This window comes from Microbulbifer sp. NBRC 101763 (genome assembly GCF_040371615.1).
GTDB lineage: Bacteria > Pseudomonadota > Gammaproteobacteria > Pseudomonadales > Cellvibrionaceae > Microbulbifer > Microbulbifer variabilis.
This window is the reverse complement of sequence record NZ_BAABQV010000003.1, coordinates 57,672-519,044: the sequence shown is the minus strand read 5'-3', so window position 1 is coordinate 519,044 and position 461,373 is coordinate 57,672. Positions and strand designations below refer to the sequence as shown.

The 461,373-nt window shown below is 51.0% G+C and carries 417 protein-coding genes, 2 tRNA genes, 1 pseudogene and 1 riboswitch (2 of these 421 running past the window's edge); of the genes and pseudogenes, 209 read left to right on the top strand and 211 right to left on the bottom strand.

Annotated elements, in window-relative coordinates:
* The 4 genes in view from hisF to hisB are tightly spaced (at most 52 nt apart) and all read right to left on the bottom strand, a layout consistent with a single transcriptional unit that may run on beyond the window.
* Positions 1 to 131 carry the 5' end (the start) of an imidazole glycerol phosphate synthase subunit HisF gene (gene hisF / locus ABWV76_RS10460; RefSeq protein WP_020414072.1) on the bottom strand. 631 nt of this gene lie to the left of the window's left edge, so only the first 131 of its 762 coding nucleotides appear in the window; it begins with the start codon at positions 129 to 131; its stop codon lies beyond the left edge, outside the window.
* Positions 131 to 862, bottom strand: coding sequence for a 1-(5-phosphoribosyl)-5-[(5-phosphoribosylamino)methylideneamino]imidazole-4-carboxamide isomerase (gene hisA, locus ABWV76_RS10455; protein ID WP_026305165.1), 732 nt, complete (start codon positions 860 to 862; stop codon positions 131 to 133). The genes hisF and hisA overlap by 1 nt, the downstream gene beginning before the upstream one ends.
* Positions 863 to 914: 52 nt before the next feature.
* The gene (hisH, locus tag ABWV76_RS10450; RefSeq protein ID WP_020414070.1) at positions 915 to 1,565 is read right to left on the bottom strand and encodes an imidazole glycerol phosphate synthase subunit HisH; all 651 of its coding nucleotides are present in this window, start codon (positions 1,563 to 1,565) and stop codon (positions 915 to 917) included.
* The gene (gene hisB / locus ABWV76_RS10445; RefSeq protein ID WP_020414069.1) at positions 1,565 to 2,152 is read right to left on the bottom strand and encodes an imidazoleglycerol-phosphate dehydratase HisB; all 588 of its coding nucleotides are present in this window, start codon (positions 2,150 to 2,152) and stop codon (positions 1,565 to 1,567) included. The genes hisH and hisB overlap by 1 nt, the downstream gene beginning before the upstream one ends.
* 125 nt (positions 2,153 to 2,277) lie before the next feature.
* On the opposite strand from hisB, the gene ABWV76_RS10440 reads away from it, so the two are divergent.
* The 11 genes from ABWV76_RS10440 to ABWV76_RS10390 all read left to right on the top strand — a co-directional run bounded on the left by ABWV76_RS10440 (position 2,278) and on the right by ABWV76_RS10390 (position 12,800).
* Complete coding sequence (locus ABWV76_RS10440; protein ID WP_211214936.1) at positions 2,278 to 2,568, top strand: hypothetical protein; 291 nt, start codon at positions 2,278 to 2,280, stop codon at positions 2,566 to 2,568.
* Between the two features lie 64 nt (positions 2,569 to 2,632).
* On the top strand, positions 2,633 to 4,795 hold the full coding sequence (locus tag ABWV76_RS10435; RefSeq protein ID WP_502914793.1) for a TonB-dependent receptor: 2,163 nt from the start codon (positions 2,633 to 2,635) through the stop codon (positions 4,793 to 4,795).
* 174 nt (positions 4,796 to 4,969) lie between these two features.
* A complete protein-coding gene (locus tag ABWV76_RS10430) occupies positions 4,970 to 7,120 on the top strand; it encodes an AsmA family protein (RefSeq protein ID WP_353375914.1) in 2,151 nt (716 codons plus the stop codon).
* A gap of 239 nt (positions 7,121 to 7,359) precedes the next feature.
* The gene (locus tag ABWV76_RS10425; protein ID WP_020414065.1) at positions 7,360 to 7,887 is read left to right on the top strand and encodes a hypothetical protein; all 528 of its coding nucleotides are present in this window, start codon (positions 7,360 to 7,362) and stop codon (positions 7,885 to 7,887) included.
* A 73-nt stretch (positions 7,888 to 7,960) separates the two neighbouring features.
* A complete protein-coding gene (locus ABWV76_RS10420; RefSeq protein WP_353375913.1) occupies positions 7,961 to 8,113 on the top strand; it encodes a hypothetical protein in 153 nt (50 codons plus the stop codon).
* A gap of 76 nt (positions 8,114 to 8,189) precedes the next feature.
* Positions 8,190 to 9,275, top strand: a complete 1,086-nt coding sequence (gene mutY, locus ABWV76_RS10415) for an A/G-specific adenine glycosylase (protein WP_353375912.1) — start codon at positions 8,190 to 8,192, stop codon at positions 9,273 to 9,275.
* Positions 9,276 to 9,291: 16 nt separating this feature from the next.
* Positions 9,292 to 9,567: an oxidative damage protection protein gene (locus ABWV76_RS10410; protein WP_020414063.1), complete on the top strand. Its 276-nt coding sequence runs from the start codon at positions 9,292 to 9,294 to the stop codon at positions 9,565 to 9,567.
* 125 nt (positions 9,568 to 9,692) lie between these two features.
* A tRNA-Phe gene (locus ABWV76_RS10405) sits at positions 9,693 to 9,768 on the top strand.
* 797 nt (positions 9,769 to 10,565) lie between these two features.
* The gene (locus ABWV76_RS10400; RefSeq protein ID WP_353375911.1) at positions 10,566 to 10,991 is read left to right on the top strand and encodes an acyl-CoA thioesterase; all 426 of its coding nucleotides are present in this window, start codon (positions 10,566 to 10,568) and stop codon (positions 10,989 to 10,991) included.
* Positions 10,992 to 11,156: 165 nt separating this feature from the next.
* A complete protein-coding gene (locus tag ABWV76_RS10395; protein WP_020414059.1) occupies positions 11,157 to 11,585 on the top strand; it encodes a DUF1810 domain-containing protein in 429 nt (142 codons plus the stop codon).
* Between the two features lie 225 nt (positions 11,586 to 11,810).
* A complete protein-coding gene (locus ABWV76_RS10390; protein WP_353375910.1) occupies positions 11,811 to 12,800 on the top strand; it encodes a right-handed parallel beta-helix repeat-containing protein in 990 nt (329 codons plus the stop codon).
* A 102-nt stretch (positions 12,801 to 12,902) separates the two neighbouring features.
* Here ABWV76_RS10390 and ABWV76_RS10385 read toward each other — a convergent pair whose 3' ends face one another.
* The 3 genes from ABWV76_RS10385 to ABWV76_RS10375 form a co-directional block, all read right to left on the bottom strand.
* Positions 12,903 to 14,240 carry a dicarboxylate/amino acid:cation symporter gene (locus ABWV76_RS10385; protein WP_051089520.1) on the bottom strand — a complete coding sequence of 446 codons (1,338 nt, stop codon included), beginning with the start codon at positions 14,238 to 14,240 and terminating at the stop codon, positions 12,903 to 12,905.
* Positions 14,241 to 14,475: 235 nt separating this feature from the next.
* On the bottom strand, positions 14,476 to 15,474 hold the full coding sequence (locus ABWV76_RS10380; RefSeq protein ID WP_353375909.1) for a YHYH protein: 999 nt from the start codon (positions 15,472 to 15,474) through the stop codon (positions 14,476 to 14,478).
* 100 nt (positions 15,475 to 15,574) lie between these two features.
* Positions 15,575 to 16,495 (bottom strand): LysR family transcriptional regulator, encoded by a 921-nt coding sequence (locus tag ABWV76_RS10375; protein ID WP_353375908.1) that lies wholly within the window; start codon positions 16,493 to 16,495, stop codon positions 15,575 to 15,577.
* A 108-nt stretch (positions 16,496 to 16,603) separates the two neighbouring features.
* Here ABWV76_RS10375 and ABWV76_RS10370 point away from each other — a divergent pair, with 108 nt between their 5' ends.
* The 3 genes from ABWV76_RS10370 to ABWV76_RS10360 are packed head-to-tail and all read left to right on the top strand — an operon-like array spanning position 16,604 to position 19,759.
* Complete coding sequence (locus ABWV76_RS10370) at positions 16,604 to 17,518, top strand: CmcJ/NvfI family oxidoreductase (RefSeq protein ID WP_353375907.1); 915 nt, start codon at positions 16,604 to 16,606, stop codon at positions 17,516 to 17,518.
* Positions 17,519 to 17,576: 58 nt separating this feature from the next.
* Positions 17,577 to 18,905 (top strand): aldehyde dehydrogenase family protein, encoded by a 1,329-nt coding sequence (locus tag ABWV76_RS10365; RefSeq protein WP_353375906.1) that lies wholly within the window; start codon positions 17,577 to 17,579, stop codon positions 18,903 to 18,905.
* A 26-nt stretch (positions 18,906 to 18,931) separates the two neighbouring features.
* Positions 18,932 to 19,759, top strand: coding sequence for a prolyl hydroxylase family protein (locus tag ABWV76_RS10360; RefSeq protein WP_353375905.1), 828 nt, complete (start codon positions 18,932 to 18,934; stop codon positions 19,757 to 19,759).
* Positions 19,760 to 19,806: 47 nt separating this feature from the next.
* Here ABWV76_RS10360 and ABWV76_RS10355 read toward each other — a convergent pair whose 3' ends face one another.
* The 3 genes from ABWV76_RS10355 to ABWV76_RS10345 all read right to left on the bottom strand — a co-directional run bounded on the left by ABWV76_RS10355 (position 19,807) and on the right by ABWV76_RS10345 (position 22,338).
* A complete protein-coding gene (locus tag ABWV76_RS10355; protein ID WP_353375904.1) occupies positions 19,807 to 20,454 on the bottom strand; it encodes an SOS response-associated peptidase family protein in 648 nt (215 codons plus the stop codon).
* A 908-nt stretch (positions 20,455 to 21,362) separates the two neighbouring features.
* Positions 21,363 to 22,139, bottom strand: coding sequence for a type I methionyl aminopeptidase (gene map, locus ABWV76_RS10350; RefSeq protein ID WP_353375903.1), 777 nt, complete (start codon positions 22,137 to 22,139; stop codon positions 21,363 to 21,365).
* Positions 22,132 to 22,338: a ParD-like family protein gene (locus tag ABWV76_RS10345; protein WP_020414047.1), complete on the bottom strand. Its 207-nt coding sequence runs from the start codon at positions 22,336 to 22,338 to the stop codon at positions 22,132 to 22,134. The genes map and ABWV76_RS10345 overlap by 8 nt, the downstream gene beginning before the upstream one ends.
* A 151-nt stretch (positions 22,339 to 22,489) precedes the next feature.
* Here ABWV76_RS10345 and ABWV76_RS10340 point away from each other — a divergent pair, with 151 nt between their 5' ends.
* Positions 22,490 to 24,193, top strand: coding sequence for a phytoene desaturase family protein (locus tag ABWV76_RS10340; RefSeq protein ID WP_353375902.1), 1,704 nt, complete (start codon positions 22,490 to 22,492; stop codon positions 24,191 to 24,193).
* Between the two features lie 77 nt (positions 24,194 to 24,270).
* Here the strand turns inward: ABWV76_RS10340 and ABWV76_RS10335 are convergent, their stop codons facing one another.
* From ABWV76_RS10335 to ABWV76_RS10310, 6 genes are all read right to left on the bottom strand, one after another.
* The gene (locus tag ABWV76_RS10335; protein WP_020414045.1) at positions 24,271 to 24,843 is read right to left on the bottom strand and encodes an OmpA family protein; all 573 of its coding nucleotides are present in this window, start codon (positions 24,841 to 24,843) and stop codon (positions 24,271 to 24,273) included.
* 104 nt (positions 24,844 to 24,947) lie between these two features.
* Positions 24,948 to 25,595, bottom strand: coding sequence for an HAD family hydrolase (locus ABWV76_RS10330; protein WP_020414044.1), 648 nt, complete (start codon positions 25,593 to 25,595; stop codon positions 24,948 to 24,950).
* Between the two features lie 14 nt (positions 25,596 to 25,609).
* Positions 25,610 to 25,975: a hypothetical protein gene (locus ABWV76_RS10325; protein ID WP_020414043.1), complete on the bottom strand. Its 366-nt coding sequence runs from the start codon at positions 25,973 to 25,975 to the stop codon at positions 25,610 to 25,612.
* 52 nt (positions 25,976 to 26,027) lie between these two features.
* Positions 26,028 to 26,774: a 16S rRNA (uracil(1498)-N(3))-methyltransferase gene (locus ABWV76_RS10320; protein ID WP_020414042.1), complete on the bottom strand. Its 747-nt coding sequence runs from the start codon at positions 26,772 to 26,774 to the stop codon at positions 26,028 to 26,030.
* 135 nt (positions 26,775 to 26,909) lie between these two features.
* Positions 26,910 to 30,041, bottom strand: a complete 3,132-nt coding sequence (locus ABWV76_RS10315; protein WP_282952117.1) for an efflux RND transporter permease subunit — start codon at positions 30,039 to 30,041, stop codon at positions 26,910 to 26,912.
* On the bottom strand, positions 30,041 to 31,288 hold the full coding sequence (locus tag ABWV76_RS10310) for an efflux RND transporter periplasmic adaptor subunit (protein ID WP_020414040.1): 1,248 nt from the start codon (positions 31,286 to 31,288) through the stop codon (positions 30,041 to 30,043). The genes ABWV76_RS10315 and ABWV76_RS10310 overlap by 1 nt, the downstream gene beginning before the upstream one ends.
* Before the next feature lie 292 nt (positions 31,289 to 31,580).
* Here ABWV76_RS10310 and ABWV76_RS10305 point away from each other — a divergent pair, with 292 nt between their 5' ends.
* Positions 31,581 to 33,935: a Tex family protein gene (locus tag ABWV76_RS10305; RefSeq protein ID WP_353375901.1), complete on the top strand. Its 2,355-nt coding sequence runs from the start codon at positions 31,581 to 31,583 to the stop codon at positions 33,933 to 33,935.
* Between the two features lie 49 nt (positions 33,936 to 33,984).
* Here the strand turns inward: ABWV76_RS10305 and ABWV76_RS10300 are convergent, their stop codons facing one another.
* From ABWV76_RS10300 to ABWV76_RS10280, 5 genes are all read right to left on the bottom strand, one after another.
* Positions 33,985 to 34,671 (bottom strand): RluA family pseudouridine synthase, encoded by a 687-nt coding sequence (locus tag ABWV76_RS10300; protein WP_353375900.1) that lies wholly within the window; start codon positions 34,669 to 34,671, stop codon positions 33,985 to 33,987.
* Positions 34,672 to 34,751: 80 nt separating this feature from the next.
* The gene (metF, locus tag ABWV76_RS10295; protein ID WP_020414037.1) at positions 34,752 to 35,591 is read right to left on the bottom strand and encodes a methylenetetrahydrofolate reductase [NAD(P)H]; all 840 of its coding nucleotides are present in this window, start codon (positions 35,589 to 35,591) and stop codon (positions 34,752 to 34,754) included.
* A gap of 61 nt (positions 35,592 to 35,652) precedes the next feature.
* A complete protein-coding gene (gene ahcY, locus ABWV76_RS10290) occupies positions 35,653 to 37,038 on the bottom strand; it encodes an adenosylhomocysteinase (RefSeq protein WP_026305161.1) in 1,386 nt (461 codons plus the stop codon).
* 103 nt (positions 37,039 to 37,141) lie between these two features.
* Positions 37,142 to 38,362, bottom strand: coding sequence for a methionine adenosyltransferase (gene metK, locus ABWV76_RS10285; protein ID WP_020414035.1), 1,221 nt, complete (start codon positions 38,360 to 38,362; stop codon positions 37,142 to 37,144).
* 71 nt (positions 38,363 to 38,433) lie between these two features.
* A complete protein-coding gene (locus ABWV76_RS10280; protein WP_020414034.1) occupies positions 38,434 to 39,390 on the bottom strand; it encodes a metalloregulator ArsR/SmtB family transcription factor in 957 nt (318 codons plus the stop codon).
* A 256-nt stretch (positions 39,391 to 39,646) separates the two neighbouring features.
* Here ABWV76_RS10280 and tkt point away from each other — a divergent pair, with 256 nt between their 5' ends.
* Positions 39,647 to 41,647 carry a transketolase gene (gene tkt, locus ABWV76_RS10275; RefSeq protein ID WP_353375899.1) on the top strand — a complete coding sequence of 667 codons (2,001 nt, stop codon included), beginning with the start codon at positions 39,647 to 39,649 and terminating at the stop codon, positions 41,645 to 41,647.
* Between the two features lie 87 nt (positions 41,648 to 41,734).
* Positions 41,735 to 42,745 carry a type I glyceraldehyde-3-phosphate dehydrogenase gene (gene gap / locus ABWV76_RS10270; protein WP_353375898.1) on the top strand — a complete coding sequence of 337 codons (1,011 nt, stop codon included), beginning with the start codon at positions 41,735 to 41,737 and terminating at the stop codon, positions 42,743 to 42,745.
* Positions 42,746 to 42,913: 168 nt separating this feature from the next.
* On the opposite strand, the gene ABWV76_RS10265 is transcribed toward gap, so the two are convergent.
* Complete coding sequence (locus tag ABWV76_RS10265) at positions 42,914 to 44,062, bottom strand: aminopeptidase (protein ID WP_353375897.1); 1,149 nt, start codon at positions 44,060 to 44,062, stop codon at positions 42,914 to 42,916.
* An 80-nt stretch (positions 44,063 to 44,142) separates the two neighbouring features.
* On the opposite strand from ABWV76_RS10265, the gene ABWV76_RS10260 reads away from it, so the two are divergent.
* The gene (locus ABWV76_RS10260; RefSeq protein WP_353375896.1) at positions 44,143 to 44,373 is read left to right on the top strand and encodes a hypothetical protein; all 231 of its coding nucleotides are present in this window, start codon (positions 44,143 to 44,145) and stop codon (positions 44,371 to 44,373) included.
* Between the two features lie 105 nt (positions 44,374 to 44,478).
* On the top strand, positions 44,479 to 44,661 hold the full coding sequence (locus ABWV76_RS10255) for a DUF3149 domain-containing protein (RefSeq protein ID WP_020414028.1): 183 nt from the start codon (positions 44,479 to 44,481) through the stop codon (positions 44,659 to 44,661).
* A gap of 371 nt (positions 44,662 to 45,032) precedes the next feature.
* Here the strand turns inward: ABWV76_RS10255 and tatC are convergent, their stop codons facing one another.
* From tatC to ubiE, 8 genes are all read right to left on the bottom strand, one after another.
* Positions 45,033 to 45,782 carry a twin-arginine translocase subunit TatC gene (tatC, locus tag ABWV76_RS10250; protein ID WP_020414027.1) on the bottom strand — a complete coding sequence of 250 codons (750 nt, stop codon included), beginning with the start codon at positions 45,780 to 45,782 and terminating at the stop codon, positions 45,033 to 45,035.
* A complete protein-coding gene (gene tatB, locus ABWV76_RS10245) occupies positions 45,779 to 46,363 on the bottom strand; it encodes a Sec-independent protein translocase protein TatB (RefSeq protein WP_353375895.1) in 585 nt (194 codons plus the stop codon). The genes tatC and tatB overlap by 4 nt, the downstream gene beginning before the upstream one ends.
* A 30-nt stretch (positions 46,364 to 46,393) precedes the next feature.
* Positions 46,394 to 46,657 carry a Sec-independent protein translocase subunit TatA gene (gene tatA / locus ABWV76_RS10240; RefSeq protein ID WP_020414025.1) on the bottom strand — a complete coding sequence of 88 codons (264 nt, stop codon included), beginning with the start codon at positions 46,655 to 46,657 and terminating at the stop codon, positions 46,394 to 46,396.
* 129 nt (positions 46,658 to 46,786) lie between these two features.
* Complete coding sequence (locus ABWV76_RS10235; protein ID WP_020414024.1) at positions 46,787 to 47,125, bottom strand: phosphoribosyl-ATP diphosphatase; 339 nt, start codon at positions 47,123 to 47,125, stop codon at positions 46,787 to 46,789.
* An 8-nt stretch (positions 47,126 to 47,133) separates the two neighbouring features.
* Positions 47,134 to 47,535 (bottom strand): phosphoribosyl-AMP cyclohydrolase, encoded by a 402-nt coding sequence (gene hisI, locus ABWV76_RS10230; protein ID WP_020414023.1) that lies wholly within the window; start codon positions 47,533 to 47,535, stop codon positions 47,134 to 47,136.
* 45 nt (positions 47,536 to 47,580) lie between these two features.
* A complete protein-coding gene (gene ubiB, locus ABWV76_RS10225) occupies positions 47,581 to 49,191 on the bottom strand; it encodes a ubiquinone biosynthesis regulatory protein kinase UbiB (protein ID WP_020414022.1) in 1,611 nt (536 codons plus the stop codon).
* A 2-nt stretch (positions 49,192 to 49,193) separates the two neighbouring features.
* The gene (locus tag ABWV76_RS10220; RefSeq protein ID WP_020414021.1) at positions 49,194 to 49,823 is read right to left on the bottom strand and encodes a ubiquinone biosynthesis accessory factor UbiJ; all 630 of its coding nucleotides are present in this window, start codon (positions 49,821 to 49,823) and stop codon (positions 49,194 to 49,196) included.
* Positions 49,824 to 49,876: 53 nt separating this feature from the next.
* Positions 49,877 to 50,626: a bifunctional demethylmenaquinone methyltransferase/2-methoxy-6-polyprenyl-1,4-benzoquinol methylase UbiE gene (gene ubiE, locus ABWV76_RS10215; protein ID WP_353375894.1), complete on the bottom strand. Its 750-nt coding sequence runs from the start codon at positions 50,624 to 50,626 to the stop codon at positions 49,877 to 49,879.
* A 139-nt stretch (positions 50,627 to 50,765) separates the two neighbouring features.
* Between ubiE and ABWV76_RS10210 the strand changes: the two genes are divergently transcribed.
* Positions 50,766 to 51,581: a CHAD domain-containing protein gene (locus ABWV76_RS10210; RefSeq protein ID WP_020414019.1), complete on the top strand. Its 816-nt coding sequence runs from the start codon at positions 50,766 to 50,768 to the stop codon at positions 51,579 to 51,581.
* A 60-nt stretch (positions 51,582 to 51,641) separates the two neighbouring features.
* Here ABWV76_RS10210 and ABWV76_RS10205 read toward each other — a convergent pair whose 3' ends face one another.
* The 7 genes from ABWV76_RS10205 to ABWV76_RS10175 form a co-directional block, all read right to left on the bottom strand.
* On the bottom strand, positions 51,642 to 53,213 hold the full coding sequence (locus ABWV76_RS10205; RefSeq protein ID WP_353375893.1) for an alkaline phosphatase: 1,572 nt from the start codon (positions 53,211 to 53,213) through the stop codon (positions 51,642 to 51,644).
* A gap of 15 nt (positions 53,214 to 53,228) precedes the next feature.
* Complete coding sequence (locus ABWV76_RS10200; protein ID WP_353375892.1) at positions 53,229 to 54,764, bottom strand: alkaline phosphatase; 1,536 nt, start codon at positions 54,762 to 54,764, stop codon at positions 53,229 to 53,231.
* 243 nt (positions 54,765 to 55,007) lie between these two features.
* A complete protein-coding gene (locus ABWV76_RS10195) occupies positions 55,008 to 55,382 on the bottom strand; it encodes a gamma-butyrobetaine hydroxylase family protein (protein ID WP_020414016.1) in 375 nt (124 codons plus the stop codon).
* Positions 55,383 to 56,699: an ATP-dependent protease ATPase subunit HslU gene (hslU, locus tag ABWV76_RS10190; protein WP_020414015.1), complete on the bottom strand. Its 1,317-nt coding sequence runs from the start codon at positions 56,697 to 56,699 to the stop codon at positions 55,383 to 55,385.
* A gap of 82 nt (positions 56,700 to 56,781) precedes the next feature.
* A complete protein-coding gene (gene hslV / locus ABWV76_RS10185; protein WP_020414014.1) occupies positions 56,782 to 57,321 on the bottom strand; it encodes an ATP-dependent protease subunit HslV in 540 nt (179 codons plus the stop codon).
* Positions 57,322 to 57,575: 254 nt separating this feature from the next.
* Entirely contained in the window at positions 57,576 to 58,136 is a 561-nt protein-coding gene (locus tag ABWV76_RS10180; protein ID WP_020414012.1) for an SPOR domain-containing protein, read from the bottom strand.
* Between the two features lie 82 nt (positions 58,137 to 58,218).
* Positions 58,219 to 60,432, bottom strand: a complete 2,214-nt coding sequence (locus ABWV76_RS10175; RefSeq protein ID WP_353375891.1) for a primosomal protein N' — start codon at positions 60,430 to 60,432, stop codon at positions 58,219 to 58,221.
* A 364-nt stretch (positions 60,433 to 60,796) separates the two neighbouring features.
* On the opposite strand from ABWV76_RS10175, the gene rpmE reads away from it, so the two are divergent.
* From rpmE to ABWV76_RS10130, 9 genes are all read left to right on the top strand, one after another.
* The gene (gene rpmE / locus ABWV76_RS10170) at positions 60,797 to 61,009 is read left to right on the top strand and encodes a 50S ribosomal protein L31 (protein WP_083922744.1); all 213 of its coding nucleotides are present in this window, start codon (positions 60,797 to 60,799) and stop codon (positions 61,007 to 61,009) included.
* 349 nt (positions 61,010 to 61,358) lie between these two features.
* Positions 61,359 to 62,612: a malic enzyme-like NAD(P)-binding protein gene (locus tag ABWV76_RS10165; protein ID WP_020414009.1), complete on the top strand. Its 1,254-nt coding sequence runs from the start codon at positions 61,359 to 61,361 to the stop codon at positions 62,610 to 62,612.
* A gap of 122 nt (positions 62,613 to 62,734) precedes the next feature.
* Positions 62,735 to 63,166 carry a hypothetical protein gene (locus tag ABWV76_RS10160; RefSeq protein ID WP_353375890.1) on the top strand — a complete coding sequence of 144 codons (432 nt, stop codon included), beginning with the start codon at positions 62,735 to 62,737 and terminating at the stop codon, positions 63,164 to 63,166.
* An 80-nt stretch (positions 63,167 to 63,246) separates the two neighbouring features.
* Entirely contained in the window at positions 63,247 to 64,830 is a 1,584-nt protein-coding gene (gene gshA / locus ABWV76_RS10155) for a glutamate--cysteine ligase (protein WP_353375889.1), read from the top strand.
* Positions 64,831 to 64,879: 49 nt separating this feature from the next.
* Positions 64,880 to 65,482: an acyl carrier protein phosphodiesterase gene (locus ABWV76_RS10150; protein WP_020414006.1), complete on the top strand. Its 603-nt coding sequence runs from the start codon at positions 64,880 to 64,882 to the stop codon at positions 65,480 to 65,482.
* Positions 65,479 to 65,970: a disulfide bond formation protein B gene (locus tag ABWV76_RS10145; RefSeq protein WP_020414005.1), complete on the top strand. Its 492-nt coding sequence runs from the start codon at positions 65,479 to 65,481 to the stop codon at positions 65,968 to 65,970. The genes ABWV76_RS10150 and ABWV76_RS10145 overlap by 4 nt, the downstream gene beginning before the upstream one ends.
* 35 nt (positions 65,971 to 66,005) lie before the next feature.
* Positions 66,006 to 66,389 carry a CidA/LrgA family protein gene (locus ABWV76_RS10140; protein WP_353375888.1) on the top strand — a complete coding sequence of 128 codons (384 nt, stop codon included), beginning with the start codon at positions 66,006 to 66,008 and terminating at the stop codon, positions 66,387 to 66,389.
* Entirely contained in the window at positions 66,383 to 67,075 is a 693-nt protein-coding gene (locus ABWV76_RS10135; RefSeq protein WP_020414003.1) for an LrgB family protein, read from the top strand. Before ABWV76_RS10140 ends, ABWV76_RS10135 begins: the two co-directional genes overlap by 7 nt.
* Before the next feature lie 170 nt (positions 67,076 to 67,245).
* Positions 67,246 to 67,713: an Rsd/AlgQ family anti-sigma factor gene (locus ABWV76_RS10130; RefSeq protein WP_020414002.1), complete on the top strand. Its 468-nt coding sequence runs from the start codon at positions 67,246 to 67,248 to the stop codon at positions 67,711 to 67,713.
* A gap of 184 nt (positions 67,714 to 67,897) precedes the next feature.
* Here the strand turns inward: ABWV76_RS10130 and bamJ are convergent, their stop codons facing one another.
* Positions 67,898 to 68,689: a BamJ family beta-barrel-assembly machinery protein gene (bamJ, locus tag ABWV76_RS10125; protein WP_353375887.1), complete on the bottom strand. Its 792-nt coding sequence runs from the start codon at positions 68,687 to 68,689 to the stop codon at positions 67,898 to 67,900.
* Positions 68,690 to 69,145: 456 nt separating this feature from the next.
* Here bamJ and ABWV76_RS10120 point away from each other — a divergent pair, with 456 nt between their 5' ends.
* Entirely contained in the window at positions 69,146 to 70,066 is a 921-nt protein-coding gene (locus ABWV76_RS10120; protein ID WP_020414000.1) for a hypothetical protein, read from the top strand.
* A gap of 155 nt (positions 70,067 to 70,221) precedes the next feature.
* Here the strand turns inward: ABWV76_RS10120 and ABWV76_RS10115 are convergent, their stop codons facing one another.
* A complete protein-coding gene (locus ABWV76_RS10115; RefSeq protein WP_353375886.1) occupies positions 70,222 to 70,737 on the bottom strand; it encodes a TIGR02444 family protein in 516 nt (171 codons plus the stop codon).
* A gap of 109 nt (positions 70,738 to 70,846) precedes the next feature.
* On the opposite strand from ABWV76_RS10115, the gene ABWV76_RS10110 reads away from it, so the two are divergent.
* Positions 70,847 to 72,763: an ATP-binding cassette domain-containing protein gene (locus tag ABWV76_RS10110; protein ID WP_353375885.1), complete on the top strand. Its 1,917-nt coding sequence runs from the start codon at positions 70,847 to 70,849 to the stop codon at positions 72,761 to 72,763.
* A gap of 151 nt (positions 72,764 to 72,914) precedes the next feature.
* On the opposite strand, the gene ABWV76_RS10105 is transcribed toward ABWV76_RS10110, so the two are convergent.
* The 7 genes from ABWV76_RS10105 to ftsY form a co-directional block, all read right to left on the bottom strand.
* Positions 72,915 to 73,793, bottom strand: coding sequence for an outer membrane beta-barrel protein (locus ABWV76_RS10105; protein WP_020413996.1), 879 nt, complete (start codon positions 73,791 to 73,793; stop codon positions 72,915 to 72,917).
* A 475-nt stretch (positions 73,794 to 74,268) separates the two neighbouring features.
* Positions 74,269 to 75,060 (bottom strand): tRNA (guanosine(46)-N7)-methyltransferase TrmB, encoded by a 792-nt coding sequence (gene trmB / locus ABWV76_RS10100; RefSeq protein ID WP_020413995.1) that lies wholly within the window; start codon positions 75,058 to 75,060, stop codon positions 74,269 to 74,271.
* An 88-nt stretch (positions 75,061 to 75,148) separates the two neighbouring features.
* Entirely contained in the window at positions 75,149 to 75,526 is a 378-nt protein-coding gene (locus ABWV76_RS10095) for a DUF423 domain-containing protein (protein WP_020413994.1), read from the bottom strand.
* Between the two features lie 111 nt (positions 75,527 to 75,637).
* On the bottom strand, positions 75,638 to 76,492 hold the full coding sequence (gene rpoH / locus ABWV76_RS10090; protein ID WP_020413993.1) for an RNA polymerase sigma factor RpoH: 855 nt from the start codon (positions 76,490 to 76,492) through the stop codon (positions 75,638 to 75,640).
* A 222-nt stretch (positions 76,493 to 76,714) separates the two neighbouring features.
* On the bottom strand, positions 76,715 to 77,728 hold the full coding sequence (gene ftsX, locus ABWV76_RS10085) for a permease-like cell division protein FtsX (RefSeq protein ID WP_353375884.1): 1,014 nt from the start codon (positions 77,726 to 77,728) through the stop codon (positions 76,715 to 76,717).
* Positions 77,709 to 78,395 (bottom strand): cell division ATP-binding protein FtsE, encoded by a 687-nt coding sequence (gene ftsE, locus ABWV76_RS10080; RefSeq protein ID WP_020413991.1) that lies wholly within the window; start codon positions 78,393 to 78,395, stop codon positions 77,709 to 77,711. Before ftsE ends, ftsX begins: the two co-directional genes overlap by 20 nt.
* A gap of 34 nt (positions 78,396 to 78,429) precedes the next feature.
* Positions 78,430 to 79,458: a signal recognition particle-docking protein FtsY gene (gene ftsY, locus ABWV76_RS10075; RefSeq protein WP_211214942.1), complete on the bottom strand. Its 1,029-nt coding sequence runs from the start codon at positions 79,456 to 79,458 to the stop codon at positions 78,430 to 78,432.
* 373 nt (positions 79,459 to 79,831) lie between these two features.
* On the opposite strand from ftsY, the gene rsmD reads away from it, so the two are divergent.
* From rsmD to ggt, 3 genes are all read left to right on the top strand, one after another.
* On the top strand, positions 79,832 to 80,434 hold the full coding sequence (gene rsmD / locus ABWV76_RS10070; RefSeq protein ID WP_353375883.1) for a 16S rRNA (guanine(966)-N(2))-methyltransferase RsmD: 603 nt from the start codon (positions 79,832 to 79,834) through the stop codon (positions 80,432 to 80,434).
* A 102-nt stretch (positions 80,435 to 80,536) separates the two neighbouring features.
* Complete coding sequence (gene coaD, locus ABWV76_RS10065) at positions 80,537 to 81,013, top strand: pantetheine-phosphate adenylyltransferase (protein ID WP_020413988.1); 477 nt, start codon at positions 80,537 to 80,539, stop codon at positions 81,011 to 81,013.
* Between the two features lie 62 nt (positions 81,014 to 81,075).
* Positions 81,076 to 82,794 carry a gamma-glutamyltransferase gene (ggt, locus tag ABWV76_RS10060; RefSeq protein WP_353375882.1) on the top strand — a complete coding sequence of 573 codons (1,719 nt, stop codon included), beginning with the start codon at positions 81,076 to 81,078 and terminating at the stop codon, positions 82,792 to 82,794.
* Positions 82,795 to 82,826: 32 nt separating this feature from the next.
* Here ggt and ABWV76_RS10055 read toward each other — a convergent pair whose 3' ends face one another.
* The 7 genes from ABWV76_RS10055 to radC form a co-directional block, all read right to left on the bottom strand.
* A complete protein-coding gene (locus tag ABWV76_RS10055; RefSeq protein WP_353375881.1) occupies positions 82,827 to 84,434 on the bottom strand; it encodes an amidohydrolase in 1,608 nt (535 codons plus the stop codon).
* A gap of 191 nt (positions 84,435 to 84,625) precedes the next feature.
* Positions 84,626 to 85,153 (bottom strand): disulfide bond formation protein B, encoded by a 528-nt coding sequence (locus ABWV76_RS10050; RefSeq protein ID WP_353375880.1) that lies wholly within the window; start codon positions 85,151 to 85,153, stop codon positions 84,626 to 84,628.
* A 36-nt stretch (positions 85,154 to 85,189) separates the two neighbouring features.
* Entirely contained in the window at positions 85,190 to 85,342 is a 153-nt protein-coding gene (locus tag ABWV76_RS10045) for a DUF5993 family protein (RefSeq protein WP_245556704.1), read from the bottom strand.
* A gap of 77 nt (positions 85,343 to 85,419) precedes the next feature.
* Entirely contained in the window at positions 85,420 to 86,235 is an 816-nt protein-coding gene (gene mutM / locus ABWV76_RS10040; RefSeq protein WP_020413984.1) for a bifunctional DNA-formamidopyrimidine glycosylase/DNA-(apurinic or apyrimidinic site) lyase, read from the bottom strand.
* A gap of 96 nt (positions 86,236 to 86,331) precedes the next feature.
* Positions 86,332 to 86,487: a 50S ribosomal protein L33 gene (rpmG, locus tag ABWV76_RS10035; RefSeq protein ID WP_020413983.1), complete on the bottom strand. Its 156-nt coding sequence runs from the start codon at positions 86,485 to 86,487 to the stop codon at positions 86,332 to 86,334.
* Positions 86,488 to 86,523: 36 nt separating this feature from the next.
* Positions 86,524 to 86,760, bottom strand: a complete 237-nt coding sequence (gene rpmB / locus ABWV76_RS10030; RefSeq protein ID WP_020413982.1) for a 50S ribosomal protein L28 — start codon at positions 86,758 to 86,760, stop codon at positions 86,524 to 86,526.
* 215 nt (positions 86,761 to 86,975) lie between these two features.
* The gene (radC, locus tag ABWV76_RS10025) at positions 86,976 to 87,650 is read right to left on the bottom strand and encodes a RadC family protein (RefSeq protein WP_020413981.1); all 675 of its coding nucleotides are present in this window, start codon (positions 87,648 to 87,650) and stop codon (positions 86,976 to 86,978) included.
* Between the two features lie 151 nt (positions 87,651 to 87,801).
* On the opposite strand from radC, the gene coaBC reads away from it, so the two are divergent.
* From coaBC to slmA, 4 genes are all read left to right on the top strand, one after another.
* A complete protein-coding gene (gene coaBC, locus ABWV76_RS10020; protein ID WP_353375879.1) occupies positions 87,802 to 89,010 on the top strand; it encodes a bifunctional phosphopantothenoylcysteine decarboxylase/phosphopantothenate--cysteine ligase CoaBC in 1,209 nt (402 codons plus the stop codon).
* Positions 89,011 to 89,032: 22 nt separating this feature from the next.
* Complete coding sequence (locus ABWV76_RS10015; protein ID WP_353375878.1) at positions 89,033 to 91,414, top strand: phosphomannomutase/phosphoglucomutase; 2,382 nt, start codon at positions 89,033 to 89,035, stop codon at positions 91,412 to 91,414.
* Between the two features lie 168 nt (positions 91,415 to 91,582).
* Positions 91,583 to 92,485, top strand: coding sequence for an acetylglutamate kinase (argB, locus tag ABWV76_RS10010; RefSeq protein WP_282953646.1), 903 nt, complete (start codon positions 91,583 to 91,585; stop codon positions 92,483 to 92,485).
* 127 nt (positions 92,486 to 92,612) lie between these two features.
* Positions 92,613 to 93,221, top strand: a complete 609-nt coding sequence (gene slmA / locus ABWV76_RS10005; protein ID WP_020413977.1) for a nucleoid occlusion factor SlmA — start codon at positions 92,613 to 92,615, stop codon at positions 93,219 to 93,221.
* Positions 93,222 to 93,321: 100 nt separating this feature from the next.
* Here the strand turns inward: slmA and ABWV76_RS10000 are convergent, their stop codons facing one another.
* Both ABWV76_RS10000 and pyrE read right to left on the bottom strand, forming a co-directional pair.
* Positions 93,322 to 93,927: a hypothetical protein gene (locus ABWV76_RS10000; protein WP_020413976.1), complete on the bottom strand. Its 606-nt coding sequence runs from the start codon at positions 93,925 to 93,927 to the stop codon at positions 93,322 to 93,324.
* 46 nt (positions 93,928 to 93,973) lie between these two features.
* A complete protein-coding gene (pyrE, locus tag ABWV76_RS09995) occupies positions 93,974 to 94,627 on the bottom strand; it encodes an orotate phosphoribosyltransferase (RefSeq protein WP_353375877.1) in 654 nt (217 codons plus the stop codon).
* Positions 94,628 to 94,741: 114 nt separating this feature from the next.
* Here pyrE and ABWV76_RS09990 point away from each other — a divergent pair, with 114 nt between their 5' ends.
* Positions 94,742 to 95,509 carry an exodeoxyribonuclease III gene (locus tag ABWV76_RS09990; RefSeq protein WP_282952087.1) on the top strand — a complete coding sequence of 256 codons (768 nt, stop codon included), beginning with the start codon at positions 94,742 to 94,744 and terminating at the stop codon, positions 95,507 to 95,509.
* Between the two features lie 85 nt (positions 95,510 to 95,594).
* Here ABWV76_RS09990 and rph read toward each other — a convergent pair whose 3' ends face one another.
* Entirely contained in the window at positions 95,595 to 96,314 is a 720-nt protein-coding gene (gene rph, locus ABWV76_RS09985) for a ribonuclease PH (protein ID WP_282952086.1), read from the bottom strand.
* A 110-nt stretch (positions 96,315 to 96,424) separates the two neighbouring features.
* On the opposite strand from rph, the gene ABWV76_RS09980 reads away from it, so the two are divergent.
* From ABWV76_RS09980 to ABWV76_RS09970, 3 genes are all read left to right on the top strand, one after another.
* A complete protein-coding gene (locus tag ABWV76_RS09980) occupies positions 96,425 to 97,312 on the top strand; it encodes a YicC/YloC family endoribonuclease (protein WP_353375876.1) in 888 nt (295 codons plus the stop codon).
* 101 nt (positions 97,313 to 97,413) lie between these two features.
* Positions 97,414 to 97,968: a rhomboid family intramembrane serine protease gene (locus ABWV76_RS09975; protein ID WP_026305159.1), complete on the top strand. Its 555-nt coding sequence runs from the start codon at positions 97,414 to 97,416 to the stop codon at positions 97,966 to 97,968.
* Between the two features lie 710 nt (positions 97,969 to 98,678).
* Complete coding sequence (locus ABWV76_RS09970; RefSeq protein WP_353375875.1) at positions 98,679 to 100,403, top strand: S8 family peptidase; 1,725 nt, start codon at positions 98,679 to 98,681, stop codon at positions 100,401 to 100,403.
* Positions 100,404 to 100,486: 83 nt separating this feature from the next.
* Here ABWV76_RS09970 and ABWV76_RS09965 read toward each other — a convergent pair whose 3' ends face one another.
* Entirely contained in the window at positions 100,487 to 101,029 is a 543-nt protein-coding gene (locus ABWV76_RS09965) for a carboxymuconolactone decarboxylase family protein (RefSeq protein ID WP_020413969.1), read from the bottom strand.
* Between the two features lie 157 nt (positions 101,030 to 101,186).
* Here ABWV76_RS09965 and ABWV76_RS09960 point away from each other — a divergent pair, with 157 nt between their 5' ends.
* The 6 genes from ABWV76_RS09960 to ABWV76_RS09935 all read left to right on the top strand — a co-directional run bounded on the left by ABWV76_RS09960 (position 101,187) and on the right by ABWV76_RS09935 (position 107,075).
* Entirely contained in the window at positions 101,187 to 101,783 is a 597-nt protein-coding gene (locus ABWV76_RS09960) for a TetR/AcrR family transcriptional regulator (RefSeq protein ID WP_353375874.1), read from the top strand.
* Positions 101,784 to 101,925: 142 nt separating this feature from the next.
* Positions 101,926 to 103,170, top strand: coding sequence for a sterol desaturase family protein (locus ABWV76_RS09955; protein ID WP_353375873.1), 1,245 nt, complete (start codon positions 101,926 to 101,928; stop codon positions 103,168 to 103,170).
* Positions 103,171 to 103,400: 230 nt separating this feature from the next.
* The gene (gene gmk, locus ABWV76_RS09950; RefSeq protein WP_353375872.1) at positions 103,401 to 104,021 is read left to right on the top strand and encodes a guanylate kinase; all 621 of its coding nucleotides are present in this window, start codon (positions 103,401 to 103,403) and stop codon (positions 104,019 to 104,021) included.
* A gap of 101 nt (positions 104,022 to 104,122) precedes the next feature.
* Positions 104,123 to 104,386: a DNA-directed RNA polymerase subunit omega gene (gene rpoZ / locus ABWV76_RS09945; protein ID WP_020413965.1), complete on the top strand. Its 264-nt coding sequence runs from the start codon at positions 104,123 to 104,125 to the stop codon at positions 104,384 to 104,386.
* Positions 104,387 to 104,440: 54 nt separating this feature from the next.
* A complete protein-coding gene (gene spoT / locus ABWV76_RS09940; RefSeq protein WP_020413964.1) occupies positions 104,441 to 106,558 on the top strand; it encodes a bifunctional GTP diphosphokinase/guanosine-3',5'-bis pyrophosphate 3'-pyrophosphohydrolase in 2,118 nt (705 codons plus the stop codon).
* A 133-nt stretch (positions 106,559 to 106,691) separates the two neighbouring features.
* Positions 106,692 to 107,075 (top strand): RidA family protein, encoded by a 384-nt coding sequence (locus ABWV76_RS09935; protein WP_020413963.1) that lies wholly within the window; start codon positions 106,692 to 106,694, stop codon positions 107,073 to 107,075.
* Positions 107,076 to 107,121: 46 nt separating this feature from the next.
* On the opposite strand, the gene ABWV76_RS09930 is transcribed toward ABWV76_RS09935, so the two are convergent.
* Both ABWV76_RS09930 and ABWV76_RS09925 read right to left on the bottom strand, forming a co-directional pair.
* Complete coding sequence (locus ABWV76_RS09930) at positions 107,122 to 108,006, bottom strand: NAD-dependent epimerase/dehydratase family protein (protein WP_353375871.1); 885 nt, start codon at positions 108,004 to 108,006, stop codon at positions 107,122 to 107,124.
* A 232-nt stretch (positions 108,007 to 108,238) separates the two neighbouring features.
* Positions 108,239 to 108,499, bottom strand: a complete 261-nt coding sequence (locus ABWV76_RS09925) for a GlsB/YeaQ/YmgE family stress response membrane protein (RefSeq protein WP_020413961.1) — start codon at positions 108,497 to 108,499, stop codon at positions 108,239 to 108,241.
* A 201-nt stretch (positions 108,500 to 108,700) separates the two neighbouring features.
* On the opposite strand from ABWV76_RS09925, the gene ABWV76_RS09920 reads away from it, so the two are divergent.
* The gene (locus tag ABWV76_RS09920; RefSeq protein WP_353375870.1) at positions 108,701 to 109,621 is read left to right on the top strand and encodes a hydrogen peroxide-inducible genes activator; all 921 of its coding nucleotides are present in this window, start codon (positions 108,701 to 108,703) and stop codon (positions 109,619 to 109,621) included.
* Positions 109,600 to 111,702, top strand: coding sequence for an ATP-dependent DNA helicase RecG (gene recG / locus ABWV76_RS09915; RefSeq protein WP_353375869.1), 2,103 nt, complete (start codon positions 109,600 to 109,602; stop codon positions 111,700 to 111,702). Before ABWV76_RS09920 ends, recG begins: the two co-directional genes overlap by 22 nt.
* 11 nt (positions 111,703 to 111,713) lie before the next feature.
* Here the strand turns inward: recG and ABWV76_RS09910 are convergent, their stop codons facing one another.
* Positions 111,714 to 113,033, bottom strand: a complete 1,320-nt coding sequence (locus ABWV76_RS09910; protein WP_020413958.1) for a dicarboxylate/amino acid:cation symporter — start codon at positions 113,031 to 113,033, stop codon at positions 111,714 to 111,716.
* A gap of 126 nt (positions 113,034 to 113,159) precedes the next feature.
* On the opposite strand from ABWV76_RS09910, the gene ABWV76_RS09905 reads away from it, so the two are divergent.
* From ABWV76_RS09905 to phoR, 4 genes are all read left to right on the top strand, one after another.
* Entirely contained in the window at positions 113,160 to 113,774 is a 615-nt protein-coding gene (locus tag ABWV76_RS09905; RefSeq protein WP_282952079.1) for a chorismate--pyruvate lyase family protein, read from the top strand.
* A 57-nt stretch (positions 113,775 to 113,831) separates the two neighbouring features.
* Positions 113,832 to 114,674, top strand: a complete 843-nt coding sequence (gene ubiA / locus ABWV76_RS09900) for a 4-hydroxybenzoate octaprenyltransferase (RefSeq protein ID WP_353375926.1) — start codon at positions 113,832 to 113,834, stop codon at positions 114,672 to 114,674.
* Between the two features lie 109 nt (positions 114,675 to 114,783).
* Positions 114,784 to 115,488: a phosphate regulon transcriptional regulator PhoB gene (phoB, locus tag ABWV76_RS09895; protein WP_020413955.1), complete on the top strand. Its 705-nt coding sequence runs from the start codon at positions 114,784 to 114,786 to the stop codon at positions 115,486 to 115,488.
* 136 nt (positions 115,489 to 115,624) lie between these two features.
* On the top strand, positions 115,625 to 116,950 hold the full coding sequence (gene phoR / locus ABWV76_RS09890) for a phosphate regulon sensor histidine kinase PhoR (RefSeq protein ID WP_353375868.1): 1,326 nt from the start codon (positions 115,625 to 115,627) through the stop codon (positions 116,948 to 116,950).
* 35 nt (positions 116,951 to 116,985) lie between these two features.
* Here the strand turns inward: phoR and ABWV76_RS09885 are convergent, their stop codons facing one another.
* The 4 genes from ABWV76_RS09885 to ABWV76_RS09870 form a co-directional block, all read right to left on the bottom strand.
* Positions 116,986 to 117,345 carry a hypothetical protein gene (locus ABWV76_RS09885; RefSeq protein ID WP_020413953.1) on the bottom strand — a complete coding sequence of 120 codons (360 nt, stop codon included), beginning with the start codon at positions 117,343 to 117,345 and terminating at the stop codon, positions 116,986 to 116,988.
* A 2-nt stretch (positions 117,346 to 117,347) separates the two neighbouring features.
* The gene (locus ABWV76_RS09880; RefSeq protein ID WP_282952077.1) at positions 117,348 to 117,959 is read right to left on the bottom strand and encodes a DUF938 domain-containing protein; all 612 of its coding nucleotides are present in this window, start codon (positions 117,957 to 117,959) and stop codon (positions 117,348 to 117,350) included.
* A complete protein-coding gene (yaaA, locus tag ABWV76_RS09875; RefSeq protein WP_282952076.1) occupies positions 117,956 to 118,732 on the bottom strand; it encodes a peroxide stress protein YaaA in 777 nt (258 codons plus the stop codon). Before yaaA ends, ABWV76_RS09880 begins: the two co-directional genes overlap by 4 nt.
* A gap of 150 nt (positions 118,733 to 118,882) precedes the next feature.
* Positions 118,883 to 119,362: a DUF4265 domain-containing protein gene (locus tag ABWV76_RS09870; protein ID WP_020413950.1), complete on the bottom strand. Its 480-nt coding sequence runs from the start codon at positions 119,360 to 119,362 to the stop codon at positions 118,883 to 118,885.
* Positions 119,363 to 119,431: 69 nt separating this feature from the next.
* Here ABWV76_RS09870 and ABWV76_RS09865 point away from each other — a divergent pair, with 69 nt between their 5' ends.
* Positions 119,432 to 120,718 (top strand): M48 family metalloprotease, encoded by a 1,287-nt coding sequence (locus ABWV76_RS09865; RefSeq protein WP_353375867.1) that lies wholly within the window; start codon positions 119,432 to 119,434, stop codon positions 120,716 to 120,718.
* Between the two features lie 81 nt (positions 120,719 to 120,799).
* Here ABWV76_RS09865 and ABWV76_RS09860 read toward each other — a convergent pair whose 3' ends face one another.
* The 8 genes from ABWV76_RS09860 to ABWV76_RS09825 form a co-directional block, all read right to left on the bottom strand.
* Positions 120,800 to 121,645 carry a putative porin gene (locus ABWV76_RS09860; protein WP_353375866.1) on the bottom strand — a complete coding sequence of 282 codons (846 nt, stop codon included), beginning with the start codon at positions 121,643 to 121,645 and terminating at the stop codon, positions 120,800 to 120,802.
* A gap of 582 nt (positions 121,646 to 122,227) precedes the next feature.
* A complete protein-coding gene (locus ABWV76_RS09855; RefSeq protein ID WP_020413947.1) occupies positions 122,228 to 123,031 on the bottom strand; it encodes a putative porin in 804 nt (267 codons plus the stop codon).
* Between the two features lie 291 nt (positions 123,032 to 123,322).
* On the bottom strand, positions 123,323 to 123,637 hold the full coding sequence (locus ABWV76_RS09850; protein ID WP_020413946.1) for an antibiotic biosynthesis monooxygenase family protein: 315 nt from the start codon (positions 123,635 to 123,637) through the stop codon (positions 123,323 to 123,325).
* An 83-nt stretch (positions 123,638 to 123,720) separates the two neighbouring features.
* Positions 123,721 to 124,422 carry a phosphate signaling complex protein PhoU gene (gene phoU / locus ABWV76_RS09845; RefSeq protein WP_020413945.1) on the bottom strand — a complete coding sequence of 234 codons (702 nt, stop codon included), beginning with the start codon at positions 124,420 to 124,422 and terminating at the stop codon, positions 123,721 to 123,723.
* A 25-nt stretch (positions 124,423 to 124,447) separates the two neighbouring features.
* A complete protein-coding gene (gene pstB / locus ABWV76_RS09840; RefSeq protein ID WP_020413944.1) occupies positions 124,448 to 125,323 on the bottom strand; it encodes a phosphate ABC transporter ATP-binding protein PstB in 876 nt (291 codons plus the stop codon).
* A 33-nt stretch (positions 125,324 to 125,356) separates the two neighbouring features.
* The gene (pstA, locus tag ABWV76_RS09835) at positions 125,357 to 126,643 is read right to left on the bottom strand and encodes a phosphate ABC transporter permease PstA (RefSeq protein WP_020413943.1); all 1,287 of its coding nucleotides are present in this window, start codon (positions 126,641 to 126,643) and stop codon (positions 125,357 to 125,359) included.
* Positions 126,636 to 128,015, bottom strand: coding sequence for a phosphate ABC transporter permease subunit PstC (pstC, locus tag ABWV76_RS09830; protein ID WP_020413942.1), 1,380 nt, complete (start codon positions 128,013 to 128,015; stop codon positions 126,636 to 126,638). The genes pstA and pstC overlap by 8 nt, the downstream gene beginning before the upstream one ends.
* A gap of 139 nt (positions 128,016 to 128,154) precedes the next feature.
* The gene (locus tag ABWV76_RS09825) at positions 128,155 to 129,207 is read right to left on the bottom strand and encodes a PstS family phosphate ABC transporter substrate-binding protein (protein ID WP_020413941.1); all 1,053 of its coding nucleotides are present in this window, start codon (positions 129,205 to 129,207) and stop codon (positions 128,155 to 128,157) included.
* Between the two features lie 183 nt (positions 129,208 to 129,390).
* On the opposite strand from ABWV76_RS09825, the gene ABWV76_RS09820 reads away from it, so the two are divergent.
* The 5 genes from ABWV76_RS09820 (at position 129,391) to ABWV76_RS09800 (ending at position 136,742) form a co-directional block, all read left to right on the top strand.
* The gene (locus tag ABWV76_RS09820; protein ID WP_353375865.1) at positions 129,391 to 129,963 is read left to right on the top strand and encodes a TRAP transporter small permease subunit; all 573 of its coding nucleotides are present in this window, start codon (positions 129,391 to 129,393) and stop codon (positions 129,961 to 129,963) included.
* Positions 129,960 to 131,324 carry a TRAP transporter large permease gene (locus tag ABWV76_RS09815; RefSeq protein ID WP_353375864.1) on the top strand — a complete coding sequence of 455 codons (1,365 nt, stop codon included), beginning with the start codon at positions 129,960 to 129,962 and terminating at the stop codon, positions 131,322 to 131,324. The genes ABWV76_RS09820 and ABWV76_RS09815 overlap by 4 nt, the downstream gene beginning before the upstream one ends.
* A 353-nt stretch (positions 131,325 to 131,677) precedes the next feature.
* A complete protein-coding gene (locus tag ABWV76_RS09810; protein ID WP_020413938.1) occupies positions 131,678 to 132,571 on the top strand; it encodes an ABC transporter ATP-binding protein in 894 nt (297 codons plus the stop codon).
* A gap of 19 nt (positions 132,572 to 132,590) precedes the next feature.
* On the top strand, positions 132,591 to 136,172 hold the full coding sequence (locus ABWV76_RS09805) for an ABC transporter permease/M1 family aminopeptidase (RefSeq protein WP_353375863.1): 3,582 nt from the start codon (positions 132,591 to 132,593) through the stop codon (positions 136,170 to 136,172).
* Between the two features lie 171 nt (positions 136,173 to 136,343).
* Positions 136,344 to 136,742 carry an acyl-CoA thioesterase gene (locus ABWV76_RS09800; RefSeq protein WP_020413936.1) on the top strand — a complete coding sequence of 133 codons (399 nt, stop codon included), beginning with the start codon at positions 136,344 to 136,346 and terminating at the stop codon, positions 136,740 to 136,742.
* 76 nt (positions 136,743 to 136,818) lie between these two features.
* Here the strand turns inward: ABWV76_RS09800 and ABWV76_RS09795 are convergent, their stop codons facing one another.
* Together ABWV76_RS09795 and uvrD are read right to left on the bottom strand one after the other, a co-directional pair.
* A complete protein-coding gene (locus ABWV76_RS09795) occupies positions 136,819 to 137,964 on the bottom strand; it encodes a TRAP transporter substrate-binding protein (RefSeq protein ID WP_353375862.1) in 1,146 nt (381 codons plus the stop codon).
* Between the two features lie 133 nt (positions 137,965 to 138,097).
* The gene (uvrD, locus tag ABWV76_RS09790; protein ID WP_020413932.1) at positions 138,098 to 140,302 is read right to left on the bottom strand and encodes a DNA helicase II; all 2,205 of its coding nucleotides are present in this window, start codon (positions 140,300 to 140,302) and stop codon (positions 138,098 to 138,100) included.
* Between the two features lie 139 nt (positions 140,303 to 140,441).
* Between uvrD and hexR the strand changes: the two genes are divergently transcribed.
* The 3 genes from hexR (at position 140,442) to ABWV76_RS09775 (ending at position 143,720) form a co-directional block, all read left to right on the top strand.
* A complete protein-coding gene (gene hexR / locus ABWV76_RS09785) occupies positions 140,442 to 141,296 on the top strand; it encodes a transcriptional regulator HexR (protein ID WP_020413930.1) in 855 nt (284 codons plus the stop codon).
* A 189-nt stretch (positions 141,297 to 141,485) separates the two neighbouring features.
* The gene (locus ABWV76_RS09780) at positions 141,486 to 142,124 is read left to right on the top strand and encodes an NAD(P)-dependent oxidoreductase (protein ID WP_282952071.1); all 639 of its coding nucleotides are present in this window, start codon (positions 141,486 to 141,488) and stop codon (positions 142,122 to 142,124) included.
* A gap of 336 nt (positions 142,125 to 142,460) precedes the next feature.
* Positions 142,461 to 143,720: a multidrug effflux MFS transporter gene (locus ABWV76_RS09775; protein ID WP_020413928.1), complete on the top strand. Its 1,260-nt coding sequence runs from the start codon at positions 142,461 to 142,463 to the stop codon at positions 143,718 to 143,720.
* A 27-nt stretch (positions 143,721 to 143,747) separates the two neighbouring features.
* On the opposite strand, the gene gstA is transcribed toward ABWV76_RS09775, so the two are convergent.
* The 3 genes from gstA to ABWV76_RS09760 form a co-directional block, all read right to left on the bottom strand.
* Positions 143,748 to 144,344, bottom strand: coding sequence for a glutathione transferase GstA (gene gstA, locus ABWV76_RS09770; RefSeq protein ID WP_020413927.1), 597 nt, complete (start codon positions 144,342 to 144,344; stop codon positions 143,748 to 143,750).
* Between the two features lie 64 nt (positions 144,345 to 144,408).
* Positions 144,409 to 145,380: a glutathione S-transferase family protein gene (locus ABWV76_RS09765; RefSeq protein ID WP_353375861.1), complete on the bottom strand. Its 972-nt coding sequence runs from the start codon at positions 145,378 to 145,380 to the stop codon at positions 144,409 to 144,411.
* A gap of 60 nt (positions 145,381 to 145,440) precedes the next feature.
* Complete coding sequence (locus tag ABWV76_RS09760; RefSeq protein ID WP_040628926.1) at positions 145,441 to 145,839, bottom strand: DoxX family protein; 399 nt, start codon at positions 145,837 to 145,839, stop codon at positions 145,441 to 145,443.
* A 463-nt stretch (positions 145,840 to 146,302) separates the two neighbouring features.
* Here ABWV76_RS09760 and ABWV76_RS09755 point away from each other — a divergent pair, with 463 nt between their 5' ends.
* A complete protein-coding gene (locus ABWV76_RS09755) occupies positions 146,303 to 147,610 on the top strand; it encodes a cation:proton antiporter (RefSeq protein WP_020413923.1) in 1,308 nt (435 codons plus the stop codon).
* A 13-nt stretch (positions 147,611 to 147,623) separates the two neighbouring features.
* Positions 147,624 to 149,480 carry a monovalent cation:proton antiporter-2 (CPA2) family protein gene (locus ABWV76_RS09750; RefSeq protein ID WP_020413922.1) on the top strand — a complete coding sequence of 619 codons (1,857 nt, stop codon included), beginning with the start codon at positions 147,624 to 147,626 and terminating at the stop codon, positions 149,478 to 149,480.
* Positions 149,481 to 149,525: 45 nt separating this feature from the next.
* Here the strand turns inward: ABWV76_RS09750 and ABWV76_RS09745 are convergent, their stop codons facing one another.
* The 10 genes from ABWV76_RS09745 to glmU all read right to left on the bottom strand — a co-directional run bounded on the left by ABWV76_RS09745 (position 149,526) and on the right by glmU (position 162,008).
* The gene (locus ABWV76_RS09745) at positions 149,526 to 151,145 is read right to left on the bottom strand and encodes a Na+/H+ antiporter (protein WP_026305151.1); all 1,620 of its coding nucleotides are present in this window, start codon (positions 151,143 to 151,145) and stop codon (positions 149,526 to 149,528) included.
* Positions 151,146 to 151,258: 113 nt separating this feature from the next.
* Positions 151,259 to 152,074 (bottom strand): class II aldolase/adducin family protein, encoded by an 816-nt coding sequence (locus ABWV76_RS09740; RefSeq protein ID WP_020413920.1) that lies wholly within the window; start codon positions 152,072 to 152,074, stop codon positions 151,259 to 151,261.
* Positions 152,075 to 152,349: 275 nt separating this feature from the next.
* Positions 152,350 to 153,369 (bottom strand): zinc-binding alcohol dehydrogenase family protein, encoded by a 1,020-nt coding sequence (locus ABWV76_RS09735; RefSeq protein WP_020413919.1) that lies wholly within the window; start codon positions 153,367 to 153,369, stop codon positions 152,350 to 152,352.
* A 193-nt stretch (positions 153,370 to 153,562) separates the two neighbouring features.
* Positions 153,563 to 154,408, bottom strand: a complete 846-nt coding sequence (locus tag ABWV76_RS09730; protein WP_353375860.1) for an alpha/beta fold hydrolase — start codon at positions 154,406 to 154,408, stop codon at positions 153,563 to 153,565.
* A 24-nt stretch (positions 154,409 to 154,432) separates the two neighbouring features.
* Positions 154,433 to 156,262 (bottom strand): glutamine--fructose-6-phosphate transaminase (isomerizing), encoded by a 1,830-nt coding sequence (gene glmS, locus ABWV76_RS09725; RefSeq protein WP_353375859.1) that lies wholly within the window; start codon positions 156,260 to 156,262, stop codon positions 154,433 to 154,435.
* Between the two features lie 44 nt (positions 156,263 to 156,306).
* Entirely contained in the window at positions 156,307 to 157,080 is a 774-nt protein-coding gene (locus ABWV76_RS09720) for a DeoR/GlpR family DNA-binding transcription regulator (protein WP_026305148.1), read from the bottom strand.
* A 122-nt stretch (positions 157,081 to 157,202) separates the two neighbouring features.
* Positions 157,203 to 158,438, bottom strand: coding sequence for a dihydrolipoamide acetyltransferase family protein (locus ABWV76_RS09715; RefSeq protein WP_353375858.1), 1,236 nt, complete (start codon positions 158,436 to 158,438; stop codon positions 157,203 to 157,205).
* Positions 158,435 to 159,430: an alpha-ketoacid dehydrogenase subunit beta gene (locus ABWV76_RS09710; RefSeq protein WP_282952060.1), complete on the bottom strand. Its 996-nt coding sequence runs from the start codon at positions 159,428 to 159,430 to the stop codon at positions 158,435 to 158,437. Before ABWV76_RS09710 ends, ABWV76_RS09715 begins: the two co-directional genes overlap by 4 nt.
* Positions 159,430 to 160,521, bottom strand: coding sequence for a pyruvate dehydrogenase (acetyl-transferring) E1 component subunit alpha (pdhA, locus tag ABWV76_RS09705; protein ID WP_020413913.1), 1,092 nt, complete (start codon positions 160,519 to 160,521; stop codon positions 159,430 to 159,432). The genes ABWV76_RS09710 and pdhA overlap by 1 nt, the downstream gene beginning before the upstream one ends.
* 125 nt (positions 160,522 to 160,646) lie before the next feature.
* Positions 160,647 to 162,008 (bottom strand): bifunctional UDP-N-acetylglucosamine diphosphorylase/glucosamine-1-phosphate N-acetyltransferase GlmU, encoded by a 1,362-nt coding sequence (gene glmU, locus ABWV76_RS09700; RefSeq protein WP_353375857.1) that lies wholly within the window; start codon positions 162,006 to 162,008, stop codon positions 160,647 to 160,649.
* A 215-nt stretch (positions 162,009 to 162,223) separates the two neighbouring features.
* Here glmU and ABWV76_RS09695 point away from each other — a divergent pair, with 215 nt between their 5' ends.
* Positions 162,224 to 165,538, top strand: a complete 3,315-nt coding sequence (locus ABWV76_RS09695; protein WP_353375856.1) for an amidohydrolase family protein — start codon at positions 162,224 to 162,226, stop codon at positions 165,536 to 165,538.
* A gap of 74 nt (positions 165,539 to 165,612) precedes the next feature.
* Here ABWV76_RS09695 and ABWV76_RS09690 read toward each other — a convergent pair whose 3' ends face one another.
* Genes ABWV76_RS09690 through ABWV76_RS09670 form a run of 5 tightly spaced genes read right to left on the bottom strand, consistent with a single transcriptional unit; the run spans position 165,613 to position 174,336 of the window.
* A complete protein-coding gene (locus tag ABWV76_RS09690; RefSeq protein WP_211214935.1) occupies positions 165,613 to 166,851 on the bottom strand; it encodes a glycosyltransferase family 2 protein in 1,239 nt (412 codons plus the stop codon).
* A complete protein-coding gene (locus ABWV76_RS09685; RefSeq protein ID WP_353375855.1) occupies positions 166,848 to 168,956 on the bottom strand; it encodes a glycosyltransferase in 2,109 nt (702 codons plus the stop codon). Before ABWV76_RS09685 ends, ABWV76_RS09690 begins: the two co-directional genes overlap by 4 nt.
* 12 nt (positions 168,957 to 168,968) lie before the next feature.
* Complete coding sequence (locus tag ABWV76_RS09680) at positions 168,969 to 172,118, bottom strand: glycosyltransferase family 4 protein (RefSeq protein WP_353375854.1); 3,150 nt, start codon at positions 172,116 to 172,118, stop codon at positions 168,969 to 168,971.
* On the bottom strand, positions 172,108 to 173,085 hold the full coding sequence (locus ABWV76_RS09675) for an SDR family NAD(P)-dependent oxidoreductase (RefSeq protein WP_353375853.1): 978 nt from the start codon (positions 173,083 to 173,085) through the stop codon (positions 172,108 to 172,110). Before ABWV76_RS09675 ends, ABWV76_RS09680 begins: the two co-directional genes overlap by 11 nt.
* Positions 173,086 to 173,106: 21 nt before the next feature.
* Positions 173,107 to 174,336, bottom strand: coding sequence for an NAD-dependent epimerase/dehydratase family protein (locus ABWV76_RS09670; RefSeq protein ID WP_353375852.1), 1,230 nt, complete (start codon positions 174,334 to 174,336; stop codon positions 173,107 to 173,109).
* 406 nt (positions 174,337 to 174,742) lie between these two features.
* On the opposite strand from ABWV76_RS09670, the gene ABWV76_RS09665 reads away from it, so the two are divergent.
* On the top strand, positions 174,743 to 176,089 hold the full coding sequence (locus ABWV76_RS09665; RefSeq protein WP_020413905.1) for a methyltransferase domain-containing protein: 1,347 nt from the start codon (positions 174,743 to 174,745) through the stop codon (positions 176,087 to 176,089).
* Between the two features lie 31 nt (positions 176,090 to 176,120).
* Positions 176,121 to 177,116: a hypothetical protein gene (locus tag ABWV76_RS09660; RefSeq protein WP_353375851.1), complete on the top strand. Its 996-nt coding sequence runs from the start codon at positions 176,121 to 176,123 to the stop codon at positions 177,114 to 177,116.
* Positions 177,117 to 177,378: 262 nt separating this feature from the next.
* On the opposite strand, the gene ABWV76_RS09655 is transcribed toward ABWV76_RS09660, so the two are convergent.
* The 20 genes from ABWV76_RS09655 to rpmH all read right to left on the bottom strand — a co-directional run bounded on the left by ABWV76_RS09655 (position 177,379) and on the right by rpmH (position 196,223).
* Positions 177,379 to 178,011, bottom strand: a complete 633-nt coding sequence (locus ABWV76_RS09655) for a glutathione S-transferase family protein (RefSeq protein WP_353375850.1) — start codon at positions 178,009 to 178,011, stop codon at positions 177,379 to 177,381.
* Positions 178,012 to 178,143: 132 nt separating this feature from the next.
* Entirely contained in the window at positions 178,144 to 178,578 is a 435-nt protein-coding gene (locus ABWV76_RS09650) for a VOC family protein (protein WP_051089517.1), read from the bottom strand.
* A 1,028-nt stretch (positions 178,579 to 179,606) separates the two neighbouring features.
* Entirely contained in the window at positions 179,607 to 180,026 is a 420-nt protein-coding gene (locus tag ABWV76_RS09645; RefSeq protein ID WP_020413901.1) for a F0F1 ATP synthase subunit epsilon, read from the bottom strand.
* Positions 180,027 to 180,044: 18 nt separating this feature from the next.
* Complete coding sequence (gene atpD, locus ABWV76_RS09640) at positions 180,045 to 181,448, bottom strand: F0F1 ATP synthase subunit beta (RefSeq protein WP_020413900.1); 1,404 nt, start codon at positions 181,446 to 181,448, stop codon at positions 180,045 to 180,047.
* A gap of 59 nt (positions 181,449 to 181,507) precedes the next feature.
* Complete coding sequence (gene atpG, locus ABWV76_RS09635) at positions 181,508 to 182,368, bottom strand: F0F1 ATP synthase subunit gamma (RefSeq protein ID WP_020413899.1); 861 nt, start codon at positions 182,366 to 182,368, stop codon at positions 181,508 to 181,510.
* 77 nt (positions 182,369 to 182,445) lie between these two features.
* Complete coding sequence (gene atpA, locus ABWV76_RS09630; RefSeq protein ID WP_020413898.1) at positions 182,446 to 183,990, bottom strand: F0F1 ATP synthase subunit alpha; 1,545 nt, start codon at positions 183,988 to 183,990, stop codon at positions 182,446 to 182,448.
* Positions 183,991 to 184,039: 49 nt separating this feature from the next.
* Complete coding sequence (locus tag ABWV76_RS09625) at positions 184,040 to 184,576, bottom strand: F0F1 ATP synthase subunit delta (protein ID WP_282952047.1); 537 nt, start codon at positions 184,574 to 184,576, stop codon at positions 184,040 to 184,042.
* 12 nt (positions 184,577 to 184,588) lie between these two features.
* On the bottom strand, positions 184,589 to 185,059 hold the full coding sequence (locus ABWV76_RS09620) for a F0F1 ATP synthase subunit B (RefSeq protein WP_020413896.1): 471 nt from the start codon (positions 185,057 to 185,059) through the stop codon (positions 184,589 to 184,591).
* Positions 185,060 to 185,111: 52 nt separating this feature from the next.
* The gene (gene atpE / locus ABWV76_RS09615; protein ID WP_020413895.1) at positions 185,112 to 185,357 is read right to left on the bottom strand and encodes a F0F1 ATP synthase subunit C; all 246 of its coding nucleotides are present in this window, start codon (positions 185,355 to 185,357) and stop codon (positions 185,112 to 185,114) included.
* Between the two features lie 59 nt (positions 185,358 to 185,416).
* Positions 185,417 to 186,343, bottom strand: a complete 927-nt coding sequence (gene atpB, locus ABWV76_RS09610; RefSeq protein WP_020413894.1) for a F0F1 ATP synthase subunit A — start codon at positions 186,341 to 186,343, stop codon at positions 185,417 to 185,419.
* Between the two features lie 49 nt (positions 186,344 to 186,392).
* Positions 186,393 to 186,755: an ATP synthase subunit I gene (locus ABWV76_RS09605; protein WP_282952046.1), complete on the bottom strand. Its 363-nt coding sequence runs from the start codon at positions 186,753 to 186,755 to the stop codon at positions 186,393 to 186,395.
* Positions 186,756 to 186,956: 201 nt separating this feature from the next.
* Positions 186,957 to 187,859 carry a ParB/RepB/Spo0J family partition protein gene (locus tag ABWV76_RS09600; RefSeq protein WP_020413892.1) on the bottom strand — a complete coding sequence of 301 codons (903 nt, stop codon included), beginning with the start codon at positions 187,857 to 187,859 and terminating at the stop codon, positions 186,957 to 186,959.
* A 12-nt stretch (positions 187,860 to 187,871) separates the two neighbouring features.
* On the bottom strand, positions 187,872 to 188,681 hold the full coding sequence (locus ABWV76_RS09595; protein WP_282930567.1) for a ParA family protein: 810 nt from the start codon (positions 188,679 to 188,681) through the stop codon (positions 187,872 to 187,874).
* Between the two features lie 126 nt (positions 188,682 to 188,807).
* Positions 188,808 to 189,437, bottom strand: a complete 630-nt coding sequence (gene rsmG, locus ABWV76_RS09590) for a 16S rRNA (guanine(527)-N(7))-methyltransferase RsmG (protein ID WP_020413890.1) — start codon at positions 189,435 to 189,437, stop codon at positions 188,808 to 188,810.
* A gap of 85 nt (positions 189,438 to 189,522) precedes the next feature.
* On the bottom strand, positions 189,523 to 191,412 hold the full coding sequence (mnmG, locus tag ABWV76_RS09585) for a tRNA uridine-5-carboxymethylaminomethyl(34) synthesis enzyme MnmG (protein ID WP_353375849.1): 1,890 nt from the start codon (positions 191,410 to 191,412) through the stop codon (positions 189,523 to 189,525).
* Positions 191,413 to 192,317: 905 nt separating this feature from the next.
* Positions 192,318 to 193,694, bottom strand: a complete 1,377-nt coding sequence (gene mnmE, locus ABWV76_RS09580; RefSeq protein ID WP_282952044.1) for a tRNA uridine-5-carboxymethylaminomethyl(34) synthesis GTPase MnmE — start codon at positions 193,692 to 193,694, stop codon at positions 192,318 to 192,320.
* A 74-nt stretch (positions 193,695 to 193,768) separates the two neighbouring features.
* Positions 193,769 to 195,436, bottom strand: a complete 1,668-nt coding sequence (yidC, locus tag ABWV76_RS09575) for a membrane protein insertase YidC (RefSeq protein ID WP_353375848.1) — start codon at positions 195,434 to 195,436, stop codon at positions 193,769 to 193,771.
* An 8-nt stretch (positions 195,437 to 195,444) separates the two neighbouring features.
* A complete protein-coding gene (yidD, locus tag ABWV76_RS09570) occupies positions 195,445 to 195,678 on the bottom strand; it encodes a membrane protein insertion efficiency factor YidD (RefSeq protein ID WP_083922742.1) in 234 nt (77 codons plus the stop codon).
* Positions 195,675 to 196,061, bottom strand: coding sequence for a ribonuclease P protein component (rnpA, locus tag ABWV76_RS09565; RefSeq protein ID WP_020413886.1), 387 nt, complete (start codon positions 196,059 to 196,061; stop codon positions 195,675 to 195,677). Before rnpA ends, yidD begins: the two co-directional genes overlap by 4 nt.
* A 27-nt stretch (positions 196,062 to 196,088) precedes the next feature.
* Positions 196,089 to 196,223 (bottom strand): 50S ribosomal protein L34, encoded by a 135-nt coding sequence (gene rpmH / locus ABWV76_RS09560; RefSeq protein WP_020413885.1) that lies wholly within the window; start codon positions 196,221 to 196,223, stop codon positions 196,089 to 196,091.
* A gap of 511 nt (positions 196,224 to 196,734) precedes the next feature.
* On the opposite strand from rpmH, the gene dnaA reads away from it, so the two are divergent.
* From dnaA to gyrB, 4 genes are all read left to right on the top strand, one after another.
* Positions 196,735 to 198,426 carry a chromosomal replication initiator protein DnaA gene (gene dnaA, locus ABWV76_RS09555; protein WP_040628923.1) on the top strand — a complete coding sequence of 564 codons (1,692 nt, stop codon included), beginning with the start codon at positions 196,735 to 196,737 and terminating at the stop codon, positions 198,424 to 198,426.
* Between the two features lie 32 nt (positions 198,427 to 198,458).
* A complete protein-coding gene (gene dnaN, locus ABWV76_RS09550; protein ID WP_020413882.1) occupies positions 198,459 to 199,565 on the top strand; it encodes a DNA polymerase III subunit beta in 1,107 nt (368 codons plus the stop codon).
* Between the two features lie 124 nt (positions 199,566 to 199,689).
* Positions 199,690 to 200,796: a DNA replication/repair protein RecF gene (recF, locus tag ABWV76_RS09545; protein ID WP_353375847.1), complete on the top strand. Its 1,107-nt coding sequence runs from the start codon at positions 199,690 to 199,692 to the stop codon at positions 200,794 to 200,796.
* An 18-nt stretch (positions 200,797 to 200,814) separates the two neighbouring features.
* The gene (gene gyrB / locus ABWV76_RS09540) at positions 200,815 to 203,235 is read left to right on the top strand and encodes a DNA topoisomerase (ATP-hydrolyzing) subunit B (RefSeq protein WP_353375846.1); all 2,421 of its coding nucleotides are present in this window, start codon (positions 200,815 to 200,817) and stop codon (positions 203,233 to 203,235) included.
* 229 nt (positions 203,236 to 203,464) lie between these two features.
* On the opposite strand, the gene ABWV76_RS09535 is transcribed toward gyrB, so the two are convergent.
* Positions 203,465 to 204,358, bottom strand: a complete 894-nt coding sequence (locus ABWV76_RS09535; protein ID WP_282952040.1) for a LysR family transcriptional regulator — start codon at positions 204,356 to 204,358, stop codon at positions 203,465 to 203,467.
* A 97-nt stretch (positions 204,359 to 204,455) separates the two neighbouring features.
* Here ABWV76_RS09535 and ABWV76_RS09530 point away from each other — a divergent pair, with 97 nt between their 5' ends.
* Positions 204,456 to 204,962 (top strand): SRPBCC family protein, encoded by a 507-nt coding sequence (locus ABWV76_RS09530; protein ID WP_353375845.1) that lies wholly within the window; start codon positions 204,456 to 204,458, stop codon positions 204,960 to 204,962.
* A 223-nt stretch (positions 204,963 to 205,185) separates the two neighbouring features.
* On the opposite strand, the gene ABWV76_RS09525 is transcribed toward ABWV76_RS09530, so the two are convergent.
* Both ABWV76_RS09525 and ABWV76_RS09520 read right to left on the bottom strand, forming a co-directional pair.
* The gene (locus ABWV76_RS09525) at positions 205,186 to 205,866 is read right to left on the bottom strand and encodes a phosphoadenosine phosphosulfate reductase domain-containing protein (protein ID WP_020413874.1); all 681 of its coding nucleotides are present in this window, start codon (positions 205,864 to 205,866) and stop codon (positions 205,186 to 205,188) included.
* 140 nt (positions 205,867 to 206,006) lie between these two features.
* Positions 206,007 to 206,450 (bottom strand): GNAT family N-acetyltransferase, encoded by a 444-nt coding sequence (locus tag ABWV76_RS09520; RefSeq protein ID WP_353375844.1) that lies wholly within the window; start codon positions 206,448 to 206,450, stop codon positions 206,007 to 206,009.
* 230 nt (positions 206,451 to 206,680) lie between these two features.
* Between ABWV76_RS09520 and ABWV76_RS09515 the strand changes: the two genes are divergently transcribed.
* Complete coding sequence (locus tag ABWV76_RS09515; protein ID WP_353375843.1) at positions 206,681 to 208,849, top strand: TonB-dependent receptor family protein; 2,169 nt, start codon at positions 206,681 to 206,683, stop codon at positions 208,847 to 208,849.
* 83 nt (positions 208,850 to 208,932) lie between these two features.
* Here the strand turns inward: ABWV76_RS09515 and ABWV76_RS09510 are convergent, their stop codons facing one another.
* Positions 208,933 to 210,117, bottom strand: a complete 1,185-nt coding sequence (locus ABWV76_RS09510) for a class I SAM-dependent rRNA methyltransferase (protein ID WP_282952035.1) — start codon at positions 210,115 to 210,117, stop codon at positions 208,933 to 208,935.
* Between the two features lie 396 nt (positions 210,118 to 210,513).
* Between ABWV76_RS09510 and ABWV76_RS09505 the strand changes: the two genes are divergently transcribed.
* From ABWV76_RS09505 to ABWV76_RS09495, 3 genes are all read left to right on the top strand, one after another.
* Complete coding sequence (locus ABWV76_RS09505; RefSeq protein WP_020413870.1) at positions 210,514 to 211,500, top strand: GlxA family transcriptional regulator; 987 nt, start codon at positions 210,514 to 210,516, stop codon at positions 211,498 to 211,500.
* 531 nt (positions 211,501 to 212,031) lie between these two features.
* Positions 212,032 to 212,352: a hypothetical protein gene (locus ABWV76_RS09500; protein ID WP_353375842.1), complete on the top strand. Its 321-nt coding sequence runs from the start codon at positions 212,032 to 212,034 to the stop codon at positions 212,350 to 212,352.
* Positions 212,353 to 213,306 carry a serine hydrolase domain-containing protein gene (locus tag ABWV76_RS09495; RefSeq protein ID WP_353375925.1) on the top strand — a complete coding sequence of 318 codons (954 nt, stop codon included), beginning with the start codon at positions 212,353 to 212,355 and terminating at the stop codon, positions 213,304 to 213,306.
* Between the two features lie 74 nt (positions 213,307 to 213,380).
* Here the strand turns inward: ABWV76_RS09495 and ABWV76_RS09490 are convergent, their stop codons facing one another.
* The 5 genes from ABWV76_RS09490 to glyQ form a co-directional block, all read right to left on the bottom strand.
* A complete protein-coding gene (locus ABWV76_RS09490) occupies positions 213,381 to 216,362 on the bottom strand; it encodes a S8 family serine peptidase (RefSeq protein WP_353375841.1) in 2,982 nt (993 codons plus the stop codon).
* 578 nt (positions 216,363 to 216,940) lie between these two features.
* Positions 216,941 to 219,922 (bottom strand): S8 family serine peptidase, encoded by a 2,982-nt coding sequence (locus tag ABWV76_RS09485; protein ID WP_353375840.1) that lies wholly within the window; start codon positions 219,920 to 219,922, stop codon positions 216,941 to 216,943.
* 847 nt (positions 219,923 to 220,769) lie between these two features.
* Complete coding sequence (gene gmhB, locus ABWV76_RS09480) at positions 220,770 to 221,318, bottom strand: D-glycero-beta-D-manno-heptose 1,7-bisphosphate 7-phosphatase (protein ID WP_353375839.1); 549 nt, start codon at positions 221,316 to 221,318, stop codon at positions 220,770 to 220,772.
* 55 nt (positions 221,319 to 221,373) lie between these two features.
* Positions 221,374 to 223,455 carry a glycine--tRNA ligase subunit beta gene (gene glyS / locus ABWV76_RS09475; RefSeq protein ID WP_353375838.1) on the bottom strand — a complete coding sequence of 694 codons (2,082 nt, stop codon included), beginning with the start codon at positions 223,453 to 223,455 and terminating at the stop codon, positions 221,374 to 221,376.
* The gene (gene glyQ, locus ABWV76_RS09470) at positions 223,455 to 224,411 is read right to left on the bottom strand and encodes a glycine--tRNA ligase subunit alpha (RefSeq protein ID WP_020413864.1); all 957 of its coding nucleotides are present in this window, start codon (positions 224,409 to 224,411) and stop codon (positions 223,455 to 223,457) included. Before glyQ ends, glyS begins: the two co-directional genes overlap by 1 nt.
* Before the next feature lie 159 nt (positions 224,412 to 224,570).
* On the opposite strand from glyQ, the gene ABWV76_RS09465 reads away from it, so the two are divergent.
* Positions 224,571 to 225,458 (top strand): lysophospholipid acyltransferase family protein, encoded by an 888-nt coding sequence (locus ABWV76_RS09465; protein ID WP_020413863.1) that lies wholly within the window; start codon positions 224,571 to 224,573, stop codon positions 225,456 to 225,458.
* A gap of 44 nt (positions 225,459 to 225,502) precedes the next feature.
* On the opposite strand, the gene ABWV76_RS09460 is transcribed toward ABWV76_RS09465, so the two are convergent.
* The 9 genes from ABWV76_RS09460 to def form a co-directional block, all read right to left on the bottom strand.
* Positions 225,503 to 226,690 (bottom strand): ABC transporter permease, encoded by a 1,188-nt coding sequence (locus ABWV76_RS09460; RefSeq protein WP_020413862.1) that lies wholly within the window; start codon positions 226,688 to 226,690, stop codon positions 225,503 to 225,505.
* Positions 226,691 to 226,764: 74 nt separating this feature from the next.
* A complete protein-coding gene (locus ABWV76_RS09455; protein ID WP_020413861.1) occupies positions 226,765 to 227,925 on the bottom strand; it encodes an ABC transporter permease in 1,161 nt (386 codons plus the stop codon).
* Complete coding sequence (locus ABWV76_RS09450) at positions 227,922 to 228,617, bottom strand: ABC transporter ATP-binding protein (RefSeq protein ID WP_020413860.1); 696 nt, start codon at positions 228,615 to 228,617, stop codon at positions 227,922 to 227,924. Before ABWV76_RS09450 ends, ABWV76_RS09455 begins: the two co-directional genes overlap by 4 nt.
* 48 nt (positions 228,618 to 228,665) lie before the next feature.
* Positions 228,666 to 229,700 carry an efflux RND transporter periplasmic adaptor subunit gene (locus ABWV76_RS09445; protein WP_353375837.1) on the bottom strand — a complete coding sequence of 345 codons (1,035 nt, stop codon included), beginning with the start codon at positions 229,698 to 229,700 and terminating at the stop codon, positions 228,666 to 228,668.
* 98 nt (positions 229,701 to 229,798) lie between these two features.
* Positions 229,799 to 231,250, bottom strand: a complete 1,452-nt coding sequence (locus tag ABWV76_RS09440; protein WP_353375836.1) for a TrkH family potassium uptake protein — start codon at positions 231,248 to 231,250, stop codon at positions 229,799 to 229,801.
* An 85-nt stretch (positions 231,251 to 231,335) separates the two neighbouring features.
* Complete coding sequence (gene trkA, locus ABWV76_RS09435; RefSeq protein ID WP_020413857.1) at positions 231,336 to 232,721, bottom strand: Trk system potassium transporter TrkA; 1,386 nt, start codon at positions 232,719 to 232,721, stop codon at positions 231,336 to 231,338.
* Between the two features lie 30 nt (positions 232,722 to 232,751).
* On the bottom strand, positions 232,752 to 234,059 hold the full coding sequence (gene rsmB / locus ABWV76_RS09430; protein WP_353375835.1) for a 16S rRNA (cytosine(967)-C(5))-methyltransferase RsmB: 1,308 nt from the start codon (positions 234,057 to 234,059) through the stop codon (positions 232,752 to 232,754).
* Complete coding sequence (gene fmt, locus ABWV76_RS09425) at positions 234,056 to 235,015, bottom strand: methionyl-tRNA formyltransferase (protein ID WP_020413855.1); 960 nt, start codon at positions 235,013 to 235,015, stop codon at positions 234,056 to 234,058. Before fmt ends, rsmB begins: the two co-directional genes overlap by 4 nt.
* Positions 235,016 to 235,078: 63 nt before the next feature.
* A complete protein-coding gene (gene def / locus ABWV76_RS09420) occupies positions 235,079 to 235,585 on the bottom strand; it encodes a peptide deformylase (RefSeq protein WP_020413854.1) in 507 nt (168 codons plus the stop codon).
* A gap of 182 nt (positions 235,586 to 235,767) precedes the next feature.
* Between def and ABWV76_RS09415 the strand changes: the two genes are divergently transcribed.
* From ABWV76_RS09415 to ABWV76_RS09375, 9 genes are all read left to right on the top strand, one after another.
* The gene (locus ABWV76_RS09415) at positions 235,768 to 236,838 is read left to right on the top strand and encodes a LysM peptidoglycan-binding domain-containing protein (RefSeq protein ID WP_020413853.1); all 1,071 of its coding nucleotides are present in this window, start codon (positions 235,768 to 235,770) and stop codon (positions 236,836 to 236,838) included.
* A gap of 70 nt (positions 236,839 to 236,908) precedes the next feature.
* Complete coding sequence (gene dprA, locus ABWV76_RS09410) at positions 236,909 to 238,051, top strand: DNA-processing protein DprA (RefSeq protein WP_353375834.1); 1,143 nt, start codon at positions 236,909 to 236,911, stop codon at positions 238,049 to 238,051.
* 250 nt (positions 238,052 to 238,301) lie between these two features.
* The gene (locus ABWV76_RS09405; RefSeq protein ID WP_157533529.1) at positions 238,302 to 239,522 is read left to right on the top strand and encodes a tetratricopeptide repeat protein; all 1,221 of its coding nucleotides are present in this window, start codon (positions 238,302 to 238,304) and stop codon (positions 239,520 to 239,522) included.
* Positions 239,523 to 239,691: 169 nt separating this feature from the next.
* Complete coding sequence (purE, locus tag ABWV76_RS09400) at positions 239,692 to 240,207, top strand: 5-(carboxyamino)imidazole ribonucleotide mutase (RefSeq protein WP_020413850.1); 516 nt, start codon at positions 239,692 to 239,694, stop codon at positions 240,205 to 240,207.
* Between the two features lie 9 nt (positions 240,208 to 240,216).
* The gene (locus tag ABWV76_RS09395; protein WP_020413849.1) at positions 240,217 to 240,783 is read left to right on the top strand and encodes an L-threonylcarbamoyladenylate synthase; all 567 of its coding nucleotides are present in this window, start codon (positions 240,217 to 240,219) and stop codon (positions 240,781 to 240,783) included.
* Between the two features lie 28 nt (positions 240,784 to 240,811).
* Complete coding sequence (gene hemF / locus ABWV76_RS09390) at positions 240,812 to 241,717, top strand: oxygen-dependent coproporphyrinogen oxidase (protein ID WP_282952021.1); 906 nt, start codon at positions 240,812 to 240,814, stop codon at positions 241,715 to 241,717.
* 30 nt (positions 241,718 to 241,747) lie between these two features.
* On the top strand, positions 241,748 to 242,197 hold the full coding sequence (locus ABWV76_RS09385; protein ID WP_020413847.1) for a DUF6841 family protein: 450 nt from the start codon (positions 241,748 to 241,750) through the stop codon (positions 242,195 to 242,197).
* A complete protein-coding gene (gene aroE, locus ABWV76_RS09380; RefSeq protein WP_353375833.1) occupies positions 242,194 to 243,024 on the top strand; it encodes a shikimate dehydrogenase in 831 nt (276 codons plus the stop codon). Before ABWV76_RS09385 ends, aroE begins: the two co-directional genes overlap by 4 nt.
* An 11-nt stretch (positions 243,025 to 243,035) precedes the next feature.
* Positions 243,036 to 243,437 (top strand): hypothetical protein, encoded by a 402-nt coding sequence (locus tag ABWV76_RS09375; protein WP_020413845.1) that lies wholly within the window; start codon positions 243,036 to 243,038, stop codon positions 243,435 to 243,437.
* Between the two features lie 33 nt (positions 243,438 to 243,470).
* Here the strand turns inward: ABWV76_RS09375 and ABWV76_RS09370 are convergent, their stop codons facing one another.
* The 3 genes from ABWV76_RS09370 to ABWV76_RS09360 form a co-directional block, all read right to left on the bottom strand.
* The gene (locus ABWV76_RS09370; protein WP_020413844.1) at positions 243,471 to 243,989 is read right to left on the bottom strand and encodes a hypothetical protein; all 519 of its coding nucleotides are present in this window, start codon (positions 243,987 to 243,989) and stop codon (positions 243,471 to 243,473) included.
* Between the two features lie 87 nt (positions 243,990 to 244,076).
* Positions 244,077 to 244,991 carry a LysR family transcriptional regulator gene (locus ABWV76_RS09365; RefSeq protein WP_020413843.1) on the bottom strand — a complete coding sequence of 305 codons (915 nt, stop codon included), beginning with the start codon at positions 244,989 to 244,991 and terminating at the stop codon, positions 244,077 to 244,079.
* Between the two features lie 25 nt (positions 244,992 to 245,016).
* Positions 245,017 to 245,571 (bottom strand): gamma carbonic anhydrase family protein, encoded by a 555-nt coding sequence (locus ABWV76_RS09360; protein WP_020413842.1) that lies wholly within the window; start codon positions 245,569 to 245,571, stop codon positions 245,017 to 245,019.
* A 65-nt stretch (positions 245,572 to 245,636) separates the two neighbouring features.
* Between ABWV76_RS09360 and ABWV76_RS09355 the strand changes: the two genes are divergently transcribed.
* Genes ABWV76_RS09355 through ABWV76_RS09345 form a run of 3 tightly spaced genes read left to right on the top strand, consistent with a single transcriptional unit; the run spans position 245,637 to position 248,826 of the window.
* Positions 245,637 to 247,685, top strand: a complete 2,049-nt coding sequence (locus ABWV76_RS09355) for a M3 family metallopeptidase (protein WP_020413841.1) — start codon at positions 245,637 to 245,639, stop codon at positions 247,683 to 247,685.
* Positions 247,686 to 247,720: 35 nt separating this feature from the next.
* Positions 247,721 to 247,999 carry a YheV family putative zinc ribbon protein gene (locus ABWV76_RS09350; protein WP_353375832.1) on the top strand — a complete coding sequence of 93 codons (279 nt, stop codon included), beginning with the start codon at positions 247,721 to 247,723 and terminating at the stop codon, positions 247,997 to 247,999.
* Positions 247,996 to 248,826 carry a hypothetical protein gene (locus ABWV76_RS09345; RefSeq protein WP_353375831.1) on the top strand — a complete coding sequence of 277 codons (831 nt, stop codon included), beginning with the start codon at positions 247,996 to 247,998 and terminating at the stop codon, positions 248,824 to 248,826. The genes ABWV76_RS09350 and ABWV76_RS09345 overlap by 4 nt, the downstream gene beginning before the upstream one ends.
* 153 nt (positions 248,827 to 248,979) lie before the next feature.
* Here ABWV76_RS09345 and ABWV76_RS09340 read toward each other — a convergent pair whose 3' ends face one another.
* Positions 248,980 to 250,368 (bottom strand): MATE family efflux transporter, encoded by a 1,389-nt coding sequence (locus ABWV76_RS09340; RefSeq protein WP_353375830.1) that lies wholly within the window; start codon positions 250,366 to 250,368, stop codon positions 248,980 to 248,982.
* Positions 250,369 to 251,243: 875 nt separating this feature from the next.
* On the opposite strand from ABWV76_RS09340, the gene coxB reads away from it, so the two are divergent.
* The 4 genes from coxB to ABWV76_RS09320 are packed head-to-tail and all read left to right on the top strand — an operon-like array spanning position 251,244 to position 255,442.
* The gene (gene coxB / locus ABWV76_RS09335) at positions 251,244 to 252,389 is read left to right on the top strand and encodes a cytochrome c oxidase subunit II (RefSeq protein ID WP_020413837.1); all 1,146 of its coding nucleotides are present in this window, start codon (positions 251,244 to 251,246) and stop codon (positions 252,387 to 252,389) included.
* A 20-nt stretch (positions 252,390 to 252,409) separates the two neighbouring features.
* Positions 252,410 to 253,960 carry a cytochrome c oxidase subunit I gene (ctaD, locus tag ABWV76_RS09330; protein ID WP_020413836.1) on the top strand — a complete coding sequence of 517 codons (1,551 nt, stop codon included), beginning with the start codon at positions 252,410 to 252,412 and terminating at the stop codon, positions 253,958 to 253,960.
* A gap of 14 nt (positions 253,961 to 253,974) precedes the next feature.
* Positions 253,975 to 254,547 carry a cytochrome c oxidase assembly protein gene (locus tag ABWV76_RS09325; RefSeq protein ID WP_020413835.1) on the top strand — a complete coding sequence of 191 codons (573 nt, stop codon included), beginning with the start codon at positions 253,975 to 253,977 and terminating at the stop codon, positions 254,545 to 254,547.
* A 4-nt stretch (positions 254,548 to 254,551) separates the two neighbouring features.
* Positions 254,552 to 255,442, top strand: coding sequence for a cytochrome c oxidase subunit 3 (locus tag ABWV76_RS09320; protein ID WP_020413834.1), 891 nt, complete (start codon positions 254,552 to 254,554; stop codon positions 255,440 to 255,442).
* Between the two features lie 53 nt (positions 255,443 to 255,495).
* On the opposite strand, the gene ABWV76_RS09315 is transcribed toward ABWV76_RS09320, so the two are convergent.
* Entirely contained in the window at positions 255,496 to 255,720 is a 225-nt protein-coding gene (locus ABWV76_RS09315) for a DUF2909 domain-containing protein (RefSeq protein WP_020413833.1), read from the bottom strand.
* 32 nt (positions 255,721 to 255,752) lie between these two features.
* Between ABWV76_RS09315 and ABWV76_RS09310 the strand changes: the two genes are divergently transcribed.
* The 8 genes from ABWV76_RS09310 (at position 255,753) to ABWV76_RS09275 (ending at position 262,323) form a co-directional block, all read left to right on the top strand.
* Positions 255,753 to 256,484, top strand: coding sequence for an SURF1 family protein (locus ABWV76_RS09310; RefSeq protein ID WP_353375829.1), 732 nt, complete (start codon positions 255,753 to 255,755; stop codon positions 256,482 to 256,484).
* A 22-nt stretch (positions 256,485 to 256,506) separates the two neighbouring features.
* On the top strand, positions 256,507 to 257,148 hold the full coding sequence (locus ABWV76_RS09305; protein ID WP_020413831.1) for a redox-active disulfide-containing membrane protein: 642 nt from the start codon (positions 256,507 to 256,509) through the stop codon (positions 257,146 to 257,148).
* On the top strand, positions 257,138 to 258,262 hold the full coding sequence (locus tag ABWV76_RS09300) for a COX15/CtaA family protein (RefSeq protein ID WP_020413830.1): 1,125 nt from the start codon (positions 257,138 to 257,140) through the stop codon (positions 258,260 to 258,262). The genes ABWV76_RS09305 and ABWV76_RS09300 overlap by 11 nt, the downstream gene beginning before the upstream one ends.
* 44 nt (positions 258,263 to 258,306) lie before the next feature.
* Entirely contained in the window at positions 258,307 to 259,200 is an 894-nt protein-coding gene (cyoE, locus tag ABWV76_RS09295; RefSeq protein WP_353375828.1) for a heme o synthase, read from the top strand.
* 4 nt (positions 259,201 to 259,204) lie between these two features.
* Positions 259,205 to 259,891 carry an SCO family protein gene (locus ABWV76_RS09290; protein ID WP_020413828.1) on the top strand — a complete coding sequence of 229 codons (687 nt, stop codon included), beginning with the start codon at positions 259,205 to 259,207 and terminating at the stop codon, positions 259,889 to 259,891.
* A gap of 63 nt (positions 259,892 to 259,954) precedes the next feature.
* Entirely contained in the window at positions 259,955 to 260,731 is a 777-nt protein-coding gene (locus ABWV76_RS09285; protein WP_353375827.1) for a CPBP family intramembrane glutamic endopeptidase, read from the top strand.
* An 89-nt stretch (positions 260,732 to 260,820) separates the two neighbouring features.
* A complete protein-coding gene (locus ABWV76_RS09280; RefSeq protein ID WP_353375826.1) occupies positions 260,821 to 262,017 on the top strand; it encodes a dipeptidase in 1,197 nt (398 codons plus the stop codon).
* 78 nt (positions 262,018 to 262,095) lie between these two features.
* Positions 262,096 to 262,323, top strand: a complete 228-nt coding sequence (locus ABWV76_RS09275) for a hypothetical protein (RefSeq protein ID WP_353375825.1) — start codon at positions 262,096 to 262,098, stop codon at positions 262,321 to 262,323.
* Between the two features lie 440 nt (positions 262,324 to 262,763).
* On the opposite strand, the gene ABWV76_RS09270 is transcribed toward ABWV76_RS09275, so the two are convergent.
* The 3 genes from ABWV76_RS09270 to znuC form a co-directional block, all read right to left on the bottom strand.
* On the bottom strand, positions 262,764 to 265,379 hold the full coding sequence (locus tag ABWV76_RS09270; protein ID WP_020413823.1) for a TonB-dependent receptor: 2,616 nt from the start codon (positions 265,377 to 265,379) through the stop codon (positions 262,764 to 262,766).
* Between the two features lie 224 nt (positions 265,380 to 265,603).
* Positions 265,604 to 266,413, bottom strand: a complete 810-nt coding sequence (locus ABWV76_RS09265; protein WP_282952003.1) for an iron chelate uptake ABC transporter family permease subunit — start codon at positions 266,411 to 266,413, stop codon at positions 265,604 to 265,606.
* Positions 266,414 to 267,244 carry a zinc ABC transporter ATP-binding protein ZnuC gene (gene znuC / locus ABWV76_RS09260; protein ID WP_020413821.1) on the bottom strand — a complete coding sequence of 277 codons (831 nt, stop codon included), beginning with the start codon at positions 267,242 to 267,244 and terminating at the stop codon, positions 266,414 to 266,416.
* A 106-nt stretch (positions 267,245 to 267,350) separates the two neighbouring features.
* Between znuC and ABWV76_RS09255 the strand changes: the two genes are divergently transcribed.
* Complete coding sequence (locus tag ABWV76_RS09255) at positions 267,351 to 268,256, top strand: metal ABC transporter substrate-binding protein (RefSeq protein ID WP_282952001.1); 906 nt, start codon at positions 267,351 to 267,353, stop codon at positions 268,254 to 268,256.
* A 75-nt stretch (positions 268,257 to 268,331) separates the two neighbouring features.
* Here ABWV76_RS09255 and ABWV76_RS09250 read toward each other — a convergent pair whose 3' ends face one another.
* Positions 268,332 to 268,628: a hypothetical protein gene (locus ABWV76_RS09250; RefSeq protein ID WP_353375824.1), complete on the bottom strand. Its 297-nt coding sequence runs from the start codon at positions 268,626 to 268,628 to the stop codon at positions 268,332 to 268,334.
* Between the two features lie 344 nt (positions 268,629 to 268,972).
* On the opposite strand from ABWV76_RS09250, the gene polA reads away from it, so the two are divergent.
* The 5 genes from polA (at position 268,973) to ABWV76_RS09225 (ending at position 275,044) form a co-directional block, all read left to right on the top strand.
* Entirely contained in the window at positions 268,973 to 271,711 is a 2,739-nt protein-coding gene (gene polA, locus ABWV76_RS09245; protein WP_353375823.1) for a DNA polymerase I, read from the top strand.
* A 456-nt stretch (positions 271,712 to 272,167) separates the two neighbouring features.
* Positions 272,168 to 272,812 carry a dienelactone hydrolase family protein gene (locus tag ABWV76_RS09240; protein ID WP_282951998.1) on the top strand — a complete coding sequence of 215 codons (645 nt, stop codon included), beginning with the start codon at positions 272,168 to 272,170 and terminating at the stop codon, positions 272,810 to 272,812.
* Positions 272,809 to 273,777: a ribose-phosphate diphosphokinase gene (locus ABWV76_RS09235; protein WP_353375822.1), complete on the top strand. Its 969-nt coding sequence runs from the start codon at positions 272,809 to 272,811 to the stop codon at positions 273,775 to 273,777. Before ABWV76_RS09240 ends, ABWV76_RS09235 begins: the two co-directional genes overlap by 4 nt.
* Positions 273,778 to 274,398: 621 nt before the next feature.
* Positions 274,399 to 274,857, top strand: a complete 459-nt coding sequence (locus ABWV76_RS09230) for a hypothetical protein (protein WP_020413815.1) — start codon at positions 274,399 to 274,401, stop codon at positions 274,855 to 274,857.
* Between the two features lie 31 nt (positions 274,858 to 274,888).
* Entirely contained in the window at positions 274,889 to 275,044 is a 156-nt protein-coding gene (locus ABWV76_RS09225) for a hypothetical protein (RefSeq protein ID WP_157533525.1), read from the top strand.
* Positions 275,045 to 275,215: 171 nt separating this feature from the next.
* Here ABWV76_RS09225 and yihA read toward each other — a convergent pair whose 3' ends face one another.
* The gene (gene yihA, locus ABWV76_RS09220; protein WP_020413814.1) at positions 275,216 to 275,875 is read right to left on the bottom strand and encodes a ribosome biogenesis GTP-binding protein YihA/YsxC; all 660 of its coding nucleotides are present in this window, start codon (positions 275,873 to 275,875) and stop codon (positions 275,216 to 275,218) included.
* A 124-nt stretch (positions 275,876 to 275,999) separates the two neighbouring features.
* Here yihA and ABWV76_RS09215 point away from each other — a divergent pair, with 124 nt between their 5' ends.
* The 9 genes from ABWV76_RS09215 to ABWV76_RS09175 all read left to right on the top strand — a co-directional run bounded on the left by ABWV76_RS09215 (position 276,000) and on the right by ABWV76_RS09175 (position 284,049).
* Entirely contained in the window at positions 276,000 to 276,659 is a 660-nt protein-coding gene (locus tag ABWV76_RS09215; protein ID WP_020413813.1) for a c-type cytochrome, read from the top strand.
* A 230-nt stretch (positions 276,660 to 276,889) separates the two neighbouring features.
* The gene (locus ABWV76_RS09210) at positions 276,890 to 277,576 is read left to right on the top strand and encodes a thiol:disulfide interchange protein DsbA/DsbL (protein ID WP_020413812.1); all 687 of its coding nucleotides are present in this window, start codon (positions 276,890 to 276,892) and stop codon (positions 277,574 to 277,576) included.
* A gap of 129 nt (positions 277,577 to 277,705) precedes the next feature.
* Positions 277,706 to 278,905, top strand: a complete 1,200-nt coding sequence (locus ABWV76_RS09205) for a hypothetical protein (RefSeq protein WP_353375821.1) — start codon at positions 277,706 to 277,708, stop codon at positions 278,903 to 278,905.
* Between the two features lie 46 nt (positions 278,906 to 278,951).
* Positions 278,952 to 279,416, top strand: a complete 465-nt coding sequence (locus ABWV76_RS09200; RefSeq protein WP_282951995.1) for an ecotin family protein — start codon at positions 278,952 to 278,954, stop codon at positions 279,414 to 279,416.
* A 265-nt stretch (positions 279,417 to 279,681) separates the two neighbouring features.
* Complete coding sequence (locus ABWV76_RS09195) at positions 279,682 to 280,167, top strand: hypothetical protein (RefSeq protein WP_353375820.1); 486 nt, start codon at positions 279,682 to 279,684, stop codon at positions 280,165 to 280,167.
* Between the two features lie 88 nt (positions 280,168 to 280,255).
* Entirely contained in the window at positions 280,256 to 280,972 is a 717-nt protein-coding gene (locus ABWV76_RS09190) for a hypothetical protein (RefSeq protein ID WP_020413807.1), read from the top strand.
* Between the two features lie 153 nt (positions 280,973 to 281,125).
* A complete protein-coding gene (locus ABWV76_RS09185) occupies positions 281,126 to 281,536 on the top strand; it encodes an ACT domain-containing protein (RefSeq protein WP_020413806.1) in 411 nt (136 codons plus the stop codon).
* A gap of 10 nt (positions 281,537 to 281,546) precedes the next feature.
* On the top strand, positions 281,547 to 282,290 hold the full coding sequence (locus tag ABWV76_RS09180) for a hypothetical protein (protein ID WP_020413805.1): 744 nt from the start codon (positions 281,547 to 281,549) through the stop codon (positions 282,288 to 282,290).
* 139 nt (positions 282,291 to 282,429) lie between these two features.
* Positions 282,430 to 284,049, top strand: a complete 1,620-nt coding sequence (locus tag ABWV76_RS09175; protein WP_353375819.1) for a M28 family metallopeptidase — start codon at positions 282,430 to 282,432, stop codon at positions 284,047 to 284,049.
* Between the two features lie 378 nt (positions 284,050 to 284,427).
* Here the strand turns inward: ABWV76_RS09175 and ABWV76_RS09170 are convergent, their stop codons facing one another.
* Positions 284,428 to 285,315: a LysR family transcriptional regulator gene (locus tag ABWV76_RS09170; RefSeq protein WP_020413802.1), complete on the bottom strand. Its 888-nt coding sequence runs from the start codon at positions 285,313 to 285,315 to the stop codon at positions 284,428 to 284,430.
* A gap of 124 nt (positions 285,316 to 285,439) precedes the next feature.
* On the opposite strand from ABWV76_RS09170, the gene ABWV76_RS09165 reads away from it, so the two are divergent.
* Positions 285,440 to 286,216, top strand: a complete 777-nt coding sequence (locus tag ABWV76_RS09165; protein ID WP_020413801.1) for a ferredoxin--NADP reductase — start codon at positions 285,440 to 285,442, stop codon at positions 286,214 to 286,216.
* Positions 286,217 to 286,355: 139 nt separating this feature from the next.
* Positions 286,356 to 286,916 (top strand): lipocalin family protein, encoded by a 561-nt coding sequence (locus tag ABWV76_RS09160; RefSeq protein ID WP_020413800.1) that lies wholly within the window; start codon positions 286,356 to 286,358, stop codon positions 286,914 to 286,916.
* Here the strand turns inward: ABWV76_RS09160 and ABWV76_RS09155 are convergent.
* From ABWV76_RS09155 to ABWV76_RS09110, 10 genes are all read right to left on the bottom strand, one after another.
* On the bottom strand, positions 286,908 to 288,599 hold the full coding sequence (locus ABWV76_RS09155; protein WP_353375818.1) for a hypothetical protein: 1,692 nt from the start codon (positions 288,597 to 288,599) through the stop codon (positions 286,908 to 286,910). The genes ABWV76_RS09160 and ABWV76_RS09155 overlap by 9 nt on opposite strands.
* A complete protein-coding gene (locus ABWV76_RS09150; protein WP_353375817.1) occupies positions 288,596 to 290,824 on the bottom strand; it encodes a hypothetical protein in 2,229 nt (742 codons plus the stop codon). The genes ABWV76_RS09155 and ABWV76_RS09150 overlap by 4 nt, the downstream gene beginning before the upstream one ends.
* On the bottom strand, positions 290,817 to 292,022 hold the full coding sequence (locus ABWV76_RS09145; RefSeq protein ID WP_353375816.1) for a BatA domain-containing protein: 1,206 nt from the start codon (positions 292,020 to 292,022) through the stop codon (positions 290,817 to 290,819). Before ABWV76_RS09145 ends, ABWV76_RS09150 begins: the two co-directional genes overlap by 8 nt.
* Position 292,023: 1 nt before the next feature.
* Positions 292,024 to 292,926: a DUF58 domain-containing protein gene (locus tag ABWV76_RS09140; protein ID WP_353375815.1), complete on the bottom strand. Its 903-nt coding sequence runs from the start codon at positions 292,924 to 292,926 to the stop codon at positions 292,024 to 292,026.
* Between the two features lie 5 nt (positions 292,927 to 292,931).
* Positions 292,932 to 293,930 carry an AAA family ATPase gene (locus ABWV76_RS09135; protein WP_353375814.1) on the bottom strand — a complete coding sequence of 333 codons (999 nt, stop codon included), beginning with the start codon at positions 293,928 to 293,930 and terminating at the stop codon, positions 292,932 to 292,934.
* A 2-nt stretch (positions 293,931 to 293,932) separates the two neighbouring features.
* Positions 293,933 to 294,658, bottom strand: a complete 726-nt coding sequence (locus tag ABWV76_RS09130) for a DUF4159 domain-containing protein (protein WP_353375813.1) — start codon at positions 294,656 to 294,658, stop codon at positions 293,933 to 293,935.
* Between the two features lie 214 nt (positions 294,659 to 294,872).
* Positions 294,873 to 296,504 carry a TldD/PmbA family protein gene (locus ABWV76_RS09125; RefSeq protein ID WP_020413793.1) on the bottom strand — a complete coding sequence of 544 codons (1,632 nt, stop codon included), beginning with the start codon at positions 296,502 to 296,504 and terminating at the stop codon, positions 294,873 to 294,875.
* Between the two features lie 27 nt (positions 296,505 to 296,531).
* Positions 296,532 to 297,863, bottom strand: coding sequence for a TldD/PmbA family protein (locus tag ABWV76_RS09120; RefSeq protein WP_020413792.1), 1,332 nt, complete (start codon positions 297,861 to 297,863; stop codon positions 296,532 to 296,534).
* 35 nt (positions 297,864 to 297,898) lie between these two features.
* Positions 297,899 to 299,530, bottom strand: a complete 1,632-nt coding sequence (locus ABWV76_RS09115) for a TldD/PmbA family protein (protein ID WP_020413791.1) — start codon at positions 299,528 to 299,530, stop codon at positions 297,899 to 297,901.
* 209 nt (positions 299,531 to 299,739) lie between these two features.
* Positions 299,740 to 301,122: a nicotinate phosphoribosyltransferase gene (locus ABWV76_RS09110; protein WP_020413790.1), complete on the bottom strand. Its 1,383-nt coding sequence runs from the start codon at positions 301,120 to 301,122 to the stop codon at positions 299,740 to 299,742.
* 297 nt (positions 301,123 to 301,419) lie between these two features.
* Here ABWV76_RS09110 and ABWV76_RS09105 point away from each other — a divergent pair, with 297 nt between their 5' ends.
* The 8 genes from ABWV76_RS09105 (at position 301,420) to ABWV76_RS09070 (ending at position 308,046) form a co-directional block, all read left to right on the top strand.
* On the top strand, positions 301,420 to 301,875 hold the full coding sequence (locus ABWV76_RS09105) for a hypothetical protein (RefSeq protein ID WP_020413789.1): 456 nt from the start codon (positions 301,420 to 301,422) through the stop codon (positions 301,873 to 301,875).
* A 101-nt stretch (positions 301,876 to 301,976) separates the two neighbouring features.
* Positions 301,977 to 302,705, top strand: coding sequence for a PspA/IM30 family protein (locus ABWV76_RS09100; RefSeq protein ID WP_020413788.1), 729 nt, complete (start codon positions 301,977 to 301,979; stop codon positions 302,703 to 302,705).
* Complete coding sequence (locus ABWV76_RS09095; RefSeq protein WP_020413787.1) at positions 302,705 to 303,358, top strand: YqiJ family protein; 654 nt, start codon at positions 302,705 to 302,707, stop codon at positions 303,356 to 303,358. Before ABWV76_RS09100 ends, ABWV76_RS09095 begins: the two co-directional genes overlap by 1 nt.
* Positions 303,359 to 303,373: 15 nt before the next feature.
* Positions 303,374 to 305,068, top strand: a complete 1,695-nt coding sequence (locus ABWV76_RS09090; protein WP_020413786.1) for a flotillin family protein — start codon at positions 303,374 to 303,376, stop codon at positions 305,066 to 305,068.
* Between the two features lie 129 nt (positions 305,069 to 305,197).
* Positions 305,198 to 305,761: a TFIIB-type zinc ribbon-containing protein gene (locus ABWV76_RS09085; RefSeq protein WP_282951983.1), complete on the top strand. Its 564-nt coding sequence runs from the start codon at positions 305,198 to 305,200 to the stop codon at positions 305,759 to 305,761.
* Positions 305,762 to 306,244: 483 nt separating this feature from the next.
* Positions 306,245 to 306,613 carry a hypothetical protein gene (locus tag ABWV76_RS09080; protein ID WP_020413784.1) on the top strand — a complete coding sequence of 123 codons (369 nt, stop codon included), beginning with the start codon at positions 306,245 to 306,247 and terminating at the stop codon, positions 306,611 to 306,613.
* A 150-nt stretch (positions 306,614 to 306,763) separates the two neighbouring features.
* A complete protein-coding gene (locus ABWV76_RS09075) occupies positions 306,764 to 307,723 on the top strand; it encodes a DnaJ C-terminal domain-containing protein (protein ID WP_020413783.1) in 960 nt (319 codons plus the stop codon).
* Positions 307,720 to 308,046 (top strand): chaperone modulator CbpM, encoded by a 327-nt coding sequence (locus ABWV76_RS09070; RefSeq protein ID WP_020413782.1) that lies wholly within the window; start codon positions 307,720 to 307,722, stop codon positions 308,044 to 308,046. The genes ABWV76_RS09075 and ABWV76_RS09070 overlap by 4 nt, the downstream gene beginning before the upstream one ends.
* Before the next feature lie 3 nt (positions 308,047 to 308,049).
* Here the strand turns inward: ABWV76_RS09070 and ABWV76_RS09065 are convergent, their stop codons facing one another.
* Together ABWV76_RS09065 and ABWV76_RS09060 are read right to left on the bottom strand one after the other, a co-directional pair.
* Positions 308,050 to 309,036: a glycerophosphodiester phosphodiesterase family protein gene (locus ABWV76_RS09065; RefSeq protein ID WP_020413781.1), complete on the bottom strand. Its 987-nt coding sequence runs from the start codon at positions 309,034 to 309,036 to the stop codon at positions 308,050 to 308,052.
* 134 nt (positions 309,037 to 309,170) lie between these two features.
* Complete coding sequence (locus ABWV76_RS09060; protein ID WP_020413780.1) at positions 309,171 to 310,151, bottom strand: calcium/sodium antiporter; 981 nt, start codon at positions 310,149 to 310,151, stop codon at positions 309,171 to 309,173.
* A 350-nt stretch (positions 310,152 to 310,501) separates the two neighbouring features.
* Here ABWV76_RS09060 and ABWV76_RS09055 point away from each other — a divergent pair, with 350 nt between their 5' ends.
* From ABWV76_RS09055 to ABWV76_RS09040, 4 genes are all read left to right on the top strand, one after another.
* The gene (locus ABWV76_RS09055) at positions 310,502 to 310,756 is read left to right on the top strand and encodes a hypothetical protein (RefSeq protein ID WP_282951980.1); all 255 of its coding nucleotides are present in this window, start codon (positions 310,502 to 310,504) and stop codon (positions 310,754 to 310,756) included.
* A gap of 288 nt (positions 310,757 to 311,044) precedes the next feature.
* The gene (gene hppD / locus ABWV76_RS09050) at positions 311,045 to 312,124 is read left to right on the top strand and encodes a 4-hydroxyphenylpyruvate dioxygenase (RefSeq protein ID WP_020413778.1); all 1,080 of its coding nucleotides are present in this window, start codon (positions 311,045 to 311,047) and stop codon (positions 312,122 to 312,124) included.
* A gap of 15 nt (positions 312,125 to 312,139) precedes the next feature.
* On the top strand, positions 312,140 to 312,700 hold the full coding sequence (locus ABWV76_RS09045) for a VOC family protein (protein ID WP_020413777.1): 561 nt from the start codon (positions 312,140 to 312,142) through the stop codon (positions 312,698 to 312,700).
* The gene (locus ABWV76_RS09040; protein WP_020413776.1) at positions 312,697 to 313,704 is read left to right on the top strand and encodes a fumarylacetoacetate hydrolase family protein; all 1,008 of its coding nucleotides are present in this window, start codon (positions 312,697 to 312,699) and stop codon (positions 313,702 to 313,704) included. Before ABWV76_RS09045 ends, ABWV76_RS09040 begins: the two co-directional genes overlap by 4 nt.
* Positions 313,705 to 313,769: 65 nt before the next feature.
* Here ABWV76_RS09040 and ABWV76_RS09035 read toward each other — a convergent pair whose 3' ends face one another.
* Positions 313,770 to 314,627, bottom strand: coding sequence for a carbon-nitrogen hydrolase family protein (locus ABWV76_RS09035; protein ID WP_353375812.1), 858 nt, complete (start codon positions 314,625 to 314,627; stop codon positions 313,770 to 313,772).
* Positions 314,628 to 315,251: 624 nt separating this feature from the next.
* Between ABWV76_RS09035 and ABWV76_RS09030 the strand changes: the two genes are divergently transcribed.
* Positions 315,252 to 316,160 (top strand): hypothetical protein, encoded by a 909-nt coding sequence (locus ABWV76_RS09030; protein ID WP_020413774.1) that lies wholly within the window; start codon positions 315,252 to 315,254, stop codon positions 316,158 to 316,160.
* Positions 316,161 to 316,552: 392 nt separating this feature from the next.
* A complete protein-coding gene (locus tag ABWV76_RS09025) occupies positions 316,553 to 318,337 on the top strand; it encodes a DUF885 domain-containing protein (protein ID WP_353375811.1) in 1,785 nt (594 codons plus the stop codon).
* Between the two features lie 96 nt (positions 318,338 to 318,433).
* On the opposite strand, the gene ABWV76_RS09020 is transcribed toward ABWV76_RS09025, so the two are convergent.
* The 3 genes from ABWV76_RS09020 to rtcR all read right to left on the bottom strand — a co-directional run bounded on the left by ABWV76_RS09020 (position 318,434) and on the right by rtcR (position 322,399).
* Positions 318,434 to 319,183: a TSUP family transporter gene (locus ABWV76_RS09020; RefSeq protein WP_353375810.1), complete on the bottom strand. Its 750-nt coding sequence runs from the start codon at positions 319,181 to 319,183 to the stop codon at positions 318,434 to 318,436.
* A gap of 68 nt (positions 319,184 to 319,251) precedes the next feature.
* Positions 319,252 to 320,742 carry a C13 family peptidase gene (locus ABWV76_RS09015; protein WP_353375809.1) on the bottom strand — a complete coding sequence of 497 codons (1,491 nt, stop codon included), beginning with the start codon at positions 320,740 to 320,742 and terminating at the stop codon, positions 319,252 to 319,254.
* A 58-nt stretch (positions 320,743 to 320,800) separates the two neighbouring features.
* Complete coding sequence (rtcR, locus tag ABWV76_RS09010; RefSeq protein ID WP_020413770.1) at positions 320,801 to 322,399, bottom strand: RNA repair transcriptional activator RtcR; 1,599 nt, start codon at positions 322,397 to 322,399, stop codon at positions 320,801 to 320,803.
* Between the two features lie 219 nt (positions 322,400 to 322,618).
* On the opposite strand from rtcR, the gene ABWV76_RS09005 reads away from it, so the two are divergent.
* From ABWV76_RS09005 to ABWV76_RS08990, 4 genes are all read left to right on the top strand, one after another.
* Entirely contained in the window at positions 322,619 to 323,848 is a 1,230-nt protein-coding gene (locus tag ABWV76_RS09005) for an RtcB family protein (protein WP_020413769.1), read from the top strand.
* Between the two features lie 627 nt (positions 323,849 to 324,475).
* Positions 324,476 to 325,636, top strand: coding sequence for a slipin family protein (locus tag ABWV76_RS09000; protein ID WP_282951971.1), 1,161 nt, complete (start codon positions 324,476 to 324,478; stop codon positions 325,634 to 325,636).
* Between the two features lie 49 nt (positions 325,637 to 325,685).
* On the top strand, positions 325,686 to 326,699 hold the full coding sequence (rtcA, locus tag ABWV76_RS08995) for an RNA 3'-terminal phosphate cyclase (RefSeq protein WP_353375808.1): 1,014 nt from the start codon (positions 325,686 to 325,688) through the stop codon (positions 326,697 to 326,699).
* 248 nt (positions 326,700 to 326,947) lie between these two features.
* Complete coding sequence (locus ABWV76_RS08990; protein WP_353375807.1) at positions 326,948 to 330,082, top strand: S8 family serine peptidase; 3,135 nt, start codon at positions 326,948 to 326,950, stop codon at positions 330,080 to 330,082.
* An 82-nt stretch (positions 330,083 to 330,164) separates the two neighbouring features.
* Here the strand turns inward: ABWV76_RS08990 and ABWV76_RS08985 are convergent, their stop codons facing one another.
* On the bottom strand, positions 330,165 to 330,470 hold the full coding sequence (locus ABWV76_RS08985) for an ArsR/SmtB family transcription factor (protein ID WP_020413766.1): 306 nt from the start codon (positions 330,468 to 330,470) through the stop codon (positions 330,165 to 330,167).
* Between the two features lie 109 nt (positions 330,471 to 330,579).
* Here ABWV76_RS08985 and ABWV76_RS08980 point away from each other — a divergent pair, with 109 nt between their 5' ends.
* Together ABWV76_RS08980 and ABWV76_RS08975 are read left to right on the top strand one after the other, a co-directional pair.
* Positions 330,580 to 331,617, top strand: a complete 1,038-nt coding sequence (locus ABWV76_RS08980) for a permease (RefSeq protein ID WP_353375806.1) — start codon at positions 330,580 to 330,582, stop codon at positions 331,615 to 331,617.
* 27 nt (positions 331,618 to 331,644) lie between these two features.
* Complete coding sequence (locus ABWV76_RS08975; RefSeq protein ID WP_353375805.1) at positions 331,645 to 332,865, top strand: MalY/PatB family protein; 1,221 nt, start codon at positions 331,645 to 331,647, stop codon at positions 332,863 to 332,865.
* Positions 332,866 to 332,898: 33 nt separating this feature from the next.
* Here ABWV76_RS08975 and ABWV76_RS08970 read toward each other — a convergent pair whose 3' ends face one another.
* The 3 genes from ABWV76_RS08970 to ABWV76_RS08960 all read right to left on the bottom strand — a co-directional run bounded on the left by ABWV76_RS08970 (position 332,899) and on the right by ABWV76_RS08960 (position 336,325).
* Positions 332,899 to 333,342: an SRPBCC family protein gene (locus ABWV76_RS08970; protein ID WP_353375804.1), complete on the bottom strand. Its 444-nt coding sequence runs from the start codon at positions 333,340 to 333,342 to the stop codon at positions 332,899 to 332,901.
* 53 nt (positions 333,343 to 333,395) lie between these two features.
* Positions 333,396 to 334,070: a CHRD domain-containing protein gene (locus ABWV76_RS08965; RefSeq protein WP_353375803.1), complete on the bottom strand. Its 675-nt coding sequence runs from the start codon at positions 334,068 to 334,070 to the stop codon at positions 333,396 to 333,398.
* Positions 334,071 to 334,474: 404 nt separating this feature from the next.
* On the bottom strand, positions 334,475 to 336,325 hold the full coding sequence (locus ABWV76_RS08960) for a histidine kinase (RefSeq protein ID WP_020413761.1): 1,851 nt from the start codon (positions 336,323 to 336,325) through the stop codon (positions 334,475 to 334,477).
* A 320-nt stretch (positions 336,326 to 336,645) separates the two neighbouring features.
* On the opposite strand from ABWV76_RS08960, the gene ABWV76_RS08955 reads away from it, so the two are divergent.
* From ABWV76_RS08955 to can, 6 genes are read left to right on the top strand one after another with little or no spacing between them, the layout of a single operon-like run.
* Positions 336,646 to 340,398 carry a nitrate reductase subunit alpha gene (locus tag ABWV76_RS08955; RefSeq protein WP_353375802.1) on the top strand — a complete coding sequence of 1,251 codons (3,753 nt, stop codon included), beginning with the start codon at positions 336,646 to 336,648 and terminating at the stop codon, positions 340,396 to 340,398.
* 2 nt (positions 340,399 to 340,400) lie between these two features.
* The gene (narH, locus tag ABWV76_RS08950) at positions 340,401 to 341,948 is read left to right on the top strand and encodes a nitrate reductase subunit beta (protein ID WP_020413758.1); all 1,548 of its coding nucleotides are present in this window, start codon (positions 340,401 to 340,403) and stop codon (positions 341,946 to 341,948) included.
* 19 nt (positions 341,949 to 341,967) lie between these two features.
* Positions 341,968 to 342,702 carry a nitrate reductase molybdenum cofactor assembly chaperone gene (narJ, locus tag ABWV76_RS08945; protein WP_353375801.1) on the top strand — a complete coding sequence of 245 codons (735 nt, stop codon included), beginning with the start codon at positions 341,968 to 341,970 and terminating at the stop codon, positions 342,700 to 342,702.
* A gap of 4 nt (positions 342,703 to 342,706) precedes the next feature.
* The gene (gene narI / locus ABWV76_RS08940) at positions 342,707 to 343,396 is read left to right on the top strand and encodes a respiratory nitrate reductase subunit gamma (protein ID WP_020413756.1); all 690 of its coding nucleotides are present in this window, start codon (positions 342,707 to 342,709) and stop codon (positions 343,394 to 343,396) included.
* Positions 343,397 to 343,451: 55 nt separating this feature from the next.
* Positions 343,452 to 344,276 carry a peptidylprolyl isomerase gene (locus tag ABWV76_RS08935; RefSeq protein ID WP_353375800.1) on the top strand — a complete coding sequence of 275 codons (825 nt, stop codon included), beginning with the start codon at positions 343,452 to 343,454 and terminating at the stop codon, positions 344,274 to 344,276.
* A gap of 1 nt (position 344,277) precedes the next feature.
* A complete protein-coding gene (gene can, locus ABWV76_RS08930) occupies positions 344,278 to 344,925 on the top strand; it encodes a carbonate dehydratase (protein WP_353375799.1) in 648 nt (215 codons plus the stop codon).
* Between the two features lie 266 nt (positions 344,926 to 345,191).
* Here can and ABWV76_RS08925 read toward each other — a convergent pair whose 3' ends face one another.
* The 13 genes and pseudogenes from ABWV76_RS08925 to ABWV76_RS08865 all read right to left on the bottom strand — a co-directional run bounded on the left by ABWV76_RS08925 (position 345,192) and on the right by ABWV76_RS08865 (position 354,049).
* Positions 345,192 to 345,668, bottom strand: coding sequence for a hypothetical protein (locus tag ABWV76_RS08925; protein WP_353375798.1), 477 nt, complete (start codon positions 345,666 to 345,668; stop codon positions 345,192 to 345,194).
* 54 nt (positions 345,669 to 345,722) lie between these two features.
* Positions 345,723 to 346,175 (bottom strand): GNAT family N-acetyltransferase, encoded by a 453-nt coding sequence (locus tag ABWV76_RS08920; RefSeq protein ID WP_020413752.1) that lies wholly within the window; start codon positions 346,173 to 346,175, stop codon positions 345,723 to 345,725.
* A 115-nt stretch (positions 346,176 to 346,290) separates the two neighbouring features.
* Positions 346,291 to 346,806: a ClbS/DfsB family four-helix bundle protein gene (locus tag ABWV76_RS08915; protein WP_353375797.1), complete on the bottom strand. Its 516-nt coding sequence runs from the start codon at positions 346,804 to 346,806 to the stop codon at positions 346,291 to 346,293.
* A gap of 99 nt (positions 346,807 to 346,905) precedes the next feature.
* Positions 346,906 to 347,307 carry a hypothetical protein gene (locus ABWV76_RS08910; protein ID WP_020413750.1) on the bottom strand — a complete coding sequence of 134 codons (402 nt, stop codon included), beginning with the start codon at positions 347,305 to 347,307 and terminating at the stop codon, positions 346,906 to 346,908.
* Positions 347,308 to 347,415: 108 nt separating this feature from the next.
* Positions 347,416 to 348,207, bottom strand: a complete 792-nt coding sequence (locus ABWV76_RS08905) for a hypothetical protein (protein ID WP_353375796.1) — start codon at positions 348,205 to 348,207, stop codon at positions 347,416 to 347,418.
* Between the two features lie 408 nt (positions 348,208 to 348,615).
* Positions 348,616 to 349,794 carry an alpha/beta hydrolase gene (locus ABWV76_RS08900; RefSeq protein WP_353375795.1) on the bottom strand — a complete coding sequence of 393 codons (1,179 nt, stop codon included), beginning with the start codon at positions 349,792 to 349,794 and terminating at the stop codon, positions 348,616 to 348,618.
* Positions 349,795 to 349,825: 31 nt separating this feature from the next.
* Entirely contained in the window at positions 349,826 to 350,278 is a 453-nt protein-coding gene (locus ABWV76_RS08895) for an MBL fold metallo-hydrolase (RefSeq protein WP_353375794.1), read from the bottom strand.
* 36 nt (positions 350,279 to 350,314) lie between these two features.
* Positions 350,315 to 350,392: pseudogene (locus ABWV76_RS08890) on the bottom strand (MBL fold metallo-hydrolase); the annotation flags it as partial.
* Between the two features lie 23 nt (positions 350,393 to 350,415).
* Positions 350,416 to 350,805 carry a VOC family protein gene (locus tag ABWV76_RS08885; protein WP_282951951.1) on the bottom strand — a complete coding sequence of 130 codons (390 nt, stop codon included), beginning with the start codon at positions 350,803 to 350,805 and terminating at the stop codon, positions 350,416 to 350,418.
* Between the two features lie 153 nt (positions 350,806 to 350,958).
* Positions 350,959 to 351,591: a class I SAM-dependent methyltransferase gene (locus tag ABWV76_RS08880; RefSeq protein WP_353375793.1), complete on the bottom strand. Its 633-nt coding sequence runs from the start codon at positions 351,589 to 351,591 to the stop codon at positions 350,959 to 350,961.
* 112 nt (positions 351,592 to 351,703) lie between these two features.
* Positions 351,704 to 351,967: a hypothetical protein gene (locus ABWV76_RS08875; protein ID WP_020413743.1), complete on the bottom strand. Its 264-nt coding sequence runs from the start codon at positions 351,965 to 351,967 to the stop codon at positions 351,704 to 351,706.
* A gap of 966 nt (positions 351,968 to 352,933) precedes the next feature.
* Positions 352,934 to 353,419, bottom strand: coding sequence for a hypothetical protein (locus ABWV76_RS08870; protein WP_353375792.1), 486 nt, complete (start codon positions 353,417 to 353,419; stop codon positions 352,934 to 352,936).
* Positions 353,420 to 353,650: 231 nt separating this feature from the next.
* Positions 353,651 to 354,049 carry a GFA family protein gene (locus ABWV76_RS08865; protein ID WP_353375791.1) on the bottom strand — a complete coding sequence of 133 codons (399 nt, stop codon included), beginning with the start codon at positions 354,047 to 354,049 and terminating at the stop codon, positions 353,651 to 353,653.
* Between the two features lie 135 nt (positions 354,050 to 354,184).
* On the opposite strand from ABWV76_RS08865, the gene ABWV76_RS08860 reads away from it, so the two are divergent.
* Positions 354,185 to 354,760 (top strand): TetR/AcrR family transcriptional regulator, encoded by a 576-nt coding sequence (locus tag ABWV76_RS08860; protein ID WP_353375790.1) that lies wholly within the window; start codon positions 354,185 to 354,187, stop codon positions 354,758 to 354,760.
* A 95-nt stretch (positions 354,761 to 354,855) separates the two neighbouring features.
* On the opposite strand, the gene ABWV76_RS08855 is transcribed toward ABWV76_RS08860, so the two are convergent.
* The 5 genes from ABWV76_RS08855 to ABWV76_RS08835 form a co-directional block, all read right to left on the bottom strand.
* The gene (locus ABWV76_RS08855) at positions 354,856 to 355,146 is read right to left on the bottom strand and encodes a DUF1330 domain-containing protein (protein ID WP_353375789.1); all 291 of its coding nucleotides are present in this window, start codon (positions 355,144 to 355,146) and stop codon (positions 354,856 to 354,858) included.
* 299 nt (positions 355,147 to 355,445) lie between these two features.
* On the bottom strand, positions 355,446 to 355,844 hold the full coding sequence (locus tag ABWV76_RS08850; RefSeq protein ID WP_353375788.1) for a nuclear transport factor 2 family protein: 399 nt from the start codon (positions 355,842 to 355,844) through the stop codon (positions 355,446 to 355,448).
* 836 nt (positions 355,845 to 356,680) lie between these two features.
* Complete coding sequence (locus tag ABWV76_RS08845; protein WP_282951944.1) at positions 356,681 to 357,046, bottom strand: hypothetical protein; 366 nt, start codon at positions 357,044 to 357,046, stop codon at positions 356,681 to 356,683.
* A gap of 110 nt (positions 357,047 to 357,156) precedes the next feature.
* A complete protein-coding gene (locus ABWV76_RS08840; RefSeq protein ID WP_353375787.1) occupies positions 357,157 to 357,516 on the bottom strand; it encodes a nuclear transport factor 2 family protein in 360 nt (119 codons plus the stop codon).
* A gap of 527 nt (positions 357,517 to 358,043) precedes the next feature.
* Complete coding sequence (locus ABWV76_RS08835) at positions 358,044 to 358,343, bottom strand: hypothetical protein (protein WP_353375786.1); 300 nt, start codon at positions 358,341 to 358,343, stop codon at positions 358,044 to 358,046.
* 1,193 nt (positions 358,344 to 359,536) lie between these two features.
* Here ABWV76_RS08835 and csrA point away from each other — a divergent pair.
* Positions 359,537 to 359,725: a carbon storage regulator CsrA gene (gene csrA, locus ABWV76_RS08830; protein WP_353375785.1), complete on the top strand. Its 189-nt coding sequence runs from the start codon at positions 359,537 to 359,539 to the stop codon at positions 359,723 to 359,725.
* A 92-nt stretch (positions 359,726 to 359,817) separates the two neighbouring features.
* Here csrA and ABWV76_RS08825 read toward each other — a convergent pair whose 3' ends face one another.
* From ABWV76_RS08825 to ABWV76_RS08810, 4 genes are all read right to left on the bottom strand, one after another.
* Positions 359,818 to 360,423 carry a hypothetical protein gene (locus ABWV76_RS08825; RefSeq protein ID WP_353375784.1) on the bottom strand — a complete coding sequence of 202 codons (606 nt, stop codon included), beginning with the start codon at positions 360,421 to 360,423 and terminating at the stop codon, positions 359,818 to 359,820.
* Positions 360,424 to 360,512: 89 nt separating this feature from the next.
* Complete coding sequence (locus ABWV76_RS08820; RefSeq protein WP_353375783.1) at positions 360,513 to 360,992, bottom strand: hypothetical protein; 480 nt, start codon at positions 360,990 to 360,992, stop codon at positions 360,513 to 360,515.
* Positions 360,993 to 362,227: 1,235 nt separating this feature from the next.
* Positions 362,228 to 364,000, bottom strand: coding sequence for a bifunctional protein-serine/threonine kinase/phosphatase (locus ABWV76_RS08815; RefSeq protein ID WP_353375782.1), 1,773 nt, complete (start codon positions 363,998 to 364,000; stop codon positions 362,228 to 362,230).
* A gap of 101 nt (positions 364,001 to 364,101) precedes the next feature.
* Complete coding sequence (locus ABWV76_RS08810) at positions 364,102 to 365,577, bottom strand: NarK family nitrate/nitrite MFS transporter (RefSeq protein WP_020413728.1); 1,476 nt, start codon at positions 365,575 to 365,577, stop codon at positions 364,102 to 364,104.
* Between the two features lie 419 nt (positions 365,578 to 365,996).
* On the opposite strand from ABWV76_RS08810, the gene ABWV76_RS08805 reads away from it, so the two are divergent.
* The 12 genes from ABWV76_RS08805 (at position 365,997) to ABWV76_RS08750 (ending at position 376,306) form a co-directional block, all read left to right on the top strand.
* Positions 365,997 to 367,298 (top strand): MFS transporter, encoded by a 1,302-nt coding sequence (locus ABWV76_RS08805; protein WP_020413727.1) that lies wholly within the window; start codon positions 365,997 to 365,999, stop codon positions 367,296 to 367,298.
* 142 nt (positions 367,299 to 367,440) lie between these two features.
* On the top strand, positions 367,441 to 368,664 hold the full coding sequence (locus ABWV76_RS08800; RefSeq protein ID WP_020413726.1) for an alginate export family protein: 1,224 nt from the start codon (positions 367,441 to 367,443) through the stop codon (positions 368,662 to 368,664).
* A 218-nt stretch (positions 368,665 to 368,882) separates the two neighbouring features.
* A riboswitch (molybdenum cofactor riboswitch) is annotated at positions 368,883 to 369,033 on the top strand.
* Positions 369,022 to 369,999 carry a GTP 3',8-cyclase MoaA gene (gene moaA, locus ABWV76_RS08795; RefSeq protein WP_353375781.1) on the top strand — a complete coding sequence of 326 codons (978 nt, stop codon included), beginning with the start codon at positions 369,022 to 369,024 and terminating at the stop codon, positions 369,997 to 369,999. It overlaps the preceding riboswitch by 12 nt.
* Positions 370,000 to 370,003: 4 nt before the next feature.
* Entirely contained in the window at positions 370,004 to 370,603 is a 600-nt protein-coding gene (mobA, locus tag ABWV76_RS08790; protein ID WP_353375780.1) for a molybdenum cofactor guanylyltransferase, read from the top strand.
* 2 nt (positions 370,604 to 370,605) lie between these two features.
* Positions 370,606 to 371,148 carry a molybdenum cofactor biosynthesis protein B gene (gene moaB, locus ABWV76_RS08785; protein ID WP_353375779.1) on the top strand — a complete coding sequence of 181 codons (543 nt, stop codon included), beginning with the start codon at positions 370,606 to 370,608 and terminating at the stop codon, positions 371,146 to 371,148.
* Positions 371,149 to 371,151: 3 nt separating this feature from the next.
* A complete protein-coding gene (gene moaC, locus ABWV76_RS08780) occupies positions 371,152 to 371,643 on the top strand; it encodes a cyclic pyranopterin monophosphate synthase MoaC (RefSeq protein WP_020413722.1) in 492 nt (163 codons plus the stop codon).
* Positions 371,644 to 371,664: 21 nt separating this feature from the next.
* Positions 371,665 to 371,910, top strand: a complete 246-nt coding sequence (moaD, locus tag ABWV76_RS08775; protein WP_282951930.1) for a molybdopterin converting factor subunit 1 — start codon at positions 371,665 to 371,667, stop codon at positions 371,908 to 371,910.
* Between the two features lie 10 nt (positions 371,911 to 371,920).
* Entirely contained in the window at positions 371,921 to 372,400 is a 480-nt protein-coding gene (gene moaE / locus ABWV76_RS08770; protein ID WP_353375778.1) for a molybdopterin synthase catalytic subunit MoaE, read from the top strand.
* On the top strand, positions 372,385 to 373,167 hold the full coding sequence (gene modA / locus ABWV76_RS08765; RefSeq protein WP_353375777.1) for a molybdate ABC transporter substrate-binding protein: 783 nt from the start codon (positions 372,385 to 372,387) through the stop codon (positions 373,165 to 373,167). The genes moaE and modA overlap by 16 nt, the downstream gene beginning before the upstream one ends.
* Positions 373,164 to 373,886, top strand: coding sequence for a molybdate ABC transporter permease subunit (modB, locus tag ABWV76_RS08760; RefSeq protein WP_353375776.1), 723 nt, complete (start codon positions 373,164 to 373,166; stop codon positions 373,884 to 373,886). The genes modA and modB overlap by 4 nt, the downstream gene beginning before the upstream one ends.
* Positions 373,886 to 375,004: an ATP-binding cassette domain-containing protein gene (locus ABWV76_RS08755; protein WP_353375775.1), complete on the top strand. Its 1,119-nt coding sequence runs from the start codon at positions 373,886 to 373,888 to the stop codon at positions 375,002 to 375,004. The genes modB and ABWV76_RS08755 overlap by 1 nt, the downstream gene beginning before the upstream one ends.
* A gap of 99 nt (positions 375,005 to 375,103) precedes the next feature.
* Complete coding sequence (locus ABWV76_RS08750; RefSeq protein ID WP_353375774.1) at positions 375,104 to 376,306, top strand: hypothetical protein; 1,203 nt, start codon at positions 375,104 to 375,106, stop codon at positions 376,304 to 376,306.
* Positions 376,307 to 376,360: 54 nt separating this feature from the next.
* On the opposite strand, the gene ABWV76_RS08745 is transcribed toward ABWV76_RS08750, so the two are convergent.
* The gene (locus ABWV76_RS08745) at positions 376,361 to 377,974 is read right to left on the bottom strand and encodes an MFS transporter (protein ID WP_353375773.1); all 1,614 of its coding nucleotides are present in this window, start codon (positions 377,972 to 377,974) and stop codon (positions 376,361 to 376,363) included.
* 132 nt (positions 377,975 to 378,106) lie between these two features.
* Here ABWV76_RS08745 and narL point away from each other — a divergent pair, with 132 nt between their 5' ends.
* Positions 378,107 to 378,838, top strand: a complete 732-nt coding sequence (gene narL, locus ABWV76_RS08740; protein ID WP_020413714.1) for a two-component system response regulator NarL — start codon at positions 378,107 to 378,109, stop codon at positions 378,836 to 378,838.
* A gap of 47 nt (positions 378,839 to 378,885) precedes the next feature.
* Positions 378,886 to 380,127, top strand: coding sequence for a molybdopterin molybdotransferase MoeA (moeA, locus tag ABWV76_RS08735; protein ID WP_353375771.1), 1,242 nt, complete (start codon positions 378,886 to 378,888; stop codon positions 380,125 to 380,127).
* Positions 380,128 to 380,679: 552 nt separating this feature from the next.
* On the opposite strand, the gene ABWV76_RS08730 is transcribed toward moeA, so the two are convergent.
* Positions 380,680 to 380,756, bottom strand: a tRNA-Arg gene (locus ABWV76_RS08730).
* Between the two features lie 189 nt (positions 380,757 to 380,945).
* On the opposite strand from ABWV76_RS08730, the gene ABWV76_RS08725 reads away from it, so the two are divergent.
* Positions 380,946 to 381,365, top strand: a complete 420-nt coding sequence (locus tag ABWV76_RS08725; protein ID WP_020413711.1) for a c-type cytochrome — start codon at positions 380,946 to 380,948, stop codon at positions 381,363 to 381,365.
* Positions 381,366 to 381,688: 323 nt separating this feature from the next.
* Complete coding sequence (locus tag ABWV76_RS08720) at positions 381,689 to 383,839, top strand: hypothetical protein (protein ID WP_353375770.1); 2,151 nt, start codon at positions 381,689 to 381,691, stop codon at positions 383,837 to 383,839.
* A 37-nt stretch (positions 383,840 to 383,876) separates the two neighbouring features.
* On the opposite strand, the gene rep is transcribed toward ABWV76_RS08720, so the two are convergent.
* Positions 383,877 to 385,910 (bottom strand): DNA helicase Rep, encoded by a 2,034-nt coding sequence (gene rep / locus ABWV76_RS08715; protein WP_353375769.1) that lies wholly within the window; start codon positions 385,908 to 385,910, stop codon positions 383,877 to 383,879.
* A gap of 153 nt (positions 385,911 to 386,063) precedes the next feature.
* Between rep and ABWV76_RS08710 the strand changes: the two genes are divergently transcribed.
* From ABWV76_RS08710 to ABWV76_RS08680, 7 genes are all read left to right on the top strand, one after another.
* A complete protein-coding gene (locus ABWV76_RS08710) occupies positions 386,064 to 386,288 on the top strand; it encodes a DUF3565 domain-containing protein (RefSeq protein ID WP_353375768.1) in 225 nt (74 codons plus the stop codon).
* On the top strand, positions 386,285 to 386,737 hold the full coding sequence (locus ABWV76_RS08705; protein ID WP_282951922.1) for a YaiI/YqxD family protein: 453 nt from the start codon (positions 386,285 to 386,287) through the stop codon (positions 386,735 to 386,737). Before ABWV76_RS08710 ends, ABWV76_RS08705 begins: the two co-directional genes overlap by 4 nt.
* Before the next feature lie 15 nt (positions 386,738 to 386,752).
* A complete protein-coding gene (locus tag ABWV76_RS08700) occupies positions 386,753 to 387,238 on the top strand; it encodes a GNAT family N-acetyltransferase (RefSeq protein WP_353375767.1) in 486 nt (161 codons plus the stop codon).
* A gap of 28 nt (positions 387,239 to 387,266) precedes the next feature.
* Positions 387,267 to 387,842, top strand: coding sequence for a GNAT family N-acetyltransferase (locus ABWV76_RS08695; RefSeq protein ID WP_353375766.1), 576 nt, complete (start codon positions 387,267 to 387,269; stop codon positions 387,840 to 387,842).
* Between the two features lie 125 nt (positions 387,843 to 387,967).
* Complete coding sequence (locus ABWV76_RS08690; RefSeq protein ID WP_353375765.1) at positions 387,968 to 388,930, top strand: alpha/beta hydrolase family protein; 963 nt, start codon at positions 387,968 to 387,970, stop codon at positions 388,928 to 388,930.
* A 10-nt stretch (positions 388,931 to 388,940) separates the two neighbouring features.
* Positions 388,941 to 389,804 carry a subclass B3 metallo-beta-lactamase gene (bla, locus tag ABWV76_RS08685; protein ID WP_353375764.1) on the top strand — a complete coding sequence of 288 codons (864 nt, stop codon included), beginning with the start codon at positions 388,941 to 388,943 and terminating at the stop codon, positions 389,802 to 389,804.
* A 90-nt stretch (positions 389,805 to 389,894) separates the two neighbouring features.
* Positions 389,895 to 391,196 carry an amidohydrolase family protein gene (locus ABWV76_RS08680; RefSeq protein WP_353375763.1) on the top strand — a complete coding sequence of 434 codons (1,302 nt, stop codon included), beginning with the start codon at positions 389,895 to 389,897 and terminating at the stop codon, positions 391,194 to 391,196.
* A 118-nt stretch (positions 391,197 to 391,314) separates the two neighbouring features.
* On the opposite strand, the gene ABWV76_RS08675 is transcribed toward ABWV76_RS08680, so the two are convergent.
* The 5 genes from ABWV76_RS08675 to ABWV76_RS08655 all read right to left on the bottom strand — a co-directional run bounded on the left by ABWV76_RS08675 (position 391,315) and on the right by ABWV76_RS08655 (position 394,154).
* Entirely contained in the window at positions 391,315 to 391,509 is a 195-nt protein-coding gene (locus ABWV76_RS08675; RefSeq protein ID WP_020413701.1) for a putative antibiotic biosynthesis monooxygenase, read from the bottom strand.
* A complete protein-coding gene (locus tag ABWV76_RS08670) occupies positions 391,509 to 391,949 on the bottom strand; it encodes a MarR family winged helix-turn-helix transcriptional regulator (RefSeq protein ID WP_020413700.1) in 441 nt (146 codons plus the stop codon). The genes ABWV76_RS08675 and ABWV76_RS08670 overlap by 1 nt, the downstream gene beginning before the upstream one ends.
* Before the next feature lie 6 nt (positions 391,950 to 391,955).
* Positions 391,956 to 392,243, bottom strand: coding sequence for a putative quinol monooxygenase (locus ABWV76_RS08665; RefSeq protein ID WP_020413699.1), 288 nt, complete (start codon positions 392,241 to 392,243; stop codon positions 391,956 to 391,958).
* A 140-nt stretch (positions 392,244 to 392,383) separates the two neighbouring features.
* The gene (locus ABWV76_RS08660; protein WP_353375762.1) at positions 392,384 to 393,880 is read right to left on the bottom strand and encodes a YifB family Mg chelatase-like AAA ATPase; all 1,497 of its coding nucleotides are present in this window, start codon (positions 393,878 to 393,880) and stop codon (positions 392,384 to 392,386) included.
* Between the two features lie 31 nt (positions 393,881 to 393,911).
* The gene (locus tag ABWV76_RS08655) at positions 393,912 to 394,154 is read right to left on the bottom strand and encodes an accessory factor UbiK family protein (RefSeq protein WP_020413697.1); all 243 of its coding nucleotides are present in this window, start codon (positions 394,152 to 394,154) and stop codon (positions 393,912 to 393,914) included.
* A 442-nt stretch (positions 394,155 to 394,596) separates the two neighbouring features.
* Between ABWV76_RS08655 and ABWV76_RS08650 the strand changes: the two genes are divergently transcribed.
* From ABWV76_RS08650 to ABWV76_RS08630, 5 genes are all read left to right on the top strand, one after another.
* On the top strand, positions 394,597 to 395,310 hold the full coding sequence (locus tag ABWV76_RS08650; protein ID WP_282951912.1) for a TorF family putative porin: 714 nt from the start codon (positions 394,597 to 394,599) through the stop codon (positions 395,308 to 395,310).
* A 51-nt stretch (positions 395,311 to 395,361) separates the two neighbouring features.
* A complete protein-coding gene (locus ABWV76_RS08645) occupies positions 395,362 to 395,700 on the top strand; it encodes a P-II family nitrogen regulator (RefSeq protein WP_020413694.1) in 339 nt (112 codons plus the stop codon).
* A 55-nt stretch (positions 395,701 to 395,755) separates the two neighbouring features.
* Positions 395,756 to 397,015: an ammonium transporter AmtB gene (locus tag ABWV76_RS08640; RefSeq protein ID WP_282951911.1), complete on the top strand. Its 1,260-nt coding sequence runs from the start codon at positions 395,756 to 395,758 to the stop codon at positions 397,013 to 397,015.
* Positions 397,016 to 397,100: 85 nt separating this feature from the next.
* A complete protein-coding gene (gene glnK, locus ABWV76_RS08635; RefSeq protein ID WP_020413692.1) occupies positions 397,101 to 397,439 on the top strand; it encodes a P-II family nitrogen regulator in 339 nt (112 codons plus the stop codon).
* A 380-nt stretch (positions 397,440 to 397,819) separates the two neighbouring features.
* On the top strand, positions 397,820 to 398,044 hold the full coding sequence (locus ABWV76_RS08630) for a hypothetical protein (protein ID WP_282951910.1): 225 nt from the start codon (positions 397,820 to 397,822) through the stop codon (positions 398,042 to 398,044).
* An 82-nt stretch (positions 398,045 to 398,126) separates the two neighbouring features.
* Here ABWV76_RS08630 and ABWV76_RS08625 read toward each other — a convergent pair whose 3' ends face one another.
* From ABWV76_RS08625 to lptM, 4 genes are all read right to left on the bottom strand, one after another.
* On the bottom strand, positions 398,127 to 398,864 hold the full coding sequence (locus ABWV76_RS08625; RefSeq protein ID WP_020413690.1) for a DUF484 family protein: 738 nt from the start codon (positions 398,862 to 398,864) through the stop codon (positions 398,127 to 398,129).
* A 128-nt stretch (positions 398,865 to 398,992) separates the two neighbouring features.
* Positions 398,993 to 399,823, bottom strand: coding sequence for a diaminopimelate epimerase (gene dapF / locus ABWV76_RS08620; protein WP_353375761.1), 831 nt, complete (start codon positions 399,821 to 399,823; stop codon positions 398,993 to 398,995).
* A gap of 228 nt (positions 399,824 to 400,051) precedes the next feature.
* On the bottom strand, positions 400,052 to 401,305 hold the full coding sequence (gene lysA / locus ABWV76_RS08615; protein WP_282951908.1) for a diaminopimelate decarboxylase: 1,254 nt from the start codon (positions 401,303 to 401,305) through the stop codon (positions 400,052 to 400,054).
* Positions 401,302 to 401,577, bottom strand: a complete 276-nt coding sequence (gene lptM / locus ABWV76_RS08610) for an LPS translocon maturation chaperone LptM (RefSeq protein WP_353375760.1) — start codon at positions 401,575 to 401,577, stop codon at positions 401,302 to 401,304. Before lptM ends, lysA begins: the two co-directional genes overlap by 4 nt.
* Positions 401,578 to 401,683: 106 nt before the next feature.
* On the opposite strand from lptM, the gene cyaY reads away from it, so the two are divergent.
* On the top strand, positions 401,684 to 402,010 hold the full coding sequence (gene cyaY / locus ABWV76_RS08605) for an iron donor protein CyaY (RefSeq protein ID WP_282951907.1): 327 nt from the start codon (positions 401,684 to 401,686) through the stop codon (positions 402,008 to 402,010).
* A gap of 57 nt (positions 402,011 to 402,067) precedes the next feature.
* Here cyaY and argH read toward each other — a convergent pair whose 3' ends face one another.
* Complete coding sequence (argH, locus tag ABWV76_RS08600) at positions 402,068 to 403,492, bottom strand: argininosuccinate lyase (protein WP_353375759.1); 1,425 nt, start codon at positions 403,490 to 403,492, stop codon at positions 402,068 to 402,070.
* Between the two features lie 90 nt (positions 403,493 to 403,582).
* Between argH and ABWV76_RS08595 the strand changes: the two genes are divergently transcribed.
* Positions 403,583 to 404,740, top strand: a complete 1,158-nt coding sequence (locus ABWV76_RS08595) for a sensor histidine kinase (protein ID WP_353375758.1) — start codon at positions 403,583 to 403,585, stop codon at positions 404,738 to 404,740.
* Positions 404,737 to 405,483 (top strand): LytR/AlgR family response regulator transcription factor, encoded by a 747-nt coding sequence (locus tag ABWV76_RS08590; protein ID WP_353375757.1) that lies wholly within the window; start codon positions 404,737 to 404,739, stop codon positions 405,481 to 405,483. The genes ABWV76_RS08595 and ABWV76_RS08590 overlap by 4 nt, the downstream gene beginning before the upstream one ends.
* Positions 405,484 to 405,494: 11 nt before the next feature.
* On the opposite strand, the gene ABWV76_RS08585 is transcribed toward ABWV76_RS08590, so the two are convergent.
* The 4 genes from ABWV76_RS08585 to ABWV76_RS08570 form a co-directional block, all read right to left on the bottom strand.
* A complete protein-coding gene (locus ABWV76_RS08585) occupies positions 405,495 to 406,094 on the bottom strand; it encodes a LysE family translocator (RefSeq protein ID WP_353375755.1) in 600 nt (199 codons plus the stop codon).
* An 11-nt stretch (positions 406,095 to 406,105) separates the two neighbouring features.
* Positions 406,106 to 406,861, bottom strand: a complete 756-nt coding sequence (locus ABWV76_RS08580) for an SDR family oxidoreductase (RefSeq protein WP_353375754.1) — start codon at positions 406,859 to 406,861, stop codon at positions 406,106 to 406,108.
* Positions 406,862 to 407,024: 163 nt separating this feature from the next.
* The gene (locus ABWV76_RS08575) at positions 407,025 to 408,176 is read right to left on the bottom strand and encodes a PilT/PilU family type 4a pilus ATPase (protein ID WP_020413680.1); all 1,152 of its coding nucleotides are present in this window, start codon (positions 408,174 to 408,176) and stop codon (positions 407,025 to 407,027) included.
* A 67-nt stretch (positions 408,177 to 408,243) separates the two neighbouring features.
* Positions 408,244 to 409,278 (bottom strand): type IV pilus twitching motility protein PilT, encoded by a 1,035-nt coding sequence (locus ABWV76_RS08570; RefSeq protein ID WP_020413679.1) that lies wholly within the window; start codon positions 409,276 to 409,278, stop codon positions 408,244 to 408,246.
* Between the two features lie 69 nt (positions 409,279 to 409,347).
* Here ABWV76_RS08570 and ABWV76_RS08565 point away from each other — a divergent pair, with 69 nt between their 5' ends.
* Positions 409,348 to 410,052 (top strand): YggS family pyridoxal phosphate-dependent enzyme, encoded by a 705-nt coding sequence (locus ABWV76_RS08565; RefSeq protein ID WP_282951902.1) that lies wholly within the window; start codon positions 409,348 to 409,350, stop codon positions 410,050 to 410,052.
* Positions 410,053 to 410,091: 39 nt separating this feature from the next.
* Positions 410,092 to 410,316: a hypothetical protein gene (locus ABWV76_RS08560; RefSeq protein WP_020413677.1), complete on the top strand. Its 225-nt coding sequence runs from the start codon at positions 410,092 to 410,094 to the stop codon at positions 410,314 to 410,316.
* A 126-nt stretch (positions 410,317 to 410,442) separates the two neighbouring features.
* Here the strand turns inward: ABWV76_RS08560 and ABWV76_RS08555 are convergent, their stop codons facing one another.
* Entirely contained in the window at positions 410,443 to 412,446 is a 2,004-nt protein-coding gene (locus tag ABWV76_RS08555) for a S9 family peptidase (protein WP_353375753.1), read from the bottom strand.
* Positions 412,447 to 412,586: 140 nt separating this feature from the next.
* On the opposite strand from ABWV76_RS08555, the gene proC reads away from it, so the two are divergent.
* The 14 genes from proC to ABWV76_RS08485 all read left to right on the top strand — a co-directional run bounded on the left by proC (position 412,587) and on the right by ABWV76_RS08485 (position 426,827).
* Positions 412,587 to 413,420, top strand: coding sequence for a pyrroline-5-carboxylate reductase (proC, locus tag ABWV76_RS08550; RefSeq protein ID WP_040628952.1), 834 nt, complete (start codon positions 412,587 to 412,589; stop codon positions 413,418 to 413,420).
* A gap of 64 nt (positions 413,421 to 413,484) precedes the next feature.
* On the top strand, positions 413,485 to 414,093 hold the full coding sequence (locus ABWV76_RS08545; RefSeq protein ID WP_020413674.1) for a YggT family protein: 609 nt from the start codon (positions 413,485 to 413,487) through the stop codon (positions 414,091 to 414,093).
* A 151-nt stretch (positions 414,094 to 414,244) separates the two neighbouring features.
* A complete protein-coding gene (locus tag ABWV76_RS08540; protein WP_353375751.1) occupies positions 414,245 to 416,212 on the top strand; it encodes a dynamin family protein in 1,968 nt (655 codons plus the stop codon).
* 115 nt (positions 416,213 to 416,327) lie between these two features.
* Positions 416,328 to 417,533 carry a homoserine O-succinyltransferase MetX gene (gene metX / locus ABWV76_RS08535; protein WP_353375750.1) on the top strand — a complete coding sequence of 402 codons (1,206 nt, stop codon included), beginning with the start codon at positions 416,328 to 416,330 and terminating at the stop codon, positions 417,531 to 417,533.
* Complete coding sequence (metW, locus tag ABWV76_RS08530) at positions 417,523 to 418,113, top strand: methionine biosynthesis protein MetW (protein ID WP_020413671.1); 591 nt, start codon at positions 417,523 to 417,525, stop codon at positions 418,111 to 418,113. Before metX ends, metW begins: the two co-directional genes overlap by 11 nt.
* 141 nt (positions 418,114 to 418,254) lie before the next feature.
* Complete coding sequence (locus ABWV76_RS08525) at positions 418,255 to 418,707, top strand: DUF4426 domain-containing protein (protein WP_020413670.1); 453 nt, start codon at positions 418,255 to 418,257, stop codon at positions 418,705 to 418,707.
* A 97-nt stretch (positions 418,708 to 418,804) separates the two neighbouring features.
* The gene (rdgB, locus tag ABWV76_RS08520) at positions 418,805 to 419,422 is read left to right on the top strand and encodes an RdgB/HAM1 family non-canonical purine NTP pyrophosphatase (protein ID WP_353375749.1); all 618 of its coding nucleotides are present in this window, start codon (positions 418,805 to 418,807) and stop codon (positions 419,420 to 419,422) included.
* Positions 419,406 to 420,629 carry a radical SAM family heme chaperone HemW gene (gene hemW / locus ABWV76_RS08515; protein ID WP_020413668.1) on the top strand — a complete coding sequence of 408 codons (1,224 nt, stop codon included), beginning with the start codon at positions 419,406 to 419,408 and terminating at the stop codon, positions 420,627 to 420,629. Before rdgB ends, hemW begins: the two co-directional genes overlap by 17 nt.
* Positions 420,630 to 420,770: 141 nt before the next feature.
* The gene (trxA, locus tag ABWV76_RS08510) at positions 420,771 to 421,100 is read left to right on the top strand and encodes a thioredoxin TrxA (RefSeq protein WP_020413667.1); all 330 of its coding nucleotides are present in this window, start codon (positions 420,771 to 420,773) and stop codon (positions 421,098 to 421,100) included.
* Positions 421,101 to 421,470: 370 nt separating this feature from the next.
* Positions 421,471 to 422,730 (top strand): transcription termination factor Rho, encoded by a 1,260-nt coding sequence (gene rho / locus ABWV76_RS08505; RefSeq protein ID WP_020413666.1) that lies wholly within the window; start codon positions 421,471 to 421,473, stop codon positions 422,728 to 422,730.
* Positions 422,731 to 423,000: 270 nt separating this feature from the next.
* Complete coding sequence (rbp, locus tag ABWV76_RS08500; protein ID WP_020413665.1) at positions 423,001 to 423,270, top strand: RNA-binding regulator; 270 nt, start codon at positions 423,001 to 423,003, stop codon at positions 423,268 to 423,270.
* A 156-nt stretch (positions 423,271 to 423,426) separates the two neighbouring features.
* Positions 423,427 to 424,893 (top strand): 4-hydroxy-3-polyprenylbenzoate decarboxylase, encoded by a 1,467-nt coding sequence (gene ubiD / locus ABWV76_RS08495; protein WP_282951899.1) that lies wholly within the window; start codon positions 423,427 to 423,429, stop codon positions 424,891 to 424,893.
* A 795-nt stretch (positions 424,894 to 425,688) separates the two neighbouring features.
* Positions 425,689 to 425,943, top strand: a complete 255-nt coding sequence (locus tag ABWV76_RS08490) for a hypothetical protein (RefSeq protein WP_353375748.1) — start codon at positions 425,689 to 425,691, stop codon at positions 425,941 to 425,943.
* Between the two features lie 554 nt (positions 425,944 to 426,497).
* Positions 426,498 to 426,827, top strand: coding sequence for a hypothetical protein (locus ABWV76_RS08485; RefSeq protein WP_020413661.1), 330 nt, complete (start codon positions 426,498 to 426,500; stop codon positions 426,825 to 426,827).
* 211 nt (positions 426,828 to 427,038) lie between these two features.
* Here ABWV76_RS08485 and ABWV76_RS08480 read toward each other — a convergent pair whose 3' ends face one another.
* From ABWV76_RS08480 to gshB, 9 genes are all read right to left on the bottom strand, one after another.
* Entirely contained in the window at positions 427,039 to 428,109 is a 1,071-nt protein-coding gene (locus ABWV76_RS08480; RefSeq protein WP_353375747.1) for an alpha/beta fold hydrolase, read from the bottom strand.
* A gap of 110 nt (positions 428,110 to 428,219) precedes the next feature.
* On the bottom strand, positions 428,220 to 429,470 hold the full coding sequence (locus tag ABWV76_RS08475) for a heme biosynthesis HemY N-terminal domain-containing protein (RefSeq protein WP_020413659.1): 1,251 nt from the start codon (positions 429,468 to 429,470) through the stop codon (positions 428,220 to 428,222).
* On the bottom strand, positions 429,467 to 430,816 hold the full coding sequence (locus ABWV76_RS08470) for a uroporphyrinogen-III C-methyltransferase (protein WP_353375746.1): 1,350 nt from the start codon (positions 430,814 to 430,816) through the stop codon (positions 429,467 to 429,469). Before ABWV76_RS08470 ends, ABWV76_RS08475 begins: the two co-directional genes overlap by 4 nt.
* Before the next feature lie 113 nt (positions 430,817 to 430,929).
* Positions 430,930 to 431,700: a uroporphyrinogen-III synthase gene (locus ABWV76_RS08465; RefSeq protein WP_353375745.1), complete on the bottom strand. Its 771-nt coding sequence runs from the start codon at positions 431,698 to 431,700 to the stop codon at positions 430,930 to 430,932.
* An 11-nt stretch (positions 431,701 to 431,711) separates the two neighbouring features.
* Complete coding sequence (gene hemC, locus ABWV76_RS08460; protein WP_353375744.1) at positions 431,712 to 432,629, bottom strand: hydroxymethylbilane synthase; 918 nt, start codon at positions 432,627 to 432,629, stop codon at positions 431,712 to 431,714.
* Positions 432,630 to 432,716: 87 nt separating this feature from the next.
* Entirely contained in the window at positions 432,717 to 433,142 is a 426-nt protein-coding gene (gene ruvX, locus ABWV76_RS08455) for a Holliday junction resolvase RuvX (RefSeq protein ID WP_026305114.1), read from the bottom strand.
* Positions 433,143 to 433,200: 58 nt separating this feature from the next.
* Positions 433,201 to 433,785, bottom strand: coding sequence for a YqgE/AlgH family protein (locus ABWV76_RS08450; RefSeq protein ID WP_020413654.1), 585 nt, complete (start codon positions 433,783 to 433,785; stop codon positions 433,201 to 433,203).
* Between the two features lie 35 nt (positions 433,786 to 433,820).
* The gene (locus ABWV76_RS08445; RefSeq protein WP_020413653.1) at positions 433,821 to 434,729 is read right to left on the bottom strand and encodes an energy transducer TonB; all 909 of its coding nucleotides are present in this window, start codon (positions 434,727 to 434,729) and stop codon (positions 433,821 to 433,823) included.
* A gap of 105 nt (positions 434,730 to 434,834) precedes the next feature.
* Positions 434,835 to 435,791: a glutathione synthase gene (gene gshB / locus ABWV76_RS08440; protein WP_353375742.1), complete on the bottom strand. Its 957-nt coding sequence runs from the start codon at positions 435,789 to 435,791 to the stop codon at positions 434,835 to 434,837.
* Between the two features lie 351 nt (positions 435,792 to 436,142).
* Between gshB and pilG the strand changes: the two genes are divergently transcribed.
* From pilG to ABWV76_RS08410, 6 genes are all read left to right on the top strand, one after another.
* Positions 436,143 to 436,538 (top strand): twitching motility response regulator PilG, encoded by a 396-nt coding sequence (gene pilG, locus ABWV76_RS08435; protein ID WP_020413651.1) that lies wholly within the window; start codon positions 436,143 to 436,145, stop codon positions 436,536 to 436,538.
* Positions 436,539 to 436,773: 235 nt separating this feature from the next.
* Positions 436,774 to 437,136 (top strand): twitching motility response regulator PilH, encoded by a 363-nt coding sequence (gene pilH / locus ABWV76_RS08430; RefSeq protein ID WP_026305112.1) that lies wholly within the window; start codon positions 436,774 to 436,776, stop codon positions 437,134 to 437,136.
* A 16-nt stretch (positions 437,137 to 437,152) separates the two neighbouring features.
* On the top strand, positions 437,153 to 437,692 hold the full coding sequence (locus tag ABWV76_RS08425; protein ID WP_020413649.1) for a chemotaxis protein CheW: 540 nt from the start codon (positions 437,153 to 437,155) through the stop codon (positions 437,690 to 437,692).
* Positions 437,693 to 437,855: 163 nt separating this feature from the next.
* Positions 437,856 to 439,994, top strand: a complete 2,139-nt coding sequence (locus ABWV76_RS08420) for a methyl-accepting chemotaxis protein (protein ID WP_020413648.1) — start codon at positions 437,856 to 437,858, stop codon at positions 439,992 to 439,994.
* Between the two features lie 159 nt (positions 439,995 to 440,153).
* The gene (locus ABWV76_RS08415; RefSeq protein ID WP_502914794.1) at positions 440,154 to 446,534 is read left to right on the top strand and encodes a hybrid sensor histidine kinase/response regulator; all 6,381 of its coding nucleotides are present in this window, start codon (positions 440,154 to 440,156) and stop codon (positions 446,532 to 446,534) included.
* A gap of 34 nt (positions 446,535 to 446,568) precedes the next feature.
* Entirely contained in the window at positions 446,569 to 447,051 is a 483-nt protein-coding gene (locus ABWV76_RS08410) for a chemotaxis protein CheW (protein WP_353375740.1), read from the top strand.
* 117 nt (positions 447,052 to 447,168) lie between these two features.
* Here ABWV76_RS08410 and ABWV76_RS08405 read toward each other — a convergent pair whose 3' ends face one another.
* Positions 447,169 to 449,829, bottom strand: coding sequence for a penicillin-binding protein 1A (locus tag ABWV76_RS08405; protein WP_282951892.1), 2,661 nt, complete (start codon positions 449,827 to 449,829; stop codon positions 447,169 to 447,171).
* 147 nt (positions 449,830 to 449,976) lie between these two features.
* Here ABWV76_RS08405 and ABWV76_RS08400 point away from each other — a divergent pair, with 147 nt between their 5' ends.
* The 8 genes from ABWV76_RS08400 to gltB all read left to right on the top strand — a co-directional run.
* Positions 449,977 to 451,053, top strand: coding sequence for a pilus assembly protein PilM (locus tag ABWV76_RS08400; protein WP_282951891.1), 1,077 nt, complete (start codon positions 449,977 to 449,979; stop codon positions 451,051 to 451,053).
* Between the two features lies 1 nt (position 451,054).
* Positions 451,055 to 451,630, top strand: coding sequence for a PilN domain-containing protein (locus ABWV76_RS08395; RefSeq protein ID WP_020413643.1), 576 nt, complete (start codon positions 451,055 to 451,057; stop codon positions 451,628 to 451,630).
* A 12-nt stretch (positions 451,631 to 451,642) separates the two neighbouring features.
* A complete protein-coding gene (locus ABWV76_RS08390; protein ID WP_020413642.1) occupies positions 451,643 to 452,263 on the top strand; it encodes a type IV pilus inner membrane component PilO in 621 nt (206 codons plus the stop codon).
* A complete protein-coding gene (locus ABWV76_RS08385; RefSeq protein ID WP_020413641.1) occupies positions 452,260 to 452,790 on the top strand; it encodes a pilus assembly protein PilP in 531 nt (176 codons plus the stop codon). Before ABWV76_RS08390 ends, ABWV76_RS08385 begins: the two co-directional genes overlap by 4 nt.
* A complete protein-coding gene (locus ABWV76_RS08380) occupies positions 452,790 to 454,997 on the top strand; it encodes a type IV pilus secretin PilQ (RefSeq protein WP_020413640.1) in 2,208 nt (735 codons plus the stop codon). The genes ABWV76_RS08385 and ABWV76_RS08380 overlap by 1 nt, the downstream gene beginning before the upstream one ends.
* Positions 454,994 to 455,518, top strand: a complete 525-nt coding sequence (gene aroK / locus ABWV76_RS08375) for a shikimate kinase AroK (protein WP_020413639.1) — start codon at positions 454,994 to 454,996, stop codon at positions 455,516 to 455,518. Before ABWV76_RS08380 ends, aroK begins: the two co-directional genes overlap by 4 nt.
* A gap of 78 nt (positions 455,519 to 455,596) precedes the next feature.
* The gene (gene aroB, locus ABWV76_RS08370) at positions 455,597 to 456,682 is read left to right on the top strand and encodes a 3-dehydroquinate synthase (RefSeq protein WP_020413638.1); all 1,086 of its coding nucleotides are present in this window, start codon (positions 455,597 to 455,599) and stop codon (positions 456,680 to 456,682) included.
* Between the two features lie 346 nt (positions 456,683 to 457,028).
* On the top strand, positions 457,029 to 461,373 hold the 5' portion of the coding sequence (gltB, locus tag ABWV76_RS08365) for a glutamate synthase large subunit (RefSeq protein WP_353375739.1). It continues 104 nt past the right edge of the window; only the first 4,345 of its 4,449 coding nucleotides appear in the window; its start codon is at positions 457,029 to 457,031; the stop codon falls past the right edge of the window.

The window sequence follows — 461,373 nt, the reverse complement described above, 5'->3', positions numbered from 1 at the left end:
CCCGCCTCGTTATAGCGGCGGGCAATTTCCACCGGGTCACCGGCATCGCGGATATCGACGAAGTTCACGCCTTTCACTACGCGGCCGGCATCGACATCTAGACATGGGATAATACGTTTCGCCAGAGCCATTATTTCTTCCGTTGATCGCAAAGCTGCTGCGCAGCGCGCAGATTCAACTTGTCTTCGTAAATTGCCCGGCCGGTAATCGCACCATATATCTCGCCGGTATCCAACAATTGTTCGATATCCTCAATACTGCTGACACCACCGGAAGCGATAATCGGCACCTGTACCGCGCGCGCCATTTCCAGAGTGGCCTCGAGATTGACGCCCTGCATCATGCCGTCGCGGGCAATATCTGTGTACACGATCGAGCTGACGCCACAATCAGCGAAACGCTTGGCCAGTTCTGTAGCTTTCAGCTCAGATACCTCAGCCCAGCCCTCGGTAGCTACCAGCCCATCTTTGGCATCGAGCCCGACAATAATATGTCCTTCGAACTCACGACAGGCTTCCTCTACCAACTTGGGATCTTTCACCGCAGCGGTGCCAATAATGGCCCAGGTAACACCGGCATCCAGGTAGCGTTCGATAGTATGTAAATCCCGGATACCACCGCCGATCTGCACCGGCAGATCGGGAAACTGCCTGGCGATGGCAGTAACGGCCTCACCATTTACAGGGTTGCCGGCAAAGGCTCCGTTCAGGTCCACCAGGTGCAGGCGCCTGGCTCCCTCGTTTACCCAATGCTGGGCAGTGGCTAGGGGATCATCGGAAAATACGGTGGCGTCGTCCATTTCACCCTGGCGCAGGCGCACGCATTGGCCGTCCTTGAGGTCGATAGCGGGAATTACAATCATGCTCTGTCTTTCGTCGGCAGTAGTTATTGGAGTCAGGAAAATATGGCAAGCCTCAGGCCCGGCCATTCCAGCTGACAAAATTCTTTAGTAGTTGCAGGCCAGTATCGGCACTCTTTTCCGGGTGGAACTGGGTAGCAAAGATATTCTCTTGTGCTACTGCAGCCGCCAGAGGTACGCCATACTCAGTGTGCCCGGCGAGTACAGTATTATCCCCAGCCGGCACATAGTAGCTGTGCACGAAATAAAAGCGGCTGCCATCAGCTATGCCTGCCCACAGGGGGTGTTTGCGTGTCTGTTGCACGGTGTTCCAGCCCATATGCGGCACTTTCAGTCGCTCGCCATCCTGTACCACCGGCAGGTCACTGCCAAAAAATTTCACTGGCTGTGGGAAGATACCCAGACAGTCGACACCGTTATTCTCCTCACTGTAGCGCATCATAATTTGCATACCCACGCAGATTCCCAGTATCGGGATATCGGCGGCGATAGCATCTTTGAGTAGCGGAGCAAAGCCCGCTTCAACAAACCCTGCCATGCAATCGCGAATGGCGCCGACTCCAGGGACTAATATGCGTTCTGCGCCCTCAGCCTGCTGAGGAGTTTGCGCCAACACTACTTCGACCTCCGGAGCCACTTTATTCAAAGCGCTGGCAACCGAGTGCAGGTTGCCCATACCGTAATCGAGTACTGCGACCTTACCCATCACAAGACTCCTTTGGTGGAAGGCATGGTGCCGGCCATACGCGGGTCCGGGGTTAGTGCCATACGCAGGGCGCGGCCGAAGGCTTTGAATACAGTCTCTACCTGGTGGTGGGCGTTATGGCCGCGCAGGCAATCGATATGCACCGTCACCAGGGCATGATTGACGAAGCCCTGGAAGAATTCAAAAAACAGTTCGGTATCGAAATTGCCGATTCGCTTTTGGGTAAAAGGCACTTCCATCACCAGGCCTGGGCGCCCTGAGAAATCAATCACCACCCTGGAGAGGGCCTCATCCAAAGGCACATAGCTATGGCCATACCGGGTCATGCCCTTCTTGTCTCCCAATGCTTGGGTAATGGCCTTGCCGAGGGTAATGCCGATATCTTCCACCGTATGGTGGTCGTCAATATGAATATCGCCGTCGCAGCTAATGTCCATGTCGATCATGCCGTGGCGGGCAATTTGATCAAGCATATGCTCAAGGAAGGGAACCCCAGTCGCGAACTGGCCATGGCCCTGGCCATCCAGATTAACGCTGACTTGAATCTTGGTTTCCAAGGTGTCACGAGTGACGCTAGCTGTACGCATCGAAAGCGATCCTTATTTGCACGATAAGACAGAGGGCGCAAATTATAGGATGAATGACACCCCCTGTGGTCCGCTAGTGTCAGATGAAACTTGATTCATAATCACAACTACATATCATGCGCGGTATGGTTACTCTAAAGCGCCGAAAATCCCATTACTGGGCCAGCCTGTTTCTGTTACTCGCCGTAGTAGCAGCTCAGCCGCTGTGGGCGGAGCACTTCCACCTGGGCAACACCCAGGTGGAGATGTGTGACCTGTGCTGTATGCATTCACCTGCAGCACTCGGCAGCGAGCCATTGCTCGTACAGGCTGAGCCCCAAAGTCACTACGAACGGCCCTCTGCGCCAACTGCCCACAATTGCCAGCCAGAGCGCCAGAGTGCGCGCGCCCCTCCCTTCCCCCTGTCACTCAGTTAATACCCAAGAACCGATAATTTTTTAGTGAATGCCCACGCTGGAGCGCGTATGGCATTGTCCGCCTGTGACAGGAAAAAAACCAATGATTAAGTTCAATACTCTGGCCCTGGCCATTGCCAGCCTGGCCGCGCCCGCTATTTACGCCGCTGAAAACAACTCGACCCTGGAAGAGGTCAATGTCACCGTCTCGCCGCTGGATAAGCCCGCCGACGCAGTGGCAGCTCCGGTTTCTATTCTCTCCGGGGACGCATTGCGCAAATCCGCCGCGGCAACCCTGGGCCAAACTTTGCAAGACCAACCCGGTGTAGCCAATGCCTCCTTCGGCAGTGGCGTGGGGCTGCCGGTTATCCGCGGCCAGAGTGCCAACCGTGTAAAGATCTTGAGCGATAACCTGGATGTATCCGACGCTTCCAACACCAGCGCCGATCATGCCGCCAGTATCGAGCCACTGCTTGCGGAACGCATCGAAATACTGCGCGGTCCCGCCGCCCTGCGCTACGGCAGCGGTGCCGTGGGAGGGGTGGTGAACATCATCGACGGACGTATCCCCACTGCCGTGCCAGAGAAAGTGGAGGGCGCAGTTGAGCTGCGCCACAACACCGCCGACGGCCAGGACGCCTCAGTATTTCGTTTCACCGGTGGTGCTGGGCAGCTGGCGTGGTATGTAGACGGGGTTTATCGGGAAAACGACAATACCGAAATCCCGGGCCTGGCCATCGTTGAGCATGAAGAACACGACGAACATGAAGAGCACGCCGGCGAAGAAGATGAGCACGAGGACGAGTTCAACACCGATGGCTTCGTGGGCAATACCAATGCCCGCGCCCACAGCTATAGCGGAGGGGTTTCCTGGATCACCGACAGCGGCTTTATTGGCTTCTCCGTAAACCGGCTGGAAAACAATTACGGCATCCCCTTGGGCACTCATGAGCACCACCACGAAGATGAGGACCACGCGGGTGAAGACCACGACGACCACGACGACCACGAGGAGCACGAGGAGCACGCCGAGGCCGGTGAGGTCGATGCGGTACGTATCGACCTGGTACAAACCCGCTATGACCTGAAAGGCGAGCACCGCTTCGACGGCGATTACTGGGACAAACTGAGCCTGCGTATCGGCTACAACGATTACGAGCATGTGGAGCTGGATGCCGGCAATCCGAGCACCCGCTTCACCAATGAGGCCTGGGAGAGCCGTGTTGAAATAACCCACGATGCCGGCAACGGCTGGCGCGGTGCCTACGGACTGCAATTGACCGACAAAGACTTTGCCGCAAAAGACTTTTCCACAATTGGCAGTCACTCCTTTATCCAGCCCTCACGTACCCGCAGTGCCGGCTTCTTTACTATGAAGGAGCGCCAATGGAGTAGCTGGCACTTAGATCTGGGCGCCCGGTTGGAGAGAGTGGATATAGACCCAGAAATTGGCAACGACCGCGATTACAATCTGATCGGCGCCAGCGCCACGCTGCAGTATTTCCTCGCCGAGCACCAGCATCTCAGCTTCGGCGCCACCCACTCCGAACGTGCACCCGTGGCCGAGGAACTGTTTGCCGATGGCGCGCACCTGGCGGAATCCCGCTATCTATTAGGCAACAGCGAGCTGGACAAAGAGAGCGGCGTCAACTTGGAGTTGGGTTATCACCACCATAACGAAGCGGCTAGCGGCTGGCACGCTGCGCGCATTGAGGCCAGCGTTTTCTACAACCAGATCAGTGACTACATCTACGCACAGAACACCGGCGGCGAGGAAGAGGAGTTGCCGGTCTATGCCTATGCCAACCGCGATGCGACTTTCTATGGAGCCGAGGCCTCAGTGACCTTTCCCTTGCAGGGCGGCCACTATATCACGCTGTTTGGCGACATAGTGCGCGCTAGCTTCGATGATGCGATCATCGGTGAAAGCTCTGATGTACCGCGTATGCCACCGCTTCGGATGGGCGTGGCCCTGGGTGCCGATTACGACCAGTGGGGTTGGGAGTGGCGCACAGTCGAAGCTGCGGACCAGGATCGCGCCGGCGCCTACGAAGAGGAAACCGACGGCTATACCCGCATGGACCTGAGCGCCGAGTACAACCTCAATATCGGCGGCAGCAATGCGGTGCTCTTTGCCAGTGCACGCAACCTGCTGGACGAGGAAATCCGCAACTCCACCTCACTGCTACGCGACTATGCCCCGGCACCTGGCCGCAGCATCGAAGCGGGCGTACGGTTTATTTTCTAAGGCACAACTGCTTCAATGAGCCCCGCGGCGCGCCCAGCTCCACGGGGCTGCATCTCCTACACTTCCCGCATAACCTCTTTATAGAAATGTGCGGGAACATCTAGTCGCACCGCGGCGTCTGATGTGTATCTGCACGACAAATCTTCTACGGAATAAACAGGGACAATCCACTCCATGGCCTGGATCAAGCGCACTTTTATCGCTCTATTGGTCGTTTTCCTGCTGCTCGCCGGTGCTGTCGCCTGGCTGCTGGCCGGCCTCGACGTAAACCAGTACAAACCACAGCTGGAAAAGCTCGCCGCCAAGCAGGGGATCTCCCTTCAATTGGAAGGTGATATCGGCTGGCAGTTGTGGCCACAGGTTGGCCTGCAGCTGCGCGATGTGGCACTGGCACCGCTACAGCTGCCCAAAGAAACCCTGGTGCGCGCCGATAAAATCGCCATAGGTGTCGCCCTCAGACCACTGCTACAGCGCCGCGTGCAGGCTCAGGAGATCGTACTGCTGGCGCCACAGATTGAACTCAGCGTTGACAAGGAAGGGCGCGGTAACTGGGAGCTGATCAGTGAAGCCCTGGAGGCTCAGAGCAAGCAACCTCCCAAACTGGAAATCCCCAGGGAGACAGAAGAGCCCGCCGAGCAACAAGTGCAGCTTAGCCTGGACAAGCTGCGTATTGAAAATGGCCTGGTATCTTACAGTGACGCCCGCACCGGAAAAGCCTACAAGGTCGAAGACCTGCGCGTGATAGCCGACAACCTGGTGCCAGGCGGCGAACCTGGGCAACTGCGTGCCGATGCCAGCATAAGCGGCAGTGACCTGCGCCACCCCCTCAATCTGACATTAGACAGCACCCTGGCCCTGGATGAAGGCCTCAACGGCCTGCGCCTACAACCCCTGCAGCTGACCTTTACTGCCGATAACAGTGCCAAAGCCACGATTCACTTGCGCGGTTACGTACGTCGTGACAACAACAACCAGCCCTGGCGCATACAGATGAATCTAAATGCCAGTGCCGACCCCCTGCGCCCCTGGCTTGAGCTGACCGGCACCGAAGTGATTACTCGCGATAGCGCTGTATTACAGAAGTTGAATATTGAAGCCAGCCTCGAAGGCACTGAGCAGAAACTCGATCTGACCCCACTGCAACTGCAGCTCGACAACACGACCTTCAGCGGCAATGCCCAGCTGCGCAACGCGGAGATGCCTGGGCTGGATCTGAGCCTGCGCGGCGGCGCTTTCAATTTGGATAGCTACCTGCCTCCCTCCAAAGAAAAGGAAGAAAAGCAGGGGGAAACCGTCCCCTCCTCCGAAGTAACGGCTCAAGACGAACAGACTGCACACACTCAAACCGCACCTGAAACAGCAAAACCGCTGCAGGCGGAGAAGCCCACAACTACTGAACAGCAGTTATCAGCCCAGCCGGTACCTGCAGAGCCCCTGCCTCTCAGCGCACTGCGCGGCTTTAATGCCAATATCAATGTGACCCTGGACCAGCTACTGGCAGCAGACCTGCAACTGGACAGTCCGGAAATACAACTCACCGTGGATAACGGCCTCTACCAACTGCAAAAACTCAGCGCAGACATCTATGGTGGACAGCTCAATAGCAATGGGCAGTTCAACGCCCGTGCCCAAACGGCTGAAGGCCAGGTACGTGGCGGCCTCAGCAATGTGGATATCGGCAAGGTACAGAAAGCGCTGTTCCCCAGTGAGAAAGTGCAGGTGGCCGGTGAAGCCAGTGTCAATTGGGATGGTCGCACTAAAGGAAAAACTTCCGAAGATCTGCAAAAAAACCTGGTCGCAGCCGTTAATATTTCCAGCAAGGAGCTCTCCATAGCCCCATTCAACCTTGAAAAGAGTATGTGCCAGCTATTTAGTTATGCGGAAAACACGCCTCTGCCAGACAGAGACTGGCCAGCACAGACTGGCCTGCAGGATGTGCGCGCTACTATTGCCGTGAAAGGCGATGAAGTGAAGGTGACCGAAATCCTTGCAGGAATCGAGAATATCGCCATGACAGGTGATGGCGAGATAGATTTACAAAAACAGGACTTCGACTTCGCTCTCGGCCTCGCCCTGGTCGGCGAGAGCACCTCCGCCGACGGCTGTACAGTGAGGAACAAGCGCTGGCGGAACCGCCCGTTGCCTTTACGCTGCAAGGGCGACTTCGATGATGTAGGCCCAGGCACTTGTAAACCCGACAGCCGCCGCCTCGACGACCTGGTACGTGAGGAACTGAAATACAAAGCCAAGAAAAAATATGGCGATAAGGTAGAAGAAAAAGTCGATGAGCTGAAAGAAAAATTGAAAAATCTCTTCGGTCGTTGATCAGAGCCGCACCGGGCCTCGCCCGGTGCGCAACTCCGGTCCCACTATCCCACTCCACTCAAGCTCTCACTACCTCCAACTCCAAATTAGTTTCAAGATTCCGCTCAGGGGGCAGCATTGTTGCAGGCTGCTTAGAATTTTTCCTACCACACCTCAACTTCCCTACTGTTTACACATTCTTTTCCCAATATCAGCCCGATCTCAACGAAATCAATTGGTCAGATAAAGGGAATAACAAAATGCCAATAATGGTCCGAGAGAAAGACAATAACTCCAAGCAGGTAATCGCGAGGCTGGCCACTGCTACCAAGCACCACAAGCCTGATGAGGTAGAGTGGGGTAATGACCGCGTTAACTGCTACGCCTGGGCTGCGAACTGCGAGGCCCCAAACTCGGGCAAGCCCAATCCCGGCTCCAACGCCGGCTATGTCGCAACTTTGGAAGATGCCAGCCTGATTGAGGGAGCCAAGCGCGATGGTATGGCCTATGTGGCCAATGCCCCAGCAAACAAGCCACCGCCTTTTTCAGAGGGTTGCTACTGCGTTGCCCTGTATAAGTCCGCAACCGATCACCACTGGTACCGGCGGGACCCGAAAACCGGTACCTGGACTCACAAACCAGGTCCTCATGGGGTGAGAAACTACGGCCCCAATTTTGTGGTTCTGCCCGAGCAGCTGGAAACGGCAAACCATAACTACGGCCTGGCTGCCACCAATTATCGTTTTGTGGCCTATTTCTATGTGGTGGAAGAGGGCATTCAGGTCTGATGACTGCATCGTGAAGAACTAGTGCCGAGGCAACCGCCCACTGCCCCTCCGCTGCAAGGGCGACTTCGATAGTGTGATCCCTGGCTCATGCATACTCGACATCCGCCACCTGGACAACCTGATACGCGAGGAGCTGAAATACAGAGCCAGGAAAAAATATGGCAATAAGATGGAAGAAAAGGTCGACGAACTGAAAGAAAAATTGAAAAATCTCTTCGGCCGTTGATCATAGCCGCACCGGGCCCCGCCCGGTGCGCAACTCCGGCCCCAATATCCCACGCCAGCAACCTCGCAGTACCTTCATGACTCCAAAGCAGTTCCAAAATGCCGTTCTCAAGTGGTTCGATAAACACGGACGCAAGGACCTGCCCTGGCAGCAGGATATCAACCCCTACCGCGTATGGGTTTCCGAGATCATGCTGCAACAAACCCAGGTAAGCGCTGTAGTCCCCTATTTCGAGCGCTTTATGCGGAGCTTCCCCACCCTGGAAAGTCTCGCCGTTGCGCCGCTGGATAAGGTACTGGCCCACTGGAGCGGCCTCGGTTACTACGCCCGCGCGCGCAACTTGCACAAATGTGCGCAGACAGTTTTGCAAGAGTACGACGGGGAATTTCCACAGGATGTAGAAGCACTCATCGAGCTGAGCGGTATCGGCCGCTCCACTGCCGGCGCTATCGCCAGTATCAGCATGGGGCTCAGGGCACCAATCCTGGACGGCAATGTAAAGAGGGTGCTCGCTCGCTACCACGCTGTAGAAGGTTGGCCAGGACAGAGCGCAGTCGCCAATAAATTATGGGAACTTGCCGAGGCCTATACCCCAGACAAGCGCGTCAACGACTACACCCAGGTCATGATGGACCTGGGTGCTACCCTGTGCACCCGTTCCAAGCCCAGCTGTAGCGACTGCCCACTAAAAAAATCCTGCGTGGCCCACGCCCAGGGCAATCCTCAAGATTACCCCGGCAAAAAGCCGCGCAAAGAAAAACCGGTGCGTAGCGCCACAATGCTACTGCTGGAGTACGAAGGTGAGATTTATCTGGAGCAGCGCCCCGCTACTGGAATCTGGGGCGGCCTATGGTGCCCTCCCCAGGCGGAAGATGCCAAGGCCTGGCTCAGGCAACAGCGCTGGCGCGCCAGTGAAATACAAGCGCTGCCGGTACTGCGCCATACCTTTACCCACTTTCATCTGGATATTTCCCCTGTATGGGTACAGCTCGACAAAGTCACCACACAGGTAGCGGAGAACGGCGCTGGCTGGTATAAACTGCGGCGTCTAAACCGCGCCCGCGCGGCCCAGGATCTGGGGCTACCCGCCCCGATCGTAAAGCTGGCAAAACAATTACTGGCGCTGCAGGCGCCGCTGCTCGCCCCAACGACGGCCGACTAAAAACCAGGAGGAGTCCATGTCCAGAACCGTATTCTGCCGCAAGTACCAAGAGGAATTGGAAGGCCTGGACGCACCGCCTTTTCCCGGCCCCAAAGGCGTGGATATCTTCGAACACGTTTCCAAAAAAGCCTGGAAGGAGTGGATGTCACACCAGACCATGCTGATTAACGAGAAGCACCTCAATATGATGGAACCTTCCAGCCGCGCCTATTTGAGCGAGCAGATGATGAAGTTCCTGAGCGGTGAAGAATACGACGCAGCCGATGGTTACGTACCCCCAGAACAGCAGTAACAAGGCCCTGTAAACAGCCCCCGGCAAAGAAGAAAAACTTTTTACAATCAAGGGGTTGACTCTGCCTCAGGGAAGGGCTTTAATACGCGCCTCGCGACGCAGGGGAAGCCCAGCAAGATCGCAAAGCCCGGATAGCTCAGTCGGTAGAGCAGGGGATTGAAAATCCCCGTGTCGGTGGTTCGATTCCGCCTCCGGGCACCATATTTAAACCCGCGCAAGCACTCGCTTTCGCGGGTTTTTTATTTCTACCGCCCTCAAGGTTTCGGCGGTAAATTCCTCCCAAAGTGTCAACATTGTGTCAACGCAAAATCACGTTGACTCTTTGCTACTCCGCAAGCCTTCCGGCTGTGCTTAAAGCAGGCGGAGACATTGAGTCATAGCTGGAGTGCTTAGGTGCTATAGGAAGCCGCTGAATAACTCCATGATGCCTCTGGCTTACGGAGCGGTCACAATCAAGGCGCGGCTGAAACGCAGGGTGGCTGAACGGAATGAGTTCGTTCACCACCTTACCTTGCTTCCTGCATTCAGCAGAACATACCCCGAAAGCTATGCAACTCTCGGCGAGAAAATGGGCAGGTAGCCGGGAAAGACTGTGTTAGTTTCCTATTCCGATAGGAAGAACCTATTGGGCGAATCCTTCACGGGAGCCGAGGAGCTCGCCCTTGCCGTAATTAGGATAAATATTCATTAACAATTTGATGCCAGCTATTTATTGTTGATTTCTTTTACTAATCAATCACCACAACGTAGGGGTAACGACATCCCTAACTCACACCAAGTTGGCAACCTATTTTAGGAAAATTAAATCCAGAGCTGCCTGGCAGCTTACAAAATAAGCTCCGATTAAATTCCTGTTAATAAATAAGAAAACTAAAGGCAATATTGACGTTTTCTTGCAGCCATTCACTCACTTTAGAATATAAAATATAAACCTACTCACAGCCCCGACAGCCAATTACAATTAACCGCTTTACTGTATTGATTTAAGTGTAATAACAATGAATGAAGCCCCCCGCAATCTTCTACATCAGGAAACCTTAGCTGTACGCTGGGGTGACATGGACGCCTTTGGCCATATCAACAACGCCACCTACTTCACCTACTTTGAGCAGTGTCGCTGTAGCTGGCTAGCCTCTATATGTAGCTCAGGTGCTCTCAGTAGCAATCAGGGAGATGGTCCTGTGTTACTGAATGCTTCAGCCAATTTTCATTTACCTTTGGTATTTCCAGCCAACATTACGATTAGTATGTATGGCGGCACTCCCGGACGCAGTAGCTTTAATAGCTATTACGAGATCAGAGATGCGGATAACACCGATAAACTCTACACCACCGGTGAAGCTAAAATCGTCTGGATGGGCCACAGAACCGGAAAATCGATTCCCGTGCCGGATGATATTCGAGCACTGCTTCCAAATAATTAAGATAGAAAGCCCTCATCGGCGAGGGTTTTATTGCCTTCTCAGATATATTGTAAAAAAATTTCCCCCCTGATCTAAAATAATCATATAGCCTTCAGAATTATCCATTTTCCCCACCCCTGCTATTCTGAAATTCAACCATGACTTTACCAGCGCTGGATGACTTAAATGAAAGAAAATTTTGATTTAGAGCGTTTTATTAAAGCGCAAGAACACTCTTATGAAGATGCACTTTTAGAGCTAAAGAATGGAAAAAAGCGATCTCATTGGATGTGGTACATATTTCCACAAGTTGTCGGCCTTGGGCACAGCTCCATGGCTCAAAAATATGGAATCAAGAATCTGGAGGAAGCAAAGGCTTATTTAGCCCAACCCACGCTTGGGCAGAGGCTGAAATCCTGCTGTCACGCACTACTCGACATCCATGATCGCAGCGCTCATGACATCTTCGGATCTCCAGATGATATGAAACTAAAATCCTCCATGACCTTATTTTCTCTTGCTGAAAAGGAGGAAAGCCTATTTAAGGACGTACTTGATAGGTACTATAACGGCAAGAGTGATGCTCACACCCTGGAGCTACTCGGTTTGAACTAATAGATGTCGAGTACGCAAACACTATGTAAAAAGCACTTTTTAATAGAAAAGTTAGAGTGCGGAGTTTGCTGCCATTCGTAGAGATTAAAAGATCAGAAGCCCACTTTAAGTGCCAAACATATTTATTAATGATTTATATTTCATATTTAAATCTAGACTCATTCTCAGGTTATCAACTTCCAGTCAGCTTAATTAAGCTGAACATAAATCTAAGTGGGATCACTAATGGCAATCTGTATTTCGACGCGGCGTGCAAAATCCTATATTTTTTTGATTTTTGGAATAGGTATATCAATACCATCCATCAGTTTGGCTGTTGATTGTTATGACGAAATCACGTCAACAGTGACACTCACTGAGCACTTGAATTGTGAGTTGAGCGAAGACGAACCTGTCGCACTCACTATCATCGGCCCAGGCGGAAGCCTTTCTATGAATGGCTTTGAACTGAATTGCACTTATAACCCAGCCGATCAAGATGAATGGGCCGGTGTCCGTATGGAGGGAACTTCCGGCTCAATTCACGGTGGCAGTATAAATAGCTGCCCCGATGGCATCCATGCAGTAGGATCGGGCTCTCACAGTATTTTCGATATGGAGATTACAGATTTCGAAGATGATGGCGTACTGGCCGAGAGCGATTTCAATAACATTTATGAAAATCTGATTATCGGTCAGGGGTTGGCCATTATTGGTGATGGAGTAGACGCAAATGGTGATTACACCAGCATCGTTCACAATACTATCGAAGGCGCTGGAGATGAGGGTGTCGAAATTGACGGTGAATATGTAAACGTCAGTTACAACCATATTAGTGGAAGCGGTCAGGATGGTGTTGAGGTTGATGGGGATTACGCCTCAATCATAGGAAACACCCTGACGAATAACGGCAGTGATGGGATTGAGCTGGAGGAGCAGTTTGCCTTGGTTACACAAAATCACGTATCAGACAATGTAGATGATGGTATTGAGTTTCTGGGTGGATCAGGCAACTATGTTATTCAAAACACTGTAACAAATAATGGTGCAGGATCACTTGACCCAGCTGGTATAGTTGTTAGCAGGGTAGATAGTATCAATAACTTTATTATTGGGAATTTTGCATTTGATAATTTTGGTGATGATTTAAGGGATGACTTTGATCCGGACTGCACCGGATCAAACGTTTGGCAGGGGAATTTCTTCGGTAAAGCATCACCAACCTGTTTAAAATAAGAGCCCCTTTCATACTAAGCAGCAGGTGAATTTTTTGCCTGCTGCTTTGTAATCTCCAATCCCTTCACACCTGAATAAATCCCCCCCATTTAAAGAGGTATCTCAAGCCACCTGAGTAGTCACTTCCTCCAGGTTATCGCTACCCAAAAGCTTATCCATAACCAGGCAGGCAGTCAGGTCACCAGTGACATTCACCGCAGTCCGGCACATATCCAGAATCCTATCCACACCAATAATCAACGCAATCCCCTCTGGAGGCACGCCAATCCCAGCGAGGATAGTCGCGAGAATAACAATGCCCACACCCGGCGTACTGGGCGAGCCGATGGAGGCACCTACGGTAGTTACAGTCAGCCCCACCAATTGGGCAGTACTGAGATCAATTCCGTATACCTGGGTCAGGAATACTGCCGCTATTACCTGATAGAGTGCGGTACCGTCCATATTCACTGTAGCGCCCAGCGGCACAATAAATTTAGCGATTGAGGGTTTCACTCCAAGGGAGCTCTCCGCAGTTCGCATAGATAACGGCATCACTGCCGCAGAACTGGAAGTGGAAAATGCGAGAAGTTGTACACCGCTAATACGCTGAAGGAATCTCAGCGGTCCGGCCGGGGAAACCAGAGAGACAATTACCAGGTAAAACATCAATAGGATCAGCAACCCTAGAATTACCGTGCCAACATAGACCGACATCCCAAGAATTGCGGTCAAGCCAACACGAATGGCGATATCCGCCAATAAACCAAATACGGCAAGGGGCGCAAATAACATGGCCCAGCCGACTATCTTCAGGGCAATCTCCTGGACGATACCAAAGGCGTAAACTGCCGTCTCACGCTGCTTCTGTGGCAGCAGCATCACAGCCACGCCAGTAAAGATGGCGTAGACCACCAGCTGCAACATATTACGCATGGCAATGCTTTGGTTCAGGTTGGCTGGTATCAGCTCGGCAATGCGCTCGGGCAGGGGTTTTGGTTCCAGTAACTGAGGAGCAGTAGTTCCGGGTAGTTCGGTTGCTGCAGTGAGCAACGATTCATCAATATAGTTTCCAGGTTGAATCAACTGGACCAATAGAATGCCGATAATAACGGCAACTGTGGTTGTGGCAATAAAATAGGGCGCAATGCGTAAACCCACCCGCTTTAGCTGGCTCACATTGCCGCTACCACAAAGCCCGAGGATGATAGATGAAACAATCAGGGGAATAACCACCATCTGAATCATATTCAGGAATAGTGCGCCGGGCAGCTTGAACCAGCTGGCCAACACTACACTGAGATCCTGATTCACCAGGGCTGCACCTTCCGGGGAAAGCAGTAGGCCCACCCCCAATCCCAGAACCATAGCTACCAAGATCTGCATCCACAGGCGCTTTCGAACCAGCAAGCCGAGGGATTCAACCATTCTTATCAGGTAAATATTGGTGCTGTGATGCATAAATTGAGTACCGGTTTCCAAGTGGTTCATCATCAGTGGAAGAAAAAGGAGGATTATGCCCCTGACCTGGCTCGATACCTTTGGGTCAGATCAAGCCCTGAGGAGAAAGTAGCGTATCTTTACGGGCGATGGTATTTCCATTGAAGGGGGGTAGGAAGTAAAAGTTTCAGGTTTATAAGCTGCCCGATTTTGGTGCAGCATTTCAAACATTCATAGTAATTTTTGATGTTGAGTTCTATTCAGGTTTCTGTAGTTTTGAGGCCCTGCTGCCGGAAAAATTGCACTGGCTCTGGTTTTTGCCCAGCGCACAGCCCCTCTCTCCCTTTAGGCAGTGCAGGATATCGTTTTCCGCTGCGAGATTGACGTGATAGTGATATCCAAGATTGGCAAACTCGTGGCCACGGCATTCATCCAGATCTTTTGGCTCCCTGCCATCGGTATTTTCCCTTGCATAAATCAGGTAGCCATCGATCGCGATGCCGATTATTGGTGCATGGCTCGCTGCCGACGGATAGGCCTGACTACAACCGAGCGCTGCGTGGTAGTGGTAGCCCACATGGGGATTAACATGCCCACCACAGGCATCTACAGGCGCCAGGGTATGCGCTCCTAAAATCGCGCCTACCGGGGCACTGATATCAAATTTAACCCCATTGAATGCCACTCCGTAACCGGAGTGGTCATTCGAACTTTGCGGGGATTTTGCTGTAAGTGGCTTTATGGGAATCAGGTAGGTCATATAGAAATTATCACCCAAATAGCTGGCCAGACACTCCACGCAATAATTATTAAACTCCGGAGCTACATCCGGCCTTGCTGCCAGCTCACAGGCCCTCTTGGTATCAGTCACCTTTACCCGCCCGGTCTTCTCGTTATACAAAACCCATTTGGGATCGGAGAAAAACTCAGCGGCATTTTTTACGAAGGGGCCGTCGGTGGCGACAACCTGCTGCTTGATGAACATCATGCCACTTGCCGTGATCGGATCTCGAATTGTTCTGGGGCACCAGGGACCCATATGGTGACGAGGTGCGGCTTTCAACTTAAGCTGCCAGCAGCGGGATTTGCTACCCTCCGACAAAGTACAATCCACTGCACGGATATCTTCCACCAGTGCTTCCCGGTTAAAGAGGGCGGGGAGGTCTATATTTGCGGCGAAGTCGGTGTGGGCTCCATCGCTATGGGCAGAGACTAAGACGCTATGGAAAGCCAAGTACAATATCCCAATTCTCATGATCCCCACCCCCGGGTAATTGCCAACCCCAGTGTAGCAAGTGATCTCACATTGGCCGGGCCGGTATTAAGACCCTCAGGCGGCACTATTTCACGGCGGCTTACGGTGTAAATTGCCCGGCTAACAGTTGCCTTACCCACTTGTGTAATGGGTCCTGCCCACTGCGAGTGTGCCAGGCGGCGACCACATCAAAGCCAGGTGGCTGCTCACTAATCGGTAAGGTATGCAGGCGCGGATCAGGTAACAGGCGAGACGGCAGAAAAGCGACTGTATTTGTGGAGGCGATACATTCAGCTGCGGCGGCAAAGGAGGGAACCGACAACACAACATTACGCTTTAAACCAAACTGCTCAAACCAGCTATCCACCATGCCACGCAAGTCACCACGAGAAGGCGACACAACCAGTTGGGGAATCTCTGCCAGCTTGTCCAAGCCCAAGGGTTCTCGACTTTCCAGTTGCACCCCTGTATGCCGGCAACACACGCATACGTAATGTTCACGATACAACAACATACTGGGGCAGCTATCCGGCACAAAACCCGGTGTGCTGAACACCAGATCCACCTCACCGGTTTGCAACTGCTGGGCCATACGGTCAATTTCAAGCTTTAGCACCACCACTTTGAGGCCCGGTGCCTGCTCACGCAGCTGCTTAAGTAGTGCCGGCAACACCACTCGCTGCTCAAAGTCGGTGGCGCTGATGGTGAAGATCCCGTGATGCTCCGCAGGGGCGAATTCATCGCCGCGCAATAGAGCGGCGATATCATTAAGGATACTATCCAGCTTGGGCGCCAAGCGCTCGGCTAAGGGCGTTGGAATAACACCATTGCTGGTTCTAATGAACAGCCGGTCATCAAATAGCTCCCGCAGACGCTTCAGCTGTTCGCTAACTGTCTGCTGGCTAACCCCTAGCTGATCTGCCACCCGCGACAGGTTCAACTCCCGCAAAATAGCCTGCAATAAGCGCAACTGTTTCAGTTCCAGCCTGCCCAGGCGATCAATACCATGATTTCTGCTCAAACCTGTATCACTCACAACTGTTACTTGATTTTCATTGTATCGAGCTGAACCTAGCATTGCCCATAAGACATGATGTATTTGCCATCAACCCTTTGGGAGGAAGCCACTATGCTGACCGCGACTCTGCACTCATCGCCGAGCCGGCTGCTCAAGGCGACAATCAATTACGCAAATACCGATAGTGAATTGGTATACGACCAGCGGCAGGCGGGGCCTGGTCCCACCCACCTGCTCGATCAGGTAAACCCACAGTCTATGTCGATTGAGGATGGCCGCACCCTGCAAGTTATGGGGGAAAAATTCAGCTTGGATATTCAGGGGTTTGAGCTGGTGAAGCCACAACTAACTATCGACCTGCACCAGTTTGACGATGCCCTGTTGGCTCTGGATGACCACGCTGCAGATAGAACAGCTCCAACTAAACGCGATGATTTAATCCGCCGAGAATGGTATCCGGCTATCGAAACCTGGATCGCAAAACGCCTGGGCGCAGCCCGTGTACTCACCTTCGACCACACCCTGCGGGCACAGCCCTCCGCAGAGGGACCCACCGAGCAGAGCCGCAGCCGCCGCTCTCCGGTGAAGACCGTGCACAATGATTATACGCCTTGGTCCGCAGACAGGCAGCTCCGGCAAACCCTGCCTGAACACGGATTAAATACGGCAGATTTCCCTCGCTATAAATTCATTAATTTATGGCTGCCATTACTGCGCACAGTGAAGGAATCACCTTTGGCAATGGCAGATTTACGCAGTGTAGGCGAGGCAGACTTCCACAAGATGCGCCTGATTTACCCTGAGCGGGAGGGGCAGATCTCGGTGATCAGCGCCAATCCGAAGCACCGCTGGATCTGGTTCAGTGATATGCAGCCGGGGGAGGGCCTGCTGCTGCGCGTATTCGATAGCGAACACCAGGGTCTCATCACCGGTGTACCCCACACTGCATTTGATCTTCCTGATAGTTCCGGTGCCCCGCGCCGCACTAGTATTGAATTGCGCACCATCGCCTTATTTAACGATTGAGCACTGAGTTACGGGGTGAATAAAACACAACTCCGCAGCATTTATTTGAGACCAAGGTATGACCCAAACTCTATTTTCTATCGATCCCCTTACCGATGAACAGGTTGGCAGTGTTGCAGTGAGCAACCGGGATTCCATTTCCAAGAAAGTTGCCAAAGCCAGGGAAGCCCAGATTGATTGGGCCAGTCAATCATTGCAGCAACGTGTACAGGCTCTGCAACATGCCTATGAAAAATTGCAGCCACTACAAAGTAACCTGGCACAACTTATCAGCCGTGAAATGGGTAAGGATACTCGACGTGCAAATTACGAAGCCGGCGGTGCTATTCAGGGTGGTATTTGGTTGGCGGAGGACGCCGGCAAAGCTTTAAGGGGACAATGCAACGGCGGCAGTGAAATCCAATATCGTCCGCTGGGTGTCGTGGCCGTAATTTCCCCATGGAATTACCCACTGGCCATGGCCAATAACCTGCTCGTACCCGCTCTGGTGGCCGGTAACAGTGTAATACTCAAGCCGTCAGAGGAGTCTCCTCTGGTAGCAGATCTCCTGGTAAAAACCCTGAATGAAACTCTGCCCGAGGGCATCCTGCAAATTGCTCATGGAGACAGGCACACCGGTGAAGCCTTGGTACAGTCGGATATTAATATGATCGCCTTCACCGGCTCACGGACAACCGGCCAGCAAATTATGTCTAATGCCGCTCCTGCGCTGAAACGCCTGGTGATGGAGCTCGGCGGTAACGACCCCATGATCGTATTGGCCAGTGCCGATATTCAAAAAGCCGCCCAATTTGCGGTGGCCTCCAGCTTCGAGAATGCAGGCCAGATGTGCACTTCCACAGAGCGTATTTATGTGGATGCGAGTATTGCCGATCAATTCGAAAAAGCAGTGACTTCCATCGCGCGGCAATATCACACAGGGGGCTGGCAGGACCTACAAGCCGATATTGGCCCTCTGGTCAACCAGCGCCAACACCAAAAAGTGGTTGATCATATTCAGGATGCTTTAAAAAAAGGCGCAACGCTGCTGCTTGGAGAAAAAGCACCAAAACCACCCTTTATTCCCCCCACGGTGATTAGCGGAATACAACCGGGTATGCAGCTGGAGGATGAAGAAACCTTCGGTCCGGTAGTTGCAATCGACCGCTTCAACAATGTGGAGGACGCCATCCAAAGAGCAAACGATTCAGTCTATGGGCTCGGAGCTGTGGTTTTTGGCGGCGCAGATGCTGTACAAGTAAGTAACCGACTGCAAGCCGGCATGATCGGGATTAATCAAGGCGCTGGAGGCACACCCTGGGTCGGAGCAAAGCAAAGTGGTTTCGGTTACCACGGCGGTATCGACGGCCACCGCCAATTTGCCCAAGTAACCGTTATTAATCTGTAAGAATATGTTGAGCGGAATTTGAAGTAATGAGCACAGTAACTTTAAAAAAGACACCGGCAGCGACACCGCAGGGTTTATCCAAACTACCGATTAAAGATTTTTATGTGATTGCCAGGGAACCAGGAGCGGAGCATCCATCCCTGCCCACCTGGGCTACCCATCGGGAAAATCCGGCGTCACTGTCAGAGCATATCCCTTCCAATATAGAAAGGCGCGATATCCCCGAAGTACCTGGTGCTTTTCAACTGCTGAATATATTCTCTGCTGAGGAGTGCCAGCGCCTGATTGAAATTACAGAAGCCGTTGGTTACTTGCCAGATGCCGCAGTATCTCTGCCCAGGGACGTTCGCCACAATGACAACCTGACCTGGGTTGTGGACGAGAGCACTGAGCGCCTTGTATGGCAGCGTGTACAAAATTTGATGCAAGACCCGGAAAGTTATTTTGGCGGGCGCAAACCAGTGGGACTAAATCAGCGATTTCGCTTTTATCGCTATGGGACTGGAGATTACTTTAAATTCCATACCGACGGTGCCTGGCCGGGCAGCAGAATTATTGATGGACAATTGGTCGCCAATGGCTACCCGGATTGCTTTAGCGAAATGACTTTCCTGGTGCTACTCAGCGAGGATTTCGATGGTGGAGCCACTCGCTTTAGAGTCAATGGGGATGATCCCCTCCACCAGCCTACAGGCAGTTCCATGAAAGACGTGGATGTACGCACTCCAGCAGGGTCCGTCCTCTGTTTTCCCCATGGAATGCACCCACTGCACAGGGTACATAGCTCAACACCTATAGAACGTGGGGTTAAATATATAATCCGTACAGATATATTATTTCACCAAGATGGTTAGTGTTACCAAACAACAGTGAACTAAGCCTGCCGTCGAATTTAGCAAATCTATTTACTTACAATTACAGGGTCACCTTTATATTCTGTTGATGTGGCCCGCGCTACCGGCCTAACTGTCAGCTGACAGTGATCGTACTCTATCTTAGGCTGCAAAAAATCAGTAAATTGGTCGGTATGCGTACTGCCGCTCAGCCATTTGCTCACAAAATCTGAATCTTTTGGAGCAATCATTGGTAAAGATTTTTCATGATAGATTTTCGTCGCCGAATGGGCATCCAGGGTAATAATTGAGCAGCTTAAAGTGGAACCCCAAAATTTATACAGGCCACAGAAAAAATAGGGCTCGCCATAACTGAATTCCACCGGGTGCTTACCACGTAAACTCTCCACCCAGGCAGTCGCAGGAATCAGGCAACGGGATTTTCGATACTCCGGGCGACTGGCCAGTTTTTTCCAATTGCTATTGATCGACCAGTATTTTTTATGGGGTTTCCAGCTACCCCCTTCCTTTGCCAGATACAAGTGCCAGATCGCATTTTCTACTTGGGGCTCACCATGCCTGCCAGTTACAATCGATACCTGTTGGGTGGGCCTGCGGCGACGACCAAATATCATACGCTCGGGATGCTCTACACCATAGATATCGAGAAAGCGTTCCATTTCCGCCTGTCTATCTACATCAAAAACACTGCACATACCCTGCTTCCTATTTAGCTATTGATAGCTTATTCCCAGTATACCTCGCAAGCTACTCAAGGCTAGTTTCCACAGCCCACATTTATTGTAAGATCAAACATATTCTTGACATAAATTAATACCAACGGCTACCGGAAAACAACGAACATATTTCTTACAGATTATAATGATGATCGCATACATAGTTTTATTGTTACTAGTAGATCGGTAACAACAGAGCTAACGGACTCACCATCAAAAATATTGCCTTAGAACATACACCTAAAAGTTTTAAATAAAATTGTATATAGACAGCTTATATTAACAAGGAACTGGCAAGATAACTTATATCCAGAAAATAAGGTATCTACGAATATCTACTTACGAAATAGTTGTCTGTACACGAATCAACAACTGGATAAGTGCGTAATCCGACCAGGATGTCATCTAATGGCAAGTAAGAGAAAAAACATACACAAAGAGTGCTCAAAAATAGACCGATAACCAGATTACTATCTTGAGAGCATATTTATCCCGTATAATTTGATTATCCCATCAGGCAAACGCCTCAAAAGATTTACAATCAATTTTAAATATTTCATGAAATTTAGACTATCCAGTTTGTTAGTTATTTTTTTATATATTTTATCCAGCTCAGCTCATGGCCGAGACTGGTATGAGTATAAAAGCGAAAATTTTACTGTTTACTCAGATGTATCTGCCAAAAAATCTACTCAAGCGGATTGAAAATGAGTCTGTCCTCGAAACTGAGCCAACTGCAAAAAAATCGACATAACCCTATACTCTAAGGGCAGTTTATCTAAGCCCCTATTTTAACTTTATGAAGATTAAGATGGGGCATAAATTAAGAACTTTCAAAATACTAAAGACCTGACTGATGTGTAACCTGGGAATAGCAATTTAGTAGACTAACGCCCTTTTTCTTCTTCTCTCAAGGTCAAGACTTCATAGCCATCCGCAGTAACCAAAACTGTATGCTCCCACTGGGCCGATAATTTTCCGTCTTTGGTCACAACGGTCCAGCCATCTTTTTTCAACTTTGTCTTTCGATTAGCCTGGTTAATCATAGGCTCTATGGTAAATGTCATTCCTTCCTGCAGAATGGCCCCACTGCCAGCACGGCCATAATGTAACACTTGCGGCTCCTCGTGCATTTCCTGTCCGATGCCATGCCCACAATATTCACGCACCACACTAAACCCCCGTCGCTCCGTATAGCGCTGTATTGCATTCCCAATATCACCCAGAGTCGCCCCTGGCTTAACTGTACGGATTCCTGCCCACATAGCTTCGTAGCAGCTCTGTACCAACTTTCTCGCAATAGGAGTGACACTGCCGATCATGTACATTTTGCTGGAGTCTGCGATATAGCCCGATTTTTCCAGGGTAATATCCACATTCAAAATGTCACCATCGCGCAGCACCTGCCCCTGTCGCGGCATACCATGACAGACCACTTCATTAACTGAAGTATTGAGAGCGTAAGGGTAGTCGTACTGACCTTTACTGGCTGGCCGTGCTTTTAGTTCCCGAACAATAAACGCCTCCACCTGATTATTAATTTCCATGGTGGTAATGCCCGGCTTCACGAAATCATCAAGCATGCTAAAAACACGGCTGAGTAATTCACCGGAGGCACGCATCAACTGCTGCTCTCTTACACTCTTGATCTTAATATTACTCACGAACCAACTCTTCCAAAGTGAAAGACTCAGTGCGCAACAACTTCTTACATAACTGGCTGTAAGTCAGCTCCGGGTTCAGCTCAGCCAGCATGCCAATCTTTATCCAGTACTCAGCCTGAGCATTAATTGAACGCGCCAGGGTTGCACTGGCTTTGCGAATCTCATCGTGTAAATCATCAGAAATTTTGACAATACCCATTTATACAATCCATATTCGTTTCATATACATAGTGTATAGCTGTTTTTCTAATTCGTATAGGGAGTTGAGGCAATTGCATTATGCAACTTATTGCATAGAGGTTAAGGGGGCGATATTGTTAACGAATAACAACAATAGCTATGAGGCCACCATGACCGATACCACCGAAAAGAAGCGCAGTGCACCTAAGCCGAGCCGCCTTCGTATTGGCCGGCGCTATCGCCCAAGCCGTTTGGAAGGGCCCTATGACGCCCTGGTAATAGGCTCGGGGATAGGTGGCCTCACTACTGCAGCAATGCTCAGCGCTACCGGTAAAAAAGTGCTGGTGTTGGAGCAGCACTACACCGCAGGCGGTTATACCCATGCCTACGACCGCAATGGCTATGAGTGGGATGTTGGTGTGCACTACATCGGCGATGTAGGCCAACATCCCACCATGACGCGTAAAATCTTTGATTTTATCTCCGGCCACCAGCTGCATTGGGCGCCAATGGATGAAATTTACGACCGGATATGTATAGGCGAGGAGCAATTCGACTTACGTGCAGGACGCCAGAACTTTATTGACGAGTTGACGAAGCATTTTCCCAATGAGCGGGAAAATATCGAACGTTACCTTGGCCGCCTCAATGAAGTAGCCAAATCAATGCAGCGTCTAGCACTGGAAAAACTTCTTCCCTCCTGGTGCACCCCTTTAGCGCGCCTGTGGCGAAAGCTACGCGACCCCTCATGGCTGAACAAAACTACCCGTGAGGTACTGGGCGAGATTACCCAAAATGAAAAACTGATTTCAGTGCTCACAGGCCAATGGGGTGACAACGGTATGACCCCTGCCGAGAGTAGTTTTATTATTCATGCACTAATTGCCAAGCATTACTTATATGGTGGCTATTACCCAGTTGGTGGTGCCAGTAAAATTTCCGAAACCATTATTCCTCAAATACAAGCCAGTGGTGGTGAAGTCTTCACTTATGCCACTGTGGAGACCGTTCTCCTGGATGGTAACCATGTCCGCGGGGTTCGTATGTCCGATGGCACGGAAATAGAAGCTCCACTGGTAATTTCCGGGGCCGGAGTTTTCAATACTTTTGAAAAACTGTTGCCACAAAGTGCTAGCGAGCGCCTTGGGTATACGCGCGATCTCAAAACTGTTAACCGCTCCATGTCCCACCTCTGCCTTTATATTGGCTTGGAAAAAACTGCGGAAGAGTTACAGCTACCCAAAACCAATTACTGGCTATACACCAGCGATAATTATGAGAAAGACATGCAGGAATTCCTGCAGGACAGCAGCAAGGATATTCCTTTAACCTACATCTCCTTTCCTTCGGCCAAGGACCCTACCTTTACTCAACGCTATCCGGGACGTGCCACTATAGAAATTGTGGCTCCAGCCAACTATGACTGGTTTACCCAGTGGCATGAAAAGCCCTGGGGCAAACGGGGTGATGATTACGAAGCCTTGAAAGAAGAATTTAGCCAGCGCCTGCTGGAGCATCTTTACAAGCACTTCCCACATCTGCGCGGGCAAATTGACTATTACGAGCTATCCACACCACTCTCTACAGACTATTTCTGCTTTTATCCCCAAGGTGAGATTTACGGACTTGATCACGACCCAAACCGCTTCGAGCAAAGCTGGCTGCGCCCCCAAACCCGACTCAAAGGCTTATATCTAACCGGCCAGGATGTAATGAGCTGTGGTGTTGCCGGCGCTATGATTTCAGGTGTACTAACCGCACAGAGTATCCTCGGCTGGCGTCAGGGAGCCAAACTAATGCGCCAGGTATTTACAAGTAAACCAGAACAGAAAGGAAACAATGAGGCAGAGGGGCTTAGCAAAGCTACCGGTTAATCAAGACACCTAACCTTACTACTAAACCTGGCTGCGATACGCTGGGTTTAGTTTTAAAGGGAACAATTAAGCCGAAGCTATTGGCGCCTTGGCAACTTGCTGGGCACCCGATCAAAATTCAAAACCCTGATTACCAAGCGGCGATTCTCTCTCTGCCCCTCTTTACTGCTGTTATCGGCGATCGGGTCAGTATCGCCATAACCCTGGGCTTCCATACGTTCAGTCGATATCCCCCTTTCCACCAGAAAGTGCCTTACCCAATCGGCTCGCCACTGGGACAGATGCAGATTCTTCTTGGGGTCGCCATCATTGTCGGTATGTCCTTCGATGGTGATTCGCAGGTCTGGGAAGTCACGCATGATAACCAGCAGGGCTTCCAAATCGCCAATACTATCCATGCGTGGAGCGAAACCGCCTGGATCAAACTCCAGGCGCAAGATAAAAGTATCGCCACCCTTTCGAGGATTCCCACGCAGAAAGCGCACCAGTTCATCTGCAAAAGGGGCTGCTTGGCGCGCAGCCTTTTCACTCTCACCCGACTGAACCTCGGTTAGGGGTTTCAGCGCATATTTCTTATTGGGATCGGGGCAACCGGCGATAAGTATCACCAGTAGGGAAAAACAGCAGACGAAAGTGTATTTGCCCGCCATAAACAGGACTTCCGGTTTCTAGACGTCAGATTCAGTGTAGACGCCCTGAAATCCTCAAAGCAGAGGCGGGACAATCGCTGGCAGTTACAGACCGCACGGCTCCCTCATATAAAATTCAAAACCGCCATCATATCGCTCACCACCCGCGCCCCCTGCTTCTCGAGCTGAGGCGCACGTACAGGGTGGCCACTAAAGCCCACTACGCGCATACCCGCCGCCACTGCGGCCTGGACACCGGAAATGGAGTCCTCCACTACCAGGCAGCGACCGGGGACAACCCCCATGGTATCAGCCGCATGAAGGAAAAGTTCTGGCCATGGTTTGCCACGGGATACATCTTCGGCGCTGAATATTCTGCCGTCAAAATACTCGTACAACCCGGTTTTATTCAGGGTTAGCTGCATTTTCTTATGAGAACCGGAGGAGGCGACACAGCTGCGCAAGCCTATCTTCTGCAACTGATCGAGCAAGCCTTCAATACCGGCTACAGGCTGCAATTCTGCATGGAAGGCCTCACGAATCAGGCGTTCCGTATTGCCAAAGTAGTGATCGGGCAGGGGGCCACCGTAACGCTTCTCGATCTCCAGCAGGCAGTCCTTGGCGGGCCGCCCACTGAACTGCTCATCCAACTCCTCTGCGGTAGTGGATATTCCGAGCTTATTCATTTCCTCCGCCAGTATGCGACAGACGATACTCTCGCTATCTACCAGCACACCGTCACAATCGAAAATAATTAAGTCTGTGGAAGACATGGGACCCCATCAAATCATCGCGCAGAGAGCAGCATCAGGCCGAGTATCACACCGACAATACCACCTATGCGCAGGAAGTTTTCGTTGCCATGGGAGATCTTGATCGCCAACGCCTTGCTGCGCTCAAAACCAATCTGCAGCATATAGGCGCCGCTGAGCAAAACCAGCACACCCAGCGCATTAAACAGGATATACCAGTGGCGGGTATCTGCGATCAGTAACAGGATTAAACCGATTATAATTCTTGCCCAGGCGGAAAAGGCAAAACCAGTTTCATTTAAGCGCTCACTGAGATCCCGTGCCAAATTAGGGCGGGCAATAATCGCAGCAGACAATACGATAATTGAGATTCCCAGCAGCCATATAATCACTTTAATCATGCTTTCCCTTCCCTGAATACACTTAAATTCATTTTATCCGTCAGGTATCCGCTTACAAATCCCCCCATTGGAACTGCAACACTGACAGTGCGGCTATAGGTGCGGTCTCTGTACGCATCACCCGCGGCCCCAATCGTAGCGGCATGAAGTTCTGGGCCAAGGCCATATCGATTTCTGCCTGGGACAATCCACCCTCAGGACCCACCAGTAGCAACGCAGAATCTGGTTTGCCACGCTCGGCCTGCCACTGACGTAAATCCAACTCGGTGCGGTGATGCAGCACCAACCTGGCCACAGAGGATGACTCTTGAGTAGAGACTTGTAAATATTGTGTCAGTTTTACCGGCTCGGCAATCTCCGGAACCAGGTTTCGCTCACACTGCTCACAGGCACTAATCGAAATCTGGCGCCAATGCTTGAGCTTTTTTTGCAATCGCTCGCCAGATAATTTTACTTCACAGCGTTCACTAAACAGCGGCTGGATTGTCGCTACCCCCAGCTCTGTAGCCTTCTGCACCACCCAATCAAAGCGTTCTCCACGGGAGATACCGATAGCCAAAGTCAAGGCAAGTGGAGACTGGCGGTCTTTGCCACGAAACTCCCCGGTACGTGCCCGTGCTCGCTTACCGGTTTCAATCAACTCTGCACTGTATTCGCCTCCATGACCATCGAAGAGCGTCAGCGGATGGCCAGTACCCAGCCGCAGGACTTTGACCAGGTGGCGTGAAGCGGACTCATCCAGTTCCACCTCCTGTTGTGTAGTCAGTGGCTGACTGGAAAAAATACGCGGGATGCGCATGGGGATAAATCCTATAAAAACACCATAAAAAAGCCGACTGGAATGTCGGCATTTTGCAGGCAGTTAGTTTAGGCATTTATGCTCTGGAGAAGCAATGGCGGAGTATTTCCACCATTGCTGTGGGTGTGGTGCAGGTCACACTGTCTCCAGTGAGACCGGGGCCTCTCCCTCTCCCAGGCGCTTACTTTTTGGACGAATCACCTCTATCACTTTGTACAGATTTGGCACCAGGATCAGGGTTACTGCGGTAGCAAACAATACGCCGAAAGCGAGACTGATCACCATCGGGATCAGGAACTGTGCCTGGATAGAGCGCTCGAACATGATTGGCACTAAACCGATAAAGGTGGTAATGGAGGTCAAGATAATCGGCCGGAAACGGTCACGTCCCGACTGAACCACCGCATCCATCACTGCCCAGCCCTGGGCACGCAGCTGGTTGATACGATCCATCAGTACCAGGTTATCGTTCACCACTACCCCCGCTGCAGCCAGGAAGCCGAGCATGGACATAATGCTGATGTTATGTCCCATCAACAGGTGTCCAACCACAGCCCCAAAGAATCCGAACGGTACTGCAGTAAGAATCAGCAGCGGCTGCGAGTAGGAGCGGAAGGCAATAGCCAGCAACGCATAAATCGCAAACAACGATAGAACGAAGAAAGCCAGGATAGCGCCGTTAAACTCCTCCTCTTCCTGCATTTCACCGGCAGTTCTCAAAGAAAAACCGGGGAACTGGCGCTTCAGCTCAGGCACCAGAGTTTCGCGCATATCCTTAAGGATTTCCTGCGCAGAGGAAGTATTAGGGGTGATCTCGGCGAAAACCCGCACTGTACGCTCGCGGTTATTGCGGCGAATAGTGGTGTAACCCGGTACATAAACCGCATCTGCCACGGCCGAGAAAGGTACCTCACCTTCCGCCGTACGAATGCGGACCCGATCCATCTGTTCCTCACTGGCGCGCTCTTCCTGGGGATAGCGCACCATCACCCGTACATCTTCACGACCGCGGGGAATACGCTGCACTTCTTCACCATAGAAACCCTGGCGCACCTGCCGGGCCACATCTGCCAAATTGATACCCATGGTGGTGGCATAAGGCTTCAACTGGATTTCAATATCGCGGCGGGCACTGGTGAGGTTGTCACGAACATCATATACACCGGCATAGGTATTGAGCTTCTCCTTTACCGCATCCGCAGCGGCACGCAATTCATCCATATCTCCGGAAGCGGTGCTCAAGTTCAGGCTCATACCGTTGCCCCCATCGTTGATGGTGGCATCGATATTCAAGTCTTCAACACTGGCCGGCATTTCGCCGATGAGTTGACGCCAGCGCAATGCCAGAGTTTTGGAGGTTACATCGCGCAGTTCGCCGTCAGTCAGCTGCAATATCACAAAGATATTGCCTCGCCAGTTGAACACCATAGAGTTTTGAACAAAGGGCTCGCCGTTATTTTGCTTTAGCATTTCCTCATCAGCCGCGAGCTTATCTGCCGCAGCCAGCACCTGGTTCATCACCCGTTCTGCTTCATGGAAGGGCTCACCAGAGGCCATGCTGGCCCGTAATTCCAACAGATCCGAAGGTACCTGCGGCGAGAAGGAGGAACCCACATAACCGCTCATAAAAACACTAATGGAAAGCCCGAGAGCCGATATAAAGATCATTACCGTGCTGCGGCTGTTACCGAGCGACTTCTTCAACAAGGGCAGGTAGTACTTATCACCGGCAGTCTTCATCGCTCCGGCAAAATGCCCACGAAGTTTCTGCAGTTTGATACCCACGCGGGTCTTAGCAGGCTGCTCTGGCTTCATACCAACCAAATGCGCCGGCAGAATCAGCAAAGATTCCACCAGGGAAAATGCCAGACACAGTAACACCACCACTGGCAGAGCGAGCATCATCTGTGCTGTATAACCCGGCAGAAACAGCATGGGAATAAAGAACACCATGGTGGAGGTCACGGCAAAAATTACCGGAGCAGAAACCTGCTTTACTCCTTCCTCCGCAGCTGCCAGGCCTGTGACACCGCGATCGTGAGCTGCGTGTACTGCCTCTCCCACGATAATTGCATCGTCCACCACAATCCCAAGAATCAACAGGAAGGCGAAAAGTGACAGCATATTCAGGCTGACACCCGTGATCGGCAACAGCCAGAGGGCACCGAGAAATGCCACCATAATGCCCACCGTCACCCATATTGCCAGGGCCGGGCGCAGGAACAGCATCAGCATTACGAAAACCAGGACAAAACCACTCAGGGCATTCGTAGTCAGCAAGTTCATGCGACCTTCAAAGGCCTTGGAGAAGTCGAACCAGATATCAAATTCCATCCCCGGGGGCAGCTGGGTTCGAGCCTCTGCCATAAAGGTCTTGATCCGCTCAGCGGTACCCACAACATCCAACGGCTCACCTTGGACCACTCGCAGGTTCATGGCCGGGTTGCCATTAAAGAGAATGACGTTGTTGTACTCTTCAAAGCCGTCTCGAACAGTAGCCACATCACGCAGAAGTAATACCGAGCCATCGGCGCGGCTGACTACGGGAATACGCTCAAAGTCCTCAGCACTGTATGCCTGACCGCGCGTCTGAACCTGGATATCCCCGCGATCCGAACGCACCATACCTGCCGGCAAATCCAGGGATGAGCGACGCACCGCATCAGCGACATCGTTAAAGCTCAGGTTGTAGCGGCGCAGATCCAATTCGGAAACTTCAATCGACAGCTCATCGGGGCGTTCACCCCAGATATCCACACTGCGCACACCGGGGATTAGCGTCAGTTTGTCACGCAAATCCAGGGCTGTTTCCTTGAGCTGACGCTCGGAAACCGGGCCGCCGATGGCGATCATCATCAGCTGGGTATCCCACTCTTGCAGTCGGATTATTGGGCGCTCAATCCCCTCAGGAAAAGTATTGATGCTGTCCACCTGCACCTTGATATCGTTGAGCAGGCGCAGCTCGTCATAACCATCTACGGCCTGAACTTCAACTGAAGAGTGGCCACGGCGCGAGGCAGAGTTGACCTCTTTAATTCCCTTGACCTCAGCGATCGCCTCTTCAACACGCACAGTAACCTGCTGCTCTACTTCCGCAGGGCCAGCACCAGGGTAGGAAATATTCACCTCTACAATGCCCGGCTGAATAGCCGGGAAAACTTCGCGATCGATACCGCTAATACCAAAAATACCGCCGATGATGATCATAATCATCAGCAGGTTCGCGGCCTTACTGTTGCGCACGAACCAGGGAATGATGCCGTTCATCACTGACCTCCCTGTGAGGCGTTATTCGCCGCCGCAGTCTCACTGACCGCTGTAGCAGCCGCATCAGAGGTGCCCTCGACACTGTCAATTAACCCTGCGGGCTTCTCATTAAGAGGATTGGCAGTGAGTGCCATGCCCTCGCGGGAATAACCCAAGCTGGAAACCACCACGCGATCACCAGTAGCGATTTCACCACGTAACCAAACCTTGTCACCAATGCTCTGCAGTAACTCCACTTCTTTGAATATGAGCTTGCTCTCTTCATTCAAAACCAAAAGGTGGTCTCCTTCATGCAATGCCTGGCGTGGCAATTCCACCACATCATCGAAGGTCCTACCGGCGATATCCGCCTCAACAAAAAGGCCATTCATCAGCGGTGCATCGCCTTTGTAAGGGTTCTGTACCTGGGCCACAGCAAAAATAAAGCGACTATTAGGATCGATGCTCGCCTCGGTACGTACGAGCTTCGCACGCCACTCCCGTTCACGCCCAGCCACTACTGCCTGGAGCCGCACTTCAGGGCCATTTTCAATTGTTTTACCCAATGGGAGATCGAGTAGAGCAAGTTGCTGATCAGTCAGGGGCAGACGCACTTCGGCAATACCGGTACTGTGGATTTTCGCCAACCTGGTTCCAGGAGTGATGTACTGACCCAGATCGACATAGGTTTCAACCACACGGCCTGCAAAAGGCGCTGTTATCGTTGTGCGCTTCAAGTCCAGTTTGGCTTGATCGCGATCCGCGCCCGCTGCTGCCACGGCGGCCTCTGCTGCTGCCAGGTGGGGCTTACGCAAGAACAGGGCATTTGCCTCTTCACTACCCAAATCGCGCCATTCACGCTTGGCCTGCTTGGCACGGCCCTGCTCCTGAGCCAGGGCTGACTTAGCGTCGGCTAACTGTGACTCAGCGCGAGTTACTTTGTAAATGTAATCGGCTTGCTCAAACTTCAGCAGGGGCTCCCCTTTTGAGAAAAATCCACCGGGTACAAAGGCATCGGCAACGCTTTCGATAACACCACCAACACGAGCCACCACTTCAATTTCGTGGCGGGCATGCACTGTACCCTGGCTGGGCACCAGCAGTGTCTGGCGGCCTGGCTCCACATAGAGAACATCCGCAACTGGCGGCACCACCGCTTCCGGTGGTTTCTCCTCAGGTTTGGGCTTCAGTGCAACCACCAAGGAAATTGCAGCCGCCCCAATGGCCACAACGATAAGTAACAGCTTGTTCTTGCTCGACACTTTCACAGGCACCCTCTACCCCATTTTGTGACCGAAACTGGTCAAATTTTAATTAGCGCGCATTTTACAGATGTTCGACGCAGATAAGCGTGTATTTGGATGCAGGTTGCCGCACGAGTTTGTGCCCTATCGCAAACCTTTCTCGCAACGCTCTGGTAACGCATAATGCCCGACCCAATTTACCGTTGTAGGAGAGACAGGCGGGCCGCACAAAGCCAAGGAAACCGATGGGCTAGTTCCCGGTCAAACCCCGCTCCTAGAGGTACGAAATCCCCCGGAAAACGGATGTAAACATCAAATGCTGGATATCAACGTTCGCATCGCCGAAGAACTCAATGTACGCCCACAACAAGTCACGGCCGCAGTATCCCTGCTCGATGAAGGCGCCACTGTGCCATTTATCGCCCGCTACCGGAAGGAGGTGACTGGGGCCCTGGATGACACCCAATTACGCAATCTGGAAGATCGCCTACGCTACCTGCGTGAACTGGAAGAGCGCCGCGCAGCCATCCTGAAAAGTATTGATGAACAGGGCAAACTCTCTCCGGAGCTGGCGCAACAGATCAACAGTGCCGACACCAAAAACCGCCTCGAAGACCTCTACCTTCCCTACAAACCCAAACGTCGCACCAAAGGACAAATTGCCATAGAGGCGGGACTGGAGCCACTGGCTAATGCGCTGATTAACGATCCCAGCCTAGACCCTGCTGTAGAAGCTCAGCAATATCTCAACACCGACCACGAAGACGCCTCCCTACAAGTAAAAGACATCAAAGCTGCCCTGGACGGGGCCAAATTCATCCTGATGGAACGATTCGCCGAGGATGCCGAGCTTCTGGGCAAACTGCGCGAATTCCTCAAACGGGATGGGCAGGTCAAATCCAAACTGCTGGATGGTAAAGAAGAAGAGGGAGCCAAGTTCCGCGATTACTTCGAGTATGCCGAAGACTGGTCCAAGGTTCCCTCTCACCGCGCCCTGGCAATTTTTCGCGGCCGCAATGAGGGCATCCTCGCTATCAGCGTAGGTTTGCCAGAGGAGGAGGGAGCTCCCCCCACCGCCGGCCACCCTTGTGAAACCATGATTGCGAGACACTTCGATATTAGCGATGAAGGACGCTCTGCAGATAAGTGGCTCGGCGAAGTAGTGCGCTGGACTTGGCGTATCAAGCTGCTTACCGCACTGGAAACCGACCTGCTGGGTGAACTGCGAGAAAAAGCCGAGGAAGAAGCGATCAAGGTATTCTCCCGCAACCTTAAAGACTTGTTATTAGCGGCACCTGCTGGACAAAAAGCCACTATCGGCCTGGACCCAGGCCTGCGCACCGGCGTCAAAGTAGCAGTGGTAGATGCCACCGGTAAAATACTGGACCACACCGCTATCTTCCCCAACCCACCACAGAACCGCCATCAGGAGTCCGCTGCTGTTATCGCAGCCCTATGCAACAAATATAATGTGGGCCTGATCGCTATCGGCAACGGCACCGCCAGCCGTGAGACCGATAAGTTTGTAGGCGAAACTATCAAGCAATACAAACTCAGCGCGCAGAAAGTAGTGGTGAACGAGGCTGGTGCATCTGTGTACTCTGCCTCTGAATTTGCCGCGCGGGAATTCCCTGACCTGGACGTGACTATTCGCGGCGCTATCTCTATCGCCCGCCGTCTGCAGGACCCGCTGGCAGAACTTGTAAAGATCGAACCCAAATCCATTGGTGTTGGCCAATATCAACACGATGTGTCACAGACACAGTTAGCGCGCTCCCTCGACGCTGTAGTAGAAGACTGTGTAAACGGTGTCGGTGCAGAGCTGAACTCCGCCTCAGCACCACTGCTGGCCAAAGTTTCTGGCCTGACTGCCTCTATCGCCAGCAACATCGTCAGCTATCGCGACCAAAACGGTGCCTTTAAAAATCGTAAACAACTGATGGAAGTCCCTCGCCTTGGCCCAAAGGCCTTTGAGCAAGCCGCCGGATTCCTGCGCATTAACAATGGCGATAACCCCTTGGATAAATCCGGCGTACACCCGGAATCCTACATTGTGGTAAAACGCATCGCCGAGAAAAGCAGCCGTGAGATCAACAGCCTGATCGGTGACTCCGCCTTCCTGCGTCGCCTGAATCCAGCGGACTACACCGACGAAAAGTTCGGGGTACCCACCGTTACCGACATCATCGCCGAACTGGAAAAGCCCGGTCGCGACCCGCGTCCGGAATTCCGCACCGCTCGTTTTGAAGAGGGCGTGGAGGAAATCAAGGACCTGCGCCCGGCTATGGTTCTTGAAGGTACCGTAACCAATGTCACCAACTTCGGTGCCTTTGTGGATATCGGTGTGCACCAGGACGGCCTGGTGCATATTTCCGCACTCTCAGAAAAGTTCGTCAAAGATCCCCATGAGGTGGTTAAAGCCGGCGATATTGTAAAAGTAAAAGTGATGGAAGTGGACGTTGCCCGCAAGCGTATTGGCCTTTCCATGCGTCTCTCCGACGAACCAGGAGAACAGGGAAGCGGAGGTGTTAAAAAAGGTGATCAACGGGAAAATCGCCAGGCTCAGCGCTACAACAAGCAACAAGGCAGCCGGCAGCAAAAGGGGGGCCAAGGTAACAACCGTGGCAGTATGGGCGATCTGTTGATGGCAGCGATGAAGAATAAGAAGTAATAATAGTGAAAGCAAAAGGCGATCTATTGATCGCCTTTTTAACTTAATATCAAACTACTTCTGACGAAGTGTTTCCTAAAGAGAACTCTTTTGAAAGCTCGCTACTGAAATACAACAATTCTCCTGTTGCTGGGTGTTTAAATCCCAGCTCTCTTGCATGCAGTAATAACCTGGGGGCTGCGCTCAGAGCCTCTATATGCGCATAAAAGGGATCACCTAATATCGGATGGCCTATTGCCTGCATATGCACCCGCAATTGATGCGATCGCCCAGTAACAGGTGTAAGTCGAATTAAGCTGCGACTCCCAGAAGTTGTTACTTTTTCCCAACGAGTTAGGGAGGGTTTACCTATTTCAAAATCCACTTTCTGCTTAGGCCTATTCGGCCAATCACAGATTAATGGCAGCTCAACTTTACCGGAGTCAGCTTCAGGAGCTCCCCATACCCACGCTATATAGGTTTTACTTACCTCACGATTTTGGAAGAGAACACTGAGTTGTCTATGCGCTTCCGGGCTACGAGCCATAACTACTAGGCCTGAAGTATCCATATCCAACCGATGCACAATCAATGCTTCCGGGTAACATTCTTGAACTCTGCTAGCCAAACTATCCCAGTTGGTGGGATCACGACCAGGCACGCTAAGGAGTCCACTCGGCTTATCCAATATCAGCAAGGAACTATCTTCAAAAACCACAGAGAGATAGGGCTCTGTGGGAGGGTTGTACTTGCGCATCACTAACTCTTAAAAAATGCTATCTGATACCAATCCCTTCCTGCGGTTTGAGAACCCAATATTCCTTCAAAAGCGAGAGGTCATTTTGCCCCTAGGCCTAGAGATTTCAGAATATGTGCAGAGGTATCAACCTGATTCATCGTATAAAAATGCAACCCGGGTGCGCCACCCTCCAACAGGGTTTCGCATAAATCAGTAACCAATTCCAGCCCTAATTTACGAACATCCTCTGGACTTTGGTAACTCTCCATCCGCTTTTTCAGCCATCGTGGAATTTCAGCACCGCAATTGCGTGAGAAGCGTACTAAATTATCAAAATTGATAATCGGCATAATTCCTGGATAAATCGGTGCATCAATGCCAGCCTTTTCACACTGGTCAACAAAATAAAAATAAGAATCGGGGTTGTAAAAATATTGGGTCAGGGCACTGTTGGCACCTGCCTCAAATTTTCCCTTTAAATAACGTATATCATCGTCATAGCTATTGGACTCCGGATGTATTTCCGGGTAAGCGGCAACTTCCAGGTGGAAATGATCGCCTGTATGGCGACGAATAAAAGCCACCAACTCATTCGCATATACCAGTTGCGCCACAGCTCCCATACCAGAGGGCATATCACCACGAAGTGCTACAATACGGTTTACACCTGCCTCTTGGTATGTATTCAATAAACCGAGTATTGTCTCTTCATTATCACCACCGAAAGATAAATGGGGTGCAATTGAGATACCATCGCGACGCATATCAGTGACGATATTCGAGGTGGTCTCTCGCGTAGTGCCACCAGCACCATAAGTGACAGAGAAAAATTCAGGGTTAAACGCCTGTAAAGCCTCGCGGGTTTTATACAGCTTTGCGCGACCTTCGGGGGTTTTGGGTGGGAAAAATTCGAAACTGATGCGAATGGAGTTTTTCATTTTATTTTCCAGGCCCTCCGAAATTTAGGCACCGGCTAAGCCGGTGCCTTTGATGAGGATATTAGTATTTGTAACTTTCTGGTTTGAACGGACCGTCCACGGAAACACCGATATATTTAGCCTGCTCTTCTGTCATACGGGTAATCACGCCGTCAAAACCTTCAACCATATAGCGGGCTACTTCTTCATCGAGGCGCTTGGGCAGTACTTTTACATACAGTGCAGATACTTTTTGGTCTGCAGGTAGGTCAGCAAACTTCTCTTCAAACAAGTGAATCTGCGCGAGAACCTGGTTAGCAAAAGAGCCGTCCATAATACGGCTGGGGTGACCAGTAGCATTACCAAGGTTTACTAGGCGGCCCTCGGATAGCAGCAGCAGGTGATCATTGGTCTCACTGTTGCGCACCACTTTATGTACCTGGGGCTTAACTTCCTGCCACTCCCAGTTCTCACGCATAAAGGCAGTATCAATCTCGTTATCAAAGTGACCGATATTCGACACAACTGCGCCGCTCTTCAGAGCTGAAAGCATATGCGCATCGCATACATTGGCATTACCGGTAGTCGTTACGATCAAGTCAGTATTGGCCAGCAACTCCTTATTAATACCTTCCGCAGTGCCGGTGTTGATACCGTCAATGTACGGGGACACCAGCTCAAAACCATCCATGCAGGCCTGCATAGCGCAAATCGGATCTACTTCAGACACTTTTACAATCATGCCTTCCTGGCGCAGGGAGGCCGCTGAACCTTTACCCACATCTCCGTAACCGATAACCAATGCTTTTTTACCAGCCAACAGATGGTCGGTAGCACGCTTGATCGCATCGTTCAAACTGTGACGACAACCATATTTATTGTCGTTTTTACTCTTAGTAACAGAGTCATTTACGTTGATTGCCGGTACCTTTAAGGTGCCTTCACGCAACATGTCCTGCAAGCGGTGTACACCAGTGGTAGTCTCTTCACTAATACCGTGACAGTTATCGAGAATATCAGGGTACTTACGATGCAGCAGTTCGGTAAGATCTCCACCATCATCGAGAATCATATTCGGCTGCCAGCCGGCGACATCGGCACCAACAGTGCGCTCCAGACACCACTCATACTCTTCCTCAGTCTCGCCCTTCCAGGCAAATACCGGAATGCCACTTGCGGCAATGGCCGCAGCAGCGTGATCCTGGGTTGAGAAAATATTACAAGAAGACCAGCGCACTTCTGCACCCAGGGCAACCAGAGTCTCAATCAGAACCGCGGTCTGGATGGTCATATGAATGCAACCCATGATACGCGCACCTGCGAGGGGTTGGTCTGCACGATATTTTTCCCGCAAAGTCATCAGTGCCGGCATTTCGCCTTCAGCGATTTCGATTTCACGGCGGCCCCATTCAGCCTTGGAAATATCCGCGATCTTGAAGTCTTTAAATTCAGTACTCATCTGGTTCATGCTATTTAATGTCCAATAAAAATTGTTATTACATTGGAGCTTTATCGCTCCAATTTAGTAGCTCCCAATTCAGAAATAGGAGCCACCGCCTTAAGAAGTGAGATCAAAGTCCGGCCTGGACGCGCAGGGCATCCACCTTGTCAGTTTTTTCCCATGGGAAAGCGGTGAAGGTCTCACTGCGCTCCTGACCATTACTGTCCACCCAGTTATAGGTATGGGTGAAAGGATCACGCCCAAAGTGGCCATAAGCCGCTGTCAGCTGATACATGGGATGCAATAGGTCTAAGGACCTGGAAATAGCAAATGGGCGCAGATCGAAATTCTCACGTACCAGTTCGGCCAGTTTCTCTTCTGGAATAATGCCGGTACCAAATGTATTGATAGCCACAGACGTGGGCTCAGCTACACCGATGGCATAGGAAACCTGGATTTCACAGCGCTTGGCCAGGCCCGCAGCGACAATATTTTTTGCCACATATCGACCGGCGTAGGCCGCAGAGCGATCCACTTTAGAAGGGTCCTTACCGGAGAAAGCTCCACCACCGTGACGTGCAGAACCGCCGTAGGTATCCACAATAATTTTACGGCCAGTCAAGCCACAGTCGCCTACAGGACCGCCGATAACAAAGTTACCGGTTGGGTTGATATGGAACTTAGTGTCCTTGTGCAGCCACTCCACCGGCAGGGTGTGATGTACGATCAGCTCCATCACAGCTTCACGCAAATCAGCCTGGCTGACATCCGGATTGTGCTGAGTAGAAAGAACAACAGCATCAATCGCACAGGGGCGGCCCTGTTCGTCATAGCGGAAGGTCAACTGACTCTTGGCATCCGGGCGCAACCATGGCAGCAGGCCGGACTTGCGCGCTTCCGCCTGGCGTTCCACCAGGCGGTGGGAGTAGTAGATAGGCGCCGGCATAAAGGTCGGGGTTTCATTGGTGGCGTAGCCAAACATCAGGCCCTGATCACCGGCACCTTGGTCTTCCGGTTTGGCACGGTCAACACCCTGGGCGATATCTACAGACTGCTTGCCGATCACATTGATCACACCACAAGTCTCGCCATCGTAACCCACATCGGATGAGGTGTAGCCGATATCGGTGATTACTTTACGCACCAGATCCTCAAGGTCCACCCAGGCAGAAGTGGAAATCTCGCCGGCGATCACCGCAATCCCGGTTTTTACCAGGGTTTCACAGGCAACACGGGCCTGCTTGTCGCGGGCCAGCAATGCATCCAGTACCGCGTCGGAAATCTGATCGGCAATCTTATCCGGATGCCCTTCGGACACGGATTCTGATGTAAACAATCTATATTCACTCATGTGAGAGTCTCCATTTATTCCGCCGCGGGCGGTTAGTAAAATTCTGCTTCTGACAATACGTTCAGACGCCGTCAGGGTTTTATAAATTCTCGTATCTGGATCTGGAAACCGTTACGCAGTGCACTATATACACTGCGCCCATCCCTCAGCCCGGCACTCTGTGCCCAGTCACTCAATTGCTCCGGGGTAAAGCCCAGCCATAGATCACCACAGGCCTCCCTGGCCCAGTCCTGACCGTGCTCTTGCAATTCAGCCACCAACAACTGGCCGCCAGTTTTTAACGCGCTCTGCAAATCATGAAAGATCTGCGCGGGATCTGGGGTGTGATGCAGCACCATATTTACCACGATGGTATCCGCACTTGCCGGGCGCGCCGCGGCGGCACGTGTATCGCTGCAGACAAACTCAATATTGGCCAGCCCCTGCTCATCGGCAAAAGCCTGGGCACGCTCCAACATAGCTGATGACAGGTCCAGAGCCGTTACCGTGCCAAAACGCAGGGATAGTTCCTGCAAAAACTCGCCTTCACCTGGGCCCACTTCCAATGCGTGACGCCCAGAAATAAGCAGTTGGGCCACCTGTGGTCCATAAACGCTGTAGCTAGCGATCAGCTCCTGTTGCTCGCGGAACCGGTTACCGTAATCGGCAAAGAAACGGCGTGAAGCCTCAGCCCGCTCCTCAGAAATTCGCGCTACCGACTGGGCCCGTTCATCGGACAATGACAGAAGATCCAGATTCACAAATAACTGCTCGAGTAGCGGAGTGCCCCCCGTGCGCCGGTAAAAGATGTTGTTACCTTCGCGGCGCTTAGTCACCAGCCCAGCTTGGGCAAGGACTTTTAGGTGGTGGCTCAAGGCGGGTTGGCGCAGATCAAAAATTCGACACAATTCCAGCACACTGTAGGAGTCTTGACTGAGTAGACGCAATATCTCAAGTCGCAGGGGATCTCCTGCAGCCTTTAAGGTCATCGCCAGCTGCGAAATTTCCGCACCGGGACCGGATTCAAAGGTGGGCTGGGATTCAGACATGGGGACGAGTCTAGCAGCCACAAGATGCTATATCAAAAGATTTTGATATAGCTCCATAAAATTATTTTGATGTAGATACTTTTAGGCAATTCCAGAACCCAGATTAGGAAAATTGCTGCTGTACTTGGTGGCAATTTTTCCGGCAAGCCTTTGCGTGGGGCAGGTCTTTACGGGAAAATACGCCCCCATTTTGTCCTCGCGGAAGCTGCCAAGAGAGCGGTACCGCGGCCTACCCGAAAATCAGAGAGCTCTTCCTATGTCTTCTACCCCCTCTCGCACAGACATGGCCAACGCCATTCGCGCCCTGTCCATGGATGCGGTCCAGAAAGCCAACAGCGGCCACCCAGGTGCGCCTATGGGTATGGCAGATATCGCCGAAGTCTTATGGAATGACTACCTGAAGCACAACCCGGCAAACCCTGAGTGGGCCGACCGCGACCGCTTCGTGCTCTCCAATGGCCATGGCTCCATGCTGCTGTACTCATTGCTGCATCTTTCCGGCTACGACCTGCCGATTGAGGAGCTGAAAAACTTCCGCCAAATGCATTCCAAGACTCCGGGCCACCCGGAATACGGTTATGCGCCTGGCGTCGAGACCACTACCGGCCCGCTCGGCCAGGGTATAACCAATGCGGTGGGCATGGCTCTGGCAGAGAAAGTACTGGCAGCCCAATTTAACCGCCCCGGTTATGAACTGGTTGACCATCACACCTATGTGTTTATGGGCGACGGCTGTCTGATGGAGGGTGTCTCCCATGAAGCGTGCTCCTTAGCCGGCACTCTGGGCCTGGGCAAACTGATCGCCTTCTATGACGATAACGGCATCTCCATCGATGGCGAAGTGGGAGGCTGGTTTACCGACGACACACCCAAACGCTTCGAATCCTATGGCTGGCACGTAATCCCCAATGTAGATGGCCATGATGCAGCCGCGATCAAAGCTGCAATTGAGGAGGCCCGCTCAGTTACCGACAAGCCCACCATCATTTGCTGTAAAACGGTTATCGGTTTCGGTTCGCCAAATAAACAGGGCCGCGAAGAATGCCACGGTGCCCCCCTAGGTGACGACGAAATCGCACTGGTGCGCGAGACCATTGGCTGGGCCCACGCACCTTTCGAAATCCCCGAAGGTATCTATGCCGGTTGGGATGGAAAAGCCAAAGGTGAAGCTCAGGAAGACGAGTGGAAAGACATCCTGACTGACTACCGAGAAGAATTCCCTGAGCTGGCCGCCGAATTCGAGCGCCGTATGAGTGGCGAACTGCCGGCAGACTTTCTGGTGAAAGCCGATGATTACATTAAACAGTGCCAGGAAGACGCGCAGAAAATTGCTTCACGAAAGGCGAGCCAGAATGCACTCAATGCCTATGGCCCGTTGCTACCCGAGATCCTCGGCGGCTCTGCCGACCTGGCAGGCTCCAACCTCACTATTTGGTCTGGCTCCAAGGGTGTGAGCGCTGAAGATGCCTCCGGTAACTATGTCTACTACGGTGTGCGTGAGTTCGGCATGAGCGCCATGATGAACGGTATCGCCTTGCACGGAGGTTTCGTACCTTATGGCGCAACCTTCCTAATGTTCATGGAATATGCGCGCAATGCCGTACGTATGGCCGCACTGATGAAGCAGCGTGTTATCTTCGTCTACACACATGACTCGATCGGCCTAGGCGAAGACGGCCCTACCCACCAGCCTGTAGAACAGCTTAGCGCCTTGCGCTCCACCCCGAACCTACACACTTGGCGCCCCTGCGATGCCACTGAATCCGCCGTGAGCTGGAAGATGGCTATCGCGCGCAAAGAAGGCCCCAGCACCCTGGTATTCAGCCGTCAGGGGCTGGCTCCTCAAGCGCGCAATGCCGCACAGCTGGCGCAGATTGAAAAAGGTGGCTACGTACTTTCCGACTGTGAAGGCACTCCCGAAGCAATCATTATTGCTACCGGTTCTGAAGTCGAGTTGGCCATGGCCGCACAGGAAAAGCTCGCCGGCAAGAATGTTCGCGTAGTTTCCATGCCTTGCGCGGAAGCCTTTATGGAACAGGATGAATCTTATCGCGAATCTGTATTGCCCTCTGCTGTGCGTGCTCGTGTAGCGGTTGAAGCCAGCCATAAAGACTATTGGTACAAGTTCATTGGCTTTGATGGCGAGATTATCGGTATGAACACCTTCGGAGAATCCGCTCCGGGCGGCGAGCTGATGCAACACTTCGGCTTTACCGTAGACAACGTAGCCGCAACCGTCGAGAAGCTGGTGAAGTAACTCAGCGCGCTAGCTGGTCGCTCCCTGCTATTGTTTACCGCAGGGAGCGCTCGGTACCTTCCACAATTCCTATCTGGCAGTACTGCTATGACAACCCGACTCGCTATCAATGGTTATGGCCGTATCGGCCGCTCTGTTCTGCGTGCTCTTTATGAATCCGGTGCCCGAGATAACCTACAGATTGTCGCTATTAACGAGCTGGCTGACTGCGCCACTATTGGACACCTGACAAAGTACGATTCCGTACATGGGCGTTTTGCCGGTGAAGTCTCGGTAGAAAATGACATTTTGGTGGTCAATGGTGATCGCATTGCGGTGACACACCACGAACAGCTTGAAGATCTAAATTGGAAGCAGGAAAGAGTCGATATCGTGCTTGAGTGTACAGGCAGTTATAAGGAGCGTAAGCACGCCGAAACCCACTTGGCCACTGGGGCAAAAAAAGTTTTATTTTCCCAACCTGCCAGCCGCGATGTAGATGCCACTATTGTCTACGGCATCAACGACCACACTCTAAACGGCTCCGAAACTATTATTTCTGCAGCCTCCTGCACTACAAATTGCAGCGTGCCAGTGATCGCGGCACTCGACCGAGCATTTGGTATTGAAGCTGGGGTTTTAACCACAATCCACTCCGCCATGAACGACCAGCCAGTAAGCGATGCCTACCATCACACCGATTTGAGAAAAACACGGTCCGCCGTTACCTCAATAATTCCTGTCGATACGGCTCTTGCCCGAGGTATCGAACGCATATTGCCGCATTTATATGGAAAATTTGAAGCCCAGGCTATGCGCGTACCCACAGTCAATGTCTCCGCCATTGATCTGTCTGTTCAATTACAAAAGAATGTAAGTCAAATTGAAGTGAATGCTTTGCTGAAGTCCATAGCCGCAACAGAATTCAAAGGCGTCCTCGGCTTCACCGAAGAACCACTTGCCTCTTGCGATTTTAACCACGACCCTCGCTCAGGAATTATTGATGCCAGCCAGACACGGGTTGCCGGTGACAAATTAGTAAAAATATTAATCTGGTTTGATAATGAGTGGGGGTTTGCTAATCGCATGCTGGATGTCACAGGAGTAATGGCAAAATAAAATTTTATTAATACTCTACATTAGAATATAGGAACATAGCTAAAGTCTAAAATATATCATATATTCCTAGATTAAAACTGATCCGATAAAATCGACTAAGAATTCTATTCCTAGTATTAAACAATACTTTCTAGATATCTATATAAATAAACATTTTATGGTGAGCACTTAAATTACATAATTAACTTTCATACAACCCTTAATGGTATTTAAGGCCTGGAGGTTAACATCTTTAGAATGTCTACTGTACTCCTCTCCAAGCTGATACAACCTCTCTTCTCGATCATATTTATCCAGCTCTCCTAACCATTGAGCCGCGTTGTAAAAATTTTCCCAACTACCGCTCTCAACATACAATTGCTTAAAAGCTGGCACCTGAGATTCATACTCAGCGGCTAAGGCAAGAGTGGCATTATTAGTCTTTTCTACATAGGCTTGGTAGCGCGCCGGATTAGGCCAGCTTGCAGATATTTGCCGATAACATTGACGCAAGCGTACCAGCACTAAATTTTTTTTCTCAAGCTTAAAACTATCCGGTTCAGGGGATTTATAAATGGGTTCGAGCTGCTTGCGCGCCATATTCATCAATTGACGCACGGCCATTGTCTCGGCACGGGCTTGGGTAGCTGAACCGGTCAGGCCCTGGCTGGCAAGCCAACCCGGTAGAGCAAGTTCCGAGACGGCAGTTGCGAAACTTTCATTGAATTGTGTATCACCAGAAATATATACACGCCTGTGTGCCAGTTCATGGAATAGCAATCCGGCTAATCTCTCTGGTGACCAATTTACAAAACTAGAGAGTACTGGGTCATCAAACCAGCCAAGGGTGCTATATGCAGGTACCGGCCCCAGATAAGTATCGTAACCCTGCGCCCTTAGACTATTAACTTTTGCAATTGCAGCAGACTTACGAAAATAACCTCGATAGCTGGCGCAACCAGCAACAGGGTAGCACCAGCGTTTTGGGGTTAAAGAAAATTCAGGAGCAGCCAAGACATTCCAGATGGGATACTGATCTTCCAGCTGTACATAAGAGCTGTAAGCTTGACCAACTGGTAAATTCAACTGCTGGGCAGCATAGGCCCGTATCTCCTGCACCAACATTAACTGTCGCCTCAGCTTTTCACTAGTGCCGGGCTGCTGTACCACTTTTTCAATTGGCTGTCGCGCGGACAGAATCCGCAACTGGCCCGCAGCAGCTTGAGCGTAATACCCCACCGTCTCACAACCACAAAGAAACAATGTGATGACTAACAGCCAAATATGCCTGCCATAAGCGCTTAATACTGACCTTAAGGCTTCAATGCTGATATACACTTTTGTCCTATTTTCCTTTTTGTTTAGTATCGTGCTTGTGGATCTATCCAGCTTCCTACAGACCTTCAATGGGTTATAGCATGCTGCCTGTTAGTGCAATCCTAATAGTCTTTGCTTTGGCATTTGCCGCTATAGCCTGGGGGCGGCTCCTGTATATCTGCTTTTCTGATGGGCCTCTAGCGGGCTTCCTTGCCCTGTTTTTACCACCAGTGGCGTTGTTTTTGCTCTTACCCAACTGGCGTGAAGAAAAGGAGCTCTATCAGTTGCTGGGAGCGGCCATAATCTGCCTGATCTTGGGCCTGGTACTTTAAGATTCCCTTATTGAATTAACTCAATTCCGGTTGATTTAGGTCAAGAGACTTACTTCCCAGGCCCATAGACTATATAGGTGAAGCATTGGCGTACTGGAGAGAAAGATGGATGCCTTAATTGATCTATTTACCAGCTTTTCCGGCTTGCTCAGCCTGGCCGTAATCGGGTTTATATTCCTGATGGCATTCTATTTTTATCGCCTGGTTCAAAACAATGTGGAAAAGGCAGTGGCGGAGCAGGAAAGGAAAGAACAAGCGGCAGTTTCCCACAGGAATAAGCCGGCCTGAACTGGAATATCCCGCTTAAGCCCAGGATCTTAGGGTAAATATTTTTGCCGTTAATACAGGCGGCAGCAGGCAATTATGCAGGGTTAACTCCAGAGCGAGCCCGGCACAATTGTCCATTTCCCGAGCTGACCGTCTGGTTTTTGTCGCGATGGGGGCTTGCTAGTAGTGGCACAAAAACCGGAGTCGATCAGCTTCTTTTTGCATGGAACGCAGACTGCCCATATACCTGGGTAACTCTTGTCTTGAGAGCAAAGGGTTACAATCAGGGGTAGGGTAGACAAAACAACAGGGCTATTGCCCCGGCAGCTTCGGCTGCCGGGGCACTTTACAGCACAGGGAGGTGCTTATTACGCTCCCGGCTAACAGGCAGCTTATTCGGTTTGCTCTTTCTTGGAACCCCTTTTTATCCAGCGCCCAAATAAAATACCCACCTCAAATAAAAGCCACATTGGCACTGCCAGAAGTGACTGGGAAATCACATCAGGTGGCGTGAGTAACATGCCAATCAGGAAACATCCCACAATCACATAGGGGCGCTTGCTACCCAGGGTTTTTGCATCTACCGCTCCGCTCCAGATCAACAGCACAGTGGCGATGGGTATTTCGAAAGCAAAACCAAATGCAAAGAATAATTTCAGCACCAGATCCAAGTAGCTACGCATATCCGGCATCACTTTGATATCTGCATGGGCGGAACCGACAAAGAAATCAAAGAGAATTGGAAATACGACAAAGTAAGCAAAAGCAACACCCGCATAAAAAAGAAAAACGCTGGTGATCAGAATAGGCACCGCAATACGCTTTTCATTTTTATACAGGCCCGGTGCAATAAACGCCCAGGCTTGGTAGAGCACAAAAGGAATCGCAATAAAGAAAGAGACTATAAACGTGGTCTTAAATGGGGTGAGGAACGTTGAAGTCACCTCGGTGGCGATCATCCCAGCATCCCCAACCAGTCTCTCCTGCAGAGGGTTGGCAATAAAATTATAAATCTCTGAAGCGAAAGGCACGAGGCAGGCAAACAAGACGACCACGACCAATAAAGTACGTAACAAGCGGTCGCGCAACTCGATCAGGTGATCGATAAACGGCTGATGACTGTCTTGTGCTTTATCACTCATGGTTGCTTATCTTTTTCTTGTTGTGATGCTTTTTCTTCTTCATCCAATTCGACATTTTCCGGGTGATCGGGGTTCATGTCCGGGTCGCCAAAATCATGCCAGTGCTCCGGATATTCGGGGTCCTGCAACTCCTCCACAGTCTCATCCTGTTCAGGCAGGTAGTCCTCTTTTTCCGCACGGGGGGGCTGGGGTTCTTCGGGGCGCTTCGGGAGGGCATTATCTTTAAGCTCCTTGACCTCCCCCTGTTTGGCATGCTGCTCTGCAGGAGGCTTTTCTTCCGTATCCTCGGTAACCTTCTGCAATGATTCGCTCACTTCACGATTGGTCTCAGTAAAGGTGCGCTCCATTTCCCGGCGACTTTCCTCAATCTCGCGAAGGATGCGCTCATTGTGTAATTCCCGACGAATATCATCCGCACCCACCTCTTTTTCCAACTCTTCACGGGCGCTATGTAAAGTGCGCTTTAAGCCGGACCACCAACGGGCTGTAGTGCGGATGGCATCGGGTAGGCGCTCAGGCCCAACCACGAGCAAGCCCACCACAGCGACCAGCAGCAGTTCAAAAAAGCCAATATCAAACACAGAGCATTACTCGCGTTAACGGTTGCCGAATTATTTATCCTGGGATTGCTTATCTTTTTCCTTGGCGGTACTGCCTTGGTCTGGCTTTTCTTCTTCATCATGCTGCAGGCGCTCGGGATCTTTCTCCTCGTCGGCTTCTTTTTTCTTGTCTTCATCCTTGATCGCTTTGCGGAAGCCCTTAATAGCCCCACCGAGATCGCCACCAAGGTTTTTCAGGCGCTTGGTTCCGAACAGCAGTAGGACAATGACTAGAATAATCAACAGCTGCCAAATGCTAATTCCACCGAATCCCATAATTGTCTCCATGTCATTTAATGCGATAGCCAGACGCTAAGCTGCCACGGGCTATCATTGGTAAACTGCAATTTTGGAAGCCTTCAACTACTACAGCAAAGACTCCTGAATACTTTCGATAAGCGCTTGTTAGCCCTTTTTGGGTCGCGCGGCTTTCTCCACCAGACCTGAAAGGCCAAAACGCCGGCCCAATTCCTCCAGCACATCCTGCGAATCTGCACCCAGATGAGAGAGCATCACCATTGAGTGAAACCATAAGTCCGCCGTCTCGGCGATCATATCCTGATTATCGCCGCTGGACTGTGCGTCTTTCGCAGCGAGAATGGTTTCCGTGGCCTCTTCGCCGACCTTTTCCAGGATTTTATTCAGGCCTTTTTTGTGCAGACTGGCCACATAGGATTTCTCTGCGTCTTCCTCACGCTTGCGACTTTCTAAGACGGCGTCGAGCTGCTGTAACAGGTCACTCATGCAGGGGCTCACTTGTAAATGGCTTTGGGGTCTTGAATCACAGGTTGATTCACCTGCCACTCACCATCCTGTAGTAGGTTGTAGAAGCAGCTGCTACGCCCAGTATGGCAGGCTATACCACCTTCCTGTTCCACCATCAGGAGAACGGTATCTCCATCACAGTCGAGGCGCACCTCGCGCACTTTCTGTAGAAAACCGGAGGTTTCGCCCTTGCGCCATAGGTTCTTGCGCGATCGCGACCAATAAACCGCGTAACCCTCGCTGGCGGTAAGGGCCAGAGATTCGCGATTCATCCATGCCATCATCAATACCCGGCCACTTTTATAATCCTGGGCTATGGCTGGTACCAGGCCGTCACTATTCCAACTGACCTGGTCAAGGAAATCGGTTGTCGCTTTTGCTTGAGTCAATGTCCCTTCCTTCAGAGTTCCAAGTGTAGGTCGGCCCAGACATATCTAGGGCCAGAGCAACAGTACCAGGGCAGCGATACCCAGGGCCCAACCCGAGGGCGGTAACTGCTCCAGCCACTGGGGCTTGCTCAAGACGAGAGCTCCTGCAGCAAGGATTACGCCGCCTACACGGCGCAAGTACTGCCAACGCCCACGACGCTGGCCACTCGCCAGTTTCTCGCCGATATTCTCCAACTGTGGTGCCAGTTCCCGTGACTGCTCCAAGGCGGAATACACCAGTTGCGGCATCTGCGGGAATTTCTCCAACCATTCGGGACCGTAACGCTTAATTTCGCCCACAATGGTTTTCGGGTGGATGCGGTCACGCATCCAGCGTTCCAAAAATGGATGGGCAGTCTTCCACAGATCCAGCTGCGGATAAAGCTGCCGACCCAGGCCCTCGATATTCAACAGCGTCTTTTGCAGCAATACCAATTGTGGCTGCACTGCCATATCGAAACGTCGCGCGGTCTGGAACAGGCTGATCAGCACCCGCGCGAAAGAGATCTCTCCCAGCGGTTTCTCAAAAATGGGTTCGCATACGGCGCGGATCGCCGCTTCAAAAGTATTCACCGGCGTATCGGCCCGCACCCAACCACTCTGTACGTGCAGCTCAGCCACCATTCGGTAGTCGCGGCGGAACATGGCTAAAAGGTTGCGTGCCAGATAGTACTGGTCCTCACGCGAAAGGCTACCGACAATTGCAGTGTCGATGGCAATATACTGAGGACGTTGTGGATGCTCGCGGGAGACAAAAATATTGCCAGGGTGCATATCGGCATGGAAGAAATTGTATTCAAATACCTGTTTGAAAAAAATTTCCACGCCGCGCTCGGCAAGCAGTTGCATATTAGTATCCTGAGCGCGCAACTGCGCCAAATCGGTAACCGGGATGCCCTCAATACGCTCCAGTACTAACACGCTCTCACGTGTGTATTCCCAGTACACTTCAGGGATATACAGCAGTGGAGAGTTATTGAAATTACGCCGCAACTGGGTGCCATTGGCCGCCTCACGCACCAGGTCCAGCTCTCCCTCAATGGTGTGGCGATAGTCCTCCACTACCTCCACCGGGCGCAGGCGTCGCCCATCGGGCACAAAGCGCTCAATACCGCGGGCTAATACCCCCAACAGACGCAAATCTTCCTGGATTATTTCACCAATACCTGGGCGCAGCACCTTTACAACCACTGATTCACCAGTGGTGAGCACCGCAGCATGTACCTGTGCCACCGAAGCCGCAGCCAAGGGCTCGCGCTCAAAGCTCGCGAAAACTTCGTCGACACTGGCCTCCAAGGCCTCTTCAATCAACGAGATACACTGGTCGCTTGGGAAGGGAGGCACCTTGTCTTGCAGGTAATCGAGCTGCTCGACAATATCTGGCGGTAACAGGTCAGGGCGGGTAGAAAGCAACTGACCAAATTTGACGAAAATTGGCCCCAGTTCCTCCAGGGCTCGACGCAGGCGCTCACCGCGCTCCATCTTTGGCTGTGGCAATAGCTTCAGGGGAGCCAGTATCCCTCGCAGCCACAAAGGGCGGCGCTCGGCGGGCAATAGCTGATCGAGACGATAGCGCAGGAAAACCCGCGTGATAGTAAAACTGCGAAAGAGCGGCAAAACTACTCAGCCTCCCTGCGGGAGAACTGCTCTTGCAGCAAACGCACCCGTGCTTCCAGGCGCTCAGTGGCCAGAGACAGCTCAGCGAGATCATCGGCAAAGGCCTCAAATTGCGCCTGTGGTGGGGTCAACTGCCACTCTTCGCTGATGGTTTCCGCAGCCGCAACAGGTGCGCGACTGAGACTGGCGCTCAACCAACTGCCGGCACTGCGCAATACATTGCCGATGGAGTGAGCGGGAATATCGCCTATCAATTGCGCCAGCGGCGCCTCCCAGTCGATATCCAGATCACTCATCATCCACTGCAATTCTGCCAGCAGAGCACTAGAACCACTGATTGAGACCCCCAGGGCCGCGGGCGTGGCATCCGGGTCTTTTAGAAGACGCACAAGAGAAATAGCCGAACCACTGATAGAAGTGGTGACATCTCCCTCCCAATGCTGGCGGACAAATACTTGATCGCCCTCAATGCACAAACAACACTGTAGTTTTGGAGCGGTTAGATCGAGCGCCATAACTTTACCATCCAGCTCCTGCAGACGAGCGCGAGTAGCCGGGTCATATTGCAGGGCGGTATTAATGGCGGTTTCCAGCGCAGCATCAAAACCCGCGCGATAAGTGGGATCGCTCATGGCAGTTATTGGCCTCGTGCCATCACTTGCAGGTAAATCACGTCAAACGCCAGTTAGGGCTTGATGCCACGGTGCAACGCAACAATACCGCCAGTCATATTGTGATATTCACAATCGACAAAACCGGCATCCTCCATCATCTGCTTGAGGGTTTCCTGGTCTGGGTGCATACGAATGCTCTCCGCCAGGTAACGGTAACTTTCCGCATCATTGGCTACCAATTTGCCCATAAATGGCAGTAGGCGGAAAGAATATTGATCGTAGACTTTTCCAAGCAGTTTCGACTCTGGCCTGGAGAACTCGAGCACTAGCAAACGCCCGCCGGGTTTGAGCACCCGTAGCATGGAGCGAAGCGCTAGGTCTTTGTCAGTGACATTACGCAGACCAAAGGCGATAGTTATGCAGTCAAAGGTATTATCCGGGAAAGGGAGGTATTGGGCATCTGCCTGCACTGGCACCACATTGCCGGCGATACCGCGGTCCAGCAGGCGATCGCGACCAACCCGCAACATCGATTCATTGATATCCGCCAGTACCACCTGACCACTGTCACCCACAATACGCGAAAAGCGGGCGGTGAGGTCGCCAGTTCCCCCAGCAATATCCAAAATTTTCTGTCCCGGCCGCGCGCCGGATAATTCGATGGTAAAACGCTTCCAGAGGCGGTGAATCCCCCCAGACATTAAATCGTTCATTACATCGTAGCGCGCTGCCACTGAGTGGAACACTTCTGCCACACGACCGGCCTTTTCCTCCACCGGGACCTCTTGGTAGCCGAAGTGGGTGGTCTTGCGATCCTTCATGCTGTGCTGCCTACTGAGCCAAATTCTGGGGAGCCATTGTACATCTACGAAGCCGGCGGAACACAGCCCATCATCACCCCCTTTGGAAACTCGCTAAAATTGATCCATAGAAACCGGAACGAAATACTGGTCAGGGCTCATGAGTTATCGGCTCGATTGCAACGTACTTCCAGAGCATGGACTTCGGCAAGTTGCCCTGGCGGAAATCAATACTGCAATCAGCCATACAAAACAGCTTCCCAGTGAGCATGCAGTGCACGAATTGCGTAAGCACTGCAAGAAATTACGCGCTCTACTGCGCCTCGTACAACCAGTTTATCCACTCTTATTCCAGAGTGAAAACATTCACTACCGCAACCTGGCCCACAGCCTCGCTCAGAGCCGCGATCCGGTTTCTATTCGAGGAGCCCTACTTGCGATAGCCCCGCCACACCACTTTCCGACAATGCACACACTGCTGCGCCATATGCTGCATTTAAAAATAGATAAAAGGGCCCTGGCACAGGTCGAACCGTTTCTGATTCAAAGACGGGGGCGTATCGGTAACTGGTCATTAGAGGATGTTCGCTGGGCTCATTTAGAACGCGGATACTGTCGAGGTTACCGGCGAGCGCGAAAAGCTTGGTATCAGGTGCAAAAATTGGATAGCGCGGAGAATCTGCACCAATTGCGCAAACGAGTAAAAGACCACTGGTACCACAGCCGACTGCTTGAAGAAAAATTTCCACAGCCAGCCGCATTACGCTGTGAGCCACTAAAACAATTGGCCCAAGTTCTTGGCGATTGGCGCGACGCCTATTTACTTTGCCGCTTGGCAATTGCCACGGGAGAGAGCCTCGGGAAAGAGCTGATACCAATCTTGGAACTGGGTGACTGGCGCAAAATGAGGCTTCGTCGGGAAATAGAGACTCTTTGCTCTGCGCTCTTCATTAAGGCAAAGTTGAAAGTCAGATAGAAAGTAAAACAGCGCAGGGAAATACCTGCGCCATTGCATTGAAACAAATAACCTCCGAATTTATTCGGCGTCCTGCTCCAATAAACCACCTGAGCGTGCCATAACGTGGAATAGGTAGTTCTGCTCATTGGTACCACTCACCAAGTGTGCACCCGGCCCGCGAGCCCATACGCCTACATCCTCTCCAGCGTGAGACTCGCTGCTCATGGGCACCAGTGCATCCTGCTGGTAATCAAGTGCGACAGTGTCAGTGCTTGTGAGATCATGCCGGCTACCGTCATCATTGGAGCTGTAACCCGGGCCATTGGCATAGGTCAAGGTTGTGTAGGGCAGGCCATCTTCAGCTAATGAAGGAGAGGTTTTAGCCTCACCACTGCTGTCATTACCAATCACCTTGCCAAGAATCGGGTTGCCGCGGGTGGGATAACCGGCAATCGTCATCACATGGCTGTGGTCCGCAGTAACGACTATTAGAGTATCTTCTGCACTGGTGTTATCCATTGCATACTGGATAGCCTCTGCAAATTCCACAGCATCGGTCAGTGCGCGGTGGGCGTTGCCAGCATGATGGCCATGGTCAATACGACCGGACTCTACCATAAGGAAATATCCCTTATCGTTTTTCTGCAGGAGTTCGAGACCTTTAGATGTCATCTCAGTGAGGGAGGGCTCACCCGCAGTATCTTCCTCACGAACAGCTTCATACTCCATGTGGGAAGAGTTGAACAAACCCAGTAACTTGTCGGTTGCAGCGCTGTCTACAGCATTAAAGCCTGTGGTGTCTTCTACGTAAGCAATATTGTTCACACCGTCGTTGTAACGTGTCTTCCACTCATCCACCAAGTTGCGCCCGTCTTCTCGACGCCCGGCTTTCCCCTCGATATCTGTGACGTCACTGGGCAAGAAGTTACGGCGGCCCCCTCCCATTACCACGTCGATACCATCACCAGCCTCCAGCTCAACCAGCTGCGCGGCAATATCAGTGCAACCATCAGGAGCAGACGCTTCCCAGCCACGCTCAGGCACCTTGGCATAGGTGGCTGCCGGAGTAGCGTGGGTAATTCTCGCGGTACTGATAATACCGGTGCTTTTGCCCAGATCCTCTGCCAGCTCAATGGCAGTGGTAAGAGGACGCTCCAGACTGGCGGCACAATCGCCGCGCGCTACATCTTCGGCAACACTTAATACGCCGGCCTTGGTTTTAACCCCGGTAACTAGAGCCGTCATAGTGCCAGCGGAGTCCGGAGTCTGCTGGTTGGTATTGTAAGTTTTCACCAAACCAGCAAAAGGCATTTTTTCAAAGCTCAGCTGGTGCTCCTCACCGGCGAGGCCCTGCTGTTGACCGGCGAGGATACGCGCTGCAGTCACTGTAGAAATACCCATGCCATCGCCGACAAACAGGATGATATTCTTTGCTGCGCCAGGAGTATTATTAATTGCCTGTGCCTGCGCAGCCTCTACAGCCTCTTGGCCCTCTTTGAACCAGTCGCTATCGAGCTGCCCCTGGGGAAGGTTCAACACATCTTCTGGCTCTGGCAGTTCAACCGGATTCGAGCTGGACTTGTCATCACTGCAACCAGCGGCCAGCAGGGCTACGGAGAAAGCCAGCAGGGTCTTTTTAAAATGTCTCATGGTGAATTACCCCAATTATTCTTCTGTCAACGACAGGTCAGTCGCAGCAGTCATCACATGGAAAAGCGCACTTTGCTCCAGGCTACCCTGTACCAACTTGGCTCCAGCACCAATGGCATGCAGGCTGATATCTTCACCCGCGTGACTCTCTGATTCCAGGTGAACTAGAGCCTCCTGATGAAAACCCGGTGCCTCGGTGTCTACGCCAGAGAGATCTTTACGGCCGGTATCAGCAGCTATGCCATAACGTTCATCCGCATCGGTATTCTCACCCAGGTCGGCAAAGCCCAGACCATTGGCATAGGTCAGCGTGGTAAAAGGCAAGTCGTCCGATGCGGTTTCCAGTTCCGCCTTGGCTGCGCCGCTACTGTCATTCTCAACCACCTTGCCGAGAATGGGGTTACCACGGGTTGGATAACCGGCAATGGTCATCACATGGCTGTGGTCCGCAGTCACCAGGATCAGGGTGTCCTCAAGATCCACCTTATCCAGTGCAGCTTGTACCGCACCCGCAAAAGCAATCGCATCGTGCAATGCGTTGTAAGCATTACCTGCGTGATGGCCGTGGTCGATTCGACCAGACTCCACCATCAGGAAATAGCCATCGCTATCTTTCTGCAGGAGTTCAATAGCAGTACCGGTCATCTCGGCGATACTCGGCTCGTCGCTCTCCTTAGCAATACGGTCCGCATCGTAACTCATATGGCTGCTTGTGAAGAGCCCCAACAGCTTGTCTGTAGAGGCGAGATCCACGCTCGCCAGTTCAGCTCCAGTCTGCACATATTCAGCATTCTGTTCACCTTCATAGCGCTGTAGCCACTCATTGGTAAGATCGCGCCCGTCTTCACGCTTGCCACCTGTATCGGTCGTTGTAAAACTGCGACGGCCACCACCGAGCATCACGTCGATGCCATCCCCATATTCCAGTTCAATCATTTGCGTGGCGATATCCACACAATTTCCTTCAGCTTCGTACTCCCAGCCACGCTCTGGACTACGCGAATAAGTGGCGGCGGGCGTGGCATGAGTCAATCGCGCGGTTGAGACGATGCCAGTTGATCTGCCACGATTTTCCATCAACTCGAGGAAAGTATTCAGCTCTTTGCCTTCAGCACTGACGCAATCAGCACGCAATGCATCTTCCTCAATATTAATGACTCCGGCGCGGGTTTTTACACCGGTCATCATCGCAGTCATGGTACCGGCAGAGTCCGGGGTCTGCTGGTTGGTGTTATATGTTTTGATCAGAGCGGAATAGGGAAACTCCTCAAAAGAAAGGGCATTTTCCTCACCATTCTCACCGCGCAGTTGACCTTCAAGAATACGTGCAGCAGTCAACGTGGATATACCCATACCGTCGCCGACAAAAAGAATGACGTTCTTTGCAGTCTTTGCTTCTCTGGAGAGGGCAGTACGCTCTTCCAGACGATCGGCAGCGTCGGTATACCAGTCACTTTTGGTTTGGTAGTCAGGCAGGCTTGCGGCAGAAACCGCTGAAGCGAGAGGAATTAAACAAAAGGCGCTAAGCGCGCGGGCAAGTTTGTTTGCCACGATGAGCCTCCGGAACTCGTAAATTTGGCGAGCATTAGAGTCCGGAAATATGACAAAAGAATTACGCGCCGATTAACTTCTGGCTTTCATCGCCACAAAGCTTAGTACGGGCGTTAAGACTGTAAAAACACAACCACAGCAATATTACAGAATTGCGAAAAAACAGTGAGAGATTATTGTTTTTTCAGTATTTTCAATGGGTGGGGAAATAGACAAGTGCACCGCTATACGGCGCACCCCGTACTAGCCGATAAACTTCACCACACTTTCATCAGGATCGCGTCCCTTACCCTCAGCGCGCAACCGCTGCAGGTAGCTCTCCCAGTTAGCATTATATTTCTCGGCGAGTTCACGCAGGTATTCCCAGGTATAAATACCTGTGTCGTGGCCATCATCAAAATCGATTTTCAGCGCATAGCGACCAGCGGCCTCTATTTTGTCGATACCCACGTGCATTTTTCCATCCACCAGAACCGGGGCACTGTTGCCATGACCACGCACCTCGGCACTGGGGGAGTAGACGCGCAAATACTCTGCCGGCAAGGTAAAGTCGCCATCAGCAAATACCAGCTGCAAGTTTTTCTCTGCGCGATTTAATCGGATTTTTTGCGGTTTCATTTACAGGATAAAACGCGAAAGGTCCTCATTTTGGCTGAGCTCGCCCAGGTGGGTATCCACATAGGCAGCATCTACATTCAGGGTTTTGTCTCCGTCACCAGCATCGAAGGAAATCTCCTCCAACAGGCGCTCCAGTACGGTGTGCAATCGACGCGCACCAATATTCTCCGTGCGCTCATTCACCTCGTAGGCCACCTCTGCAATGCGGCGGATTCCGTCTTCAGTAAATTTCAGCTCCAGGCCCTCTGTAGCAAGCAGAGCTCTCTGCTGCTCGGTCAGGGAAGCGGATGGCTCAGTGAGGATGCGCTCAAAGTCTGCCGAAGTGAGCGAGCTTAACTCCACACGGATTGGCAGTCGGCCCTGCAACTCTGGGATCAGATCCGATGGCTTGGACAGATGGAAGGCACCTGAGGCGATAAACAAAATATGGTCTGTCTTGATCATGCCGTACTTGGTGTTAACAGTACTGCCCTCAATCAGTGGCAGTAGATCTCTCTGAACACCCTCACGAGACACATCGGCACCGCCACTCTCCTGACGCTTGGCCACTTTGTCGATTTCATCGATAAAGACAATACCGTTCTGTTCGGCGGCACGAATCGCACTGGTTTTAATATCTTCATCATTAACCAGCTTGGCCGCCTCTTCATCAGTCAGCTGCTTTATGGCCTGCTTAACCGGTAATTTGCGCTTGCGGGTCTTGCCCTGGGACATATTCGAGAACATGCCCTGTAGTTGATTAGTCATTTCCTCCATACCTGGAGGCGCCATAATCTCTACGCCCACTGGCGCAGCTGCCATATCTAACTCCACTTCCTTATCGTCGAGTTCTCCCTCCCGCAATTTCTTACGAAACAACTGGCGGGTACTGGAATCCTTGTCATTGGGCTCAGTGGAGCGCGCTGGCGGCAATAAGGCATCTAAGATACGCTCCTCCGCAGCATCCATAGCACGCTGCTGCACACCGGACATAGCCAGCTCACGCTCCTGCTTCACAGCCATCTCGACAAGATCGCGTACGATCGACTCCACATCGCGGCCAACATAGCCCACCTCCGTGAACTTGGTTGCTTCTACCTTAATGAAGGGCGCATTGGCCAACTTTGCCAGACGGCGGGCAATTTCAGTTTTGCCCACACCGGTGGGGCCAATCATCAGGATATTTTTCGGGGTGATCTCGGCGCGCAAATCCTCGGTCACCTGCATACGGCGCCAGCGATTGCGCAGTGCAATCGCTACGGCGCGTTTGGCGTCCTGCTGGCCGACTATATGGCGGTCGAGCTCATGGACGATTTCTCTGGGGGTCATCTGGGACATATCAATTCAATTCCTGCAAAACATATCGGCGGTTCCCTTTGAGGGACCGCCCGGCCAATGGCGCCTAAAGAGCGCGAGGCACTTAAAAATTCAATTCTTCGATGGTGTGGTTCTGGTTGGTGTAAACACAGATATCACCGGCGATTTTCAGGCCCTGCTCAACAATTGCACGGGCATCCATATCGGTGTTGTCGAGCAAAGCCCGTGCCGCAGACTGGGCAAAAGGCCCACCAGAACCGATGGCGATCAGGTCATCTTCCGGCTGAATAACATCACCATTGCCGGTCACGATCAGGCTGGCAGTCTCGTCGGCCACAGCTAACAGGGCCTCGAGGCGGCGCAGGGCACGATCGGTACGCCAGTCTTTGGCCAGCTCCACAGCGGCGCGGGTCAATTGCCCACCATGGGCTTCCAGCTTGGCCTCGAAGCGCTCAAACAGGGTAAAGGCATCGGCGGTACCGCCGGCAAAACCGGCAATCACCTTGTCCTTATACAGGCGACGCACCTTGCGCGCATTGCCCTTCATAATGGTGTTACCCATGGACACCTGGCCGTCGCCGCCAATCACAACTTTGCCGTTGCGGCGACAGGATAAAATGGTGGTTCCGCGATACTGTTCCAATGGAGACCTCTCGGATTACGCGTGAGCTTCAGCGCAGAAGGTGGTTACCAATCGCGCCGGGAATTTCATTCAGGTTAGATAAGTGAGGACGGCACGCGCCGATTTCAATAAGGAAGGGGCAATTGCTGTACCCGGAACCCAGTATCCACTGTGGTTTTTTGCTTCAAAGCCAAAGCCGCCCACGTTAATTTGACCAAAAGTGAGAGAGTAAATAGCTTTATCTACCATGCTGGGCAGAAAGCCCTGCACATTAATCAGTTGGCTGGACGTTTCAGCACCAGCGGCATCAGTCTGTGCTCAGCCAGTACCTGTCGGGCCTTTGCCATACGCGAGCGGTTGTCGAAAGGCCCAACCAAGACTCTGTGCCAGGTTCCGCGACTATCACTAGCTGACTCGACTTTAACATCCAGATTGGCCAGGGTAAGTTGCACACGCAGGCGCTCGGCTTCAGCCGCCTCACGAAAGGAGGCTGCTTGCAGAATGTAAACCTGTTGTGGGGGTTCACTAACTGCCCCCTGCCCGGTATTGGAATCCTGCTGACGACGAGCGGGCTCGGCCACCTTGGGGGGAGGTACGGAAACCTCGTTTTCCTTCAGCATTGTGTAGAAATCAAAGCGCGGCTGAGTGCGCTCCTCAACCCTCGGTTTGGCCGCCTGTGGTTTGCCACCGCTAGCGCCTTTACCCTCCCCAGCAATACCGTATTGCAGAAGCAGAAATACCGCGAAACCGCCAACAATATTTCCCAGGAAGAACCAACCCCAGGCGGGTTTTCCCGCAGAACTTTTACTGCGGCGATTGGTTTTGCGACGGCTCATTGAGGATTTCTTCCCTGGGTGATCTGCTCAGCAGGGGAATTGTACCGCCAATTAGGCTGGGGGCATTGAATTCCAGCAAAATTTACGACAATTCCTGTGCATCCATATCTATCGCCCAGCGCAGACGACGGTTTTTATTTCCCTCTGCCCAGACACATAAGCGCGCCAAAAGAGGCTGCAGTTGCGCGCGATTCTGCGCAGTAACCTGTATATAGAAACGGAAACGCCCGGATTTGCGCTCCAACAACGCGGGCACTGGCCCCAGATACTGTAACTGCGGTGAAGGGGGTGCCAGGGACTGCATAAACATTCTCGCATTGTGCAGGAACTCCTCAGCCCAGGAGGGCTCTTCGCACTCCGCCCGCACGAGAGCCATTGCATTGGTAGGGGGCAGCTGCGCCACCGCGCGATCGCGCAGTAATTGGCGCGCAAAACTACCGTAGCCTTTCTCCAATAACATCTGTAACAGGGGGTGTTCAGGAAATCGGCTCTGCACCAGTACCCGACCGCTCAGACTGCCGCGCCCTGCACGTCCAGCCACCTGCTCCAGCAACTGACCAGTACGCTCCGGGGCGCGGAAATCTGCACTAAACAGGCCACCATCCGCATCCTGAACTACTACCAAGGTCACCCGCGGCAAATGGTGACCTTTAGCCAGCATCTGGGTACCCAGGAGCAAACAGGGCTCTCCATCGCGCGCCGGAGCCAACAACCGGTCCAAGGCCAGCTTACTGGTCGTGGTGTCCCGATCCACACGGATTACCGGATATTCGGCAAAGCGCCGCGCCAACAACTCCTCACTGCGTTCAGTACCCCCACCCAGGGCGGAGATAGATCGGCTGTGGCACTGGGGGCAACTATCAACTAGTGAACAACGGTAATCGCAATGGTGGCAACGCAACTGACGCAAGCGCCGATGCATGGTGAGCTTGCTGGAGCAGTGGGGGCAATCGGCCAACCAACCACAATCATCACAGGTGAGGGCGGGAGCGAAGCCGCGCCGGTTAATAAAAACCAAAACCTGTTCACCACGCGCCAGGGTTTCCCCTATATGGCGAAGCACCTGGGGGGAAAATCCCTCCTCCAGCGGCTCGCGCAGAGTGGGCACCACATGGATCTGCGGAGGGCGCGCATCCCCCGCGCGCTGGCGCATGCGCAAATGCTGGTAACGGCCATTCAACGCGTTATGCAGGGTTTCCAGGGAGGGCGTGGCGGAGCCCAATAGCACCGGAACATTGGCATTGCGCGCCACCACCACTGCAAGATCCCGAGCTGAGTAGCGCACACCATCCTGTTGCTTAAAGGAAGCATCGTGCTCCTCATCCACTATCACTATGCCAAGTCTCGGCATTGGCGTCATAATCACCGAGCGGGTGCCAATCACAATATCGGCCTGCCCCGCCACTGCAGCGAGCCAGGACTGGGCCCGCTCGCCTTCAGCCAGGCCTGAATGCAGAGCCGCAATGCTGCGCTTGGGGAAACGCGAAGCTATACGCCGTAGGGTCTGAGGGGTAAGTCCTATTTCTGGAACCAGGAGTAGCGCCTGGCGCCCCTCAGCCAAAACCCGCTCCATCAATTGCAAGTAAACTTCGGTCTTGCCACTGCCGGTAGTGCCCTCAAGGAGGGAAGCGGAATAGTGGCCGCAATCCACCGAATCCAATACCTTTTGCTGTTCTTCACTCAATTGCGGCGCCGGAACCGGTTCTGCTACCGGTAGCGGTGGTGGAACGGTAGGGCCAGAGCTCCAATTAACAAGGCCGCGCTCCTGCAAGGCGCGCACTATCGTCGATGTATGCCCCAGGGCTTTCAGGTGAGTACGGCTTTGCCTTCCCTCACTGAGCAACAGTTGCAACAGGGCTTGTTGTTTTGGTGCCCGCGCCAATGCTGACTCGGGCAAACCCTTGCCCTCGGTAGTGAGCTGCAACCATTGCTCGGCCCAGTGGTCTGCGGGCTTGCCCTTACGCAGAGCGGCGGGCAGTGCGGCTGCATACACTTCACCAATCGGGGCCTGGTAATAATCGGCGATCCAGGAAAGGAATCCCAGACTGACTCTACTAAACAGCGCCGTTTGGTCAATCACCCCCAGGGCGGGCTTTAAATGTGCAAACGATGACTTCTGCACAACGTCTACCAATACCGCAACCAGTTTGCGCCCGGCAAAGGGCACCCACAGCCGCTGCCCCGGTATTAATGTCTGCGGATCCAGGCCCTCTGGAGGCAGGTAGTCGAACAGGCGCCGCAACGGTACTGGTACCGCCAAGCGTAAAATGACATTCTGTTGGACTGCCTGTTCCACCTCACCCCCACGAACCTCGGTAAAAGGCGCTAGTGTACTGACTGCTCCGGCAAGATACAGAGGCCGATTACTTTTTTATATGGCAATGTGTAACCACCAGGTCGGGTAGCCTTCCTAAGCCAGGCCCGGCCCTATGCTTACCAACACCCCAAAGAGGCAATACCGAGATATCCAGATAAGTCCATTGGCTGAATAAATGGCAATTTAGTGACTGGCTGGATCCCGGTATTTGGACTTGAACCCCGACGCTAATCTGATAGTATGCGCCGACTTTTTAATCAGCCTGGAACCGGTCCGGTTCCTGCTCCAACGACGATACCGTGCCCGGCAACAGATCGAGTGGCGGTTTCGAAAAGAGGCAATCATGAAAGCAGATATCCATCCTAACTACACCGACATCACCGCCACTTGCTCCTGCGGAAACGTAGTCAAAACCCGTTCTACCCTGGGCAAAGACCTGCAGATCGATGTGTGCTCCCAGTGCCACCCCTTCTATACGGGCAAGCAAAAGCAGGCTACTACCGGTGGACGCGTGGACCGCTTCAAAAAGCGTTTCGGCAGCCGCATCGGCAAGTAAACCGAACATTGGGATGCCTGACATCTCGGAAGAGGGCATTGGGGCCACCCCAATGCCTTTTTTTTACCCTTAATACCTATATCTGCTCAAAGGTATGCCCCACGGGCAAAATCGATTCGAATTGCTTAATGTTGTCGATTTTGACGATAAATTTATCCTTCAAAATCACACATTAGCAACTGATCATCCTGAAATTAGCCACTTACTAAGGGCAAAATAGTAAGAAGTACTAGTTTTAGCCTTCCATTAAGCTTGTGGCTACAAGTGCCCCTCGGTTATTCTCTGGCACCCGCAGTAACCGGGATAGCACCGCAGCGTTATCCCAAGTTTTCGAGAGAATAGCCCCCAAATGACGGATTCATTGCGCCAGGCAGCGCTCGATTACCACGCGCTCCCCACTCCCGGCAAACTTTCAGTTGAGCTGACTACTGCCGCCGAAACCCAAGAGGACCTGTCCCTGGCCTATAGCCCAGGGGTAGCCGAACCGGTACGCGAGATAGCCAAAGACCCAGAGGCCGCTTATCAATACACTGGTAAGGGCAACTTGGTAGCTGTTATTTCTAATGGCAGCGCCATTCTCGGCCTCGGCAATCTGGGGCCATTGGCTTCCAAGCCCGTTATGGAGGGGAAATCACTTCTGTTCAAGCGCTTCGCCGATATCAATTCGGTGGATATCGAGGTGGACGTCAATAGCCCGGAGCAATTTATCCAGACTGTTGCCGCTATCGCCAATACCTTTGGCGGCATCAACCTTGAGGATATAAAGGCGCCGGAGTGCTTCCATATTGAAGAGGCACTGATAGAGCGCTGCCCGGTACCGGTATTCCACGACGACCAACACGGCACAGCTATTGTGACCGTAGCGGGAATGCTCAATGCACTGGAAATCCAGGGTAAAAAAATCAGCGAAGTGCGCATGGTATGCCTGGGCGCTGGCGCAGCTGCTACCGCCTGCTGCAAGCTAATGTTGGCTGCCGGTGCGCGCAAAGAGCAAATCACCATGCTCGACAGCCGTGGGGTAATCCACTCCGGGCGCACCGATATCAACGCCTACAAAGGCGAGTGGGCACGGGATACCGATATGCGCACCCTCGACGATGCCATAGCCGACGCGGATGTGTTCCTCGGCGTATCCGGACCAGACCTGCTATCTGCCGAGCAGCTGCAACGAATGGCACCCAGGCCGGTAGTCTTTGCCTGCTCCAACCCCAACCCGGAAATCAAGCCGGAGCTGGCCCACAGTGTGCGCGAAGATCTGATTATGGCTACCGGGCGTTCGGACTATCCAAATCAGGTCAATAATGTGCTGTGCTTCCCCTTTATTTTCCGCGGCGCTCTGGATGTACGTGCGGCACGGATCAATGAAGAGATGAAACTCGCGGCAATCGAAGCCATCCGCAAAATTGCCCACCTGCCCGTTCCCGACTCAGTTCGTGAAGGCTACGGTGGTATAGAACTAAGCTTTGGCTACAACTATATTTTGCCCAAGCCCACAGACCCGCGCCTGCTGCCCGAGGTCGCTGCTGCAGTAGCCCGCGCGGCAGTGGATAGTGGCTGTGCTCGCCTGCCTTACCCCGAGCACTACCCGCTGAAATCTGTATAGCCATCCCCACCTCACCCCGTGGGAGCGGGCGTTTGCCGCGTTCGCTCTCACGGACTCCTTGAGCCATACAGCACCCGTCGCTAAACTGCCTTTCTGTCACAGCATCAAAGTTGCCCAACATAATGAGTCATGTGTATGTGCTGGCCAATCAGCACCAGCAGTTCCTGAGCAAAAGTGGTGAATGGCTGGATGGCCGTGAGCCCAATAAACTGTTTCGCAGCGAACACAAAGACGTCGCCATCAATCAGATGTTCGAAGCCAACACACGTGATGTCAGCCTGCGCATCGAATTGCTGCAATGTGAGCTGAATAACAAGGGACAACCGCTAGTACCAGAAGAGGCCCTTGCCGACATTTCTCCTCTGCAGGGTGACCCGGAAATTGAGCCGAACACGCCAGAGGAAATGCCTGAGCAGGAACCTCCTGAGCTGGAGCCCCAGGCAGAGCCGGAGGTATCCCCGGAACCGGCTCCCGAGGTTGTACCTGAGCAACCCCCAGAAGAAACGCCCGCTCATCCCAGCGAGAAAACATCGGAATCAGAGTCAGCCGCTTGAGCGGTAACTCTCACTGAACCGGCACAGTCGCTCTATCCAGCGACGCAAGAGAAAGTTCCGGTAGTACCAAGGAGATTCGAGTGCCTATTCCCCATCTGGCCGCCCTGTCTCAGGCCAAACCTGTGCAATTACTCAAGGGCATACGCCGTGGACTCGAGAAAGAGAGCTTGCGGGTTGCCAGTGACGGTACCTTGGCGGCAACCCCCCATGCGCAAACACTGGGCTCAGCCCTCACCCACGAGAGTATCACTACCGATTTTTCCGAGGCGCTGCTGGAATTTATCACACCGCCGGTAGCCACCCCCGAGGAGGCGTTGCGGATACTCGACCGTATCCACCGCTACACCTATAGCCAGATCGGCGATGAGCGCCTGTGGGTCAACAGCATGCCCTGTGTAATCGGTACCGATAATGATATCCCGGTAGCCCGTTACGGCAATTCCCATAGCGGTGCCATGAAAACTATTTATCGGCTCGGTCTTGGCCTACGCTACGGCCGCGCCATGCAGACGATCGCCGGTATCCATTACAACTTTTCTCTGCCCGATGATTTCTGGCTGTGGTTGCACGAGCTCGAGGGCAGCAGCGAGTCCTTGAGTGAATTCAAGACCCGTCGCTACTTTGATTTGATCCGTAATTTCCGCCGCAATTACTGGCTGTTGATTTATCTGTTTGGCGCAGCGCCAGCTGTGTGCTCGTCTTTTGTGGAAGGGCGTGAACACAAGCTTGAGGCGTTTAACGGCGATAGCCATACTTTACACGTCCCCCATGCCACCTCACTGCGTATGGGCGACCTGGGCTACAACAGTGATGTGCAGCAATCCCTGATCGTTTGCTACAACAACCTGCGCAGCTACCTCTCAACATTATGTTCTGCCATCAGTCGTCCCTACGGCCCCTATCAGGAGATGGGAGTGAAAGATGGCGATGAAAATTACCAACAGCTGTCTACCGGCATACTGCAGATCGAAAATGAATTCTATTCGCCCATTAGGCCCAAAAATCCGGCCAAGCGCGGTGAGACAGCCCTGGCTGCTCTGAACAATCGCGGGGTCGAGTATGTCGAGGTCCGCTGCCTCGATCTAAACCCGTTTATGCCTCTGGGTATTGATGCCCAGCAGATGCGTTTCCTCGACAGCTTCCTGCTTCACTGCCTGCTCACAGAAAGCCCCAAAACCAACGATACCGACTATCGCGCTACCCAGGAAAACCAGCAGCGCATTGTCTATCGCGGCAACGAGCCAGGCCTGTTGCTGCGCTCCGGCAATGGCGAGCGCAAACTCGAAGACTGGGCTTCTCAGCTTTTGGGGGAGATGAACTCCGTTGCTGAGCTGCTCGACAGTGCTTGGGGTGGCGACCAGTACCGCTGTGCCGTTGGCGTTCAGCGTGCAAAAGTGAAGGGGGAAATCCCCACTCCTGCGCAGCAGATCTTAGCCGAAATGGATGCGCAGAAACTGAGCTTCTACCAATGGGCCATGGAAAAAGCCGAGCAGCATCGACACTACTTTCTCGAGCGCCCTCTCGACAGCGATTCAGTCCGGGACTTCTCCCGTCAAGCTGAGGAATCGCTGCTCAGGCAAAAGCAGGTGGAAGCGGGAGATAAAGGCTCTTTTGAGGAGTTCCTCAGCCACTACTACGCACAATATATTTGTTGTCAGGACTAGTCGGCCACCGGCGTCTGACCGGGTGTGTGGGCTCGAACGGATCGATAGTATGAACTACCTCGCACACCTGTTGCTGTCCGGCCCCGAAGCGCGCTGGCGCCTGGGTGGACTCCTGGGTGACTTTGTCAAAGGGCCACTGGTTGGCGAAAGGCCCGCAGCCATTGAGGCCGGCATCAAGTTGCACCGGCGGATTGATGCGAGTACGGATGAACATACCGCCTACCGCGACGCCCTGGCAAGCCTGGACCCCAGGTGGCGCCGCTATGCCGGTATTGCGCTGGATATTTGGTTCGATCACCTGCTGGCACAAAATTGGCACACATGGCACCCACAGAACCTGGAAGAGTTCTGTACCGAATGCTGGAGAGACTTTCGCAGCGACAGCGCGTATATTCCGCCGCAAGCCAAAGCGTTTATGGCGCGTGCTGAGCAGTTTAAACTGCTGCAGAGCTACCGCGAAGAGCAAGTGGTAGCCCTCACTTTGGAGCGGGTTGGGCAGCGCTTGCGCCGCCCGGTGGCCCTACAGGAAATGCTGCCCGAGCTGATCGCCGGGCGGGAAAAGCTGGAACACAATTTCAATAAACTACTGACCGACTTGAATCTCGAAGCCTCCCGGTTTCGGCAGCATTATTCAGGATCTGATAAATCATGACCTTACCCAACCCACGCATCACTTTTCTGATTGTTTTCCTAATGGTTGCCTTCCTGCTGGGCTCTGCGTTCTACTTGGAATACGTTCGCGGCCTGGAGCCCTGCAAGCTCTGTATCACCCAAAGGGTAATGCTGCTCGGTGTGGGAGTGGTTTCCCTGATTGCCTTCCTGCACAACCCGGCCACCATAGGCAGGCGCGTCTACGGTCTGCTGGTATCCATCTGGGCCCTGGGCGGACTTTACTTTGCCGGCCGCCAGTTATGGTTGCAGAGCCTACCCGAAGACCAGGTGCCCGCCTGTGGTCCCAGCGTGAGTTACATGCTGGAAGTTTTTCCCATGGCCGATGTTCTCAAGGCACTTTTGAGTGGTGACGGTAACTGTGCAGAAGTCCAGTGGACAATGATGGGCCTGAGTATTCCCGGCTGGTCCGCGATCGGCTTTGGCGGCCTGGTCCTATTCGGTGCCTGGCAGGCATTCCGCAAAGCTTGATAAAAAATGGCGGCTCCACCGGGCCGCACTCCAAAATGACTCCACCCGCCCTGAGCAACATATTTCACTGGCTGATTGGCACCGCCATTCTGTTTGGTTGTGAACGCCTCGGCACCCTTGCCAGCACAATGCTCGCACTTCCTGTTCCCGGCGCGGTGGTAGGTATGCTACTGCTACTATTTGGGTTGATGGTGAATGGAGGCATACCACGTGGCCTCGCCCAAATCAGTGCCCAGCTGCTCTTCCTGTTGCCACTACTTTTCCTGCCCGCTGCAGTGGGCGTCTTTTTTCTACGTGACCTTGCCCCCGCAGACTGGCTTGCGCTGATCGCTGCGATTGTAATCGGCACCCTAATCAGCCTAGTCCTGTGCGCCATGCTACTGCAGAGGCTATTAAACAAGGCCGGTAGTAAATGGTAGTGGCTAACTGGCTGCACAGCTCTCTGTTTGCCTTACCGCTGAGTCTGGTGGCTTTCTGTATCGGCGTTTACTTTTACCGCCGCAGCGGTACAGTACTATTGCACCCAATAGTGACCGCCAGCCTGATAGTAGCGGCGCTGCTCCATACCTTGAATATTCCCTACAGCGATTATCAGCACTCCAGTACACTGCTCTACGCACTACTCGGTCCAGCAGTAGTGGCCCTGGCAGTGCCACTGAAACAGAACCTGGCAGTGATTCGCCGGGCCGGCTGGCCACTGCTGGTAACGATTGCCGTAGGGGCAGTCCTGGCACCGGTTGTCGCTATCATAATCGCCCTTTTATTTGGCGCCGGGGAATCCGTATTACTGGCTCTCAGCGGCAAATCTGTCACTACCCCGATTGCCCTGGCTTTGGCCGAAAAAATCCACGCAGCATTGAGCCTCACCGCGGGCATCGTAGTCCTCACTGGAGTGGTTGGTGCCCTGGCCGGACCACCGTTACTAACTCTGCTTGGTATTCGCGATAAGCGTATCCTCGGGGTGGTTCTAGGTATAAACGCCCATGCCGTAGGCACCGCTCGCGCTTTCGAAATCAGTGCCCTTTGTGGCGCCTGCTCTGCCCTTGCCATGGGACTCTGCGGCGCGCTGACTGCACTGGTCCTGCCGCTGATTATCAGTAGCTGAACAGCTTTCAATTCCCCATAATCGAATTCGCACATCTGTCACAGTATTTTGGCGTAGTTTACTCCCTCTATCTTGCTGCCGGCGGGGGAATCTCCTATCTTCCATAAAGTCTTCGACATCGGCAATAAAGCTGGCCACTGCGGCAACAGTAACAAAGGGACATATTGGAGATGCTGGAAAATTGCAAATCGGCGCGGGAGCGCTGGGGTGGTGTAAGCGAAATAATCGACCGCTGGTTACAGTCGCGGCAAAATTTGCTGGTGAGCTTCTATCATCTCTCTGAAAAAAAAGAGTTCAGTGAAGACGACCCTGAAACTGAGGATCGTGTGCGCCAGTTGTGCCAGCTGTTGGTGGATTATGTCTCGGCAGGTCACTTTGAAGTCTATGAGCAATTAATGCGAGAGGGCCAGGCATTCGACGACAAGTCGGGACTTAAAAAAGCCTGTGAGCTGTACAAAGATATCGATACAACGACAGACATCGCCGTCGATTTCAATGATAAGTACTTAGAGACAGATGATCTCTCCAGCCTGGCCCCGGATCTATCCGAACTCGGGGAGGCGTTGGAAACTCGATTTAGCTCCGAAGACAAGATGATCGCCCTGCTGCATACCGCACATAAAAACCAGATTGTCTGAAAGCAGCAATAAAAAACCGCTCTTATAGTTCGCAATTTAACTCCTGTTACTGTGAAACTAAATGTATTTACAATTTTCTATTGGTTATTCGAAAGCGGTTTACTAGCGCTCAAAAGCTTCCTACCAAAAAATAAAAAAGGGCGCCCTTTAGGCACCCTTTTTCAGTAAAGTCTAAAAAGTCAGATTATTCAGGCTTTGGCTCTTCCTTCTTTTCTTCTTCTTTTTTCTTGGTCTCTTCTTCACCACCAACATTGGCCTTGTGCAACTCCACTTCAAAAATCAGGGTCGCGTTCGGGCCGATTTTGCCACCGGCACCACCGGGGCCATATGCCAATTCAGAAGGAATATAAAGTTCCCACTTGGAACCTTCCTTCATTAGTTGCAGGGCTTCAGTCCAACCTTTGATAACGCCGTTTACCGGAAACTGTACCGGCTCACCACGGGCGTAGGAGCTGTCAAACTCCTCACCGTTAATCAGGGTACCTTTGTAGTCGACTTCAACAGTGCTGCTGGCGGAAGGCTTGCTGCCGGAACCTTCAGTAATCACTTTGTACTGCAGGCCTGAATCAGTGGTAATCACACCTTCCTTTTTCGCATTCTCTTCGAGGAACGCCTTTCCTTCAGTCAGGTTTTTATCAGCAGTTTCCTTAAACTCCTGTTCCTGCTTGGCCAGCATTTCCTGCTGCTTCTTCTGCATCTGCTCCTGGAAAGCAGCAATGGTCTGTTGCTTATCTTCGTCTGTCAGACGCGATTCATGGTCACTGGCAACATCATTGAGTGCCATCAACACCACCTGAGGGTCCAGCTTCACGTCCTGGGCTTGAAGACGCTTGGCCATATCTTCAGCAATGATATAGCTGACCTTCTTCTCCTGGGTATCCAGGGTAACTTCTTTTTCCTGCTTGGATCCCTGTTCGTTACAGCCGGTCAGCGCCAGGCCAAGGGCAATTGCTGCAGCCAAAGGGTATTTATTCATGGATGTTGTCTCTTTGTCCGTATTGCGTTTATGGATTCGCGCTTGACCTTGGTCCAACGCCATCAGCGGTTTCTCGGGCAATGCTGTTGCGGCCTCCAGCCGCCAGGCGCACGCTATCCGCCAGTGCGCTCAAGTCTAACCCAAGGCGACAGCCAGTGCATACCGATGACTTTCACACTGTGCAGGACACCACATTCCCTATGCCAGTTCCGGTCTCTTCCATAAAAAAACGCAACCCGCGCTTTTTTCACCGCACTCGGCATACATTTTTATTAAAAACAGCGCTATTATCGACGAGTCACCGGTTATTGTTCTGGACTGTTTGAGGTGCTTTTCAGTTTTGGGGCAATATTGCAGTGCGCGCGTCTCTTCTTCAGCGGTATCGATCGTATTTAAGGCAAGGCTAGTGCACCACCCGGAAGTGCCAATCGATAATAAACGTCAGGACATTTACTCATGGCTGCCAAACGAAAAGCTGTCAATCCGGTCGCAGAGCTGGAAGCACAAATTTCCAAGCTCTCTGCAAAACTGGATAAAGCCCGCAATAAAAAAGTCACCGATGCCGGCAAGGCGGTATTAAAAGCCGGAAAAGCTCTGACTTCGGCAAAGGAAAAACTGGCCAAGGCCAAAACCAAGCTTAGCGAAGCCCGCGCCGCGGCTAAAACGGCCAAGACCGCCGCTGCACGAAAACGAGTCGATACCGCCAAAGCCAATGTGGAAAAACTCAATGAAGTATTCCAATTGGCTAAGAGTTCGGCAGCGGAGGCCAAAGATAGTCAATCCCTGGCTAAAGCCGAGCTTAAAGCTGCAGAAGCAGTGCGCAAAATCGCAGCCAGAACAGAAAAAGAGCTCGCTAAGAAGCAACCCAAGGCTAAGAAGGCTCCAGTAGTTAAAAAAACTGCTGGAGCTAAAAAGGCTACAGCAAAAACTGCCACTAAAGCTGTGAAAGCAGCTGGTACTAAAACGAGCAAAAAACCAGGAGCTAAAAAAGCTACTGAAAAGAAAGTTGCTACGAAAAAGGCCAGCGTACGCAAAAGCACTGCAAAAGCTACAAATTCCACTGCGAAGAAAGCCGCTGCCAAACCCGCTAAAGTCAGCACTACTCACAAAGCGACAAAGCCCGCCAGCAAAAAAGCAACCTCGGCCAAAGCTGCTTCAACAGCAAAAGCTTCTGTTGCGGCTAAGCCTAGATCTGAAAAGCCTGTGCAGGCAAAAGGCGGTGACTCCGTTACCGTAGAAAAAGCTCCAAAGGAAGCAAAAGCCTTTGTAGCTACCGAAGAGAAGAAGCCGGTGGAGTCCACACCTCCTAACCCAACTATTACACCAACCACTCCCGCCAACAGCCTGTTCTCCTCGGAAAACCGTAGCAGCGAGTGAGGGCTTCAGGCAATTGATTTACTGCGCCCAGCCGACCAACGCTCTCGATTGGCGGCAAGGGCGCAAACTTAGCAGATTTTTGCCTTATGCGACTCCGTTCTCCAGACAGGTCATGTGAGTTCATCCCACAAACAGGTCCCTGTTAAGCCCGGCGCTTATGGACTGTTGGTTTTTGTCTTACCCAGACTTCTCGATTGTGTCATAAAACTCTCTATCAACTCTGACCAGTAGGCCTGCTCTTTTTGTAGCAGACAATACTGCTGCCCAGCCAGCTCCAGGGCAGGACGATCCCCCGGCCACTCCTCAACGCAGATTTTCCAAAGAGCTGCTAACTGCAAGCGCTCAAGATTCAGCTCATAGCGTTTAAATAAATCATAAATCCGCTGGCTGTGGGGGCGAAAGCGCCCCAGCAAGCGTCGCAGGTGACGAACACTCGTGATTATCCTACGCCTCGGCGCCAGGCCACGATCCGCAACACGCCAACCCTCTTCACTCAGCTGATGACCACAGGCAGTGGCATAGCTCGCCCACAGCATCAAGCACACATCCGCACCTTTTTTATCCTGGCAACTGAGTAGGAATTCCTCCACCTCTTCATGGCGGTAAAATTCCAAGCTGAACTGCCACAGAGGATTTTCCTGAGCAGAAGATGGAGGTGAACTATTTGTCACGTTAGAATCCCGACCTTTTGTTGATCGGCGCTTATGTAGAGGCGGCGATTGAATTCAAATACGTCGAATAGCCTAGCACCCATCGGCCTGTTCATATGAGGTTTTTCCAGTGATCAATTTGCAAGGTGTCTCCCTGCATCGGGGTGAACGTGACCTGTTGGACAGCGCAGATTGCCGTATATTTCCCGGCCACAAAGTGGGAATTATCGGTGCGAATGGCTGCGGCAAGTCAACCTTATTTAAGCTTTTACTCGGCCAGCTGGAAAGCGATGCAGGTCAGGTAGACCTACCGAGCACCTGGCGTATCTCGCATATGGCCCAGGAAGTTGAAGCCAGTGAACAATCCGCCCTTGATTATGTTCTCGATGGCGATCAAGAGCTTCGCCAACTGCAAAGACAATTGGCCCAGGCGGAAAATAGTGATGATACCGATGGCCATAAGCTGGGAGAGCTGCACGAGCGTATGGCCAGTATCGATGGCTACAGCGGGCCAGCGCGCGCCGCACAGCTGCTCGATGGACTGGGATTTTCCCACGCAGATCAACAGCAGCCAGTACGCAGCTTTTCCGGGGGCTGGCGTATTCGCCTCAACCTGGGGCGGGCGCTGATGTGCCCCGCTGATCTGATGTTGCTCGACGAGCCCACCAACCACCTGGACCTAGATGCAACCCTGTGGCTGGAGCAGTGGTTACAGCGCTTTCCCGGTACCCTGCTGATTATTTCCCACGACCGCGATTTTCTCGATGCGGTCGTCGATGGCATTGTCAGTTTTGAGCAGCAAAAACTGGTGCTCTATAGCGGTAATTACAGCGCCTTCGAGCGCACACGCGCAGAGCGCCTGGCACAGCAACAAATCCAGTTCGAAAAGCAGCAGGCCGAACGTGCGCACATGGAAGACTTTGTGCGGCGTTTCCGCGCCAAAGCGAGCAAGGCCAAACAGGCACAGAGTCGCATTAAGGCACTCGATCGCATGGCCCGGATTGCCCCAGCCCATGTGGACTCCCCCTTTCACTTCACCCTGCCTTCCGCAGAGAAAACCTCCAACCCGCTGATCGATCTGCGCGAAGCGGATATCGGCTATGCCGACAAGGTAGTGGTGAGCAAGGTACAACTGGGTATCCAGCCCGGTCGCCGCATTGGCCTGCTTGGTCCCAACGGCGCAGGTAAATCTTCACTGATCAAAACCCTCGCCGGGGAGCTGCCGCCACTGAGTGGCGAGCGCCAAAGTGGAGAACACCTGGCAATTGGCTACTTTGCCCAGCACCAGCTGGAAGCCCTCGACGGAGCCGCCTCGCCACTATTACACCTGCAACGCTTAAGCCCAAATGCCAGTGAACAATCACTGCGGGATTTCCTAGGTGGCTATGGCTTTGTCGGAGATCGGGTTTTTGAAACCGTCGCTGGTTTTTCCGGCGGCGAGAAGGCGCGCCTGGCGTTGGCTATCCTGGCTTGGCAGAAACCCAATCTGCTATTGCTCGACGAGCCCACCAACCACCTCGATCTAGAGATGCGCCACGCTTTAACCATGGCACTTGCGGAGTTTCCCGGTGCGATGGTTCTGGTTTCCCATGATCGTCATCTGCTTGCCAACACTACCGATGAGTTTATTCTGGTTGCCAATGGCCGCGCTGAACCCTTTAGCGGTGATCTCGATGACTACAAACAGTGGTTGCTGAGCTTTAACCGGGATAAACGGCGCGACGAGAAATTCACCGATAATAACGAAATTCCCGAGAGGTCTGCTGAAGACAAAAGAACACAGCGCCGCGCCGCTGCCGCGCTACGAGAACAGCTAAAGCCTCTTACCAATAAGCTGAAAACGATTGAACGGCAAATCTCTACAGCAGAGAAGAAACTGAACCAGGCTCAGGAAAAGCTTGCAGACGAAAATCTGTATAGCGGCGGCCAGCAGGAGGAAATCTCCCGCCTCAATAAAGTGCAGTCAGAGCAGCGCGAAATTCTTGATACCCTGGAAATGGAGTGGCTTGAAATTTCTGAACAGGTGGAAGAGTTGCGTGGAGAGTAACACCTCTACCCACCTATTCTTACAGCCTTAGAAGGGCGCTTTGCCCGGATGATGTACCTGAAACCGCCATCACAATGTTACATCACGGGCATCCCTTATCTGGATGGCACCGCGTAAGGCGGTTTTCCAAAAAAGTGGAAACCGCCAGTTTTTAGCTGCGGATACAACCGTATTCATCCACCGCAATACCAATCGGTGTATTCGGACACTGGTCTATATAGGTAGGTACACCATCAAAGTCTGAGTCGATAGGACAACCGTCAGGCCCCACATCCACACCAACTGGTGTCTGTGGACATTGGTCTGTTGCATCAATCACACTATCGGCATCCTCGTCATACCAAAAATCCGGGTACTCAAGCCACTGATAGCCTACTGCGACACTAGCAAAACCATCCAGGCCACCTTCTTCCACCCCTTGAAAAAGACGTATATCAGCACGTGCCTGCCAACGAGGCCCCAGACTGTACTTCACTCCAATACCCAGATTGACCATAGTCTGGCTATCATGCCAATTGCAAACGTACTTTGGGTAGAGGTGCGTATAAGGGTATTTACGTTTGTACTCACAGTCATACCGATACTTGCCGTCTTTATCCCTGTAATGTTTTTTTGGTGCATCATCGTAGTTAATACGAATTTCGCCAATCCCGAAAGCTACGTAGGGTTGCCAGCAAAAGTCGCCGCAGAACTGGCCACCAAATTGATAAAGCAGATCCAAATGGTAATTGTATACTTCAACCTTTTCAGGAATTTCATCTACATTCACTACAAAGTAATCAACCACTCCCTCCATGGCCCAGTAGTTGGTCATATTGAATCCCAGGCCGCCACCGCCACCAGTGGTGTCCCGCAGTTTTAATCCATGAAAGGGTGTCCCATTTAGTCGGTCACTGTTAAACCAATGTTTACCACCATTGGCGTAGAGATTCAGTGTGCCAACAAAATCAGCAGAGGCCCCTGAACTTGTAAAAAGAAGAGAAAATAAAACGCCATACAAAATTGAAAGAAGCGAGAGACGCTTTCTCATTAGAGACACCGAAATTCCTTTTCGAACCAACCCCCCAAGGCTTTTATTCGAATGGGTACTTAGCAACGAAATCGAATTTATTGGTATATTTTTTAAGTACTCTTAATACGAATTCGTATTTGATGCCTCGCCCAGTATTAGCATCATAGACTGGAAATAGGAAAAGATAGCGATAAGGACAGGAGAGATAACCGATGCCGACGCCAACAATGTAGTGGCATTCATGGCCATTAACAAACAGTACCTTCGGCGGTCCTGAATGCAATATTTTGCCGCTACACAAAACAGTATTGTGCCTGTGAACTGGATAAGTTTTGGCAGGATTGCCTTTTAGAATCTCCGATGTCAGCGAAGATCGGAAACTACCGGGAAAAACTGGCAGATAATTTTGTAGAGACTGCGATATTTCAAAACTGATCACTGGTGGAACGGGTAATATCACCAGTGATCATACTCTCGCTCTAAGTACTAGAGACTATTCTCCACCGGGACCATAAGTGGAACTGACTTCACTCTCTATGCTAGCCACTCGCTGAGCGGGAGCTTCACCGGGCAAACGCCGATACACCAAATCCCAAACACCATGGCCCAGGCGCTGGCCTCGACGTTCGAATTTGGTTTCCGGGCGCCACTCGGGCCGCGCAACATAGTCATTGCTGGCAGATGTATTTTCTAACAACTGCTCCGCCTGGAGTACTTCCAACATATGCTCGGCATAGTTCTGCCAGTCTGTCGCCATATGCATCAGCCCGGCGGTTCTTAGTTTGGCACAAATCAAGCGTACAAATTCTGGCTGCACAATGCGACGCTTGTGGTGCTTTTTCTTGTGCCAAGGGTCGGGAAAATATAATTGGAACCTGTCCACGATACCCTCACCGATGCAATCGTTGAGAACGTCTACTGCATCAGCCATATAAACACGCAGGTTTTCCAGCCCAGCTTTACCGGCACTATTAATCAACCTGCCGACACCGGGAGGGTGCACCTCGATACCAATAAAATTCTTGTCGGGCTCCGCCTGTGCCATCGCGAACAGGGAGTCCCCCATACCAAAACCAATTTCCAGAACCAGTGGGGCCTCGCGCCCGAAAACTTCACTCGGATTGATAGGACCATCAAACAGGGACAAGCCAAACTGCCCCCAGTAGGTATCAAAAGCGCGGCGCTGCCCTTCAGTCATTCGCCCTGCGCGGATCACGTAACTACGGATGGACTTTTTCTTGTACTCGGTGCGGTAGGGGAACTCTTCCGCGGATTCGTCTTGCATTCTTCACGACCTCTTATGCGAAACGGTTTTCTTATATTCGGGTATTGGGATAAATTGGGCGCCGACTCAAAAATGAATCTGGTCCCGATTATTTGGAGAAATTTGCAGCGGCAATTAACAATGCAATCCAACCGGCAATCATCAGGGTCCCACCAACTGGTGTGACAGGCCCCAGCCACCGCGGCCCTCCAAGGGCGAGGGCGTAGAGACTGCCGGAAAAAAACACTACGCCAAATACAAAGAAAGCTCCGCTCAGGGTGAGTGACAAGTGCACACCCCTGTTCTGGATTAACAGAGCCACGCCAAGCAATGCCAAGGCATGGAGCATCTGGTACTGCACTCCAGTCTTGTAGGCCTCCAATAGGTTCTCTGTCACCTTATCGCGCAGGCCGTGGGCGCCGAAGGCACCCAGGGCAACACCGCTGGCGCCGAACAGTGCGGCGAGCACCAGGTAAAGTTTTGCCATTATTTATCCCTCAACAGTTTCCTTCCTGGTTAGACTCAGGAAATCGATAAATACGGAAATAAAAAAACCGCGCAACTGCGCGGTTTTCTACCGAATGACAAAGATACGGGTTCAGGCCTCCATGGCCGCCCGCACTTTCTTCATGGCATTCTTTTCCAGCTGGCGGATACGCTCAGCGGAAACACCATACTTGTCAGCCAATTCATGCAGCGTGGACTTCTCCTCACTCAACCAGCGTGCCTGGATAATATCGCGGCTGCGCTCATCCAGTTGCTCCATAGCATGGGCGAGGCTACTGAGGTTGGTTTCCTGCCAGTTATCACGCTCCAGCTGGGCGGCTGGGTCGAAACTGCGATCTTCCAGGTAATGCGCCGGTGCCTGCCAGGCAGTATCGTCATCGTCATCTACACCTGCATCGAATGCGGCATCATAAGCAGCGAGACGGCCTTCCATCTCATGGACCTGGGCAACATCCACGTTTAAGTCTTTTGCCACAGCCTTGGCTTCATCATTGCTGAGCCAAGCCAATTTCTTCTTTTGGCCACGCAGGTTAAAGAAGAGCTTGCGCTGCGCCTTGGTGGTGGCGATCTTCACAATACGCCAATTGCGCAGGATAAATTCGTGGATCTCGGCTTTGATCCAGTGAACCGCGAACGAAACCAGGCGCACACCCTTTTCAGGGTTAAAGCGCTTGACGGCTTTCATCAGGCCAACATTACCTTCCTGAACCAGATCGGCCTGATTAAGGCCATAACCGGAGTAGGATTTGGCAATATGCACTACAAAGCGCAGGTGGGACATCACCAGCTGGCGAGCGGCATTAATATCTTCACGATAGTAGAGGTCTTCTGCCAGGCGCTTTTCCTCTTCGGCAGTCAGTACATCAAAGCTACTGACCGTCTGGATATAAGCTCCCAGGTTGGCGCCCGGAGACAGCGTATGCACTGGCTGTAGGCTGGTTCCCATTCAGGTTTCTCCTCTCTTTATTAGTCGACCGGCTCACCGGCCGCTGTCGTCGAATACTGTTTCCGGCGACAAGCTGGGCTCAGTGTAGCACTTGCACAGGCGGATAAGAAAGTCCGCCGCCAATTGCCGTATTCCGCTGTATTTCGGGCAATTAGAGGGCCGAACAACCCCTGGGGTTCCCACTGCTGCAACAGCTTTACGATTCTTTATGGAACTAACCAGTCAAGTGGGTTCGATAGCCCGAATATGCCGGGTTGCCGCCAGCCAGGCACCCAACAATCCCAAGAGGGCAGCGCCAGCGGTCAGCCCTAAAAAGTAGCTGAATCCAGGGCCTGCCAGAGCGTAGTTACTTCCATAACTGGAAGAGAGGCCTGCAATTGGCCCCGACAACAGCAGTACGCCACCCAGTAACAGCAACCAGGCCAACAACCCGCCACAAAAACCATAGCAGAGCCCGCTGTAGAGAAAGGGCCTGCGCACAAAGGCATTGGTACCGCCCACCAGCTTTGCCACCAGAATCTCCTCGCGGCGGCTCTCGATATGTAGACGAATGGTATTGACTACCACCAGGATCACCCCCAGTGCCAACAGGACCGCAAGCCCAGCGGAGAGGCGCTGCCCCAGCTCAGTAAGCTGGGTAAGACGCTGCACCCAAGCTAAATCTAACACCACGGAATCAGTCAGAGTCTGTTGCTGCAAGTTCGCCACCAATATCTGCAACTTGTCATTGTCCTGGGTATCCCGTGGGCGCAATAGCAATACCGCTGGTAGAGGGTTCGCATCGAGTCCCGCCAGCACATCACCGAGCCCCGATGCCTGCTCAAACTCAGCCAGGGCCTCTTCCGGGGAGATATAAGTCACTTCGGCTACTGCCGGATCGCTGCGCAGTTTTGCAGCAAAAGATTCCACAGCAGCGTCCCGCGCACCCTTATGCAGGAAAACTGAAATTTGCGGTTGTCCATCCCAACCAGCTACGGCGCGCTGAAAATTCGCTAGCCCCAGTTGCAGGGCAGCAGGTAGGGCTAAAGCTATCGCTATCACCAGTGCAGTCATGATGCTAGCCATGGGGGTAGCAAAAAAACGCCGTAGGGATTCCAGCGCCACCTCTCTATGATGGCCGAGCCAGCTGCGCCACAAATCGCCAAAATCGGTACGGGCTGCTACTGCCCCGGTGCTGCGTGTACGTTTTTCAGCACTGGGACTCTGGCGCTGTGACCTAGACTGGGTTTGCTTCACGGCTCGGAACTCCGTCATAAATCAACTGGCCAGCCTGCAGCGTCAATACTCGCCGACGCATTCGTGCGATCAATTCCAGGTCGTGACTCGCCACCATTACAGTAACGCCCACTGCATTAAAATCCGCGAACAACTGCATAATTTCCTGGGATAGTTGCGGATCAAGGTTACCGGTCGGCTCATCGGCTACCAGGATGGCTGGTTTGTTCACTACGGCGCGGGCTATGCCAACACGCTGCTGTTCACCACCAGACAACATAATGGGGTTTTGCTTTTCCTTGTGCAGGAGGCCCACCTTGTCCAGCGCAGCGCGTACCCGGCGGCCCAGTTCGCGCCTATTACAACCGGCAACTGATAGGGGCAGGGCAATATTGTCAAACACACTGCGATCAAAGAGAAGTTGGTGGTTTTGGAATACGATGCCCAGGTTGCGGCGATAGTAGGGAACCTGACTATTACGCAGTCGATTGAGGTTTTGCCCGGCAACTAGGATAGTCCCCTTGGTGGGGCGCTCTATAGCAGTAACCAATCTCAGTAGGGTACTTTTGCCTGCACCGGAGTGACCGGTGAGGAACACCATATCCCCGCGGGGAATTTCCAGGCTGATACGCACCAGAGCATCTTGCCCCGATGCATAACGCTTGTTCACATTGTCAAAGGTGATCACGGTTTCTAATTCTTGTTATTCCCTGTGAGGAAAGTCAGGCGGTATCGCGGCCAAACAATGCCGAAACGAACTCACGTGCCCGGAAAGGCTGAAGATCTTCCGCCTGTTCCCCCACACCGATAAAGCGTACCGGGATGCCGAAACGGCGTGCCAGGGCAAATATCACCCCACCTTTGGCCGTGCCATCTAATTTGGTGAGAACCAGCCCGGTAACACCGGCCGCCTCACGGAATTGGGAGGCCTGATTGATTGCATTCTGGCCCGTACCGGCATCGAGTACCAACAGCACTTCATGGGGAGCACTGGGGTCCAGTTTGCCCATCACCCGGCGCACCTTGGCCAGCTCATCCATCAAGTTAGATTTGGTATGCAACCGGCCGGCAGTGTCTGCAATAACTACATCGATGCCGCGGGCCTGAGCTGACTGGACCGCATCAAAGATAACTGATGCGCTGTCTGCACCGGTATGTTGAGCGACAACTGGGACATCGTGGCGCTGGCCCCAAACCTGCAACTGCTCCACAGCAGCAGCGCGGAAGGTATCGCCTGCGGCGAGCATGACCGACTTACCCTCACCGAGAAAGCGATGCGCCAACTTACCGATGGTCGTGGTCTTGCCAACACCATTAACTCCCACCACCAGAATCACATACGGCTTCTTGCCAGTATCAATCATCAGCGGCGCATCGACACTCTCAAGCAGTTCCGCCAGCTCCTGCTGCAGGGCTTGGTACAGGGCATCACCATCGGCAAGCTCGCGACGGGACACGCGCTCAGTCAGGCGCTCAACAATCTCACTGGTAGCCTCAACACCCACATCTGCCATCAGCAACTGGGTTTCCAGCTCTTCAAGTAAATCCTCATCGATTTCCTTGGCACCAAGAAACAGATTGCCCATTCCCTCAACGAACTGGTTGCTGGTACGGCTGAGTCCACGGCGAATGCGAGCAAAAAAGCCCTCTTTCTTTTTCTCAACAGGTTTTTCCTGAACCTGTGCAGGTTTCGCTACCGGTTCTGGTACCCGCTCGACAGCGGCTACTTGCTCCGCAACAACCTGCTGCAGCTTGGGTTCAACTTCAGCTTTTTTCTCCGTGACTTCTGCGGGCTTTTGTTCCGCAGTTGATTGTTCGGGAGCTGTGACAGGTTCCTCTCGCCCTACAGCGGTAGGCTTTTCTTCAACTGGGGGAGACACATATCCCGCTAGTTGAGCACCGGTTTCCGAAGTCGAAGGCTCTTTATGGCCTGAGGACTCTTGCTCACTGGAAAGCTCCCCAGAAGCAGCAGCAACTTCCGCTTGCTCCTGCTGGGACTCGCTTTGTTCAGGTTTGCGCTTTTTCTTTTTACGCAGGAAATCAAAGATCATTCGTGTATCCGGGTGTACCGCTTGCAGAAAGACGCTAATCTTAGCATCGCTAAGCCCCCAGTAGAGAGTTCCCTTGGCCAGAAGTTCATCACGCAAGCCCACCCCACAACCTCTTTCCCAACTTCGCATCATCGGAGGGCTGTGGCGCGGACGCAAACTGCAGTTCGCACCAGTAGAGGGACTGAGGCCCACGGGCGATCGACTGCGTGAAACCCTATTCAACTGGCTGCAGTTTTATCTGCCAACCGCTCACTGCCTGGATCTATTCGCCGGTTCCGGAGCCCTTGGCCTGGAGGCCTTGTCCCGCGGCGCTGCCTCAGTGGATTTTGTCGAGCTGAATCCCCATGCGGCACGCACCCTCAAGCAGCAACTGCAGTTGCTGGGCGCACAGAGAGCCCAGGTGTATAACTGCGAGGCAGCCGATTTCCTTGCGAGTAGTGATAAGCAATACGATATTGTCTTTATTGACCCGCCGTTTGCCAAAGACCTGTGGCAGGAGAGCTTGAGCGCCCTTGAGGGCCATCTATCTGCGGAGGCATTGATATATATTGAAACCCCTCGCAACACGCCTCCCCCAGTATTGCCAAACTGGCAATTAATCAAAGAAAAACGTGCTGGGCAGGTTTGTATGCGTCTATATAGCGATAGCAGCACTAAACAACGCCCAACTGAATAGCGAGGAGCCAGCGAAATTATATGAATGCATTCGGTTTTGAGCCTTAGCCGTAAATTGTTTACCATTCGCATCCCTTTCGGCCCGCACTAAAAGCCTTGGCGTATGAAAAAAGTCGTCTATCCCGGAACGTTTGATCCAATCACCAATGGCCATCTAGACCTGGTGGAACGGGCCTGCCGCCTGTTTGACCACGTTATCGTTGCTGTGGCCGCCAGCAGTCGCAAAAACCCCTTGTTCACTTTGGATGAGAGGGTAGAGCTGTCCCAGAAGGTACTCGGCCACCTGCCCAATGTGGAAGTTATCGGCTTTGATATTCTGCTGGCCGACCTAGTTCGCCAAGTAGATGCCTACGGCGTACTACGTGGCCTGCGTGCAGTATCCGACTTCGAATACGAGTTCCAGCTGGCAAATATGAACCGGCAGCTGGCGCCGAATATGGAAAGCCTGTTCCTGACACCGGCGGAACATCTTTCCTACATTTCCTCATCTCTGGTGAGAGAAATTGCCTCTTTGAACGGTGATGTCACCAAGTTTGTTCCACCGGCAGTACAGAGCGCACTCCAGGAGAAATTCCGCTAAGCCCGGACCTGGTTATTTCTGGTACACTCAAGCGGATTTTTCCACAATCCGCGGAGTGTGTTGTGCGCTACCTTCTCCTCGCCTTTGCCGTCTTAATGACCCCAGCAATAGCCGACGAGCCGCAACCGGAGATCGATACCGGTCGCAGTGCGATCAAGTCGGCCACAGCCAACACCTATATGGCGGTTACCGCCAATCCACATGCCAGTCGCGCAGCTGAGCAGGTTCTCGCCCAAGGAGGTACCGCTGTGGATGCTGCTATAGCCGCACAAATGGTATTGGGGCTTGTGGAGCCTCAGTCATCAGGTATTGGTGGCGGTGCCTTCATGCTCAGTTATGACGCCGACGACAAAGAACTCCAATACTACGATGGTCGCGAGACAGCGCCCGCTGCAGTCGATGAACATTACTTTATGCACGAGGGTAAGCCCCGCTCATTTATCCGAGCGGTTATTGGTGGCTACTCAGTAGGTGTACCCGGCGTTATCCGCATGCTGGAAATGGCACACAAGCGCGATGGCAAACTCCCATGGGAATCCCTGTTCCAGCCCGCTATCGACTTAGCCGAAAACGGATTTGAGATTTCCCCTCGTCTGCACCAGCTCCTGCTCAGGCTTCCGAGCGTTGCCGCCAGGCCGGCTATCGCCAACTACTTCTTCGACAATGATGGAAAGCCTCTGCCTGTGGGGCACAAGCTGAAGAACCATGATTACGCCCAGACATTGCGAATGATTGCCAAAGGTGGCTCAGATGCGTTTTATCATGGCGAAATAGCCAAGGCTATTGTAGAGGCAGTAAATAACGACCCGGAAAACCCCGGTCTGCTCAGCCTGGAAGATATGGCTACCTATAAAGCCAAGCAGCGTGAGCCCTTATGCTCACTATTCCTCGAATATCGCGTCTGTGGTGCCGATGCTCCCTCCTCAGGGGGTACCACTGTGGGTGGAATATTGGGCATGCTGCAGCAGTTTCCGCTGGACAAGATGGAGGCTGGCGACGACCTTCTCACCCACCTGTTTATTGAAGCCTCCGAGCTGGCATTTGCCGACCGCAATACCTACTCCGCCGATGCGGATTTTGTCAGTGTGCCGAGCAAGCCCCTGGTCTCTCCCGACTACCTAAGCAGTCGCGCTGCCTTGATTGACCCAGATAGCGCCAACACCGCCAAGCCAGGCAATCCCTCGGCCGGTACTAGCAAGCGCACAATGGCCCAGTCACCGGAGATGCCCAACACCAGTCATCTGGTAGTGGTGGACCGCTACGGCAATGGTGTCAGTATGACGACCAGCATCGAGACGGGGTTTGGATCACGTTTACTGGTGAAGGGATTTCTGCTGAACAACCAATTAACCGACTTTTCCTTCACGCCAAGGGATGCCGATGGGAATCTGGTAGCCAACCGTATCCAAGCCGAAAAAAGACCCCGTTCATCCATGTCACCCACTATCGTATTCAACAAGGACGGCAGTATGCGCCTGCTGGTTGGCTCCCCCGGAGGATCCCGCATCATCGACTATACAGCTCGGACCATTCTCTATCATTTGGGTCTGAATATGCCGATCGCAGACGCTATCGCCGCCGGTAATATTGGCGCTATCGGCCGGCGCGTGGAACTGGAACCGGGGTTTTTCAGCAGTGAAACTGTAGAAAAGCTGAAGGCACGCGGACATCAGGTAGTCGAGCGCAATCTCAATAGCGGCATTCATGCCATTGCCCTAAAGGATAAAAAACTCCATGGCGGCGCTGACCCCCGTCGTGAGGGGAGCGCCCTGGGGCACTGATCTCAGGTGGGATACTTAAAAGCCTCTGCACATCAGGGGCTTTTTTCATTGGGCAATTTATCGCTACCAAATTCATAAACCAGCCGCCCCTTGTAATAAGTCCGCAGGATATTGGCTTTGTGGATTTCACTTACAGGAATCTGGAATAGATTACGATCCAGCACAATAAAATCCGCCCACTTATCCTTTTCCAGACTGCCTGTTTCCGATTCCAGCCCATGGGCATAGGCTCCATTTATAGTAAAAGTCTCAAGCATCACCTCCAGGGGGATATTGCGCTCTACCCCGGATTGAATCCCAAACAGTGGACTACTCTCCCTACCTGAAGACAATACATACCCAGAAACCAAAGTAACGCCTTCCGGAAAAAAATGTTTACCATTTTCTACATTAAAATTTTTTTTCTGTAGCGGAATTTTGCTCGGATGAACTACCGCTACAATTTTACCCTTTGCAAATTTCTGTAATTCATCGGCATCGGCAATCGTGGCATTGAAGATACTGTTACGCGGGTTTCTTTTTTTGGCCATATCTCCCAGCTGCAAGAGAACTCCTAAAGCCAACTCAGTGCCAACGCGATTATGCACGTAAAGTTGTACAGGGAAATTATGAATATTTGCTCGCTCTACTAGCTGTATTATTGCCGGTAATTTTCCAGTTTCTGAACTATGGCCAACTGCATTCGGAGAGACAGGGGTACTGATACTGACAGAACCTATACGAAAATCTTCACCGGAATACCGTTTGGTAAGAGCCTGTAGCGTCCTAAACTGTGCTGCTGTCATATCAGGCAAAACAGTAAATGAGCTTCTTACCCGCAAGTCCAATGGTTCTAGATCTGAAAATTTATCCAGAATCGTCATTAATTTTCCACCGCTAACCAAAGGGGTATTGATCTCATAAAGTGTTGTCACACCCCAACTGGGGGCCAGACTATTTATACGTAAAATATCCTTATGGTAATCTGTCGAACGCTTATCTGGGATCAATTTCTGCAATAGTTCTGTCGCACCTCGGCCACGCAATAAGCCTATTGCGATACCATCCTCATTTTTAGCAATAAATCCATTTAGTGGATTTTTCGTATCGTTATCAATACCGGCGGCAGCGAGCCCTTCGGAATTTGTCCAGATACTCGTTCCGTCAGCAGAAACCAGAATAATAGGAATTAAATCATTTATTTGATCGAGAATTTCTTTATGAATTTTATGGTCTGAAAATGCTTGTGGGCGCCATCCTGAACCAACCACAACCTGTTGATCCGGGTTTTCCTGGATATAAACTTCTACCGCCCGCCGGTAATCATCAACCGTATTTCCCGCGTGCAAATCAATGCCAAATGCCGATCCGGCAATTTTTGCTCCCTGAATAAACCCTGGTAAGATCAGTTTTCCCTGTAGGTTCTCAACCTTTGTATCTGGCCCAATGTATTTTTTTGCACCCTGTTCATCGCCAATGTAAACAATATACCCATCCCTGATAACCATGGCCGAGGCAACGGAACGGGATTTATCCAGTGTATAGATATAAGCATTTTCCAAAATCAGCTGAGCAGGAACTAGGCTGGAACTATTCTGTGGAATAGCTTCACCGCAGGACAGCAAAGAAAAACAATATAAAATCAAAACCAAACGCTTCATACGAGCTTCCTTTTTCAGAGGCACCCCAGTCAATCCACGGAAAGTAATTGGCTTTAAAAATAAGCGGCTCGAAAATATTTTTTTGAAATATATGCAACTGTCTTTTATAGGTAAATGTAACAGCCAGTCCAGCACATATAACCCATGGCACTGTCGTAATTGTAGAAAAGGAGAAGCTTTTATGAGCAAGCTTAAGTCCACAACCAGTGATAGCCAAAAGAGCCACTGGTACAGGGCCCCAGGCCGCACTCAAGAAAAACGCCTATCAGATTAACCATGACGATGGTAAAAAAAGCAGTGGCAACAGATTTTTCCACAAAACTGAAACGACGTGGCGCAAAATTGCGCTGGGAAAATCCTAGCATCATGGCAACCCCTGAATAAGCTAGAAGCCCGAAAAAGGCAACAGCTGACCAGGTATAAAGGTGCAGGCCAAAGAAAGCTTCACCAAAGCCCGGGTTGCCAGGAAGGATATGCAGTAGCACTTGTCGCCCAGCCACAGCTAAACCGGCAAGCCCTGATAGTATGACCATTCCATAATGTACAGGTCGCACACCAAAGCGCAGGTTCATCAGCAGTCCAATACCCACCATAGTAAAAGCCACCCTCTGCAGTAAGCATAGAGGGCAGGGTGGCTGATGGAAAAACAGCTCCACGAGGAAAGCAAACCACAATGCCACTGTAATCAGTAACAGAAGCAGGGCGTCGAACCTTCGCACCGTATACACCATGGCGAGCCCCTTTGAGGCCTATTCTTAGAAGGAAAGGTGTAGCTTAGTAGTCCAATGATATGTGAACCAGGCAAGATAAATTGCCAAGGTCACGAGCCACCAGCCAATTGCCGCCCGCGGGTGTCCACTCCAGATGTACCATGCTGACAGTAAGGTGGTGATAAATGGCAATAACATTACCACGGACTATCTCCGTAGACGGCGATAGCTTGATATTAGTATTGCCGTAGACAGTTCCCCAGATTTACTGCAAATTAACGCTGGCAGCTGGAACAGAAGAAAGTGTTTCTCTGGCCCAAAACCATGTCCCGCACCGCTCGTCCACACGAGGGACAAGGCTCACCTGCACGGCCATAAACATTGAGCTGCTGGGCGAAATAGCCCGGCTTTCCATCGCCCCCAATGAAATCCCGCAAGGTCGTTCCGCCCTGGGCGATTGCCTGACTCAGAACCTGCTTTATGGATTTGGCCATGCGCTGGTATCGGGCTTTGGAGATGGAACCGGCCTGTCGGTCGGGGCGAACCCCCGCTAGGTATAGGGATTCACTAGCGTAAATATTGCCCACCCCCACAACGATACGGCCATCCATAATGAAGGTTTTAACCGACTGCTTACGCTTTCGCGAAGCTTCAAACAAATAGTCACCACAAAATTCTTCTGAGAGAGGCTCGGGACCCAGGTGGCTGAGCAAATCATGAGTCAGTGGGTCCGCCGCCGTCCACAATAGGGCACCAAAACGGCGAGGGTCGCGGTAACGCAGTGTGAGACCGCTATCCAGGCGCCAGTCGATATGATCATGCTTTTCCGGTGCCAGTGCAGGCTCAACCATACGCAGACTGCCAGACATCCCTAGGTGCCAGATAGCGCAGCCTTTGTCAGTATGCACCAGTAGGTACTTAGCCCGGCGCTCCAGCTTCAGTATTCGGGCATTTCGGATACGACGTTCAAAGTCTGCGTCCACAGTCCAGCGCAATTGGTGCTGACGCACCTTTGCGGAGCGAATTTTGTGCCCCTCCAAGTGAGGTTTCAGACCTCTGAGGGTGGTTTCTACTTCCGGGAGCTCTGGCATCGTCTGGAATACCCTGTCTAAACTGGCTGCTCAATTTCCACAACGCACAAAAAAGCCCGGTTAAAACCGGGCTTTCTGTACAGTAGCGGTAGGCAATTACTTAATTTTGCCTTCCTTGTACATCACATGCTTACGTACAACGGGATCGTACTTTTTGATCTCCATCTTCTCGGGCATGTTGCGCTTGTTCTTGGTAGTGGTGTAGAAGTGGCCAGTACCGGCGCTGGAATTCAGACGAATCTTCTCACGCATTGCTCTATCTCCAATCTATTAGCTGGGTTACAGCTGTTACACTTTTTCGCCGCGGGCGCGCAGCTCAGTCAGGACAGCGTCGATACCTTTCTTATCGATAACGCGCATGCCTTTTGCGGAAACACGCAGTTTCACGAAACGCTTCTCGGACTCAACCCAGAAACGGTGACTGTGCAGATTTGGCACGAAGCGACGCTTGGTGCGGTTCTTAGCGTGGGATACATTGTTTCCGGTGACCGGACGCTTACCGGTTACCTGACATACCTTGGACATCTGTTGGCCTCTTCAAAACGCTTGTGCCCGCATAGCGCCAATCCTGAAGAGGAAAAGGTAGTGCGGGAACATAAAAATCGGGATTCTAATCCGGTTCCTGGATGGCGGCGGAACCTGTGCAGAATCTGGCCCGGCCGCAAAGAGCGGCGTTTTATACCAAAAGAGCCCGTAGGGAGCAAGTTTTGTACAGCAGTTCTGCGCCGATCACGGCATCTTTACAGAAGCCCCTGCTCGGCAAAGGATAAAGCCTTGTCCTCACCAACGATTAAGTGATCTAGAACTTTAATATCGACCAGCTCCAAGGCCTGTACCAAGCGCTCAGTGATCCATATGTCCGCTTGGCTGGGCTCACAGATGCCAGAGGGGTGATTGTGCGCCAGGATTAGCGCTGCCGCATTGCGATGCAGAGCCGTCTGTACCACCTCACGGGGATAGACACTGGCAGCATTGAGCGTTCCCTCAAACAGCTCCTCAAAAGCAATCACACGATGCTGGGTATCCAGGTACAGGCAGCAGAATACTTCCCGTCGGCGGTGGCGCAGCTGCATCGCTAAATAGTCTCGCACTGCAGCCGGGCTGCACAGTGCGCTCCCTTGGCTCACAGTCTCCGCCAAATGGCGCCTTGCCATTTCCAGCGCCGCTTGCAGCTGGACAAACTTGGCATCCCCCAATCCGCGCGCGCGACAAAACTGGTCCCTATCCACTTCTAGCAGCGCTCGTAGACCGCCGAACTCAGTCAGTAGACTGCGTGCCAAGTCCACCGCCGAAACCCCTGGCAAACCCACACGCAGGAATATGGCCAACAACTCCGCGTCCGACAACGCTGCGGCACCTCGCGCCAACAACTTCTCCCGAGGCCTTTCAGCCTCCGGCCAATCCTTGATTTTCATATCCACTTCCCAGCCTTTCCTGGCAGCCTTTTTCTGTGAACCCTCTCACCAACTCACCCCAAACGCGATTTTCGTGTCTATTCTCCGCCTTATAAGTACGGACGCAGAAATGCTAATCTAACCCGCTCGCATATATTCGGAAACTGTATCTATGTCCCCCCTTACCAATAAACGCATTCTTTTGGGTATCAGTGGCGGTATCGCCGCATACAAAAGCGCCGACCTGGTACGCCGTCTGAAAGATCGCGGTGCCGAGGTAAGGGTGGTTATGACTGCCGGAGCCCAAAAATTTGTGCAGCCCCTGACTTTCCAGGCTCTGTCTAGCAACCCTGTTCACTCTGACCTGTTGGACCCTGCCGCTGAAGCAGCCATGGGGCATATTGAGCTGGCCAAGTGGGCCGAGCTAATCCTGATTGCACCCGCAAGCGCCCAGGTGATGGCGAAACTCACCTGCGGCATGGCCGATGATCTGCTCAACACCCTGTGCCTGGCCAGTGAGGCACCCCTGGCGCTAGCACCCGCAATGAATCAGGCCATGTGGCGCCACCCCGCTACAACAGCCAATGCAAAAACTCTGCGCGACCGCGGAGTTCACTTATGGGGTCCAGCGGCCGGCAGTCAAGCCTGTGGAGATGTAGGGCCGGGGCGCATGCTCGAGCCCGCAGAGTTAGTACTACAGGCGGAAACTATGTTCGGCAGTAGCGACTGCCTGCAAGGCAAAAACGTAGTCATCACCGCTGGTCCAACCCGCGAAGCACTGGACCCGGTACGCTATCTGAGCAACCACAGTTCCGGCAAAATGGGGTTCGCACTAGCCAAGGCCGCTCAACAGGCCGGCGCCCAGGTAACATTGATTGCCGGGCCGGTAAACTTGGCCACTCCGGCCCATGTTAAGCGCGTCGACGTTGTCGACGCACGAGAAATGCGCGCTGCTGCCGAGCGCGCAGCGGACCTCTGTGACATCTTTATCAGCGCTGCCGCTGTTGCAGATTTTCGTCCAGCCGCCGCCGCCGAGCAAAAAATCAAGAAGCAGGAAGACCATGATGAAAGCTCTATTGCCCTGATTAAAAACCCCGATATCGTTGCCGGTATCGCTGCACGCGTGGAACGACGCCCATTTACGGTTGGCTTTGCCGCAGAGACCCAACAGGTGGAGCAGTATGCACTGAGTAAGCTGCAGCGAAAAAATCTAGATATGATAATTGCCAATGATGTAAGCCGCGCAGATAGCGGTTTTAACAGCGACCACAACGCGGTCACAGTGATAGATCGAAATGGCAGCGATACTCTACCGCCAGCCTTGAAGACCGATCTGGCCAGGCAGCTTATAGAAATAATTGCCACCAAGGCACAACAGTAAAAAATCTCGGACAGGAATATCTGTGGTTTCCAAGAACAACAGTCAACGCAATTCAGCATTGCACAAAGGACTACTACTACCTTCCCTACTGGCCGCAGTAGCCTGGCTCTGTGGAGCCTATTTAATCATTGAACATCTGGTCAAACCCCATAACCGTTCCCAGGTGGCCAAGGCGGCTGAAAAACAGGGAGAAACATTAGCTCAGGTAATTCAACAGCAACTGATCGAGCGTTCTCGGCGCCTGCAAAAAATCAGTGCGTTACAGACGCCGGCTGCCACTCTTCTCAATACTGCCGAACTGCCAGAGCAATCGAGGGTGCAGGTATTTAGCAGCGCGCAGATTCAGGTCGGAGCCGGCTCAGACCCGAGTCTCAATTTCGCCCTGGTAGATCTGCTCAAACGAACCCGATTGGACGCACAGCAACCCCTGGAAATACTGCGCACAGGCTCCGATAACAGCTGGCAATTACACAACGTCATCAACCTAAGTAGCGAGCAACTGCTGGTAAGCCAACCCTTTACCGTAATAGAAAGCACTCTGGATGACCTTGATAAGGGTCAGGGACAAATTCAGCTCACCCAGAAATTTCCCGATGGGGCTGCACAAACTCTATGGAGCAGCGGGCAGGGTGGGAGCTATACCTCCACTGTGGATATTCAGGGAAGTTATCTGCATGTGAAATTTAGCCCTTCCACTACATTCACCGAACAATACAGCCTGTCGACGCTTTGGATTTATCTCGGTGCCGGTGCCGGCCTGCTGGTTACACTGCTGCTATTGATACGCTTTCTTCCACAAGACACTCGCGCTCCCTGGGAACGCAGCCAAAGAAACACAAAAGACAGCGAGAGGACGAGTAAACTTGGAGAAATAGAGGGTGAGGCCCCACAGCAGGATGGTTCCCTGCCCCAGAGCCTGGCCGCGGCCCCCAGTATCGCTCCACAGGCCACCGAGCAAAGCCATGCAGAAAATACCCCTAAAGAAGTGAACAAGCCGCACTCCTCTCTGGGCACCGAGTTTCCCGCGCACGTATTTCGCGCATACGACATTCGCGGTATTGCCGGCGATGAGATCAACGAGCCTTTCGCATACCAGCTTGGGCGCGCTCTCGGTACCCTAGCCCTACACGCAGGGGAGCATATTCTGCTTGTGGGACGCGATGGCCGAAATAGCAGTGAACTGCTCAGTAATTGTCTGATGGAAGGTATTCTCGATACCGGCTGTAACAGTGTTGACCTGGGCTTGGTCCCATCACCTTTACTCTATTACGCTTGCGCAAAAGGCAAGAACACCACCAGTGGAGTTATAGTAACCGCCAGCCACAACCCCGCCGAATACAATGGATTCAAGATTATACTCAAGGGCCGCCCTCTGGCCGAGGAGAAGCTCCAGGGGCTTTACCAGCTAATGAAAAAGGGCCCTTTCAAGGATGGAGAAGGCAGTAACCGCGAGCAGGATATCAAAGACAAGTATATCGATGAGATCTTCAACAATGTAGCGCTCGCCGGGCAGCCTCACCTAGTAGTGGACGCGGGCAACGGCGCTACTTCCCTACTGGCCCCGCGCCTGTTCGAGCAACTGGGCTGTGCAGTAACACCAATATTCTGCGAAGTGGATGGGAACTTCCCCAACCACCCGCCAGATCCTTCGCGCCCGGAAAACCTCCAGGCTCTGATAGATAAAGTCGCTGAGGCCGGAGCGGACTTGGGCGTGGCTCTCGATGGCGACGGCGATCGGGTTACCCTGGTATCCAGCAGTGGATGTATCGCCTGGGCCGACCAACTGGTTATGTTGTTAGCCAGGGATATTCTCGGCAGGCACCCCGGTGAAAGCATTGTCTTTGATGTGAAAAGCAGTCGCAGCCTGGCGCAATTGGTCAGCCAATATGGAGGCCGACCGGTAATGTGGAAAACAGGCCATGCCCCGATGAAAACCAAAATGCTGGAAACCAAAGCCATTCTTGGTGGCGAATTATCCGGGCATATTTTCATCAAGGATCGTTGGTTTGGCTTTGATGATGGTATTTACGCGGCTGCGCGCATCCTGGAAATTATGGCACTACGTGAACAGAGCCTCGACGAGTTGCTGGACACCCTACCCAAAATGCAAAGTACCCCAGAAATCCTGTTACCTGTGGCGGAGCAGGAAAAATTTGCCCTGATTGAAAAGTTACGCGAGCAAGGGGGCTTTACCGGTGCGGACGTCAATACTATCGATGGCTTGCGAATAGAGTTCAACGATGGCTGGGGACTGGTGCGGGCCTCCAATACTACTAGCGTTTTAACCCTTCGTTTTGAAGCTGAAAATGAAGAGGCTCTAGAACGTATTCGCAAACAGGTTATGGATCAGCTCAAAAAAATCGATCCCACTATTACCGTGCCTAACTGGCAGCTTCTCGACTGACGAGTATAAATTGACCTGAATATACTGCGGCACAGATAAGTGCCGCTGCCGACCGGCGGTCGGTATGTTTATATCCACAACATATCCGCGTACCTGCGCGGCACTCTCGGCATAGATTGGGCGGCAGGAGAATTCCGCTCAAACGTGCCTTACTCCAAAGGAATTTCCATGTCCCTCGATAAAAAGTCCGCACTGCGTGTTGCCCAGGTCCTGAATGAGGCATTGCCTTATATCCAGCAATTTACCAGCAAGACTGTTGTAGTGAAGTTTGGCGGAAATGCCATGGTGGACAGGGAGCTTCAGAACAGCTTTGCCCGGGATATTATCCTGATGAAGCTGGTTGGTATGAACCCCGTGGTGGTACACGGCGGCGGTCCGCAAATTGGTCAGCTCCTGAACAAACTGAGTATCGAATCCCGTTTTGTCGATGGTATGCGCATCACTGACAGCGAAACCATGGATGTGGTGGAAATGGTGTTAGGCGGCACCGTCAATAAACAAATTGTCAACTTGATCAACCATAACGGCGGCCGTGCTGTGGGTGTCACCGGTAAGGATGGCTTATTAATCAAGGCACGCAAACTCACCAGGAAAAATGAGAGTGCCGGCCTGCATGCCTCGGAGATTATCGACATCGGCCAGGTGGGCGAGGTAGAAAAGGTCAATACCGATGTTATTGATATGTTGATTCACAGCGATTTTATTCCGGTAATCGCTCCAATTGGGGTCGACAAGGATGGTATTTCATACAATATCAATGCGGACTTGGTCGCCGGTAAAATTGCCGAATGTCTAAAAGCAGAAAAACTGATGCTACTCACCAACGTATCGGGCCTTAAAGATAAAAAGGGAGAGGTACTGACCGGTTTGAGTACACCGCAGGTAGAAGGCTTAATTGCAGACGGTACAATTCACGGCGGCATGCTGCCCAAAATTGCCTGCGCATTGCATGCTGTTAAAGCCGGCGTGACCTCGGCACATATTATCGATGGCAGGGTACCCCATGCGGTATTGCTGGAAATCTTCACAGATACCGGCGTTGGCACCCTAATTACCAACAATGACGCATAAAGCGGACACACAATCGTCCTTGGCAATTGAAGACAGCCGAGCGAATCGGTAGGATTCCGCCGCCGCAATATTAAGGCAACAAGAGCAAAAACCACCGTCCGCTCCCCAAGCGGACTAAAGGCAGTCAATGAGCAGCGAAAAAATCAATCGGCGTCAACAGATCCTGGAAGCTCTGGCACATATGCTGGAAGCCAGTCCCGGCGCACGTATTACAACTGCAGCCCTGGCCAAGGAAGTCGGCTTCTCAGAAGCGGCGCTTTATCGCCATTTCCCAAGTAAATCAAAAATGTTTGAAGGTCTTATCGAATTTATCGAGGAGACAGTTTTCACACGCATTGCAATGATTTTGCAGGAGGAGCCCTCAGCCCTGAACCGTTGCCAGAAAATTCTGCACCTTCTTCTGGCTTTCTGTGAGCGCAATCCGGGTATAACCCGCCTCCTCACTGGCGATGCACTGACAGGCGAAACTGAGCGATTACACGGGCGTATCCTGCAGCTATTCGATCGCCTGGAGACCCAGATCCGGCAAATTCTGCGCGAGGCAGAGCTTCGCGAACACCTCCGCCCAACTCTGCCCCTGGGCGGTGCCGCCAATCTGTTACTGGCCAGTGCCGAAGGCCGTATCGTGCAATACGTACGCAGCGGCTTCAAGCGCAAGCCTACAGAATACTGGGCTGAGCAATGGCCGGTCTTAACCTCGGGGTTTTTCCGTGAGACAGTGGCTGCAGCTCGCTAAATAGCTGCAGCCAAGCCACGGAATAATTTAGAAAAATGACGCCGGTTGGAGCCTGAGGATAAAACTCACTGAGCAATTATCCTCGCGAATTCGGCTTCATTTAGTGTTTAGCCATAAGCTCAGCATAGCGCGCAGCAGCTTTATCAAACTCATCATTGATAGAGACGGCCTCATCAGCGCGCCGGCTGAGCCGCTCACGCAACACTGAAACCTCTTTTTGCAGGTCGGCAATACGCTGCAGCAGTTCCGGGGCCACCTCGCGACCACCGCGCTGGGTACGTGCCGCGCTCGCTTCTTCCTGAGCAATCTGTAGACCGAGGCTATTGATATTCGAGCGCATAATCGCCATGTCCTGCTCGACAATTGCCAACTTGCGTTTACGCGCACTCTCAATATCGGCAACACTGTTGTAACGCTTGAGCAGTTTGCGATCAGCTTCTTTCTGAACCTCCTGCTGACGTTGAACCTCATACTCCTCTGGGCTCAATTGCGGCGGCACCACCTCCAATACTCGACCGGAGTGACTGAGGATCTCATAGCCCCCAGCCACATATTCAGGAGGCACGCTCTCATTGAGCACCAAAATGCCCTGATTATCAGTGTAGCGATAAAGTACCTGCCCCCTGGCTCCGCCTGCGGCATTTGCCAGGATGGAGAGCAGTAAAAGGCCTGGAACCAGTAAACGTGCAATAGGGGCGATTGGCATCGCTCTTCTCACTAAACAGTGCGGCCCGCTGCAGGAAAAGGCCTATTTATTGACCTGAAACCCCATAACGTTGCCGGTAGTCCACAATTTTTTGCAGGGTCTCGCCGTCCTGCGATTCCTGCTCGAGAAAGCTGATCACATGATCCAACTGGACAATGCTGATCACTGGAATATTGTACTGTCTCTCTACTTTCTGAATAGCGGAGAATTCACAATCCTCACCGGCTTTTTCCTGACGGTTCAAACCAATCACTACACCCGCCGGTTCAGCACCATGAGACTCGATAATCTGCATGACTTCACGCACCGCGGTGCCCGCAGTAATCACATCATCGATAATCAAAACCTTGCCATTAAGCGGCGCACCCACTAAGGTTCCGCCTTCGCCGTGATCCTTGGCCTCTTTGCGGTTGTAGCAAAAAGGTTTATCAATGCCTTTCTGGGCCAATGCCACGGCAGTCACCGCACCCAGCGGAATGCCCTTGTAAGCCGGTCCGAAAATGACATCAAACTCCACTCCCGATGCGATAATCGCTTCGGCGTAGGCCTGTCCGAGTGCTGCCAGTGCGGCACCGGTGTGGAATCGGCCGGCATTGAAGAAGTAGGGGCTCTGACGGCCTGATTTCAAGGTGAAGTCGCCAAAACACAACACCTGATGATCCAGGGCCAATTGGATAAAATCGCGCTGATATTGCTGCATGGAAAATTGTTAACTATTGGCTAAGGTGAAGGGAGACCTCCCCGAAGCAATCCCGGGGATAGGCATGCAAATAATGTTTCTAATGATACACAGTCCGCTGGTAAGGGGCTAATAATGCGAATAGTGAGCTTGTCTGTAGACGGCATTCATCAGGCCGCACAACGCGGTCTCTACGATTGGTTGGCTGAGCAGGACGCAGACATTATCTGCCTTCAGGACCTGCGCTCCCTGGAGCCAGAGCTTGACCACCCCATATTCCACCCCGACGGCTATTACAGCTATTTTTTCGACTCGGGCACACCCCATGAAAACGGTGTGGCGATCTATACGCGCAACCAGCCCAAGGCGATTATTTTTGGAATGGGCTTTGCCAATGGCGAAGATATGTACGGACGTTATTTGCAAGCAGACTTCGAACGCCTGAGTGTTGGTTCCCTGCTTGCTCCAGTGGCTACGGATGAAGCATCACTGGAGAAAAAGGTCCAGTTCTTCGACGATATGCAGGCGCATTTGCATAAGATCAGCCGCAAACGCCGCGATTTTATTTTCTGTGGCAACTGGGGCATGGCCCACCGCCGGGCCGATGTGCAGAACTGGCAAGATCACCAGGATAGCCCCGGGTTTATGCGCCACGAGCAGCGCTGGCTGGACCAACTGTTCAATGAGATTGGCTATGTCGATGCCTTCCGCCGCGTAGTCAAAGACACCGATGAATTTACCTGGTGGCCGAGCGGCGCCGTGGGCGAGGGCGATGGCTGGCGCACCGACATGCAAATCGTGTCGCATGGCTTGAAAAACCGTATCGAATATGGGGCTATCAACAAGAACGTTAAATTTTCCAGTCACCTTCCAGTGATGATGGATTACGACATTGAAGTGTGAATGCTATGAAGCCTGGATTCGTCCAGGCTTCATAGATCAGCTTACTTGTTGGCGACATACAGGACTCGCCATCAGTTACCGGTTGCTACTGATTTAGCGCCTCCTGTTGGAGTGCAATCAGTTCATCAATACCTGCCTTGCCAAGCCCCAGCAGCTGTGCGAACTGCTTCTCAGTGAAAGGCTTGCCCTCTGCTGTACCCTGAACTTCAATCATGCCACCATCTGCTGCCATCACCAGATTCATATCGGTATCAGCCGCACTATCCTCCGGGTAATCCAGGTCGAGTACTGCCTCGCCATCATAGATACCAACAGAAACCGCAGCGACCAAGTTGAGCAATGGATCCTCGGTAAGGATTTTTTCTCGCTGCATATAGCGCAGGGCGTCCACCAAGGCCACACAGGCGCCAGTAATAGCGGCCGTTCGCGTACCGCCATCGGCCTGAATAACATCGCAATCCAAGGTGATCTGGTTTTCACCTAGCTTTTCCAAATCTACCGCTGCGCGTAAAGAGCGGCCTATCAAGCGCTGGATCTCAACAGTGCGGCCACTCTGCTTGCCCTTGGCCGCTTCGCGCGGCATACGCGAGTCGGTGGAACGCGGCAGCATCCCATACTCAGCGGTAATCCAACCACTACCTTGACCACGCAAAAACCGCGGCACTTCACTCGACACCGATGCGTTACACAAAACTTTTGTATCGCCGAACTCTACCAAAACAGAGCCCTCAGCGTGACGGGTGTAGTTACGGGTTATTTGAATCTGGCGCAATTGCGCCGCTGCGCGGCCGCTGGGACGCTGCATAGCTCACCTCAGAAAATTATATGAAAGCCCAGCATTATATACCCCAGCATGCCTGTCCGAACGCTGTGCTATGATGCCGGGCCGATAAATACGCCTGCAGGGGATCAGCAATGGCCAATAACCGGGAACAAAACAAAGTGCGGAGCATGACTGCTTTCGGCCGCGCCGAAGGCACTTACGCTACAGGGACCACTATCTGGGAACTGCGCTCGGTTAATCATCGCTACCTAGAGCCCCATTTTCGTCTGCCAGAGGTTGGACGTCCTTTAGAGGCCCAGTTACGTGACGCTCTACGCAAAACCCTGTCCCGCGGAAAGCTTGAACTCACCCTGACCATCAAACCTAACGGTGTGGAGAGTAGCGGCCTCGAAATAAACCAGCCCCTAGCACAGGCATTAATTCAGGCCGCCAAACAAGTGGCTGCAGGTGAAGAGATACAGCCATTAAATCCTCTGCAGCTATTACAGTGGCCCGGAGTGATCAGCGAGCCGGAAGCCGATACCGAGCAGCAGTCAGCAACTATCCTGAAGGCATTTCACGAGGCGTTGCAGCAGTTACGCGCAAATCGCGAACGCGAGGGCGCAGAGCTGGCAAAGTTTATTGAAGCCCGTCTCAAAGGAATTGAAGAGCAGGTGGCTAATGTTCGCGAACTGCTCCCACAAATACTGGAAGCCCAACGGGAAAAGCTACGTAGCCGCCTGGAAGAGCTTTCTGTGGACCTGGATAATGAGCGTCTTGAGCAAGAGATAGTGCTACTGGCTCAAAAAGCCGATGTTGATGAAGAGCTGGACCGTCTGAGTGCCCATACTGCAGAAACCCGCCGCGTGCTCGCCGGCGGTGGCGCAATTGGCCGACGCCTTGATTTCCTGATGCAGGAGTTTAACCGGGAAGCCAACACTCTTTCATCAAAGTCCATTGTGACTGACACCACTCAAGCAGCTGTAGAACTGAAAGTATTAATCGAGCAGATGCGTGAGCAAGTACAGAATATTGAGTAGGAAAACCATAGGGCTTTTACAACTAAAGTGAAGGCTCTATATTCTCCCACCTTCGACAGAACTATTCTTTTTAGTCTTCCCCACGTTAAAAATTAAAATTTATGCGTAAAAGTTTTAAATGGGCTGGAGCAATTTTTTTTGTATTAGCCACTATTGAAATTATCAATATAATTACGGGGCGATCACTAAATCATTTCGGCCTAGTCCCAAGGTCTCTCAGCCATCTACCTCATATTTTTTCCGCTCCACTGCTACATGGAAGTGTGTGGCACTTTTTATCAAACATAGTAACTCTGTGCGTATTTAGCTTTTTGGTATTACAATACGGAGTTAAAACCTACCTGAAAATAACAATCGCTATTTTAGTTACTACCGGGCTTACCGTTTGGCTATTTGCAAGAGACGGAAACCACCTGGGGGCAAGTTCGATAATCTATGGTTATTTCGGTTTTTTGCTAATGGCTGGATTTATCAGCAGGCAGTTTAGTCGATTAATTGTGTCCATCTTTATAGGGATTTTTTATGGGGGAATGATTATTGGCCTGCTGCCTAAAGGAAATTATATTTCCTGGGAGTCACACCTATTTGGCTTCATCTTTGGCATATTGGCGGCGAGGCTTTGGGCGCACACTCCCAGCTATAATATAGCCCGGTAAGCGACATCAACTACGTGAGACTGTTAGTCTTCAGAGTGGTTATACACATCAACCCCGAGATAGAAATAAAAGCCTTTCAAAATAAAATATAAATAATTAAAGCGCACCTTTCACAAACATTCAAAGCATCCTTCTGAGCCCAAACAGACTTAACCTTCCCTGAATTAATAAAATCTGAGAGCAATGTCTCATTCTTAAAGATATCAAATAGGATCACCGTCTTAGTTGAATCCCAGGGCTAATTTGCCTCTGATGAAAGGTCTAAGAATTCAAGCTAGCTAAAGAAAAAAACCACTTCGAAAAACATAACGATACTTCCTGTCTAGCAGAAAATTGTATTAATTTTTTTCATAACAATTCTTATATTCTCTTCGCTCTCATTTTCAATGAGAACTGCAGCACACTTCCTCAATAGACAATTTCTCAATACCTGACTTTTTTTTCAAAACTTATAAATTTGTCGCAAAAAGCCACAAGTTTTATTGGGTTTTCACTGAGGATAATGATTTCGATATCGTTATATACCTGTGCCCGATTGAAACTCTGGTACCAATTTTAGTGAAACTGACTAATTGATCATGTGATTGGCAGTTTTTTGGCTAACCCGTTTGGCAAATTTATTTTGCCAATACGAGGTGACACAGGAGTGGCCGGCCTGCCAGAACACTGACTGGCATCCGGACAAATAGAATCTCGGAGAAATAACAATAATGAAATCATCATTGAAAACTCTTTTTCAAAAGACAGCTTTAGCGAGCTCACTTTCAATACTGTGCGCGGCACCCTTCGCTGCCCATGCAGAAGAGGCGGACAACACTCTGCTGACCGATCGCATCATCGTAAAATATAAAAATAACGCCAAGGTCGGTCGGGCTGCCACTATGGCCCAAGAGACTGTGGAAAAGGCTTCTCGTCGCGCCGGCCACAAGATGCGTCACCTACGCCGTATGGCTACCGGTGCACAAGTAATGCGCCTTGAGGGGCGGAAAAATAAAGCTGAGCTGGAAGCCATTATCAGCCGCCTGAAGCAGGATCCGGATGTGGAGTATGCCGAGCCTGACCGTATTATGCGCGCTATGGCCACACCTAATGACCCGAGCTATCTCAATCAATGGCACTATTTTGAGACCACCGGCGGCCTGAACCTGCCTTCAGCTTGGGATGTAACCCAGGGTGAAGGAGCTGTTGTCGCCGTACTTGATACCGGTTATCGCCCACACCCCGATCTGGTCGGCAACATTCTGCCGGGCTATGACATGATTTCTGATACCTTTGTCTCTGTGGATGGAGACGGCCGCGATAGCGATGCCACTGATCCAGGTGACTGGTACACCAATAAGGCCTGTGGCGATGATCCACGTATCCCCTCAGAAAGTGACAGCAGCTGGCACGGCACTCACGTAGCCGGCACTATTGCCGGGGTCACCAATAACAATATGGGCATCGCCGGGGTCGCCTATAAAGCCAAGGTCGTTCCGATTCGTGTACTCGGTCGCTGTGGTGGTTATACCTCTGATATTGCCGACGGCATTATTTGGGGAGCAGGCGGTTCCGTCAGTGGCCTGCCGACTAATGCTAATCCAGCCCAAGTACTCAACCTGAGTCTTGGTGGCGGCGGTAGTTGTGATACTACAACCCAAAATGCTATCAATACCGCCCGCAGCCTGGGCGCCACCGTTGTAGTTGCCGCTGGTAATGACAATACCAATGCCAGCCAGTTCAGCCCGGCAAGCTGTAATGGAGTTATTACGGTTGCAGCAACTAACCGTAACGGCGGGCGCTCTTACTACTCCAACTACGGCAATGTAGTGGATGTTGCCGCACCGGGTGGAGCACAGAGCTTCCTCAACGACCCGAATGGTATTCTGTCCACACACAACAGCGGTGCAACAAACCCAAGCAGTGATAGCTATTTCTACAGCCAAGGCACCAGCATGGCCGCGCCTCACGTTGCCGGTGCTGCCGCGCTGCTCTACTCAGTCAACCCGAACCTGAGCCCGGACGAGGTGGAATCAATCCTAACCAGCACTGCCCGTAGCTTCCCGTCCTCATGCAGCAGCTGTGGTACCGGTATTGTCGATGCGGCGGCAGCTGTAGCCATGGCCAGCGGCGATGATGGCGGTGGCAACGGAAATGGCGATGGAGTGAGCTGGACAGAGACCAACCTCTCCGGCAGCTGGCGCAGTCGGCAGGACTTCACTATCGAAGTGGCGGCTGGCACCTCTTCCCTGAACGTACAAATGTACGGTGGCGAGGGTGATGCAGACCTGTACGTGGGACACAGCAATGCCTCACAATGGGCATGCACCTCTAGAGAGTCGAGCAATAACGAAAGCTGCACCATCAATAATCCGCAGTCTGGTACCTGGGATATCACCGTATACGGCTACAGGTCCTATACTGGTGCAACCCTGGAGGCGGAAGCCGTGCCCTAAGCGGCAAGTTAAATTTACCATTATTGGAAAAGGCCGGTATTTACCGGCCTTTTCTTTTCTGCTCTCAAACTATTCAGTTTTAGCTAGCGAGCAAATGCAGCAAATTGAGTATCCACCGGTGTATCGGCAAAATGATTGATGTAATTGCTCATCACTTTCTGCGCAACTCCGGCAATTATCTCGAGCAGGCTCTGTCGATTGTAACCAGCCGCATAAAAGCGCTCCAATACCTCATCTGAAATCACACCGCGCTCACGGACAATCGCCAGGGTGGTATCCCTGAGTACTTCTAGCTTTTCAGTTGGCAGGGATGTCTTATTTCTAAGAGCCTCATTTACTTCGTCTGCCACCTTCATCGCCTTGGCAATGGCACTGTGTGCCGGCACACAGTAGTGGCAGTTGTGCTCCACATTGATGGTTTGCCACACCACTGTCATTTCCTCAGCTGTAAATGAAGTATTCAGAAAATACTGGTGTAAATCCTGGTAAGCAGCAAGGGCCTGGGGAGACTCCGCCATAACCCCATGCAAGTTAGGAATATACCCAAATGCCTTGAGAGATTTCTGTAGGAGGGGTTTGCTGTCTTCTGGTGCGCTTTCAAGGTCGTAAATTTGAAACTCTTTCATCGCTGAACCTACCTTCATTGTTTGGGTTAAATACTTGAGCGATCGATCAAGTGAGGCTCAGACTACCCAATATTGAGCGACTGTTCAATATTAAATGGTAATTGGCGTACACCCCTTGAAAGGGTAAAATTTGAGCAATTGCTCAATTGGAGGCTGCATGGCGAACACCGCGAAATTCAATCGTCGGGAAGTACTACAGAAGGCGACTAGGCTTTTCTGGCAGAATGGATTTCACGCCACATCGACCCGTGACCTGCAGCAGGCCACCAATCTTCGACCTGGCAGTATTTATGCAGCTTTTGGCAGTAAATCTGGTCTTTTCAAAGAAGTTCTCGCCTATTACGCGCAAAACCGCGATGAATTACTCCATCGCTGTATGGCAGAAGAGACAAGCACTCTGGGCGGCTTGCGCGCCTATTTCCGCTACATACTGCTTGGTGATGACGTTGATGCCCCAAACGAGCTCTGCTTATTGGCCAAAGCCATCTCTGAGCTGGATGAAGGGGAGGAGACGCTATTGGACGAGGCCCGCTCCTTGCTGGCTGCACATGGTGAAAAGTTTCGCCTCTATGTGGAGGAGGCGGTAAGCGCTGGAGAGCTGCCCCAGGATACAAATTCAGAGCTACTCGCCCGCCAGCTACAGGTTCAAATGATCGGGCTGCGCACTTTCCTCCGTGCCACCTCGGACCGCGCGGCAGTAGAGCAGATGATAGGGAAGCTATTTGACCCAGCCCCGGCGCAGACGTCCAACTAGGGAGATTCTGTGCTTGGAAGCTAACCTTCTCAAACTAACGCTGACGGATTTCGGAATCCAGCTCCTGCGGACATTTGCCCTGCACAGCCCCTATGGCAAAGTCAGGTAAGACGGTATCGAGCAATAACTATAAGAGGTCGCCGTGAGTCTGATTACCTACGCTATCCCCTTTTTCCTGTTCGCCATTCTGGCAGAGCTTGCCCTGGACCGCTGGAGAGGTTGGGGGGTCTACCGCCTTAACGACACCCTGGGCAATCTCAGCACCGGCATCCTTAGCAGAATCCTGGGACTGACTTATAAAAGCCTTTTCCTGATTATCTATATCCCTCTGTTCCAACTACTACAACCTTACTACCAAGCAATGGGTTTCGACTGGTCCATCAGTAACGGCTGGCACCTGCTGATCGCCGTAATCGCCTACGATTTCTGTTATTACTGGAAGCATCGCATCTGCCATGAAATCAATGTGTTTTGGGCCGAACATCTGGTGCATCATCAAAGTGAGGACTACAACCTGAGTACCGCCCTACGCCAGTCCAGTGGCGGGCTGCAATTGGATTGGGTTTTCTATCTACCACTATTGCTTATCGGCTTGCCGGCGGAAATGGTGATCGTTGCCGGTGCACTGGATCTGATTTATCAGTTCTGGGTACACACGCAAAAGATTCCCAAAGTCCGCTGGATGGAATGGCTGTTTATAACCCCCTCCAATCATCGTGTGCACCATGCGCAAAACAAGGTCTATGTGGATAAAAACTACGGCGGCATCCTGATTCTGTGGGACCGGCTGTTTGGCACTTATCAAGAGGAGCTTGAGCATGAGCCCTGTATTTACGGTGTGCGCAAAGCGCTTAACACCTTCGACCCTCTTGCAGCTAACCTTCAGCACCTGAAACGCATGGCTAAGGACGCCTGGTATACAAAGAGCTGGTGGGACAAGCTCACCCTCTGGTTCCGCCGCACCGGTTACAGGCCCACCGACGCCGAGGCGGCTATGCCTGTACCCTCTACCAACCTGGCACATTTTCAGCGCTACGACCCACCTATTCGCCATGCCCGCCGTGTGTATGCACTGGCCCAGCACCTATGTTACTCCGCCGCAACCCTGGCCTTACTCTGGTATTACGAATCGCTGAACTTTGCCTATCTAATCTCGGTAGTTGCCCTGCTGGTTTTCAGCCTGGTTATCAACGGCCGCATTCTCGATGGCCACCACTGGGTGAAATATCTGGAACCCCTGCGCTTGGCGCTCCTGGTTGCACTATTACCGTTGCTAAATACCCAATTTGTCCCACTTTTTATGGCCTATATTTCTGTCAGCGCGCTGATGTGGTGGTGGTTGGCAATCACTGACAAAGAGGATAAAGTCGCTGTCGTTAGCGATTAGCAACAAGGGGCAACCTCAGTCGCATGATGTTGGTGGTGATTGAGCAAACTCCTGCTGGGCGATCCCGGCCGGTCTCAGGGGTGCAGTCTGTAGCGCACTTCTGGAACTCCCAACACATACCCCCAACTCCGGCCGGGGTTTAGCCTCCCATGCATACCCCGCCGTTTGAGACAGCGCGAATCTAACCGCTTCGGTTATAATGCACGCTTTGCCTTCGAATAGGATCAGTTGTGCCTACAGGAACTCTCTATACCGTATCTGCACCCTCGGGTGCGGGGAAGACCAGTCTGGTAAAGGCGCTGGTGGACAACGACACCCAAGTCACCGTCTCCATTTCCCATACCACCCGTGCCATGCGCCCCGGTGAGGTCAACGGTGTCGACTACCACTTTATCGAGCGCAAAGAGTTTCTGGCAATGCTCGAAGAAAATGCCTTCCTCGAGCACGCCCAGGTATATGGAGACAACTACTACGGCACAGCCAAAGGCAGTATTGAAGAAGTTCTCAACAGTGGCCGCGATGTGATCCTGGAGATCGACTGGCAGGGGGCCGCCCAGGTACGGCGTCTGCTTCCAGATACGGTGGGCATATTTATTCTGCCTCCCTCTCAGGAGGCATTGCGCCAGCGCCTCACCGGGCGCGGCCAGGATGACCAGGCTGTTATAGAACGGCGCATGGACCTGGCCATCGATGAGATGACACATTATGTCGAAGCAGATTACCTGGTGATTAACGATAATTTCGACCAGGCCCTGATGGAGCTAAGTTGCATTATCACAGCCCAGCGCCAGCGCCTCGGGCAACAACAGCTGCGCCATGGCGAGCTATTAAAGGCATTGCTGCGCCATTGAGCCGATTGATCGAATTGCGTACACTCCGCGGTCCGGTAAAATAACCGGTCCTCCCGAACAGAATTTGCCCTTATGGGCACAGTGAATGGAACCGAAAGTTTATGGCACGTATCACAGTTGAAGATTGCCTCGAGCACGTCGACAACCGCTTCGAACTCGTTATCGTGGGCAGCAAGCGCGCCCGCCAGATTGCTACTGGCGGCCAGGATCCCATGGTTCCAGAAGAGAATGATAAACCCACAGTAATCGCCCTGCGGGAGATCGAGGAAGGCCTGGTAGATGCCAGCATCCTCGACCAGCCGGATCGCGAAGAAGCCCCGGCCCCCATGGTGGCCCCGGCCTACCTATCAGACCAGGAAATCTGATCCTGGCCTGTTCGAACTGGAAGTCTATGAGTTATACGAGAGGCGCGCGCGGCATTGCACACCATCGATAGTCTGGCCCACCGCCTCTCTTCATACCTGCCCCCCGATCAGATCCAGATAGTCCGTCGCGCCTACTTCTATGCGGAGCAGGCCCACGACGGCCAGCAGCGTCGCTCCGGCGAGCCCTATGTAACTCACCCACTGGCGGTGGCTACCATCCTTGCGGGCATGCATATGGATCACGAGAGCCTGGCCGCGGCCATGCTGCACGACGTGATTGAGGATACCGGGATTCCAAAGGCAGCTCTGGCTGAGCAGTTTGGCAGCGAGGTGGCCGATATTGTCGACGGCGTCTCCAAACTGACCCAGTTTGAAACTGACAGTGCGGCAGAAAAGCAGGCAGAGAACTTCCAGAAGATGGCCCTGGCCATGGCGCGTGATATCCGCGTAATCCTGGTCAAACTCGCTGACCGACTGCATAACATGCGTACGCTGGGCGCGCTAAAACCGCAAAAACGCGCACGCATCGCCCGGGAGACCCTCGAAATCTACGCCCCTATCGCCCATCGCCTGGGCATGAATGATGTGCGTATCGAGTTTGAGGACCGCGCCTTCTTCGCAATCTATCCACTGCGCGCCAGCCGATTACGCGCCGCCCTTGTAGCCGCGCGCGGCAATCGCAAGGAGCTGTTAGAACAAATCCAGAATGCTATCGAGTTGCGCCTGCAGCGAGAGGGGATCAGCTCTCTGGTCATTGGCCGCGAGAAACATCTATACAGCATCTATCAGAAGATGCGCGCCAAGAAGAAGTCATTTAAGGAAATCATGGATGTCTACGCCTTCCGCATTATCGTGGACAGCGTGGATACCTGTTACCGGGTTTTAGGTGTGATGCACAGCCTGTATAAGCCGGTCATTTCCGAATTTAAAGACTACGTCGCCATCCCCAAATCCAATGGCTACCAATCACTGCACACCGTTTTGCTCGGCATGCATGGGGTACCAATCGAGGTACAGGTTCGTACCAAGGAAATGGATGAGATGGCCAATAGTGGCATTGCTGCCCACTGGTTGTACAAAGCTTCCGGCGATGAAGTGATTAATACCGGCGGCACCAGCCAAGTGCGCGCGCGCCGCTGGGTGCAGGGCCTGCTGGAAATGCAGCAACGCGCTGGTGACTCGTTGGAGTTTATTGAAAACGTTAAAATCGATCTGTTCCCCGATGAGGTGTACGTATTCACCCCCAAAGGTCAGATTGTCGACCTGCCAGCCGGTGCCACTGCCGTGGATTTCGCCTACTCGGTGCATACGGATATCGGCAACTCCTGTGTAGCGGTGCGTATTAATCAGCGCCTGGCACCGCTATCGCAACCCCTCGAAAGTGGTCAGAGAGTGGAAATCCTCACCCGTAAAAGTGCCCAACCAAATCCCAACTGGCTCAATTTTGTCGTCACTGCCAAGGCGCGCAGTGCAATTCGGCACTTCCTAAAGCACCAGCGTCACCACGACTCTATTGCCCTGGGACGACGCCTGCTGGAAAAGGCTCTGGGAAAATTCGACACGCGCCTGGAGGAACTCACTCCGGAACAATTGGAACGGGGCCTACAGGAAGCCAAGTGCGCGACATTGGACAAGTTGCTCGAAGAGATAGGCCTGGGCAATAAGGTCGCCTTCTCCGCCGCAAAGCTACTGGCACCAGCCCACAGTGAAGAGGCGGAAACCGGCAATATTTCTTCACCACTGACGATCGATGCCCAGGAGGGCATGATGATCAGTTTTGCACGCTGCTGTCGCCCGATTCCCGGGGATACCATCCTGGGTCATATCAGCTCCGGAAAAGGCGTTGTGGTACACCGCGATACCTGCCGCAACACCAGTGAGTTCCGTGAACACCCAGAAAACCTGATGCTGGTGAACTGGTCTCCCGACGTAACTGGAGAATTCCTCGGTGATGTTCGCGTGGAGGTTGAATCGGAGCGAGGTATTATTGCGCGTCTAGCCACCCGCATTACCGAGGAGGGGGCCAGCATTGAACAAATCAATGTGGATGAAAAAGATGCGCACAATAGCGTGATCTCCCTGACGCTGGAAGTGAGTGGGCGGGTGCATCTGGCAAGGGTGATGAAACGACTGCGCAACCTGCCATCAGTAATCCGTATCTCCCGCCCCTAAGGCGCTTATCAGCTCATTATTTACTGCCACTTAGCAATGCAATGATGGCTGTCAGTAACGCTGACATTTGCCATCAAAGCACGTTATATTTAGCCGCTTTCCGTAAATACCAATAAGTAATGGAGTGCCCCGCATGCCCAACCGCGCAATTATCAAAACTGACAAGGCTCCGGCTGCAGCTGGTACCTATTCACAAGCGGTGAAGGTTAACAACACGGTTTACCTATCCGGGCAGATAGGGCTGGACCCAAAAAATCAGCAGATGGTTTCAGGCAGCTTCGCCGATGAAGCACGCCAGGTATTTCGCAACCTGAGTGCCGTGTGTGAAGCGGCAGATGGCTCACTCAATCATATTGTGAAGCTGAACTTGTTCATCACCGACAGCGGTAATTTTGCTGCGGTCAATGAAATCATGGCTGAATTTTTCCAGGAGCCTTATCCAGCACGGGCCACTGTAGTCGTCAAAGAGCTCCCACTGGGGGCCCAGTTTGAAGCCGAAGGCGTAATGGTGCCCTGATTTTCTACAATGCAAAATAAAGCCGGGCCAATCGCCCGGCTCATCTCTACCCTTCCGCTTCAAGAAGGGCGCTATAGCCCACTTTATAATCCGGATACTTCAGCTCGTAGCCGCTGGCCAGCATTCGCTGATTACTGAGCTTCTTAGATCGACGCTCACTGGTTTGCACTATCTCGCGCAAATGGGCACTGGTATAGCCCATCGCCTTCACCAGCCACTGCTGCAACTCATACATGGGCACCGGCTTGCTATCGGCACCAATATATAAGTTTTCTGGGGACCAGCCCTGTTTATGTCTCTCAATTAGATGCAATAAAAAGCCAATGCAGTCATCCACATGGATGCGATTGCTGTACTGTGGAGGTTGCGGAGGGGCACAGCGTCCGGCACGTACCTGGGAAAGCAGGCGGTCACGGCCCGGCCCATAAATACCGGCAAAACGCACTATGCAAGTGCCGGGCATCGCCGAGCGGATGATATCCTCCGCAGCCAGCAGAGCCTCTCCCTGAAAACCACTGGGGACAGGGGGAGTCTGTTCATCGATAAAATCATCGCCGCTCTGACCGTAAACACGGGTGGAAGATACCCAAAGCACCAGGCGCGGAGGTTTAGACAGGTGCGGGATCGCCTCGGCGAGAGCCCGAGCAGTCTCTACATAAGCACGCTGGTATCCATTAGGTGTGTGTTCGTCGGGGGTAAATGTGGCGAGTATGATATCGGCACCATCTGCCAGCAGGCGCTCAATGTCACCGGCCTTTGTGGCATCTCCCCTGCGCCAGTTAACAACATCGGCGCGGCGCTTACTCGCCAAAGCCACCAGTGGGTTACGACGCATTCCGAAAACGCTGTATTTCTTCCGGTCGATATTCAGCGCGAGGCGCGCCCCAAGGTCACCACACCCAAGGATCCAAAGCTTTTCTTGTTGTGTCATATAGTTCTCGGCGGAGGGTGCCAAGTGCCGCACCAACCGTCATATTCCCTTAATTTTTATGCTGTTGAGTCCTGTTGGAGAAACATAAGATCCTCTGCAACACAGATCCTTCTCACCCGATCACTCCGGGTCCTCCAAAATTAACCCGCAAACGATTGCGATACCACCATCCATGGATACCGAAGCGGGGCAGCTTATGCCCCACAAATCAAACTGCCGCTCTGGTTTTGAACTAGTTACCGCGCCGCTTGAGTAAACGGTATACAGCGAGAAAGATTATCGCACCAATGGTCGCTGTTATTATGTCGCCAAATCCGAAACCGGTCACGGGTCCGCCGAAACCAATTAAGGCACCGAGCCAGCCTCCGATAAACGCACCGATAATGCCGATGACCATAGTCACTATCCAGCCACCAGGGTCTTTGCCTGGCATGATCCACTTGGCCAAAGCGCCGGCAATAAGTCCGAGAATGATCCAGGATAGAACTCCCATGACGTTTCTCCGTTCGGTATGCCCCCATAAGATATAGCAAAATTTTGCGCCTCAATCCCCTATCGACGTCCACAATTGGTAAATTTTTCCAACTTTCAGTCTCCAGGCAGAAGGCTAGGGGCAGGGTGAGACACAGTATTGGCGAGCAGCTATTATTTATGAATAATAGCTATCACCTGAGACCATTTAATTGTCTTTACCATGACCCTCAATGAATTGCGTTATATAGTCACCCTCGCCCAGGAACAGCATTTCGGCCGTGCCGCCGAGCGCTGTTTCGTGAGCCAGCCGACCCTGTCCATTGCAGTGAAAAAACTGGAAAAGGAATTGGGTGTTGCGCTGTTTGAGCGCTCCAAGACCCGGGTACAGGCGACACCACTAGGAGAGCGAATTGTCGCCCAGGCCCAACTTGTGCTCGAACAGTCTGCGGCAATCAAAGATATCGCCAGCGCCGGTAAGGACCAGCTTTCCAGCCCTCTCTCTGTCGGAGCAATCTTTACCATTGGCCCCTACTTGTTCCCACACTTCATTCCCCAGTTGCAACACCTGGCCCCAGATATGCCTCTGTATGTGGAGGAGGGGTATACTGCCACTCTGCGCCAGCGTTTACGCAAAGGCGAACTCGACGCAATTATTATCGCGCTGCCGTTTACCGAGCCTGATGTCGTGACACAGCCCCTCTACGATGAACCTTTTGTGGTGCTGATGCCATCCGGTCACCCTCTCACCCAGTTTGAGACTATCGACCCGGAACAATTGACTGATGACAATGTACTTTTACTAGGTGAGGGACACTGTTTCCGCGATCAGGTACTAGAGGCCTGCCCACACCTCCAGTTGACCATGGAAAAAGATAACGGTGGCGGCATCCGCACCGCCGCCGATGGAAGCTCATTGGAAACCTTGCGCCATATGGTGGCTTCGGGGCTGGGCATCACGGTACTGCCCCTGTCTGCAGCTACAGCTTCACAATATGCGAGCGGCCTGCTGGAGACCCGCCCATTTGTTGCACCGGGGCCTCGTCGTACCGTCGCCCTGGCCTGGCGCGCCAGCTTCCCACGCCACCGCGCCATTGATATCCTGCGAGAGGCTATCAGCCAGTGTCACCTGATCGAGCCCTAACCAGCCTCTCAGAACAACCCATTACCGCTCTCAAGGGGGTAGGGGATAAGTTTGCCCAGGTGCTGGCCAAACTGCATATTTACTCCTTGCAGGACCTACTGTTCCACCTGCCACTGCGCTATCAGGACCGCACCCGCATAGTGCCGGTTGCGGGGCTCACCGCAGGTATGGATGCAGTCATCGAAGGTGAGGTAACAGCAGCTGATATCGTCTTCGGCCGGCGGCGCAGCCTGGTTGTGAAACTGCAGGATATGAGTGGCAGTATCACCCTGCGCTTTTTCCATTTTTCTGCAGCACAGAAAAACCGCTTTGCCCGCGGCGTACGCCTGCGCTGCTTCGGCGAGGCCCGTCGCGGCGCTGCTGGGCTAGAACTCTACCACCCGGAAACCGAGGTTGTTGGCAGCGAGAATTCTGCCACAGAAGAAACCCTCACCCCGGTTTATCCATTGACCGAGGGTGTTAGCCAGGGACGCATGCGCGGGCTGATGCAGCAAGCCGTGATGCTCTTGAGAAGTGGGGCCGTCACCGAGTTACTCCCCACAGAATTATTACCCAAGGCACTGCGTTACCCTTTGAGGGATGCCCTGATTTACCTGCATTCACCTCCTGCTGGTACCCAGCTGGAGCAGCTCGGCGCTGGTATACACCCTGCACAGCAACGCTTGGCGTTGGAGGAATTACTCGCTCATCACTTAAGCCTGTTGGAGCTGCGGCGTAATAGCACCAGAGTTGCAGCTCCGCCGCTATCTGTAAATGAGTCCCTGGAGAGGGATTTTCTCTCGCGTTTACCATTTTCACTCACCGGCGCACAGCAGCGGGTATGCGGGGAAATCGCCGAGGATCTCGCCCGGGACGCCCCTATGATGCGCCTGCTGCAGGGGGATGTCGGTGCAGGCAAGACTCTGGTGGCGGCCATGGCAGCACTAAAGGGCATAGGCGTCGGCGCCCAGGTGGCCGTAATGGCACCCACTGAAATCCTCGCGGAACAGCACAGGATTAACTTCTGCAACTGGCTCGACCCTCTCGGCGTACAAGTTGCCCAGCTCACCGGCAGCCTGAAAGCCGCTGAGCGACGCGAGCAGCTGGCTAAAGTAGCCAGTGGTGATGCCCAACTGGTGGTGGGAACTCATGCACTTTTCCAAGCGGAAGTGGTTTTCCACAACCTGGTTCTGGTTATTATCGATGAGCAGCACCGCTTCGGCGTACGCCAGCGCTTGGAGCTTCGTGAAAAGGGCGCAGCCAGCGGTGCCACTGGCCGGCTGCAACCGCACCAATTGATCATGACTGCGACTCCAATTCCTCGCACCTTGGCTATGTCGGCCTTTGCCGACTTGGATTGTTCCGTCATTGATGAATTGCCGCCGGGGCGGCAACCCATAAACACGGTAGCTATTTCCAATGATCGCCGAGACCAGGTAATGGAGCGCGTGCACAGCGCCATTGCCGAAGGCCGTCAGGCCTACTGGGTCTGCACCCTGATTGAAGAGTCCGAGAGCCTGCAAGCTCAGGCAGCAGAGTCCACTGCACAGGAGCTGGCGGAAACGCTGGATGGCGTACGCGTGGCCCTGGTGCACGGTCGTCTCAAGCCAGAGCAAAAAGAGCAGGTGATGAGCGCTTTTAAGGCGGGTGAAGTGGACCTGCTGGTAGCGACCACTGTGATTGAGGTGGGGGTGGATGTGCCCAATGCCAGCCTTATGATTATCGAAAACCCTGAGCGGCTCGGTCTGGCCCAGCTGCACCAGCTGCGCGGTCGCGTGGGACGCGGCTCCATCGCCAGTCATTGTGTGCTGCTCTACGGTACTCCTTTATCGCAAAATGGGCGTTCACGCCTACAGGCACTGCGTCAACATAGCGATGGCTTTGCTATTGCGGAGGAAGACCTGCGACTGCGTGGCCCCGGGGAGATTCTCGGCACACGCCAGACCGGTGAAATCCAGCACCGCATCGCCGATTTGCAGAGAGATGCAGAACTGTTACCCCAGGTGCAGAGGATCGCTGCATCCCCAACGCTAAATCAGGAAATGCGATGCCAGCTGATAAAACGCTGGCTGCAAAACAAGCCCCGTTTTGCCGAGGCTTGATGAAAGGCGCCTCAGTGGGCGCCAACAGTATTTTGATTATCGTTGATGCTTACACTCTTGTAGTTGGCATCGTAGTAAGTCTCTTCATCGAGAGCCCCTTCGCTCTTCGCCACCACACTACTTACCACCGCATCACCGGTAATATTCACCGCAGTACGCACCATATCCAGCAGACGATCGACACCGATCACAATAGCAATGCCTTCTAGCGGCAGACCCACCTGCTGCAGCACCATACCGAGCATAATCAGACCCACACCGGGTACACCGGCAGTGCCAATAGAGGCCAGGGTGGCAGTAAGAATCACTGTAAGATAACCGGTCAGGCCAATCTCCACACCGAAGAACTGGGCAATAAAGACCGTAGCCACCCCCTGCATAATCGCAGTGCCGTCCATATTGATAGTGGCACCCAAGGGAATAGTGAAAGCGGCAACCTTGTTATCTACGCCCAGGCGTTTCTCCACTGTAGATAGGGTCACAGGAATAGTGGCTGCGGAGGAGGCAGTACTGAAAGCGAAGACCATGGTGGACCACATTTTCTTGAGTAACTCCAACGGATTGAGGCCACTCAACATCTTCAAAAGCAGCGAGTAAGTCCCCAAGGCATGTAGCAGCAGGGCACCTAGTACAACCAGGAAGTACTTGCCTAACTGCAAGAGCCCTCCAAACCCCAAGTCAGCAAAAGTTTTTGCCAAAAGGGCAAAAACTCCATAGGGGGCAAACACCATCAGCACACCCACCATGCGCAATACGACAGCATTCATATCATTAAAGAAAGCAGCGATGCGCTGGCCCGGCTCGCCACAGCGGGAAATCGCATAGCCCATCAGCAGGGCGAACACGATAATCTGCAGCATATTACCTTCAGCCATTGCGGCTACTGGGTTAGTGGGGAAAATATTTACCAGCACTTCGGAAAGGGGTGGGGATTCCTTTGGCTGATAAGCCGCGGTGGCCTCTGCCGCGGTTTCACTCACACCGACCCCAGGCTGGAATATCAGTGCCAAACAAAGGGCCAGAGTAATAGCGATGGCTGTGGTCAGCATATAGAGCAGAACAGTTTTACCCGCCAATGGGCCAATACGGCTGCCTTCCGATAAAGCACAGGCACCACTAATCAGGGAAACCAGCACCAGCGGCACCACCATCAGCTTCAGTGAGGCAATAAATATACGGCCGATGATGTCAAAAAGACCCTCGGTCAGGTAAAGGTTAATGGCGCTGGTAACACCCTCGCCGAGCAGCTGGCTCATATTCAGGAAATTGAACAGGCACCCCAGAAGAATGCCCGCAATCATCCCCACAAGAATTTTGGTCGTAAGCCCCATAACAAGCTTCTCTTTATGGATTCGTTATAGATTCGTTGTTTTCGTCAAAGAGGGCACTATATCCACTGGCGACTCAGGGAGCAAAAATGCAACAGGGTGAGGCCAGCCGCCAACAGGCGAGGTACAATGCCATTTTTCCAGACTGCGGAGTTATCGTTGCACCAATCCCCATTTGTACCCACCGGCGATTGGCGTGGGCAGCCCCTAGAGCCAACACTCCCAGAGCCTCCCGAGTCACTGTTGCCCTGGCTGGAATATTCGGGCTCGCTGACGGCGGCTTTGAAGCAGCAGAGCGGCGAGGATTTTCGTGTACAGGTCCTCTTCCAGGGCTGGCAAACACCCCTTGCTGAGGAGTGTCGCGCACTAAAACTGCGTGAGCACAGTCGCGCCCTGGTGCGGGAGGTTTTACTGTATGGCTGCGGCCAGCCCTGGGTATACGCCCGCAGCGTATTGCCGATGCGCAGCCTACAAGGCAAGTCCCGCAATTTGCGCAGCCTGGACGACCGCCCATTAGGAGAGTTACTTTTCAGCGAGCCAGGTATCCGCCGTGGTGATATTCAATTTAATCGCCTGCAGCGAAATCCGAACTTCCAGCTGGAGACCCTGTGCAATGAGAATAAGAACGCCTGGGGTCGCCGCTCTACTTTCTGGCTTCGGGACAAGCCCCTGCTGGTAGCAGAGACATTTCTCTCAAGTTTCCAGCCAGAGACCTCACCTTTAGCCGCCGCAGTCACTAACTAGATACTGGGAGAGTCCACCGTGATCAGCCAACAGATTGCCACCCGCTGGCCCGCAATCATGCCCTACTGGCAGCTGGCTCGCATGGATAAACCCATCGGCTCTCTGTTGCTGTTATGGCCCACTTGGGCAGCACTATGGCTGGCTGCGGATGGCTGGCCGGGACTGCACCTGTTCTCCGTATTCACACTTGGAGTGATCCTGATGCGCGCAGCCGGTTGTGCAGTAAACGATTTTGCTGATCGTGAGATCGACGGCAAAGTAAAGCGCACTGCTGAGCGCCCCCTGGCTACTGGCAGTATCACTCCAAAAGAAGCACTTGGACTTTTTGCCGGACTCAGCCTGTTGGCCTTCGCGCTGGTACTGACAACCAACCAACTGACTATTCTTCTTTCCTTACCCGCTCTGGCACTAGCTTTCTGCTATCCCTTTGCCAAGCGTCACACCCATCTGCCCCAAGTGGTACTGGGTGCTGCCTTCAGCATGGGCATTCCCATGGCCTTCGCCGCAGTAACTGGCAAAGTCCCACCACAAGTCTGGCTCCTCTATGTTGCCAACTTGCTGTGGACCCTGTGTTACGACACTTTCTACGCCATGGTGGACCGGGATGACGATCTGAAGATTGGGGTTAAATCCACAGCAATCCTTTTTGGAGAGATGGACAAAGTCATGACTGCCGCCCTGCAGCTACTGGTATTGATAGCACTGCTGCTCATCGGCCAACGCTTTAGCCTCGGGGGCATTTACTACGTTTCCCTTATCGTTGTGGCCTCATTGTTTGCCTACCAGCAATGGCTGGTTCGCGAACGGGGGAGAGAAGCCTGTTTTCGTGCGTTTCTCAACAACAATTGGGTAGGGTTGGCGTTATTTACCGGAATTTTTCTGCATTATCTGTTTAATTAACTGCTGACTGGGAACCGGACAGCAGCCGTCATATATTTGTCATATTAATCTCGTTTAATCCCCAGCCATAACCGGGAAAACCTGGAAGCTGAGCGGGAATGGCAGGCAAATGCACAGTAAAACGATTCTGATTGTCGATGACGAGGCCGCAGTACGCGACATGCTGCGGATAGCGCTGGAGATGGCAGATTACCGCTGCCTCGAAGCCGAGAACGCCCAGGAGGCCCACGCCCTGATTATCGATGAAAAGCCGGACCTGATCCTGCTCGACTGGATGCTGCCGGATGTCTCCGGTGTCGAGCTGGCCAGGCGCCTCAAGCGCGATGAACTGACCGCTTCAGTGCCCATCATCATGCTCACGGCAAAAGGCGAGGAAGATAATAAAATCAAGGGGTTAGAGACAGGCGCCGACGACTATATCACTAAGCCCTTCTCCCCCCGCGAACTGGTTGCACGCCTCAAGGCTGTGTTGCGGCGCGCAGGCCCGGCCACACCGGAAGACCCATTGAGTGCCGGCAACCTGGTGCTGGACCCTCTCAGTCACAGGGTGACTATCAAGGGACAGCCTGTAGATATGGGCCCCACCGAATTTCGCCTGCTGACCTTTTTCCTATCGCACCAAGAGCGAGCCTACACACGTACCCAATTGCTGGACCATGTCTGGGGCGGCAACGTATATGTGGAAGAGCGCACTGTGGACGTGCATATCCGTCGCCTGCGCAAAGCCCTGACAGTGGATGGTCATGACCGATATATCCAGACAGTACGCGGAACAGGCTATCGATTTTCTGTGCAAACTGTCGAAAAAGTGTGACAATCCCCACAGATCGGCACTGACTTCCACGGGAACCAATGGTCACACTTCAGAACTATGGGTTTCCAAGATGTATTGACCGTGAAGGGCTGCCAGGCAGAGCCCTTTCGCGTCCGTCAGGTAACACGGCAACGCTATGTTGGATCGCAGTATTGGCGAGTTTTCGCGTTTTGTAATTATCGCTCTGGGCTGCACCATTCTCGGTTTCACCTCAGGCAACTGGTCGCTCGCCCTAATTGCGGGCCTGGCCGCCTACCTTCTATCTGTATTGTGGCAACAACAGCGCTTCAACCGCTGGCTGGCCAATGGCCGGCGCGGACCCGCTCCCACCTCTTTCGGTATCTGGGGCGAAATCTACGATGACTTCTATCGTATGCAACGCCGTCATCGCCGTGAGAAACAAAAGCTGCACGCTATGTTGCGGCGGGTACAGGACAGTACCAGCGCTCTGCGTGAGGGCATAGTTGCTCTCGAGAATGGCGACCATTTGGCTTGGTGGAACCCCGCTGCCGGTGAGCTACTCGGCCTGCAGGCCAGTGACAGCGGACAATCCCTGGTCAATTTTGTCCGTGACCCCAACTTTGTCAGCTACATGCACAGCGAGGATACCGACTCGCGCGAGCCTCTGACCCTTCCCGCCCCAGGCAATGAAGCACTGCACCTGCAGCTGGAGGTTACCCGCTATGGAAAAGATGAGGCACTGGTTATCGTTCGCGATATCACCCGCTTGCACAACCTGGAGCAGATGCGCCGCGATTTTGTTGCCAATGTCTCCCACGAACTACGCACCCCACTGACAGTCATTGCCGGCTACCTGGAAACCTTGCAAGGCAGTGATATGGCACCACCCGCGTGGCAGCGTCCACTGGCACAGATGGAGGAGCAGGCCGCACGCATGACTACACTGGTCAACGACCTGTTGCTTCTGGCACGCCTGGAGACCTCTGAGCGCACTGGCGGCGACATGCTGATAGATGTGCAGGAACTGATGGAGCGAGTAGCGCGGGAAGCACGCAGCTTTAGTGGTGGTCGCCACCAGATAGAAGTGGAAAACGAAATCCCCTGCTGCATTCGCGGTGATGCTAGCGAGCTACACAGTGCCTTTGCCAACTTGGTGCTGAATGCGGTGAAGTACAGCCCTGATGAAGGGGCCATCAAGCTTCGCTGGTGGCAGGACAACTGGGGCGGTCACTTCAGTGTGGAGGATCGAGGCATAGGTATTGACCCTTTACATATCCCGCGCCTTACTGAACGCTTTTATCGGGTCGACCCCGGTCGCTCGCGAGACAGCGGCGGCACAGGCCTGGGACTAGCTATCGTGAAGCACGTTCTGATACGCCACGGCGGTGAAATGAGTGTTGAAAGTACTCCCACACAAGGCAGCACTTTCACTTTGCACTTCCCTGTCAAAAAAGTGGTTAGCAAAGTAGAGCAAGGTCCTGAGGTGACAGTGGGCGCTTAAACACCGCCCCACTCCTTACCCAGATAAAGCCGGGGTTAATCAAACTCCTCCAGCCTTACCTTTTCACCATTTTTTGTATAGGTGCTCTCGTCCTCATCATTAACCGGTGTACTCTCCCTGCTCAGGATCAGGTGGTGCAATTGCAAATCCCCATCACGCAGCAACAGGTGCTCATTGCCCTCATCGTCCGTAGGCAGGGGCCGGGAACCCAGTAAAGCATCGCGCAAGGCGCGCAGGCGAGGCACATCCTTATAGCGGTTCAGGTCATTAGAAAGGCGCGTCTTCATACGCTCACTTTCGTGCAGGGCAGCAGCAGTCTCACGATACTTGGCAAAAAAATACACAGCGCCAATTGCAAAGGCCACAATTACCGTTACTTCAAACCACGCAGGCATACTTACTCCTTATTATCGTTTTTACGCCAGACAACCAGTTGATTATTGGCTGGCAGGAAACTTAGCTCTTCGCGCCGCATATCCGCATCTGCAGCGAGCTGATCCAACCATTCCAGGTCACGGATACCACTGGCTGGGTTGCGCTCCTTGAGCCAGAGATCAAAATCGGCATTGCTTGGCCCGATAAAAGCCCCATCAATTTTCACAGGACCGTAGACAACCAGCTGACCACCGGACTCCAAGACCGAGGGGAGCTTGTGGAAAAAGCGCTCTACCGATTCTCTCGACATGATATGCAGGGTATTGGCGGTAAAGACCACGTCTGCACTGAGCTCTGGCCAGTCGCTATCGACATCCAGGGCAAGAGGCTTTAGCAGGTTTTGCGCGGGCTGCTTCTCCAACCAGGCGCAAACTCCCGGTAACATCTCCGCACGTTCAGAAGTCTGCCAGGTTAATTGGGGCAACTGAGGAGCAAAGTAGACCGCATGCTGCCCGGTACCACTTCCAACTTCCAGCACTTGCCGGCTATCAGCCAGCAGGCGTCGTAATTGTTTAAGGATGGGATCACGGTTACGCGCGCAGGAGGGAGCATCCGGTAGGGCCTGCTCGCTCATTGCGCTTCGTCCCGGGTAAATACCCAATCGTGTTCACTGGACATTTCAGGGCTGTATTCATACCCCCCGACATCAAAGCCCTTCAGCTCTTCTGCCTTTTTTACCCGCTGGTCGATAGCCCAACGACTCATCATGCCCCGCGCCTTCTTAGCGAAGAAACTGATCATTTTGTACTGGCCATTTTTCAGGTCCTTGAAGTGTGGGGTAATCACTTCGGCATCGAGTGCCCTGGGCCTGATCGACTTGAAGTACTCGTTTGAGGCCAAGTTAACTAACTCACGGCTCTTGAGGCTATGCAACTGCTCATTGAGAGCCCCGGTGGTTTTCTCTCCCCAAAATTCATACAGGTTCTTACCACGGGAATTCTCAAACTTGGTGCCCATCTCCAAACGGTAAGGCTGCATCAAGTCCAGTGGGCGCAGGATACCGTAGAGCCCCGACAACATACGCAGATGTTTTTGCGCATAGCTGAAATCGCGCTTGCCCATAGACTCTGCATCAAGACCGGTATAAACATCGCCTTTAAAAGCGAGCAGCGCCGCTCGTGCATTCGTAGCAGTAAAAGGCCGCTTCCAGGATTGGAACCGATCGTAATTCAGGATGCCCAGCTTATCGGAAATTTTCATCAGGCTGGAAATCTGCTGCGGGCTGAGTTTACGCAGCTCTTTGATCAATGCTGCAGACTCCTTGAGAAACTCCGGCTGGGTGGTTTCCAATTCGGGAATTTCACTCTCATAATCCAGCGTTTTCGCGGGAGAAATCACTATTAACATCGGATACCTTACTTTCCTCTGCCTAACCATCGCTGTTAGCGACGTTCCAAACCAATTGCGAATCTAGGGCATACCTGAAATTTTGCCCGGCTCTCTTAGCATAATGCGGCAGTAAATATTGCTACTACCCTTGATTTACCCCGGCCGTGACTATTCTGGCTTTAGAATATCCTGCCACCAATTCAAGGGGGTCTGGCCATCCTTGGGATCATACACGTTGCCGTAATACCAGACACTGTTGGCCCCATCGCAGACACTATTCAGGATCTTTTCAATTTTTTCGAACCCGCAGCTGACATGAATGCTGTATACCAGCATACGCGGAACTTCCAGATCCAATTCGCCTCCAAGTTTTTCCAATTGGGGGGTTAATTTATCCGAAAGCTCTGCGCTATCACCGCGACAAAATACTCGGATTGACAAATTACCAGAGCGTTTTACCAGCTCAAACTGCTGGGTATCTTTATCTACCTTGATACTATCGCCGCTGGCGATGCCCTTTATAAAAGCGGGGGAACGTACCAGCTGACAGCTACTGTCTTCATTAATACGCACCTGCAGGCGTTCTACCACCGGCTCGCCATCAGGGTTCGTGCCCGCAAACAACTCGATTACCTGTAGTGCTGTCATAACCTCTCTTCCCGGACTGTGTACAATGGGTGATCGCTAAATACTCAGCATTATACAGGGAGGCAGGCAATGATCTCGCGCAACCAGACTTTCTTCGCGACTGCGGCATTTGTAACAACCTCAATTCTCAGTGGTTGCGTTGTCAACCCCGTAACCGGAGAACAACAATTCTCCCTGATCTCAACCCAGCAGGAACTGAGCCTGGGGCAGCAACAGTACCCTAAAAACCAGCAGCAACAAGGTGGGCAATACACCATAGACCCCAGCTTGCAGGATTATGTGAACAGGGTGGGACAAAAACTGGCTAGAGTTTCGGACCAGCCCCAACTGCCCTATGAGTTCGTCGTGCTCAACAATTCCGTGCCCAATGCCTGGGCCCTACCCGGCGGTAAAATCGCCGTTAACCGTGGCTTGCTGGTGCTGCTGGACGATGAAGCTGAGTTGGCCGCTGTGTTAGGGCACGAAATTGTTCACGCCGCTGCGCGGCATTCAGCTACAGCCATGTCCCAGCAACAGGTGCTGGGCGCAGGGCTTGCTGTCCTGGGCGCAGCGGCAAAAGACACCGCCTATGCAGACCTCATCTCTACCGGCAGCCAGCTTGGTGGCTCAGCCTATATCGCACGCTATGGTCGCGGCAATGAGCTGGAGTCTGATGAGTACGGCATGAAATATATGGCTGCTGCCGGCTATGACCCCCAAGGAGCAGTTCGCCTGCAGCGTAAATTTGTTGAGCTCTCCAAGGGGCGCCAGACCAACGGACTGGAAGCACTATTTGCCAGCCATCCCCCATCACAATCCCGTGTCAACGCAAATATTGAGCACAGTAAATCACTGGCAAAAGGGGGCATTAGCAACCGTGGTGCCTACCAAAAAGCGATTAGCCAGCTTAAACGCGATGCCGATGCCTACAAAAATTATGATGAGGCATTGAAGGCAGCAAGTAACAAGCAATATGACAATGCCCTAAACCTCGTGCGTAAAGCGCAAAAACAACAGCCCAAGGAAGCAGCTTTCTTCGCACTGGAAGGTGACCTGCTTGCGCAAAAAAAACAGTACGCCAGCGCCCACAAAGCTTATGATCGTGCTGTACAAAAAAACCCAGCCCTATTTTCCCATTGGCTGAAACGTGGAATGGTCAGTGCACAACTTAAGGACTATACATCGGCTGAAAGAGACCTAAACCGCTCTCTTCGCTACCTGGATACGGCTTACGCACATTACTATCTGGGTGAAGTCTATGAGAAGCAAGGCAATGTACAAACTGCTTTTCAGCATTACCAGACTGCGTCTCAAGCAGGAGGAGAAATTGCATCGAAAGCTCAGGCAAGAATGCAGGGGCTGACAAATAGAGGATAGTTTAATTGTAATTTAAAATATCCGGCACTATAAAATCTATAAAAAGGGCTATCTCATATAGCCCTTTTTACTTTCTTTCACTCAGAATTGTACAGTCACACCTAGTTCAAATTTCTTTACATCCACATCTGGATTCAAGGCCTTTGCATAGATATCATTTCCAAAACTGGAATGCTTGAAAACATTCTCTAAAATAGTGCTATAAGAAGCGTCCACAGCTATATTACGATTAAAAAAGTGAGAAAACCCTAACTTGTAATCATTATTTCTATCGTAATCAATTCCAAATGAAGTATTCTGTGTAAAGTAGTAATCTGTGCCCACTTTCCAATAATTATCTCCACCATCTATATTGAGGTAGTTAAAATCTGCAGCTAAATATTTATTATCACCTAAACCTGCAAAATATTTAGAAGAAAACAGCTGCCAATCAAAAAGTTCATCAGCAACGAACCCAAACCCAATATAATCAGTACTATTTAGCTGATAATTGTAGCGCGCCTCAACATAAGTGTCGCCTTCAGTATTATATAACTTCATCAGAAAATTTGGAGTAAACAAGTATCCCAAAGCTATAGTATTGAAACTATTTTCCGTAAAATCTGTTAAGTTAGCGCTAACTAAAAAACCATTTTCAGCAAAATACTCACCAGCGAAAGCAAAGTTATCATTGTTCCAATCTCCAATATTTCGATGGTAATATGCCGCTGATATATTGCTAGATTTATTGATAAATTCAAATTCTTTTAGCGGGCCAAGAGTATCCTTCCCAGAAAAATAATAGGTTGTTTCCACAGAAAAATCATCGCCACTTCCACTGTCAAAATCTAGATTAGAATAGCCTGCAGTAGTAATTGATTTGTACTCTTCAGCTGAAGCAACAGCCGAGAAAAATACCAGTAAAAAAGCCGAAACCCTAAGTTTCATTTAAATCTCCTTCTTATTAGCTATTTTCAAATATATGGCGCCAAATAGGACTCCTCCTCCAGGAAAAAATTCAAATTAAAGTAAAAAATCCAATAATCAAATAAAATCAATTTTCTTGAGCGCCAAAAAGAGCTGAATTACACTTAGAATTCAAATAAGTTCCCATCGATAGCAAATAAATATTATGCAGCAACCCTAGCTGGGAAAATATTCAATTACCTTTTCAAGGTATAGATAAATACTGCAAACCAATAAGATTACTGAGCAAGTATAACGAAATATTCAAGCTTCATTTTAATAGCTTAAAACTTAAGACTGTTATCAACAAATTAATATCGAATACAAAAAATCTATGGATTTGGAGTCTTAATACAACTAATAAATTACTCGAAACTCTTATTGCAATTTGTAGCAGACCTTCATATTAACCTGGATAATGCATGTTGATAGTAAGGTAGCATTTAGAGGGATTTTAAATATTATCAGTTGATCGAAAATCTAGAAGGGTTAGTGCGGATAGATAGAATAATATAAATCCAGAAATAAAAGGGCTATCTTAGATAGCCCTTTTATGAGTCCAAATTATAGCTGCACAGTCAGCCCTAATTGGTATACATCGTAGTCAAAATCACTATCAGTATTGGAAACATAAGCCGCTTCAACAGCAAAATTTTGGTTGAAGAAGTGGTTCATGCCCAGCTTATACTCATCGTTTTCATCGAATGAGAAACCGATGGAGGTACGCTGAGTAAAGAAGTACTCTGTACCTAAAGACCAATAATCGTCACCTTCATCATAGTTCGTATAAGTCAACTCTGCGGTTAGGTATTGCTCACCACCCAAGTGAGTGAAGTACTTGGAAGACAAGGAGCGAGTATCAAACTCTTCATCAACGAATAAATTAAAACCGATATAATCGGTAGAGTTTAATTGATGATTGTAACGAGCATTTAATGAAAATTCATTGTCGCTATCATCATCAACATGATTCAGGGTTACCAAAAAATCGGGAGAAAACAGATATCCAATTGACTGATAATCTACATTACTTTCCCAAAGGTCAATAATTCCTGCACCAATAACAAAGCCACTGGATGTAAAGTACTCACCACCTGCAGAGAAAGTATCGGAGTCAAAGCTTCCGATATTGTAATGAGAAAATCCTGCAGAAACGTTACTAACCTTATTGATGTATTCAAACTCTTTCAGTGGGCCGAGAGTTTCTTTACCACTAAAATAATAAGTTGTTCCAAAATCAAAACGGTCTGCATCAACGGAGCCGGACTCTATATCAGAGTAACTAGCTTTGGTAAATGAATTGTACTCCTCGGCAGTTGTAGTAGCCGCGAGAAGCATCAGGGGAAGAGCAGCGAGCTTGAATCTCATATCAAAATCCTTCGTTAACGTTGGGATCCAAATTGGGCAGCGGATTGTAACAAAAGTTTTTTAGTTCGCAACAACAGTAAATTACAAAAAGTCAGTTAACTATTTTTTTGCGGCAAGTTGAACAAAACAGATGGTTGAATTGACTGGAACAAAAAGATAAAAATGCTTGTAATACAGCGTAATAATTAACTAGAAAAACAAATCACAAAAAATAATATAATTTTATATTTTTTAATTTTCATCTTCTCCACTGGCTTTATTCAGCTTGCATTCAGTTTGGAGTCACTAATATTAATCCAAGCTAAAATTAACAACCCATTGAGGGTCTTCAAATTCACCCAGTGAACGAATTTCGACGAAGGGAGCAACACTGCGAATGATTTTATCGATCTCCACAGAATGCTGCGTCTGCATTGCATCCCTATCTTCCTTACAATGCCAAGTGGCAACAGCAAGCAATTTTCTTGGATCATCAATTTTCCGGTGAAGTTCCGTCCCCATCGCGCCGGGATATTGCTGAATTAACCTGGACGCTCGTACCCAGGCTTCAGCATATTCCTCAGCACTGAATCCCTCTTTGATATGAACTTCGAAAATATATTTCATCGCTTCCTCTCAGGACGCCCGAGCTGGAAAAACCTGCAATAAAAAAAGGCCGCTTAATGCGACCTTTATAGCGGACTGGAAGTTCAAGACTTCCGCAAATTTTTTTCATGGCCGTGGCGAATATCCGCACCTTCCACCAAATAAACTACCTGCTCACAAATATTCTTCGCATGGTCGCCAATACGCTCCAGTGAACGCAGCGCCCAAAGCACGTTGATCACTCGCGAAATACTACGCGGGTCTTCCATCATATAAGTGACTAACTCGCGAACCGCGGTGCGGTAATCCATATCCACCTGCTCATCTTCCGCCAGCGTGCGCAGGGCTGACTCAACATCAAAACGGGTGTAGGCATCCAGGGCATCGTTGAGCATCTTGCGCACGGCATTGGCGATATGGCGTATTTCAGTATAACCACGGGGTGAGGTGCCTTCATCGGTGAGGGCAATGGCCATTTTTGCAACCTTGCAGGCCTCATCGCCGATGCGCTCCAGATCACGAGCTATGCGAGTTACCGACATCACCATCCGTAAATCCGAGGCGGCGGGCTGGCGCTTAGCAATAATTAAAGTCGCGTGCTCGTCGAGTGCCATCTCGCTCTTGTCGATCTCCTCTTCGACACGCAAAACCTCCTCAGCCAGCTGACTATCAGCATTGGACAAGGCATCTACAGCATCGGCGACCTGACGGGCGACCATGCCGCCCATCTCCAACATCTCGGTCTTAATACCTTCCAGGTCCTCGTTGAACTGACGGGAGATATGCTGATCGAAGTGCATTTCCATAGTGTTCCCTCGGGGCGTGGCCAACTCAGCCGAAGCGGCCGGTGATATAGGCTTCGGTTAATTCGTGCTCAGGGTTGGTGAACACGGTTTCGGTATCGTTAACTTCGACAAGTCGACCCAGATGGAAGTAGGCCGTACGCTGACTGACGCGAGCGGCCTGCTGCATTGAGTGTGTAACGATGGCGATAGTGTAGTTCTCGCGCAGCTCGTCAATCAGCTCTTCGATACGTGCGGTGGCGATGGGGTCCAGGGCCGAACAGGGCTCATCCATCAGAATAACTTCAGGGCTAACCGCAATAGCCCGGGCAATACACAGGCGCTGCTGCTGGCCACCGGAGAGTCCGGTACCCGGTTTATCCAGGCGATCCTTTACCTCATTCCATAGCCCGGCGCGGCGCAAGCTGCTCTCAACAATTTCATCCAGATCGGCGCGGCGGCTGGCGATCCCATGGATCTTGGGACCATAGGCCACGTTCTCATAGATGGACTTTGGAAAAGGGTTTGGCTTCTGGAATACCATGCCCACCCGAGCACGCAAGGGCACAACATCCACCTTGGGACCGTAAATGGGATCGCCATCCAGACTCAACTCTCCCTCAACACGACAACCTTCAATAGTGTCGTTCATACGGTTGAGGCAGCGCAGGAAAGTGGACTTACCACAACCGGAGGGGCCGATCATGGCCACCACTTGATTGCGGCCTATATCCAGGCTGACGGAGTGGATAGCCTGGGCCTCGCCGTAAAATACATTCACATTGCGCATGCGCAACTTGGCGGTATCACAGAACGGCTTGCCCACGGTTTTCCGGACTTCGGCGCTCGCTGCAATTTGCCCGCCAGTCAGTTCGGATTGCGCCGCCTCTGTGCGCCCCGCGGCATCCAGGGTCATGGTACTCATAAATAATCCCGCTTTCTGTTAATCCGCGCTGTGTTACCAGCGGCGCTCAAGTTTCTTGCGCAGTAATACCGCGCTGGCATTCATTACAATCAATACGCTCAGCAGCACCATAATTGCTGCCGAAGTGCGCTCGACAAAAGCGCGCTCAGGGCTGTCGGCCCACAGGAAGATCTGTACCGGTAGCACAGTGGCTGGATCCGTCACCCCGGCGGGCACATCGACAATAAAGGCGACCATACCAATCATCAACAGAGGTGCTGTTTCACCCAGAGCCTGGGCCATGCCGATAATCGCACCGGTAAGCATACCCGGCATTGCCAGTGGCAACACATGGTGGAAAACCACCTGCATACGCGAGGCACCCATCCCCATAGCCGCTTCACGAATAGAAGGCGGTACCGCTTTTAATGCCGCACGGCTGGAAATAATAATCGTCGGCAGTGTCATCAGGGTCAGCACCAAACCGCCGACTAACGGCGCCGAGCGAGGCAGCTCGAAGAAATTGATAAAAATCGCCAGCCCCAACAAACCAAATACGATAGAAGGTACCGCAGCAAGGTTATTAATATTCACTTCAATTAGGTCGGTCCAGCGGTTCTTCGGTGCATATTCTTCCAGGTAAATGGCGGCGGCTACGCCGATAGGGAAGGACAGCGCCAGTGTCACCAGCAGAGTAAATAGCGACCCCATCAGCGCTGCCCGAATACCAGCCTGCTCTGGCTCACGGGAATCCCCATTGGTAAAGAAGGTGGTATTGAAACGTTTTTTCAGCTCACCACTATCCAACAGTTGCTCAATCCAGCCGGCTTTCTGCTCAGAGGTGCGACCACGAAAACCCTCCTTGGAATCCTTGAGGCTCTTAACAAAGGTGTCCACATCGTCATCAGCGGCGAACCAAACCTTCTCGCTCTTGCCAAGCAGCTCAGGGTCATCAGCCAGGCGGTCACGCAGAGTGAAAGGCGCGCCAGAAGAAACCAGGGTATATAGCTCGCGCTTTTCGCCACGGCTGGTCACCGAGGGAAAGCGCTCGCGCAATGCTTGGCGAATCACACCGGAGAAGTTGGCCCAGGCCAGGCTCTCATCATCGACTTTGTCGATGTCAAGTACCTGTGCGTCGTAGTGTATTTCCAGCTGGATAGCGGTCTGCATAAAAGCACCGCTACCCTTGCTGATAATATCGCTGAACAGAATTACAACTGCGAGTACCCCGAAGGCGATACTGGCAATGCCCAATCCGCGAAAGAGCTTTTCCTTGCGATGGCGGCTGGCGAGGCGCTTCTCAATACGCTCGCGAACCTGCGCCTGAGTCAGATTAGTCATACTGCTCCCGATATTTTTTCACTACGTGCAGGGCGATAAAGTTCAGCACCAATGTGGTAACAAACAGCATTAAGCCCAGGGCAAAGGCCGCCAGGGTTTTGGGGCTGTCAAACTCCTGGTCACCAACCAGCAGGGTCACAATCTGAACGGTAACAGTGGTCACAGACTCCAGCGGGTTGGCGGTTAAGTTAGCTGCGAGTCCCGCCGCCATCACCACGATCATGGTCTCACCAATTGCCCGTGACACCGCCAGCAGAACACCGCCGACAATTCCCGGCAGAGCCGCCGGGATGACCACTTTGCGCACTGTTTCAGAGTGGGTGGAGCCCAAGCCCAGGGCACCATCGCGCAATGATTGCGGCACCGCATTGATCACGTCGTCCGACAGTGAGGAGACAAACGGGATAATCATAATGCCCATCACCAGACCAGCAGCCAAGGCACTTTCACTGGAGGCCTCCAGGCCGACCGAGGTAGCCAGGTCACGAATAAAGGGCGCAACAGTCAGGGCGGCAAAGAAGCCGTATACCACTGTAGGTACACCGGCGAGAATCTCCAAAATAGGTTTGGCCACTGCACGGACACGTTTACTGGCATATTCCGCCAGGTAAATTGCCGCCATCAAACCAATCGGTACAGCGACAAACATGGCGATGGCAGAAACCATTAAGGTGCCGGTAAACAGGGGCACAGCACCGAAGGCACCACTGGAACCAACCTGGTCGGCACGCAGGGCCATCTGCGGGCTCCAGTGCAAACCGAACAGAAACTCGGTGACCGGAACCGACTGGAAGAAGCGCAGGGATTCAAATAGCACCGAGAATAGAATACCCACGGTGGTAAAAATGGCCGCGCAGGCACAGGCAATCAATATAGCCCGCAAGACCTTCTCAACTTTTTCTCTGGCGCGTAATTGTGGAGAGAAACGTAAAAGAGCAAAAGCCCCAAGACCCACGGCCAATATCAAGCTCATAAAGGCTTGCATATTATTGGAGCTGCTACGCAATTGGCTGAGGTGATCCGCCGCTTCTTGCAAACGTGGAGTGGCTTCCCCCAACATATGACCCGCAGCCAGATTTTGAATTTGGGCGTAGAGCAGATTCTGTCCTGAAATTGTCTCGGGTTTGTCGGCGACACTGTTCAGCACCATAGCCCGAATAATGGCATCGTCAAAAATCAACCAGGCTCCTAGTAATATCAAAGCCGGCAAGCCACACCAAAGCGCGGCAAATATTCCGTAATAACTAGGCAGGGAAGCCAGATTTCGTAAGCCACCTAAGCTGCGTGCAGCGCTCAGTGCACGGCTAAAGCCGGTACCGTAGGCCACCAGTATCAACAGCAGCAGAAGGGCGAACAGTGTGGGGGTTTGCATTGATTTACCGTGCTAAAAAATGGTGGTCGGCATTATCCCGACATTTCCTTCAGATTCCACAGTGCTGTGGACAAAGAAAAGCCAAGCCCTCTCGGGCTTGGCCGTCAATTCCCTTTGACTGTACTACTCCAGGATATAGTTATTTTGCAGCGAGATTGCTCAGTGCATTCAGCTTGCGAACGTCAGTAGCAATTTGCTGACGCTTCTCTTGAGGCAACGGGATCATGCCTTTGTCTGTCAGGTAACCTTCATCACCCCAGGTGCGCTCATTGGTGAACTCGGCCAGGAATTGCTTGATGCCCGGTACTACGTCAGCATGCGCTTTCTTCACGTAGATAAACAGCGGGCGGGATACCGGGTAGCTCTGATCAGCAATAGAATCGAAAGTCGGGGCCTGACCTTCAATCAGTGAGCCCTGTACTTTGTCGGCATTCTGATCGAGGAAGCTGAAGCCGAAAATGCCCAGGGCATTCGGGTTGGCAACCAGCTTGTTCACGATCAGGTTGTCGTTCTCACCAGCTTCTACATAAGCGCCATCTTCGCGCACGTTGTGACAAATCGCCTTGTAAGCGCTCTTGTCTTTTTTCTTCATGGCCTTGATCCAGCCAAACTTCTTACAGCCACCTTCCATCGCCAGCTCGGCAAAGGCATCGCGGGTACCGGAAGTGGGGGGCGGGCCCAGAACTTCAATTTTGGTATTGGGCAAAGCCGGGTTTACGTCTTTCCAGGTCTTGTAAGGGTTGGCCACCAGGGTCTCGGAACCGTTAGGGTTTGGTACTTCTTTAGCCAAAGCCAGGAAAATATCCTTGCGGGATAGCTCAAACGGAGCTGCTTTCTTTGCGTTGGCGAGTACGATGCCGTCGTAGCCGATCTGGACTTCCACAACATCAACGCCGTTGCCGTTACACATTTCCAGCTCGGACTGCTTGATACGACGGGATGCACCGGTGATATCTGCAGTACTCTCGCCAACGCCCTGGCAGAACAACTTCATACCGCCGCCAGTTCCCGTGGATTCAACTACCGGGGTTTTGAACTGTGTAGCGCGGCTGAAGCGCTCTGCCACAGTAGTAGTAAAAGGATAAACGGTAGAGGAACCGACAACACTGATGTAGTCGCGAGCCGCCATAGCCACCTGAGAGGTGGCGAGGGTCAATGCCGCCAGGGAAGTGGCCAGAATTTGCTTGTTCATGTGGAACTCCGATGAGTGTTTTTTATTTCACGCGGCGATGCTAGGAACAACGGGTGACGATTCTATGAACAAAAGATGACAAAAAGATGACAGCTTAAAATATGGCTCGCTGGTGCATGGACTGCCAAAACGGTAACCTTCGTGCAACCAAGATAACAATAAGATGTAAAGAGAGAAGCCCCCATGCCTTTTCTGTTGCGTGGAGCCCGTGCATTGGAGAGTCTGTCCAGTCGCACCGGTCACCTGCTGGCCTGGTTTACCTGGGCCATGGTTTTACTGCAAAGCGGTGTCGTGGCACTACGCCATCTTTTCGATAGCGGCTCTATCGCCCTACAGGAATCCGTAGTCTATCTGCACGGTGCTGCCTTTATGCTCGGCCTGGCCTACGCCCTGCAAACTGATGCCCATGTGCGGGTAGACATCCTCTATAGGCGCATGGGGACCAGGGGCAAGGCCTGGGTTAACGCCGTAGGTTATCTCATCTTTTTATTATCAATTTGTACTTTTATGCTGATTAGCAGTTGGCAGTTTGTACTGAACAGCTGGTCAGTGCTTGAAGACAGCGCCAATGCCGGCGGCCTGCCAGGGGTATTCCTGTTGAAGAGCCTGATCCCTCTTGCGGCAATTACCCTAGCCCTGGCCGGCGCAGCCCAGTTTATGCGCGCCCTCCTGCAACTGATGGAAACGCCAGCCCCGACAACCAAGGCCTCAGCCAAGCCCCGGTTACTAAGGCAAGCAGAGGAGGCTGAGGCATGATGGAGTTAATCCCCCTGCTGATGTTCGCCGCTGTCTGTGCAATGTTGATGTTCGGCTATCCGGTAGCCTTCACTCTTGGTGGAACAGCACTAATCACCGCTGGCCTGGGTATTGTGTACGGCGTCTTTGATGCAAAATTGCTGCGCGCCTTTCCCGATCGCCTCTACGGCATTATGCAAAATGGTACCCTGGTGGCCGTGCCATTATTTGTGCTGATGGGTGTGATACTGGAGCGCGCCCGAATCGCCGAGGATTTACTGGTCAACCTAACCAAGGTATTTATGGGGGCGCGGGCAGGAATGGCCATTTCTGTAGTAGTGGTTGGTGCACTGCTCGCCGCCAGCACCGGAATAGTGGGTGCCACGGTAGTAACTATGGGTCTGATGTCCCTGCCCACCATGCTGAAACAGGGCTACTCTCCCAAGCTCGCCACCGGTACCATCTGTGCCACCGGTACCCTCGGGCAAATTATCCCTCCATCTATTGCGCTGGTATTACTGGGAGATACTCTCTCCAATGCCTACCAACAGGCACAGCTGTCTGCCGGAATCTTTAACCCCAAGCCAGTCAGCGTCGGTGACCTGTTTATCGGGGCAATTATCCCGGGCTTACTGCTGGTAGCCGCCTACATTATTTACCTGTTATTCATGGCCCGCCGCGAACCGGTAAAAGCTCCCTCCACCGAACAGGAGGCACTGGAAGTCTGGCCGTTGATTAGCAGCCTTTTTCCTCCTATTGCCCTGATGTTGGTGGTTTTGGGCTCCATTATTACCGGTGCAGCAACTCCCACAGAGGCCGCTGCAGTAGGTGCACTGGGCGCAGGTTTGTTGGCTTATAGCCGTGGTGCCCTGAATTGGGCACGAGCGGGGGAGGTTGGGCGAAGCACCCTACAAGTAACAGCGATGGTCTTCGCAATCCTAATCGGAGCCTCGCTGTTTTCTCTGGTCTTCCGCGGTTATGGCGGCGAAGAATTGGTAACCAGTATTTTTCACAGCCTGCCCGGTGGCGTAGTAGGGGCGACACTATTGGTAATGCTGGTGATTTTCTTACTTGGGTTTATTCTCGACTTTATCGAGATCACCTTTGTAGTGGTACCTATTGTAGGGCCAGTTTTATTAGCAATGGGAGTCGACCCGATTTGGCTGGGCATTATGATCGCCATTAACCTGCAAACTTCATTCCTGACACCACCGTTTGGTTTTGCCCTCTTTTATCTACGCGGTGTCGCACCCAGCTCAATAGCTACTTCCGCTATATACCGTGGTGTTGCGCCCTTTATTGGCATACAGATTTTTTTACTTTGTCTATTGGCGCTCTGGCCAGCTCTGGCAACCTGGCTGCCAGGGATTATTCAAAAATAACAGGTACATACCCTATTTTTACACCTGTTAAAAATAAAAGGGGCCGGCTCAATTGCGCCGCCCCTTCTCAGTCTCTATCGTCAATTCCACACTCCGCACTTAACTACAGAAACATCAAACTATTTGTCTTTTAAAACTTTCACTACACCTTGTCATCCCTCTTTTCAGCAAATACTCCTGTTACATTAACGATTTAAAACCTGGTGCAACTGTCTATATATTGACGATGAAACGCACCTATCGACACTCAAAACAAATAAAGATAACAAACAGGGAATCAAGAACTCTGAAATCAGTCTATCGATTCTTAAAAAGAATTAAGAACATGAATAAATATTAAAAGGGAATTAAAAATGCTGAAGATCTCTAGTCTTTCCAAGACTTATGACAATGGCGTACACGCGCTTAAAAACGTCAATCTGGATATTCCAAAGGGAATGTTCGGGTTGCTCGGACCCAATGGGGCCGGCAAGTCCTCATTGATGCGTACCATCGCCACTCTGCAATTCGCCGATAGTGGATTCATCACTTTTGATGGAATCAATGTGGCCACCAATCCGCAGAAAATCCGTAGTACTTTAGGTTACCTGCCACAGGATTTTGGTGTTTATCCGAGAATCAGTGCCGAAGATATGCTTGATCATATGGCGGTACTTAAGGGTATCAGCAATCGAAAGGAACGCCGCGAGCTGGTGGCTGACTTATTGCACCAAACCAATTTATTTCGTGATCGCAAGAAAAATCTGAGCGGTTACTCCGGCGGTATGCGCCAGCGCTTTGGCATTGCCCAAGCCCTTATCGGCGACCCGCGCCTGATTATTGTCGACGAACCCACAGCTGGACTCGACCCACAGGAGCGCAATCGCTTTCATAATCTGCTCAGCGAAATTGGCGAGAATGTAGTAGTGATACTCTCCACCCACATTGTGGAAGATGTTGCCGACCTGTGCCCCAATATGGCCATTCTCGCAGCTGGAAAAATTGTTGCACAAGGTAAACCTGAAGAGCTGACGTCCAAGCTGCAAGGTCGCGTATGGCGGCGTATCGTCAATAAATCAGAGCTGGAAGAGTGCCGTAATAAATTCGATGTGATTTCCACTCGCCTATTAGCCGGCCGCCATGTTGTACATATACTGGCGGAATCTCAACCGGGTGAAGGGTTTGAACAACTGCAACCCGACCTGGAGGATGTCTACTTCTCCACCCTCTTCAGTGATGAAGAATCTCGAGTGGCTAGCGCCGCCTGAGGCGGGGGAGGGTATCGACATGTTTTTATCTATTGCTAAGTTTGAATTTCACTATCAACTGCGCCAGCCGGTGTTTTATGTCACCAGCCTGGTTTTTTTCCTTCTGACATTTGGCGCCACTGCCTCCAACAGTATACAAATCGGCGGTGCCGGCGGCAGCACCCTAATCAACTCCCCTTTTGCGATCATGCAAACCCTGCTGATCATGAGCTTGTTCAGTATTTTTATTACCGCCGCATTCGCAGCCAACCCGGTACTGCGTGATCGTGATATGAAAATGGATGGTATCGTCTTCAGTACCCCTATCAGCAAGCGCGATTATTTACTAGGGCGCTTCACAGGGTCATTTACTGTTTCTTTCCTGGTATTTTCAGCCTCTGCCCTAGGTATGCTGTTCGGTTCCTGGATGCCCTGGCTGGACCCGGAACGGTTAGGTCCAACACAAATATCTCATTACTTACAAACACTATTCGCACTCATTCTTCCCACCATGCTGTTTTGCAGCGCACTGTTTTTTAGCCTGGCAGCTGTAACTCGCAGCATGATGGCCACCTACTTGGGGCTGATTGCTTTTCTGGTTCTCTATTTTACCAGTCAGGGGATGATGGACGAGCCCGCTTATCGCAGTGTCGTCGCACTGGCCGACCCCTTCGGTCTCGGCGCCTTCGATAATGCCACTCGTTATTGGACCGCCTTCGACCGCAATACTTCCATGGTTGCCCTGGAGGGAGAGTATCTAACCAATCGCATAATATGGCTCATCACCAGTTTGCTTATTATCGGGTTGGGCTATAGATGCTTTTCTTTTGCCGAGCGCAAACCACTCTGGTCACGTCGTCACAGAATAGAGAATCAAACTGAGGAACAGCTTCGTTACAATAAGCCAATACCGCGAATCACTCCTACTTTTGGCGCAACCGCTGTTTGGCAACAATTCCGGGTACGCAGCGGTTTTGAAGTCAAAGCCGTGGTAAAAAGCCTGGCTTTTTGGGTAATTCTCGCAATTGGTGTTCTCAACGTACTGGGTGCTTCCCTTAACCTGGAAGCAATTTTCGGTACCTCGGTTTACCCTGTTACCCGCTCAATGATAAGCCTGATACAGGGCGCCTTCAGCCTGATCATGATGATTATTCTGATCTACTATGGGGCTGAATTAGTATGGCGCGAACGCCAGACCGGCTGCCATGAAATTATGGATGCAGTGCCCACACCGAACTGGGTTTTTGTGGCAAGCAAGTTTATCGCAATGCTGGTGGTTCTAGCCGGTATATTGATTGCCAGTATGCTGACCACTGTCGCTGTACAGCTGGGCAAGGGGTACGCTACCCTCGAGCCAGGGCTTTATTTTTATGGTCTCTGGTACCAATTCGCAATGCCCTTCTACCTGATGGCTGTTCTTTCTATCTTTGTCCAGGTAATTACCCGTAATAAATTCCTCGGCATGTTGCTGATGGTGGGCTACCTGATCAGCTCTATAGTGCTCGACATCTTAGGTTTTGAGCACAACCTCTATCAGTTCGCCGGTTGGAATGCTGCTCCCTACTCGGATATGAATGGCTATGGTCACTTTGAACAGGGTCGCGCCTGGTTTGCATTTTACTGGACAAGCTTCAGCCTGATATTAGCAATGTTGAGTTATGGGCTCTGGCAGCGGGGCACCCTGGCCTCACTAACGAGCAGGCTCAAAGCCCTACGCTTCCAGCTGGGATTGCCCAGCCGTTTAGCTGGTATTACAGCCTTCCTGCTGTTTGTTGCCAGTGGAACCTTTATTTTCTACAACACTAATATTCTCAACGACTATGAAACCAGCAAGGATCGCGAGCAGCTAGCCGCAGACTACGAGAAAAAGTACAAATCCCTGGAAGACAAGCCAGCGCCACATATCATCGATGTCAATGTAGATGTGGATATCTTCCCCGATGAACGCCGCTATGAAGTGCGTGGGCGTTACTTCCTGATGAATAAGCGCGATAAATCTATCAATGAAGTAGCCATCGGACTGGAGCGCGGTCTCACGGTCAACCAGCTATCCCTGAGTCAGGCCAAACTGCGCGAAAAGGATGAGCAATTCGGCCATTATTTCTTCGAACTGGAGCAACCCCTGGAACCCGGAGAGTCACTTACACTGGAGTTTGATCTTAGCAGGATCAGCCGTGGCTTTATGAACTCCGGCTCCTCCACCACTATTGTGCAAAACGGTACTTTCTTTAATAACTTTGAGGCGATGCCCTTTATCGGTTACAACAGCAATATTGAATTAACTGACCGTCACCTGCGCAAGAAATACGATCTACCCCCGCCTCAGCGAATGCCCAAACTGGAGGATACAGATCACTACCGGGAGTCCTACCTGCGCAGCGACTCCGACTGGATTAACTTTGAAACCACGGTCAGTACCTCAGTGGGACAAGTAGCACTGGCTCCCGGCTATCTGCAAAAAGACTGGCAGGAAGGAAAGCGCCACTATTTCCACTACAAGATGGATGCCCCGATTCACAATTTTTTCTCCTACCTTTCTGCGGACTACACCATAGTTAAAGACCAGTGGAAGGATGTAGCCATTGAGGTCTACCATCACAAGCCTCACGACTACAACGTGGACCGTATGATTGAAAGTGTGAAGAAATCCCTGGAGTATTTCAGTGCGGCTTTCAGTCCCTATCAATATCGCCAGTTGCGTATCGTTGAGTTCCCGGGTTATGAAAGTTTTGCCCAGGCATTTCCCAACACCGTGCCCTTTTCAGAATCCATCGGCTTTGTCGCCGATCTCCGCGACCCGAATGAAATTGATTACGTCTTCTATGTAACTGCCCATGAGGTTGCACACCAGTGGTGGGCACATCAGTTGGTCGGAGCCAACGTGCAAGGCGCCACTTTGCTCTCCGAAACCCTGGCCCAGTATTCCGCACTGATGGTTATGGAGCAGGAATACGGTCCGGAAAAAATACGTCGCTTCCTCAAATATGAGCTTGACCGTTACCTGAGCGCGCGGGGTAGCGAACTCCTTGAGGAACTCCCCCTGACTCACAATGAAAACCAACCCTATATCCACTACCGAAAGGGCTCTGTAGCCATGTACGCCCTCAAAGATGCCATGGGTGAAGATGCCATAAATGCGGCCTTGGCATCGTTGCTGAAAGATAAAGGGTTCTCCAGTGACCCCTATCCCACCAGTATGGATTTGGTGGCAAGGCTCAGAGCGCACGCCGAAGCATCTCACCAGGAACTGATTACCGATATGCTGGAGAGGGTAGTTCTTTTTGACCTGAAGATCGCAAAGGCCACCTCTGAGCTATTGGATAATGGTAACTATCGCGTTCTGTTGGAGTTGGAAGCTCACAAGTTCGAGGCTGATGGGGAGGGCCAGGAGCAAGAAATCCCAATGAATAATCGGATAGATATCGCCATTTTCAAGGAAGATCCCGACAAGAACTTTAATTCAGAAAACGTGCTCTACTTCGCCAAACAGGAGATCAGCGAGCAAACCACCGTGCTGGAGTTTGAAGTGGAGGGCAAACCGAGCATCGCTGGAATTGACCCCTACATCAAGATGATTGATAAAAACCCAGACGACAACCTGCTGGAAATAGAGGCTTTGTAAGGCCCAGATCATTAGTCTCCCGGCCATCTGGGGTGGTGGCTGGGAAGCAGGATGGCCAGTTTTCTCCAGCAAATTTGGGATAACACTGGTCAATTACTGCGCAATTTGTGCTAGAATGCGCCACCTTCCCAGAAGTAGTACCCAATAACTCTAACAATCTGTGAGCAGTCGATGTCCGCACTTTCAGCCCTAGATGAAAACCCGCAACCCACAGGTACGCTAACCCTGCAAACCCTGGCCATGCCCCGTGATACCAATCCCCAAGGGGACGTATTTGCTGGCTGGCTGATGTCGCAAATGGACCTGGCGGGCGCAATCCTCGCCCAAAGTATCGCACGGGGCAGGGTAACCACCGTTGCGGTAGGCAGTATGGTGTTTTTACGCCCGGTACCTGTTGGCTCCACAGTCAGCTGCTATGCAGAGGCTATCGAAGTGGGTCGTTCTTCGATCAGGACTATGGTTGAGGTGTGGCTGACACGGGTTGATTCCGGTGAGCAGGTGAAGGTCACTGAAGGTGAGTTTGTTTTTGTCGCTATTGACGATAGTGGGCATACCAGGCCACTGCCTTAAGTTATTCACAAGAAGTCGCTCACTGAATCGCTGCGGGGAACAGTCTGGTACACAGCTTCCCCCTCATTATCCCCATTTAATCCTTCCTGTTCTCATTATCCAGCTCTCGCGCCTGGTAATAGGCCTCTTCACTAATCTGGTGGTAGGGCCGTACATCCCGCTCAAAATCCTTAAAGGCTTTATAGATACGGGCAAACTCAGGGTCCTTGTCTGCAGTCTCCTGCATAATTTGCGTGTTGATTTGCTTTAAATGAGAAAGTACTTCATCCGGTAGACGCCTGAGCTTTACACCGTGCTCTTCCACTAATTCACGCAGGGCTCGGTTATTGCGCGCAGTGTACTCATCCAGCATGTCCTGGTTTGCTTCCCGGGCTGCCACGCGCACAATTGCCTGCAGGTCTTTAGGCAATTTATCGAAGGCTTTTTTATTGACAATAAATTCCATCATCGAGCCAGGCTCATGCCAACCAGGATAGTAATAATACTCGGCAACCTGGTGAAAGCCGAAGGCTAGATCATTGTATGGGCCAACCCATTCGGTCGCATCAATGACGCCAGTCTGCAACGCTGTATAAAGCTCACCACCAGGAATCGTGACGGCCGTGCCGCCGGCCCGGTTTAATACTTCACCTCCCAGCCCGGGAATTCGCATTTTTAAACCCTGCAAATCCTCGACAGAGTTAATCGGCTTATTAAACCAACCCGCCATTTGCACCCCTGTGGAACCACCTGCCAGGGGTATCAAATTAAAAGGCTCGTAAATCTCCTCCCAGAGTTCCAAACCACCGCCGTGGTGGAGCCAGCCATTCATTTCCTGGGCATTCAAACCAAAAGGTACCGCAGTGAAAAACTGGGCCGCCGGAATCTTGCCTTTCCAGTAATAGGCTGCACCGTGCCCCATCTGTGCCGCACCCTCGGAAACAGCGCCGAAAACCCCCAATGCAGGCACCAGTTCACCCGCACCGTAGACCTTAATTTTGAGACGGCCAGCAGACATCTGCTCTACCTCTTTGGCGAAGCGCTCCGGTGCCTGGCCCAGGCCGGGGAAGTTTTTTGGCCAGGTAGTAACCAGCTTCCACTCAAACAATTCTTTATCACCAGTATCAGAAAAGTGTTGTTGAGGCCCTTGAGCCGCACGGGAAGTTACCAGCGCGGCAAAGGTAATTACCAGCAGGGCGAGAAGGCCCAAAATAACGGCGGGGTACCAATTAATTTTTTTCATCGCTTCTAATTATCGTTTTTCTTGTAAGGCGCTGACTGTCAGCTAGCTAACTTTAATTATCGTGGCTCCAGTGATACTGGAGCCACGTGAGATTTGCTTCTTCAAAATAGATTCAGTTTTCCAGCCCCTTGGTCTACAGCGGCTGCAATTTAGCCATAGCCACCACCAGCCATTTACTGCCGGCATCATCGAAGTTCACCTGTACCCGTGCGCGCGGGCCATTGCCCTCAAACTGCACTACGGTGCCCTCACCAAATCTGGCATGCTCCACTCGCCCTCCCAGGGCGAGCGGTGGCAAATCATCAAAGTCTGGGGCCGGGTCGGAAAACTGACCCACTTTGCCATAATCCGCCTGGTATAGTGGCCGGGAAATCTCAGTCTTGAGGCGCACCTCGTGCACCAAATTAGCTGGAATTTCACCAATAAACCGTGAGGGGCTGTTATAGGTCTCACTGCCAAACAGGCGGCGGTTTTCTGCGTAGGTGATATACAGTTTGCGCATAGCGCGGGTAATTCCCACGTAGCAGAGTCGGCGCTCCTCCTCCATACGACCCGGCTCCTGCGCGGACATTTTGTGGGGAAACAGGTTTTCCTCCACACCCGCCATAAATACCAGGGGAAACTCCAGGCCTTTGGCGGAGTGCAGGGTCATTAACTGAACCGCCTCCTCAAACTCATCTGCCTGGCCCTCACCGGCATCGAGGGCAGCGCTGTCGAGGAACTGGTTGAGCAGAGGAATTTCCTCCTCATCTTCCTCCCCTTCGGGCAGGTCCACACCAGAGAAAGCGCGACAGGCAGTCACCAGTTCCTGCAAGTTCTCCACCCGCGTCTGGCCCTTCTCACCTTTTTCCTTGCCGTGGAATTCCAGCAAGCCGCTAGTCTCGATCACATCCTCAGCAATAGCATCCAACTCTTTATCTTCTGCATTCGCTGCCAGCTGGTTAATCAGGTCCAGAAAGCTCTGCAGGGCATTGCCGGCGCGAGCGGCCAATACCCGCTGTTGCAACATCAGCTTGGCCGCCTGCCACAGGGAACAGCCCTGTTCGCGGGCATAGGAGCGCACCATTTCCACCGTGCGCGCACCGATGCCACGGGTCGGCGTATTCACCACCCGCTCAAACGCAGTGTCATCATCGCGGTTGGTAATCAGGCGCAGATAAGACAGGGCATTCTTGATCTCCAGGCGCTCGTAGAAGCGCTGGCCGCCATAGATGCGGTAGGGTACCTGCTCGCGCAGAAGCCCTTCTTCAAGTACCCGGGATTGGGCATTGGAGCGGTAGAGGATGGCAATGCTGTCGCGGCGGTTGCCATCGCGCACCCAGTCATTGATGCGTTCGACAATAAAGCGCGACTCATCCTGTTCGTTGTAGGCCGCGTAGACGGCGATGGGCTCACCCTCTTCACCCCTGGTCCACAACTCCTTACCCAGACGGCCACTGTTATTGGCGATCACCGCGTTGGCCGCATTCAAAATGGTGGAGGTGGAGCGGTAGTTTTGCTCCAGGCGCACCGTCTGGACTTCTTTCAGGTCTGTGGAAAAGTGCTGAATATTCTCGATCTTGGCACCGCGCCAGCCGTAAATGGACTGGTCATCGTCACCCACAGCGGTGATATGGCACTGCTCACCAGCAAGCAGACGCAACCAGGCGTATTGAATCGTGTTGGTGTCCTGGAACTCATCCACCAGGATAAAGGGAAAGCGCTGGCGGTAATGGGCGAGAATAGCGTCGTTATTCAACCAGAGTTCATGGGCGCGAAGTAACAGCTCACCGAAATCCACCAGCCCACCACGCTGGCAGGCCTCTTCATAGGCAAAGTAGATCCGCACCATGGTCTGCAACCATGGGTCGGCGCCAGCATTGATATATTGCGGGCGCAGGCCTTCATCTTTCTGCGCACCGATCCACCACTGGGTTTCCCGCGGCGGCCACTTTTTATCGTCCAGCCCCAGATCCGCCTGTACCCGCTTGATCAGGCGCAGCTGGTCGTCGGAATCCAGGATCTGGAAGTTCTGCGGCAACCTGGCCTCTTGCCAGTGGGCTTTGAGCAGGCGATGGGCCAGGCCGTGGAAGGTGCCCACCCACATGCCGAAGGTATTCACCCCCAGCAGCTCTTCGATACGAGCGCGCATCTCGCGGGCCGCCTTGTTGGTAAAGGTCACCGCCATAATGGAATAGGGCGAGGCACCTTCCACCTGCATCAGCCAGGCGATGCGGTGCACCAGCACCCGGGTCTTACCCGAACCGGCACCGGCCAGAACCAATTGATTGCCGGGCGCGGCTGCTACTGCTTCGCGCTGGGCGTCGTTGAGGGGGTCTAAAATCTGAGATACGTCCATGGGCGATGATTGTACCAGAGCTGCTGTGCGAGACCTGTGTAAATAAACAGCATTTTACCCATCCTGACAACGCAAAGCCGCTCGCCAGCGGGGGGCACAGCCGCTACACTGCGCCATCTGGCATAGCGAAGGTAGTCTTGTGAAACCAGCGGAAGTCACGCAAAAAATCAGCGAACAACTGTCATCCATGCGCAAATCTGAGCGCAAGGTGGCGGAGTATATCCTCGCCAACCCGGATGAAATTATTCATATGCGTATTGTTGACCTGGCCACCGAGGCCCAGGTAAGTGAGCCCACGGTAGTGCGTTTCTGTCGCGCAGTAGGCTGCTCGGGGTTCCAGGAGTTCAAGCTGAACCTGGCCCAGCAGCTGGCCTCCAGCCCCAGTTTTGGCCAGATTGCAGTAACCGAGACCGACACCATTGCTGAATACAAGCGCAAAGTATTCGATTCCACTGTGGATACATTGTTGAAGGTACGCGACAGGATTGACGACCGCGCACTGGAAGCCGCTGTGACCGCCATGGCCGCCTCCAAGCGGGTAGAATTCTTCGGCTTTGGTGCCTCCGGTGCTGTCGCTGCCGATGCTCAGCACAAATTCTTTCGCCTGCAACTGGCTACTGCCGCACACTCCGACCATCACATCCAAAATATGTCGGCTATGTCGATGCAACCAGGGGATGTTGTGGTGGCTATTTCCCAGAGTGGGCGGACCAAAGCACTGTTACGCTCCATGAGCATGGCAAAAGAGCAGGGCGCTCTGGTCGTGGGCCTGGCCCCAAGTGGCTCCCCGGTAGCCCAGCAGGCGAGTATTCCACTGGAGGTGGATGTAGAAGAGGATATCGAGATCTACACGCCACTGTCTTCTCGAATCGCCCACCTGGTGGTAATTGATGTGCTCGCAATTGGCGTAGCCCAGCGTAAAGGACCACAGTTGCAAGAGCACCTGTTAAAGCTCAAACAGGGCCTTTACACCCTTCGTGAAGACAAGCACTGAGAGCATGAGCGTCCGCATAACGAAAAGATTAACCGCAGGCACCGCATTGACGGCTTCCCATAGCAGCCAATGCACTGCCATCGGCCAACAGAAATTTATTGCTCCAGCACTATTAACTATCCCATAAATACTGCAATACAAAACTAAACTGCTTGGCATCCCCAACAAAGACACCCCGAGATTGAACGCATGAATATTGCATTGATCGGTGCCAGTGGTTTTATCGGTTCTGCACTGTTGGTCGAGGCCTTGGCAAGAGGGCACCGGGTCACAGCTCTGGTTACCCACCCCGAGAAGCTACAAACCCAGGAGAGGTTAACCGCAACCCAGACCGACGTATTAAACACTACGCAGCTTGCCGACTTATTGAGAGGCCACGATGCGGTGATCAGTGCTTTTAGCGGCCACGCCCAACAGGATATTCACGGCTATTACCTGCGAGGCTTCGAATCAATTCTCAACGCCTGCAAAGAGGCGGGGATAGATCGCCTTCTAGTTGTTGGTGGCGCCGGCAGTCTTGAAGTTGCTCCAGGAGTGCACTTATTGGAAACTCCCCAATTTCCACCGGAATGGAAAGCCTCAGCTCTCGGTGCCCTTGATGCCCTCAAGCGACTAAAGCAGGAAAATACGCTACAGTGGACTTTCCTGAGCCCCGCCGCCTTGATCGAGCCCGGCGAGCGCACTGGTCATTTTCGTCTCGGAGGCGACCAGCTGATGGTGGATAGGGATGGCCGTAGCCGCATCTCCCTAGAGGATTACGCCATAGCAATGATCAATGAGCTGGAGCAGCCTCAACATATCCAGCAGCGTTTTTCAGTTGCCTACTAATGAAAACTGTTAAGTTAAAAGATACTGAGTTATTGATAAGCTGGTGAAAAGGTCACTGTCCCGTTACCATTGGGTCACATTGGAGCCTTGGCCAAAGGCCACCAAATACGTACCCTCGGCTGGATAAACACCAATTTTATGTTTGAAATCCAGCCGACATACCCGAATAGACCGCCTTCTCAGCGCCTTTCGCGATACGAAAAAGCTCTCTACCGAAAGAACCGTCTTAAACTCACAGGTTTGATATTGAGCTTGCTGTAGTCTCGACTGTGGTCTGCCATAACAGATCGAGCAATGCGTTTTACGGTTTTCCACTGAGCTGTATCAGAGTCAACTATGAGTTCGAAGCCAAAACCTGATGAAAAAACCACACCGCGTTGGCTGGTGGTATGGCTGGCGGCTCTCGTATCCTTGACGCCCTTTTCGATTGACAGCTACCTGCCAGCTATTCCCGCCATGGCTGCAGCGCTGGATACTGAGGTGGAGCGAGTACAGTATTCAGTTTCCAGCTTTTTGTTGGGTTTCGCCCTGGGGCAATTGTTCGGTGGCCCACTATCAGATCGCTGGGGACGCCGCTTAGTGGGGACTATTGGTCTAAGCATTTATATTGTCAGTTCTCTGTTAGTGCTGCTCACAGACCATGTCGACCAGTTGATTATCCTGCGCTTCCTTCAGGCCATCGGTGGCGGTTTTGCTACTGTGATCTGCGCAGCAATTGTGCGCGACCTGCACAGTGGGCGCGAAGCAGCCAAGATTATCTCTATGATCAGCACCATAATGTTGATCGCTCCCCTGATCGCACCAGTCATTGGGGCACTCCTTCTGGCCATTGGTGGCTGGCAAAGCATTTTTGTTTTTTTACTCTTGTACGCATTGGCAATGCTGGTTCTGGTGCGCCTGTTATTGCCGGAGACCGTGCCGCGCTTTACCCGCGCGCGTCGCCAGCTAATGCCTCTGGGGTCCTTGATCTCAAGTTATGGGCAGGTATTGCGCAATCGCCGGGCCCTCGGTTTCCTGGGCGCCCAGGCCTGTGTGAGCGGCTCGATGTTTATCTATATCACCACAGCGCCCTTCGTATTTATGGATTATTTTGAGGTCAGTGCCAGCCAGTTTCCCCTGTTTTTTGGCAGCTGCATTCTGGGCCTGATCTGCATGGTGCAGGTCAATATACGGCTGTTAAATCTGTTTCAGCCGCGCAATATATTGCTGGCAGGCATCTCTCTACAGATACTGGGTTGTGGTCTGCTGTTGCTGGGCACTATGACTGGAATTCGGGAAATTACCTTGTGGATGGTGCCACTGGTACTGGTGATGAGCTGTATCGGCATGACAGGCCCCAACGCTGCAGCGTGCTATCTAGAGTTCTTCCCCAAAATCAGTGGCAGTGCCAATGCCCTCTATGGGGCCACCATATTTATTACCGGGGGGGTCCTGGGCGGATTAGTCAGCAGCATACACACCGGCACCCTGGTGCCTATCGCCGCATCTATGTTTGGCTGTGCGGTGGCAGCATTTTTTTCCGCCATGGTAATCGCTCAGGCGCGCAAGCCCATCGAATCAGATATACCGGCTACCAAACGATTCACCCCACGCTAATCCATGAGGATACCCTGGCAACTGGTCCTACAATTCTTCCTCTTGTAGGGCCTGCTGTACCGATGGCCGTTCCGACATTCGCTTCTGGAACGCCTGCAGCTTGGGCCAGCGCGCCATATCAAACTGCTGGGCTTCCATCCAGCGGGACAGCACATATAAGTAGGCATCCGCCACAGAAAATTCATCGCCCATCAGGAAGTCTTTGTCCAGGCGCTTTTCTATATAGTCGAAGCGTCGTAACAAGCTTTCGCGCGCTTGCTCCTGCTCATCCTTGGCGCCATCCCAGAACAGCGGTTTAAATAATTTATGTACCTCTGCACTGAGGAAATTAAGCCACTCCAACAAGCGGTAATGGGCGAGGCTACCAACTGGCGGAGCCAGGTGCGCATCTGGCTTTTGTTCCGCGAGAAACTGTACTATCGTCGACCCCTCTGTCAGTATTTCCCCACCTTCCAACTGCAGGGCAGGGATGTAACCTTTCGGATTTATCTTCCTGAAGTCATCGCCGTTTTCCATGGTATGTGTCTTCAGATCAACCTTGCACAAGTCCAGATCAATACCCGCTTCAAGCGCGACAATATGTGGGGATAGCGAGCAGGCGCCGGGAGTGTAAAAGAGTTTCATTGCGGTCCTCAGGTAACAGTTGCGCAGCAACCAGCAGTATAGGCGTGCATTTTTAAAACGTTACCTAGCCGCGCCTATGCGGTGCAGCGTAATCCAGCTGTGGTCCCTTTGGCACAATTCCAGTGGGGTTGATATGCAGGTGGCTACCGTAGTAATGATGCTTGATATGGAAGAAATCCACGGTTTCCGCTACTCCCGGCCATTGAAACAGCTCCCGGGTAAATCCCCACAGATTCTTAAAGTCAGCCAGGCGCTGCTTGTTACATTTAAAATGGCCATGATAAACAGCATCAAATCTGATTAATGTTGTAAACAGTCGCCAGTCGGCCTCTGTTACCTGATCTCCAGTCAGATAGCGGTTATTCTGCAGGCGCTGCTCCAGCTGTTCGAGAGTACTGAAAAGCGACTCATAAGCTCGCTCATAGGCCTCTTGGGTAGTGGCAAAGCCGGCACGATAAACCCCGTTATTTACGGTTTCATAAACCACATCATTTGTCGCATCTATATCGCCCTGCAGGTCATCGGGGTAAAAGTCATCCTCGCTACCGGTGAGACGATCAAAGGCACTGTTGAGCATTCGGATGATTTCAGATGATTCATTGCTAACAATACACTGGCGCTGTCTGTCCCACAGCACTGGTACAGTGACACGTCCACTGTAATCACTGCGATTGCGCTGATATAGCTGGTAAAGGTAATCATATTGAAAGAGGTGATCACCACTGCTGCCTTCCTCGGTGTTGAAGGACCAACCATGCTCACGCATAAAGGGGCTGACAATAGAAATATCTATGTAGTCGCGCAGATTTTTTAATGTGCGGAAAATGAGCGTACGGTGGGCCCAGGGGCAGGCGAGTGAAACATACAAGTGATAGCGACCCGCCTCAGCGATAAAGCCTCCCTCTCCACTCGGCCCCGGGGCTCCATCACTGGTCACCCAATTGCGGAGCTGTGCTGCCTCACGCACAAACTCACCCTGGCTTTTACCAGTGTCATACCAGTGGTTGCGCCACTGTCCATCGACCAAAAGGCCCATCACTACCTCCCGGCGCTCTCGTGAGTTACCTCCTAGTCCCTGTTGAAATCAGCGCAGTAACTATTTTTTACGGAACCAGTGGTCCAGACTGAAGCGCCCTGCACCAGCGCAGGCAAGAATCAAAAAGCCGCCGGCAATGGTGATGTTTTTCATAAAGCTGGTCATCTCACCTGAATCTCCGGGAGAGAAGTGCACCATCCAGGCGCTGGCAAGGCAGAAAAGAAACAGGATTATCGCCGCAAAGCGGGTAAAGAGGCCAAAAAATACTGCCAGCCCCCCGAGCAACTCAACCACAATCACCAGAGGCAGTAAAAAGGCCGGGAGTCCCATGGATACCATAAATGCCTCTGTCATTTTATAGCCGCCGATTTTGTTCCAGCCGGCAAAAATGAATATCAGAGACATCAATATTCGTCCTACCAATTTGGAGGTGTCGCACAACGCAGGATGGTTCGCCATAACTTCCTCTCTCGTTACAGGGGAATTACAGACAATGGAATGCCTCCAGTGTAGTTGGGAACTGTTATGGGAGACGGATGCCGCGCATCGAATATTAGTAATAATCAGACTTAACAAGGAAATAGACGCCAAAATATCGACGAAAATCCATAAGTGGCAGCCTGGACAGCTTCTACTCCTCACCTGGGCGCAAAATTGAAAAATGCAGTTGTGCCTCACTGGGGAGCCGTTACAATTGCGCGCCCCTAATGAAGGCGCTGGCCGGCAGTATCCACATGGCGCGCCCCTGCGTAACCCCGGAACCGGAGCCCTCCTCACGGGAAAATCGAGCGGCGCTCGCACGGCTACAATAACGGCACGCTCACAATTGATAAATTTGCCCGCTGAGAGAGCAGGTACCACTGCTCCTTTTTGAGGGTTGGGAGTAATCCCGGAAATTTCACCCCTGGAGTCCACGCACGGCATGGAAGTCTATTACACCTTTTGTTTTCTTGCCGCTGTGTCGGTTTTTCTCGGCTTCCTCAACCAGTACGTTTTGCGCGCGCAAACCACTATCGCAATCACCGCGGGTGCGCTGGCACTGTCTCTTATAGTGACTGGTCTGGGCAAATTGGGTGTGGTCGAACTGCGCACCTGGGCAGATCAACTACTGCCGTTGCTCAACCTGGAAGATATTCTGCTGAAGGGCATGCTGGGATTCCTGCTTTTCGCCGGCAGTTTACATATCGACCTGCTGGCACTGCGTAACCAGAAAATCGAAATTGGCCTGCTGGCGATCGTCGGCACCCTGATTTCTACATTTGTGGTAGGGGCACTGCTGTACTGGTTTCTTATGTTGATTAATATGCCAGTCGCCTTTGTTTACTGCCTGCTATTTGGCGCACTAATATCTCCTACAGACCCCATCGCGGTGCTGGCAATAATGAAAAACCTGAAAGCACCCGAGCAGGTATCTATCCAGGTAGAGGGGGAGTCCCTGTTTAATGATGGCTTTGGCATAGTGATTTTCGCTGTGATCTATGCCCTGGCCTTTGAGGGCGGCCAACCGACTGTTCCCGCAGTCGCCGAGCTATTCATCGTGGAGGCGATCGGCGGTATTTTGCTTGGCCTGATTATCGGCGGGCTTTTTCACTGGTTGATCTGCTGCACCGACGACCACAGTCTGGAATTATTGCTAACCCTGGTGATCCCCACTGCAGGCTTCTCGCTGGCGAATATCCTCGGTGTTTCCGGAGCCCTGGCGATGGTAGTAAGCGGCATTATTATCGGTAACTTCACCCGTGAACGGGGCTTTTCCCGTGTGAGCCAGCATGAGCTGGATAATTTTTGGAATATTACAGAAGATTTTCTCAACGGCTTGCTCTTCCTGCTGGTGGGCCTGTTCCTGATCACCATCGACCTACGACCCGCAGACTACCTGCTAATGGTAATGGCAATTGTGATAGTGCTGCTGGCCCGGGTCATGGCGGTGGGAGTGCCCTTCCTGTACCTGAAGAGGCGCCGTCGCTATCACCCCTATACCAACCGGATACTGATTTGGGGTGGCCTCAAAGGGGGATTGGCTCTAGCGTTGGCTATGTCCATCCCAGCTGGCAGCGCTTTTGTACAAGGGCAGGACCTGCGTTACCTTTGGGTGGTAATGACCTACGGCGTGGTGCTCTTTTCTATCGTGGTGCAGGGCTCTACCATAGCCCCGTTAATTCGCCGCAGCCGAGAGTTTGCCGAGCCCGAAAGTACAGTGGGCTCCAACCAGCAACACACCGCCAAATAGCGATAATTCATCAATGGAACACTCTAACTTCCTCGTAGAAGCCGTCATTTTTATGGCTGCGGCGGTGATCGCCGTACCCATCGCAACCCGTCTCGGCCTCGGCTCAGTACTCGGTTATCTGCTCGCTGGAGTCGCGATAGGGCCCAGTGCCCTGGGCCTGGTGGGCGATGCCAGCGACGAGATGCACGTGGCCGAGTTTGGGGTGGCCCTGATGCTGTTCCTGATCGGTTTAGAGTTACAGCCAAAAAAGCTGTGGCAAATGCGGGGAGCCATTCTCGGTACAGGCAGCGCCCAGCTCCTATTGACCGCTGCCGCTGTTGCCGGGGTAGCCCTGCTTTTATTTGGCTTAGACTGGCGCTCAGCGGTTGCTATCGGACTGATATTGGCACTTTCTTCAACTGCTATTGTTTTGCAATCCCTCAGCGAAAAAGGGCTGCTGAAAACCCAGGGTGGGCGCAGTGCCTTCGCAGTATTGCTGTTCCAGGATATTGCCGTTATTCCCATCCTTGCACTTTTACCACTACTTGCCGGCACTCCCGCCGAAGCCCACGCCAGTGGCCTGAGTGGCTGGCAATATGCTGCCGCGGTGATCGGCACCATTGCCGCTTTTGCGATTAGCGGCCGCTACCTACTCGGCCCATTGCTGCGCCTGGTCGCGGGCAGCCAGGTGCGCGAGATGTTTACCGTTACCGCCCTGTTAATAGTCTTCGCCGCCGCAGCGGTAATGACCTGGCTGGATCTATCACCGGCACTGGGTACCTTCCTGGCCGGAGTGCTGCTGGCGGAAAGTGAATTCCGCCATGAACTGGAAGCGGATATTCAGCCGTTCAAAGGGCTACTTCTAGGACTGTTCTTTATTGCCGTTGGCGCGAGTCTGAACTTCGCCCAGATTGCCGAGAACCCATTGCTGTTGTTCGGCCTTGTCATCACTCTGGTCCTGGTTAAGTTTGCCGTTCTTTTTGGCCTTGCACGCATGATGCGCCTTTCGAAAGGGGAGGACTGGTTATTCGCCCTATCCCTCGCCCAGGCGGGGGAATTCGGCTTTGTGCTCGTCTCCTTCTCCACCCAGATCCAGGTCCTGGATGCCGGTGCCAGCAGCCTGCTGGTTGCTTTGATTGCCTTGACTATGGCACTCACCCCGGTATTGCTATTGATATTCGAACAATTTATCCAGCCACGCTTTCTGGTTGGGCCTGAAAGTCCTGTGGAGGTAGATACCCCCCCACCAGTAGACCATGGCTCGCCGGTAATTATTATCGGCTATGGTCGCTTTGGGCAGATCACTGGGCGCCTGCTCAACGCCTGCGGCTTCGGCACTACTCTGTTAGAGCGCAATGCAGAACAATTGGATCTCGTGCGTCGCTATGGCATAGAAGCCTACTACGGGGACGCTTCGCGAGAGGACTTGCTACGTGCTGCCGGTGCCAAAAATGCACGTCTTGTTATCCTGACACTGAGCGACCAGGCCGCATCTCTCGAAATTATCGCCCAGCTGCAAAAGCATTTCCCGCATTTGATTATTCTCGCAAGGGCGCGCAACCGCATGCACCAATATGCACTGATGGAGGCCGGAGTAAAATATATCTTTCGTGAGACCGTGGATTCGGCACTGGCAATTGGTGAGAAGGCCTTAATATTACTCGGCCTTAGTCCGATGCAGGCGCGTAGAGCAGCACGTAAGTTCAAACAACACGACGAGCGTATGCTGGAGGCTCTATTTCCCTACTGGCGCGATGAAACCCAGCACATAGCCCAAGCCCGAATCTATCGAGAACAGCTGTTACAGGCACTACAGCAGGACAGACGCGACAAAGACCTCCACTTGGATCACTACTGGGAAGAAGCGCAACCAGAGACAGAGAAGCCTTAGGGTTGCCGAGGAGTTGAACGGGTATGGCGCGGACCTGGAGACTTTCTAGCCTTTTGACATCAGGCTCGCCTCTACCAAGTCTACTTCCATTACCAACTTGCGATGGAGTTCATCATCGATTTCCCTGCGCACTCTCAGGGTAAAAAGTTGCTTGCGCTCAGCGGCAAGAGCCGCCAGGCGGAAATTACGCTCGACTCGCGCGCGCACCCATACCTGTTCCTCATTTTCATCCTCGCCAGTACTGATACGGCGACGATAGACTTCCAACAGGTGATCAATCGCCTCATAGGCAACATCTTTGTGCTCCCAATGCGCATTGATAGTACTGCGTAATATTATCAAGCGTTCCTCTGCCGCCTTAGCCGCTGACATCCTTGCACCTCGCTCATCGCCAATCGCTGCCAGTTGCGGTGTATCCGGCAAATGCTTCAGCAACAAGGGAAGTGCAAAACTGGCCAACAACAGTGAAAAAAGGATTACCCCCATGGCAATAGCCAGCGCCAGTTCCCGCCCCGGCAAGGGTGAGCCGTCAGGTAACAGAAGAGGAAGGGAAAAAGCTCCTGCAAGGGTTATCGCTCCCCGTACCCCTGACACAGTCAATACACTGACCAATATCAAGTGTGCTGAAAGTGAGCGTATGCTCCGACGAAAACGGGAAAAATAGAGAGATACCCACACCCAGATAAAACGCAGTAAAAGCAGTACCAAAGATATTGCCAGGATATATAGAGCCACCATGCCGAGGCTGGTATGCCTTGCACCGGCGAGATCAGCCTCTGCCAGTCGAACCAATTGCTCACCGAGTAAAACGAAAATAATCCCATCCAATACCGTTTGCACAGTCTTCCACACAGCGCGGCGATCCATACGTGTCGTGGACATTTCCGAGCCGTGTAGATTAGTGTAATGAGTAGCAATACCTGCCGTTGCCGCTGCCAGAATCCCGGATACCTGTAGGCTTTGACCTGCCATATAAGCGGCAAATGGCACTAATAAGCTCACCAGTATCTGTATTGCAGAGTCCTCACCACCTATTCGCACCAGCCAGCGCAACAAATATCCGCAAATAAAAGCAACTCCGGCTCCAATTGCTATGCCGCCCACTGCAACCCAGACAAAACCACCCACCGCTTGCGAAAAGGAAAAGCTGCCGGTCATCGCGGCTGCCACTGCGAACCGGAAAATATCCAGTCCCGACGCATCGTTGAACAAGGACTCCCCAGCAAGAATATGTTCCAGCCGCGCTGGCATGGCATTACCACCATGCACAACTGAAACTGCAACCGGGTCTGTGGGCGCGAGTATCGCCGCTACAGCAAAAGCTACGGCAACAGGGATGACCGGCACCAGCCAATAGATAAAAAAGCCCATGCCCACTACGGTAAAAACCACCAGACCAACAGCCAGGGTTACAATCAACCCCAAATCCCGGAAAAAAGCACCCTTGGGAATACGCCAACCGGCAAGAAATAGCAGGGGAGGAATAAAAAGAAGAAAGAAAATTTCCGGGTCGAGCGGTATCTCGATACCGAAAACCCCACCTAGGATAACGCCGCCAACAATTTGTATTAATGGGAGGGGGATGGGTAGCGGAAGGATACGAGCGACAATAAGGCTAAGTGCCACCACCAATAGTAAAAGCAGCGCAAGAACGAGATAGTGCATCGCCCACTCAGGATCCTTGAAAGGCTCACCGCATAGCGGCATTTAACCCGACATCCAACGGGCTAATCATTTCAGCCAGTATAGGAAACTGTGAATACCCAATACATGACTACTTAATCAAACATATCCGGCTGCTCTTCACAGATCACACTATACAAAGGCTGGAAGCTGAATAGCCCAGCCAGTTCTGTACCCACCACTGCACGAGTCCGGATAGCCACTTCCGGGTCAATTAATACTGGTTTTCCAGCCGCTTCGGCCATTAATTGCGCCTGGCAACTACGCTCCATAGTAATATACCACCAGGCCGCCTCATCCACAGTTTTCCCCACAGTAAGCAAGCCATGGTTCTGCAATATCAGTGCTTTGTAATGGCTTAGCGCTTTTGCCAGGGCTACTCCCTCTCCCATCTCCAGAACAACACCGGAGAAAGTATCCAAAAGCCCGTGGTCAGCAAAAAAAGCACAGGCATCCTGTGTAATAGGGTCCAACAAACGTCCGAGGGTAGACCAGCTTTTACCGTATAGGGAGTGTGCGTGTGCCGCTGCGACAATGTCCGGACGGGTTCGGTGAATATGAGAGTGAATAGTAAAAGCTGCCCCATTTAAATAACCATTGCCTTCAACCACCTCACCTTTGTGATTGACCAGCAATAATTGCGACATGCGTATTTTCTGGAAAGCCACCCCCATGGGATTTACCCAAAAATGATCCTCAAATTCTGGATCCCGTACGGTAATGTGGCCGGCTATTCCCTCATCGTAGCCAAACTTTCCAAATAATCGAAAAGCAGCTGTCAGTTTTCTTTTCCTCTCTTCGCGTATCTGCGCCGGTGGTAATAATGGATCTCCCAGCAACATACTGATGTCGCCATTCATAACCGCAGCATCAATGCCTGTTTTTTTTCTTATTTTTTCTACAGTACTCATCTGCTGGATCTCTCTAATAGAAAAATTCCGAAAGCCGGTTATAGCACGTAATATCTATTTTAAGCGAGAGGAAGTGTTATAACTTTTTTAAAATAAAGCCAATTAAGCAAATGACTTTTATGCCTTTAATTAAGATTTATCTGTCGTGTATTTTTTTGCATAACAACCAAGCTTTTTTGCTGATTAAAAAGTATGGGACATATCACTATGCCCCATATTTTTTAAGAAAAATTTTATCTGAAAAACGCTTTAACGAAAATTATTGTTCCGATGATTCAATCGAATCCCTCCAGGACAACTTTTCCCTTGGCTGCCTGGGATTCGATAAAAGCATGAGCCTTGCGCAGGTTTTCTGCGTTTATTTTCCCAAAATGCTGGCCAAGAGTAGTTTTAATTAACCGGCCATCAATCAATTCAGACAGTTCGCTGAGTAACTGGTGTTGCGCGCCCATATCTTCAGTTTCAAATAGTGAGCGGGTAAACATAAATTCCCAGTGTAACGAGATGCTCTTTTGCTTGAACGCTATCACATCGAGCGAATTGGGGTCATCAATTAAGGCAAACTTACCCTGGGGCTTTATGCACTTTACAATCTCAGCTTGGTGATCTTCCGTATTGTTAAGACTAACGACATAATCGACCTCATCAAGCCCGGCACCTGCCAACTCTTCACTCAAAGGATTATTGTGATTAATAACCTGATGCGCCCCCAGGCTTTCCAGCCAGGCTTTCGTCTCCGGCCGTGAAGCTGTGCCAATTACCGTAAGGTTGGTCAGGCATCGCGCCAGCTGAACCAAAATAGAGCCCACGCCCCCAGCGGCACCTATTACCAGGATGGACTTGCTATTGGCCCCTTTACCCGTCTCTACCTGTAAACGATCAAAGAGCATTTCCCAGGCGGTAATAGCAGTCAGGGGCAGGGCAGCGGCTTCCGCATCAGCCAGGCTATACGGCGCACGGCCAGCGATACGCTCATCTACCAACTGATACTGGGCATTGCTACCTGGGCGGGAAATATCACCCGCATACCAAACACGGTCACCAACGGTAAACTCAGAAACCTCATGGCCAATCTCTTTAACAATTCCTACCGCATCCCACCCCAGAACTTTCCAATGCCCCTCAGCTGGCGTCGCCCTGGAGCGCACCTTGGTATCCACAGGGTTTACCGATATCGCACTAACTTCAACCAGTAAATCTCTCCCAGACACTTTGGGAACCGGCAGAGAAATATCCTGCAGTGATTGAACATCGGAAATGGGCAGGGAATGTTGATAACCTACGGCCTTCATCATGGTGCAAATTCCTACTTATATAGCTTCGTTGAGATGGCTCCATCTTAAGCACCGTTACCCAATAGAAAAACCGCCCAAAAGTGTAAGGAGTTTCAAAAAATATTATAAAGTTCAAGCGGCTAACAAAGCGTTATGCCTTCCCACGAAAGCACAGCGCGACATACCGAGAACGGCCCGGGAAAATTTTTTGGAACTAGCTCAGAAAATCGCGCAACAGACTATTAAATCTGTCCGGCGCTTCCAGAAACACAAAGTGACTTCCCCCCTCGGAAGCTTCGATAATCTCTAGTCGCGAGCCTCTTATCTGCTTATGAATCCACTGTTGACACTCCACGGGATGGGGACTTGCCCTCCCAAAAATAATCAAAGTGGGTTTTTCAATACGGGGGATAAAATCCCGCCAATCGCGGGTAACATTGTCAACAAATAGGCGTGCCGCCAGTGCGCGGGGGAATTGTAAATTGACCGCAACCAACTCTTCCCTCTGTTGTGAAGTCATTGCAGGGGTCACCATGGACATCAAAATATCCCGGGTGGCCAGCTCTCCACCGGGTCCAATCAAACGGTTGGTAAACTGGTAGAGCCCGTTGGGTGTGATAATTGCCCCGGCATCCAAACACTGCTTTTCCGACCAGCCGGGATCGGCGAGAAGGGCAGCGGGTTCGTCGATAAAGATGAATTTTGAAACCAAGGAATCACCAAACATCTCCAGGTAATTCCAGATAACTGAGGCCCCGGCCGAATGACCGAGCAGGTAGAGTGGGTTTGGCCTTAGAGCCTCAATCAGCTCCTGCAGATCCTTGGCCAAACGCGCAACTCGATAACCATATGAGGGTTTATCAGAGAGGCCATGGCCGCGCATATCCAGTGCGATCACCCTCAGACGATCGCTCAATCCGGCGAGCTGATACTTGAACAGGGCAGCCCCTTGGGACCAGCCATGCAGAATTAATAGAGTGGGACCGGAACCTGCCTGCAGATAACGGAGAGTCACACCATCCGAAGTAGTAAATGCAAACTGCTCAGCAGGTTCATTCATAAGCCATCCGTGGCCATGTGGGATTTACTCTACGGTAACTGACTTAGCCAAGTTCCTCGGCTGATCTACATCGGTGCCCTTCAGTACCGCCACATGATAGCTAAGCAACTGCAAGGGTACTGTGTAGAGAATTGGCGCCAAGCTCTCTGGGGAATCCGGTACTTCAATCACGGTAACCCCCTCCTCACTAGCAAAGCCTGCTTTGGGGCTGGCAAAAACAAATAATTGGCCGCCACGTGCACGCACTTCCTGCAGATTAGATTTCAGCTTTTCCAGTAATTCATTATTTGGTGCCACAACAATTACTGGCATATCCGCATCTACCAGTGCTAGGGGGCCGTGCTTGAGTTCCCCAGCCGGATAAGCTTCGGCGTGAATATAGGAGATTTCCTTAAGCTTCAATGCCCCTTCCAGGGCAATTGGGAACTCGACACCACGTCCAAGGAACAGTGCGTGGTTTTTCTCTGCAAAAGCCTCGCTGCTGTGCTTAACCACCTTATCGAGATCCGTAAAGTCTTCCATCAGCTGCGGCAATTTATGCAGAGCTCCCACTAACTCCGCCTCTCGCTCAGATGAGAGGCCATTGGCCTTGGCCAAGGCAATACAGAATAATTGCAGGGCTACCAGCTGAGTGGTGAAGGCTTTTGTAGAGGCTACACCAATTTCCGGGCCTGCTTCAGTCATCAGGGACAATTCAGATTCACGCACCAGGGAACTGTTGGGTACGTTACAAATGGTCATGGAGGCCAGATAGCCGAGTTCCCGAGCCTGACGCAAAGCCGCCAGAGTATCGGCAGTTTCTCCAGACTGTGAAATGGTTACAAACAGGGTACCTGGACGTACTACCGTTTTACGGTAGCGCAACTCACTGGCCACCTCTACGGAACAGGGCACCCCGGCCCAATCCTCCAACCAATAGCGCGCAACCATACCCGCATGGTAGCTGGTACCACAGGCGACAATCTGCACCTGCTGCACCTGTGGCAAGATCTCTTGAGCGCGAGTACCCAGCGCCTGGGATAACACCGAGTGGTCACCAATACGTCCCGCCAGAGTTGCCGCCACAACTTCCGGCTGCTCAAAAATCTCTTTCTGCATATAGTGGCGATAGCGACCCTTGTCAGTTACGTCATGACCGCCATCGAGCTTGTGCACTGGACGACTAACTTCTTCCCCCTGCCTGTCCCGCACAGAAATACCGCTGCGACGCACCTCAGCAACATCGCCCTCTTCAAGGAAGATAAAGCGATCGGTAACCTGGCGTAAAGCCATAGGATCAGAGGCAATAAAATTTTCCTCAATACCAACACCTAAAACCAAAGGGCTGCCATAGCGCGCACAAGCCATAACTTCCGGCTCTTCACTGCTGATAACAGCGAGGGCGTAGGCCCCCTCAAGCATCTGTGTTGCTTTAGCTACGGCGTCCACCAGACTATGACCATCTTTACTCAGAGAGTGAATTAGATGTACGACCACCTCTGTATCAGTATCTGAGGCAAATTTATAACCTTTATCCTGCAACTCTGAACGCAATGCTTGGTGATTTTCAATAATACCGTTATGTACCAGAGCAATATGTCCAGACATATGTGGATGAGCGTTTTCATTGGATGGAACCCCGTGGGTGGCCCAGCGGGTGTGAGCAATCCCCTGATGGCCCTCAGCGGGCTCAGCTTGAAGCTTGGCTTCTAAGTCAGCAACCTTACCCAGACTCTTGCGCAACTGTAGTTCGCCATCATCACTGCGCAGGCAAACTCCCGCAGAGTCATAGCCGCGATATTCCAGGCGGCGCAATCCTTCTAGTAGAATTTCAGTTACATTGCGCTGCGCGAGGGCGCCAACAATTCCACACATGTTTATCTCCTAATAAATCAATTTCTTTTATTTAATTCTGCTGCTCATTTAGCTCTACTGGAGGCTGCAGCACGGATTACCTGCACTCCCAGACCCTCAAGCTGTTGCTGTGCATCGTCACTCAGGCCTGTATCAGTAACCAGGGTATCTACTTGCTCCCATGGCAGTTCCAGGTTTGGAATACGCCTGCCCACTTTGCTGGATTCAGCCAAGACCACGACTTCGCGAGCAACTTCTGCCATCACACGCGATAAACCAATCTGCTCGTTAAATGTGCAAGTACCGCGCTTCAGGTCTATTCCATCGGCTCCAATAAAGGCGCGGTCGAAGTCGTAATCTCGCAACACCTGCTCTGCCACCTTGCCCTGAAACGCCTCAAAATGGGGGTCCCAGGTGCCTCCAGTCATAAGCAGCGTCGGTTCGTTTTCCAGTTCACGCAAAGCATTAGCTACATGCAGGGAGTTGGTCATCACCACCAGGCCGCGCTTACGCTCCAGTTCAGGAATCATTGCCGCGGTGGTGCGGCCATAATCGATCACGATACGGTGGTGATCGGGAATAAGTGCCGCCGCTGCACGGCCGATCACACGCTTAACCTCTGAGGGCCCTTCCTCTACTACCAGTTCCCGTGGCACCGGGATGGCGCCTCCGCGGCGACGCAGTAGCAGCCCATGATTTTCCATAGCGGTAAGATCCTTTCGGATCGTAACCTCTGAAGTTTCGAAGCGTCGTGCTAACAGCTCGACACTAGCCTCTCCTGCCTCATTGAGAAGGCTCATGATGCCGTGTCGACGTTGCTGTGTATTGCGTTTAGACATAAATGGCTATCTTTCATTTCGAAACTTAAAGATAGCAAAACGAAAGATAAGTTCCCACATTATTTTTCCTCTCTGGTGATATTTACCGGAGAGTTATTGGGGGATGATTGCGTGATCAATATTTAGCGGGAAAGAGCCTGTAACATAGCCTGAAGAAAACGCGCTAATTCTCCACCTGTTACAGCTCTGTGATCAGCGCTGATTGAGAGAGGCAGCAGAGGGCGCATAGCTGGCCAGCGATCAATAATGACGACTCCCTGGCAAACCCGCCCAGCACCGACAATCGCTACCGTTGGGGGCAATACAACCGGAGTGGCGTAGCGGCCAGCAATAGTGCCGAAATTGGATAAAAGTATCGTCGCTCCCTGTAGATCGCTTTGTGCAATACCGGTTTCCCTGGCTTGGTGCTTAAAATCTGCAACCTGCTGCAATAGCTCTTCATCCGAGCGCCCCCCCACATCCCTAAGTACTGGAACAAATAGGCCCCTCGGGGAATCCACTGCCAATCCGATATTCACTCCCTTCTGGAGAGCCAGCTGACCTTCCTGGTAGAGAGCATTGAGGGTCGGTTCAACTGTACAAGCAGCTTGCACAGCACGTACCAATCGCAACAGGGCCGGCGCGCTGCCCCACCAGCTGGAGATATCTGCATCATCACACAAGGTAATTTGCATTACCTGGTCTCGCGCCCGGCTCATGGAAAGCCCCATAGCCCGCCGTGCCGGCGACATAATCGTCTCGGGCTGGCCCCCGGTTGCAGTACTTTTGCTGGGAGAGGAAGGCGGCGAGGATGGGCTAACTTTTCTGGCAATCTTCTCCCTGGAGCCTACCGCTGCAAGCACCTGGGATTCAGTCACCAGGGCACCGTTTTCTGAGAGTCGCTGCAAGTCCACCCCCAAACGCCGAGCCAAGGCACGCACCGAGGGTGTAGCCAGCCGCCTGGGGCCCTCTGAAAACCACTGCTCCGCGCTCAGGACATCTCGCCCCTGCTCCAACTTGCCGACAACTGTGCCACCATCAAGGTGGGAGCTAGGTTCTTCTGCAGCTTGAGCAGGCTCTTTAATCACACCAGGGGCTTCTTCAGAGCTCCCGGGCGATATCTCCTCACCCCCGATATCCTCACCAGCGGTGACAAACCCAACCAGGGGTTCGCCTACATTGACGGTTTCATCCTCGGCTGCAAACAGCTTCTCAATTCTGCCGCCCCAGGGAGCTGGCACCTCCACTAGCGCCTTGGCAGTCTCAACCGTCACCAGGCTTTCATGGGCGGCAATCGTATCTCCTTCACTAACATGCCACTCTCGCACAACCGCATCGGGCAACCCTTCACCAAGATCCGGCAGGGTGAAAACTTTCATACCGCACCTCCGTTGGCATAATCGAGTGCTTTGCGCACCGCAGCCAAAATTCTTGAGGCTCCCGGCAGATATTCATCCTCCAGTTGGAAGTACGGCATTACGGTATCGTAACCAGTGACACGCTGAACTGGAGCATGTAGCAGGTCGAAGGCATATTCGTTAATCTGCGCCACCACTTCAGCCCCCAGGCCACAAAATCTTGCAGCTTCATGTATAACCACACATCGGTGTGTTTTCTCCAGGGAGTCAATTACGGTGTGGATATCCAGTGGCTTTAAGGTGGCGGGATCAATCACCTCAGCTTCAATACCTTCTTCAGCGAGTTGCTCAGCAGCCTGTAAAGTTTCCTTGAGGGAGGCCCCCCATGAGATCAGAGTGACATCAGTACCCTCCCGTAAAACAAATGCTCGATCCAGTGGCAGAGCCTCACCGCTATCCGGTACTTCCTGGCGCGCCGCACGGTAAATGCGCTTCGGTTCAAGGAATACAACCGGGTCTGGATTGCGAATGGCCGCCAGTAACAACCCATAAGCCCGCGCCGGAGAGGAGGGCACGACTAAGCGCAATCCGGGAATATGGGCAAAAAGGGCCTCGGTGCTTTCCGAGTGATGTTCTGGAGCATGGATACCGCCACCGTAAGGTGCCCTATATACAATGGGGCAAGACAAGCGTCCGCGAGTGCGGTTTCGGTATCGACCAGCGTGGCTGAGGATATGGTCCAGTGCGGGATAGATAAATCCCATGAATTGGAACTCCGCCACGGGGCGCAATCCTTGGGCAGCCATACCAATGGCAATCCCTGCAATCATGGTTTCAGCCAAAGGCGTATCCAAAACCCTGGCACTTCCAAACCTATCCTGCAGCCCTTCAGTAGCTCGAAACACTCCACCGTTTACCCCCACATCCTCGCCGAACACCACCACCCTCTGATCCGCCTGCAATTCAAAGGCCAGAGCCTGTGTGATGGCTTCTACAAGCGTGATCTCGCCCATCAGTTTTCTCCCCGCAGTTGTTGATACTGCTCCAGAAAGGCCTCGGGCAGAGTTTCATAGAGGTGATCAAAGATCGCGGTAGCTGCATCCCTGGGAGTGTCCCGGTATTCCTGCACCGCCTTTTCCAGCGCCTGGTTCAGCTCCCTTTGCATTTCTTCTTCCTGGGAATCCCCCCAGAACCCATGAGCCTGCATATAGCTGCGTAAACGACGCAATGGCTCCCGTGACCAGGCTTCCTTCAGAGCCTGTTCTGGCTGGTAACGACTGGCATCATCAGCGGTGGTGTGATCGCATAAACGATAACTGACCGCCTCAACCATAGACGGACCCGCACCCCTGCGTGCTCGTTCCACGGCATCCCCGACAGCCTCTCGCACCGCAATCACATCATTTCCATCGACCTGTAAACTGGGTATGCCTGCAGCGATCGCTTTTTGCGCAAGGGTTTTACAAGCAGTCTGCTCGGAGCGGGGTAGGGAGATAGCCCACTGGTTATTATTGATCACCACCACCAGAGGCAGCTGCCAGTCTCCCGCAAGATTGATAGCCTCGTAGAAATCCCCACGCGATGTTGATCCGTCCCCACCAGTAGTAACAGCAACCCGCATAGGCTCACCAAGCTGTTCATGTTTGTATTTGAGGGCGAAAGCGACCCCAGCCCCATGCAGCATTTGTGTGGCGATGGGAACGCTTAGAGGCAGATCCTCACGGGCGTGGCGGAAGTTTTGACCGCGCTCATCCCCACCCCAAATAGCGTAGATTTCCTGAATAGTGACACCCCGCTCCAGCAGGGCGCCGGTTTCGCGGTAATTTGGGCAGTAGACATCCTCTTTTGCCATGGCTGCACCGACACCTACGCCAATAGCTTCCTGCCCAAGGCTGGACGGGTAGGTACCGAGCTGGCCTGTGCGCTGCATTTTTACCGCGCGATCGTCCACTAATCGGGCAAGGGCCATCTGGCGATAAAAAGCTACCAGGGTATCGGGGGTAGCAAAATCTGGTAGCGCCTGGGTCGTATGTCCACGTTCATCCAAATACTCTAACGAGGCAATATCAAAGCTGGCGAGCAGTTGCATTCTTGGCTTGTGCATCGGGCCATTCCTTGTGTTCCCGATGCGCAAGTTTAATGGATGGGTATCAGCACAGAGTGCGCGAGAAGGGATCCTCCGCCGGAATTCAATATCCCACCGGAGAATTCCTGAAAGATGGGGGTTGGCTAGCTCTTTTTGGTCGGACGCTGCCAACCATTGATATTACGCTGCTTGCCCCGAGCCACCGCCAGTTCTTCGCTGCCCACCTCACGGGTAATCGTTGAACCGGCACCCACAGTTGCGCCGCTGCCTACTTTTACTGGGGCTACCAGTGCAGTATTGGAGCCAATAAATGCCCCATCACCAATTTCTGTCAGCGATTTGTTCACACCATCGTAATTACATGTGATGGTGCCAGCACCGATATTCACAGCCTCACCTATAACCGCATCCCCGACATAGGAAAGGTGATTTATCTTACTGCCAACACCAACTTTCGCCTTTTTGGTTTCAACAAAGTTGCCCACTTTGGCACCGGCTGCCAGTTCTGTGCCTGGACGCAAACGAGCAAAGGGGCCTACGGTACAGGCTTCCCCCACTTCGGCATCCTCAATAATGGAGTTGGCCTCTACCCGGGTACCCTCTGCAAGATGACAATTCTTCAGCAAGCAGTTGGGACCAATTTGTACACCTTTCCCCAGAGTGACTCGCCCCTCAAAGATACAGTTAATATCGATAGAAACATCGGTATCGCACTCGAGACTACCGCGGATATCAATACGCGCTGGATCGAGCAGGGTAGTGCCAGCATTCATAAGGGCCAAAGCTCGACTGTGCTGTAAAGCCCGCTCCATTTGTGCCTGTTGCGAGCGACTGTTCACTCCGGAAACTTCCAGGACATCGCTGGCGCGCACGCCGGTTACTGCCATCTCCTCACTTACTGAACGAGCAATCACATCAGTCAGGTAATACTCTCCCTGCGCATTGTCACAGGAAAGCTCCGGAAGCCAACGGGATAACAACTCTGCCGGTGCAGCAAGAATACCGGTATTTACCTCGCGGATAGCGAGTGTATCCGCATCGGCATCCTTCTCCTCCACGATGGCGAGTACCCTGCCAGCCTCATCACGCACAATACGCCCATAACCGGCGGGATTGGCCATCTCCACAGAAAGTAATGCCGGGCCCTTGTCCGCCGCCGATAACAGCGACTGCAGAGTCCCTGATTTTACCAGCGGTACATCGCCGTATAGCACTAACACTGTGGCGCCCTCACGAAAATTTGGGATTGCCTGGGCAACGGCGTGGCCAGTACCCAATTGCTCTGCCTGCTCCACGAAATGAACGCCACTATCGGCGAAATGCTCCCGCACCATCTCAGCACCATGTCCGATCACCACTGTGATTTCCACTTCTCCCAACTGCCTGGCAGCCTCGATCACACGTCCCAACATGGGGATTCCGCCAATCGGATGTAGCACTTTGGGCAAATCTGAATGCATACGGGAGCCTTTACCCGCAGCCAAAATCACAACGTCGATAGTCATTTTGATTTGAAATCTCACTAATTTCGCTAAATTAAGGCTATTGTCTCCAGTCCTCCAGGCTAACTCAACCCAACCCGGCAGCCTGGCGCTCGGCGCATTGCGTTTGCCGCCGGGCAGTGATCCCGGTAATTTACCAACCGCAAAATCAATAACTTGCCCACTACAACAGAACAGTTAAAGCCATCGCCTTGCAAAGCGGTGGGGGGAAATTGTCCATGAATACAATCAAGCAGATAAAACCGAAGCGCCATCTATTGGCACTGACGGCCTTGGCACTGGCTTTGCCACTAGCGGCGACAGCAGAAAGCCCAAAGGAAGAGCAATCCTGGGATATCAACAAGCCGGCTTATGAATTTAAGCCAATCCAGCTGGATACCCGCGAGACTACCTGGAGCAACCTGGATATCAGCCCGGATGGCAAAACCATCCTCTTCGATATGCTCGGCGATATCTACACTGTGCCCGTCGCCGGTGGTGAAGCTGTAGCCTTGACCAATGAAATCGCCTGGAATATGCAGCCTCGCTTCAGCCCAGATGGCAAGACTATTGTGTTTATCAGCGACCGAGACGGCGCCGACAATATCTGGCTCATGGATCGCAATGGAGAAAACCTACGTCAGCTCACAACTGAAAAGGAAAACCTGCTGCACTCGCCGAATTGGAGTCCAGATGGCCAGTACCTGGTGGCACGCAAAGGATTTATGTCCGGGCGCAGTATCCCCGCCGGTGAGATCTGGATGTACCACTATGGTGGAGGTGAAGGCCGCCAACTGAAAGAGCGCATTGGTGGCGATATCGCCCAGAAAAACATTGCCGACCCGGCTTTCTCCCCAGATGGACGCTACGTCTATTACTCCATCGACACCACACCGGGTACCGTATGGGAATACAATAAGAACTCCACCAAGGAAATTTTTGCGATCAAGCGCTACGACCTGCAGGACGGTGAAGAGGAAACCTTTATCTCCGGCCCCGGCGGTGCAGTAGCTCCTGTACCCTCTCCAGACGGCAGCAAGCTGGCCTTTATCCGACGCCAGGACAACCAGACTTCCCTATTTCTGAAAGACCTTAACACCGGCCTCGAAACCCCGGTTTATTCCGGTCTTGAGCGCGACCTGCAGGAAATCTTCGGCCCGCACGGCAACTATGTGCAGTACGATTGGATGCCCGATGGCGAATCGCTGATCGTATGGACCGGCGGTAAATTCCTGCGCATTTCAATAAACGGTGACAGCGTCGCGCCAATTGAAGCCCATGTGAAGGTAGAGAAGCAGGTCGCCGACGCGGTACGCTTCCCTGTCGAAGTGGCCCCTGAAACCTTCGATGTGAAGATGATTCGCTGGGCGCAAAAGTCTCCCAACGGCAAGCAGGTCGCTTTCCAGGCCTTGGGCAAGATTTATATCCAGGATATCGACAGCGGTGAGCACCGCCGCCTGACTCGCCAAAATGACCACTTTGAGTTCTACCCCAGCTGGTCCCGCGACGGCCGCGAGATTACCTATGTCACCTGGGATGACCAAAAACTTGGCCATGTACGCGTGGTTTCCGCTCGTAACGGTCGCGGCAAAAACATCACCGAACAACGCGGTCTATACGTAGAGCCAACTTTCTCCCCCAGCGGTGATACGGTGGCTTATCGTCGCTTTACCGGCGGCTACCTGCTGAGCCCCGAATACTCATTAGAGCCGGGTATCTATCTTGCAGACGCCGATGGTGACTGGCAGCGACGGGTCGTGAAGTCTGGCTATGAGCCGCATTTCGGCGCCACCGATGACCGTATTTACTTCTCTGAATACGTTGGCGCCAACGGTGGTAAGCGTGTGTTGAAGAGCACCAACTTGGAAGGCAAAGATGAGCGCGAGCACCTCCACGGGGCGGAGATCACCTCCTTCCGACTGTCCCCGGACGGCAAGTGGGTCGCCTTCACCCAGGACTTCAGAGCCTTCGTTGCTCCCTTTATGCACACCGGCAAGTCCGAGGTGATCGGCCCCGACAGCAAAGCGGTTAAAGTCACCCAGGTATCCAAGCGCGCCGGTGAAAACCTGCACTGGTCCGCCGATAGCGAAACCTTGGGCTGGGCTCACGGACCTAAGTTGTTCGAACGCGAACTTAAGGATGCCTTCGAGTTTGTCGCCGGTGCCCCTGAGGCGCTGCCAGAACCGGTCTCCGAAGGTATTGACCTGAGCTTTGAGCAACCCTTCGACAATCGCGCAGGTCTCGTTGCCCTGACCGGCGGCAAAGTCGTCACTATGCGCGATGCGGAGAACACCCGTGAAATTATCGAGGATGGCGTGGTTCTGTTCCGGGGCAACCGCATTGTCGCAGTGGGTCCGGCAGCAGAAGTGGAAATCCCCGCTGAAGCGAAGCGCATTGATATTACCGGCAAAACCGTATTGCCTGGACTGATTGACGCCCATGCCCACGGTGCCCAAGGGCGCGAAGAAATTATCCCGCAGCAGAACTGGAATCTGTTCTCCAGCCTGGCATTTGGCGTGACCACCATTCACGACCCCTCCAATGACAGCAGCGAGATCTTCTCCGCCGCAGAAATGCAAAAGGCCGGCCTGATTACCGGGCCGCGTATTTTCTCTACCGGCACCATCCTCTACGGCGCCAAAGGCCCGGGCTACAAAGCCAAAATCAACTCTCTGGAAGATGCCCAGTTCCATGTGAACCGCCTAAAAGAAATGGGCGCCATCTCGGTGAAGAGCTACAATCAGCCCCGCCGCGACCAGCGCCAGCAGGTGCTGCAGGCAGCTCGCGAAGCCGGCATTATGGTGGTGCCCGAGGGCGGCGGTAAGTACCAACACAATATGAATATGATTGTGGATGGGCATACCGGTATCGAGCACTCACTGCCAATCGCCAATGTTTACGGCGATGTGGAACAACTGTGGAGCCAAACCCAGGTGGGTTATACGCCGACTTTCGTCGTGGCCTACGGCGGTCTCTGGGGTGAGGAGTATTGGTATGACCGTACCGAAGTATGGAAAAACGAGCGCCTGACCCGCTTTACCCCCGACTTTATCGTTAACCCTCGTTCTATCCGTCGCCCCACTGCGCCAGATGCCCACTACAACCACTTTAATGTGGCCCGCCAGGCCAAGCAGCTGCGCGATGAAGGTGTCACCGTACATATCGGCGCCCACGGCCAGCGCGAAGGACTAGGGGCGCACTGGGAGATGTGGATGATGGAGCAGGGCGGTTTTACCCCCTGGGAAGCCTTCCGCGCCGGTACCATCGACGGCGCTCGCTACCTGGGTATGGATAGCGATATCGGTAGTATCGAAGCAGGAAAGCTAGCTGACCTGATCGTGATTGATGGCAATCCATTGGACAATCTACGCCTGTCCGAAAACATTACCTATACGGTAATTAATGGCCGTGTGTTCGAAGCGGAAACCATGAACGAAGTCGGTGCTGGCGAACGCTTGGCATTCTTCCACGAACGCCTGCCTATCAGTGCGATGCCTGCTCCTACTGCGAAAGCGGTAGAAGAAAAAATGGAGCGCCACCACTGGGTGCACTGATCTCAACCATATACTGAGGTGTTAACAAAAGGCCGGGAAACATCCCCGGCCTTTTTATTTGGCTTGAAATTATATTATTTAGATCGCCTGCGCCCTCCCAACTTGTGCCAGAGAATGGCACGGTACATTGCTACAGGAAGCCGAAAGATTCCCGTGACTAACCACCAGAATGACTCGTAGATGGCAATGGTCTGATCTGCCAAAGGGTGATCCCGCTCAAGCCGTTCGGGATAGTGGTCATGTCGTAACACCCCACGATTAAACAAAAACCCTCTTACAGGTTTACTAATTCGCCAACTAAATGATTTTGTCAAGCGGGTCAGGTTATCAGCGAGATAGCTTTCAGATGGAATCTTTTGGTTTGTCATTAATTCGAAGTAATGAGCTTTGGACTGATTCTCAATCTGCCAATCATTATTAAAATCCGGCGGTGACAGCCAGTCACTTCCCTGGAACCCGTTCATCGTACGTAAATCCAATGTGTACTTAGGAATAGATTCCTGATTTTTTATTATAGATTTTGAAATATAATACACATCTGCATTCATCCGATCCGGATTTTTCAACTCTCTTTCCAGCCTTTTCTTGAAGCCAGCTCGAAACTTAAAATGGAAAAGATATGCACAGTTATCACTTAAGGGTATCGGAGTACACGCATGTGTTGAACGTATATATTGAAAATCTGGTCGCCAATACACAAGGGGTATTTTATAGGATTTTACAAAATAGTTGGAAATGCCTGATATCTGTGCTCTGGCTCTAGAGCGAATCTCAAAGAAAGGGAAAGCCTGTATACGCTTCTTTATATAACTTTTATATGGAACACAATTAGGAGCTATAGCCATCAACTCAGCAAGAGTTTCTGCATTAGTAGGATCTCCCTGTAAATTATCACTAAAAAAATCGATCAGTGGTGTATATAGGGCAAAAGCCAACTCCTTTTGCATACAGCGGGTGGTCTGATCCAATGAAACTTGATTGCTTTTTGCAGGTAACTGAAGAAACTCATCGGCATCAACTACAAGGGTCCACTTTCCCAAACAATATTCCTTGGCGATTTTATTAACCCAATCAACCCCTGCATTAGCCTGAGGGTAACCTCCATCAACCGTATAAAGTTGAACATCTTTCTGTTTCAATAAATAATCAATGGAATTATCAGTGCTACCAGTATCTACCAAGTGAAAACATGTAACGCCTAAAGAACGATAATGATGAAGAAATACGGGTAAGATATCTAGCTCGTCTCGGAAAACACAAATGAGTGGGAAAGTAGTGTCTTTTGCTGCTTCTATAAGCTTAATGGACTTCAAACTTTCACCCTGACGAATTTACGCAATCTTCGCATCGTTTTCTGTATAATACCCGGCTTATACTTCGCAGCTTTAGCTTTATTGTTTTCTTTCTGCTGTTTTCTAAACAATAGAAGACTTTTGTCCTCAGAATCCAATCCTTTTAAATAAGGGCTAATTTGACGGAATTCCCCCTCCTCTTGGAAATGGTTCCTCTCTTTCATAGAATTTTTACTGGTTCGATAGTAATATAATGGGTCTGGGTAGTAAGATATCTTTACCTTTTCAAAAATTAGCTTGCTATAAAACTCAATATCATCTTTCCCGGTTCTATATCTCTCTGTATAACCTCCATATTTTTTGAAAAGGGAAGTTTTTATTAAGCAAGTTGCATCCCCAACAATATTCACCTTAGTCGCCCAAGCTTTAGCTGGCCCCATAAAACGAATTTGGGTTCCGAGTTTACTCTCAGCTGTATTTGGTTCTCCTGCACCACTAAATCTAATAGAACTACAAGTTAAGCAATCAATACCTGAAAAGATTGCCGCACGGACTAACTTGTCTACCATATCTTGCATCATGACATTATCATCATCAAAAAACAGAAGATAGTCACCATTGGCATTCCTTGCTGCAGTATTCCGCGCAGCACCTACATATCTGTTTTCCTGATAAATAAATTGCCAACCCCTATCTTTATAGCGGTCTTCAAAAATCTTGAGAGCTTTCAATGTATTATCAGAAACACTACCGTCATCGACAATAATTACTTCAACATTTTTATAACTTTGTCTATCTATACTATTTAAGGCCTGATCAAGAAGATCTGGTCTCTCGTAGTGAGTTACGCATATTGAAATAAGAGGTAAAACAGTGGTAGATTTAGTCTTTTTAATTGAAACTAGATGCTCTTGGCCATGCCACTGTTCCCAGACTTTAATAGATTTACTCAACCTTTCATGCTTTATACCTGGACAAGGAAGCTCCTTTATATGAACTGCCAGTTTATTTGCAAGGGAAATATGGTTGGGTTTAAAAAGTATTTTTTCAACACTCTTTTTATCTAGTAACTCGGATGTGCCACCGGTGTCCGCCGCAATAAATGGTATACGAGCAGCAAGACATTCGTATACTGCAATGGGCGAGTTCTCCAACAAAGCAGGGATAATAGCTAGGCGTCCATCTCCACTCAGATATTCTACAGCTTCCAGCGAGTTAAAATTACTTCTATATTCTATTTTAGTTTTCCAGTTACCTTGATTTTCCTCAATAAATTTGCGAGCATCAAAGCGATGAGAAAGTCCGCCTAAAAAAGTTATTTTTGGCAGCTTTATTCCCTTTACAGAAAGAGTATTAAGAGCATTTACAAATAATATAATTCCCTTCCGAGGTTCTAAACGCCCAAAGAACACCCACTCTCGAGTAACCGATATAATTTTACTGGTATTTTTTTTGCTATCTGGCATCAGGTCATCGATAAAGACATTCGGCCAATAAAAGCTTCGCTCAGGAAGATTATATTTATTTCTTACCATCCATTGAAAAAGGTGGTTGCTGCCACAAATAAGCGTATCCGCCATTTCAGCACTTTTACGCTCCATAAAAACCCAACCGAGCTGCCGTTCCTCCTTAAGGAACTGTTGATTTCCCTCAGCAGACCATAGCGTAGGAGAGGATCCCTTTACAGCAAAATGCATATTCTGAAATGCAATACCAAGTTTCTTAGCCAGTAGAGCGATATATGCCATGCCTCGCCACTCTGAAACATGGACAACATCAAAACAATTTTCGTGTTGCTTAAGCCATTCATAAGCTGCATATGGCATTGCCATAGTTCGAGCCATTGCAGTTTTTGCAAGAATTTGCGGGGCGATACTAAAAAAATCAATATTATATTTTTCAAAAAAACTCTTGGTTCTTTGCATCTTTATAGGGTTTTTTGCTAAGCCATTTACAAAGCAAATAGTAACTTTATGCCCAGAACGCTGTAAGAAAACGGCCAGATGATAATAAGCGGTTCCTATGCCTCCATTTTTTATTGGGCCAAAAATATCTTCTGTTATTATGCAGATACGCCTTAACCTCAGGGTATCGTCAAATTTGATATCCTGATGAAGTTCTTTCATTATATGGCGGCCTTACATCGCTACTAACATTTGCTTGAGGTAACGTAGACGCCCATTTCTCAAAATTAACCCATTTTCCTTTACACGTATCGTAATTTCAGAGTTTTCTTGCTTAATATCAGGGGTTAATGCAAACCTAAAACCATACCAAGCCAGCTTTGGATTCCTCGTACCAAATCGCTCAATATAACGGTTAGCAGTAGCCTCTGCGATCACAGTTCCATTAAGTTCCAAAACAACAACTAGATTACGTGTTATGTTGCTTCTGTCCCAAGCCCAACCCTCTATAGAACGAGGATCAATTGCAAAAAGTTCACGGGGTGGGATTGATCCCTTGATTGGAGAGCCTGTATACCCCTTCATTAAACGTTGTAGAGTTGTACCAGACTTTTGCATTAACATCTGGAAGCTGAACCTTGATTTAACCCCATGCTCTTCCGCTTTATTTTGATCATAAATAATTTTGGCAAAATCATGTTCAGAATCAGATACTTCTATAGAGTGCTTATCACTATTCACTTCACTGACTTCAGTTCCTTCCAAGTGATTAAATTCACCATTTTCTGAACTATATTGGTGCATTTCACCAGAATTTAACTCATCAAAATTAGATTGTTCATTTTTAGAGAAAAGGCTCCAGCTTAACTTTTGATTAAATAGTTCTTCAACAGCCAGTTCATTTAAAATAGGGCTCCCAGAAATTGCTGCAAAAACATTTTTTGATAACTTAATAACCCGAATAAATCGGGTATAACTCATTTCATTTTCTTCTAAAATGAATTTAATATTAAAACGTTCCCCTTCCTCCCAGCTATCAGGTATAAGAAACCTATGTAAAGTCAGATCATCTTCTTTTTTTTCAAAAGAAATCGACTGGCTCTCTCCATTTACTATAAGCTGTCTTTTTCCTATACCATTTGCAACACAAAGCAGATGAGAATTCCTTTCATCTAAGCCAACGACAACTCTTGGATTCCGATTTTTCATCTTTCTAGGTCTATCGGCGTGCACAAGCCATACAGCTTCTTCCTCATGTCGTTGTTTATCTCGATAAAGTGCTGGTTTCAGTCTCGATCCAACTACTTGTGATCCAGGAAGAAGAGCAAGCTTCCGGTAAGCTATGTTTTCGTTTTCTATCAAAGGCATTGAGCGAAGATATATTGAATTGGCATTATGCTGAGAATCTTCAAGCTCCTCTAAGTAACATTCACTCTCTAAATAGCATTCAGGAATTACCATTAACTCCAGTCCGTAATCCTTACTTGCCCTTAAAATATACTCTTGCAGCAAACCATAACGAATATCATATGGTAGTAAATCTCCAACCTTGACAGATACAGCTTTAGGAATGCAGACAACATTCGTTCCGATAGAGTTTCCAAATGATATTTCTGAAACAATATCACTTCCAATTGGCATTACAATTTTGTTGTCAGGGAGAGAAAGGAAACTTGTAATAAGATAATTCTGTCCTAGCAAGAGAGTCTTGCGTAATGCTGTACAAAATCCTAAAACAAATCTTGACGCTGTACCATCACATAATATACAAGCATCGGAGTTGCTCTCCTTTAAGCTGCAATCAAACGCAATGCCCGCAGGAAAGCCGATAAAATCAATAACTTTTGAGTCTATGCCCGATTCTTGGAGTAAATCACAGGCCTGTATTGCAATTTCCTCCAAGGCCGGGTCAATTATTATAAATTTGACAGAGTCAGGTTTATCACTTATCAAGGATTCCGCAAATTCTATCGTATTACTCGCTTCACGCAACAAGACCAATACTTCTAAACGTGGTGTTACGGCCTCATTAATGACCTCTGGTTCCTCGGGTTTAATATTTATAGCTTTGCAAATGGCATCACTACCTTGATACTCAGCAAACAAATCAGCAAGATAAGCATGAAATCCATACCACACATCTAGATTTTTTTTATTGTCAAAGCTGCTATGAGCCACTCTATGTCCATTTTCAAGAACTTTACTTAATCTCTCAGCGAGCTCATGGGCGTATGGAGCGATAAGACAAGTATCATGGTCTTCTACATTTATAAGTTCAGGTGTGCCACCAACACGAGTGGCTATAAAGGGAATATTATTTTCTAAAGCCTCATATACAGCCATGGTGGAATTTTCAATTAGCGAAGGCATAATAGCTATCATATCTCTAGAACATAAAAAAGACAGAGCCTCCGGTTGATTACAATCCGTTATGCAATTAACTTCAAAGCTCCATGACAAAGCTTTTCGTTCGATATAATCTGAAACCTTCTCATTTTTCTGATTGGGGAGTGCCTCACCATACTTACCAAGAAAATTCACCTTGGCTGGTGGATTCCCAGCACGTTCTAGAAGGTCAAGTGCATTGCAGAAAAGTTCAATACCTTTTCGCATCTCTAGCCGACCAAAGAAAGTTAGTTCCTGGGTTTTAACAAGGTCACCAGGCTTTCTATCAGAGCGTAGATCATCTACATGTACTTCGGAAAAATCTAAGATATTTGGTTGTACATAGGAAGCATATGGAAGTTTATAACCAACATAACGCATAAAACAAAGTAAGTGAGCACTACCGCCAATGACCATATCAGCGAACTCAACACATTTCTGTTCGGCAAAACTTGCCGGTAGAAGCTCCCTCTTTGAGATAGGCTGCATCTGATAGTGGCGATTCCAAAGATGCGGGGAAGAGGTTTTAACAATAAATAAAGTTTCCTGAAACGCCAGCCCCAATTTCTTCGCCATAAGTGCATAGATCAATCCTCCACGCCACTCTGAGGTATGAACAACATGAAACCGATCTTGTTCTGCCAACCACCGGTAAGCCGCACTATATCGTCTCTGCCAATTTTGTGAGGGACCTATGATCGTCTCTTCTGCGTGAGCCAAGTAGTGAAGGGATACCCCAAAGCTGGAAAAATGCTCTATCCAATGTTCAGGCGTTTCGTTTTCAACTTTTTCCCCTTTTAAATAGAGCACATGTACTTCATGGCCATGAGCGGCCAAGCCCTTTGCTAAATGGTAATAAGTTGAAGCGATACCCCCATTCCTTACTGGCCCTAAAATTTCTTCTGTTGCAATACAGACACGAAGTTTATTATCCGATTCAATGCCGGCATAGGCGTTGAGATCAGGAAATTCTTCGACTGCAAATTTATCAATCTGCATTCTCTAGAACCCTCTGATTAAGTCTACCTACTACCGTATTTTCATTATCGATAAAATAGTTCCAGGTTTCTTTGATACCACTTACAAGTTCTGTGCCTGGTAAAAATCCTAGATGCTGCTTTGCTTTGGAAATATCAGTAAAATTGTGACGAACTTCTCCAACTCTGAATCCATGGTAAACTAATTTTAAATTATCATTTTCACCAGTAATCTGTTTTAGCAAAGAGATAATTTCGTTCACAGAAGTTGGCCTTCCACTACCGAGCTGAAAAACTCCACTTTGCCTTGCTTCTAATGCCTTTATAATGCCCTGACATAAATCACCGACAAAGATAAAATCTCGTGTTTGACTACCATCACCATAAATTTCGCAAGGCTCTCTTTTTAAAATTCTTTTCATAAAAGCCGCTATAACGCTACCTTTATGTAAAGAAAGTGGGCCATAGACATTCGAAAATCTTAGAGACGTAATAGTAAGCCCATAACTTTGAGTATATGCGGAGCAGTAGGCCTCCGCCGCGGCCTTAGATGCACCATATGCTGACGACGGGTTTATGGGCATTAACTCATGTACTGGTGGTACAACGTCTCCGATAATAGCACCGCCGGTTGAGGCATTAACAAGACACTTAACACCCTTTCTGCGCATAGCTTCCAGAATATTTACGGTTCCTTGAACATTTACCTCAAAATTATGGGCAGGATTTTTTATTGAATCGATAACTCCCGTGTCAGCTGCTAAATGGACGATGGCATCAACACCTGCTACTGCTTCGTCTACGGTTTTTTGGTCTCTTATATCTCCCCTAATAAAATGATGGGGATACCGGGATAATGAAGTAATACTCCCGGTAACCTCATTATCCAAGACCAGAATTTCATCATATAAACCCATCTCACTCAGGATTTTGATCAAATTCGAGCCAATGAAACCGCAACCACCAGTAATAAGGATGCGCTTAGGCATAACTTTAGCCACCTGGAAAGACTAAGAAATGGGTTCAGCTACTTCACCAATTTTTTCTTGATAGGAAACATCTGCAAGCTCATTACTTCGCGTCCAATAGGATATACAGGGAATTTTGGAGTAGTCTGCTCGATTTCGATAACGCTCTGTTATCTCAGTAATTTCATTCAGAAGACTATCCTTTATAAGCGTAGGCCTCCATCCGAAAGAACGTAAAAGGTCATTGCGTACATTTAAATCATTTCTTTCCGCTTCTCGTCTTGGATTTGGAAGATAACTAATTTCACAGTTAGTAAGTGATTGAACCAATTTTGCCAAATCAGAAAGCGTCTGAGTCTCTGCCATTTGATTCAATATCATTGGCCGATCCCCCTCGGAAGGTGGGTGTAGTAGCGCTTGTTCCACGCACTTACAGGTATCAGAAATATGAATAAATGCCCGTGTCTGGCCTCCAGTTCCATGTACAGTGAGAGGAAAGCCTACTGTGGCTTGCATTAAGAATCTGTTTAATACAGTGCCATAATCACCATCGTAATCGAAACGATTTATAAGTCTCTCATCCAGGCTCGATAGCTCGGTTTGGGTACCCCATACAATCCCCTGATGCAAGTCAGTAATTCGAAGCTTATCGTTCTTCGCATAGTACTGGAACATTTGGGCATCCATGGTTTTGGTCATATGATAGATGGAGCCCGGGTTTGGCGGATATACGATAGAATCAGAAATTTCTCTTCCATCCATCGTATCAATTTTTACTTCTAGATAGCCCTCAGGTATAGGAATAGGCTCCTCATGACCATAGCCATAAACGCCCATTGTACCTAAATGTACAAGGTGAATATCAAGTTGCGATTCTACGATTGCATTTAGAATATTATGCGTTCCACAAATGTTGTTCGATACCGTATAGTTCTTGGTTTCACTACTTTTCATTGAATAGGGTGCGGCACGCTGCTCACCAAAGTGAATAATACTGTCCGGTTTTTCCTCTTTTATGAAATTTAGAAGCTGTGGATATTCCTTCGAGACATCCATTTCAACAAAACGGATATTTTTCCTGGTCAAATCAAACCAAGCAGCCGTCCGCTCTTCCAGCTCACATATAGGGGTCAAAGACTGAACATTAAGCTCTTTATCAATTCTTCTTCTAGAAAAGTTATCAAGAATAATAACATCATGACCAAGATTGCTAAGGTGTAAAGAGGTTGGCCACCCACAAAAGCCATCGCCTCCAACTATTATTAGTTTCAAAGACCCACCTCCATGATATTGTAACTAGCTATATTTACTAGTCGATCCATTTATTGCGAAAAAATAATTATTTTCTGATGCACACTTGAAACATGCCATCTTACGAAATCCAATTTATAACACACGCTACTATGGATTACCGGTTATACGAGTTAGCATCCGCGCCAACTTTTTTAGGTCAAGGCTTGATTACTTTTTCCAGAAAAAATAAATTTATTCTTTGACACATGAATATTTCATGTTTATTAGTATAAGTATATTCAGTGCATTATTTTGGTATAGCTCTCTATTAATAAAATATAATTGCACCATATTTGATTTAAACCATGCGCAACTGCACCCAATTGCAGCATGCAAGTTAATATCCACGCCAAAACTACTTGGTTACTATTACTTGGAAAATTAAATGTCTACTTTAGAAATCAATCAGTTAGATAATTTCGAACAAGGCAAGCAAGCAGCTTTGTCTGGTGAGATAGATTTGGCAAGAGAGCTTTTACGACCAATTGCCGACCTGAATCCATTCCATCCGGCAACCTATTTCTTATGCTATGCAGAATCGAAAAAAGGATCGATTTTAAATTGTGATAAGTATGTTTTGACATTTATTTCCAGACATCCACACCATGTCGGTATGCGAACAATATCCGCTATGCTAAATATTGCCAAGGGTGACATTGATCAGGCAGAAAAAGATATAAAGATTGCACTAAAATGCAATCCCGAGCATAAGCGAGCCCTTAAGGTACTCGAACAAACAAAGCTTATTCGTATTGAAAACAGCGCTAGGGAAGCAATTGAAACTCTTGATACATCTAAATCTCACCCTGCTTTCTCCAAACTTTCCAGATCAAAAGCTGCTAAACAGCTTAAAAAAATTGAACCGCTGGAAGATTGGGACAATCACGAGTTGCAAGCAAAGATTGCTTTTTTCCATAACTGTACAAATGTGCGCCACGCCCTCAAAAATTTTGATTCAGATCTTATCAGTAGTGCCGTTGAACTTGGCTACTGCACCTGGCCAAGGAAATTACACAAATATGTACGAGGGTGCAATGTACTAGATGTTGGTTGTGGTTTTGGTGGTTATGCGATGGGGTACCTTTGTGCCGGTGCCAATAGTTACACCGGTGTAGACCCAGCTATGTCTCTTGACTCCAGGAGAGTAAGAAATAAACGCATTAGGAAGTGGGTAAATGCACCAATGTCTGGGCAGGACATTATTGATTTAATTCCTGACATCGACTTACGTCAATGCTCTACTCGCGATCTGGTGGGCTCCAAAACTTTCGATACGATATGCCTTCACAATGTAACAGAGCACCTTCTTGAAATTGAAGGTGTGTTTGAGGATATTGCTAGTTTACTAGCCAAAGGCGGTAAGGTGGTTTTTCTCCACCATAACTTTTATGGCTGGAGTGGACATCATATGCCACCTCACAACCCATCACTCCTTGATGAGAGCAATCCGGATCATCTCAAGTTTTGCGATTGGAATCATATTAATATCGTTCGAGAGCTGCCTCAAGATCACTACTTATATACACACCTAAATCGAATTCGGATCGATGAAATACGAGCTTTAACACGTAAATATTTCAATATCGAAACCTGGGAACTACAGCCCTCACCAGAATCAGTCCTAAAACGGTTAACTCCACAGATTGAAACTAAGGTTAGAGAAACAATACCTGACATTACACTTGATGAGCTAAAAACAAATGTTGTTTTCTGTGTAGCTTACGCAAAATAGACAACTACTACTTATCTGTTGGAGTAACACAATGTACACCATTGAAAATGCTGAAGTTTCAAGAGGGTGCTATGTACATCCTGAGATATCATTTTCCGAAGCACAAGTTCCGCAGTCAGTATTCGACATACCAGGTATGGTTTCTGTAGCAGAAAGAAAACTACTCTATTCTTTAGCATCAAAAAATTATAAAAAAAATGGATTCATTATTGATGCTGGCAGCTTTATGGGAGCGTCTGTTGTTTCATTAGCACAAGGGTTTCTCAATAATCCCGAGATTGACTCTAAGAAGCATACAAATATCTTAAATAGGAAGCCCATTAGCAGTTATGAGCTTGGCTTTTTACCTAAACCTGCAAATGGTACAGACCGGGTGTGGGAATGTGGTTCCCTTACCTATCAGTTTGGTGATTCATTCGTTCCCATCTTGGAGGAAAGCGTCTCCCCATATAGCTCCTTAGTTGATCTTAATATAGGTGATTTCAATGAGTTTAGTTGGTCAGAAGATCCTATTGAGATTTGTTTTATTGATGTATGTAAAACAAAGGAGCTTAACAAACATGTGTCAAAGCAGTTCATGCCAAAGCTAATTGAAAATAAATCTTTCTTTATTAATCAAGATTTTTTCTTTGATCGACTTCCCTGGATTAAAGTTACCATGGGATATCTTGATAAATATTTCGAATGGTATGGACAGGTATTTTCTAGTTCTATATACAAATGTAAGAAGTCTATTCCGAAGGAAGTCGCGGAATATGATCCATTTATAGAGGCAACACTAGATGAGTGTCTGAAATTACACGATATGCACCCCAATGAACATCTATCTGACTCATATAAACTACGCATGAGTTTATCTCGTTCTTATTTGATAGCAATGAAAGGACGGAAGGACGATGCTCTTGATTATTTGAAGGATGTTGAGAAAGAGTACGAACACATAATGGATGAAAATACTTCTGTAGATAGGAATGATCGTTTTCGCTTCAATAGAACAGCACGGCAAATAAAGGCAGGAATTTTATAAAAACAGTTAATTTAGCTAGAATAATACTTATACAGTTTTTTTCGTATTTAGGTTGTTCTAAACACAGAGCAGCCTGGGATTACCTATTAACTTATATTTCGGTAGAAAACCTTTCATTTTCACTTGAAAAATATGAACATATCATAAATGCAAAAAACTAACATTTAAATCTCACTTAGATTTATTCAATTCTATAAAGATATCATAGCCAGCAGGTACCACATGCTGGCTACTCTTAATAACTAATATTAAGATGAAAATTTTAGGTTTCACTCATTTCTATATTTAATGCATCATCCAGCAACTGAGCCTTTTTGAATGCCTTTCGTTCCGACAGGCGTTCAACATATTTCTGATACTCTTCACGCTTCTCTATGGTACCAAATTGTAACCCCCACCAAAGCTGCGAGCCTATATATACATCTGCAGCAGTAAAACGTTCCCCTGTAATATAGGGACTGGAAGTAACCGCCCCCGATAAAGTATCTAATGCCAATTGATAATTACCATAACCTAACATTTGCTGCTTATCAATTCCGGCCTGCTCCCCGAAGATATACTTATTTACAACCGCAGACTCTACAGGCCCGGCAGAGAAGAACATCCAACGGTAATACTTTGCTCGTTCAATATCATTTTGAGGGGCTAGACCAGCGTCAGAAAATACTTCAGCAAGATAAATACAGATTGCGGCTGCTTCGGTTATTACTCGCTTGTTATGAACTAGTGTAGGTACCTTACCCATTGGATTTAACGATAAGTACTCTGGGGTTTTCATTGTTTCCCCATATTGAAGTACTATTACCTGGTAGGGTACCTCAAGTTCTTCCAACATCCAGCGTATAATGCCACCGCGAGACTGTGGGTGTGTGTACAGTGTTATATCATTAGTCATAGTTCTCTCCTTGATTATGAATTCCATTCACAGTTTATCAGTAGAAGAATTAAGTATTCGAGGAATAAAGATACCACGATAAAAAAATATATACTTCTGGCTTTTAGCCATTCAATTAATAATGAAATTCCCCTACAACCACTCAGCCAACTCAATAGTAATAAATTCCGGACCCTCAATATATACAAGCTTGCGTTTTTGGTACTCGAGTATTTCACTTCGAGTACGGATACCATTCTCATTCAAGAATTTAAGGGTTTTCTCAATGTCATCTACTGCAAAGCATAAATGATTGTAGCCGGGGCGTGCCAGACTAAAAATAGACGGATCTGACTTAACCTTTGGATTTCTATAGTGCAAAAGTTGTATTTCAAATCTAGGGGAAGAATTTTTCAGAACCATGGTTAAATGATCAGCTTCTACATTCTCTACCTGTAAATACTTGGATACTTTTTCCCCTGAAATTAGATCTGTAACTTCTAGTTCAAAGTTCAGCAGCTGGAAGAACTTCACACTCGATTGAAGTTCATTCACCACAATTGTGACATGATCAGGATGCTTCAACATTACAAACTGGACTCCAATAATACCATTTAGAAATTTTAGCACTACGAATTATTAATTTATTCTGGATAGAGAGATCAGTAATCTTTCAGTACCAATTTGATATAAATGCCACTAAAATTCGTCTATAAAAATAGAATTTCATATTCCTAAATTGATGCTACATTTAACCTAATAAATTGCATCCTCTATAAATAGTTGTTTATAAAAAATTATAAATATTTCCTTTAGATATATAAATTAATAGGAAAATCTGATTATCTGGTAATTAAGAGTTCAAAACTCCTAAAATGGCTAGTCTTTACATTAATCACATTTATTACAAGATCATGCAATGAAGCTCAGGCAAATAAAAAGGATATTTCACAATTTATAGCGCACTCTAGACGACGATTTAACGCCCACCAACACCTTCCAGACAGCGGTCCGGCAATTTAAGAAGGGAAAATATTCGGTTTTTTCAAGAGAGTGAGATCGATCAGTATCCATCAAGGGCTAGGTCATTAGACCACCAGAGCAAACTTATCATACCGGAATTTGTCATTTCTCATACTGACTATCATAAATCTGAATGGTTGGTGGCCACGTTTAGCAACTTTTGGAATCGTTGAAGGAATTGACTTTTTCTACAGAGAAGCAGCTATCAATTGACGGCCATAGTAAGAAATTTAAATTTTTATAGGCCATTGAATCCATGTCTTAAAATAACAGAATAATTTCACAAGTGTTTCACATGGACATAGTATAGGAATAAACAATCGCACTTATGTATAGATATATTCTTATACCTTTTTCTACACAAATTTATACTTTAGGTAGCATTCAGTAATTAACAATGAGCTGAATAGGGAGGGGTACAAGTTCACCAAAGCCAACTTTACCCAATCCCATATAATGAATTAAGTGTAAAGATTGTAGGTGAAAAGTGTAGGAAGGTAGATTTCCAGAAAAAGAAGCCAACAAGAATAGAAAAAGCAGCCGAAGCTGCTTTTTTTGCCTTGAAGTCGGCCCTACACAAATATAAGAGCTACTTACTTACCGGCCGCCTTGCGGATTGCCTGCAGAGTACGCAGACGCGCCTCGGCTTCAGCCAGCTGGGCTGAGATACGCGCATAATCGACTTCAGATGGTGCCTTGTGCAGGGCGTGTTCCGCTTCTTCGCGGGCCTTCTGCGCGGCTTCCTCATCAATTTCACGCTCGGCTACATCCGCGAGGATGGTAACCATATTCGGCTGCACTTCGGCGTAGCCACCGCTGACGAACAGTACTTCCTCTTCACCACCGGGCTTGATGATGCGTACCGGACCGGGCTTCAGGGCGGTAAGCAGCTGCGCGTGGCCGTAGGAGAGACCCAGCTCACCTTCAATACCACTCACAATCACCATCTGCACCAGTCCGGAGAAGAGAGACTGCTCGGCGCTGACAATGTCACAATGTACTGTCATGGCCATAGTATATGCCTCTCTGGCTTAGCCTTTGGTCTTGTTGGCTTTTTCCACAGCTTCGTCGATGGTTCCCACCATGTAGAAGGCCTGTTCAGGCATGTGGTCATATTCACCGTTCAGGATGCCCTGGAAGCCACGGATGGTTTCTTTCAGGGAAACATATTTACCTGGTGCACCGGTGAAAATTTCCGCAACGTGGAACGGCTGGGACAGGAAACGCTCGATCTTACGGGCGCGGGCTACGGTCTGCTTGTCCTCTTCAGACAGTTCGTCCATACCCAGGATCGCGATAATGTCCTTCAGCTCTTTGTAACGCTGCAGTACGGACTGTACGCCACGGGCCACTTCGTAGTGTTCCTGACCGATTACCTGCGGGTCCAGCTGACGAGAAGTGGAATCCAATGGGTCAACAGCCGGGTAGATGCCTTTAGCGGCGATGTCGCGGCTCAGTACTACAGTGGAGTCCAAGTGCGCGAAGGTGGTCGCCGGAGACGGATCGGTCAAGTCATCCGCCGGTACGTATACCGCCTGGATAGAGGTGATAGAGCCGGTCTTAGTGGAGGTAATACGCTCCTGTAGAACACCCATCTCTTCGGCCAGGGTCGGCTGGTAACCTACCGCAGAAGGCATACGGCCCAGCAGTGCGGATACTTCGGTACCGGCCAGGGTGTAACGGTAGATGTTGTCGACGAACAACAGTACGTCTTTGCCTTCATCACGGAATTTTTCGGCCATGGTCAGGCCGGTCAGGGCTACACGCAGACGGTTGCCGGGCGGCTCATTCATTTGCCCGTAAACCATCGCCACTTTGGAGTTCGCTTTGTTTTCCAGGTCAACAACGCCGGATTCAGCCATCTCGTAGTAGAAGTCGTTACCTTCACGGGTACGCTCACCAACACCGGCGAACACGGACAGGCCGGAGTGCTCGGTAGCGATGTTGTTGATCAGTTCCATCATGTTTACGGTTTTACCGACACCGGCACCACCAAACAGACCAACCTTACCACCCTTGGCGAACGGGCAAACCAGATCGATTACCTTAATGCCGGTCTCCAGCAGTTCGGTGGAGCTGGACTGCTCTTCGTAGGTCGGCGCAGCGCGGTGGATAGAGGAGCGCTCTTTCTCACCGATAGGGCCACACTCGTCAATTGGGTTGCCGAGCACGTCCATGATGCGACCTAGGGTTTCCAGGCCAACCGGTACAGAAACCGGAGCGCCGGTATTGCGCACGGGCAGACCGCGGCTGATACCTTCGGATGAACCCATGGCAATAGCGCGTACCACGCCGTCACCCAACTGCTGCTGCACTTCCATGGTGAGGTTCTTGTCCTCAACCACCAGTGCGTCGTATACATTCGGAACAGAATCGCGTGGGAATTCCACGTCGATGACCGCTCCGATCACTTGCACAATTTGCCCGTTACTCATTTCCGGATCCTCAGCTTTAAATTCTTTCTAGGCTGGCCATTTCAGGTGAGGGCAGCGGTTTAAACCGCCGCCGCGCCGCCGACAATTTCGGACAGTTCCTGGGTAATGGCCGCCTGGCGCGCCTTGTTGTAGACAAGCTGCAACTGATCGATCAGCTCACCGGCGTTATCGGTGGCGCTTTTCATCGCGATCATACGCGCTGCCTGTTCACAGGCTTTGTTTTCAACTACTGCCTGGTATACCTGGGACTCGATATAGCGAGCCAGCAATCCATCCAGCAATTCAACCGGATCCGGCTCGTAGAGGTAGTCCCACTCGTGCATGAGCTTTTCATCTTCGTCCTTCGGCAGCGGCAGCAATTGCTCAACCTGCGGCTTCTGGGACATAGTGTTGATAAACTCATTGGATACCAGGAACAGACGATCGATATCGCCTTCTGCGTAACGGTCCAGCATTACCTTTACTGAGCCAATCAGCTGGTTAGCCTGGGGCGCATCGCCCAGATCGCGTACCGCTGCGACAACCTTGCTGCCGATGGCATTAAAGAAACTGGCCGCCTTGTTACCTACCGCGCAGACTTCGACGTCGACACCTTTTTCGGACCACGCCTGCATCTCGCGAATAGCGGCTTTGAACATATTGATGTTCAGGCCACCACAGAGTCCGCGGTCAGTGGATACCAGGATAAAACCGACCCGCTTGGCCTCGCGCTCCCGCAGGTAAATATGCTGGTACTCGGCCGAAGCGTTGGCGACGTGGCCGATCACTGCGCGTATGCGCTGGGCGTAGGGACGCCCCAGTGCCATGCGATCCTGAGCCCTGCGCATTTTACTGGCCGCAACCATTTCCATTGCGGCAGTAATTTTCTGCGTGCTCTTGATGCTGGCAATTTTTGTGCGTACTTCTTTTCCGCCTGCCATAGTGATTTACCTTGTTCGCTGGAAGTTAGATTCCGAAAGAGCGGACACGCCGCTCTTTCGCGCTCTCCAGGGAGTTCTTACCAGCTGCTAGTAGCGACGAATTTCTCGATAGCGGCTTTGAACGCTGCGTCGATTTCGTCGTTGTAGTTACCAGTCGCGTTCACTTTCTCCATCAGCTCTGCGTGTTCGCTGTTCATGTAAGCGAGCAGGGCGGCTTCGAAATCGAGAACCTTGGCAACTTCTACTTCTTTCAGGTAACCCTTGTCGGCAGCGTAAACGGAAACTGCCATGTCCGCGATAGACAGCGGAGAGTACTGCTTCTGCTTCATCAGCTCGGTTACACGCTCACCGTGATCCAGCTGAGCCTTAGTGGCTTCGTCCAGGTCAGAGGCAAACTGAGAGAATGCAGCCAGTTCGCGATACTGGGCCAGAGCGGTACGGATACCACCGGACAGCTTCTTGATTACCTTGGTCTGCGCTGCACCACCTACACGGGATACGGAAATACCCGGGTTGATCGCAGGGCGGATACCGGAGTTGAACAGATCGGTCTCGAGGAAGATCTGACCGTCGGTAATGGAAATCACATTGGTCGGTACGAACGCGGATACGTCACCAGCCTGGGTTTCGATGATCGGCAGGGCGGTTAGGGAACCGGTTTTGCCTTTCACTTCACCGTTGGTGAACTTCTCTACATACTCAGCGTTTACACGCGCAGCGCGCTCCAACAGACGGGAGTGCAAGTAGAAAACATCACCGGGGTAGGCTTCACGTCCGGGTGGACGCTTCAGCAACAGGGAGATCTGACGGTAGGCCCAAGCCTGCTTGGTCAGGTCATCGTATACAATCAGGGCGTCTTCACCGCGATCGCGGAAGTACTCACCCATGGTACAGCCGACGTAGGGAGCCAGGAACTGCATCGCAGCCGGATCGGCGGCGCCAGCGGCGACTACGATGGTGTGGTCCATAGCGCCGTGCTCTTCGAGCTTGCGCACTACGTTGGCAATAGAGGACTGCTTCTGGCCCACGGCAACGTAGATACACTTAACGCCAGTGCCTTTCTGGTTGATGATGGCGTCGATCGCCACAGCAGTCTTACCGATCTGACGGTCACCGATGATCAGCTCACGCTGGCCACGGCCAATCGGGATCATCGTATCAACCGCTTTCAAACCGGTTTGTACAGGCTGGTCAACGGATTGACGGGCGATAACGCCAGGCGCTACTTTTTCCACCGCATCGGTCAGCTTGTTATTCAGCGGGCCCTTACCGTCGATCGGGTTACCCAGCGCGTCTACAACGCGGCCGAGCAGTTCCGGACCAACCGGGGTTTCCAGGATACGGCCGGTACAACGACATTTCTGGCCCTCAGCCAGCGCCTTGTAGTCGCCCAGGATTACAGCACCAACGGAGTCGCGCTCCAGGTTCAGCGCCATACCGTAAACGCCGCCTTCGAACTCGATCATCTCACCGTACATCACATCGGCCAGGCCGTGGATGCGGATGATGCCGTCGGATACGGAAACAATAGTGCCCTCATTTTGGGCTTCAGTGCTCACATCGAGATTTTCGATGCGGCTCTTGATGATTTCACTGATCTCAGAGGGATTCAGTTGCTGCATGCTCTGTTCCTCAAGTCCCCCGCCGGCTAGTGCCGGTGGGGAGAGTAATTTAGGAGTTCATCGCCTCGGCGAGCTTGGCCAGACGGCCGCGTACGGTACCGTCGATGACTGTATCACCGGCGCGGATGATCGCGCCGCCCAGCAGGCTCTCGTCCACCGAGCTGTGCAGATGTATTTCGCGTTCAAACTTCTTGCTGAGTTTCTGGCCCAGCTCTTGCGCCTGCGCGTCGCTCAAGGCGTGTGCGGAAACAACTTCCACCTCGAGGGTGGCTTCTGCCCGCGCTTTCAGCTCTTCGAACAACTCGGAAATTTCCGGCAGCAGCTGCAGACGGTGGTTTTCCGCCAGCAACCGGATGAAGTTCTTTCCGTGCTCGCCGAGCTCGTCTGAACAGATCGACAGGAATTTATCTGCGCGCTCTTCACTGGTGAGCTGTGGGTTATCCAGCAGCTCACGCACTTTTTTGTTCTGGCTGACCGCCGCCGCGGTTTCCAGCGCAGTGCTCCAACCGCTGAGGTCGGAGGCTTGCTGCGCATAGGTAAATGCGGCTTTAGCGTAGGGCCGGGCCAGTGTGCTGAGTTCCGCCATGGGGTTCCTCGCTTACAGCTCGGCTGCCAGTTTATCGATCAGGTCGTTGTGCGCTTTAGCGTCGATATTGACCGCAAGAATCTTCTCCGCACCAAGGACAGACAGATCTGCCACACGGCTGCGCAGTTGCTCTTTCGCGCGATTCACTTCCTGGTCGATCTCAGCTTTAGCGGCAATCTTGAGGCGATCGCCTTCAGACTGCGCCGCTTGCTTGGCTTCATCGAGAATCTGATTGGCGCGCTTGTTGGCACCATCGATAATCTCGTTAGCCTGATCTTTGGCTTCCTTCAACTGCTCGGCAGCTTTGCGCTTGGCCAGTTCCAGATCCTTCTGCGCGTGTTCGGCGTCAGCGAGACCATCTGCGATCTTCTGCTCACGCTCTTTCATCACGCCCAAAAGTGGCGGCCAAACAAACTTCCAGCAAAACCAGACGAAAAACAGGAAAGTAATCGACTGGCCGATTAGAGTCAGGTTGATATTCACACCGACACCTCTTGCTCTTTAAATAGGGTTAAGGGCAATTGGAACGGCGTAATTAAACCAGACCAGGAGCTACGGCGAAGATCAGGTACATAGCGATACCAACACCGATCATCGGAACCGCGTCAAGCAGACCTGCCATCAGGAACATTTTGCCCTGCAGAGCCGGGGCCTGTTCAGGCTGACGGGCGGAACCTTCCAGCAGTTTGCCACCCAGAGTACCGAAACCGATAGCGGTGCCCAGGGCGCCCAGACCGATCAGCAGTGCACTTGCGATGTAAACCAGACCTAATGCTTCCATTGTGTTCTCCAAATCAAAGTTAAAGAGTTGTTGTAGAGGTCGAAAAAAGGGTTAAAAACTTATTGATCGTGCTCGTGTTCATCGTCGCGATGGTGCGCCATCGCCATGTACACGGTGCTCAATACCATAAATACGAACGCCTGAAGGATGATCACCAGCACATGGAAGATCGCCCAGCCCATATGCAGGAGACCCGCACCGATAAAGCCGAGGACACCCACACCGAAGACAATCGCGATCAGGATAAAGATCATCTCACCGGCATAGAGGTTTCCGAACAGTCGCAGGCCCAGGGAGATCGGCTTGGCAATGAGAGAAACAGCTTCCAACAGGAAGTTCACCGGGATCAGCAGAATGTCAAAGAACAACTTGCCGGTATGGAAAGGGTGCAGAGTCAGCTCTTTTAGGAAGCCGAGTGCACCTTTTTCGCGAATACTGAAGAAAATCATCAGGGCAAATACCGCCAGAGCCATACCCAAGGTGGCGTTGGGGTCAGTGGTTGGAACCACTTTAAAGAAAAGGTGATCATTTCCGGAGATCTTGGCGGCAGCCATCGGCAGCCAGTCAACCGGTACCAGGTCCATCAGGTTCATCAGGAACACCCACACAAAGATGGTCAGCGCCATAGGGGCTACCATTGTGTTGCGGTGGGGGAAGGTTTCCCTAACCAGCTTGTCAATAAACTCGGTTACCAGCTCCACAAAGCTCTGGAACCCGGTGGGTCTGTCCACACTGGCCTTCCTAGCCGCGCGGGCAAACAGGAAGCAGAAAATCAGACCGAGGCCGATAGACCAACCCAAGGTATCTACGTGCAGGGCCCAAAAGCCCATATCCGCAGCTTCCTGGGAGGAATGCGCCATAGTCCATGTAGACTCATTGAGCACAGTGCCATCGGCACGGGTATACCCGGCCGGCAGCTTGCCATAAGTCATATTTTGCAGGTGGTGTTGGATATACGCCGTCGCGGTTTGAGCTTCGCCTGCCATAGTTCCTCAACAATCGTAAAAGTAAGAATTCTTTTTTCTTATCCACCGGCTAGCGGACCATGCGCGCTACCAAAATCCACTGCACGATTACACAGAGGGCGTAGCTAATAAAAAGCGCCGCAGCATTTATTGGCTTGACGGTGGCAAACACCGCTGCAAAACCTGCCATGGTCAATATAAATTTGCCGGTTTCCGCGCGGTAGAAATTACCTACCACACGAGGGGCCGCGCGCGCACCGCTGTCGCGAAAGGCGCGCCTGCCAAAATATGCGCCAGGCAGTGCACACAATGCACCACCAATAAATACGGAGAGCGCCGTCACCGGTTTGCCACTCAAGTGCAGTACCGCACTGGCCACCGATACCAGCAAAAGCTGTACCGCGGCTATTCGTAATACCGGGGGTTTTGTCATAGACGGGATAAGCCGACTTTTTTGCGCTGTCCGCCCAAAATTTGGGCGTGCGAATTATGCTGCAACAGCATCGCCGATTCAACCGGCAAATGTCGCCAACTTATTTGATTTTCGGGAGGTTTTGGGCGGAATTGCCCAGCGCAGTGAGTATTTGCCAACAGTTATTGCGCGCGCCACTAGGGCGCGCATTTCTTTGTTGGCTCAATCTTCGGCGTAACCCAGATGGGCTAGGATTCCGTCCAGCTCTTCCAAGGTCGTGTATTTGAGCACCAGGCGACCATTGCCCTTATCGTTATGATCGATAGACACGGGCACACCGACTTTTTCTGCCAGGCGCTCGGTAAGGCGGCGGATATTGGGATCGGGCTTAGCTTTTTCCGGCGCAGGGGCAGCTGGCTGCTGCAAGCGGCGCACCAGCGCCTCTGTCTGGCGCACGGTGAGGCTGCGCTCGACTACCTGGCGCGCGGCAGAACGCTGGGTGGCACCGGAGAGACCGAGCAATGCTTTGGCGTGGCCTAACTCCAAATCGCCACGCTCCAGGAAAGTGCGCACCTCTTCGCTGAGGCTCAATAAGCGCAGTAAGTTGGTCACGGCAGTTCGGGATTTGCCCACCGCATCGGCCACTTCCTGCTGGGTCAGCTTGAACTCATCCTGTAAACGCTTGAGGGCTACAGCTTCCTCTACCGGATTCAGGTCTTCGCGCTGGATATTTTCAATCAGCGCCATAGCGATGGCAGCTTCATCGGAAACGCTGCGTACCAGTGCCGGCACTTTCTCCAGTCCCGCCAATTGGGCCGCGCGCCAGCGCCGTTCACCGGCGATGATTTCATAGCTCTGCTCACCGATACCGCGCACGACGATCGGCTGCATAATGCCCTGGGCGCGTATCGAGTCCGCCAGCTCTTGCAGGGATTCCTGTGGAAAATCCCGGCGTGGCTGGTAGCGGCCGCGCTGCAAAAACTCTATCGGCAACTCCTTCAACTCACCGTCGACCACGGCGGTTTCGGTTTCAGCTTCACCGGTAGCCTCGGCGATCGCGGTGCTGTTTTTATTGCTGATCAGGTGGGATAAACCCCGGCCCAGTCCTTTGCGTTTGGCGGCCATAGTAATTACCCCTTATACGGCTTCCGCCACAGGGCGGCTTTTCTTATTGGAAGATGGATTGGCGGGATGGCGGCGATTGATTTCGCAAGCCAGTGCCAGGTAGGCAATAGCCCCTTTCGAATGGCGGTCGTAATCCAGCGCCGGCTTGCCGAAGCTGGGAGCCTCTGCCAAACGGACATTGCGCGGGATACAGGTTCGATACAGGCGATCGCCGAAAAACTCCTGCAACTGCGCCGACACTTCGCTGGTGAGACTGTTGCGCGGATCGTACATGGTGCGCAAGATGCCCTCGATTTTCAGGTCCGGATTGGCGGCCTGCTGGATCTGGGTGATGGTATCCACCAGTGCTGATAACCCCTCCAGGGCATAGTATTCACACTGCATGGGAATCAATACGCCGTGAGCTGCACAGAGGGCGTTTACCGTCAGCATATTCAACGATGGCGGACAGTCGATAATCACGTAGTCATAACGATTACTCACCGCAGCCAGGGCGCGGCGCAGGCGGGATTCGCGCCCCTCCAGATTCAGCAACTCCACCTCTGCCGCAGACAGGTCACCGTTGCCCGGGATCAAATCAAAACCGCTCTCTGTGGATACAATGGCCTGCTCAACGGGTAATTCAGCGGCCAGCACATCGTAACCGGACACCTCCAGGTCACTTTTATCCACACCACTGCCCATGGTGGCATTGCCCTGGGGGTCCAGATCGATCAGCAATACGCGCCGCTTGTTGGCAACCAAAGATGCGGCCAGGTTGACGCAGGTAGTGGTCTTGCCAACCCCGCCTTTCTGGTTGGCCACAGCAAATATCTTGCTCAAGATTCTTGTCCTTTGTTGTTTCCGGGTGCGTTTGCCCCGACGCCGGCTCGGCTTCGGGCGGCGGCTGTTGTGCCCCACGATAGGGGAGCAGGATTGGGCGGGCGATAAACCCGCCAAACTATCATCTTATTCTGTGCGACAGAGCTGAATCATATGTCGCTCACCGTCGCAGCCGGGCACCGACAACCGGTGCACCTGCTCGACCTTAATGCCTTTTGGCAGAGCGCTCAACTCATCCTCAGGTAGCTTGCCCTTCATGGCATAAAAACGACCCTTGGGTGCCAACATGTGCTCACTGCCATTGACCATATCCTCGATGGAGGCAAAGGCGCGGGAAACCACACCGGCAAAAGGCTGATCTGGTACAAAGGCTTCTACCCGCTCATTGACTACCGTGATATTGGGCAGGGGCAGGGTGCTGGCCACTTGGAACAGGAAGCGGGTCTTCTTGCCATTGCTGTCGAGCAGGGTGATGGCGCGCTCCGGATGCACAATTGCCAGGGGAATTCCCGGCAGGCCGCCTCCGCTACCCACATCGATTAAAGAGCCTTCGCCACAGAGATTTACCACACTGAGGCTGTCGATAATATGGCGCTCCAGCATCTGCTCCGGGTCGCGTATGGCGGACAGGTTGTAGGCACTGTTCCAGCGGGCAAAAAGCGCCAGGTATTCCAGTAGCTGATCCTGCTGCCGGTCACTGAGTGTCACCGACATCTGTGCCGCCGCCTCTAACAGGCGCGGACGAAACTGTTCCATTGAGTGAGAAATGGGTCTATCCCCCAGTAGTCCCGCGAAATTCAAACCCCGCAGGGCCTCGCGGGATACCCTGTGGACAACCGATTTACACCGCTTTTTTGCGCTTGAGCAGCCCGCGCTTTTTCAACTGGATCAGCAGCAGGGATATGGATGCGGGCGTCACGCCCGGTATCCGCGAGGCCCGCGCCAGAGTATCCGGGCGGGTCTCTCCCAGCTTTTGCTTAACCTCATTGGACAGACCGGAAATATCGCTGTAGTCGAAGTCCGCCGGGATCGGGGTATCTTCGTAGGCCTGCAAGCGCTCAATTTCCTCGCGCTGGCGATCGATATAGCCGGCGTACTTGGCCGAAATTTCCACCTGTTCGGCAACCTGCTCGTCGGTTACCGCTTCCCCTTTGAGGCCCGCCACATCCTGATAGCCCAGTTCCGGACGGCGCAGCAGGTCCATCAGGCTGTACTCCCGCGCCAATGGCTGTGGCAGTTTGGTTTCTACGGAGGCGGCCTGGGGCGTCTTTGGGTGCACCCAGGTATCTTGCAGTCGCTGGGTTTCCCGGGCGATCGCCTCGCGCTTTTCACTGAACGCGGCCCAACGGGTATCGTTGACCAGGCCCAATTCGCGGCCTTTTTCAGTCAGACGCAGGTCAGCATTGTCCTCACGGAGCAGCAAGCGATATTCCGCGCGGCTGGTAAACATGCGGTAGGGCTCTTTGGTACCACTGGTGATCAAATCATCCACAAGCACGCCCAGGTAGGCTTCATCCCGACGCGGGGACCAGGCTTCGCGCTCCTGGGCCTGTAGGGCGGCGTTGGCGCCAGCCAGAAGTCCTTGGGCAGCCGCTTCCTCGTAGCCGGTGGTGCCATTGATCTGTCCGGCAAAGTAGAGCCCCTGGATAAATTTGGTTTGCAGGGACGGCAAAAGGTCGCGCGGGTCGAAGAAATCGTACTCAATTGCATAGCCAGGGCGAGTGATATGCGCCTTTTCAAAGCCTTTGATGGAGTGCACCAGCTCAATCTGTACGTCGAAGGGCAGGCTGGTGGAAATACCATTGGGGTACAGCTCGTTGGTGGTCAACCCTTCCGGCTCGATAAACACCTGGTGGCTATCTTTGTCCGCAAAGCGGTGCACCTTGTCTTCGATGGAGGGACAGTAGCGCGGGCCAATCCCTTCAATCACGCCGGAATACATGGGCGAGCGATCGAGCCCACCCTGGATAATTTCATGGGTGCGGGCATTGGTGTGGGTAATCCAGCAGCAGACTTGGCGCGGGTGCTGATCGCAGCTGCCCAAATAAGACATCACCGGTGTGGGGCTATCTCCCCACTGTTCCTCCAGCTCGCTGAAATCTACCGAGCGGGCATCAATACGGGGAGGGGTGCCAGTTTTGAGGCGGTTGACGCGGAAAGGCAGTTCGCGCAGACGATCTGCAAGGGCAATCGAGGGCGGGTCTCCAGCGCGGCCGCCGGCGTGGTTATCCAAGCCGATATGTATACGCCCACCGAGGAAAGTCCCGGCGGTCAGTACCACTGTCTTGGCGCGAAAGCGCACACCTGCATTGGTGACAACGCCCACAACGCGTTCACCTTCGACAATCAGGTCATCCGCCGCTTGCTGGAAGATCTCCAGGTTTTCCTGTGCCTCCAGGATCGAACGGATAGCAGCGCGATATAGGGCTCTATCGGCCTGGGCCCGAGTTGCCCTTACCGCAGGACCTTTGCGGGCATTGAGGACCCGGAACTGGATTCCGCCCAGGTCTGTTGCCGCTGCCATAGCACCGCCGAGGGCATCGACTTCCTTAACGAGATGACTCTTGCCGATGCCACCTATGGCCGGGTTGCAGGACATTTGCCCAAGAGTCTCGATATTGTGAGTCAGCAGTAGGGTAGAAGCTCCCATTCGCGCGGCTGCCAGGGAGGCTTCAGTACCTGCGTGGCCTCCGCCGATCACGATTACATCATAGTTTTTGGGGAAATCCATAGTGGCTGCTACTGGTTACAACTGGGGGCGCACATTTTATAGTCAGTGTACGCCCCTCAGCAATTAGCTGTTTGTCATAGCTGGTCTTTTATCTTTCTCACTCTCAGATACTTTGTATGAGCTCCCTATCCAGCAAGGCGGAAATTGAGTCTTGCTTAGGCCCTTTTGAATGAAAGATTACTTATCTCTTAATGCTCTTATTAAAGAATGAATATATCTCTTATATAAAGTGTTTTGATTTTATTGTTTTTATTAGCGCGTTTGGAATGCGGTATAAAACAAAAAAAATCATTAAAATCAATGGGTTACATCAAGTAAAACTACAGTTTAAACCCCTTGGTAGTAGGGGGTGCAAGTAGGGTATGGCGTTGTGGAAACTTGGGATAACTTTGCGTATCGAGTCTTAGGCTCAAAGTTATCATCATATGATTAGCCATCTTTACGGGTATTTATCCCCTTTTTTGCTCACACTAGTATTTTTTCGACTAGGGTCAGTGGGATTTTGCCAAGGTTCTACGAGGGATACCTGTGTGTAATCTTGAATAATGTATAAACCTGTGAATATTAGGACTCAAGGATGTGAGTTAACCGTGAGATGCGGATTAATAGTTTTATCCACGGGAAATCCCCGTGGACATGTATAACTTACCGAGAGAGGAAGCTGATGGAATACTCAGAGGTTGCTTTCCTCGCGGCATTGCATAGCAGATTGTGTAATGAGTTCAGGGGAAAAGTCCGGGAAAAGTGGGGATAGAATTAATTCACCTCAATAATTCTGAGGTTTTCCTGTGTACAGGGGGTGTGGATGTTGTGCCAGGGAAGATAAGCTGGGGAAATACGGGGGATAAAGGGGAGTTCTTGGTCGCTCCCCGTGTAGAGTAAACCGGCGAGAAGCAGGCAGCTTACTATTTGCCGATACAGAAGCTGCCAAATATCTTGCCCAGAAGTTCGTCAGCGCTGACTGTCCCGGTGATTTCACCCAATGCCTGTTGGGCTTGGCGTAGGTCCTCTGCTAGCAGTTCTCCAGCCCCACTAGAGTGCAATTGTTGCTGTCCCTGCTCAATAAAGGCCTTAGCGCGATCCAGGGCGTCCAGGTGCCGGCGCCTGGCACTGAAATTACCTTCTGCTGCACCGCTAAATCCGATGCTCTGCTTTAGGTGCTCCCTTAGGCTATCGAGGCCCGCGCCTGTCTTAGCGCTGATAGCGATGACAGGTACGCCTTCGGTATGTGCTTGCAGGCCAGCACTGTATTCGGTGAGGTCAATCTTATTTAAAATCAATGTCAGCTTGCTAAGGTCGTTTAGCTGATTGGTGAATTCGGGCCAGGCCTCAGTAGGATTCAGGGAGTGCAGCTGTTCTGCATCCATTACCAATAGGACTCGGTCGGCCTGGTGTATTTCCACCCAGGCACGCTCAATTCCGATCTGTTCGACTTTATCTGGTGCATCGCGCAGGCCAGCGGTATCGGCAAATTGCAGGGGCATTCCATCAATGTGGATATGTTCGCGCAAGATATCCCTGGTGGTACCGGCAATATCCGTAACGATAGCTGCATCGTGCCCTGCGAGGGCGTTTAACAGGCTGGATTTTCCCGCATTTGGGCGACCAGCGATGGCCACCCGCATACCCTCTCGCATGATTGCGCCCTGACGGGCCTGAACTTCTACCGATGTGACCTGGGCTAGTAGAGCTTCAATATCTGCGGCGACCTTGCCATCGGCGAGGAAGTCGATTTCCTCTTCCGGAAAGTCGATGGCCGCTTCAACATAGATACGAAGGTGGGTGAGGCTCTCTACCAGGTCCTCAATCTTCTCGGAAAAAGCCCCCTGTAGTGAGCGCATGGCGTTGCGCGCTGCCTGGGAGCTGCCTGCATCGATTAGATCGGCGATGGCCTCGGCTTGGGTAAGGTCTATTTTGTCGTTGAGAAAAGCCCGTTCAGAGAATTCGCCAGGGCGTGCCTGGCGTGCCCCCTGTTCAATGGCTGCCTGTAGCAATTGGTCGAGAATAACCGGGCCTCCATGCCCCTGGAGTTCGACCACATCTTCTCCAGTGAAAGAGTTGGGGCCGGGAAAGAACAGAGCCAGGCCCTGATCAATCAGTTGTTCGCCATGATAAAAATTCCGGTAGTGGACATAGCGGGGCTCCAGGGGCTTTGCTCCGCAGATTTTTTGGGCAACTTGCAGGGCATTGGCGCCGGAGAGACGGATAATACCAATGCCACCGCGCCCAGGGGCGGTGGCGACGGCGGCGATAGTTTCGCGATTGAGGCTTTGTTGTGTCATCGGCAGAGTTTACTCGACAGAACGGAAAAGGGCCGCTTTTGCGGCCCTTGTTAATAGTGCTTGCTGTGGGTAGATCAGTACTTTCCGGCATCTACCTGCTTGTTGATATACCAGGTCTGGCCGATAGTGATCAGGTTGTTGGCAATCCAGTAGAGTACCAGGCCAGCCGGGAACCACAGGAAAAACACGGTCATCATTACTGGCATCAGCTGCATGATACGTGCCTGGGTGGGGTCAGTAGGGGCTGGGTTTAGCTTCTGCATAAACCACATGGAGGCACCCATCAGAACCGGCAGAATAAAGTAAGGATCCTTTGCCGATAGATCGTGAATCCAGAAAATCCAGGGTGCATGGCGCAGCTCCACAGTTTCAGTGAGCATCCAGTAGAGCGCGATAAATACCGGCATCTGTAACAGGATTGGCAAACAGCCGCCCATTGGATTGATCTTCTCCCGGCGGTAGAGCTTCATGGTCTCTTCCGCGAGTTTCTGCCGGTTGTCCTTGTATTGCTCCTGCAGTTTTTTCATCTGCGGCGCAAACTTGCGCATACGAGCCATGGACTTGGTGCCTGCGGCGGATAAAGGCAGCAGCAGAGTCTTGATAAATACGGTGAGCAGGATAATCGCCCAGCCCCAGTTGCTGACAATATGCTCCTGGATAAAGTGCAGTACGCGGAACAGCGGTTTGGCAATCCACCACAGCCAGCCGTAATCCACGGTCAGGTCCAGATAGGGTGAGATCTCCTCCAGGCGGTAGACATCCTTGGGGCCGGCATAGAAGGAAGCGCTCAGCTCGCCCTGAGTCGCGGCGGGGATTTGTACCGGCTGGGCGGTGAAGCCCATACGGAAGAGTCCGTTGGACAATTCGCGCAGCTCAAAAGTGTTGCGTTCATCCTGTGGGGGAATCCAGGCGCTAAGGAAATAGTGCTGCACCATGGCTACCCAACCGCCTTCCACTGTGGTGCGGGTGGGTTTCTCGGCGATTTCTTCAAAATCCTGCTTGAAGTAATTTTCTTCGTTGGTGTGAAGAGCGGCACCGAGGAAGGGTGACATACCAAAACCGGTATCGGTCACCGGCTCACTGGCATCGCGCTTGATCTGGCCAAACATGGCGGCAGACCAAGGCTTGGCGCTGGTGTTATCTACCAGGTAGGCCACCTGAACGAGGTAGTCACCACGTTTGAAGGTGTAGCGTTTGGTGATATTTGCACCTTCTTGCTGCAGGGTCAGGTCCACAATCAACTGATCCTGCCCTTCGACCATGGCGTAGTTGGTCTTTTCAACCTTAAATAGGGGGCGGCCAGCGGCGCTATCGGTGCCGTTGTTACCGATCAGACCACTCTGGGCGATATAGGTGTGATAGCGGGTCTGGTTTAACAGGATTAAGGGCTGGTCAGGCGTATCCAGTTTTTCTTGGAACTGTCGCAGGGCCACTTTTACGATATCACCGCCACGAGGATCAATGAGCAGATCAAAGACGTCGGTGGTGACATTGATGAGCGTGCGTTGGCCGCCCTCGGTGCCTGTCTCTGCTGGCGCTTGAGACTCCAGTTGGGGTACATCGCCATTGCCGTTTTCGCTGGTCTGCGCCGGGATTTGGTTGCCGCTCTGTATATCGTTGTGAACTATGGTTTCGCGGTCGAGTTCAGGAGTGTGCTGCTCTTGAAATGCATTCCACTGGAAGATAAGTGCGAGGAGAACCGCGAGAATTCCACCGAGCAGCGTATAGCGTTGCCAATCCATCTTAATACCTAGAGCGTGTTCTTGTGTTTGGTGGGGGGAACCGGGTCCAGTCCACCAGGGTGCCAGGGGTGGCATTTTATAAGGCGGCGCGCAGTTAAATAACCCCCCTTTAAGGCTCCGTGAGTTTCAATCGCCTCTTCGGAGTATCGCGAGCAGGTTGGGTAAAAGCGGCACTGGTTACCTACCCATGGGCTGGCCAGATAGCGGTAGACGTGTATCAGCTTGATCAGTAGCCACTTCATGACTTCGATTGTGGCTGTTGCGCGCGCTTGGCCAGCTTGCGCCAGAGCTTGTTTAGTGTCTTCGCCAGTGCGGCCTTATCCAGATCTGCAACCCCCGGGCGAGCCAATACTACAGCATCCAGCGGCGGCAACTGGTGTTGCTGCAAGCGGAAGGTTTCTCGGGTAATTCGCTTGATTCGATTGCGGTCGGAGGCGTTGCGCACATGCTTCTTGGCAATTACCAAGCCGAGGCGCGGATGCTCAGAATCACTGGGGCATGCGAGGATCAGGAGGTGGGGATGCGCGGCGCGCACAACGTTTTCATTGAAAACCTTGCGATACTGCGCCGCATTAAGCAGGCGCAGAGTCTTGGCAAATCCAAAGCTGCTGCGCACCTGCTGCATAGGGAGAATCTCTAAAAAGAAGAGATATTATGCAGACAGTACTTTGCGGCCTTTAGCGCGACGGCGGGCCAGGATTTTACGGCCGTTTTTGGTTGCCATACGAGCGCGGAAACCGTGAGTGCGTTTGCGCTTCAAGTTGCTGGGTTGAAATGTGCGTTTCATAGTCTTGCTACCTGAGACTTTGTGTTCGAAGTTTCTCGGGACCATCCCCGGCCGCGGCCTGGACTCCGGTCCGGCACAAAGCCGGGGCAGACGGAGCTACGCGCTGCGAAGGCCGCGGATTGTATAGAAAGGCAGCAGTGAAAGCAACGCACTGGCAGGGGAAATTCGATTCCTTCGCTGACAAATTTTGCGTTCTATTTCCCGTCAATTTATCAAGCCCTTGAGGCGCTTGAAGTATCTCGCGATGCCCACTGATTGATCCCAAGATATGCACAGGTATCTGTGGATAATTTTTTATGTCTTAGCCAAACAGCTGATTAATTGTTGTTCAATTACTTGATTGTGTGGACTTTTTTACGCTTATTTTTCAACAGAGGTATCCTTTCTTGTGGATAACCTACTGCTAGAAAGGTATACTGCGCCGATCTTATTTTGACGGCCTCGGACGTTTCTTTGTCCGGTCTTGCCGTTTTCTCAGTGGTCTTACCATATTGGGGTTTTGGGGGGTTTCTTGACTGAATCCGTTTGGAAGCAGTGCGCTGGTTGTTTGCAGGACGAGCTACCGTCGCAGCAGTTCAATACCTGGATCAGACCGTTACGCGTCAATCCCGCATGTGCGGAGGGCGAGTTGCGCCTGATCGCGCCGAACCGCTTCGTGTTGGACTGGGTTGGCGGAAAATTCCTGAATCGTATCCGTGAACTCGTGCATCAGTTTTCTCCCGGTCAGCCACTGCAGGTGGCCCTGGAAATTACTGCGCGCCGCCCTGCGCGTTTTCAGCGTAATCGAACTATGGCCGAGCCCGCACCGTCACCAGTACCGACGTCTACGCCTATACCTCCTAAGGTACCGTCGGCTATACCAGCATCACCAGATACTTCAGCGGCTCGCGGCGGTTTGGCATCTAATGGCAATTGGCATAGTCCACCACCGTCTTCAACAGCATCTTCCCCACTATCTGCAGCGACCTCTTCATTACCCGTGCAACCCATGCCGGTTGGAGCCTTTGGAAGTGGTTTGCGAGGTACCCCTCATCCGGCCGTGGCAGAGGAGGCTACTGCGGAGCAGATGACGACAGGGGAACTGGCACTCACTGATCTGCGCCCTCCGGCTATGGGTGAGATGGCACGCTCAATTCCAGAACCGCCGGCGCGCCAGGTGGAGGTAGAGGGGGCTATTAAACATGGCAGTTCGCTCAACCGTAACTTCACCTTTAAATCTTTTGTTGAGGGTAAATCTAATCAACTTGGCCTTGCGGCTGCGCAGCAGATTTCCGATAACCCCGGTGGAGCTTATAACCCACTCTTTATATATGGTGGCGTCGGCCTTGGTAAAACACACTTGATGCATGCGGTCGGTAATGCCCTGTTAGAGCGTAATCCCAATGCCAAAGTGGTTTACCTGCATTCCGAGCGTTTTGTAGCGGATATGGTAAAGGCGCTGCAGCTTAATGCGATTAGTGATTTCAAACGCTATTACCGTTCTGTTGATGCCCTGCTGATTGACGATATTCAGTTTTTTGCGGGTAAGGAGCGCTCCCAGGAGGAGTTTTTCCACACTTTCAATGCACTTCTTGAGGGCGGGCAGCAAATTATTCTGACTTGCGACCGCTACCCCAAAGAGATCGATGGCCTCGAAGAACGTCTTAAGTCACGTTTTGGCTGGGGATTGACTGTAGCCGTGGAGCCTCCGGAACTGGAGACTCGCGTGGCAATATTAATGAAGAAAGCCGAGCAATTTGGTGTGGAATTGCCGCACGATTCTGCTTTCTTTATTGCTCAGCGTATCCGGTCCAACGTCCGGGAGCTGGAAGGCGCTCTGCGCAGGGTGATTGCAAATGCCCAGTTTACCGGTCGTGCAATTGATGATGTTCTGGTGCGTGAGGCTTTAAAGGACTTATTGGCCCTGCAAGACCGATTAGTAAGCGTGGACAATATTCAGCGAGTGGTTGCCGAATACTACAAGATTAAGGTAGCGGACCTGCTCTCTAAAAGACGCAGTCGTTCCGTCGCGCGGCCGCGCCAGGTTGCCATGTCATTGGCCAAGGAGCTCACCAATCATAGTTTGCCGGAGATCGGCGATGCCTTCGGCGGGCGGGATCATACAACTGTCCTGCACGCTTGCCGTAAAATCCGCGAACTGCAGGAGTCCGACGCGGATATCCGTGAGGACGTAAAGTTACTGACACGGTCGTTGACCACTTAATCGAATAACTGACAAACAAGGCGAAACTACCGATGAAATTCAATGTAAGCCGGGACGCCCTGCTGAAACCGCTACAACTGGTAGCCGGCGTTGTCGAGAAGCGCCAGACTTTGCCGGTCCTGGCCAATGTATTGATGCAATTACAGGGGCAAGAGCTGTCCCTGACTGGGACTGATCTCGAGGTTGAGATTGTTGGCCGCCTGCCGGTGGACGGTGTGGAGATGGAAGGTGAGGTGACAGTCCCAGCACGTAAATTGTTGGATATCTGCCGATCTTTGCCCGATGGTGCTGAATTAAAATTTGAGCGCGATGGTGAGCGCCTGGTGCTGCGCAGTGGGCGCAGCCGTTTCCAGTTATCAACCCTGCCTGCTGCCGACTTCCCCAATCAGGAGGAAGCAAGCGCCCAAACACGTTTCGACATCTCCCAGCGTGAGATCCGCCGCCTTATTGAAGCGACCAGCTTTGCCATGGCTCAGCAAGATGTCCGCTATTACCTGAATGGCTTATTGCTCGAGTGCCGCCCACAGCAACTTCGTGCCGTCGCCACTGACGGTCACCGGCTGGCCCTCTGTGATCGGGATGCGCCGGGATTAAATGTTTCAACTCCGATACAAGCTATTGTTCCCCGTAAGGGTGTACTGGAACTTGGTCGTCTGCTAGAGGACACTGATACCCAGGCACAGGTGGTACTGGGTAATAACCATATCCGTGTTGTTAGTGGCCAGTTTACGTTTACCTCCAAATTGGTGGATGGCAAGTTTCCGGATTACGAGCGCGTTCTGCCACGAGGTGCAGGCAATGTTGTTTATGCCGATCGCCAGGGGCTGCGCCAGGCATTCTCCCGTGCGGCCATTCTCTCTAACGAGAAATATCGCGGTGTACGCTTACAGGTTTCCGAGGGGTTACTGCAAATTATTGCCAACAACCCTGAACAGGAGGAGGCTGAGGAGCAGATGTTGGTGGATTATGTGGGAGAGCCTATGGAGATTGGCTTTAATGTTTCTTATCTCCTGGATGTTACCGGTGCAATCCACAGTGACCAAATCCGCATCAGTCTGGCGGATGCCAACAGCAGTGCGCTGTTGCAGCAGCCTGAGGAGGGCGATGCCCTCTATGTGATTATGCCGATGCGCCTATAAGACTCAGGCTGAGAAGCTTGGCTCACTTTCGAGAGGGGACCGCTTTGTATCATGGACAGGTGGTCCCTTTGTTTTTTCAGTATCTTGCGGACGGCATTCCCCCGGCTAGCGAGGAGAAGGGTCTATGGCACTGACCCGTCTTCTGATCTCCAATTTTCGTAATATCTCTCAAGCTGACCTGTTTTTGGACGCAGGAGTAAACCTGTTCTGTGGTGTAAATGGGAGTGGCAAAACTTCAGTCCTTGAAGCTGTACATATGTTGGCTACAGGTCGCTCCTTTAGATCTCGTCAGCATAAATCTGTTATTCAACATGATCAGCCCGGACTTACGGTTTTTACCCAGCTGGATACGGGGCTCAACCTCGGTGTTGAACGTCTGGCCAACGGTAGTGGTCGTGTGCGTATCAACCAGACGGCAGCTGAGTCCAGTTCACAGCTCGCCAGTTGTCTGCCCTTGCAGTTGATCAATAGTGATAGCTTCTCCGCCCTGGATGGCGGGCCCGGTGTACGTAGGCGACTTCTGGATTGGACAGTGTTCCACGTGGAACATCTTTTCGCGCAGGAATGGAAAAACTACCAAATCGCATTGAAGCAGCGAAATGCCTTGTTGCGACGTGGTAAAATCGACGCTGACGCGATTGGGATTTGGGAGCATCAGTTGGCTCAGAGTGGCGAGAGGGTAGACAGCCTGCGTCAGGGCCAATTCCATGAGCTGCGAGCGGCTGTGGCCGCTCTTCTGGTGGGGTTGCCTCTTAGCCTGTTACACAAAGTGGATATAAGCTATCGGCGTGGTTGGCGAAAGGAGGTCGAGCTGGCTGAGGCGCTTAGGGAGTCTCGGGAGGGTGATCTCAGTCAAGGGCATACCCGCACTGGGCCTCACAGGGCAGATCTCCGTTTTACCGTTGCGGGAGAGCCAGCGCACAATGTTTTATCCCGTGGCCAGCAGAAGATGCTGGTATGTGCTGTCCGAACGGCTATGGCGCAATTGGTGTGTCGTCACCGGGAGAAACCGGTATTCCTGGTTGACGATCTGCCAGCGGAGCTGGATGAATACAATCAACAGATTTTTGCGCACTGGGTAGGGCGTTGTGCCAGCCAGGTGCTTGTAACCGGAATTGAGGAGGGCACTACAAGCCGCCCCTGGCGGCAGCTAGATGCCCCTTGGAATTGCCCAAAAGTGTTCCACGTGGAACATGGGAAGATCAGTGCCGAAGCTTCGGCCGCACAATAAGTTGAATGGAGCGAATAAATGTCAGAGCAGCAAAGCTATGACTCAAGCAGTATCAAGGTATTAAAAGGCCTGGATGCGGTGCGCAAGCGCCCCGGAATGTATATTGGTGATACCGACGATGGCACCGGTCTGCACCACATGGTATTCGAGGTGGTTGACAACTCCATCGATGAAGCGCTGGCCGGCCACTGTGATGAGATCCGTGTAACCATCCACCCGGATGAGTCCATTTCTGTATCGGACAATGGCCGTGGTATCCCAACAGAGATTCACCCGGAAGAGGGGGTCTCTGCAGCAGAAGTGATTATGACCGTCCTTCATGCGGGTGGTAAATTTGATGACAACACCTACAAGGTCTCCGGCGGTCTGCACGGGGTAGGGGTATCGGTAGTAAACGCTCTGTCCAAGGAGCTGAAGCTGATTATCCGTCGCGGTGGCAAGATCCACGAGCAGACCTACCACCACGGTGTGCCCCAGGCACCTCTGGAAGTTGTGGGTGACAGCGATACCACCGGCACCACAGTGCACTTCAAACCCTCAGAGGATACCTTCAGCAATATCGAATTCCATTTCGACGTGCTGGCCAAGCGCTTGCGCGAGCTGTCCTTCCTGAACTCCGGTGTGCGTATTGTCCTGAAGGACGAGCGCAGTGGTAAGGAAGAGGTCTATGAATACGAAGGGGGTTTGAGTGCCTTTGTGGAGTTCCTCAATCAGAACAAAACCCCGATTAACAAGGTTCTGCACTTCCAGAGCCAGCGTGAAGACGGCATTGCAGTAGAGGTGGCATTACAGTGGAACGATAGCTTCCAGGAAAGCATCTTCTGCTACACCAACAATATTCCCCAGCGCGACGGCGGTACCCACCTGGCGGGCTTCCGTGCAGCCCTGACCCGTGGCCTGAACAGCTATATCGAGCGGGAAGGCCTGGGCAAGAAAGACAAAGTGAACACCACTGGCGATGACGCCAGGGAAGGTCTCACCGCGATTATCTCTGTGAAGGTTCCGGACCCGAAATTCTCCTCCCAGACCAAGGACAAGCTGGTTTCATCCGAAGTGAAACCCGCTGTAGAGCAGGAGATGGGCCACCACTTCACAGACTACCTGATGGAGAACCCACAGGAAGCCAAATCTGTCGTCACCAAGATGATCGACGCGGCCAAAGCCCGAGAGGCGGCCCGCAAGGCCCGTGAAATGACCCGCCGCAAGGGTGCCCTGGATATTGCCGGCCTGCCCGGAAAACTGGCGGATTGCCAGCAAAAAGATCCGGCACTATCTGAAATTTACCTGGTGGAGGGTGACTCCGCTGGTGGTTCTGCCAAGCAGGGCCGCGATCGCCGCACCCAGGCGATCCTGCCGTTAAAAGGTAAGATCCTCAATGTGGAAAAAGCGCGCTTCGACAAAATGCTTTCCAGCGCCGAAGTGGGTACCCTGATTACCGCACTGGGCTGTGGCATCGGCAAGAGCGAATTCAACCCGGACAAGCTGCGTTACCACAGCATCATCATCATGACCGATGCTGACGTGGATGGAGCCCATATCCGTACCCTGTTGCTCACCTTCTTCTTCCGTCAGATGCCGGAGCTGATCGAGCGGGGCCACATCTACATCGCCCAGCCGCCGCTGTATAAGATCTCCAAGGGCAAACAGGAACAGTACCTGAAGGATGAGGGCGCCCTGACCCAGTTCCTCACCAACGCCGCCCTGGAAGGGGCCACGCTGTTTGTAAACCCGGATGCCCCTGGGCTTTCTGGCGCCTCCCTGGAGAGCCTGGTAGGCGAGTACCGCAGCGTACTGGCGACAATCGACCGTCTGTCGCGTCTGTACCCTGAGGAAGTGCTGCGCAGCATGATCTACCTGCCTGGCCTCACCCAGGAAGACCTGCAGTCCCAGGAAAAAGTTACGGCTTGGAGTGAGAAACTACAAGAGAAGCTGGGTGAAGAGGAGAGTGGTGGAACTCGTCGCCATGAAGTGACGGTGCAGGAGAACACCGAGCGCGGCCTGTTCCTGCCACATATCCATATCGTGGCCCACGGTGTCGGCAGTGACTACCTGATTAACCACGAGTTCTTCGATTCCGCTGAGTACGCGTCTATCTGTGCTCTGGGTGAGAAGATGGTGGGCCTGCTGGAAGAGGGGGCTTTTATTCAGCGCGGCGAGAAGCAGCACCCTGTCAGTAGCTTCCCTGAAGTGATGGACTGGCTGATGGGCGAGAGCCGCAGAGGCTACGGTATTCAGCGCTATAAAGGACTGGGGGAAATGAACCCTGAGCAGCTTTGGGAAACCACCATGGACCCAGAGAGCCGCCGTATGCTGCAGGTTACCGTTGAAGATGCTATCGCAGCAGACCAGATCTTTACCACCCTGATGGGCGATCAGGTAGAGCCACGCCGTGACTTTATCGAGACCAATGCCTTGGCGGTAGAAAACCTCGACGTGTAATAGGAGTCGATAAGCCCACAGTAATTCCTTACGTGAACAACATAAGGAATTACTGTGGAGTATTGTTTTCACCTGAAAAACGACTCCCTATCAAAAGCCATGTAAAAGCTTAACAGCTGCCCTCTCAGACAAATTTAGATAACAATAAATAGTTAAAAAATCGAATAGTTTAATAGCGTCAGTCGGTAAAAGAGACTTACTATGTCCGGAAATATACCAATTGCCTCAACTAAAGCTTTCCTACCAGTTTATCTTCCAGCTTCCTAAATAACTCCACGATAAACTCCCTAAAAACCTTAAAACGCATAACATTGCGGTGCTCTGGATTGGAGACTAGCCACAGTTCATGCAGGCTGGATGGAGCTGCCCCAGGGACCCGAATGACTCCTTCAGCACCATCTGCAAGAAAGCAGGGCAGCCTGGCCAGCCCCAGTCCACTCTTAACTGCCTCTAGCTGTATCAAGCCGTGATTAATCTGGTGCTGATAAGGCATCTGTGGATAGGGTGTGTCTTTGGCCCAATTCAATATGGCGTCATCGCCACTCCAGCCGAGCCAGTGACCATCGTCAGGTACAGATTCCTCGATATACCTTGGAGAACCGTAACAGCAACTGGGTAGGTCGGCGAGCTTGCGAGCAACAAGTCGATCCGAAACATTTACGCCGCCTTTGGGGAGAATACGAAGTGCTATGTCGGCTTGGTGACTTTCCAAATCGAGAACGTGGCTAGTAACCAGTAGCTGTACGTTGATCTCAGGATACGCACGTGAGAAGTCATTTAGGTAGGGGATAATTAAGTGCGATGCGACTACATCCGGCATCGTGATGCGAACTTCCCCGGAGAGCTGGTTACTCCCTCCCTGTAAATGCTTCTGCGCGGCATTTAGATACTGCTCTGCCGATTGGGCATAGTCGAGCATCGCTTTGCCATCCTCCGTCAGCTGATAGCCTTTGGAGCTGCGATAAAACAGCTTGGCCTGTAGCTTTTCCTCCAGGGCATCAATACGGCGAGAGACTGTGGAATGGCTGACTTTAAAGTCGTCAGCAACGCTGCGAGCACTCTTACTCCTGGCTACCGCGATAAAGAACTGGATATCTCCCCAATCTATGGACTCTTTATGCAACACACTGTCCTATTTTGCTGTATTCCGTTGCATATAGTGTCCAGTTAATCTGTCTCGCGTCAATAGCACTCCCGTAGAGAAACCCAGGAGATCAGAGATGAAAGAAGCCCAAGTAAACCGAGAAATCGCAATCGACCGTCCAATTGATGAGGTCTGGAAGGTCCTTGCCGTTGACTTTGACACAGCCTCTGAGTGGATGACGTTAATCCCTCACTCCTTCGCTAAGGAGGGAAAACCTGTTGAAAATGCGAGTGTAGAAGGCCGGGTTTGTGTGCTGACAAATAAGGGACCGTCGGGTCTTGTCGCAGATGAAACTATTACAAGGTTTGATAAGACAAACTATGAACTGGATGTCTCGGTTGAAACCAAAAATACGCCACCGGGATTCCCCGTTAAAAAGAGTTTATCGCAATTTAAATTAAGCCCCTCTGTTGGTGGAGGCACAACAGTGAATTTCACTGCAAATATGGAGTTAAATGCTTTAGGAGGCGTGTTGAGTCCTGTGGTGAAGAAGATGACCGGCTCTCAATTTGAGCAAATGCTGAAGGACCTAAAAATTTACATGGAAAAAGGAGGTCATCTCGCCAAAGGGGCAGTCGCCTAGCCTATCGCATGATAAGTAATTTAAGGACTCTTCTGGATTTACGCAGAAGTAAATAGAAGAGTCTCCTTTTTGAAAAAAAATACAGCGAGTCGAGACTCGCCTTTTGTAATAGATTTTTTTATACGGTAAATACGCAAAAAGTATTTACTTTATTAACGGCTGGGATAGAAGGCCTTGTTAAAGAGATAGGCGAAGCACGCTAGTCCTCACCGAGTATTCCACTCTATTTTTCCAACAGCAACCCGCACTCCCGGTGCTCCTCACCTTTAGTTGGATCAAAGTAGATATCGTTATCGGGAAGGTCATTCTCGTAAACGTACTCTTCAACATCAATTTCTTTTAGGTGGAACATCGGCGCTACACGAATGGTGCCGTGATTGCCTTGAGTAAACACATCCAGATTTTTGCGATGGGCATTTTGATCGTGGCGGATACCATTCAACCAGACATCGGGTTGTAACTCCTGCATTGCGCGGTTAAAGGGTTCAAGCTTTACCGTGCGTGAGAAGAAGTCATGCTCGGGGGTATCCAACTGCGGGATACCACCATAGACCGCATTGTAGTGAGCTGCCGATATCTTGGGTGAATAGGTACGCAGATTCAGGTTCAGCGTCCTCACGACATTTTCGATATGCCGGTAGGTTTCTGGTGTGTTGTATCCGTGATCCACCCAAATAACTGGGATATCTGGCTTGGCTTTGGTGACCAGGTGCAGAAAAGCGACCGCAAGTGGGCGGAAGTTTGTAAAAACTACCGGGTTTTGTGCCTTTTCCATGGTGAACCGCATGATCTCGCTGGGCTTGGCCCCAACAAAAGACTTGTTCAGCGATGCCAAATCGGCACCGTGGTGAAAGAAGCGGTCGGAAAAAGACTGCACGGTGTTGGTGGAAGCGTGGTGTCCCATAAGAAATCAGCGCATAGGATAGTTAGGGTAGAACGCATGCTACCCGCTTAATTTGTCGCGTAGAAACAATAAAAAGAAGTGAATCAATAAGCTTCAGTTATAAGTAAAAGCTTTTGACTTGGGCTCATGGCTATAAAGAGCTAATCCAGGGGGCGATCGAAGCGCATCTGGATCAGGTGCTGGCCGTATTCAGCAATATAACGCCGCTCGGTTTCCACAAACCCTTGTTTTTGTAGGAAATAACGTGTGCGGAGGTTTTCCCTCAATACCCCAGTTTGCAGTTGGAGCCTACCTTTACCCGCTGCGGAGAGCAGGCTGGCGCCAATGCCGCAGCCCGAAAATATTGGACTGACACAGAGATAGGCTATGCGGTCCCGGTCAAGAAGAGTAATGAATGCTTCGGCTACGGCATTGTGGCGTCCTGTAAATACAAGGCAGAGACTGGCCTGGCGGCAGTCACGACGAAACTGCGCGACGTGATCGAGCCAGAATTGGCGGGACAAAGAGGGGTGAGAGTTGGCTGTCGCATGGAGCCAGAGTTGCTCCAGCCTGTCCAGTTCTTTGAGTTCTGCCTTTCGAATCATGGGCACCCCCGAGGCGGATACATGGGCCCAATGCTAGTCGGGTCAAAGGTTAGATCCTAGAAAACATCCCCTTATTAGGATAGAAACTATAAAGACAGCCATTTTTTCCTCATGAAGGCATCAAAAGGCAAGAAATAGTTCTGTTATGCCATTGGGTTCATAATGGTAAAATACAATCATTCTTATTAATAACAATAATTACAAAGCTATAACGACTCAATGGAGGGTTCATGAAGAAATTTTTCCTGTCGCCATTGGCTATCGCCTTGGCGGCTGTTACAGCTGCACCAACCTTGGCTGAACAGCGCCTGGAGACGGTTACCGTTATTGGCGATTCCGAGTCCATTTCGACGCTACCGGGTTCCGCGCACCTGGTTGATGCTGATGAGCTGGCCGAATTCGAGTATGTAGATATCAACCGCATGATGCGCTCTGTACCGGGTGTCTACATCCTCGAAGAGGATGGCTATGGTCTGCGTCCTAATATTGGTATTCGTGGCGCACAGGGTGGCCGCTCTGCCAAGATCTCACTGATGGAAGATGGCGTATTGGTAGCTCCGGCACCTTACTCGGCACCGGAGGCTTACTATTTCCCGAGTGCAGGCCGTATGGATGCCATTGAAGTGCTCAAAGGCCCCGCCGCATTGCAATACGGTCCATTTACTGTTGGTGGTGCGGTAAATATGTTGAGCACACCAATCCCAACTTCCAGCCAGGGCATGGTGCAGCTAGAAGCCGGTGAATACGGTGAGACCCGTCTGCACGCACACTATGGTACCAGCACTGAAAATACTGGCTGGCTGCTGGAGACCCAGCAACAGTATGCGGACGGCTTCCGCGAAATCGATCACGCGGACAGCGCGGATATTGCTAAAGAAGATTACCTGCTGAAAGGCCGCCTGCAGTCCGATGCGGATGCGACCTTTCGCCAGCAGTTGGATATCAAGCTGCAGTACTCCGAAGAGGAGTCAGGCATGAGTTATCTAGGACTGACGGATGCCGACTTTAACGATGATCCTAATCGTCGCTATGGTATCAGTGCCCTGGATGAAATGCAGAATCGCCACAGCACCGTTCAGCTGAACCACAGCATCGAGTTGAGTGACAGCTTTACCCTGCATACCCAGGCTTATTACAACAAGTTTAAGCGCGACTGGTTTAAGGTCAGCGAGGGTGAATTGATAGATGCTGTTAATACCGGCGGCGCTGTTGACGGAGTTATAGATCCCCAAGCGGTGTTGGATGGCACTGAGGATTACACCTTTGGTATCAAGCATAACAACCGCGAGTACGAGGCCAAGGGTCTGCAAATCAGTGCCGATTGGCGCTTTAACACTGGTGCTATTGCCCATGAGCTGACATTCGGCCTGCGTCAACATCAGGATGAAGTCGACAGATATCAACCTGTAGAAATTTACAACCAAATTGATGGCCAACTGGTATTTGATAGTGTTGAGCTGCCTAGCGCCAGCAATAACCGTGTCGAAGAAGCTGAGGCTACCTCGTTCTTTATCTACGACGATATCAAGCTGAACGAAAAGCTGACTCTCACTGCTGTTCTTCGCTACGAGGATATAGAGACCGAGCAGCAGCGTTATAACGACGCCGATCGTACTGAGAAGGGCAGCTACCGTTCCAATCAGGTGGATGAGTGGCTGCCCGGTCTGGGGGTTGTTTACCAGGCCAATGAGCAGTGGAGCCTGCTGGCAGGAGTGCACCGTGGCTTTGCTCCTCCCGGTGCAGGCGCAGCCGATGGCCAGGGCCCGGAGTTATCCACAAACTATGAATGGGGTGCGCGCTTTGATAACGGTAGCGTAAGTGCCGAGTTAATTGCCTTCTACAGCGATTATGAAAATGCTGTGCAGAACTGTTCGGTAGCTGTGGAATGCCCCAATGGTGCCGACAGTGGTACCTACCAGCTGGGTGAGGCAGAGATCAAAGGGTTGGAAGCTACCTTCGGCAGTGAGTGGGTACTTGCAAACGGTTGGACGCTGCCAGTAAGAGCTACCTATACCTTCACCGATGCTGAAATTACTGAAGACAGTGACGATGGAGGTCTAGTTGCCGGGGATAATCTTGAATACCTGCCGGAAAATGTATTTGCTGTATCTGCTGGCCTGGATAGTGGCGCTGCCTGGCGTCTAAACCTAACCGCAGCCTATCAGGACGAGATGTGTGTTAATACTAGCTGTAATCAGGGGAATACTGACCGCTTCGATTACACAGAGTCTCTGTGGGTTGTGGATGCGGCTGCGCACTACGACTTTAGCGCCGACCTGACCGGTTACCTGAAAGTGGATAACCTGTTTGATGAGCAGGTGATTATCAGTCGCAGCCCCGATGGTGCTCGTGCTAACCGGCCGCGTACTGCCGCTTTGGGTATGAAGTACACCTTCTGATCCGAGCTTCGGCAAAATCACTGGATAAGGGAAACCCCGGCTAGAACCGGGGTTTTTTATTGGGAGGTGTGAGTAATAGCCTACTAGCGGTCCCCACCCAAGTGCGCAAAATGGGCTTTGAGATAGCTCGTTTCGGGGATTGCCGGGTGTACCGGATGGTCTGCGCCTTGGCCACCACTGGCGAGGATGCGTGCACGTCTCCCCAGCCGATGTGCGGCGCCACGGACACAGTCCAGTAACTCGTCTGATTGCAGGTGCATGGAACAGGAAGCACTTACTAACAGTCCATCTTCGCCAAGCAGCCGCATGGCCAACTCGTTGATATGGCGATAGGCTGAGAGCCCGGCCTTGTGATCCTTGCGTCTCTTTATGAAGGCTGGAGGGTCCAGCACGATGACATCAAACTTTTCCCCTGCAGCAACCATAGCTTTGAGCACGTCCAAGGCCTTGCCATGGACAGTGTTGAGCTTATCCACAAGTCCATTGTGATCTGCGTTGACCTGACACCAGTCCAGGGCCTGTTGTGAGGCATCCACACAAGTTGTGCTGGCAGCACCGCTGGCCAGGGCCTGAATCCCCCAACCGCCGGCGTAGGAAAAGAGATCCAATACCCGCTTTCCCTTAACCCAGCGGTTGAGCAACCTGCGATTCTCGCGGTGATCGTAGAACCAACCCGTTTTCTGTCCCGCATGTATCGGTGCAAGTAGGTGGACGCCATTCTCCTCAAAAGGAACCATCTCGGGAACCTCTCCGAAAACAACTTCTTTGACCGGTGGCATTCCTTCTACGGCGCGCCCCTGGTGATCGTTGCGTAGCAATATGCCTCTTGGTTGGACTAACTCAATTAACTTATCCACAACCTGCTGCTGGAAGTGTTCCATTCCCCAGTTGCTCACCTGAACAGCCAAGTAATCACCAAACCTATCCACAACCAGACCTGGCAGACCATCTGAATCCCCATACACCAACCGGTAACTCGGATGCTCAAAGTAGCGTTGGCGTAGGCTCAAAGAAGATAGTAAGCGCTCACTGATATCGGAATCATCGAAACTGGATTTTCTAGTAACGAGACGTCCACAAATGAGCTGACTTGGGTTTATAAAAGCCGTACCGAGAAGCTTCCCTTGACTGTCGAGAACCTGGCACAGACTGCCGGGTTCGATTCCCTTAAGTGGAGATCGCTTGGTGTCCACTTCATTGCTGTAGATCCACAGGTGGCCACGTTTCAAGCGGCGCTCAGCACCGCGATTCAATATTAATTCCAGCAAAGAGAATCTCCCTGGGGTTGAACAAAATTGGTGGCAATTTTGCTTGGCTAGCCCTTTAGGTCAAGTGATAGTCCGTATGGAGAAGTACCCTGCTAATTGTTAGTAAGGAAAAATTATCCACAAACGCTACGCGAGGACTTAAGAAATCATGGTGATGTGGATAATTTTCGGGAACATGGCAAGAAGAAACAGGGGGAGCTAAAAGGGCTTAAAAAATGAGTCTGTGACCACTTACATTGGGCGCTCCCCTGGCGTATGGTAATACGGGCGCCAGGCAGGCTAAGAGCCGTTTGGATATCTAATGCAGATAAATGATTGGTAAATTATCAATTAGACGGCAGAATTCCCCACCAATATGTCATTTTTGCCTAATTGGTATTGTGGAACACTCCTGCAATGAAATTCCCAAAGGACCATTCTCTAAAAGTCTCCATGGTTATCTATCCCGGAGCTTCGAGTCTCGATGTTACCGGCCCCCTGGAAGTCTTCTCTCTGGCCAATCATCAACTCCGTGCAGAGGGGCGCTATACCTCTGACTTCTACGATACCCAAATTTTGGCTGACAGTGCTGGGCCTATAGTCACGGCTTCTGGAGTAAAGCTCTATGCAGATTATGGCTTCAGGGAAGTCGAGGATATCCACACCCTGTTGCTCAGCGGTGGGCCACCGAAAAGTTATGATATTTTGGGCAGCAATGTCGAGTTTATTCAGTGGCTGATCGATCAGGAGACACAGGTGGAACGACTCGGCTCCATTTGTACCGGAGCCTTGATACTGGCCAAAGCAGGCTTGTTGAATGGTCATCGAGCTACTACCCACTGGGCAAATGTGGCAGCACTACAAGAGTATGCCGACATAGAAGTGGACCCCGATGCCATTTATATACGAGATGGTAATCTCTACACCTCTGCGGGGGTTACAGCAGGTATCGATCTTGCGTTGGCACTGGTCGAGGAGGACCACGGCCGTAGCCTGGCATTGTCGATTGCGAGAATGATGGTGCTCTACTTGAAACGCGATGGCGGGCAACAGCAGTACAGCACCCACCTGATGAATCAGCTGCAAAGTGATCGATTTGCCGGGTTGGTGGAATGGATTTACCAGAATTTAAAGGAGCCACTTACCGTAGAGAGGCTTGCACAGGAGTCCGCCATGAGTCCACGTAATTTTGCTCGATGTTTTTCTCGGGAATTGGGCGTAACTCCGGCACGCTTTATTGAGAGTATCCGGGTGGAGAAGGCCTGTCAGTTGCTCTCAGAGCAAAACTTGTCTCAGGAAAGGGTGGCTTGTCTGTGTGGCTTCCAATCCCAAGAGCAGTTGAGACGAACTTTCCGCAGGCACAAGGGAATTCTTCCAAGTGAATTCCGCCGCCGCTTTCATTAAGAGCCAAATTTTACGGATTAAATATTTTAGCGGTTGTGACAAAGTAAATTTTTGTTATGAACCATATAATTTTTTTATAATAATTAAAAAAACCTGTATTTTAATGCGCAATGATTAACTTATCCTGGATAAACATAAAAAATTTAAAAAAAATATAGAAAGTAAAAATAGATATATCCTAACCTAATAAAAAAAATATTTTAGTAAATCATACTGTTTTTACTTTATCAAGATGCTACTTAATCTACCCATTTTGGAACTATTGATGAATAGTACTTAGGGTAGAGTATGTATGTGATTTTCAGATAAAAGATAGCAAAGGTAAAAAGCGGCTAGTGTCAGTTAAAAAGAGTGAAAGTTTACTAAATAGTACCAGCCCCCTGTCCCAAGATATGTGATCTTTGCAATGTCAGAATTGGTCGTAACTGAGTCTCTTGATATACGGGTGGCAATATAACATTGAGAGAACCGGGCTTGGAGAGTTTTACTACAACTGTTACAGCCCATCCTTATGAATTTGGGAATAAGCTGATGAGTCATAAAAAATTCCTGCTGGGCAGTCTCGCTATTCTGTTATGCGTTGGTTACCTACTATGGCTTGTTTATCAATTTTATGCATGGTCACTTGACTCCCTGCCACTAAGCCCTTTTGGCTGGCGAGCCTTACCTGATAAGGCACCGTCGACACAGGTACTTTATAACGATGAATATAAATCCGCCGCAGAATATTCCCTAACCGTAATCGAAAAACACCGCGAGAAAATTGGTGCTCCGGCTATTTCTGCGGCAGTTTCAGCCTGCGGCGAGGTGGTCTGGGCTGGTGCATCCGGATGGGTGGATTTAGCAAGGTAAATACCAGTCTCCACTGAGACTCGTTTTCGTATCGGCAGCACCTCCAAGGCTTTGACTGGAACGGCTCTCGCAAGGTTGGTACAGAATGGGAGAGTTGATCTTGATAAATCAATCGCAAATTATTTTGAAGTGATGCCGAACTCGGGATGGGCGGATATAACGCCGCGTCAGTTGGCCGCACATATGTCAGGTTTGCCACATTATAAGAATAATTCTGACTGGCTCGGTTTATATAAAACTCTAGCACTGCGTAGTCATTACGAAAGTATGTACCAAGCTTTGGGGGTTTTTGATGATAGTGAATTGCTTTACAAGCCAGGGACAGAGTTCTACTACAGTAGTTTCGGTACCGTTCTTTTGGGTGCAGTCTTGGCTGAAGCCGAGGGGCAAAATTATCTGGAAGTGATGAGTAGGGAGGTTTTTAGACCCGCCTCAATGAAAAATACAGAGGCATCACCGGTAAATGGAGATCCGACTCGTAATATTGCTCGCTTTTATAAAAGTAATGGTTTAAGTGGAGAGGAGCTTCGTCTACGCGAGTGGCGTCCGGTGGATTTAAGCCATCGATTGCCAGGAGGTGGTTTTATTTCTACGCCAAGTGATTTGGTTAAACTCGGCGCCCTCTATCTCGACGATCGCTACTTAAGCCCTGAAACCAGGGAAATATTTTGGACGCCACAAAAGCTTGCGAATGGAGATGTGAATGAGCAAAACTACGCTTTGGGTTGGCGTGTTCGAGAAATGGAAATTTCTGAGGTGGGTTTTTTGCGTGTTGTCAATCATGGCGGCGTCAGTCGAGGCAGCCAGAGTTGGTTAATGATAATACCGGAATACAAACTATCAATTGCGGTGAATATTAATCGCAAAACAAAAGTTTTCTGGGATTTCGGTAATGTTTCTATGGATATCGCTGCGGCATTTATTCGACAACAAGAAAAACTGGTTTGTAAATAAAAAAACTGGCCGAGGTTTTATGCCTTGGCCAGTTTCTAAAAAAATGAATGCCCATTATTAATGAGGGTTCATTTTTACTGGGTGTTCACCATGATCTCGGTTTCGGCAAATACCTGTTCACCGTTACCGTGGCTAAGGATACCCAGGGCTCGGGTACCGGGGGCGAGACCTATCCACTCTAGCTTGATATCGCCATTGCTGTTCATTTGTGCCTGAGACGGAGCTGTGAGCTGGGTGTTGCCACTGTCACCACTCAGGTTGAAGTTAAACAGGGTAAATGGCGTGGGGCCCTCTGCAGAGGCGTAGTCCACAACGAAAACCGCATACTGACCTGCGGCGGGATTGACCAAATCGACAGATTCAGCGGAAGTCGGTGAGCCGCTGGTGCCCACTTCTGGGAAGTCGGGGCCGGGGCCATAGACTTGCAGGTCCAGATCATCGCTGCCACTCCCATCACCTACGTCAGCATCAAACAGAGCTACGCGGGCAAGCTCGGTGCCTTCAGGAATATCGAAGAAAATCAGCTGGTTATCTCCATCTTCAACGCTGCCGGGGAAAGCTACACCTTCAGCCAGGCCTTGAATACCGACTTGATAGTCACCGCTGTAACCGAATGCCACGCCCAGGTCTAAGGCACCATCAGTACCTTCAGCTGTGACCAGCTGGGATGTGGATAATGGCACCGGGCGTACGGCAATGGGGCTGCGTACGTCCTGGCGTATACCAACAGATTTCCAGGTAAGATCACCAAACGCCCACTCGTTCATAGCCGCTTCTTCGGTAACCGTGAAAGTAACCTGGAATTCGGCACTTTCTCCTTCGCCCAGGCGCAGGACTTTTGGATTAACGCTAACCTCTACACCCTCAGGAGTGTTTACTGAGGCCCAATACCACTTCTGACCGCGACCAACACTGGTAACACGTCGCTTGATGGTCTGGGTACCGACCAGATCACCGATGCCGATAGATGGCAGGTTCAGGTCACTGGAATCCAGTGAGTAGCCCAGAGAGACAAGCTCAGTACAGGTAGTTTCTTCGATAACCTCCGGTTGGTTTTCCGCACCACATAGAAATGCCAGGTAGTCGTTGAAACCGGCATCGTAGACTAACCCAGGGCGGAAGGCGGCGGCAGGTACAATTGCACCGGCCCCAATGTCAAATGGATCTGCAGCTTCGGGTCCGAAGGACTTCAGCAGGTCAGTTCGCGCTGTGCTCATCAGGGCAGACTTGGCCATTGCCGGGCTCCAGTCAGGGTGAGCCTGCTTCAGTAGAGCCATAACACCGGCAACATGGGGGCTGGCCATGGAGGTGCCACTCTTGGTACCAAACAGGCTGCCACCGCTCAATACTGGAGAGGTACCTGCGAGGATGCCAACGCCCGGCGCGGCCACATCCGGCTTGATAATATCCGGCGCGCCGACGTTGTGGCCCCGAGAGGAGAAGCTGGCGATGCGGTCTTCGCGAGATATTTTCAACTCTGGATCCAGAATGCCAGCGGCCCCGGTATTTTCGACCAGCATGGCGCCGTCGGCATAGCGAATCATCACTCCGGGAATTGTGGTATCGGGGGCTGACATTACGATTGGATCCATACGATCCACGGCGGTGCCGTCGTTGTATACGACAATTGCTACAGCGCCGGCATCGGCCGCATTATTGTACTTCTCTGTGAAGGAGCAGCCGCCACGTTTTACCAGGGCAATTTTCCCTGCCATCTCCTCGGGGTTAGTGAGTTGGGAACATGCTTCCAGTGGAGCACCGGCAACCAGGGCAGCAGACAGCAGACCGGTGTCCTCCATAGTTACCGGGCCACCCCCTTCACGGGCATCGTAAGTGCCGGAGACAGCTTCTGGTGCGTTTACTTGCAGGGCTGTGCCAAAACTCTGGTCATCTTCTGCGGCTGCTACCGCGGTGATCCAGGGTACGCCGGAGGGAGTTCCCATGGTCTCCGGAGCAGGTCCGCTGTTGCCAGCAGAAGTGGCGACAAATACGCCGGCGTCAGCAGCGAACAGGAAAGCGATATCGTCCGCGCCAGTGAAAACGGTACTGGAGCCGCCCACCGAGTAATTGATCACGTCGACGCCATCGGCTACGGCCTCGTCAATGGCCGCCATGGAGTCTGCTGATGAGCAGCCACTGTCATCGGGGTCTGGCGCATCCCAGCAGACTTTGTACGCCGCAACCCGGGCACGCGGTGCCATGCCGGTAAGGGTCTCACCTTCCGGTGTCACTATGCCGTAGTTACCGGCGGCAGTGGTAGCAGTGTGAGTACCGTGTCCGTCTGCATCGCGCGCAGACAGGAACTCATAATCGGCTAGGGTATTATTTGTGAGGAAGGCATCAGAGAACGATTTGGCCTTAATCAGCTTGTTGTTACAGGTAAAGGCGACGTCTTCCGGATTGAATTCGGTATTGCCAAATTCACAACCCTCGCCGATAAAGGATGCAGGTACGGGTCCATAGGCAATATTTCTGCCGCGATTCCCCTGACGCGGGGTCGGGATATCGGCGAGACTTGGGTGCTCAGGGTGGATACCGGAATCAATGACACCTACTATCACATCCTCACCAGTGATACCCCACAGCCAGGGGCTGGGGATACGGGTCAGGCCGAGAAAGTCCGCGGTGGAATCCGTGTGCATCTTAAGCAGGCGGTCCTCCCAAACACCCTTCACATCTTTGTGACTACGAAGCGCTTCAGCTTCCTTCTCGCTCATCACTGCTGCAAAGCCGTTAAAGGCGGCTTCGTACTCATGCACCCTACGCGCGTCCGGAATAGATGAGAGCACTCGCTCGCGGCGGCTTTTAAGGAAGTTGGCGTAATGACGATAACTGCTGCTGCGAGGGTCCAGCTTGCGACGCACCTCCGATTTGGTGGCAGATAGTCCTGGAATGGTTCCGCTATAGGAAGAAAGTGGCTCGCCGTCCAACTGGACGATAAACACTTTCCTTTGTTTTTCCAGGCTGGGTACGAGTGTGTGTTTGGGTGTTTCTGCAAAGCTACTGGCCGAGGCCAGTATCCCTGCCAGAAGCGTGAAAATTATTTTTCTTTTCATCGATGTGTCCCGTTTTTATTTTTAGTGGCAGGCGGGATTTAGCATGAAGTAGGGACTATCCGCAGGTATAAACAAAATATATTTTGTTATATGCGGTACTGCAAAGTATTGCCTCCAAGCAGTGTGCACTTTTGGTTTGATGGTATTCCCCCAAGCCAAGATGGACAGAACCGCCCAGCTATATGCTTTTAAAGGAATATGTCGCGTAACTCAATGAGTGAACACTGAATTTAATACTTCACTCAAATTTGAACACAAAAGGATGAGAAATAAATACAGTTAAGTCATTTATGCCTGTTGGACTCTTTAATATTTGAGCGAGCTAAACCTGTCTATGGTACCGGTTCTTTTTAAATTCAGTTTTTAAAAGAAGTTTAGAGAACTCAGATAAATTATAGAATGCTGCTGTATTCATCTGGCACGGGGGAATGGTTGATCTCTTTGTATTATGAATATCACCGGTGTTTTTATTTATCAGGTGGGGTGGATAGCTTCCGTTTCAATAAAAAACCGACCAAAGCACAAGGCTTTGACCGGCTCCTAAAAGCATAATTCTTACCGCTTCTCAGCGAAGAGAATTATTGAGTATTAACCATAACCTCGGTCTCAGCAAAAACCTGTTCTCCGTTGCCGTAGCTAAGGATTCCCAGAGCGCGGGTACCAGATGCAAGACCCATCCACTCTAGTTTGACGTTATCATTGCTGCCCACTTGTGCCTGGGAGGGAGCTGTCAACTGAGTATTGCCGTTGTCGCCGCTTAGATTGAAGTTGAACAGGGTAAATGGCGTGGGGCCCGCGGCGGAGGAATAGTCCACCACATGCACTTCATATTGACCTGGGGTAGGATTCATCATATTGACAGACTCGTTAGAAGTCGAAGATGTGCTGTCGCCTACTTCTGGACCATTAGGGCCGGGACCGTAAACTGTTATATCAAGATCGTCGCTGCCGCTACCGTCACCAACATCCGTATCAAAGAGGGCTATACGTGCCATCTTGGTACCCTCTGGGATATCGAAATAAATCACTTGACTAGCTTGGTCTTCAATACTGCTGGCTACTGTCTCAGCCTCAGCCAAGCCGCTTATGCTGACTTGGAAGTTGCCGCTATAGCCAAACACCATTCCCAAGTCATGGACACCATCAGTACCCTGTACATTCACTAGTTCGGAAGTAGATAGGGGGACAGGTCGCACAGCGATTGGGCTGCGTACTTCCTGGCGGGCACCTACGGATTTCCAAGTTAAATCGCCGAAGACCCACTTGTTTATAGCGGCAGTGTCAGTGGCACTAAAAGTAACCTTGAATTCTGCGCTCTCTCCTTCCCTAAGGCGTAGGATTTTTGGGTGGACATCCACTTCAATACCTTCTGGTGCATTTACCGATGCCCAGTACCATCTCTTTCCTGGGGCCACGCTGGTCACTCGGCGTTTCACTGTCTGGGTCCCGACTAATTCACCTATGCCGATTGACGGCAGATTGAGGTCGCTGGAGTCCAGGGAGTAGTCCATGGATACCAATTCCTCACAGGTTGCAGGCTCGAGAATCTGCTCCTGGAACTCGGCACCACATAGAAATGCTAAATAATCATTAAGCCCTGCATCGTAGACTAGACCGGGGCGGAAAGCTGCGGAAGGTACGATTGCGCCAGCACCAAAATCAAACGGGTCTGCGGCTTCAGGACCGAAGGACTTCAGCAGATCGGTGCGTGCAGTGGTCATCAGTGCGGACTTGGCCATTGCTGGGGACCATTCAGGCCGGGCTTGCTTAAGGAGAGCCATAATACCGGCTACATGAGGGCTGGCCATGGAGGTACCGTTTAATGATTCAAATAGGCTACCACCGCTCAATACTGGTGAGGTACCTGCGAGGATACCGACCCCCGGTGCTGCGATATCCGGTTTAATAATATCCGGTGCACCAACGTTATGGCCGCGGGAGGAGAATTCAGCAATTCGATCCTCACGGGATACCTGTTGTTCTGGATCAAGAATTCCGCTAACGCCAGAGGTAGCGGCAATAAGCTCGCCGTCTTTGTAGCGGATCATGACACCTGGAATAGTGGTATCCGGAGCAGACATCGAGAGTGGATCCATACGGCCATCGTCAGCCCCATCGTTGTACACTACGATAGCCACGGCACCCGCATCAGCGACATTGTTGTATTTACTTGTGAAGGAGCAGCTGCCGCGTTTTACCAGAGCAATTTTGCCTTCCATTGCTTCGGGGTTGTCCAGCGCGGAACAGGCTTCCAGGGGCTCGCTTACAACGATAGGTCCTGACAAAAGGCCGCTATCCTCGAGGGAGACAGGTCCTCCACCTTCCATCAGTTCATAGGTACCAGCAATAGCCTTGGGTGCATCGACTTGGAGTACAGTTGCGAAGCTTTGGTCGTCCTCAGATGCTGCTACTGCAGTGATCCAGGGAACGCCGGAGGGCGTACCCATGGTACGCGGGCCGGGGCCGTCATTGCCTGCGGAGGTTGCAACAAAGACGCCTGCATCGGCGGCAAACAGGAAGGACATATCACGACCACGAGTAAATACCGTGCTTTCTCCACCCACAGAGAAATTGATTACGTCGACTCCATCAGCGACAGCCTCGTCAATGGCCGCCATAGAATCAGATGAGTAACAGCCGCTTCTGTCTGGATCTGATGCGTCCCAGCAAACTTTATATGCAGCAATTCGTGCTCTGGGAGCCATACCGGTGAGGGTTTGGCCATCTGGAGTTGCTACCCCATAGTTACCGCCGGCGGTGGTGGCAGTATGAGTGCCGTGCCCATCAGCATCTCGGGCGGACATAAACTCATAGTCTGCCAGAGTGTTGTTGGTAAGGAAGGAGGTGTTGAAGGCTTTGGCCTTGATCAATTTATTATTACAGGTAAAGGCAGCATCGCCCGGGTTGAATTCGGTATTACCAAAGTCACAGCCTTCGCCGGTGAAGGATTCTGGAATTGGCCCGTAGGGAATATCAACTCCTCGATTGCCCCGACGTGGCGTTGGTGTATCGGCAAGACTTGGATGCTCGGGGTGAATCCCTGAGTCAATTACACCAATAACAATATCTTCACCGGTGATGCCCCAGAGCCAGGGACTGGGTATTTGGGTCAATCCGAGAAAGTCCGCAGTGGAATCTGTGTGCATCTTGAGCAACTCATCTTCCCAAACACCCTTTACATCTTTATGAGCGCGCAGAGCCTCAGCTTCTTTCTCACTCATTACTGCGGCAAATCCATTAAAGGCTGCTTCATACTCATGTACTTTGCGGGCCCTGGGAACTGCGGAGAGTACCCGTTGGCGACGTGTTTTCAAGAAATTGGCGTAGTGGCGGTAACTGCTACTACGCGGATCCAGTTTGCGCTTTAGGGCCGGCTTAGTAGCAGAGAGGCCTGGAATAGTGCCACGGTATGCAGATAGAGGCTCTCCATCCAGCTGAACAATAAAAACTTTTTTTCGTTTTTCCAGATTGGGAGAGGGTGTATCGCTAGGGGCATCAGCGAAGCTGCCAGCTGAGGCCAACATTCCCGCAAGAAGCGAAGAAATAATTTTTCTTTTCATTGTAATTACCGTTTTATTTTTCTATCAGGAAGGATCTTTTTTTGAATAAAAAATTTTCTTCAGCTGCTTAATTTAAAAAATATTTTTTTAAATTGAGGTGGTGGAAGTTGCTCTTTCAAACTACGTCCATTTCTGATCTGCTGAATATTTAAAAAACCAGAAGAGAAATACCCGTCCTGCTATCAGCTTTTAAAGGAAAATGGCGTGTAATTCAATGCGGAGGTTCTGAATTTAGTACTCCAACTATATTTAAATGCGAAGTGGTGTGATAGAAAGACAGTAAAGGTATTAAGGTCCAGTAAATAACTCTAATTTTTATAATAAATAATTAGCAACAATGTTGTATTTAAAATTCACTCCTAAAAATAGGAAGCAACATTAAATTTACTAACACGGCAGCTGTTATCTCACGGGAAATTGCTACACGCTTTGCATGCCATGTGAACTGGTTGCTAAAAGTATAATTCTGATCCCTTCTCAGCGAAGAGAATTATTTTCTTTTGTGTATCTGCCATAACCTCGGCCTAAAAAAACCTGTTCGCTGTCGCCAAGATGCTCAGAGCACGGGTGTAGGGGGCGGGGTCCTTGCAGTCAAGGTTACTGTGCCCAGATTGTTAATTTGAGCCCGAGAGAGAGGGGGCGGTAGGTTGGGTATTACCCTCTTTACCGGTGAGGTCCAAAGTAAATAGTTTGGAGCCTTATACTAAGCGAAATCTTCGACAAATACGGTATATTGGCTCGTTGTAGGACTGTGATGGGGTTAGCCCCCAGCTTACGAAAAACTAGTGTTTACAAAAGCGGCTGGGGAAAGCTTATAGTTAGGCAAAGCTCATAGATAGCGACACATTTAAACCAGCACAAATTGACTGAACTGTTTTAGGTCCCTGAAAACTTTAGTACCAGCCAGTCTAGGGTCCGGCTTTTCCACCAACTGTTGAAGAGTGAGTATACCTTCGCCGGATTGTACCAGTACTGGTTGGCAGCCTTTTTCCAGCGCCAACTGTAAATCCGCCAGCTTGTCGCCAATCAGATAGCAACCGTGCAGGCTGGTATCGAATTCCGCTTCGATTGCATCAAGCAGGCCCGTCAAGGGTTTGCGGCAACGACAGTTATCTTCAGGGCTGTGGGGACAGTAGAAAATCGCGGCGATCTCACCGCTGGCATCCTCTACCAGAGTACGCATTTTGGAATGCATCGCCTCTAGATCATCCAGATCAAATTGGCCCAGAGCCAAGCCGCTTTGATTAGTGGCAACTACCAGTTGATGGCCGGCCTGACTGAGCGCTGCCAGCGCCTCAATACTGCCGGGCAAGGGTTGCCATTCGTCGGCGGATTTGACGAATTTATCTGGATTTTCGTTGATCACCCCGTCGCGGCCGAGAATGATAATTGCCATATTCGTATCTCCCTAATCTGCGAGGCGGGGCTTAATGCCCCGCCTCAGCAAGTCATTACTTGGCAGGAACCAGCAGGGAAATATCGGCAACTTCGAGGAACAGTGCACGCAGCTGGGCCAGCAGCGCCAAGCGGTTGTTGCGCAGTTGCTCGTCGTCGCTCATCACCATCACATGGTCGAAGAAGTTGTCCACGGTTTCACGCAGCCCGGCCAGACCGGCGAGGCCTTCGGCGAAGAGTGCATCGCTATACAGCGGTTCAACTTCTGTGCGGGCAACCTGTACGGCGGCGAATAGGGCCCTCTCCGCTTCCTCCTGCAGTAGGGCTTCATCGACATTGCTGGGCACGGCGCCATCCAGTTTGGCGAGAATATTGGAGACGCGCTTGTTCGCTGCTGCGAGGGCACCGGACTCCGGCAGCTGGCTGAAGGCGTTGACCGCATGCACACGATTGTCGATATCCAGCGGTCGTGACAATTTTCGCGCGGCAACCGACATAAAGACCTCGGCGGCAATGCCCTGATCCTCGTAGCGGGCGCGGAAGCGCTCAAGTACATATTGCAGAGTCTGCTCTACCACCTTGTCGTATTCACCCAGGGCGGTGCGCGGATAGTTGTCACGGGCCAGTTCCAGTAACTCGCGCAGGTCCAGATCGAGGCGCTTCTCTACGAGAATGCGGATAATGCCCAGGCTGGCGCGGCGCAGGGCGAAGGGGTCGCGGGAGCCGCTGGGAGGCTGGCCAATGCCGAAGATACCCACCAAGGTATCGAGTCGGTCTGCCAGGGCGATTACAGTACCGGTGTCGCTGACGGGCAGCTCGTCACCGGCAAACTTGGGCATGTACTGCTCGTACATGGCCTTGGCTACATCCAACGGCTCGCCATCATTTTCGGCGTAGTAGTAACCGGCGATGCCCTGCATATCGGCAAACTCGAACACCATCTCGGTAACCAGGTCTGACTTACACAGGCGGCCGGCGCGCTCGGCCCAGTCGCCGTTACTACCGGTTTTCTCGGCGATAGTGCGGGCCAAAGCGGAGACCCGCTCGGTTTTGTCGTAGACGCTACCCAAATGCTGCTGGAAAACGATCTGGCGCAGTTTTTCGCGGCGTGATTCCAGGCTGGTTTTCTTGTCAGTTTCGAAGAAGAAGGCGGCATCTGCCAGGCGTGGGCGGATTACCCGCTCGTTGCCGTGGATAACCTGGGCGGCATCCTGACTCTCGATATTGGACACGGTGATAAAGAAAGGCAGCAATTGGCCGTCTTCATCCACCACGTGGAAATACTTCTGGTGCTCCTTCATGGAGGAGATCAGGGCCTCGGCGGGCACTTCCAGGAAGCGCTCTTCGAAGCGGCCAGTAAGGGCGACAGGCCATTCCACCAGTGCAGTCACTTCGTCGAGCAGATCGTCGTCGATGACCGCTTCACCATTGACGTTGTTGGCTTCGGCAATCACCTGGGCACGAATGGCTTCGCGGCGTTCGGCGAAGTCCGCCATGACGTAGCCGGGTTCGCGCAGAACCTGTGCATAGTCGTGGGCGGAGTGGATCTCCAGCTCCCGATTGCAGTGGAAGCGGTGGCCGCGGCTGGTGTTACCGGCTTTTAAGCCGAGTACTTCACCGTTGACTACCTTGTTGCCAAACAGCATGACGAGCCAGTGCACCGGGCGTACGAACTCCTCGCGGCGCGCACCCCAGCGCATACGCTTGGGAATGGGAAGTTGCGCCAATGCCTTCTCGACAATGCCCGCTAACAGGGATTCGGTTTCAGCGCCTTTTTGCTCGCTGATAAAGGCCAGGCGCTCGCCTTTGTCGGTCTCTTTGCGTCCCAGCTCTTCAACAGTTACGCCGTTGCTGCGGGCGAACCCCTCAGCGGCTTTACTGGGCTTACCCTCTTTATCGAAAGCGGCTTTGACAGCCGGGCCCAGCTTTTCAATTTGTTTGTCTTGCTGCTTATCTGCCAAACCGAATACTGCTACGGCCAGGCGACGGGGGGCTGCGTAGGCTTTAACTTCACCAAAAGACAACTCGGCGCCTTTGAGGCCCTGGGTAATACCATCGGCGAAAGCGCTCATTAATTTGTGTAACGCTTTTGGTGGCAGCTCTTCAGTGCCCAGCTCTACCAGAAAATCCTGAGCCATTACTGCTTCTCCTCTTGCTCGATGTCTTCCACCAAAATATCTGCCCGCAGTGCTTCATCTGCCAGGGGGAAGCCTAAGGCGCGGCGCGCATCGTAGTAAGCCTGTGCCACGGCGCGGGCCAGGGTGCGTACACGCAGGATATAGCGCTGGCGCTCGGTCACTGAGATGGCGTGGCGCGCATCCAGCAGGTTGAAGGCGTGGGAGGCCTTCATGACTTGCTCGTAAGCGGGTAGTGGCAGGCCCAGCTCGATCAGGCGCGTGCTCTCGCGTTCGCAATGATCGAAGGTAGCGAACAGGAATTCCACATCGGCGTGTTCAAAGTTGTAGTGGGACATCTCCACTTCATTCTGGTGGAAAACGTCGCCATAGGTGACGGGGCTGCCATCCGGGTTGCGGGTCCAGACCAGATCGTAGATGGACTCGACACCCTGCAGGTACATGGCGATACGCTCCAGACCATAGGTGATCTCGCCGGTAACCGGGTAGCACTCGAGGCCACCGACCTGCTGAAAGTAGGTAAACTGGGTGACTTCCATACCGTTCAGCCAGACTTCCCAGCCGAGGCCCCAGGCACCCAGGGTTGGGGATTCCCAGTTGTCTTCTACGAAGCGAATATCGTGAATAGCCGGGTCCACGCCCATGGCGCGCAGGCTGTCGAGGTACAATTCCTGAATATTGTCCGGGGACGGCTTCATTACTACCTGGTATTGGTAATAGTGCTGAAGGCGGTTGGGGTTCTCTCCATAGCGGCCATCGGTGGGGCGGCGGCAGGGCTGTACATAAGCCGCATTCCAGTTTTCCGGACCTATGGCGCGCAGGAAGGTCGCCGGATGAAAGGTGCCGGCGCCCACTTCCATATCCAGAGGCTGTAGAATGACGCACCCTTGGCGCGCCCAATAATCCTGCAGGGCAAAAATGAGTCCCTGAAAGGTACTGAGATCGTATTGCTTGGACACCGCTATCTCCGGATCAGTATCTGCTGTGGGCAAAGGGACGCAATTATAGCGGTAGCGGCTGCTGCGCTTAAAGCGTTGTGACCACGCTGATGGTTTGAACCGCCATACTTGGCTTTAGGGCCGCCAAACGGCGGTATTTTTGTATAGGAAGTTGTTGCATTGGATATTAAGGGGCACCTGGCTGCAGGTGCACTGAAACTGATTGGCAGATTACCGCTGTCCTGGTCGAGGTGCCTAGGGCGCTTGGCTGGCAAGACGGCGGTGTTGTTGCGTACCGAAGGTCTGCGCCTGAGTAGAATTAATCTGGCGCAGTGTTACCCGGCGATGAACCCTAAGCAGCGGGAGAAGCTGGCCCGGGAAAGTGTGGTTAATACCGCTGTCACTGGATTCGAGATGGCGAGTATTTGGCACCATCCCTGGGCGGTCAATGAAAAGACCATAGTGTCGGTACGCAATCAACACTTGTTGTCTTTAGGAGAAGAGGGTGGTCGCGGCACCCTGGTATTAATGCCGCACACAGGCAACTGGGAAATTTTTGGTATGTACCTGGCGGCTATGGGGCCGTCTATGGCATTGTACCAACCGCCCAAAATTGCTGAATTGGACCCGGTGATTCGCGGTGGCCGCGAGAAGACCGGCGCACAAATGGTACCCACCAATATCCATGGTGTGCGCTCCCTGCTCAAATGCTTGAAAGCCGGTCATGTCGCGATGGTATTGCCGGACCAGGAGCCCGATATGGGTGGGGATTTTGCCCCTTTCTTTGGGCGGCCGGCATTGACCATGACACTGGCTCACAATCTACTGCAACGCACTAAATGCCACGTGGTATTCGGTTTTGGCAAGCGTGTGGAAGGGGGTTTTGAATTGGTGTTTTTGCCCGCCGAGAACGCAATTTACAGTGAAGAGCAGAAGGTCTCCCTGGCGGCGATGAACCGTGGTGTTGAGGCTTGTATCGCCCAGGCACCGGAACAGTACCAGTGGGAGTACAAGCGCTTCCGCAAGCAACCGGAAGGCAAAAGCAAAATTTATCGCAAGAATAGATAGCGCTGCCGTGTGGCAGCCCTATCTAAGTGATTGTCGGACTGGTTTCAGGCAGCGTGACGAAATGCCACTATCACTGGCATACGCGCTGCGCGCCAAGCAGGGAAAAAGCCGCTGACAAAGCCGATCGCCAGAGCCAGTATAGCGCCCTGCAGGAACAGGTCCGGCGACATCTCAAAGCTGAATACCACTTGAGTGAAGCTACCACCCAAGGTTGAGGTATTCAGCCCATCGAAGAAGACAAATGCAGCTAGTGAGCCCAGAAGTCCACCCGTTACTGCCAGTACCATGGCCTCGGCGATGGTGCCGCAAAAAGCTGAAAAGTTGCTAAAACCCAAAGCGCGTAGTGTGGCAATTTCCTTTGCGCGATCTGCAACAGATGTATACATGGTATTAAGGGCCCCGGCGAGGGCACCGAGAGCCATTACCGCGCTGATAATCCAACCGAAAGTGGCTATGTACTGCAGTTGTTTGCCCTGGCTGGCAAAGTACTCCTGCTCTGTCTGCACCTCCAGATTTAAGCGTGGCTCTCGCTCAATACTATCCTGCAATGGCTTTATGTCGCTGTCATTTTGCAGCTTTGTTCGGATTGACTGGTAGCTATTTCCGCGATTGTAGTGGCTCTGAATAGTTTTTATGTCCGCCCAGAGTTCGCTCTCAAAAATATTACCTCCTGTGGAAAAAACACCAACGACTTTCCACAGGTTCTTGCCAAAACGTACTTCCTTTCCTATTTCGAAGCCATTGAACTCCCGCAGCACGCCTGCTCCCACAACCATCTCGTTGGTTCCAGGAGTAAACATGCGTCCCTCTACCAATTGCATATTCGTGCGCATATCCATGCCGGTCTTGTTGAGTCCGCGCAAAGGAATATTCGCCTCGGTACCACTGGATTTCTTAATACCATCGACAATCACATAGAGCTCTGGTGAAACCAGTGGACCATTGGCATCGCGGGCTACTCCAGCTGATTCCCCGATAAGATTGACCTGATCCTGCAAGATTACTGAATTGAGCTCGGTTGATGAGCCCTCCCGCATAAGGATAGCGATCTGGCTTGAGCCAGCTCCGCGCATGGTCTCCTCAAAGCCTTTGGCCATGGCGAGAAATGCCAGCAATATGGCTACTACAACTGCCGAGGCCAGTACCATGGCTAAAGACATCCACAGGCGCCGGCGCAGGCTGCCAAGATTCATGAGGGTCACTGAGACTATTTGTGCAATAAGAGAACCCATTATTTTCCCTCCATATAGGAGTTTTGTTGCGATTCGTAAAAAAGAAAAGACAGCGAAGCCGAGTATCAGCTGATTTATTGTTGACGGTTAAATGCCGTGACGATGTTTAGGCGCAGAGCATTAAATGCTGGCAGTAACCCGGTAATTAACCCTAGTAAAAGCATAAATACCAGCGCTTGCAGGGCGATATTTCCGTCCAGAATCAGGTTGGGTAGAAACCTGGCAAGGAAAGTTTTAACACCCTCGACCAGCAACCAGGCTGCGGCAAGACCCGAGAGTCCACCGACCAGCGCGACCAGCATGGATTCCGAAAGCACCATACGGAAAATTCTGCTACTGGAAAAACCTAAAGTTTTCAACACAGCAATCTCCCCGGTGCGTTCGCGAATAGCCAGTGCCATGGTGTTGCCGACCACAACCAGAATGGTGAAGAAAGCGGTAAATACAACTGAGAAAATGATCAGTCCAATATTTCCGATTTGTTCAATAAAAGCCTTATTAAAGGCCTTTTCAGTGCTGGTATCCGTTTCATTTTGAGAGTTGGCAAAAGTATCATCAATAGTTTTCGCCACTTTTTCATTGAGGGAAGAATCTTCAGTGGTAAGGGCCATCCAGCCGATCCAGTCACCACCAAATGTTTGGGTTTCCATAAAATACTTATAGTGGAAAAGCATCTGACGTGTATCGTATTGTTCAGTATCCCCTTTAAAAATTCCGGATACTACAAACTCCCAGGTGTAGCCACCGTCTTTGTGGGTGAAAATATTGGAGGAAATTGGAATCCGATCACCAATTTTCCAACCATAAATTTGCGCGAGTTTTTCACCGACTAAAACGCCCTGACGATTGTTGAACCAGGCCCTCTTTTGGTCTTCGGGAACAACAACTTCCTTGTAAACCCTTAGGTAAGATTCTGGTTCCACTGCCATAGAGACTACTTGTCTTGCCGGTTCCTGGTAATAGCCGCCAAACCAATTAAGATGGGTAACGTCCTTTACCCCCTCTACTGCGGCAACTTTTTGGTAGTACGCAATGGGTAGCGACTTGGTAAAATTTATACGATTAAAAACCACTAAACGATTGTCTGCAGAAAGTTCCACACTGGAATTTAGTGCAGTTTTTAAACTGGTAACCGCGCCAAAAATCAGAAAGGCAATAAATATGGCAAAACATGTGAGGAAAAGCCGTAGAGGCTTTCTCGTCATGTTTTTATAAATTAAATAAAATTCGTTCATGCCACTATTTCCCTCTGCACAAATTGCCCTTTATCGAGATGCAGGGTGCGTTTGGCGTATTTGGCTGCAGCGGGGTCGTGGGTGACCATGACGATAGTTTTTCCATGGTCGCGATTTAGCAACTGCAACATTTCCAGGATTTCATCGGCAGTAGCACGGTCCAGATCTCCTGTGGGTTCGTCACACAATATCAGTTTGGGATCGGAGACAATTGCGCGGGCGATGGCCACTCGTTGCTGTTGACCACCGGACATCTCGCTAGACATGTGTTTGGCGCGATCGCTCAACCCCACAAGAGCGAGTGCTGTTTCCACATTTTTACGTCGTTGCGCTTTAGATAGCTTGGTCAGCATTAGTGGCAGCTCCACATTGCGCTGCGCATTCAGCATTGGCATTAAATTGTAGAACTGGAAAATAAAACCAATATTTTCCGCTCTCCAGCGAGTCAGGGCACCTTCGCTAAGAGAATCAATACGTGTACCGTCAAACCAGACCTCGCCACCACTGGGTTGATCAACACCGCCTAACATGTTTAGCAGAGTGGTTTTACCTGAGCCGGATGGCCCCATGATAGCGACAAAATCCCCCCGATCTATGGTCATGTTGAGGTCGTCAAAGATAGAAATTTTCTCTTTGCCTTTGACAAAATTTTTACTGACGTTCTTTAATTGAAACAACACATCTTCTGACATCTAAAAATCCCTCTTATTATAAAATGAATGGTGATGTCGCCTGTGCCGCTAGATAGCCAATTCCTCCCCGGCCAGGAACCCAACTTTCACACCCATATCCGGCAGGATACGAGGGTCTTTGTCATCAATACCAATACGTACCCGCACAGTGGCCTTGGCGCGATCGGCGGTTGGAATAATGGCAATTACTGTTGCTGGAATATTCCATTCCGGGTAGGCGTCCAGATTGGCATTTACCCGCTGTCCAGTAGATACGCGGCCGATAAATGCTTCATTGACGTCTACTTCGATCTCCAGTGAGTTCATGTCCACGATGGTACAGATGCCTGTGCGGGTGAAGCCACCGCCAGCAGAGCTGGGGGCGACAATTTCACCAGGCTGCGCATTTTTTTGTGTGACGATCCCGGTGAAGGGGGCGCGAATAGTGTGATCTTCCAGCCGTTCGCGCTGACGTTCGGCTTCGAGTTTAGCGACCTCAATGTTGGCTCGGGCACTTCTTAAGTCGGCCCTGAGGCCCTCCGCACTTGCCTGGCTCTGGGTAAGCTGCGCTTTGCTCGAATAGTTCTTATCGCGCAGTCCCGCAAAGCGCTGATACTGTCGTTCGGCTTCTTTTAGTTTGGCGCTGATACTGGCTTCCTGGGCTTGCAGCACCTCTATCTGGGCTAAGGCAAAATCCAAGCTGACCCGTGCTTTTACATCATCGAGACGTGCCAGCACCTGGCCCTCACTGACTTGCATTCCCTCCTCGACATCCACACTGCTGATCAGGCCCATCACTTCTGCAGATACTGTGGCCATGCGCCGTGCTGTAATGTAGCCGGACGCATTGAGGACGGTTTCCATCCTTGCGGGGGAATTGTGTGTAGGTGCTGATGCAGTGGAGTTTTCTGGTCGAGCTTGCACTGGTGACTCAGGGGGCTGCTCTTCCGTCAGTAAGTTACCAGCGGCAAATCCTATTACCAGGCCGGCAATGGTGCCAATAGAGGCCGCCAAAAGGGTTTTCCGCGGTGATGAAGGTATTTCTTGAGCCGCATCCCGGTCAATTTTTAACTGACCGAGCAACTCACTGGTGTTTCTGCTCATACAGCCATGTTCTTATTCGTTACTTCCTGTAGAAGATAACTTTGGCAGAAACTAAAAAATATTGCTATGCGTCAAGCGTCCAAGGAGACGGGGCAGTTTTAATGGCGCCAGAAAGCCGGAGTCAGTAGTACCAGCAAGGTGAAAATTTCCAGGCGGCCCATCAACATGGCGAGGATCAGGAACCACTTCGCCACCTCATTGACGGAGCCATAATGGGAGGCCGCATCCCCGAGCGCGGGTCCGATATTACTGAGGCAGGAGGCTACGGTGGTCACAGAGGTAACAAAATCCTCGCCGGTGGCGATCACAATAATTGAGAGAATAAAAAACGACAGCACATAGACGGCAAAGAAACCCCACACGGCATCGGTTACGCGGTCGGGTACGATTTTGCGGTTGATCTTAATGGGGATCACCGCATTGGCATGTACCAGGCGGTTTAGCTCGCGCATGCCGGATTTCATGATCAACATGCCGCGCACGGCCTTGATACCACCAGAGGTGGAGCCGGCACAGGCGCCGAGAATCCCTAGGAGTAGCAACGCATAGGGAAGGAATACCGGCCAGGCTGAGAAGTTTTCAGAGGCAAAACCCGCAGTAGTACTGATTGAGATCACCTGGAAAAAGCCGTGTAGCAGGCTGTTTCCGGGCGAGAAAATATTCAATATCCACAGGTAGCAACTGATCAGCAAGCCGGCGCCCAAAATAAGCATCACGTAAAAGCGAAATTCGGAGTCGCGCCAGTAGTGCTTAATGGTTTTGTTACGAAAGGCGTAAAAGTGCAAGCCGAAGTTGATCGCTGCGGTAAACATGAAAATGATACAGATCACCATGATCGCGCGGTTGTGGGCGTAAAAGCCCATACTGGCATCATGGGTGGAAAAGCCGCCGTTGGCTACGGTTGAAAAGGCATGGCCAACGGCGTCGAAAACGGTCATGCCGGCCCACCAGTAACCGATACCACACAGGATAGTGAGGATTACATAAATCACGATCAACGCTCGCGCCGTTTCGGCGATACGCGGTGTTAATTTGGTGTCTTTCACCGGTCCGGGAATTTCCGCTTTGTATAACTGCATGCCACCAATACCGAGCATGGGCAGGATAGCCAGCGCGATAACAATTACGCCGATGCCACCAAACCACTGCAATTGCTGGCGGTAGTAAAGGATTGCTGGAGGCAGAGTGTCCAGGCCGGTAATTACCGTGGCACCAGTGGTTGTCAGTCCGGAAATCGATTCGAAAATCGAATCGGTAATACTCAGGTCTGGCTGTGGGCTGATAATGAAGGGCAGGGAACCAAAACTACCAAGGATCAGCCAAAATAGCGAAGTCACCACAAAGCCATCCCGTGTACGTAGATCCTGGCGCAGGTCATGCACAGGTAGCCACATAAACAGACCGGTAATCAGGGTAATAGCAAAAGCGGCAATAAAGGCACTGTGGGTGTCGTCGCTATACCATAGGGACACCACGATAGGCGGCAGCAGTGTCAGGCTGAACACCGTCAGTAGAATTCCAAAAACTCGCGCAATTACCGCTATTCGCATTGGCGCCTATTAGCCTGTTATCTGTAGTTTCTTTATGTGGGCGAAAGGAGTAGTGATCGCCGGAGTTATAAATCGAATTCTGGCTTTAGAAAAAGCCGAAACCCACCTGGAACAGTTGTTCCACATGGCGTGTCTGGCGGCGATCTACCAGAAACACAATTACATGATCGTCACTTTGCACAATCACATCATCATGGGCCATCAAAACTTCACTGCCATTTTCTGTCTCACGCACAATGGCTCCGATAGAAGCGCCATCGGGAAGGTCGATGTCCTCGATTTTTTTACCAACCACCTTAGAGGTGCGTTCATCACCATGGGCGACAACCTCAATGGCTTCAGCTGCACCGCGGCGCAGGGAGTGGACATTAACCATGTCACCACGACGCACATGGGTAAGCAGGCTACCGATCGTATTTTGCTGTGGTGAAATAGCAATATCGATCTCACCACCTTGTACCAGGTCGACATAAGCACGGTTATTGATGAGGGTCATTACCTTGCGCGCGCCGAGCCGTTTAGCCAGCAGTGATGACATGATGTTAGCTTCGTCATCATTGGTGAGGGCGAGGAACACATCCGTATCCTCGATATTTTCCTCCAGCAACAGTTCCTGGTCAGAGGCACTACCGTGCAAAATAATGGTGTGGGAAAGCTCTTCGGACAGGAAGATACAGCGCTCGTGGCTCTGCTCAATAATCTTGACTGAATAGCGGTTTTCCAGCTTGGTGGCGAGACGCAGGCCGATATTGCCGCCACCGGCAATGACTACGCGTTTGTAGCCGTGCTCCAGACGGCGCAATTCGCTCATTACTGCACGAATATCAGCGCGCGCAGCGATAAAGAATACTTCGTCACCGGCTTCGATAACTGTGTCACCCTGAGGAATTATGGGACGGTTGCGGCGGTAGATGGCCGCCACCCGGGTATCCACCTTTGGCATATGTTCGCGCAGGTAGCGCAATTGGTGCCCCACCAGAGGGCCGCCCTGTACCGCTAATACCGTAACAAGCTGTACTCGGCCATCGGCGAAGTCCAGTACCTGCAGTGCGCCGGGGTGTTCCATCAAGCGTGCAATATATTCTGATACCAGTTGCTCCGGACTAATCAGGACATCAATAGGAATGGCCTGGTTATCGAACAGCTCTGGGTGACGCAGGTAGGAAGAGGCGCGAACCCGTGCAATTTTAGTGGGTACGCGAAACAGTGAGTGTGCAATCTGGCAGGCCGCCATATTGGTTTCATCGTTGTTGGTCACTGCCACCAGGATATCGGCATCTTCAATACCTGCATCCATCAGTACGTCAGGATGAGAGGCGTGGCCGATAACCACGCCGATATCGATACGATCACGAAGCTCGCGCAAGGTTTTCTCGTCGCTGTCCACCAGGACAATATCGTTGCGTTCTGAGGCCAGGGCCTCCGCCAGTGAGCCGCCCACCTGGCCGGCGCCGAGAATGACAATTTTCATATCGGATGAGACTCGCGGCCCGCGCCGCTGTTATTCGGCTTTGCTCAGCAGAGCGTAGTAGAAACCGTCGCCGCCACTGTTCTGGGGCAGAAGCTGTATCCCCACAGGCTGCTTTTCTCCCCAGGACTTGCCGTTTAGCAGTTCAGGAGTATTGTCGCTCGCATCTACAGTCTCCGCAATGAAAGCCGTGACAACTTCACTATTTTCCGTTGGTAGTACTGAGCAGGTAGCATAAACCAGGCTGCCACCGGGTTTCAGCAGACCCCAGCTGGAGCGTAATATCTCACCCTGCAGCCGAGCCAGTTCGGCAATATCCTCATCGCGTCGTAATAATTTGATATCTGGGTTGCGGCGGATCACACCAGTGGCGGAGCAGGGGGCGTCGAGCAGGATACGATCAAATTGCTGCCCATCCCACCAGGCCTCTGGTGCGCTCGCATCAGCACAGATTAACTGCGCACTCAGTCCACAGCGGTCGAGGTTCTCCCGCACACGATCAAGGCGATTTTCCTCGATATCCAGTGCGCTTAGCTCAATAGTGGGCTGTTGTTCCAGCAGGTGGCAACTTTTGCCGCCCGGTGCCGCACAGGCGTCAAGCACCTTCTCGCCAGGTAGAGGATTGAGCAGTAGCGCCGCCAATTGAGCAGATTCATCCTGCACGCTAACCAGCCCTTCTGTGAAGCCCGGCAAAGCGCCCACCGATACCGGCTCAACCAGGGTGATACCAACTGGTGATACCGGGCAGGGTTCTGCGGATAGGCCGGTTTCAGCAAGCTGCTGCAAATAATCCGCACGGGAAATTTTGCACGTATTTACCCTCAGGGTCATAGGAGGGTTGGCGTTGTTGGCACGGAAAATTCCTGATGCCCGATCTGGCCAAGCGGCTTTGATACGTTGTTGTAGCCATGCAGGGTGTATGGAGCTGAATTGGGGGTTGCCGGATAGTTTGCGCTGTAGTTGTTCGCTGTTGCGTAGTGCATTGCGCAATACGCCGTTAATCACCCCGGTAGCTCGATCCAAGCCCAGACTGCGCGCGGCGTTTACCGTAGCTGAAATAGCCGCATGATCGGGAATACGAGTGTATTCGAGTTGATATAGGCCCAACAGAATCAAAGCGCTGACCAGGGTGTCTCCGGGCTTCCTGCGCAGCAGCTTGGCCGCGATTAATTGCAGTCGCGGTGCGTAGCGGGCGCTGCCGTAACAGAGTTCGCGTAGGAGTGCGCGGTCGCGCTCCTCTACCTTGTCTTCGGCCTTTGGTAACAGGCGTGCCAGCGAACCCTGCTCTTCCAGTAGGGCGGCGATAATTCGAGCGGCTTCGGCGCGTACATCTCTACTCATCGTATTGTTTCACCCAGCAGCGTGCCTGGGGCGAACTGCTCTCGATAGCCTTTCAGGATTTCTGCTGCCGGTAGGGCCTTTTTGCCAGGCAGTTGCAGGAGTTGTAGGCGCAGGGCCTCGCGGCCACAGGCAACCAGGATACCTTCATCATCGCTGGCGAGGATAGTGCCGGGTGCCTGATCGTGACAGCCGCGCTCTAGTGCGGCACTGTAAATACGTAACCGCTGCTCGCCTTTTTTATCGAGGTAGGTAGTCCAGGAAACCGGGAAGGGGTTAAAGGCGCGGATCTGTCGTTGCAGCTCCTCTGCGGATCGCCGCCAATCTAGACGTGCCTCTTCCTTGGAAATTTTATTAGCATAGTTGGCCTGGTTTTCATCCTGGATTTCTGGCTTGGCTGTGCCGGAAGCCATTTTTGTCAGGGCTTCAATCAGGGCAGGACCGCCGAGCTCTGCCAACTTGTCGTGCAGACTTCCGCCAGTCTCATCCTGTTCAATGGCACAATGGCGTTCCACTATAACCGGCCCTGTATCAAGGCCAGCCTCCATTTGCATAATGGCCACGCCACTCTTGAGGTCCCCAGCTTCTACCGCGCGCTGTATGGGCGCGGCACCGCGCCAACGTGGCAATAGAGAAGCGTGTACATTGACACAGCCCAAACGGGGGGTATCCAGAACCGCCTGGGGAAGAATCAGGCCATAGGCCACCACCACCATTATATCTGCGCGTAAAGATGCAAGTTCGGCCTGGGCATCTTTGTCGCGCAGGTTCGGTGGTTGGTACACTGGAATATCGTAGGAAAGGGCTAATTGCTTGACCGGGCTGGACAGCAGCTTCTTGCCCCGACCCGCCGGCCTGTCCGGTTGGGTGTATACGGCAATGACATTGTGCTCACTATCTAGTAGCGCTTGCAGATGCACGGCGGCAAAGTCCGGCGTGCCGGCAAAAATGATATTCACTGGCTGATTCTCAAATCGGAGGAAATAGCTGGCGCCGGATATGCCGGCGGCCAGCCTTCTTTATCAGGCGCGTCGGCGCTGGGATTTTTCCAGCTTGGAGCGAATGCGGTTGCGCTTGAGTGGGGAGATGTAATCCACGAACAGTTTGCCATCCAGATGGTCGACTTCATGCTGGATACATACTGCCAATAGTCCCTCTGCTTCAATGGCAAAGGGTTCACCATTGCGATCTAGGGCCTTGATCCGCACTTTACGCGGGCGCTCCACGGTCTCGTAGAAGCCTGGCACGGATAGACAACCCTCATCGTACTGGTGGATTTCCTCTTCCAGTACTTCGATTTCCGGGTTGATAAAGCCGAGTGGCTCGCTTCCATCCTCGGATATATCCACCACCACAATGCGCTCCTGCACATTGACCTGGATAGCGGCGAGGCCGATGCCGGGTGCGGCATACATGGTTTCAAACATGTCGTCCAGCAACTGGCGATGTGCATCGGTCACTTCAGCGACCGGTTTTGCGACCTCGCGTAGACGAGGATCGGGAAATTCCAGTATCTCGAGTTTAGCCATAACACCTGTGACAAACTTCTAGTATTCGTTGAACGTGCGCTGATAACATTATGATCGCGCTCAATATTTACCGAGTGGACCCCTGATTTTCGCTGGCGCTTTGCGCCCGGGTCCGGCTACTTTCCACCAGAGAGTAGCCCGGCGCTGAGAATTATAGCGATAAAGAGCATAGGAATGCTTCCATGAAAAAAATAATCCTGGCCGCTGTTTCGATGCTGGCGGTTGCCCTGGGCACTGAAGCCCAGGATCAGGTACGCCTGAACCCCAGTCATCCCGATGCTTATGTAGTGCAGAAGGGCGATACCCTGTGGGATATCTCCAGTGAGTTTCTGGTACAGCCATGGTATTGGCCCGAGATCTGGCAGGTGAATCCTCAAGTGGAAAACCCGCACTTAATTTACCCCGGCGACAGCTTGCGCCTGGTCTATGTGGATGGACAGCCTCAGTTACAGCTCCAGCGCGGTCCACGGGCTTACCAGCTGTCACCAGGAGTGGATGGCAGTCGCCTGACGCCCCAGATCCGCCGTGAAGCGGTAGAAAATGCTATCCCTGCGATTCCTCTTGATGCAATAAATGCTTTTCTCTCGCGTACCCGTATCGTTGAACCCAACGCTTTTGAAGGTACGCCCTATGTGGTGTCCGGTTCCGATAACCATATCCTGATGGGCGCTGGAGATACCATTTATGCACGCGGTGACTTCGAGGCCCCCTTGGCCTCTTATGGTCTATACCGTCCCGGACCGGTTTATGCCGATCCTGTCAGTAATGAAACCCTTGGTCGCCAAGCGTTGGGTATCGGGGAAGTTGACCTGCTGCAGTTGGACCCGGATAGCCTGCCTGGATTCTCAGTAGCCACTTTGGGAGTGGCCAATACGGCTCGCGAGATTCGCCTGGAAGATCGCTTGATGCCGGTAGAGGAACGCTCAATCGAAGCATTATTTCATCCCAGTGCTCCAGCTCTTCCCATAGATGGATTGATTGTCGGAGTGGATGAAGGAGTTACCCAGATCGGTAAGTTCGATGTGGTTATCCTCAATCTGGGAGACCGCGATGGCATAGAGCCGGGTAATGTTATGGCTGTTTACAAGCGCGGCTCCGTTGTTCGCGATCGTATTGTCGGTGACAGTGTGAAATTGCCTGATGAACGCGCTGGTGAGATGATGGTATTTCGCACCTTTGAAAAGATGAGTCTCGCCCTGGTGCTTGAGGCAGAGCGCCCCCTGGCTGTGATGGATCTGGTGCGCAACCCTTAACGTAGCCCTATTCTCTGCGGCGGATCTTGCTGTTTGGACCGCCGCTCAACCAAAAAACAGAGTAAACGGCATGGATGCGTTAACCGCAAGCATGGCCCTACTACGCCTAGAGGGCATAGGCCCCGCCCGATATTGGCAATTGCTCGAGCACTTCGGTTGCCCGCTTCAAGCCTTGCAGCAACTCCCCAATACCCTGTTATCTAAACTCCCAGCACGAGCCCGATCCCAGTGGTATGAGTTCACCCGATTGCAGGCCCAGAGTGCCCTAATCAGTTGGGTTGAAGAAGAGCGTGCTCGCTGCGTAGAGAATGGGATTCATTTAATGTGTTATGGGGATACTGATTATCCAGTTCTATTAAGTGAAACTTCCCGACCACCTCCGGTACTTTATCTTCGCGGCAGGACAGAAAACCTTTGCTTGCCACAGATTGCTATTGTGGGTGCCCGCCGCGCTACCAGCGCCGGCTTGGATAATGCTCGCGCGTTTGCCGCAGAGCTCGCCACTGCCGGTTTCGCAATCACCTCTGGACTTGCCCTGGGGGTAGATGCGGCGGCGCATCTCGGAGCCCTGTATGGAGGGGGGGCAACTATTGCAGTGTTGGGAAGCGGTGTGGACCGAATCTACCCTCGTCATAACCAGAGGCTGGCAGGGGATATTCTCGAAAGGGGCGGAACGATTCTCAGTGAGCTGCCTTTGGGTAGTAGTGCCGAGGCCAAAAACTTCCCTCGCCGCAACCGTATTATTAGTGGGCTTTCTATGGGGGTGTTATTAGTTGAAGCTGCGTTGCGTTCCGGCTCCCTAATTACGGCGCGCTTGGCACTGGAGCAAAACCGAGAAGTGTTTGCCATTCCTGGCTCGATTCACAATCCGATGGCTCAAGGCTGCCACCACCTGATCAGGCAGGGCGCGACTTTGGTTGAGACCAGTGGCGACATCGCCTCCCAGTTGGGGGGGCTACTGTCAGAGCCTGTTTCAGCGGAAAAAAACCGTGAAGTATTAGAGGGGCGCCAACAGGTTATTGTGGATGCCCTCGCTGGCGGCCCCCGCAGTATTGAGCAACTGGCTATGGATAGTGGGGAAGGTTCGGGGGAGTTGATGGGGTTGTTGTTACAGTTGGAACTGGAGGGGCTTTTAGAAGAATTACCCAGTGGTTATCAGCTAACTGCCCGCGGTTCTGCTTGCTGTAGGTTGGCTGAGAAAGATCTAGCTTAAAATGAAGTTGCTTGCCGATGCAGTGTAGCCATTTATTCAACAGGTAAAGTGCGAAATTGAACACTTGCAATGAATACGTTGGGTGGGTGCTGGACTGTACAAATAGTCATGGTCTTTTCTGCCGCAGGTTGGTCCAGCTGTGGTGAGTAAATGTAATTAATCTGATATTAACAATAAATTATCCTGACTTTTATGATAAAAATGTATTTCATGTTTTATGTATTTTGAAAATACGTAGAAGGACAAAACTATGAAAATACAATTTATAAGAATAATTATCCTTCTAATAATGATGCTGGGCTTGGCTGCATGTGCAGTGCAGCCCTCGATCACCGATTCTTTGCCACCACAAAACTTCACAAAAGAAAATTTACTCTCAGGTGCTGTTCTTTTGGGGCACCCGGTATCAGATACCGATCTTCCCGATATAGATATTTTGGCAGTGAATGATGAGATGCGGTTGCTTTTGGGGTCGGTCGATGGTGTAACCGATAGTGATCGCCTTAATACCCTGGTTGGAAGTTTACAAGGTAACAATTTCTCAATTTATTATGATGCTGATGCCACCCTAGAAGCTTCTAAAGTATTTGAAGAGCAGCGGGGTAACTGTATGGCGTTTAGTGCCTTTATGGTTGCTATGGCTCGAGAACTGGATATAGACATAAAATTTAATGAGGTGTTTATACCAGAAACTCGGTATTTTGAAGGTCAGCATACTTTTGTTTACCAACACATCAATGTCATTGCCGATGTTGGAAATGAGCACCGTGTCTTGGATTTCAATTTTGTTGATTACACTCCAGCCTATCGCCAAAAAACACTTGGAGATGATGAAGCATTTGCCAGATTTTATAGTAATCTGGCGATGGACTTTCTTTCTAAGCGAGATATAAATCGGGCATTTATTTACTTACGCAAAGCCTTATCCTTGTCTCCCGATGCGTCAGACCTTTGGAATAATTTGGGTGCAATCTATCGCTCTGCGGGGTATTCAGACCAAGCTGTCGATGCCTACGGGGTATCTCTTGGACTGGATAATACTAATTTGATTGCCCTGAGTAATTTGGAGAGAGCACTCAGAAACCGCAGTGATTTTGATTTGGCGAATATTCTCTCTGAGCGGCTACAGGGGTATCGAGAACAAAATCCCTACTACTGGTATGGCATGGCCTTGGCTGCCTATAAACAAGAGCACTTTGAATTGGCACTCAAGCGGGCCAAGGACGCGATCTCTCTGGAAAGAGCTGATCACCGTTTTCATTTTCTCCTGGGGATGGCCCGCTTCAAGGTTGGTGATGGTGGCTACCGGAAGAGTTTCAGGCAAGCGTTGACCCTTTCGGTAACTGATGGGGATCAAGAACGTTACAGGAAAAAACTGGATACTCTCGGAATAAGAGATATAAAGCCAGTATCTTCGATTGGAAGGGTCAGACATCCAGAAACCACACGCCCATGGTGGTGGAACCCGTGAGTCAGGCGTGGCTCTAACCAGGTAAAACTGGAAGAGGCTCATTTCGGCAAAACAAGGATGTTCAAATATTAACCAGAAGGAGTTGTTGGTAGCGGCAACACCTTGTGCCCAACTGCACAATCGGCTAGATTGCCGCGCTTCCCCCGCTTCGACAGTAAAGAGAGTTGAAATGAGCAAGCCTTTTGTAGCAATCCTGATGGGTTCCGACTCCGATCTGCCAGTCATGGAAGCCGCCTTTGGTGTGTTGGAAAAGTTCGATATTCCTTTTGAGGTAAAAGTCACTTCCGCCCACCGCACCCCGGAAGCCACACATAATTACGTTACCGATGCCGACAAGCGCGGCTGTGCAGCCTTTATCTGTGCCGCGGGTATGGCTGCGCACTTGGCTGGTGCAGTGTCTGCCACCACCCTGAAGCCGGTGATAGGTGTGCCGATTAACGCTTCCCTGGATGGCCTGGATGCCCTGTTATCCACCGTACAAATGCCTGGTGGCATCCCGGTGGCAACTGTGGCGATTGGCAAGGCTGGTGCCAAGAACGCAGCCTATCTGGCTGCACAGATTATCGGTTCTTCTGATGCTGAAATGCACCAGAAGCTGGTAGATGAACGTCGTGCCAATGCCGAAGCGATTATTGCCAAGGATGAGCAGCTGCAAAAAGACCTGCAGCAGCGCAAAACCAAGTAATTCGTCGCTATGTTGTATTCACCGCTCGCTGTAAAGCAGGCCGCCCGAGCCCTGGCGGCGGGCGGTGTTATTGCCCACCCTACCGAATCTGTGTGGGGGCTCGCCTGTGACCCAAATAATTTACAGGCGGTTCGGCGTTTGTTGCAATTGAAGAACCGTCCACTGGAGAAGGGCCTGATCCTGGTTTCCGGAGAGGAGGCGAGTTTTAGCGAATTACTCGACCCCCTCAGTGATGAGCAGCGCCAGCAATTGCATGCAACCTGGCCTGGTCCGGTTACCTGGTTGGTTCCCCATTTGGGCCGCATCCCCTACTGGGTCTGTGGCGCCCATCCGTCAGTGGCCTTGCGTTGCACTGACCACTCATTCACCGCAGCGTTAACACGCGCTTTTGGCGGTGCTATTGTATCCACTTCTGCCAACCCGGCGGGATGTCAGCCCGCTCGCTATAAGTACCAGGTATTGCGATATTTCGGCGATGCGCTCGACTTTGTCGGTGGAGGCTCCACCGGCGGCCGCAATTCACCAAGTGAAATCCGCGATCTGCTCAGCGGAAAATTGATGCGCGCGGGTGGTTGATTTCTGATAAGCAAAAGCAGTGTTCCCCATGAATGATATAGATACCAAGGAAGTAAAAGCCTACCTGCTGAATCTGCAGGATCGCATCTGCGATGCCCTGGGCGCCGAGGATGGGCGGAAATTTCATGAGGATGCCTGGGAGAGACCTGGCGGTGGCGGCGGGAGAACCCGAGTGCTGGAAGAGGGCAACCTGATAGAGAAGGGCGGTGTGAATTTTTCCCACGTCTACGGCGATGGCCTGCCGCCCTCTGCTACAGCGAGCCGTCCTGAACTGGCCGGTTGTTCATTTGAGGCCATGGGTGTCTCCCTAGTAATTCACCCTCGTAACCCGTATGTGCCCACCAGCCATGCCAATGTACGTCTATTTGTCGCTAAAAAGCCCGGTGCCGAACCAATATGGTGGTTCGGAGGGGGATATGACCTTACCCCTTACTACGGTTTTGAAGAGGATGTTGTGCACTGGCACAGCACAGCCAGGCAGGCATGTGCCCCGTTTGGCGAGGATACCTACCCACGCTTCAAGCAATGGTGTGACAAGTATTTTTACCTGAAGCATCGCGATGAGGCTCGCGGAGTGGGCGGCCTGTTTTTTGACGATTTTAACGAGGGGGGATTCGACAATGCTTTTGCCTTTACCCGTGCCGTGGGCGACAGCTACTTGGATGCTTATCTGCCCATAGTGCAAAAGCGAAAAGACACTGATTTTGGCGAGCGCGAACGCGAATTTCAACTGTACCGTCGTGGCCGTTATGTGGAGTTCAATCTGGTGTTCGATCGCGGCACTTTGTTTGGTTTACAAAGCGGTGGGCGTACCGAGTCGATCCTGATGTCCCTGCCATCATTGGTCAGTTGGAAGTACGACTGGCACCCCGAGCCAGGCTCAGCAGAGGAAAAACTCTATACAGATTTTCTGCCACATCGGGACTGGCTATAGCCGGGGAATTTGTCACAACGGAGGTATGCCGTGCATCAATCGCGACTGGAAGGCATCAATTCACTGTTTCTTGACTACCGACGCCACTTTGAAACAGGGGATGCTGAGCAGATTGCCGACTTTTACCGTTTTCCCCTACATTACTACCATGAGGACGGCAGTAAATCGGCAATTGATCGCGAGGCTTTTGTAAAGCAAGTAAGCAAGCTACTAAACGCCTATCGTCGTTTAGAGGTTTGTCAGATCCTTGGCACAGTAACAGAGGTTATCGAGTTGAATGAATTCAGTAGCCTGGCCAGTGTGCGCTGGACATTGCTACACCCCAAGGGAGAAGAAAAAGCAGTTGAGCTTTACAGCTCCCAAACCCGCTATTTGCTCACCGAGACAGAATCGGGGCTTAAGATAGACGGTCTGATTATTGTCGATGAAAGCGCCAAAATTCGCGAAGCGGCAAGGGCGCGCAAGAGGTCACTTTCATGAGTGATCGCTATGGAGTTGTGGGCAATCCTATTGCCCATTCCCTCTCCCCAGAAATTCACATCGCTTTTGCCAAGCAAACCGGCCAGGATCTTACCTATAGCAAATTGCTTGCACCTCTGGATGGATTCGCCCATAGCGTGCGTACTTTCTTTGCCGAGGGTGGCCGTGGTTTGAATGTTACGGTGCCATTTAAACTGAAGGCATGCGAGTTAGCGGATGAACTCACCGAGCGCGCTGCCGCTGCCGGAGCAGTGAATACTCTGATACTTCGACGAGATGGGCGGCTACTGGGTGACAATACCGACGGTGCCGGCTTGGTGGCCGATATCCGTGACAACCTGGGATGGCCAATTCGTGACAAGCGAGTTCTGCTGCTGGGCGCTGGCGGTGCTGCGCGCGGAGCCCTTTTACCACTGCTGGCAGAGCAGCCGGCTCATTTGCATGTGGCTAATCGCACCGCAGACCGGGCTGAACAATTGGCAGATGAATTCTCCCATTATGGCGCCCTCAGCGGAGGTGGTTTGCAGGGGTTGTGTGGTAGTTTTGACCTGGTGATCAATGCCAGCTCCGCCAGCCTGGACAATGAGCTGCCGCCATTGCCGGATCACCTGTTCGCTCAGGGGGGCAAAGCCTACGACATGGTGTATGCCACCGGAGCCACTCCTTTTGTGCATTGGGCTCATGGTTTGGGTATCGAGGCTGCAGATGGGTTAGGTATGTTGGTGGGGCAGGCAGCGGAATCATTTTTCTTATGGCGTGGTGTACGCCCACTGGTGACCCCCGTGATGGCCAGGCTGCGCCGGGAATTGAATAACAACAATAATTAGAGGAACTGGCTGTGCGTGAGTTGGTACGCAAATTATCCGTGTGTTTTGCTGTTGGTTGTTTTGGCGGGCTTTGTTATGCGCTTGGCCTTTGGGCTATGGGGCAATACGGTTTTACTCAGTGGCTGGGAGTGGATCTGGCTCCTCGGCTAAGCAACGCCTATTTATACCAGCGTATTGTTTGGGGTGGCCTTTGTGGGCTGTTGTTCCTGTTACCCTGGCGAAATACCTGGCTTTTGCGTGGCGCACTGCTCTCATTGGTGCCAGCTGGCTTAATGTTGCTCTACCTGCTGCCCCAGCGCGGTTACGACTACGGCGCCTTTATGCTGGGGCAACTGACTCCGTTAGTTATAATCCTGGCTTGTGCCATAGGCGGTATAGCTGCTTCCGGCTTACTGCGACTCCAGGGCAAGTAAAAAAATTGCCGGCAGACATGGCCGGCAATGTATTCAGGCTTCGAATTCGATCTCGATAAGACTGCAACTTTGGGTGTGGCCCATGGCGCGTTTGATGGTTGGATAGACTGAAGCAGTTGCCACGCTCACGCCCAGCTCAATCCGCTGTTTCTTATCGAGCTGGACACCGATGCGCTCATCCAGCACCGGATCGATATTCTTGTAACTCGCCAGTGCGGTGGAGAAGTCATAAATATCTTTTAGCGCTTCAGGCAGGTTGCTGCCGCCCTGGATACAGGCTTTGACCACTGCCGGATCTATTTCCGCTTCCAGCGCCATACGCACATTGAGCTGCAGGCAGGCACCGCAGTCGGCCACCTGCATGGCTGCCAGCTTACTGACCCAGAATATATCCAGTGGCAGGAATTCCCTATGCATGGATAGCGGTTGGAAATTGGCGAACTTTTCATAACCCTGCGGAGAGCTTCGCAAAAACTCCCTGAGGTAGTCCATGTCGTAGCGGTATCTACGGGAGAAAGTGTCCATTTCCTCTAGACGCTGCTGTTCATTCATATCGTAGGCTCCTGGTTGCCGATACTAGAAAGTTGGGCTCAATAGGCCCTGCAGCTAAGTTTTATTGTTATTTCCGTTAGGAAGAAATTAGCTTCTATCGGTAATTTCGATAGGTGGGCTGTAGTAGTTGCCGTATAGGCGCCTAGCCTCGCGTGCGAACCAAAGTCCAGCCTGGCCCTGGGCTGTTCTGGCCGACCAGAGCAGGTCGACATCCAGGCTCCAGGCACTGAGCGCGCTGGTTAAGTTTAGCTCTACTAATTTTCCGCTCTTTAGGAAGGGGCGTGCCAGCTCATATGGAGCGTTTACCCAGCCGACGCCTTTACAAGCTAGATCCAGAGCTTGCAGTAGGGAGTCACAGATCCAGATTTGAGCCGAGAGTTGCCAGCGGTGCTGGCTGGTCACTGATGCGGTGATAATCTGCCGGTACTGGGCAGCCTCACTGAGGCTGGCACTACTCTCTTGCGCCAGGGCGTGATCAGGGCTGGCGAGACAGAGCACAGGCTGTCGACCGAGGGTACTGAAATCCAATGCATCAGGGTAATTTTCCCGAGCATTTACAAAGGCGAAGTCTACGGTACCTTGGGCCACACTGCCCACAGCATGCTCGCCGTCGGCGCTGCTCAACTGCAATGTAGTGTGGGGAAAATGCTTACTGAATGTCGCCAGCATGTCGTTGAGGCGGTCAGGCATAACCAGCTCTTCAAACTGGACTCGCAACAGTGGCTCCTCTCCGCATTGGTAGGAGTCCGCAGCCTGCTGGAAACGATGCAGCTGTCCCAGGGCCTGACGGGCCAGAGGCAGCAGGGCCTGGGCTGCTGCAGTGGGCTGGGGATACTTTCCACTGCGATCGAACAGAACTAGCCCCAGGTCGAGTTCCAGGTTTTGAATGGAGCTACTCACTGAAGACTGTGCGCGGCCCATTCCCCTGGCGACAGCAGAAAAGGATTTCTCTTCGCACGCGCGCACGAAAGTGTGCAGTTGATCGGTATTGAGGTTGAGCATGGGCACTCTTTAAATCAGTGAGTGTTTAGTACTGTTCCTGCAACAGGTACTGTTCTTTGAGCTTCACATAGTTCTCAGCAGAATAACGGAAGAAAGCCCTTTCTTTTTCCGATAGAGGGCGAGCTTTCTTGCAAGGGGCACCTACATAGAGGTAGCCACTTTCCAGGGTTTTGCCCGGTGGCACCAAGGCTCCTGCAGCTAGTACCACTTCATCCTCAATCGTTGCACCATCCAACACAATGGCACCGATACCGATGAGCACTCGATTGCCAATGGTGCAGCCGTGCAGGCAGGCCTTATGTCCGATAGTGACATCTTCGCCAATCGTCAGGGGCCAGCCGTCAGTATTGAAAGGGCCGGCATGAGTGATATGTAATACAGCCCCATCCTGTACACTGGTCCGCGCACCTATTTGAATACGGTGCATATCGCCGCGTACCACGGCCATTGGCCATACGGAGCAATCATCCCCTAGAGTGACATCGCCGATCACAGCCGACTGTGGATCGATATAAACACCATTACCGATTTGCGGGACTTTCTCGCCGGCAGAGTCGTTGTGGCTGCGCAGTGGGGACATAAAGAAGCTCCTGTACAATGAATCCTCTATCATAGCTGTATCCTATTTCGAGCACAGGGTCCTGTATGTCCAATCCATTACTGAATATCCCGCTACTTCCGGCATTTGACCAATTGCAGCCGACACAGGTTGAGCCGGCAATCTCCGAGCTGATCGCCCATTGTCAGCAACAGTTACAGCAGGGCTTGGATAATCCGGGCTGGGAAAATACGCTGGTACCCCTAGAGCAGGCCCAGGACGAACTGAACCGCGCCTTCTCTCCGGTGAGCCACCTAAACAGTGTATTGAGTGGTGAGTGGCGCTCGCCCTATGAAGCTGCACTAGCGCAAGTGACTGCTTATTGGACCGAACTGGGTCAAAATCGTGAGCTGTATGAGGTTTACCAAGAGCTGGCTGCCGCTCAGGGATTCGATAGTTGGCAACAAGCTCGTAAAAAGTCGGTGGAATTGGGCCTGCGGGATTTCGAGCTCAGTGGTGTTGGGTTACAGGGGGGGGCCCGTGAACAATTCGCAGCCAACAGTCGCCGTTTGGCAGAGCTTTCCAGCCAGTTTGCCAATAACGTGCTGGATGCCACAAATGCCTGGACCTGGCACACTGAAGATGAAGCAGAGTTAGCGGGCTTGCCGCAGACTGCGTTAGCGGCTGCAAGCAGCGCCGCGCAGGGCAAAGGTAAAAACGGTTGGTTGGTCACACTGGAGGGCCCCTGCTATCTGGCAGTAATGACCCATGCGGATAATCGCGAATTACGTCGTCAGGTGCACTTGGCTTTTGTCAGTAGGGCTTCTGAAGTTGGTCCGAATGCTGGTGAATTTGATAATTCCGAGGTGATGGAATCCATTTTGGCTCTGCGTGCGGACCAGGCTCGACTATTGGGTTTGGACAATTATTCCCAGCTATCCCTGGCCAGCAAAATGGCGCCAAATACTGAGCGTGTACTGGAATTTCTTAACGACTTGGCAAAGCGGGCAAGGCCGGCTGCTGAGCAGGAGATGAAGGAACTCAGTGAATTCGCCAAAATAGAATTCGAATTGGATGAATTACAACCCTGGGATATTGCCTGGGTAGCGGAGAAGCTTAAGCAAAAACGCTATGCCATCAGCCAGGAAGAACTACGCCCCTATTTCCCCTACGCAAAAGTCGTCGATGGATTGTTTGCGGTCGTTGAGAAGCTTTTTGGAATTACTGTCGAGGAGGATACCTCAGTTGCTACCTGGCATGACGATGTGCAATTTTTCTGGCTACTGAGGGGCGGTGAACGTATTGCCGGCTTCTACCTGGACGCGTTCGCCAGGGAGAAAAAGCGTGGCGGCGCCTGGATGGATACCGTGGCAACCCGTCGCCAGACTGAGCAAGGAATACAGTTGCCCATTGCATATCTCGTTTGTAATTTCAGTCCAGCTGCTGGTGATATGCCCTCTCTATTAACACATTACGAGGTGACCACGCTGTTCCATGAGTTTGGTCATGGTTTGCACCACATGCTCACGAAAATTGATGTGGCAGCTGTTTCCGGGATTAATGGTGTTGCCTGGGATGCTGTTGAGATGCCCAGCCAATTCCTGGAGAACTGGTGTTGGCAACCACAGGCGATAACCATGCTCTCTGCACATTTTGAAACCAGTGATCCTCTGCCGAAGGAACTGCTGGATAAGATGCTTGCGGCAAAGAACTTCCAGTCCGCCATGTTTACTGTGCGTCAGCTGGAATTTGCATTATTTGACTTCCGCTTGCATTGCTGTGAAGAGGAATTGTCCGCCGAGAAGATCCAGCATCTGCTTACTGAGGTACGCTCTGAAGTTGCCGTGGTGCCTGTGTCGGCACAAAATCGTTTCCAGCATGCATTTAGCCATATTTTTGCCGGCGGCTATGCGGCAGGGTATTACAGTTATAAGTGGGCGGAGGTGCTGTCTGCTGATGCTTTTTCCCTGTTTGAGGAGAAAGGCATTTTTGATGAAACCACTGGCAAGCGATTCTTGCATAGCATTCTAGAGCAGGGAGGTAGTCGTGATGCACTTGAACTGTTTACTGAGTTCCGTGGTCGAGAACCCCAGATTGATGCACTGTTGCGCCACTCTGGTATCGAGCAGCAAGAACTGAACATCAGCCCGGCTTGAGAAGCCTCCATATCATGAAAGATTGAGCAGTAGTCATGATCAGTACAGAAATGCCTGATGGGAAAAAGAAATCGCAGAAAAAACGTTTCATTGCAGGTGCAGTCTGTCCGCGCTGCAGTGAAATGGATCGGATTGTAAATTACCAGGAGGAGGGTAAAAATTATCGGGAATGTGTTTCCTGTGGGTTTAAGGATGAAATCCGCTTGCAATCTGCGCCAACGGAATTGCTAACAAGAGTCAGTTCCACGCAAAGGAAAGGAGTACGTGAGGAACCTGTCAAACTTATTCAGCCGCCCCAAAAAAATAAAAAGTGAAAAAGATATATTTGTTATTGACCCTATTGGTGGTCGTTTTTGTAGTAGGTTTGTACGGCCTTGATCGTTACCGTGAGATCAAGAGGCATCAGCAAGAGCAGACAGCTCACTTGCTGGCCAGCTGTGTTAACCAGGGAATTCTGAGCTTATTTCGCTTGCAGGCAAATGACTGGAAAAAACACCCGAATTTCTATCGTGAGCAGCAGCAAGTACTGAATGCAGATATTGAAGCATTGCCAAAAAAAATTTTGGACGGAAAACCGTTTGAATCCTGGCGGTATGCTGTGGAGATCTGTGAGAAATTGACCAGGAATACCAATCTGCAACATATCACTATTTTTCGGCCTCTCGGCGAACTGGCTTCCGCAGAAATGTCAGATGCCAGAACTTTCAAGAGAAAGGAATCGCTGCGTAAGCGTAAAAAGATCATCGGAGGGCTTAAGGAATCCGCCCGTGCTGCAGACAGATACCTGAGAGATCTGCAGAGTGATATTAATATTAAGCTGCAGGCCTACCGGTTCTCAGATCAAGAGAAGGAGAACATCTGGAACCGAATTAATTCTGAAGTGCTCGATTATTATCAGAAGGGTAGTTTCTCCCTTAAAAGAGCAGAGATCTATCTTGAGCGGGTTTCTAGTTTCTATCGGCTGATGGCTGAAAATACCAGAGGGTATACTGTGCGAAATGGTAGCCTGTATTTTTACGACTCCAAACTCCGGTCAGAGGTAGAAGGACTGAATCGTGCGATGCTACAGGGGGAGGGTGAGTTTTTTGCCAACTATACCCAGATAGTTGCCCGGAAGCAGATACCGGTAGCTGTCCACTAAAAAAATGGTGAGCGGGTTTTAATGCATTATTATGCCCGCTCAGTATTTACCATCCTGAAATTATAGTTTTTATAGTTTTCATTTCTCTGCATTGATTCGTTCACTCACTCTGTACTAATTTCTTTTTGAGGATAACCGGAATGAATATTCCGCTTATTCTGAATAGTTTGTTGTATCGGTGTATTTATTTTGTTGGCATGCTCCTTTTTGTATCCAGGAGTCGGTTACAGTGTAGTATCGATAATAAACTATGAGCCCCACAGAACGTGCACTAATCCACAAAAATAAGCTGAACCATATGCCATGGTTGCCCCAACTCTGGGTTAACCACCAACTAGGGAAGAAAACTACAATAGTGGCAATAAACATTGTATCGCGCATTTTTCGACTTCTACCGGCACCTATAAAAACTCCATCGAGTTGATAACTCCATACCGCTATTAGCGGTAAGGCACAAAGCCACCAGTACACGTGGTTGGCCTGTTCTATAACAGTACCGATATCAGTAAACAGAGAGAGAATAACTGGCTGTCCCACAACCAGAAGTATGGTAAGGCCTATAGCGCTGCCGAGAGCCCAGATTCCAGCACTGTGAACGGTTGCCTGGAAGAGCTTGCTTGATTTTTTAGCAATGGACTCTCCTACCAGCGCCTCAGTGGCATGTGCAAAGCCATCAAGGGCATAAGAAGTAATCATCAAAAGCTGGAGCAGAATTGCGTTGGCAGCCAAAACAGAGTCGCCTTGAGACGCCCCCTGGGCCGTGAAAAAAGTCAGTGTCAAAAGTAAAAGACATGTTCTAATAAATAGGTCTGTATTAATGTGGAGTAATTCGATCCAGGGCTTTGGATTTGCCCAGGGAAGAAGCTGACGCTTACATAACTGGTTAACGATGTCAGACCAGATATCGCCATCTATCCGGCGAAGTAAATAAAAACCGAGTACAAAGGCAAATAGATCAGCGCTTACGGTAGCAACTGCGGCACCCTTTGCGCCAAGGCCAAGGCCGAGTATCAGTAGAAAATCCAGGCCAATATTAAGAATATTGGCGGCGAGTAATATATATAAAGGAGCGCGGCTATCCTGCCTGCCAATAAAAAATCCGAGTATGGCAAAGTTGGCTAGCGCGATAGGGGCGCTTATCAGGCGTATTTGTAAGTAAGATAATGCATGAGGGCCAGCTTCAACACTGGCATTCATCCAACCGACTATGTGGCTTAGTAAGGGAAAGGCAATTATTTGAAGTAAAACCCCGAGGCAGAGAGCCAGTAGCAGTGCGCGTAATAGCCAATCAACTCCTCCCTTATCACTTCGGGCTACTAGGCCGGTAGTGCCCATGCGAAGAAAACCGAAGGCCCAAAGTAGCATGGACATGACGCTCGCACCTACAGCCACTCCAGATAGATACTCTGGCGAGGGTAGGTGTCCCAGAATTGCGGTATCCACAGCCCCCAATAAAGGGACAGAGATATTGCTCAGAATCATGGGCCAAGCAAGGTTCCATACCCTTCGCAGTGGTTGTTTGTCGAGTTGTGAATGCTGCATAGGAAAAGCCACAGAAAATATATTTTTGCCGGCTAGGCATAAGTATCGGACTGAGGTGTACTAACTCAGTTGAAGTAAGTCGATTGCATAGTGCAGTTAACGGGCTTTCGGCATGATCTGTTAGAGCTTGAAATAATCACACGGCATAAATGAGGAGATTGGTACCAGTTTTACCTGTGGTGCCAATGCCAACCCGTCGGCTAGATGGCGGATTGATGATATCGCGGATTATCCTGGCGTAAAAATCGTTTGTTGCTAAGCTGTCGATTATGCCATATCTGCATGGTAAATCTTGGCCGAAAAAATATTGAAATATTTATCTTTGATTTAAACAGAGGTTGATTGAATTTTGCTTAATGAACCTCGGTTTATGGGACTTTAAAATAGTAGTCATATTTATCCAAAAAAATCGTCTTGTTACAAAGTATCTGTAAATAAGCTCATATTTAGTAAGAGCATCTCAAAATAGTGATGAAATTTATTTGTAATTCCCTAACAGGTTGGAGCACACGAGCATAATTTTTCGCTATAAGCGTCGATTGACTTTTCGGTAGCAATATGTTCCCGTTGTACCTGCAGTAGTTGCGACAAATAAGAAACACAGGTTGTTGGTTGTACCTTCCGGACGACGACATCTGAAGTAAAAAAATCTTTTACTAAGAATAACAAGTTGCACTGACGGCAGTAATGCGGAGTTATCTCTCCGCCCAGTGTATGTAGTCTTGTGTTACTACAGTATGTCCACAATTTTTGTGTGGAATTAACCCTGTATCGCCATATGGTACTGGGAGATTTCAGTTATCCGTGAAGGCCAGCGGCCAAAATAAAATTTCGGGTTTCCCTGTGAAGCCCGCAACCACGGAGATCTGTAGGCGATGTTGAGAGGCTTCGATCGGCTGTTCGCCTTGCTGGCTGCTTCGCTGACCGCCCACTCTACAGTGGCGGAAGAGCAAGCTGTTGAGCGCTGGGGGGTCAATATGCCCAAAGGGGTAACGGAAGTTGCCCAAACCACCTATGAACTGCACATGCTCATTTTTTGGATTTGTGTGGCCATAGGTGTCCTGGTTTTTGGCGTCATGTTCTATAGCATGTGGCGGCATAGAAAGAGTAAAGGGCACCAGGCTGCACAATTCCATGAGAGCACCGCAGTCGAGTTGGTGTGGACAATTATTCCCACCGTTATCCTGATCCTGATGGCAATCCCTGCCACAAAAACGCTGTACGATATCTACGACACAGACAAGGCTGATCTGGATATCATGATTACCGGGTATCAGTGGAAGTGGAAGTACGAATACCTGGGCTCTGATGTTTCCTTCTTCTCTAACCTCTCCACGCCCCGGGCACAGATTAATAATCAACAGCCCAAAGGGCCCAACTACTTGCTGGAAGTGGATGAACCCTTAGTTGTTCCTATTAAGAAAAAAATTCGCTTCCTGATTACAGCCAATGATGTAATCCATGCCTGGTGGGTACCAGATCTCGCTGTTAAAAAAGATGCAATACCGGGTTTTATAAACGAATCCTGGACACGCATTGAGGAGCCTGGAATTTACCGCGGTCAGTGCGCAGAACTTTGTGGCAAAGACCACGGGTTCATGCCAATTGTTATCAAGGCGGTCCCAGAAGAAGAATATACTGCCTGGTTGGGTGGCCGGGCTGAATCCGCTGCGAAGATACGCAAATTGACTGAGAAAAATTTTACCTTTGATGAGCTTTTCGCCCAGGGGGAAAAAGTTTACAACCGTGCTTGTGCTGCCTGCCATCAAGCAAATGGCAAAGGTGTACCCGGGGTTTTCCCGGCTATAGCTGGATCGAAAATAGCCACCGGGCCACTGGATACTCACCTGGATATCGTCATTGATGGCTCCCAGGTAAACCCTGCCATGCAGGCATTTGGAGAGCAATTGTCTGAAGTAGATCTCGCTGCGGTAATTACCTACCAACGCAATGCCTTCGGCAACGAAATGGGCGACACAGTTCAGCCTATTGATATCCTCAATTTCAAGAATAAGCAGTAAATGCCCGGAGGAAATTTAGCATGGCACATGGTCCTCAAGCTGGATTAAAGCGGTGGCTTTACACCACAAATCATAAAGACATAGGTACCCTTTACCTATGGTTTAGTTTTGCAATGTTTTTCTTGGGCGGGTGTATGGCGCTGGTGATTCGCGCCGAGCTGTTTGAACCGGGCCTGCAGATTGTGCAACCCGAGTTTTTTAACCAAATGACCACGATGCATGGGCTTATCATGGTATTCGGTGCAGTTATGCCGGCTTTTGTAGGCCTTGCCAACTGGATGATCCCGATGATGATCGGCGCTCCGGATATGGCTTTGCCGCGTATGAATAACTGGAGCTTCTGGATATTACCTTTTGGGTTCGCGATGCTCGCATCCACACTCTTTATGGAGGGCGGTGCCCCTAATTTTGGCTGGACTTTTTATGCGCCTCTCTCCACTGAGTACGCACCACCCAGCGTAACCTTCTTTATTTTTTCTGTGCATATCCTTGGTGCCTCCTCGATCATGGGAGCTATTAATATTATTGCCACCATCTTGAATATGCGCGCACCTGGCATGACATTGATGAAAATGCCGCTATTTGTTTGGACTTGGCTGATCACTGCATACCTTTTAATTGCCGTGATGCCTGTTCTCGCAGGTGTGGTAACTATGATGTTGATGGATATTCACTTTGGAACCAGCTTTTTTAGTGCTGCTGGCGGTGGAGATCCTGTGTTATTCCAGCATGTATTCTGGTTCTTTGGGCATCCTGAGGTTTACATTATGATTTTGCCGGCATTCGGCATTATCTCGGCAATTATCCCTACTTTTGCCCGCAAGCCGCTATTTGGCTATAGCTCCATGGTATACGCCACTGCGGCGATCGCTTTTCTGAGCCTGATTGTATGGGCGCATCATATGTTCACTGTGGGTATGCCAATCGCCGGCGAACTTTTCTTTATGTACGCAACGATGCTGATCTCAGTACCTACTGGTGTAAAGATATTTAACTGGGTATCCACTATGTTCCGTGGATCAATGACTTTTGAGACCCCGATGCTGTTTGCAATCGCATTTATTATCCTGTTTGCGATTGGTGGATTTTCAGGATTGATGTTGGCGATCGCTCCAGCAGATTTTCAGTATCACGACACCTACTTTGTAGTAGCTCACTTCCACTATGTTCTTGTCCCAGGAGCTATATTCTCCATTACCGCGGCTGTTTATTATTGGCTGCCTAAGTGGACGGGCAATATGTACAACGAGACCATGGGTAAAGTGCACTTCTGGCTGGCTTTTATCGGTTTGAATCTCACGTTTTTCCCAATGCACTTTGTTGGTCTCGCCGGTATGCCAAGACGAATCCCGGATTACGCATTGCAATTTGCCGACTTTAACCAGATGGCCAGTATAGGAGCCTTCCTCTTTGGTGCGGCACAGGTGGTATTTCTGTTTAATGTGGTACGCACTGTAATGGGGGGTAAAAAGGCTACCGAGCAAGTTTGGGATAACCCACAGGGGTTGGAGTGGACTGTACCTTCACCGGCTCCATACCATACTTTCAGTACGCCGCCGGTTGTTCGTTAATCTTTGGATAGCTAATGAGAATCAGCAAAAATAGCAAAGTTACTGCGAAACTGCTGGCGCTAGCCGCCAGCATGCTGGTATTCGCTATATTTGTTATGCCGCCTCTCTACGACGCTTTTTGTGAAATTACTGGTTTAAACGGTAAAACAGGAGGGCGTTACGAGGCCGTGCCTGCAGCCATAGATACCAGCAGGTCAATCACAGTCCAGTTTGTAGCGAGTAATAATGACAATATGCCATGGAAATTCTCTCCCAGTGTTATGTCGATAGAAGTACACCCGGGTGAGATCATGGATACTGTTTTTCTCGCATTTAACCCTACCAAAGTGGATATGATCGGCCAGGCTATTCCAAGCTTGGTACCGTTTAAGGCAGCGCAATATTTCCATAAAACCGAGTGCTTCTGTTTTAATCAGCAAAAGCTAAAAGCAGGGGAGAAAGCGGAGCTACCTCTTAGATTTATTGTCGATCCAGATATACCTAAAAATGTGAAAACCATAACCCTTTCCTACACGCTGTTCGATGTTACGGAAAGAATTTCTAAAAATGTCGATAAAAATAATACCAAGTCCGCGCGAGAGGGATAAAAATATGGCTACTGAAAGCAGTTACTATGTACCCGAACAGTCTAGGCTGCCAATATTTGCCACCATTGGTTTGTTTTTGATTGCTTTTGGTGCTGCAAATTGGATCAATGGTGGCAGTTCTTATGTTTTCTTTACTGGTGCGCTTACCCTGGCGACTGTGCTGTGGTTCTGGTTTGCTGCTGTCATTAAGGAAAATATGGCAGGTTTGAATAGTGAACAATTGAAGCGATCTTATGTATGGGGGATGGGTTGGTTTATTTTCTCTGAAGTTATGTTCTTTGCGGCATTTTTTGGAGCATTGTATTACATAAGAAATTTTTCTGTCCCCTGGCTCGCAGGAGAGGGAGAAAATGGTATTTCCAATATGTTGTGGGAAGGTTTTGAAAATACCTGGCCACTCTATGTGACTCCAGATGCAGCAGCCCATGGTGATACTGCAAAATTTATAGGGCCAAAAGATGTTATTGATCCTTGGCACCTTCCATTGTGGAATACACTCATTCTGCTGACTTCCAGTGTCACAGTTCACTTCGCTCATGTTTTTCTTAAAAAAGGTGAGCGTGGAAAGTTCAATGCATGGTTGGGAATTACAGTAATTCTTGGAGCCGTATTTTTGTACCTACAGGCGAAAGAATACTATGAAGCATATCAGCACTTAGGGCTTACGTTAGAATCCGGAATTTATGGCACTACATTTTTTATGTTGACCGGATTTCATGGTGCCCATGTGACCCTGGGGACCATCATGTTATTAATTATGTTGTTGCGATCTGTAATTGCTCAGCACTTTAAACCTAATGATCACTTTGGTTTTGAAGCAGCGAGCTGGTACTGGCATTTTGTAGATGTTGTTTGGGTTGGCCTCTTTATCTTTGTCTATGTTCTTGGAGCTTAGAATCGTTGTATCTTTGATTCCCCCTTTACAGAAGTAGAAGGGGAATCAAAGAATTAATATTTGTCTGCCCAAGGTGCGCTCTTAGCGAGAATTCCACTCTCGAAACCGTACCAAATAGCTAATAAGAGTAAAGCGGCAAGGGAAATTCTGATTCCCAATGCATACAGCGTACGCTTTGATTGGGGGGCTCCCATATCCCGTAGTAGAAAAAACAAAGCACTGGAAAGGCTGACCAGTACCGCAAGAAATAGAACCACAATAACTATCTTCAGCCACATATTATTATTTTCCATCAGTGATGTAGTAACGTATGAGAGTAGAGATACCATCAGTTCCTACGAAAAATACCAGTGTAACACTGATTCGTAACTGGCCTATAACCCTCTTCTCAATAGGCTTGTTTCCAATTTTAGTCTCATTGGGATTTTGGCAATTGGAGCGAGCAGAATATAAAGAAACCATTCGCGAAGAGATTGATGCGAGGTTGTCCTTACAACCGGCAAGACCTGATGCAAATTTAGTTTTAAGAAGATTTACTCCAGTAAGTTTGTCGGGGCAGTACACCGGAGAATACTTCTTATTGGATAACCGGACTCGAAGTGGACGGGCAGGTTATGAAGTCTTACAGGTTTTTATATCCGCCGACCAAAGGTGGTTGATAAACCGTGGATGGATACCCTTATCAATGAACCGAGATGTACTTCCAAAAGTTTTTTATCCAAAGAACCCTATAAAAATTATAGGTTTTCTCTATCCTGTTGCAAAAAAAACTTTAAATAATCTGTCTGCTCAAGAAAAAAATCGGCGAATACAGTTACTCGATAAAAATCTGATGAAAAAACTAGATCTATATGATGCATCTTGGGTGATCAGACTTAGTGCCGATTCAAATTCTGCATTAGTAACTGACTGGAATTTCATTAAAAATAGTGCAGAGCGTCATAGAGCATACTCCGTACAATGGTTCTGTATGGCAATAGCTTTGGTAATTTTATGGGTGTTCGCGGCTACCAATTTTGGTAGGCTCTTTGGATATAAATAGAAATAAATGAAGGGTTGCTGGAGTGGAAAATAAAGAACAAGTCTCTACCTCTGAATATGCTAGTAAAACTACCAGCTATTTTTCTTCCAGAAAGTTGCAAGGGATATCAATTGTTGCATCTGTCCTGTTGCCCATGATTGCAGCATATATTGTTTTCTATACCGGACTTGGTATACCCAACAAAACTACTAATCAGGGAGAATTAATTCAACCTCCAATAAAAATTAATAATCTCAAAGTGTCTTATCAAGGTGAAGAAGAGATATTTCCATTAGATGCGTCTCCAAAATGGCGGTACCTGATTATTGGAGGCTCAAAGTGTAGCAATGAGTGTGAACAACTTCTGTATACCAGTCGTCAGGTGCATATACGCCTTGGCGAAAAAGCACACCGAGTGGAGCGGCTTCTAGTAACTGGTGCACCAATGTCTCTTGAAAAACAAGAATATTTTAGGGTTGAACATCCACGTCTGAAAATTCTGCAATTGAACGAGAATAGCATCCGAACATTACAGGAATTGGCAGCCCTTCAGAATGTAGATGAAGTCAAAGCGCTTCTCATTGACCAGGAAGGCTTCGCTATGATGGCTTATGACAACCATCATAGCGGCAATCAGTTGTTGAAAGATATTAAACGATTATTGAAGTACTCCTATGAGAAATAAAAAGGATCAGGGGATGGAGTCGACAACTAATAGGAATAGTAATGCACGTCCGAATTTTGGATTACGTTCAAAAGTGGCGTTAGCGGGCTGTATTTTGGCAGTAGTAGTGGTCGTTTTAGGTGCATTTACTAGATTGGTTGATGCTGGCTTAGGTTGCCCCGATTGGCCTGGTTGTTATGGACACCTCACTTGGCCAGATGAGGCTCATGAAATTCAGTCTGCCAATAAAGCCTTTCCAGATGCTCCTGTGGATGGCAGCAAAACCTGGCCAGAGATGGTTCACCGCTACTTTGCAGGGATACTTCTATTGGTGGTTGCTACTTTGACTTACTTGAGTTGGCGTAGCCCAAATAAACGCACGCTTAAGCAAACTAATTTGTTGATGGCTCTTATTGTTTTGCAAGCAATATTTGGGATGTGGACTGTAACGTTAAAACTCTGGCCGCAAGTGGTTACCGCTCACCTATTGGGAGGCATGGCCACATTGTCTATGTTATGGCTTTTGATAGAACGTATGAGAAAAACCCCCATTTATATTCCGGTGGATAAATACCGTGCTCTACAGAGGTTACGTCCGCTAGCGTTTTTGGCCGTTTTAGTTATCGTATTACAGATTGCTTTGGGTGGATGGACAAGCTCCAATTACGCAGCACTCGCATGTCCGGACTTTCCTACCTGCCATGGAGAGTGGTGGCCACAGGCTGACTTCCAAGAGGGATTTAATATTACTCAACAAATAGGGCCGAACTATTTGGGGGGGGCTTTGGAGAGTGATGCACGTACGGCTATCCATCTTAGTCATCGGATCGGCGCTCTACTGGTGACCTTGGTAGTGTTCACGTTGGCGATACTGAATTGGAGAGTAGGTCTACATCGTTGGGCACTGATTCTAAGTGGACTTCTTTTATTTCAGTTAGGTCTGGGTATAGCAAATGTCATTATGTTTTTACCTTTACCTATTGCAGTTGCACATAACGCGGGTGCGGCCTTACTACTGTTAGTCACTTTGACTTTTTATTATCGTATTCAGATTGTTCAACCATCGGGTATAGAAGATAGTGAAGCTCAAACTAATTTAGTATTACCAAGGTCTGCTCTGACTGGCGAACTTTAACAAGAATAGGTTCATATCAGGGAAGTTAGGGGATCAATAATATTATGACCATACAAACTGCTAAATTAAATTCAACAAACTGGCGTGACTACTACGAGCTGACTAAACCTCGAGTAGTTATGCTAATGATACTAACTTCAGTAATTGGTATGTTACTTGCGGTGCCGGGTATGGTGCCATTGCATACTTTGATATTGGGGAATATTGGGATTGCACTATGTGCTGGGAGTGCTGCAACAATTAATCATTTAGTTGATCGGTATATCGATACTAAAATGGCGCGCACCAGTAACAGACCAGTAGCGAAGGGGAGGGTTGAGCCACATAAGGCACTGGTTTTCTCCCTGGCACTTGGACTTCTTGGTATGGTTGTGCTTTTGGTTTTTATAAACGCTTTAACTGCCTGGCTCACACTCATATCGCTATTGGGTTATGCAGTTATTTATACTATGTTCCTTAAGCATGCCACTCCACAAAATATTGTAATTGGCGGCCTTGCCGGGGCTGCGCCGCCTTTACTTGGTTGGACGGCGGTTACTGGTGAAATCCATGGCCATGCCTTGTTGCTTGTGCTGATAATTTTTGCCTGGACCCCACCACATTTCTGGGCGTTGGCAGTACATAGGAAGGATGATTATGCCAGAGCTAATGTTCCTATGCTTCCTGTTACCCATGGTGTGCCATATACCAATTTGCATATTTTGCTGTATACATTCATCTTATTCGCAGTAAGTCTTTTACCCTTTGCCACTGCTATGCTGGGTTGGCTTTACCTCTTGGGTGCGATTGTACTTGGCTTGGGATTTATTTATTGGAGCCTGGTAATGTTGCGTGGCAGAGATCCCAATGCAGGCATAGAGACATTTAGGTATTCCATTATTTATTTGATGGCACTTTTTGGCATTATGTTGCTAGATCACTACTTAATAGCGGTGTAAGAATATGAATCATAGTGGATTAAATAATAATGATATGCTAACTGAGCAACGTCAGAAACGTGGTATTCGTGTCACAATTGCTATTTTACTGTTATTCATAGTAGCAGTATTAGTCGGCTTTGTTCATAAGTTGAGCCAGCCACGAGTAATAACAGATTCCGAATTGCGATTAAATGGTGCGGTAAAACTTCAGAAGGCAAGGATATTAGATAATTTTCAGTTGGTTTCAGATACTGGAGAAGTATTTCATACCGATAGCCTAAAAGGCCAATGGACTTTAGTTTTTTTTGGTTTCACACACTGCCCAGATATTTGTCCTACCACATTATCCACTTTAAATAGTTTTTATCAGCTCCTTGACGGTAATACCCGGAGTAATACCGAAATAATTCTGGTCACTGTTGATCCGGCCAGGGATAATCCAAAAATTTTACATGATTATGTACGTTATTTTAACAAAGAGTTCCATGGAATTACTGGGGATTTTTTTGAAATAAAGCGTTTTGCCAGCCAACTCAATGTTCCTTTCAACAAAGTAATGCTGGATGAGGGCGGTTATACGGTTGATCATGGTTCTCAGGTGGTGTTAATAAACCCCCTTGGCCATTATCATGCTTTTTTTAAGGCACCTTTGGATCCTGCTAAATTAAAATTAACTTATCGCTCAATTCGGGCGACATTTAACGGATGATTTTCAGTTACATTCATTATATTTAAAGAGGGGGAGGATCGCTTTCCAAACGGTGAGCTGAAGATGCGAAATAGTATTTCTGAGACTAGAAATTTATTAGATAGAGAAGATATTCCCTGGGGAGCACCAGCTCTTTTATCTCTGTGTGTAATTCCTTTTGGTTGGGCGGGTCTGCTAGCACCAGTTATCTGGTTTGTATTGATAGGGTTGGAAGTAAGTAAAGGTTGGCGGCGCTTTACCCTATATTTTATTGCGGTGATTTCTATGCTAGTGGCTGCTTCTAATATCATTCCTGGCAGTAATCGCTTACACGTCTTGCCACCTTATTCAGATAGTAGTGGAAATCTCATATATGCTGGTTTTAATGGCGGTAAAGCAATTGTTTCAATTGCAATACTCGCTTTTATGTTACGATTACGTCAGACGATAAGAATTTCTGATCTCCGCTATCTACTCTTGGCTATTATTCCTGTAATTACAGGTATGTTCCTTTATGGTCCATCGATAAAATTATCTTGGGTAATTTTTTTTGCCGCGCTTATTAACTTAATTATTGTTTGTGTTAGTGAGGAAGGTTTTTTCCGTTGGATATTACAGAGAGGACTGGAGGAGGGGCTGGGCCGCTTACGATGGATTTCCGTTCCTATTATTGCAACTCTGTTTGTTCTACTACACACTGGCTGGTCGGCCAATTCTGCTGCTGTTTTGTTATTGGGGATCGCCTCATTATGCTATGCCATACTGTGGTATATGTTTAGAAACTTTTGGATCTGTGTGTTGGCACATTGGGGGGTTAATTTCCTCCATATGCTAACTCTTCCTTATCCGTTGCCTGGCTAATTGATGAATAACAAGCCTTTTAAAACTGATAAATTATCCTGTAAAAAATTGATTAGTCTGGGTGATAATTGAATTCTGGAATTTATTTTATGAAAAAGTGTTCTCTTCTTCTGATAATACTGTTGACTGCTTGTAGTAACGAAACAAATGTTGACTTGCAGACTCGGGCACGAAAACTGGTTCAAGAAAATATTTTGATTGATGGTCACATTGATGTTCCTTATCGTTTATCTAAGGAAAATGTGGATGTTGGGTTATCGACTACAGGAGGCGATTTTGACTTTCCAAGAGCGAAAAGTGGAGGTTTAAATGCGCCCTTTATGTCGATTTATATCCCGGCAGAAAAAGAGAAAGATGGTAGCGCTAGAGCGTATGCGGATCAGTTAATAGATAATGTTGAAGAACTGGTGGGCAAACACCCTGATAAATTTGCTATTCCTATGTCCTTGAATCAATTGAATAGACAGGTAGCACAGGGCAAGCTCTCCTTCCCTCTAGGAATGGAAAATGGTGCTGCTATTGATGGTAGTATCGAAAACCTCCGGCATTTCTATAATCGAGGGGTGAGATATATCACTCTGACTCACTCAAAGAGTAATCATATCTCTGATTCCTCCTACGATAAAGAGCGCCCTTGGCAGGGGCTAAGTGATTTTGGTAAGCAATTAGTTCAGGAAATGAATGTACTGGGTGTCATGGTTGATGTATCTCATATTTCTGATCAGGCTTTCTGGCAGGTACTGGAGATTTCCCAAGTTCCTGTAATAGCTTCTCATTCATCAGCGAGGCACTTTACGCCTGATTTTGAGCGCAATATGAGTGATGAAATGATCAAGGCCCTCGCCAAAAAGGATGGCGTAATAATGATTAATTTTGGTTCAACGTTTATCAGCGCCAAGTCCAGAACATCTTATGCTGAAATTAATTCGGCGGTCGATAATTTTATAAAGGAGAGAAACTTAGCAAAAGAAAATACTGAGGTGAAAAAATATACAGAAAAATTACAAAAAGCTAAATTCATTTACGCAGATCTAAATGATGTCCTTGATCACTTTGATCATATTCGAGATTTAGTAGGTGTTGATCACATAGGAATCGGTTCTGATTTTGACGGCGTTGGAGATAGTTTACCCGTCGGCTTGAAAGACGTATCTGAATATCCTAATTTGGTTCTTGGTCTGTTGAAACGTGGTTATAGCAATGACGATATTAGAAAGATTCTTGGGGGTAATTTATTACGTGTTTGGCAGAGGAATGAAGATTTTTCTGCCATGCAGAAGATTTGAGTGCCTGTTGAAGCCTCATTATTAAACTATGCTGTCACTAGTTTATTCTCTCAGATGTCATAGCGGATAGTAAATCTGTTGAAGAAAAAGGCCGACACCGTTAGTCGTTCTAAGAAATTCCGATTGATAATTGGTTGGATCGGATTGTTGGTAGCTATGCCATTTTTCTTCTGGGCTTTGTTTGGCCTTTTGGGAATGGTTCCTTCAATACTTCAAGTTTTTGGAATAACAGGGATGCGAATACCTGCAAGCATTACAATAATCGGTTTGTTAATGGCGGCTGTTGGATTTTGGGATTATGACTAGCGTAAAGGGGAAATAAAGTGCTAAAAATGTCTGATCTTTTTATCATGTTGGCAGTTTTCATATCTTTTTTCCTGTCGGGGTTCTTATGGTTCAATGGATATAAAGAACAAGGAATTTTTACTGCCTTGTGGGTGCCGAGTATTTTAGGGTTTGGTATCTACTTTAAAGTGTCTGCACTACTAGCGCGCCGAGGCTAAATGTGTCTGATTCATTTATTTTAATAATTGGAATTGGCGTTTTTATTTGCCTGTTGATTGGTGTTACTTTAACTGTATATGAGTTTCATAAAGCGGGCTCAGAGTTGGTGAAAAAAAAGTCTAACGAGAATTAAGCTATAGAATTGTAAGAACTGAGTATTGTTGCGCTAGTTGATTGTTGAAAATAAAAAAGGGGAAGCTTCAAGCTTCCCCTTTTTTATTGGATCAGTGGTTACTTTTTATTTAAAAGGTGTAAGTCATCTTGCCGTAGATAAAGCGACCACGAGGATCGTGTTGAGATTCAACATAACCATACAGGTCAGTGTTTCCGTCGCCAATCGCAAATGGTGGTTCTTCATCGAATACATTGTCGGCACCCAAGCTCAGAATCATATTTTCAAAACCGGTAAAGCGTGCCTGTAGATTCATGGTCATAAATGAATCTACGGTGCGTGAGCTGTTGGTGTCATAGTCAAGGGTGCCATCGAAATCAATATCTGGCGTATCCTCAAACTCACCAATGTAACTCAGACCAGCACTGAAGCCGAAAGTATCAAAGGTCCAGTCAGCAGTAGCATTCCATCGATGCTGTGGATACTCGTATTCTCCAGCTAAATCCCTGGTGAGGAAGGCGCTGCCCTCAGAGTTCAGTTCTACTCTTTCAAACTCTGCCAGGTAGGAATAGTCCAGGCGAAGTCCTAAATCACCGCCTGCCAACTCGAGCCCACTATAAACTACGCTTAGATCTACGCCCGATACCTCTTGTTCGCCGATATTAGTGAAGCCGCTGCGAATAGATTGTAGAGCTCCCAAAGACTGACCGGCTACCGGTGTATCCCGACGGCAGATAGTGCTGCTTTGGTCATTACAGTACTTGTTGTAAAGGTAGCCAAAAGGTACTTCATCAATCTTTCCTTCTTGGGTGATATTCCAGTAATCCAGCGATAGCTGTAGGCCTTCGAGGGGCTGGAAAACACCACCGATATTGAAGGATTCTGATTCCTCAGCATCCAAGTCAGGATTTCCGGAATAAATAATGGTGTAGTCGGTCTGGTTGCAATATGTATCGTTAACCTCACATCCATAGGTGTCGATGAAGAATAGAGACTCTTGTGAATCTCCAAGACCAACCTGCGCCAGTGATGGAGCACGGAACCCGGTACCCCAGGACGCGCGAAGGGATAGCATATCGTTGGCTGTCCACAGGAGGTTGGCCATGGGATTGGTGGTGCTGCCGAAATCGCTATAGTCGTCGTAGCGGCCAGCCAGGCTCAACTCAAAATTGGCTGGCAGTGGAATGGCAAACTCAACATAGGCCGAGGTGATATCCCGGCTGGCTTTGGCGGAAACTGATTCTGTACCAAAGATCAGGCCACGCTGGAACTGGTCGTCGGGGATATCTGAGGCTTTTTCCTCACGGTACTCAAGGCCTGCTGCCATGGCGATAGTCCCGTTACTGGTATCAAACAAGTCGCCATTAATGGAGAGGTCGTAAGCGGTAAGATCAGACTTGCCCTGGCGAACCAAACTGGTGGTAATCGCATCAATCACTGAATCGGGGTTTTGGACCCCACCAAAGGGGTTGTAACGCCCGGCATTGATTTCTTGCTGGAGCAGGTCGGTGCGCACCCAGCCCTGGGAACGGTCCCCGGTTTGGGTCGATTCGCTGCGTGAACGCTGTACAGAGGCTTCCCAGTCCCATTCAGCAATACTACCGCGCAGGCCGAAAACACCGCGCAAGTTGTCTGTCTCGATATCCCATTGGCGCGCACCGGCATCCACGGTGCGGTAGCGGAAGATGTCCACATCCTCACCGAAAGGATTGTTGGGGTGATCGGCAGGTACATAGAGGCCTGCATCACCATCCAAGGGCGTTGGGGCTCCTTGGGCTACAGAAGTATTGTGTTGAACAGCGATTTCGCTGAAGAATTCGATATTCTCATTGAGGTCTGTATGGCCCAGCATTAATAGGCCTGTTCGCTCGGCCTCCGGGGTAATTAAGGTCCAGGGGCCGTAGTCATATACACAAACCTCGCCAGTATCGCGATCCTCCGGGCAATTGGGATCAGGCAGAATGGTCCCATTGCCCAGGGTAAAGCTGCCTGGGTAACCGCGGGAAGAGCGAAAATCCATACCGCCACGTCCAGACTGATTCGCTGTATCCAGGCCGCTGCGCTCTGTACTCGCCAGGCGGCTGTTTTTGTGGTGATCCAATATAACGGTGAAATTGGAGTTTTCCCCATTGATGCCCCAAACTGCGGAGAAAGACTGCTCGTCATATCCATCTGCACTGCCATAATCCATGGATACTTCAGTGCCTTCAAAGTCCTTGCGCAGTACCAGGTTGACCACACCGGCTACCGCATCAGAGCCGTAAATAGCCGAGGCGCCATCCTTCAAGACTTCCACACGCTCAACCGCAGCCAGGGGAATACTGTTGATATCCACGAAGTTAGTGGTAATGCTTTCGGCGAAAGCGCTGATAGCGACTCGCCTGCCGTTGACCAGTACCAGGGTGGCGTCGGCGCCCATACCGCGCAAACTAACTGCCGCTGCGCCATTGGCGGTAGAGTCCTGGTTGTTGCCGCGGGTGGAAAAGGTGCCGTTACCAGCTGCGGGGTTTTTCTCAAACAGCTGCTGCAGGTTGGTGTAACCAGACCTCTCGATGCTTTCGCGATCCATTACCTGGACCGGAGTGGCATTTTCAAATTCTGAATTGCGACTGATACGGGAGCCAACAACAGTGACTTCCTCTATAGCACCTTCCTCTGCAGCAAGGAGGGTTTGCGGGGTTGTTGTTGCGGCCGCAGCCAAGATGGCGCTGGCCAATACGTTGCGACGGAGAGTGAATTTTTCCATGTTTTTGCTCAACCTTTTTATTGTCATAGTCCGTGACTGGCCCAAAGTGGCTGGTCGTCGGGCAACACTAGCAATGGCGATAAATTGAAACAATTGGCTGGAGGCGGGGCTCAGGCTTATTGGGGAAATAGGTGATATGAGTCACCTTAAATAGATCATATGTGCGCCAAAATACGACAAGTGGCATTTATCGATTGATTTATACAGTGAATATTATTTTGGCGTTACTTGCTTCTGGATAGGCGTATCTGGCAGACGAGAAAAAATATTGCAGCAGCCAGGACGATAGAGGGGCCGGCGGGCGTATTCCACAAAATTGAAGCCATCAGGCCAAGTATGACGGCAAGGCAGCCGATCAGAGAGGCTAGCAGTGCCATCTGTTCCGGTGTATGGGAAAGTTTTCTGGCGGCTGCTGCGGGAATAATCAGTAATGCAGTGATTAGCAAAACACCGACTACTTTCATGGCAATAGCGATCAGTAGTGCCAGCATCAGCATCAGAGTCATGCGTACCCTTTCCACCGGTACGCCTTCGACGGAAGCCAGCTCTTCGTGCAGGGTAAAAGCCAGAAGTTTTTCCCACAGGAAGTAGAGCAGCGTCAGAATTCCCACCACCGTGATGCACATAAGTAGCAGGTCCTGACCGCCGACAGCGAGAAGGTCGCCAAGTAAAAGGGAGAGTAAGTCCACTTTTATTTTGAACAGGCTTACTGTCACTATGCCAAGGGCCAGCATTGAATGGGATAGAATGCCGAGCAGGGTATCCACTGCCAATTTCTGTCTGCGCTGTAGATACATCAATAATATTGCCAATAGACAGCAAGTGGCGCCTACAGCCAGCGTCGGCATGATATGCAGGATAAAGCCTAGAGTGACGCCGAGTAGAGCGGAGTGAGCCAGAGTGTCACCAAAGTAGGCCATGCGTCGCCATACGGCGAAGCACCCCAGGGGGCCACTTACTACAGCGACTAGCAGGCCGGCACCGAGGGCGAACCAAAGAAATTGACTGTGCAGTAATTCGCCGAATTCCACCACTTATTTTTGCTCTCTTTTTTTGCCGCTGGAGGCTGTATCGGAGTGGTCGTGGGTGCAGTCCCCTACAATCGCTATATCACCGCCTAATTTGTGCTGGTGGTTATGTTGATGGGTGTAGGGAGCCACCTTGTCACCAAAGAGTTCCAGGTATGCGGGATCCCGGCTCACCTGCTCCGGATGACCATGGCAGCAGATATGCTGGTTTAGGCAGAGCACTCTGTCTGTAGCGGCCATTACCAGATGTAGGTCATGTGAAACCAGTAGTACCCCGCAACCGAGCTCGTCGCGGAGAGTGGCGATCAGCTGATACAGCTCGCTCTGTCCACTCACGTCTACTCCCTGAGTGGGCTCATCCAACACTAGTAATTGCGGTTTGCGGGATGCGGCGCGGGCGAGGAGGACTCGCTGCATCTCGCCGCCGGAAAGGTTGGCCAGGTTGGCTTTGAGTAATAGCCCCGCTCCCACTCTATCCAGTGCTTCTTGCGCCTGAAGAGGGGTCATACTGGCTTGGCCCAGCAGCAAAAAGCGCTCGACGGACATTGGCATGGAGCTGTCGATATGCAACCGCTGGGGCATATAGCCAATGCGCAGCCCCTTTTTGCGCCAGATGTTGCCACTGGTTGGCTTAGTAAGGCCAAGTAGTAACCGCAATAATGTGGTCTTGCCGGCACCGTTCGGGCCGATCAGGGTGACAATTTCTCCCTGATCTAGCTCCAGGGAAACGTCCCTAAGCAACTGCCGGCCGGCAAGTTGTAAAGCTATGCTGTCGGCGGTAATTAGTGGCGCTGAAGAACTCAGGTTGTTATCTCCGGAGTTGGCGGGGAAAACCATATTATGTTTGTAGGCCCTTGGGTGCTTGGTTGCCAGATGCACCGAAGGGTAATCGGGCTGGCGGCTTAAGGCCGCTTGTGATTATATCGCAGTTTTGTGTCGTTAAATGTCTCCCATGTCTCTCTCTGTACGTACTTTGTTTTCTTCTGCGCTGATTGTGCTGATTTTATGCCTATTCGCTTGTGGTAAACCTCAACCTGTCGATAGGACGGAGCTGGTTGTGAGTGTGCGTCCTTTGGCATTGATTGCTCGCGAAATCGCTGGTGAGGAGACACCGGTGCGGATACTGATTCAGGGGAGTGATCCACATCATTACGCCCCTAGTGTGTCTGAGCGCGCCCTTCTGGAGCGCTCGCTACTCCTGGTATGGTTGGGGCCGCAGATGGAAGCTGTTCTCGCGAAGCAGGCGACCTTCTTGCCTGAACAAAGGCAGTTGCAACTGCTTGGCGCGGCCGACTATGAGTTCCAGGGTGCGAGTGCCACTGACCCACATGTCTGGCTGCGCCCACGTAATGCGGCGATTGCTGCGGCCCAGATAGCAGAGCGCCTGGCCGAGCTGCAGCCTCAGCGGGCCGAGATCTACCGGGCGCGGGCGCGGGATTTTTCCAAGTCTATGGCCAGCCTGCAAAAGGTGTTAGATCGGGCACTGTGGGGTTACCGCGATGTGCCGGTAGTGGTGACCCACGATGCCTATGGGCATTTCTTCGGCTCTGCCGGGGTACAAACCCATGCCCTCAGTGATAGCAGTGGCGTCAGTCACGGTGTTCGGGCAATGCTTGATCTATCCGCGGTAGAGAAGGGCTGCCTATTTGGCGGGATACCGGAGAATGATCGCGACAGACAGTTGGCCCTGCATTTGGGCCTGGAGTATGCGGCTCTGGATCCTCTAGGGGAGAAATTAGCCGCCGGCGCCAGCTATCAAGACCTGATCGAGTCCCTGTTAATTCAGGCTCGTGCTTGTCTAAGCCAGATTCCTGATAATACAACCAAGCTGGGCGAAGTACCGGGTTGATGTTCAGGAGGCTTGTGGAGTTTGGAGAAGGTGCCCGGCAATAATCTTGCCGGGCATGAAAGAGGTCGGTGGTGGTTAACCAGCATTGGTGGTATCACTTTTCAATTGCTGTAATTTCTCGGCGCGCACCGCTTCGCGTTCAGCTTGCTCGCGCAGTTTTTCCAGTTGGCGCATCTGGCGTTTTAGTAAGGCTTTTTCTTGTTCCCTTGTAGCCTGCTCCAGCATCAACTCGTGCCCCTGCGTGTGTGGAAATACCGCTGTGGCAGAATTTGCCTTTTGGGTCTTCTCCGTTTCACAGGCTGAAACCGCACCAGCCGGTGTGGCCAGAGAGTGGGCGGCAAGTATAAGAGCGGCGTACATCACTCCTCTCATAGTTAGAATCCTTCCTTTAAACATCTGATGGGTATCGTTTTCCGGAAAATAAAAGGTCCCGCGCCGCCTGCAGGCAGCCAGTTGCCAGAAGTTCCCGGGGAGATAGCGAATGGTTAAGTCGCTACCCGCAAGACTAGTAGAGACTGGAAATATGGTGAGGTTGCTGCGCCGATAGTTATCGACCTTACGTCGAGGCGAGTTGGCTTTGATGCAATGTGGGGTACAGAGGCGGCAATTGCCTGTGAAGGATCTCGATAGGCGGAAAAACTATGTGAAGGGCGTTATCCTATCAGCCTGCCATTCGCGCCAAGCGCCCTAATAAGCAAGCAAGATTCCCATAATTTATGAGTAAACAAGATACCCACGCCGCCCCTCTGATCCTGGTGGATGGCTCGTCCTACCTTTACCGCGCTTTTCATGCCCTGCCGCCACTGGCTACCACCCAGGGTAAACCCACCGGGGCAGTGCGTGGTGTGATCAGCATGCTGCGCCGCCATTTGAAGGAGCATCCGGATAGCCCTGTAGTGGTGGTATTTGATGCCAAGGGCAAGACTTTTCGCGATGAGATGTTTGCTGAGTACAAGTCCCATCGCCCGCCTATGCCCGACGATCTGCGTGAGCAGATTCAGCCGATCCACGACATCATCGACGCCATGGGACTGCCGCGCCTGGTAGTTGATGGTGTTGAGGCGGATGACGTAATCGGTACCCTGGCTTTGGAAGCCCAGCGCAAAGGTCAGGAAGTCATTATCTCCACCGGTGATAAAGATATGGCGCAACTCGTGCGCCCCGGCGTCACCCTGGTCAATACCATGTCCAACACTGAAATGGATAGTGATGGTGTTGTAAAAAAATTTGGGGTTGGGCCTGAGCTGATTATCGACTTCCTCGCCCTGATGGGAGATAAGTCCGACAACATACCCGGTGTTCCCGGAGTAGGTGAGAAAACTGCACTGGCATTGTTACAGAATCTAGGCGGAATCAAGGATATTTACGCCAATCTGGATGCTATTGCGCCTCTAGGTTTTCGCGGTGCCAAGACCCTCGGCAAGAAAATGGCGGAGCATCGCGAGGCGGCAGAGCTTTCCTACAAGCTTGCGACCATCAAAACCGATGTAGAAATGCCTTACCATCCACAGGACCTGCACAATGCTGAGCCTAATACAGAGGCATTGATAGAACTGTTTACACAAAATGAATTTCGCGGCTGGTTGGAGGAGCTGACCAGTGAGGAAGCCGATGAAGCTATGGCTGAGGCTGTTGAGCGGGATTACGTTACAGTGACGGATATGGCGGAATTTGATGCTTGGCTGCAGCAGCTAAAAGACTCAGATATGTTCGCCTTTGATACCGAAACCACGAGCCTTAACTATATGCAGGCAAAACTGGTGGGGGTGTCTTTTGCCGTTCAACCACACCGCGCCGCGTACGTTCCCCTGGCCCATGACTATATGGGGGCACCTGAGCAGTTACCCTTTGAAGAGGTTTTGCAAAAACTAAAGCCCCTGCTGGAGGATGCCAGGCAGAAAAAAGTGGGTCAGAATCTCAAGTACGATAGTCATATTCTGGCCAATTACGGCATAGAGCTCCGCGGCATCACACGGGATACCATGTTGGAATCCTATGTGCTTGATAGTACCGGCAGTCGCCATGATATGGACAGCTTGGCGCTCAAGTACCTTGGTGAGCATACGGTGCACTTTGAGGATATTGCAGGAAAAGGTGTAAAGCAGCTCACTTTCAACCAGATTGAGCTGGATAAGGCTGGCCCCTATGCGGCTGAAGACGCGGATATCACCCTACGGTTACACAATGAGTTGGATTCACGGTTGAGGCGGGAGCCAACTCTGATAAAGGTGCTCGATGAGATCGAGATGCCACTGTTGCCGGTACTCTCGCGTATGGAACGTAGTGGTGCCTATATTGATGCGAAGATGCTCGCGGAGCAGAGCGCGGAGCTTGAGCAGAAAATGCGAGAGCTGGAGCAACAGGCCTACGATGTAGCAGGTGAGGAATTTAACCTGGGCTCCACCAAGCAGCTTGGCGCCATCTTATTTGAGAAACTTCAGATTCCGGTAATTAAAAAGACCCCTAAAGGAGCACCTTCTACGGCAGAGGCGGTGCTGCAGGAGCTGGCTCATAACCATGAGCTGCCGGCCCTGATCATGCAGTACCGAGGTTTGGCAAAGTTGAAAAATACCTATACCGATAAACTGCCAAAAATGATCGACCCCAGCAGCGGACGCGTGCATACCTCTTATCACCAGGCGGTGGCGGCCACAGGTCGGCTGTCTTCCAGTGATCCCAATTTGCAGAATATTCCTATTCGCACTGAGGAAGGACGTCGAATTCGTCGAGCTTTTACTGCCGACCCCCGAATTAATGGTGGCAGCGAAATTATCGCGGCGGATTATTCACAGATTGAGCTTCGTATCATGGCGCATTTGTCTGGCGACAGGGGGCTTCTGGATGCCTTTGCCCAGGGAGCGGATATCCACCGCGCCACCGCAGCCGAGGTCTTTGAAGTGGCTTTGGGCGAGGTGAGCGACGAACAGCGCCGCCGGGCCAAAGCGATCAACTTTGGTTTGATCTATGGCATGTCCGCTTTTGGCCTGGCAAAGCAATTGGATATTCCGCGCGGCGATGCACAGACTTATATCGATCGTTATTTCGAACGCTACCCGGGTGTGTTGCGCTATATGGAGGAAACACGTGCCCAGGCTGCAGAAAAAGGCTATGTCGAGACGCTGTTTGGTCGCCGGCTGTATCTTCCGGAAATTAATTCGCGCAATGGTATGCAGCGCCAAGCCGCTGAGCGTACAGCGATCAATGCGCCCATGCAGGGTACCGCCGCTGACATTATCAAGCGCGCTATGATCGCCGTTGATGCCTGGCTCACTGAAGAAGAGCTGTCTAGTAAGCTGATTATGCAGGTGCACGATGAACTAGTGCTTGAGGTACCCAAAGGGGAGATAGAGACAGTGGCCAATGGTTTAGTGGAACTGATGCAGGGTGCCGCCCAATTGCATGTGCCGTTAATTGTCGATGTCGGCCGTGGCAAAAGCTGGGATGAGGCCCACTGATTTTGCCTTAAAAGCACTTTGGCGCCACAAGATGGATATACCATCGTGACTTTTGTCACCTTGGCGGTTACACAGGTGCTTGTTTGAAGAAAATAGCGCCAATCTTCGTGTTTTGATCGGCGTTTTTACTTTCTTTGCATAAATTCGTGGAACTGTTCCGGCGACAGACTTTCTAAAAAGGCAAGATTGTTGGAATGCGTCATCATCCCCCAAGGAAGTCAGATGTTTGCCCCGGAACTCCCCCAAGTCCGGGGCATTTTTTTGCCCTAAGACTTCTAACTCCCACAACCTAAACTGTTAATGGTTTAAGCCATTTGGCTCCAATTGGCAGAGCTTCTGGCGTTCTGCTGGTCTAGTCTGAGCACAACAGAGAATTTATTCATTCTGGTTTTTCTTCAGGCTTCTTTATCCCAGGGACACTATCGTGCCTGGCCAATTGTCTGTTGGAGGCAGTGGATGCAGAGCCAAGCCATAGCGCTGGCGACAGAAGACATAACTTTGAACGCCTCGCTCACGCTGCCACAGGGGGCGCGGGCACTGATAGTGTTTGCTCACGGCAGCGGCAGCAACAGGGCCAGTCCGCGCAATCTGACTGTTGCCAGTAGACTGAATGATGCTGGTTTTGCCACATTGTTGTTTGACTTATTGAGTGTCGAAGAGAGTCGCGCCGATGCTTCTACTTGCGAGTACCGCTTTGATATCGACCTGAGCGCAAGGCGCCTTGTGGAAGTTCTGGACTGGTCGGCCCATGAGGAGAGCACTGAGCACCTGAGAGTTGGTTTGTTCGGTGCCAGTACAGGTGCCGCCGTAGCCCTGGTGGCTGCCGCTGAGCGGCCGTCCCTGGTAGGCGCAGTGGTCTCGCGCGGTGGTCGGCCGGATCTTGCTGGCTCTGATCTGCCGCTGGTGAAAGCGCCGACGCTGTTGCTGGTCGGAGGGGATGACAAGCAGGTATTGGAGATGAACAAAGAGGCCCTGACGCATATGGTAAATGGTCCTCGGTTACAGATTATTCCCCATGCGGGTCACCTGTTTGAGGAGCCCGGCGCCATGGATGAGGTAGTGCATCTTACTAGCCGCTGGTTTCGCACGAACCTGTTATGAGCCGTTTGAAACTTTTCAGTCTGGATGCCGGTGCCGATTTTGGCGGGCGAGTGGCGGCAGCCCTTGGAGAGCCACTGGCTCGACATGAAGAGCGCTATTTTGCTGATGGAGAGCACAAAGTGCGCCCCCTTGATGATGTGGAGGGGGCAGACGTATTCCTGGTGCAATCCTTATATGTCGACCCTCATAGCAGTGTGGATGAAAAATTGTTGCGCAGCTTGTTTTTCATTGGAGCTTTGCGGGATGCCGGTGCAATGCGGATAACCGCGGTGATGCCTTACCTGTGTTATGGACGCAAAGATCGGCGCACCAACCTGCGCGACCCACTGCCTACCCGCTATCTCGCCAGCTTATTGGAGGCGGTGGGTGCGCACACAGTAGTGACATTGGATGCCCATAATCTTTCCTCCTTTGAAAATGCTTTCCGCTGTCGCACAGTACATTTATTGGCCGAATCTCTACTGTTGGATTTCGCCGTACCGCGCCTGGCGAATGAAACGCGGCCATTGGTTGTGCTGTCTCCGGATGAGGGTGGCATAAAGCGGGCGGAAAAATTGCGCAAGGCACTGGGTGAGCGATTACAGCGTCCGATTGGTAGGGTGTTTGTCGAGAAGTACCGGCGTGGAGAGCAGCTGACTGGTGGCACATTGGTCGGTAAAGTTGCCGGGGCTGCGGTCGTTATCGTAGATGACTTGATTGCCAGTGGCGCTACGCTCTGCTGTGCCGCAGGTGCTGCGCAGAGAGCAGGAGCGGAACGGTTATTGGCGCTGGCCAGTCACGGCCAATTTAGTGGTGATGCTCGAAATGAATTGGCGCGCCTCCCCTTGGAGTGTCTGGCTGTCACTAATTCTTTGCCTCAGGTGAACTTGCCCAAGAATTGTGAATTGGTGGATTGTGCCCCCCTGGTGGCCGAAGCAATCCGCCGCCTGCATACCGCCGGCCCGGTGAGTGAGCTAACTATTTGAGGGCGCGTGGGAGTTGAGAATAACGCCACAATTGTTACTGGCGCCTGCTTCGTTGATCTGGTTGCGTTGGTTTCAACGGATAGCTGGCAGTTTACATTTATTTACGCAAGCCCTGGGAACAAATGGGGGTGGTGATGTATCAGAAAGTACAGATCATTGTTGCTCCCTAACCCCAAAGCGTTCAGCTTTTTAACCCCGGACTTCCCCAACTCCGGGGTTTTTTTTTGTCCCAGAAGATTTTTTCTTACGAGAGTTACCCTCCGTAAGTCTCCTTTTCATTGCGTGAATGGAATCTATTTCCTGAATTTATTTCTCTGTGAGCATAGTATTTACAGTTCTTCGATGATACCGGTTGGTGGCTGGGAATGTTTCTGGCACCAGCCTAGCCTTCAAGTAGGTTAAGGATGTGTTATCAAGGAACCCTCAGGCGTATCCGTCCCCCTGGATACGTCTGGAAGTGCCCCACCCCAAGGGCACTGACCCCTAGCCGGCAGCCCCCATCTGCCGGCTTTTTTTATTCGGTGTAGCCCCCTCGCAGATTTGCAGAAAAACCTTCCTGACTTACTTGCAAATGATAATGGTTCGCATTAATGTTAATTGAGTTCTAACAGGGGGGTTACCGTGAATTTACGTTACCTATGTGCAAATCACCGTCAATGGTTGTTCGATAACAGGGATCGTGCAGAAAAGGCGTGGTTAGACTGGATGGAGCGCGGCAGGCTCCTTATAGAAGATGGACATCACTCGGAGGCTATTCCTTATCTGGGGTGTGCTTTTGATGTTGCCGGTATGTTGCTGGCACGCCAGTGGCCCAGCTATGCCGTTTCTGCGCAGCGCTTTAGCGAGAGCGCGGCCAGCCTGATGGAAGCTTACCGGGAGCAGGGCGATGAAAAATTACACCACTACATCCTCGCGGGAGCCAGTTCAGTACTCGCCCGCCAGCTGGGAGAGCGCGATAAAAATAAGGTTGCCGCTGAATGCATTAGTGCCCTCTACCCAGATGGCTCAGGAGAATTCATGTCAGCAGTCCCCAGAGGCAAAGCCGCAACTGGAGCCGAAACGAGTTGGCGCCTGCACTGAGGAACAGTCTCCCGCTGGGGAGCCTTCGGATTTGCTCACAGTTGCTATTCGCGAGGAGACTCTTGTTGAGTTATTGGCACAGCGGTACCTCTCTGCTGAAGAGCTATTCTGTCCAACGCCCAGGGCGCATCAACGGTTGCGCAAGGTCTTATTACGTGCCCTGATGCCAGTTGCGAAGCGCGGTTAGGCCCAGTGGGGTTAAATAGATCTGGCGGCCTTTGAGTCCCCGACCTCTCTGGTCGCCACCTTATTGATATCTACTGTACAGGTCTTGAGCGGTGGGAAAGGTATTGGTGGCAGTTTGGAGCCTGATCTGGGATTCGTCCCCCCGGTTGAGGCTCCTTCGGCAAGTGATACATTAGCCCCCTGCTGTATTTCCCTCTACTGGTGGGGCAAGCCATGCGTTTAATTTACGCTCCAGTTTGTCCAATCCAGCTTTCTTGGTGGAGGAAAAAGTCTGCACCGTTACACCACGGTCGAGGCCCTGCTGTTTGATGGCCTTTTCTACAGCAAAGCGGGCATTGTTAGCGGGGCCATTTTTTAGTTTGTCTGCCTTGGTGAGTAGGATATGCACAGGCAGACCGGCTTCAACGGCCCATGTGAGCATATGTATATCGAACTCTTTGAGAGGTTGGCGAATATCCATCAATAGCACCAGGCCTTTCAGGCAGGTGCGCTGCTCCAGGTATTCGGCCAGGTGGCGTTGCCATTCGTCCTTCATGGCGCGGGCTACTTTGGCGTAGCCGTATCCCGGCAGGTCCACCAGGCGCTGTTGCTCAGAAAGGCTGAAGAAGTTGATCAGCTGGGTGCGACCAGGGGTTTTAGAGGTGCGTGCTAATTTGTTATTGCCGGTAAGGGCGTTTATGGCGCTGGATTTGCCCGCATTGGAGCGGCCGGCGAACGCTACCTCCGCACCTGAGTCCTCTGGACACTCAGTCAGGGTGGGGGCACTGGTAAGAAATCGTATAGTACGATAGTTCAGTTTTTGCGGTTGGGCTTCAAATTCGGTAATTGACATCGTTTAAGTCTGCTGATTCGGTACACTCGCTTGGCGCGCAAGTATATAATGCCGCGGTTTTCGCGTCGCAGGACTATTGGGGGCGACACGAAACGCCATATCTCAGCGCGCAACGGGACGACGTATGAACAGCATTATCAAGAACACTGCTCTGGCACTCGGTTTGGTTATCGGCCTGGGGGCCGTACCCTTTGCAATGGCCTCGGGCGATGCTGCTGCGGGCAAGGCGAAAGCCGCCCAGTGCGCCGCTTGTCACGGTACTGATGGCAACAGCCTGGCCCCGGCCTTCCCAAAAATTGCCGGCCTCGGCGAAAAATATCTCTATAAGCAGCTCAAGGACATCCAGGACAAAACCCGCGATGTGCCGCAGATGATTGGCCAGCTGGATAACTTCAATGACCAGGATCTGCAGGATATTGCCGCTTACTTCGCTTCCCAGCCCATGCAACTCTCCGGTTCCGAGGCGATCGCCATTAAATTAAACAGTGGAGACAGTGTTGACGGCCTGGCGTTCGGGCGCAAGCTGTACCGAGCCGGCAATATGGAGACCGGGGTGCCCGCATGTATGGGTTGTCACTCTCCCACTGGATTGGGCAATGCGCCCGCTGGTTACCCGCGTCTGTCCGGTCAGTATCCCGAGTACATTGAGGCTCAACTTAAAGCTTTCCGCGCTGGTACCCGCGATAATGATGGCGATACCCGCACCATGCGTACCGTAGCCAAGCAGCTCTCTGATGCAGAGATTAAGGCTGTGGCCAACTACATTGCTGGTCTGACAGAGTAAATCACCCAGTCACAGTAACGAGAGGCCGGTCACACACCGGCCTTTTTTGTACCCGAAGCTCGCTTAAAGGCCGGGGAATTGGGTAAAGTATTGCAGCTTTTACGGCGTTTCCTTGCGAGTGGCAACGGGAACTTAAATAATCTGCGTTGTCTATTGTGTCCTCTGTGGTCCGCCAGCCAGTCGCAAGCCGGTATTCGAATCACGAATGTACAAGTTGGAGAAGACTTATTATGAGAGCAGTTCTCGCCCCAATAACGATGGTAGTGGCTGTATTGTTCAGTCTGGTGGCCTGTGCCCAGGAAAGCGGCGAGTTTAAGGCTGGCCAGCACTATCAGGTACTACCACAGGCGGTTGCACAAAAGAGCAATAACAAAATCGAAGTTACTGAAATGTTCTGGTACGGCTGTGCTCACTGCTACCATTTCGAACCTACTCTGGATCGCTGGAAAAAGAATATGCCCAGTGATGTTGCTCTGCTTAAGTTGCCCGCCATTTGGCAGCCTGTGATGGATGTGCACGCGCGCCTGTTCTACGTGGCTGATGCTATGGGTGTTCTGGAGAAAATGCATACTCCGCTGTTCAATACTATCTACAACCAGCGCCAGATGCTGGCTACCCGCGAGGGACGTAATTGGAAGCCGGACCTGCAGGCAATTGAAGCCTTGTTTAACAAGCACGGTGCTGACGGTGCCAAGGCTGCCAAGCTGATGAACTCCTTCGCCATCAACAGCAAGGTTAAGCAAGGTATGGCCAATCAGCGTGCCTACAAAATGACAGGTACTCCAGAAGTGGTTGTAGCCGGAAAGTATCGTATCAGTTCCTCATTGCCAGGCTATAAGGGCAAGAGCAACTCCCAGGAAGTGATGCTGCAGGTGGCGGATTACCTAATCGCTAAGGAACGCGCAGATCGCGGTTGACATTCCTGTTGAGACAAACCCCGCCTTGAGCGGGGTTTTTTATATCCGGCGTTCCTGTAGGACCAATCTTTAGACCAAACTTGTGCCTATGCGGCGCCCTTTGGCTGCAATGCCCACCGGGAAGTACCCATGAGATACAAATGGATCTGGCTCTGCCTTTGCTTCCTGGCCCTGTCCCCTGAAATTCTGTTGGCACAGCTTGCCCCAGAGAACGACAGGCTGGCTGCGCGAGCCAGCAACCTCCTCTCCTATATCGCAGTGGACTACGGCGACGCTGTGGATGGTGGCAAGTTGCTCGACACCGGGCTCTACCAATTGCAGCAACAACATGTCACTCAGGCTCTGCAGTTGGTGCTGCAGCTACCAGATCGGCCTGGCCGTAACTCTCTAGAAAAGGGAATCACCGAATTAGGTAAGGCTATAGAGCGCAGGGAGAGTGGGAAAACGGTGAGGCGGCGCGCCAATGAACTGGCCGACCGATTGGCGGCTCTTTACCAAATGCAAAGGTCACCGGCCCACACACTGCCGGCAGCGAGCCTTGCTATGCCTCTCTATCAAGACCGTTGTGCCAGCTGTCACGGTGGCCAGGGTGAGGGTGGAGTGAGCGGGCCGGGTTTTCTCGAAGCATCCCGAATAGGCAATTTCAGTCTCTATGACCTCTATAACACTTTGGACCCCACGGTTGATGAGATTCATGGACTTGATATTGATGGCAGTCTGACTGTCTGGCAGCGTTGGGCACTGGCAGTGACCGTGGCTGCTTTTTCAGTTCAAGGTCAGTTGCCTCCGGCTGCAGATATCGCTGAGCGTTACCCAGCCCTGGTGGGCTTGCCCGGTCTGGCGGTCACACGCCCGGTAGAATTGCCAGCTGATGCACAGAAGGCTTTGATGTGGTGGCGTGCCCACCCTCACTTAGTGCGCGCGCTGGAGCCCCCATTGGCCAGGGCTGATGGCCTGCTGCAACTGGCGCTCACGGATTATCGCAGTGGAGATAAAGCCGGTGCCTACCACAAGCTGATGCTCGCCTATCGCGAAGGTTATCTCCCTCTGCGGTCACAAATTGAAGTTCGGGACCAAGTACTAATGAGCCAACTACAGTCGCGATGGCAGCTGCTTCGCAGTCAAGTATTAACAGGTGCGCCGAATACTAAGGTAATTGCCTCCTTCCAAGACCTGCGGGCCATGCTGGCTTCGGCACAGACCCGAATCGAACCAGCAGTGGACAGAGGCTATAAATTCTTTGGAGCTTTGCTGCTCTTTATCGTGGCCCTGGTGTTGGGATTAACTCTGTGGTGGGGGCTGCGGCGGAAAAAGCTGTCTAAACTTTAAGGAGGTTTGTGCGCCAGAACAGAGGTCGTTAGCTGAGGAAGTCCCAATGGCAAGATCCTTCGTTGCATCACTGGTTCTTTTTAGTAGTCTAACGGCCCAGGCCGCGGAGCCACTGGACGCCTTCCCGGTGGAAGTGGAGGGAAAGCAGCGCCATGTTATTCAGCTGCCAAAAGTAGTGGATGAAAGCCGTTTTATGGTGGAACTGGTGCCAGGAAAGAGTGAAGTCGCAGATTGTAACCTGCAAAGCTTCTCTGCACCGCTGGAGCGCCAGTTATTACCGGGCTGGGGCTATCCCTACTATGTTTTGTCTGAACTGAAGGCAACACCTGATACACAAAAGGTATGTGCGCCGGGGTCTGAGTCGAGGCGCTTTATTCGCGTGCGGGCTGAAGGCCTTATACTGCCTTACAGAAGTAGCCTGCCGCTGGTGGTGTACATGCCACAAGGTGTACAGCTCAAGTATCGCGTGTGGCGGGCGGATAAAAATATGTCTGATGCGCGCACCCGGTAAAGACCGCTCTCCTTCTCTTGATCAAACCTATTTATTCCATGCGCCTTTCTGGCGTCTCATTTAATATTTTTAATGCTTCTAATGCCACTGTGGGATTTTGCGTCTAGCCTTACTAAGCAAAGGATGTGAAAAGGAGCGCCTAAGCAACTTTTCACGCCGGTCGCCAAGGCTGTAACCGGACAGGAAAATTGGTGGCAACTTGGCCGCCGTTCGCAGAAACTCCACCTCGCGGTAGCTTCCGCGGGCTGACACAGTAGAGTAGCGCATGAAGTATTTGCGTCTTTCCCTATCGAATCGTGTCCTGGTTTCCCTCTTTCAGACTTATGCCGTCGTCTTGGTGCTTTTTCTGCTGTTGCCACTAGCAGCTGCAGCGGAGTCAGCGCAACAGAAATGGGCTGGCAACTGGCTGGTGGTTAGCGAGGGTGATGACCAATTGGTTTGGCAGCTGAACGCCGATGGTTCTGGCTATGCCTATGGCTTTAACTCTGGTGGACGCCTGACCCATGGATTCGCAATCAACTGGCAGCTCGATGGTGATCGAGTGCGGGTTCGCACCGGCGCTTCGGTTCACTGTAAGGGCGGTGTGGTGTCAGTGGCATTTCGGGGTTGGAGTAAATCCACGCTGCTATTCGCAGTGATTGATGGTCGACACTGGCTGCAGGCGGGAGGTGGCTTACTGAGCTTCCAGCGTCGACTCAGCAGCTGGCGTACACCGAAAGCGGGTAGCAATTGTCCGAATATTGCCAGCTGAGCGCTTTTCAATGTCATTTCAGGCTCGAAATGTCAAAGCCAGGAGTAATCCACTCAGGGAAGAATTTGCCAACCTCCGGAGAAGCTTCGTGATTCAGAGGTGCCTGACTGTCGCTCTGATATTTATGCTCACCTGTACCTCGGTATTTGCGAAAGAGGAAATTAATAAGAAAGAAAAAGAGAAAACGCGAGTCGATGGTTGGCATGCACAGTCTCGTCTTAATGCCAGTCAGTGGGTTGGCGCCTGGTTAATCTCCAGAGATGGTGAAGCCCGCCATGTCTGGAGTTTAAAACCAGATGGTACTGGTCGCTCTTATGCATTTCTACCGAATAAGAAAGGGAAAATGCAGTTTGCTTTTGGGTACGATATACATTGGTACTTTGACCCATTCACACAGATGGCAAATATCAAAACCGGCCGCAGGATTATTTGTCGTCGTGGAAAAATATATCCGTATTTCCTGACCCTGAAATCTTATGAAAGTGACTATGCAGTGCGGGGAAAGTTTGCTTGGCAGACTACCTGGACGGAAGTGAGTATCGGCCGCAATAGGCTGCATAAATCTCTGGTGGTTTTTGTTGCCCCCCTCTCTGCTTGGCACGACCCGGAACGGGATGCGCCTTGCCCGGAATTTCCTAGCCTGGATCTTGAGAAAGATATCGATTCAGCCTTGAAAAGCTGGGAGAGAGAGGAGTCCCCGGATTTAGAAGTGGATACTACTCCGGCTCAAGGTGAACCGGAATTTGAGGGGGAGGAATTAAAAGAAACTGCAAAAAAAGGCGTGAAGAAGCGCAAGCGAAATTAGAATAAAAATCTCCAAGCCTAAGGGGTGCTCCTAAACAGAACATGTTCAGAGCATCTGGTCATTTTTCCAAGAATTCATAGCTGGTGGCTTGTGGATACAAGGTAGCTATTGGTTATCAATCGCTGAAGGTCTTCAAAAAAATGGCATTAGGATATGAGTGCTGAAGTCTCCCTCGCCAAGATCTTGCGAAATATGTATCCAAAACTGCAGGAAGAAACTTTCGTTTTTTGTCAGGTGTCTGATACTCGTCTCGAGGAAATACTGGCGGAAAGCCTGTGTATCTTCCGCGAAGGGGAGGGCATGAGTGCAATAATGCCGTTACACCTGGCCCAACAATATGGCATCGCCTCTAGCGCACCATTTCGACAGATTACTTTACAGGTATTTTCTGGACTCAGTGCGGTGGGATTGACTGCAACTATCGCTGGGGAGTTGGCAGAAGCCGGTATCGTTGCCAATGTGGTGACTGCTTTGCGTCACGACCATATCTTTGTTCCGGAAGACAGCGCCGAACGCGCCCTGCAGCTATTGCGGGGTATAAGCAATCGGGTGCAGTACACCTGAGCGAAAGCCAGTGCGAATCAACTATCCACAAGCCCAACCCCACGGAGAGATTCGCCAGCTCTTGCCAGATCTGTTCTGCGTTCCGGGCACCGTAAAACTGGCTCCCGGTGTGACTATTAATCGTAATATGGCCATAGTGCGTTGGCGAGAAGATCTAACTTTGATAAACCCCGTACGTCTGCGTCCTCAACAGGAGGAAAAGTTGCGCGATCTCGGTAGCGTCCGCCATGCAGTCCGTCTCGGTTACCATCATGGCCAAGATGACCTCTATTACCGAGATCATTTCGACCTTACCTTTTGGCGGCAGGTTGGCTCTGATTTTTATCCCCCTGGTGCTGACCGGGTGATCAGGGAGAATGGAGAGTGCCCTATACCTGATGGACGTTTCCTGGAATTTTGCCACAGCCGTTTTCCAGAGGCAGTGCTTTGGTTGCCGTTTAATGGTGGTTTGCTGCTGAGCTGTGATGCCTTGCAGTATTGGGGTAGTTGGGGTGGTTGTAACTGGTTTGGCCGCAATCTCTTGCGCTTATCCGGTTTGCGTTGTGGAATGCAGATTCCACCTGCATGGCGCACGCGTATGACCCCGGATGGAGGTGACCCCAGTTATCATTTACAGGTCGACTTTCGGCGTTTGCTAGGCCTAAGTTTCCTACATCTATTGGCTGCCCACGGTGAATTTTGTCCTGATTGCGCCTATGAAAAGGTAGTTACCGCCGTGGAGCGGGCTTTCCCGGGGATTGATAAGGCAGCCTGAAAGTTATTCCGATACCAATTTTGGGTAAATAATCGCTAACGGTATTCTGCACGCAGTTACTGTCTATCGTGATAAGCTTGCGCCCCTTTTACTGGCGGCATCAACCCGTCGCGATGGTTTATTGAGAAGTAGAGCTCCCATGAGAAGCAAGATCCTGTTCAGTGCCCTTTTGGTGGCCCTGTTGGTGGCCTGCACCACTGTCCCCACGACTTCCGCTCCCAGTGCCAATACCGACCATATCCGCCGGGATGTGGATTACTTGGCATCGGCTGAACTGGAAGGTCGCGATACCGGCAGTGAGGGTTATCGCAAGGCTGCACAGTATGTTGCGGAACAGTTCGAACGTATGGGGCTGGTCCCCGCCGGTGATGAGGGTTACTTCCAGGACGTGCCTTTCCGCAGTGCAAGCTGGAATGGTGCAGAGCCTAGCTTTGTCCTGAAAGGGAAGAGTGGGCATGTCACTTTCCGTTTTGGCGAGGACTTTATCGCAGGTCCATCGGCGGTCAGTGAGCGCAGTAGCCTGGAAGCAGATTTGGTGTTTGTTGGTTACGGAATCGAGGCCCCTGAGTACAACCTCAATGATTATGCTGGCTTAAATGTTCAGGGCAAGGTGGCGGTGATCCTGAGTGGACGTCCCGAGAGCCTACCCAGTGAAGTTGGAGCCCACTACGCTTCAAGCCGTAATAAGCGTGAAACTGCCGCCCGCCACGGGGCCGTCGGCTACATCACCGTATATACCCCGGAAAGGGAAAAGCGTCGCCCCTTTGCCCGCTATGCGGAGCATCGTCACGATGACACCTTTGATTGGGTTAATAGGGAAGGCAACCCGGGCAGTGCAACTCCCGGGTTGCACCCAGGTGTTATGCTCAGCAGCGAAGCAGCGGCCAAGCTATTTGTCGGTGCGCAAAGCAGCCTGGAAAGCATCTTCAGCGATATTGAAAAAGGTCAGAATCCGAAGGGATTTCCACTGCCTTACAGTGCAGCACTAGGTACTAGTTCCAAACATAAGGAAATTACCAGTCCCAATGTGGTGGCAGTATTACCTGGCAGTGATCCCCTTTTAAAAAATGAATATGTAGTCTTCTCGGCCCACCTTGATCATATTGGTAAAAAAGAGGATGGCCAAATTTACTATGGTGCCCAGGACAATGCAGCAGGCATAGCAGTAATGCTGGAAACTGCGCGTCTGTTCGTGGAATCCGGTCATGCACCACGGCGCTCACTATTATTTGTGGCTGTGACCGGAGAAGAGAAAGGGCTGTTAGGATCAGATTACTTTGCTGAATATCCTACCGTTCCTTTGCAGTCTATAGTAGCCAATATCAATCTTGATATGCCTATGCTGCTGTACCCGTTTCGCGACATTATCGCCTTCGGTGCCGAGCACTCGTCCTTGGGGCAGATTGCCGAGCGTGCCGCAGTGCGCAGTGGCTTAAAACTGAGCCCAGATCCCATGCCGGAAGAAGTGATCTTTGTTCGCAGTGATCACTACAATTTTGTGCGCCGAGGTATTCCCTCAATTTACCTGATTACTGGACGAGAGGCTCAGGATCCAAATATTGATGGTATCGCTATGCAAGTGGCCTTCCTGAAAGAGAGCTATCACAAGCCCGGGGATGCTCCCGATGCAGGGGTGAATTATATAGCTGCCAAGCAGTTTACCGAGGTAAATTACCTAATTGCCAGGGAAGTGGCAGATGCTGAGGGCAAGCCATCCTGGTATGAGGGGGATTTCTTTGGGGAGTTGTTTGGAAGGTAGCCCGTAAAAACTTCTTATTAAATCTATAAAAAATTTGTGAATGGATTCTTTTCTTCTGCAAGCTATACGATTGAATGCCATATGGCTGGTTACAAAGAGCAGAGCTTTCAAATTCAACCTGGTCTGAATGGTTGGAACATAGGTAATATTCTAATTGGCGGCCTTATTGGTATGCTGATAGTGGATCCTGCTACTGGTGCAATGTGAAAATTACCTAAATCGGCAAATATAACTTTACAGTCAAATACTGCATCTATTCCTAAGGGCGGACTGACAATAGCTTCTATTGATGAAGTTCCAGATGAAGCAAAATCACAGTTGGTACGAGTGAAGTAACTTAGGTAGTTTTGCTGGAAAAACCACCCAAAGGGTGGTTTTTTATTCTGATGATTCCTGTTTACATAACTCCAGCCATCGTTCAATTCCCGCACTTCTATATTTTTGTGTGTGCAAAGCGAAATAAAACTCTCTGTGAAAATCCCGTTGTGGTACAGGCAGCGCAATTAAAGAGCCTCGTTTTAATGCGTCAGCCAGTGAAACTTTAGATAGACAGCTAATTCCAAGACCGGCTTCCACGGCCCGTTTGATAGCCTCTGTGTGCTGTAGCTCTAAAAGAATGTGCAGACTGGGAAGTAAGCCAGCCATAGCCCGGTCAAAAGTCTGGCGTGTACCGGAACCGGGTTCCCGGGTAATCCAGATGGCTTTGAGCAGATCTCTGTCTGTTAGGCGCTTGCGTTTGGCCAGGGGATGAGAGGGGGCGCAAAAGACGACCAATTCATCACTGCGCCAGGGAATCATTTCCAGATCCGGGTGATTAAATTCACCCTCGATAAGCCCAAGGTCCAGCTCAAAGTTAAGCACCCGCTCTGTGATTACTGATGTATTAGCGACCTCCAGCTCCACTCGTGTGCCGGGCTGCTCTTCCATGTATCGCGCCATTACGTTTGCTGCCAGGTAATTGCCGATGGTTAGTGTTGCTCCTATTTTTAGGCGCCCGAGATCACGATGACTGGCCAGGCTCTGTTCCAGTTCCTGTGCCCTTTCCAGCAGCTCCTCCGCCTTGGGCCATAGTTGCCTGCCCAGCTCATTCAAGCGCAGGCGCTTGCCGGTGCGCTCAAACAGGCGCAGCTCAAACTGCTGTTCGAACTCCTTAAGGGCGGTGGAGGCGGCGGACTGGGACATGCTCAGGCTCTCTGCTGCGCGGCTCACATTCTCGTGATGAGCACAGGCAAGGAACACCTCCAGTTGGCGCAAGGTATAGCGCAAAGGGAAATCTCCACTTGATCGTTAAAATAGATAAGGAATATCGAAATATCCCACTTTGCCAATAGATCTTCCAGGGCTAAAATTCAACTATCAAGAGACTCGTGGAATAACCGGTTTTAAATTTATGTCCAAATTGAATATAGAGAAGGTGTTGGAAGTCCGTCATTGGAACGACACGCTGTTTAGCTTCAAGACCACCCGGGATTCGGGTTTTCGCTTTGAGAACGGACATTTCACGATGATCGGCTTACAGCAGGACAACGGTCGTCCACTACTGCGCGCCTATTCCATTGCCAGTGCCAACTACGAAGATGAGTTGGAATTCTTCAGTATCAAGGTTCCCGATGGCCCCCTGACTTCCCGCTTGCAGAAGATTGTGCCGGGCGACGAGATCTACGTGAGCCAAAAACCCACCGGTACCCTGGTGGCCGATCACCTGCTGCCGGGCAAGCGCCTGTGGTTGCTGTCTACGGGCACCGGCTTGGCACCTTTCATGAGCATTATCAAAGACCCCACTGTCTATGAGCGTTTTGACCAGGTAATCCTTACCCACGGGGTGCGCTATGTCTCTGAGCTGGCCTATCAGGAGCAGATCGAGAATGAGCTACCTGAGCATGAGTATTTTGGTGAGATGGTACGCGAGCAACTGCTCTACTACCCGACTGTGACCCGTGAGCCCTACCGCAATACCGGTCGCCTAACCGACTTAATGTTGTCCGGAAAACTTTTTACAGATCTGGATGTGCCCAAGCCGAATGTTGAAGAGGATCGCTTTATGCTGTGCGGTAGCCCGGCAATGCTGAAGGATCTCACCAATATCCTAGATGACTGGGGATTCAAGGAGACACGCGCAGGGGTACCGCACGAGTATGTGATTGAGCGCGCTTTCGTCGAAAAATAAGTTGGCCAGTCCAGCGATAAAAAACCACCCTTGCGGTGGTTTTTTTTTGGGTGAAATACAAACTCTCGAAACTATCCTGACCTTGTGAAACCCTTGTCTTCTATTTTGATTTGAGGGTGAATTTGCTGGGAGTGGCTAGATGAAGCAGTTTTCCCTGGGAGTACTACTGTTTTCCTTCCTGTGGTTAGGTGCCTGCACGCGGGTACCGGAGGGGGTTGAGCCAGTACAGAATTTCCAGCTGCAGCGCTATTTAGGCCACTGGTATGAAATAGCCCGTTTGGATCACTCTTTCGAGCGCGGGTTGACCCTGGTAACTGCGGACTACAGCCTCAATCCTGATGGTTCCGTCGCGGTCATCAATACGGGTTACTCCAAAGCACGTGATGCCTGGCAATTAGCGGAGGGGCGGGCTGAGTTTGTCGGTTCCAAGGATGTAGGCCACTTGAAAGTATCTTTCCTTGGTCCCTTTTACTCTTCCTATATCGTAATTGCCCTGGCAGATGATTATAAATATGCGATGGTGTCCGGATATGACAAATCCTATTTGTGGATATTGTCCCGCACCCCAACTATGCCAAAGGATGTACTGGAGCAATTTATACAGAAAGCCAAGGCGATGGGTTATCCCGTCGATCAGCTGATATTCCCCAAGCAGGAGGCGCAGCCGGGTAATAAACCCTCCGCGCAGTCTTCAAGATAAGGGCCTGTTTAAGATTCTGCGCTCCCTCCACCAGCTTGTGCAGACCAATAACAGCAAAATCAAAGCCGGCCATTGGCGCTCAATAGGCATTTTGCCTGAGTGACGATTATCAACTGGCCCCAAGCGTGCGGCGGCCATTTGTCGGGCCTCCCTGGCATTTAGGGACCGTTGCCACTTGGGCCAGTCCTGTTTGGCAAAGATATAGAAGTTTAATACCGGCTCCCCATCCATATCAGTCTTAAGCTGATGCCAGCCAGAACCCTGTGGCCAGAAGCTGTAGCACTGGCCCTGGGAATTACTACTTACGGCGACACCACTGATAGGTAGGGAGTTTTCTTGGGAGCTTAATAATATTGGTCTCTGATTAGAAAAAAGTGGGCTGCATAGGATGGTGCGTTCCTGAGTCCGCGGTAACTTATTGGAGAGGGTTACTGGCGGCTGACTACCCAAATGCTTGAGTTGGTAATCAATAATGGACTTCCACAGGCTGGCGAATTCAGTAGCAAACCCACTGGTTAGCCAGCGGTGGCTGTCGCTAAATAGAATAAAACCCAAGTGCTGCGTCTGGGTTGAACGTCCCCAGAAAAGGGGAGTTTCTTCATTATCCAGTAAGAAGTCACTGGAGCTGGGCTGCACGGCTATAAAGCCAGAATTGCGCAGTGGGGGAATCTCCGCATTGGCCGCTTTTTGGTAGCCAAAGCCGGAGTGTAAACGGGTATCTTCTCCCTTTTGCAGAGGCATGGATTGGGCTGCAGCGTATTGGAGAAACTCTTCAGAGCTATCGCCACTGACTAACCATAACAGTGACTTTGTGGTGGCCAGCTCGCTGAGCTGATGTTTTTGTTGAGAGGAGAGTTGCGGCCACAAACTGCTATCGAGAATGACTAAATCGAAGGGACTTTCCTTTGTGAGTAGATCCGCAGACTCGGTAAGTGGAAGCCCATTGAGAGTCTCTTTTCTACTAATTTCAGGTGCCAACTGGGTCATCACTTGTGCTGCTACACCGGATTGACGCAGCCAGCGGGAGAGGGCGGCTGTCTCAAAAGAGGGGCGTGCCAGCCACAGTAACAATTTGGGCTGGAGCGGTTCTCGCACCAGGATGGGTAAAGGATCTGTATGGATTTCGCCGGTTTCGCTTTCCGTCCGTACTCGGTATAGCTGGGGGCCCGCGAGTTTTGGAGTGGCAGTGAGTTGTGCCTGAATTGCTTCTCCCACTTTCAGCTCAAGACTGTCTTCAATATGGCCGTAGGGATTGAGCAGACTAATTTGTCGGTTTTCAGTCAGTGGCTGGTTGTTGTGAACCTTTAACTTTAAAGAATCACCCAGGGTAATTCGCCGCTGCCAGTCGAATTCCCAGCTGCTATCAGATTCCTGGATATTCGATAGCTCCAGGCGCACTGGTGCCAGGTCCCGCAGTTTGTCGCGGCCGAGTGGCTCCCCATTGAGGGAGATATTTTCCACACCATTGAGATTTATTGGATGTGAACTCGCCAGCGCTTTGCTGTCGATAGAGATATTGCGCTCGGCGGGAATGATTGCCGGTGGCTGCCAGAGCATCCAGGCACTTAACCAAATCGCCAGTTGCAGGCCATAGTCGAACGGTTTGGCGCCTCGGCGGCGCAACAGTACGAGTGATGCTAAACAGGCCAACAGGCACAGGCCGGGTATCAAGAAATCAATCACAATGATTTCCCCCCTTGCTGGTGTAGCCAACGGCTGAAATGGCCGTCGGCCTCTGTTTGCAAAGGCAGTGAAGGCGCAGATTCCGGTGCTGGCAGTAGTTGATAGAGCAGCTGATTCAGGGAGTTTGTGCAATCAATGCAATTCGGTTGCTGGTGGCGCTGCTGGTATAAACGCAGCTGTTTGGATAGCTCCAGGCCGAGATCCAGTGATTGCTCTGTGGCTAGCTCATTTATCTGCACCAGCAGATCGGTATCGAGTTCGGCGCCAGCATCTACCTGGGCCATTAGGGCGAGCACCTGTGCTCTTTGTTTTTGTTCAAAGGCACTGTCGACAGTTTCTGGCGCTACGTCTTCCCGTTCACCGCTAAGCCGGCGGCTTTCGTCTATGGGGGGCGCCTCGAACCCGACTCTCTGTAAGTAAATACGCGAAGCCTGCTGTACTTCCTTGATAAAGCGCAGAGCCCGGTGCTGATGGGGCAGGGAGGCCTGGGGCTCTATAACCGACAGGTCGCGCCAGGAACTCCACATGGCATTCAGCGCGTTGCGCAGTAGCTCCTTGGTCTGGGGGTCGAACAGGGTGGCATGTTCAGAGCTGTCATGCTGATGCCCGGCGGAAGCGACTATGCGTGCTGCCTGTTGGAAGTGGGAATCCCGCTGTACGAAGGGAGTCGCATTTTCTTCGCCATGTGCCTGGTGCTCACCTTGTTCTGTATGATCGTGGCTATGGCCGTGTTCGGACTCCTCTTCATCATCGTGCTCCTCGGTCTCTGCGCCAGAATGCTCCGCTTCCGAATCCTCTTCGCCGAGAAAGCGGCCGTAGCGCATGCGCAGCAAATTCTGTTCATAGGCTAAACCCTCGGAGCGTTTGCGAAATGCCTCCGGATGCAGCTGTTCTCGCTCGGATAGCAGGGCCTCGGTATCAATAATCAGCTGGCGTTGGCTGCGGAAGTACTCCGGCAATATTTTAATCGCCATACCCTCGCTGTCGCTCAGCCCGAAAATCTCTTCTTGCGGCCAGCGCAAGATAAAGTGTTGGCTCTTGGCAACGTTGGCGCTGGGCTCGCGGTTATCCCTGGCTTCCAGATACCAGTAGAGTTCATCTCCCGCTTCCATGGAAAACTGGTGGATGGGCAGGGTGAAATCGTAGCGAGCTGCTTTCTTATCTTCCGAGGGGCTTGTTGATAAAGCAGTGGATTGCAAACTGGTGAGTGGAATACGCTCTTCGCGAAAGCGTAAATTTTCCCCGGTGCCGCTGGCGAGGGTGACCAATAAATCTGCAGAACTCACCTGGTAATCATCACTAATTATTACTTTCACGGGAATACCTTGGGTGCTCCCTTGAATGGTATCGACGCGCAGGCTGGGTGCCTCAAAGGTAAACTCCGGGGCACTGTCTTTATGCACCCGAATATTATGGATTTCCGGCAAAAGTATTTGGCTCTCCGCGAATTGCACTGAAAGCTGGTAAAAGTCTGCCTTAGCGATAGTGCGTTGTAATTGCCATTTTTTACTGGGTAGATTACCTAGCGGAGAAAAGGCGAAGCGCTCAGTTTCGGCCAACATTTCCAGCCCTTGCACCGGCTGATTCAATTCGAGTTGCCACTCGACCTTGGACTGCTCCGGCACATCGATTTGTAGGGATTGGCTTTCGGCTGTGAGCCCAGTGTAGGCGGGCGGCTGGATATGGGTTGCCGCGCGCATTATGGCAAGCTTTTCGGCAACGGGAATAACTGTATTTTGTTGCGTGGTCTCAGTTTTATCCCCGGTGAAGTGAGAATCGCTCAGTACAAATAACAATAGTCCCAGGCAGGCACCAAAAGCATTTGTCAGGGCACTGCGGAGTTTTTTTGGACCGAAAGGCGACCGGTCGCCACTTTCCAGCAGTTGTTGCAGCGCTGTTTCGATACGCGCGCGCTGTAATTGCTGCAATGGACTTAGGTTGGTTTTCTGTTGGCTAAGCAACTGGCTGCTGTCTTGCAGCTGTGGATATTGTCCATCCAACTGTCGACATAGGTTTTCAGGGCTTGGGCGCCAGCTGCGATCCAATAGAATGGCTACAACAATAATTCCGAGCCAGGCGAGCAATTGCCACTGTGGCCAGCCGAATACAAAAATGCCCAAGCCAGCCAGAAGGCTGAGGCCAGTGGCAAGCCAGAGATAGGGCCGCAGGGCTGTCAGGTGCCAGCGCCTGCGCACAGCGTTAAGGGTGGACTGGTGCTTATGCATGGTCGGCCTCCCTATTACTAACGGTTGCCATAATGGCTGGGGGGCGAGATAGGGCAATTAGGCGTTCAAAGGCCAGAAGTAACAGTAGGGCGATAATTAACCAGGGTTGCAGTTGTTCAATACGACGGTTTTCCACCTCGCTGTCTTCTACAGGAAGGCCTGCCACTACTTTATTGGCAGACCAGTGGCCACGATTTTGGTGTTGCAGAGCCCAGTCTTGCCCAGACCACTGCTGCCATAAACGTTCAGGTAAATCCGCGCGGCGATAAAAGGCCTCGCTATACCAGTCACTTTCGTAGCGCAGCCAACTTCCCCGTCCCACTGAGGCCACCTGAGCTGACTGGCTGTTATCCACAGCAACGAAGTTGAGATTATCGGCAGGGGGGATACTGTTGTCGGTGATTAACAGGCCCCCATCTGTAACAAATTCCAGCACGGCTTGTGGCAGGGGAGCGAGGCCTGTGTAGATCAGCCAATCTGTCTGCTCCACGCTGGGCGTATCTTCTCGTTCCAGAGTTTGCACCGATAGTCCTGGCATATTGTTGTGCCAGTCTTCCAGCACTGGCGCCCACCAACTGGGCGGTTTGCCCATTAAAGCGATACTCGGTAATGCCGGGCTTGGAGCTGTGGATGCTTTGTAGAGGCCGTGCCACTGCCAATGGGGACTGACTCTTAGTGCCTGGTGGGATGCTGGAACCCCATTGTTTATCAACAGGATATGAGCCCTGCGCAAATCCGCCCGGCGTGATAGTGCTGATAGAGTTTTCCACAGGTCCACATTTTGTGGTGGGGGTGAGGTTACGGAAGGTGTTTCTGGGGATAACCACAGCACTTTATAACCTTCCCCCACAAGCTGCGGCAGTGAATCGTGGATAAATGTATTCGCTTCGCCCGCCCCAATTCTGGGGTCTACCAGTATCACGCCCTCTTGGGGATAAATTTCCCGTTTAATCAGCGGCTGAGCCAACAAACTTGTCAGCAGGGCGACGATTAGCAGGCGCAATAGCAGCAACCACTTGTTATCCACAATAGGGCGGCGCGCGCGACTCTGTGAATATCTTTGTACCCATTGCAGCGCAGCAAAGGAGATCTGCTGTGGATTACTTCGGCGCAGCAAATGAATGGCGACAGGGATAATCAGGGCTGTGAATAGCCATAGCCACTGTGGGGATTGAAATAAGTTATTTATCCACAACATCTCAGCATAACCTGCCGTGCAGCTGAATAAATTGCCGCAATGACTTTTCCACAGGCTGCTCGATAAGGTCGGTCTGTAGTGAACATTCCTGTGTGGCAAAGCGTGCTTTTAACTCGCTCTGTGCATGAGCAAAAGCATCCAGGTAAGACTGGCGTTGCCGCTCGGCGTCCACTTCTAAAGTTGCGGGCGTACTGGCGCTTACTTCTGGATTGAGCAGCTTTAGCTCTCCGCCAAAAGGAAAAGTCTGTTCTGCCTCAATTAACAATTGCAGTGGCAGGCAGGGGCGGCCGGCGGCATGCAGGCGTGCGACAAAATCGCCGATCTCATTACCTTGTTCAAAAAAATCACTCAGCAATACCACCTGACAGGGCCGCTCAAAGTATTGCCACAGCGGCGCCAGTTGAGCGCGATCTGGCCAGTGGTCGCTGGCGTCGAGTTGTTGTAGCTGAAGGGCGATTTGGCGCTGGTGGCTCTCACCCTGGCCTTCGGGCACATAAACCGTCCGACTGCTGTTAAACGCCAATAGGGAATAGCTGTCTCCCTGGGCGTTGAGCAGCCAACAGAGGCTGGCAATCCAACACTTGGCGTAATGCAGTTTATTCAGGCTGGGCTCGACAAAGCTTGCCTGGCCCAGGGAAGCGCTGGTATCGAGCACAAAGCACACGTGCATGCGGCTCTCCTGCTCGGTCTCGCGCACATAGTAGCGATCGCTGCGGGCGAATAGTTTCCAGTCGATATGACGAATGGAATCACCCGCTTGATAGCCTCGGTATTGGTGAAATTCCAGACCGGTGCCACGGCGCTGGCTGTGTTGCACACCGAGCATCACGCCCTCGGCGATATGCCGCGACAGCCACACCAGGTCGCGACAACTGGCCAGGGTTTTGGGGGACAGGTATTCCACGCTGATCAGTCCCGGCCCGGTTCCGGCACCGCTGTCAGTAATTCGTCAATCAGCTGTGGCATCTGCACGCCATCGGCCTGGGCCTGGAAGCTGAGCAGCACCCGATGGCGCAGTACCGGTAGTAACAGGCTGCGGATATCCTCGCGGGTGACGGCGAGGCGTCGTTGCAAAAGGGCCCGCGCCTTGGCGGCGAGAATCAGAGCCTGCCCCGCGCGGGGACCGGCGCCCCACTTGATCCACTGTTGCAGGGTATCGCTGCCGCTGGTTTCCATGCGTGTAGCGCGCACCAGTGTCGCCACGTAGCGGTACAGATCGTCGCTGACATGAATTTCCCGCACCAGTTTCTGCATTTCGCGCAATTGCTCTGCATCCAGGCTGGGGCTGGGTTTGACCCTGCTGGCACCGGTGGTGGAGCGCAGGATTTCAACTTCATCCCGCTCATCGGGATAGTCGATATGAATATTTAACAGGAAGCGGTCCAGCTGAGCTTCCGGCAGTGGATAGGTGCCGGCCTGTTCGATGGGGTTTTGTGTGGCCAGTACGAAATAGGGATCGGGCAATTTGAGTGTTTTACCGCCCACCGTTACCGAGCCTTCCTGCATGGACTCCAATAGGGCTGCCTGGGTTTTCGGCGGTGTGCGGTTAATTTCATCGGCGAGCAGGATATTGGTGAAAACCGGGCCCTGCTGGAATTTAAAAAAGCGCTTGCCGGTGCTGTGATCCTCTTCGAGGATCTCACTGCCAAGAATATCTCCGGGCATTAAATCCGGGGTGAACTGTACCCGCTTAAAATCCAGCGCACTGGCATCGGCGAGGGTTTTTACCAGCAGGGTCTTACCCAGCCCCGGCACCCCTTCGAGCAGGGCGTGGCCCCCGGCCAACAGGCAGATCAACATCTGCTCCACCACGGGTTTCTGGCCGACAATCACTCGCGCAATCTCCTGTTGCAGATTGTCGAGGCTGTGCAGTTGTTCTTCGATACTATTTTCCAGGGTGGTCAGCATAATCAGCTCGTCAGTGCGTAAATAACAATGTTCACCGCAAATTTTGTGTTATCGATGGCGAGCCAGCGTTTGTTGCGGTAGTCGTAGTCCCATTCGCAGCCGAAATCTTTGTTGCTGTAAAGCACGGCGATACGGCCGTTTACAACAATGGCTTTCAGGTAGTCGTGTACCAGATCATCACCCCAGCCATTTAATTCAAAGCTGGTTACCGGCAATTCATCGAATTGAAAGAAACAGCGGTAGAGGTCGTGATCGTCCGGGAGCTTTTGCAGGCAGTCTTCACCAAACAGCTCGGTCATTTGCGCTTCGAAGGATTTGGCAAAGAGACCGTCGATATCGTGGTTGCAGTCGTCGACAAATATAAAGCCACCGCGATTGACGTAATCGCGAAAATTCTTTGCCTCTTCCGTGGTGAACTGCACCAGCTTGTGTCCGGCCAGGTAGCAGAAGGGCGCCAGCAGCATTTTCTTATCGGCCAGCGGCACTATGTGCTCTTTGGGGTCAACCCTGAGATTGGTGTACTCCACCAGAGAATTGAGCAGGTTGGAGGGCATGCGCTGATCCACATCCCAGTCACCGGATTCGTACATCAAGCGGGTGAAATAAAAATCGTAGTGCTCCTGCGCACTACCCGGTGCGGTATTTTGCGCGCGTGTACCCATCGGCAGCGCTGCGGCGCAGCTACCCAGGATCAGGCGCTGGAGAAAAGCCTTGCGGGTGAGGGACACGGGATAACTCTGTTACTGCGTTGGTTTTTATTGTTGAGAGCAAAGGAAAAAAGGTGCTCCATTCGAGACACGCTGTAAATACATCCCTGTACGCTCGTAATCGGCATCCATGCCTCATACGGTCTCAAACGGAGCACTTTCTTTCCTTCTACCCATTTATTTTCAATGCTGGGAGCTGACTGGTTTGCTGGCCAGCTCCCGCCTGGATCATTGGTTAGCCCAGCTTGCGCTTGGTGTTAATCACATTGATACCGTCGAAGCGTGCAGTGGAACTACCGTGGGATACCGCACTGGTTTGCATCGGCTGTCCCTTACCGTCAAAGAAGGAACCACCCAGGCGGTAATCATCTTTGTCGCAGACCTGCGAACAGGCATTCCAGAATTCCTGGGTGTTGGACTGGTAGGCGACATCCTCCACCATGCCGGTAATCTTGCCGTCTTCAATCTCGTAGAACAGCTGTCCACCAAACTGGAAGTTGTAGCGCTGCTGATCGATGGAGAAGGAACCGGCACCCACAATATAAATGCCTTTCTCCACATCCTTGATCATATCGTCGACGCTCAGCTCCTCCTTGCCAGGCAACAGCGAAACGTTGGACATGCGCTGGAATTGCACGCTGGACCAGCTGTCGGCGTAGCAGCAGCCGTGGGATTTCTTTTGCCCCAGCATATGTACCTGGTCGCGGGTGGCCTGGTAGTTCACCAGCACACCGTCTTTTACCAGATCCCAGTTGCGGGTCTTCACGCCTTCATCGTCGTAGCCGACGGCGCCGAGAGAGCCGGGCTGTACCTTATCGGCAAACAGGTTGACCTTGTCGCTGCCGTATTGGAATTTGCCGCTGCGCCATTTATCGATAGTGGCGAAAGAGGTACCGGCAAAATTGGCCTCGTAGCCGAGCACGCGGTCCAGCTCCAGTGGGTGGCCGACGGATTCATGGATGGTGAGCCACAGGTGGCTTGGGTCCAACACCAGGTCGTACTTGCCCGGTTTGACCGATTTAGCCGTGAGCTTTTCCTTGGCTTGTTGCGCCGCCAGACGTGCGTCTTCGGCCATATCGTAGGAATCGCGGTAGAGCACTGTCTGCGCTTGGATCTTGTCTTCGGCGCGGCCATCCAGGTATTCAAAGCCGCGTCCTACCGGCTGGCTGAGGCCCTGGCGGGTGCGGAAGCCGCCGGTTTTCTTGTCCACTGCGGTAACCGAGAAGGGCGCCCACAAACGGTGAACATCCTGGTCGATATAGGAGCCGTCGGTAGAGGCAAAATACTTTTGTTCATTCACCAGGTACAACATGGAGTTGATATAGCTGGCGCCGGCATCCATAGCGGACTTGTTCACGTCCATCAACAGATCCACCTTGTCGGCCAGGGGGATCTGCATAGCGTTTTTCTGGATGGGTGTCTGCCAGCTCACCTCGCCGTGGCCTTTTACCGGAGCCAGCTGTACTGGCTCCTGCTGGTATTTGGAGTTGGCCTTGGCCGTGGCTACTGCCTGGCGGGTGGCGCGAGCGACGCCATCGGCTGTCAGGTCATTGGTGGCAGCAAAGCCCCAGGTGCCGTTGGCAATAACCCGAATCCCCATGCCGATAGATTCGGTGTTCACCACGTCCTGCACTTTCATCTCGCGGGTGATCACGTATTGATTCAGGTAGCGACCAATACGCACATCGGCATAAGTGGCGCCGAGTTTAGTGGCGGTATTCAGAGCTACATCGGCAAATTCTTTTTTTACCGAGAGATCAATACCGCTTTGGGTCAGTTTGCTCTCGGCCACCAGATTGCCGGACAGCGGCAACATGGAAACACCCAGGCCGGCACCGCTGAGCTGGAGAAATTTTCTTCTATCCATTTCGTTATCCTCGATGGGTGCTGGCGGTTAAACGGCGTCGGAAAGGCTGCTGAAAGTAAAATCGCGTACTTTCAGTGCGGGAATCATGGCTGATATGCCCCACATCCCCACTCGCTGGGGTACGCCCATATCCTCAATATTGTTGAGCATGATTACCGGGCTCTCGTTGAAGCGGAAGTTCTTCACCGGGTATTTGATCTTGCCGTTTTCGATATAGAAGGTGCCGTCACGAGTGAGGCCGGTGAGCAACATGGACTGCGGATCGACCATACGGATATACCAGGTGCGGGATACCAAAATGCCGCGGCGGGTATTTTTGATCAGTTCTTCGGTGGATTTATCGCCGCCCACCATAATCAGGTTGTTGGGCTCGGGGACCACTTCGCCTTTGCTTTGCTCGGCCCAGTAGCGACTGCGCGCCAGGTTTTTCACCACGCCATTTTTCACCCACTCGATGCGTCCAAGCTGCATAAAGTCATCGTCGGTCCAGGGTTGAGCTGGCACATCGAGACTGGTGGGGTCGGAGTAGAAATTTACGCGCTTGTCGAACATCTTCTCGCCGGTACGGTTGCCGCCGCCCTTTTTGCTCATAAAGCTGCGGCCTTCGTCGGCACTGCGCGCATCGAAGCCGCTCATCATGTAACCCACCAGGCCGGACACCGCATTGGGCTCCAGGATCACGGTGTACTTGCCCGGTTCCAGGGCGTGGGCTTCCTGGGACAGGACCGCCTTGTCGATGGCCACAGAGGAAGTGCTGCCAGTATTCATCGCGCCGAAATCGGTAACGTCACTTTCAGCCCAACCGGAACCCAGGCCATTCTCGGTGCGCATGGTTACGGTGAAGTTGGCAGAGGTAGAAGCGTGGTAACCGAACAGGCCTTTGCTGGTGGCGACTGCCGCAAAAGAGCGCTGGTCTTCCAGGTAACCTGCGGCAACCACTTTCTTTTCCTTGGCTGCAATAATGGAATCTGCCGCAGCCTTGGCGCGCTGGTCTGGAGTGATATCTGCGGTGGACTTGGCGAAGCCGTCTACGCTGACATATTTCTGCGGTCCCAGCATCGGCATGGCTTCCGGGTTTTCCGGAGACAGCTTGGCCAGCTCTTCGGCGCGACGCATCACTTTTTCCAGGGAGGCATCGCTGAATTCATTGATGGTGGCCACACCGGATTTCTTGCCGAAACGGGCCTCTACAGCCAGCTCGATATCGTTGACGATGCCACTGGTGGAAACACTGTTGCGCGCGTAGCGAATATTGCCGGTCTCGCTGCCGGCCAGTTGCGCGCTGGCTTCATCGGCGCGGCTGTATTTTAAAACCTTGTCGAGAATACGCTTCGCTTCACTTCTACTCAGAATTGCCATTGCCTTTTCTCCAATTACTTATTCTTGTGCGCCCTTCAGGAAATCTTGCGCTTGGTATTGATTACATTAATTTTGTCAAAACGGGTGGTGGAGCAGCCGTGGGATACGGCGCTCACCTGGCTGGGCTGGCCTTTGCCATCGAAGAAGGTTCCGCCCAGGCGGTAATCACTGCTGTCGCATATCGCCGAGCAGGAATTCCAAAATTCCTGGGTGTTGGACTGGTAGGCGACGTCCTCAACCTGGCCGACGATCTCCCCGTTTTTGATCTCGTAGAACAGCTGTCCGCCGAACTGGAAGTTGTAGCGCTGCTGATCAATGGAGTAGGAGCCGCGCCCGACGATGTAAATGCCTTTTTCCACATCGCGGATCATGTCTTTGGCTGAGTACTTCTTCTCGCTCGGAGCCAGGGAGACATTGGGCATGCGCTGGAATTGCACGCTGGACCAGCTATCGCCATAGCTGCAGCCGTGGGATTCCTTTTGGTCGATCATATGTACCTGATCGCGGGTAGCCTGGTAGTTCACCAGGATGCCGTCTTTTACCAGGTCCCAACGCTTGGTTTTAACCCCTTCGTCGTCATAAGCGACGGCACCGAGGGAGCCCGGTTGTACTTTGTCGGCAAACAGGGTGACTTTGTCGCTGCCGTACTGGAACTTGCCGCTGCGCCACTTATCCAGGGTGGCGAAGGAGGTTCCCGCATAGTTGGCCTCGTAACCCAGCACGCGGTCCAGCTCTAATGGGTGGCCCACAGATTCGTGGATGGTCAGGCATAGGTGCGAGGGTTCCAGTACCAAGTCGTACTTGCCCGGATCGATGGATTTAGCCGAAAGCTTGGCCTTGGCCTGCTCTGCCGCGAGCACCGCATCCTCGGCCATATCGTAGGAGGCTTTGTAGAGCGTGGTCTGTCCGCGAATCTTGTCTTTATCGTGGCCAGCCAGGTATTCATAACCTCTTCCCACTGGATCGCTGAGGCCATTGCGCGTTTTGAAAGCACCACTCTTTTTATCTACAGCGGTCACCTGCATGGGCGCCCACAGGCGGTGGATATCCTGGTCGATGTAGGAGCCGTCGCTGGAAGCAAAGTATTTCTGCTCATTGACTAAATACAAGGAAGAGCGGATATAGCTGGCTCCGGCTTTGAGTGCACCGTTATTAACATCCATCAGGAAATCGACTTTCTCACTGATGGGCACCTGCAGGGCATTCTGTTTGATCGGTGTCTGCCAGGAAACCGCGCCTGCGCCTTTAACCGGTGCCAAGCGCACTGGCTCGGTCTGGTATTTCGCGTTGGCCTTGGCAACCGCAACCGCCTGGCGTGCGGCGCGGGCAACGCCATCGGCAGTCAGATCGTTGGTGGCGGCGAAACCCCAGGTGCCATTGGCGATTACGCGGATACCGGCGCCGAGGGATTCCGTATTGACGATATTCTCCACGTTGGTTTCGCGGGTCATAACGTACTGATTGAGATAGCGACCGATGCGCACATCGGTATAACTGGCTCCGGCTTTGCGCGCCGTATTCAGCGCGACATCTGCCAAGTGTCGTTTGTGCGAGCTGTGCATGCCCTCATTGAGCAGTTGCTCGGCGCTGACCTGAATGCCCTGTAGTGGTAATAAAATACCACTGGAGCCGACGCCGGCGATCTTGAGGAATTTTCTTCTTTCCATTGGCTACCTTTATCCCCCCAATAGGGTTTGGGGGTGTGCTTATTGTTATTGTGCCCGATACATACAAGAGGCCCGGCCGGGCGCCTTGTCCAGACAACAAACCTATACAGGTAACAGGCCATGATTGCTTTTGTAAAGTGTTGGTTCGGTGAAATGAGGTTTGCTAGGGGCAAATGGTTACGGAAAGAGGAGGCGGATGAATCAAGTTGCTAGATGGCTGCGCGTTGGCGTACCTCAGAAAAAGTCGTTTCTGTAAGCAGTTTACCATTACGAAACACTGGTCTCAGTAAATTCTTGTAATGATTTACATCCTCCAGACGAATGGTTCTGAAGTCGCCATTTTCGCATTGAATCAGGGCCAGGCGTCCGCGCTTGGATTTTTTCTCTGGCCCTGTGCGCGGGTCCTTGTAGATGTCCCGCCAGATACCATTGATGCGAATAGCACTGGCTTTCATGGCAAAGCTCATTAAATCCCTATCGACTTTTTGCAGCAGCCCGCCTCCCATACCGAAAGCTACATTCTCAGCACTTTGCTTATGCTTCTGCATTGCCTGCAGTATTTTGGGAATAGTGAAGCGAGAGATGCTATCTCCCTGGATAACACGAATATACTCAGGCAAAACACGGTAACCTTTGCTGTTGATGTGAGCTCCAAATATATGCATCAATCGCTCTATACAATCGACAACGATCTGCACAGGGTTGCCGGAGTCTGGGCGGATAACCAAGGTCCCACCACTGTTTTGAATCGTGTTTTTTAATTGGCCACCCCAGATATTTTCCACTGCGTGCCATAAATCATAGCTATCACTGACCACAGCAACGGTTTTATTTTTACCGGAAAAATGCTGCAGAATGTTTTGATAGGCCAATGCTTCCCCATCTCGGCCCCACGCAGTGATGGTGCTATGCTCTGCCGCCGGAATAGAAAATCCGGGCATATCGGCATGGTAAAAATTTCTCGCACCTATTATTCCCGAGAGAGTATCTGTTCCGTGAAAATTCACCAGATGAGCCATACCGCCCAACATGGCACTTTCCAAGCTACTGGCCCCACGCGCACCGAAATCGTGTAATTGGAAGGGGAGACTCTTTTGGCTGTCGGCCGTTTGCTGTAAATAATGCGCAATGAGTTTTTTAATTTCCCGGCTCTGTGTGGCGACAGTACAGGGATACCAGAGAGCACGCACTAGTGCGGTCTCAAGATAACTGGTCAACCAGAAACAGGATGGGCAGGTATTAACAATTTGTGCCATGACATTGTGTAAAGGAATGATGCCTCCCTCCTCTACAGCACAAATCTCTAAAGGCAGCAGTCCTCGATGTTTACTGACGATATGTTCCCAGCCTGCGCGATTAAAGGGCAAACCGTGGGTTTCTAGTAGCTTTTTTGCCTCTTCGATATTGGCAATTGTGATAGGTCTTTGTAGGTACTGCTTGATAAAAGCTTGTAAACCAAAAAATACCGTTTCAGAAAATTCCCCGCCGCGGCACTCGATATAGCTGCTAATAAATTCCGTACCTGGTGGATATTGCAGGTAGTGGCTGGCTTTATAGCTATCGACATTGAGAATCAGGTTTTCTATCGACATTACATCCGTCAGTTGGCGATGGAACTACTGGGTGTGTCGCCAAAAGCCCGTTTCTGGGTGTGGGAAACAAAAATATTTTTGCGGAAATTCATCTCTGTTAGGATGTGTAAATTAAAACAACTGGCGGTAATAAGAACAATTCCTTACAAAAGTCTCCTGAATTATAGATAGCACAGTTACTAGCATAATATTTTCCTGCGTCGGTTGGTTCTGCCGTACTAATAAGCCATATGAGTTTTAATTGACCCTGTGCATAGTGGTGTGTACTTTTGTATACATGGCAGGTAAGGGATCATTATGCTCAATAAAACACAATCTATATCGGCACGCCTATCGGCGGAAGATTATGCATATTTGATGTCGATTGATCGCAATGGGGCGGTCACCCAAAGTGAAAAAGTACGCGAAATTATTGCAATGGCGAGGGAGTCTATTGGCGGGGATTGTCTTTCCCGCAGCTATCTCTCCTCTGCAGAGGCCATGCTGCCATTAAAGGCTCGTTATCTGGAGGAAAACCAGCGGAGTCTGTTGATTGAGGCGGTAATGGAGTTGCTCACAGAAGGTGCCGCCATTATCAAAGTTTGTGCGGGTAAAGAGCCAATGGCACCGGAATTGGAGAAAGACTTGTTGCCGAGTGTCGAGGCTTTCCTGGAAAAAATGTTGCTGATGTCACAACAGAGTAATCCACGGAGCATTCACCGTGATTCCGCCGTGAGAATTCGTGAATGCCTAGAAGGTGAAACTGCGGAATAAGTATCCGCACAAATGAGTTTTATGCTTAAACAAGCAGCAGTATTCATCTTGAAATAAAAGCGGTAATTCAGCAGCCCGTTTTGGGAAGTAATTAATAAAGTTTGTCAGAATTTGAGGGACTTGGTCTGGCTTTATTGGAAATTGAAATAGTAAAAGGAAAGATGATCTTGAGAGAAGGATTAATTAAGCGCATTTCACGCTTAATCTCTGTGTCTGCGAATTCAGTCGTGGGCTCAGTTGAAGCCGCTGCGCCAGAGTCAGTAATGGAACAGGCAATTCGGGATGTGGATGATGCGATTAAGGATGTGCGAGGCCAGCTAGGGAAAGCAGAGGCATCTAAGTATCTAAATAGTAGAACGTTAAACGACGAAAATACACGTCATAAAAATTTAGCTGAACAAATTACCATCGCTATAAATGAAGGTCGTGATGATTTGGCTGAAGCCGCCATTGCCAAGCAAATGGATATTGAGGTGCAGCTTCCAATTTTAGAGAAAGCGATCAGTGAAAATGAGATAGAAATAAAGGAGCTAGGCTCCTATATTCTTGCTCTGCAAGGTAAGAAGCGGGAAATGCGTGAGAAATTGCAAGAATTTATCGCGGTCAATAAAAATGTAAGAGGTAGCGTTGTTGCTGATGAATATGGTAGGGATAGAAATTCGAAAGCCCAGGTAGAACAAGCTACAGATGCATTTAATCGAGCAATAGATAGTACAGCTATATCGACATTTGATTCCGAAATAGATGCCAGCAAGTTAGCAGAGCTTGAGGAGTTTGCACGAAAGAATCGTGTGAAAGAACGTTTAGCCAAAATTAAGTCGGGGGGCTGATGATATTCTTGTTGCAAGATCAAAACCTGATCTTCACTGGTGCGCTAATTTTAATGTTTATGATAGCGCTTCTTGAAGGTGTGATGACATTGATTGGTGTTGGTATTTCAGATCTACTCGATAACATGCTGCCGGATATTGATATCGATGGGCCGGATGGTGGTGCAACAGGTGGATTGACTAAAGTTTTGGGCTGGTTGCGCTTTGGCGAAGTACCAGCACTGATTCTTTTAGTGGCATTCTTGGTTGGCTTTGGTGTTACCGGTTTACTGATCCAGGTGTTTGTTGAGTCTACTTTGGGTCTGTTATTACCGGGCGGCCTGTTGGCCCTGGTAGTTTTTTTCCTGGCGCTGCCACAGGTGCGCTTTGTTGGTAATTTACTGCGGCGTTTCGCTGTCGGTGATGAGTCTGAAGCGGTGAGAAGAAACTCCTTTATTGGCAGAGTCGCGGTAATTACTGTCGGTAAAGCCGAGGCAGGATCACCCGCAGAAGCACGCTTTAACGATGAATATGGCACCACGCACTATGTGATGGTGGAGCCTGATGAGAGTGAAACTTTTAACCAGGGGGAAAAGGTGTTACTGGTAGAGGAGTTGGGTGTGCATTTCCGTGTGACTCGTCCAACCAGCGAGCACCTGATGGAAAGTAATTAACTGGAGAATCTAGAAGTGATAGGAAACCTACCCATTGTAGTATTTATTGCCGGTGCAATACTGGTTGGCCTGATTGTAATCGGTACCATTTTCGCGCGGCTTTATACCCGTGCCTCTAAAGAACGTTCGTTTGTACGTACCGGCATGGGCGGGCAAAAAGTCATCATGAATGGCGGTGCATTGGTATTACCGGTTTTACATGAAATTATTCCGGTAAATATGAATACCTTACGTCTTGCGGTATCCCGCAAAGAGCATCAGGCGCTAATTACCAAGGACCGTATGCGCGTCGATGTGCTCGCTGAGTTCTATTTGCGTGTAAAGCCCGATGTCGAGGCGATAGCCAACGCGGCACAAACTTTAGGCCTGCGTACTTTGGACCCCGAAGCCTTGAAGGAAATGATTGAGGGCAAGTTTGTCGATGCGTTGCGCTCTGTGGCCGCTGAAATGGAAATGGCGGAGTTGCATGAACAACGCAGCCAGTTTGTACAAAAAGTACAACAGGTGGTTTCTGAGGATCTGTTGAAAAACGGACTGGAACTGGAGTCTGTTTCTTTGACCGGCCTGGACCAGACTCACAAAGAGTTTTTTAACCAGGATAATGTCTTCGATGCTGAAGGCCTTGCCAGCATGACCCGTTCTATTGAAGCGCGTCGTAAAGAAGTTAACGACGTTGAGCAAGAGACTATGGTACAGATCGAGAAGAAAAATCTCGAGGCAGAGCGTCAGAAACTGGAGATCGATAAAGAAAAACGCTACGCACACTTGGAGCAGCAGCGCGAGTTGGAAAATCGTGAAGCAGCACAAAAAGCAGATATCGCCCGTGAATTGGCTGCACAAGAGAGAGGCGCACGTCAGGCGGAGATCGAAGCTCAGCGTGAGGTTAGCCAGTCCCAGATTGCTGCAGAGCAGGCTACAAAATTGTTGGAGATTGAAAAGGAACGTCGCCTAAAGGAACAGGAAATTGAACGTGAACGTATCCTTGATGAGCAGCGTATCTCCAAAGAGAAATCTGTAGAAATTGCGGAGCAAGAGCGGGCAATTGCTGTTGCGGAAAAATCCAAAGAGCAGTCCCAGGCAGACCAGCAGGCCAACGTTGCACTGGCTGAAGCGGTAAAAGCAGAAGAGCAGGTGCGCACCGCCAAGGACGTGGAAGTGGCAGAGCGTGATAAACGTATCGAGATTATTGAAGCCCAGAAAGTGGCTGAGCGTCAGGCTACCGGTATTAAAGTAATGGCCGAAGCGGAGAAGTCAGCTGCAGAAGATAAAGCCGAAGCACTTCGCCTGCAGGCTTCTGCAGAGGCAGAGGCAATTCGTATTAAGGTTGAAGCAGATCGTGAGAAATATGCGGTGGATGCTGAAGGTCAGCGTCTGATGAACGAGGCATACAACAGTCTCAATGAAGCTCAGATTGCACTCAAGAAGGTGCTGAGCCTGCATGAGAACCTGCCCAATATTATCCGTGAGAGTGTTAAACCGATGGAAAGTATTGAGGGAATGAAAATTATTTCTGTTGAAGGTTTAAATGGTGTGGAAGGTCGTGCGTCCAGTGGAATTCTGGATGGAGAATCGGAAGCTAAAGGCCAAAGCCTGCCGGAAGCTTTAGTCGGTAGCGCTCTGAAGCACCGAGCGATGGCCCCTTTAGTGGATTCTCTCTTGAAAGAAGCGGGTGTAGGTAACTTAAGCAACCCCGTTGAGACTGAGGTTTAATATTTTTCAGATTTTGTAGATAAATGTTATTCAGGCTTTATTTACAAGTTATTCAACTAATAAAAACTCTAATTTATCAACCCAGGTCTTTAAAAAAAACCTGGGTTATTTTCTTAGGGAAAGGAAATTATGAAACGCTGTACCAGTTGTAAAAAAGGTGTGCTCAAACCAGTTGTTATTGAGGAATTGTTTCGTGCACATACCTGCTCTAGCTGCGGGGGAAACTGGATTCTGGTTGAAGACTATCTGACTTGGAAAAGAAAAACCCCCGAAAATCATTTTTCAGATAACTTAGATGTGCTGAATGAAGTGGTGGCAGAAGATACCAAGAAAGCTATTTTATGTCCGGTAACAGGCATGATCATGCAGAAGTTAAAAATTACTGCAGGCAGTGAACACCGTTTAGATTATAGCCCGGCAATTGGTGGTATTTGGCTGGATAAGGGAGAGTGGGAGCTTCTGAAGGCTGAGGGGCTTGCTGCTTCTCTGAACTCTCTAGTCACTCATGAGTGGCAGAAAAAGGTTAGGGATACTAAAGCACAAGAGACTTTTTCTGAAGTTTATCGGAGCAGATTTGGCGAAGAGCTATATGAGAAAGTAAAAGAGGTCCGTGAGTGGTTGCACTCCCAAGAACAGAAAGCGGATATGCTTGCCTATTTGATAGCGGAAGACCCTTATTCTGCCGAGCGCTAGTTGCTAGTTTTTATAGTGTTATTGATCTGGGGGCAAGATTCACTCCTGTCCCCTTTAGCTAAATAATTGCTACCCAATTGTTATTCAAGTTGACTGTTGTTGGCTCGCTTCTTGATGGCATTAAGAATCACTAAGATCGATTATAAGATCGCTTTAATTATGATATAGAAGCTGCCTACATTTTTGTGATTGAATTTCTTCGTTTCTAAACGAGACGATAGGCTATCTAAGAATGGGAATTGTTTTCCTTATTTAATCGAGGAAAGCCTCATTGTCACCTAAATCATCCGTCTCTGGATTTTCTAAATCAATGTTTTAATAGTAAAAAATATTTGTATGAAATTGATAATTTGTTCTCAATTTTTTTTCGAGAGGATTTTGTAGGCGTCTTTGAAAATTAAAATCTTGATGTTAATCTAATTTAGGTCGCTAATTTGTTTAACTGTGACAATTAACATATAAAAAAATAATTGAGTTAGGAAGATGACTATTAAAAAATTATTCTTAGCGGTTTCTTTAATTGTTTGTTCTTTTACTGCATTCCCTGCATTTTCTGCAGATCTGGTGTGCAACCTTAATGTGAAAGCTGGAGGAAGTGTATTTGGTAATGGCACGAACCGCTGTGGTGGCCTCGATTTCAGTTTTGGGAATTCAACTTCGGGAAGCTGGGAAATTACTAATATCACCAAGTCTATTGATCGTATTAATTGGGTGAAAGGTTGCAGCTCGGGCTTATACTGTTCCGTGACAGTAAGGGCTTATTCGCCTAACCAAGCTGAAGTCTATATACATTATGTTGATGGAAGTATTGAATACTTGGAAGGCTCAATGTTTTACGAAACTGGACATTAAGTTAGTAATTTAAGTTAGTAATTTGGCGCCGATTGTTCTATCGGCGCTTCTATCTATCAGTGGACATCTGCTTAATCAGATAATACTCACGCCAATTTTCTCGCTTCAATTACATGGCGAACCCTCTCATCATCGGCTTTTATTAAAGCCATGGAATACAAGGACTATTACAAGATTCTCGGTCTGGAGCGAAACGCTGATCAGGCGGAGATTAAACGTGCCTATCGAAAGCTGGCACGTAAATATCACCCGGATGTCAGTAACGAGGAGGGTGCAGAAGAGCATTTCAAGGAGGTAAATGAGGCCTATGAGGTGCTTAAAGACCCCGAAAAGCGTGCAGCCTATGATCAGCTAGGCGCCGGTTATCAGTCTGGACAGGACTTTCGGCCGCCTCCAAATTGGGATCAGGGATTTGAGTTTCATGGTGGTGGTTATACCAATGCTGACCCAGAGGCTTTTAGTGACTTCTTCGAAAGTCTTTTTGGCCGGGGTGGATTCAGCCAGGGTTACGGTGGCAGGCAGAGGCGCCAATTTAGTGCCCAGGGAGAAAATACCTATGCGCGAATTGCCATAGACCTGGAGGATAGCTACCGCGGTGCCACCCGCCAGATCACTCTGAAGCACTCGGTATTGGGTGCGGATGGGCGCCCACATATGCAGGAGCGTACCCTCAACGTAAAAATTCCTAAGGGTATTACTGAGGGGCAGCAAATAAGACTGGCAGGACAAGGTGAACCGGGTATTGGTGAGGGGAAGCCGGGTGATCTGTATCTGGAGATCAACTTTAATCCCCACCCTCTTTATCGTATTGAGGCTAAGACCGTCTACTTGGAACTGCCTCTGGCACCTTGGGAAATCGCATTGGGCGCTAAGGTACAGGTGCCAACACCAGAGGGGGCGATCAAGCTGACAATTCCAGCTAACAGTGAAAATGGCAAAAAGCTTCGCCTTAAAGGCCGCGGCATTCCCGCCAAACAGCCGGGGGACATGTATGTTGTGTTGCAGACGGTAACACCGTCGGCGTCTACAGATGCACAGCGCGATGCTTACCATAAATTCAGCGAAGCGTTTGAATATAACCCGCGTAAGTCTATGGGGGGTTGGGAGTGAGGATCAAAAAACTTGAGCGGGTGACCGGCATCCTCTTGGATGAAGATAGTGAGCTAAGCCTGAGCGAATTGTGCCGGGCTTGTGGAGTTCCTGCAGAGCGAATAATTGCCCTGGTGGAGGAGGGTGTAATCGAACCCCGCCACCGGGAACCACAGTGGCGCTTCAGTGGTATCTGCGTGCGCCGAGTTCGGCGGGCATATACCCTGGAGCGTGATTTAGGTGTCAATTTGGCCGGTGCGGCTCTGGCTATCGAATTACTAGAGGAAATTGAGAGGTTACAGGCACACTTGGCGCGGCTAGAGGCGCGCCACAGGCGTAAATAATATCTAGCGCACTGATCGCATGTGTGGACCTATAACCTCAATTTTTTCAATCCAAATGGCCCCACTGTAATCTTGTGGCAAGTAGTCTAACTCCTCCGGTTCATAGATACCGGCAAGGCCCCGCTTGCCACCTTGGTGATTTACCGCCATAACCAAGCTTCCCACCTGAGCTACCCGCGCAGAATAGCGATTGGGCCAGCCCCAAAGGGCCCATTTCCAAGTGTTGGGGGCAACCACTATGCTGTTGCGGCAGGCATCAGGCATGTAGCCACTCCAACCAATAAGCACATATTGCAGTGCACATTTCTTTGCACTGGTCTTGCTGAAGGCTAGTGCGTTTGGTCGTAATTCCCGGATCCTTTCTATTGGGCGGGTACCCCCATAAACCATCAGGCGGGAGTCAGTGAGTAATTGGTGCTGGCGTAGATAGGCATCCAGTCGGTCTGCTTCCGTTGGGTCATTGCTTTTTATATTGATAAGGAATTGTCGATTCGGGAAGTGTTGCAGAACCTCCTTTAAAGTAGGTAGCTGTCCAATACCTTGGCCGCGAAAGGGAAAAGTTTCACCACCATCGAAGGTATAGCCGTAGCCAATATCGAGCTTCTTTAAGTCTGCGAGGGAATGTTCCCGAGTAACGCCTTTTCCATCTGTACGGCAATCCAGGGTCCAGTCATGAAAAACGGCAAACTCACCATCAGTGGTGGGGTGAATGTCTAGTTCAACAATATTTGCACCGTGGGCAAAGGCAGCCTCCATGGAGGGTATAGTGTTTTCCAGGTAGCTGTGTTCAGGTCGGAATATACGAATAGCTGTGCAATCGTCACGTCCCAGGTTATCGCGATTGTAGGTTTGGTAGACTCCACGATGGGAAATCAGGATGGGGTCCCCCTGGGGAGCCGGTGCCAGCCAGGAAGCATTGAGTAGATAAATCACCCCAAATCCGAGAAGAGAAGTCAGTACTCCAATTTTGATGATAGGACCCCGCCCCATAAAATTGTCTCCGTATTTCCTGTTGAAGGTGCGCCAATACTAGCTGGCTTTGGCTCAAAAAAATGGGCGCTGGGAGGGCAAATTATGGCGAATTGAGGCGGGGAACAGGGCGGCTGGAACCGCCCCGGATCTGACTAGAGTGCGGCCTTCGTGATAGTAACAGTCAGGTAACCAGTGTAGACAAGGTAGGCCGTCAATAGTGCGGCGCCTTCCCACCGATTGATACGTCCCTGGCCGCGGAAGCCGTAGGCGAATATAAATAAAGCAATGGTGAGGCCAATCACCATGGGCCAGTCCCTGGACAAGACTTCAGGGGGTACGCTCGACATAGGTGCAATGGTTCCGGCGATACCCACGACTGCGAGCAGGTTAAACATATTGGAGCCGACCACATTGCCGATAGCGATATCGTGTTCGCCTTTGCGTGCCGCAACTATAGTAGCGGCCAGCTCTGGCAGGGAAGTGCCGAGAGCAACGATAGTAAGACCGATAACCAGGTCGCTGACTCCGAGGGATTCAGCAATCGTAACCGCGCCCCATACCAGCATGCGGGAACTGATAATCAATAAGGCTAGGCCGGCCACCACCCAGAAAATAGCCCGGCCGAGGGGCATGGAGTGCTCCTCCAGTTCGCCAGCTACTTCGCCTTCTAATTGATCGCCCTTGTTACGCAAGGCCGAGAAAACACTCCAGCCGATGAGGGCGAAGAAGCCCATAAGCAGAATAACGGCTTCCCAGCGCTCCAGTTTGCCATTCCACAGGAATGCGCCACCTAATAAGGTAATTGCCAGCAATAGCGGCAGTTCCTTGCGTACGATTTTTGAGTGCACCGTAAGGGGAATAATGAGTGCACTCAGGCCGAGGATCAGGCCGGTATTGGCAATATTGGAACCGTAGGCATTACCCAAGGCGAGACCGGGGCTGCCGTCCAAGGCGGCAATAGCGGAAACCACCATCTCTGGTGCGGAGGTACCGAAGCCAACGATCACCATGCCGATCAATAGTGTGGGCATTCCGGCATGTTTGGCAGTGGCTGCAGCGCCTTCTACAAAGCGGTCAGCACTCCAAACCAGCACAACAAAACCGGCGATAATGGCGAGAGCGGCAAGAAGCATAGGCGATCCTCAATAGTGGGCATTCAGATTGGGGCATTGCCCGACAAACGGGTGGCGATTGTACCGGCTCTCTGCGCTACAAACAGGGTGTTACCCCGATCAACGGCGCGATAAGTGAAAATAAACGTAAATGTCCCGCCAGTCAGACGGTTCTGCTGCCAGTGTGAACTACAGTCAATGCATGGCCCGGTAAATCTGCGGGGTGACCTATGGGCAGCGCACTTTGGCGCGGCGCCTCGTTCAGCTGGTGGAGATGTCGGGTAAATCTACGCGGGTCGCACAAAGCAATGCGCGGCAGATTCCGCGATATCCATGTCACCGGCCACTCGCCGGGTATCTAGGAGGCCTATATGCAACTCAAAGCTTCAATTGGAATACTGGCCGCGGCGCTGGTGCTGACCCTGTCCGCTTGCGAACATCGCAAAAAGGAAGAGGAGATGGACAAGAAAGGGATGGCGACCATGGAGACTGGATGTTGCCAGCACGCAGAGAGCGCCTGCGCGGGTGATGTCACCAAGTCTCAATGTGACCAGATGAGCGGCAAGTTTCACAAAGACCATATGTGCCGCACTGATAATGGTAAGTGTGCCCGTAAGGAGCGCTAGTGATATCGGGTGTGGTTAGAGGCTCATAGGCTAAGGCCACACCCGAATTCCATCCGCTCAATACATTTCCCCATTATCTTTCCCTGATGGGTCATTTCCTGTCTTTTATTTAACTCTCCATCTGAACAAATCTCTGTGACTGAAATTAACCTCTTGGTAACCGCTCTAGGGTCCAATAACAGGGGCCCTTGACATTAGTTACATCTGCAACTAACTTCGTTTGCGCTTTAAATCCACAATCCGCAGCCCCCATCAAAGGCGCTGCGATGATAAGAAATGGAGGACCGCATGGCGGACTTATTTGAAAACCCGATGGGTCTTAACGGCTTCGAATTCGTAGAGTTTACTGCGCCAGAAAAAGGTATCCTTGAAACCGTATTTACTGCCATGGGCTTTGAGAAAGTCGCCCGCCACCGCTCCAAGGATGTTGAGCTATGGCGCCAGGGTGATATTAACTTTATCACTAACTACGAGCCCAACAGCCACGCCTATTACTATGCCCAGGAGCACGGCCCCTCCGCTTGTGGCCTGGCTTTCCGTGTGAAAGACGCAAAGTTCGCCTATGAAGAGGCCCTGCGTAAAGGCGCACAACCTGTACAGGTGAATACCGGCCCGATGGAGTTGCACTTACCCGCGATTAAGGGAATTGGCGGCGCTACCCTGTATTTGATCGACCGCTACGAAGATGGCGAATCCATTTACGATATCGACTTTAATTGGGAAGAGGGCGTCGATCGCCGCCCTGAAGGCTGTGGTTTCCATACCCTGGACCACCTGACCCACAACGTATATCGCGGTCGTATGGACTATTGGGCCAAGTACTACGAAGACCTGTTTAATTTCCGCGAGATCCGCTACTTCGATATCAAAGGCGAGTACACCGGCCTGCTGTCCAAGGCTATGACCGCGCCCGATGGCAAGATCCGTATCCCGCTGAACGAAGAAGCGGCCGGTGGCGGTGGCCAGATCGAAGAATTCCTGATGAAGTACAACGGTGAGGGTATCCAGCATATCGCCTTCGCCTGTGACGACTTGATTGCCTGTTGGGATCGCCTGAAAGAGCGCGGTATGGAGTTTATGACTCCGCCGCCGGACACTTACTACGAAATGCTGGAAGAGCGCCTGCCCGGCCACGGTGAGCCCACCGAAGAATTCCAAAGCCGCGGCATCCTACTCGATGGCACTACCGAAGGCGGACAGCCGCGCCTGCTGCTGCAGATCTTCTCCGCCAATATGCTAGGCCCCGTATTTTTCGAGTTTATCCAGCGCAAGGAAGACGAAGGATTTGGAGAGGGTAACTTTAAGGCCCTGTTCGAATCCATTGAGCGCGACCAGCTCAAGCGCGGCGTCATTAAAGAAAAGGAATAAAAAACGGAGGCTTCAATGGGTATTAAGCGCATTCACCACGTGGCGTATCGCTGCAGGGACGCCAAGGAGACCGTGGAATTCTACCGCGACCTTCTCGGTATGGACTTCCAGCTGGCCATTGCCGAAAACGAGGTACCCTCAACCGGTGAGCCGGACCCTTACATGCATGTCTTTATGGATGCGGGTATGGGGAATGTGCTTGCCTTCTTCGAAATCCCCAACTCTCCAGAGATGGGGCGCGATGAAAATACCCCCAAGTGGGTGCAGCATATCGCTTTCGAAGTGGAATCCATGGAAGAGATGCTAGCGACCAAAGAAAAGCTGGAAGCGGCCGGGGTCGACGTGCTCGGCCCTACCGATCACACTATTTTCCAGTCGATCTATTTCTTTGATCCCAACGGCCACCGTATCGAGCTGGCCGCCAATACCGCCAAGCCTGGTATGCACAAGGAACTGAAGCGGGTTGCTGAGGATATGTTGGAAGAGTGGTCTCGTACGAAAAAAGCCCCAAGGCATGCCGCCTGGATGCATGGGGAAGAAGAATTTGTGGAAAAAACTGAAGGGGAGGCACAGTGAAGTTAGCCAGCCTTAAATCCGGCCGCGATGGTCAACTGGTTGTTGTCAGCGACGATCTTACCCGCATGGTGCCGGCCGGCGATATTGCCCCAACCATGCAGAGTGCGTTGGACAACTGGGCATCAGTCAGTGGTGAGCTGGAGAAACTGCACGAGCGCCTGCAAAACGGTGAGATCCAGGGGGAGACATTTGATCAAGCCCTGTGCGCTTCACCTCTACCACGCGCTTATCATTGGGCCGATGGCAGCGCTTACGTGAATCATGTTGAGCTGGTGCGTAAAGCCCGCGGTGCAGAGGTACCGGAGAGCTTTTACAGTGATCCGCTCATGTATCAGGGCGGTTCCGATACCTTCCTGGCTCCGCGCGAGCCGGTGAAGATGCCGCAAAGCAATGGCTTTGGCATCGACTTCGAAGCAGAAATAGCCGTGATTACCGACGATGTGCCTATGGGGGTGTCCGCCGAGGATGCGCTGTCCCACATCAAACTGATAATGCTGGTGAACGATGTTTCCCTGCGTGGTTTGATTCCTGCGGAATTGGCTAAGGGGTTTGGCTTCTACCAATCCAAACCCTCCAGTGCTTTCTCACCGGTATGCGTGACTCCAGAGCAGCTGGGTGAAAACTGGCGTGAAGGCAAACTGCACTTGCCACTGGTTTCCCACCTGAATGGCGAGAAGTTTGGTGAGCCCAATGCCGGAGTGGATATGACGTTCCACTTTGGCCAGCTGGTTGCCCATGCAGCCAGAACCCGCCCACTTTGTGCGGGCACCATTATTGGTTCCGGTACTGTATCCAATAAGTTGGATGGTGGCCCTGGTAAGCCTGTCGCAGAGGGTGGAGTCGGCTACAGCTGCATTGCAGAGATCCGTATGATTGAGACCATCCAGAATGGCTCAGCGAGCACGCCGTTTATGGACTTTGGCAATAGCATTGCTATCGAAATGCTCGATGATAAAGGCCAGTCAATTTTTGGTCGTATTGAGCAGACAGTGGAGAAGGTTTAATACCATTTTTTTGCGACGGCTTATACCATAGAAAGGGGTACCCGATGGGGCCCCTTTTTTATTATTTATATTCCAAGTTGGCGCATGGAAAGTAATGGCATTTGCCGCCGTATATTGGTCAGCTTTTCAGCTTCCAACGTGGCAGTGATGACTGCTTCACCCTCGCCGGCTCCGGCCAGGATTTCACCCCAGGGATCGATAATCGCTGAATGTCCCCAGGTACGTCTTTTCTCCGAGTGGATCCCCCCCTGATTGGCTGCAATTACAAAGCAGCCGTTCTCGATCGCACAGGCTTGCAGCAGGGTCATCCAGTGTGCCCGCCCTGTGGTGTGGGTAAATGCTGCTGGCACCAAAAAAATCTCAGCACCGGCTATGGCCAGCTGGCGGTAGAGTTCGGGAAAGCGCAAATCAAAACAGATACTGAGCCCCAGGGCACCCCAGGGCGATGTCGCCACACAGGGCTCGTTGCCGGGTTCAATACTGGCGGATTCACGATAGCTGCCGGTAGCGTCCTCAACTTCCACATCAAATAAATGTATTTTGTCATAGCGAGCCATTAAAGTGCCTTGATCGCCGAATAGCAGGCACGCTGAGCGGCTGCGCTTTCCCTCGGTAGGGCTACCGTCGGCTCGCTCCAGTAAGGGTATCGAACCAGCGACCAGCCAGATACCCAGCTCCTCTGCCCAACTCGCAAGCGCGTGTTGAATGGGTTGTCTATCTGTATTGGTTTTACCAGAAATGCAAAATGGTTCGGCCACGGAAAAACTACCTTTATCCGAAAAATGTGCAAAGTTTTCCGGTAGCAGTATTAGTTTCGCGCCTCGTTCGGCGGCTTCCTTAAGCAGCTTGTAGGCCTGTGAAAGATTCTCTGTAACGCTTTCGCCGCTTACCATTTGCACCGCTGCGACACAAAGATTTTTCACTGGGGATCTCCTTTTTCTCCAATAGTTTTACGGAGTATGATAAAGCTGGAACCTTACGGGATAAATCTCAAGTACGCTTAAGTGTGCCAACTGTGGGCAGGTTGAGTATTCAATACTTGATAGTAATATTTTTCTCATTGTTAGCCCCGCTTGTCTAAATGTGTTTGTTGATGATTCCTTATTGGTTTAGCAATCTCTTGTTAGCGTAGACCCAAATTTTCATAAAAATAATTTTCTGTAGATTTACAAAAAAAATTCTATAGAGATTTGTGTTACATGTTATTCATAGTTTTATATCAAATAAAAGAACTATAGATTCTTAGAGGGCATGGTAATTCCGAAGGAATATCTGATCAGTTAAATTTCTTTATTGAGTGGCTTTAGAGGTTAGCTACCTTTTTATATTGGGTAATAGAAAAACTCATCTTTAATCAACGAAATTTGGTCAATGTCTCTCAATAATCCCCTTCAAATAACTGTTTATGCGGCGTGAAAAAATAGTGCCAGAGTCGATTTAAAAAGCTTTTTTATTCCCTGTTGAAGTTGAAAATTTTCTGCTTCAATATGATTTAACTTGTTGAATTGGTTGATTTTTTGTGGAGTTGTCAAAGCGGATGGCTCTGAATGCCCAATAGATTAGTCGAATTTAATCAGCTAAATATTGATAATTTTCACTATAAAATTGACCATAAGTTATGGAGAGAAAACATGCCAATGTTAACAGGTAGACGAGGCGAGCTGACTCGTTCAAAACAAGATGTTATTAATGCTGGAGGGTTGGTTCCTAAATTAGGTTTAAATGCCCATAAGGGCGGCTTCAAAGGATTTCTCGATTGTAAAAAAAAGGTCAATGGCGTAATGGGCTGCCAATGTCCAAATATGGATGAAAAATGGCTTTATTACAGGGGCGTGGCTATGATGCGTGGCTTTGCCTTAGATCCGGGGTTACTTACCGTTCATGTAAAAGCTAATACTGCTGGTCTTCTTTCGTGGGCTGGACCTGGTAATGAGTGCTATGCCGGTCAGCAAACTCGATATACCTCACCTGACATGGCTGTATTTGGCTGGGAAGATGGCAAAGAAGCGTTGAAAGAGGTTTATAGAAGGCTCGAGATACCCAGTGCACCAACTAAGACTGCTTTCGATCTTTTTAGGCAACATCAAGTAAAGTTTGCCATGAGCCCTGACATGAAAGTTTTAGCAATGATCGTGAAGAATGGAGTCGAATATAGCTATTTTACACCAATCAAAACAAAAGACATTGAATTTGGTGGCATATATGATGGTGGCCTTCAGCCAAAAGAAGATCCGATACTTAAAATACTGAGAATTAGAAGAATACCGAAAGATTCGTCTCAATATCAAGAAGCTCTTAGGAAAATTGAGCGGGACAAAGCGATTGAATCTAAGCCATTTTTAGACATTGTGACAAAAGCACAACCAGTCAATTTAAAATGGTACCCAGTTAATTTTAGGCTTCCTCAGCCATATAGTGGCCTTGGTGTGGGGAGAAAGGAAAAAATAGGATTGTAATAATTCAAATATGCAACTAAGCCCATGTCAATTTGAATGTTGTGTTCAGGTAGGAGACTTCCGCAACTATCACTAAGTGCGTTGGTTATTGTGGAAATGCAGGGTTTACTCAGTCTTCTGGTATCAGCTCACGTACTTCATGTTCCTGAAGGGTAGCTCTGCTATTAGATCTTACAAGAGCGAGGGACTAGCTGCGTATATTGTGGGGCCGTAGGCATAACGGTTCCCACAATGATTTCACTTTGCACCTTTTCATGTAATCAACTTTCCATAAATCACAACCTTTCTTGGTTCATGGGGCATAGAAAGCAATCTCGCAGAGGGCAACCCATGTTAAGGTTGGTCGATCTAATTCTGATAACTAAAAACCGAGCGATTTAATGGAGAGCAGCGTGAAATCCGGCAAGGCCCTGGCAAAACACATTAAGCGGGTATCTGGTGTTATCTTGGCTACTTGTGTACTAACCCCCGTATCTTGGTCCCTAACAGCAACAGAACAGCTCCAGGGTGTGATTGAAGACCACTGGCAATACAGTCTGCGTGAGGACCCGATTACTGCGGGTCGTATGGGTGTGTCGGACTATAATCGCCAATTACCGGGGGTGGCTGCCGAGGACAGGGCACGTCGACTCAAAGCCGAAGAGGAATTGCTCCGGCGTCTGCAAGCGGTGGACACCAATGAATTGAACGATTCGGATAGGGTTAATCGCGAGTTACTCGCCTGGGTTTTGGAAAACTCTATTGAAGCCAATGAATTGTTCCTGGAGCGGGTGCCCCTCAATACTTTTTACAGTTTTTATAGCGCTGCCCTGGATGCCAATAGTGGTTTGGCGATGACCCGTGTTGGCGATTATGAGGACTATATCGCCCGCATCCGGGACTTTGGCCGGTATTTCGATGAGAATATTGCCAATATGCGTGAAGGAGTTCGCACAGGTTTTGTCTTGCCCAAAATAGTGGTGCAGGGCATAGCCCCCACCGTGCGAGCTCAAGTTTATAAGGATCCCACTAAGAGCAGCTTGTACAAACCTTTTGTTGAGATGCCTATATCAATTCCCCCTGCAGAGCAGCAACGTCTGCGTGAAGCTGGAAAAGCGGCAATTGAACAGGTAGCTATTCCAGCCTTTGCTCGGGTGGCAAACTTCCTTGAGGGAGATTATCTCAAAGCTGCCAGCGAAACTATCGGTGCCGAGAAAATGCGCGGAGGTAGTGACTATTATCGCCACAATATCCGTAACTATGTGACTCTGGATATGGACCCGTCAGAGATCCATCGAACCGGCCTTGCTGAAGTCAAGCGTATCCGTGCAGAGATGGAGGAGCTGATTAAGGAGTCCGGCTTTAAAGGGACTTTTGAAGAGTTTACCCATTTCCTGCGCACCGACCCGCAATTCTATGCTCAGACTCCGGAAGAGTTACTTAAAGAGACTGCCTATATCTCCAAGCGCATCGATTACCTGCTGCCAGAGTTCTTTAACCTGCTGCCACGCACTCCTTACGGAGTGGTTCCGGTACCTAGCGAGATCGCGCCCAACTACACCACGGCTTCCTATAATCCTGCCGCTATTGGTGGTACCCGCGGTGGAGCTTACTGGTTGAATACTTACGGCTTGGACCAGCGCCCTCTGTACGAGTTACCCGCTTTGACCCTGCATGAGGCGGTGCCTGGCCACCATCTGCAGAATGCCCTGTCCCAGGAGCTTGAAAATGTGCCGGACTTTCGACGGAATCTTTATTTGAGTGCTTTTGGGGAGGGTTGGGCACTTTACTCCGAGCGTCTCGGCAAAGAAATGGGCCTGTACACTACGCCTTATGAGCATTTTGGGCGTCTCAGCTATGAAATGTGGCGTGCGGCACGCCTGGTAATTGATACCGGCATCCACTCCCAGGGCTGGACCCGTCAGCAAGCGCTCGATTTTCTATCCAGCAATACTTCACTTTCTCCCGCGAATGTGCGTGCAGAAGTGGATCGTTATATTTCCTGGCCGGGCCAAGCCCTCTCTTACAAAATGGGAGAAATTAAGATCCGCCAGCTGCGTGCGCAGGCGGAAAAAGAGCTTGGTGATCGGTTTGACTTGCGTGTCTTCCACGATGCGCTGTTAAAAAATGGAGCCTTACCTCTCTCCATGTTGGAAGAGCAGATGCAAGGTTTTATAGAGGAGCAGAAATCTTCTTAAAATATCGTTTTGCAATCCCGCTCTCAATTGCTAAAGCGGGATTGCAAATGAGAAAACAGATGCGCTTCTGGCTAATTTCCTATTCACGCTAATAGTTCACATAAAGTCTATCCACCCCATGGAGTGGGCGTACTTTATTAGCATCCCGCTACACATAAGAACGACTACTCCTCTCAGGTAGGTAGGATTAATTTTAAATAGGCAGTGTGACCCTATCCACGCACCTATGATTTGTCCAATCATCATTAGGATGCCTACTATCCACGCAATATGTCCGGCAAGTAAAAATATAATTAAAGAGGCTAAATTGGTGGAGAAGTTTAGAGGTTTTGCCATCGCAGTAGATGTCAATATATCTTGTCCCCGGCAAGCTATACCTGACAAGGTAAAAAATGACCCTGTTCCAGGTCCGAACATGCCATCGTAGTACCCAATCAATGGAATTACCCCATATTTATATTTTCTGCTGGATAATTTTGGCTCCTCATTATTCTGAGTCAATGACGGGGAAATTAGGAAATAAACGGCAATAAATAAAAGCACTACAGGAATTATATATGACAAGATGTCAGTGTTAATAAATTGTACTGCTATTGTTCCAATAGCCGCACCAATAAAAGCCGGTAGCATTAAGCTCTTAATCCCACTCCAGCTTATTTTACTGCTCTTAATCATCATATAAGTTGCAGTTGCTGTACCGATACTGCCTTGCAATTTATTGGTGCCTAGGGCGGTTAAGGGCGGTACACCACTCAGAATTAAGGCCGGTACTGTTATCAGGCCGCCACCACCTGCCAATGTATCGAGTAGGCCGGCTATTACGGCAATAAAAAACAAAATAGACAATAATTCAATAGAGAAGCTTGCGAACTCTAAGAGAATACCTCCTATCGCATGTTGCTAAGACTTAACTTTCAATAACCTTCTTTATTTTTCTTCCACCATGTTAGGAAATTTTCCCCAATGGAATGCTGTGGTAGGGAATGGGAATCTTTTTCTATCCCCTGTTCCTTTTCCATTTCAGTGACCTTTTTATTCGCTGTGCTAAACCAAACCTTGGGGTCTTTTATTCCCTGCTGTAGAGCATCGCCATAGAGTGCAGAACTGAACCAGGTGCGCTGGGAGTCGTCGCTGCAACCAAAAGAGGTTCTGTTATCGGCAGCGGAGGTAAATACGATACGATTTGGGGTGCTCAAAGGCTCAATCCACTGGCCGGAATAGCAGGCTGAAATTACTATCCACTGGTACCTTGCATTAAGGTTATCCAGCCATTTTTTTCCGTCTGCCACAGAGAGATCCTTTAGTGGCATTTTACCCTCGGCAATTGTTAAGTCGCCATTGCGTGCACCGTGGCTGACAAGGTGCACTAGCAGTAGGTCTTCCTGTGGGTCCAGTAACTGATCCAGGGCACTGAGACTTTCTTGGATACTGGTGCGGGTGGCGAGAGGAAAACTGTAGCCGCCACCGTTACTGAGGCGCAGTACACGCTCATCAATACCAAAGGCCTTATCAAGGCGTTCTGACACCCAATCCAATTCTCTGGCAAATACCGGAGAGGTGCCATCACCGCCTACTAACAGCGTGTACACATCGCGTACACCAGGCCTCTGCGGTGCCAGTGCATCAATAGCGCTTTGTAAGCGATCACTCTCGCTGTAAAGGCGTGTTTCCGCCTCGGCTGCAGGAATTTCTTGTTGTGTACGCCAGGCCGCCTCACTGGGAAAATAGATGCCCTTAGCAAAATAGCCGGACTCTTCAATAGTATTTCCCTCGCCATCAATGCTCACACGCAGGCCTTCCCCATCCGCCTCTCCGTAGCGAAAGTTGGCGCGAATAGTGGTCCCATCAGGTTGGGTCAATTCACCAGCGCCAGAGTAAAAGCCGTATTCGAAGTCGCCTTTGTATCTGTAGCCTTCGTTATCTGAGTAATCTCCGCGTAGAAACATTCCCTGCTCGAAAGTGCCTTTATATTGACTGCCATCTTCAGTGGTCAGCTCACCTTCACCGTGTGGACCGTAATCCAGAAACTCACCACTATAAGTTTCTCTGCCATCCCATTTTGCTGTGCCTCTTTGCAACTCCCCATCATTGAAATGACCCGACCATTCATTTTCACCACAGGTATAGCGGCCTTCGCCATGTGGTTCTCCATTGAGGAATTCACCCTCATAAGTACAGCCATCTGTTTTGGTAAGTAATCCCTGGCCGCTAATGCGGCCATTGTGAAATTCCCCGCGATAGTGATTACCATCGGGCCATTGCAACTGGCCCTGACCATGGAAAAGGCCATCTTGTAAGTCACCTTTGTATACAGAACCATCTGGCAGGGCGGTGCCGCCTGCAAACTGTGTTGGCTCGCAGGCACTGAGAAGAAGAAAAAGAGGGGTTAAGTAGGCGTATCTCATTCCATGGTCCATCATTGATGCTCTGGAGTGAGATTAACAAAATGGTGCCAACAGGGCTCTAGGCTTTATTCAGCTGCTCGAACTTAAGCCCGTATTTTTCCAGTAGCTGGCGTACCCGGTGGGAATCGTTGTTGGATTTTTTAGCTGTGCGGCTTATCTGAAAAAGCCGGCGCCCGGCTTCCGCCATGGAGCTGGATTCCTCACAGACTTGGATCAGTCCTGCCAGTTTGATCTGCTCGTAGTAATCCATCTGTTCAATATTGCCGGGGCCCAGTAGCGCTTCAATCCGTGCAATGGGTAGCGATGACTCATTGGTAGAGGCTTGCCACTTTAAGCACAGTCGCTGGATTTCCTCTTCCACCACTTCAGTGGTAATACGCCCACCATCGGCGAGAGTGCCCATGCGCAGGATACTGGCGTTAAGGTCGCGAAAGTTAGCGGACCAGCTGGCCTCTCCTGAATGGCCAAAATTGAGATACCTCTCCCGTGCCGCTTTATTGAAGCTCACCAAATGGCCAGACTTTCTGGAAAAAGCCTCCAGCTCAAAGTCGATATTGGGTTCCAGGTCTTCAATACGTTCACGCAGGGAGGGCAGGCGGTAAGTCCACAGGTCAATTCGGGCAAGCAGGTCCGCACGAAACTTACCTTCGCGGCTGTGCTGGACAAGATCCCGGTTAGTACCGGCGATCAGCTGGAAGTGACTGCTCACCTCTTTGTCTGAGCCAAAGGGCATAAAACGTTTGTGTTCTATAGCGCGTAACAGCATGGCTTGCTCGTCCAGTCCCAGCTCGCCGATCTCGTCCAGAAAAAGTAGGCCCTTATCAGCTTCCATCAACAGCCCGGGACGATGTGCGGTGGCACCGGTAAAGGCGCCTTTGCGGTGGCCGAACAGAGCGGACATGGCATTTTCGCCGCGCAGAGTAGCGCAGTTTACTGCTACCAACCCGCCTTCCAGCTTACCGCGCTGTTTGCGCAGCTCATAAACACGCTGGGCCAGTTGTGATTTACCCGCCCCCGTAGGGCCGGTTATTAATATTGGGGCATCAGAGCGGATAGAGACCTGCTCCAGCTGCTCGATCATCTGGTTAAAAGCGAGATTATTAGTTTCAATGCCACCTTTCAGGTAGGTGGTGCCCTCTTGGTGTTCCCTCTGGAATCGCGAGGCAATCTGATCGTATTTGGATAGATCCAAATCGATAATTTGGTACTCGCCCGGCAAACCACTGTGCTTGCGTGCCGGGGATGTTTGTAGCAGGCGCCCGGGGAAATACCCCGCTTCTGTTAATAGATATAGGCAGATCTGGGCGACATGGGTGCCCGTGGTGATATGTACCAGGTACTGCTCATCATCCGGCTTGAAGCTATAGGCGCGGGCGAAATCCAGCAGGTTGCTGTATACGCTCTCGAAATCCCAAGGGTCGTTAAAGTTCACCCGGTGGTGGACCACTTCAGTCTCTGGAGAGACCCGTGCAATATCTTCGGTGACCTGGTCTGCCAGGTTCTTTGAGTGATTGTCGAACAGAAGTTCCAGACGGTCGATAAGCAGGTCTTCGTGCTGGCACATGGATATGTTTGGGCGCCATTTGTCCCAGCGCTTGTCACCTTTGCCGCGCCGATCTTTGCTGGTACCGAGAATACTGATAGCAATTGTCTTCATGATATCTAAAATATTATTTTACTATCAAAAAAGATAGATATTCATGGCTTTGTTATTTCAAAAAAACTCTCAAGAGTTTTGGTATTAAAAATAAATTCCATAAAAAACAACAAGTTATAAAAAATTTCCAACTTTGATAAAAAGTTGGCACTCAATTCGCTATATCAATAGAAAAGTGAAGCGTAAGAATATCGAGCGCGGTTTCAAAAGGAGTTAAAGATGAAGCCAATGCCATATGAAGTGATGCAGGCAGGTGGGGTGCCGATTAAGTCCTGGACCCTGGGAGTGCCCTTTGAGGATGAAGCCAAGGCGCAGCTCAAAAATATTTCTCAGATGCCCTTTATCCACAAATGGGTGGCAGCGATGCCCGATGTACACCTGGGCAAAGGCGCCACGATTGGCAGTGTGGTACCTACCCTGGGGGCGGTAATTCCCGCAGCTGTGGGTGTGGATATCGGCTGCGGCATGATGGCGGTGCGAACCAGCCTTACAGCGGCGCAACTTCCGGATAACCTGGCAGGGGTGCGCAGCGCTATTGAACGCGCAGTGCCCCATGGCCGTACGGGCCGGCACCGGGGCAGGGGGAGGGATAAAGGTGCCTGGGAGAATCCGCCGGATGATGCACTTGCCGGTTGGGCGCCATTGGCAGCGCAGTTTGAGTTGCTTAAAGAAAAGCACCCTGTATTAAAAAATACTAATAACATCAACCACTTGGGAACATTGGGCACCGGCAACCACTTTATTGAGATGTGCCTGGATGAGCACGGTAGCGTATGGCTGATGCTGCATAGCGGTTCCCGTGGTGTGGGTAACCGTATTGGTACCTACTTTATCGAGAAAGCCAAGCGGGACATGGAGCGTTGGCATATCCATCTGCCGGATAGTGACTTAGCATATTTCCCCGAAGGCACAGAGCATTTCGATGACTATGTACTAGCGGTGGAATGGGCACAGGAGTTTGCTCGTATCAATCGTGAAGTAATGATGACGCGTACTATCGGTGCGGTGAAGCAGGCTCTGGGCATGGATTTCGAAGCGCGCATGGAGGCAGTGAATTGCCATCACAATTATGTTTCCCGAGAGCACCACTACGGCAAGGATGTGCTGGTGACGCGCAAGGGGGCTGTAAGAGCTCGTGTTGATGAAATGGGCATTATTCCCGGGAGTATGGGGGCCAAATCTTTTATTGTGCGGGGGCTGGGTAATGAGGAAAGCTTCTGCAGTTGTAGCCATGGTGCTGGGCGAGTGATGTCGCGTACCAAGGCAAAAAAACTGGTGTCCCTGGAGGAGCACCGCGCGGCTACCATCGACGTAGAGTGCCGTAAAGACGAAGGTGTGATCGACGAAACCCCATCGGCCTACAAACCTATTGAGAAGGTTATGGCAGCACAAAAAGACCTGGTGGAAATCGTTTACACCCTCAAGCAGGTAGTCTGCGTCAAAGGATAATCGGTGTCGGTCAGGGATAAGGCCTTCAGTATATAAAGAATGCCGGAGATAGTGCCCAACGGGCCGGTTCTCCGCAAACAAGTTTGAGTGTTTTTGTTCCAGTCAGCGGAGCCGGTTCTGTTTGCCGGCCTGGCACCACCGCCGCTGGCGGCAGGTGTACCCTCTGGGCCAATCCTCAAACGCTAACTTTGTAGCTCAATTGGTAGAGCAACCGTTTTGTCGGTTGGTTACGGGTTCAATTCCCGTCAAAGTCACGTCGCCTGGAAAGCGATCTTAAGGGAAGGCGAGAGCCTGGGGTTCGAATCCCCGCAAAGAAACCCTCTTTGTTGAAATCTATCCGGGGCCCATTGTGCCTTATGGTTTCGGCAATTCGGTACTACACCAATTGCCAAACAAAAAGGTACTTCGGTGACAGTGTCGCCTTTCGTGGGTTTGCACTGTGCGAGCGGATTACAGGTTATGCATTGACTCTATTTTGACCAGGGATGTTGGCTGTATTTCCCAGGAGAGGAGAAAGAAAAAGTCTGCAAAACCGCTGTATTTTGCTCCTACTTTGTACAAGCGCTGGGCCACCCTGGGATCGGGTGGGCCCCACCCAAAAGGAATAAAAGATAAGAGATCGGAGAAATGAAGTCTCTCTTTAAAATATGGAAGATTGTGGATGTGGCTGATAACGAGCGTGCATTGCTGTTTCGCCGCAGTCGATTTGAAAGGGTATTGCCTCCTGGACGTCACCGTATCTGGCTGCTTTCCGGTGATGTGCGGGTGGAGACCTATGATATTACCGAAGTGGTTTTTGATGCGATTAAAGCAAAATTCCTTCTGAATACTTATGGACAAATATTGGGTGAATATTTGCAGTCCTATGAGTTATCTGATCATCAGGTAGGCCTTTTTTACCAGGATGGTCACCTGGTGGATATCCTTCCTCCTGGTACTTATCGCGCTGTGTGGAAGGGTAGTGAAACCGTGCGTGTAGGTATTGTAGATATTTCAAAGGAGTATTCCATTGATGACAATATATTGGGATTGCTTGGTCGTGGGGTGAAGGTTGGACAAATGCGTATTGCCGCTCAGGCGGTTAGCTACAACGAAATTCCCGATGAGCACGTAGGCCTTCTGGTTGTTAATGGCAAACTGGAAAAAACCCTGCAGCCCGGTCGTTATGGATTCTGGAAGTACAATCGCTCCATCGTGGTGAAATTGATGGACATGCGCTTGCAAACTATTGAAGTGAGTGGCCAGGAAATTCTTACCAAGGACCGGGTAAGTTTGCGTATAAACCTGAGCGGTAGTTTCAAGATTACTGATCCAAAGCGGGTAGCATTAAAACTCAGTGACTACAAAAGCTATATTTATCGTGAATTGCAACTATATCTGCGTGAAGCAGTGGGTACCCAGACTCTGGATAGCTTGTTGGCAGATAAGGATCGGCTGAATATTGTTATTGCTACGGGCATTCGTAAAAAAATAGCGGAGTACGGTATCGAGATCGTCAGTGTCGGTGTGAAAGACATTATTTTACCAGGCGATATGAAAATGATTCTAAATCAGGTAGTGGAAGCACAAAAAGAATCTGAAGCGAATTTAATAAAACGCCGGGAAGAGACCCAGGCCATGCGTTCCATGCATAACACCGCCAAGATGATGGATAACAATCCTGTGTTACTGCGGTTAAAAGAATTAGAGTCGCTGGAAAAGGTCAGTAATCGTATCGATAAAATTTCAGTATACGGCGGTCTTGAGGGTGTGCTTAATGATTTGGTGAAACTGCGCCCAACTGCTTGAATAAAATAAAGACATCGAAACCATTTAGTGGTATTTAAGGGAATTATTAGTGATTGAGATTGATGGCGCCCAGGGGGAGGGTGGCGGCCAGATTTTACGGACTTCCCTCACTTTGTCCATGTGCCAGGGAATACCGGTTCGTATTAAAAATATTCGAGCAGGCCGCAATAAGCCTGGACTATTACGCCAACATCTCACTTGCTTACGCGCTGCCAAAGCTATTAGTGAAGCTGATGTTAGCGGTGAGCAGCTGGGGGCTACGGAAGTTACTTTTATTCCGGGAAAAGTACGATCTGGCGAGTATCATTTTTCCATCGGCTCGGCCGGTAGTACCAGCTTGGTATTGCAAACGGTGTTGCTGCCTCTTTTATTTGCTGATGGTATTAGTGAGCTGCACTTGGAAGGGGGTACCCACAATAAAAAGGCTCCAAGCTTTGATTTTATAGCCCAGGTTTATTTGCCTCTATTAGCGCGTATGGGCGCGGGAGTGGAGGTGGAGCTAACGGATTATGGTTTTTATCCAGCTGGTGGCGGTGCCTGGCGTGCGCGTATCCACCCCCTCTCCAATTTATCAAAACTGGAACTGACTGAAAGAGGAGAGCTGCTGGAACGCAAAGCTGTAGCCATATCCGCGAATATACCGGCTCATATTGGCTTGCGTGAACTGGCGCAGGTGAGTAAGCAATGTGAGTGGCCGGATGAGTATTTGCAGCGAAAACAGGTGCGTTCCCAAGGGCCCGGTAATTTGCTGTCGCTGCGGTTGCAATCTGAACAGGTAACTGAAATCTTCGATTCCATGGGCGAGCAGGGCGTAAGTTCAGAGCGGGTTGCCCAGCGTGCGATTCGGCAGATGCAGCGTTATCTGAATTCTGGTGCGCCAGTAGGTGAATATCTGGCCGATCAACTGTTATTGCCTATGGCTTTGGGCAATGGTGGTCGCTTTTATACATTGAAGCCCAGCCAGCATTTATTGACCAATATTCAGGTGATCCGAGAAATTATAGGTACGGACGTTCGGCTGAAAAAATTTGGTGCAGATAAATGGGAAGTTCTTGTTGTTTAGAAGTAAAGAAGCTTGATACTTAGAAATTACAAAAGTGTACCTTTAAAAATTATTCAGGCCATTGATATTCTGCTCGTTTAGAATCGTCTATTTGTATATTATCTAGAAACAAGATATCACATTTATAATGTGGTACACCTCATGGAGTCCCTTGTAATCACTCGTCTTAGCTCTTGAGTGCATTCAAATATGAGAGCTTATTTTATTTCGAATGTAAAATGTCAATATAAAAGGAATTTATTAGGAATATGTCTAAGTTGTTAAGATTAGCCGTACCCTTAATTGCCCTTGTAACAGCCGCATGTGGCGGTGGTGGCAGTGGCGGCAGTGATGGAAATGCTGAAAATGGAAATGGTGGGACGACTGTTCCTGTCGCCAACCAAGCCCCGGTAGCAAGCTTTACTTTGTCTTCGCAGTCTGGGCTTTCACCTGCGCTGGTTAAGTTTGATGCATCTGCTTCAAGCGATACGGACGGCAGTATCACTAGTTACGAATGGAATTTTGGTGATGGCAGTGATGCTACTGGGAAGGAAGTTGAGTATACCTTTTATGCATACGACGGGGTTGACAAGGAGTATACGATTCAGCTGACGGTTACGGATAATGACGGTGCGACTGCCACTTCCGAATTGACGTTTACAGCCCTTAAAAATTCACCGCCCGTTGCAAAATTTTCATATAACCAGCCAGATCTTGAATCACGATTGGTTTTATTCGATGCATCGGAAAGTAATGATGCAGAAAGTACTGACTTATTGTACAAGTGGGATTTTGGTGATGGTACGACAGGTGATGGTATTCAACCGGAGCATGAATACCAGGAGTATGGAGCTTATACCGTCACCCTAATTGTGGATGATCAGACGGGTAACACCAATAATTATGTGACTAACTTGTTAGTCAGTGATGGTCAGTTTGTTGCTTTTGGAAAGATATCTCTCGCAAAAGGAGAATATGCTGATAGCGATACCAATGATCCCAACAGCGAGCTTGTACCCAATAATTCAATGAAAGAAGCACAGACAATTTCCGGGGTTAGTGAAGTTGTTGGTTTTGTTGTTTCTCAATTTGCTTCTCAAGATAAGAGTTCAAGTGCCTACCGGGATGAGTTTGATTTCTATGTTGCCACGTTAAAAAAGGATCAGAATGTTTCTCTACATATTCAGGACTGGCAAAATGGTGATGCAGATATCGATCTTTGGTTGATAGATGAGTCTGGTAATTTACTCATAGGTTCAAATGGTGTTGAAGAAACGGAATCCCTAAAAATCCCAGAAGATGGAAGTTATTATTTGGCAGCATTGGCATTTGGTGGGGCTTCTGCTTACCGTATGCAAATATCCTCTGCTCCGACAGTTGATAGCGTTGGTAATTCAATCCGTACCAATGAAAATTTTGTCGCTGGTGAACTTATAGCTCGTCTAAAGCCCACGGCTAAATTAGCAGGTATTGGGAAGCTTACTGCGGCAGGCGCGGTCAAGCACACTACCAGGGATAATGGCCCAATGCTACTGGATTCAAATCAGGCGGCGAAGGGGTTTGGCTTATTTAAGTCAGCGGGAGTATCCTCGCTATCGAATACTGCTGGCGTAAAGGTTTCAGCTGAAATACAGCGTAAATTGGAGACCATTTATAATCTCAAGCGTCTTAATGCTAGTGGCCAATTTGAATATGTTGAACTGAACCGGATTCGTCAGCGTCAATCAGTCAGCGATCCCTTGTATCCAAAGATGTGGCATTACTCACAAATTGCTGTACAGGACGCGTGGAGTACGTCAACCGGAAGAGGTGCAATCGTTGCGGTATTAGACACGGGTATCTTATCAGGTCATCCAGACCTCCAGGGTCAGTTGGTAGCTGGCTTCGATATGATCAGTGATATTGATAATTCCGTGGATGGAGATGGTATTGATCCAAACCCTGAAGACCCAGGTGATGCTCCAGACAGTGATAATGATTCCTGGCACGGTACTCATGTGGCGGGCACAATCGCTGCAGCTACTAACAACGGTATTGGTATTGCAGGCGTTGCCCATGAAGCCAAAATAATGCCTGTACGGGTGCTGGGCGCTGAGGGAGCTAGCGATTATGACATTGCTCAAGGGATTTATTTTGCTGCAGGCCTTACAAATGACTCTGGTAAAGTTCCAGATCAAAAAGCTGATGTAATCAATATGAGCCTCGGGGGGGCGGGTTACTCTCAAACGATGCAGGATGCCATAAGCGCAGCCCGTGAAGCGGGCGTGATAATTGTCGCTGCAGCAGGTAATAATAGTGATGATGTTAGTAACTATTCGCCAGCTAACCTCGACGGTGTTGTTACCGTGGCTGCCACCCAACAAGGTGGTGAGCCTGTTTGGTACTCCAATTTTGGGGGGAATGTTGATTTAACAGCTCCTGGCGGTTTAATGCCAATTGATCGGCGTGACCCTTTTGATCCCTTTGACCCTAAGGTAATAGCGAAATCTGATGGCGGTGTGATAAGTACTCTCGGGAAAGAGACTGAGAGCGGTGAAATCGAGTTTATCTATGGGGGTATGCAAGGTACTTCTATGGCTGCACCTCATGTGTCCGGTGTTATTGCCTTGATGAAGGAGGAGTGGGAGTCGATGACTCCCGACGATTTTGACAGCTTGATAACAGACTTTAAGGTCTCCTACGGTAATACGCCAAGTCCTCGGTTTGGTTATGGTGAAATTAATGCTGAGCTTGCAGTTGCTTCTGCAAAATCTCGTGCGTTCGTCACGCCGCAGCTTGGGCGTCTGTATATTAAAAGTGGCCATCAGCATGAACTGTGGGCCCAAAAAGAAACGAAGGTAGAACTGTTGGCAAATATGCCTGGAGTTTCGGTTGCTGAGATTAATGCATCTGAGTCTTGGTTGAACGCCAGCTATCTAGATGAGGATTCAAGTGGTCTTGGTAATTATCAAATTACTGTAGATACCTCCAACCTGGAGGCAGGTCGTTATTCTGGTATTTTGAGCTTTGTTGCTTCTACCGAAACCCGTTTTGATTTATGGGTATCAGTCCAGGTTATCGGTGAAGATGTGGAATCTGGTGGTGATGCCGGTGCCGTTTATGTCGATTTTGTTGATATCAAAACTGGTGAAGCTGCAGGCCGGGTAATGGCAACTTTCGATCCAGAGCAGGGCGTCTACCATTATAAGTCCCCAGAATTAGATGCCCTTTCTGAGTTAGGGTATGGTGTGATGGCTGGAACCGATATCGATAATGATGGGGTTATCTGTGAAGTGGATGAACTGTGCCACCGCTTGGTGACTAATGATGATTGGTTACCAATAGTTAGTGGGTATTTTCACGAAGATGTAGAAGTTACGGATTTAGAGTTAAGGGCGTTATGGTTCCCCTTGAAAGATCTATAACCTAAGGCGCTGTGCTAGCCGATAGCCATCCCCATCCTTTTGGGTGGGGATAATCTTCAATCTTATTTAGATCATCTAGTGATTAATCGTCGCAGTGAGGATTACCGTCAATACAGCACTCCTCCTGCAGGAATTCCACCAGCCTGAATAGTTCTTCATACTGAGGCACACAATAGAGGGTGCGGCCCTCTCGTCGTTGAATGACCAACCCCACAGATACCAAACGGTTAATGTGGTGGGAGAGAGTGGAGCCAGGAACATCCAGCGCTTCCTGTATTTCTCCAACAGGCATGCCCTCTGGGCCACCTCTGACCAATAGGCGGAATATTTCCAGGCGGGTTAAATGGCCTAATTCAGCGAAGCACTTGGCGGCTATGTCTGTCTGCATTGTTGTGTTCCTGGGGCTCCAATATTTCTATATTACTAGAAATAACTTGTAGTCACAAAAAAGTTGCACTAATATATTTCCATTAATCTAGAAATATGGAATGAATGTAATGTCTCCAGAAGTTCTTGTAATGCTTGAAGAGGCGCTGGGCATGTTTGTATGGCTCGGTATCGAGCTGACAGCGTTATTTTTGGTAATCAGTTTTATTATTGGCGTAATTCAGGAATACCTGCCGTCAGGAAAAATCCAGGCTATTCTCAGCTCAAAGAATGGCCGTGGCTACTTTTCTGCAGCGATACTCGGTGGTCTGACGCCATTCTGTAGTTGCTCAACCATCCCTATGCTGAGCGGCCTGTTGAAAGCCCGAGCCGGTTTTGGACCAACAGTCACCTTCTTATTCACTTCGCCACTTTTGAATCCCATCATTATTGGTCTATTCCTTGTGACCTTCGGCCTTAATATCACTTTGGTTTATGCCGCAACGGCACTGGCAGTTTCAGTGACTGCTGGGTATGTATTGGAGCGGCTCAACTTTGCTCGCTTCATTCGCCCGGAAGTATTGAAGGGGAATACTGGAAGCGGCTGCTCTGGTGCGAGTAAACCCAGGAAACCAGAGACTGGCGGCTGTGGTGCCAGTGCATCTGCAACTACTTGTACAGAAGAGAAAGCTTGCAATGGACCGCTTCCCCAAGTCGCCGCTTGCGATGGTACCGTTGCATTGAGTGCCGTGCAGGACAATCGCTGGGTGCGGATCTGGCGGGAAACCTGGAGCCAGTTTAAGAAAGTACTGCCCTACCTGTTGATTGGGATCGCAATCGGTGCTTTCACCTACGGCTTTATACCTGCAGATTTCATTGCAAAGTATGCTGGAGCCGGTAACCCTCTCGCCATCCCTTTCGCGGCAGTAATTGGGGTCCCGCTATATATCCGTGCTGAGGCCGTAATCCCCTTATCTGCGGCGCTGCTCGCAAAAGGCATGAATATGGGGGCAGTAATGGCATTGATTATTGGCAGTGCCGGTGCCAGCCTAACTGAGGTGATCCTACTGAAGTCGATGTTCCGCAAACCAATGGTAGCGGCTTTCCTGCTAGTGATCTTCGGTATGGCAATTTTTGCAGGTCTGCTGTTCCACCTGTTTTTCTCATAAACCCCTGAACCACATGTAGGAGCAATGATGGACTTTGATAAAAATAATTCCGGTGCTGAAAATCACTTTGTGCGTAACAGCCCATCGGCACTTAAAAATATTTTTGGCACAGAGAAAGTAACTCCCTTTTGGGTAGCGGATATGGATTTCAATGTAGCCGACCCTATTAGAGCAGAATTGCAAAGGTTGGTGGATAGAGGGCAGTTCGCCTACGAGTTCTACCCCGCGGGGATCTTTAGTGCAATTAGTAGTTGGTATCAGCGGCGTCACAATTTGCGGTTAGAAACGGATAAATTTGTTCAGGTTACAGGCGTTTTGACTGGTATTGCGCTATTGATCCGTGAGCTTACTGAAAAGGGTAATTCCGTTCTGGTTCAGCCCCCGGTCTATCACCAATTTAGTAAAGTGATCCAAAGTGCAGGCCGTAAAATTGTTAAAAGTCCGTTGCGAATGAGTGATGGAAGGTACCGGATGAACTTTACGGATCTGGATAAGCAGTTCGCAGATCCGGAAGTAAAAGCAATGATCCTTTGCAATCCGCACAACCCGGTTGGGAGGGTCTGGCAAAAGGAAGAGCTGGAAAAGCTCCTGCAATTAGCCAATAAATATAATGTGACCATTATCAGCGATGAAATCCATGGTGATATTATTTATTCGGGTCATCAATTTACCAGCTTGATGGCTCTGGATTCAGAGAAACATGTAGCCTTGATTGGCTCGCCAGCTAAGACTTTTGGTATGCAGAGTATTTCCAATGGATACATCTATACCCAAAACAGCAGGTTGCTACAGGCAGTTAGTGATAAAAGTGAATCCATGTATCTGAATCAGGGCAATGCCTTCACCACTTTTGCAACTATTGCTGCTTTTGAAAAGGGGGATGCCTGGCTGGATCAGTTACTGGCTTATCTTCAGGATAACTTGGGTTGGATAAAGGAGTTTTTGCTGGAGGAATTATCGGTTGTAAAAATGACGTCCGTAGAAGGTACCTATCAGGTCTGGCTGGACTTTTCAGAAACTGGCTTTGCGGGTAGCGAGCTTACTACAAAATTGGCTGAAGCCGGCTTTGGCGCATCGCCAGGAACCTGGTTCGACGACACAGCAACACAGTTTGTACGGATGAACTTTGCTGTACCCAGGGCCGATATAAAAAAGGCCTTCCTGCGTTTAAAAGAGGTTTTTGCAAAGCCCAATACAAGTTCTGGGAGCAGTGCCGGTGATAGAAAGTGTTGTGGCTGCTGCGATTAGCTCAAAGTATCATCGTTTGCTAGTTGTCTATTGTTAGTAAGTATTTGGGCAGCCTCCAGTGCCGCTCAAGAAGTTCTTAAGGCTACCAGGTAGATAATGGTCCCAGCCACTTTTGCACATATCCCAACATTTCATCTCAGGGGAAAGGCCAATGTGGGTAAAAGTAACCAGAGTTCCCTTATTTTCCTCAGAAAACTCGAAGCGCAGGGTACTGCCCTTCCACTCCTCGGGGTCGTCCACGTTATCGGACACCATATTCGACTCAATGCATTCGAGCTCAATCAGTTTTTCTGGCTTCAATGTTTTGGCGCGGAAAACCCAGTAAGACTCTCCCTTAAACCCGGTTTTGGCAGTGTCGCCCACCTTTAGAAAGGGTGCGCTTACCGGTGTCCACCACTGGGACATTTTTTCGGCTACCGCTTTATAAGCATCTCCCTGGGAGCTTGGGCTAAAAAATGAGGTGGTGTAGTTGGACATTACCGCTCTCCATAAGGTTGTTGTAATTGGCCCAGCAGGGCATTCATTAAATACTATTTATCTTTTACCAATAATCCAGAGACTTCGCCTTTGGGGTCCAGTTTTGTATGCAAGTTAATGAACACTTTATTATCCATTAATCCTTCCCGATAAGGTTCCTCGACAAGCCATCTCCCCATAATAAAACCGCTGTTGCCCTCAGAGCATTTCTTTTTAAGTCCGTGTTTATCCTTGTCTGTTTTGGTAGCGGGCCAGTCTGGGACCATCCCCGGTTGGGTTGGCATACCACAGATAGTTTGAATAATCGGGCCGCTCGCCTTGCCAGGCTTGCAAATAGGAGGTTCCTTGCCGTCGCCCGAACACTGAAGGTGGAAATGCGACATGGCGACTCCACCCTGTGATAGATCACTGTACCCAACCATAAAGCTCAGCATATGCGTCTGGTTGTTATAGGCGCCGATTAAGAAACCATTAGCATCTTTAGGGGTTTGCGGATTGACTTTTTTACCGAGCATATTTTCATTAGCAGTGGTTAGGTCAGCTTTAAAGATGGTAAACCGCTTGTCATCTCCCGCATCAGACCAGGCTTTCTCGCCAGCACCATGTTTAGCGGTTGATGTATCTTTTTCTTTTTTATTGTGGCTATCGGCAGTTGTGAAAGTGGAATAGGCCAGTATAAGCATCGCCATTATTGAAAAAACGGCGATGGGCAATGAATTCAGTTTCATTAACCTCTCCTCTTTATTAAATCAATATTGTCATTGCACGGTGGAAAATGGGATGCCAGCCCCTAAACAAGACTTATTCACCATGATGAACGGGGACAAATCATGGGGTGTATTGGCGATAAGTACTTGTAGCATATGTGGTAGGTATTGGCCTTACGGGGCCAATTTAAAAGACAGTATTTTTTACCCTATTTTTTATCCTAGACATGTTTAGGGTTGGGCGAACCCCGCGGTGAGAGCCTGGCTCACAGCGACCTACTGGCTCACGGAGTGGGGAATCAATCGGAAAATATTGGGATATTTCGCTGAATTTTATTAACAGAGGTATTTGCCAAATTTAAAAAACTGGTTACGGAGCTTATTTATCCGTGCCCAATGATTCTTCTATCTAGAGTGGGGTGCTATCACCCCACATCCTTCCAAACCAATTCCCGCTCCCGGGCATACAGGGGAATAAAGTTAAACCGCACTTCTGTGCCCCCCTCATCGCGCCGGCGAATATTTAATTTGCCGTTCAGGTTGCTGGCGCGCTCCTGCATAATCGACATGCCAAAGTGATTGCGCTTTTCCGGAGAATTGCTGATACCGACGCCATTGTCACGGATACGCACGTTGAGAGAGTGATTCTCGGCCTGGGTAAGGCTGATCTGTACCATATCCCCTTGGGAGTGGTAGACGGCATTTTGCGAGGCCTCCCGCACCAACTGCAAAAGGTGAATTTCCTCATGGGGAGTGAGAGGCACCTCGTTGAGGTGATAGTCGAGCAGGATGGTGATTTGCGGGTGTTGCTCACGGTAAGCGAGGATGGATTGCTCGAGGATATTACGCAGGCCACCGGGGCCTATTTGCAGGCGGAAGGTGGTGAGCAGTTCGCGCAACTGGCGATAGGAGGAGTCCAGCCCCTCCTTCAATTCGGTAATAATTTCCTCCACCTTGGCTTTGTCCATCTGCTCATTGCGGTTGGCGCGATTGAGCCGGGTAACCTGGATTTTCAGGTAGGAGAGGGATTGTGCCAATGAGTCGTGCAGTTCCCGCGCGATTATTGCGCGTTCATCCAGCAGGGCGACGCGGCGTTCCTGGGCTTCACGCTCGTTGATGGCGATGGCAGCGGTAACGCTGTCGGCAAAGGTAGCCAAGCGTTGTTGCTGCTCCTCATCGAGGCTTTCACCGCGGGGTAGGGTGCACATCAGTACGCCGTAATTGCGCTTGTCCACTTCCAGCGGGAAGCGGTACACGCGGTAGTCGCCCTCGTCGGAGGGACCACAGGTGCTTACGCACATACGGCACTCATTACCGTCACACTGGCTGTTGCCGAGGCCCTGCACCAGGTGCTCGTAAGGAGCTTCGCCTTCGGGAGTCATCAGGCAAAGGTCCAGGTTGCTCAGATCGGCCACATTAGCGAACTCTCCCAGCCATTGTCCCAGCTCAGCACTTGCCAGGGGGCCCTCGCTGATACGTCGCGCCAGGCGGTATTGGAAGTCCAGTGCCTCGTGACTCTTTTGTAATTGTGCTGTTTTGAGTTCTACACGATGGGCAAGGTCACGGTGGGTTGCGTGGATCTCATCGCTCATGTAATTGATGGTGCGCGCCAACACCCCCAGCTCATCCTCACTGTCGATTTCCAGGCGGTGCCCGTTGAAGTCTCCCTGTGCAATGCTCAGGGAGCGGTTGGTGAGTTGCTTGAGTGGTTGTTCCACGGAGCGGTGGAGTATGTAAAGAGACAGGTACACTAGCGCCACTATGGCGAACAGGGAGCCCACCTGTACCAAGCGCAGCAAGCTGATCTTCTCTTCAGCGATGGTTTGGTAGTCGGATACCAGGGTATCTACATCGCCAATAAACGGTTCCAGGCGGTTAGCCAGCTGCAGAGAGTCCATGGGCAAGCGGCCGGCGGCAATGGATTCCAACAGGGGGCGTATCTCCCCTTCCCAACTATCGATCACCTTGCGGTAGTTGTGTGCTGCGCGCAGGTTGTCGCTGGCGTTGAAGTCGGAGATGCTCAATACCCGAGCCAGGCGCGATGCAACCTCATCGGCGAGTTCGGTAGTGGCATCAATATCGCCGGAGGGGGCGGTAGCGGCCAGCCGGTAGCTCATGGCGCGCAGGGAGCCAGCCAGGTTTACCGCGGCGGCATCGTTTTCGGCGGCATCGGAGATGATATAGGACGCCACCATGGAGCTCAGGGCCACCAGCACGGTGAGCAGCATCAGGGTACCGATGCGGTAGACGATGGATTGTCGGATTCGGTTCAGCATATCTGATTCACTTCGCCCCTGGGCGGTTGTGGGAACTCCTCCCTATTGTGCCGCCCACGGGTGCTCAAATTTGTGAGTACCACCAAAGAACGCCAGTTTTGCACAAAATTTAACCTGATGCCTGCTTTTTAAGCGGAGGCCCAGCCACTCTGCGGTTCGCGCAATACCTTAGCCATGAGTTGGCGCCATTTCCCTACCCACTCTGGGGTAGTTCGTCGCTTTTCTACCCCTTTTTGGTCAGGTGATCCTTCCGCACAGCGCTTTTATATTCCCCGCTAAACCGATGCTTTAACCGCATTTCGATGCCCTGGGAGTACCGCATGAGCCATTTCCTGGACCGACTGAAATACCTGAAGAAACAAAAAGAGCCTTTTTCCGGAGGACACGGGGAAAAGACCGATGACGACCGCAGCTGGGAAGATGGCTATCGTCGCCGCTGGCAGTTCGACAAGATTGTGCGCTCCACTCACGGGGTGAACTGCACCGGCTCCTGCAGCTGGAAGATCTACGTCAAAGACGGCCTGGTCACCTGGGAGACCCAGCAGACCGACTACCCGCGCACCCGCCCGGACCTGCCCAACCACGAGCCCCGAGGCTGCCCCCGTGGTGCCAGCTACTCCTGGTATATGTACTCGGCCAACCGCCTCAAGTACCCGAAGATCCGCAAGCGCCTGGTAAAACTCTGGCGCGAAGCCAAGTTGAGACACAGCGATCCGGTAGAGGCCTGGGCCAGCATTGTTGAGGACCCGGCCAAGGCCAGGTCCTACAAAGAGCGCCGCGGTATGGGCGGATTTGTGCGGATCAAATGGGATGAAGCCAATGAGCTGATCGCCGCTGCCAATGTATACACCACCAAGAAATATGGACCCGACCGGGTAACCGGCTTCTCGCCGATTCCCGCCATGTCCATGGTCTCCTACGCTGCCGGTGCCCGCTATTTGTCATTGATCGGCGGTAACTGCCTGAGTTTCTACGACTGGTACTGCGACCTGCCGCCCGCCTCTCCGCAGATTTGGGGTGAGCAGACCGACGTGCCCGAGTCCGCCGACTGGTACAACTCCAACTACCTGATCGTCTGGGGTTCCAATGTGCCGCAGACCCGTACCCCGGATGCGCACTTCCTTAGCGAGGTGCGTTACAAGGGTGCCAAGACCTGCGTAATCACTTCCGACTACTCCGAGTGCTCCAAGTTTGGTGATACCTGGCTGGCACCGCGCCAGGGTACCGATGCGGCCCTGGCGATGGCCTTCGGCCACGTGATTTTGAAAGAATTCCACGTCGACAAGCCCAGTGCTTACTTCACCGAATATGTGCGCACCACCACCGATATGCCGATGCTGGTGACCCTGGAAGAGCGCGACGGCAAGCTTGTACAGGGCCGCTTCCTGCGCGCCTCCGACCTGGCGGATGACCTCGGCCAGGACAACAATCCCGAGTGGAAGACCATCGCCGTCAACCATGATGGCCAGCTGGTGTCACCCCAGGGATCTGTAGGTTACCGCTGGGGCGAGCAGGGAAAATGGAATATCGAACAGCGCGATGGCCTTAGTGGCGAAGAAGTAGAGTTGAAGCTCAGCCTCAAAGACTGTGCCGATGAGATCGCCCAGGTGGCCTTCCCATACTTCGGTGGCCAAACCCACGAACACGATTACTTCCAGCACACCGATCACAGTGACGTGATCGACTACAAGGTGCCGGTAAAGTACGTGCAGAACAAAGACGGCGAGGTACTCAAAGTCGCCAGCGTCTACGACCTGACCCTGGCCAACTACGGCGTAGAGCACGGTCTCGACGACCCCAACTGCGCTCACAGCTACGACGAAGACAAGCCCTACACACCCGCCTGGCAGGAAAAGGTGACCGGTTGTCGCCGCGAGAATGTCATCCAGGTAGCGCGTGAGTTTGCCAACACCGCTGACAAGACCCGTGGACGCTCCATGGTGATTGTGGGTGCCGCGCTCAACCACTGGTACCACATGGATATGAACTACCGTGGCCTCATCAATATGCTGATGTTGTGCGGTTGTATCGGTCAGAGTGGTGGTGGTTGGGCCCACTATGTAGGGCAGGAAAAACTGCGCCCGCAAACTGGCTGGACCCCACTCGCTTTCGGTCTCGACTGGCAGCGTCCGCCGCGCCATATGAACGGCACCTCCTTCTTTTACAACCACGCCAGCCAGTGGCGCTACGAGAAGTTGGAGATGGACGAAGTGGTTTCGCCGTTGGCCGACAAGAGCAAGTGGCAGGCTTCCATTATCGATTACAACAGCCGCGCCGAGCGTATGGGCTGGCTGCCCTCCGCACCGCAGCTGGGTATGAACCCGCTGCAACTGACCAAAGATGCCGCTGCTGCGGGTATGTCCGCCAAGGATTACACCGTACAGCAGCTCAAGCGCGGCGCGCTCAAGTTCGCCAACCAGGACCCGGATAATCCGCAGAACTTCCCGCGCAATCTATTTATCTGGCGCTCCAACCTGCTGGGTTCCTCCGGTAAGGGCCACGAGTACATGCTGCGCCACCTGCTCGGTACCAAGCACGGCCTGATGGGTAAGGACCTGGGCGAAGCCGGCGGCAAGAAACCGGAAGATGTGGCCTGGCACGATACCCCCAGTGAGGGCAAAGTCGATCTGCTGGTGACACTGGACTTCCGTATGTCCACCACCTGTCTCTACTCCGACATCGTGCTGCCGACGGCCACCTGGTATGAGAAGGACGATCTCAATACCTCCGATATGCACCCCTTTATCCACCCGCTCACCAAAGCGGTGGACCCGGCCTGGGAAGCGCGCAGCGACTGGGACATCTTCAAAGGTGTGGCGAAGAAATTCTCCGAACTCACCGATGGCCACCTGGGGGTGGAAAAGGATCTGGTAACCCTGCCAATCCACCACGATACCCCCACCGAAATCGCCCAGCCCTTTGGGGTGAAGGCCTGGTGGAAGGGCGAGTGCGACCTGATCCCCGGCGTTACCGCGCCGAGCATGATCGAGGTGGAGCGCGACTACCCCAACACCTACAACCGCTTTACCTCTATCGGCCCATTGCTGGAAAAACTCGGCAACGGCGGTAAGGGCATCAGCTGGAATACTGATGACGAGGTGGACTTCCTCAAGAAGCTCAACCGCACCTGGAATGATGAAAGCGCCCGCGATGGCCGCGCCCGTATCGACAGCGCCGTAGATGCCGCCGAGATGATCCTGTCTCTGGCTCCTGAAACCAATGGACAGGTAGCGGTGAAGGCCTGGGAAGCCCTGGGCAAGATTACCGGTCGCGATCACACCCATCTGGCCAAGCCCAAGGAAGACGAGAAGATCCGCTTCGCCGATATCGTGGCGCAGCCCCGCAAGATCATCTCCTCGCCCACCTGGTCCGGCCTGGAAGATGAGCATGTGAGCTACAACGCCGGCTACACCAACGTGCACGAGATGATTCCCTGGCGCACCATCACCGGCCGCCAGCAGTTCTACCAGGATCACGAGTGGATGCGCGACTTCGGCGAGACCATGTGTGTGTACAAGCCGCCCATCAACCTGAAAACCGTACAGCCGGTGCTGAACCAGAAGCCCAACGGCAACAAGGAGATCCTGCTGAACTGGATCACCCCGCACCAGAAGTGGGGCATCCACAGCACCTACTCCGACAACCTGTTGATGCTCACCCTGTCTCGCGGTGGCCCCATCGTGTGGATGAGTGAGAACGACGCCAAGCTGGCGGGTATTGAAGACAACGACTGGATCGAAATCTTCAACGTCAACGGCGCCATTGCCGCCCGCGCGGTGGTGTCCCAGCGGGTGCCGGACGGCATGGCCATGATGTATCACGCCCAGGAGCGCATCGTGAATACACCGGGAGCGGAAACCACCGGCACCCGCGGCGGTATCCACAACTCCGTAACCCGCGCGGTGATGAAACCCACCCATATGATCGGCGGCTACGCCCAGCAGTCCTACGGCTTCAACTACTACGGCACTGTGGGCTGTAACCGGGATGAGTTTGTGGTGGTGAGAAAAATGAACAAGGTCGACTGGCTGGATGGCGAAGACGTCAAAGAGCCGACGCGAGAGGAGGTGTAACAATGAAAGTTAGAGCCCAGATCGGCATGGTGCTGAACCTCGATAAATGTATCGGCTGCCACACCTGCTCGGTGACCTGTAAAAATGTCTGGACCTCCCGCGAGGGGGTCGAGTACGCCTGGTTCAATAACGTCGAGACCAAACCCGGCGTCGGCTACCCCAAAGAGTGGGAGAACCAGGACAAGTGGAATGGCGGCTGGACCCGCAAGAAAAACGGCAAGTTGCAGCCGAAGATCGGCAGCAAGCACCGGGTGCTGGCGAATATTTTCGGCAACCCGGATATGCCGGAAATCGACGACTACTACGAGCCGTTCGACTTCGACTACCAGACCCTGCACAAGGCGCCGGAGCAGAAGCACCAGCCGGTGGCCCGCCCGCGCTCGCTGATCAGTGGCGAGCGTATGGAGAAGATCGAGTGGGGTCCCAACTGGGAAGAAATTCTCGGTACCGAATTCGACAAGCGCAAGAAGGACAAGAACTTCGAGCAGGTCCAGGCAGATATCTACGGTGAGTTCGAAAACACCTTTATGATGTACCTGCCGCGCCTGTGTGAGCACTGCCTCAATCCCGCCTGTGTGGCCTCCTGCCCAAGTGGTGCCATCTACAAGCGCGAAGAGGACGGCATCGTCCTGATCGATCAGGACAAATGTCGCGGCTGGCGCATGTGCGTATCCGCCTGCCCCTACAAGAAGATCTACTACAACTGGAAAACCGGTAAATCCGAGAAGTGTATCTTCTGCTACCCGCGTATTGAGGCGGGCCAACCAACTATCTGTTCCGAGACCTGCGTGGGCCGTATCCGTTACCTGGGGGTGCTGCTCTATGACGCCGACCGCATCGAGGAAGCTGCTGCGGTAGAAGACGAAAAAGCCCTCTACCAGGCCCAGTGCGATATCTTCCTCGACCCCAGCGATCCCAAGGTCCAGGAAGCTGCCCGCGCCGAGGGTATCCCCGAAGCCTGGCTCGAAGCTGCGCAACAATCCCCGGTGTACAAGATGGCCATCGACTGGCAGATCGCCCTGCCGCTGCACCCGGAGTACCGCACCCTGCCCATGGTTTGGTACGTGCCGCCGCTGTCTCCGATCCAGAACGCAGTGCAGGCCGGCCAAGTGGAAACCGTCACCGTGGGCCGCAGCGCCGAGATCCCGGATCTCTCCACCCTGCGCATCCCGCTGCAATACCTCGCCAACCTGCTCACCGCTGGCGACGAGAAGCCAGTGGCCCGCGCCCTGGAGCGCATGATTGTGATGCGCGCCTATATGCGCGGCATCCATGTGGACGGCGTACAGGAACGCGAACTACTGGAAGAGGCGGGCCTGACCGTACAGCAGGTAGAAGAAATGTATCGCTATATGGCCCTGGCCAACTACGAAGACCGCTTCGTAGTGCCCTCAAGCCATAAGGCCTACGCGGAAAACGCCTACGACATGAAGTCCTCCTGTGGTTTCAGCTTCGGCAACGGCTGTAGCACCGGCAACGACAGCACCAATATCTTCGGCGGCAAGCAGCACGCAGTGCGCGAAGTAATACCAGCCAAAGTGGTCGACTGAGGCCGAGGGGAGAATACCGATGAAAGTGTTAAACCTGATTGCCCGCCTACTGGATTACCCATCCGAAGAGCTGGTGGCGCACCTGGATGAGCTGACCAACTGGGTGGCGGAATCCGAGGATCTGGATGCACCCCTGCGGGATATGTTGCTGGCATTTATTTCCCACTACGAGTGTATGGATGCGCTCGACTGGCAGAGTGAATACGACGGCCTGTTTGAGCGTGGCCGCGCCGTGTCCCTGCACCTGTTCGAGCATATTCACGGCGAATCCCGCGATCGCGGCCAGGCCATGGTGGACCTGATGAACCGTTACCGAGCCGCCGGGCTGGAGCTGAATGAGCGCGAACTGCCAGATTACCTGCCCACCTACCTGGAGTTCTGCGCCACCCAAGGTGAGGGTGCCTATGAGTGGGTGCACGATATTACCCATGTGATTGCCCTGTTAAGCGCGCGTCTTTCCAAGCGCGAGAGCCCCTACCACCTGTTGATGGATGCGCTGTTGCAGATGGCTGGAGTCTTCGTCGACCTGACGGCGCTCAAAGAGGAAGTCGCCAATGAGGAGCGCGACGATACCCCCGAGGCGCTGGATAAGATCTGGGAGGAAGAGGTGGTCAGCTTTACCGGCGCCAACAATTGCGACCAGTCCATATCGCGGCCCAGCGCCGCGCAGCTGCGCGACGGCCAGCCCCTTACCTGGGCCCCCAGTGCCAAAGATGCCGCGCAGAATTCTGCCCAGCCCGCACCACAGGAGTAACAAGATGAACTATCTGAATACGCTGCTCTTCGCCATTTACCCTTTCGTCGCCCTCACGGTCTTCCTGGTGGGGAGCCTGATCCGCTACGACCGCGACCAATACACCTGGCGCACCGGCTCCAGTCAGTTATTGGAGCGCAAACAATTGCGCATCGGCAGTTACCTGTTCCATATCGGGGTGATCGCCATTCTCGCGGGCCACTTTGTCGGCCTGCTCACGCCCAAAGCGGTGTGGCACTTCCTCGGCATTGAAGCCTCCACCAAGCAGATGATGGCAATGGGGATCGGTGGTTTCTTCGGGGTGATCTGCTTTATTGGCCTTACCATTTTGATCAAGCGCCGCCTCACCAATCCGCGAGTGCGCGCCACCACTTCCAAAATGGACCTGACCATACTGTTGATGCTCTACGCCCAGTTAATCCTCGGCCTGATCAGCATCCTGGTTTCCGCCGGCCATATGGACGGTGCCGAGATGCTCAAACTGATGGCCTGGGCCCAGTCCATTGTCACCCTCGATGGCTCCGCAGCCGCAGCGGCTATCGCCGACGTGAATATCATCTACAAGCTGCATATTTTCCTCGGCATGACCCTGTTCCTGCTGTTCCCCTTCAGCCGCCTGGTACACGTATGGAGTGTTCCGGTGCAGTACTTCCGCCGCAATTACCAAATAGTCCGCGCCAAAGCCGCGCGCTAATCCCAGCAATTGTTAACCCGGCCCGCTATGAGCGGGCCTTGTGTGGAGTAGAGTCATGAGTGCATTACTGGCCTCCGACGCCGCCGGGCGCGAATTCGAACTGGCTGAAGCCGTGGCCGTTAACGGCAATGAAATCCCCGCAGACCTGATTTACCAGGAGATGCAATACCAGACCGCCAACTCCCCGCGCCAAGCGATTTATCGCGCAGCGCGGGCCCTGGTTATCGGTTGGCTTTTACGGGAAAAGGCCGCGGGGCAGGGGCTTTGCGCCGCCGATGAAGATCTGCATAGCGAAGCTTTCGATCACGCAGTTTCAGACCTTTTAAAAGGCGAGTTACAAGTGAGCCCGGCCAGTGAAGCCGAGTGCCGCGCCTATTTCGAAGCCCACCCACATAAATTCCGCTCCGATCCCCTCGCCGAAGTGCGCCATATCCTGATCCCGGCCGCACCGGATGACTCCGAAGCTTGCGCCAAAGCGCGCGCCGCCGCCGAGGATATGCTCAAGCAGATCCGTGCCGATGCCAATCCGCTACAGGCCTTCGCCCAGTTGGCCCAATCCCACTCCGCCTGTTCCTCCGCCGAAGCCGGCGGCAGTCTCGGCCAAGTGGGGCGCGGTGATACCGTCGCCTCCTTCGAGCGCGCAGTGTTCGAGCAGGGCACCGGTTTGGTAGCGGAACCCGTGGAAACACCTTACGGTGTACACCTGATTTATGTAGAGCAATGCGAGCCGGGCCGCCCGTTGGAATATGAATATGTTGCGGAGCGAATCGAGGAATACCTGACCGAAAAACGCCGCCGCCAAATGACCAGCGACTACCTGCAAAAAATGGTGCAGGCCGCGCAAATATCCGGCCTGGACCTATCGGGGGAGGCCCACTGAGGTGGCAGAGATTCGCCAACTGTTCGCGCGAAATCGCGCCTGGGCAGAGGAGAGGACGGCAAAGGACCCGGAATTTTTCCAACGTCTGAGCCGTCTGCAGGTTCCCAAGTATTTATGGATCGGCTGCTCCGACTCCCGCGTGCCCGCCAACGAGATTGTGGGTATGGCACCGGGGGAGCTATTCGTACACCGCAATATCGCCAACGTGGTGGTACATACAGACTTCAATTGCCTCTCGGTGCTGCAATACGCCGTAGAAGTACTCAAAGTGGAACACGTGGTGGTGTGTGGCCATTACGGTTGTGGCGGTGTACAGGCCGCCATGGGTCACAGTGAATGTGGCCTGGTGGATAACTGGCTGCGCCATATCAAAGATGTCTACGCCCGCCACCAGCAGGAACTGGAATCCCTCGATAAAGAATCGCGTTCGGCACGATTGTGCGAATTAAATGTGATGGCACAGGTACAAAACCTGGCCATGACCAAGATAGTGCAGCACGCCTGGGACCGAGGCCAACGCCTCAGCCTGCACGGCTGGATCTACGATATTCGCGATGGCCTGATTCGAGACCTGGGTATGCGGATGGACGATCGCGGCCAGGTGCCGGAGATTTATCATGTTTATGGTGGGGTGTCGGAGGAGGGGTGAGGCTTTACTGCGTATCTTAATCAGAAAATCCCTAAGTTATTTTCTGCTCAAGCTTCTAATAATTGGGCGCAGTATAACACCCGTGGTATACACGGCTTTGAAATGAAGGCAAAGTCGAAATGGAAAAGCCGATACCGAGCCTGTGAGTGTTATGTGGCTAGCTCGCTTCTGATCTGCACCTCAGGTGCAATATGATGCAAATCAATATAAAGCTCAAGCATTGGTCTTCAGCCATAATCATCTCAGTTACAATTTACAGAAATTAACTACTGCTCATCAGCTTGTATTTGTTTCTCGGCCAGAATTTCTTGCTGCTTCTGTTTGGCACGCTCTTCGCGCAGCCTGTTAGACTTTATAACGAACTTACCATCAATAAAGTCAAAGTTTTTTGTAGAAATAAGCGTATATAAATCGTCTTTTTCACCAGAACCCTCTGTAACAAAGACAAAATAATTTTTCCCAACTTGGTCATCCGGTATTCTTAAGGTACAACTGGTATTATAATCATGTACTGCTGAAATAAAATTCTTCTTTTCCCCTTTATATATTTTTATCACTTCAAACTTAGCGACCTGAAGATATGCTGGGACATACATTAAAGATAAAAGTTTGCCTTTAAATACGGATTTTGAACGTTTAATAACTTTCTGAGGGTTTTGAAGAGCAATCGTTCCAGGGGCAATTATACAGGCTGATGTATTCAGGCTAATCAGTATAAAAAAAAGAGCTATAAGAAATTTCATAAAACAAAACATCATTAGCAATTGTAAATTAAGGGGCTGAAGTGATTTTTCCGTTCACCTAAGTTTATTAATTTTGTCCAGCTCCATATGTAGCAGAGGATACGGTTTTCCTTGACCATCTAGCGGAGATCTACCTACTACAGTAAAACCTAAATGCTTATAGAACTCTAGGGCTTGAAGATTCTGTTCGTTGACGTCAACTTTTGTCACACCTAGATTTTCAATGGCATACTTAGTTAAAAAAGTTCCAACGCCTGAGCCTCTTGATTCAGGCGCAATGAACAGCATTTCAATATTCCCGTTAAGAACTCCACAGAATCCAAGAATCTTTCCATCCTCATTTTTTGCACACATCAGGTCTACTGAGTCGAAGTATTGTTCTAATATGAGCGGTTTAAGAATGACAATATCCTCTTCTTGCAAAAAATCGTGAGTAGCTCGAACAGAATCCTCCCATATTTCGATCAGCGTTGAATAATCGCTTTTACCTGTTGTCTCTACTTTCATATATTATTCTGATAGATATGTAATACCGAGAGAATCGGCATGCCGTGTGAGGCGTAGCATTTCCAGTAGGGCCTGTAAGGCCGAAATAAAAAGCATATACCTTAGTATATGAGCTTCACTCCTTACATTTTAATTTCTTGAACTTTCGCACTTTTGTACGAATATTTTTCATTGGGGATGAAGTGTTAAATTGAATCATTCGTCCCAGTGTGTAATTTTTATACCAACTTCTAGCATAGAGTTCATCGTTGCTCAGTGACTCGATTAGCTGCAATATTTGCTCGGTAGTTAATTGAAACTCTGATAGCAGATTTTTATAAGACCAATCTCGATATTGCCTGTGAAAATGATGAGCTAACCGACCAAGTTCATTCCATTGATAACCTGTTTCAGGAAAGTCTACCTTAAGTCCTCTTGATGTGAGGTCATACCATTTCAGGACCAGTTTTCCCCATCCAATCAAATATGACAGTGTATCGCAAACACTTATCTCAGTATTCTTTATATTACCTTCAACACCAATTTGTCGTGAGTATTCTTCCGGGATTTCTGAATAATCCGTAAGAAGTTTATCAAAAGTGGTTCGAATGGCTTGATGCAACTCTTCTTTATTCTTGGGTATTGATGACATAGTTGATTAATTTACATAATGCCCAGCATAGCGGAAGTTTTGTAGCAAAATGGTTTGCATGCTAATGTCATAGCAAACGTAAAATGAGCTGAAGGAAAACTATTCAGCTGATGCTAATTGTTTATCTCCAAGAGTACCCTTGGAAATTTTAAATATCCAATGAGCACCAACTAAAATTGGTAAAATCCATGGCGTGGTTACCGGCTTAAACAATTGACTGACACTAACTTCACCAACTAAAAATAAGCAAGCGATACTTAGTACTCCAGACAAATAATAATAAGTACATTTTGTTAATATTAAGCTCACCCTAAACTCAAGAAACAGAAACATTCTCCATAATGAATATACTCCAAGAATACCACCAATGTAAGCTGGAATAATGAATTCAGGACGGAGTAATATTCCAAATGGAAAAAGTAAAGTGGCAAACAAAATAATGGCTGTAGATGGCAGTACCACCACAGTGAACTCAGTCCAATGTATGAAACGCTCAATCATAAAAAGCTAATGCTCTAAAAGCGGGTGGCCGTAGAAGCTAGGGTTGCCGGATGCACGTTTTCCGTGCATGAAATTGGTTGGCTTGTATGATAAATATTATCCAATTCCTTAGCACGGAACTAGACTCCCCGCCTGGCCAATAGCTTTAAGGCAGGCATTGAGTGCTTCTGTTGTTATCCTGGCTCCATTAAAAACGATGTCACATAAGATAGCAAAGACAAAGCTCAAGTAACTAACATATGCGAAACCGGTATAGTCATTGTAAATTATGGTGTAGAACCAATTCTGCTCAAAGAGATAAAAATATGAGCATATACCTGTTGATGCCAGCATTAACCCAGCAGGCAGGAATAATTGTTTGATAGCCCTAGGCTGCATAAATGAAGCAATTAATAAAAAGATAAAAATAATTGAATTCGTAGCCAAGAAAATACGTACGTCCAAAGTTAATTTATGGACAATTTCCATGTACTTGATATGGCTGAGATCAATTAGTTTGGTCTTGGCAGTCTCAAGCGAGGCAAGCTTTGACTGCATAGATACCCTGATTGATCGTTCCCATTTTCTTCGACATTCGCAATCCAGATTTCGAAGTTTTGCAATTTGATTTGCAAGAATGGCTGGTGCATCTTCTTTGAGCTGTTGCTTTACCTTTTCAAGATCCCGCTCAGTTTTAGCTCGAAACTCTCGCGCTTTGGCACCTAGCAGATCTTCTAGCTTCGTTGGCGCAGGAAGTCGTAAGGCATCAATCCTTTTATCGGCTTCAGATTTAAGCTTCCATTCGATAAAGGAACTGCCTGATTTTTCTATGATATGAGGAGCGGCGAATGTAAATAGAAATAGAGGAACAAATAAAAGCACCCCTAGAAGCCCCCAAATTCTTAGTGACACTTTTTCCATGTATTACTCTGGTACCATTTAATAGCGTATTAAAAAGAAATTATATTATATCTCGTTATTCTATTCCTTTAGATCACAGGGTCAAATCGTTAAAACTCAATAAGTTTGAATTACCCCGGCACTAGCGCCGACAAAAGTTGCAAGAAAGCTTCAACCAGGCTCTATTTATTTCCTGCACAACTTATATCTTGCAGCTCGACTAAAAAAGTGACTGTCAACTTCTCAGTTTTTGTTACAGCAACACCCTTGTAGCTTGGGCGGGTCCTATTTTCATAGGCTTTTAATGCCGAATTTTTGGGGCCGGAGTCTAGAAGCGGAGTGATGGAACGGAGGTCTCAGTCGCAATACGGCGACAATAACAGCGAGCAATCTATGGGTGGGCAAGATCGCCAGGTAGAACAAGCAATACTACGGTGCATTGAGTTTAGCCACAGACGCCTCAATAGAAGAGAGGACATTTCTCACACGTAAGCGCAACATCTCGACCTTTGTAACTGTTTCACGTGCTCCGAGTTCACCGTACCAAAAAAAGTGATTGCCAGGGACACGGGCGTTTAGTGCACCAGAGGTTGCATAACTAAACTGATCCATTAAATTCTGCCAATTCTCCGGGTCAATCTCTTCGGATTTTGACAAAGCAGGAAGCGCGATATTTCGATATAAATGCTGAACCTGATAAAGCCCCCAATTGCCTCGATCAGTTAGCGCGTGGTCATTGTCTAGCACTTTATTACCAGAGATTGTGACGACCATGGGAAAGTCGGTAAATTTAAGGGCTCCTGTATCGGCAATTGCCCAATCCAGATCCTGTACAAAGTTGCCGTTATCATAGCGAGACGCAATCATAATCGCATTTAGGGCTACCGGAATTTCTCCGAGTACATCACTTTCGAACGTCTCCCAAGGAATAATAACGTGCCCGTTCATCTTGTTCTGAGCAGTCACGTACCTCTTAAACAATTCGTAGAATTGCGGCGCTTTCGAAAGCCCATTCTTTGACTTTGAGATTGCACTTGGTGCAGCCAGTAGCAAAGGGATAGGTGGGGTTGATGCAATTGAAACGTAAAGGCTCATATCCAGCCCGGCCGCCTGTGAAGCCTCGTAAACTGATTGAGTAATCTGCCCGCCTGCGCTCCAACCAAGAACAATGATCTCACCCGAAAGCCCATGCTTGTCCACGTAGTGTTTGGCGACCGCAGCTACTTGGTTGCCCCAATCACGGATCGAGAATGCAGGGTAGACCTTGGAATAGACCTTGTTTCCAGTCGGATAAGATGCGCCAAGAAAAGAAAACCCTTTCTGCCCAAACCAATAGGCGAGAAAATCCTTCTCGTCGCCACCAGGGTAGCCATAGGCGACACGAGCTAGATGAAACCCACCCGGAACGAAGATCACCAGAGGTTTTTGAGGATCGCCGGCTTTGAAATAATTCAGTGTTTCTATGCCGTTGGTTAGTAGCATCTCCTCACCTGGATAAAGGTGAGCATTTACCTTGGTTTTTTCGACCGTCCAACTCTGCACAGCCTGGGCTCCCAAAGAGACTAAAGAAAAGAAGAACGCATGCAACACCTTAATATATAGCCTCATTTTTAGGCTCCTATATGGGCTTAATACCTATTTATAGGCTTTTCTCATCATTAATCACTGAAATATTTCTTTCTATAAAGCTTCTATAAGCTTTTTGGGGGAGGAATGGGGATTTGTTCTTTACATTGAATTTTCCCAAAATATCCTTAACTTGTGTATCTATCATTATTTCTCCCACACCCACCCCTTTTTTAAGAAGCTCTCGAATTTTGTTTACCCATTCGAAAGTATTTTTCCTAAATTCAAGTAATGAGAGTTTACTTGATGGAACACCATGCCCCGGTATTATCAAGCTTTGCTCATCACATAGATTTAAAATAGCATCAATCGCTTCATTAAAGCCTTTAATTCCGCCAGAATAAAATACTGGGTGCCAGCTTTTATCGAATACATCACCGACAAATATTGAATTACTTTCCTTATGGTAATAGATATTGTCGATTGCTGAATGAGACTTGACTTTAATGTGGGTAAAGCTATCCAAGTTAAAGGTATTCTCTATAAGTTTTCCACCTCGCTTTTCAAAGTACTCGTTTCCACCGGTGTGGTCAGAATGTGCGTGTGTGTTTAAAATGAAAGAGATTGGCTTGTTGTGAATTAATGTTTGCTGGTGAGAACTAGCTATTTCATTGAATGAAAACCGATATTATTTCCTTCGGTATCTTGCGCTATTGCGATAAAACCATGCTCCCCAATAGACATTTTTGGCACTACTAGCTTCCCACCTGCTGGTTCGACTCTGGCCAGTTCAACAGAACAATCTTCGCAATCAAAATACACTAGGGTGCTATTACCTCCAGCTTCAACACCATCCATTTTACAAATTGCTCCGCTTGCCCCCGGCTCTTGTTTCATTGGAAATGCCCACATCTCGGGCTGAGGAAAATCTTTTACTTCGTCGGGATTGTCTAGTCGAGTCAACTCCTGCTTGAGAACAGCTTCATAAAAGGACTTTGCGCGTACCATATCATTTACATAAATTTCAAACCAACAAACTGCATTTGTATTCATTTGAGCATCCTCACTGTTAAGTATCTAAGTATGGTTTGTATTTCTGGAGACATAACGAAGTTTTAGAAAAATCATCCATATTTTACGTTGGCGCGGAGCTATTCTCTATTTGGCTAGTAAGGCCAATATACCCGCCGCCTTCAGCTCACCCTATTATGAGTCAATTTTACGCGCAATAATGAAAACTACCATATTATGCATTCCATGTTGCCATTGAACTTCAATGGTAAAACCAGCGTCTTGAATTTCTTTCGCTAATTTTACTTTTGTTAGGATGAAGACATCGGGCATTATGCCCATGAATTTTCCCAGAGGTGCTAAGAGCTTAATAAACCGTATATAGGAATTGCCCATACAAACGGTACTACTCACGAAAACACCACCAGGCTTGAGGATTCTAGCAGCTTCTGCCAAAACATCTTTTCTATTTGGTAGTAAGTGAATAACATTTAAACCCAATACTGCATCAAAACTCTCAGACTCAGCATTGAATTCGGTTAACGTACCTCTGGTAAATCTAATATTATCGATGCAGGCTTCCCTGGCCTTAGTTCGACCAATCTCAAGCATGTTTTCAGATATATCTACCGCTTCAATATGTTGCACATACGGAGCGTGGTAAATCGCCGTAGTCCCTGTTCCGCAGCCAAACTCCAAAATATTCATATCGGGCGTAAAGAATTTTTGGGTATCTGAGAGCTTCTTCTGATAACTTGCCTCGTCAGAAATAGGGCTCCTAGCATACTCCTTTGCTTTTCTATCCCAGAACTTATCAGACCTAGTCATATCAGTTCCTATATAAACGCCAAGGCGTTATCGACGCTGTTTATTTACTCCCTGATTCATAAAGCCTCAAGCTGCGGACCGAAGCGTCCGAAAGCCTCAATATTTTATATTTCTAAAACCCATTAAGGACACCCCACAACTTATCCCAGCGTTCAAGCTTTTCATCGGCACTCAAGAGTCTTGGCTGAATTTGAATAGGATTGCCAAGTTGATTCACGCCTTCCAATAAATTGGAATTTACTGCCCCGCGAAGCTGACCATTTATATTGCAACCTACGGCTAGTAGTTCATTACAAGCTTTGCAATGGTAGAAATTAGCAAGCTGATCACCATTTTGTTTGGTTGAAATCCCATCACCAATGAAAGCCACTGACATATTCGGATCACTTATAATAAGTGACGGGTTGGCTTGGCAATAATTACAATCGCAAACGCGCGGATTCAAACCTTCGAGCGGTCCAGCTAACTGAACTTCAACCCGCCAACGGTTACATTTACACGATCCCTTAAAGAGCATAATAATTAGTGCCAATTACGATGAAAGATACGCTTGCCTCAATTGCCGGAGGCTACTGGCGCATTTTTTGCCGGTATTGTGGCAAAAAAAGGTAACAGCAACCGGGGATCAGATTGCAGGCATTTGGTACGCCCAGCATAGGCGTGAACTAATAGGATGAAACTTCCCTGTAGGAAGATCACCATTTAATGGCATTCCATTAAATGCTAACTACCAGCGAATGGCAACTGCAACATAGAGAGAAAGAGGCCATTAGCAAAACTACCAGCTGATGAACAGAAACGTCATATAAGGCTTAACCTAAAGGCGAGTTGGCCAAGGACGCCGCTAATGGGTAGAGTAAATGATGCAGTTGTGTAGTGGAAGTTCACGCTCTTATCTGGGGAGATCTGTTTAACTTACTATTGCTGAAGCTGCCAGTGTGGCCGCAGAATCATAAGTAGGCCCACCCGCTAGCCACCATCGCGGGGATAGAACAAAGTGGTGGAACACCGCAGCGCCTCGGTCAGTAATGACCAAAGTGATTTGGCAGAACTCAGCCGACAGCATAGTAGCCTAATGCCAAGATTAATACCTTGGTCATGGTGAAGGCTTGAACCTAAATCCATGAGTTAAAAGACAGGGCTAGCCTACCGATATGTTTCCAATCGGATATAAAGTTGAGGTAGCGCACTGACATGGCACTCGACTCAAATGAAGACCTGCTCGACACTATCGTTGAGTAGAAATTCATTACGGATAGGGAGCCGCCCATTGCGGACCCGTACGATGGATGGTGTGGAGGCCGGTAGCTAGAAACTACCGGTTACCCGATTTAATTTTCTGCTACCTCACTTTCAGATTCATAAACAATGGAAAATCCATTTTACACGGTGAACCCGAACATTTAGCGGGCTTAAATTCGGTCTCCCTCAATACCACAATTGCTAATTTAGTCATAAGTTCGCTCGGAGTATCGAATACAGAAATACTCTCTACCTTACCCTCTTCATCAATTAAAGCTATGATATGTAATTTCCCTTTTTTCAATAGCTTTTTATGCCCAGCATATATAGGCATATAGAGTTCCTGAAGCCCATTAACAGGAAATGGAGGCTCATCGCCTTCATTTAGATTTTCATATATGGAAGTGAATCTTTTCTTCTGATCTTCGCTGAGTTTTCCATAAGGTTTATCAAACGGGATATTCCAAGATATCGCCACTTGTTTGATGCGGCTTCCGTTACCTGGTTCAGTCTTAACATTGAATACTTCCGCACATATGCTGCTTGAGGAAATTAGTAACCAGATATATAAAATATATTTTCTCATCGTCCATTCTATACTTAAAAAGTAAGCGATATTACCAGATCGTAGGTGAGAGTTGTATTTAGAGTACAGGGATAGCACCGCTGAACGCCAGGGCCTGGAAAGCTCAAAGGGGTGTGACATCAACAGACAAATACGGCTATTCAACAGAGGTCCACCTTCTTGCGAGCAGCACCGCACTATGGGCGGTGTGGGGCCGGTAGCTAGAAGCTACCGGCTACCCGATTTATATCCTTAGCTAAATAGTGGCACATCATCATGGATGTTCGACCAAGGTGGTTTTTCTGAGGTATACACTTGGATTTGTGGTGCTAGCTCATCAGTATAATTTTTAATTATACCTAGTGGTAAAACAAAATCGGCCGGGAAATGCTTCCCGTTAATAAGGTGAGTTGGTGTTCCACATGTGGAGCAGAAATTTTTGTATGATTTTTCGGTAGCTTGGTAACTGATAACCGAGTCTTCACCTTTAGATAATGAGAATTGTTCTTTTGGAACAACAGCATATGTACCGTGATCAGAGCCTTGTAACTTTCTACACATAGAGCAATGACACTTCACTACTGTCTTAATAGGAAGATCAAATTCCCAAGCTACAGAACCACAATGACAGCCGCCTTTTATTTTATTCAATTTCGCATCTCCGTGAAATAAAACCGTTGGTTATATTCATTTATTTTATTTTCTTCGGTTTAAGATAAAGCTACATGTTAAACGACATATAATATATGATACAGATCATATTAAATTGTAGGCACATAAGAACTCATGCCTTATACAAAAGAGCATAAGGAAATTACTCGTAGACGAATTCTTGAAAGCGCATTCAGGCTTTTTACGGTCAAGGGTTTTGATGGCATTACAGTGGATGGAGTGATGAAAGATTGCGGGCTCACCAGAGGAGCGTTTTATGCTCACTTTGACAGCAAGGCAGTGTTGTATCGCGAGTCCTTAAAATTTGCAGTCAATGGCACTAAGCTTGCCGAACTTAAACCAGATGGCACTACCGATAAGGAATGGCTATGCCTACTGCTTGATGGATACCTTAGCTTAGAGCATGTGCGGGGTGAATACCCATGTCCACTTGCATTTTTAGCTACGGATATAACCATGCAGGATGAAGAAACAAAAGCAACTTATGCAAGCATCTACGATGGCATGAACCAAGCAATTTTGGAATACGCTAAAAGCTATGTTGATTGCGACGAAGATGACATTTTGTCAGTAACTGCAATGCTCATTGGTGCAGTAGCCATAGCAAGAATCATAGGTAACGAGAGTTCCGTTACAAAATTATTGCAAGCGTGTCGCCAACAGGCGGGGTTGAAATTGGGTGGAATATAACGCTGCATACATGGGCGGTCGAAACAAAGTGAAGCGGCGTATAGGCCGCCCCAAACTGCACTATTTTTAGAAGAGTACTGCGCTTGATGGGTTGATTAAATACAACCCTCCGCCAATATTAATTGACTATTAGTTGTCTTGTGACGTATCTCAAATAGATCCTGTGCTTCCGGATCAGCTAAAAATTCTTTTGCTTTTTCAGTTGATGGAAATTCCAATATCACCAACCTCTCCGGAATCCAATTACCTTCCATTATTTCTGGAACCACTCCTTTTACAATGTATCTGCCGCCATGCTTTTCAATAAATACCGGTATTTTTTCAGCGTATTCTAAGAAGCTCTCTAATACTTTAATTGAGAAATCTAAAACCAAATACCCTTTCATTTGCATTTACACCATAATCTCTTTTGATGCATAACGCCTCAACCAGCCGGCCGCGAAGCGTTCGGCTGGATTAACTTATTGTGTGATATGTTCTCGTACCAGTCGGCACGCGAGTACCGGACTGGGATTTGCTTCGGTCAGCACTTGGGTATTGCCTTCGATGATCATGAATCTCTGGGCGACTCGTAAGCTGATTAAGCAATTCGAAAGGAAGTTGGAGGACTTCGGGAAAACCGATGCCTGGAGGCGGTTCGCGTTATCATCTCCAGTGAAACTTAGGTCCACGCCGGCCGTCCGCCTCATTCACCACGCACGAGTAATTGCAGGTCCTCCGGATTCCCTTCGATAAGGCGGCTAAGGGATTCGGCGCGCGCGATCCGGCCGTTTCTTAGCGTGTACAGACTGATTACCTTGATCGTGAGCTGTTGGCCATCTTTCGCCGTCGCATGCACCAGATGCATGTCAGCTATCCGATCGCCCTCGCCAATCACGGAAAGGTAGTCGAACCTGACGGCCGAGTACTCCATTCGGAACAAATTGATACGCGAATCGAGTTGGGATCGGCCAATCGTTGTGTCGTCGATAACCTGCACGAAGTCTTCGGTAAAGTAGCGGTCGGTGACCTTAGAATCAGCGTTTGGATCACATACCACTTTGGCCATCTCATCCAGAAACGCTTCGGCCTGTTCACTATTCATTTTTCGGTTCTTCTCCGTTCGCGTCAAATAGTGGCCGAACGTATGGCCAGGTATCTACCACTGTCTAACGCTAAGGTTGACCGAGCCGTCATGCAGCTCGCAAGAATATAACAAACTAGGCGAAGCCTATCTCTCGAATTTGATTATAGCGGCTTCGGGCCAGCGCTCTGCTATGAACAAGTTGGTCCGCCCAAACCTTCGGTAGCCGGGTGGCAGTAAAGACAACCGCTGCCCTGAAAGTCGAAAGTTAGTAATGCACGAGTATTGCACCGGTTCATGATACTCGGGTGAGAATTTCCATGGAATGCGTGTACAACCCTGTTTCTATCAATCCAGAAAGCTCCCCATGCGTCACATGTCTCCAGGCGGAGTTTGCTGTGAATAGGTTTGGGTCTGAAGCGGAGCGTAGGCCGCACAGCCTAGCCAATGGCTGGGCGAACCTGCTTGGCCTATGGGGCACCACTGTATAGTAAGTACCCCTGAATTACCCCATAAAAGAATACGCTCATCACAACACTACTTGGAACATAGTAACGAGCGTTATTTACCGGTAGAGTCGCAGCCAATAATGCTGAGCAAACCGATGAAATCACAGCAACCCCATACCAATTTCCCTTTAACCCCGGTGAAACCACCCATAGAACATATGCCATGGGAATCAAGCTTGACGCAAAAAGACAAGCCGTAAATTTCCACAGATATACACTTAATTTTTGGCCTTTGTGAATTCGGTTCAATTTCCAGCCCTATAACGCCCTGCATAATCGGCAGGCTGCGCGAAGCCTGGGCTGTCCGGTGGAAGCCACGTAGTGTCTGGAGCGAGGTTGATGCACTTGTTATGCATAGTCTGTCCACCGTCGTTGTTTACCAACCTTTTGCTTGTGCTCAGGATTATTATCAATAAATTCGGAGATGTCAGATTTACTTTTAGGTAGTGCCGGATCACTGTGATAGCCGCTACCCACAAAACGAAACCCAGCTTCCCATAATCTCTTTGCTGCTTCCCAAGCAGAAGAATCTGCTTTTGATGGTGCTGCAAAATTACGCCCCATGAATGCCATGCGATGACCGCAATTTGGGCACGCATGGATCATATCCGAATCTGGCTGATGAGCCGAGCCAGACGACGTACCTTCAATTGCTCGCCGCTTAAATGCAACTTGGCAATCAAAGCATGCAAACTTATGTAGGAACTCAGTCATAGTGCATAACGCCCAACACAGCGGCTAGAAAAGCTACAAGTAATTGCGAAACAATTTGAGTGACTGGTTTGACAGTCCGTTGCTGCTGCTTGTTAGGGCTACCATGCTAATTACTCTTGGGGGATTGGCAAACCATGTTGTTTTAGAAAAGAAAGCTTATCCCAATACCCTCTTTGAAATACGATCTTTCCATATTGGACTTGAAAGAAACCACATCCACGCAAACCTAGAGGGTCTTTCCATTCTAAAATTGCCCAATCTCCATCTTGAAAGATATGCTCTACAATGCAGACCATTTCTGCCGAGGTAAATTCTTCTTCAAATCTAGCTCGAATTGCTTCTTTGCCAACCACCTTATCATTAGCTACTTGATGGTTAATCGCATTATCAGAATAGAGGCTCACTATCTGATCTACATCAGCTTTATTAAAGGCTTCTACCCAAGCTTGAACAACTTCTTTTGGCTCCATAACTCGAATCCTCTTAGGACCTAACGCCGCAAACAGCGGCAGATTTGAAGCAGCGAAGCTGCTGAAAAACTGTCCAGCCCATGTAGTGGGCGGTGCTGCTTTGCTTTGTTATGCAATGCTGGCATTGTTACTACTCTATTATTTGGCTTACGCTACTTGGATCAACTCCACACTCTTTGAGCCACGATGCCATTTCTGACAAGCTAATTGAGTGTTTTGTGGACGCTCCGCCGCTATAGTCCTCAAAATAGTAGCCTGAGCTATTGTGCCCCTCGTAGATTGTTTTTATACCTTTGCAATCTGCAAGAAACTCCCGTTTAAACGCATTCTTTCCCATTGGAGGCTTAGTTTGTGACTGCGTTGTACAACCCGCTTGCACAAGAATAAGGAATATTAAAATAAATATCGGGACTTTCTTCACTCGTTTTCCTTGTGAGCATAACGCCTAGCACACGGGCGGCCGAAGCAAAGCGTAGGCCGTCCAGCCCACATATTTTGTGGGCAATCGTGCTGCTTTTTGTTATGCATTAGCCTCTCCGCCAGTCTTTAATAGTTGCAATAAGTAGGGCTATGAAAATTACTAGAAGGAAAAAGGCAACACCATAGCCCACGGCACCATCTACTTTAGCTCCTTTGGCCTCCCAATGCCCATAGGTTATAAGCTGATATAGCATTGCAAAAGATATGAAGCCACTAGTAAATACAGCTAGTAACGTATGCCGCAAATTGAAAAGCTTTTTCCCAAAAGCAAGCTCCCCCCATGAAGGAGTCTCGATTTTTCTATCGAGGCCTTTTCGACGCCATCGGCGGTCTTTGAGATTAGACATAGTTTTATTCATAACAGTGTATTCAAAAGAAGCTGCATCATATCACCTGTCAACATATCCCTAGAGTGGGAGGTCACTCTTATCAGGAAAAAGCAGATAAATCAGTACGTTAGCTATTACCGGTGAGAAATTGCTCTATTGGATATGCTGCGGCCGCAATATATTTTGTTCATTTGATCACAAGTGTAAACCATTAAGAATCAGCAAGTTAGGTTATATGTTGCTGTGGATATGTGAAGCTGCTCTTGATCATTGGTGGTGAAATTACAATAAATTGTCAGAGGTTGAGCTGAATCTAAGGAGAGTATAAAAGGTGTGATAGATGATATCCGCTCAAATGATCTGCTAAAGCAGAGTGCTTTATTAATATTCGGGGCCAAAGTATTCGAAAATAGTTACCACCGTACCGGTACCAGATAACCTTACCTTAAACGCTTGATGAAAACAGCATTGCCTTCGCTAATTGGGTAACCCCTAAAAATTCACAGCAATAATCTAAAAGCCTGCAAGATACTCAGGCTATCGAGAGACCATTCCCATCGATACAGGGAAGGAGTTTCTATTGGCGGTATTGATGATCTATTGTTTCTTGAATTTAATATGAGAGTCAGTGAAGAGTACTCATCCATTCTCCCTTTTCTATAGGCAACTGATAGTTTCCACAGTGTGAGCACACGAAAATATAGGCACAAAAATGATCTTATTGGATTTTATTCAGTTTGTTTTAGTGTCAAAGCTGCGTAAAATCGATAGATATTTATTGGTATTTTGGCCGGAATTGGGTGGCCTTTTGAAGGCCGATGGCCAAAGACCAAAGGGATTCGAGAGAATCAAGACATCTAAGAGTTTTCTAAAGAACCATCTTCTCAAAGGAGAACGGTAACGTGACGTAAGAGACAGTAAAAGGCGCTGACCCAAGGTGCAGCAACACCCGGGGCCAGCTGACCAAATTGATAAACCACCTATCAAAATGGCTATATGGATCATACGCTAGAAACCCGCTCGTCTTCAATAAAGTGGAGTACATCCAGCGGCTTGGAGCGATTCCCCAAGCTCTGGGAGCGTATTGCCTGCCTTTTCTTCTTCTATGCCTACCGTTCCCGCGCACCACCCTTATTTCCTCAAGACATTACTTTCTCAGCCTTCCATGTAGGAAGGTCTACCCATGGTTTGAGTATCATTTGGAAATAAGTATGTTGATCTTAAAACGTCGGACAGGTGAAAATTTAAGGATTGGAGCTGATGTCTCAGTTACAGTTTTGGAGGTTAAGGGAAATCAGGTAAAGATAGGAATACAGGCCCCCAAATCTTTACCTGTTCACCGTGAGGAAGTATATATACGTGCGAAAAAGAAACGTACGCTGGGAAATGGGAGTCTATAATAACCAAAAATGTGATCGTGACTATGTAGCTACCAGTGTATCTGCGTCAAAGCTATCGCGAAGTTGTGGTTTTGACGTAGGGTGCCTAAGCATTAATCCAATCTATGCTCTTCAAGCTTAGTCTTTGCACACTTAAAATATAGGGCGTTCATATTTGAATATATTTCTGATTCAAGTTCTACAGCGTATTCTAACCAGCCATCAAAGTGCTCAGACCAGTCCTGTTCTTCTTTCTCTATATAACTGATTAAAGTATTTCGAAGTCCTGATAATCCTCTTATGGAAGAATACGCTACCTGCATACTGTCAAATAATACACTATCTAATTTTGCTACATCTGTTAGAATTTTTTCATATATTTTATCATGAATATCAACCAAAACATGACCATTGGAGAAACCGTCATACTCTGAATTTTTATTGCACCGGTATAAGACCCGTCCATCATGTGTGTAAACAAGGTGGAACGTTGTAGCAGGATATAAACTTCTATATTTATTTACTTGTTTGAGAGTTTTAAATATTACTTTATGAGTCCAGTAGTTTCTCTCGAGCTCCTCGGAAAGAAGGCTTTTAAATGCTCTTGTTTCTCTATTTCTAGATCTTTTTTTCTTTATAATATCCACTATCTCTCTAATTAAAAACAGCGAAATGGCGGCAATGACTGTTATAGGGAGAAATTTATTAAGTAATTCCATTTTTTATTTTCTTGACGCTTTAATTTTCCGTTAAGTTCGAGCCACTCCGATGAGGTACAAATGGCAGTAATAGTTTTTACTGCCCATTTTTATATCTCATTTTTTACACGTTCCCATTCCCTTTTCAAAATTTCTCTTGAGGTGGATATTACATCAATGTGAATGTTTTGAAATTTGTTACTGTTTTCTGATGATGGAGAAGAGCTGAGAAGGTTTACCATGTCATGGACTCGTTTAAGTAAGTAGGCATGGTCTGGCTCAGCAATATTCAGGTAGAGCTCAAGTTTATGGACTAATTCTGTGATGTGAAGATATTCGCTGTCCTCACGATCTTCATAGCCAGATGTCCAATAGTGTAAAGATTTTCCGGTAATCTCAGCAATAAGATTACGTAAATTGTCGATCCAAGCTTGACGAATCGGAGCTATGATTTGTTTGTTTGAAACTCGTGCTGATGCTTTATTTTTCTCAGTTGCGACTATATATGTAACTACAGGACCCACGAAAACCGCCAGTCCAGCAACGATCAGGGATGCTAATGGAACAATGTTTGATAAAGAAATGTTCACCTGAACTACCTACTAAATGTAACCCTAAAATCAACGGCTTATCCGTTGTGATGATTTGTTAAAGCTATGCTCTATTTAAATCGATCATACGCATTTTATATACTGCCCCAGGAATCAATTCTCTTTTGCCCTCAACATACCTAAAACAATCTAGGTTCTGCATTTTATATGATGGATATCTTATCGAATTTACATAAATAAATACGGTGTCCCGACTTTGGAAATTCACTGATATGTCCGGATCTCTGACCTTTGCTATTCATCTGAATAAATACCCCAAAATTTCAAAAGAATCATTTCCTTCTCTCATTCCATTCTTTCTTGATTTATTTGCAGTCTGTAAATTTCTTTTTTTTATTCTTTAAGCTCGCTACTCAACTTGTTCATATGTTCGAATAGATCAATCTTTTCCTTTTTAATATATTCCATTGCTTTTACATAATCAAAAGGTAATTTGTCAATTTTATCACGCCCCCGGTGTATTCTTCATCTAGATATCTGGGGCGTTCGACAAAACCTGCCTTCATTTTGATAAGTTTTTTGTAAAAGCATATGAATTATCATGAAAACGGTTACTTGTATCTGTGATCTTGAAGTAAAATGCCAAAGAAAGTCCAATAGGAAAGAAAGCAACTAGCATTGAAAGAAGACCAGTAAGTCCAACATCCTTGATTTCAAAAATTAGATTCATACTTAGCATTTTGAAGGAAGTGATCCCGGAAAAAATCAATATAATTAAATCTCTAACATTCTTTAATGTTGGCAATGATTTAGTTTAACCTTTATAGCTTTGATCCATTCCATATAGTCCTATTTATAGTTTCCTTCGGTTCGCTTGGATAAAAAACAGAAGTTACTGCTTAATTTCACATATTCAGAATATCCAAGTACAAAGTAATAGGAGGTTATTCTAGCGGGGAAAATATCAATCAACATGTTGGTTGGCATTGATGTAAAATAATTCTGCAGAAAACATAGTGATTATATATTATTGTTTCCTTGCTATAGATTACAAGTGATACTTAATAAGTTATCAAACACTTTAATCTCTATATGGAGAAGCACTTGATCCAAGGTGTTTATACTATAAGAATTCGTCGAGTGGAGTGTGCTTGAGAAAATAAATGATAACTTTATGGATTATCATCTCAAAATTACTAGCTGATGCAGAGTGCTTTATAGGCATCCTGGGTCAGCATCTGTATAAATAGATAATAGTTCCGTTAGCTCTAACCTCAACCACTAGACGAAAACAACGCTGCGACCGCCAATAAAGTAGCCACCCAAATCCCACAAAGAATCTTCCAAAACAAAGAGGCATCCCCTTTCTCAGCAGGATCTTCCCTTAGGTAATCCGGGTTGGGGTTAGCCAGATCGCGCATAAATTCCGTTAGGGTGGAATAGCGCTGTTCCAGGTCGATACTGCATCCACGTTCCAGGGCGCGGTCGAACCAGATGGGGACTAGGGGATTAAACTGGCTGGCGGTGCGGTAGCGCAAGCGTTCGAAGTCGGCGTGGGAGCGGCAGTTTTCTATTTCCTCGCCGTAGGGCAGTTCGCCGGTAAATATTTCGTAGGCAATGGTGGCGAGAGCATAGACATCGCCGCGAATACCGCTGTTGTGCCCAAGGATATAGTGGGGGTCGGAGTAGCTGGCGGTGCCTAGCGCTTCCGGGTGCTCCAGGGGGCGGAAAATCTCGGCGCTGCCGGCGACATAGACTGAGCCGAAGTCGATAATTTTTACCCGCCCGTCGCCGTCGATCATGATATTGGCCGGGCGCAAATCCTGGTGAATGGTTTCCTGATCGTGGAAGGCCTGTAGTCCGGTGGCAATCTCCTTAAGGATACGAAACGCTTCCGCCGGTTTGGGAAAGCGGTTGTTGGTGATCCACTGCTCCAGGGTGCTGCCCTGCACATACTCCATCAGGTAATAGAGCGCGGTTCGCGGGCGGGTCTGGCGGTGCAGGCGCACTACCTGAGGGCTGCGAATACGCAGGCCTATCCACTCTTCCTGAATAAAGCGGTCGATATAGTGGATATCGTCCTCGTAATTTACCGAGGGGGTTTTCATTACCAGGATTTCCCCGGTGGCACTGTCGCGCACCAGGTACAGTTGGCTGCGCTGGGAGGAGAACAGCTCCCGCTCTACCTGGTAACCATCCAATACCATGCCCGGTTCCAACTCTGGCGGGAAGGGCAGGCGGGTAAGCTGGCGGCTGTAGTCGTCCAGGGTGGTTTGTGGCAATGCTTTTACCTTTACCACTAATGCGGAGAGGTTATCGTCACTGCCGTTTTCCTCGGCGAGGCGCACCAGGGTTTCCGCTGTTTCCTGTTCACTTAGTTGGGTATCTGCCAGCAGCTCGCGCAGCAAATCCTGTTTGATAAAGTCGTGCACCCCGTCGCTGGTAATCAGCAGCACATCGTCCTTAGCCAGGCTGAGCTGGCCGTAATCCACTTGCAGGCCGGTATCCATTCCCAGCGCGCGGGATAGCATCTGTTGGCGGTGGGCCAGGGTGATGTTGTGGTCCCGGGTGAGGCATTTGAGGTTGTCACCGCGCAGGTGATAGATACGGCTGTCACCGATATGAAAATAATGGGCAGTGCGGGATTTAAAAATCAGGGCAGAGAAGGTGCAGAGGAAGCCCTTTTCCTGTTGGGGAAAGTCATGGCTCTTGCGGTATAGCTTGCTGTTAATGGAGGCGAGGATTTTCTGTCCGGCGTGGGCGACAGACCAGGTATCCGGCACCTTGTAATAGTCCCGCACAAACTGTTCGGTGGCGGTTTGGCTGGCTTGGGCACCGGCTTCGGCAGAGCTGACTCCATCGGCCAGTGCGGCGACTGCGCCCAGGTATTCCTGTAAGTGCGGGCTGGCTGGCCAGTGATAGATTGCCGCGTCTTCGTTCTGCGGTTTGATGCCGGCACTGGTGCAGAGGCCATGGCTCAATCGCGGTGTCTGGGCTTCGGGGTTTGCCTCGGTTTCTGTTTGCACCCCGGAATTGGTTTCGCTCACAGCTCTCTCCACTCTCTTTTCGTCCCCTCAGACCAACGGCGAAAAACAAAGAAGGGCCATTGGCCCTCCTTTGCGTTTGTTGCTTGATAACTGCTTTCCGATCACTCCACGCTGATCAGCTGCACCGTGCCATCCGGTAGCACTTCGGCGATATTGCCTTTGGGCTCCTCCAGGAACAGGCAGGCGAAGAAGATCACCGCTGCTGCGCCGCAGATAATCAGGAAGAACTGGCTGTAGCTGACATAGGACAGGGCGGTAAGGAAAGTAACCGCACCCACGTTGCCGTAGGCTCCGGCCATACCGGCGATCTGCCCGGTCATGCGACGCTTCACCAGGGGTACGACGGCGAATACGGCACCCTCACCGGCCTGCACGAAGAAAGAGCAGCACATGGTGGCAACTACCGCAGCGGGTATCCACCAGCCGCCGTTGATCTGGCTCAGTACAAAGTAACCCACTGCCAGGCCGCCGATCAGGAACATCAGGCTGCGGCGGCGTCCCAGTTTGTCAGAGAAGTATCCACCGGTTGGGCGAGCCACCAGGTTCATAAAGGCGAAGCCAGAGGCGAGCAGGCCGGCCTTCACCGGGCTCAATCCTTCAAAGGTTTCCAGGAAGAACAGGGGCAGCATAGAAACCACGGCAAGCTCTGAGCCGAAGGTGACGAAGTAGGCCAGGTCGAGGATGGCTACCTGCTTGAAGTTGTATTTCTCCAGCTCGGGCACACCTTCGCGCAGGTGGTCTTTGTTTACATTCCAGATCATGCGGGTCTGAAAGGCGAATAGGGCTACCAGCAGTCCCCACATTGCGTAAGTGGCATTCTGGCTCAGCAGGGCTACGCCGCTGGGAGACAGTTTGTAAGCCAGCGCTGCCAGTGCCAGGTACATGGGCACATTCATCAGCAGGTAGAAGTAGAAATCCCGCTTGCTGGTCACTTCCAGGCCGCCGCTTTTCTTCGGCTTGAAGTAAGTGGAGCCTTTAGGGGTGTTGCGGGCAACGCGGTAGTAGATGATGCCGTACAGGCCGGCGATGATGCCGGTGAGGCCCAGGGCATAGCGCCAGCCGTCTTCACCGCCGAACAGCAGGGCGATGGTGGGTAGGGTCATGGCACCGGCAGCAGAACCGAAATTCCCCCAGCCGCCGTAAACACCTTCTGCCAGGCCAACTTGTTTGGCTGGGAACCATTCACCGACCATGCGGATACCAATTACAAAGCCGGCACCCACAAATCCCAGCAGGAAGCGGAACAGGGCCAGGGATTCATAACTGTCTGCCGTGGCGAAGCCCAAACAGATTAAAGATGAGGTCATCAGCAGCCCGCTGTACACCAGGCGCGGCCCCAATTTATCCACCAGCATACCGATAATGATACGAGCGGGGATGGTGAGTGCCACATTGAGGATTAACAGGGCTTTTACTTGCTGGCTGGTGAGGTCGAACGCTTCCTTGATAAAGACCATCAGCGGAGCGTGGGAGAACCACACCACGAAAGTCAGGAAAAACGCAAACCAGGTAACGTGCAGCGTCTTTATTTTGGGATCGCCCCAATTAAATAAATTGAGGCCGCTGGATTGACTCATGACTATTTTCTCCGGCTTCTCAGAAATTTAGAGGTGGATAGGGTCATGGCCGATAGTATTTGAGCAGCGCTACAGGAAAAGCGCGCAAAAGGGGTAGTCAGGATAGGGGCTGATATCCGAATAGTATGGAGTAACCCCTTTGGATTAGTCCTGTGGAGTGGCGAGCATCGTGAATATCTTGCTAACTACCCCATGGTGAGTAGTAGCGAAAAATTGTCTTATCACCGAAAGGTTTTTGGGAGTAATTGTCGGCCTTAGGGTTTTTGTGCATCTTGCAAGCAGGTGGCTTCGAACAATCATGCAAACGTTACTGTATTTTTACTGCTTCTGTCTGTGAAGGGAGTAACTACCGTTCGGGGTATCGGCGTGATGGCCAAATATATTTTCCGAAAAATTGAAAAAATTGGGAGAAAACTGCCGTGCAATATACACAGCAACTCGCCGGACGTGCGCTGATATTTGCCTCGGCCATGTTTGCCGCAAACTTTTCTGTTTGGACACTCTATGCAGTGCTCGGAGTGGAAATCGGCGAGCAGCTGGATCTCTCAGCTACAGAATACGGCATCTTGCTGGCCGCGCCGATCTTAAGCGGTGCGCTACTGCGTTTTCCCGCCGGGTTGTTGGTGGAATATTTCTCTGCAAAAAAACTCATCCTCTTGCAAATGCTATTACTGCTGCCGGTACTTTTACTCTTGCCCTATATCGAGAGTTACGGTGCGCACCTCCTGGCCGGTTTGTGGTTGGGGATTTCCGGAGTCTCCTTCGTGTTGGGTATTCGCTATATCAACCCATGGTTCGAAAGGAGGCAGCAGGGCACGGCAATGGGCATTTTTGGTGCAGGCAATGCTGGGGCAGCCATCACCCTGGCCCTGGCGCCAGCGATCCAAAATTGGCTGGGGCGTGAATGGATCGGGCCGATTTACGGTATTGGTATAGTGATCATGATGGTGCTATTCGAATTTTGTGCACCTGAAGAAACCCGCTATATGCGCAGCCGCAGCAAGGTGGATATTCACAATCACCTAAGACCACTGATGCAGATCAAGGTATGGCGCTATGGGCTCTATTACTATTTTGTCTTCGGCAGCTTTCTCGCACTTTTACTGTGGCTGCCGAATTACTACCTGGCGGTGTACGAAGTGAGTACACAGGTGGCGATGGCTCTGACACTGCTGTTTGTGGCCCTGTCCAGTTCACTGCGTGCCCTGGGTGGCTGGTTTGCAGATCGCTATGGTGCGCGCACGGTGAATTGGAGTGTTTTCTGGACTTGTCTGGTATGCCTTTTTTTCCTCAGTTACCCCCCAACCAGTATGACGATTCATGGGGTGGAACGGGATGTGCATCTAAATATCGAGGTGGGCATTGAGTTGTTTACCTTGTTGTTGCTGGTGATTGGCATTGCCCAGGGGTTTGGTCGCGCCTCGGTATACAAGGCGCTACACGATAATTTTCCGGCACATATGGGCAGTGTCGGTGGCACTGTAGCCACAATCGGTGCGCTGGGTGGTTTTACCCTGCCAGTGCTGTTTGGTATCGCACAGGATTTAGTGGGTATTCACAGTGCTGCGTTTATGTTGCTCTATGGTGTGCTGGCAGTTTGTATGTTGGTAATGTACCTGGCAATCCAGAGAGAGCATCATCAACAGCGTTTGGCTTTCGCTCGGCAAAATAATTTTTTGCATGAGGATGCGAGTAACTCTGCGGCTTTGCCAGATAGGTAGTACCCACTACCAAAATGGAATTATGTGTGCGTAGAAGGTAGGGGGTAATGATTTTTTCTGTTGAAAAAAACTGTGGTTTCAACCACGTCTGAAAAATTGTAATTTGTCACTGTTCACTCCGTTGTTGCAAAGGAAAAGCGTAATGACCATTTCCAGATTCCCCAAAATATTCGGTGCTTTACTGTTGGGTGCCTGCAGCACTGTCGCATTGCAGGCCGCTGCGCAGGATGGTGAAAATGCCACTCTTGTCGACGCGCTAAAATCCGGTGAGGTCGGGTTGAATCTGCGCTATCGCGTGGAGATCGTCGACCAGGAAGATTATGACCAGGATGGTATTAATGGAGACGCAACCGCGTCCACTTTGAGAACCCGCCTCAACTGGCGCAGCGGCAGCTACCGCGGCTTCAGCGGTTTCCTAGAGATGGACGATGTTACTTCAGTCGGCAACGATAATTACAACTCTACCGTCAATGGTAAAACCAATTACCCGGTTGTGGCTGATCCAGATGGTACCGAGGTTAACCAGGCCTATATCCGCTATAACGGTGAAAATTCCGTAGTCACTGCCGGTCGTCAGCGTATTAACCTGGATGGCCAGCGTTTTGTCGGTGGTGTTGGCTGGAGGCAGAACGAGCAGACTTACGACGGCGTACGTTATCAGTATGGTAGCGCTGACAGTCTGCAGTTGGACTACAGCTATGTGTACAACGTAAACCGGATTTTTGGTGAAGATAGCGCCGGTGCTGAATTTGAAGGCAATATCCAGCTATTCCATGCCAGCTACCCGGTGGCTGAAAACCACAAAGTCAGCGGTTTCGTTTACAACCTGGATTTAGAGAATTTCGTTGAAAATGCCAGCCGCACTTATGGGGTGGACTACAAAGGGAATTTCGGCCCTGTAAAAGCCAATCTGAGTTATGCACGCCAGAACGATATTGGAGATAACACCTTCGATTACAGTGCGGACTACTACCTGGCAGAAGTGGGTACCGACCTGGGCCCGGTCACTGCGAAACTCGGTTATGAAGTATTGGGTTCCGATAATGGTGTCGGTTTCAGAACGCCTCTGGCTACCCTGCATAAATTCCAGGGCTACACCGACCAGTTCCTGACAACCCCTGGTGATGGCATAGAGGATATGTACATCAGCGGCGCTATGAAAATAGCCGGCGGTAACTTGAATATGGCCTATCACAATTTTGATGCGAATGAAGGTTCCGCAAATTATGGCCATGAGTGGAATATCAGCTACGGGCGCAAGCTGACAGAGGAAATTTCTGCACTGGTGAAATACGCCTCTTATCAGGCTGACGACCACAAGGTGGATACCGACAAGTTCTGGTTAATGGTGACCGCCAATTTCTAATTAAATAAAGCAGCTCCATAGCGAGGCCCCCGGCTCCGGCCGGGGTTTTCCCTGTAAAAACCGATCAATTTCTGTAGAGGAATTTTTCGGTTTTTAGTAATTCTGCCCACTGAATTTCCATTTTGTGATGTTATTTCCCTTAACGGTTGGCATCACTGTGAGTACCTAAGGAGTACCACCTTTGCCCCAAGCATAAATTAACCAGCTTGATACACTGACATCAGTTTAAACACCGAGTCCTGCTACCTAAACAGCGCTGATTTTTATTGTCGCTGCAAGGTGCCGGGACCGTGGCCGTACCGGCCACCAGGGTCTAGCGGGAAACTGCGCGGCCTCCCGACATTGGAAAGGCGTTTAATGTTACAAGACAATTTTGGCCGTAGGTTTTATTACCTGCGCCTGTCCGTGACGGACATCTGCAACTACCGCTGCAACTATTGCCTGCCCGAGGGCATCGGTTGCGGACGTTCCCTGGAAGGGGAAAATCCTCTCTCAGTGGCTGAGGTGGGCACATTGGTGCGCGCTTTCGCTTCCCTGGGTACGGAAAAGGTACGCCTTACCGGCGGGGAGCCCTCCCTGCGCAAAGACCTGGTGCCACTGCTCGAAGCCGTGCGCGCTAGCGATAAGATTCGCCGCTTGGCCATCACCACCAACGGTTACCGCCTGCCCAGTCAGATTGACGACTGGCACCGCGCCGGCCTGGATCAGGTGAATGTCAGTATCGACAGCCTCGACCCGGCTCAATTCCACCATATCACCGGGCACAATCGCCTGGATAAAGCCTTAGCCGGCCTGGATCGCGCCCTGGCCTTGGGTGTCGATACCAAGGTCAACGCAGTGCTGATGCGCCAGTACAACCTGGCTGAGCTGGATAATTTCCTCGCCTGGGTTCGCGAGACTCCGGTGACCCTGCGTTTTATTGAATTGATGCGCACCGGCGATAACCGCGAGTTCTTCGCCAGCAACCATGTCTCCGGCGGCGATATAGAAACCCTGTTGCTGCGGGAAGGTTGGGAGCAGGTTATCCGCACCCGCGATGCCGGCCCGGCGCGGGAGTATTTCCACCCGGATTACGCCGGCCGTATCGGCCTGATTACCCCTTACGGCAAAGACTTCTGTGCAAGCTGCAACCGCCTGCGGGTATCGGCCCAGGGCAAGTTGCACCTATGCCTGTTCGCCGACCAGGGCTTTGATATGCGCGAAATCATCGCCGATGGTGATAGCGAGGCGCTGGCAGCCCATATCCGTGAGTTGATAGTGGATAAGACTGCAGGCCACCAGCTGCACGAAGGTTTTACCGGCGCTACCCGCAACCTGGCGATGCTGGGGGGCTAGGGTTATGGCCAGGGCTTTCGTTGGCAAATCGACAATCGGCGTGGTGCTGGCCGGCGGCCGTTCCAGCCGGATGGGCCGTGACAAGGCCCTGCTGGCCCACCCCCAACGGGGCAATTTTTTGCAGCATGCTGAGGCATTGCTGAGTGAGCTTCCGCTGGAAAAAGTCGTCACCAGCGGCGCCCGCCCCGGAGCGATTGAAGACCTGGTGCCAGAGCGGGGCCCACTGGGCGGCCTTTATTCGGTAGCCCTGGCAACCGGTGCCGATGCGGCCCTGGTGATCCCGGTAGATATGCCCCTGCTCGGGCGTGAGCACCTCGCAGAGTTATTGGCTGAAGGGCAGGCAAGTGGCCGGCCCTGTTATTTTGAAAACTTCTTTTTTCCCCTGTGGCTGCCTTTAAATGGCGACTGCCTGGATTATTTGCGCCGTGCCGTTGAGGGCAGTGCACGCAATTCTGTCGGCGCGCTGCTGCGTCACCTGGGGGCCAAATCCATACCCATAAAAAGTGCCGGCGATTGGCATCGCAATATCAATACGCCGGCAGATTATCTCGGCTTGAGTACGCCGGATAAAACTCCAGAAAACAGTTTTTTGAGAGACCACTGATTATGTCCGCACACGCTAGCAAAGAATTTGTACCGCTCAACATTGCGGTACTTACCGTATCCGATACCCGCAACGAGCAGACTGATACTTCTGGCCAGTACTTGGTGGAAGTCCTTAAAACTGCCGGCCATCAGCTTGCGGATAAGCGCATTACCCCGGACGATGTTTACCAGATGCGCGCGGTGGTCTCCGCCTGGATTGCCGATCCCAAAGTGCAGGTGGTGTTGGTGACCGGCGGTACCGGTTTTACCGAGCGCGACTCCACACCGGAGGCTCTGAGTCCGCTGTTCGATAAAACCGTCGACGGCTTTGGCGAGCTGTTCCGCCATATTTCCCTGGGGGATATCGGCAGCTCCACCGTGCAATCCCGCGCGCTCGCCGGCCTCGCGAATCGCACGCTGATATGTTGTATGCCCGGTTCCACCGGAGCCTGCCGCACGGCTTGGGAAGGCATATTGCTGGAGCAGCTGGATGCCCGCCACAAGCCCTGTAACTTTATCCCCCATGTGCGCTTTACCAGCGCGCCCTGCGAGAGCCGGGGGTAATTTGTGAGCCAGTTAACCCACTTAAACCAGCGCGGCGAAGCCAGCATGGTGGATGTTACCGAGAAGGACATCACTGACCGCAGCGCCCTGGCCGAGAGCAGCATCTGTATGAGTGCAGAGGCTTTTGCACTGCTGAGCGAGGGGGCGCACAAGAAAGGCGACGTCTTGTCTGTAGCTCGCATCGCCGGTATCCAGGCTGCCAAGAAAACCTCGGATTTAATTCCCCTGTGCCATCCACTGGCACTAACCAAGGTAGCGGTGGATTTCGAATTACAGCCGGAAAAACACAGTGTGCATATCACTGCTTTCTGCCGCCTGGCCGGGCGCACCGGGGTGGAAATGGAAGCGTTAACGGCGGCTTCGGTAGCGGCGCTGACCATTTACGATATGTGCAAAGCCGTGGACCCGGCGATGGAAATCGGCCCGACCCGCCTGCTACAAAAAACCGGCGGTAAGCGCGGCCACTGGCGCGGCGATGCTGCGGACAAGGCGTAACAATTTCAGAGGTGTAAAGCGATGGTAAAGGTTCTGTTTTTCGCGCGTTTGCGCCAGCAATTGGGCATGGGCGAGACTACCCTGGAGGACTTTTCCGGCAGTCTCAGCGAGTTGCGCAAAACCCTATGTGAACAGCACCCGGATTGGAGCCCGCACCTGCAAAGAGACGATATCCGTATGGCCTTGAACCAGGAGCTGGCAGAAACTGGAGCCCAGGTGAAGGCTGGGGATGAAGTTGCATTTTTCCCGCCGGTTACCGGCGGCTAGTGGTGCCAATATGAAAGCCGTTGATCGTATTGAAGTCTGTGAAACGCCCCTCGACGTAGCGGCTGAATATACCGCGCTGCAAGGGAACAGTGGTGATGGTGCCTGCGCCCTGTTTGTGGGTTCGGTGCGGGACTTCAATGCGGGCAGTGATGTCTGCGGCCTGGCCCTGGAACACTATCCGGGCATGACGGAAAAAAGCCTGCAACAGATTATCAATGATGCCCGCGATCGCTGGTCTTTGGGTCGTGTGACTATCGTCCACCGTGTTGGCCCCATGCAGATCAACGACGAGATTGTTTTTGTCGGCGTTACCAGCCCCCACCGCCAGGCTGCCTTTGCCGCCTGCCAATACATCATGGATCGCCTCAAAACGGAGGCGCCTTTCTGGAAGCGCGAAGCGGTTGCGGATGAGTCCGGTAAGCCTTCAGAGCGCTGGGTTGAAGCCCGGGCCAGCGATGCTGCGGAGATGGAAAAGTGGTCCGTCGGCTGAGCCCGCTGCTATCCGCTTTACTGGTGGCCATCGCGCTACCGGTTAATGCGGATAACTGCACCTTGCGGGTGGCGGTAGCGGCCAGCTTTCGCCCGGCACTGGAAGAGGTACTGCCGGAATTTGAGCGTCGCCATGCCTGTGTGGTGCAAATCAGCAGTGGCAGCTCCGGGGTGCTCTACCAACAAATAGCGCACCGCGCGCCCTTCGATTTATTCCTGTCCGCCGATCGCGAGCGTCCCGAACTGTTGGAAAAGCAGGGTGGGGCACTGGGTAGCAGTCGCCAGACTTACGCCCTGGGTTTACTGGCTCTCTGGCACCCAAAATCGGAATCCAATATCAAGCAGCTACTGCAAACCTGGCCCGATAAAATTGTATTAGCCGATCCGAAAGTAGCGCCCTTCGGCAGTGCCGCCCAGCAAGCGCTGCAAAGCCTGAATTTGTGGAAGAAAAAACAAACTCAATTAGCCCGGGCCCACAATGCAGGCCAAGCCTATTTAATGCTGGATTCTGGCAATGCGCAGCTGGGCTTTGTCGCCGCCAGCCAGATGCAAGCGGCCGGCCGCAATAATTACTGGTTGCTGCCGCAGCATTTGTACAAACCCATTGAACAGCAGCTGCTGATTCCCACCCAGAGTCGCCGACCTAAAGAGGCACAATCCCTCGCTAACTATTTGCGTTCAGGGGAAGTGCAGGCGCAACTACAGCACTTGGGTTACGGTGTTTTGCCCACTCAATATCAAAGTAGAGATCGAGGGAGTGGCTTATGAATATCGCCGCTGCCGACTGGCAGGCCCTGTGGCTAACTTTAAAATTGGCCGGCTTAACCACCTTACTCCTGTTTATTATCGGCGTGCCCTTGGCCTGGAAATTGAGCCAATGGCAGAGCCGCTGGCGCCACGGTATCGAGGTATTAATTACCCTGCCGCTGGTACTGCCACCCACGGTTTTGGGCTTTTATTTACTGCTTTTATTTTCCCCCAACTATGCCCCCGGGCAGTGGCTGTCACAACTTTTTGATGGCCCGCTGGTGTTTTCCTTCACTGGCCTGGTGTTTGCGTCAGTGATTTATTCCCTGCCGTTTATGGTGCAGCCGTTGCTAGCCGCGTTTAATGCCAATGGCCAGCGATTGACCCAGGCTGCCGTAGCACTGGGTATTCCGCCCTGGGCGGCATTATTAAAAGTTCTTTTACCGGCGAGTCGTGCCGCTATTGTGAGTGCCTGTGCTTTAACGTTTGCCCATACCCTGGGTGAGTTCGGGGTAGTGCTGATGATTGGTGGCGCTATTCCCGGTGAGACCCAGGTGGTTTCTATCGCTCTTTATCAACATGTGGAGGCGATGGAATACGGTGCGGCGCATCGTCTGGCTTTGATATTGATGGGGATTACTACCGTACTGCTACTCGCTGCCCGTTGGCTGGGACATAGTCTGGCCCCGCGCGGATCAAGTAGCGAGCGCGCTAAACCGGTAATGGGGGTGCTGGGTTAATGGAAATCACCTTACCCCTATTCGGTACTGCGTCTACCATTTCTGATTCCACCGGATTGAGTGTTACAGGGCTGGTGACTCCGCTTAATGCTGCGGCTCCCTGGCAATTAGAGCTGACTGCCTCTGGGATTTTTGGTCTTACCGGCCCCTCCGGCAGCGGCAAGAGTACATTGTTGGCTGCCCTGGCTGGCCAGCGCCATTGCCGTGGCAATATCACTTTTGCCAATACAGTCTGGCAGCGCGGACGCCGCGCCCTGGCTACCCACAAAAGAACGCTTTCTTTGGGCTTTCAGGACAGCCGCCTGTTTGCCGGCCAGTCGGTGGCAGATAACCTGGCACTGGCCCGCCGTTACAGCCGCAGGCCACTGCCTATGGAGGAGTGTGATCGGCTGTTAAAGGCTTTTGGTATTGAACCGCTACTCCATCAGCCGGTGGAGCTATTGTCTGGTGGAGAAGCCCAGCGAGTGGCTGTATTACGCCAGCTTTTTAACAACGCGCCGCTGCAATTATTTGATGAGCCGCTTTCAGCGGTTGACCGCGCCCGGGTACTGCGGCGCCTATTGCCGACCCTACGGGATTTCTGGGCCCGATATTCGGCGCTTGTGATCTGGACCAGTCATGACTTTGATGAAATCCAGCTGCTGGCCCAGCGCTGTTTGTGGATGGATTCTGCCAATTTGTCCGCACCACTTCCTCTACCTGAAGTTGCCCAGCGCCTGGATAGCCACGGTGTAGGGGATAGTTGTCGGAGCCGGATTGAAGCGCGAGTGGAATCCCTAAACGATGGTCTGCTGACTTTGGATTTAGGGGGGATTTCTATCTTTGCAGATAGGGTGGCAGGCCATTATCGCAAAGGCGATACTGCCGCTTTTCTGCTGGAAGCTGGAGATATCAGCCTCAGTGTAGAGAAGCCGGGCCTTTCCAGTATCCTCAATTGCCTGCCGGTAACTTTAGTTGCTAAACAGAACCTTACCGATGGCCGCATACGCTTACAGTTAGCCGCTGCTGATCAGGTGTTCTACGCAGATATTTCCCGCCTCTCCTGCGAGCGCCTAAAACTATGCGAAGGTACTACCTACTTTGCCCAGTTTAAGGCCGGTAGTCTTGCCGGTTTGTAAGTAGTTCCAGCGCAATTTCTGAAAGCGCATCTCTTCGATCCCTAAAACCCCAGCAATTTTTTTGCTAAGTTTGAACGCTAGCTAATAATTGGTGCTCCTATGGGCGTTGTGTTGGGAATTTCCCTCTTTAACGAGGGCGATAAATTTTACCGGGAACAAGCACAGGTCGAGGGCTTACCTGTAGCGAAAGCTGTGACCATTGAGGATCTACACCCGGTACTTATTCGCTGCATAGAAGAAGGTGGGCACAACTATCGAGTAAGACGCCTGGAATCGGGTGAGCTGGAAATTGCCGAGCTACTTGAGGATTGTGAGCCCTACCGGGTCGATGCTTTCCGCTATCAGCTTCGCCGAAAGGGCGACGCTATCGTTATCCACTCTACTTACAAAGATGATGCCCTGTACTTTCATCTGGCTTGCCGCGCAGTCAGTGGGCAGAGAGTTAAGATAGATTTCCACGGCGAGCACCCGTTTTATAACTATGACTCCATAGCGGAATACCAGGGTGGTGGTAACTATCATCTGGCCAATTTCTTTGACCTTCAATATTTGCCCGGTTATATCGAAGAGCACTGCCGGCGATTTATTCACTGCCCGGAGTACTGGTCCTTTACCTTCTTTATCCCGCATTTGGGCAAGGTAGAGCTGAATAACCACACCTCCGATCCAGAGCAGCCTCTCTACCACCTCGATTTCTATTGCCCGGAGCGCAAGCTAAAAATCTTCCAGTCGGCAACGGAGAGAGAGGGTTCTTACTATTTTCGCGATGCCATCTCGGCAGAAAAGCTGGTGCAATTGCTTGAAGCCATGGCGACTGAACTGCTGCCAGAGCTGCAAAAAGCCGATGTTACGTCTTGCTTGAGCTGCTTTGAGGCTATCCACCAGGCTTACAGTGAAATTGAGAGCACTATTGAGACGGATGACAGTCTTGCCTCAGTTGCGGAGGATCTTATTGGGTACCAGCAGAATATCCGTGGCAGACCTGTCCAATACGAAGTCACTGAAAATGCAAATGGGTCTATTACTGTGCAGGGCTACTATTTTCAGCCGTCCGTAGGTTACAACTATACGGTCAGTGCTGAGGATATCGCCGGGGGCCATATCTATCTGGATAAGCTGCACGATTTAGATTTTTATGAGCAGATGTGCAGAGCTATTGCCAGGCATCTATGCCCGACGATGCCGACCGTTGAAGATTTGGATGAAGTGACAATTTATTATCATCGGGATTCAGATAAAAAGCTGATTGCCAGCTTACTTGAAGGCTCGGATATAACGCCGATATTGATTCAGGTGAAATAAAAAAGGGGAGGTAAAACCTCCCCGAATCAACGGTATCCCGTGAGTGAAACCGAATTAAGGATTGTAGAATTCGCCGTTCTTGCGCAGGTAGAACCAGTAGTTAATCACCAGGCATACCGCGTAGAAGATGGCGAAACCTGCCAGTGCATATTCCGGGGTAGTGGCTTTGATTTGCTCGCCGAAAACCTTGGGAATATAGAAGGCACCGTAGGCGGCAACGGCTGAGGTCCATCCCAATACCGGACCTGCCTGTTCTTTCGGGAACACCATGGCGATGGTGCGGAAGGTAGAACCATTGCCGATACCGGTAGCGGCGAACAACAGCAGGAACAGCAGGAAGAAGGGCAGGAAGAACTCTTCCGGAGTGGCTGAGCCGTAGGCGGCCTTCATGTAGTAGGCCACCCCCAGGGCGCTACCCACCATTACCGCTGCACAGATCTGGGTGACCAGGGCACCGCCGATGCGATCGGAGATCCAACCACCTACTGGGCGAATCAGGGCGCCGATAAAGGGGCCCATCCAGGCGTACATCAGGGCGCTGGGGCCATTGTTGTTGATGGTATCGTGGGTCATAACCCCGTCCACCATTACATGGCTGTAACCAAAGATCACCTTGATAGCCAGCGGGAAAGCCGCAGCGAAACCGATAAAGCTGCCGAAGGTCATGGTGTAAATCACACTCATCACCCAGGTGTGCTTGTTGTTGAAGATACGGTACTGACGCTGCAGGCTGGTTTTGATCTCACCGGGCAACAGTTTCAAGCCGAACACGGTGGCAGTGATTACCAGCACCAGCACGATTTCCTTGGGCACGCCCCAACCAGAACCGTTTGCCGCTTCAGGTAAGAGCAACCACAGCCCCACGATGGCGGTGAACAGGCCGATTCCCAGCATCATGGTCATCTTCACCATGGCGCCGAGAGAACTGCCTACATCCGGGGTAACTTCCTCGGTGCGCAGGTTGTTCATACCGAACCAGCCAATAAGGGCTAGCGGTACCAGGAACAGCAGCCATACAAAACCGGCATTTTGAATCCACGCTTCAGAACCGGCGGGTACCTTGCCAATCAGGGAGCCAGAGCTGCTCACCAGGGTCATGGGGTCGCCGCCGGCCGCGCCAAAGGCACCGAAGGTCATAAATAGCGGTACCAGGATCTGCATGGTGGTAACACCGAAGTTACCCAGTCCTGCATTCAAGCCAAGCGCAAGCCCCTGCTTTTCCTTGGGGAAAAAGAAGCTGATGTTGGACATGGAAGAGGCGAAGTTACCACCGCCGATACCAGACAGCAGCGCCAGCAACTGGAATACCCACAGTGGGGTCTCCTTGCTCTGCAGGGCGATACCGGTGCCGAGGGCGGGGATCATCAACAGGGCGGTGGTGAATACGATGGTGTTGCGTCCACCGAACAGTCGAATAAAGAAACTACTGGGTATTCGCAGGGTGGCACCGGTAAGACCGGCGATAGCCATCAGGGTGAACAGGTCGGCTTTGGCGAAGGGAAAGCCGAGGTTGAGCATTTGAACGGTAATAATGCCCCAGTAGAGCCACACGGCGAAGCCGCACAGCAAACTGGGAATGGATATCCACAAATTCCGGTTTGCGATTTTCTTGCCCTTGGACTGCCAGAATTTGCTGTCCTCCGGGGCCCACTCGTAGATGTCAGACACGGCGGCCACTCCTCCTCGAAATGATTCGTGCTGCCACTATGGGCCGGGGATTTAGCCCGCTCAATTACCAACAGTAAGTAACCCTTTTGCTCCCGCGCGTAACAGCTACCTCTTTAGGGGTAAGCGCAGCCAATGGACGCTATGGTAAAGTCACTGTTCAGATTTAAACCAATTCTCACCAATGAAGTAGGATCTCCCATGACTTCTTCTGCCACGGTAATGATGGTCGATGACCACCCCCTGTTCCGCAAAGGTCTCAAGCAGCTGTTTGCCATGGAGCCCAGTTTGGAGTTGGTGGCTGAAGCCAGTAGCGGAGAGGAAGCGCTGGAGTTGGCCAAGCAGTATGAGCCGGACCTTATTCTGCTGGACCTGAATATGCGCGGTATGGATGGGCTGGATACCTTGCGGGCTATGCGGGCTGCCGATGTCTCCTCGCGTATCGTGATACTGACGGTTTCCGATAACAATGCCGACGTGGTGTCCTGTATCCGCGCCGGTGCCGATGGTTATCTTCTCAAGGATATGGAACCGGAAGATATTCTCGACCAGGTGATCCAGGCCACCCACGGCAAGCTCGCTATCAGCCAGCGCCTTACGGAGATCCTTGCTTCGGCCCTACGCAAGCCAGATAACTCCGGTGCAGATACTCTCTCTACCCTTACCAGCCGCGAATACCAGATATTGCAGTTGATCGCTGATGGCCTCAGCAACAAATTGATTGCCCGCGAGTTAGATATTAGTGATGCAACCGTGAAGGTACACGTCAAACATCTGTTGAAGAAACTGGGGATGCGCTCCCGCGTGGAAGCTGCCGTGTGGATGGTCAATCAAAAGCGTTCAGAGTCCCAGGACCGGGCGCACTGACCGGCACTGCCCCAACTGCAAAGGATTGAAGTAAGAGAAATTTTTCCATGCCCACCATTGATTGTTGTAGCCAGCCGGGCCTGATGCCCATAGAGAGCGCTCGCGAGAAACTCCTGCAGGCACTGAACCCTATTGAGGGTACTGAGATATTACCGCTGGCCCAAGCGAATGGTCGGGTATTGGCTGAAGATGTTATCTCCACAGTAAACCTACCGCCCTGCGACAACTCCGCGATGGATGGTTACGCCCTGCGATATGAAGACCTTGCCAGTGGCTTACCGCTGGAGCTGATCGGTAAATCCTTTGCCGGTGCGCCCTTCGATGGTGTGGTGAACCCGGGTACCTGTGTGCGCATTATGACAGGAGCGGCAGTACCTGCCGGTGCGGATACGGTGGTGATGCAGGAAAATGTTGATGCCCAGGGTGAATCGATACGTATAAATTGCGAGGTTCGCTCCGGCGATCATATCCGTCGCCGCGGTGAGGATGTAGCTGAAGGCTCCATTTTGCTTAAAGCTGGAGAGCGTATCAGCGTTCCCCATATCGCCTTGCTTGCCGCTGCCGGTGTTGGCACAGTGACAGTAGTGCGCAAACCGGTAATCGCTCTTTTTTCAACTGGTGATGAACTGCGCCAGCCCGGTGAAGCCCTGGGCAAGGGCGATATCTACGATAGTAACCGTATTGCTCTATTGGCAGCCTTGGCCCAGATGGATCTGGAGGTTTTGGATTTGGGCATATTGCCCGATAACAAACAGGCTATTACCGATGCGTTGCGGCGTGCAGCCCAAGAGGCCGATGCCATTATCACCTCCGGCGGTGTCTCTGTCGGTGAGGCAGATTACACCCGCGAAGTGTTGGAAGAACTGGGAGAGATCGGTTTCTGGAAAGTGGCGATGAAACCCGGCAAACCTTTCGCTTTTGGTTTCCTTCAAGGGACGCCTTTCTTCGGCCTGCCTGGCAACCCGGTTTCCGCCCTGGTAACTTTCTACCAGCTGGCCGTGCCCGCACTGAGTGTAATGAAAGGCGATCACTGGACTGGCCCGCAGACCTTGCAGGCCAAGCTTCTAAAACCCCTAAAGAAAAAGCCCGGTCGTACCGACTTTCAGCGGGGTGTTTATCACAGTGATGAAAATGGGGTATTGGTAGTTGAACCTGTTGGTACCCAGGGAAGCCATATTCTCACAGGGCTAGCTGCTGCAAACTGCTTTATTGTTTTGGCGCGGGAGAGTGGCAGCGTGGAAGCGGGGGAACAGGTGGTGATTGAGCCTTTGGGGGTGCCGTTGGGGTAAGGCTGCTTAAGCGGGTAGCCTGTGAGAGAGAGGATGAGCTTCGCCCTTTGGGCTCGCTGCTCTCCGGCAGCTTTGCTGCCTCCGAGTCGAACCTGAGTTCGAACAAAACCTGGGAGTTAGCCATATACAAAGAAGCCCGCATAAGCGGGGAGTGTGCGAGAGGATTAGCTTCGCCCTTTGGGCTCGCTGCTCTCCGGCAGCTTTGCTGCCTCCGAGTCGAACCTGAGTTTGAACAAAACCTGGGAGTTAGCCATATACAAAGAAGCCCGCATAAGCGGGGAGTGTGCGAGAGGATGAGCTTCGCCCTTTGGGCTCGCTGCTCTACGTCAGCTTTGCTGCCTCCGAGTCGAACCTGAGTTCGAACAAAACCCTGGGAGTTAGCCATATACAAAAAAGCCCGCATAAGCGGGGAGTGTGCGAGAGGATTAGCTTCGCCCTTTGGGCTCGCTGCTCTCCGGCAGCTTTGCTGCCTCCGAGTCGAACCTGAGTTCGAACAAAACCTGGGAGTTAGCCATATACAAAGAAGCCCGCATAAGCGGGCTTCTTTGTATATGGCCCGCCCGAGAGGATTCGAACCTCTGACCTTCGCCTCCGGAGGGCGACGCTCTATCCAGCTGAGCTACGGGCGGTTAATTGGCTATCTGTGCCAGTGGGAGGCGGATTATACAGAAGGGTAGGGGTGTGCGAAAGGACTTGCGGCAAGGTTACGTAAGCTTTGGCAGGTGGCGGTGCAGTGCTTATAATGCGCGGCGTAGAAGTTTGCGGCAGTAATTCGATAGTCTACGGGCCATCTCACTTCGGTCCTTTGGGGGAATAGTATGAAGAGTATTTTGGGTATTGTGGCGGTACTGGCCGTCAGTGCAGCTGCGGCAGTGGCCCAGCAGTCTGTTAACGAAGAAATTGCAGAGCGCATTGCTCCGGCAGGTGAGACCTGTATGAAAGGCGAGGAGTGCGCGGCAGCAGTAGCGGCAGCTCCTGAGGGCGCAAGTGGTGGCGAACGTAGCGGCGAGGCTGTTTACAATGCCAGCTGTACAACTTGTCATGCCATGGGTATTGCAGGTGCACCAAAGTTTGGTGATGCTGCAGCCTGGGCACCGCGTATTGCCAAGGGAATGGACACTCTTTATACCAATGCTATTAAGGGTATCAATGCCATGCCGCCTAAGGGCTTGTGTATGGATTGTAGCGATGGTGAGATTAAAGCCGCTGTGGACTACATGGTGGATAACAGTAAGTAAGCTTCTACTTACTATCGAAAAGGCCGCTTATTTAGCGGCCTTTTTTATTTCTAAATTTAAATCAAAATATTCAACTTATTGGCTTTTCTTAAACAGCGATTTTAAGTTAGATCTTTGACTTTCTAATCTCCTTATTAGATGTCGTATAAAGAGAAGTACTTTTAGTTGTCCTTAATAACTATATGAGTATTTGTTATTAAATATCTCGAAGCGATAAATGTAATAAACCGTAATTAGGCGTTGTTTCCCTCCAGCCCTATAGAATCTGTATTATCCGCGCCTGCTTGTAAAAATATGTATATAAAAACACAAGGATTTTACGTATGAAGCTGGGGACACTCTTCTATTTCGCTGCTCTATCGTTTGTATTGGCTGCCTGTGGTGGTGGAGGTAGTGGTGGAGGTAGAAATTTGGAAGCCCCTGATGATTCTCCTGCTGCAGGATCAGGTGGTGTAGTTGATTCAGCAAACACAGATGAGGTACCTCCTGAAGTATCAATTACATTCCCATCTCTTCAGGATACCTGGACTTATCAGCGTGAAGTTATTCTTCGTGGTACTGCTAGCGATGATATGCAAATTAAAGGCGTGTATGTCAATGACGTATTAACTGAAACCACAGATAATTTTTCTAACTGGAAGTTGGAAGTAAATGTGGATAAACCTACTACGGAGTTTGTGATTAAAGTAGTTGATACTGGAGGGAATGAGACGATTTTACAGCCATTGAGAATAAATGCTCATGATGGCTTCGCACGTAGGGCTTATGGAGCTCTGGCAATAGATTCAAAAAATAGTCAGTTATATGCAGGGCCACATCCAACAAAGATACAACTATCTAATTTTGCTTTTAATCGCTTTGAAGGTGATTTGCCATCAGTAACTGCAATGGCAATAGATGAAATTCGCAATAAATGGTATGTGACGACTTTGGAGTATCTTGCAGAATTGTCTTTGGATACAGGAGAGGTTCTAGAAAAATATGAAGTTGAAACGGAATATGCCAGTATTGATGTTGATGAAGTTTCAGGAAAAGTTTATTGGAATAATTCGGGAAAAATAGACGTACTTGATCCTACAACAGGTATTTTTAGTTCAGTTTCTGGGGTGAATAAAGGGAAAGGCCCAGAATTGGAGTCTGACACTAAAGTAGCGATCAATAGTCAGATTGTTTATGCATTTTCCGATACTGCTGTTTGGGGGCAGATCCAATCTTTTTTGTATATGATCGACCTGGAGACAGGAGATAGAAATCTATATAAGAATCTATACGACACTCCTGAAAAGATTACTCGAGTAACAGCTGCGGCATCACATCCAGATAAACCTATTTTATATTTTTTGGCTAGCTCAGAACTTTCTGGAGATGGAGTTGAAAATTTATATGGTTTTAATTTAAATAATAATAATATATTCAAAATCATTGATATGGAGAGTGTGGACTTTATTTCCGCCGATTTTGAATTGGCCTCTTTGCAAATTGATCGCGTAAATGATGTTGCTTATATACTATCACAGTCTTCTGGACAGCTTTATAAAGTGATATTGGGCAATGGAAGTATCACTCAGGTTTCAAGAAATTTTCGCGGCAAAGGTCCATCAATAGCAGGGATTTCTATTCCTGGCTTTGAGTACGATGTTATTAATAATTACTTAGTTACATTAACTTCCTCGGTGTGGTCAGATGCAGGAGGGAAAATAATGTCAATTGATGTCGATAGCGGAGATCGTAAGGTGATTTCTGGCCCAGATCATGGTCTTGGTGTTAAATTTTCTCATGCGAATGATTTGTCTATTTCCCAACAGGGAAACATTTTTGTTGCAGACTCTGGTAGTAATGATATCAAGATTGTAAACACTCAAACGGGAGATAGGGCAATATCAGCGGGAAATGATATTGGATGCTGTACTTCACTTGAATATCCTTCGGACGTGGAAGTTGATGCTCAAGGAACAACAGCCGTAATCATTAACCCTTGGAAGCAACTATTGAAAGTTGACCTATCTACAGGAAATAGAACCATTTTGACCGATGGAACTGAACAGCATGGTACCGGCCCGACATGGGATGGCTTATCAGATATAGAAGTAGATTTTGATAAGGCTATTGTATATGCCCTTGGCTTTCCACGTAGTGGCGTTAGAGCTATATATGAAGTTAGCTTAGAAACAGGGGATAGAGAGCTATTACTTAGCAGTGAGTCCTCTCTGAATTTCCCCAACTCAACTAGCATGTTTTTTGATTCTCAACAGGGCAGCCTACTGTTTCCAACATGGGATGAGTCTGCAAGCTATTTCGAATTTGATCTAGAGGAAAAGCAAATGAAGGAAAAGCAGTATTTTGGGAATGATACTAAGTATAGAATTACAGCTTTCACAAAAGCAGGTAATCGCCTTTTTGCTAAATTAAGCAATCCTAACAGTGTGGCTGAGATTGATCCACAAACCAGATCAGTAGTTATCATCTCAGAATAGAGATTCCTTGCTGCTAAGTGAGGCCGCATTTGCGGCCTCAATCAAACATACTCAACAAAGACCCCAGAGTTTCCTCCCCCTTTGCCTGATTCTGCTCCGGCGTCGCCTTACCAAACCCTTCAAGCAGCACATCTTCTTCCGGCAATTCGTCGATAAAGCGGCTGGGTGTGGTGTCCTGGGTTTCGCCAAACTGTTTGCGCTTGCCCGCCAGGGTCATGGTGAGGGTACGTTGGGCGCGAGTGATACCCACGTAGGTGAGGCGGCGCTCTTCTTCGATATTGTCATCCTCAATACTGTTGCGGTGGGGAAGTAAGTTCTCTTCCATACCGATCATAAACACGTGGGGGAATTCCAGGCCCTTGGCGGCATGCAGGGTCATCAGGCTGACCTTATCGGTGGCTTCCTCTTCTTCCTGGCGTTCCAGCATATCCCGCAAGATCAGTTTGGAGATAGCCTGTTCCAAGCGGATATCCTGCTCCAGCTCATCGTCGGTGCCCTCCATAATCTTGTTAAGGCTTTCCAGCAGCCAGTACACATTCTCCATGCGCTTCTCGGCCACCTTCTCGCTGCTGGCGTTTTGCGAGAGCCAGCCGGCGTAGTCAATATCCTCTAACATTTCACGCAGGGCGCCATTGGCAGAGGTATCGCGACAGTTGCGTTGCACCCCTTCGAGCCAAAGGGCGAAGCGGTTCAGGCGCTCGTAGCCCTGTTCGTTGATATGCTCCTTAAAGCCCAGTTCCGAGCAGGCTTTAAACATGGAGATTTCGCGACCCTTGGCATAGTTGCCCAGGGCTTCCAGGCTGCTGGTGCCTATCTGGCGGCGTGGGGTGTTGATAATGCGCAGGAACGCATTGTCATCGTCCGGATTTACCAACAGGCGCAGGTAGGCCATCACATCCTTGATTTCAGCGCGGGCGAAGAAGGAAGTACCGCCGGACATCTGGTAGGGGACCTGGTGTTCCTGCAATTTCATTTCGATCAGGCGCGCCTGGTGGTTGCCGCGATAGAGCACGGCGAAATCCATAAACTTGCAGCCGCGGCGGCTCTTTTGCAGGAAGATCTCGTTGGCAACCCGCTCGGCTTCCTCATTTTCATTGGCCACCTTGAGTATGCGGATCTCTTCACCCAGGCCGCGATCGGACCACAGTGCTTTATCGAACTCGTGGGGGTTGTGGGCGATCAGATGGTTGGCCACTTTAAGGATGCGGCTGGTGGAGCGGTAGTTCTGCTCCAGTTTGATCAGGCGCAGGTTGGGAAAGTCGGTCTTGAGCGCGCTCATATTTTCCGGGCGTGCGCCGCGCCATGCGTAGATAGACTGGTCATCATCCCCCACTACAGTGAGGCCGCCACGTCCGCCGACTAGCAGTTTTACCAGCAGATACTGGGAGTTGTTGGTGTCCTGGTATTCGTCCACCAGCAGATAGCGAATTTTCTTGCGCCAGCGTTGCAGCAGCTCCGGGTCTTTGTCGAATAGCTGCACCGGCAGCAGGATCAGGTCGTCGAAGTCTACTGCGTTGTAGGCCTTCAGGGCTTCGCAGTATCGGTCATAGGCAATAGCGATAGCCTGCTCACCGGGACTCTGTGCCTGCTCCAGGGCGCGGCGCGGGGTGAGCATATCGTTCTTCCAGTTCGAGATCTGGTTTTGTACCCGATCCAGCAGATCCGTATCCAGGTCGCCATCTCTCAGCATCAGCTCCTTGATGAGGGCGCGGGCATCCTCGGCATCAAAGATGGAGAAGCCGGGCTTAAAGCCGGCGGCGCGGTACTCTTTGCGCAGGATATTAAGCCCCAGGTTGTGGAAGGTGGACACGGTGAGGCCGTGACTCGCCTTGGAGCGCTTGCCATCCGGGCCCGCCAGCAGCTTGCTCACCCGCTCTTTCATCTCCCGCGCCGCCTTATTGGTAAAGGTGAGGGCGGCGATATTGCGCGCGGCATAGCCACACTGCTCGATCAGGTAGGCGATCTTGCGAGTGATTACGCTGGTCTTGCCAGAGCCGGCGCCGGCCAGAACCAGGCAGGGGCCATCGACATACTTCACGGCTTCAGATTGGCGGGGATTGAGCTGAGTCATAGATGGGGTTGCATCTTCGCGTGGCGAGAAAGCGGGGGATTCTAGCAGCCTTGGTTCGAATCCTCCCAGCACCATTGAGAACGATCGACCGTATGTGTACTTTGCACTTGGGATTGGCTATAACTGCGCCTTATTTCCTGCTTGTGTAACCCCATGCAACAACCCATCGCCGGCTACCACCTGGATGAAGAGGATCACTGGGTGGCGGAGCTCACCTGTGGCCATTTTCAACATGTACGCCACAATCCCCCCTGGATCAATCGGCCCTGGGTGATCACTGAAGAGGGGCGCGAGTCCATGCTGGGTTTCCAGCTCAATTGCAAGAAATGCGATGAGGGTGCACCGCCCGATACGCTCGAAAAGGTTGTACAACCATGACAAAACTCTGGGTTGATGCCGACGCCTGCCCGGTAGCTATTAAGGAAATTCTGTTTCGCGCCGCCGAGCGCACTGCCACTGAATTGACACTGGTAGCCAACCAGGCGGTGCGGGTACCGCCGTCGCGCTATATCCGCTCTGTGCAGGTAACTGCCGGCTTTGATGTGGCGGATAACGAGATAGTACAGCGCTGCGAGGCTGGGGATCTGGTCATTACCAGCGATATCCCCTTGGCGGCAGAAGTGATCGATAAGGGTGCTGAAGCCCTAAATCCCCGTGGAGAGCGTTACACCAAAGCCAATATCCGCGCGCGACTTAATATGCGGGACTTTATGGATACCCTGCGCTCCAGCGGCGTCCATACTGGCGGACCGCCAGCGCTTAGCCAGGCGGACCGCAAAGCCTTTGCCGATCAGTTAGATCGGTGGTTGGCAAAAAGTCGCAAATAGGCTGGAGGGATGGCCATGGAAGGTTTAAGGCTGGAGCCATTACAGGAATGGCAACTGCCAACGTTGATGTCCTGGTTGCCGGATAAACAGCAGTGCCAACAGTGGGGTGGCCCCAATTTCCGATTTCCGTTCGATCAAGGATCTTTTCTAGAGGACTGCCGGTGGCCGGAGTTGCCAAGCTATGTTCTTCTGGATCGAGAAGGAGAAATGCTCGCCTTCGGTCAATATTACCAACACCTGGACCGGTGCCATTTGGGCCGTCTGATTGTCTCCCCAAATCACCGTGGGGCCGGCCTTGGGGAAGAACTGGTAACACTTATTGCACAAACCGGCATCAAAGCCCTGGGTGTAGCGGAGTGCTCTTTGTTTGTATTGCGTACTAATTTGGCGGCGCGCAGACTCTACGATAAGTTGGGTTTTATACAAGTTGCCTACCCTGAACAACGCGAATGGCTTGATCTGTGTGATTTTATGGTCGCACCGGCTGAAGGCTTTCAGTGAGAACAGATAATAGAATAGTGATTATCCGATGTCTGAATTAATACAACCAGCTACCGAGCGTCTGCAGCTACGTCAATGGCGGGAAGAAGACAAGCCCGTGTTTGCCGAAATGAACGCTGATCCCAGTGTGATGGAGTTTTTCCCTTCGCTACTGACACGGGAAGAAAGTGATGCGGGTGTCGATCGTAGTAGCGCACATATAGAAAAGTATGGATGGGGCTTCTGGGCTCTGGAGCTCAGGGAGAGCGGAGAGTTTCTTGGCTTTGTCGGTATAAAAAATGTGACCGATAACCTGCCCTTTGCCCCGGCGGTAGAGATTGGCTGGCGACTGGCTCGCCCCTTTTGGGGTAAGGGTTATGCCAGTGAAGCGGCACGGGCATCTCTTCATGTAGCTTTTAACTCTCTGTGTCTTAATGAGGTGGTATCTTTTACGCCGTTACAAAATATTCGTTCTCAAAAAGTAATGGAACGCTTGGGTATGCAGAGGGATTTTCTCGTTTTTGAGCACCCGCAGGTTCCCCGCGAAAGTCCTTTACTGCGTCACTGCCTATATCGTCTAAGCGCCAGTGACTGGAAAAAATTTAATGTAATTGGCTTCGACTAGCCTGGGAACAAATGCTCTTGGCTGGGTTCGGATAGGAAGGTGAAAAAGGTTCGCTCTCTTATTAATAATAACCAGTCAGATATTTCCTCACTTCCGATGTCAGGTGAGGATAGGGAGTTCTCGCTATGGGATGGTGGTTTTCTTTTAAGTCGATCTTTATAACGGCTATTGGCCTTTTGCTAATGGTTGTTCATCTCAGTGCATCTGCTGAACCTTTTCTCAAAATCAGTCAGCGCCCGGATGGTTCATCACTTTATTGGTCTCTGGAAAAACCAGCGAATAAAGGAAAAATTGGTTTGTTCCTGATGGCCCAGGGCTCTGGCTGTTTACCGGCAATTAAAAACACCACTCTTCAGCAGGCCAAAGAGATGGCTGTGGATTATGCCGTTTTAATGGTAGAGAAATATGGAGTAACCCATACCGACAGCCCCGAAGAACAATTTAAAGATTGTTCTCAGGAATACATAGCCAATCATACTGTTGAGCAGCGTACGCTAGATGTTGAGCAAATTGTTGACCAACTACGCGGGGCCGATTGGTGGAATGGCAAGCTGGTCCTGTTTGGTGGTTCCGAGGGCGGTGACCTTGTTGCCCGATTGGCGCCCAGGTTAAATCCCGATGCCGCAGTGGTTTTTTCAAGCGGGTTGGGGGAGTCGTTTGCTCAGGTGTTAAAGGGTTTGGTTCCACCCCATGTCGCTAAAGAGGTGGATGTCAAACTTGCCTATGCCCGAGCCAACCCCAAAAGCGCGGAAATCTGGGGTGGAAACTCTATGCGTTGGTGGGCCGATGTCGCTGATCGGGTACCGGTCAATGACTTACTGGATAGTCGTGCCCCTGTCTTGTTGATTCAGGGCGCAGAGGATAAATCTGCTCCGGTCAGTTCCGGCCGTGCAGCGAGAGATGCTTATGTTTCCGCCGGGCGCTGTGAGCTGACTTATTGGGAGTATTCTGGTTACGATCACTTTATGACAGATACTGATGGGATCAGTCACCGAGGTGAGGTATTTGAGCGGATTACTGGCTGGATTGAAGACGCTGTACTGAATGGAGCTCCTGGATGTGTCTCCGATACAGGAAAAAAGAAATAGAGACCTATAGATGAATATAAGAATCAAATTAGCCGCAATAGTAATGGCAACTTATTCCAGTATTGCGATGGCAGAAAATTTCCCTGTATTGCCGCAACTGGATACCTATAAAGTGCCGGAATCCTGGCGTCAGCCGGTAGCGCCGCTAAAGATAGCGGATAATACATGGCAGATAGGTACCCAGGGAATTACTTCTTTACTGCTAAAGGGTAAAGAAGGTGCGATTCTAATTGATGGAGGAATGGAGCAAACGGCTGAGCACTTATTGGGAAATATGCGCAGATTGGGAATTGCACCCACCGACCTGAAATTAATTTTGCACAGTCATGCCCATGCAGATCATATCGGTCCCCTGGCCGAGCTAAAACGTATTACCGGCGCCCAGGTAGTGACAAATGCTGAGTCGGCAGTATTGATGGCTCGTGGTGGCGCTAATGATATTCATTTTGCAGATCAAATTTTATACCCATCAGTAAACGCGGACCGTATCCTGCATCATGGAGAGCAAGTTGTCCTTGGGGACTTACGACTTCGTGTACATTTTATTCCGGGGCACACTCCTGGCAGTATGGCTTGGACTTGGCAGGATACTGTTGATAGTAAGGTTATCGATATCGCTTATGTAGATAGCCTTACGGCTCCGGGTTATCAGTTGGTCAATAATCTCCGTTATCCCGATATTGTTCAAGATTACCGAATGAGCTTTGAACGGGTGCGTAAATTACCCTGTGACCTACTTATCACACCTCATGCGGGCGCAAGTGGATGGGTGTTTCGTGATACAGCTAAGCAGAAGAAAGCGGTTAGCTGCGAGAAATATGCAGCTAAAGCTGGCAAAAATCTGGAGAAAAAACTTGCAAGTAATTCACAATAGAATCTCTCTGGGCATATGAAACTACATGGTTAAATTTTTAACGTCCCCTTCTGGATTTAGATTGTAATAGTTATTGCAGGGTAATATGTGATGTTTACAAAATTATTCAAAAAGTATCCCAAGCAGAATGCTGGATCTCAATTTTATTTTTTGAAATTGGCTTATATTTTTTCTTTGCTTCTATATCAGCAGGTTGCCAACGCTGATACCTTTGCCATTGAAGGGGGGAAGTGGTTTGATGGAATGGGTTTTAAGCCAGCGATCTGGTTTGTTGATGAGAATGGCCTCTTGACCAAGACTCGGCCACAAGAAGTTGATTACATCATTGATGCCAGAGGAAAATTTGTAGTACCACCGTATGCCGAGGGGCATAATCACAATCTGCAAAACCCTTGGGGTATTAAGAATTTTGGGGCCTTGCAAGTGAAGTCCGGAGTTTTTTACAGTGTGCAGATGTGCAGCTTTGGTAAAGGGTTGGAAACGCAGTTTAGCGGTGAAGATACCATGGATGTTTTATTTGCCTCAGACTGCATAACGGCTTCTGATGGCCATCCCCTAAGGGTGATTTTAAATGGTAAAAAAAATGTCACCAATGATGAATTAAAAAGCGCCCAGGAAATGGTCATGGTGGCAGAGGATAAAGGGGATCTAGATCAAATATGGGAGAAAGTTGAAGCTAACCATCCCTCTTTTATTAAAATTATACTTGTTGGCAGTGAAAAGTTTGAGGAGCGCCATGGTGATAAGAAATACCTTGGAGTTAATGGCCTCAATCCTAAGCTGGTGCCGGTTATTGTCGAGCGTGCGCATAAATTGGGGATTCCGGTGGTGGCTCATGTGGATACCGCTCATGATGCCATGATAGCTATAAAAGCGGGTGTAGATATCTTGGGTCATTTGCCCGGGTATCGAATCGCAAGAAATGAAGGGTTTGATAGACAGGATTATGTGTTAAACGATGCTGTTATTGCTGCGGCTGCTAAGCAAGGTACCAAGCTGATTGCTACTGCCAGTGTGCCTTCTGAGCATAGCTATCCTGAAGATGAATTGAAGGAAATCCAGACGGTTCAAAAAGATAATCTTTCTCGTTTACGCAATGCGGGCGTACCCTTATTAATGGGGAGTGACAACTTCTCCGGTACGGTGCTTCGTGAAATTCGTTACCTGGATACTCTGGATATTGCACCGAGAGAAGTATTGCTGAAGTCCCTAACTATGGATACTCCAAAGTGGATGTTCCCAGAGCGCCACTTGGGCTCGTTTTCTGAAGGTGCGGAGGGCAGCTTCTTAATATTAGAGGGTAACCCTCTGGAGGATCTTGGGTTTCTCGATAAGATTTATATTGGTGTTAAGCAGGGGCATATATTAGTCAGTTCCCCCAGTAGTAATTAGCGATAAATATACTCAGAATTTTTTCTTTGGCCAATGTAAGCTTGGTTGAATATCCCCAGCTTAATAACCAAGCTGGGATTTAGCCCTTATATTTGCCATCCGTCTTCTGCTTTTATATTTACTTTTCCAACAAGCGATGTACTTTTGGCACAAGATAGAAATACATTAGGGGGACGAGAATTCCTGTCATGATCAGGGATTTCAGTCCTGTCGCAATTTGTAGATCCAGTGCTTTTATTGCCAATAGTAAAAGAGTGACAATCGGATAAACCAATGCCCATATACACAGGGCATGTAGTATAGATTTATTCATTATTTTAAGCCTTCCATAAAATTGGATATCATCCGGAAGTATCCGGGCAATATTTTTTGTAAAAAGTACTTTCCGTCTGTAGCGAGTGCTACACATTTAGCCCGGCCGTCACTGGAATCTGCTTTTATGGTGATGAGTCTATCCTCCACCATACTTTTAAGTGTGCGCGTCATTACTGGCCGGGAAATATCGATACGCTCTGCAATCTCCGAAACCAGTAAGCTATTTCTTTCCGGTTCCCGGTCGATAACGATCATTATCAAAAACCGTAGTTGGGATGTCCCATGGTCGGAAAAATAACTTTCCAGCTCCCGCAAAAGCAGGCTCGCATCCCGCATTATGGTGAGAGCATCCTGAATCGCTTTGGGGTTATTTACAGAAAACTGCTTTGCATAGCCTTCCACCATTTGTTGTGAAGGTAGTTCTTTAAGAAAAAACATAGGGAGCTACACCAATCTTTCCAGCTTATTGATTTCTACAGGTTCTTTTAACCAGTCTTTATAAGCTTCAAAAATCGGTACGATGTAGGGCATGGCGTAATGCCTATCGAGGTCTTCCTGGCTGCACCACTCTTCGTATAAAAACAAGCTTTTCTTATCCTGGTGTACAGCAAACTGCAGGCAGCCCTCCTCTTCCAAGGTATTTGGAACTATGGATAGGATTGCCCGTTTGGCTTGTTCGAAGAACTCCGCCTTTGGTGAGATTTTGGCAATGATAAATAGATGGCTTTTCACAGTCGCTTTTCCAAAGTATTAATATAGTTATCATGATAACTATATCCCAAAAGACGTCAACCGCTAGTGGCTGATGTAGCAATCTAGGGAAATGCCACCTATCAGCATTAAATGACAGGATTCTGGTCTATAGGAATTAACTAATTGAAAGAGCTGGCCACCTGGCATCTATCAAGGTTTCGGTAAGCCAGAGCCTCGGCAATCTGCGTAGAGCTTATCGTTTCTTGCTTGGCGAGATCCGCCAGGGTGCGAGCCACTTTGAGCACTCGGTGGTAACTGCGTGCGGAAAGGCCCAGTTTTTCCACTGATTGGCGCAGTAGATGTTTCTCTTTATCCCCCAGGGTACAGTGTTTTTCCAGCTCTGCCCCTTTTAAAAGGTTGTTGGTACGTCCTTGCCTTTGAACCTGTAGTTGCCGTGCAGCGCAAACCCTTACCCGCACACTTTCGGATGGTTCCCCAGGAGCTGCATCCTGCAGTTGCACAGCATTCATAGCACCAACCTCTATCTGCATATCGATACGATCCAGCAAGGGGCCTGAGAGTTTATTGCGATATCGGTCTATCTGGTCCGGGGTGCAGCGACAGCGGGGCTCACCCAGGTAGCCGCATGGGCAGGGATTCATTGCGCCTACCAGTTGAAAATTCGCGGGATAAGTAACCTGGGCGCGTGCACGGGAGATTCTCACCTCACCGTTCTCCAGGGGCTCCCGCAGGATTTCCAGGGCATGGCGGGGAAACTCTGGCATCTCGTCGAGAAACAATACTCCGCAATGGGCGAGTGAGATTTCACCTGGCTTTGGAGTACTGCCGCCACCGACCAAAGCGGTTGGTGAAGCGCTGTGATGTGGAGCCCGAAAAGGTCTCTGGCTTTGGTGAGGCATACCGGCACTGGAGTAGACAGCGGCGACCTCAATCGACTCGGCAGTTGTGAGTGGTGGCAATATACCGGGCAGACGACTGGCTAACATGGTTTTGCCTGTTCCCGGAGGGCCATAGAACAACAGGTTGTGCCCCCCGGCTGCGGCTACTTCCAGGGCGCGTCTGGCTTTAAGCTGACCGCGAATATCTGCGAGGTCTGCGCACTGGATGGTGGGCTCCTCCTGAGATTTTACGGCTTGGGACAGGCTTTCACGTCCATGCAACTCCGCGCAGATCTGCAGCAGGGAGCTGGCGATTAGAGTTTCACCCTCAGCCAGTGCTGCTTCAGCTCCGCACTCCCGGGGAGCTACCAGTTTGCGTCCGGCGGCCGAGCAGGCAATGGCAGCGGGTAAGCTACCGCTCACTTCACGTAGAGCGCCGGTAAGGGCTAATTCCCCGATAAACTCGTAGTTTGCCAAGGCTTCAGCGGGAACCTGCCCCGAAGCAGCGAGTATGCCTATGGCAATGGCGAGATCGTAGCGACCACCTTCTTTGGGAAGGTCGGCGGGGGCGAGATTGACTGTGATACGACGCTGGGGGAACTCAAAATGGCTGTTGATCAGGGCGCTGCGCACCCGATCGCGACTCTCTCGCACTGCCGCTTCAGGAAGGCCCACTATATGAAATGCGGGGAGGCCATTGGCCAAGTGAGTCTCTACGGTAACTAGTGGGGCAGATACCCCTAACTGGGCTCGGGCATGGGTTACTGAGAGGCTCACAATTTCATTCCTGAAATGGTTGCCGGAGAGTTCAGTCTTCGGCTTGGTTATCCCTTTGTGCCAGAGCTTGCTCCAGCATTTCCACTTTATCTTCCAGGCGCGCCAGTTTTTCACGGGTGCGCCTCAATATTTCCACCTGGGTATCGAATTCGCGCTGGGATACCAGCGGTAGCTTATCCAGAGACACTTCCAAAGCGTTGCGTAGGTCATTGCTGACCACTGCGCCCTGTTGTTGCAGTTCTTTCAGTAGCTGTTGCAGTTTATCCGCAGCCACAGGCAACTCCTTACTGAGTAATTCATATCTTTTGGCACTGGATTGTAACCCACAGAGTTTTGCCGCAACAGTTGCCTAAAGGTGCACTATTCTGAACTTTGCTCCTGCAGGAACTCCCCACTTCTGTGCATATACCGACAATTGGAGCCATCTTGGTGCGCACTGGTTTGCGGGCGCTCTGTTCGTATTTATTTCAATTTCTCATTTTCTTATCTAACTCATTGATTTTATTGAGTGCTGCGGCTTTGGCATCAACTCTGCAAACAGTCAGGGCAGGTGTGCCATTTACGATCACTGGGAGTCCGGGAAAGTAGCGGTTCACAAGACGCAAGAGACCCTCTGTCATACCCGACAGTAAAGGACCGGTTGCAGGCGGCGCCATTTCAAGAATCAAAAAATTTCAGACTTAATAAATCTTGGAGGATTAAAGGTGAAAACTAAAATGAACAAAATCGCCACTGTCTTCTCTGGCGCTGCCCTAGCACTAGCTATTAGCAATATATCTTTTGCCGAGCAAAGTGATCCAAGTTTCAGTGTTAATGCTGGATTGGTTTCAGATTACAAGTTTCGAGGTATTAGTCAAAGTGATGGAAGGCCAGTAATTCAGGCTGGAATGGATCTGGATGTTGGCAATGGCTTTTATTTGGGTACCTGGGCTTCCCAAGTGGATTTTGATTATGGCAGTGATGAAACTGATTATGAGCAAGATTTCTACGGTGGTTACTCCACAGAAATTAATGAATCTATAAGCTATGATATTGGATATATTTATTACGCCTATCATGGAAGTGGTCGCGATGAAGATTATCAAGAGATCTATGGAAGCCTAACCTTCTCCGATCTAACACTAGGTTTTGCATATTCAGATGATTATTGGGCCGATTCAGGCAATTTTTATTATCCATATGCAGGTTACAGCTTTTCTTTGCCTTCTGATTTTAGTTTAGACCTTCATGTTGGTTTAAACCTATTTGATGAAGAAATATTTCTGTACGAATCCGACTCTTATATCGATTACTCCGCAACTCTCAGTAAAAATTTTGGCGGCCTTACTCTGAGCGCTGCTTTTGTTGGCACTGATGTGAGCGACAGAGAGTGTTTCGATACCGACTGGTGTGAACCCACCTTGCTCGCTGGAGCAACCTACGCCTGGTAATAAAAACGCCCGCAATTGTTAGCGGGCATTATTTTTTTGTGGGGGAGATCCATGAAACTGATTACTGCAATTATCAAGCCCTTCAAATTGGATTCAGTGCGGGATGCTCTGCGAGAGGCCGGTGTTAAAGGCGTTACAGTCAGTGAAGTGAAAGGATTTGGCCGGCAAAAAGGCCATACAGAATTATATCGGGGCGCAGAGTATGTAGTGGATTTTTTGCCTAAAACCATGTTGCAAATTGCTGTAACTGAGGAGCAACTGGATGAAGCATTGGAAGTAATTGGCTCCAGTGCACAAAGCGGAAAAATCGGCGACGGCAAAATTTTTGTGGCTAATCTTGAACAGGTGGTTCGCATACGTACTGGAGAGACCGGTAGTGAAGCTATTTGAGTCAGTAATAATCAATAAATGATTTTAAAATTCTAAGAATTAAACGGAGAGAGAAATGGAGAATCAAGTATTTCAATTGCAATATGCAATTGATACGTTTTATTTTCTAATGTGTGGTGCACTAGTGATGTGGATGGCTGCAGGCTTCGCCATGTTAGAAGCAGGCCTGGTGCGCTCAAAAAACACCACTGAAATTCTGACTAAAAATGTCGCGCTATTTGCAATTGCATGCATTATGTATCTGATGACCGGTTACGCCATTATGTATGATGGCAGCTGGATGCTTGCAGGCATAGAGGCCTTTAGTCTTGAAGGTGTATTGGCCGATTCTGCCAAGAATGGCTTTGAAGGGGACTCGGTATATTCCGGTGCTTCCGACTTTTTCTTCCAGGTAGTATTTGTTGCTACCGCAATGTCCATTGTATCTGGTGCCGTTGCAGAGCGCATGAAGCTGTGGAGCTTCCTCGCATTTGCTGTAGTGCTCACAGGGTTTATTTACCCGCTTGAGGGTTCCTGGACCTGGGGCGGCAAAGATGTATTTGGACTGTACAGTTTGAGTGATCTTGGCTTCTCTGACTTTGCCGGTTCCGGCATTGTTCATATGGCTGGTGCTGCTGCCGCGCTGGCAGGTGTTCTACTGTTGGGTGCCCGAAAAGGTAAGTACGGTCCCAATGGGCAGGTCTATGCCATTCCCGGTGCAAACTTGCCGCTGGCAACCCTTGGTACATTTATTTTGTGGATGGGCTGGTTTGGTTTTAATGGCGGTTCCGTGTTGAAGCTGGGAGATGCAGCCAGCGCGCATTCTGTGGCTATGGTATTTCTCAACACCAATGCCGCTGCAGCAGGTGGGGCTATAGCCGCACTAATTACTGCCCGCCTGCTATTTGGGAAGGCTGATCTCACTATGTTGTTGAATGGAGCCTTGGCCGGCTTGGTGGCTATTACTGCAGAACCATCTACGCCGACTGCGTTACAGGCGACCCTGTTCGGTATGGTTGCTGGAGTCCTGGTAGTTTTCTCTATTATCACTTTGGACAAGTTGAAAATTGATGATCCGGTTGGTGCTATTTCTGTGCACGGTGTTGTCGGCTTGCTTGGTCTGTTATTGGTTCCAGTGACCAATGAAGGTGCCTCTTTTATTGGCCAGTTCGTTGGTGCATTGACTATTTTCTTCTGGGTTTTTGTCACTTCCTTTGCCGTGTGGTATCTGCTTAAGTTGGTGACCGGTATTCGTGTCAGCGAAGATGAAGAACAAGAGGGTGTTGACTTGGCTGAATGTGGTATGGAAGCTTACCCGGAATTTATGAGCAAATAGTTGTCCTGCGACGATACTGCCCCATGTAGGGGCGCTATCTGACTGAGGTTCCCGCAAAGAAGACAAATCAGGGGAAATACAAGAAATGAAATTGATTACGGCCGTTGTAAAGCCCTTCAAATTGGATGACGTGCGTACCGCATTGTCTGAGGTTGGGGTTCAGGGGATGACAGTAACTGAAGTAAAGGGCTTTGGTCGCCAGAAAGGGCATACGGAGCTCTACCGTGGCGCTGAGTATGTGGTGGATTTTCTACCCAAGGTTAAGCTGGAGTTAGCGGTCGACGACGATATGGTGGACTCTGCTGTTGAAGCGATTACCAAAGCTGCACAGACCGGGAAGATTGGTGATGGAAAAATCTTTATTACAGCACTGGAAGAAGTGATCCGTATTCGGACCGGCGAAACCGGATCTGAGGCTGTTTAATCGGCAGCAAACTTAGTTATTCTCTTCTCTCAGGCCATCTGTGTCTGGTGCCTATACAAGCCCCTTCCGGGGCTTTGTTGTTTCAAAACCTTAGTCCTCCTAGATGCCTTTAGGTTATTTGCAATGGTGGGCTGCCGTATTGTCGCTAAATTCCCCATAGCAAACCGTAATATTCCCCGGTTTTTGTCCCAACAAAAAACTCTACTGTACCGGCTGCTTGTGGCTGGCGGCTCAGATCGAGAGTGCCTATATATTAATCGCCGCTTTGATGCGGTAGGGGATCGCCACAGATTGTGGCTTTCGGTTTCATTCTCGCCGCGGGAAGGGGCGGCACAGAGGTACTCCCTCTGTAACAGGAGTAAGGGTTACAGGGTTTTGCTATGAAAGATGGTTATGAAGATCAAGGCAAGAGCTCCCGCAGCAAAGAGTCTGAGGAATTTGCCGAAGAACGCTCTATTACCTCCCGTGAACGTGCCAGAAGCCAGTTGAGCACGGATGTGGAGGAATTTCTCGCCAGCGGCGGGGCAATTAGTGAAATTGACCCGGAAGTTACTGCCGATCCCCCGCGTAAACCGCAGCCTAAATACGGCAGTCGCCCTATTTAGCGCCTGAGGGATTGCCGCGCCTGCAGTGAGGATGGCGGCAATTTCTTTTTAAAGATCCTTCCGGGCTTTGGAAGGTGCAGTCTCAGCGCCCCATCAGACTGGGCAGCAGGCGCTCTAATACTTCGCCAATGTAGGAAAGAAACAGGGTGCCGAGGCTTGATCGATAGTACTGAGGGTCAGAAGAGCCAACGGCGAGCACGCCCAACTGGTTACCTAAGGGAACCACCGCCGCGGAAGCGACATCCTGCCAGCTTTCACCAAAAAGGAATTCTTTCTCGCCGGGGCGTAAGGCACCACATACTGGGCGACCATTACGCAAAATTCCTCCAATTGCCGTTTCTGCACCTGCGTGTGAGCTGGTTTGTACCTGTCCCAGGCTGCGGGCACTGGGTAGTGGTCCAAATAGGGTCAGGTTGGTGAATTCCACATTGAAATCATTAGCAAAGCTGGAATAGAGAGCGTCTGTTGCTTCGCCGATGTCCTGAGCTTCAAGAAGGGCTAGGATCAGGCGGCGGCTGTTAAAGAAGAGTTGGTCGTTGTCACGGGCATTGTGCAGTAGTTGGTCCAAGCGCTGGCGCATTTCAATATTGCGCTCTCGCAAGAGGTTGGTTTGATGTGTCATCAGAGACACGGTCTTCCCATTTTCCCGCGGTAGCTTGATGGTTTCGAGTAGGTCCATCCGGTCGACAAAGAATTCTGGGTTTTGCATCAGGTAGCGAGCCACCTGCCGAGCTAGAAGCTTGTCATCCCGCTGTGTTTCCTTGTGACTGCCGGCGACAATCTCTTCAGAGCTCTGATTGGCGTCTGTCTGTTCCATCATGGTCCATTTACATTATTGGCTCGGGTTTTGGGTGAAATGACAGTCCCAGTGGGTAAGGGCCCACTATCGAAAGGTACTACAGAGTTCCCCGGGAGGTCGGATAGCCGCCATCTTGCCCGCAAAATTATTCAAATAATGATTTGCCCGTGGAAAACTGTTGTTGCGGGCCCGGTCATAGTAACCGGCTGGCCTGGCCCACTCCAGTGAATTGTCAGCTTGCCACCGGGAAGGTGAATTTCAACCTTCTCATCCACAAGCCCGCGCTGGTGGGCATAAACCATTGCCGCGCAAGCACCGGTGCCGCAGGCACGAGTTTCTCCCACCCCTCGTTCAAACACACGCAGTTGCGCTTTGTCACGGGAGTCGATTTGTAGAAAGCCCACGTTGACCTTTTGTGGGAAGCGCGGGTGAGCTTCAATTAGCGGTCCCAACTGGTCAACTGGGGCTTGCTGTACATCCTCAACCAGCAGTACCGCGTGGGGATTGCCCATAGATACGGCACCGATGGTATATGTCTCGTCAAGGACATCAATGGGGTAACTGTCAGCGTAGCGATCGGCACTGAAGGGGATTTGTTCCGGCTCCAGCACTGGTGCGCCCATATTGACGCTTACTTGGTCGCCATCCATGACTTTAAGTTGCAGGATGCCACCGGCCGTTTCGACTTTTAAACGCTTCTTGCCGGTGAGGCGGCGGTCGCGCACAAATCGGGCGAAGCAACGCGCGCCATTTCCGCAATTTTCCACTTCACTGCCATCGGCGTTGAATATTCGGTAGCGGAAGTCTGCATCGGGGTCGCGGGGAGATTCCACCAGTAAAACCTGATCGCAACCAATGCCCAGGCAGCGGTCGGCAATTCGACGAATTTTGTCGGGGGATAGTTTGATTCTTTGACTGATGCCGTCGAGCATCACAAAATCGTTGCCAAGCCCATGCATCTTGCTGAATTTAACGCGCATTCCATTTCTCTAATGATTTTGTGTACCTGACGGATATGGATGCCTCTCAGGCTCGAATATGCCGTGGCGACACAGGTGTTTCCTGGTCCAACTGGTCACCATCGATTGGCATTACCAATATGTCGAGATTTTATAAGTATCGAACAGCCTGTCTGTGGGGTGTTCGCGTAGCCCCCAGAGATGGTGGCACTAAAATCTTTATTTTGACATCTATTTCGCCACAAAGAATCAGGCTTTCTCCGGTACCGGGGTTTCTCCCCGCACCAGGTCGCTAAAGCTTTCCCGCGCCCTTACCTGGTAGGTGTTGCTACCGTCGACCAGCACTTCCGCTGCCCGTGGCCGGCTATTGTAGTTGGAACTCATGGTAAATCCGTAGGCACCGGTAGAGAGCATGGCTAGCAGCTGACCCTGTCGTAGAGTCAGGGCCCGGTTTTTGCCGAGGAAATCACCGGTTTCGCATACTGGCCCGACGATATCCCACATGGCGTTTTCCCCGTGATCGGGGGTCACCGGCACTATATCCTGCCAGGCCTGGTACAGGGCCGGACGCAGATTATCGTTCATTGCCGCGTCAACGATGGCGAAATTGTGCTCTTGCGTGCGCTTTAGATAGTCAATGCGGGTCAGAAGCACACCGCCATTGGCGGCGATTGAACGCCCTGGTTCAAGGACCAAGCCGAGATTGCGATCGCCAATGCGCTTAAGTACTGCCTCGAGGTAATCCGCCACCGGTGGGGGCTCTTCACCTCGATAGCGCACGCCCAGGCCGCCGCCCAGGTCCAAATGCTCTAATTGGATGCCTTTATCGGCGAGGTCATCTACCAAAACCAGGAGTCGATCCAGGGCATCGAGGAAAGGTGCGACTTCAGTGAGCTGAGAGCCGATATGGCAGTCCACACCAATTATTTTCAAGTGGGGGGACTTGGCTGCATCTAGATAGACTTTCAGGGCACAATCAATAGCGATGCCGAATTTGTTTTCCTTGAGACCGGTGGAGATATAGGGGTGAGTTTGCGCGTCGACATCCGGATTTACGCGCAGGGAAATTGGGGCGACGGTTTCGCATTCGGCAGCTACCTGCTCCAGGCGCAGCAATTCAGCTTCAGATTCGATATTGAAGCAGTGCACACCCACTTCCAGCGCGCGGCGCATCTCATTGGCAGTTTTGCCCACACCGGAAAAGACTATCTGTGAGGGATCTCCGCCTGCCAGTAATACACGCTCCAGCTCACCGCCAGAGACGATATCGAAGCCTGACCCCAGCTGAGCCAGTAATGAGAGTATGCCAAGATTGCTGTTAGCCTTGACCGCGTAGCAGATCAGGCCGGGATGGTTGCCCAGGGCATCGGCATAGGCCCGGTATTGCCGCTCAAAATGAGCGCGGCTGTATACATAGGTGGGAGTGCCGAATTGCTCGGCAACCTGCTCGAGGGAGACGTCTTCAGCCCAAAGGCTGCCGTTGCGATAACTGAATTCACTCATTTCTCAGTTTCTTGCTCCTCTGGGTATTCTTCATACAGCGGCTCTTCTCCTAATGGTTCAGGCACAGCCTCACCGGCCGGTTCAATGGCTGGTCCACTGGGCTCCACTGCAGTGCTGCTGGTAGGCGCCGTATTGGGCGGACCAGTAGTAATACTCGGCGCGGGCTGTGCCGGTGCCTGAGGTAAGTACAGCGGGCCCTTCTGGCCACAGCCTGCTATCAGTGCGGCGGCACCTAGCAGCGTGAGGAGTGGGAGAAGTATTTTTTTCGGCATGGGTGACATCCTGCGCTCGGGCTTTCGAAGCGGTGTTCGGCAAAAGCCTGATAGTATAGCGGCCGAATAAATTCATCACAGTAGACGGTAACAGAAGTAACAAAAGATGAGCCAAGCGGAATACGAAGCGGCCATTGAGCGAAGCCTGATGGCGATAGAGGATGCCCTGGATGAGTGTGATTGGGACATCGATTACGAGCGTAGTGGGTCGGTTTTAACTCTTACGCTGGAGGATAATGGAAGCCAGGTGATTCTCTCTCGCCAGTCGGCCAGTCGCGAATTGTGGGTGGCAGCTAAATCCGGCGGTTATCACCTGGCCTTTGAAAACCCCGGCTGGAAATGCGGCACTACCGGGGAGGATCTGACCACTCTGCTTGATCGTGTGCTGAGTGAGCAGCAGGGCGAAGAGGTCAGCTTGGGGCTGGGGCCCTAACCGCAGTAATTTGGCTTTTTAGAAAGCCCGGAAAGCCGGGCTTTAACTTCAAATCCACTAACAGCGCTGTTTGATTGCTTCACGTGCGCGCACACAGGCCGCACGTACCTGATTGGGTGCGGTACCACCGATATGGTCACGGGCGGCCACCGAGCCCTCAAGGGTGAGCACTTCAAATACATCCTCGCTGATTTCAGCAGAAAATTGTTGTAGTTGCTCCAGGCTTAGTTCAGCCAGGTCCTTGTTCTGTTCAATGGCAAAGGATACTGATTGACCGACGATCTCATGGGCATCACGGAAGGCAACACCTTTGCGTACAAGGTAATCCGCCAAGTCCGTCGCGGTGGAAAAGCCCTTGGCGGCCGCCTCCAGCATATTGTCTTTTTTCGCCTTGAGAGCCGGTACCATATCTGCAAACGCGCGCAGGCAATCCAGAGCGGTGTCGGCGGCGTCAAACAGCGGTTCTTTATCCTCCTGGTTGTCCTTGTTATATGCCAGCGGTTGACTTTTCATCAGAGTCAGTAAGGCGATTAGGTGCCCGTTTACACGGCCGGTTTTACCGCGTACCAGCTCAGGCACATCCGGATTTTTCTTCTGTGGCATGATGGAGGAGCCGGTGCAAAAGCGATCCGGTAGATCAATAAAATCGAACTGGCTCGAAGTCCAAATGACCAGCTCCTCGCTCGCTCGGGAAAGGTGGGTGAGCAGCAGCGCGGCGAAAGCGCAGAATTCAATGGCGAAATCCCGGTCGCTGACGGAATCCAGAGAGTTTTCGGTCGGGGCATCAAAACCGAGTAATTCAGCAGTGCGTGCGCGATCAATAGGGTAACTGGTGCCGGCCAGTGCGGCTGCGCCCAGGGGAGAGCGGTTGACTCGCTTGCGGCAGTCCATCAAGCGCTCATAGTCCCGGGTAAGCATGGCGTTCCAGGCCAGTAGGTGGTGGCCAAAAGTCACCGGTTGAGCGCTCTGCAGGTGAGTAAAGCCCGGCATAATAGTGCCCGCTTCGCGTTCCGCCAGCGCTACAAGGCCGGTTTGCAAGCGGGTTAGCTCGCCTGCAATCCTATCGATGCGCCCCCGCAGCCATAGGCGAATATCCGTTGCTACCTGATCGTTGCGGGAGCGGCCAGTGTGCAGTTTTTTACCGGTGGCACCGATGCGCTCAGTCAGGCGCGCCTCGATATTCATGTGCACATCTTCCAGCTGCACTGACCACGGGAACTCCCCTGCCTTAATTTCCTCTGCTATTTCCTTCAGGCCATGGGCGATCTTTTGATATTCATCTGCACTCAATACCCCTACCTCAGAGAGCATCTGGGCATGGGCGAGAGAGCCTTGGATATCCTCCAATGCCATGCGTTGGTCAAAGGTGACTGAGGCGGTGAACCTCTCTACGAAGGCATCAGTGGCTTCACTGAAGCGGCCTCCCCAGAGTTTGGCGGCCGGGTTATTGGCGGAATCGGTGGGGGCTTTTTCGTTGCTCATGGTTTTCCTGGCTGCAGTGAGGTGAAAGGCCGGGGAGCTTGGTGGTATCTTGCGCTTTAAACGTTAGGGACAGTCAAGAATAACAATTGCATGTCAAACTCCAGGCCGGCAGGCATTATATCGCAGAAAATTCGAAAAACTGATACTGATAACAAGGATTCTGCGCTTCCTGGTATTTTGCCTTTCCTGCCGGATTTGTGCAGCGTCACTTCCCTGGCAGCACTGGTGCTGATGGGAGAACTGTTGGCCCTGGTGCTGGTATTGGCGCTGGATGGGTTGCGAGAATTCAGCTGGCAGCGCCTGGGGTTGATCTCCCTGGTTATCCAGTGGGTGATATTGCCCTCTGCAGCTGTACTCTGCCGCCTGCGCCCCTTTTTGGCCAAGCTCTCGCACAAGCGCGCCGGTGCTATCAGCTTTATAGCGGTGCTGGCGGTATTGATAAGCGTGATGGGAATACAGCGCTATCTGCGCGTACTGCTGTTACAGGCTGATTTCGATTGGTGGGGCCTGGCCAGTGATTGCTTGCTGGGGGCCATTTGCTCTGGGGTGGTTTTGCGCTACGCCTATTTGCAGCAGCAGTTATATAACCAGCAACAAGCGGAGCTCGGCGCACGTATTGAGGCGTTGCAATCCCGTATCCGTCCCCACTTTCTGTTTAATAGTATGAATAGCTTGGCCAGCCTGATCGCTGTGGACCCAGATCGTGCCGAACGACTGGTAGAGGATTTGTGTGCTCTGTTCAGGGCCAGCCTAGCCGATCCAAAACTGGTGTCTTTACGGCAGGAGATTTTGCTGGCGCAGCGCTACCTGGAGATCGAGGCATTGCGTCTGGGGGATCGCCTGAGACAAGAATGGCAATTGGGTGAAGGACTGAATGACATCCAGTTACCCAGTATGTTGCTACAGCCCCTGCTTGAAAATGCGGTGTTACACGGCGTGGCTAAATTGCGTGAAGGTGGGGAAATCAACGTACGAGTTGAAGTTGAAAGTGGTGTTCTCAGGATTGCTATCGAAAACCCCTTGCCCCAGGAAACTGTGCACACCTCCCGGGAAAATAATGGCATGGCGATGGAAAATATCCGCCAACGCCTGTCCGCTTATTACGGCAATCGCTTTATGTTTACCGCCTGTCGGGAGGATGGACACTACAGAGTGGCCCTGCAGCTACCCTTGTTTCCCCGGGAGGCGGCTCTGCGGGAGACAAAGGCCGCTGTATCTACCACTAGAAAAGCCGAGGTGATGGAGTGACCCAGCTGCGAGTCCTGATTGTCGACGATGAACCCCTGGCCCGTGTGCGCCTACAGCGGCAATTGGCCGCGATCGATAACTGCACAGTGATCGGTGAGGCAGCCGATATTGAAACCGCACTAGTGCAGGTGCAGATACTTGATCCGGACCTTGTATTGCTAGATATCGAAATGCCCGGTGGCAGTGGTTTGGAATTGGCACAACAGTTATCTGTTCGCGAATGCCCACCGGCAGTTATTTTTTGCACTGCCCACGATGAATTTGCCTTGCCGGCATTCGCAACTTCAGCAGTGGGCTACTTGTTAAAACCGGTCAGTTTAGAGCAGTTGCGCCAGGCTATTACAAAGGTACAGCGCCTCAGTAAACCGCAACAAAAATTGCTGGAAGAGCAGGAATCAGAAGCACCCGATCATCGAAGCCGCATCAAAGCTGTCAGCCGCCGGGGAGTGGAATTACTGGAAGTGGATACGATCCGTTGCCTGGTTGCCGATAGTAAATATGTGGTAGCTCACCATCTTGCCGGCGAAACAATTTTGGATGAGTCCCTTAAGGAGTTGGAGAGTGAGTTCGGCGATCGCTTTGTGCGCGTACACCGCAGCGCCCTGGTCGCTGTGGAATATATCGCCGGTTTGCGCAGGGAGGGTGGAAATTATCGGGTGGAGTTGGATGGTGTAGCAGAGGCGCCGCTGGTAAGCCGACGCATGCTGCCTTCTGTAAAAGCACTAATTACGGAGATATGCTGAGTATTCAGTTTTTAACGCAGAAAAACAAACAATACTGCAGCTACCATCAATAGAGCAAAGCTCACTCTGATTACTCTCGCTTGTTTTGGTTTGTGGAAAACTGGCCGCAGGCTGCCCCCAAGGTATAGCCAGATAAAATCCACTACAGCAGCGACAATCAAGCAGACCAATCCTGTGGCAAGATAGCTGAAACCGCTCTCTTCGATAGGCAGTAGAAACTGGGAAAAGATCGCAAAAAAAGCGGCGTAGGCTTTTGGATTGAGCAGATTAAAAATAAACCCATCCAAAAGGGATGGCGGTTGGGCTGCTGCCGACTGTTCCTGAACCAGTACCGGTGCCGTGGCAATTTTGAATGCGATGTAGCCAATGTAAAGTGCCCCACATATCTGCATTGTCAAACGAGCCTCGGGCCAGGCAGAAAGCAGGGCGGCTACACCGGCAGTGGCACCGACAATGGCTACGCATAACCCAAGCAGGATACCGATAAGGAAACCGGTACTTTGCCTCACTCCAAAGGTTGCTCCTGAAGCTGCCAGAGCGAGTGGTGCGGGGCCGGGAGAGCCGAGTAACAGGCCTGTGGCTGCAATCAGTGAAGATAATGCTTCTAACATAAACTCTTGCCCTATTTCCCACCTGCGACATCAATAAATGAGCCAGTGGTAAACGACGATTCATTGCTTAAAAGCCAAGCTATCGCAGAGGCCACTTCCTCTGGCAGTCCCCCTCGTTTTAGAGGGGTCGTAGATTTTAGCCGCTCCACCCGATCTGGTTCTCCGCCAGCAGCATGCATCTCTGTATAGATCAAACCTGGCCGTACTCCATTTACCCTGATTCCCTCGCTGGCAAGTTCCTGGCTTAGCCCGATGGTCAAGGTGTCTACTGCCCCTTTACTCGCTGCATAGTCAATATATTCGTTGGGTGAGCCCCAGCGGCTGGCAGCAGAAGAAACATTGACGATGGCACCACCGCTGCCCCCCTGTTTGGTCGACATTCTTCTTATGGCTTCGCGGCAGCAAAGTAGGGTGCCAGTAACATTCGTTCGAAATACCTGGTTAATTCGCTCCGCTTCCATTTTTTCAACGCGCATTTGGGGTTTGAGTGTCGCGGCATTGTTCACCAGGTATTGAAGGGGGCCGAGTTGCCGGTCTACTTCATTAAATAAGTGGGTGATATCGGCTTCTGATGAAATATCAGCGCGTACGGCGATTGCTTTAGTACCTAAGGCCTTGAGTTCATTCAGCAGGCTTTCGGCCGAGTCTTTTCTCTCCCGATAACTGATGGCGATATGGTATCCATGCTGGGCAAGTAATCGTGCCGTTGCGGCACCGATCCCTCGGCTTCCGCCGGTGACTAAGGCAATATTATTTTTAAGGGGCACTTTGCAACTCCTGAAAAGGGGGAACTATTGGGAATAAATAGGGGTACCTTTGATTTTTTTTGTTGTTAAAGAATGAGGGAGGGTATCTGAAAAATACGGAGGAGGCACTGACGGCAGCGCTGTCAGTGCCCCTGGATGAGATCGGTCTTAGTGGGCTTTAATTTTAATACAGTTGCGGGCCACCATCGCCGTATTCCGAATCATTTTGCAGGCTTAATTCGCCAGCGGCACTATTCAAATATTCCGCATCGGACTCGGACTTGAGTTTGATCATCAAGCGCAAGTCGTTGGAGGAGTCAGCGTGGGCGAGGGCATCCTCGTAGGTAATCTCGCCGCGGTCGTAGAGTTCATACAGGGCCTGGTCGAAGGTCTGCATACCCTGTTCGCCGGAACGCTTCATCAATTCTTTCATTTTGTGTACCTCGCCCTTGCGGATCAGGTCCGACATCAGCGGGGTATTGATCATAACCTCCAGGCAGGCCCGGCGGCCATCGCCGTCAGGTGTTGGCACCAGTTGCTGTGCCACCATCGCTTTCAGGTTCAGCGACAGGTCCATAAACAACTGTTGGTGGCGGTCTGCCGGGAAGAAGTGAATGATACGATCCAGGGCTTGGTTGGCGTTGTTGGCATGCAGGGTACAGAGACACAGATGGCCGGTTTCGGCAAAGGCAATGGCGTGGTCCATTGTCTCGCGGGAGCGTACCTCACCAATCAGAATGACGTCTGGTGCCTGACGCAGGGTATTTTTCAGGGCCACTTCGAAGGACTCTGTATCCAGGCCAACTTCACGCTGGGTTACGATACAGCCGCGATGCTGGTGAATAAATTCAATCGGGTCCTCAATAGTGATGATATGGCCTTTGGAGTTCTCATTGCGGTGGCCAATCATCGAGGCAAGGGAGGTAGACTTACCAGTGCCGGTTGCACCTACAAAAATAATCAGGCCACGCTTGGTCATCGCCAGCTCTTTGAGTACATCCGGCAGGCCAAGCCCGTCAATCGTGGGAATCTTCGTTTCGATACGACGCAGCACCATGCCCACCAGGTTGCGCTGGAAAAATGCCGAGACCCGGAAGCGACCTACGTTGCGTACGGCAATGGCGTAGTTCAGTTCCTTTTGTTCAGCGAATTCGCGTCGTTGCTTCTCATTCATGGTGCCCACCACCAGTTCGCGTGCTTTCTCTGGTGTGAGCGAGGTACTGCTGCAGGGTACAACACGTCCGTGCAGTTTGATCGAGGGTGGTATGCCTGCGGTGATAAACAGGTCCGATGCACCTTTCTCTACAACCAGTTGTAGGAGTCTTTCAATTTCCATGGGTGTTTACCGCGTTTATTTTTGACTTTGAGGGGCCCTGCAGCGAGCCCCCGGTGCGCTGTAACGCTTAGAAGTTTTCCGGCATTTTGGCTTTTTCTCGCGCGACTTCGCGGCTGACGATACGGCGTGCCACCAGATCCTCAAGGCACTGGTCCATGGTCTGCATACCGACACTGGCGCCAGTCTGGATAGCCGAGTACATCTGCGCGATTTTGTCCTCACGGATCAAATTACGGATTGCCGGGGTGCCGCGCATAATCTCGTGAGCGGCGACACGGCCTCCGCCATTTTTCTTCAGGAGGGTTTGAGAGATTACCGCCTGTAGTGACTCCGACAGCATTGAGCGAACCATCGCTTTCTCCTGCGCAGGAAAGACGTCTACAACCCGGTCAATGGTTTTTGCTGCAGAGGTGGTGTGCAGGGTACCGAACACCAGGTGACCGGTTTCTGCGGCGGTTAGTGCCAGTCGGATGGTTTCCAGGTCCCGCATCTCACCCACGAGAATAATGTCCGGGTCTTCACGTAATGCAGAGCGCAGAGCTTCGGCGAAGCCGTGTGTATCCCTATGTACCTCGCGCTGGTTTACCAGACACTTTTTTGACTCGTGTACGAATTCAATTGGGTCTTCGATGGTGAGGATATGTTCGTACTTGTTGTCGTTGATGTAATCCATCATCGCGGCCAGCGTGGTGGACTTACCGGAACCGGTAGGCCCAGTCACCAACACCAGGCCACGCGGGGTATCGGAGATCTGTTTAAAGACCTGGCCCATCCCCAGGTCCTCCATGGTCAGTACCTTGGAGGGAATAGTCCGGAATACAGCGCCGGCCCCACGGTTGTGATTAAAGGCATTCACACGGAAACGGGCCACGCCAGGTACTTCAAAGGAGAAGTCGGTTTCCAGCAGCTCTTCATAATCCTTGCGCTGCTTATCATTCATGATCTCGTAGATCAGGCCGTGCACCTGCTTGTGCTCCATGGCTGGCAGGTTGATGCGGCGCACGTCGCCGTCCACACGAATCATCGGTGGCAGACCGGCGGAGAGGTGCAAATCCGAGGCGTTTTGCTTGGCGCTGAAGGCGAGGAGTTCAGTGATATCCATACTGCTACCTTATGGTTCTTGTTTGGGCTCAGGTAAAATCGCCACTTATTTCGGTAAGGGCCCCAGTATATGCGCAAAGAGACAATCGTCGAAAACCTGAATGCAGTAGGTGAGCGGATTGTGACATGCTGCAACAACTGCGATCGCAACCCGGCAGAAATCACTCTGCTGGCGGTTTCCAAAACGCGACCCCCACAAGATTTGCGAGTCGCCTACGCGGCTGGCCAGCGCCACTTTGGCGAAAACTATTTGCAGGAAGCCCTGGAAAAACAGGATGCCCTTTCTGATCTCGATATTCACTGGCATTTCATTGGGCCGTTGCAGTCGAACAAAAGCCGTGCGGTTGCCGAGAGGTTCCAATGGATGCATACAGTCGACCGGCTGAAAATTGCCCAGCGTCTTTCATCGCAGCGCCCCAAAAACATGGGCCCTCTCAATATCTGCCTGCAAGTGAATATCGATGGCGAGCAGAGCAAGTCTGGCATAGCTCCACAGGATTTGGTGGCTCTGGCGCGTGAAGTGGTGAAACTACCTGGGCTTCGTTTACGCGGGTTGATGACGATTCCCGCTGAGCGACAGGGTATTACCGCTCAACAAGAGCCCTTTGCCAGGCTAGCCAGCTTGTTGCAGCACTTACGTGAAGAATTTCCTAACGAAACCATGGATACCCTGTCGATGGGAATGTCCGGGGATATGGAGGCAGCGATTTCCTGTGGCGCCACCATTGTGCGCATCGGCACAGATATTTTTGGCGCTCGTAATTATTCTGCGTAAATGGGGCTGTGTTTTACCCAAAACTGTTAGGGAAATGGAATGACGAAATCAGGGAATCTCGAGGTGGTATTACTGGGATTAACCCTGTGTGCTGTAATGGCTTTATCAATGGCGCAGAACTTGTGGACCACTTGGTTGGCACTTGAGTGGCTAGCATTTATTTGCCTTCTCTCATTTTACTTCCCGAAGATGTCAATGATTACCGACTTCCTTAGTAATACGGTAACCCGATCGCTGTGGCCGGAGAGCCGACAATGGTTGTAGCTGGTGGCAATTGCCTTAAATCTCCTTGCGATAATAGAGGCGTCCCTATTTGGCAGTGATTAAAAAGGTGCTAGTAGAATTGATATGAAAACGGCCCAAAGGGCCGTTTTCGTTAGAGGGTTCGTATTAATTTTTCAGCGCCAGTTTCTTTTTCCGCTCTTCGCCGAGCAAATGTTCTGCAAAGAACAATGCCGTAGCTTGAGTAAAGGCATCGCTATTCTCCTTTTTGCGATAACCGTGTCCTTCGTTTAATGCGTTCATATACCAAACCCGGTTGCCGTTTTCACGCAGGGCGTCCACGATCTGCTCGGCTTCTGTAACAGGTACTCGAGGATCATTTTGTCCCTGTACCACAAACATCGGCACCTGGATTTTCTCCACATTATTGTTGGGGCTGATTTTTTCCAGGAAGGCCCGCATCTTCGGATCGCGTTCGTCACCATACTCTACCCGGCGTAAGTCTCGACGGTAGCTCTTGGTGTTGGTGAGGAAAGTGACAAAATTAGAGATGCCGACAATATCTACAGCAGCTTTCAGGCGGTTTGAGTAGTAGACACTACTGGCCAGCACCATATAGCCGCCATAGCTACCGCCGAAGACAGCAACCCGCTCGGCATCCAAGTCTGGTTGGGTGGCGATCCAGTCCAGTAGGGCACCGATGTCTTTCACCGAGTCCTCGCGCTTATACCCGTTGTCCATGGCCAGGTAGCTTTTACCGTAGCCGGCAGAACCGCGTACGTTGGGAGCAATTACTGCGGCCCCAAGCTCCTCCAACCACATTTGATAGGTGCTGGAGAACAGCGGGCGATACTGCCCCTCGGGTCCGCCATGAATGGAAATAATGACTGGCACCGGACCTTTAGCGTTGCGTGGTTTGTACATGAAAGCTGGAATTTCCCGATGCTTGCCATCTACCTTGTCGAAAGTTGGATAGTGCACCAGCTGGGGTTCGACAAACTGCTCGGTGTCGAGGCCGCCGACTTCGCTAAATGTCCAGCGGTTGAGGTCACCACTGGAGAGTGGACGACGGCCCAGCTCTAAAACAAAAGTATCTGTAGGGGTTTTTGGGGTATTCAGGGACATTGCCAGCCTATCGCCTCGAGGATTGAACTCGATGCCGCCGATAACGCCAATCGGGAGGGAATTGATCTTGCGATAGCGGTCATTGCGCGGGTTATAGAGATAGAGTGAGGACATACCCCCCTCGTTAGCCACGAAGGCACCGCGACGACCGTCTTCACTAAGAACAAAATCGTTGATGTCCCAGGGGATATCAGCGGTAATGACTTTTTCATCACCACTGGCTAAGTCTTTGCGAATCAGCTGGGTGAATTCTCCCCCTTTATCACTCATCAGGAATGCAGAGCGGTCGTCGTGGCTAAAGCCAACGGGAAAATTGCGGGAGTCTACATCGTCATCCCCGGCGAGCAGTTTCAGTTCTCCGCTATCTAGGTCCAGCAGGTGGACTTTGGATCGAGTGGAGGAAACATACTGCAACACGAGCAGTTGGCTACCGGATTGTGAGAAGCCGCCTGGCCCCCACCAACTGCCATCTGTTGATTTCAGAATCAGGCGGTCTTCTTTCTTAGCTCCGTCAAAAGTGGTGAGCCAGATATCATTGGCTTTACCGTCGCGGCGAGTACTCTGATAGGCCATGGCGGAGCCTTGCTTATTCCAGAGGATAGCGCCGTTTCGGGATTCGCCATCAGTGATCATCTCACTCTGGCCATTGTGCGTATCAAATAGAAATATTTGTGTATATTCATTCCCGCCAGCATCCATAGTGAATGCCAGTTGCTCGTGATCCGGACGTGTGGCGACACTGCCGATAGGCTCTTCGAAGAAGGTCAACTGGCGGCGGGCGCCACCGGCGCGATCTACTTTGTGTAATTGATTCACCTCGCCAAAGCGGGTGCTGACATACATTCCGTTGCCATCTATATCCCAGCCGCGGAAGCTGGCTGATCGTACATTTTGATAGCGGTTCAGTTCATCAATGATGCTCTGGGGTATCTGTGGAATGTCCTGCAATATCAGTTGGCCGTTGTTTTCGGTACGAGTTTCTACCGCACCGGCAGCGCCCGTCGCGCAAAGCAGTGCGGCGGTCACTAAAGAGCGCCATTTATGCATATCATTCTCCTTGGCAACGCGTGAGGCGCGTTTCTCTTGTTATTGGAATTGAGTGACCACATATTAACGAAATCCCCGCTGGGGAGAATAGCGACTGAAATTCACAGCAGCTGAGCCGAGTGCTCGCCGAGGTAATCCGAGTGACTGTAAAAAATCCCAAAATCGTTTTTATCGGCGGCGCCGGCAATATGGCTGGAGCGGTGATCGGCGGCCTGCTCGCGGCTGGCTATCCGACGGAAAAGGTTGTTGCTACTGGGCGCGATCCTCTCAAGTTGGAGTCGTTTGCCAAGCGCCATGGCGTTGTCGCGCACGATGATAACATCGCTGCAATTGATGAAGCCGATGTTATCGTGCTGTCAGTTAAACCCCAGGTCATGCGCGATTTGTGCATGGATCTGCGTCCGCATCTGACTAGACGCAATCCCCTGGTGATTACTCTGGCTGCCGGTATACCCCTGGCTGCCTATCAACGCTGGCTAGGTGAGCACCTGCCAATTGTGCGTGCTATGCCAAATACTCCAGCGTTGGTTCAGGCAGGGGTCACTGGTCTTTACGCCGATGCGGCGGTGACCGCAGAACACCGCGCTATTACCGAGCGTATCGTCAATGCAGTGGGTATTTCCCTGTGGGTGGAGCAAGAGGAGGGAATTGATCAGATTATCGCCGTTGCAGGATCTGCCCCAGCATACTTTTTTCAATTTATGGAAGCCATGATTGATGCGTCATCTGCCAGTGGCTTTGCCCGTGCTGATGCGGAGCGCCTCGTGTTGCAAACTGCCCTGGGCGCCGCCAAACTGGCCATGGTCAGCGATGTGGATGTAGCCCAATTGAAGCGTAACGTAATGTCGCCGGGCGGTACCACAGAGCGTGCGGTACAGCGCTTTGAGCAGGGCGGCCTTCCCCAGTTGGTAGCGGATGCAATGCGTGATTGTGCCGAGCGCGCTGCAGAAATGGCCAGGGAGCTGGACCGCTAGGTAAAAACAAATTAAAAGCGGCGTATTGAGCGCTGTAATTCACTCAAATTTTTGGAACTTTTCGATGGCAAATACCTTCAGCAATATCGGGGTCTTCCTGGTGGCAACCCTCGGTATCCTGTTCCTGTTTGTGGTTTTGATGCGCTTTTTGCTTCAGTTAGCCCGCGCAGATTTTTACAATCCAATTTCCCAGGGCATCGTGAAAATTACCAATCCGCTGTTATTACCACTGCGCAAAGTGGTGCCGGGGTTTCTCGGTGTGGACATGGCCTCGCTGGTTTTGGCACTTCTGGTGGGGTTGGTGATGATTTTGGTTTGTGGCCTGTTCGCCGGCTATGGCCTATTTAATCCTTTGAGTGCACTGCTTTGGTCTCTGATCGGCTGTGTAGCGACGGTGATTGCGGTTGTTTTTGTAGGAATGTTGATTTCGATCGTGTTCAGTTGGATCGCGCCCCATAGTGGCCACCCTGCTTTGATGTTGTTACGTCAGTTGCTCGAACCATTTTGTGCGCCGATACGCCGCCTGATACCGCCTTTGGGGGTGATTGATATCAGCCCGATCTTCGTGTTTATCCTGCTGACAGTGGCAGACAAATTGCTGTTTGGTTTTGCACAAATGGCAAATATGCCAGCTTTCGTCTACAGCCTTTTCTGGCATATCCCCGGATTTTAAGTGGTGATGTCGCAAGTTTTCTTGCGGCGCGCGCACTGGATCGCATTTGGCGCGGTGTTAGACTCTTATACTTAAGGTTGACCATCCCAATACTCGCATTCGGAGTGTTGGGGTCTTGTCTGCAGGGTATAGATAACAAGAACACCGTGAAATGGAAGACGCACTCCTTCGCCAGCACATCTCCGATTACGACCGTTGGAAGAAAAACCTGGACCGCCAGTTTGCCCAGTTCAACCAGTGGTTACAGCAACATTTCCCAAACTCAGCCGGTGCTTGCCAGGTTGTCCAGCAGGCACGTGCTTTACTCACCGATGATCAATTTACCCTTGTATTGGTCGGTGAGTTTTCCCGTGGCAAGACCGAGCTGATTAATGCTCTGCTATCACAGACCTACAGCCAGAGGCTGCTGCCATCTAAACCTGGCCGCACCACAATGTGCCCTACGGAAATTTTCAGTGATGGCAGCGAGCGTGCCAGTCTGCGACTGTTGCCTATAGAGACCCTCGCTACCAATACCAGCCTGGAGAGTTTTCGCCGGATTCCGCAGAAGTGGATTACCCACGAGTTCGATGCCAATGATCCCGAGGCTACTCGCATGGCGTTATTGAAGGTGGCTGCGACCAAATCAGTGTTGCCTGAAGAAGCTGCGCGTTACGGCTTTGATCGTCGCCACTTGGATGATAAGGGCAACTTGGTAGAGATCCCCGCCTGGCGTTATGCATTGATCTGTCTGCCACACCCTCTGCTTGACCAGGGGTTGCGTATTATCGATACGCCGGGGCTCAACGCTCTCGGCAATGAGCCGGAACTGACATTGAGTACACTGCCCAGCGCCCAGGCTGTGGCCTTTCTATTGGCCGCGGATGCCGGCGTCAGTGGCACCGATATGAATATGTGGGAGACCCACCTGGCTCCGCTGCGCGATCACCGCGGCACTGCAGTGATGGCGCTGTTGAATAAGGTCGATGTACTTTGGGATGATCCCGATGAGGACGCGGAACTGCTACTTCGGCGTATGAGTGCCCAGGTGGCAAAACTGTTGTCTGTACCACAGGAAAGCGTTGCTGGTGTCTCGGCGAAAATGGCATTACTTGCGCGCCAGCAGCAGGATCTGAACTTATTGCGTAACAGCCGGTTTGGCGATTTCGAAAAGCTGCTGGTGCAGCGCCTGTTGGAGCACCGCCAAAAAGTGGCAGAGCATCGCTCATTGCACCAGGCCCTTACGCTGATGGCGGATACCCGCGATCTCCTCAAGCGCCGCCTTAATAGCGGCCGTGCCGCATTGGTACACTTACAGCGCAATAGTGCCAGCACCGAGGAGCAGTTGGCAGAACTGGGCCAGCTGCAGCAGACCGTGAAGGAGCAGCACAAGCTCTGCCACCACGAACTGCTTACTCTAAAGTCCAGCCAGCGCATGTTGATGCGGCAGAGTACGTCCCTTTTGGCGCCAATTTCCACTCAGCAGCTGCAGCAACTGATTGATGACACCAGCAAAGCGCTGCACAAAAGTTGGACACCCATGGGGCTGGCCAAGGCTATCGACACTTTCATGGAAGGTGTCGATCACCAACTCGCCAACCTGGAGCGGGAGGTAGACCAGGCAAATCGGTTACTCGATGCGGTTTTTGAGCGTTCCAGCCTGAAGAAGGTCGACAGCGTCGAGCAGTATTTCACCGTCCGGAAATTCCGTGCCACCTTGCGTGGTTTACATCGTCAGGCGGCCCAGCTGCGCCGCTCTCCACAGTTATTGCTTGCTCGACGCAATCGCCTTAGTGAGCGATTTATAACCACCCTTGCCAGTGAGGTGGGGCGCCTCTACAACCAAATGGGAGTTGCTGCGGAAAGCTGGCTGGAGCAGGCCCTTGAGCCGTTGAAACAACATGTTCAGTACCAGAAACATCTGCTCAATCGCCACCTGATTAAGCTTACCGAGTTGAAGCAGAAGACCCGCAGTAGGCGCACCGATCTGCGCACGCTTGAAGATGAAGTACTGCGCAACGATCGTGCGTTGACGGCACTTGAAGAATTGCTGCGCCATAGCAGCTCTGCACCACAGCCGCTGGCTCCTGCACCTCGGGCTCATAATGTCACACCACTGAAGGCCTCCCTCTCGAGTTGAGCTGGAGTGGAGGCTTAATTGGCGGTTACAGTGATTGTCATAAGTCGCGGCGCTCCCGTACACTTGAGGCATCAGCATTTGTCAACCGCCAAATAACCCGACAGATATAAACACTTTGTCTACGGAAAACCCCACCGCTTCCAGAGAGTGCCAGAATACCGCTGATGCGGACTCAGTAGGCCTTGTTACGCCCAGGAAACAAGAATTTACTGAGCCATTACAGCTTGCCTGTGGGCGTGTATTACAAGGCTACACCCTGGTCTACGAGACTTACGGAACACTAAACACTGATAGAAGCAATGCGATTTTGATTTGCCATGCCCTATCAGGCCATCACCACGCTGCTGGTAGGCACAGCCCTGATGACAAGCGAGCGGGCTGGTGGGACCACTACATTGGCCCTGGTAAGCCTATTGATACCAGCAAATTCTTTGTGGTCTCCCTGAATAACCTGGGTGGCTGCCACGGCTCTACCGGCCCGGTTTCTATCAACCCGACCACAGGCAAGCCCTGGGGACCGGATTTTCCCCCAATGAGAGTACGTGATTGGGTTCACAGCCAAGCGCGTTTGGCGGATCTATTAGGTATTGAGCAGTGGGCAGCGGTCATCGGTGGCAGCCTGGGTGGAATGCAGGCTATGCGCTGGGCATTGGAGTACCCAGAGCGACTGCGCCATTGTGTGGTGATTGCTTCAGCTATGAAACTCTCAGCCCAGAACATCGCTTTTAATGAAACTGCACGTCAGGCTATTACCTCTGACCCGGACTTCTGTGGTGGGCGTTACCTTGAGAGGGAGAAATTACCGCGGCGTGGTCTGGCTGTGGCGCGTATGATCGGTCACATTACTTATCTTTCCGATGATGGACTGGCCAATAAATTTGGGCGCGAATTGCGCACTGGCAGTTTTCAGCCGGGTTCTGATGAGGAGGTGGAATTCCAAATCCAGAGTTACCTGCGCTATCAGGGCGATAGCTTCTCCAGCAGCTTTGACCCTAATACCTACATCCTGATGACCCGTGCGCTGGATTATTTTGATCTTGCGCGGGAGTACAAAGATGATCCGGTGGCGGCATTTGCCAATGCCAGTTGTCGCTTCCTGTTGGTTGCCTTTACCTCCGATTGGCGTTTTGCCCCCGATCGCTCTCGGGAGATCGTCAATGCTCTGATGCACGCTAACGTTTCGGTAAGCTATGCCGAAATTGAGTCCGCTATGGGGCATGATGCATTCCTGCTGCCAAACGAACGCTATGAGGGGATCTTCCGCGCATATATGCAACGAGTGGCCGCTGAGATAATAGAGGAGGGGCGCTATGCGTATTGATCTCGATGTTATCCAGGACTGGATAGCGCCCAATAGTCGTGTTCTGGATCTGGGCTGCGGTGACGGTGCACTGCTGGAGCAGCTGGGGAAAAATAAGAATGTTATTGGCTATGGCTTGGAGATTGACCCGGAACAAATAGAATTGTGTGTGGAGCGTGGCGTTAATGTAGTTGAGCAGAACCTGGATACGGGGCTCGGTAACTTTGCTGACGGTAGTTTCGACGCAGTGGTCATGACACAGGCTCTGCAGACCCTGAGGCATCCGCACGAGGTTGTACGGGAGATGTTACGGGTGGGGCGCGACTGTATTATCACTTTCCCCAATTTCGGGCAGTGGAGGGCACGCTGGCACCTGGCGTTTTCCGGACGAATGCCAGTTTCGGATCTATTACCTTTTGAGTGGTACGACACGCCCAATATTCACTTTTGTACTTTCCGTGACTTTGAAGTGCTGTGCAAACAGAACGACTGGACTATTTTACACCGCCAGGTAGTATCCGAGTCGAAAATTGGTGTGACTTTCAAAGACTTTTTACCAAATTTATTTGGTGAGACAGCGATATATCACCTAACTCGCTAAACTAATATTTGCGCCAAGTTTTTGTCCTTGGTTCGGGGCAGATCGCAGCTTTTGGTGGGTGGCGCACAGATAGTGGCCCGCCGTCGCAGTCCAGTGCCCGCCAACTCAATAGGTGGTGCTCATAACAATTGGAGGTGAAGCGTGAAACGCATCCTTGCCGCAGCCGCCACTCTGGCCCTGCTTTTTATGACCGCCGGTGCCGTTGCGCAAGAGGCCCGTATCATAAAGAACTATGAGGATTTTGGTGACTACCGGGTAGTTTATTCTGTGTTCAACAGCGACTTTATCCAGCCTGATATCGCCCAGAAGTATCAGCTGGCGCGAGCCAGGGACCGCGCTTATGTCAATGTCTCGGTGGTAAAGAAAGATGGTGGTACCCGGGGCCTTGGTGCAGAGCTGACCGGCAATGCAACCAATCTGATCCAGCAATCGCGCCCATTGAAGTTTAAAGAGATCCGCGACGGCAATGCGGTTTACTACTTGGCGCCGTTGCGCTTTGAGAATGAAGAGACCCTTACCTTCAATGTGGATGTCACCTTACCCAATGGTAAAAAGGAGAGGATTACTTTCCGCCGCAAACTGGAAAGGCCTTAACCGCTTCAGCGTTTTGTTTGTATCTAGACGCGGTGGCGCACCTTTCATTTGATTGAGAATCGATGCGGGCCTCGGCCCGCTTTTTAGTTGATGCAACATGCTAAAAAAAATTGTCTTAGCCAGCGGCAACGCCGGCAAACTACGAGAGTTCTCGCAGCTTTTCAGTACTTGGGATATTCAGGTTCTGCCCCAATCGGAGTTTGGTGTGGAAGACGCCGAGGAGACTGGGCTGAGCTTTATCGAAAATGCTTTGATCAAGGCCCGTCATGCTAGCCGCATCAGCGGTTTGCCCGCGCTGGCTGACGATTCCGGCTTAGCGGTAGATGCCTTGGGCGGCGCTCCTGGGATTTACTCTGCGCGCTATTCCGGTGAAGGGGCGAATGATGAACGCAATAACAGTAAGTTGCTTGATGCTTTGCGGGGGATTGAAGCATCGGCTCGCAGTGCGAGTTTTCATTGTGCCCTGGCTTTCGTACGTAGCTCTGACGATCCGGTGCCATTAGTGTGTAGCGCCCAGTGGCGTGGGCGCATACTGGAGACGCCCATGGGAGAGCAGGGCTTTGGTTACGATCCGCTTTTCTATGTAGCTTCAGAGGGCATGACTTCCGCTCAGTTACCGCGAGAGGTAAAAAATCGATTGAGCCATCGCGCTCGGGCTGTAGGGCTGTTTGAGGCTATGTGGCGTGAGCAGATGACGGGTGCCGATCTTGAATGATAACAGTGGGTTATTGCAGCTGCCGCCTCTCAGCCTGTATGTGCATATTCCCTGGTGTATACGCAAATGCCCCTATTGTGACTTCAATTCCCACCAGGCTGCGAGGGATCACACAGATACTGCCTATGCCCTTCCGCAAGAGGAGTATGTGGCTCAGCTGCGGCGAGATTTGTTAAGTCAACTGCCTTGGGTTCAGGGGCGTAAGCTGCAATCGATTTTTTTTGGCGGCGGCACGCCAAGCTTATTTTCCGCAAATGCTATCGGGGAAATTGTGGCTATGGCTGCAGAGCTGGTGGGCTTTGCCGAAGGCATAGAGATTACCCTGGAAGCCAATCCCGGTACTTTTGAGCAGGCAAAATTCAACGGCTACCGTAGGGCAGGCATCAATCGCTTGTCGATCGGGGTGCAGAGCTTCAATAGCACACAGTTGCATAACCTGGGCCGCATCCACAGTGGTGATGAGGCTGCCGGCGCCCTGTCTATGGCGCGCAGGGCCGGTTTTGACAATATCAACCTGGACCTGATGCACGGCCTGCCAGGGCAGACGGAAGATGAGGCACTGGAGGATTTGCGCCGTGCTGTGTCCCTGGGACCGGAACATATTTCCTGGTACCAGCTTACGATTGAGCCGAACACCGCCTTCTACAGTGCTCCACCGTCCACACCTGGTTCACAGCTGATTGCCAGCATACAGAGTAGCGGGCGCGAGTTTCTCGCTGCAGAAGGTTACCTTCGCTATGAGATATCTGCTTATAGTGGGCGCGGTTTGGAATCTCGCCACAACATCAATTACTGGTCGTTTGGGGATTATCTAGGTATAGGTGCAGGTGCTCACGGCAAGGTCACCCTGCCTCATGAAGGTCGAATCCTGCGTAGTCGGCGCACACGTACGCCGCGGGATTACATGAATTTTGCAGCTTCGGGGAGCGAGTTGTTGCACAGGGAGCTGGCAGCGCCCCATGCCGATGCAATAGAAAAGGCCGATTTGCCTCTGGAGTTCCTGATGAACACCCTGCGCCTAGCCGGCGGGGTGCCGAAAGGCACTTTTGCGTACTATACCGGCCTGGCCCTGGAGACTTTACAGCGACAATGGCCGACCTTGCTGGCGATGGATCTGGTTCAGCCGCTGGAGCAACGTATTGCCGCCAGTGCTTTTGGCTTCGACTATCTTGATGAGATTCTGCAGCGCTTTCTGGAACAGCCGTGAGCCCAGGGGACTTGAAAAGTGCACCTGCGCCCCAATCTACGCGTTCAATGGCGCATTTTGGCTGTACTCTCATAGCCCCCATCGTGAGATGATGCGTCCGCGGTGGCACCGCATTGTGTAACTAAAGAACAGGAAAGCAATATGAGCGAGCACGCAATCATCAATGTAACTGACGCCGAGTTCGAAGCTGAGGTTCTCAAAGCCGAAGGTCCGGTGCTGGTGGACTTTTGGGCTCAATGGTGCGGTCCGTGCAAAATGATCGCTCCGGTTCTGGATGATCTGGCGGGTCACTACGGCGAAAAGCTGAAGATTGTCAAAGTTGATGTGGATGCAAACAAGGAAACCCCGGCTAAATACAATGTGCGCGGTATTCCTACCCTGCTGTTGTTCAAAGGTGGTAACGTGGAAGGTACCAAGGTTGGTGCTCTGTCTCGCGCCCAGCTGACTGAGTTTATCGATAGCCAGCTGTAATCCTGCCGCTCCATCCTGTGAAGAGGGTAAATTTCTTTGCAGGATGGGAAACACCCGTTATACTGGCTGTAATTCTGTAATAGTTCAGTCAGCTGTGAATCCAGTGACGACCAGCTGAAGATAACGCCCCTCCACAGGGTCCCTGACCATTCCCGGCGTGTATATTCCTCGAATTGAGCTTAATTGGTAGTGCTCTGCCTTTTGATTATGTAGAGCCAAAGCTTGATAGGTATTACGCTTTTGATAGGTACGGGTGCCTAAGTGTACTGGGCAAATAAACGAGCAAATCTCTGATTTTCAAACCCCTCCCCAAAATAATTTCCGGCGTGTCCGCGCCAAATGACAACAGAAACCTTAATAAGCAATTGGTATGAATCTCTCCGAATTAAAAACCAAACCCATTGAAGAGTTGATTGAAATAGCCAAAGGTATGGGCCTGGAAAACCTGGCTCGGTCGCGCAAACAAGATATTATTTTCAATATTCTTAAGCGCCACGCCAAAAGCGGTGAAGATATTTACGGCGATGGTGTATTGGAAATCCTTCAGGACGGTTTTGGATTTTTGCGTTCTGCTGATTCCTCTTATCTTGCGGGACCGGATGATATATACGTTTCCCCTAGCCAGATTCGCCGTTTTAATTTGCGTACGGGTGACTCAATTTCCGGAAAGATTCGCCCACCAAAAGAGGGTGAGAGATATTTCGCTCTTTTAAAGGTTAACGAAATTAATTTCGACAAACCCGAAAACGCCCGTAATAAAATTCTTTTCGAAAACCTTACTCCCCTTTTCCCTAACGAACGTCTCGGTCTGGAATGCGGTAATGGCTCTTCCGAAGACCTTATTGGCCGAATTATTGATTTAGTGGCCCCGATTGGTAAAGGGCAGCGTGGGTTGATCGTGGCTCCCCCAAAAGCCGGTAAAACCATCATGCTGCAAAATATGGCGCAAGCCATAACTCGCAATAACCCCGAATGTCACCTGATCGTGCTGTTGATTGATGAGCGCCCGGAAGAGGTGACTGAGATGCAGCGTTCTGTTCGCGGCGAAGTGGTTGCATCTACTTTTGATGAGCCGCCTGCTCGTCACGTCCAGGTTGCTGAAATGGTGATTGAAAAAGCCAAGCGCCTGGTGGAGCACAAGAAAGATGTGGTTATTTTGCTGGATTCTATTACTCGTCTGGCACGTGCGTATAACACCACCGTACCCAGTTCTGGCAAGGTACTGACCGGTGGTGTGGATGCCCATGCCCTGGAGAGGCCCAAGCGTTTCTTTGGTGCTGCACGGAATATTGAAGAAGGCGGAAGTCTGTCTATTATTGCTACTGCACTAATTGATACTGGCTCGAAGATGGACGAAGTGATTTTCGAGGAGTTTAAAGGTACTGGTAACATGGAATTGCAGCTTGATCGTAAGATCGCTGAAAAGCGTGTATACCCGGCCATTAATGTACGGCGTTCCGGTACCCGCCGCGAAGAGTTGCTAATGCCAGAGGGCGAATTACAGCGGGTATGGATTTTGCGTAAACTGTTACACGATATGGAAGATGTAGCAGCAACGGAATTCCTAGTGGATAAGTTGAAAGATTTCAAGACAAATGACGAATTCTTCCTGTCCATGAAACGGAAATAATTTTTGTATATAAAAGGCGCCGATTCAGGCGCCTTTTATATTCTGGATTGAATAAGGCGATTATTTGCGCTGATTAATGTTGAAAAGGCGAGCTATTAGGCATATAAAGTTCCACATCGTGGCGCTGGGTATGAATTTTATTAAGCGGCGCCCGACCGAATTGGCTCAGGAGATACTCCGTCAAAGGGCCAATCTCAAATGAATAATCTGGTGGAGCTGGTTATTCATTTGTGACTGCACGACAGCCCACACATCTAGTGAGAACCTTTTGTGAATATCTATATTGGAAATCTGGCCTACGCGGTAACCTCTGACGACCTGCACGAAGCTTTCGGCGCATTCGGAGAGATCTCTCGGGCTACTGTAATCACCGACCGTGAGACTGGCCGCTCTAAAGGCTTCGGTTTCGTAGAAATGCCTAACGACGATGAAGCGCGTAAAGCAATCGAAGAGATGAACGACCAGCCACTGTCCGGCCGTAACATCCGTGTTAACGAAGCTAAGCCCCGCGAAGATCGTCCGCGCCGCCCCCGCTTCTAAGCTTGCGACAAGCTTAAGATTTTTTCGGCCCGCAGCTTAGCGCTTGCGGGTCGACTCTCCCCCCTTATTTTAAGCACCCTGACCAGGGCGCCATTCCCCATTTTGTCTTTTCTGTTTTACACTGCGCGTTAGTTTATTTTCATCGTCCGGTAATCCATGAAATACAAAGACCTGCGCGACTTTATCAAGCTGTTGGAAAAGCGGGGCCTATTGAGGCGGATTCAGCACCCTGTAGATCCGATTCTCGAGATGACGGAAATTGCAGACCGCGTGTTGCGCAGTGGCGGTCCGGCCCTACTTTTTGAAAATCCAGTAGGCTTTGAAGCCCCTGTACTCGCAAACTTGTTTGGTACTACCGAGCGGGTAGCTCTGGGAATGGGGCGTGAGAATATCGGTGAATTGCGTGAGGTCGGTGAACTGCTGGCCTTTCTTAAAGAGCCACAGCCTCCGGAAAATTTGCGGGATGCCTGGGAAAAACTGCCAGTTTTCAAGCAGGTTCTGAATATGGGGCCAAAAGTGGTCAAGGGAGCAGTCTGCCAGCAGGTTGTGCTGGATAAAGAGCAGGTGGACCTCAACAAGCTGCCTGTTCAAACTTGCTGGCCAGGAGATGCAGCGCCCCTGGTGACCTGGCCCTTGGTGATAACTCGTGGACCAGAGAAGAAGCGCCAAAATTTAGGTATTTACCGAATGCAGCTGATTGGTAAAAACCGCTTGATTATGCGCTGGCTCAGTCATCGTGGCGGTGCACTTGATTTTCGCGACTGGTGTAAAAAACATCCCGGCCAACCGTATCCCGTTGCTGTAGCACTGGGCGCAGATCCCGCCACCATTCTGGGGGCTGTTACTCCAGTACCGGATACACTGTCTGAATATGCATTTGCCGGCCTGTTGCGTGGTGATAAAACTGAAGTAACCAATGCACTGCTCAGTGATTTACAAGTTCCTGCCAGTGCAGAGTATGTGTTGGAGGGATTCATTTATCCCGATGATATGGCCGATGAAGGGCCATATGGAGACCATACCGGCTATTACAATGAGATAGATAGCTTTCCTGTCTTCACTGTTGAGAAAATTACTCATCGCAAGGACCCAATCTATCACAGCACTTATACCGGACGGCCACCGGATGAGCCCGCGATCTTGGGTGAGGCTCTCAATGAAGTGTTCGTGCCGATTTTACAGAAGCAGTTCCCGGAAATTGTCGATTTCTATTTACCTCCTGAAGGTTGTTCTTATCGGCTCGCCGTGGTGACCATGAAGAAACAGTACCCCGGCCATGCAAAAAGGGTGATGATGGGGGTCTGGTCTTTCCTGCGCCAATTTATGTACACCAAGTTTGTTATCGTCACAGATGATGATGTAAATGCGCGAGATTGGAATGATGTTATTTGGGCTATGACAACCCGCATGGATCCAGCTCGGGATACCGTAATGGTAGAAAATACTCCGATTGATTATCTGGATTTTGCTTCTCCAGTATCGGGTTTGGGCTCCAAAGTTGGTTTTGATGCCACTAATAAGTGGCAGGGTGAAACTGATAGAGAATGGGGCAATCCTATTGAAAGAGACCCGATGGTAGTTAAAAAAGTCGACGAGATTTGGTCCAAGTTGGGTCTTGGATAATTTCGTTAGCGATAATTTTAATTTTCTATCCCCTTCGTGCTGGAGCAACACTGGGGTGTTCTGCCTACGGCTGCTTACTGGTTCGCTTGCCTAGCAGCTGTAGTTTGTTGTATCTCTGATTTATTTATATCAATTTGTTTACATCTATAAGTAGTGCGTGTGACCTCTTATGGTGGAGTCTTTGCAAATTCTTAAAAGTGTGGATGAGAAATTTTTAAGAAAATAACTTACTCAATTAGTACTGTCATTTTTTTATTTTAATATTTGTGATGGCATTACCAGGTGAATAAGAAAAGGCATAGGTGTTAATAATATTAGGAAATTTATACCCGAGATAAGACAGAAAAGTTTTTTCTGAATCCATGTGTAACGGAATGTTTCGCTTCCGATTGTCAGAAGTTATTTCTGACTCAGAGCGTTTCTTTTGGCAGGATCGCAATGGTTTCACAGGATAAATTAGGCCAGCCCTGAACTTGTTTGCGTCAATGTATTTTGATATTGAACGTAAAGATGGATTTATCTTGGTTGTGAATCGGGGCGTTGATACTAAATCAGCTTATGCGATGAAAAAGACTACTGGCCGGTTAAGAAGCTTAGTAATATATTTGTCGTTTGAATATTTTGAGGCGGGACTATGATTGATAGGTTAAATAATTTACTAAAATAGAGCGGATTTAAACTGTAAGCTGGCAGAGGTGATTAGTAAAGTGCAAATAAATATAAAGATCATATTTTAAAAGCAAGTGGTGGAAATTTATTTTCTGGTTTTTAGATCAATGATTAGGTATATCGAATATGTTGAGAAAAAATTACGTTTTTTTAAAAGCATGCTTATTAGCCTTGTCTTTAACAGTTGTAGCTGTAAATGCAGCCGAATCTGATTCTAACGTAAAATGGGCATTTGGTCGTATAAAATCTCTTGAGGGGGATTGGAAAAAAGAAGGGTCTGATCGGGAGAAGTTCTATATTAATTTTTCTCAAATGGCTGGTGGTGCTGTACTAATTGAGAATTGGATCTATGATGGACAATCCCGCTCACTTACCATATGAATAATGGAACTCTTCTTGCTGCATATTACTGTCCCCAGGGGAATCAACCACATTTACGGCTAGAAGGCCATGTAAGTGATGAGCAGTTAGCTTTCACATTTATGGATGTTACAAGCTTAAAAAATTCTTTAGTAAATCATCAGCACGATTTGGCTTTTAAATGACTGGAAAACGACAAACTGCTACGCAGAGAAAGCTATATTGAGGCAGGCAGTCTTGTTCCGCCTGAGATGATGTTAGTTCGTAGATAAGCTGTCATTGCTCCCTAAGCAAAATTACTGACACTTATTTCATTGAATAAAGAGGGGCTGTGATTTTTCCTGCCATCTTTTTTTATGCGTTTGCTTAAACGAAATTCCAATAAAGTAGTATGATACTCGAGATATAGAACTTTAGTGCCATAAGTTCAAAAAAGTGCCGTCGATGTAGCCTGCCTTGGTTGCAAGGCTATATTTTATCCATTGGCGACGACCTGATAAGTTAAGCATCACTTGGTGAGAAATATCGATTGTGGGGATTTTTTAAATAAATACAAAATGAAGGAGTGGTAAAAAATGGAATTGATTATTTTTGTAATCATAATGGTGGCAGTTCTTGTTTTGCCATTAAAGTTGGCCGCTGCTATGTTAGGTGCAAGAAATACAGGGGTTTTTTATTGTCTTTTTGCTCTGTTATTAGCATTAATTATTCAGAGGATTGTTGGTGGGATGTTGCCTGGAGTTAGTGACAGTGCAGGTGTCCTACTAACGATTCCATTAGCGGCAATTGCCTATATGCTGGTTTTAGGCACTGGTTTCTTAAAAGCAATTCTTATTGCTTTACTGCAGGGGGTAATCACTTTCTTTGCCATGTTGCTATTTGCGGGAATGTTTGCAAATATCTAGTTACTTTATTTGGATTTCAGTTGTACTTTAACAAGTCTGTTTTCTGCAAGCAGGGAGCCTACCCTAAGGACCCTGCTTAAGTTATTATCCAGTCAAAATTCAATACAAACAAATCTCATCCCAAGGTTTATTTTCTTCTTCTCCGAGCCTGAGGGGAGATAACAATTCTTCTTACCCTTAATCTGCAATTTTATATATAGAGAATCACTGTTTATTTTCCAGCGTGCTTATTTGGTTTCCCTCTTGCTGAGTGAAGGTTTTCTTTTTGTAAAAAGTGGCTCAGTGCATCGAAGTATGCGGGAAAAGCTTCATATTGGGGGATATGTCCGACGTTGGTAAGTTCCACTAGTTTCGCATTAGGGATTGCTTCGGCGGCTTGCCGGCCCAGCTGATCATAACGTCCAAGGGAACTCTGAAGTGCCGCAGGTGCGCGATTGCGGCCGATGGCAGTGCGATCTCGGGTACCGATAATGAGTAAGGTTGGCACTTTCAGATCGGAAAATTCATAAAGTACAGGCTGGGTAAAAACCATTTCGGAAGTAAGTGCGTCTATCATGCCCATATGGGCGGCATCGGGTCCTAGGGTCCAACCGGCCTGGATACCGAGAAGGTGTGTATACCGGGCTTGCCACTCCCCTGCAAAGTAGGCGTTGGACATATAGCGTTGGATACTTTCCGGTGTTTGTGCTTGTTCCCTGGCGATAGCTTTTTGCAATGGTTCATAGGGTACAACGCGCTTCCAGTCCTCAAGGCCGATAGGGTTTATCAGAGCGAGCTTCTGGGCTACCTGTGGATACATCAGTGCAAAGCGCACTGCTAACATGCCCCCCATAGAGTGGCCAACCACCGCAACCTCGGTTATCCGGAGGTGATCCAGCAGTGCTTTGGTATCAGCGGACATACTGTGCAAGGTGTACTGGCGTAGGGGTTTACTGGATTTCCCAAAGCCAATCTGGTCTGGTGCAACTACTCGGTAACCCAGCCGGCTAAGCGCATCAATGGTGTCTTCCCAGTAAGCACCAGAAAAATTTTTGCCATGTAAAAGTAGGACAGTACCTCTCTGGGCTCTTTTTCCGTAGTCTGGTACATCCATGTAGGCGAGGGATATAGGCTGATTTTGCCACGTTTGCTGGAATACCTTTACCGGATAGGGGTATTTGTAATCGCTCAGGAGTGCATCCTGTGGTTTGATCTGATTATTTACCGGTGCCTGAGCATAGGCATGCAGTAGAGTGTTAAATATCAAAATGCTGATAAAAATGTAAAAACTGGGGGGTTTCATTGGCCTTCCTATCCTATTTGCCTGAATAGTGACAGAGAATGCACACTATAGAGAGATTCGGCCGCGCTAGAAAAAGGGCCCGAGGAATTGTGGGCCCGCGGGGAAAAGCGTCAGGCATGCACGCCGAGTAGGGGTTTGTCCTGGCTGGGCATAGGCAGTTGTGGTAAATCTTTAACCGCTTGCATTAGCCCTTCCTGGAAAAGCCGTGCGGCTTTGTCTTTTTCTCCCAGCGCTTCGAACAGGCGGGCAAGTTCAGCGGAAGTTACTGGGTCTTGACGTAACAACAGGCTCTTTTCTAAATACTGTTGGGCTTTCCCCCACAACTCATTACGCATACACAGGCGGCCGAGGCAAGTGAGGAGGTCGGCACTTTCTCCGTATTCCTTAAGCCAGCCCTCGGCGGCAGAAAGCTGTGCAGAAGAATCAGCTCCAGTAAGGCAGCCATATAAATCAGCCAGTTTGGGGTTCCACTCTCTGTTTAGTAGCCAGCGCAGATGTTTCTCCGCTTCGATATCGTCACCGATCTGGTGCAGTAGCCGTGTATATAGATTGCGCAACTCCATATTACGCTGCCAGCGCCCGTTCAGACTGTGCCAGACACCCTGCAATGTTTCACTGTCATTGCGGTTTGCAGCCTCATTCAACTGGTGCTGGTAAACTTCCAATTCTAGCTTCTGCAATTCTTCATCATGCATGTTGGCGTGTTTTTCCAACTCTGGCAGAAGCTCACGCAGGCTGCTCCAGTCGCCCAGAGAGTAATAAGCCTGTTTTAGCAGTTGCAGTAAGGCGGGATGTTTGGGCTCTAGTTGTTTGGCTCTTTTAAGGCTGGCGATACACTGCTCATAATGTTTGTCCTGGAGCTGCATACGTGCCTGACTGAGAGCCACGGCAAGGCGGGTATCCTCTCCGCAAGCTTCTGCTTTTGCCAGAAGCTCATTGGCCTCCTCGCGAAAGCCCAGTTCAAAGGCGCTACGCGCCGCTGCCAGATAATTGATCAATGGTGCTTCAGAGCGTGGCGCACTTTTCAAAAGCTGCCGCCGTGCGCGGGACCAGTTGCCCTCCATAAATTCCACCAAACCGCTGGTGAGCCTCCGACGGGCGATACGTTGGCGGCCAAAACGAAGACGGTCGACACTTCCTCTAATCGCCCGAAACAGACTGCGCGCGAGCCAGACCAGTATAAAGAAAGCGAATAACAGGGAGACCAATGCGACTATGGCGAACCAGAGATTCATCTCATAACCTTTGTTCAATGCGCCACCAAAACCGATGATCAGATATCCCGGATAATTTTGATTGATTTGTGGCAGTAGGGCGCCGAGTAGTAGCAGCGCTATAGCGATAAAAAGGACCTTTCTCACTGAGCTGTCTCCTCCAGTGCGGGACCACCTTGGCCAGAGGTTTTATGCAGGCGCTCGATATAGTTGTACAGGGCTAACTGTGAGGCGTTTAGATCAGGCATTTGCGCCAGGATAGGTTGTCTGCTTAGCTCAGCCAGCTGTTCGGCCAGCGCATTGCGCTGAGCGTTGGCAGTGCCATAAGTCAATAGCAGCTCGCGGGCACTGTCCAGGGCATCCTTGTATACCCTAGAGTCGCCGCGCAGCAGAGCGAGCTGCGCCTGCTCCATATTTAAACGCAGGGTCTGGCGAAAGCGTGTTTCACTCTGCGGAGAGAGCATGACAGGGTTGATATCACCATCAATGGGGCGAACTGAATCACGGAGGAAGGAGGTAAATCGTTGCCAACTGCGCTCCCAGGGAGCCTGATCGACTTGTGCAGGCTCCGCCTTAGGCTCTTCTTCCTGGGCCTGGGTCATGGTGAATTCCGGTTGAATATTGGCGCGGATCAACTGCTCCTCTAGGGCACGTAGGCGCACGTAAATCCCCTCCCGGTCTACATTCTCGACCAGTCTCAGTGCGGTGATATCTTTCGCCAATTGTTGGCGTACGCCATATAAATCAGGCAGGTTAACTTGGCGGAGTATTTTGTCGACTTTCTCCACCAGGCCCAGGGCAGCGCGGCTGTTATCTTCCAGCATAAGGCGCTGATTGGCCATGCGCAGTAAGTAATCGGCCTCAGCAAGCTGCCAGTCCTGGCGGCTCACATTACCCAGCTCACTCAAGCGATTGCCCTGCGCAGTGATACTGCGCTGCATGCTGGCCAGTTGCTGTTTCAGTTCCGAGATAGTATTTGCTTGTGCTTGAATCTGATTGCGTAGGCTGGCATCGGCCTGCTGCAGCTGGATGAGCTGCTGATTAGGATATGGAGTGGTCGGTTGGCGGGGTGTTTGAGCGGGCTGTGAAAAGCCTGATTCAGAATGTGCCTGGCTCGACAGCCCATCAGTGGTTGGTGCTTTCTCAGTAGGCTCTTCTGCCCGTTGTTCTGTATTAGCCTGCCGCGTTTGGGATGTATCTGTAACCTGGCGTGACTCATTACCAGTTGATGGTGAGAAACCCAGGTAAACACTAATACGACTGCCTAGTTGAGGCCAGCTGAACCAGACGAAAGCGATGAGAGCTACTACCAGCAGGAAAAATACTAACCACCACCAGTTACCACCACTGTCTTTGGCAGTACTTCCAGCGGGCCTCCCTTGTGTCGCTTTGGCGAAGTTACTTGTGCTTTCCGCCTTGCCCTTATCCGCGGAAGTGGGCGCTACTTTTTTTGCGGAGTTGTTGTCCTGGGGTTTTTCGTTGGTCATGGGCATGGAGCGAAGCTGAAAATTGTCGTCGAATTATAGCGAGTGGCACCGGCCTTTATAGTCGGGGTGGCGCTGTTTTGGGAACTTTTACCAAATAGGGCGGAGAATCCGATGGAAACTCAGTTCAGTGCACGGTGCAGAGCTTCCAGCATAGCTTTGTCGCTGGCATTGATAGCAGTGTGGACCACGGAAAAGCCGATCCCCTTTGCCTGCCCGGCAACCCGGGCGCTTGGGCAGATAAGCGCTACTTGGCGCAATTGCTCCATTGAAGTTTGTTCGATGCAAAAGGATAGATTTGTGAGTGTTTCACCACTATGCACAGTAATGGCGTCTGCATCAACGCCATACTTTCTCAGTTGCTCCTGAGAGTTACTGGGTAGGGTGCGATTGTATAGCTCGCAATAATCCACCCGAGCACCACGAGCGCCCAAGGTGTCACCAATCAAAGTGCGCCCGCCACTGCCACGGAAAATAAGAATACGCTGCCCGCTAATCTCCTGCAGCGATGGCAGGCCAAGCAAATCCTCAGAATTCATATGAGCGCCGCTTTGCTCACAGGGAATGCCTCGAGCATCCAAGGCTTTTGCTGTGGCGGCGCCGATTGCATAGTAGCGCGGTCCTTGTGGTAATTGTGGCCAGTAGTCTTCCAGCCAATTCACTCCATAGTGCACGGCGTTCTGTGAGACAAAAATTGCCACTTCCACTTGATCAAAATCGAGGATACGTTTTTTGATTGCCTGTCGGGCATCGTCGCTCTCGAGGGGCTCAATACCCAGCATGGGAATGTTTTCCACCTGAGCGCCCCCTGCCTGTAGCAGAGCGCACCAGCTCCCCGACTGGTGAGCTGGGCGGGTGGTTAATATACGCTTGCCACGCAGGTGATTGGGCATTTTAAGAGTGCTCAGAGAGCGTCGAGAATTTTGTCGGCGCCACTGGCTAGTAGTTGCTCCGCCAGCTGGGTGCCAAGGGTCTCTCCGTCGGAGGCAGCACCGCGGCACTCGGCGCGAATCATGGTTGTACCGTCGGGGCTCCCTACCAAGCCTCGCAGCCATAGGCTGTCTTCATTCAATTTGGCGTAGCAGCCAATAGGTACCTGGCAGCCGCCGTTCAAACGCTTGACCAGGGCGCGTTCGGCGCGGAGGCGAGAGGCAGTTTCTACACAATGCAGGGGTTGTAGAAGTGCTTCCAGCTCAGCATCGCAGCGGGCTTCGATGCCTACGGCGCCCTGGCCACCGGCGGGCAGCAGTAGATCCGTTGGGAGGAAGCTGCGGATGCGCTCTGGCATTTCCAGGCGTAGCAGGCCGGCAGCAGCCAGGATAATCGCGTCGTATTCCCCGGCATCGAGCTTGGCTAAACGAGTATTTACGTTGCCGCGCAGAAACTTGACCTGTAAATCAGGGCGTTGTGCTAGAAGTTGGCACTGGCGACGCAAGCTTGAAGTGCCGACCACTGCGCCCTGGGGCAACTCTTCAAAACTGCCGTAGAGATTGCTGACAAATGCATCGCGGGGATCTTCGCGTTCACAAATGATAGGCAGGTGTAAGCCTTGTGGAAACTCCATAGGTACATCTTTCATGGAGTGTACGGCGATATCTGCGCGCCCCTCCAGCATTGCCACCTCCAGCTCTTTCACGAAGAGCCCCTTACCACCAACTTTGGTGAGGGGGATATCCAAAACCTGGTCGCCACGACTGGTCATAGGCAGTAATTCAATCAGAAGCTCGGGATATGCCTGCTGCAGACGGCCCTTCACGTAATTGGCTTGCCAAAGGGCCAGGGCGCTCTCGCGAGTGGCGATACGGATGCGGGAAATGGACATACTGCTCGATCAATTGGTTGAGTGGGAGGGCAATTCTATCAGACAGGTGCCTACCATGTTTCCAATGGCGGGATTCGGAGCGGGTAATTATCGGTCACGGGCTCGTAGCCAATCTTCAAGAATAATGCGTGCGGCAATGGAGTCCACCGGGTTGTCGGCGTAACTGCCGCGGTGACCTCGCTCAGCGGCCTCTTCCTTGGCGGCACGGGTACTGAGACGTTCGTCAATCATTTCCACTGGTAACCCGGTGCGCCCGTGCAGGCGCTGGCCAAACTTGCGCGCGCGCGCGCCGAATTCACTCTCAGTGCCGTCCATATTCAGAGGAAGGCCGACCAATAGGTAGTGCGGTTGCCACTCGTCAATTAAACGCTGAACTTTTTCCCAGTCCGGCTTGCCGTCCTTCGCTGGCAGTGGGGGCAGCTCCTTGGCACTGGCAGTCAGACTCTGGCCAAAAGCGAGGCCAATAGAGCGGGTGCCAAAATCGAAGGCGAGGGCGGTAACTGGTTTATTCATATGCCGGGCAGTTTTCATTGTAAACATGTGGGCGGGCAGTTTACTGCAAGAGGAGTGATCAGGCGTGTCCAGCCTGTGATCCGAGGCCGGAGAGGTCAATACCGTGACGCGCCGCAGCGCTCTGCCAGCGTTTTTCCACCGGGGTGGCAAATAGGATTTCGGGTTCCGCTGGCAGGGTCAGCCAAGCGTTCTCTACCAACTCCTGTTCCAACTGTCCCGGGCCCCAGCCGGCGTAGCCGAGGGCCAGTAGCACATCGTCCGGGCCGCGTCCGGCAGCGAGAGATTCAAGAATGTCCTTGGAGGCGGTGAGACTGATATCCATATTGATTTCGGTGGTCGAGTCAAATTTGATCCCGGCGCCGTGCAGTACAAAGCCCTGCTCCGGTGACATTGGTCCCCCCAGGAGTACGGCTTCTTCGCCCCGCAGGCTGGTGTCGTCTAGGGACAACTGTTCAAACACCTCTCTCCAGTGAACCTTGCTGGGGGCATTGATCACTATACCCATGGCGCCCTCTTCATTGTGCTCGACAATAAGCGCCACAGTTTGCTTGAAGCGCGGATCCTCCATGCCGGGCATGGCCAGCAGGAACTGGCCGCGCAAGCTGCCGTGGGTTAGGTCACTGTCGATATTGGAGTTGGGCATAGCTTGATTCTAGGTTGCCTGAGTGAAACGCAAGTTTAGCCGCGCTCGGGCAGCTCACCTGCACTGGTGGAGAAGCCGGTCATCTCAAAGCGCCAAGTGCGGATGATTTCCAGGCGATCGGCGTCCTTGCGAATTTCAGCAGGAAAAGGTGCAAAGGGCGCCGCCAGGCGAACAATTTGCTGGGCGGCATCATCGAGAATTCGCTCCCCGGAGGATTCAAGGATGACTACCTCCTCTACCGCGCCCGTGGGCAGTAGGCGTACCATCATACGCAGGCTGCCAGTAATTTGTTGCTGCAGGGCCTCTTCGGGGAAGTTGTCACTGCCGATGGCCTCTACTTTCTGGCGCCAGTCGTGTAGATATGTGGCGTCTGCAGATGCTTTGGTTGCGACTGAAGTTAGGCGGCGCACCCGTGGGCGCTGGGCGATTGTCTGGCGGATTTTATCCAGGCGGGCTTGCAGGCTGGCGATCTCGGGATTGGTGCGGGTCAAATCACTAGGAGCATCGCCACGCTTTTCTTCAGAAAATTTGTCTTCGGCAGGGAGTTCCGGAGCCTGCTGCGGGCTATTGCCAATAGTGGTGATCAGTTGTCGGCGCTGATCAGCTGGGCGAGCGGCCTGTTGCTGCGGCAAAGGGTTTACATCGTGAATTTGTGTGTCGTCAAACTCCGCGCGGCGATTGCTAGATAACTCCTTGGGGGTGTCAGCAGTGCCACTGGCTAGTTGGTTATATTGTGCCAGATAGTCAGCGTCTTCTGGTGCTTGTGCAGAATTATGTTGGGCCAGTGTGACTTCCAGAGTAGGCGCCGCTCGGCGCCCTTCAGGATCGGTAAAGGCAACGCCAAAAATCAAAAGCGCATGAATGGCGCCGGCGAGAAATAGCGAGAACACAAAACGCTCGCGTTGGGCTGCGTTAAGTGGCGTCGTGTTGGCGGTGGAATTCATTGTTTGTTATCGATTACTGCTTTTGTTGCCGAGCTTTTGCTCGGCTTTCCGCCCGGTCCGTTCACTGGCAAACAGCCTGGGTTAATTTAAAATTAAGCGCCCAGTTTACCCTTTTTGTGCCAATCGGTGTGTGATGGCGCTCATTAGTCGTGCACCGATATCGGTATTGTAAGCCGCATCAATCTCACGCACGCATGTTGGACTGGTGACATTGATCTCGGTGAGGTAATTGCCGATCACATCCAGGCCGACAAAAAGCAGCCCTTTCTTTTTCAGAGAGGGAGCAACCTGCTCCACAATCCAATGGTCACGATCAGTAAGTGGGCGCGCTTCACCACGCCCACCAGCGGCCAGATTGCCGCGTGTTTCACCCGCCTCGGGAATTCGCGCAAGGCAGAAGGGAATCGCTTCACCATCGACAACAAGAATCCGTTTATCACCATCCTTGATTTCGGGAATATAGCGTTGCGCCATGATCTGCTGGCGCCCATGTTTGGTGAGCATTTCCAACATTGCACCAAGGTTGGCACCATCAGGCTTACAGTGAAAAATACCGGCGCCACCCATGCCATCCAGTGGTTTGAAGATTACATCTTGGTGGGCCTTGTGGAATTCACGCAGCCTACGCATATCCCTACTTACCAGAACAGGTGGGCAGCACTGCGGGAAAGTGGTAGCGAAAATTTTCTCGTTACAGTCGCGCAAGGACTGGGGGTTGTTTACTACCAGCGCACCTTCGCGTTGTGCGGCCTCGAGAATATAAGTGGAATAAATGTACTCATTGTCAAAAGGGGGATCGACACGCATCAAAATAGTATCTAGTTCGCCCAGCGGCATTTCCTGGGGCTCCTGCAGGGAAAACCAGCACTTGGAATCGTCAAATACTTTGAGGGCCCGTGCCCTGCCAATTGCCCGGCCGTTGTCCAGATACAAGTCTGTTTGCTCGAAATAAAATAACTGAAAACCGCTGTCTTGTGCGGCCTGTAACAGTGCGAGTGTCGTATCTTTTTTAAAATTGATTTGGGCGATGGGGTCCATCACCACACCGAGGGAGTAATTCATATGGGCTTCCATATTTGATGGGATATTTCATCCCGCGCCGCGGTGGTTGTGGCTTTAGTAGTATGGCCACTCCCGATTTTTAAGATGGATAAGGTAAGAGCAGCTTCGTCAAGGTGCAACTTTTTAACACCTCCGACCGGGAGGGCGTGCAAAGTGGTGATAATTTGAGCTGCATCGCTAGGGGTATGTCGACTCTGCTAGATTCACCTGGGGTTCTGTGATAAAAGTTCCATCCAGTGTGCGATCTTGGCTAAGCGAGACACCCAGGCCCCATAGGCGGTCCAAATAAGGGTGCAGGTAAAAAATTTTCGCGTGCCCGAAAATAAGTAAACAGGGGATTCAAAAAAGACTATGGAGCTTAACTGGGAAAGTCTGACTGTAATGGTGATTGACGACAGTAAGACAATTCGCCGCACTGCTGAGACGTTGTTGCAAAAGGCGGGTTGTACTGTAGTCACAGCAACCGACGGTTTTGATGCGCTGGCAAAAATCGCGGACTCCCGTCCGGATGTTATTTTTGTCGATATTATGATGCCGCGCCTTGATGGCTATCAAACCTGCGCACTGATCAAAAATAACAGTGAGTTCCGCTCTACCCCTGTTGTAATGCTGTCGAGTAAGGATGGTTTGTTCGATAAGGCAAAAGGGCGCGTAGTTGGTTGCGATCAATATCTAACCAAGCCGTTTAGCAAGAGTGAACTTTTGGGCGCTATTTCCGCCCATGCTAAGCCGCACCACGCGGCTTGAAAGCGCACATAAAAAGAATAAGGCCCTGTGGAGGCCACAAGCCTGCCGCAGGGCAGGATTTATATTGAGGGAAGCGCGATTTTTTCATCTATCAGGATGAAAAAATCCTGTAGTCAGGCAGTAAATTAGTAGTAAGTGCAGACTTGGCACACGCTAACAAAGATAATGACAATAATACCGCCAAGCGCTGTCGTTGTTGCACAGTTGCCGATTAGAAGATGTCATGGGGGAAATGATGGCAAGAGTATTAATAGTTGATGACTCTCCTACCGAAACACACAAACTCACCACGATTCTGGAAAAGAACGGCCACGCAGTAATTACTGCACCTAATGGTGAAAATGGTGTGGATGTGGCGCGTACGCAGCGCCCGGATTTAATTCTGATGGATATTGTGATGCCGGGTCTAAACGGCTTCCAAGCCACTCGCCAGTTGAGCAAGGACGGTAGCACAGCTGGAATTCCAATCATTATCGTTACCACCAAGGATCAGGACACGGATCGTGTCTGGGGGATGCGTCAGGGTGCGAAGGCCTACCTGACCAAGCCTGTGGATGAAGGCAAATTGTTGAGTGCCATTGAGGAGGTGTTGGCCTGACGGTCAGCTGCTCAAAGTGCAGTCACAAACACCTTATTTAGCTCTTGTTGATATCGCACGGCGCGCAAAGGCGCAGGCCACAGGCCTGCCTGGGCGCCGGGAAATCAAACCCTATTGGACCGGAATCGGTTTTTCTCTTCTAGACCATAACTTTGTCGCCTCTATGGATGACGTTGTGGAATTGCTCGAAGTGCCACCGTACACCTTTATTCCTGGAGTGGAACCCTGGGTAAAAGGTGTTTCCAATGTACGTGGCCGCCTGTTACCCCTGATTGATCTCGCTGCCTTTTATGGTGGCAACCTCACCGGGCCACGTCAGCAGCGTCGTGTTTTGGTGTTGGAGCGAGATAAAACCTATGTGGGACTGATTGTCGACAGGTTGCACGGAATGCAGCACCTGGCATTTGAATATGCCCGGGAAGCTCCAACAGATTTGATTGAGCCATTTGCGCCGATGGTGCATGGCCAGTTTATTTTGCAGAAGGACCGATGGCTGGTGTTCGACATGCGGGCTTTGATTAGTGATTCCCGCTTTATGGATGCCGCTGTCCATTAAAAATCCAATCTGATTATTTCCAGCATTTCGTATCGAGATGCTGGGGATGACCCGCAAGCGGTGCAGGGATGTCCGCACTGGCTGAGGGCCATTGTCGTTAAAGCGTTAAAAGTAAAAAGTGGTATTTAACCGGCCTCATGCTAGGGCCCGCTAGGAGTAAACTATGAAAACAGGCTCCCAGAGTTCCTTTTCCGCGTTGCGCAGTAACCCTGCCGCGCTGGGTTTGGGTCTGCTGGTACTCGCCGTACTGGCGGGACTGATTGTCAGTATCTATTTGGTGCAGACCCGCAGTGATCGCGATAAAGAATACCTGCAACAAGTCGCGGAACTGCGTGCACTTTCCTATCAGGTGGTTTCCTACGCACCTGCGGCTACTTCCGGTGATGATGCTGCATTTGCGGAATTGGAAAAGGTCTCTGGACAGATGGCCAGTGCCTGGAACCAGTTACAGGGTATGGATAAAGGGAGCCGAAAAGCTCTCGATGCTGAACTGGCTACCTATGGTACCGTTTGGCGCAAACTGCGCGAGCAGGTAGATACCATTATCGGTAACAAGGAAACCATTATCTTCCTAAACGATGTGGCTACCACGCTTAGTGCCTCGCTGCCTGAACTGCAGGCAGAGCACAACAATATTGTGGAGATACTGCTCGCCAACAACGCCCCGGCGAATCAGGTGGAACAGGCACAGTTGCAGGTATGGCGTGCGGAGCGTATCGGTCGGAATATCGACAAAATGCTGCAGGGCGGTGACGATGCGGAGTCGGCCGCTGATCAGTTCAATACTGATGCCAGCCTGTTCGGTAAAGTGGTGGATGGCATGAAGAGCGGTGATGTGGTGATGGGCATCTCCCGCGTTACCGATGAAGAAGCACGCCGCTCTCTGGATGAAATTACTGAGCTGTTTGAATTCGTAAGTTCCTCTGTACGCGAGATATTTGAGGCGACTCCAGCCCTGTTTGCAACACGCCAGGCCTCTGACGGCATTATCGCTTCTTCGCCGCAGCTGCTCGAAGCCCTGAGTACCCTGAATGACCGCATCGTAAACCTGGCGGACGAACGCCAGCCAAACAATATGACCATCACCATTCTGGCAGCGGCATTCGTGCTTCTGATCTTTGCGATGATGGGAATGGCGTTCTCCGGTACCCGCCGAAGCCTGATACAGGAATCCGATACCAACGAACGTAACCAGCAGGCCATTATGCAGCTGCTGGATGAGCTGGCAGACCTCGCCGATGGTGACCTGACTACCTCCGCGACAGTAACAGAAGCTTTCACCGGTGCGATTGCCGACTCCATCAACTTTACAATCGACCAGCTGCGCGTTCTGGTATCCCGAATCAACGGAGCTGCACAGGAAGTATCCGGTCTGTCCCAGGAAACCCAGCAGACCGCGCTGCATCTAGCCGAAGCCTCTGAACACCAGGCACAGGAAATTGCCGGAGCCTCTGCGGCGGTGAATGAAATGGCGGTGACCATTGACCAGGTATCTGCAAACGCCTCTGAATCTGCCCAGGTAGCCGAGCGCTCGGTACATATCGCGAGTAACGGTGCCAAGGTGGTACAGAACACCATTAAAGGCATGGATAACATCCGCGAGCAGATTCAGGACACCTCCAAGCGAATCAAGCGTCTGGGTGAATCATCCCAGGAGATTGGCGATATCGTAAGCCTGATTAACGACATTGCTGACCAGACTAACATCCTGGCCTTGAATGCAGCCATCCAGGCGAGTATGGCTGGTGATGCTGGTCGGGGCTTCGCGGTGGTTGCGGACGAGGTTCAGCGACTCGCGGAACGTTCCGCCGCCGCTACCAAGCAGATTGAAGGCCTGGTTAAAGCCATTCAGTCTGATACCAACGAAGCGGTAATTTCCATGGAACAGACCACCACTGAGGTGGTACGTGGAGCCCGCTTGGCTCAGGATGCCGGTGTTGCCCTGGAAGAGATCGAAAGCGTATCCAGTAACTTGGCATCCTTGATCCAGAACATCTCCAACGCTGCCCGCCAGCAGGCCTCTTCTGCAGGTCATATTTCCAACACGATGAACGTGATTCAGGAAATTACTTCGCAGACTTCTGCTGGTACCCAGGCTACTGCCCAGTCCATTGGTAACCTGGCACAAACCGCCAGTGCCTTGCGTGAATCTGTTGCCGGCTTCAAGCTGCCACAAGACGAGAGCATTGAGACGAACAGTGAACTGTACGATGTGGAACTGCCGGAGATGGACGCTGAGACTTTCACTATCGATAGCGAGGAATCCGATTCCTTGTCCCGTGAAGATCGGGCTCTGGCCTAACCCACTTATAAAACCCGGTAGCCAATTGGAGACCGGGCACATAGGGGCGCACGGAGTACCCTCCAGATAATCGCGGATTCAGGTTCGCATCGGGGTATAGCGCCTGTGTAGAGAATGAATTATTGGGGGCTCGGCGTGAGTCACGACAATCCGAACTTCATGGCCCTGGATTGGCTGATTGGTGAAATCAACGAGACCCTGGCGCAGGCGCGCCAGTTCCTCGAGACATTTGCCACGGATCCAGAAGCGGGTGCAACACTGCTGCAGAATAGTTTGTCCCTGGTTCACCAGGTACACGGTAGCCTGCATATGGCTCAACTCAGTGGCGCAGCGATGCTCGCCGAAGAGATGGAACAACTGGTACAGGCCCTTGCCAGTGGCAGTGTTGAAAACACCGACGAAACGCGCGAATTCCTTATGCGCGCTTTGTTGGAGTTGCCGCTCTACCTTGAGAAGGTCTCTTTTCAGCGTCGTGATAACGCAGTCCTGCTGTTACCCTTACTCAATGACCTGCGTGCGGTCCGCCGTGAGCGCCTGATCACCGAGGGTGCGCTCTTCTCTCCAGACCTATCCTCCTTGGATCGTATAAGTGGCAAGCGCCAACCACTGACTGCTGATAGTGCACGTTTGCAGGAGCTTGTAACAAAGCTGCGCAAAATGTATCACGTAGCAGCTGCCGGCCTGATTCGGGATGTGAACAGTGGTGAGAGTCTGGCGTACCTGAATAAAATCATTGAGAAAATGCAGCTGCTTTATAGCGGCAGTCGGCGCCAATCTCAGTGGGAGATTTTACTGGGGCTCCTGGAGGCGCTCGGCGAGCACCGCATCAATGTCCAGCCGGCCCTTCGCCATCTGTTGCGTCGTGTAGATGTGGAATTCCGTTTATTGCAGGGGCGCGGTGCCAAGGTGTTGGATGCCCGCCTTGATGCGGATTTCCTGCGAAACCTTCTTTTTTATGTATACCTGGCGGGCCCAAATGGCCCGCGCTGTCAGGATTTATACCAGCGTTTTGCCTTGGATAAAGCGGTTCCGGGGACACCACGACCGGATACAGAGGACGTGCTGGCCATGGGCCCTGAGGCTCTGGGTACTGCGATCGCTGCACTGCGGGAAGAGTTGCAATTGGTTCGCGAGGCGCTGGAACCGAGCGGCGCCAGTGAGCAACCACCGTTAAGTGATACCGCTGCAGTTGCCAAGCGGATCGCAGATACCCTTGGCGTACTTGGCTTGGAGGCGCAGCGCGGCCGCGCCCGCGGCATCTATGAATATCTGCGTGATGCCTCGCGCGGCACCGATGTCGAGGAATACCTACTGCGTGCTGCCGGTGAGCTGGTACAGCTTGATTCGGCCCTTGCTGCCACTGTTGACCGCAATAAGCAGGTCGATGATGAACAGCCGATAATGGGAGATGCCACCGACTCAGTTTTGCGCGAGGCGCGCCTGGGCCTTGAGGCCGTGAAAGAGGCGGTAATGGAGTATGTCGCCAGCCATTGGGATATCAGCTATTTAAGCCGGGTACCGCAACGTCTGCAGGAAGTTTGTGGTGGTCTGGAAATGGTAGGCTACCAGCGTGCTGGTGAAATTATTGCCTGTTGTAACCGTTACATTAATAAATCCCTAATCGAGCAAGCTGAACAGCCTGAATGGCGCATGCTCGATACCCTGGCTGATGCGATAACCAGTGTCGAGTACTATCTGGAGCGCCGCTCAGAGGGGCTGGAAGATACTGAAATGCTGTTGGCGCTGGCTGAGGATAGCGTGGCCAACTTGGGCTTTGCCCTCGAAAGTCCTCAGATTGAGGCTTCGGAAGTAATTGCTCCCCAGGACGAAGCACCGCAGGCCACTGTGGAGAGTCAGGAGGGGGATGATGGCTTTAATCTGCTTGACCCCGAATTTGCCATATCCGGGGAAACTGGAAGTGAGTTAACCGATCACCATACTTTTGTACCTGAATCGGTGGAATCGGAAGCGGTTAATGAGTTGCCGGGTGGCAGCGACACTGATGAAGAAGCAGCATTACCATTTGAGAGTGTTGCCGGTGGAGACGATGTTACCAAAGCGGAATCCATTTCCGTTTCTGCTCCACGCGTTGCCAAAGAAGAGCTTTCCACTACGGCTGATCAGGACGATGACAGGCTCTCAAATAATGGGGTAAATGCACAGGCTGAAGTAGCTACACAAGCGGTAGAGAATTCCGCTGTTGAGACTTCGGAAGTTGAGGTGCCCGTACCGGCAGGGGAGCAATCTAATGTTCAACCCGTTGAGGGGCCGGCCCAAGAGTCTGCAGAACCCCAGGTATTTGTGGACGACAGCGAAAGCTTGATCGACGATGAGATCATTGAAATCTTCCTCGAAGAGGCCAGTGAAGTCCTTACCCATATAGGCAACTACTTCCCTGAGTGGGCGGCAAATTTTGCCAATACTGATGCTCTGGTGGAATTCCGACGTGGTTTCCACACCCTCAAAGGGTCCGGCCGTATGGTTGAGGCGCTGGACATCGGTGAGCTCGCCTGGTCAGTGGAGAATATGCTGAATCGGGTGATTGATGACAGCGTCACGCCTCAGCGGGCCCATGTACTCCTGATTGAGCAGGTCTTCCAAAAACTGCCCTCAATGGTTGAGGCTTTCCGCCTTGGCAAAGGGGACCCAGATCAGCCTCTTACCCTGCAATTGCAGGCTTGGGCTGAGCAGCTTAGTCAGGGGCAGATCCCTGAGGAGCTGTTGGCGTTGGATGTTGGTGAAGCCTCAACGAGCGATACTGTTGAAGATGACAACAGCGACGATCGCGCGCAGCTTTGGGAGATTTTCGCCCAGGAAGCTGAGACACACCTCGCTGTTGTTGATGATTTCCTCATGGAAATGCGCGCAGTTGCCCCGGTGTATGGAGTACCAAGCGATCCGCTCCATCGCGCGTTGCACACCCTCAAAGGCTCTGCCCACATGGCGGAAGTTAAGGTGGTTGCCGAGATGATGGCGCCGCTGGAGCGCTTTGCGAAAGAACTGCGCATTTATCAGGTGCCCATTGATGCGGATATCTTCGAGCTGATCGGTGATGGTGCCAGCTATGTTCGTCAGGTATTGGGGCAGATTCGCGCGGCCGAGCTCCTTCAGGTAGAAAAGTCTGAGCAGTTTGTTGCTCGCGTAGCGGAATTGCAGGAGCGCTCTGTAGGCCATCTGATACGTGAGCGCGAGGCCAACGAACCGAAAGCGGTAGACCCACAGTTGCTTGCGGTGCTGATGGCCGATGGCATGCGGGTCCTGTTGGACGCCGACCAGATGCTCAACCAATGGCGAGCGAATCCCACGGATAAAACTCAAGTCAACGAAGTTGCTGAAGAGCTGGACGTCCTGCAAGAGGCTGCCAGTCGTGCGCAGTTGCCCATTCTGGCCGAACTAGCACAATTGCTATTAGCTGTTTATCGCAAGGTGCTGGCCGGCAAGCTTGAGGAGGAGCCTGCACTTTGGGCTTCTCTGGAACAAGGACACAATGAGCTGCTCGACCTTGTTGATGCCGTGGCTGCAGCCCAGGACCTGCCAGAAGTGAGTGAAGCCGTTGAAGAGGCGCTGCGCTATCTGGCGGAGGACGAGGCAACTGTCGAGGCTGCGGAGGAAGACTACGATCTGAGTGAATTGGGGATAGAGCCCCAAGAGCTGGACTCTGTCGCATCCGCAGAAGAGGAGTCAGAGCAGGTAGCTATCGCTGTAGAGATTGAAGCGGAGCAGCCAGTACTCGAGCCGGATGATTATGAGTCGCGGCCAACAGCTGAAGTCATTGAGCCGGACAGTAATATTGAAGTGGCTGAGCCCCAAGCAGAAGAGGCCCAGGAACCCACACTGGATGACCTGTATCAGGCACTCTCCGAGACTCCAGCTGATAGTCGTGCCGATAGAGCTATCACTGAGCACCCTGATCCGGAGCTTATCGATATCCCTCAGGAACTTACAATCGCGGAGGAACCTGTAACGGCGACCTCTTTGGTTGCTGAGCCAGCTGCTATCCACAGCGAAGACCGGGTTGCGGAACAACAGCGTCTGCTGGCTGACATTGATCCCGATGTGGTTGATGTCTTTTTGGAGGAGGCCGGTGATCTTACCGACGAGCTGGAAGAGTTGATCCAGAGCTGGGAGGACGTGCCAGAAAGTCACGAACAAGCGGAAGCCTTGAAGCGGGTGTTGCATACCTTTAAAGGTGGTGCGCGTATGGCTGGCTTGATGGGGCTTGGTGAAGTTGCCCACCGTTTTGAAACTGTCATTGAGGGTATGCGTGATAATACGCGCCCCACGCCAGAATTTTTTGCCGATGCTCACCGTATCCACGATCGAATAGCTGACGGGGTTGAAACCATACGCGCCTGGATGGTGGGTGAGCAGCTGGAAGCTTTCGTTCAATTGCTCAGTACCGATTGGGCAGATCGACATGTTGCGTCAGCAGCTGCAGTGCAGGTTTCTGGCAGCGAAGCGCCTCTGCAGGAAATGCCCGTTGAAGCACCTCCAATCGAGGGAGAGGTAAACAACGCTGTCGAAGAGCCTATGCCGACAGTAGAGTTGCCGGGTCAGACCCCGATCGACTCATCCGACATTCCTTCCCTGCTGCCGGAGCCAGTGGAAAACCCGGAAGGCGGGAACGTATTGCCGTTTATTCGCAAGTCCAGCACTACCAATACAGAGGTTGCGACTCCTACTCGTAACCAACCCCAGGAAATGGTACGTGTTGCCGCTGAGCTTCTGGAAGAGCTGGTTAACCTTGCCGGTGAGACTGCTATTTCACGTGGTCGCCTCGAAGAGCAGATGAGTGAGTTCGGCCTGGCCCTGGACGAGATGGATGCAACTCTGTTGCGCCTCAATGAACAGCTGCGCCGTCTGGACCGGGAAACCGAAGCACAAATTCTCTTCCGCCAGGAGCAGTTGGCGGAACAAGATGGTGACTTTGACCCACTGGAAATGGACCGCTACTCATCTATTCAACAGCTGTCCCGCTCTCTATTGGAGTCTACCTCTGACTTGATGGAACTGCGCTCAACGCTTGATAACAAAGCGCGTGATACAGAGACTTTGTTGTTGCAACAGTCACGGGTGAATACCGAGCTGCAGGAAGGCCTGATGCGCAGCCGCATGGTGCCTTTCTCCCGTCTGGTACCGCGTTTGCGTCGTATTGTGCGTCAGGTGAGTGCCGAGCTTGGCAAGCAGGTTGAGCTCGTTTTCTCCAACGTGGAGGGTGAGCTGGATAGATCCATGCTCGAGCGTATGGTTGCGCCACTTGAACATATGTTACGCAACGCCGTGGACCACGGTATCGAGATGCCGGGAGAACGTCTTGCAGCTGGTAAAGCAGAGCGCGGTCGTATCGATGTAGCCCTGGCGCGAGAAGGTAGCGAAGTGGTTTTGACCATTCGCGATGATGGCGCCGGAGTTAACTTAATCAGGGTGCGGGAGAAGGCCGTCGAGAATGGCTTGATGCGCCCGGATGCTGAGCTGTCCAATAACGAGATACTGCAGTTTATCTTGCAGGCGGGGTTTACTACTGCAGAAAAGGTAACCCAGATTTCCGGTCGAGGTGTGGGTATGGACGTAGTTTCCGCCGAACTCAAGCAGATCGGTGGCAGTGTACATATCAACTCCGAAGCAGGTGCCGGAACTGAGTTTGTCGTGCGGTTGCCGTTTACGGTATCTGTTAACCGCGCCTTGATGGTAAAAATCGGTGAGGACTTATTCGCCCTACCGCTGAATACTATCGAGGGTATTGTGCGTCTCAGTCCTTTTGAGCTGGAGCATTACTACCGTTCCGAGGATGCGCGCTTTGAGTACGCCGGTGAACTTTATGAAGTGAACTACTTCGGTACCCTACTGAAGTCCGGTGCCCAGCCCAAACTCAGTGTTGACGATATGCAGCTGCCAGTTTTGCTGGTGCGTTCAGAAGGGCACGCCATGGCTTTGCAGGTTGACGCTATCCGCGGCAGCCGGGAGATTGTGGTGAAGAGCCTGGGGCCACAATTTGCAGGGGTTCAGGGAGTTTCTGGAGCTACAGTAACCGGTGATGGCACCGTGGTTGTGATTCTCGATGCACATGCCCTGCTGCGCCGCCAGGCAACTCAGCTCGCTCGCCCGGAAATGCCACAGTTGCAGCTGCAGGCTGAGCCTAAGCCCGAACCGGAAGATCGCCAGCAAACAGTGATGGTGGTGGACGACTCCGTGACGGTACGTAAGGTAACCTCGCGTTTCCTTGAGCGCGAGGGTTATTTGGTAAGTACCGCCAAAGATGGCCAGGATGCGGTGATCCAGCTTCAAGACAAGATTCCCGATTTGATTCTGCTGGATATAGAAATGCCACGTATGGATGGTTTTGAGGTTGCGCGCCATATCCGCTCCAGCAGTCGCTTAAGGGATATCCCTATCGTGATGATTACCTCGCGTACCGGTAGCAAGCACCGGGATCATGCCATGTCGCTAGGGGTAAACCATTACCTGGGCAAACCATACCAGGAAGATGTTTTACTTGAGGCAATCCGTGAATATGCAGGTGCTTCAGCTGTTGGCAGCTGAAGCGGCCTCGAAGACTATAGACAAGAGATAGGCAATGAGTGAAGTTGAAGCACTGTCAGTAGATGTTCCGCAGGAAGTGAGCAGTTTGTTGTTGCCCCTGCAACAGGGACAGATGCTGGTGCCCGTAGAAAGCCTCTCTGAGGTCATTGCGATACAGACCCCTGTGGCTGTGTACGATGCCCCCGAGTGGTATCTCGGAGACTTAATCTGGCGTGAGCAGAGGTTGCCACTGCTGTCTTTTGATGTGATGCGCGGTGAATCTCTCAGTAGCACTTCTGAAAATGGACGTATTGCGGTGCTAAGTAGTGGTAACCCTGATGGTGACCTGCCGTATTTTGCGCTCATTCTGCAGGGTACTCCTCGACTGGTACGGGTGACTCCAGAAGAGCTGGCTCTGCGTGAGCATACATTGAATCCTGGTGAGTTGATGCACGTGGCACTTTCCGGTGAAGAAGCTGTGATCCCCGATCTACAGGGACTGGAGCGGGCCTGTCTTAAGTACCGTGAGATGGACTGAGGCTACTCCCAAATAGTGCGATATCTTTTTGGATAGAGTGTTAAAAAAGGGGCCATTAGGCCCCTTTTTATTTTTGTAATTGGCAAATGCCCCTTCATATTTGCCGAAGCAAATCTACTAGAATAGTTCCTCCGGCAGGGATTCTCTCGGTTGTTCCCGTCCGGGCATATCCCGATCTTCATCCGTATAGCGGTTGCGATAGGGGTTGTAGACCTCGCGACTGGGCACCCGATTGGTGCGGAAAATTTCGAACATGCCGCCATAGGAAGTACGCAGGCCGTTCTCCGGGTTGATGCGTACGGTCTCAATGTCGTCGGGCTGGGCCAAATGACGCTCCGGCAATCCCTCCAGCGCGGCCGTCATAAAGTCTATCCAGATAGGTAGAGCTGCAGAGCCACCGTATTCATTTTTGCCCAGTTCGCCATAGGAGTCGAAGCCGACCCAAGCGCTGGTGGCCAGGTAGGGGCTGTAGCCCGAGAACCAGGCATCGCGGGGTCCGTTGGTAGTTCCAGTTTTACCAGCGATATCCCCGCGTTTCATGGCGAGTGCACGGCGGCCGGTGCCTTTCTTGATCACATCCTTGAGGATGGAATCCATAATGTACGCTGTCTCTGGTGACATGGCACGCGGCGCCAGTGGCCTTGCCTGGGATTTTGTCGGGTCCATAGGGCCGACAGGAAGAACCTCTAGTTCTGGGGGCGTCTCGCCTTGATCTGGCCCTTCCCCTTCCTGTTGCAACACTGCCAGATCCACAGGTTCCCGATTAAAACCCTGGGGTTCGTTGCCGGGCTCTGGACAGTCGTTACAAACGGTGAGCGGTAAAGCTTGGTAGAGCATTTTGCCATTAACATCCAGCACTCGGTCCACCAGGTAGGGTTCCACCCGATAACCGCCGTTGGCGAAGGCGGCATAGCCACGAACCATTTCTAATGGAGTCAGAGCCGAGCTGCCGAGCGCGATAGTCAGGTTGCGTGCCAGCTTGCTGCGCTCAAAGCCGAAGCCCTCCACAAAGCCCAAGGCATAGTCCAGTCCCAGAGCCTGCAGCAGGCGAATGGAGACCATATTGCGTGACTTGTAGAGTGCCATACGCAATCTGGTTGGGCCTAAGAATGTGCCGCCATCATTTTCGGGACGCCATACATCTTGAAGGTTGGTTTCCTCAAAAATAATCGGGGCATCATTGATCATGCTGGCGGCAGTGTAGCCCCGCTCGATAGCCGATGCGTAGATAAAGGGTTTAAAGCTCGAACCCGGCTGACGTGCCGCCTGGGTTACCCGGTTGAAGTGACTTTGGCGGAAGTCATAACCGCCCACCAATGCGCGTATTGCGCCATCCTCAGGGGCGATGGAAACCAAGGCTCCCTGGGCGGCGGGTACCTGGGTCAGCTCCCACTCTTCGGTGACCTGGGGCTCCTGGGGATCGGGACCCTCTTCTTCAGGACTGGCGAAAGGATCGGGTTGAGGCACTTCTTCCGCCACGCTCACAGTTTGAACTGCAGCTTGGTCCTCATCAGTTTTATCAATTTCAATGCGGCGTAACCGAACGACGTCACCGGGGGCAAACATTTTGTCTGCGGACTGCAAAAGTGGTCCGCGAGCACTTTCGGAGATATAGGGGCGAATGGATTTAAGTCCATTCTCCCAGGGAACCTCTACAACCCGGCGATCCCGTAACTGAACCTGTAGGAGCTTGGGCTTTACTGCCGTTACTACCCCTGGCTCAAGTCCTCCCAGGACTGGTATTTCATTGAGAAGATCGATCAACTGGTCGCTATCGTGCAGCAGCTCAGGTGGTAGGCGTTGCTCGGGACCACGATAGCCATGGCGTGAATCATAGGTTTCCAGGCCATGCTGAAGGGCTTTGCGCGCTTCGTCCTGGAGGCGGCTATCGACAGTAGTGATGACTTGGTAGCCATCTGTATATGCGCTGTCACCAAATAGCTCCACCGCTTCCTTGCGTGCCATCTCGGCAATATAGGGGGCATCCAGGTCCAGGTCGCGGCTATGGTAGCTGGCGGTCACAGGAGCGGTAATGGAGTGTTTGTATTCATCCTGGTCGATATAGTCGAGATCGAGCATGCGTTTCAAAATCCAATTACGCCGCACCAGGGCACGGGTCGGATTGGCAATTGGATTGAATGTGGAGGGCGCCTTGGGAAGGCCCGCCATCATGGCCCACTGGGCCAGGTTCAGGTCTTTGATATCGCGGCCGTAGTACACATGAGCGGCGGCCTGGAAGCCGTAGGCGCGGTTTCCCAGGAAAATTTTGTTGATATATAAGGCGAGAATTTCATCTTTGCTGAGTTCGCGCTCAATCTGTAAAGATAGCAGAATCTCATTAAACTTACGTACGAAGCGCTGTTCCCGGCTCAGGAAGAAGTTGCGCGCCACCTGCATGGTCAGGGTACTACCGCCCGATTGAATTGAACCGGTTCGAATTAGTTGTGAAGCCGCGCGGATCAAGCCTTTGATTGAAACACCATTGTGAGAGTAAAAACTCGCATCCTCGGCAGCTAAAACCGCTTTGATAAAAGGCTCTGGCGTCTGCTCAATGGTAATCGGGTTACGTCGTTTCTCCCCGAACTCCCCAATAAGCTTCATATCCTGTGAATAGACTCGCAGGGGAGTCTGCAGGCGAATGTCGCGCAGACTCTCAACGGAGGGCAGCCCGGGCTTTAAGTAAAGATAAATGCTGGCGAGAGTCATGGCTGCGCCGGCCGTCCCGGCGAGACAGAGCCAGAGCAGTGCTAGTAGACGATTTCGGGCTTTTACGGTCATGAAACTGCTTCTGTGTACTTCATTTGTAAGATTCGGTGAATAATTATACGAATATTGTGCGCTATTACCTATGCAAATGCTGGTTGAAGCGGTAATTTAAAGTGCTATAACATCAAACTTTCATAACCCACGGAAAAGATAAGAAAAATGGGGATTTTCCCTTTTCTGGATAAAGGCCCGAAGGCCATGCTGGGACTCGATATTAGCTCGACTGCAGTGAAGTTGCTGGAGCTAAGTCGCAATGGTGATAAATATCGTGTCGAAAGTTACGCCGTGGAACCTCTTCCACCCAATGCGGTGGTAGATAAGAACATCAATGATGTTGGAGCCACAGCCGAAGCTATTCGCAAGGTGGTGCGCCGGTCCAAGACTCGTCTGCGTCGTGCCGCAGTAGCCGTTTCCGGCTCGGCAGTAATCACAAAGACTCTCGAAATGCCCGCAGATCTCTCCGATGAAGATCTGGAGGCGCGTATAGCTCTCGAAGCTGATCAGTACATCCCCTACCCACTTGAAGAGGTGAGTCTGGATTTTGAGGTGCAGGGGCCATCTGAAAAGGGTGAGGATCAGGTGGAAGTTCTGCTTGCGGCTTGTCGCAGTGAAAATATTGAGCAGCGAATTTCTGCTCTCAGCGAAGCGGAGTTGGAAGCGGGTGTTGTCGATGTGGAGGCTTATGCCATCGAGCGAACTTATACCCTGTTGGAAGATCAATTTCCGCCTCAGGAGCAAATGGTTGTCGCTGTAGTGGACATTGGTGCCACCATGAGTGCTTTGTCAGTTCTTGTTGACGGCAAGACTGTTTACACACGTGAACAGCTTTTCGGTGGCCGCCAGCTTACTGATGAAATCCAGCGCCGTTATGGTCTGTCTGCCGAGGAAGCCTCATTGGCCAAGCACCAGGGAGGCAGCGGATTGCCGGATGATTATTACGCTGAGGTACTGGAACCTTTCCGCGATGCTGTCATTCAGCAGGTTACTCGCTCACTGCAATTCTTTTACTCCTCCACCTCATATAGTGATGTGGATTACATTCTGCTCAGCGGTGGCGTCGCAGCAATGGAGGGGTTATCCGAGTTAGTTGGTGAGAAATTGGGTAAACCCACACTAGTCGCTGATCCTTTCCATGGGATGAGCCTCTCCTCGCGAATAAATCGCCAGTCTCTGGCCAATGAGGCACCTGCGTTGATGATTGCCGCAGGGTTAGCGATGCGGGAGAAGGAGTACTGATATGGCCAAAATAAACCTGCTACCCTGGCGCCAGGAGTATCGAGCTAAGAAGCAAAAGGACTTTCAACAAGTAGCTTTGCTAGTGGTAATTGCTGCAGCGCTATTAGTGTTTGCATGGATAGAGACTGTGGACGAGCAAGTTTCAAACCAAAACGCGCGTAACCAGCTTCTTCAGGAGAAAATCAGTGCGCTAAATAAACAGGTGCGTGAAATTAAAGATTTGAAGAAACGGCGCCAGGAGCTCATTGACCGCATGCGGGTGATCCAGGAGCTGCAGGGGAATAGACCTCTAGCTGTGCGCTATTTTGATGAATTGGTCCAAGCGACCCCAGAGGGGCTCTGGTTAAATTCTCTCCAGCGGAAGGGAAATAGCCTGGAAATATCTGGAATCGCTGAATCCAATAACCGGGTTTCTTCTTTTATGCGAAACCTGGATCAGTCTGATTGGTATGATTCCCCAAATCTTACTGGCGTCACTGCGAGCCCAGCTTTTGGCGAGCAAGCCAGCGCTTTTCAATTGGCGGTAAATCTCAGTGGACGAAAAAAAGAGAATGAACACGTCGATGAAGCAAATTAAAGGATCCTGATCATGGCATTGGGGGATACGTTAAAACAGCTTGAAAATCTGGATATCAATGATATCGATTTTAGCCGTGTTGGAGTTTGGCCCTTACCTGGGCGTGTTGCTCTACTAGTGATCATTACGGCAATTATAATTGGTCTCGGTTATTATTTTTGGGTTGGTGATTTATATAGCAGGCTGGATATTGCCGCTAAAAAAGAGCAGGACCTTTTTACTCAGTTTGAAAAGAAACAATTTGAAGCTGCGAACTTGGATGCTTATAGGGAACAGCTGGTAGAAATGGAGGAGACTTTCGGTGCTCTTCTTAAGCAGCTACCGAAAGATACTGAGGTCCCAGGTCTGTTAGAGGATATAGATGAGTATGGTCGTGGCAGTGGTTTAACTATTGAAAAAGTTGCTCTGCAAGACGAATTGGTAGGCGAATTTTATGTGGAGCTGCCAATTAGAATCCAGGTTCATGGTGGCTATCATGAATTTGGCTCTTTTATTAGTGGTATTGCGGGCATGCCGCGAATCGTGACTCTACATGACTTTAATATTTCAGCGAGCCGTGACAGTGGTGGTTTGCTCAATATGGTGATTAATGCCAAAACATATCGTTATAAAGACCAAGGGGATGAGGAATGATAAGACTTTCCATCCTTGTTATCGCGTTCGTTACAGTGTCAGGCTGTAGTTTGAATGCAGACCATTCAGATTTAACAGAAAGAATGGCTGAGGTTGAAAGAAGACCCCAGGGGCAGATAGAGCCAATTCCGACGTTTACTCCTTACAGCCCATATGTATACAGCGCTGCGGCACTGAGAAGCCCGTTTACAAGACCCATATTGGAGTCAGAGCAACGCTTAGTGGGACGAAAACTGGATATTGCCCCCGATATGAGCCGTCGTCGCGAGTTGCTTGAAGGTTTCAACTTTGACGCTCTTTCTATGGTGGGTACTTTGTCACGGGATGGCCAACTATGGGGGCTGATAGATGATGGTGCCGGAGGTATTCATCGAGTGACGATAGGAAACTATCTTGGAAAAAATCACGGCCGAGTGGTCAATGCTAATGCCGATCAGCTCGATGTATTGGAAATTGTACCTGATGGCACTGGTGGCTGGATTGAGAGGCCGCGGGCACTGACGTTGGAAGAAAAGGACAACGGATAATGATTAAAAAGCAACTTGCCAAGTTTTTAGCTCCGTTTCAACTATTATTGCTCGCTTTATCGGTACTTCCAGCTGCCTTACAGGCTCAAATAAATCAGCTTAATGATATCCAGTTTTCTGAGCTGCCTGGTAGCAGGGTGCAATTACGTTTAACGTTTACCGATGTACCCCCTGAGCCAACTGGATATACGATTGAGCAGCCAGCACGAATTGTGATGGATCTTGCTGGTGTAGAGAGTTCTCTGCCACAAAAGAAGTATTCTCTCGGAATAGGCGGGGCTCGAAGCGCAGTAATTGTCTCGAGTGAAGATCGAACCCGCTTGATAGTCAACCTGGACCAGCTTCCGGCTTATACCAGTGAGGTTAAAGGTAATCAGCTGGTTTTGGAGATTGGTGCCGGTTCGGTTGAGCAGGCAACGGTAGTCGCTCCTTCTGACACAATGACTCATGATAGTGGCCTTAGTATTGGAGGTGAAAAGCAGTTTCGCACTTCAGGCTCTATTGCGATTAACAATGTTGATTTTCGCCGCGGAGAAGAAGGGGAGGGCAAAGTAATAGTCAGCCTTTCTGACCCAGCAGTAAATATTGATGTAGAGCGTACCAAAGGAAAGATTTATCTAACTTTTCTGGGGGCGAAATTACCTGAGTCATTGCGTCAACGTCTTGACGTCACTGATTTTGCTACAGTGGTAAATTCAATCGTTGTTGACTACGATGGACAAAATACAGTTATAGCTGTTGACCCTACCGACGTTGATTATGATTATCTCGCCTACCAGGCAGATACGGAATATGTGCTCAGTGTTAAGCCTCTCACCGCTGAGGAGATAAAGGAGAAGGAAAAAGAGTTTCAGTTTAGTGGTAAAAAGTTATCGCTGAACTTCCAGGATATTGAAGTGCGATCTGTCCTTCAGATAATTGCCGATTTCACGGGACTGAATCTTGTAGCAAGCGATACAGTTGAGGGAAGAATTACCCTGCGACTTGATGGAGTACCTTGGGATCAAGCATTGGCTTTGATTTTGAAAGCAAAAGGTCTGGATAAGCGTCAGGAGGGCAGCGTGATCATGGTTGCGCCTGCCGCTGAGATTGCTGAGCGGGAGCGCCAAGAGCTTGAAACCCGCAAACAGCTTCAAGAACTGGCTCCATTATTAACTGAATATATCCGTGTCCGCTATGCTGATGCTGGAGAAATATTCACTTTATTTTCAGGGAAAGATAGCGATAGCTCCGGACAAGGTGGATTTGCTGGTGGAAATAGCCGGGATGTCAATAAAGCGAGTATTTTGTCACCTCGCGGTAGCGCAATTGTAGACGAGAGAACAAACACAATTATTCTGACGGATACGGAAGATAAAATTGCACAGTTTCGGGAGTTGATAGAGGTTATTGATATCCCAATCCGCCAGGTGATGATTGAAGCGCGCCTTGTTACAGCTAATAGTGACTTTGCCAGTGAATTGGGCGTTCAATGGAATTATGTTGGCGCTGATGAAATTAATGATAGTACTTCGGGAATTGGCGCTGGGGGGCATTTGCCTCTTGATGAGGATGATGATGTAGGAATTGTCAATGGAGTTTTGACTGGCTCACCAAATGTATTGGACCCCTTAATGGTGGACCTTGGTGCGCCAAATGCGGTGGGAAGTTTGGCCTATGCTATCTTGAAGGACAATTTTTACCTGGGGCTCGAGCTGTCAGCTATGGAAGATGTGGGTAAGGCTGAAATAGTTTCCCAGCCTAAAGTTGTTACAGGGGATAAGCAGGAAGCAACGATTCAATCTGGTGTGGAAATCCCTTACCAGGAAAGAACCTCTTCAGGTGCCGCATCTATAACTTTTAGAGAAGCCGTATTGGAGCTTACGGTACTTCCGCAAATTACCCCAGATAACAACATTATTATGGCACTAAATATCAAACAGAATAGTGTTGGTGAATTGATTGAAGTAACTGATTTTGCATCAATACCCTCAATTAATGTTAATAACCTGTCAACTAAAGTATTAGTGCGAAATGGTGAGACTATTGTCTTAGGTGGGATATTCGAAAGTAATATCCTTGAAAGTGAAACTAAAGTGCCTTTATTGGGGGATATTCCTTATTTAGGTAACCTATTCAAGAGAAGCGTTCGAACTGATGATAAGAGAGAGCTTCTCATGTTTATCACTCCTCGAATTATGGAAGATGAGAATTTTTACTCTAAGTGATTAACCGTTCCATATTTTTGGTCGGCCCCATGGGGGCCGGCAAATCTACCATCGGCAAATTGCTTGCTGCACAATTACAGCTGCCGTTTGCCGATACCGATAAGGTGCTGGAAGAGCGTACCGGTGCCGACATTCCCTGGATTTTTGATGTAGAAGGGGAGGCGGGTTTTCGACGCCGTGAAAGTGAAGTACTCGAAGAACTATGCCATGGAGAGTGTCAGATTATCGGTACTGGTGGCGGAATAGTGCTGTTGGAAGAGAACCGCCGGCAGTTGCAAAAGTACGGCCTTGTTGTCTATCTGCAGGCCAGTGTGGATCAGTTATTCGAACGTACCTCAAAAAACAGCAACCGACCGCTTCTACGGGTTCCGGACCCACGTGCGCGTATTGAGGAAATATTGCACGAGCGCGAACCTCTCTATCGTGAAGTGGCAGATGTTATTTGCGATACTGATAACCTGACACCCAAGCAGGCTGTAGCGCTGGTGGTTGAACGATTGCAGAACACCCTCTCCCAATAACGTCCCTGGACTCTGTGCTAAAGTGCCTCTCATTTACTCAGTTCGCTGAATCTCAGCGGTGGCGGGAAGGAGAGCACAATGCATTGCCTGAATGTAGAGTTGGGGGAGCGTAGCTACCCAATTATTATTGGTTCACAACTCCTGGGTGATTCACAGTATCTGCTGCCCTATATACGTGGACAGCAGATTTGTATTGTTACCAATGAAACTGTTGCCCCCTTATATCTAGAGCAATTACTCAAGGGCTTGTCCAGCTTCGACAAGGTCGATGTTGTCGAGTTACCTGATGGCGAGTCCTTTAAGACCCTCGATACACTAAATCGCATTTTCGATACTTTACTGGAGCAGCGTCATAACCGCACAACAACCCTGATTGCATTGGGTGGTGGTGTTGTTGGAGATATGTGTGGTTTTGCTGCAGCTTGCTACCAGCGCGGCGTTGATTTCATTCAAGTGCCTACGACACTCCTCGCACAGGTCGACTCTTCTGTCGGCGGTAAAACAGGTGTAAATCACCCACTTGGTAAAAATATGATCGGGGCTTTTTACCAGCCGCGCCTGGTCTTGGCGGATATGGATACTTTAGTGACCTTACCTGATCGGGAGTTCTCTGCTGGCATAGCCGAGGTCATTAAGTATGGCCTGATTTGTGATGAACCATTTTTCTCTTGGATCGAGCAAAATATTGACGCCCTGTTGAGCCGTGATCCGCAGGCGCTGGCTTACGCCGTTGACCGGTGTTGCCGGGATAAGGCTGAAGTTGTGGCCAGTGACGAGCGTGAGGCTGGACGTCGTGCCATATTGAATTTTGGCCACACATTTGGTCATGCCATTGAAGCCGTCCAAGGCTATGGACGTTGGTTACACGGAGAGGCGGTTGCCGCAGGGATGGTGATGGCACTGGAGTTATCACGATTGCAAGGCGATGTAGATGATGATTTATTAAAGCGGGTTCGAAGCCTACTAGCTAAAGCCCAACTACCGCAGCAATCCCCTGCGGATATGACCGTTGATCATTTCCTGCAAGCTATGCAGGTGGACAAAAAGGTGGTGGATGGAAAACTGCGATTGGTGCTCTTAAGGGCGTTGGGCAATGCAAAAGTCGTCGATGACACACCGAGGGAAAAGGTTATAGAAGCGCTAAAGAACTGTGGTGCTAAGTGATGACCGCCTCGAAAGATCCTAAAATCGGAGTACTGGATAACTAGAATTCGCCAATACAGGAAATATATCTGCTTAATTGATGTTTGGCAGATAAAAAAACTACAAAATATTGAAAAGCTAGTGTTAGGCAAGTAATATTGCGCGCCCCCCGAAAATAATGGCGGGGCGTGACGACCGCCAACAAGAACAATAAAGAAAGCCCCACCAGAGGGCTTTTTTTATCTCGGGATCTTTTAGCCAGGGACCGCAGGAGAGCGTAGCGCAAAGCTTTGAGCATTTTTTGCCCATAACAGGTAGAGCTTTGGAATTACCTGTGGTCCCCCAATCGATAGTGACGAGGAATTCTATGGGTAGCAGTCTGTATCAGTTGGATGAGTTCAAAGACAACTGTGGTTTTGGTCTGATCGCTCATTTGCATGGTGTGGCGAGCCACAAATTAGTGCAGACAGCCATAGAGTCCCTTACCTGCATGACCCACCGCGGTGGTATCGCTGCCGATGGAAAAACCGGCGATGGCTGTGGCCTCCTGTTACAGAAGCCTGATGCATTTCTGCGCGGCGAAGCCCGCGACCTACTTAATGCTGAACTGACGGACGTCTATGCGGTAGGTTCGGTAATGTTGCCCCTAGATGAAGGCGAAGCCCAAAACGCCCGCCGAACAATAGAGAAAGAGCTGGAAGCCCAGACCTTGCAAGTCGTCGGCTGGCGCACCGTGCCAACCAATCCAGAGTGTCTAGGGCCTATTGCCCATGACTGCCAGCCTCGCTTCGAGCAACTGCTGATCAATGATGCCGAGGCGCCTCTGGGAGAGGCCCGTTTCAATGCGCGTTTATATGTTGCACGGCGCAAGGCCGAGCAGCAGCTGAGTAGTGATGTATATATTGCCAGCCTCTCAACCAGTGTCCTCTCCTACAAGGGCTTGATGATCCCGGCAGACCTGCCAAAGTTTTTTCCAGAGTTAGCCGATCCGCGCCTGGAAACTGCAATTTGTGTGTTTCACCAGCGCTTTTCTACTAATACCATGCCGCGCTGGCCATTGGCGCAGCCTTTTAGGATGTTGGCGCACAATGGCGAGATCAATACCATTACCGGCAACCGCAACTGGTCGGTAGCGCGTACCAACAAGTTTGTTACTGAGTTGATCCCGGAGCTGAATGAGCTGACCCCTCTGGTAAACCGTGAGGGCTCCGACTCTTCCAGTCTGGATAACATGCTGGAAATGCTGCTTGCTGGCGGGATGGAGTTACACCGTGCACTGCGCATGCTGGTACCCCCTGCGTGGCAAAATGTTGAGGGCATGGACGCAGATCTGCGCGCCTTCTACGAATATATTTCCATGCATATGGAGCCCTGGGATGGACCTGCCGGCCTGGTAATGACGGATGGCCGCTATGCCGTATGTACACTCGACCGCAATGGTCTGCGCCCATCCAGGTGGGTGATTACCAAAGACGATATTATTACCGTGGCCTCAGAGATTGGGGTTTACGATTACGCGCCTGAAGATGTGGTGGCCAAGGGGCGCCTGGGGCCAGGTCAGATGCTTTCTGTGGATACTCTGGAGGGCAAGCTGTTCCACACTGCTGATATCGACAATATGCTCAAGCGCGCCCAGCCCTATAAGCGCTGGTTGAAAGAGAAGGCGCGACGCATTCGCTCAAAACTGGTTACCGCCCCTGTAGATAACAATTTCTCCCATCAGCAGTTCAAGGTTTACCAAAAACTGTTCAGCTCTTCTCTGGAGGAGCGCGATAAGGTAGTGCGCCCGATGGCGGAAGCCGGCCAGGAAGCGGTTGGTTCCATGGGGGACGATACGCCGATGGCGGTTTTATCCCGCTACAACCGCTCCCTTTACGATTACTTTCGCCAGCAGTTTGCCCAGGTTACAAATCCGCCGATAGATCCGCTGCGCGAAACTGTGGTGATGTCCCTGGAGACCTGCCTGGGGCGTGAGAAATCTGTATTTGAAGAGACACCAGCACATGCAGACCGGGTGATACTGTCTTCCCCGGTTCTGTCCCACATGAAATACACCGCATTGCTATCCCTGGATCGCCCTGGCTTTGATGCGGAAATATTCGACCTGAATTACGACCCGGCGGAGCTGGGCCTGAAGGTTGCAATTGAGAGACTGTGCGCACGGGTTGAGGCCTCTGTCCGAGCCGGTACAGTTATTGTTGTGCTCTCTGACCGCGATATTCGCGAAGGTCAGCTGCCTATTGATGCGTTGCTCGCCACCGGTGCAGTACACCACCACTTGGTGCATGCGGGCCTACGTTGTGATTCCAATGTGGTGGTGGACACTGCCAGTGCTAGAGATCCACACCAGCTGGCTTGTCTGGTAGGTGTTGGCGCCACAGCTGTGCACCCCTATTTCTCTTACAGCATTATCAATCATCTGATCGATACCGGTGAATTGCTGCTGGATGCCGCAGAAGCGCAGAAGAATTATCGCAATGGCATTATCAAGGGTTTGCTGAAAATCCTATCGAAAATGGGAATTTCCACGGTGGCCTCGTATCGCGGCGCCCTTCTGTTCGAACTGGTGGGGCTCTCCAGAGAAGTCGTGGATCTGTGTTTCCCCGGTGCGCCAACCCGTATCGAAGGTGCCGGTTTTGCTGAACTGGAGTCGGATATGGCATCGCGTGCCAGTATTGCCTGGAAGGCGCGCAAGCCGGTCTCTCCCGGAGGGCTGCACAAATACGTGCACGGTCAGGAGTACCACACTTTTAATCCGGATGTTGTGACCGCGCTGCGCCGCGCTGCCAGTACTGGGGACTATTCCGCTTGGCGTGATTATGCGGAATTGGTAAATCAGCGTCCGGTAGCAACCCTGCGGGATATGCTCGGATTCAAAGAAAATATTGAGTCAGTACCTCTGGAAGAGGTGGAGCCAGTTGCGGCAATTGTGCGCCGCTTTGATTCTGCCGCTATGTCTTTGGGGGCCCTGTCGCCCGAGGCTCATGAATCACTGGCCCAGGCAATGAACCGGCTGGGTGGGCGTTCCAATAGTGGTGAGGGTGGTGAAGACCCGGCACGCTTTGGCACTGATAAAGTCTCCAAGATCAAACAGATCGCCTCCGGTCGCTTCGGGGTGACACCGCACTATCTGGTGAATGCCGAAGTATTGCAGATCAAGGTGGCCCAGGGTGCCAAGCCCGGTGAAGGAGGTCAGTTGCCCGGCGGTAAGGTGAATGGTCTGATCGCACGCCTGCGTTATTCTGTGCCCGGTGTGACGCTAATTTCCCCGCCACCTCACCACGATATCTATTCCATCGAGGATCTTGCCCAGCTGATTTTCGATCTAAAGCAGGTCAATCCGGACGCGTTAGTGTCGGTGAAACTGGTTTCGCGCCCGGGCGTTGGCACCATCGCTGCAGGTGTGGCCAAGGCTTATGCGGATCTGATTACCATCTCTGGCTACGACGGCGGCACTGCGGCTAGCCCTATAACTTCTATCCGTTACGCGGGATCTCCATGGGAGCTGGGCTTAGCTGAAACCCATCAGACCCTTCGCGCGAATGATTTGCGCGACAAAGTGCGGGTGCAAACTGACGGTGGTTTAAAGAGCGGTCTCGATGTGATCAAAGCAGCCATCCTGGGAGCCGAGAGCTTTGGCTTTGGTACCGCACCTATGGTGGCCATTGGCTGTAAGTACCTGCGTATTTGTCACCTGAATAACTGTGCTACCGGCATTGCTACCCAGCGTAAGAATCTGCGTGATGAGCACTATATCGGCACTGCTGAGATGGCGATGAACTTCTTCCGCTTCGTTGCCGAAGAGACCCGGGAATGGATGGCGCGGTTGGGAGTGCGCAGCCTGGAAGAACTGGTTGGCCGCGTGGATCTGTTGCGTGTGTTGGAAGGAGAGACCGACAAACAGAAGAAGCTCGATCTTTCTCCACTGTTACATACCGATGAACTGCTCGATAGCAAACCGCAAACCTGCCAGTCTGCCAGGAATGAGCCCTGGGACAAGGGCGAACTGGCCGAGCGAATGGTGGAAGAGATTTTGCCTTCCATTGAGAAACTTGCTGGTGGCGAGTTCAGCTATGACATAACCAACTGCGACCGCTCCCTGGGGGCAAGGCTGTCCGGTGAGATCGCCAAGCGTCATGGTAATCAGGGCATGGTAGAAGCACCGATCAAGCTACAGCTTAACGGGGTGGCAGGGCAGTCGTTCGGTGTTTGGAATGCAGGTGGCTTGGAGATGTATCTGGAAGGGGATGCTAATGATTACGTCGGCAAAGGTATGGCCGGTGGCAAGCTGGTGATACGACCACCTGAAAACAGTACCTTCGCCTCCGAGGAGACCAGTATCGTCGGCAATACCTGTCTGTATGGCGCTACCGGGGGCAAGCTATTTGCTGCAGGCCGCGCTGGGGAGCGTTTTGCCGTGCGTAACTCTGGTGCTTTTGCCGTGGTAGAGGGAGCTGGCGATCATTGCTGTGAATATATGACCGGTGGCATGGTTGCCGTACTGGGTCGCACCGGCTTTAACTTTGGTGCCGGTATGACCGGTGGCTTTGCCTATGTGCTCGACCTGGAACGGGATTTCTTCGACCGTTGCAACCATGAGTTGATTGAGTTACGTCGTATTAGCAGTGAAATTCTTGAGCCGCATCAGAGCCACCTGCGCGAGGTGATAGAAGAATATGCCGCCGAAACCGGTAGTGCCTGGGGCGCGGAGC

What these genes read in the sequence shown, in the direction of transcription:
- narL (WP_020413714.1), top strand. Translation starts at nt 378,107, where the DNA reads ATGGACGCTATGGTAAAGTCACTGTTCAGATTTAAACCAATTCTCACC.
- metF (WP_020414037.1), bottom strand. Translation starts at nt 35,591, where the DNA reads ATGAAAAACTCCATTCGCATCAGTTTCGAATTTTTCCCACCCAAAACC.
- ABWV76_RS09760 (WP_040628926.1), bottom strand. Translation starts at nt 145,839, where the DNA reads ATGGCGAACCATCCTGCGTTGTGCGACACCTCCAAATTGGTAGGACGA.
- ABWV76_RS09750 (WP_020413922.1), top strand. Translation starts at nt 147,624, where the DNA reads ATGGAACACTCTAACTTCCTCGTAGAAGCCGTCATTTTTATGGCTGCG.
- ABWV76_RS09530 (WP_353375845.1), top strand. Translation starts at nt 204,456, where the DNA reads ATGAAAGAAGCCCAAGTAAACCGAGAAATCGCAATCGACCGTCCAATT.
- ABWV76_RS10220 (WP_020414021.1), bottom strand. Translation starts at nt 49,823, where the DNA reads ATGAGCGATCCCACTTATCGCGCGGGTTTTGATGCTGCGCTGGAAACC.
- ABWV76_RS09485 (WP_353375840.1), bottom strand. Translation starts at nt 219,922, where the DNA reads ATGAAAAGAAAAATTATTTCTTCGCTTCTTGCGGGAATGTTGGCCTCA.
- ABWV76_RS09505 (WP_020413870.1), top strand. Translation starts at nt 210,514, where the DNA reads ATGAAATTCCCAAAGGACCATTCTCTAAAAGTCTCCATGGTTATCTAT.
- phoR (WP_353375868.1), top strand. Translation starts at nt 115,625, where the DNA reads ATGTTGGATCGCAGTATTGGCGAGTTTTCGCGTTTTGTAATTATCGCT.
- ABWV76_RS09870 (WP_020413950.1), bottom strand. Translation starts at nt 119,362, where the DNA reads ATGACAGCACTACAGGTAATCGAGTTGTTTGCGGGCACGAACCCTGAT.
- hemC (WP_353375744.1), bottom strand. Translation starts at nt 432,629, where the DNA reads ATGTCCATTTCCCGCATCCGTATCGCCACTCGCGAGAGCGCCCTGGCC.
- ABWV76_RS09905 (WP_282952079.1), top strand. Translation starts at nt 113,160, where the DNA reads ATGCCATTTTTCCAGACTGCGGAGTTATCGTTGCACCAATCCCCATTT.
- ABWV76_RS09645 (WP_020413901.1), bottom strand. Translation starts at nt 180,026, where the DNA reads ATGGCCATGACAGTACATTGTGACATTGTCAGCGCCGAGCAGTCTCTC.
- ABWV76_RS09765 (WP_353375861.1), bottom strand. Translation starts at nt 145,380, where the DNA reads ATGGGCCTTTTGGTCGATGGACAGTGGCGCAACCACTGGTATGACACT.
- ABWV76_RS09440 (WP_353375836.1), bottom strand. Translation starts at nt 231,250, where the DNA reads ATGCGAATAGCGGTAATTGCGCGAGTTTTTGGAATTCTACTGACGGTG.
- tatC (WP_020414027.1), bottom strand. Translation starts at nt 45,782, where the DNA reads ATGAGTGATAAAGCACAAGACAGTCATCAGCCGTTTATCGATCACCTG.
- dprA (WP_353375834.1), top strand. Translation starts at nt 236,909, where the DNA reads ATGGATGCGTTAACCGCAAGCATGGCCCTACTACGCCTAGAGGGCATA.
- ABWV76_RS08470 (WP_353375746.1), bottom strand. Translation starts at nt 430,816, where the DNA reads ATGCCCATGACCAACGAAAAACCCCAGGACAACAACTCCGCAAAAAAA.
- ABWV76_RS08690 (WP_353375765.1), top strand. Translation starts at nt 387,968, where the DNA reads ATGGGATGGTGGTTTTCTTTTAAGTCGATCTTTATAACGGCTATTGGC.
- ABWV76_RS09160 (WP_020413800.1), top strand. Translation starts at nt 286,356, where the DNA reads ATGAAGCAGTTTTCCCTGGGAGTACTACTGTTTTCCTTCCTGTGGTTA.
- ABWV76_RS09115 (WP_020413791.1), bottom strand. Translation starts at nt 299,530, where the DNA reads ATGGAAAGAAGAAAATTCCTCAAGATCGCCGGCGTCGGCTCCAGTGGT.
- ABWV76_RS10390 (WP_353375910.1), top strand. Translation starts at nt 11,811, where the DNA reads ATGGCAATCTGTATTTCGACGCGGCGTGCAAAATCCTATATTTTTTTG.
- ABWV76_RS08625 (WP_020413690.1), bottom strand. Translation starts at nt 398,864, where the DNA reads ATGATGGAACAGACAGACGCCAATCAGAGCTCTGAAGAGATTGTCGCC.
- ABWV76_RS08975 (WP_353375805.1), top strand. Translation starts at nt 331,645, where the DNA reads ATGGACTTTGATAAAAATAATTCCGGTGCTGAAAATCACTTTGTGCGT.
- ABWV76_RS08840 (WP_353375787.1), bottom strand. Translation starts at nt 357,516, where the DNA reads ATGGAGCCAAAAGAAGTTGTTCAAGCTTGGGTAGAAGCCTTTAATAAA.
- rsmB (WP_353375835.1), bottom strand. Translation starts at nt 234,059, where the DNA reads ATGAGTAGAGATGTACGCGCCGAAGCCGCTCGAATTATCGCCGCCCTA.
- pdhA (WP_020413913.1), bottom strand. Translation starts at nt 160,521, where the DNA reads ATGCACAAGCCAAGAATGCAACTGCTCGCCAGCTTTGATATTGCCTCG.
- ABWV76_RS08750 (WP_353375774.1), top strand. Translation starts at nt 375,104, where the DNA reads ATGGGCGTTGTGTTGGGAATTTCCCTCTTTAACGAGGGCGATAAATTT.
- rnpA (WP_020413886.1), bottom strand. Translation starts at nt 196,061, where the DNA reads ATGCAGCAGGTGCGCAGCAGCTTTGGATTTGCCAAGACTCTGCGCCTG.
- ABWV76_RS08385 (WP_020413641.1), top strand. Translation starts at nt 452,260, where the DNA reads ATGATAAGACTTTCCATCCTTGTTATCGCGTTCGTTACAGTGTCAGGC.
- ABWV76_RS08990 (WP_353375807.1), top strand. Translation starts at nt 326,948, where the DNA reads ATGTCTAAGTTGTTAAGATTAGCCGTACCCTTAATTGCCCTTGTAACA.
- ABWV76_RS09720 (WP_026305148.1), bottom strand. Translation starts at nt 157,080, where the DNA reads ATGTCTAAACGCAATACACAGCAACGTCGACACGGCATCATGAGCCTT.
- ABWV76_RS09805 (WP_353375863.1), top strand. Translation starts at nt 132,591, where the DNA reads ATGTTTTTATCTATTGCTAAGTTTGAATTTCACTATCAACTGCGCCAG.
- moaB (WP_353375779.1), top strand. Translation starts at nt 370,606, where the DNA reads ATGTCCGCACACGCTAGCAAAGAATTTGTACCGCTCAACATTGCGGTA.
- ABWV76_RS10145 (WP_020414005.1), top strand. Translation starts at nt 65,479, where the DNA reads ATGACCTTACCCAACCCACGCATCACTTTTCTGATTGTTTTCCTAATG.
- ABWV76_RS10105 (WP_020413996.1), bottom strand. Translation starts at nt 73,793, where the DNA reads ATGAGAAAGCGTCTCTCGCTTCTTTCAATTTTGTATGGCGTTTTATTT.
- ABWV76_RS08465 (WP_353375745.1), bottom strand. Translation starts at nt 431,700, where the DNA reads ATGCCCAATCACCTGCGTGGCAAGCGTATATTAACCACCCGCCCAGCT.
- ABWV76_RS09820 (WP_353375865.1), top strand. Translation starts at nt 129,391, where the DNA reads ATGCCTTTTCTGTTGCGTGGAGCCCGTGCATTGGAGAGTCTGTCCAGT.
- ABWV76_RS10370 (WP_353375907.1), top strand. Translation starts at nt 16,604, where the DNA reads ATGCTGACCGCGACTCTGCACTCATCGCCGAGCCGGCTGCTCAAGGCG.
- ABWV76_RS08395 (WP_020413643.1), top strand. Translation starts at nt 451,055, where the DNA reads ATGGCCAAAATAAACCTGCTACCCTGGCGCCAGGAGTATCGAGCTAAG.
- narI (WP_020413756.1), top strand. Translation starts at nt 342,707, where the DNA reads ATGAACTATCTGAATACGCTGCTCTTCGCCATTTACCCTTTCGTCGCC.
- hisB (WP_020414069.1), bottom strand. Translation starts at nt 2,152, where the DNA reads ATGCGTACAGCTAGCGTCACTCGTGACACCTTGGAAACCAAGATTCAA.
- ABWV76_RS10210 (WP_020414019.1), top strand. Translation starts at nt 50,766, where the DNA reads ATGAGTTATCGGCTCGATTGCAACGTACTTCCAGAGCATGGACTTCGG.
- ABWV76_RS08630 (WP_282951910.1), top strand. Translation starts at nt 397,820, where the DNA reads ATGAAAGATGGTTATGAAGATCAAGGCAAGAGCTCCCGCAGCAAAGAG.
- ruvX (WP_026305114.1), bottom strand. Translation starts at nt 433,142, where the DNA reads ATGAATAAACCAGTTACCGCCCTCGCCTTCGATTTTGGCACCCGCTCT.
- ABWV76_RS08595 (WP_353375758.1), top strand. Translation starts at nt 403,583, where the DNA reads ATGTCAAACTCCAGGCCGGCAGGCATTATATCGCAGAAAATTCGAAAA.
- ahcY (WP_026305161.1), bottom strand. Translation starts at nt 37,038, where the DNA reads ATGAACCAGATGAGTACTGAATTTAAAGACTTCAAGATCGCGGATATT.
- rtcR (WP_020413770.1), bottom strand. Translation starts at nt 322,399, where the DNA reads ATGAAGACAATTGCTATCAGTATTCTCGGTACCAGCAAAGATCGGCGC.
- ABWV76_RS09810 (WP_020413938.1), top strand. Translation starts at nt 131,678, where the DNA reads ATGCTGAAGATCTCTAGTCTTTCCAAGACTTATGACAATGGCGTACAC.
- coxB (WP_020413837.1), top strand. Translation starts at nt 251,244, where the DNA reads ATGTTGAGAGGCTTCGATCGGCTGTTCGCCTTGCTGGCTGCTTCGCTG.
- ABWV76_RS08810 (WP_020413728.1), bottom strand. Translation starts at nt 365,577, where the DNA reads ATGAGTCAATCCAGCGGCCTCAATTTATTTAATTGGGGCGATCCCAAA.
- ABWV76_RS10000 (WP_020413976.1), bottom strand. Translation starts at nt 93,927, where the DNA reads ATGCCAATCGCCCCTATTGCACGTTTACTGGTTCCAGGCCTTTTACTG.
- gmhB (WP_353375839.1), bottom strand. Translation starts at nt 221,318, where the DNA reads ATGGCAATTATCATTCTCGGCCGCGACGGGGTGATCAACGAAAATCCA.
- mutM (WP_020413984.1), bottom strand. Translation starts at nt 86,235, where the DNA reads ATGCCAGAGCTCCCGGAAGTAGAAACCACCCTCAGAGGTCTGAAACCT.
- ABWV76_RS10300 (WP_353375900.1), bottom strand. Translation starts at nt 34,671, where the DNA reads ATGCGCAAGTACAACCCTCCCACAGAGCCCTATCTCTCTGTGGTTTTT.
- ABWV76_RS09450 (WP_020413860.1), bottom strand. Translation starts at nt 228,617, where the DNA reads ATGTCAGAAGATGTGTTGTTTCAATTAAAGAACGTCAGTAAAAATTTT.
- ABWV76_RS09015 (WP_353375809.1), bottom strand. Translation starts at nt 320,742, where the DNA reads ATGAGATACGCCTACTTAACCCCTCTTTTTCTTCTTCTCAGTGCCTGC.
- gap (WP_353375898.1), top strand. Translation starts at nt 41,735, where the DNA reads ATGACAACCCGACTCGCTATCAATGGTTATGGCCGTATCGGCCGCTCT.
- ABWV76_RS09930 (WP_353375871.1), bottom strand. Translation starts at nt 108,006, where the DNA reads ATGACACAACAAGAAAAGCTTTGGATCCTTGGGTGTGGTGACCTTGGG.
- ABWV76_RS09290 (WP_020413828.1), top strand. Translation starts at nt 259,205, where the DNA reads ATGAATCATAGTGGATTAAATAATAATGATATGCTAACTGAGCAACGT.
- rpmB (WP_020413982.1), bottom strand. Translation starts at nt 86,760, where the DNA reads ATGTCCAAGGTATGTCAGGTAACCGGTAAGCGTCCGGTCACCGGAAAC.
- ABWV76_RS09165 (WP_020413801.1), top strand. Translation starts at nt 285,440, where the DNA reads ATGTCCAAATTGAATATAGAGAAGGTGTTGGAAGTCCGTCATTGGAAC.
- moeA (WP_353375771.1), top strand. Translation starts at nt 378,886, where the DNA reads ATGCCCACCATTGATTGTTGTAGCCAGCCGGGCCTGATGCCCATAGAG.
- ABWV76_RS08705 (WP_282951922.1), top strand. Translation starts at nt 386,285, where the DNA reads ATGACAAAACTCTGGGTTGATGCCGACGCCTGCCCGGTAGCTATTAAG.
- ABWV76_RS08490 (WP_353375748.1), top strand. Translation starts at nt 425,689, where the DNA reads ATGTTGAGAAAAAATTACGTTTTTTTAAAAGCATGCTTATTAGCCTTG.
- ABWV76_RS09055 (WP_282951980.1), top strand. Translation starts at nt 310,502, where the DNA reads ATGCAACTCAAAGCTTCAATTGGAATACTGGCCGCGGCGCTGGTGCTG.
- ABWV76_RS10345 (WP_020414047.1), bottom strand. Translation starts at nt 22,338, where the DNA reads ATGGGTATTGTCAAAATTTCTGATGATTTACACGATGAGATTCGCAAA.
- ABWV76_RS08640 (WP_282951911.1), top strand. Translation starts at nt 395,756, where the DNA reads ATGGAGAATCAAGTATTTCAATTGCAATATGCAATTGATACGTTTTAT.
- ABWV76_RS08480 (WP_353375747.1), bottom strand. Translation starts at nt 428,109, where the DNA reads ATGAAACCCCCCAGTTTTTACATTTTTATCAGCATTTTGATATTTAAC.
- ABWV76_RS08825 (WP_353375784.1), bottom strand. Translation starts at nt 360,423, where the DNA reads ATGGAATTACTTAATAAATTTCTCCCTATAACAGTCATTGCCGCCATT.
- ABWV76_RS10180 (WP_020414012.1), bottom strand. Translation starts at nt 58,136, where the DNA reads ATGAGCCGTCGCAAAACCAATCGCCGCAGTAAAAGTTCTGCGGGAAAA.
- ABWV76_RS08980 (WP_353375806.1), top strand. Translation starts at nt 330,580, where the DNA reads ATGTCTCCAGAAGTTCTTGTAATGCTTGAAGAGGCGCTGGGCATGTTT.
- hisA (WP_026305165.1), bottom strand. Translation starts at nt 862, where the DNA reads ATGATTGTAATTCCCGCTATCGACCTCAAGGACGGCCAATGCGTGCGC.
- ABWV76_RS10305 (WP_353375901.1), top strand. Translation starts at nt 31,581, where the DNA reads ATGCTGGATATCAACGTTCGCATCGCCGAAGAACTCAATGTACGCCCA.
- ABWV76_RS09600 (WP_020413892.1), bottom strand. Translation starts at nt 187,859, where the DNA reads ATGGCCGCCAAACGCAAAGGACTGGGCCGGGGTTTATCCCACCTGATC.
- modB (WP_353375776.1), top strand. Translation starts at nt 373,164, where the DNA reads ATGAATATCGCCGCTGCCGACTGGCAGGCCCTGTGGCTAACTTTAAAA.
- ABWV76_RS09605 (WP_282952046.1), bottom strand. Translation starts at nt 186,755, where the DNA reads ATGACAAAACCCCCGGTATTACGAATAGCCGCGGTACAGCTTTTGCTG.
- ABWV76_RS08700 (WP_353375767.1), top strand. Translation starts at nt 386,753, where the DNA reads ATGGAAGGTTTAAGGCTGGAGCCATTACAGGAATGGCAACTGCCAACG.
- ABWV76_RS08720 (WP_353375770.1), top strand. Translation starts at nt 381,689, where the DNA reads ATGAAGCTGGGGACACTCTTCTATTTCGCTGCTCTATCGTTTGTATTG.
- ABWV76_RS10400 (WP_353375911.1), top strand. Translation starts at nt 10,566, where the DNA reads ATGAATGAAGCCCCCCGCAATCTTCTACATCAGGAAACCTTAGCTGTA.
- glmU (WP_353375857.1), bottom strand. Translation starts at nt 162,008, where the DNA reads ATGACTATCGACGTTGTGATTTTGGCTGCGGGTAAAGGCTCCCGTATG.
- ABWV76_RS09395 (WP_020413849.1), top strand. Translation starts at nt 240,217, where the DNA reads ATGTTGTATTCACCGCTCGCTGTAAAGCAGGCCGCCCGAGCCCTGGCG.
- ABWV76_RS08400 (WP_282951891.1), top strand. Translation starts at nt 449,977, where the DNA reads ATGGGGATTTTCCCTTTTCTGGATAAAGGCCCGAAGGCCATGCTGGGA.
- ABWV76_RS08925 (WP_353375798.1), bottom strand. Translation starts at nt 345,668, where the DNA reads ATGAAATTTCTTATAGCTCTTTTTTTTATACTGATTAGCCTGAATACA.
- tatA (WP_020414025.1), bottom strand. Translation starts at nt 46,657, where the DNA reads ATGGGATTCGGTGGAATTAGCATTTGGCAGCTGTTGATTATTCTAGTC.
- yihA (WP_020413814.1), bottom strand. Translation starts at nt 275,875, where the DNA reads ATGTCAATTACCGAATTTGAAGCCCAACCGCAAAAACTGAACTATCGT.
- ABWV76_RS09775 (WP_020413928.1), top strand. Translation starts at nt 142,461, where the DNA reads ATGAGTTCGAAGCCAAAACCTGATGAAAAAACCACACCGCGTTGGCTG.
- ABWV76_RS08485 (WP_020413661.1), top strand. Translation starts at nt 426,498, where the DNA reads ATGGAATTGATTATTTTTGTAATCATAATGGTGGCAGTTCTTGTTTTG.
- ABWV76_RS09135 (WP_353375814.1), bottom strand. Translation starts at nt 293,930, where the DNA reads ATGCTGACCACCCTGGAAAATAGTATCGAAGAACAACTGCACAGCCTC.
- gyrB (WP_353375846.1), top strand. Translation starts at nt 200,815, where the DNA reads ATGTCAGAGCAGCAAAGCTATGACTCAAGCAGTATCAAGGTATTAAAA.
- ABWV76_RS08560 (WP_020413677.1), top strand. Translation starts at nt 410,092, where the DNA reads ATGACGAAATCAGGGAATCTCGAGGTGGTATTACTGGGATTAACCCTG.
- ABWV76_RS09815 (WP_353375864.1), top strand. Translation starts at nt 129,960, where the DNA reads ATGATGGAGTTAATCCCCCTGCTGATGTTCGCCGCTGTCTGTGCAATG.
- ABWV76_RS10120 (WP_020414000.1), top strand. Translation starts at nt 69,146, where the DNA reads ATGGCTGCCAAACGAAAAGCTGTCAATCCGGTCGCAGAGCTGGAAGCA.
- ABWV76_RS09745 (WP_026305151.1), bottom strand. Translation starts at nt 151,145, where the DNA reads ATGCACTATCTCGTTCTTGCGCTGCTTTTACTATTGGTGGTGGCACTT.
- ubiA (WP_353375926.1), top strand. Translation starts at nt 113,832, where the DNA reads ATGCCCTACTGGCAGCTGGCTCGCATGGATAAACCCATCGGCTCTCTG.
- pyrE (WP_353375877.1), bottom strand. Translation starts at nt 94,627, where the DNA reads ATGCAGCAATATCAGCGCGATTTTATCCAATTGGCCCTGGATCATCAG.
- ABWV76_RS10160 (WP_353375890.1), top strand. Translation starts at nt 62,735, where the DNA reads ATGAGTCATGTGTATGTGCTGGCCAATCAGCACCAGCAGTTCCTGAGC.
- recF (WP_353375847.1), top strand. Translation starts at nt 199,690, where the DNA reads ATGGCACTGACCCGTCTTCTGATCTCCAATTTTCGTAATATCTCTCAA.
- ABWV76_RS10320 (WP_020414042.1), bottom strand. Translation starts at nt 26,774, where the DNA reads ATGCGCATCCCGCGTATTTTTTCCAGTCAGCCACTGACTACACAACAG.
- ABWV76_RS10260 (WP_353375896.1), top strand. Translation starts at nt 44,143, where the DNA reads ATGCTGCCTGTTAGTGCAATCCTAATAGTCTTTGCTTTGGCATTTGCC.
- ABWV76_RS10205 (WP_353375893.1), bottom strand. Translation starts at nt 53,213, where the DNA reads ATGAGACATTTTAAAAAGACCCTGCTGGCTTTCTCCGTAGCCCTGCTG.
- ABWV76_RS10045 (WP_245556704.1), bottom strand. Translation starts at nt 85,342, where the DNA reads ATGTTATTGCCATTTATCACCACCTTACTGTCAGCATGGTACATCTGG.
- ABWV76_RS09315 (WP_020413833.1), bottom strand. Translation starts at nt 255,720, where the DNA reads ATGTGGCTGAAGATAGTTATTGTGGTTCTATTTCTTGCGGTACTGGTC.
- hemF (WP_282952021.1), top strand. Translation starts at nt 240,812, where the DNA reads ATGAATGATATAGATACCAAGGAAGTAAAAGCCTACCTGCTGAATCTG.
- pstB (WP_020413944.1), bottom strand. Translation starts at nt 125,323, where the DNA reads ATGAGTACCATGACCCTGGATGCCGCGGGGCGCACAGAGGCGGCGCAA.
- ABWV76_RS09320 (WP_020413834.1), top strand. Translation starts at nt 254,552, where the DNA reads ATGGCTACTGAAAGCAGTTACTATGTACCCGAACAGTCTAGGCTGCCA.
- rph (WP_282952086.1), bottom strand. Translation starts at nt 96,314, where the DNA reads ATGCAGCGTCCCAGCGGCCGCGCAGCGGCGCAATTGCGCCAGATTCAA.
- ABWV76_RS10095 (WP_020413994.1), bottom strand. Translation starts at nt 75,526, where the DNA reads ATGGCAAAACTTTACCTGGTGCTCGCCGCACTGTTCGGCGCCAGCGGT.
- ABWV76_RS09030 (WP_020413774.1), top strand. Translation starts at nt 315,252, where the DNA reads ATGCCCAATAGATTAGTCGAATTTAATCAGCTAAATATTGATAATTTT.
- yidC (WP_353375848.1), bottom strand. Translation starts at nt 195,436, where the DNA reads ATGGATTGGCAACGCTATACGCTGCTCGGTGGAATTCTCGCGGTTCTC.
- atpB (WP_020413894.1), bottom strand. Translation starts at nt 186,343, where the DNA reads ATGGCAGGCGAAGCTCAAACCGCGACGGCGTATATCCAACACCACCTG.
- ABWV76_RS08390 (WP_020413642.1), top strand. Translation starts at nt 451,643, where the DNA reads ATGGCATTGGGGGATACGTTAAAACAGCTTGAAAATCTGGATATCAAT.
- ABWV76_RS09120 (WP_020413792.1), bottom strand. Translation starts at nt 297,863, where the DNA reads ATGGCAATTCTGAGTAGAAGTGAAGCGAAGCGTATTCTCGACAAGGTT.
- znuC (WP_020413821.1), bottom strand. Translation starts at nt 267,244, where the DNA reads ATGGTTTTCCCCGCCAACTCCGGAGATAACAACCTGAGTTCTTCAGCG.
- rpmG (WP_020413983.1), bottom strand. Translation starts at nt 86,487, where the DNA reads ATGCGTGAGAAGATTCGTCTGAATTCCAGCGCCGGTACTGGCCACTTC.
- ABWV76_RS09105 (WP_020413789.1), top strand. Translation starts at nt 301,420, where the DNA reads ATGCTCAATAAAACACAATCTATATCGGCACGCCTATCGGCGGAAGAT.
- ABWV76_RS09415 (WP_020413853.1), top strand. Translation starts at nt 235,768, where the DNA reads ATGAAAAAAATAATCCTGGCCGCTGTTTCGATGCTGGCGGTTGCCCTG.
- ABWV76_RS09085 (WP_282951983.1), top strand. Translation starts at nt 305,198, where the DNA reads ATGAAACGCTGTACCAGTTGTAAAAAAGGTGTGCTCAAACCAGTTGTT.
- ABWV76_RS08970 (WP_353375804.1), bottom strand. Translation starts at nt 333,342, where the DNA reads ATGTCCAACTACACCACCTCATTTTTTAGCCCAAGCTCCCAGGGAGAT.
- glyS (WP_353375838.1), bottom strand. Translation starts at nt 223,455, where the DNA reads ATGGCTCAGGATTTTCTGGTAGAGCTGGGCACTGAAGAGCTGCCACCA.
- ABWV76_RS09185 (WP_020413806.1), top strand. Translation starts at nt 281,126, where the DNA reads ATGAGTGCTGAAGTCTCCCTCGCCAAGATCTTGCGAAATATGTATCCA.
- mutY (WP_353375912.1), top strand. Translation starts at nt 8,190, where the DNA reads ATGACTCCAAAGCAGTTCCAAAATGCCGTTCTCAAGTGGTTCGATAAA.
- ABWV76_RS10430 (WP_353375914.1), top strand. Translation starts at nt 4,970, where the DNA reads ATGGCCTGGATCAAGCGCACTTTTATCGCTCTATTGGTCGTTTTCCTG.
- def (WP_020413854.1), bottom strand. Translation starts at nt 235,585, where the DNA reads ATGGCTAAACTCGAGATACTGGAATTTCCCGATCCTCGTCTACGCGAG.
- ABWV76_RS08410 (WP_353375740.1), top strand. Translation starts at nt 446,569, where the DNA reads ATGAGTGAAGTTGAAGCACTGTCAGTAGATGTTCCGCAGGAAGTGAGC.
- mnmG (WP_353375849.1), bottom strand. Translation starts at nt 191,412, where the DNA reads ATGGATTTCCCCAAAAACTATGATGTAATCGTGATCGGCGGAGGCCAC.
- ABWV76_RS09325 (WP_020413835.1), top strand. Translation starts at nt 253,975, where the DNA reads ATGAGAATCAGCAAAAATAGCAAAGTTACTGCGAAACTGCTGGCGCTA.
- phoB (WP_020413955.1), top strand. Translation starts at nt 114,784, where the DNA reads ATGCACAGTAAAACGATTCTGATTGTCGATGACGAGGCCGCAGTACGC.
- ABWV76_RS09975 (WP_026305159.1), top strand. Translation starts at nt 97,414, where the DNA reads ATGCGTAAAAGTTTTAAATGGGCTGGAGCAATTTTTTTTGTATTAGCC.
- rsmG (WP_020413890.1), bottom strand. Translation starts at nt 189,437, where the DNA reads ATGGAACAGTTTCGTCCGCGCCTGTTAGAGGCGGCGGCACAGATGTCG.
- ABWV76_RS09125 (WP_020413793.1), bottom strand. Translation starts at nt 296,504, where the DNA reads ATGGATAGAAGAAAATTTCTCCAGCTCAGCGGTGCCGGCCTGGGTGTT.
- ABWV76_RS09370 (WP_020413844.1), bottom strand. Translation starts at nt 243,989, where the DNA reads ATGAATGAACAGCAGCGTCTAGAGGAAATGGACACTTTCTCCCGTAGA.
- argH (WP_353375759.1), bottom strand. Translation starts at nt 403,492, where the DNA reads ATGAGCAACGAAAAAGCCCCCACCGATTCCGCCAATAACCCGGCCGCC.
- trxA (WP_020413667.1), top strand. Translation starts at nt 420,771, where the DNA reads ATGAGCGAGCACGCAATCATCAATGTAACTGACGCCGAGTTCGAAGCT.
- gstA (WP_020413927.1), bottom strand. Translation starts at nt 144,344, where the DNA reads ATGAAACTCTTTTACACTCCCGGCGCCTGCTCGCTATCCCCACATATT.
- ABWV76_RS08885 (WP_282951951.1), bottom strand. Translation starts at nt 350,805, where the DNA reads ATGAATACAAATGCAGTTTGTTGGTTTGAAATTTATGTAAATGATATG.
- ABWV76_RS09365 (WP_020413843.1), bottom strand. Translation starts at nt 244,991, where the DNA reads ATGCTCAACCTCAATACCGATCAACTGCACACTTTCGTGCGCGCGTGC.
- ABWV76_RS08585 (WP_353375755.1), bottom strand. Translation starts at nt 406,094, where the DNA reads ATGTTAGAAGCATTATCTTCACTGATTGCAGCCACAGGCCTGTTACTC.
- ABWV76_RS10280 (WP_020414034.1), bottom strand. Translation starts at nt 39,390, where the DNA reads ATGTCTGAATCCCAGCCCACCTTTGAATCCGGTCCCGGTGCGGAAATT.
- ABWV76_RS09685 (WP_353375855.1), bottom strand. Translation starts at nt 168,956, where the DNA reads ATGAAAGAACTTCATCAGGATATCAAATTTGACGATACCCTGAGGTTA.
- ABWV76_RS10335 (WP_020414045.1), bottom strand. Translation starts at nt 24,843, where the DNA reads ATGGCGGGCAAATACACTTTCGTCTGCTGTTTTTCCCTACTGGTGATA.
- ABWV76_RS09625 (WP_282952047.1), bottom strand. Translation starts at nt 184,576, where the DNA reads ATGGCGGAACTCAGCACACTGGCCCGGCCCTACGCTAAAGCCGCATTT.
- ABWV76_RS09675 (WP_353375853.1), bottom strand. Translation starts at nt 173,085, where the DNA reads ATGCCTAAGCGCATCCTTATTACTGGTGGTTGCGGTTTCATTGGCTCG.
- rpmH (WP_020413885.1), bottom strand. Translation starts at nt 196,223, where the DNA reads ATGAAACGCACATTTCAACCCAGCAACTTGAAGCGCAAACGCACTCAC.
- atpG (WP_020413899.1), bottom strand. Translation starts at nt 182,368, where the DNA reads ATGGCAGGCGGAAAAGAAGTACGCACAAAAATTGCCAGCATCAAGAGC.
- mnmE (WP_282952044.1), bottom strand. Translation starts at nt 193,694, where the DNA reads ATGACACAACAAAGCCTCAATCGCGAAACTATCGCCGCCGTCGCCACC.
- ABWV76_RS08570 (WP_020413679.1), bottom strand. Translation starts at nt 409,278, where the DNA reads ATGGATATCACTGAACTCCTCGCCTTCAGCGCCAAGCAAAACGCCTCG.
- ABWV76_RS09255 (WP_282952001.1), top strand. Translation starts at nt 267,351, where the DNA reads ATGTCTCCCATGTCTCTCTCTGTACGTACTTTGTTTTCTTCTGCGCTG.
- ABWV76_RS08725 (WP_020413711.1), top strand. Translation starts at nt 380,946, where the DNA reads ATGAAGAGTATTTTGGGTATTGTGGCGGTACTGGCCGTCAGTGCAGCT.
- ABWV76_RS10410 (WP_020414063.1), top strand. Translation starts at nt 9,292, where the DNA reads ATGTCCAGAACCGTATTCTGCCGCAAGTACCAAGAGGAATTGGAAGGC.
- tkt (WP_353375899.1), top strand. Translation starts at nt 39,647, where the DNA reads ATGTCTTCTACCCCCTCTCGCACAGACATGGCCAACGCCATTCGCGCC.
- ABWV76_RS10150 (WP_020414006.1), top strand. Translation starts at nt 64,880, where the DNA reads ATGAACTACCTCGCACACCTGTTGCTGTCCGGCCCCGAAGCGCGCTGG.
- metK (WP_020414035.1), bottom strand. Translation starts at nt 38,362, where the DNA reads ATGAGTGAATATAGATTGTTTACATCAGAATCCGTGTCCGAAGGGCAT.
- ABWV76_RS08900 (WP_353375795.1), bottom strand. Translation starts at nt 349,794, where the DNA reads ATGAGGCTATATATTAAGGTGTTGCATGCGTTCTTCTTTTCTTTAGTC.
- phoU (WP_020413945.1), bottom strand. Translation starts at nt 124,422, where the DNA reads ATGGAAATGCACTTCGATCAGCATATCTCCCGTCAGTTCAACGAGGAC.
- ABWV76_RS09500 (WP_353375842.1), top strand. Translation starts at nt 212,032, where the DNA reads ATGAGTCATAAAAAATTCCTGCTGGGCAGTCTCGCTATTCTGTTATGC.
- slmA (WP_020413977.1), top strand. Translation starts at nt 92,613, where the DNA reads ATGAGCAGCGAAAAAATCAATCGGCGTCAACAGATCCTGGAAGCTCTG.
- ABWV76_RS09350 (WP_353375832.1), top strand. Translation starts at nt 247,721, where the DNA reads ATGATCAGTACAGAAATGCCTGATGGGAAAAAGAAATCGCAGAAAAAA.
- ABWV76_RS10340 (WP_353375902.1), top strand. Translation starts at nt 22,490, where the DNA reads ATGACCGATACCACCGAAAAGAAGCGCAGTGCACCTAAGCCGAGCCGC.
- ABWV76_RS09360 (WP_020413842.1), bottom strand. Translation starts at nt 245,571, where the DNA reads ATGTCCCCACTGCGCAGCCACAACGACTCTGCCGGCGAGAAAGTCCCG.
- trkA (WP_020413857.1), bottom strand. Translation starts at nt 232,721, where the DNA reads ATGAAAATTGTCATTCTCGGCGCCGGCCAGGTGGGCGGCTCACTGGCG.
- narJ (WP_353375801.1), top strand. Translation starts at nt 341,968, where the DNA reads ATGAAAGTGTTAAACCTGATTGCCCGCCTACTGGATTACCCATCCGAA.
- ABWV76_RS08540 (WP_353375751.1), top strand. Translation starts at nt 414,245, where the DNA reads ATGGAAGACGCACTCCTTCGCCAGCACATCTCCGATTACGACCGTTGG.
- pstC (WP_020413942.1), bottom strand. Translation starts at nt 128,015, where the DNA reads ATGCAAACCCCCACACTGTTCGCCCTTCTGCTGCTGTTGATACTGGTG.
- ABWV76_RS09145 (WP_353375816.1), bottom strand. Translation starts at nt 292,022, where the DNA reads ATGTTGTGGATAAATAACTTATTTCAATCCCCACAGTGGCTATGGCTA.
- dnaN (WP_020413882.1), top strand. Translation starts at nt 198,459, where the DNA reads ATGAAATTCAATGTAAGCCGGGACGCCCTGCTGAAACCGCTACAACTG.
- ABWV76_RS10325 (WP_020414043.1), bottom strand. Translation starts at nt 25,975, where the DNA reads ATGATTAAAGTGATTATATGGCTGCTGGGAATCTCAATTATCGTATTG.
- ABWV76_RS08675 (WP_020413701.1), bottom strand. Translation starts at nt 391,509, where the DNA reads ATGAATAAATCTATACTACATGCCCTGTGTATATGGGCATTGGTTTAT.
- gshB (WP_353375742.1), bottom strand. Translation starts at nt 435,791, where the DNA reads ATGAATTACTCCCTCGGTGTGGTGATGGACCCCATCGCCCAAATCAAT.
- ABWV76_RS09455 (WP_020413861.1), bottom strand. Translation starts at nt 227,925, where the DNA reads ATGAACGAATTTTATTTAATTTATAAAAACATGACGAGAAAGCCTCTA.
- coaBC (WP_353375879.1), top strand. Translation starts at nt 87,802, where the DNA reads ATGTCCCCCCTTACCAATAAACGCATTCTTTTGGGTATCAGTGGCGGT.
- ABWV76_RS08965 (WP_353375803.1), bottom strand. Translation starts at nt 334,070, where the DNA reads ATGAAACTGAATTCATTGCCCATCGCCGTTTTTTCAATAATGGCGATG.
- ABWV76_RS09310 (WP_353375829.1), top strand. Translation starts at nt 255,753, where the DNA reads ATGAGAGTAGAGATACCATCAGTTCCTACGAAAAATACCAGTGTAACA.
- ABWV76_RS08670 (WP_020413700.1), bottom strand. Translation starts at nt 391,949, where the DNA reads ATGTTTTTTCTTAAAGAACTACCTTCACAACAAATGGTGGAAGGCTAT.
- aroB (WP_020413638.1), top strand. Translation starts at nt 455,597, where the DNA reads ATGCATTGCCTGAATGTAGAGTTGGGGGAGCGTAGCTACCCAATTATT.
- ABWV76_RS08420 (WP_020413648.1), top strand. Translation starts at nt 437,856, where the DNA reads ATGAAAACAGGCTCCCAGAGTTCCTTTTCCGCGTTGCGCAGTAACCCT.
- ABWV76_RS08645 (WP_020413694.1), top strand. Translation starts at nt 395,362, where the DNA reads ATGAAACTGATTACTGCAATTATCAAGCCCTTCAAATTGGATTCAGTG.
- ABWV76_RS08555 (WP_353375753.1), bottom strand. Translation starts at nt 412,446, where the DNA reads ATGCATAAATGGCGCTCTTTAGTGACCGCCGCACTGCTTTGCGCGACG.
- ABWV76_RS09965 (WP_020413969.1), bottom strand. Translation starts at nt 101,029, where the DNA reads ATGAAAGAGTTTCAAATTTACGACCTTGAAAGCGCACCAGAAGACAGC.
- yidD (WP_083922742.1), bottom strand. Translation starts at nt 195,678, where the DNA reads ATGAAGTGGCTACTGATCAAGCTGATACACGTCTACCGCTATCTGGCC.
- ABWV76_RS09460 (WP_020413862.1), bottom strand. Translation starts at nt 226,690, where the DNA reads ATGGGTTCTCTTATTGCACAAATAGTCTCAGTGACCCTCATGAATCTT.
- ABWV76_RS09215 (WP_020413813.1), top strand. Translation starts at nt 276,000, where the DNA reads ATGAACAGCATTATCAAGAACACTGCTCTGGCACTCGGTTTGGTTATC.
- radC (WP_020413981.1), bottom strand. Translation starts at nt 87,650, where the DNA reads ATGAAAATCAAGGATTGGCCGGAGGCTGAAAGGCCTCGGGAGAAGTTG.
- ABWV76_RS08415 (WP_502914794.1), top strand. Translation starts at nt 440,154, where the DNA reads ATGGCCCTGGATTGGCTGATTGGTGAAATCAACGAGACCCTGGCGCAG.
- trmB (WP_020413995.1), bottom strand. Translation starts at nt 75,060, where the DNA reads ATGCAAGACGAATCCGCGGAAGAGTTCCCCTACCGCACCGAGTACAAG.
- moaD (WP_282951930.1), top strand. Translation starts at nt 371,665, where the DNA reads ATGGTAAAGGTTCTGTTTTTCGCGCGTTTGCGCCAGCAATTGGGCATG.
- ABWV76_RS08835 (WP_353375786.1), bottom strand. Translation starts at nt 358,343, where the DNA reads ATGTCTAATCTCAAAGACCGCCGATGGCGTCGAAAAGGCCTCGATAGA.
- ABWV76_RS09780 (WP_282952071.1), top strand. Translation starts at nt 141,486, where the DNA reads ATGAATATTGCATTGATCGGTGCCAGTGGTTTTATCGGTTCTGCACTG.
- argB (WP_282953646.1), top strand. Translation starts at nt 91,583, where the DNA reads ATGTCCCTCGATAAAAAGTCCGCACTGCGTGTTGCCCAGGTCCTGAAT.
- polA (WP_353375823.1), top strand. Translation starts at nt 268,973, where the DNA reads ATGAGTAAACAAGATACCCACGCCGCCCCTCTGATCCTGGTGGATGGC.
- ABWV76_RS09980 (WP_353375876.1), top strand. Translation starts at nt 96,425, where the DNA reads ATGGCCAATAACCGGGAACAAAACAAAGTGCGGAGCATGACTGCTTTC.
- ABWV76_RS08845 (WP_282951944.1), bottom strand. Translation starts at nt 357,046, where the DNA reads ATGACTGAGTTCCTACATAAGTTTGCATGCTTTGATTGCCAAGTTGCA.
- rpoH (WP_020413993.1), bottom strand. Translation starts at nt 76,492, where the DNA reads ATGGGAACCAGCCTACAGCCAGTGCATACGCTGTCTCCGGGCGCCAAC.
- rep (WP_353375769.1), bottom strand. Translation starts at nt 385,910, where the DNA reads ATGACTCAGCTCAATCCCCGCCAATCTGAAGCCGTGAAGTATGTCGAT.
- ABWV76_RS09655 (WP_353375850.1), bottom strand. Translation starts at nt 178,011, where the DNA reads ATGACTAATGATATAACACTGTACACACACCCACAGTCTCGCGGTGGC.
- ABWV76_RS09715 (WP_353375858.1), bottom strand. Translation starts at nt 158,438, where the DNA reads ATGAAAGTTTTCACCCTGCCGGATCTTGGTGAAGGGTTGCCCGATGCG.
- ABWV76_RS08855 (WP_353375789.1), bottom strand. Translation starts at nt 355,146, where the DNA reads ATGAAAGGGTATTTGGTTTTAGATTTCTCAATTAAAGTATTAGAGAGC.
- hslU (WP_020414015.1), bottom strand. Translation starts at nt 56,699, where the DNA reads ATGTCCCAGATGACCCCCAGAGAAATCGTCCATGAGCTCGACCGCCAT.
- ABWV76_RS09650 (WP_051089517.1), bottom strand. Translation starts at nt 178,578, where the DNA reads ATGTTGAAGCATCCTGATCATGTCACAATTGTGGTGAATGAACTTCAA.
- ABWV76_RS10440 (WP_211214936.1), top strand. Translation starts at nt 2,278, where the DNA reads ATGGTTACTCTAAAGCGCCGAAAATCCCATTACTGGGCCAGCCTGTTT.
- ABWV76_RS10315 (WP_282952117.1), bottom strand. Translation starts at nt 30,041, where the DNA reads ATGAACGGCATCATTCCCTGGTTCGTGCGCAACAGTAAGGCCGCGAAC.
- ABWV76_RS09075 (WP_020413783.1), top strand. Translation starts at nt 306,764, where the DNA reads ATGGAATACAAGGACTATTACAAGATTCTCGGTCTGGAGCGAAACGCT.
- ABWV76_RS09865 (WP_353375867.1), top strand. Translation starts at nt 119,432, where the DNA reads ATGATCTCGCGCAACCAGACTTTCTTCGCGACTGCGGCATTTGTAACA.
- moaE (WP_353375778.1), top strand. Translation starts at nt 371,921, where the DNA reads ATGAAAGCCGTTGATCGTATTGAAGTCTGTGAAACGCCCCTCGACGTA.
- ABWV76_RS08905 (WP_353375796.1), bottom strand. Translation starts at nt 348,207, where the DNA reads ATGGAAAAAGTGTCACTAAGAATTTGGGGGCTTCTAGGGGTGCTTTTA.
- atpD (WP_020413900.1), bottom strand. Translation starts at nt 181,448, where the DNA reads ATGAGTAACGGGCAAATTGTGCAAGTGATCGGAGCGGTCATCGACGTG.
- ABWV76_RS08985 (WP_020413766.1), bottom strand. Translation starts at nt 330,470, where the DNA reads ATGCAGACAGACATAGCCGCCAAGTGCTTCGCTGAATTAGGCCATTTA.
- narH (WP_020413758.1), top strand. Translation starts at nt 340,401, where the DNA reads ATGAAAGTTAGAGCCCAGATCGGCATGGTGCTGAACCTCGATAAATGT.
- hppD (WP_020413778.1), top strand. Translation starts at nt 311,045, where the DNA reads ATGGCGGACTTATTTGAAAACCCGATGGGTCTTAACGGCTTCGAATTC.
- ABWV76_RS08380 (WP_020413640.1), top strand. Translation starts at nt 452,790, where the DNA reads ATGATTAAAAAGCAACTTGCCAAGTTTTTAGCTCCGTTTCAACTATTA.
- ubiE (WP_353375894.1), bottom strand. Translation starts at nt 50,626, where the DNA reads ATGAAGGATCGCAAGACCACCCACTTCGGCTACCAAGAGGTCCCGGTG.
- ABWV76_RS09910 (WP_020413958.1), bottom strand. Translation starts at nt 113,033, where the DNA reads ATGGGGCTTACGACCAAAATTCTTGTGGGGATGATTGCGGGCATTCTT.
- ABWV76_RS10255 (WP_020414028.1), top strand. Translation starts at nt 44,479, where the DNA reads ATGGATGCCTTAATTGATCTATTTACCAGCTTTTCCGGCTTGCTCAGC.
- pstA (WP_020413943.1), bottom strand. Translation starts at nt 126,643, where the DNA reads ATGACTAATCTGACTCAGGCGCAGGTTCGCGAGCGTATTGAGAAGCGC.
- ABWV76_RS09300 (WP_020413830.1), top strand. Translation starts at nt 257,138, where the DNA reads ATGAGAAATAAAAAGGATCAGGGGATGGAGTCGACAACTAATAGGAAT.
- ABWV76_RS08450 (WP_020413654.1), bottom strand. Translation starts at nt 433,785, where the DNA reads ATGCCCAACTCCAATATCGACAGTGACCTAACCCACGGCAGCTTGCGC.
- aroE (WP_353375833.1), top strand. Translation starts at nt 242,194, where the DNA reads ATGAGTGATCGCTATGGAGTTGTGGGCAATCCTATTGCCCATTCCCTC.
- ABWV76_RS09110 (WP_020413790.1), bottom strand. Translation starts at nt 301,122, where the DNA reads ATGTCGATAGAAAACCTGATTCTCAATGTCGATAGCTATAAAGCCAGC.
- cyoE (WP_353375828.1), top strand. Translation starts at nt 258,307, where the DNA reads ATGACCATACAAACTGCTAAATTAAATTCAACAAACTGGCGTGACTAC.
- rpoZ (WP_020413965.1), top strand. Translation starts at nt 104,123, where the DNA reads ATGGCACGTATCACAGTTGAAGATTGCCTCGAGCACGTCGACAACCGC.
- ABWV76_RS09235 (WP_353375822.1), top strand. Translation starts at nt 272,809, where the DNA reads ATGAGCCGTTTGAAACTTTTCAGTCTGGATGCCGGTGCCGATTTTGGC.
- ABWV76_RS08960 (WP_020413761.1), bottom strand. Translation starts at nt 336,325, where the DNA reads ATGCTGAACCGAATCCGACAATCCATCGTCTACCGCATCGGTACCCTG.
- ABWV76_RS08650 (WP_282951912.1), top strand. Translation starts at nt 394,597, where the DNA reads ATGAACAAAATCGCCACTGTCTTCTCTGGCGCTGCCCTAGCACTAGCT.
- pilH (WP_026305112.1), top strand. Translation starts at nt 436,774, where the DNA reads ATGGCAAGAGTATTAATAGTTGATGACTCTCCTACCGAAACACACAAA.
- ABWV76_RS09000 (WP_282951971.1), top strand. Translation starts at nt 324,476, where the DNA reads ATGAAGTCTCTCTTTAAAATATGGAAGATTGTGGATGTGGCTGATAAC.
- ABWV76_RS08800 (WP_020413726.1), top strand. Translation starts at nt 367,441, where the DNA reads ATGACCATTTCCAGATTCCCCAAAATATTCGGTGCTTTACTGTTGGGT.
- ubiD (WP_282951899.1), top strand. Translation starts at nt 423,427, where the DNA reads ATGAAATACAAAGACCTGCGCGACTTTATCAAGCTGTTGGAAAAGCGG.
- ABWV76_RS09490 (WP_353375841.1), bottom strand. Translation starts at nt 216,362, where the DNA reads ATGAAAAGAAAAATAATTTTCACGCTTCTGGCAGGGATACTGGCCTCG.
- ABWV76_RS09970 (WP_353375875.1), top strand. Translation starts at nt 98,679, where the DNA reads ATGAAATCATCATTGAAAACTCTTTTTCAAAAGACAGCTTTAGCGAGC.
- ABWV76_RS09710 (WP_282952060.1), bottom strand. Translation starts at nt 159,430, where the DNA reads ATGGGCGAGATCACGCTTGTAGAAGCCATCACACAGGCTCTGGCCTTT.
- ABWV76_RS10355 (WP_353375904.1), bottom strand. Translation starts at nt 20,454, where the DNA reads ATGTGCAGTGTTTTTGATGTAGATAGACAGGCGGAAATGGAACGCTTT.
- ABWV76_RS09250 (WP_353375824.1), bottom strand. Translation starts at nt 268,628, where the DNA reads ATGAGAGGAGTGATGTACGCCGCTCTTATACTTGCCGCCCACTCTCTG.
- atpE (WP_020413895.1), bottom strand. Translation starts at nt 185,357, where the DNA reads ATGGAAGCATTAGGTCTGGTTTACATCGCAAGTGCACTGCTGATCGGT.
- ABWV76_RS08445 (WP_020413653.1), bottom strand. Translation starts at nt 434,729, where the DNA reads ATGAATTCCACCGCCAACACGACGCCACTTAACGCAGCCCAACGCGAG.
- ABWV76_RS08915 (WP_353375797.1), bottom strand. Translation starts at nt 346,806, where the DNA reads ATGTCATCAATACCCAAGAATAAAGAAGAGTTGCATCAAGCCATTCGA.
- rho (WP_020413666.1), top strand. Translation starts at nt 421,471, where the DNA reads ATGAATCTCTCCGAATTAAAAACCAAACCCATTGAAGAGTTGATTGAA.
- ABWV76_RS09280 (WP_353375826.1), top strand. Translation starts at nt 260,821, where the DNA reads ATGAAAAAGTGTTCTCTTCTTCTGATAATACTGTTGACTGCTTGTAGT.
- ABWV76_RS09680 (WP_353375854.1), bottom strand. Translation starts at nt 172,118, where the DNA reads ATGCAGATTGATAAATTTGCAGTCGAAGAATTTCCTGATCTCAACGCC.
- coaD (WP_020413988.1), top strand. Translation starts at nt 80,537, where the DNA reads ATGAAAAAAGTCGTCTATCCCGGAACGTTTGATCCAATCACCAATGGC.
- ABWV76_RS09520 (WP_353375844.1), bottom strand. Translation starts at nt 206,450, where the DNA reads ATGATTCGAAAGGCAGAACTCAAAGAACTGGACAGGCTGGAGCAACTC.
- ABWV76_RS09925 (WP_020413961.1), bottom strand. Translation starts at nt 108,499, where the DNA reads ATGGGAGTTCTATCCTGGATCATTCTCGGACTTATTGCCGGCGCTTTG.
- ABWV76_RS08935 (WP_353375800.1), top strand. Translation starts at nt 343,452, where the DNA reads ATGAGTGCATTACTGGCCTCCGACGCCGCCGGGCGCGAATTCGAACTG.
- bamJ (WP_353375887.1), bottom strand. Translation starts at nt 68,689, where the DNA reads ATGAATAAATACCCTTTGGCTGCAGCAATTGCCCTTGGCCTGGCGCTG.
- ABWV76_RS09405 (WP_157533529.1), top strand. Translation starts at nt 238,302, where the DNA reads ATGAAAATACAATTTATAAGAATAATTATCCTTCTAATAATGATGCTG.
- ABWV76_RS08710 (WP_353375768.1), top strand. Translation starts at nt 386,064, where the DNA reads ATGCAACAACCCATCGCCGGCTACCACCTGGATGAAGAGGATCACTGG.
- ABWV76_RS09200 (WP_282951995.1), top strand. Translation starts at nt 278,952, where the DNA reads ATGGCAAGATCCTTCGTTGCATCACTGGTTCTTTTTAGTAGTCTAACG.
- ABWV76_RS09240 (WP_282951998.1), top strand. Translation starts at nt 272,168, where the DNA reads ATGCAGAGCCAAGCCATAGCGCTGGCGACAGAAGACATAACTTTGAAC.
- rpmE (WP_083922744.1), top strand. Translation starts at nt 60,797, where the DNA reads ATGAAAGCAGATATCCATCCTAACTACACCGACATCACCGCCACTTGC.
- ABWV76_RS10395 (WP_020414059.1), top strand. Translation starts at nt 11,157, where the DNA reads ATGAAAGAAAATTTTGATTTAGAGCGTTTTATTAAAGCGCAAGAACAC.
- ABWV76_RS10165 (WP_020414009.1), top strand. Translation starts at nt 61,359, where the DNA reads ATGACGGATTCATTGCGCCAGGCAGCGCTCGATTACCACGCGCTCCCC.
- ABWV76_RS09920 (WP_353375870.1), top strand. Translation starts at nt 108,701, where the DNA reads ATGACCCTCAATGAATTGCGTTATATAGTCACCCTCGCCCAGGAACAG.
- ABWV76_RS10360 (WP_353375905.1), top strand. Translation starts at nt 18,932, where the DNA reads ATGAGCACAGTAACTTTAAAAAAGACACCGGCAGCGACACCGCAGGGT.
- ABWV76_RS08680 (WP_353375763.1), top strand. Translation starts at nt 389,895, where the DNA reads ATGTTTACAAAATTATTCAAAAAGTATCCCAAGCAGAATGCTGGATCT.
- ABWV76_RS09095 (WP_020413787.1), top strand. Translation starts at nt 302,705, where the DNA reads ATGATATTCTTGTTGCAAGATCAAAACCTGATCTTCACTGGTGCGCTA.
- ABWV76_RS10130 (WP_020414002.1), top strand. Translation starts at nt 67,246, where the DNA reads ATGCTGGAAAATTGCAAATCGGCGCGGGAGCGCTGGGGTGGTGTAAGC.
- ABWV76_RS08850 (WP_353375788.1), bottom strand. Translation starts at nt 355,844, where the DNA reads ATGAATAGTGAACAGGCCGAAGCGTTTCTGGATGAGATGGCCAAAGTG.
- ABWV76_RS10425 (WP_020414065.1), top strand. Translation starts at nt 7,360, where the DNA reads ATGCCAATAATGGTCCGAGAGAAAGACAATAACTCCAAGCAGGTAATC.
- ABWV76_RS09740 (WP_020413920.1), bottom strand. Translation starts at nt 152,074, where the DNA reads ATGAGTACTGTAGAAAAAATAAGAAAAAAAACAGGCATTGATGCTGCG.
- ABWV76_RS08955 (WP_353375802.1), top strand. Translation starts at nt 336,646, where the DNA reads ATGAGCCATTTCCTGGACCGACTGAAATACCTGAAGAAACAAAAAGAG.
- ABWV76_RS09005 (WP_020413769.1), top strand. Translation starts at nt 322,619, where the DNA reads ATGAAGCCAATGCCATATGAAGTGATGCAGGCAGGTGGGGTGCCGATT.
- ABWV76_RS09755 (WP_020413923.1), top strand. Translation starts at nt 146,303, where the DNA reads ATGGAAGTCTATTACACCTTTTGTTTTCTTGCCGCTGTGTCGGTTTTT.
- ABWV76_RS09825 (WP_020413941.1), bottom strand. Translation starts at nt 129,207, where the DNA reads ATGAACAAGCAAATTCTGGCCACTTCCCTGGCGGCATTGACCCTCGCC.
- glmS (WP_353375859.1), bottom strand. Translation starts at nt 156,262, where the DNA reads ATGTGTGGAATTGTTGGCGCCCTCGCGCAGCGCAATGTAACTGAAATT.
- ABWV76_RS09880 (WP_282952077.1), bottom strand. Translation starts at nt 117,959, where the DNA reads ATGAGCGAGCAGGCCCTACCGGATGCTCCCTCCTGCGCGCGTAACCGT.
- ABWV76_RS09285 (WP_353375827.1), top strand. Translation starts at nt 259,955, where the DNA reads ATGCGAAATAGTATTTCTGAGACTAGAAATTTATTAGATAGAGAAGAT.
- ABWV76_RS09660 (WP_353375851.1), top strand. Translation starts at nt 176,121, where the DNA reads ATGTACACCATTGAAAATGCTGAAGTTTCAAGAGGGTGCTATGTACAT.
- ABWV76_RS08755 (WP_353375775.1), top strand. Translation starts at nt 373,886, where the DNA reads ATGGAAATCACCTTACCCCTATTCGGTACTGCGTCTACCATTTCTGAT.
- ABWV76_RS09080 (WP_020413784.1), top strand. Translation starts at nt 306,245, where the DNA reads ATGACTATTAAAAAATTATTCTTAGCGGTTTCTTTAATTGTTTGTTCT.
- ABWV76_RS08405 (WP_282951892.1), bottom strand. Translation starts at nt 449,829, where the DNA reads ATGACCGTAAAAGCCCGAAATCGTCTACTAGCACTGCTCTGGCTCTGT.
- purE (WP_020413850.1), top strand. Translation starts at nt 239,692, where the DNA reads ATGAGCAAGCCTTTTGTAGCAATCCTGATGGGTTCCGACTCCGATCTG.
- ABWV76_RS09960 (WP_353375874.1), top strand. Translation starts at nt 101,187, where the DNA reads ATGGCGAACACCGCGAAATTCAATCGTCGGGAAGTACTACAGAAGGCG.
- ABWV76_RS09270 (WP_020413823.1), bottom strand. Translation starts at nt 265,379, where the DNA reads ATGGAAAAATTCACTCTCCGTCGCAACGTATTGGCCAGCGCCATCTTG.
- ABWV76_RS09850 (WP_020413946.1), bottom strand. Translation starts at nt 123,637, where the DNA reads ATGAAATATATTTTCGAAGTTCATATCAAAGAGGGATTCAGTGCTGAG.
- ABWV76_RS09795 (WP_353375862.1), bottom strand. Translation starts at nt 137,964, where the DNA reads ATGAAAAAAATTAATTGGTACCCCGCCGTTATTTTGGGCCTTCTCGCC.
- ABWV76_RS10055 (WP_353375881.1), bottom strand. Translation starts at nt 84,434, where the DNA reads ATGAAGCGTTTGGTTTTGATTTTATATTGTTTTTCTTTGCTGTCCTGC.
- ABWV76_RS09695 (WP_353375856.1), top strand. Translation starts at nt 162,224, where the DNA reads ATGAATACAATCAAGCAGATAAAACCGAAGCGCCATCTATTGGCACTG.
- ABWV76_RS09150 (WP_353375817.1), bottom strand. Translation starts at nt 290,824, where the DNA reads ATGCATAAGCACCAGTCCACCCTTAACGCTGTGCGCAGGCGCTGGCAC.
- metW (WP_020413671.1), top strand. Translation starts at nt 417,523, where the DNA reads ATGCGTATTGATCTCGATGTTATCCAGGACTGGATAGCGCCCAATAGT.
- ABWV76_RS09860 (WP_353375866.1), bottom strand. Translation starts at nt 121,645, where the DNA reads ATGAAACTTAGGGTTTCGGCTTTTTTACTGGTATTTTTCTCGGCTGTT.
- hisH (WP_020414070.1), bottom strand. Translation starts at nt 1,565, where the DNA reads ATGGGTAAGGTCGCAGTACTCGATTACGGTATGGGCAACCTGCACTCG.
- atpA (WP_020413898.1), bottom strand. Translation starts at nt 183,990, where the DNA reads ATGCAGCAACTGAATCCCTCTGAGATCAGTGAAATCATCAAGAGCCGC.
- ABWV76_RS09195 (WP_353375820.1), top strand. Translation starts at nt 279,682, where the DNA reads ATGAAGTATTTGCGTCTTTCCCTATCGAATCGTGTCCTGGTTTCCCTC.
- ABWV76_RS08860 (WP_353375790.1), top strand. Translation starts at nt 354,185, where the DNA reads ATGCCTTATACAAAAGAGCATAAGGAAATTACTCGTAGACGAATTCTT.
- ABWV76_RS10365 (WP_353375906.1), top strand. Translation starts at nt 17,577, where the DNA reads ATGACCCAAACTCTATTTTCTATCGATCCCCTTACCGATGAACAGGTT.
- ABWV76_RS10140 (WP_353375888.1), top strand. Translation starts at nt 66,006, where the DNA reads ATGACTCCACCCGCCCTGAGCAACATATTTCACTGGCTGATTGGCACC.
- ABWV76_RS08880 (WP_353375793.1), bottom strand. Translation starts at nt 351,591, where the DNA reads ATGACTAGGTCTGATAAGTTCTGGGATAGAAAAGCAAAGGAGTATGCT.
- ABWV76_RS10195 (WP_020414016.1), bottom strand. Translation starts at nt 55,382, where the DNA reads ATGAAACCGCAAAAAATCCGATTAAATCGCGCAGAGAAAAACTTGCAG.
- ABWV76_RS08695 (WP_353375766.1), top strand. Translation starts at nt 387,267, where the DNA reads ATGTCTGAATTAATACAACCAGCTACCGAGCGTCTGCAGCTACGTCAA.
- ABWV76_RS10235 (WP_020414024.1), bottom strand. Translation starts at nt 47,125, where the DNA reads ATGAGTGACCTGTTACAGCAGCTCGACGCCGTCTTAGAAAGTCGCAAG.
- ABWV76_RS08565 (WP_282951902.1), top strand. Translation starts at nt 409,348, where the DNA reads ATGCGCAAAGAGACAATCGTCGAAAACCTGAATGCAGTAGGTGAGCGG.
- ABWV76_RS09515 (WP_353375843.1), top strand. Translation starts at nt 206,681, where the DNA reads ATGAAGAAATTTTTCCTGTCGCCATTGGCTATCGCCTTGGCGGCTGTT.
- ABWV76_RS09445 (WP_353375837.1), bottom strand. Translation starts at nt 229,700, where the DNA reads ATGAGCAGAAACACCAGTGAGTTGCTCGGTCAGTTAAAAATTGACCGG.
- ABWV76_RS09210 (WP_020413812.1), top strand. Translation starts at nt 276,890, where the DNA reads ATGAGAGCAGTTCTCGCCCCAATAACGATGGTAGTGGCTGTATTGTTC.
- ABWV76_RS09045 (WP_020413777.1), top strand. Translation starts at nt 312,140, where the DNA reads ATGGGTATTAAGCGCATTCACCACGTGGCGTATCGCTGCAGGGACGCC.
- ABWV76_RS09525 (WP_020413874.1), bottom strand. Translation starts at nt 205,866, where the DNA reads ATGGGACACCACGCTTCCACCAACACCGTGCAGTCTTTTTCCGACCGC.
- ABWV76_RS10330 (WP_020414044.1), bottom strand. Translation starts at nt 25,595, where the DNA reads ATGTCTTCCACAGACTTAATTATTTTCGATTGTGACGGTGTGCTGGTA.
- ABWV76_RS08870 (WP_353375792.1), bottom strand. Translation starts at nt 353,419, where the DNA reads ATGAGAAAATATATTTTATATATCTGGTTACTAATTTCCTCAAGCAGC.
- ABWV76_RS10385 (WP_051089520.1), bottom strand. Translation starts at nt 14,240, where the DNA reads ATGCATCACAGCACCAATATTTACCTGATAAGAATGGTTGAATCCCTC.
- ABWV76_RS08920 (WP_020413752.1), bottom strand. Translation starts at nt 346,175, where the DNA reads ATGAAAGTAGAGACAACAGGTAAAAGCGATTATTCAACGCTGATCGAA.
- ABWV76_RS09355 (WP_020413841.1), top strand. Translation starts at nt 245,637, where the DNA reads ATGTCCAATCCATTACTGAATATCCCGCTACTTCCGGCATTTGACCAA.
- pilG (WP_020413651.1), top strand. Translation starts at nt 436,143, where the DNA reads ATGGAGCTTAACTGGGAAAGTCTGACTGTAATGGTGATTGACGACAGT.
- ABWV76_RS09730 (WP_353375860.1), bottom strand. Translation starts at nt 154,408, where the DNA reads ATGAATGAACCTGCTGAGCAGTTTGCATTTACTACTTCGGATGGTGTG.
- ABWV76_RS09205 (WP_353375821.1), top strand. Translation starts at nt 277,706, where the DNA reads ATGAGATACAAATGGATCTGGCTCTGCCTTTGCTTCCTGGCCCTGTCC.
- ABWV76_RS10135 (WP_020414003.1), top strand. Translation starts at nt 66,383, where the DNA reads ATGGTAGTGGCTAACTGGCTGCACAGCTCTCTGTTTGCCTTACCGCTG.
- cyaY (WP_282951907.1), top strand. Translation starts at nt 401,684, where the DNA reads ATGAGCCAAGCGGAATACGAAGCGGCCATTGAGCGAAGCCTGATGGCG.
- ABWV76_RS09665 (WP_020413905.1), top strand. Translation starts at nt 174,743, where the DNA reads ATGTCTACTTTAGAAATCAATCAGTTAGATAATTTCGAACAAGGCAAG.
- ABWV76_RS09800 (WP_020413936.1), top strand. Translation starts at nt 136,344, where the DNA reads ATGTCCGCACTTTCAGCCCTAGATGAAAACCCGCAACCCACAGGTACG.
- ABWV76_RS09065 (WP_020413781.1), bottom strand. Translation starts at nt 309,036, where the DNA reads ATGGGGCGGGGTCCTATCATCAAAATTGGAGTACTGACTTCTCTTCTC.
- ABWV76_RS09935 (WP_020413963.1), top strand. Translation starts at nt 106,692, where the DNA reads ATGCCCAACCGCGCAATTATCAAAACTGACAAGGCTCCGGCTGCAGCT.
- lysA (WP_282951908.1), bottom strand. Translation starts at nt 401,305, where the DNA reads ATGAGTGAATTCAGTTATCGCAACGGCAGCCTTTGGGCTGAAGACGTC.
- ABWV76_RS08545 (WP_020413674.1), top strand. Translation starts at nt 413,485, where the DNA reads ATGGCAAATACCTTCAGCAATATCGGGGTCTTCCTGGTGGCAACCCTC.
- ABWV76_RS09735 (WP_020413919.1), bottom strand. Translation starts at nt 153,369, where the DNA reads ATGATGAAGGCCGTAGGTTATCAACATTCCCTGCCCATTTCCGATGTT.
- bla (WP_353375764.1), top strand. Translation starts at nt 388,941, where the DNA reads ATGAATATAAGAATCAAATTAGCCGCAATAGTAATGGCAACTTATTCC.
- dapF (WP_353375761.1), bottom strand. Translation starts at nt 399,823, where the DNA reads ATGCGCGTTAAATTCAGCAAGATGCATGGGCTTGGCAACGATTTTGTG.
- uvrD (WP_020413932.1), bottom strand. Translation starts at nt 140,302, where the DNA reads ATGGACGTATCTCAGATTTTAGACCCCCTCAACGACGCCCAGCGCGAA.
- rdgB (WP_353375749.1), top strand. Translation starts at nt 418,805, where the DNA reads ATGCTAAAAAAAATTGTCTTAGCCAGCGGCAACGCCGGCAAACTACGA.
- ABWV76_RS09885 (WP_020413953.1), bottom strand. Translation starts at nt 117,345, where the DNA reads ATGCCTGCGTGGTTTGAAGTAACGGTAATTGTGGCCTTTGCAATTGGC.
- moaA (WP_353375781.1), top strand. Translation starts at nt 369,022, where the DNA reads ATGTTACAAGACAATTTTGGCCGTAGGTTTTATTACCTGCGCCTGTCC.
- ABWV76_RS09060 (WP_020413780.1), bottom strand. Translation starts at nt 310,151, where the DNA reads ATGCTTCTTGCCGCTCTCGCCATTATCGCCGGTTTTGTTGTGCTGGTT.
- ABWV76_RS09340 (WP_353375830.1), bottom strand. Translation starts at nt 250,368, where the DNA reads ATGCAGCATTCACAACTCGACAAACAACCACTGCGAAGGGTATGGAAC.
- ABWV76_RS08910 (WP_020413750.1), bottom strand. Translation starts at nt 347,307, where the DNA reads ATGATTGAGCGTTTCATACATTGGACTGAGTTCACTGTGGTGGTACTG.
- ctaD (WP_020413836.1), top strand. Translation starts at nt 252,410, where the DNA reads ATGGCACATGGTCCTCAAGCTGGATTAAAGCGGTGGCTTTACACCACA.
- csrA (WP_353375785.1), top strand. Translation starts at nt 359,537, where the DNA reads ATGTTGATCTTAAAACGTCGGACAGGTGAAAATTTAAGGATTGGAGCT.
- yaaA (WP_282952076.1), bottom strand. Translation starts at nt 118,732, where the DNA reads ATGTTAATAGTGATTTCTCCCGCGAAAACGCTGGATTATGAGAGTGAA.
- mobA (WP_353375780.1), top strand. Translation starts at nt 370,004, where the DNA reads ATGGCCAGGGCTTTCGTTGGCAAATCGACAATCGGCGTGGTGCTGGCC.
- ABWV76_RS10380 (WP_353375909.1), bottom strand. Translation starts at nt 15,474, where the DNA reads ATGAGAATTGGGATATTGTACTTGGCTTTCCATAGCGTCTTAGTCTCT.
- ABWV76_RS09990 (WP_282952087.1), top strand. Translation starts at nt 94,742, where the DNA reads ATGCGAATAGTGAGCTTGTCTGTAGACGGCATTCATCAGGCCGCACAA.
- lptM (WP_353375760.1), bottom strand. Translation starts at nt 401,577, where the DNA reads ATGCCGAAAAAAATACTTCTCCCACTCCTCACGCTGCTAGGTGCCGCC.
- ABWV76_RS08875 (WP_020413743.1), bottom strand. Translation starts at nt 351,967, where the DNA reads ATGTCAGTGGCTTTCATTGGTGATGGGATTTCAACCAAACAAAATGGT.
- ABWV76_RS09855 (WP_020413947.1), bottom strand. Translation starts at nt 123,031, where the DNA reads ATGAGATTCAAGCTCGCTGCTCTTCCCCTGATGCTTCTCGCGGCTACT.
- ABWV76_RS09175 (WP_353375819.1), top strand. Translation starts at nt 282,430, where the DNA reads ATGAGAAGCAAGATCCTGTTCAGTGCCCTTTTGGTGGCCCTGTTGGTG.
- ABWV76_RS08575 (WP_020413680.1), bottom strand. Translation starts at nt 408,176, where the DNA reads ATGGAAATTGAAAGACTCCTACAACTGGTTGTAGAGAAAGGTGCATCG.
- glnK (WP_020413692.1), top strand. Translation starts at nt 397,101, where the DNA reads ATGAAATTGATTACGGCCGTTGTAAAGCCCTTCAAATTGGATGACGTG.